Source organism: Hymenobacter ruber (assembly GCF_054783255.1).
This window is the reverse complement of record NZ_BAAGQX010000004.1, coordinates 1310342-1771714: the sequence shown is the minus strand read 5'-3', so window position 1 is coordinate 1771714 and position 461373 is coordinate 1310342. Positions and strand designations below refer to the sequence as shown.

Below are 461373 nucleotides of genomic sequence, written 5' to 3'. Positions count from 1 at the left end.
CAAAACTTCTAACTCTTAACGGCCCAAAGATACGGACGAGGGCGCGGGACGTACTTTTGCAGTCTCACCCCGCTCAGCCCCCAATGTCCGATTTTGCTGCTCCCGCCGCTCCCGATACTACTGACTTTGCCAATCCCCGTGTAGCTGCGGCAGCTGCCGCGGCTGCTTCGGCCTTCACCGCGCCGGCTGCTGCCGCGCCCGCGCCCGACGCCAACCTCCTGCGCCGCACCTACCGCCTGATGCATACGGCCGCCGAAATGGCCACGCTCTACGAAGAAGAAAAGGCTACCGCCTCGCGCTACGTGCACGCCACTGCCCGCGGCCACGAGGCCGTGCAGCTGGCCGCCGCCTTCCTGCTCAATGGCAACGACTACGCTGCCCCTTACTACCGCGACGATGCCATGCTGCTGGGCCTGGGCCTGCGGCCGTATGAGCTCATGCTGCAGCTGCTGGCCAAGGCCGACGACCCATTCAGCGGCGGGCGCACGTACTATTCGCACCCCTCGCTGCGGCGGGCGGGCATCCCGGTGATTCCGCACCAAAGCTCGGCTACGGGCATGCAGGCCATTCCGGCCACTGGCATGGCCCACGCCATCAGCTACTTTGAGAAGCAGGGGTTGGCCATTGAGTCGCTGAATAAATCGGCGGGCTGGCTGGCGGAGAAGCCGTTGGTGCTGTGCTCCATCGGCGACGGCGCCATGACGGAGGGCGAGGTGGCCGAGGCGCTGCAAATGGCCATTCTGCACCAGCTGCCCATCGTGTACCTGGTGCAGGACAATGATTGGGGCATCTCGGCCACCGGGCGCGAGATGCGGGCCATGAATGCCTATGAATTTGCGGCCGGGTTCCCCGGCTTGCGCCGGATGCAGGTGGACGGGGCTGATTTCGAGTCGTCGCACACCGGCTTGGCGGAGGCGTTTGCCCACGTGCGCGCCCGGCGCGGGCCGGTCTTGGTACACGCCAAGTGCCCGCTGCTGGGCCACCACACCAGCGGCGTGCGCCGCGAGTGGTACCGCTCCGACCTGGCCACCCACCAGGAGCAGGACCCGCTGCCGCGCCTGCACCAGCGCCTGCTGTCCCTGGGTGTGGAAGAAGCTACCTTGGCCGCCCTGCAAGCCGAAGCCCGCGCCACCGTGCGCGCCGACTGGGCCGAGGCCCTGGCTGCGCCCAGCCCCGACCCGGCCACCTTCGCCAACCACGAATTTGCTCCGCCCGCCATCACCGAAGAAGCCGGCGAGCGCAACCCCGCCGGAGCTGAAAAAGCCCTGATGGTGGACGCCGCCCTGCACGCCGTGGATGACATTCTGCAGGAATTCCCCGAAGCCCTGTTTTATGGGCAGGACGTGGGCGGCGAGTTGGGCGGCGTGTTCCGCGAAGCGGCCCTGCTGGCCAAGAAGTACGGCGATGCGCGGGTGTTCAACACGCCCATTCAGGAGGCTTACATTGTGGGCAGCACGGCGGGCATGGCGGCCGTGGGCGCGCGGCCCATCGTCGAAATTCAGTTTGCCGACTACATCTGGCCGGCGCTCAATCAGCTGGTGGAGGAGCTCTCGAAATCCTGCTACCTGACGATGGGCAAGTTCCCGATTCCGGCCCTCATTCGGGTGCCGATTGGGGCGTATGGCGGGGGCGGGCCCTACCATTCGGGCTCCATCGAGAGCACGCTGCTCACCATTCGGGGCATTAAAGTCGTGTACCCCAGCAACGCGGCCGACATGAAGGGCCTGATGCGGGCCGCCTTCCTCGACCCCAACCCGGTGGTGATGCTGGAGCACAAAGGCCTGTACTGGAGCAAGGTGCCCGGCACCGAAGAAGCCAAAACCGTGGAGCCGGCGGCGGGCTACGTCATCCCGCTGGGCGTGGCCGCCATCGCTCAGGCCGCCGATGCCGAAAAGCTGCGCCGGAGCAACACCGCCCTCGTTGTGACCTACGGCATGGGCGTGCACTGGGCCAAAGCTGCCAGCCGCGACTTCCCCGGCCAAATCGAAATCCTCGACCTGCGCACCCTCAACCCGATTGACTTTGATGCGGTGACGGCCGCCACCCGCCGCCACGGCAAGGTGCTCGTCCTCACCGAAGAGCCGCTGATGAACAGCTTTGCCGAAAGCCTGGCCGGACGCATCCAGCGCCACTGCTTCACGGCACTGGATGCGCCGGTGTTCACCCTCGGCGCGGCCAACCTGCCCGCCATTGCGCTTAATGTGGAGCTGGAAAAGCAGATGCTGCCGAGCGCAGCCAAGGTGGCCGTGGCGCTGGGGGAATTGCTTGGGTACTAGGGTCAATTAATATAGAAAGCCCTTCATGCTGTAGCTGCGCTACGCATGAAGGGCTTTTTGGTGCTTTGGTAGGATGTTTAGAACGGATACCCGATGCCCAGGTTGAAGGAAATGGGGTTGGCGCTGGTGTCAAAGTTGCGCAGGGCCCATTTATCGGCGCTCGTGGGGGCGGTGGGGTCGTAGATTTTGGTGGCGATGTCGAGGCGCAGAATCAGGAACGTGAAGTCGAAGCGCAGTCCGAAGCCCGAGCCCACGGCAATTTGTTTGTAGAAAGTGTTGAGCTGGAACTGCGCGCCGGGGCGAAGATACTCGCCAGTGGCAGGGTCTTTCTTTTCCTGTAAGCCCCACACGTTGCCAAAATCGGTGAACAGGGCCCCTTTGAAGAAACCGTAAATCGGGAATCGGTACTCGGCGCTACCTTCCAGCAGCAGCTCGCCGGGCTGCTCAGTGAGGTAGTCGCGCACCAGTTGGCCGCCGCTGGGACGCACGGGCGTGAAACCGCCCGGGCCCAGCCGGCGCGGCTGCCAGGCCCGCAGGCTGGTTGAGCCGCCGGCAAAAAACGACTTGTCGTAGGGCACAATGTACTGCGGGTCGCCCTCCGGCGTGGTGGGGTCGTCTGTCTTGGTGAGAGCGTGCACGGCCCCGCCATTTAGCCGCCACACGAAATACGTTTGGGGCGTGAGGCGGTAGTAGCGGCGGTAATCGACGCTGATGCGGGCAAAGTCATACACGCTCAGGCCGGTACTTTCGTAGAGACTTTTGCGGTAGAAGCCGCGAGTGAGGCCGCCGATTTCGCCAAAAAGCCGCAGGTAATAGGCGTCGCGGGTTTCGTTGAAATCGTTGGAATTATAAAGCGAGGTAAAGCTGAAGCTCGGCTCGACCTGCTTGCTGAACGAGCGGTAGAGCGACGAGCCTTCCGTGACCTGCAAGCGCCGCAAGCGCACGTTGAACGAGTCGCTGGTGAAAGGCGTGTTCACGAGCGTGATAACAACCGGCGAAAACACATACTGGTGAAACGGCGAGCGTTGCCAGATATAATCCCAGGCAAACTCGAAGTTAGACCGGATGTATTCCGGACGCTTCACGTAGGTTTCGGAGAGCGAGAAGCGGGTTTTGGGGTTGTAGCGCGTCAGGAAATAGTTGGTGCGGAAAGGCACCAGAAACTGCGGCAGCACCAGCGCCGCCGTGGCCCCGAGCTGGGTGGTGTACACGTTATCCGTCGTGTTGTCGGTGGCCACGCGCGTGAGCTGGCCCTCGAAACCGGCGCGCACGCCAAATTCCAGCACCTCGGCTCCGCCAAAGGGGTTGCGGGTTTTCAGGCGGTAGTTCAGGAACGGGCCGGGCAGGTAGGCCACGTAGGTGGCGCCCACTTCCACGGTCTGCGAGAATTTGGGCGCGGGCGAAGCGTTGATGACGGCCACCAGCTGGCCGGTGGTGGGGTGGTGGCCGGCGCTGTCGGCGGTGGGCGGGTCGGGCACCTTGCGGTAGTTCACGGTATTGAACCGGAACATGTCGAGGTCGGCCAGTAGGCGCTGGGTTTGCATGGTATTGGCCAGGCTGTAGTGCTGCTCGGGGCGCACCAGTACCTTGTTGGCCAGCAGGCCGGTACTGAATTTTTGCTGGTAGGCGGCAAAGCGAATCGAATCGGTTACCACGGTATCCATTCGGATGCCAAGGCTGGGGCGGGCGCGCAGGGCACTGGCCGTGCCGGCACGGCGCAGGGTGTCGCCGGTGGCGCTGCGCAGGGTGCGGCCCACGCCGGCATCGGTAATGAAGCGCACCTGCCGCAACGTGTATACCCGGTGGCCCTGGCCCGGGGCGGGGTTGGCGATGAAGGTGCGCAGCCGGACCGTGAACTTCTCGTAGCTGGTGTCGGCTTCGAGGGTAATGTACTGCTGGCGGAAGTCGTAATAGCCCGCGTTTTTGATGAGGGTTTCGAGGCGGGTGCGTTCCTGGCCAATCAGGTCCTCGTTGTAGCGGTCGTTTTCGTGCAGCAGCGTGGCCGGCTGGCCCCGGCGCACCACGGCGGCCACGCCCGAATCGGGGATGCTGGGGGCCTGCAGGCGGTAAAGAAACGGCTGGCCTTCCTTGATGTTATACGTCACCGTTACGCGGCGGTACTGCTTGGCAGCATCCAATGAATCGGGCTTGCCGGGGAAAATAGCGCCCACCGCTTTCAAGGCTCGCAGCACGAGGCCGCGGCGGTAGCGGGCCGTATCGGTGGCCGAAACCCGCGCCCGGAAAAAGCCCTGCGACCGCAGAAACGTCGTCATCTGCTCCACCGATTTCCTGGTGAGGGCCGTGTCGTAAATAACCGGCGCTTCGCCCAGGCGCATGAAGGCGTTGCCCTTGTCGAGGGCCAGCTGCTTGCGCTTGGTTTTGCGCTCGCGCTGGGCAATCAGCTTGCCCAACTGGGCCGAGTCGGTGCCGGCCGCTTTTATTTTGGCCGCGTAAGTGGTTTCAATCTCGCGCAGCTTGTTTTTGATGCGCACTGAGTCGTAAAAGTTGAAGCCCAGGTGGTAGATGGCCAGCTTGGGCGGCAGCTTGGTGTTGGGCTTTTGCTGGGCCAGCGCGGTGAGGCGTTCTTTGTCGGCTTGCTCAATGCCCTTGATTTCGACGCGGCTGAGCAGGCGCTGTTTGGGCCGCAGCAGGCCAAACGGCGAGCACGCTGCCAGTCCCAGCAGCACGAGCAATGGCGCGAGCCGGGGTATAGGCCGTAGTTTTGGCAAATAAGTAAAGCGTAATGGTTTCAAAAGCACTTGGCAAATACGTGCAGTCGCTGCACCAAAAGAAGTACCGGCACCGCCACGGGGCGTTTCTGGTGGAAGGGGGCAAAAGCGTGTTAGAGCTGCTAAGTTCCGACCTGGAAGCGGAACACGTGCTGGCCACGGCCGAATTCATCGACCAAAACCGGGCCAGCCTGCCTGCCCGGCTGCCGCTCAGCGCCGCCACCGAAACCGAACTAACCCAGCTCGGCACGCTGGCCACCAATACCACCGCCCTGGCCGTGGTGCGCCTGCCCGCCGAAACCCCGTTGCCCCTAACGCTGCCCGAATCGGCTTTGTTGCTCGCCCTCGACGAAGTGCGCGACCCCGGCAACCTCGGCACCCTGCTGCGCCTGGCCGACTGGTACGGCCTGCCCGGCGTGGTGCTCAGCCCCGGCTGCGCCGATGCCTACGCCCCCAAAACCGTGGCCGCCAGCATGGGGGCTTTCGCCCGGGTGCGCGTCTGGGAGCGCGACCTTTCGGAGTGGCTGCCTACCCTGAACCCCGCCGTGGGCATCTTCGGGGCCGATTTGGCAGGCGACAATGTGCATCGCCTCACCCTGCGCCCCACCGGCGTGCTCGTGATGGGTTCCGAGTCGCACGGCCTCACGCCCGCCGTGGGGGCGGCCCTCACGCGCCGGCTGCACATCCCGCGCGGGGCCGGCGGCCAGGCCGAAAGCCTGAACGTGGCCATTTCAGCGGCCATTCTGCTGGATAATTTCTTTCGGAATCAGTAGGCAGCAGCGGGACACTGCCAGCGTAGCGAAGCAAACCGTCCTCAGGCCTGTGGACAGTCAGCGCCTACAAGCGCATCCAATTTAGGGCTGCCAGCAAGTGGGCGGCGGCTAAAAAGAACGCGGCTGTTTTCTCATAGCGCGTGGCAAAGCAGCGGGCCTCTTTGAGTTGCCCGAAAAAGCGCTCTATTTAGTTGCGGTTAGCATGCAGATTCCGGGGGTAGTGGCGCTGGTTGTACGGCGCAATCAATTCACACTCTCGGTCACTCAATTCGTGGCGTCGCATCCCAAAATAATGCCCCCTCTAACCGCGGATTTTAGTGTTTATATTCCGAATAATTAATAAATGTTTTACCATCGTAAAGGTAGAGACCGGTTTCTCTCGTACCCACCCAAAGCTTGCCACTTGTATCTTCCAAAATTGACCAAACCCCTAGGTTGGGTAGTCCATCGTTTGTTGAAAAACGAGTGAAAGTTTTGCCATCGTAACGGCTAAGTCCACCATCTCCACCAAACCAAAGGTTTCCCTTTTTGTCTTCTATAATTCGGGTAACCATGTTACCGGATAAACCATCTTTTTTGGTAAAACTGGTAATTAATTTGCCATCATACCGGTAGACCCCGCCCCAATTGCTGAACCAAATATTCCCGCTTTTATCCTGCAATTGAGGCCATGCCCAACTATGCGCTTTTGGCTTGGGGCCATTTTGATATAATTCCTTTAGTTTGAGGTTGGTGACCGATTTTCCATCGTACCGATACACCCCTTTGTTACTTCGCCCTCCAAACCAAATGTTCCCGGCTTTATCTTCAAAAATCAGTTCCGCTTTATCATTATCGGTCCAAATGCCATGTGCACCAGTAAGGATAAATGGAGTAAAGGATTTGCCATCATAGACATAAATACCATCTATGGTTACAAACCATAGGTTTCCGTTTTTTGCCTGCAACATACTGGATACCCTGTGCGAGTTGCGATAGTAGGGATTTGTGTTGGGAGGCAGGTTTTTGGGTAACGGAATCTGGATTGTGGCGAATCTTTTCCCATCGTACCGACAAAGTCCCGCTTCAGTGCCTATCCAGATTTGGCCCTCTTTATCTTCCAAAAGGGAATAAACATTATTACTGGTTAACCCATCGGTCACTAAAAATTGATGAAACGATTTTCCGTCATATTTATAAAGTCCATTTTCTGTGGTTCCGAACCACAGGTTACCAGCTTTGTCCTGCAGAATGCATTGGACATTGCCATACCTAGGGTTGCCGATGGTTTTTATCAGTCTTGGGTGTTGAACAGCTAGTCTATTTGATTCACTTACTTTTTCTTTTGGTAATTCTTTTTCAGATAGCCCCTTGCAGGCAGAGCCCCAAAATAGGATTGCCAGAAAAGCAAAATACTTCGTCTGTGGAAAATATTTTTTCATAGTACAAGTTGTCATTGCGGCTTTTTATCTATTTGTCGGCCTGTTGTGGCGCTGCAATGACCGGCAATTGCTGCATTGCCGCAACTCCATGACACTGCCCCTAGCGCCAATATAGTTGCATAAAAACAAGCAGTGTAGTTTCGGCATGCGTAACCGGTGGCCACTGTATGAGCGAGGCTAGGGGCGCCCATCGTCAGAACAATTACGCTCAACGGCGGAGACAAACGGACGTCGGCGCACTTAGGCCACGATGTGCTTTTTGAATCTATTTATTTAACTGTCTACAGATAGTAGTAAAGCAAATCTTTAAGACATGAAAAGCCCCGGCACTGCGCAGTGGCGGGGCTTTTCATTGTAGCGTTTCCCTAGTTGCTGAGAAGCCGGAGCAGCTCTGCGGAATTTCGCTTGCAGCGTTGCGCGCTGTTCGGAATGGGGTTAGTCAATTCCGAGAATGCGCAGGCCAAAGCTCAGTACCTGCGTGTCCGGGCCGGCATTGGTTTTGAACAGGCTGTTCATGTTGTATTTGCCGAAGAACTCCAGGCCGCGGTAGCCAATGGTGCCTTGCAGGCCATACTGGAAGTTTTCCATGTTGTAGCTGCCGTCCTCTTTGTCCTTGTAGGTGGTGCCTTCGGAGGTGTATTTTAGCTTGGTCCAGGACTTGATGCGGTAGCCCACAAAGCCGCCCGCGCCGATGGTAAATGTGGGCTTGTAGTGCGTGTCGCGCAGCTGCAGGCGCAGCATGAGGGGCAGGTTGATGCTGGACGTGGCCAGCTTGGTTTTCTGGTACTGGCGGCCGTTGGTTTCGTGCACCACACTGGTGCGGCCGTTATCATTCACCCACTTGTTGTTGCCGCTGAGCATGTAGTTGTTGAAGGCAAACTCGGGGCCGACGGTCAGGCTCACGGGGCTGTGCTTGCCGCCGAGGCGGGCGTCCCAGTCCAGGCCGATGTTGACGTAGCGCGAGCCCTCGGTGCGCAGGTCCACCGCCGATTGCCCGGTAGTCGCTTTCTGATTAACCAATGCGTTCAGGCCCAGGTCAAAAATCAGGTGCGATTTGGTGCTGTGTTTCTCAATCTCCTTCAGGCGGACCGAGTCGCGGTGCGCCTGGCGCTGCTCCTTGGTTTTCACGTCCACGGTGTTATAAGACTTGTTGCCTTTTTCGTCGGTGCTCACCGTCACGCCGAAGGCCTTGTTTAGCACCACGTCTACGCGGTTGGTGTTCGCCTCTTTTTTGCGGGTGGTGATGCGGATTTGCTCGGGCAGGTTTTTGCCGGGCTGGTCCTTGTCGGGGTAAAATTGCAGCGTCACCTGGTTCGTGCTGGAGTTTTGAGCCGCTTTTTCAGCCTGGGTGATGTAGCTGGCCAGGCGCGAAGTGAGGGAATCGAGCTGATAATTTTTCATTTGGCGCAGCTGCGCCGCGTCGCGCACCACCAGCGTGAGGGTGGCTTGGTTGGGCAGGCGCACCACAATGGTGTCTTTGAAGGCCGCCGTGTTGGCCGTGAGAGCCGTGGCGCGGGCCACAGTAGACCCGCACACCAGCAGCATCAGCAGAAAGAAGGAGAGAAAAGCGCGTTGCATGATTTCTAAAAGAGAAGAGGATTATAGTTGAATGGATTTGCTCACGTGGCGGCCGGCAATGTTGGCCCGGAGCGTCACGTTTTCGGGCAGGCCGGTGGCCTCAGCCAGGCTGAGGCGCTCGCCCCGCACCAGGTGGCCGGCCTGCTGAAGCAGGCGCCCGCCCAAGCCGCGCCGCTCGGTGGTTTCATCGGCCGAAGCCACTTCCGAGAGGGTGGCGCGGATGCTGCGACTGGCCGGCGCGGCTCCGTTGCGCACATCCACCGTGATGAGGGAGCCGGCGGGGACGCTTTCCGGAGCCGGGATGGGAGAGGTAGTTTGGGCCACGGCCGGGGCCGGGGCGGGGTTCAGGCGCGGCTCGTCAGCTGCGGTGTTCCGGGCCGGTGCGGGAGCGACGGCGGGCGTCGTACGGGCCACGAGTGAGGGCGAAGGGGCGGCCACGTCTGGCTGCCGGGTGCTTCCCAGCGGGTGGCGAGGCGACTGCCGTTCGGCAAACTTCCTGGCCTTTGGTGCGGTAGATGCAAGGGCCAGGGAGCGGGTTGCCTGAGCCGTAGTATTTTTTTGAACGGCAGCAGAAACTGGGTTTTCAGTAGCTATAGGGGCATTATTCGCAGCTATAGCTTCCTCCGAAACTGTTGCGGCAGCCGCTGGATTTGAGGCCGTGGGAGCCGTAGTGGCGTTGGGCGTGGCAGCCACTACTTCCGGCTTGGTAGCAGCAGGATTTGTGCCGTTGCCTTTTTGAATGGCTACGTCGCTACCGTCCGTATTCCGAGCAGGGAAACCCAGCCAGAGGCCGGCCCCGCCGACCAGCAGCAGGATGAGCACGGCGGCGGCCATGGCCACGGGCCACCACGCGGCCGCCCGGCGCTTGCGGGGGCGCAGGTGCTCGTCTTCGAGGCGCTCCCACAGCTCGTGGCCGGGTGGCGTGGCGTGCGCCTGGAGGCGAGACTGGAAAAGCTGGTCGAGGCGGTCAGAGTTGGGCGCATCGGTTGGGGCGGGCACGCTGGCCGCCGGTTCGGCCGCGGGCTGGGCCTGGAGGCGCGCCCACAGGTCATCACCGGGCGGCGTGGCGTGGCCGTCGAGCTTGCCGCGGAATAAATCGTCGATATTATCGGGAAGCATATACTTAATTCGGATTAATAGTCGAGAACTGAACGCGCCGCTGGAGCATGGCGCGGGCCTTGCTCAGCTGCGACTTGCTGGTGCCTTCGCTGATGCCCAGCAGTTCGGCAATTTCCTGGTGGCCGTAGCCTTCCAGGGCGTAAAGGTTGAAAACGGTACGGTAGCCGGTGGGCAGCGTGGCCAGCAGGTTCATCAGGTCTTCGGCCTGCAATTCGGTCTCGGCGGTGGCGGCGGTGGTAGCGAGGTTTTCGGGCTGGGCAAAGTCCTCAAACGACACGGTCATCATCTCGCGCTGGCGCAGCTGCATCAGGGCTTCGTTCACCATTATGCGGCGCACCCAGCCCTCGAAGCTGCCTTCGAAACGGTAGTTGGGCAGGGCCCTAAACATCTTGGCAAAGCCCAGAATCAGGGCTTCTTCGGCATCTTCGCGGCGCTTGAGGTAGCGGCGGCACACGGTTAGCATCAGCCCGGCCAGTTGGTCGTAGAGCTGGCGCTGGGCCCGGTGCTCGCCCCGCACACAAGCAGCGATGAGGTCGGCTTCGGTCGTCACGGTAAGGGTGGGCAAAGGAGCAGAAAGGATGGTGAGTCAGGGCGGCAGATGCGGAAAGTGGGTAGATGGTTGCCTAGGGTAGGAAGTTTTTTTCGTGCCCCGTACTTGAATTTGCAGCAGTAGATTCGCAGGCGCTAATCAACGCCATTATGCTGAAACGGCTCCCCTTATTCCTATGCTCGTTGGCCGTTTCACGTCTGGCGGCGCAGGAGGCCCCCATCAAGCCCGCTATCTATCGAAAATACACCGTGGCCCTGGGCATTCTAGGCAATCCCAAAGTGCTGGGTGTGCAGGCGGAAGGGCGTTTCGGGCCGCATTTTGGCGGGCGGCTGGTGGCTACGCAGGTGTTCGATTCACATCGGCAGAACGAATTTAGTGCCGGGGGCATTGGCTTGCTCACCTATTACATTCCCCTACAAAACCCGCGCTTGGAACCGGTGGTTGGCATCGGTGGCATTTATTCTCTCTACCACTGGGACCTGGGTCCCAATGCTAATAAGGGCACCCTGGCGGACTTCAACGTGGGCGGCGGCATGGGCCTGAACCTGCGCTTCAGCAATGATTTTCGCGCCGGCATCAACGTGCTATTTGCCAATGGTTTCGTAGCCGATTATCAGGCCGGCGAGATGTGCGTCGCGAGTCGGAAGCTGCTCGTCATGCCCGCCCTCACGTTTGATATTCTGCTGTAGGCCCCGCTAGGGCAGCTCGCTCAGCGGCCGGCCTTGCTGCCGGCCATCGCGCATGTGCTTGGCTTGGCCCACCACCTGCGCCCCATAAATACCGGTGTGACCCGAGAACAAATACGCCGTCACACAGGCTAATGCCAAGTACACGCCCGCATTAGCCCCGAACAGCTCCAGCCCCATCAGCAGGCAGGCCAGCGGCGTATTGGCCGCGCCGGCAAACACACCCACGAAGCCTATAGCCGCCAGCAGCGCCACTGGCAGCGGCAGCACTAGGGCCAGCGCACTGCCCAGCGCCGCCCCGATGAAAAACAACGGCGTAACCTCGCCGCCCTTGAAGCCGCAGCCCAGGGTGAGTGCCGTGAGGGCCAATTTCCACGCCCAATCGGTGGGAGCCATCGGGTGCTGAAAAGCTTCGACAATGACCGGAATGCCCAGCCCGCCGAAGCGAATGGGGCCAGCCAGCCACAGCAGTGCCGCCACCAGCACGCCACCCAGCACCGGCCGCAGCGGCGGATAGCTGATGCGGCTGAAAACCCGGCCGATGCCGTGCGTGAGGGTGGCAAACGCCCGCGCCGTGAGACCAAATAGTGCCCCCGCCAGCAGCGTACAGCCCAGCAGCAGCGGCGTAAGTGGTAGCTCGCCGAGCGTGGGGTAGTGCGTGTGGCCCACGCCCCAGGCCCGCGTTACGAAGTCAGCAAAAACGGCGGCCAGGAAGCTGGGCAGCACGGCATCGTAGCGAATGGAGCCCAGCAGAAAGACTTCGAGCCCGAACACGGCCCCGGCCAGCGGCGTGCCGAACACGGAGGCAAACCCTGCGCTCATGCCGGCGATGAGCAGCAGGCGCCGGTCGCGCGGGCGCAGGCGGAGCCAGCGGGGGAGCTGGTCGGCGAGGGCGGCGGCCATTTGCACGGCCGTGCCCTCGCGGCCCGCCGAGCCGCCAAACAGGTGCGTAGCCAGCGTGCCGCCCAGCACCAGCGGCACCATGCGCAGCGGTAAGCGCTGGCTGGGACGGTGGATTTCATCGAGAATAAGGTTGTTGCCGCGCACCGCCCGGCTGCCGAAATGATGGTAGGCCAGTCCGATAAGCAGGCCTGCCACCGGCAGCAGCGCCAGCACCCACGGGTGGCTTTCGCGCCAACGCGTGACCCAATCGAGCGACACCAGAAAGCCGGCCGAAGCAGTCCCGGCCAGTGCGCCAATCAGGCCGCATATCAGCAGCCAGCGCAGCAAAAACAGCAGAACCGAAACGAATTGGGAAACCCGCAGGCGGGCAAAAAAGGCGGATGCAAACATGGGCGCGAACGGCAGGATGAGCTATGCGGCGCGGCCATCGGGGCTGTGCCGTTTCGTAGGAATCATCAGCGCGGGGCGGTGCGCTCCGGCGGTTCGCGGTGGCAATCCATCACCGTAATCTGAGGCCAAATATAAACGGTGCTTGCAGGCGGTGCATTGGGCGCGATGAAAAGAAAAACGCAGCGCCGTATTACCGGCGCTGCGTTCAGCCACTAAGCAGTTAGCCGCTTTACATTTTCATGCCTTGCATTCCGTGGTGCTTCATGCCGCCGTGGCCCATGTGCATGTTCATGCGCGGGGCTATGAAGCGGAGGTACACTTCGAAGGAAAGCGGGTTGCGGCCGTAGGCTTCGAGCAAAGTGGTGTTGTCGGTATTATAGGTATTGAGGGTGCCCGTGAGGCCAAGGTCGAGCCAGCTGGCGTTGGTTTTGGCGATGTACTTGGACGCGCCCAGGGTGAAGGCCGCCACCTGGCGGTTGGCGTGGGCGTCGTGGTCGGTGGCGGCGGGCAGCAGCAGCTCGTCGTAGTTCAGCTGGAGCGTTTCGAGGCGGGTAAAGAGGTTGAATTGCCGGGCCTGGAGGTTGCTTTCAAGCAGGAAGGAATGGGAATAAGTCGTTTCCTCGCCGATGCCGCTGTGCCGGTTCATGCCCCACACGAAGGTGGACGACAAAATGCTTTCCTTGCCCACATTCGCATTGTGCAGCACCGAGGCGCTGGTGCGGTCCACGTTGTCGTTGGGCTCCAGCTCCTCGGGGCTTTTGAGGTGGGCGGCCGAGACTTGCAGGGCCAGGTTGTCGGACGGGTTCACCGAGAGGCGGGCGCTATACGAATCAAACCGGAGCCGGTCGAAGCTGTAGCGGTTTTCGTTGGGCTCGCGGCCGGTGAAGAGGGACCCTTCGAGCTTGGCGTTGCGGTAGCGCACGCCCAGCGTGGCCACGCCGAACTGAATGTGGGTGGCATCCTGCCAGTGGTGGCCCAGCGGGGCGGCGGGCAGGTTGGCCGCCGACGGCCGGTGCATGAACACGGGCGGCCCGATGGCCGGCTCGCCGGGGTAACCGAGGTAGCCGGTCAGGTCCACATCCTGGCTGGCGGCGTAGGTGTAGCCCACGGCCAGCGCGCTCAGCAGGTCGTGCGGGTGCTGGTGGTCGTGCAACTTTTCGCCTTTCCAGGACTCGCCGGTCTGGAACAGCAGCGGGTAGCCCGCGCCGCCCACCGTCACGGGGTCGGCCGATACCATGGCCTGAATGCTGAACAGCCCGCGCTGGCCCACCAGATGGTTGGCCATGCCCATCACGTAGGAGTTAGCCCGGAAATTAGCATCACCCCGCAGCGCGCTATGATTGAAATTCTGACTGGTGTAGCGCAGGAAAACGGAGTACATCAGCATCATATCCCAGCCTTTTGCCTGGGCCATCTGCATGTACATAGGCGAGAAATCTGGGTGCCAACTGGTGCCCGAGCCCTGCCGCGTCATGGGCAGGCTTTTCGAGAACGAGTTGCGCATTTCCATCATCGTGCCGCTGCTGTCGGCCGCCATGCCGGGCATGGCGGCGTTGCCGCCCATGCTCATACCGGGCATGTTGGTGTACTGAGCCAACGCCAAAGTGCCGAACAAAAGGCCCAGAGAAGTCAGAAAAAGAGTTTTCATATAATGCCATGCTGATGCCGTGGGATGGCTTGCGCGGTTATTTCACGAGGAGGCTGCCGCGCAGCATGCCCATGCCGCAGGTGAAATCGAAGCGGCCTGCTTGCTGCGGCAATAGCTCGATGAGGGTAGTTTTGAAGGCTGGCAATTCGCGTCGGATGCTGAAATCGGGCATGAGCAACTCTTCGGAGCAGCTGTTTTCCTCGTCGCGGTAAAAATAGAGCCGCACCGGCTTGCCGCGTTCTACCTCAATCACATTGGGCGAGTAACCGCCTTTTACGGTGATGTCAATTTCCTGCACGCCGCCCGTGGAAGACACGGCGCTGGCCACCGGCCGCGATGAGAAAAAGAAATACCAAACCACAAACCCGGCCAGGCTCAGGCCGGCAATGGTGACGATGATGGCGGAACTGTCTATAGAAGTAGAGGAACGAGGATTTATTCAGCCCGGAAGCCCCGCAGGCGCAGCGAATTGGTGAGCACCGACACGGAGCTCAGCGCCATGGCCCCCGCCGCCAGCATGGGCGAGAGCAGCATTCCGAATACCGGGTAGAGCGCCCCGGCCGCGATGGGAATGCCCAGCGTATTATACACGAAGGCAAAAAACAGGTTCTGGCGGATAGTGCGGATGGTTTGGCGGCTCAGCTCGATGGCCGTGACCACGCCCTGCAAATCGGAGCGCATGAGGGTGATGCCGGCGGTTTCCATGGCCACGTCGGTACCGCCGCCCATGGCCAGGCCGATGTCGGCCCGGGCCAGTGCGGGCGCGTCGTTGATGCCGTCGCCCACCATGGCCACCACGCGGCCTTCGGCTTGCAGGGCCTGCACCTGAGCAGCTTTGCCACTGGGCAGCACCTCGGCAAAGTAGCGCGTGATGCCCACCTGCGCCGCCACCTGGGCCGCAGTTTCGGGGTTGTCGCCGGTCATCATCACCACTTCGAGCCCCATTTTTTGCAGCTGCTGAATGGCCGTGCGGGAGGTTTCGCGCACCGTATCGGCCACGCCGATGAGGCCCGCCGGCTGGCCCGCTACCGCCACGTAGAGCACCGTTTTGGCTTGGGCGAGAAGCTGCGCAGCCTGCGCGGTGAGCGCGGGCGGCAGGGGAATTCCCGCTTCGGCCAGCAGCCCGGCGTTGCCGATGAGCAAGGCCTGGCCCGCCACGGTGGCCGCAGCGCCCCGCCCTTCCATGGCCCGAAAATCGGTGGCCGGCGGCGAGGCCACGTTTTGCGCCTCGGCGTAGCGCACCACGGCCGCCGCCAGCGGGTGCTCGCTCTGGCGCTCCACGGCGGCGGCCAAGGCCAGCAAATTCTCCTTGAGCTGGCCGGGGGCGACCCAGAAATCCGTCACGGCCGGCTCGCCCCGGGTGATGGTGCCGGTTTTGTCGAGCAGCACGGTGTTTACCTGGTAGGCTTTTTCGAGGGCTTCGGCGTTGCGGATAAGGACGCCGTGCTCGGCGCCCTTGCCCGTGCTCACCATGATGGCCGTGGGCGTGGCCAAGCCCAGCGCGCAGGGGCAGGCAATGATGAGCACGGCCACAAAATTGACCAGCGCCAGCGGCAGGCGCGTGTTCGACGGGGCCAAATCGAACCACAGCACAAACGTGAGAATGGCGATAACCACCACCGTGGGCACGAAAATAGCGCTGACTTTATCGGCCAGCCGCTGAATGGGCGCGCGGCTGCCCTGGGCATCTTCCACCAGCTTCACAATCTGGGCCAGCAAAGTATCGGCTCCCACTTTGGTCACGCGGAAGCGGAAGGAGCCGGTTTTGTTGAGCGTGGCCCCGAACACGGCATCGCCGGCTTGCTTCTCCACCGGCAGGCTTTCGCCGGTGAGCATGGCTTCGTCGAGGGCCGAGCGGCCTTCGGTGATGAGGCCGTCGGTGGCCACTTTCTCGCCGGGGCGCACCAGCACAATGTCGCCCAGCTGTACCTTATTAATAGGAGTGTCGATTTCCTGGCCGTCGGGGCGCACCACGCGGGCGGTTTTAGCCTGCAGGCCGATTAGGCTGCGCATGGCGGCCGAGGTCTGGGTTTTGGCGCGCAGCTCCAGCACCTTGCCCAATAATATCAGGGCAATGATGGTGGCCGTGGTGTCGTAATACACTTCGGGCCGCAGCCCCCGGCTGAGGAAAACCCCGGGCGCAACCGTGGCGGCGAGGCTGTAGATGAAGGCCGCGCCCGTGCCCACGGCAATCAGCGTGTCCATGTTGGCGGCTCGGTGCCGAAAGCCGTTCCAGGCCGAAACGTAAAAATCGCGCCCGCTGAACAGCAGCACCGGCAGCGTGAGCAGGAGTAGGGCCCAGTTCAGCCCTTGCATGTTGAGGCGGGCCATCATCGCGGGCCAGAGCATGAGCATGCTCAGCGCCATAATCACGGCCGCGAGCGCCGCCGCCACGCCGAACCGCCGCTTGAGCTGGCGGTAGGCCTCGGCTTTCTGGGCATCGATTTCGGCCTGGCGGTCGGCCGCGCTGGTGTCGGGCGCACGTTCTACCACGCCGTAGCCGGCGTTTTCCACGGCGGCTTTCAGGGTGGCGGGCGTGGCCTGGTCGGGCCGGTATTGCACGGTGGCCTTTTCGGTGGCGAAGTTGACGAGGGCACTTTGCACGCCCGGCGTGCGGGCCAGTGACTTTTCCACCGCCGAGGCGCAGGCCGCGCAGCTCATGCCTTCAATGTCGAGGGTAGTGGTTTCAGGAGAGGGTGACATAATTAATAGGAGCACCGTTAGAAAGATGCCCGAGGGATTGTGCAAAATTCGGGCATTCCGGCCCCGGCTTTGGTACGGAATCAGGCCAAAAAGATGCAGAATTCAACCCTTGTTACTGCCGCCCCGCAAAAGCAGGCGCGCCTCCCGAAATCAGCTTTCGGGAGGCGCGCAGTTGGATTTGTCAGGGTGGTTAATACTGCCCAATCGAGAGCAGTACCAGTGTGCAGGCCTCTTCGGTCTGGATGCCGCGCTGCCGGGCCAGACGTTCCAGCTCGGGGTTTTCGGTGCCGGGGTTGAAGAGAATACGCTTGGGTTTGAGGTCCAGAATGTAGTCGTACCAGGCGGGCTGGTTTTGTGGCCCCACATACAGCGTCACCGTATCGATGTCCGTTTCCTGGGGGCGGTCGGTGTGAATATCGAGCCCGGCCACCTGGCCTTTGCGGATGCCCACGGGCACCACTTCGTGGCCGTGGTTTTTGAGCATATGCGCCGCCCGGTAGGAGTAGCGGGAGGGATTATCTGAGGCCCCGAGAACGAGGGTTTTCTTCGTGGATTCCATGGGTAGTTAAATACGTGCGGATGCAAAAACGTTCGTGCTCCATACGCAATAACCGCTCGTGGGGCTGCCAGGTTACGCATGCGGCTGGCTGGCCGATTCCAGGTGGCCAAGCGCCCACGCCCCGACGGCCATCACTAGGTCGCGCACGGCCACGTCGAGGTAACGGCCGCTGGCCAGCAGCGTCAGGGCAATGGCCGTGAGCCAGGCCATCACCACGCGGGCCCCGAGGCGCGGCCGCCACAGCACCAGCGCGCCGGCCGCAATTTCAATAATGCCCATCAGCATCATAAACGAATGTGCCGGAACCGGCAGCAGCTTCACCAGGCCCGGCGCGAGGTAGGCTTCCCAGTTAGTGAGCAGGTTTGTGAATTTGTCGAGGCCGGCCACGATGGGCACGATGCCGTAGGTAAAGGTGAGGGCCCGCACCACGGTATGGACCGGGCCGGCCACGGGCCGGGCAGCCGGTCCGGCGTAGGGGAAGTTGGCGGAGGGTAACATGGCAATGGGGTTTTAAAGGGTTGTTGCCATTGGATGAATTACCCCTGCGGCGGGTTACACTTTATTATTGCTATTTTCTGTAACCGAACTCCAGGTCGGGGCATCTAATGAATGTCCCCGGCGAAAACCATTATTGCACCATCCATCATGCTGCCGCCTTTGGCCCTCATGCCATACAGCCCACTTACCGATGCTGCAATAATCAGCCGGGTGCTGGCGGGCGAAAAGCAGCTTTTTGAGCTGCTTATGCGGCGTTATAATCAGCGCATGTTCCGTACCGGCGTGGCCATGTTGGGGCATCCCGCCGCCGCCGAAGAAGCCATGCAGAATGCCTGGGTTAAGGCCTATGTGCAGCTCGGTGGTTTTGCGGGCCGGGCCAGCTTTCCGACGTGGCTCACCCGCATCATGCTCAACGAATGCCTGATGGACCGGCGGCGCCAGCAGCGCTTTGTCGACCTCAATACCCCGTCCGACGACGAGCCGGAACCCGTCGCTGCCACCCCCACGCCTCTGCAAACCGTGCTAAACGACGAGCTGCGCGAAGCCCTCGAAGCCGCCGTGCAAGCGCTGCCCGACAACTACCGCAGCGTATTCGTGCTGCGCGAAGTAGAAGGCCTGAGCGTGGCCGCCACCGCGGAGGCCCTGCAAATCAGCGAGGCCAACGTGAAAGTGCGCCTGCTGCGGGCCCGCGAGCAGCTGCGCACCCAGCTGGCCGGTTTTGCCCCGCAGCACACCTTTGCCTACCTGGGCGCGCGCTGCACCCGGATGGTACGCCGGGTGCTGGCGCGCCTCAGCGCCATGCCACTGCCGCTGGTTCGCAACTAGCGGCTCACCGCGGCCCGCACGGCCTCGGCGCACCGCTCGCCATCCATCGCGGCCGACACAATGCCGCCCGCGTAGCCCGCGCCCTCGCCGCACGGGTACAGCCCCGCCACCACCGGGTGCCGCAGCGTGTCCTTGTCGCGCGGAATACGGATGGGGGCCGAAGTCCGGCTTTCCACGCCCACAATCTGGGCCGCATTGGTGGCGTAACCGGGAATCTTCCGGCCAAAATCGCGGAAGCCCTGGCGCAGCCGCTCGGCCAGCACCGGCCCCAGCACGTCGTCCATCCGCACCGAAACGAGGCCAGGTTGGTAAGACGTTTCGAGTAGGCTGCCGGAAGTTTTGCCCTTCAAAAAATCGCCGAGCAATTGGGCGGGAGCCCGCTGCGTGCCGCCCGCCGCCTGGCAGGCCAGCTGCTCAATCTGCTGCTGAAAATGCAGGCCGGCCAGCGGGCCGTGCTGCTTCACGTCCATGTCGGACAGTTCCACGGCGGCCACAATGCCGGAGTTGGCAAAGCGTGAGTCGCGGCGGCTTGGGCTCATGCCGTTCACCACCACCTCGCCCGGGGCCGTGGCCGCCGGCACGATGAAGCCGCCGGGGCACATGCAAAACGAAAACACGCCGCGCTGCTCGCCGCGCACCTCCGTCTGGTGTACCAGCGAGTAGGAGGCGGCCGGCAGCAGCCCGCGCTCGGCCCGGCGGTACTGCGCCTGGTCAATCAACTCCTGCTGATGCTCGACGCGCACGCCCAGCGCAAACGGTTTGGCCTCGATGAGCACGCCGCGCCGGTGCAGCAGCTCGTAAATGTCGCGGGCCGAGTGGCCGGTGGCCAGAATGGTCGCCTCCGCTTCGATGCTCTCGCCGTTGGCCGTGACTACGCCGCGCAGTTTGTTGTTGTCAAGCAGCAGGTCGGTCACGCGGGTTTCGAAATGCACTTCACCGCCCGCCTCGATAATGGCCTCGCGCAAGGCTTGCACCACAGCCGGCAGTTTGTTGGTCCCAATGTGGGGGTGGGCATCCACCAGAATATCGGGCGTAGCACCGTGCTGCACCAGGCGGCGGAGCACGCGGCCCACGTCGCCACGCTTGGTAGCCCGGGTATAAAGCTTGCCATCCGAATAGGTGCCGGCGCCACCTTCACCAAAACAGTAATTGGAATCGGGATTTACCAGTTGCTCTTTGTTGATGGCGGCAAGGTCGCGGCGGCGTGTGCGAACGTCGCGCCCACGCTCCAGCACGATTGGTTTCAACCCCAGCTCAAGGCAGCGCAACGCAGCAAACAACCCTGCCGGACCCGCGCCAACGATAAGTACCTGCGAACTATTTGTTTTCACATTTGGATAAATAAACCAGGGGCCAAACAATTCACTTGGTGGGGTGCTGCGGTAGATGTCAGCACGTAGACGCACGAGCGGTTGCCGCCCCCGGGCATCAATGGAGCGGCGGCGGATATGCACAAAATCAGCTTCGCCCGGTGCTAACCCGGCCTGCTTTAAAATGGCTTCGTAGCGGTCCAGCTCATCAAATGCAACTTCAGGGACGAGGAGTATTTCTAATTCTTGTTTTAACATTTGTGTAATATGAAAGGTGGCTATCCTTTTGATTGTGGGCATTGAATTGCTCAATGCCTTTGCAAAGTTACGGCCATTGCCGACAGCGTATTTCGAGTAGAAAAGCTAAAGAGCTCGACCTTGGCGCTGCGCAAACCGTTTATTTGCCTCATGACTACAACTACAGTTTCACCGCCGGTTTCGCGGCTGCGCTCCATCATCAGCGGCTCCATCGGCAACCTGGTTGAGTGGTACGACTGGTACGCTTACTCAGCCTTTGCCCTCTACTTCGCTCCCGTCTTCTTTCCCAAGGGCAGTACCACGGCCCAACTTCTGAATACGGCCGCAATATTTGCGGTGGGCTTCCTGATGCGGCCCCTGGGGGCCTGGCTGCTGGGCGCGTATGCCGACCGCAATGGGCGCCGCGCCGCTCTGCTGCTTTCGGTGCGGCTTATGGCTGGGGGCTCATTGCTGATTGCCGCCGCGCCCGGTTACGCAAGCATCGGGGTGGTCGCGCCGGCGCTGCTCCTGCTGGCCCGGCTGGTGCAGGGCATCAGCGTGGGGGGCGAGTACGGCACCTCGGCTACCTACCTGAGCGAGATGGCGGGCGCTAAGCACCGGGGTTTCTGGTCCAGCTTTCAGTACCTTACCCTGATGGGTGGGCAGCTATTGGCGCTGGTGGTGCAGCTGGGCTTGCAGCAGCTGCTCACCCCCGCCCAGTTGGGCGAATGGGGCTGGCGCGTCCCGTTCGTCATCGGGGCGCTGGCGGCCATGGGCGCACTGTATTTGCGCACGCATATGGGCGAGACGGCAGCTTTCGAGCAGCAGCAAAGTACCGTTTCGGCCAATCCCGAAGGCGAAGGCCGCGCGCCCTCGCCCAGCCAGTTTCGCCTGCTGATGCAGCACCCGCGGGCAGTGCTCACCGTGGTCGGCCTCACGCTGGGCGGCACGCTGGCGTTCTATACCTTCACAACCTACGCCCAGAAATTTCTGGTCAACACCTCGGGATTTACCAAGGAACAGGCTACCATAATTTCGTTTGGGGTGATGGCCGTGGCGTTATTATTTCAGCCCTTACTCGGGGCCATTTCCGACAAGGTGGGGCGGCGGCCCGTGCTGCTGATGTTTGGCATTGGGGCCACGCTGGGCACGGTGCCGCTGTTGCGGCAGCTGGCCCAAACCCACGATGCCTGGCTGGCGGCGGGCTTGCTCGTGGCGGCGCTGTTTGTGGTAAGCGGCTACACGTCCATCAGCGCGGTGGTGAAGGCCGAGCTGTTTCCAACCGAAATCCGGGCCCTGGGCGTGGGCCTGCCGTTTGCCCTTACGGTGGCCATTTTTGGCGGCACGGCCGAGTATGTAGCGCTATTTGCTAAGCAGCACGGCGTGGAAGAATGGTTTTACTGGTACGTGACGGGCTGCGCGCTTCTCTCGCTGCTGGTGTACTGGCGCATGAGCGAGACGCGGGCCGAGAAGGGCACAATGGTAGAGTAAGCATCAAGCGGGGCGCGCTGCCTCAGCCTGCGCTGGCCAGATTGTTTGTATCAATACAATAAAATTAATATATTAGATTGTAGTGCAGGATATCCGACAGTAGCTCGAATCTGTTTGCCTGAATATTTCAGCCTGCTTATTGATGCTGACCTTAAACTTCTCCCAGCCATGAAAACCATGTTGAAGTCCCCATACGTTTCTCCCATGCGGCTGTTGCTGGTCACCACGCTGATGTTTCTGGCGGGTATTGTGGCCTGGTGGAGCTGGACGCAAACCGGCCAGGGCGGATTCCGCTACGCCACAGTGGGGCTGGTTATCGTTGTTGCAGCGGCGGCCTTTTTTGGCCGGTGGAAAATGTACGGCACCAACCAACGGTAGCTGAAACGGTCCGTGCCGCAATGCCAACGGTACGGTGGCAAATTCCCTGGTGCATGACTGTCGCACGGTCCCCGCTGTTGGGATGCAGCGGTCGGGGAGACGCGTACCAAAAAAAGCACAATGCAGTATTAAAGTGCCGATAAACGGTGCCACTCGTGGGCTGTGTTCGTCATTAAGAGGGCGTTGTCGAAAACCACAGAATCGGGTGGGAACAGGGCGGTATCTTCAAAATAGCTGGAAATGACATTGCCGACAGACAGGGCCGAAACCTGCCATTGCCGCGTGCTGAGCTCAACTCCGCTAAAACCCGACCCGGAGGAATTGGGTGAGTAGCCAGCCGCGCCATTTTGATAAAATTCGGAAGCTTGTTCCAGGCTGGCAAAAATGCTGGATGCCGGCCAGTTCGTGGTTTCCTCAGCTTCTACCGCCAGGCAAGTACCGTCGGAACTGAGAAACGAGACAGCGTAACGGCCGCCTTGCTCCTTTACCTGGAATTTGCTATGATAGTGCTTGCCAATTAGTTGGTTTCCAACCAGGCAGTTGATGTGGGAAGAGGTGTCGCGGCGGGGAATGTAAACGCCCTGTTGCAACCCGGAGCCCGCTTCCCACTCAACGGCGATGCGGTGGGCCCCGTTTTCCGACGTTAGCCCGAACGCCACTGGCAAGCCGCGAAGCCGCTCTTGCTTCAAGCGAATCAGACAGATGCCCACCATCGCATTACCTGCCTGCAACTGTGGCCGAAAAGGAGCGGGTAACAGCCTGCTAACCACCGCCGGGTCGGCGCGAAAATTCAAGAGAATACGACGGTCGATAAGGCCGGTCAGGGGCAGCGCGTTCATAAAAAGGGGACTTATGCAGGCATGATACCACGCCAGACGATTAACCCGCCCAGATGCTTTAAACCCGAATTTTCAGGGTATTTCCACTGCTGCCTCCAATCTTTTGGCTAACCAAAACAGAAAGGCCCCATCAATTGAATGACGAGGCCTCTGTTGAGTTTACACTTGCAAAAGCTTACGCGCTGGCGGTTTCCTCCAGCACACTTTCGACCCAGCCTTTGCCCCAGTCTTCGAGTTCCTGGGCACTCCAGAGCTGGGGGTAGAAGATGCGGCGCTGGAACTTGGGGGGCAGGTAGCTACGCCAGTTGGTGCCGCCCGTAGCGGCCACGTCGGCGGGGTTGCGCTGCAGGTAGCGCACCGCCGATTTGAAGTGCATCAGCGGCCAGTTCACGTTCACGCTGATGTCGAGCTGGCGCAGGGCGCGCAGCAGGCGCGGGTGGTGGCGGTCTTCTTCGGGCAGGCGCTGCACCACGGCCCACACGTTGCGGTGGTGGAAAGCCTCGGCGTGGCGCACGAGGTCGGCGGTGTACTTACGCTCGAATTCGATGAGCGTGAGGGCTTTGGCACCGCTGGCTTCGATGGTGGCCCCGGCTTTCCAATAGATGCAGCCCAGCAGCTCGTCGTAATCATAGGCCGAGGCCTTGCCCAGGGCCTGGCGTTTGGCCTCGTCAGTCAGGTTTTCGAGGCTGGTGCTGGCAATTTCAATCATGCGGTACTGCACGCTCTGGAAGCCCGAAGCGGGCATGAGGGCCATGCGGAAATCAAGAAACTGCTGCTTGTCCATGCCATCAACCATGACATCGAACGAGTCGATGAGGTTGTCGAAATAGCGGTTGATGCGGCCGATGCGCAGCACAACTTCGCCCAAGGTGGGCTGTTTAAGGTCGCCGATTTGCTCATACTCACACAGGCAGAGCTTGAAATACAGCTCCGAAATCTGGTGGTACATGATGAAAATCCGCTCGTCGGGCAGGTTGGTGAGCGGGCGCTGGAGGGAGAGTAAAGTGTCTAACTCGATATAATCCCAGTAATTAACGTATTTGGCGTGGTACAGACCTTCGAGGTAGGCGGCGAGGTCCTGGCCGTCGGGGGCGTATTTCTCCTGAAGCCGGCGCAGCTGCGCCAGCACGGCGGGAGAAAACTCCTCCTGGGTGGGAGAGGGGGACATGAAAATGGAAGTGAGGTGGGATGGTGGGAAAGGGCTGGGTGGCCCGCAACAAATATCGTTAAAAAGCTGACTTCACAAAGCGGTATTTTGAGCGGCGTGCCGAACAATTCGCAACCAAAACGGTTGGGGCGCATCTTTGCCCCCGAATACCGGGCTAAAAGAATTTGCCGCAAAAACTTTTTGTGTGAAAAGTGCCAGCCCCATTCGCCGCTGATTCCGCTGCGCAACCGCTACTTTTAGCCTTCCAAACCGACCGAAGGCATCTGCCCATGGCTGAAAAATCCAGCATTTTTGATATGATTGGCCCCGTGATGATTGGCCCGAGCTCGTCGCACACGGCGGGCGTGGTGCGCATTGCACGGGCCGCCATCCGCTTTCTGGGGGCCGTGCCCACCGAGGCGGTGGTGACGTTCTACAACTCGTTTGCCCGCACCTACGAGGGCCACGGCTCGGACCGCGCCATTGTGGCCGGCCTGCTGGGCTACGCGCCCGACGACACCCGCATCCGCACCGCGTTCGACCACGCCGAGGCGGCCGGCCTGCGCTATACCTTTCAGAGCGTGGGCAATGCCTCTACCATGCACCCCAACACCATCAAGCTGAACCTGCTGGACGGGGCCACCGGCCGCCGCGTGGAAGTGGTGGGCCAGAGCCGGGGCGGCGGCGTGATTCGCATCGTGGAAGTGGACGGCTTTCCGGCCGATTTTTCGGGTGCGCTGCACACGCTGATTATTGATGCCGACGATGTGCCTGGCTCCATCGCCTTCATTGCGTCGGTTATCGCCCACGACCAGTGCAACATCGCCACCATGATGGTGAGCCGCAAGGGCCGCAACGACGCTGCCCGGCAGTTTATCGAAATGGACAGCCCAATCAAAGAAATAACCCTAACCTACCTGCGTCAATTGAGTTGGGTGCAGGGCATCACCTATATTCCGACGCTGGAATAAGGCCCGGGCATGTAATAAAATGCTCCGCCAGCCGATTACTCTACCTCTACAGAAGCACCAATTTTTCTGCGCAATGAAACGAAGGAATACGTCATTTCTCCATCTGCCGCGGCCCCGGCCCATGGGGCTGGTCGTCGTGGGTGCCCTGCTGGCTACTGGCAATGCCCAGGCTCAGACCCCGGTCGCGCCGCCGGCGTCCTTGGGCCAGCCCGCCGCAGCGGCTCCCAGCGGCCCCTGGACGCTGCAAGCCGCCGTCGACTACGCCGTGGCACACAACCTGACCGTGCGCCAAAGCGAGCTGACCGCCCAGCAGCAGGATGCCGTCACGCGCCTGAACCGCGCCGCGCTGCTGCCCACAGCCGCCCTCAACGGCACCCAGAGCTTCAGCTTCGGCACCAACAAAGACCCCTTCACGAACCAGTTTCAGGCCGTGAACGTGCGGGCCAACAACTTTTCGGCGCAGGGGCAGGTCACGCTGTTTTCGGGCTTCCAGCTGCGCAATACCATTAAACAGGGCGTGCTCGATGCGCAAGCCAGCCGGGCCGATGTGGAGAAGGCCCGCAACGACTTGTCGTTGAACGTGGCCTCTTCGTTTCTGCAATTGCTGCTGGCGCAGGAGCTCATCCGGGCTTCGGAAGCACGCATGAGCACCGTGCGCGAGCAGGTGAGCCGCAGCGAAAAACTGCTGAAAGCCGGGGCCGTAGCCGAGGGCAACGTGCTCGACAGCCGTGCCCAGCTGGCCGGCGAAGAGCGCACCCTCGTGACAGCCCAGAACCAGCTGGCCCTGGCTCAGCTGGCCCTGGTGCAGCAAATGAACCTCGACCCGGCCACCGCCCGCCGCTTCGAGGTGGTGGTGCCCACGCTGCCCGACCCCTCCACGCTCACCAACGCATCGGGCGAGCTCGACCCCAATGCCACCTACGAAATAGCCCGTCAGCGGCTGCCCGAAATCAAGGCGGCCGAGTTGCGTGTGCTCAGCTCGCAGCGCAACCTCGACATTGCCCGGGGCGGCTATTACCCGCGCCTGACCATGGCCGGGGGCGTATCGACCGGCTTTTCGTCGGTGCGAAACCAGTCGGTGCTGCGGACGGACAAGTTCAACCTGACCCCCGTGTACCAGGTGGACCCGACTGCGCCGCTCGGTTACTCGCCCACCACGTACATCATTCCGCAGCCGGCCTTCGATGTGCTGCCCTACAAATTCCTGGACCAGCTGTCGGACAACCGGGGCGAATTCCTGCAATTCACGCTTCAGGTACCCATTCTTAACGGCCTGCAAACGCGGGTGGGAGTGCAGCGGGCCCAAATCAACATTCAGCAAAGCGAGGTACGGGCCGAGCAGACGCGGCTGCAGTTGCGCCAGTCCATCGAGCAGAGCTTCGCTGATGCGCTGGCGGCCCAGCGCCGTTTCGTGGCCAGCTCCCGGCAGGTTGAGGCGCTGGCGCTGGCCTTCCGGAACGCCGAAATCCGCTTCAATAACGGCCTGCTGAACGGTACCGATTTCAACATCGCCCGCAACAACCTGACGGCCGCCGAATCGGACATGATTCAGGCCAAGTACGAATTCTTTTTTCGCCGCAAGGTGCTCGACTTTTACCAAGGCAAGCCGCTCGCTCTCTAATCATTTAACAAGCAACATTTATCATTTAATAGCTGCGCGATTTCTCGTGAATTGTTAAATGTTACTTGATAAATGTTAAGTGAAACCTTATGAAAAACAACCGTTTACTGTACATTCTGCTGGGTTTGGTGCTCGTGCTCATCGTGGGCTACACCGTGGCGAAAAAGAAGGGCTGGGTGGGTAAAGTGCCCGGTGTGGAAGTGCTGGTGGCCAAGGCCGGCCCCGCCAACATTGTGGAGAAAGTGAGCGCCTCGGGCAAAGTGCAGCCCGAAACCGAAGTGAAAATCTCGCCCGACGTGTCCGGCGAAATCACCGAACTCTACGTGCAGGAGGGCGATTCTGTGCGCAAGGGCCAGCTGCTGCTCCGCATTCGCCCCGATAACTACCAGGCCCAGGTGGCCATGCAGAGCGCCCAGGTGGGCACCCAGCGCGCCAACGTGGGCCAGGCCCAGGCCCGCCTCCAGCAGCTCATGGCCTCGGCCAAGCAGACGGAGCTGACCTTTCGCCGCAACGCCTCGCTGTATAAGCAGAAGGTGATTTCGCAGGCTGATTACGAAGCCAGCCAGGCTGCCTACAACGCCTCGCAAGAGGAAATCAACAGCGCCAAGCAGACCATTCGGGCCTCGCAAAGCACCGTGAACGCGGCTTCGGCTTCCTTGGAAGAAGCCCGCAAAAACCTCAACAAAACCACCATTTACGCCCCCGTGAGCGGCACCATCAGCAAGCTCAATGTGAAGAAGGGCGAGCGTGTGGTGGGCACTACCCAGATGGCCGGCACCGAAATCATGCGCATTGCCAACCTCAACAACATGGAGGTGCGCGTGAACGTGAACGAGAACGACGTGAACAACGTGAGCATCGGCGACTCGGTGGAAGTGGAAGTGGACGCTTACAGCAACAAGGACGAGAAGTTCCGCGGCCTCGTGACCAATATTGCCAACACGGCCAAGGACGCCCTCACGGCCGAAGCCGTGACCGAGTTTGAGGTGCGCATTCGGCTGCTGCCCGAGAGCTACCAGCACCTGCTGCGCAACGTGCGCGGCCACATCGTGGTGCCGTTTCGCCCGGGAATGACGGCCTCCGTTGACATCATCACCGACCGTAAGAGCGGCGTGCTGAGCGTGCCACTAGCTGCCGTGACCACCCGTTCCGACTCGGCCAAAACGGAAGACGCCAAAAACGGCCCCCGCATGGGCGGCCGGGGCAATGGTACTGCCACAGCCGTAGACCCCAGCGCCGCCTCGAAAAAGGCCGATATTCAGGAGGTCGTATTCGTGATTAAGGACGGCAAAGCGGTGATGACGCCCGTGAAAACCGGCATCAGCGACTTCCAGAATATTGAGATTCTGAGTGGCGTGCCGGCCGGGGCGCAGGTAGTAAGCGGGCCGTTCCGGGCCGTGGCCAAAACCCTGAAAGATGGCGCAGTGGTCGACATCAAGGACGAGAAAACGCTCAATAAAGAAGCGCTGAAAGAAGGCCCCGACGACGCCAAATAACCTCGTTCTATCGTACGTGCAAAACTCCTCTTCCGGCTTGGGAGAGGAGTTTTGCCGTTATTGCACCCAATTCTCTGCCTTATCCCACCCATCTCCTTTGGAAAAAATTGCCATGCTCGGCGGCGGCTCCTGGGCCACCGCACTCGTCAAAATCCTCAGTGAAAACGGCGCCCGCGTGGATTGGTGGCTGCGCTCGAAAGAGGACGTGCAGCACCTGCTGCGCACCCGCCACAACCCGCGCTACCTCTCGGCCGTGCAGTTCGACCTGAACCGCGTGTACCCGACCACCGACCTGGAAGACGCCATTGAGGAGGCCGATTGGCTGGTGCTGGCCGTGCCGGCCGCCTTTGTACAGCCCGTGCTCGACAAGTTGGACCGCGACGCGCTGAAGCACAAAAACGTGATTTCGGCCATCAAGGGCATGATTCCGAGCAAAAACCAGCTCGTGACCGACTACGTGGCCGAGCGGTTCCGGCTGCCGCGCACGCAGCTGGGCGTGATTGCCGGGCCGTGCCACGCCGAGGAAGTGGCGCTGGAAAAGCAGAGCTACCTCACCATCGGCTCGCCCGATGCGGGGCTGGCGCTGGCCTTCTGCGAGCTGCTGCGCAACCGCTTCGTGAGCGCACACCCGGCCACCGACCTCGACGGCATCGAGTACTGCGCGGTAATGAAAAACATCATTGCTCTAACTGGCGGCATCGCCCACGGCCTGGGCTACGGCGACAACTTCCTGGCCGTGCTGGTGAGCAACGCGGTGCAGGAAATCCGCCGCTTTTTGCAGGCCATCAACCCCCAGCCGCGCGACCTGTCGGCCTCGGCCTACCTCGGCGATTTGCTGGTGACGGCTTACTCGCAGTTCTCGCGCAACCGCACCTTCGGCAGCATGGTGGGGCGTGGCTACACTGTGAAATCGGCCCAGCTGGAAATGAACATGATTGCCGAAGGCTATTACGCCGTGAAATCCATCCACGAGCTGAATAAGAAGCTCAAAGTGAACATGCCAATAACGGAAGCAGCGTATAATATTCTGTACGAGCGAATTTCGCCGGCCGTGGAACTGGAGATTCTGAAGGAGAAGCTGCGGTAATGGAAAGCACTAGCTGGTTCACGTTGAGCAATCAACAAGATATTGACCTTCTAATGCAGGTTTTCGGCCGCTTCCATGACAGTTGTATCAAGCAGGTTTTGATTAGCACTCGGGAGTACGTAGCAAAGGATTTGTCTATGGGTTTTGATAATATCCCAACAGTCAAAATTCTCTTTCAACGCCAGTTTCGCAATACTTCAGTCATTGAAATTTCTTTCGAAGAAGTTGAGGAAATGAATTGGCGTCATGATAATTTATTATCAGATACAGGGCTGACTATTATTATGGAAGCGGTACTTCAGATTGAAAATGGATTAGTCTACTGGGCTGAAGATATTGATTGGCTTGAAGCTGGAGATGAACGGAATGACTTTCGTTGGATAGCAGCGCGAACCGTGAAGTGGCGAACTGTTGAAGATGCTTTGGGGCAGGATTACGTTAAATAAGAGTTAGTTTATGAAAGTAGTCGGTTTCACCTTCGTCCGCAACGCCATCAAGTACGACTATCCAGTCCTGGAAAGCATCAATTCTCTCTTGCCGCTCTGCGATGAATTGGTGGTTGCCGTAGGTAATTCAGACGATGACACGTTGGGCCTGATTCAGCGAATCAATTCCCCCAAAATCCGCATTATCGAAACCGTGTGGGATGACAGCCTGCGCGAGGGCGGCCGGGTGCTGGCGGTAGAAACCGATAAGGCCCTGGCCGCCGTGCCGGCCGATGCCGACTGGGCCATTTACCTGCAAGCCGACGAGGTGCTACATGAGGCCGACTACGCGGCCATCCGGGCCGGAATGGAGCGCTGGAAGGACGATAAATCGGTGCAGGGCCTGCTGCTGAACTACCGGCATTTTTATGGTTCCTACGACTACGTGGGCGATTCTTACCGCTGGTACCGGCGCGAAATTCGCATCGTGCGGCCCGGGATTGGGGTGGCTTCGTACCGCGACGCGCAGGGCTTCCGGCTGGCCGATAACAGCAAGCTGCGCGTGAAGCTGCTCGATGCCACCGTGCACCACTACGGCTGGGTGAAAACGCCCGCCGCCATGCAGCGCAAGCAGGAAACCTTCAATAAGCTGTGGCATTCCGATGAATGGGTGGCGCAAAACGTAGCCCCCGCCGAGGAGTTCGATTACAGCCAGGTCGATTCGCTGCAACGCTTCGCCGGCACGCACCCGCAGGTGATGCTGGGCCGCATCCGGCAGCAAAACTGGCGCTACGAGCATGACATGAGCCGCAACCAGCACCGCTTCAAGGATAAATTCAAGCGCTTCCTGGAGCAGCTGACGGGCTACCGGCTGGGCGAGTACCGCAACTACAAACTCATCTAGCCTTATGATGAACTGGCTGCCGCTGGCGCTGCTCACGGCCCTGTGCCTGGCACTCTACAACTTCTTCATCAAACTGGCTGCCGACCATGTGCCACCGGCCGTGGGCGCGGTGGTGCTGCAGTTGGTGGCCGCCGCCCTCGGGGCCGCGTGGCTGCTGAAACTGAAGCTGCAGAGCCAGCCGCTGGCTGTATCGGGCAAGGGGCTGGCCTGGGCGGTGCTGGCCGGATTGGGCGTGGGCCTGGCCGAAATTCTCACGTTTGTGGTATTTCAGCGCGGGGTGAATTCCTCCGTGGGCACGCCCGTGATTGTGGGCGGCTCGGTACTGCTCACGGCCGTGCTGGGGTTGGTGGTGCTGCGCGAAGCCCTGACGCTCCCTCAAGTGGGCGGCCTGCTGCTGATAGTAGCCGGCATTGCGCTATTGGCGCGGGGACATTGAGTGTCATTCCTACGGCGTCGGAATGACATTATTCCGCCAGGTGCCAATAGGAGGGAAGCGTACCTGCTGAACTGGCCGAATCGGCCACGGCCGGATTGAGCTGGTAAATGTCGACCTGCTCGTTATGAAAAACAGGCGGAAATTTAAATCCCGGTTGAAACCAGCCGTGCAGGTCAGGAAAAGCCAGCACGTAGGTGTAGCTGATGCCCGGCTGCGGGAAGTGGTCGATGGGCCAGCGCTGGCTGGGGCGCTCCGAATGCAGGTACATCCGCACGAACAGGCTGTGGGTTGATTCGGGCATGAGCGTGGGCGCTTTGGGGTGCTGGTCGAGCCACTGGAAGGCTTGGTACAGGGCTTCATTGCGGCGGCGTGGGCGCTGGTTGTCCCGCCACAGGCTATTGATTTCGTAGCTGAACCAGAGCACTGCCACCAGGCCCAGGGCCGGGCGCAGCCAGCGCTGCCAGGCTTTCGGCGTTGCTTGCAGAAGCCAGTCAATGACCAAAGCCAGCAGCAGAAAGAAGAAAAAGGCTTTATACAGCACCGCGCGCCCGGGGGCAAATACCCGTTGCGCCGCCATCATGGCGTAGGGCAGGAACATAAACCACATTGCCGCCGGTACCAGTTGCTGCCAGGGCAGTTGATTGGCGGCCGACCACTGCGGTACTCGCCGCCAGAGCAGCATTGCTGACGCCAATACGGTCGCCACCAACAAGCCGCCGACTTTGGCCTGGCCGGCCAGAAAGCCTTCCGTTTCCCACAGATAGGCCGGCAGGCCGCGCCAGAATTGCCCGAATGGTTTCGGGGCCACGAAGCCATTGCCGAAGAAAATGGCCGGCCCTGATACGAACAACAACGGCGCGTAGAGCAGCATGCTTCCAACGACTACAGTTGCGCCTAACATTATAAGCCGTGTGATGGCCGGCCAGTTGCGTTGGCGCAGATAACTCAGTCCAAGCCACGAAAAGGCCGACCCCAGCACCAACGCAAACGTGGGCACCGTGTACATTCCCAGCACGCCCCCTACCACCAGGCCGGCCCAGGCGGCGCGAGGCTGGCGAGTGCCGTTTGCCAGCGCGAGGGAACCGAAAAAGGCCACCACCGCCAGTAGCGTCAGCAGCCAGTAGCCCCGGCCCACGGCCACGTGGTATAGGCTAAGCTGCGCCAGACTGAAAAGCAGCGTGCTCAACCACGCCACCCGAAAGCTGGCCCGCGTCCACAACAACCCCACAAATAGCAGCACCGTGGCCACCGTGGCCGCCAGCACCACCGGCAGCCGCATCGTAAACCAAAACCCGGAATTCAGATGGTAAAATACCCAGCTGATGGTGTTGGACAGCACATGGTTATTCGGGACCGGATAGTAAGCTGACACGGCCAGCAGGCTCTTGCTGGCAAACATTTCATACGACGGTACATCGTCGTAGCCCGGCGTTACGGCTGGCAGGCTGACGAGAAAACGAAATGCCGTGAGGACCAGCAGGAGCAGGGCCGCCCCGCGTCGTTGCGCAATGGGCAAGGCCGCGAAAGCGCGACGCAACCCCACGACCACGGACCGCACTTCACGCAGTAATTGACGGCCCTCAATGCGGCCACTGAGCGAGCTAATCAAGGTGCCGGCAAGCAAGCCGAACAATACCGCCACGCCCGCCAGTAGTTGCCGGGCGCGGGAATATTCATCGGCCGAAAATAGCCGGATACGCCATTTATAAAACGGAAAAATGGCGTCGAGCTGCCGCGCCTCGGCCCAGGTGGAGCTGTGCATGACCAGTGCCGCGTAGCCGGCGCACAAAGCCAGCACGCTTACCGACAGAATGCTGAAAAACTTCGCTCCCGGCAGCTTCGTCACCAGGCTCATCGCGGTAGCGCGTTGCCGGGCAGTGCGCCCAGTGCCTCCAGCTCAGCCCAGACGCGGTGCGTGGGCAGGCCCATCACATTAAAGTAGGAGCCTTCGAGCCGGGTGATGGCGGCCATGCCCAGCCAGTCCTGCGCGCCGTAGGAGCCGGCCTTGTCGTAGGGCTGGCAGGTGTCGATGTAGTAGCCGATTTCAGCCGGGCTCAGCGGGCGGAAATGGACGGTGGTCTGGTCCGAGAATACGACCTGGCGGCCGTCGCCGGCCAGCAGGCACACGCCCGTGAACACGTCGTGGGCGCGGCCTTGCAGCCGAGTGAGCATGGCGGTGGCTTCGGCGCGGTCGGCGGGCTTGTTGAGCACGTCGTTTTCGAGGCAGACGATGGTGTCGGCCGTGATGACCAGCTCGTCGGGGGCCAGGTCGGGGGCGTAGGCGGCGGCTTTGTGGGCGGCGAGGTATTCGGCCACTTCGGCCCGGCGCAGGTGGGCGGGAAAGTCCTCATCGACTTCGCGCAGCCGGATTTGGTAGGGCAGGCCCATATCCGTCAGCAGTTGGCGGCGGCGGGGCGAGTTGGAAGCTAGAATAAGGTTCACGCGGGGTTGGTCTGGAAATACTCGGTGAAGGCGTTGCCGGCTTCCTCATCGGCAATGCTGCTGAAAAGAAAACCGCCGATGGTTTTGGGATAGAAAAAAGTTGATTTTGGGGGCATCACGGCTCCGGAATGGCACACCGCCTCCACTTCGGTCATGGTCACCTCGTTCACGATGAAGGCCGCCCGGGCCTCGCCCCGGTCCACGCGTTGCAGGCATTCGGTGAAATTGCGCACGTAGGCCACGCCCGGCCAGGCGCGTTGCGCATCCGGCCCTACAATGCCGAAGACCTTTTCCAACACGAAAAAGTGGAGCACCGTTAAGTCCAGCGCTTTTACTTCATCGGTTGTGTCCCAGTGCAATTGCGCGTGCACCTCCGGCCGCAGCCGGATTTTGAATGCCTGTCCATCCATGTATAGCCCGAAAGCCCATTGCTTGCCGGCAATGATTTCGGGCAGGTCGCTGGCATCGTCGGCGGGCAAAACCGTGAAATACGGGAGCAATTGTTCCAGCAGCTCCCCGACGCTTGGGTTGCCGGGCAGGTCCAGCAGCAGGCGGTGGGTGGGCAGGATGCGTAGGTCGTCGGCCGCCGCGTTGGTGAGGTACATGAGGTGGTAGTTCCAGGGCTCGCGGCCGGTGGCGTGGCCGTCGGCGGCCAGCTCGCGGGCCTGGCGGTAAGCCAGCGAGCCTTCGTAGCGGTGGTGGCCGTCGGCCAGAATTACTTCCCGCCGCGCCAGCACTTCCTGAAACCGGCGGATAATGGCCGCATCCTGAATCACGGCCAGTACATCGCGCGCGCCCTGGTAGTCCTCTTCGGTTTCTACCAGCGGCGAGCGCATGGCCTCGTCCAGATAGGTTTCCAGCTCGAAATCCTCGTCGCGGTACAGCCCGTGCGTGGCACTGGTCTGGAACTGGGTTCGGGCCAGCAGCTCGGCCCGGTCATTCACCGAGGCGGGCAGCGTGTTCTCGTGCCGTAGCACCACGTTCTCGTCCCAATCATATGCCCGAATGTGGCACATGAAGCCCTTCCGGCAGTATTTGCGGGTGCTGCCAGGCAGTTGGAAGTATTGGTAATACGCGTAGATGCCGGGGAGTTCGTCCTGCCGCAGCACGCCGCTGGCTTCCCACTCGCGCAGCCGCACCAGCGCCTCCTCGGCCGGGTCATCGCCCCGGGGCACCGATAGATGAATGGAATTGAGCGGATTGCGGTACAGCGCCTCGCGTTGCTTTGCCGACACCACATCGAACAGCGGCGACACATAGGCATCGATATTGGCGTTCAGTGTCGAATTGTAGCGCCAGCCGCGCAGGGGTTGAATTTCAGCCAAGGGTATTCATTTAACAATTAACATTTATCATTTAACACGCTAACAATCAATATTTCCATTTTTCGCTCGATGCTTGTTGCGTGCAGCGTCGATTGTTCAATGATAAATGTTAATTGTTAAATGAAAATGACTCACGGGGCCAGGCGGCTGCGCTTCCAGGTGGCGCCTTCCAGTTCGTACACGATGCGGTCGTGCAAGCGGCTGGGGCGGCCCTGCCACAGCTCCAGCCGGGTGGGCCGCAGAATGTAGCCGCCCCAGTTGTCGGGGCGCGGCAGCGGGTTTTGCTCCCCAAACTCTTCGGCTACGGCTTCTTCGCGGGCTTCCAGCTCTTCGCGGCTGCCGATGACCTGGCTTTGCGGCGAGGCCCAGGCCCCCACCTGGCTGCTGCGCGGCCGGCTCTGGAAATACTCAGTCGACAGCGCTTCCGGAGCCTTTTCCACGCGGCCTTCCACGCGCACCTGCCGCTCCAGGCCGGGCCAGAAGAAGTTGAGGGCCGCCAGCGGCTGCGCGGCCAGCTCGTGGCCCTTGCGCGAGTCATAATTGGTGTAGAACAAAAATCCGGCATCATCCGGCAGCCCTTTCAGCAGCACTACGCGCGACGACGGCTGCCCGGCGGCCGACACCGTGCTCACGGTCATGGCCGTGGGCTCGTCGACCTGGGCGGCCAGCGCCTCCTCCAGCCACGCGCGGAACTGCGGCACGGCCTCGGGCAGCACGTCGGCTTCGGAAAGGGTGCGCTGGGCGTAGGTTTTGCGTAGGTCGGCAAGGTGCGGGTCAATCATGAGCTAGGGTGAGCGGAGGCAGGAGCAGGAAACAAATTACAAGCATCAGGCAACCGCCGGGGTGGTGGTTTCGCGTAGTAGTGGGAGGAACATTTTTCCGCGAAAGGCAGTCTTACTTATGCCGCCAGTGCGGTTGCCGAGGCCTTGCAGGCGCAAGATACGAACCCGCGCAAGGCAGGGCGGCCCGTGTGAGTGCACCCGCTACCGGCTGCCGCGTCTCCTTTATTCCCCATTCTTCAAATTCTTCTGATAATGCGGCCCGGTACCCTGCTCATCTCCAAGCCATTTCTCGGCGACCCCAACTTCGAGCGCAGCGTGATTCTGCTCTGCCGCGACGAACCCACCGACGGCTCCTTCGGCCTTGTGCTGAACCGTGCCACCAGCCTCGTGCTCGACGATGTGCTCGACCTGCCGCCCGAAGCTACAGCCGCCGCCATGGTGCCCATCTACGTGGGCGGCCCCGTCGAACCCAACACCTTGCACTACCTGCACCGCCGGGCCGACCTGCCCGGGGCCACCGCCCTGGGCCAGGACGTGTACTGGGGCGGCGATTTTGAAATCCTGCTCGGGCTGCTGGGCAGCGGAGCCGTAGCGGCCGATGACGTGAGGCTATTTGCCGGGTATTCGGGGTGGTCGGCGGGCCAGTTGGCGGGCGAAATGCAGGGGCAGAGTTGGATACGGCACCCCGCAAGCGCCGGGAAAGTGTTTACTTTGGCATCTGATGCGTTCTGGCGGGAAATTCTGCGGGAAAAAGGCGGCAAGTTTAAAGTGCTGGCCAATTATCCCGTCGACCCCCGCCTGAACTGATGCAGGTTTTGTTCGAACATTTGTTTTATTCCCACTTTTTTTTGCTCTCTCCTCTGGCCCCAATTCCCGGGCTGGCTTTTACGAAGATTTATGGCTGCTGAAGAAAACCCCACTGCCCCGCTCGCCGGTGGCTCCGACCCGGCCGCCGAGGACCGGATGACCATTTTGCAACGCCGTCTGGCCGAGATTCAAAGCAAATCGGCTCCGGCTGATTCGGCTGCTGCCGCGCCCTCGGCTACGCCCACGCCCAACGCGGCTGGCGAAACGCAAGTAGAGCTGCCTGCCCAGGGCACGCCCGATTTGGCCGCCGGCCAGCCCGATGGTGCCGGCACCGCCGAAGCACCCGCCGCGGCCGTAATTGCCACCGACTTGGGTTCTGCCGCGCCCGCACCCGGCACCCCCGAAGCTGCCGCCGCCGCCGAAACCGCCCAGCACGTTCCCGATTCGGTAACGGTGGATGGCAGCGACATTTCGGCCCCGCAGGCCCGTGCCGTGGCGCACTACGGCGAAGAAATGGCCACCACGCCTAATCCCGATGCTCTGCCCGCCGCCGAGCACATCGACAGCGCCACCCCCGCGCCCATTGCCGACCCCGAAACGCTGAGTGGCCCGAACACGGCCGCCACCATCGAAAACCAGACCCCCGAGTTGCCCACCGTAGAACTGCACGACGCTCCGGAGCTGGAAACGGCGCAGGAGCCGCTGGCTACGCTGCCTACTTCCTCGGAAACCCCGCTGGACGCGGCCCCGGCCGACGTTGCCGCAATTGATGCCGGCGAAGAACCCACCGGAGTAGAAAGCGAAGGTGCTGCCGAAACGGCAGTTCCTGATTTCACGGCACTCGACCTGCCCGCACAGGCCAACTACCTGGTTAGCCTGTTGCGCAGCCCCAACGCTGGCAAAAACCGCAAGCAGATTTCGGACCTCACCCGCCAGTACGAAACCAACGTGGGCCTGGCCCGCACCGCCGCCCGCGAGAAGTTTGCGGCCGGTGGCGAGGGGGCCGAGGCTTTTGCCTTCCAGCAGCCCGAGGGCCAGCAGGAGCTCAACAAAGCCCTGCAGGAATTCCGCGAAAGCCGCGCCAAGGATGCCAAAGCCGAGGATGCCAGCCGTGGCGACAACCTCGTCAAGAAAAAAGCCCTGCTCGACCAACTCCGCGCATTGGTTGATGCCGCCGAAACCAAGGACAGCTCGGGCAAGCTGAAAGCCCTGCAAGCCGAGTGGAAAGCCACCGGCGCGGTGCCCCAGGCCGACAGCCAGGGCATCTGGGATACCTACCACGGTTTGCTCGATATCTACTACAGCAAGCAAGGCCAGTTCCTGCAGATGAAGGACCTGGACCGTCGCCGCAACCTGGAGGCCAAAGAAGCCCTCATCAAGCGCGCTGAAGCCCTCGGCTCGGCCCCCGGCATCAACAAGGCCCTCGACGAGCTCACCAAGCTTCACGAGGACTGGAAGAACATCGGCCCCGTGCCCAACGACCAGCGCGAGCCGCTGTGGCAGCGTTTCATTGCTGCTTCCGACGTGCTGCACCAGCGTCGGAAGGAGTTCGTGGACCAGCGCTCTACCGTGGAGAAAGCCAACCTCGTGGTGAAGCAGGCCCTGCTGGAGCGCGTGCTGCCCTTCGCCACCTTCGACACGGACCGCGTGAACCTGTGGCGCTCGAAAACCGACGAACTCCAGGAAATCAAAACCGAGTGGGAAGCCGCTGGCCTCGTGCCCCGCGCCCAGGCCGATGCGCTGAATAAGCAATACTGGGCCGCTTACAAGGCTTTCTTCAACCGGAAAAATGATTTCTTCAAGTCGCTTGACAACGAGAAATCGGCTAACGTGAAAGCCAAGCAGGCCCTCATCGACCAGGCCGAAGAAGCTGCCAATAACCCCGATGGCGACGCCGCCCGGCAGGTTATCATCCGGGTGCAGAAGGAGTGGAAAGACGTGGGCCGTGTGCCCGATAAGCTCGCCGATAAGCTCTGGCACCGCTTCCGCGCCGCCTGCGATGCCGTATTTGAGCGCCCCAAGCAGGAAGCCCGCTTCCGCGAGGAGAAAGTACAGCAGTCTTCGGCTGAGCAAACCGCGCACCTCGACAAAATTGCGGAGCAGGTGAACGCCCTCACCGCCGATGCCCCGGGCTCGCTCGAAGGTTTCCGTGAAATCCTGGCCGGTTGGGCCACCGAGTTCGATGCCAACGATGAGCAGCCCAACCGTGGCACCGCCGACCGTAGCGAAGAGCAACTGCTGTCGCTGCTTGGCAAGTACCTCGACCATGTGCCCGGCCTGAGCTACGCCGACCGCGCCGACCTGTTGTTCCAGACCGAAGTGGCGCGCCTCAAAGCCCGTCCGCAGGCCCAGCAGCAGCTCACGCGCAAGGAAATGGCGCTGCGCAAGGAAATCAACGAGCTGGAAAACGACGCGGCCACGCTGCAAACCAACCTCGATTTCTTCGCCCGCTCCAAAAATGCTACCCAGCTCCGCGAGGAGTACCAGGGCCGCATCGCCGAAGGGCAGAAGCGCATTGAGGCGCTTAAAAAGCAGTTGCGAATGATTCGCAGCTAATTAGCGCTTTCAAATCCAGCAAAGAAGGCCGACATTAACTATGTCGGCCTTCTTTTTTTTGATAAATGTGGCCCAGCCGCTGGGAAAGCGGCGGCGGCTGTTTACTTTTGCACCACCAACCCGCCGCCTTAGCTCAGTTGGTAGAGCTTCTGACTTGTAATCAGAGGGTCGTTGGTTCGAGTCCGACAGGCGGCTCTATATAGCAAAAGCCCGTTGTAATCCTTGGATTGCAACGGGCTTTTTGTTAGAATATCCCTGATTGTTTCCATTGTTGCTTACACCAATTCAGCCGCGAGGCGCTGTGTTTTCGTAGACAACTTATGGAACCAAATGAAATCCCCCTTAATCCGGAAGAGCAAGGAACTGCTGACGACCACCTGCTCGAAGACTTGGTTGCCGCTACCAGTCTATTTAACCCCGCCCAGCTGTGGCAACGGGAAGTTGAATTGGAAGCTTTCGATGAGCAGGAAAATCTCGGTACCGCGAGCCCGGATAGTACTGAACCACCGGTTATCTGATAACCAAGAATACCGCCCTAGGCGCACTTATAGCAAAGCGGCCTGCCGAAATTGAAGAATTCCGGCAGGCCGCTTTGCCATCGCACCCCAAACTACTTAGGCCGCCAGGTCAGGCACAAGCCCGGGCCACCCGCTGGGGTCCACATGGGCATGAAACTGGTGTCGCCGATGCCGCGGCCGGTGGGCTTGTGGCCCCAGCGGTTGCGGTGGGTGAGGTAAGCCACGTGTGCTGAGAGAATCCCGAAACCCGCCCCGGCCACCACGTCCGATTCCCAGTGTTTGTTGTTTATCATGCGAAAAGCAGCCACGCTCGTGGCCAGCGTGTAGGCCCCGATACCGTACCACTGGCTTTTGTCCCGAAACTCGGTGTGCACAATGCTGGCCGCCAGAAACGCCTGCGCCGTGTGCCCCGAGGGAAACGAGAGTTTATTGGACCCGTCGGGGCGCTCCACACCAGCTAGCGTTTTCACCACGTACACGGAGGAAAGCATAATCAACTCACTTTTTACGATGACCAGCCCGAGGTTCAACCGGTCATTGCTCGATTCTACCCCGGCCAGTAGCACGACAGGAATTTCCAGATAGGGTGCCCATTGCAGGTAGTCGTCGATGTGGTTGCGGTAGTCCCCGAATACATGGCGGATGTCATTTTTGGCGTCATAGGAGCTGTAAAAGCCGTGGCCATTGATGGTGCTTACCCCGTAGCCAATCAGCACCGCCGGAATAATGCTGGCCCGAAACCCTTTGCTTTTGAAGAACGGTTTTTTGACCGGCGAAGACACCCCGCCGGGATTCTGGTACTTGTGGGTGGTATCGGCCGGCGCGGGCGTGGTCAGGGGCACCTGCGCGGCTGCCAGTTGCGGCGACGCTGCCAGCGGCAGGAGCAGGGCCAACGAAAGAAAGTATCGGGAAATCATAGAAATGAGGCTTTGAGAAGGCGAAGAAAAGGCCGTATGGTGTAAGTGGTGTGAAAAGCTTCCGCACCATATCCAGTAAAACCGACGTTGCGTCCGTTCCAGTGGTATTAATGCAACTGCTGGACTTGTCCTTGGGTTACCTGCGTAAATGAACCTGTTCATTCTGATTTGTTTCGGTGTTCGGCAAAGAATAAATCGACCCTGGTGTATCGGTGGTATGCCTTTTTAATATCTGGCCAGAGCCTCCGCGCCCGGAAATAGCCCGTACTTTTGCCCGGTTCCTGAGCGGCCGTTGCACCAAACGACGGCTGTTTTTCCATCTCTTTTCTAGCTATTTTGGACGTAATTGCCACTACCGCCCGCTTTATCGAAGACAAGTTCGCCAATGAAGGCAGTGGGCACGACTGGGCGCACATTCGCCGTGTCTGGCTCATGGCCCGCCGACTGGCCGCCGCGCATCCCCAAGCCGATTCAACGGTAACCGAGTTGGCCGCCCTGCTCCACGACATTGCCGACTGGAAATTTCACGGCGGTGATTACGAGGCCGGCCCCCGTGCAGCCCGCGCCTGGCTGCTCAGCCAGCAGGTGCCCGAAGCCACCATTGCCCGCGTCGAAACCGTCATCCGCGAGGTTTCCTTCAAGGGTTTGGGCGTGGTCACGCCGGTGTCGTCCATCGAAGCGGCGCTGGTGCAGGATGCCGACCGGCTGGATGCCATTGGGGCCATTGGCATTGCGCGGGCGTTTGCCTACGGCGGCCACGCCGGCCGGCCGCTGCACGACCCCGCCATTGCACCTGTGGCGCACGACAGCTTCGCCAGCTACCAGAAAAATGCGGCCCCCACGCTCAATCACTTCTACGAAAAGCTCTTTCACCTCAAAGACCGGCTGAACACCGACAGTGCCCGCGCCGTAGCCGCCGAACGCCACGCTTTCATGGAAGCCTACGTGGCCCGCTTCCTGGCCGAGTGGGACGGAGAGGACTAAAACGTGCAATTCGGCGTTTGGCTCGGTATTGACCCAAGCCACTTGCCCTTTGCGTTACCTTTGCCCCATGAAGCTGTTCTTTCGTTCGTTTTTCTGCCTGTTGCTGATGGCCGTGGCCAGTTGCCGCACCTGTCCCATCGAATCCTGCCATACGCGCAAGGTGCACATGCACAGCGGCGTGAAGTATCGGGGCCAGCCCCTTTGGAAGAAGCAGAACCCCGCCATTGGCGAGAAAATCAAGGTCTACAATTCCAAACCAGCCAAGCACGACAACGACCGTAGCAAGTCCATTCGGTAAGCCGATTTCGGGAGCAGGAGAGAAGGTTCTGGTTTAGTGGTTTTGCTGGTTGTGTAGCGAGGTTACAACCATTTTATATACATTCGATTTATGCTCTAAAAAGGCCGCAGCGCTTGCCGTTGCGGCCTTTTTATTGTATCTTCGCACGCATATAAAGAACCATTCACCCTGCGGCTGAAAACCACCTTATTTGGGTTTTTTCAAGCCGCCTATCAACCCCCTCAATGGCGGAAGGCGAAAAAATCATTCCGATTAACATCGAAGACGAGATGCGGGGCGCCTACATCGATTACTCGATGTCGGTTATCATCTCCCGGGCCCTGCCCGATGTGCGCGACGGCCTGAAGCCCGTGCACCGCCGCGTGCTCTACGGCATGAGCGAGCTGGGCGTGGGCTACAACAAATCCTACAAAAAATCTGCCCGTATCGTGGGCGAGGTGCTGGGTAAATACCACCCGCACGGCGACTCCTCGGTGTACGACACCATGGTGCGCATGGCCCAGGACTGGAGCCTGCGCTACCCGCTGGTAGACGGCCAGGGTAACTTCGGCTCCGTCGATGGTGACTCGCCGGCTGCCATGCGTTACACCGAGGCCCGCCTCAAGCGCATCGCCGACGAAATGCTGGGTGACCTGGACAAGGACACAGTTGACTTTCAGCCTAACTTCGACGACTCGCTCGAAGAGCCCAGCGTACTGCCCGCCAAATTCCCTAACCTGCTGGTGAACGGCACGTCGGGCATTGCCGTGGGTATGGCTACCAACATGGCCCCGCACAACATGACGGAGGTCGTGAGCGGCATCATTGCCTATCTCGACAACCCCGACATCACGGTGGCCGAGCTCATGCAGCACGTAACCGCGCCCGATTTCCCCACCGGTGGCATTATTTACGGCTACGAGGGCGTGAAGCAGGCTTTCGAAACCGGCCGTGGCCGCGTGGTTATGCGTGCCAAAGCCACGTTCGAAACTACTAAAACCGGCAAAGAGCAAATCGTTGTCACCGAAATTCCCTACATGGTGAACAAGGCGTCGATGATTGAAAAGACCGCCGCGCTCATCAACGACAAGAAGATTGAGGGCATTTCGGACATGCGCGATGAGTCGGACCGCGACGGCATGCGCATCGTCTACGACCTCAAGCGTGACGCCATGCCCAGCGTGGTGCTCAACAACCTTTACAAGTACACCCAGCTGCAAAGCTCCTTCGGCGTCAACAACGTGTGCCTGGTCAAGGGACGCCCGATGACGCTGAACCTGCAGCAGCTCATCCAGTATTTCGTCGAGCACCGCGCCGAGGTTATCGTGCGCCGCACGCGCTACGAACTGGCCGAAGCCCAGAAACGCGCCCACATCCTCGAAGGCTTGCTCATCGCCCTCGACCATTTGGACGAGGTAATTGCCCTCATCCGCGGCTCGCGTGACCCCGAGGTCGCTCGTGGCCAGCTCATCTCGCGTTTCGCGCTGAGCGAAGTGCAGGCCCGCGCCATTCTGGACATGCGTTTGCAGCGCCTCACCGGCTTGGAGCGCGACAAAATTGTGGCCGAGTACAACGAGCTGATGAAGCTCATCGACTACCTGAAATCGGTGCTCGAATCGGAAGTGCTTCAACGCGGCATCATCAAAACCGAACTTGAAGACATCCGGGAGCGGTATGGCGATGCCCGTCGCACGGAAATCAACTACATCGGGGGGGATTTCTCGACCGAAGACATGATTGCCGACGAGGCGATGGTCATCACCATTTCCCGCGAAGGCTACATCAAACGTACTAACCTCGACGAGTATCGGGCCCAGGGCCGCGGTGGTGCGGGTTCACGTGGAGCCATTTCCAAGAAGGATGACTTTACGGAGCACCTGTTCGTGGCCACTACCCACGAGTACCTGTTGTTCTTCACCGAGCTCGGCCGCGTATTCTGGCTTAAAGTTTACGAGGTGCCGGAAGGAGGGAAGGCCACCAAGGGCCTGCCCCTGCAGAACCTTATCGAGATTCCGCGCGAAGACAAAGTGCGCTCCGTGCTCAACGTGCGCGGCCTGAAAGACCCGGACTACCTGGAAAACACCTTCCTGATGTTCTGCACCGAGCAGGGCACCGTGAAGAAAACCCCGCTCGAAGCGTATTCCCGCCCGCGCACGGCCGGCATCAATGCCATCACCATCAACGAAGGCGACCGCATTCTCGACGTGCAACTGCTTGCTCCGAATGCCGAGGTCATCCTGGCTTCGCGTACGGGCCGCGCCGTTCGTTTCAACGAGAGCGAGGCCCGCTCGATGGGCCGTGCCGCCGCCGGTGTGCGGGGCATTCGCCTCGAAGATGTGCCCGGTAACCGCGTGGTGGGCATGGTCTGCGTATCCGACCCCACGCAAGAGCTGCTGGTGGTGAGCGAAAATGGCTTTGGCAAACGCAGCCAGCTCGAAGAATACCGCGTGACGAAGCGCGGGGGCAAAGGCGTCCGGGCTATGAAGATTACTGAAAAAACCGGTAATCTAGTGGCCATCAAAGATGTTAATGATTCCGATGACCTGATGATTATCAACAAGTCCGGTATTACCATCCGCCTGCGCATGAGTGATTTGCGTACCATTGGCCGCGCTACGCAAGGCGTGCGATTGATAAAAATCAGCGGCAACGATGAAATTTCTTCGGTAGCCAAAGTGGCCGCTGAAGAGAAAGAAGAAGAAACTGAAGCAGCGCTGCTCGCTACCACTGAAGAAGGTGGGGCGCTGAGTGCCGTCGGCATGAATGGTGCTGATAACGATGTTGTTGCCGACGATGCTGATGAGACTGACGAAACCGACGACGAGTTGGAAGAAGACAGCGACGATGAGGATGATTCCGATGATGAATCGGAATCCGATGACTTGGCATAATTGCTGAATAGGAGCGGGGCGGTCCATTTGGGTCGCCCCGTTTATTTTTGACGAACCCAAGGGCGGAAGTCCTCGTTTCCGGATACGGGTTTTGCCTTCAAACTCACTTATTTCATTTTCCCCGCCGGTTTCAAACTGGTTGATTTCCAGCCAGCGCTTGAATTCCGGCACATTCCCGAACTCATGAAGAAGACATTTTTGACGATTGCCGTCGCCGTTTCCCTGGCCGGTGCGTTGCCCTCGGTGGTTAGCGCCCAAACTTCAGCCGTCACCAACGCCATTCTGAACCAGCGCTCTGGCTTGTTGGACAAAGCCCGCACGGACATTGACAAAGCCATTGTAAATGAGAAAACCATGGGCAAAGCCAAAACCTGGTACACCCGTGGGGAAATTTACCAAGGCATGCTGGAAAGCCCCATCTACGCCAAGCAGCTGCAACCGGGTGAAGGGGTTCAGAAGGCTTACGAGTCGTATAACAAGACCATTGAGCTCGATACCAAAGATGGGGAGTTCGGTAAGCAGGCAGTTGCTAGAATGGACGGGCTTTACGGTCGTGCGTTCAATGACGCCGTGAATAGCTACAATGCCAAGGAGTATGACAAAGCCATCGAGAGCTACAAGCTAGCCTCCAAGATTAAGCCCCAGGATACCACGGCGGTGCTTTATTCGGCTTATGCCTCGGAAGCCAAGCAGGATTATGCCGGTGCTAAAGCTAGTTATAACCAGCTTTTGGGCATGAATTACAAGTCGGTGACTTTGTATTCGCGCCTGCTCCAAATGGCCAAGCAGCAGAATGACAACGCGGAAGCTGCCAAAGTACTTCAGCAGGCCCTGGTCGCTTATCCTACCAATAAGGCTTTTATGCTGGAGGATTTGAACATGTCGCTTGCCAGTGGTAAGGGCGAAGATGCACTTGCTAAAATCAATAAGTCCATCATTGCTGACCCCGGTAACTCGAATCTCTACGCGGTACGTGGTTCGATGTACGACCAGCAGAAAAAGACTGATTTGGCATTAGCGGACTACAAGAAAGCCGTAGAACTTGACCCTAACAACTTCGACGCCCAGTTTAACCTTGGTGTTTATAATTACAACAAGGCTGCTGATGCGTACACTAAGGCCAGTAAAATGGACTTGAAAACGTATCAAGCCTCGGGCAAAAAGTTTGAAGCAGAAGGTAAAAAGTATTTTGAAGCCTCGGTTCCCTATTTCGAGAAAGCGCTTCAGTTGCAACCTGATGACCGCAACACGCTGACTTCGCTGCAGAAAGTTTACTTCCGTCTCGGTCGTACTGCTGATTCTGAAAGACTCAATGCAAAGCTGCAGAGTCTGAAGAAGTAGGGGAGCAAGATTATAGATTGAGTAAAAGGCCCGCCAATTGGTGGGCCTTTTTTATTGAGAGAAAGGTTGAAGCAAGAGTTTCGGATTGTTTACTTAACATAATATAAATTATAAGACACATTAATCATATAATAACTGAGTGCTGTGTAGCGGCGAATTGGTGTGAGCAATATGTATTATGGGCACAATTGACAAGTATATTAAATGCCTGACACCACATTTATAAGCCGATTTGTTTGGGGTGAATATGCAGCTCTAAAATGATGTGTCCCTTGCGCTGGCCGGCATACAATGAATATGTTCCACTTATAAACTCCCTATAATGACTAGACCGTTCCATCGGTATTCGAGATGCCTTGGTAATGCCAGTTTACTTTTCTGGCTATCCCTATTGGAGTATATCGGCCCTGTAAGTTGGGTTTATAGCGCAATAATGCATTCGGTAGCCATGGTGTCGCAGGAATGTTTGTGACAAGATATAAAAAAGCACAAAATCGGAAAATTTTATATACTTTTTATTGCTTTAATAACTAGCCCTGCCCTTTTGGACAGTATAATAGTATATAAGTCTAATCTCATTTGATTCTCCATTTTTGCAATCATATTTAATGCGTAATAATTTGAAGTAATAAAGTTTCTCAGAATCTTGGAGTCATAAGTTTCTTAAGATTCTCAAAAAAGCTGCTAAAACATCAATTGCGAATCACACGTAAGTACACTAGTATATACCTTTGAGTATGCAACAAATTAACAAGTACAACATCAAAGTCTATAAAAGTACATAAATATTTTATATTTTTTACTTTTTTAAACTTTTTAATTTCTCTGGAAAACCTCCCTGCTTTTAACCAATGCCGAAACTTATAGACTACCCACGCACAAGCTACACCGGAGCCTGGGAACTTGCTGAGATAACAGATGACACGGGCGGCAAATGCACAATAGAAACTGCCGCAAGAAAACTTAATAGAAAAGTCAGTGGGTCCTTTAAAGCCATTATTGGTTCTGCAGTTAAGTTTGGACTCATAACAAGCAAGCGTGAGCTATTAACGACAACCACACTATTCAAGAGAATTAAGCACGCCTACGACAAACAAGAGGAGTTAGCTTTCCACCGAGAGGCATTTCTGACTCCACCCCTCTTTACCCAAATTTGCCGCAAATTCCGGTCACGAGAACTGCCCGTTCAGATGCTGGATGTAATGCTGATAAGGGAATTCGGAGTAGAGGAAATCAACGCACAAGGCGTAGCAAAAGCATTCGTGGATGGTTGCAGAATGGTCGGCCTGATGGATGAACACAATACCATAGCTGACATAGATGCATTTGCCTCAAAACAACCTCCTAGGCAACAGTTGGCTAGTCCAGCACCTAGAGTAAGCATATTTCAGCCAGAAGATGAGCCATCACAAGCTTCAAAACCTGCAAGATTATCAAACGAGATACTTGAAGGAGACAAAGGAGAAGAAAATACATCCCACGAAGAGGCATTTCCTGACTATCAGGCCAACCTTGCCTCGCCGGCAGTAAACAATGTAATTCAACCCAAAGCTGCAGCTAGTGCTACGCAAAACAGGGATTCTGATGCAATTGCCAGCTTGTTTGGATTCACACCAAATCCAATAATGTCTTCTGACGAACCCAAAAGTGAAACTCCCGGAAGAGTTAACCAGCCTATTATTGCGCTACAAAATGTAGACAACGACCTAGGGATAAGTAATCAACCCAAACCTTTGGTAACTGCACCTCAATCGTTGAGTACAAAAGCCTCCTACCAAATTCAAATTCAAGGCCCTGGAGTTAACACAGAACTTTCAATCATTGAAGAGGAAGACATAATATTAGCCATTGCCGTACTCGAGAAAATTCGCCGGCAAATAAAAGGGTGACTTACAACCCCACGATACTTGCCGACCACTACAAAGCCAGAAGGTGGTATTTGTAGTGGTCAGTAGGTATCGTGAGGCAAAATATCAAAGCTCAGAAAGATGCCGTGTATTAGGCAAACGGTGACGCTCTTGAAGAACATCAATAACCTGCGCCATGGTAACCCCAGAAGCTTCTACGAGAACAAGCAGGTGATATAACAAATCGGCAACTTCGCCGGGCAAGGTGTCACGACTGCCCGAAACAGCATCTATCACCGTTTCCACAGCCTCCTCGCCTACTTTCTGAGCAATTTTGGCAATCCCCTTGTTGAAAAGGGATACGGTGTAAGAAGTCGGAGCGCGTTCTGGGAAGCGGTGCCGTTCGGCAATCAGACGCTCAAGGCTGGCTAAGAAGCCTATGGGAGCGGCTGGTGCAACCAGTTCATCGGCTTGAACGAAACAACTTACGGTGCCTCGATGACAGGTTGGACCGGCCGGCAACACCCGAATAAGAACGGTATCAGCGTCGCAATCAATGTGGGTACTCACGACGGTTAAGAAATTGCCGCTTGACTCACCCTTGGTCCAAAGCCGGTTCTTCGACCTTGAAAAGAAAGTAACTCTTCCTTCCTGCAACGTTTTAGCCCATGCTTCCGCGTTAACATAACCGAGCATCAGAACCTGGCCGGTATCAGCATCCTGAATAATTGCCGGGGCCAGACCGGTAGACTCATCAAACCGAAGGGCACCGGAGGGCATCGAAATGGAAACAGAAGACATATTAGTTATGTAAAATAAGGAAACCCAGCCTTACAGGCGGACGGCAATACCGGCGGTATGCAAATACTGTTTAAGCGCAGGCAAAGCAGTTTCGTTGAAATGGAAAATACTGGCTGCCAAAGCTGCATCGGCTCCACCAGCTTCAAATACGGCCGTAAAGTCCGACGGCTGACCGGCACCACCCGAGGCAATAACGGGCACAGATACCGCGTCAGCAACCGCCCGGGTTAGCTCCAGGGCAAAACCAGCCTTGGTACCATCATGGCTCATAGAGGTGAGCAGGAGTTCGCCAGCGCCTAAATCGGCGGCCTCACGACACCAATCGACCGCCTGCCGGCCGGTGGGCGTAGTGCCAGCCCGGGTCATTACCTGCCACTCTCCTTCCATCAGGCGGGCATCGACGGCTACGACGACGCACTGGGAGCCAAAACGACGGGCCAAATCCGAGATGAAAGCGGGACGCGCGAGGGCAGCCGAATTAATGGACACTTTGTCGGCGCCACTCAGCAGCAGGGCCTCCACATCGGCTACGGTGCTGATGCCACCGCCTACGGTGAAGGGGATGTCCAATACGCGGGCTACGTCGCGCACAAGTTCTGTAAGGGGCTGGCGCCGTTGATTGGTAGCCGTGATATCAAGAAACACCAATTCGTCGGCCCCCTCAAGGGCATACCGGGCGGCCAGGGCCACCGGGTCGCCGGCATCGCGCAGGCCCTCAAATTGAATGCCCTTGACGGTGCGGCCGTCGCGCACGTCCAAGCAGGGAATAAGTCTTTTCTTAACCACAATGAATACCGTTTAGAGAAAACCTAGCGGATAAAGTTTATTACAGAAACCGTTGCAAATCAGCCAAGGCAATGGTGCCCTCATACAGCGCCTTGCCAATGATGGCCCCGTGCATGCCGGCCTCGGCCAGCTGCTCCAGGTCGGTGATGGTGGTGACCCCACCGCTGGCAATAAAACGTGCCGTGGGGAACTGCTGCACCAGCAAACGGTAAGCGGGCAGCGAAGGTCCTTGCAGGAGCCCGTCCTTGCTTACATCGGTGCAAATAAACGTGTTAGCGCCGGCAGCCAGGTATTCGGTGATAAAACCGGTCAGCGTCAAATCACTCTGGTCGGCCCAGGCATTGATGACAATGTGCTGGTCCTTATAATCAGCACCCAGGAAAATAGTATCAGCACCGTACTGCGCCAGCCAGGCCTGCACGGTGGCGGGCTCGCGTACGGCCAGGCTGCCGGCCGTGGCGTGGGCCGCGCCCGCAGCCAAAACCTGGGTCAGCGCTGCTTCGGTTTGAATACCACCACCCGCATCAATATCGAGATTGGTCTGGCGGGCAATGGCCTCCAGCACGGCAAGATTGACCGGGTGGCCAGCGCGGGCTCCGTCGAGGTCAACCAGATGCAGGCGACGCAAACCCGCATCGGCAAAACGCTGAGCCACGGCGACGGGGTCGGCGTTATAAGTAGTTTGCCGGGCAAAGTCGCCGGCGCTCAGCCGCACGCATTGGCCGTTGATAAGGTCGATAGCTGGAATGATTTCCACTGGGTGTCAGATTTCGTGATGTATGGCGCTGACTAAAGCGCGAGGAAATTGGCAAGAATGCGGGTGCCCACCGGCCCACTTTTCTCAGTGTGGAACTGCACGCCGTAGAAGTTTTTGTGTTGCACGGCCGCACTGAATGGGCCGGGGTGAGCAGCTTGCGCGATGGTATAAGAACCCACGGGCGCATAATAGCTGTGTACGAAGTAGACATGGTCGGCCTCAGTGAGGCCCTTCAACAATGGCCCTTGTAATGCCTGGAGGTTATTCCAACCCATGTGCGGGACTTTGTGAGTAGCATCGGGGGCGAAACGCTGCACCTTGAACGGTAGCAGGCCGAGCATGGCAGTATCGTTCTCTTCGCTATGTGTGCCGAGCAGCTGCATCCCCAGGCAGATGCCCAGGAACGGCTGGGTTAGGGTGGGCAAAATGAGGTCAAGACCGGACTCTCGGAGTGCCTGCATAGCCGATGAGGCTTCGCCTTCCCCTGGGAAAAGCACCTTATCGGCGCGTTGCAATACTTCAGGGTCGGCAGTCAGGGTAGCTTGTGCGCCCAGTCTTTCAAGGGCAAAAAGCACAGACTGCACATTGCCTCCTTTGTAATCTACTACTGCAATCTCCATCGCCAATCTTATTAACCCAAATGAATAATACACATTATTCATTTGGGTATTACACATAAACCAAATAATATCTTGCTATAAAATGCCCTTGGTGCTGGGTATAGCCGCCGATTCATCGCGTTGCAGCGCCATCTTGATAGCCTTGGCCACAGCCTTGAAAATGGCTTCGATTTTATGGTGCTCGTTGTCGCCCCGGCAGGAAATGTTGAGGGTTGCTCGCGCATTGTCGGTAAAGGACTTGAAGAAATGGAAGAACAACTCCGTGGGTAAGTCCCCTACCCGCTCACGCTTGAATTCGGCATCCCATACCAGCCAAGGCCGCCCGGAGAAGTCGATGGCTGCCTGCGCAAGGGCTTCATCCATTGGCAGGAGAAAGCCGTAACGGGCAAGACCTCGCTTGTCGCCCAGGGCCTGGGAGAAGGCAGTACCCAAAGCGAGGGCTGTGTCCTCCACCGTGTGGTGCTCATCGATATGCAAATCCCCTTTTACACTTATGTGCAAATCAACACCACTGTGGCGGCCCAACTGTTCCAGCATGTGGTCGAAAAAGCCCAGGCCGGTGTGAATATGAGTCTGGCCAGTGCCATCCAGATTTAAGCGGATAGCAATCTGGGTTTCGTTGGTGTTGCGCTCGATAACGGCCACGCGGGCCGGGTAACGCAGGAAACGGTAAATGGCATCCCAACTCGTGGTGGTGAGGGCGGCGCGGGAGTCGGGCTCCTCTCCTATCAGAATGGCTTGGCTACCGAGATTCTCTGCGAGCTGAACGTCGGTGAGCCGGTCGCCGATAACATAAGAGTTGGGCAGGTCATATTCGTTTGCAGGGTCGAGGTACTGACCGAGCAGGCCCGTGCCGGGCTTGCGGGTGGGCAGGCCTTCGTGTGGAAAGCTCCGGTCAACGTGCTCAGCAGCGAAATGCACGCCTTCGTTGGCAAGTATATCGCGCATCAGCTGATGAGCCGGCCAGAAAGTTTCCTCCGGGAAGCTCGCCGTGCCCAGCCCATCCTGGTTGGTGACGAGCACCAGCTCGTACTCGGGTAAATCGCGGGCAATGCGTGCCAGCGCGCTGATGGCCCCGGGCAAAAACTGAAACTTGTCAGGCGTGAGGCCATCTATTTGCTGGCTGGGCTGCGGCTCTACGAGAATGGTGCCGTCGCGGTCGATGAAAAGGGCCTTTTTCAACTCAATAGAAATAACGAAGTGCGAGAAAGCCGGGACTAGCCCGGTAATTTATTAGATGTGGGACGCGGCAACTGAAGCTTGTGTTTCTGCCCCGATTTCAGCCAGCGCCTGCACAAGCTGCCGGTTTTCGGCCGCAGTTCCTACCGTAAGACGAAGGCAGCCGGCGCAGCCGGGCTGAGTCGTGCGGTTACGCACCACGATACCCCTGCGACGAAGCTGGTCGTACACGGCGGTAGCATCGGCGTTAAAGCGCACCAACAGAAAGTTGGCATCGGAGGGAAAAATATGCTCCACCATGGCTACTTGCTTCAACTGCTCAACAAGCCAACGACGACCTTCCAACAATTCCGCCCGCATTTCGGGCAGGCGCGGCGCGGCCGCCAGCGCAGCTAGCGCATGCTGCTGGGTGGCAGCAGAGATATTGTACGGGGCCTTGATTTTATCGAGATAGGCAATGAGCTGTGCCGACGCATACGCCACGCCCAGTCTCAAACCGGCCAAGCCCCAGGCTTTGGAAAAAGTCTGCATGACCACCAGCCGCGGGAATTCGGCCAGGCGCGTAATCCAGCTGGGGGCATCGGCAAAATCAGCGTAAGCTTCGTCGACAACGACCAGGCCACGGAAGCTGCGCAGAATAGTTTCAAGGGCTTCCTGAGCCAGCAGATTGCCGGTGGGGTTGTTCGGCGAACACAGGAAAACCAGCTTGGCATTGGAAGCGGCTAGTTTTTCAGCGGTATCGGCGGGGAGCTGAAAATTGGCAGTCAGCGGCAGGCGCTCTACGCGCACGTCGTTGAGGTTGGCGGCCACTTCGTACATGCCGTAGGTGGGCGGGCAGATGACGATGCTGTCCTGGCCCGGCGAGCAGGTGAGACGCACGAGCAGGTCGATAGCTTCGTCGGAGCCGTTGCCGAGGAAAATCTGGTTTGGCTGCACGTCTTTGAGGCGAGCTAAATCGGCCTTGATGGCGCGCTGGTGCGGGTCGGGGTAGCGGCTAAAATCGTCCGGGCCCACAGAACCCAGGCTGTTTTCGTTGGCATCAAGCATGACCGGGGCCATGCCCTCAAACTCGTCGCGGGCCGAGGAATATGGCTGCATCCGCTCCACGCTGGGGCGGATGAGGCCGGCATAGGGGTTTGTAGACGCTGAAGCTTCTGTTGGGGAAGCATTAGCATTCAGCACATCCAGTCGCAGGGTTACGGCCCGGGCGTGCGCGGCCAAACCTTCGGCTTCGGCCATGGTTTCTACCACCGGGCCGATGGCCTGCAAGCCCTGGGCCGACAGCCGCTGGAAGGTGATTTTTTTGACGAACGAATCGAGCGACACGCCGCTGTACTGGCGGGCGTAGCCGCTGGTCGGCAGCGTGTGGTTGGTGCCGGAAGCGTAGTCCCCCACCGCTTCGGGCGTGAGATGGCCTAGGAAAACGGAGCCCGCATTGGTGACTAGGGCGGCCAGCGCATCAGCGTTGTCGGTAGCCAGGATAAGGTGTTCGGGCGCGTACTGGTTGGAGAACTCCAGCATGCTGTTAGCATCCGGCAACAGAATGGCGCGGCTGCTTTCAAGGGCCTGAGCGGCCACGTCGCGCCGGGGCAGCAGGCTTAGCTGGCGGGCCACTTCGGCCTGCACCTGCTCCAGCACCACGCTGGAATCGCTGAGCACCACCACTTGCGAATCGGGGCCATGCTCGGCCTGCGACAGTAAATCGGCGGCAACAAAAGCAGGGTTGGCGCTGGCATCGGCAATGATTAACACTTCCGAAGGGCCGGCAGGCATATCGATGGCAACCCCGAATTCGGCGGCGGCCAATTGCTTGGCGGCAGTTACGTAGCGGTTGCCGGGGCCAAAGATTTTATCCACGGCGGGCACGGTGGCAGAACCCAAGGACAGCGACGCCACGGCTTGCGCCCCGCCAGCTTTCACTACTTTATCAATGCCCAGCAGCTGCGCCACAAATAGGATAACCGGGCTCACCGAGCCGTCGGCCTGCGGCGGCGTGCACACCACCACCTCGGGGCAGCCGGCCAGCCGGGCTGGCACACCCAACATCAGCAGCGTGCTAAACAATGGAGCCGAGCCGCCGGGCACATATAAACCCACGCGCTGCACCGGTACCGCCCGGCGTGAGCACACCACGCCCGGCATAGTTTCTACCCGCAATTCGGGCTCGCGCTGGGCAGCGTGAAAGGCTTCAATGTTAGTTTTGGCCTGGCGGATGGCCGTTTGCAAATCGGCCGGCACCTGAGCAACTGCGGCAGCAAACTCGGCTTCGGAAACCAGCAAATTGCTTAGCTGGGCTTTGTCTAATTCGGCAGCTAAGGTTAGCAGTGCGGCATCGCCACCGGCGCGTACCTGCTCGAAAATAGCCCGGACGCGGGCGGCTACCTGAGGCGCTTCGGCGGCAGCCGGACGCTCCTGGAGCGCGGGCCAGGTGCTGGGGTCGGGATAGGAATAGAGCTGCATGGCGAACCGGGCTAGGCAATCATCTTTTCAATCGGCAGCACGAGAATGCCCTCCGCACCCACGGCTTTGAGCTGGCTGGTGATGTGCCAGAACTCGTCCTCCTGCACCACCGACTGCACCGACACCCACCCAGCCTCGGCCAGCGGCGTGACGGTAGGCGACTTGATGCCCGGCAGCAACCGCCGCACTTCCTCAAGGGACGAGATGGGCGCATTGAGCAAAATGTACTTGCTGCGCTTGGCGCGCCGCACGGCCTGCATGCGGAACTGGAGCTGCTCCAGCAGGTCCTGCTGCTCGGCCGTGAGGTTGGGCTGAGCAATGAGGACGGCTTCGGAGCGGAAGACGGTTTCGACTTCACGCAGGCCATTGCCCAGCAAGGTGGAGCCGCTGCTCACGATGTCGCAGATGGCCTCAGCCAGGCCGATGCTGGGCGCGATTTCGACCGAGCCGCTGATGGTATGCAGGTTGGCTTGAACCCCTTGCTCGGCCAGGTAGCGGCCGAGGATATTGGGGTATGAGGTGGCGATATTCTTGCCCTGCAGCGCCTCAATCGACGGATAGGCATCAGCGCGGGGCACGGCCAGGCTCAGCCGGCACTTACTGAAACCCAAGGTTTCGACTTCGAGGTTGGGGTAGCCGGCTTCCACCAGCACGTTCTGGCCCACAATGCCGAGGTCGGCTACGCCGTCCTTCACGTAGCCGGGGATGTCATCGTCGCGCAGAAACAGAATTTCGAGCGGAAAATTGGTGGCTTCCGTTTTGAGCTTGTAGGACGTGCTCAGGAAATTGATGCCGCACTCGCGGATAAGGGCAAGGGAGTCCTCGCTCAGACGGCCGGACTTTTGAATAGCTAAACGGAGCATGAAATAGGGTAACTAGCGGGCGCGGCCCCGACGGGGCACAAGCATTGGATATAGCCCTAACGCAATTTTGATGGCGTATGGCTGAATTTCCCGCAAAGTGAAATGGTGAAGCCCGGGGCACGCACCCCGAACGCGGCGGTGGAGACTCGGGCAACCGGTGCTAAGCTAGCACCCGGCACACAACCCGGCCTCCCACAGATGGTGGTGATGATAACCGTGGCCCACAACAGCCCAGCTGCCAGCCGAAGCGGGAAGCGAAACCAGTGAAAACGAGAAGGCGAAGGCGGTCATTGCGGCTGCAAAGGTAATTCGGAATGCCAAACGGGCAAGCTGGGGTAAAGGTTTCGACGGTAGCGCGGACGTTGTAGTCCGCGTGTCCCCACACCGTTAGAATCGTTCGGATATCATTCGCGAACGCGGACTACAACGTCCGCGCTACTTCGAGCGCTAGAAGCGCGCAATCAGGCGCAGGTTCACAATGCGCTGCGACAGGTAGTTGGGCACCGAATACGTCACGCCGTTCACATCCTGCAGGTAGCTGTAGCCGGCCACGTTGTTGGCGGCAAACACGTTCAGGATTTCCAGGCCCAGCCAGAGGCTTTCGAAGCTGTAGAAATGGGCTTTGGGGGCGTTGTTGTTTTTCAGGCCCACTACTTTAGAGAAGCCCAAATCGACGCGGTTGTAGCTGCGGGTGAGGTCGGCGGTGCCGCGCAGGTCGGGCAGGTTGGGCGGGCTGAACGGCAGGCCCGTGCCGAACACGAAGTTGACGTAGCCGCGTACCGACGGGTTATTCGGCAGGTGGTCCTGGAAGAAGATGCCCACGTTCAGGCGCTGGTCCTGCGGCCGGCGGATATAGCCCTTGGGCTCGCGGCCGGTCACTTTGCCGTTGGCATCGACCACGTTCATGGAGTCGCCGTCCACGTTTTCGCGGGTCGTGAGCACGCCGAGGCTGAACCAGGACTCGGCCCCTTTCACAAACTCGCCGCTGATGCGGGAGTCGAAACCAGCGGCGTAAGCGCGGGCGTTGTTCTTGGCGAAATAGCGCAGGCGCACGTTGTCCACGTCGTAGGGCACCACATCGGTGAGGTATTTGTAGTAAGCTTCGGCCGAGAATTTGAAGGGCCGCCCGTACTGCTGGAAGCTGATTTCCTTGCCCACGATGAAGTGGTAGGACTTCTGGGCGCGCAGCTCCACGTTCAGGTTGGCGGTTTGAATCAGGGGCTGGCTGGGGTCGGTGCGGTCGCCGGCCTGGTTGCGCAGCTCGCGGTAGAACGGCGGCTGGTAGTACACGCCCACGGCCGCCTTGAAGGAGCGGTTGGGGTGCGAGCGGCTGATTTGCGAAAACTGCACCCGCGGGCTGATAACCAGCTGGCCGTTGGTGGTCCAGTAGTGCGCCCGCGCCCCGTAGGTGAGCGTGGTGAGCGAATCGAGGTTCCAGGTATCCTGCACGAAGCCCTGGGTGCGGGTGCTTTCCAGGCTCAAATCCGACAGCAGCCGGGTCCGGCGAGCATCGGGCACGAAATCGGCCGAGTCGGCGAAGCTGTACTCGTCGAGCCTATCAGTGATTTTTTCGCGGCCGATTTTAGCGCCCCAGCGCACGGTGTGGTTGGCGGCGGGCGTCCAGCGGCCCCGGGTTTCGGCGGTGAATATCCGGGCCGTGAGGTTGTTGCGCGAGTGCTTGAACTGCGAGCCAATGTCGCGCTGGCGCACGGCCTGGTTGAAATCGGGCGAGTTGGGGTCGCGGTTGATTTCGGCGAAGGTGTAAGCCGCTTCCACGTCGCGGTACTCGAACTCCCGCGACACCAGGGCCGAGCCCAGCAGCTCCATCTGGAGCTTCGAGGAGAAGTCGTGCTTCAGGTTCAGGCCCGTCTGGTAGGTGTCGAACTGCATTCGCTCGCGGCCATCGTAGGCGATGAATACGCGGGTAAACTGGTTGGTCCCGGTCGAGAACGTGGCCTGGCCGGTTTCGGGCGAGAAGCGGTAGTCGTTGTGCGCTACCACGCCGAGCAGGCCCAGCGTGGTGCGCTGCATGTCCTCCTTCTTGCCTAAGCCGATATTAACGAAGGCCTGCGCATCATAGAAAGTGGGGTTGTAGCCGCCCTGCGCCTGTTTCAGCGAGCTCAGCACGTACTGCGCATTCTTGTAGCGCACGCCGGCCAGGTAGCTTACGCGGCCATTGGCCGAGCGGGCTTCGGCATGGGCCGCGCCGCCCACCAGACTGGCCGTGAGCGTGGCCGCGAACTTCTCGGGTGTCTTATAATCCACGCTCAGCACCGAGGCCAGTTTATCGCCGTACTTCGGCTGCCAGCCGCCGCTGCTGAACTCCACCTGCTTCACCAAATCGGGATTGATAAAGCTCAAACCCTCCTGCTGGGCCGAGGTGACGAGAAACGGTCGGTAAATCTCGAAGCCGTTGACGTACACCAGGTTTTCGTCGTAGTTGCCGCCCCGTACGTTGTAAGTGCTGCTCAGCTCGTTATTCGACACTACGCCGGGGAGAGTCTTGAGAATGGCGTTGAAATCCCCAAACGGCGAGGGAAGCTCTTTGGCCGAGCGCGGGTCGATGCGCGTGATGCTGACCTGCTCGCGGGTATCGGCCTGGTCGGAACGGCCCGTGACGCGCACGTTGCTCAGCGCCTTGGTATCGAGGCGCATGATTAAGCGCAAAGGCGTACCCGCATCGGCGGGCAGCCGGAGCGGCTGCCGCAGCGTGATAAACCCCAGGCGGCGCACCACCAGTACCACATTCTGGCCCGCGGCCGGCACCCGAACGGGCAGCGTAAACGTGCCGTCGGCGTTGGTATTGGTGCCGCCGGGCTGGCCCTCCACTCCCACCGCCGCCAGCTCCAGCGGCTGTCCGCTGGCATCGCGCAGCGTGCCCGTGAGGGTTACCTGCGTGCCCGGCGTTGTTTGCTCCGAGTTGCTAGCCTGCGCCTGCACCGTAATTACGGACAATGGCCCCAGGGCCATACCGCCCAGCAACAGCAGGCGGCACTCAACTTTCCTAATAACTGGCACTGATGGCAACGACAAGGTAGCGGGTTGTTTCACGGGGCTAAAAACGAGCAGACGGCTTAACTATTGCCGACGACCGGCCGCCACTGCATCCATTTCCAGCCCGGCCAGGTGGTCGCGCAGGCGGGCCAGCGTAGCCACCGGCCCTTCAGGCGCGCTAAACACGAAGTTGCCCGCCACCAGTACATCGGCCCCGGCTTCGACGAGTGGGCCGGCGTTGTCCATGTTTACGCCGCCATCCACTTCAATCAACGCATCCGAGCCCGTATCAACCAGCAGCTCCTTCAGCATGGCCACTTTTTTCAGCGTGTTCGGAATGAAGGCCTGCCCACCGAAGCCGGGGTTCACCGACATCACCAGCACCACGTCGAGGTCGGCCGCGATGTCTTCGAGCAGCGACACGGGCGTGGCCGGGTTCAGAGCCACGCCGGCCCGGCAGCCCAGCTGCTTGATTTGCTGCACCACGCGGTGCAGGTGCGGGCAGGCTTCGTAATGCACCGTGATGCTGCTGGCCCCCGCGTCACGGAAAGCGGAGAGGTAATGCTGTGGCTCCTCAATCATCAGGTGCACATCGATGGGTTGCTTGGCGTAGCGGGCCACGGCTTGCAGCACGGGCAGGCCAAACGAAATATTGGGTACGAACCGGCCGTCCATCACGTCGAAGTGCAGCCAGTCGGCGGCGCTGCTGGCCAGCCGCTCGGTTTCGGCTTGCAGGTTGGCCAGGTCGGCGGCCAGAAACGAGGGAGCCAGCAAGGGCGTGCGGCGGGATGCATTCATGGCAGCGAAGATACGGAGGCCGCGCACTCCTCATGTAATGGCTGACTACGGCGGCGGCTCTACTTTTGCACTGGCCCGCCCGCTTTTCGGCCGGCTACGGTTCAACGGCAGCTTTGCCTCACTTTACTTCTCCTCGTGCCTCACCTCGCCCCTCTCCTTATTCGCGGCATCAACAACCTTTCCGATGCCCGCTACTGCGCCGGTATGGGTGCCGATAAACTAACCTTTGTTCTCGACCCCGCCCTGCCCGGGCACCTAGATACCAAGAGTGTGAAAGAGCTGGCGGGTTGGATTGCCGGAGTTGAACTAATAGGTGAGTTTGACCAACTCAGCGCGGCTGAAATCAATGCGATATCAGCTGAGTGTGGCTTGGATGCTATTCTGCTGCGCACACCACGAACCGACGAAGAGTTAGCCGAAATCGCCCCACCTGTGTACTTGGAGCTAACGACGGATTCCGCTGGGCTGGTCAAGCCCCTGCCCGCTTCGCCCATCGGTTTCGTGCTGGAATTGTCAGTCCCCGAAACGCAGGAAACCCTCGCAATTCTGCAACAAATCAGCGCGAACAACCCATTGTGGCTTGGCCCCGGCCTACATCCTGACCACGCCCGCGCCTTAGCCACTTCCCTCCCATTGGCCGGCTTGGTTTTCCCATCGGGCGACGAAGTGAAACCGGGTTTGCGCGATTTTGACCAGCTTGAAGCCGTATTTGAGGCCTTGGAAACCGAATAATTTCGCCTGCTTTTGCAAACGAAGCGCCCCCGCAGCACCGATTTGAAATGGTGCTGCGGGGGCGCTTCGCTTGGCGGCAAGTCGGTTTACGTCAGCCGAAACTGCACATACTTAATTGGAACACCAATAGCGCGGTATTTTCCTTCAAAATTGGTTTGGATAGCTTGGGCTTCGGCGAATTCCGGAGCCGTCTCCGCGTACAAATTCCGCGTAAACCGCTCCACAGTGGTACCGGAGCGGGCAGCCAGTGTTTCGAGCGTGTACTCGAAAAGGCCCTCATTATCAGTCTTCAAGTGCAGCAAACCGCCCGGAGTTAACAATTGTTCGTACAGCCCGAGGAAGCGCGGCGATGTCAACCGGCGCTTAATGTCGCGGTCGCGGGGTCGCGGGTCGGGGAAAGTAATCCAGATTTCATCCAGCTCGCCGGGGCCAAACTGCGCGGCCAGCGCTTCGGCCCGCATCCGCACGAATCCGACATTTGTAAGGCCCATCTCAGCGGCGCGGGTGCTACCCCGCCAGATGCGCTCGCCTTTAATGTCAAGGCCCAGAAAGTTGCGGCCGGGATGGCGCTGGGCCAGCCCCACGGTGTATTCGCCTTTGCCACAGCCTACTTCCAGCGTCAGCGGGTGGGGCTCGCGAAAAAAATCGGTACGCCAGCGGCCACCCAGTTGTTCGTATTCGGGTTTGCCCGGCTCAATGATGTCGGGACGGGTGGCGTTGTCGGTAAAACGCTGAAGCTTAACTCGGGGCAAATCAGTAGGAATGTGTTGTTGTACAAAGGTAAAGCGGGCCGCTCAGGTCGTGGCGTAAAGCTCTTCCACTTCGGCCACTACGAAAGTGCTGCCGCCAATGAAAACCACGTCATCGGGACTGGCAGCCTTGCGGGCCGCTGCTACTGCCGCCGCTACCGAGTCGTAGGCTTGGCCATGCAGGCCCAGCTCCACTCCTTGCGCAGTCAACTCGCCGGCGGGCAAGGCCCGGGGGATATTAGCCGCACAGAAGTAATAAATGCCCTCCTTCGGCAACAGGGCCAACATGGAAGCCACATCCTTATCGTTTACGGTACCGATAACCAAATGTAAACGCTCATGCGGAAGCCGCTGTAACTGAGTCATTACAGCTTTAAGGCCAGCCGAATTATGCCCCGTATCACACACCACCAGCGGCTGGCGGCCAATGATGCTCCACCGGCCTCGCAGCCCCGTCAGGCTTGTTACCTGCCGCAGGCCGGCCCGCACGGCCGCCTCCGTAATGCGGAAGCCCTGGGCGCGTAGCTCATCCAGCGTAGCCAGCACACCGGGCAAGTTGAATTGCTGGTAGTCGCCGGGCAGGCCCAACTCAGCGTTGGGAAGGTATGGCCGGCCATGCTGACTGATTCTTAACGGGCGCAGGCCGGTTTCAAGGGATGGCTCCGCGGCAAACGTTGCCTGGTAAATTTGGTCGGCAAAAACGAGGTGCGCGAGCTTTGCAGCGGCTTCGTTCCGAAATACATCCGCTACTTCGGGCTGGCTTTGGCTTACCACAACTGGTACGCCGGGCTTGATAATGCCGGCTTTCTCCCCCGCAATTTCGGGCAATGTATTGCCCAAAAGCGCCTGGTGGTCGAAACTGATATTGGTAATGAGCGACACCAGCGGCGTGATGATGTTCGTGGAATCGAACCGGCCGCCCAGGCCTACTTCCACAATGGCAATGTCCACGCGTTGCTGGGCGAAGTAGTCGAACGCCAGCGCCACGCACATCTCAAAAAAAGATGGCTTGACTTCTTCAAACAACGGCCGCCAACGGGCTACCCACTCCACCAGATACGCCGGAGTCAGCTCCTGCCCGTTCACCCGAATGCGCTCCGTGAACTCGCGCAAGTGGGGCGAGGTGTACAGGCCAACCTTGTAGCCCGCCGCTTGAAGCACCGCCGCCAGCAGGTGCGAGCTGCTGCCCTTGCCATTGGTGCCGGCCACGTGCACACTCCGGAATTTCCGCTCCGGGTGCCCCAGCGTCTCGGCCAGAGCCAGGGTATTGCCGAGGCCTTTTTTAAAGCCCGCTGCGCCCACCCGCTGAAACATGGGCAGTTGCTCGTAGAGGTAAGTAAGGGTTTCTTGATAAGTCACGAGACTGCGAAAACAGGGAGAAAGCACAAATTAACGGCATTTCGCCCTTATGCCCACGAAAAAGCCCCACCGCCTGCGAACAGACGATGGGGCTTGCAATGGCCTTCGGGCAAGCTATTTGACCGAGAATTTGAACGTGTAAAAACCCGTTGCACCGCCAGGAGCCGAATTGGTTTTGATGAAGTTGGTGTCGAGCAGCTTGTCGCGGCACAGCTTTTCCTGGGCCGGCGACACGTTCCCCGAAACCTTGGTTACCGATTCTACTTCGCCATCGGCCGTAATCTTGATTTTGAAGCGAATCACACCCGAATTGTCGTCCACCGACTCAACTACGGGCTTGCTCTCGAAGCGCCAGCCGCTCATTTCGAGACCGCCGCTTCCCGGGCTGCTGCCGCTGCCACCCCGGCCGGAAGCACCATAGAGCGCCGTAGCATCGAGCGTACCATTCGGGTCGCCCTGGTCGCCCACGGTGCCGGGATGGTCGCCGTTGTTGTTGCCTGTGGGGGCATTGCTGGTGCCGTTCACACCGTTGCCGCCGCCAGTGGCGCTGCCCTTGGGGGCGAAGGTCACGGCTACTTTGCGGGGTACTTTTGGTGCGGCTTTTACCTCTTCCTTCGGTGGCGCGGGCGTTTCAACCGGGGCGGCCGATACGGGACTTTCCTCAGCCTCGCTGGTAATTATCTTTTCCTGCGAGGGCGGCGTGGGGTCGGGCGTGGCCACGGCCACGGGGCGCGGCTGCGGGTCGGGACTGGCCTGGGGCGGGCGGCTGTCCTCGCGGTTGGGCGAGTTGTTGGCCGTGGCCATGCTCTGCACGTTGCCAGAGCCGGCTTCGTCGAGGCCGTAGTTCAGTTCCACGCCATCGCCGCCGCCCAGCGGGGCCAGCGGCGGGTTTGGGCCTTTAAAAACCGAGAAGATAAACAGCAGCAACAGCACCCCGTGAACTACCAGGGTGCCAATCAGGCCTTCGCGGCGGTGCGGTTCTTGATAGTCAATAGCCATGATGCAGTGTACGCTTAACCAGCTAAAAACGGCTTATTTGCCGGCCGCCTGCTGGGCCTGGGTGGCCATCACCATTTTCAGCTTGAGCCGGTTGCCAATCTCTAAAATGTCAACCAGCTTCTGAACGTTCAATGAGGCATCGACGCGCAGCACGACGGTGGGCTGCTCGGTGGTTGGGGCGTTGCCCACCAGAGCCACCAATTCGGGCTCCACGTTGGCGGGCGCCACGGGCTTTTTGTTGACGAAGTATTGCCCGGCCGCATCCACCGAAATGGTGATGGGCTGCTTCATCACCTGCTTGCTCGATTTAGCATTCGGCAGCAACAGCTTAATTACGTTGGGGTTAACCAGCGTCGAAGCAATCAGAAAGAACAACATCAGGAAGAACATGATGTCGTTCATGGCCCCGGTTTCGACGTGCGACGTGAGGCGATGACGGCGGGAAAGATTCATTCTTTTTCAATGAAGAATGAGGAATGAAGAATGAGGAATTCAGAACAGCCGCGATGGCCAATTCTTCATCACTCATTCTTCATTCCTCATTGTAATTAATTGTCCTGCAGAATGTCCATGAACTCAATGGCCGAGTTTTCCATGCGGAATACCATGCGCTCGACCAGAATACTCAGCCAGTGGTAGCCAACGTGGGCAATGATGCCGACGATAAGACCCGTGGCCGACGTTACCAGCTTGACGTACAGGCCATCGGCCACCTGCGGGATACCAAACTCTTTGGTAGCAGCGATGGAATAGAAAATCTTGATAACCCCGATGATGGTACCCACGAAGCCAATCATGGGCGCAATGCCGGCGATGATGCCCAGGATGCTGATGTTTTTTTCGAGGCGGGCGATTTCAATCTTGCCCACGTTTTCTACGCTGGTTTCGATTTCCTTGAGCGGGAGACCGATGCGGCGCAGGCCTTTTTCTACCATGCGGGCCAATGGCGAGGCGTTCTGGGCGCAGTAAAGCTTGGCCCCGGCCAAGTCGCCCTTCACCATGAGCGAACGGATGCCGGCCATGAACGCATCGGGGTTGCCGGCGGCCCGGCGGATGGTGAAGTAGCGCTCGATGATGATGTAGACCGAGAGAAGTGACAGGGCTACCAGCGGAATCATGATAAACCCGCCGCGCAGCAGCAGGTCGATGACGGGGACACTGGTATCGGCAATGGGAGCGGCAGCGGCGGCGGCAGTATTAACAGTATCGGCAGCGACGGGCGTCACTTGCAGGAGGAATACGGACATGCGGACGGTTAAAATTTCAAGGTATTGTAGTCACAGTGCGTGCTGATGCGCAGGCGCTGGGCTTCGCGTTGGGCCGAGGCCAGGTCGGGGTAGTCGGCCGCGGTGAGGCGGAACAGCCGGCTGCCGAAAGGCGGCAGGATGATGTGCGACGCGTGCCCGCTTTTGGCCAGCAGCTTGCGGCCCTGCTCGGCACCGGCCAGGCTGCGGTAGGCCCCGGCAATGACGTAGAAACGCCCGGTACGGCTTTTAATTGTGACGGTGCTGGCTGTAATGGCCGCGGCTTTGGCCCGTGTGGAGGCTGCGGCTGGCACTACCGGTGCGGCAACCGCAGCTACCGGAGCACTACTGGCAGTTGCTTTGGGTGCGGCCGGTACGGCTTCAGTTACTGCCGGCGCAGCGATGATTGCAGCTTTCGGGGCTTCCTTTTTAAGCGGCAGACTGGCCAGTGCGCCGCTGTCGCTCACCATTTCCGGCACGGGCTGCGCAGTGGCATTTTCCACTGGCGTCATGCCTTCTGCAGGGCTGGCGCTACTGTTGGCCGCGGTGCTGTAATCCTGCTGGCTCAGCGTGGCCTGTTGCGGTTCGGTGATAATTGGGGCCACGATGCCGGGTTGGCGCTGTGCCCACTCCCACCGCGGCATGGCAGCCTGCCAGCTCACGGGCAGGTAGCCAGCCTTGAGCGCCACTTGGTAGTTGGCGAGCAGCAACAGGCCGGCAGCAACAGCAATGATGCTCGCCGGCAGCAGGCGCGCCAGCGTAGTACGACGGGCACCACCGCTCCGCAGGATGGGTTGCGCGCTTTTAACGCGAGCATCGGCCACGCGCACGGGGCGGGCGGCCAGTTCCGGCAGCCCAAAGGCGGCCGCCAGCAAATTATCAGTGCCGGTGTATTCGAAAGACAAGCCCCGGCCGGCGGCGCGGCGGAAGATGCCAATGCCTGGCAGTTCGGTGCGGTTGGTTTCGTCGAGTTCCTGCTGCAGGCCGGCCACGGCGGTGCGCACGGCTTCGCGGGCCTGCGCGATGGACAGGCCCAGGTGCTGGCTGAGGGCGTCGACCAAGAGGCCGTCGTTGCGGGTCAGGGCCTGGTTGAAGGCCACTAGTTTGGTGGGCGGGCTCAACGCCTGACGGCCGGGCTGCGCACGGGCCGGCGACACATCGGCCACCAATCCCCCGAAGTCCGGAATAATCACGCAGTCGTGGTCACGGAGCAAGGGGCGAATGTGGTCGGCGAGGTGCATATGCAGGACTTGGGAATTCTGAAACGTGGGAACCCGGCCTTGGCGAGCATTGAGGAAATTGGATATCCGGAATCAGCAGCACCAACCCGAGGCTGGTTGGCTTCAATGCCTAACATCCAAGTTCCCAAGACTCTAAGAGCCCAAGTTCCTTATCAAAACGTGTAAGTAGCCCCGCCCAATACGTTAATACCTTTCACGGGATATCCGTAGAAACGCTGGTATTGCCGATTGGCGAGGTTATTACCTATTGCAAAGATGGATATTTTTGGCGTAATGCGGTAATCGGCGCGCAGATTCAGGTCGATAATCGGGTCGGTTGCTCGATAGAAATCAGCTACCCGCGCAGCCCCCACGGCGGTGGCCGGCCGGTAGCTGATGCCGTAGCTGGCCGCGAAGAAGTAGCCTTCCACGCCCACCATCAGCTTGTCGAAAACGTTGTAGGTACCGAATACCGAGCCCTGAAATTCGGGGCGGTGAAACGGCAGCGGCAGGTTTTTGAGGGCGTACTTATTGTAGTCGACCCGGGTACCGAGGCGGAATTTCTCGGCCGCGTTATACAGTAATTCGCCGTGAATATTCAGCACGCCGGTGGCGTTCTGGTCATACACGAGGTCGAACTTTGTGGGGTCGATGGGATTGTTGAGGTAGAAGTACAGATTGCGGTCGCGGGCGTAGGTGGCCTTCACGTTGAACTCTAAACCCCGGGCAGGCGTGGAGGTGAAGCCGGCGTAAACCGTGGGCCCGCGGTGGGTGTCGGCCACGTTCAGGCCGCGGTTTAGCCAGGGATTTTCGGTGCTGAGGTCATAGCGGGTCACGCGCTGCAGGGCACCGCCCAGACCGGCGTACACCATGAATTTTTCTGGCTCAATGGTGTAGCCCAGGCGCACGGCCGGGTACACCACGCCTTTGCTCACGTTGGTCGTCGTATCGGACGAATAGCCCAGCGTGGCACCCACCGAGAAGGCGATGTTGTTGCGCAGAAACTCATACGCTGGCGTGGCCTGCACGAAGGTGCGCGTGCGGCTGGTTTGCAGCGGGCTGGGCGTTTTGAGGGAAGGGGCCGCCTGGTCCTTATCCGAGATAAAGGAGGCATCGGCCGCCACCGTAATGCGGCTGGATTCGCCCAGTGCATACCCGACTTTGGCATTCAGGCGCACGTCGTTTTCCGAGGCGGCGAAATTATCGGCCCAGTAGCGGTAGCCGATGCCGGCATCATAGGTCAGCTGCTGCTCGGGGTCGCGGTTGTGGGCGTAGGCTTTAACGGCGAATCGATTGAAGGTCTGCTTTATATCTCCGGACTCGGGCGCTACTACCGGGCTGCCGTTGGCAGCTTTCTCATAACCGTAGAAATTGTAGCGCTCGCGGCCAAAATCCAGTGTAGCCCCGAAGGCTCCGGTGCCGCGATACAGCTCACCCATGAGGTGGGCGCTGGTTTCCGACATGCGGGAGTTCTTGCCGTCCACCGGGCCCTGAATAGAGCTTACGTGTTTGATATCCAACCCATAGGCATGGTCGGTATTGCGGGTGCTGTGGAAATAGCCGCGCCCGTAAAACGTGCCGTAGTTCCCAATGGCGGCCTTCACGAAGTTGCCGGTGAGCGGCGTGGGCTCCTCGGCCCGGATGGTGAGCACCTTCACCGAGGGCGTAAGGCGGTCGGCGGGCAGGCGAAAATCGGGGAAGGTGTAAGCCACTTTGCGCTCTACTTTGGGCGGGGCCGGCAGCTTGATTTTATCGAAATTGCGGGTGGCTTCGGGCAACTGGTTCACCCGCTCTTTCACAATCTCAATCTCAGCCTCCTCAATGCTGCCTTTGTACTTGCCCTTGGTGGGCTGGGCCTGCGCGGTGGCCGCAGGCGCTACGCCGCTTACCAACACCGCGGCCAGAGCCAAGCCAGTGGCCAGCCTGGGGCCAGCGTGGTTAGTAGAACGGCTTTTATTTATCGTCAAACGCTTCATCAGCAACAGGTTTTCTTTGAAAAATCGCGCCGTTCCTAGCGCTGAGTGGTGTCGGCCGGGGCCGTGGTGGTGCCGCGCAGGTTGGTGCGCGGGGCCGGGGCTTTGCCTTTGGTGGGCGCGGTGGTGGGCTTGGCCGGAGTGCCGGCGGGGGCCGCCGGCGCTTTGGTCGGGGCCGGGGTTTTAGCCGGCGTTTTGCTGGGCGTCTTCACCGGCGCTTTGGTGGGCGGCGCGGTTTCCTCGGGCTGGTCGGCTCCCAGCGTTTTGAGGCGCTGCTTGGCAGTTTCCAGTATTTCCGGCACCGGGAAGTTGTTGTCGATAAGTGAGTTCAGCGTGCCGCGTGCCTGGAAGTTGTCGCCTTCGGAGGCGTAGATGTCAGCAATCAGCAGAAAAGCCCGGCCCAGCCACAGCGAGTAGCTGCTGAAATCCGAGTTTAGTTTCAACGCCGCGGCTTTGGCCTCCTCGTTCTTTTTCTGCTTGAACAGCGTTTCAGCCAGGTAATACTGGGCTTCGGCCCCGTTGATGTCGTTGGGCGCGGCCGTGACGGCGGTGGCCAGCTCGGTAGCGGCTTGGTCGTAGTTTTCGGCCCGCAGGCTGGCTTTGCCTAAATAGAGCAAAGCGGCGTTGGTGGCGTTGGCAGTGGCGCCGGCCTGGGCGCGCAGCTCTTCGGCCACGCGGCGGGTGCCGGGGTAATCGCCGCTCTCGTACAGGCTGCGCATCTGGCCGAGGGTGGCGTTGGCCACTTCGCGGCGGTTGGTGCTGGCTCCGCGCAGGCGCTCGTAGAGTTTGGCGGCTTCGACGTAATTATTGTTCTCGAACTCGAGGTCAGCGAGGCGGCCCACGGCGCGGTTCACAAACTCGCTTTTACCCTCAGTTACCACGGCACGCAGGCGGGTCAGGCCCTGCTGCTTGTCGCCGGTTTTTAGGTACGAGTCAGCCAGGAAGAACCGGGCATCGGCACCCAGAGCAGACTCCGGGTATTGCTTCAAGTAAGACTCCAGACGCAGAATAGCAGGCTGGTATTTCTCAGCCAGATACAACGACTTAGCTGCTTCGAATTCCACGCTCTCGGTAGCCTTGCTATCAGGGTTCTGAGCTTTGAAAGAAGCCAGCGCCGCATCAAATTCCTCGGTGCGGCCCAGGGCCGTGAGGCTTTCCTGCAGGTTATAAAGCGCCTGCGAAGCGGCTTCGCTGCGGGGATAAACGGTGAGTACCTGCTGGAAGTCGGCCACGGCTTTGTCCTGCTGCTCCAGGTTGGCGTAGGCCACGCCGCGCTTCTGCAGCGCCTGCGGAATCAGCGGGCTATTGGGGCGGCCTTCAATCAGGCGCGTGAAGCCCGTGACGGCCGGCTGATATTCGCCGGCCTCGAACGAAAGCTGCGCCTGCTGAAATACGGCATCCTCGGCGTAGCGCGAATTGGGACTGGCTTTGAGTAGGGCGGCCAGCGTGCTGGTGGCTTCCTCGCGGCGGCCCATCAGGCCCAGCGTGCGGCCCTTTTGGTAGTAGGCGTAGTCTTTGTCGGCCGCGTTGGCCTTGATGACTTTGTCGTACTGGTCGAGGGCCTGCTGGTAATTTTTCGACACATAGTAGGTATCGCCCAGCCGCAGGGTGGCGTCGTAGTAGTTGGGGTCCGAGGGCTTGGCGTCGGTGTCGTTCAGGAAAGCGACGAATTGCGGCCGGGCCTTGTCGTACTGCTTGGTGTTGTAGTAGGCGTAGCCCAGGCCGTAACGCGCTTTCTGCTCAAAGTCAGCCTCTTCGGGGCTCACGCCGCCCTGCCGGGCCGAGCGGGCCGCCGCCGCATACGCCGTTATGGCGTCCGGGTATTGCTGGCCCACGCTGAAAATCTCGCCCCGCAGCACCTGTGCCGCCGCCCGCAGCCCGTCGTCGGACGGAAATTTCAGCGACTTATCCAGCAGCGGCAGCGCCTGAGCGTAGCTGCCGTTGTTGTACAGCAACGCAGCCTGCGAATACGCTACGCGCTGGTAGGTCGCGTCCAGCTTTTCGCTGCGGTCGTCGATGCCTTCGAGGTAGGTTATGGCCTGGTTATAATCAGTTGAAGCCAGGAAACTGTTGCCCAACAAGTCGTCAACGATGGGCTGGTTTTTCGAGCGGGGAAATTTCTTGCGGAAGTCGCGCAGCACGTTGATGACCTCGGGCAGATTGCCCAACTCGTACTGCACCTGGCCCAGCTTGAGGGTGGAGTTTTCGGCAATGGCTTTGTCGAAGGTGCTTTGGCGGGCGGCCTCGAAGGCCGTGACGGCCTGAGGCTTCTGGTTGGCCTGCACGTAGCTCAGGCCGAGGTGGTAGGCGGCGTTCTGGCCCAGCGAATCGCGGCGCACGGCCACGTTTTTCAGGTTGGCGATGGCTCCCTTGAAGTCGCCCATCTTGTAATTGGCGAAACCAATCTTATACTGCAACGCCGGTTCAATCCGGTTCTGATGCACGGCGGCGTACTTGTCGAAGTACTCAGCGGCCTCTTTGTACTGCTGCTTCTGATAATAAGCATCGCCCACCAGCAACTGAATTTCGTCGGAGTTCTGGGGTGGCGGCGTGTTTTGCAGCGCCTTGGTGGCGTAGCCAATCAGGCCGTCGTAGTTGCCTTCCTTGTAGTAAATCTGGGTGACGATGGCGGGCACCACCGGCTTGTAGGCGTCGTTCTGCTCGGCCACGCCGAGGTCGGCGCGGGCGGCGGCGTAGTCGCCGGCGCGGTAGCCCAGGTAGCCGGCGTAGTACGAGCTGGCGTACTTGTACTGGCTCTGCACCTGCTTGTTGCGGTCGAACAGGAGGCGGGCTTTTTCGTAGTCTTTCTGCTCGAAATAGCTGTAGCCCAGCTTAAAATCGGATTCGGCGCGCTGGTCGTTGCTGAGGTTATCGGGCGCTACTTTGGTGAAGTAACGAATGGCCTGCTCGTAGTTTTTCTGGTCGAAATAGAACTTGCCGAGCTCGAAATAAGCCGCTGCAGCCTGCGGGTGGGCCGGGTGCTTGGCGGCGAAATCCAGAATCAGGCCCTCGGCATCGGGATGCGAGAGGTAAAGGCCGCTCACGGCGTAGTAGTACTCGGCATCGGCGGTGCGGTCGCCGGCGGCGGGGCCAGCCTGGCTGCTGTGTACCGGCTCGATGGCCAGATACTGCCGAAAGGCCTCCTGCGCCGCGCCGTACTGGCCGCGGTCAAACAACTCCAACCCTTCCTGAAAGTGCCGCTCATCGGAGGCAAAAACCTGGGTTTGCTGGGCCTGGGCTGCCATGGGTGCCGCGGCACTCAAAGTGGCGGCCAGCGCCAGCCGGGGAAATAGCTTCATGTAAATACCTGTCGTGGAGGGGCCGCACCGGGCCCGGGAACTCGCCAAAAGTAGCGATAAATGCCCGTAGGTTGCCCAGCCAACGCAGAAATGCGGGTTTCATTGCCAGCAGCAGGACACCGGCTTGGGTCGCATTTCCGCTAGCACTGGATAAATAAGCAGTGATTCGCCCCAAAGCGGGCAGAAAAAAGCCCCGTCAGCAGTTGCTAGCGGGGCTTTTCTATTGGTCCGGAATCATTCCGGCTATTGTTTGGGCGTAATGCTCGGCAGGTTCAGGTTGCCGTTTTTGTAGCGCTTGTACAGGTAGGCCGCGCCGGCCGCCAGCAAAGCCCCTTTTACCAGGCTGCCGCCGGTCGAACCAGCCGCGCGGGTACCGTCTTCGTTTTTGCGGCCGCCAAACAGGCCGGAAATCAGGCCCCCGAGGGTGCCGCTTGGAGTATCGCTCATGAGTGAAATCAGTTTAAGGTGAAATACCCTCCTGTTACGAGCGTAATCCGGCCGATGTTACTCCAGCACCCCGGCCGGTACGTTGTGCAGAATCAGCCACACCAACTCTCTTAGAATCTCGGCGTCGTCCATCGAGCCGCTTTCGATGCCTTTGCTCTGGGCATCGGCCCTTCGGATGTTGTGGATGAGGCCCACCACACGCTCGGGCGGGTACACGCGCATGGCCTGCTGGTATTCCTTCTGCGCAAAGCTGTTCATAATGCCCAGGCTCTTGAACACGCCATCCGGCGGGTTGGGGCCGGCTTGGTGCAGCACCAGCAGTTTGGTGAAGAAGTTGAACAGCAGCGTCAGGTTCGGGATGAGCGGGTTGGCCTTGGGGTTGGCGGCGAAGTAGGCCAGAATGCGGTTGGCCTTGAGCACGTCGCGCTGCACCAGCGCCTTTTGCAACTCGAAAATGTTGTAGTCCTTGCTGATGCCCACCAGCCGCTGCACCAGCTCCTCATCGATGGGCTGGCCGGGCTTGAGGTTCAGCACCAGTTTGTCGACTTCATTGGCCAGCCGGCCCAAATCGGCCCCGATGTACTCGGCCAGCATGGCCGTGGCCTGCCCGGTAATTTGCTGGCCGCGGCTGCGCACGTTGGCCGTGAGCCACTGTGGCACCTGGTTGTCGTAGAGCTTCTTGCTGGTCATCAGCACGGCCGGCGAGTCTTTCCCGCCTAGCAGCTTGCCCAGCTTCTTGCGCGAGTCCAGCGTTTTGTGCTTGTAGCAAAACACCAATACAGTGCTGGGGAGCGGGTTTTTCAGGTAAGCCTCCAGAAAAGGCCAGCTCCGCTCCTGCTCCAAATCGGCCACCGTCTGGGCTTCTTTCACGATGACAACCGAACGCTCCGCCATCATCGGAAACCGCTTGGCCTGGCCCAGAATGGCCGTCACGTCCACGTCCTTTCCATACACCACCACCTGGTTGAAGCTGCGCTCGTGCTCGGCCAGGGCGGTTTTTTCAATCAAATCCGCCACCACGTCGATGTAGTACGGCTCCTCGCCCTGCAAAAAATACACGGGCTGGAACTGCCGCTGCTGGAGCTGCTTAAGAATCGCGTCGGCTTCGAGAATGGGCACAGCGGGAGGGCTAGATTATTTTGAAACGGCGGGGCAGAGCGCCCCCGCCGCAAAATTAGGGCTTGCCTGTGCCCGCCCCTACCTTTGCGCCTCTTTATTATCGGCGGCGGACCGGGGGCTTAATTTCCCCGCAGCCCGCGCCCCAGTACCTAAGTACGTATGTCCCTGATTGAAGAACTGACGTGGCGCGGCATGTACCACGATTCCATGCCCGGCACCGCCGAACACCTCGCCACCAACGCGCCCATCACCGGCTACATCGGGTTCGACCCCACGGCGGCCTCGCTGCACATCGGCAACCTGGCCACCATTATGCTGCTGGTCCACTTGCAGCGCGCCGGCCACCGCCCCGTAGCCCTCGTGGGCGGTGCCACCGGCATGATTGGCGACCCCAGCGGCAAATCCGCTGAGCGCAACCTGCTCGACGAAGCGACCCTGCGCCACAACCAGGCCGGCATTCAGGCCCAGCTGGAAAAATTCCTGGACTTCTCCGAAGGCCCCACCGGCGCGCTGGTGGTGAACAATTACGACTGGTTCAAGGAAATCGGCTTCTTGGGCTTCCTGCGCGAAGTAGGCAAGCACCTCACCGTAAACTACATGATGGCCAAGGATTCGGTGAAGCGCCGCATCGGCGGCGAGGAAGGCAATGATAGCAGCGGCATCAGCTACACCGAATTCAGCTACCAGCTGCTGCAGGGCTACGACTTTGTGCACCTCAACAAAATGCTGAACTGCACCCTGCAAATGGGCGCCAGCGACCAGTGGGGCAACATTACAACCGGTACCGAGCTCATCCGCCGCCTCGCCAACGCCGAAGACCGCGAAGCCAAAGCCTACGCCCTCACCGGCCAGCTCATCACCAAAGCCGACGGCACCAAGTACGGCAAGTCCGAAACCGGCACCGTCTGGCTCGACCCTGCCCTCACCTCGCCCTACCAGTTCTACCAGTTCTTCCTCAACTCGGCCGATGCCGACGCCCCGCGCCTCATCCGCGTGTTCACGCTGTTGAGCAAGGAGGAAATCGAAGCCATCGAAGCCGAACACACCGCCGCCCCGCACCTGCGCATCCTGCAGAAAGCTTTGGCGACCGACGTAACTACCCGCGTGCATTCCGCCGAAGCCACCGAAGCCGCCATTGCGGCCTCCCAGGTCCTCTTCGGCGGTGGCGACCTTGCTACTCTGGACGAGGCCACGCTACTCGACGTTTTCGCCGGCGTGCCGCACCTGCGCGTGCTCCGCGACGAGATGACCGAACTTAATGCCACCACGTTCCTCAGCGATTTCACGCTGCACCAAATCTTCCCCTCCAAAGGCGAAGCCCGCAAAATGATTCAGGCTGGCGGCGTTAGCATCAACCGCGAAAAGGTGACCTCGCCCGATGCGCCGGTAGCCGCGCTCCAGCACCTGGCCGGCAAATACCTGGTGGTGCAGAAGGGCAAGAAGAACTACTTCCTGGTAGAGCTTGTGTAAACGCCCCCTTGTGCCAAGGAAAACCGAAGCACGAGCCCACACGGCTGACCACAAAAAAAGGCCCCACCAATTGGCGGGGCCTTTTTTTGTCCACAGAATCCGAAGAATCCGTGGTCAGGATTACTTCTTAGCAGCGGGCTTCTTAGCGGCCGGAGCAGCTTTAGCAGCCGGAGCCTTCTTGGCGGCAGCCGGAGCAGCTTTCTTAGCAGCAGCGGGAGCAGCGGCAGCACCAGCGTTTTTGGTGTTCTGCACTTCGGTGCGGAACGCCTGGGCCATCGTTTTCAGCTCCTGCATGCCTTTGCGCACGCGGGTGCCGGCAGCAGCGTTCTGCTTGTCGTAGAATTTCGAGAAGTCATCTTCGAGCGACATCACGAGGTCCTTCAGTTTACCAAAATTGTTCATTGGAAGTTGGGGTTGGGGGTGAAAAATGAGTTTGTGGTGGTGTTAAGCCGGCCCTAATATACAGGGATTTCAAATGCAAGCAAGTTTTTCACTTTTTTTTAAAAACCCCTCTCCGGCTTTCAGAGGCAGATTTCGCCAAAAAAAAGGCCGTTTGCGCAAAGTACGCAAACGGCCAACCCATTAGAATAGTCCAAAAACAAAAACGCGGGCCGCCTTCTCAGGCAGCCCGCGTCGGCACTTGGCAAGGCAGTTTTAAACCGCCTCCGGAATCGCAGTTGTGCGGCTGTAGAGGCCCTTTTTGAGCTTATCGGCCACGGCTTCAAACGCCACAATCGTTTCCTCTACATCGGCCAGCGTGTGGGCGGCCGTGGGGATGATGCGCAGCATAATCACGCCCTTGGGCACTACCGGATACACCACAATAGAGCAGAAAATACCGTGATTTTCACGCAAATCCAGCGTTATCTGGGTTGCATCGGGGATTTCGCCCTCCAGCAGCACGGGCGTTACCGGCGAGGTTGTGGTGCCCAGATTGAAGCCTTTTTCGCGCAGGCCGCTCTGCATGGCCCGCACAATCGTCCAGAGGTTTTCCTTGAGTTGCGGCTGGGTGCGCAGCAACTCCAACCGCTTTAGCGCGCCCACTACGAGGGGCATGGGCAGCGATTTGGCGAAAATCTGGCTGCGCATGTTGTAACGCAAATAGTCAATTACGCTTTCGGGCCCGGCTACGAATGCGCCGATGCTCGCCATGCTCTTAGCAAAGGTCGAAAAATAAAGGTCGATGCCGTCCTGCACGCCCTGTTCTTCGCCCGTTCCGGCCCCGGTGGCGCCCATCGTGCCAAAGCCATGAGCATCGTCAACGAACAGGCGGAAGTTGAATTTATCCTTCAGCGCCACCACGCCGCGCAGGTCGCCCTGGTTGCCCGACATGCCGAACACGCCCTCGGTAATAACAAGGATGCCGCCGCCGGTTTCGTCGGTCAGGCGCTTGGCGCGCTCCAACTGCTTTTCCAAGCTGGCCATGTTGTTGTGGGTGTACACGAAACGCTTGCCGGCGTGCAGGCGCACCCCGTCGATGATGCAGGCGTGCGACTCGGCGTCGTACACAATGGCGTCGTGCCGGCTCACCAGCGCATCAATGATGGACACCACGCCCTGGTAGCCGAAGTTGAGCAGCGTGGCGGTGGGCTTCATTACCATCTCGGCCAGCTCGTCTTCCAGCTGCTCGTGCAGGGTCGAGTTGCCGCTCATCATGCGCGCGCCCATGGGCAGGGCCATGCCGTACTCGGCAGCCGCGTCGGCGTCGGCCTTGCGCACCTCGGGGTGGTTGGCCAGGCCGAGGTAGTTGTTCAGGCTCCAGGTGAGCACTTCTTTGCCCCGGAAAGTCATGCGGGGCTTGATTTCGCCTTCCAGCTTGGGGAAGGTAAAGTAGCCGTGCGCATAATTCGAATGCGAACCCAGAGGCCCGCGGTTGGCCGAAACCCGGTCAAAAATATCCACTGAAAAAACGGAAATAGGGTGAGAAAAGGCGGAGAAACAACCGCTTTGGGAATTGCTATTGGTTGCACAACCCAAAACAGGGCTATCCACAAAGGTAGCCACCGCGCCGCGGATGTGCATAATTTGGGCTTAACAACCGGGTAATGGCCACAGGGTTTGCCGATGGGCTGCGGTTTCGCAGTTTCTTTGTGGGCGCATTCTGCTCCTATCCGTCAGGAACGCCTGGCTGCGCGTAGCGCGGCAGGACTTTCCTGACGGATTCGTTCCTCACTCCCACCCATGAAAAAAATCACCAAGCTACTCGTCGCCAACCGGGGCGAAATTGCGTTGCGCGTCCTGCGCTCCGCCAAGGAAATGGGCATTGCCACCGTGGCCATCTACTCCGAAGCCGACCGCAACGCCCTGCACGTGCGCTACGCCGACGAAGCCGTGTGCGTGGGCCCGCCCGCTTCCAAAGACAGCTACCTGCGCGGCGACAAGATTCTCGAAGTCTGCAAACAACTGGGTGTCGATGCCATCCATCCCGGCTACGGCTTCCTTTCGGAGAATGCCGGCTTTGCCCGCGCCGTGCGCGAGGCCGGGCTGATTTTCGTGGGCCCCAGCCCCGAGGCGATGGAAATCATGGGCGACAAGCTTTCGGCCAAGCAGGCGGTGCAGGCCTACAATATCCCGCTGGTGCCGGGCACGGCCGAGGCCATTTCGGACGTAGCCGCCGCCAAGCAGATTGCGCAGGAAGTGGGCTTTCCCATTCTGATTAAAGCCTCGGCCGGCGGCGGCGGCAAGGGCATGCGCATCGTGAACGGAGCCGACGAGTTTGAGGAACAGATGCAGCTGGCCATTAATGAGGCTGTTTCAGCCTTTGGCGATGGCGCGGTGTTCATTGAGAAGTTCGTGACCGGGCCGCGCCACATCGAAATCCAGGTGCTGGGCGACGAGCACGGCCACATCGTGCACCTGTTTGAGCGCGAGTGCAGCATTCAGCGCCGCCACCAGAAGGTAATTGAGGAAGCGCCCTCCTCAGTGCTCACGCCCGAATTGCGCGCCCAGATGGGCCAGTGCGCCGTGGACGTGGCCCGCGCCTGCGACTACACCGGCGCCGGGACCGTGGAATTCCTGCTCGACGACAAGCACAACTTCTACTTCCTGGAAATGAACACCCGCCTCCAGGTAGAGCACCCCGTGACAGAGCAAATCACGGGACTCGACCTGGTGAAGGAGCAAATCAAAGTAGCCCAGGGCGAGCCCCTTGCCTTCTCGCAGGCCGACCTCACCATCACCGGCCACGCCCTGGAGCTGCGCGTGTACGCCGAAGACCCGCAAAACAACTTCCTGCCCGACATCGGAAACCTGAGTACCTACGTGCGCCCCCAGGGCCCCGGCGTGCGTGTGGACGACGGTTTCGAGCAGGGCATGGACATTCCGATTTATTACGACCCGATGATTGCCAAGCTGGTCACCTTCGGGGCCGACCGCGCCGAGGCCATTGCCCGCATGCTGCGCGCCATCGAGGAGTATCAAATCACGGGCATTGAAACCACGCTGGGCTTCGGCCGCTACGTGCTGACGCACCCCGCCTTCGTGAGCGGCAACTTCGACACGAATTTCATCCGCGACCATTTCACGCCCACCACCCTCGCCCCCGCCGCGCCGGACGAGGCCACGGCTAAAATAGCCGCCGCGCTGGGCGCGATGCTGCTTAGCGATAAAAAAACCAAAGCGGCAGCCGCAACGGGCGAAACGGCCGGCGCAGAGGTTTCGGGCTGGCGGCGGAACCGGCTGGGCGTGCGGTAAGGTAGTCATCGTAAAAAAGGAAGCCTGGCTGAAATAGTCAGGCTTCCTTTTTTAGCTTACCTCTTCGGCGAGTTATCGCCACGCGATTAACCGGCTATGAGCCTGACATCAGGCTAGTACTGGCCAACCTGCATCATCCTCAGCACATCGGCCAGAGGTTCCTGGCTGATTAAAAAGCCGTGTTGGGCGGTGGCATCCATCGCGGCAATCATGGTGATGACGAGGGCAAACGCGGCCGCCAGCACGGGCATGCCCACCAGCCGCCGGTGGCTAAACATGCCGGTCTGGTAGCCCACGCTAAGCATGCTCATCGCGGAAAGCAAGTTTAGCACCAGCCATATTCGGCCCGGAATGTGGTAGCCCAGGGCAACGGTTTTGCGAGCGGTATGCACGTTTATCAATTCGCTCAGCGAGTTGATGAAGAGGCTGCGTATTTCCGAATCCATATTTTCCGGCACCAGCGACGCGGCTTGTTGCCACATTAGTTGCTGGAGTTCGTTGGTCCGGGGTTCTCGTTTTTTTGCCACGGCCAGCGAAGTGATGCCCAGGCGCAGGGCCACGTATTCGGGAAATAGCTTTTGCAGAGCCTGTCGCTGCTTTTCGGGGAGCAGGCGGCTATACTGGTAAGCCGTTCGAATCCGGTTGGCGTCTTCAATCACCAGCTCGCGGCGGGCATCGAACCGGGAGGCCGTCATGGCAAACGTGAAGGCGAGCAGGAAGGCCAGCAAACCCAGCACGGCCCCCACCACGGCGGTCACCGGCGGCTCGGGCTCGCGCAAGCCGCGCCGAATCAGGAGTCGGCCCAGACGAAAACCAGCCTCGTTAGCGCCCAACGAAACCCCGATTACCAGCAGGAACAATAGCCACGAGGGCAGGGCTGAGATAAAGACGGCAGTATCCATAACTCGTACATACGAGCATAGCAGTATTCAGGAACATCACAAGCCCTCAATACCCAACTGTTATTCGGACGGGTTAGTCAACGCTGGCTTTGATGCGCGGGTCAAACTCAAAATCTTCCCAGCCGATAATCTTCACCTGCGCAAAGTCTGGATGGCGGGTGTTGAGCACATAGTTGTGCTCGTGGGCAATGATGGAGGACGGCACCCGCAGAATGGCGGCCGTTTGGCGCTGGTACCAGGCGGCACCAAGAGGCTGGCAGCGGGCGTAGTGGCGTGGCAGTTGCCACTCGGGCGGCATCTGGTCCAACGTCAGCTCTTCGATGGGCAGGACGTCGGGCACGTCGATGCGGATGACCCGGAAGAGGCTGTTGAGGCCTTCGCCGCTGCGGTGCACCACGTTTTCGAGGCAGGCCAGGGCGCGGCTGCCGGCGGCGTAGATAACCAATTGGCCGCGGAGATTCCAGCGGCCGGGGTTGCCGGAGGCAACTAATTCACCGGCGTATTTGGCCAGGCAAATGCGGTAGATTTCCACTCGAGGTCTTAGGCTAGGTCGCCGTGGGCGATGCGGTCAACTTCGTCGGCCACCAGGTCGATGCCGCCGCTGGTTTCGAGCAAGGCCAGCGGTGCTTGGTTGTCAAGGCCGTAAGCGGGCTTGTCGAGCCAGCGGCGGAAAGCCGGGAGCGCACCGAATACTTCCTCACCCTGACGGGCGAGGGCCAGTAGCTTGAGAATTTGTTCGCTGGCCGCGGGGCCGAGGCGCTTTTTGCCTTCGCGGTAGGCACGCAGCGTTTTGGTGGTGGTGTGTAGGAGGTTGGCCAGCTCGTCGGCACTCAGCTTGAGCAGAGCGGCCACGTCGAAGGCCGTTTTGGCGGGCACGCCGTTGCGGGCCTCCATCACGAGGGCGAAGGAATCGGCCACGGTGGCTTGCAAGCCCCGCAGGGCGGGCGAATACACGGCGGCGGGAGGCGTGGCGAGAGCAGTCATGGGATAGTGAAGTTGATTCTTACCCAAAGATGGGAAATATTTCCCTGACAACGGGGAAATATTTCCTTTGGTTTCATTGGTCCGGTCGTAGCGGGGGCCATCCCCGCCCGCCGAAGACGACGCGGCCCGGACGCAACTATTCACCCCTTCACGCCTACTGGTGGGCTCACGCTCCGTATGCCTATCGTATTTTATGCTTCTATTTGATGGTTTTTCAGAAACAGTTGCAGTTACCAGCCATGCGCCGGGGCTTCCACCTCATCACCGAATATGTGTTACAAGGGCTGCCCGAGCTGGCGCGGGTACGGGCCGGCCTGCTGCACGTGTTCATTCAGCACACCTCGGCCAGCCTTTGCATCAACGAAAATGCTGACCCCACGGTGCGGCACGATTTCGAGCAGTTTTTCAACCGCGCGGCGCCCGAAAACGCGCCCTACTTCCGCCACAACTCCGAGGGCCCCGACGACATGCCCGCCCACCTGAAAGCGGCAATGCTGGGCAGCAGCGTCAGCATCCCGGTCACGAACGGGCGGCTGGCACTGGGCACCTGGCAGGGCATCTACCTGGGCGAGCACCGCGACCACGGCGGCCAGCGGACGCTGGTAATTACGCTGCTGGGCGAATGAGGGAGCAGGCTAGCAGCCAGACGGAGCCGCTGACCAATGCAGCGCTGCTTGGTGAGCCTGAGCAACGCTACAGCAAATCCCCTACCTCGCGTACGCCCACCGGCCGCGCCACCGTGAAGCCCTCCCCAAACTCGACCCCGATGATGTGGCCGAACTCCCGCGCCCGCGCTTCCATAAACCGGCCAAACGCCTGGCTGGAGAGGTACGTTTGTGGCGCGTCCAAATCAGGATTAAAGAATTGGGTTTTGAAGGCCTGAATGGCCTCCCATTTCTTCTCCCAATACGGCGTGATGTCGACCACGAAAGCGGGCGGCAGCTGCCGGTCCTGAATGTAGTGATACACGTTTTTGGGCCGCCAGGCTTCCTGCGGCAGGCCGTCGTCGCCAATGGTTTCAATCATGCGCAGCCCGGCCAGAAAACAGGCATCAATGGCCAGCTGGGCGGCGCGGCCGTGGTCGGGATGCCGGTCGTCAATGGCATTGGCCAGCACCACCTCGGGCTGGTAGCGCCGAATGGCGGCAATGAGGGGCAGCTGGTGCTCCCGGTCGTTGCGAAAGAAGCCGTCGGCCATGCCCAGGTTCTCGCGGATGTCAATGCCCAAGATTTTATTGGAAGCCGCCGCTTCGGCCGCCCGCGTGGCCGGGGTGCCGCGCGTGCCCAGTTCGCCCCGCGTGAAGTCAACAATTCCCACTTTCTTGCCAACCGCCATGCTGGCCAGCAGCGTACCAGTACAGGACATTTCTACGTCGTCGGGATGCGCGCCGAGGGCTAGGATATCGAGTTTCATTGCGGGAAAATTGAATGATATGGAAAAAAGAATGTCATGCTCATCTAGCGTCCGCGCAGCCGAAGCAGCTCTACTGCGAGAGTAAATGGTTACTTCCTTCGTGGACCTGCTTCGCCTGCGCGGACGCTAGATGAGCATGACGGACTATTGCGTTTCAGAGGTTACTTAATCCGCAGCTTTTTGCCCGGCTGCAAGGTGCGTACCCCCGGATTCAGCTTTTTCAGCGTGCTTACGCGCACACCGTAGCGCTCGGCTACTTCCGAGAGCGTATCGCCGGAGCGCACCTTGTGCGTCACCACCTGCCGGGCGCGCGAAGGCGAGCCACCGCGGCTGCCGCTGCTCCGGTGCCCCAGGGCCCGGCTGTAGTAGTTAAACAGTGCCGAGGTGATGGTGAAATTGTCCTTCCGCAGCTTGTAGCCGGGGAAATCATACATCAGCACCGGGTTGATGGGGTTGCCCTGGTAGCGCACCTCAAAGTGCAGGTGCGAGCCCGTGCTGCGCCCCGTGCTGCCGCCATAGCCGATGAGTTGGCCTGCTTTCACGAAGGTGCCCACGGTCACCAGTGCCTTGCTCAAGTGGCCATACACGGTTTCGAGACCGTTGTAGTGGCGCACCAGAATGTAGTTGCCGTAGCCGCCGCCGTCCCAAGCCTGAATGCGCACCACGCCGTCGAACACGGTTTTCACCGAGTCGCCGGTTTCCAAATCCAGGTCCATGCCGTAGTGCCAGCGGTAGCCCCGGAAGGCGAAGCCCGAAGTAATGGGCGTGGTCAGGAGCGGCATTTTGGCGTAGCGCTGCCGGGGCGGGTCGGTGAGGTGCAGCTTCAGCGAGTCGCGGTAGCTGCGGCCGTCCACGCGGTACGGGTTCACCCGGTGCGTATCCCAAATAGAATAGTAGCCCGCCACCTTCACCCACGACGAATCGATGAGCACCTCCTCCGACATTTCCACGATTTCCTGCCCGCCCTCGTTCAGCGTGGTGGTGTCTTCGCTCACGATGCTGAGCTTCTTGGCCGGGTTGAAATAGATGGATTTCGCGGCGTCGGAGTTGTCGTCGGGGATTTCCTCGGTTTCGATAACCGTGGTGGTGTCCGGCCGCACGTAGCGCATCCGGGGCGTTTTAATGCGAAAAAAGTCCGACTTGCCGGTTGTGCTGCCGGCTTTGGTCTTGGTGCGCGGAGCCTTGCGGCGCTGCGCCTGGGCCGGACTCAGCCCAACCAGCAGCCAGAGCAGCGCCAGCAAGAGCAGCGCCGGGCGCAAAGATGTTGTTTTCAAAAAAGTCAAAAGCAAATAGAATTAACAGTGGCCTTAACACATCATGCAGAGCGCAGCGAAGCATCTTTACCGCAATAGTAAACCCTTCCGATTGGATTACTATTGCGGTAAAGATGCTTCGCTACGCTCTGCATGACGTTCCAGTAAGTAACGACCTTTAGTGTATGCCCATGGCAGCCAAATACCGTTCCGCATCCAGCGCGGCCATGCAGCCGGTCCCGGCGGCCGTCACGGCCTGGCGGTAGGTGAAATCCTGCACATCGCCGCAGGCGAAAACACCGTCAATATTGGTTTTGCTGGTGCCGGGAATGGTTTTCAAATATCCCTGCTCGTCGTGGTGCAGGTAGGGCTGGAAAATCTTCGAGTTCGGCTCATGCCCGATGGCCACGAAGAAGCCCGTCAGCGGAATTTCGCGGGTTTCGTGGGTCAGCACGTTTTTCACGCGCACGCCTTCCACCGCGTGCTCGCCCAGAATCTCATCCGTCACCGTGTCGAACAGCACCTCAATCTTAGGGTTGTCGAGCACACGCTGCTGCATGATTTTCGAAGCCTTCATCTCGCTCTTGCGCACTATCATGGTCACCTTGCTGCACAGGTTGGCGAGGTAAGTCGCTTCCTCGGCGGCGGTATCACCCGCACCCACAATGGCCACTTCCTGCCCGCGATAGAAGAACCCGTCGCACACGGCGCAGGCCGAAACGCCCGAGCCGTTCAGCTTCGCTTCCGATGGAATGCCCAGCCACTTGGCCGAAGCCCCAGTGGCGATAATCACGGCATCGGCCGTGAGCTCGGTCGTTTCATCAATCGTGATTTTGCGCGGATGCACCGAGAAATCCACCGCCGTGGCAATGCCGTAACGGATATCCGTCCCGAAGCGAGTGGCCTGCTTTTTTAGGTCCTCCATCATCTCCGGCCCCATAATTCCGTCCGGGTAGCCGGGAAAATTCTCCACGTCGTTGGTAATCGTCAACTGGCCACCGGGCTGCAGACCCATGTACATAACCGGGGCCATATTGGCGCGGGCCGCGTAGATAGCAGCAGTATAACCAGCCGGGCCAGAGCCGATAATCAGGCATTTGATGTGTTCAGACATTTCGAAATTGTAGCGCGAAGCCCTGCTTCGCGTATCGTTGAACGAAGAATAATAGAACGGTGGCTACTGGCGCCAATGCACAGCAAAGGCTGCGCCACAGATAGACGCCAACCAGCGCAAAACCGTACAAAAAACCCCAACCTTACAGCCGGGGTTTTTGCAACAACAAAACTAAGCAGAAGTTAGCCCAGGTAAGGCTTCAGCGCCTTCGAGCGCGACGTGTGCCGCAGACGACGAATGGCCTTTTCCTTAATCTGACGCACCCGCTCGCGGGTCAGGTTAAATTTCTCGCCGATTTCTTCCAGCGTGAGGGCGGCTTCGCCATTTAGCCCGAAATAAAGCGTAATCACGTCGGCTTCGCGCTTAGTGAGCGTGCTCAGAGCGCGCTGCACCTCCTTGCGGAGCGAGTCATTCATCAGGGCCATGTCCGGCGACTCCTCGTCCTCGTTTTCGAGCACGTCGAGCAGACGGTTTTCTTCGCCCTGCACAAACGGAGCATCCACCGACACGTGACGGCCGCTGATTTTCAGCGTATCCACCACTTCCGAAGTGGTCAGTTCCAGCACTTCGGCAATTTCCTCGGGCGAAGGCTCGCGCTCAAATTTCTGCTCCAGTTCCGAGAAGGATTTGCTGATTTTGTTCAGCGAACCTACCCGGTTCAGGGGCAAACGCACAATGCGGCTCTGCTCAGCCAGGGCTTGCAGAATCGACTGGCGAATCCACCAAACGGCGTACGAGATGAATTTAAAACCGCGGGTTTCGTCAAAGCGCTTGGCGGCTTTGATAAGACCAAGGTTGCCTTCGTTAATGAGGTCACCGAGGCTAAGACCCTGGTTCTGATACTGTTTTGCTACCGACACTACGAAACGCAGGTTAGCTTTGGTCAATTTTTCCAGCGCCTGCTGGTCCCCGTCGCGGATGCGCTGCGCAAGCGTCACCTCCTCGTCGGGCGTGAGCAAATCAACCTTGCCAATCTCCTGGAGATATTTGTCCAGCGACTGGCTTTCGCGGTTGGTAATCTGCTTACTAATTTTTAGCTGTCTCATTGGGGGACTAGGTAAGAACGATATCTGATGGGGTTATACGAAAGAAAAAGCCGTCCGGACAGTCCCCTAAGTCAGAGGTAGCCAACAGGCTTCCCCTGACATTAGTTCGGGACCGTCCGCTTAACTACGCTTGGGCTTCGCCGTTGCTGGCAGCGGCCGTTTCCGGCTTGGGCAGCAACACCTTGCGCGACAAGCGGTACTTGCCGGTTTTCTTATCGATTTCCACCAGTTTCACGTCGATATCCTGGCCCACTTCCAACAAGCCTTCCAGCGTCTGAATCCGCTCGTGCGTCACTTCCGAGATGTGCAGCAGGCCGTCTTTGCCGGGCATAATCTCCACGAAAGCGCCGTAAGGCTGAATGCTGCGCACTTTGCCTTTGTACACCTCGCCCACTTCGGGCTGGGCCGCGATGGCGCGAATCCGGTCGATGGCACCCTGCATGTCCTCCTGGTTGGAGGCGTAGATGCTTACGTGGCCCTTCTCGTCCTTCTCCTCGATAATCACCGTGGCGTTGGTGTCCTTCTGGATTTGCTGAATCACCTTACCGCCCGGCCCGATTACCGCGCCGATGAATTCTTTGTCAATCAGCATCTTGTGCGAGCGCGGCGTGTGAGGCTTCAACTCGGCCGCCGGAGCGGCAATGGTCTTCGCCATTTCACCCAAAATATGCAGGCGGCCGGCGCGAGCCTGGTGCAACGCGGCGGTCAGAATCTCATTGCTCAGACCCTGGATTTTGATATCCATCTGGCAGGCGCAAATGCCTTTCTCGGTGCCGGTTACTTTGAAGTCCATGTCGCCGAGGTGGTCCTCGTCGCCAAGAATGTCGCTCAACACGGCGTATTCGCCAGTTTCCTTGTCCTGCACGAGGCCCATAGCGATGCCCGAAACGGCACCCGTGATTTTCACACCCGCGTCCATCAGCGCCAGCGAACCAGCGCAAACCGTGGCCATCGAGCTCGAGCCGTTTGACTCCAGAATGTCCGACACAATGCGGATGGTGTAGGGATTTTCCTCTTCGGGGGGCAGCACCTGCTTCAGCGAGCGCAGGGCCAGGTTGCCGTGGCCGATTTCGCGACGACCAGCGCCACGGTTCGGCTTCACCTCACCGGTCGAGAAACCGGGGAAGTTATAGTGCAGCATGAATTTCGAGTAACCCTTAGCCAGCGGCTGGTCGATGATTTGCTCATCGAGCTTGGTGCCGAGCGTGGCGGTGGTCAAGCTCTGGGTTTCGCCGCGGGTGAAGATGGCCGAGCCATGCGCACCGGGCAGGTAATTGATTTCCGACCAGATGGGGCGGATTTCGGTGAGCTGACGGCCGTCGAGACGAACCCGGTCTTTCACCATCATGTCGCGGATAGCCTTCTTCTCAGCCGAGCCGTAGTAGCGGCTGAACATCTTCATGTTCAGCTCGGCATCCACGGACAGCAGGTGCTCCAGCACGGCTTTTTTCACTGCCGAGAAGCCTTCCTTGCGGCCGGCTTTGCTGGTATTACCGCTGCGGGCCACGTCGTAAGCGCCCTGGTACACGGCGTCGAGAATGGTCTTTTTCAGCTCCTCGTTTTCCTCGTACTTGGGGTACTCGCGGGTCGGCGAGTCGGCGGTGCGGCCCACGGCCTCGGCCAACTCCTTCTGCAACTGGCACTGGGCCTTGATGGCTTCGTGGCCGAAGGCAATGGCCGCCACCATTTCCTCTTCGCTCACTTCCTGCATGGCACCTTCCACCATGGCCACGGAGTCGGCGGTAGCGCCCACCATCAGGTCCATGTCGGCGCGGGCCAGGTCGGAGGTTTTGGGGTTAATCTGGAACTGGCCGTCGATGCGCGCCACGCGCACTTCGGAAATCGGGCCAGCAAACGGAATGTCGGAAATCGACAGCGCGGCCGAGGCGGCCAGGGCGGCCAAAGCGTCGGGCTGTACTTCTTTATCGGCCGAGATGAGGGTAATCATCACCTGCACCTCGTAGTGGTAGTCCTTGGGGAACATCGGCCGCAGGATGCGGTCGACGAGGCGGCAAATCAGGATTTCGTAGTCGCTCAGGCGGCCTTCGCGGCGCTGAAATGAGCCGGGAATCTTACCGGCCGAGCCGAATTTCTCCTGATAATCAACCGACAGGGGCAGAAAATCAACGCCTTCGCGCTGGCTCGGGGCCGAAACCACCGTGGCGAGCAGCATGGTATCGCCGAGGCGAACCACGACGGCGCCGTCGGCGAATTTGGCCAGCTTGCCGGTTTCGATGGAGATAACGCGGCCGTCGGGCAGCGCCAGGGTTTTGGTAATGGCGTGGGGTTGGGACATCAGCGGGATTTGCTTGGAAAAGCGACAGCGGGCGAGCAGCCAAAAACGAACACCGCGCACGGCCCTCGTTACTCAGGTAAACACAACGGTACGCCGATGGTAAAACAGCTTTCCGGGCCGGCCTCGGGGCCAAACCAACCCGAACAAAAAAAGAGTAGGGAACCTTCGTTGGAAGGCTCCCTACTCTCAGATTCTGGACTTACTTACGGATGCCCAGCTCCTTGATGATGGCGCGGTAGCGGTTGATTTCGCGGTGCTGCAGGTAATCCAGCATGCTGCGGCGCTTACCTACGAGCTTGAGGAGGCCCAGGCGGGTGCTGTGGTCCTTCTTGTTCACCTTCAGGTGCTCGGTGAGGTGGGTGATGCGGTGGGTGAAGAGGGCGATTTGCGATTCAGCCGAACCGGTGTCGGTTTTCACTTTCTGCAGGCTGTTCTTTTCGAAAATGGCCTGTTTTGCTTCGGTATTTAAAATCATCGGTTGATAGGTGTTACCCCGTCTTAGATTTTAGAATGAAAAAAGAAATTTGACTACCCCACACATTGGGGTGCCGCAAAGGTACGAAATTTAAAAACAGGATAAAAGGGCGGGAGAGAGATTTATCCGAGCCCTTTTTCTCGTCCCAAGCCGGGCCCTACGCCACAACCTCTTCCTCCGGCTCCGTGATTTTGCGCAGGGCCGGGATGCCCAGGCGCTGCGGCAGGCGCCGCCAGAAGTCAAGTTCGAGCAGGCCCGAGTCGTTGTAGGCTTGGTAGAGGAAAAATAACCCGGCCGGCAGCAGCACCAGATTCGACATCCACATGCCCACTCCTACCGGCATCACAAACTCGCGTCCGTACTTCTCGCCCATGATGCTGAGCACGTAGTAGACGATGAAAAAGAGAATGGAAATCAGAATAGGCACACCCAGGCCGCCTTTCTTTATAATCGAACCCAGCGGCGCGCCAATCAGAAACATCAACAGCACCGCGACGGACTGCGAGTATTTCCGGTAAACCTCAATCCGGAAAAGGGCCGAGTTGCGGGCATAGTCGTTGAGCCGCTCAGAAGTGGAATTGGCGAAAGCCTGCGTGTTCCGGGCTCGGTTGGCGGCCTGCTGGAGAATGGGCACGGTAACCGGGGCCAGTTTGGTGGCTGGTACCTGAATACTTTCCGCCTTCTGGTTGGCCTTGCGTCCGGTGGTATCAAATCGCGCGAAGGTGTAGTATGCATTCATTTGCCGGGGAAGCTGCTGCTGCTCCACGTGCAGCTTTTTCTGCACCGAATCGGTGGCAGAATGCAACTGCGGGATGTTGAGCATCATCCGGTTTTCCTTGAACAGGTCCTCTTTGGTACGGCCCAGGCTGAATGAAGCCAGCGAAAAGGTTATGACGTTATGGTCGAACCCCTGACGCACAAAGCTGGCCCCGGCGCGGTCGCGCGAATCGGGCTGCTCGATGTAATTGTGCCCGTGGAAGAGTTCCAGGCTCAGATAACCGCCCCCATGCGTAGTAAACATGCGGCCGGAATCGGCCAGCATCACCGTGGCGTTGCCCGATTTCTGGGTGTGGTCATAAATCATGACGCCGTGCAGGCGGTCACCGTTTTCGCCGGTTTTCTTATCCACCTTAATGGTGTAGCCGGGAATGCCGCTGTAGAATACACCTTCGCGGATATCCAGCGCTAGTTTTTGTTGGCGCACATCCCACAGCAGGCTATAGGCTTTGAGGTTGGCCCGGGGCACAATGGTTTCGTTGAACCAGAATGCACCAATGGCCAAGCCTGCCGTGAGCAGCAGCACCGGCCGCAGAATGCGCGTGAGCGCAATGCCCGACGCTTTAATGGCCGTGAGCTCGTGGTGTTCGCCCAGGTTGCCGTACGTCATCAGTGAGGACAGCAGCACGGCCAGCGGCAACGAAACGGGCACGATGAGCACGCTGAAGTAGAACAGCAATTGCAACAGCACGCCCGTGCCCAAATCCTTGCCAATGATATCGTCCAGATATTTGAGCAAGGTGTGCGTGAGCAGAATAAATTGCACCACCGCGAAGGTGAGCAGAAACGGGCCGGCAAAGGCCTTTAGAATAAGCTTGTCGAGCTTTTTGAGCATGTTAGGCAGCGCTTGAGGGCGCAAAGGAACGCGCCAGCGCAGAAACGAAAGTTGAGGAGAAAAAGTACCTCGATACGGTTACGTAAGGATTTGGCCGCTTAGCCGCCCACCTGGTCACGCAGCTTGGCCACCAAGCTTTCCCACATTTCATGCTGCTCGGCGGCATCATTGGCCGAGGAGTAGTCCACCACGCGCAGGTACACTTCATCGGTCACCTGCGACGAATCGAGGGTAAACTCCAGGGAATTGGCATCAAGCACCGACTGGCGGTGTTCATCGAGGAACACGAAGCGCACGGCCTTGTTAAGGCGCTGGCCCGAAATTTCGGCGTAATGGTTCTCGTGGTCCCAGATAAAGTTTAAGCGCTGGCCCTCCACATAGCGCACATCGTCGCAAAACCACTGGGAAAGGCCCGAAGCGGTAGCCAGGTAGGGAAAAAGAATTTTGGGGGACGCATTAATGGGGAATTCCACCACAAAACGCGTTTTAGTTTGAGTATCAGGCAATGCCATAGGACTAAGACGAAGGAAGCCGAGCGCCGCTATCATAAAACAGGCGGAGCACAGAAGAAATACAGTATTATTTGGCCCAGCACCTTGCTTCGGGGCCTTTTGTAACGTTACCTTTGCACCCACAAAAAACCCGGCGGGGTAGCTCAGCTGGTTAGAGCACAGGATTCATAACCCTGAGGTCGGCGGTTCGAGCCCGCCTCCCGCTACGTCGAAAACCGTTTCAGTCTGGTACTGGAGCGGTTTTTTTGTTTCTGGTCTAGTTGAGTCAAATAAGTAGCTTGACTTCCATAAGGAACAGAAACAACCTAGCGGGCCAGACAGAATAGGCCCAAAACAAGAAAACGCTGAACCCAAGGGCCAGCGTTTTCTTGGTGGATTGCGCGCAGGGGCAGTTATTTTGCCTTCTCCACGATGCCTTTGAAGGCTTCGGGGTGGTTCAGGGCCAAATCAGCCAGCACTTTGCGGTTGAGCTCGATGCCAGCCTTTTTCAGGCCGCCCATCAGCTGCGAGTACGACAGGCCGTGCTCACGAGCGCCGGCGTTGATACGCTGAATCCAGAGGGCGCGGAATTCGCGCTTCTTTACTTTACGGTCGCGGTAAGCGTAGAGAAGGCCTTTTTCAACGGCATTCTTGGCTACGGTCCACACGTTTTTGCGACGGCCGTAGTAGCCTTTCGCCAAACGCATGATTTTCTTACGGCGGTGGCGCGAGGCCACGTGGTTGACACTTCTTGGCATAACCTTGAGAGTTTTTGGCAGCCGGCGACGGGTGAAGGTCTTTAAGGCCGGAAGCCTGGTGAAATTTTAATTAGTTGGATGACTTACGGCGTTAAGCAGAACGGGGCACGGGCCACGCACTCACTAGCAACCAGTAAAATCAGATGTTCAACATCTGGCGCACGCGGTTCATGTCGGCGCTGCTCACGAGGCCGGTGTGGGTCAGGCCGCGCTTCTGCTTGGTCGTCTTCTTCGTGAGGATGTGTGATTTGAAGGCGTGCTTCCGCTTCACCTTGCCCGTTCCGGTGAGCGCAAAGCGCTTCTTAGCACCGGATTTCGTCTTTACTTTCGGCATTGTAGTAAGTGTTGGAGGGTTGGTTGTTGATTGTTGATTGCTGACTGACCAGGGGTCGGGAAGCCATCTTCAACCGGGTAAAAGCTATTCGGCGGCGTCGGCAGGAGCCGGAGCCGGTTCGGAGGTCTTGTCAGTGGCTTCAGCCTTGGGCTCGGCCGGCTTGGGAGTTTTCGGCTTGGCATCGGCGGGAGCAGCGGGCTTGGCGGCGGGTTTCACTACGGCAGCCGCTTTCGGGGCCAGGTAGAGGAACATGCGCTTGCCTTCGAGCTTGGGCAGTTGCTCTACTTTGGCGAGGTCCTCAAGGGCCTGGGCAAACTTGAGCAGCAGGATTTCGCCCCGCTCTTTGAATACGATGCTACGACCAACGAAATGCACGTAGCTCTTGATTTTTGCGCCTTCACGCAGAAATTCCTGGGCATGCTTCACTTTGAAGGCGAAATCGTGCTCGTCGGTGTTGGGACCGAAGCGGATTTCCTTGAGCACGACCTTGGTCTGCTTGGCTTTCAGCTCGCGGGTTTTCTTCTTCTGCTCGTACTTGAATTTCGAGTAGTCGATGACGCGGCAGACAGGCGGATTGGCAGTGGGCGAAATCTCAACGAGGTCGAGGTTTTGCTCCTGTGCCATTTTCCGGGCCTGGTCGGTCGGATAAATACCCTGCTCGACATTGTCGCCAACAAGGCGTACCTCACGGGCCAGGATTTTTTGATTGATTTTGAACGGCTCTTCCACCTGCTGGCGGGGCACGTACCGACGATTCGGAGCTGCTATGGTTTGGTCCTCCTGCTAAAAAAGTGGCGGGGAATGAGATTCTGGGCGGTTTAGGCCGGGTAAAGCCTGGTTATCAGGGGGCAAATATCGGCATTTTAAATGGGAAAGCCAAGCCGCGTGCCGAAGGAATTTATAGATACTCATTAAATCATTGCTAAGCTGAACGTAATGAAGCACCTTACCACGCCCGAACTACTTGTTCCGGCGCAATAAAGTGCTTCATGGGGTTCAACCTGATAGACTTGTTATCAGCAGCTTACATCGCATCCACCATCTGGCTCTGCACACTTTTTACAAACGCTTCCAGCGGCATGGAGCCAAGGTCGCCCTCGCTGTGCTTGCGGACGGAGATGATGTTGTCCTGAGCTTCCTTCTCTCCTACTACCAGCAGATACGGAATCTTGCCCATTTCGGCATCGCGGATTTTGCGACCGATGCGCTCGTCGCGGCCGTCCACGGTACCGCGCAGGTCGTGCTGCTCCAATTGCGCTTTCACTTGGTAAGCGTAGTCGCTGTATTTGTCGGAGATGGGCAGCACGATGAACTGCTCGGGCGTGAGCCAGAGCGGGAAGTTGCCACCGCAGTGCTCGATGAGCACGGCCACGAAACGCTCCAACGAGCCGAACGGCGCGCGGTGAATCATCACCGGACGCTGCTTGGAGTTGTCGGCAGCGGTGTATTCCAACTCGAAGCGTTCGGGGAGGTTGTAGTCGACTTGAATGGTACCCAACTGCCAGCGGCGACCAATGGCATCGCGCACCATGAAGTCGAGCTTGGGACCGTAGAAGGCGGCTTCGCCGTATTCCGTCACGGTGTTGAGGCCCTTTTCAAGCGCGGCTTCCTGAATGGCGCTTTCGGCCTTTTCCCAGTTTTCGTCGGAGCCGATGTACTTGGTTTTGTTTTCGGGGTCGCGCAGCGAAATCTGGGCGGTGAAGTCGGGGAAATCGAGGGCCTTGAGCACGTAGAGCACGATGTCAATCACCTTCATGAACTCCTCCTTCACTTGGTCGGGACGGCAGAAAATGTGGGCGTCGTCCTGCGTGAAGCCGCGCACGCGCGTGAGGCCGTGCAGCTCGCCCGACTGCTCGTAGCGATACACGGTGCCGAATTCGGCAAGGCGCACGGGCAGGTCGCGGTAGCTGCGGGGCTCGGTCTTATAGATTTCGCAGTGGTGCGGGCAATTCATCGGCTTGAGGAAGAATTCCTCGCCGGGGTTGGGCGTTTTGATGGGCTGGAAGGAGTCGGCGCCGTACTTCTCGTAGTGGCCGCTGGTTACGTACAGTTCCTTAGCGCCGATGTGGGGCGTCACGACGGGCGAATAGCCGGCCTTCACCTGTGCTTTGCGCAGGAACTGCTCGAGGCGCTCGCGCAGGGCGGTGCCTTTGGGCAGCCACAGGGGCAGCCCCGCCCCTACTTTTTCCGAGAAAGCGAACAGCTTCAGCTCTTTGCCCAGCTTGCGGTGGTCGCGGCGCTTGGCTTCTTCGAGGCGCTCGAGGTACTCGGTGAGGTCCTTAGCTTTGGGGAAAGTGATGCCGTAGAGGCGCGTGAGCTGCTTGTTCTTCTCATCGCCACGCCAGTAGGCGCCGGCCACGTTCATCAGCTTGGCCGCCTTGATGGTGCCGGTGTCGGGGATATGCGGGCCGCGGCAGAGGTCGGTGAAGCCTCCCTGCGTGTAGAAGGTGATGTTGCCGTCTTCGAGGTTTTCGAGCAGTTCCAGCTTGTAGGGGTCCTGCTTCTCAGTGAAGTAGGCAATGGCATCGGCCTTGGAAACGTCTTTGCGCTCGTAGCGGCTTTTGTTTTTGGCCAGCTCCAGCATTTTCTTCTCGATTTCCGGGAAGTCTTCGCTGGAAATGCTGCGGCCTTCGCCGAGGTCTACATCGTAGTAGAAGCCGTTTTCGATGGCCGGGCCGATGGCCAGCTTCACGCCGGGGTACAGTGCTTCCAGCGCCTCGGCCATGAGGTGGGCCGAAGAGTGCCAGTAGGTGGATTTGCCGGCGGTGTCGTTCCAGGTGAGGATGCTGACCTGCGCGTTGTCAGGCAGGGGGCGGTGGAGGTCGCGCACGTCACCGTTCACGGTGACGGCGAGGGCATTGCGGGCAAGGCCTTCGGAAATGCTGGCGGCTACGTCGTAGCCGGTCGCGCCGTCGGGCAGCTGGCGCTGGGAGCCGTCGGGGAGGGTGATGTTGAGCATAATACTAGGTAAAAAGGCCCCGCTTGGGGCAGGCAGGGCGCAAGTTAGCACTTGCGCCGGGAGGGGCGGTATTTTTTTCGGGCAAACAGCGGAGGGATAATCCCGATGCCGGCCATGATTGGAATTTTGAGTTACTGTTTGACTTCTGCCGGACGCAACGGCGAAACCGGGGTCAAGGGTTCGATGCGGGGCCGGGCCACGGGCCGACGGTAATAGTAGCGCGGGGCAGTGCGCAGGCTGTCGGGCAACGAGGCCTGAACCAGGCCGTTCATCTTCCACACCTTAAACGTCCAGTGCGGATTACCGGGATTTTCGGCCACCAGAAAACGGTACTGGGCCAAAGCTTCGGGCAGGCGGTTCTGCGTTTCGAGGGCTTCGGCGAGCAGGGCGCGGGCTTCGGGCAGGCGCGGGTTGCGGCGCAAAGCGCGGGTTAGATGCTGGATAACGGCCACCGGCTGGCGGAGTTTGGCGGCGGCCAGGCCCAGGCGATAATCGGCCCGGTACACGCTGGTATCGAGCGCGAGGGCGCGGCGGTAGTACCAGAGGGCGCTGTCGGGACGGCCTTGTAGCTCCAGTTGACGACCGTAATCGTATCGCAACAGGCCGGAGGTGGTATCGAGTTTCATGCCCAACGCAGCGTAGCGCGCCGCTTCGGCAGGAATGCGCCAGGCATTCAGCAGGAAAGCCAGCTGGTGCAGGATTTCGGGCTCGCGAGGGTCGCGGGCCAGGGCATCCTGAAGGTATTGCACGGCGGTACTCGTATCGGCGGTGGCCGCGTAGGCGAGGCCTTTGTAGAAGAGCGCGGCAGGCTGGTTGGGGTCGAGGCGCAGGGTGCGGTCGAGGTTGTCGAGGGCGGCGGGATAGTTGCGGGCGGCGAGGTAGGTTTCGCCAACAAAAAGCGGTAGCTCCGGGCCTGTAAAACCTCGGTCGGCGGCCTGGCGGGCAGCGGTTAGCGCGGCGGGCAGTTGCCCCAGGGCGCGGTAGGCTTTGGCCTGGATGAAATACAGATTGCCGGCGGCATCGTCTATTTCCAAGGCGGCGGCCACGTCGGCAAGAGCAGCGCTGGGCTGGCCGGCGGCGAGGCGCAACGTGGCGCGACGGGCCAGCAGGGCGGTGTTGCGAGGCTCGCGGGCAATGGCCCCGTTGAGCTCATCGGCCTGCACGCGGGGGCCGCTTTGCACGGTGGCGAGGTTCACCAGCGTGTCGGGCTGCTCGGAGGGCGCGGACTGGCAGGCCGCCACGGCCAGGCAGCCCGTCAGCGGCAGCCAACGCAAGGAAAACCGTATCGAAACCGGGAAGCGCATGGTCATGTAAATGCAAAGCTAGCAGCTACTGCTTGCGGCTGAGGGTGTCGCGACGCGCCCGGATGGAATCGTCCGGGGCCAGAATAACGGGTTTTGGCTTTTTGCCCTCACGGACCCGGCGCTTCTGGCGGCGGGCATCGGCGCGGAGCAGCGGGGGCAACATTTTGCGGCACAGACGGCTCACCACCAAGTCTTCGCTGGTGATGGTGGGCAGACGCTCAGCTTCGCGCAGCACAGCAATGGCGCGGCGACGGCGGCCCTGATAAACATACATTCGGGCCAAATCGTAGCAAAACTGAAGGTTTTGGGGGGCTAGGTCACGGGCTTTTTCCAGGTCGGCCATGGCTTCTTTGCTGTCGCCACCGGGGGGCACGCCGCCCAGAATGATTTTGCTGTACAGGCGCTCAATCAGGTTATAATGTGCCACGCGGTACTGCCAGCGGCCACGCAGCTGCCAGGTTTCGGGCAGGTCCGGCCGGCGCTCGGTGGCTAAGTACACATGCGAGCGTAGGTCGCTGAATGCTTTGAGGCGGGCTCCGGCGCGGTATAAAGTAGCCTGGTTGAACAGCGCCAGCGCCACGGCGTAGTTGCTTTCGCCGCCTTCGGGCCGGAGCAGCAGAGCGCGGTCAGCGTACTGCCGACCGAGGTCGAAATAGGCCGATTTGCGGGTTTCGTCGGAGTAGCGGGTGCCAATTTTCACGCTCAGCACGGCAGCCTGCCACAGTGCCAGGTAGTGCGTTGGTATCTCTTTCAGAATTTCCTGATACACAGCCAGGGCTTCGGAATCCTTGAAGCTATTGGCAAGCGCGGCGGCCTGGAACAGCTTGACGCGGACGGCGGGTGGGTCGGCCGGCGGCGCGACCACGGGTACCGGGTGGGCGGCGGACTTGATGGGGCGGAGTCGGATTTGGCCAACCGCAGGTAGCGTCAGTGTACCGAGTAGCACAACGCTATTCAGCCCTACCCGCACCCATCGGACTGCCAAAACCGTGCATAACCACCACCGAAACAACACAAGCATAACCGCAAAGAAAGGGCGCAAAAGAATTCGGGAGCGGCGGAATCTCAAGGCGCAGCATCAAAAAATATACCGCCTTGGTGTATTCCGCCGCTCCGCGAGCAGCCTGTCCTAAAACAGCCCCAGCTGTGCCTTGGGCCGCTTCAGCAGCTCCTGGGCGCGGGCAACTTCTTCGGCCGTTACGTCGACGGGGCCAGCGGACTCAGGCGGCGCTTCGGCGTTGGTGGGGTTTTCGCCGGGCTTGGGCGCGGCGGCGCGCTTCTTCACTTCGCGGCGCTGCGGCTCGGGGCCTTCGTCGGTGAGCAGCGTGAGGGCGTGGATTTTGAAGTAGTTGAGCTTGTTACCCATCGCCTTCCAGCCTTTCACGTCGATGAACTCATGCAACGCAATTTTCTCGGTTTCCTTGTCGGCTTTCTTGTCCTTCTGGATTTTCACTTCCACCAGCGGCTCGGGGTTGGCCGTCACGGCCAGCATTTTCGAGCCTTTGGCTTCAGAAATGAAGGTAAAGCGCTTGCCCAGCGTGCTGGTTTCAATTTTGAAACGCTTGACGTAGTGAATTTTGGTTTCGCCGTCGAGGTACACCGTTGAGAGCACCGTGTCGGGTTCCAGCTTGCGCAACAGCACCATGTTGGGCACGTCGAAGTGAATGGCCGGGTCGGGCGCGGTCAGCTCGTAGCTGCCGTCCTTGTGCACCACCAGCAGGACGTTTTCGGTATCGAACGTGCCGAGGTAGCGGCCGTGGCCGGCCGTGTTGAGGCGGCCCACCACGCTGTCGAAAAACATCTCACGGCCGCCCAGGGTCGAGTCGCCCAGCGTTTTCTGGGTGATTTTCTTGATGGGTTGCTTGGTCACGATGTTGCCCATCGAGCCCTTGCCCTTAATGCCAAGCTCGGCAAAATCGAAATCGAACTGCTTCACCCGCGCCGGGGCTTTATCTGACAGCTGAATGCTGACAATTTCTGATTCTGAGTTGGGGTTGGCCGTGAGGTAGAGGGTTTTGGTACCCTTGGTGCCCTTGGTCAGGTCATAGGTTTTGTCGCGGGTGATGCCCGACACCAGGAAGCGCTTGGCGAAGCTGATGCCCGACGCGCCGTCGAGGTACACCATATTGTATACCAGCCGGTCATCGTTCTTATTGTAGACGCCGACGTGCAGGATATCCTTGCCTACGAAGGTCTTATCCCCAATTTTGGTCACCATAAAGGTGCCATCGCGCTTGATGGCGATGATGTCGTCCAAATCAGAGCAGTCGCACACAAATTCGTCCTTCTTGAGGCCGTAGCCCACGAAACCGTCCACGCGGTTGACGTAGAGCTTCTGGTTGGCGATGGCGACTTTCTGGGCCGTCACCACATCGAAGGTGCGGAGCTGGGTTTTGCGCTCGCGGCCCGCGCCATACTTCTTCAGCAGGCCTTCGAAGTAGGCAATAGCGTAGCGCGTGAGGTTGGCCAGGTGGTCGGCCACTTCGGCCAGCTCAGCTTCCAACCGCTGCAGGTACTCATCGGCTTTGAAGCCGTCGTATTTCGAAATGCGCTTGATGCGGATTTCGGTCAGGCGCGTGAGGTCCTCCTCCTCAATCGGGCGGCGCAGCACAATGCGGGTGTCGTCAGCCTTGGCCTTCTCCCCTTCTATGCGCACAAATTTCTTTAGGCCCTTATCAATCGTTTCGAGGATTTCGGCCCAGGTTTCGCACTCCTCAATCTTGCGGTAGATGCGGTTTTCGATGAAAATCTTCTCCAGCGAGGCATTGTGCCATTTCTCCCACAGCTCATCCTGGCGGATTTCCAGCTCGCGCTCCAGCAGGCGCACGGTGGCTTTGGTGCTTTGGCGCAGCACGTCCTCCACACCCACGAAGCGGGGCTTTTCGTCGATGATGACGCAGGTATTGGGCGAGATGCTGATTTCGCAGTCGGTGAAAGCATACAGCGCGTCCATGGTCAAATCGGGCGACACGCCGGCAGGCAGCTGCACCTGAATTTCCACCTCAGCGGCCGTGTTGTCGACCACCTTCTTAATCTTGATTTTGTTGGCTTCCGAGGCCTTCACGATGCTCTCCATCAGCGCCGTGGTGGTGGAGCCGTAGGGAATGTCGCGGATGACAAGCAGCGTTTTATCGACCTTCTCGATGGTGGCGCGCAGCCGGATTTTGGCCCCGCGCATGCCCGAGTTGTAGTTGCTCACGTCGCACAGGCCGCCGGTCGAAAAGTCCGGAAACAGCTGGATTTCCCGGCCCCGCAACACGTCGATGCTGGCCTTGCACAGCTCGCGGAAGTTGTGGGGCATAATCTTGGTGCTCAGGCCCACGGCTATGCCCTCCACGCCCTGCGCCAGCAGCAGCGGGAATTTCACGGGCAGCGTGGTGGGCTCGCGTTTGCGGCCGTCGTAGCTCAGCTGCCACTCGGTGGTGTCGGGGTTGAACACCACATCGAGCGCAAACTTGCTCAGGCGGGCTTCGATGTAACGCGGAGCGGCGGCGCCGTCGCCGGTGCGCACGTCGCCCCAGTTGCCCTGGGTTTCGATGAGCAGGTCTTTCTGGCCCAGGTTCACCATGGCGTCGCCGATACTGGCGTCGCCGTGCGGGTGGTACTGCATGGTCTGGCCGATGACGTTGGCCACCTTGTTGAAGCGACCGTCGTCCATCTCCTTCATGGCGTGCAGGATGCGGCGCTGCACGGGCTTGAGGCCGTCCTCAATGGCGGGCACGGCGCGCTCCAGAATCACGTAGCTGGCGTAGTCCAGAAACCAATTCTGGTACATGCCGCGCACCGTGGCCACGTCGTGAATGGTTTCGCCGGGGGCGAATTTGGGCTCCTCCTCGGTCTGCTCCTCCACGGGGATGGCTTCGGCCTGTGGCGGCGTCAGGGGCACGTTGCCGAACAAATCGGCAGCCAGCGGCGCGCTTTCATCGGCCACTTCTCCGGCCGGCTCGTCTAAGGATTCGGCGGGGTCCTGGGCGTCGGCATCCGCGGCGGGCGAAAAGGCGGACAAATCAAAATCCACGGAATCACCGGGCTGTAAGAAATCCTGGTCGGGAGCGTCGGAATTGGGAGTATCGAGAGAAGCCACAGGGGAAACGAATGAGGTCGGCGTACTGCCGTCAAAAATACCGGAATCAGCGCGGAGCGCAATAAATTACAATTCAGACCAGGGCCGGAAAGTTCCCAAGATTCTTAGCGAACCAAGGTCAGGCAACGGGCGCTAAGCCGAATGACAACACGCCCGCAAAGCCAAATTTCAGCTTTTTATCACCAGAAAGCAAACTAAATAAACTAGCCAAGCGCTGCCTTTTTCCGGATTCGCGGGGTGCCACTTTGAGTATCATCGACTCAAAAAGAAAAAAGCCCGAACCAAGGGCTCGGGCTTTTCCGTGGAATGTGTCGACTAGTCTACCCCTAGGCGACAGGGCAAACGTACACATAAAAATAATTATTCCCAAACCTCAACTGCTCATTCCGGGAAATATTACTGGGCCAGCAGTTGAGCTTAACGGCTATTTTTCCAGAAATGAGACGAATGCGCAGGTTTAGACTCAGGCTAAATCGGCTTCAACAACCTCGGTCACGGGCAAAATATCAGAAGTTATCAAGTCTTTTTCCAGGCGCAGGTTATCGATGATGAACTCCTGACGAGCGGGCGTATTCTTGCCCATGTAGTAGGTGAGCACCTGCTGGATGCTGCGGTCCGACTGCAAAATCACCGGCTCCAGCTTGATGTTTTCGCCAATAAACTTGCCGAATTCGTCCGGCGAAATCTCGCCCAAGCCCTTGAAGCGGGTGATTTCGGGGTTGCGGCCCAGCTTGCGGATGGCGTTCTGCTTCTCCTGCTCGTTGTAGCAGTAGATGGTTTCTTTCTTGTTGCGGACGCGGAACAGCGGCGTTTCGAGGATGAAAACGTGGCCGTTGCGCACAAGGTCGGGGAAGAACTGGAGGAAGAACGTGAGCAGCAGCAGGCGAATGTGCATGCCGTCGACGTCGGCATCGGTGGCCACTACTACGCGGTTGTAGCGCAGGTGCTCGATGCCTTCTTCGATGTTGAGAGCGTGCTGCAGCAGGTTCAGTTCCTCGTTCTCGTACACGATTTTCTTTTTCAAACCGAAGCAGTTCAGCGGTTTGCCACGCAGGCTGAACACGGCCTCCAGCTCCACGTTACGGCTCTTAGTGATGCTGCCCGACGCGGAATCGCCCTCGGTGATGAAGAGCGTGGTGAGGAGTTCTTTTTCGGCTCCGTCCTTGGCGTTTTCGCCGAGGTGGAAACGGCAGTCGCGCAGCTTGCGGTTGTGCAGGTTGGCTTTTTTGGCGCGCTGGTTGGCGAGTTTTTTCACGCCGGCCATGTCCTTGCGCTCCCGCTCGCTCTGCTCGATGCGCTTGCGCAAAGCCTCGGCCACCAGCGCATTTTTGTGCAGGTAGTTATCGAGGTGCTCCTTGACGAAATCGAGGATGAAGCCGCGCACCGTAGGGCCGTCCTCGCCCATGTTCACCGAGCCCAGTTTTGTCTTGGTCTGCGATTCAAACACCGGCTCCTGCACACGCACCGAAATGGCGGCAATGATGCTGGCCCGGATATCGGAAGCATCGTAGTCCTTCTTGTAAAACTCGCGCACGGCCTTCACTACGGCTTCGCGGAAGGCCGCTAAGTGCGTGCCGCCCTGGGTGGTGTACTGGCCGTTCACGAAGGAATAATACTCCTCGCCGTAGTCGTTGCCGTGGGTCATGGCCATCTCGATGTCCGGCCCTTTCAGGTGGATGATGGGGTAGCGCAGGTGCTCCACGTCGGCCTTGCGGGCGAGCAGGTCGAGCAGGCCGTTTTCGGAGTAATACTTCTGGCCGTTGAAGTTGATGGTGAGGCCGGCGTTCAGGTAAACGTAGTTCCAGATTTGATTTTCGAGGTACTCCGGGATGAAGCGGTAGTTCTTGAAAATCGTGTCGTCGGGCTGGAAGACGACCAGCGTGCCGTTGCGCTGGCTGGTTTTGGCGGGCTTGGGGTCGGCGGTGAGCTTGCCCTGGGCAAACTCGGCGGCTTTGAGGATACCTTCGCGCACGCTCTGCACCAGAAAGTAGCCGCTGAGGGCGTTCACGGCCTTGGTGCCCACGCCGTTGAGGCCCACCGACTTCTGAAACACCTTGCTATCGTACTTGCCGCCGGTGTTGATTTTGCTCACCACATCGACCACTTTGCCCAGCGGAATGCCGCGGCCGTAGTCGCGCACCTGCACTTTCGAGTCCGAAATCTTGATATCGATGGTGCGGCCGTGGCCCATCACGTGCTCGTCGATGCAGTTGTCGACGACTTCCTTCACCAGCACATAAATGCCGTCGTCGTACGCCGAGCCATCGCCGAGCTTGCCGATGTACATGCCGGGCCGCAGGCGAATGTGCTCGCGCCAGTCCAGCGAGCGGATGCTGTCTTCGTTGTAGCCATGGTCGGCCGCGGCCGGGGCGAGCGGTAATTGTTCGTCGTTCATCTAAAAAATTCCGTAAGGAGGGCAGTTCAGGGGTAAAATAACGCAGAAAACAGCGGCACGGCAAGCCGGCCGCTGCCAGTGAGCTTAGCCAGTCCCGCCAAATTATTTAGTTTCCAACACTGCTGCTACCGTCCGGGTTCACGCATTCGGCGGCGGGCGACGGGCTTTTTTCTTCCTTCTCCCCTACTTGGCTTTCGCTTACCAACTTTATGTTTCCCCGCCCGAATACCATCAACCAGCCGCGCAACCTGCCCTCGCCCACGCAAAACCACGCGCCGGCCGAGGTGAAGCAGTCGCCCGTTATCCACTACACCTTTCTGCTGATTGGGCTGTCGCTGCTGGTGTTCGTGCTGCACAAGCTGGATGGTGTGCTGCTGCCCATTCTGTTTGCCGGGCTGCTGTCGGTGCTGCTGCTGCCGCTGGTGGTGCGGCTGGAGAAGTGGAAGTTTCCGCGCATCTGGGCCATCATCGTGACGCTGCTGCTGCTGGTGGCGGCGCTCGCGGGCTTGTGCTACCTGTTTGGCACGCAGCTGATGACGCTGCGCGATGAGCTGCCCAAGCTCCAGGAAAAAGCCCTGGTGTACTTCGACCAAATGCAGCAATGGGCCAGCGAAAAATTCGGCTATCAGCCCATGAGCAAGGAAGAATTGATTGACTCCTCAATGAAATCGGTGAAGAAATCGGCGGGCGGCTACCTGGGCTCCACCCTTAGCATGACGGCCGCCGTGCTGAGCGTGACCACGCTGATTCCGATTTACATCTTCTGCTTTTTGTATTACCGCGACCACATGCGGCAGTTCATGTTCCGCTTCGTGGCCCCGGACAAGCGCACCACCGTGCTGCATACGATGGACAGCATTCAGACCGTGGTGCAGGCTTATATCCAGGGTTTGCTGACGGTGATTGTGGTGGTATCGGTGCTGAATGCCATCGGGCTGCTGCTGCTGGGAGTGAAATTCGCCGTATTCTTTGCCGTATTCGCCTCCGTGCTGGCCGTCATTCCCTACATCGGCATCATGGTGGGCTCGGCCATTCCGGCGCTGGTGACGCTGGTCGAAACCGGCTCCATCGGCAAGGCGGCGGCGGTGGTAGGCGTGTTTATGTTCGTGCAGTTTCTGGAAGGCAACTTCATCACGCCCATGATTACGGGCTCGAAAGTGAGCATCAACCCCATGGCCGCCATTGTGGCGCTGATTTTGGGCGGAGAGTTGTGGGGCACGCCGGGCATGATTCTAAGCATTCCGCTGATTGCAGTGCTGAAAGTGGTGTTCGATGCCAGCAAAACCACTGAGCCCTGGGGCTTCCTGCTCGGCGATGTAACCGATGGCGAAGATACCCAAAACGATAAATCGGACGACAAGCCGGGCTTTTTTGCGACAGCCTGGCGCATGATAAAACGGATGTAATTAGTGGTTAACGGTTAGTGGTTAACGGTTAACAATTAGTAGTTAATCAGTGCTTTTGTGCATCACTAACCATTAACCACTAACCGTTAACCACTAAAACGCAACCTTCTACCGGGCTAAGTTTGTTAGCTTTCTTTTCGACCATCTTCCGTGCCGCGCTTTGTACGCCATCATCGACCTTGAAACCACCGGCGGGCAGCCCACTCAGGACCGCATCACCGAAATAGCCATTTACATCCACGACGGGGAGAAGATTGTGGACGAGTACGCCACGCTGCTCAACCCCGGCCGGGGCATTCCGCCGTTCATCACCCAGCTCACGGGCATCACCAACGACATGGTGAGCGACGCGCCCAAGTTCCACGAGGTGGCCCGCAAGGTGGTGGAAATGACCGAAGGCTGCGTGTTCGTGGCTCACAACGTGCGCTTCGACTATTCATTTCTGAAGAAGGAATTTGCCGACCTTGGCTATAATTACTCGCGCAAAACGCTGTGCACCGTGCGGCTGTCGCGCAGCCTCATTCCGGGCCAACCAAGCTACAGTTTGGGCAAGCTCTGCCAGAACATTGGCATTCCGCTCGAAGGCCGGCACCGCGCTGCCGGCGATGCCCACGCCACCGCCCTGCTCTTCGGCAAGCTCCTCAAAATCACTGCCGAAAGCGAGGAACTGCCCCACGGCCAGGACACCAGCCACACCCTGGCCCGCGTGGATGCCCTGGCCCCCAGCGGCCAGACGGCCAGCTCCAAAAAGCCCTCGCCCAAGCGCGTAGCTGCCGTGCAAACAGCCATCCGCGAGGCGCTGATGCCGCCGCTGCTGCCGGCCTCGGTGGTAGCCAATTTGCCTCAGGCCACGGGTGTGTACTACTTCCACAACGAGGCCGGGGAGGTGATTTACGTGGGCAAATCCATCAACATCTACAAGCGCATTCAGCAGCATTTTGCCATTGACGTAAAGTCGCGCAAGAGTCTGGAATTCAAGAATTCCATTGCCGATATTACGTGGGAGTTGACGGGCTCGGAGTTGGTGGCGCTGCTGTACGAGTCGCACCTCATCAAGCAAATGAAACCCGCTTACAACCGGGCGCAGCGGCGCTCGGTGTTTCCCGCGGGCATATATTTGCGCATTGATGAGCAGGGCTACAAGCGCCTGGCCTACGGCCGCGCCGACGCCCGCAATGCCGAAATTCCCATCATTGCGCTCGGCAACCAGTACAAGGCGCAGGGCTTCCTCTACCACAAAGTGGCCAAGTACAACCTCTGCCAGAAGCTGTGTGGGCTGTACAAAACGCCGGGCGCGTGCTTCGACTACCAGGTGCACCGCTGCCTGGGAGCCTGCGTGGGCCAGGAGCCACCGGAGAGCTACAACCTGCGAGTGGACGAGGCCATCGACAGCATAAGCTATGAGCACGAGTCATTCGTGGTCATCGGGCCGGGTCGCACGGAACTGGAAAAGAGCATTGTACTGGTGGAGAATGGCCGTTACCGGGGTTTCGGCTACGTGGATGAGACGTTTTCGGCACGCAAGCTGGCCGATTTCCGGGACGCCATCAAGCCTTATACTGACAACAAAGACATTCAGCAGATTATCCGTAATCATTTGCGCACCAAGCGCAAGGGCGAGCGGGTGAAGGTGTTTGGGTGAGTTGGGGGGGGCGTGGTGGGGATTTTTTACATTTACGCAAGTAAATCATCCCTTTTCCCCACCTCGTTATGAAACACTTCTTCTCAAATTTGCTGGCGGCTGGTTTGTTGCTGGCGGCGTCGCCCGCTGCGCAGGCGCAGTTGAGCGGCATTAAAACCATCAACCCGAACGGCACGGGAGCTAATAACTATCCCACCTTCACGGCGGCCGTTACGGCTTTGAACACAAGCGGGGTGGCAACCGGAGGCGTCACTTTCAACGTGGCGCAGGGTATTGTGTTCGATGAGGTGATTCCGGCCCTTACCGCCAGCGGCACGGCTGCCGGACCCATCATTTTTCAAAAGGGTGGCAGCGCCGGGCTTAATCCTAAAATCCAGGGTACAGGCACGGGCACAACCGATGCGGCGCTGACGCTGGAAGGGGCCGACTATGTGCAGTTCATCGGCATTGATGTGGAAGACAAGGCCGCCAACACCACGGCCGCGCAACAGCTTGAATACGGCTACCTGCTGCAAAATGGCGCGACGCACAACACCTTCAGCGCCGCTACCGTGACCCTGAACCGGGCCAATACCACCCGCACCGCCGGCGTGGCAATGCTCAACGGCGGCAATGACCAGAACCACTTTTACGGCCTCACGGTGCAGAACTGCGCCTACGGCTATGATTTGGAAGGCACCACCGCGCTCTACGATGACGGCACCGAAATAGGCCCCGCGCCCGGCACCACGGCGCCCGTCAGCCAGCTGCTTAGCATTGGCGTGCCACCGGCGGGCACGCCGGGCGGCATTGCCTTTGCCACCTACGGCATCTACCTGAAATCGCAAACCAACGCCCGCGTCTTCAGCACCGATGTGAATGGCGTAACGGGCACCAGCGGCACCTACGGCATCTACTCCACCGGCACCACCAACAGCGTGGACGTCACCGATTGCCGCGTGCACGGCCTGAGCGGCAGCGGCAGCACCGGCATCGTGATGGGCCTGTACGTGGCTAGTGGGGCTACTCACCGCTTCCTGCGCAACCGCAGCTACGACATTGAGGCGCTGGGTACCAGTGGCTTCGCGGCGGGCTTCGACATCACGGGCGGCACCACGAATTACCTGGCCAACAACATGGTGTACGACGTGCGGGCAGTGGCCAGCGGCGCGGGTACATCGGTGCGAGCTTTTAGTTTTCGGGGCGGTAATAACTACGCTTACCACAACACGGTGGTGCTGACCTACGCGGCCACCAACCCGGCCAACAAGAGCGGGGCGCTCTACATGTCGGGCGGGCCAACGGTGGATTTGCGCAACAACATTTTCGTGAACCTGGTGAGCGGGCTGGCCAGTGGCGGCGGGGGCATCGGGGCGGCGTTTTTTAAGAACAACACCATTACGACCAGCGTCAGCGCCGGCTCTAACAACAACATTTACTACGCCGGCCCGCCCTCGACGGAGAAGCTGATTTTCTATGGCGCGGCGGTGGGCACCACCCCGGCGGCCCTCGACCAGACGCTGGCCCAGTACCAGGCCCGCTTCGCTGCGGTGGAGCAGGCTTCGCTCACGGAGCTGCCGCCTTTCGTGAATGCCACCACCAACCCGCATCTGTTGACCGGGCAGCCTACCCGCGCCGAGGGCGGCGGCCTGCCCCTGGCCACCACGCCCCTGCCCGTGCCCACCGACCTGGACGGCGACGCCCGCAACGCCACCCGCCCCGATATCGGGGCCGATGAAGGCAGCTTTACGCCGCTGGCGGCCCGCACCGCCGTGCTGATGGACATCACGGCCGGAGTAGCCCCCAACCCGGCCGGGCGCGGCACGACCCCGGTGCTCTACCTGACCGGCCCCGCCAAAATGCTTTCGCTGACGGTGACGGATGCGCTGGGCCGCGCTGTGCTGCCAGCTCAAACAGTACGCCACGCGGCGGGCACCGAAATGCTGCTAGTGGGCCGGGCGGCTGGCCTGGCACCGGGCATCTACGTGCTGCGTCTGAGTGACCAAGCCACCGGGGCTGCGCTCAGCCGCCGGCTGGTGGTGGAGTAATAGCGGAATAGCGACGCAATATTTTGCGTCTCGTTGTTGAACGACCGGTACCGCGCAAAACCGCGCAGACCTAACAACATCAGCAACGACGAGACGCAAAATATTGCGTCTCTACTCCGTTCTGATGAGTGCTTCATCAACGCCAACAAAAAGGGCGGCCCCGGATATTCCGGGGCCGCCCTTTTTTGGCAGTGAGTACCGGCTACTTCTTACCGGCCAGAATCTCGTCTACCACCAGCGGGTCGAGGAGGGTGGTGACGTCGCCGAGGTTGGTGGTTTCGCCTTCGGCGACTTTGCGCAGGATGCGGCGCATGATTTTGCCGGAACGGGTTTTGGGCAGGCCTGAGACAATTTGAATCTTGTCGGGCTTGGCGATGCGGCCGATTTCGGCCACTACGGCTTCGATGATGCTGGCTTCGGTCATTTGCAGGTCGAGGTCGGTGGTGGGGACGCCGTTTTTGCAGATGACGTAGGCATAGATGCCCTGGCCTTTCACGTCGTGCGGGTAGCCGACGACGGCGCTTTCGACCACGTAGTCGCTCTGGTTGATGGCATTTTCGATTTCGGCGGTGCCGAAGCGGTGGCCCGACACGTTGATAACGTCATCGACGCGGCCGATGATGCGGTAGAGGCCGTTTTCGTCGCGCCGGGCGCCGTCGCCGGTGAAGTAGTAGCCGGGATACGGGGTGAAATAGGTTTGGCGGGCGCGCTCGTGGTCGCCCCAAGTGGTGCGGATGACGCCGGGCCAGCTGGCTTTGATGGCGAGGTAGCCTTCCTGGTCGTTGCCTTCGATTTCGGTGCCGTCCTGGTTCAGGAGTACGGGCTGCACGCCGGGCAGCGGCAGGCCAGCACGGGCGGGCACGCTGGGCGTGATGCCGGCCATGGCCGAAATCATGATGCCGCCGGTTTCGGTTTGCCACCAGGTGTCCACGATGGGGCAGCGGCCCTTGCCCACGTGCTGGTGGTACCAGTGCCAGGCCTCTTCGTTGATGGGCTCGCCTACCGAACCCAGGATGCGCAGGCTGCTGAGCGAGTAGGCCAGTACGTGGTCAATCGGCGCGGCCATAAGGCTGCGGATGGCGGTGGGCGCGGTGTAAAAAATGGTGACGTGGTGCTTGTCAATCACCTCCCAGAACCGGCCCGGCGAGGGGTACGTGGGTACGCCCTCAAACAACAGTGTGGTGCTGCCGGCCAGCAGCGGGCCGTAGAGGCCGTAGGTATGGCCCGTGACCCAGCCGATATCGGCGGTGCACCAGTACACGTCGTTTTCTTCCACCTGAAACACGTTGCGGAAGGTGTAATCGGCCCAGACCATGTAGCCGGCCTGGGTGTGGACCACGCCCTTGGGCTTGCCGGTGCTGCCGCTGGTGTAGAGGATGAAGAGCGGGTCTTCGGCGGCCATTTCCTCGGCGGGGCAGTCTTTTTCCACGTCTTTTACCTCGTCGTGGTACCACACGTCGCGGCCGGCTTTCCACTGCACGGGCCAGCCGGTGTGCTCCACCACAATGACGCGCTTCACGCTGGGGCACAATTCCAGGGCTTCATCGACTACGCTTTTCACGGGGATTTGCTTGGCGCCCCGGTTGAGGCCGTCGGCGGTGAGGACGAAGGCGGCGTCGGCATCGTTGATGCGGTCGGCAATGGCGGTGGCCGAGAAACCGGCGAAGATGACGCCGTGCACCGCCCCGATACGGGCACAGGCCAGCACGGCAATGGCCAGGCTCGGAATCATGGGCATGTAGAGGACCACGCGGTCGCCTTTGGTCACGCCGTTTTTCTTGAGCACGTTGGCGAACTGGCACACTTGCTCGTGTAGCTCGCGGTAGGTGAGGCGGAGGTGGCGGGTTTTGGGGTCGTTGGGCTCGAAGATGATGGCGAGCTTGTTGGCGCGCTGCTCCAAGTGGCGGTCGAGGCAGTTTTCGGTGAGGTTGAGGGTCGCGCCGTCAAACCAGCGGCTGTCGCCGGCCGGCGAAAACTCGCCGCTGCGCACGGTATCCCACTTTTTGCGCCAGGTGAAGGGCTCGGCGGCGGCGGCCCAGAAGGCATCGGGGTCCTGCACGGACTGCTGGTAATCGGCGTGGTATTCTTCGAGGGTACGGGTGCGGATGGCGGACATTTTGGTGAATTATGAATTAGAAATTATGAATTATGAGTTGGGGGGCGGGGGCTAAGGAGGGAGCATGATTAAATCCTAATCGGTTCGTATTTATTCATACTTTGTTCGTATTTATTTATACTCGCCATGAATTTATTTATACTTTGGGTCAGTTTACGACACCTCGGTTCGTATTTATTTATACTCGCAATGAATTTATTTATACTCGGGGGAGATTAATCGGTGCCCGGGGGTGATTAATGGCTGTGAACGGTCGATGTAGGGGCGGGGTCGTACCCGGTAGGGCTTGCCCCCGCCCCTACATCGTTTCAAAAGCCAAGCCGAGGGCGCGGCGTTGCAGGCCGGTGCGTATTTCATCGAGAATGAGGGGGTCGTCGATGGTGGCGGGCATTGGGAAATCTTCGCCGTCGGCGAGCTGGCGGAGGGTTTTGCGGAGGATTTTGCCGGAGCGGGTTTTGGGCAGGCGCTTCACCACCAAAACCGCCCGGAAGCAGGCCAGGGCACCGATTTGAGCGCGCACGGCGGCTATCAATTCCTTTTCGATTTGCTCCTCTCCTATCGTTTGGCCGTCTTTGAGCACTACTAAGCCTATGGGTACCTGGCCGCGCAACTGGTCGGCGATGCCGAGGACGGCGCATTCGGCCACGGCGGGGTGGGCGGCGAGGATTTCCTCGATTTCGCCGGTGCTGAGGCGGTGGCCGGCCACGTTGATGACGTCATCGACGCGGCCCATGATGTAGGTGTAGCCTTCGGCGTCGCGGTAGCCGCCGTCGCCGCTGAGGTAGTAGCCGGGGAAGGTGCTGAGGTAGGCTTCGTGGAAGCGGGCGTCGTCGTTCCAGAGGGTGGGGAAGCAGCCGGGGGGCAGCGGGAGTTTCACGGCCACGAGGCCGGTGGTGCCGGGCGGCACGGGGTGGCCGGCTTCGTCCAGAATCTGAATGTCGTAGCCCGGCACGGGGTGGCCGGCGCTGCCGGGGCGGGGGGCGGGCATGCCTTCGAGGCCCGTCAGGGTGGCCAGCATGGGCCAGCCTGACTCGGTTTGCCACCAGTGGTCAATGACGGGCACGCCCAGCAGGTGGCCGGCCCAGGCGTAGGTGGCGGGGTCGCAGCGCTCGCCGGCCAGGAAGAGGTGGCGCAGGCTGCTGAGGTCGTATTTCTTCGCCAATAAGCCTTCGGGGTCTTCCTTTTTGATGGCCCGGATGGCGGTGGGCGCGGTGAACATGACGCTGACTTTATACTGCTCGATGATGCGCCAGAAGGTGCCGGCATCGGGGGTGCGGACGGGCTTGCCCTCAAATAAAATGGTGGTGCAGCCTCTTAGTAAAGGGCCGTAGACGATGTAGGAGCTGCCCACGGCCCAGCCGATATCGGAGCCGGTGAAGATGACGTCGCCGGGCGCGAGGTCGTAGATGGTGCGCATGCTGAAGAACAGGGCCACGGCGTGGCCGCCGTGGTCGCGCACCACACCCTTGGGGCGGCCGGTGGTGCCGCTGGTGTAGAGGATGTAGAGCGGGTGCGTGGCCGGGACCGGCACGGCGGGCACGGGGGCGGCTTTTAATAATTCCTGGTAGTCGATGTCGCGGCCGGGCTGCATGTCGGCGGTCACAAAATCGCGCTGGCAGACCACGACGTGGGCCGGCTGGAAGGTGGCTTTGGCGAGGGCTTCTTCCACCAGCGGCTTGTAGGGAATGATGCGGTCGAACTCCATGCCGCCCGAGGCGCAGATGAGGACGCGGGGCCGGGCATCGTCAATTCTGACCGCCAGCTCGTGCGGCGCGAAGCCGCCGAATACCACCGAATGCACGGCCCCAAGGCGGGCACAGGCCAGCATGGCCACCACGGCCTCGGGCATGTTGGGCATGTAGATGATGACGCGGTCGCCCATTTCGACGCCGAGGGCGCGCAGACCGCCGGCCAGACGCGCGGTCATATCCAGCAGTTCGGCGTAGGTGTAGGTGCGCTGGGTTTGGGTCACGGGCGAGTCGTAGATGAGGGCGGGCTGGTGGGCGCGGCCCTGGGCCACCTGCCAGTCGAGGCATAGGTAGGCGGTGTTCAACTCCCCGCCCTTGAACCAGCGGTAGAAGCCGTTTTCATCCTGACTGAGGGGCTCGGTGGGCTTTTTATCCCAATGCAGGTGGGCGGCCTGGGTGGCCCAGAACCCGGCCGGGTGGGCCAGGCTGGCGGCGTGAGTGGCGGCGTAGGAGCAGGCGGGTTTCATAGCGGGTGGGAAGTAGCGCGGACTTTTAGTCCGCGGGTGGGAATTTTAGAGGGGTTCCGGCGCGGACTAAAAGTCCGCGCTACGTTACGCGGCCACGCCCAGCAGCTCGCGGACTTTTTCCATGAGCTGGCGGGTGCTGAAGGGCTTGGGAATGTATAAATCGGCGCCGACTTCGTAGCCCTTTTGGATGTCGGCTTCGCGGCTTTTGGCGGAGAGGAAAATGACTTTGGTGCCGGCGCGGTCGGGCCGCTGGCGGAGCTGGCGGCACACTTGCAGGCCGTCCACGTCGGGCATCATGATATCGAGTAGGATGAGGTCGTAGGGGGTTTGGTCGATGGCGGCCAGGGCCTCGGTGCCGTTGCGGGCGATGCCGACCTGGAAGCCGTTTTTGCGCATCAGGAATTCGAGCGACATGACGATGTTGGGTTCATCGTCGACGATTAGGATGTGGGGTGTTTTCATGCAGATGGGTGGAGGCGGGTGGGCGGTAAGGGAGGCAGAATGGGGAAGAAAAAGAGGAAATAAGACCGTCATGCAGAGCGTAGCGAAGCATCTTTACCGCGCAACGCAATCAATTACTACTGCGGCAAAGATGCTTCGCTACGCTCTGCATGACGTGCTGGGCCGTCCTCCGCTTCTTCCGAACCGCTCCCAGCAAGCGGCAGCTCGACAAAGAAGCGGGCACCCTGCTCGAGGCTGCTTTCGACCCAGATGCGGCCGTGGTGAAGCTCTACGATTTTGCGGGTGATGGCCAGGCCCAGGCCGGTGCCTTCGGGCTTGCGGGTGGTCTGGTGCTGGGCCTGGTAGAATTTGTCGAAGATGAGGTGCTGGGCGGCGGGCGAAATGCCCCGGCCGTTGTCTTCCACGCAGAGCAGGAGCACGTCGGCGGTGGGCCAGGCCAGTACCGCGATGCGGCCCGTGCCGTCGGGCCGGCAAGCTTTGATGGCGTTGGAGAGCAGGTTGACGAGCACCTGCATGAGGCGGTCGCGGTCGGCGTAGAGGACGGGCAGGTCGGTGGGCACGTCGACGTGCACGGCAATATGCTTATCGCGTAAGAGCTGGCCCACGGCGTCGAGGGCTTCGGCCACTAGGTCGGCTACGGGCACGGGGGCGCGGTCCAAAGTTGCCTGGCCGGATTCGAACTTCTCCAAATCGAGCACCAGGGAAATGAGGCGGGTGAGGCGCTCGGCCTCGCGGCCGATGGTGAGCTGGAAATGCTGGCGCTCCTCGGTTTCCAAATCAGGGTTGTCGGCCAGGATTTCGGCCAGCGCGCGGATGCTGGTGAGCGGCGTGCGCAGCTCGTGCGTTACGGTGTAGAGGAATTCGTCCTTGCGGTGGTCGAGCGCTTGGAGCTGGTCGTAGGCGGCGCGCAGCTCATCGGTGAGGCGCTGGAGCTGACGCGACTGTTTCTGGAGCTGGCGGTTGGCTTCGAGCAATTGCTGGCTTTCCTTGAGAATGCCCACCACGCTGTCGTAGCTGATTTGCTCGGCCCCGGCCACCGAGGCCACCAGCATGCGGGCGCTGGCCGGGCCGAGACTGCCGGCCAGCAGCTTTTCGGCGTAGGTGAGCAGGCGCGGGTCGGCAGGGACGGGAGTGATTGAGTGGCTGAGTGGCTGAGTGAGTTCTCCTTCCGGCGTGGACGGCAGCGCATCGGGGAAGCGGGTGGCGAAGGTGCGCAGGGCTTGGTTGGTGCGCTTCTTGCCGAGGAAGCCCAGAAGCAGGGCGCGCACGTCGGGGAAGGGGGTCCTCCCCTGCCAGCCGGCCACTTCCTCGGCCAAGCTGCGGCGGGTGAATACGTCTACGAACACATCGGCCTGGCGCAGCTCCAGCGCCGTGGGCGGCCAGGCCAGCGAAAGGCCCACGTAGAGCCCAATGTTGAAAAACCAGCTCCAGAACAGGCCGTGCGAAAGGTAATCAAGCCCTTCGAGCCCGAACAGCGCAAACGGCCGCAAGCCGCTGATACCGCCCACCCCCTCGGTCAGAATGGACTCAGGCAGCCGCCCCGGCCCCACCAGCGTGGGCAGCACCAGCGTGAAAAACCACACCGCAAACCCCGCCAGCAGCCCCACCGTGGCCCCGCGCCGGGAGCCGCCCTTCCAGTACAGGCCGCCCAGCACGGCGGGCACAAACTGCGCCACCGCCGCGAAGGAAACCAGGCCGGTGTTCACCAGCGGCAGGGTTTTGCCCACTTCGGCGTAGTAGCCATAGGCCAGCAGCAGCACCAGCACCACGGCCAGGCGGCGGCTTTCGAGGGCCACGCGGCCCAGGTAGGCAAACCAGCGCGTCTGGCCGCCTTCGGGCCGGGCAGAGGGCACGCGCACCAGCAGCGGCATGAGCAGGTGGTTGCTCATCATCACGCTCAGGGCAATGGTTTCGACGATAATCATGCTGCTGGCCGCCGACAAGCCGCCCAGGTAGGTGAGCAGCGCCAGCCACGAATGCCCGGCCGCCAGCGGCAGCGCCAGCACAAAAGTGTCAGCGTCGATGCCGCTGTGGCCCAGCCGCAGCATGCCACTGAAAGCTACCGGCAGCACGAATAAGTTGATGATGATGAGATAGAGCGGAAACAGCCACATGGCCTTGCGCAGGTGGTTTTCGTCCACGTTCTCCACCACGGCCACCTGGAATTGCCGGGGCAGCAACAACACCGCCGACATGCTCAGCACCAGCAGCGTGAACCATTCGGCCCCGCTCGTGCCCGAGCCGCGTAGCGTAAACAGCTGCCGCAGCGCCGGCACCGCCGCCGCCTGGTCGAACACGTCGGCAAAGCCGTGGAATAGCCCGAACGTGACGAACAGGCCCAGCACCAGAAAGGCCACCAGCTTCAGCAGGCTTTCCAGGGCCACGGCCAGCACAATGCCCTCGTGCCGCTCCGTAGCCTCCACCGACCGCACCCCAAACAGGATGGTGAACACCGCCAGCGCCCCCGTAGTATAGAGGGCCGTGGTAGCCGCCGCCCCGCCCGCCCCCGCCCCGCTCCCGGTAAGGGTCACAAACGAGGCGGCAATAGCTTTGATTTGCAGCGCGATGTAGGGCACGATGCCCAGCACGCACACCACCGTGACCAGCGCGCCCAGCGCCGCGCTCTTGCCGTAGCGGGCCGAGATAAAATCGGCAATGGAGGTGAGCCGTTGCTGCCGGCTTACGCGAATAATTTTGCGCAGCACCAGCCACCACACCGGGGCCAGCAGCGTGGGGCCAAGGTAGATGCCCACGAACTCCAGCCCGTTGTGCGCCGCCCGGCCCACCGAGCCGTAGTACGTCCAGGCCGTGCAGTACACGGCCATGCTCAGGGCGTAGACGTAGGGGTTGCTCACCAGGCTTTTCCGGGCGGCCGAACGGCGCTCAGCGGCGTAGGCCACGCCGAAAAGCAAGGCCAGGTAGCCGAACGAAAAGCCGATGACGAGCAGCTTGGACATGTGGTTTTTAAGGTAGTGTCATTGCGAGTAGAGCGAAGCGGAACGCGGCAATCCGCCCTCTTGATGTGACTAAGGCTGAGTTCTCAGACTGCTTTTTGCTGGACAAAAAAATCTTCTGGATTTGGAAAGTATCTGGTTTTAAAGAATGTCTGGCAAAAGAAAAGTGTCTGGTTTTGACAGGACAGATTGCCGCGTTCTGCTGCGCTCCACTCGCAATGACAGGCGGACTCATTCTTCCCTCTTCTCCCGCACCAAATACGCCGTCAGCCCCACCAGCAGCGCCCAGAGCAGCAGCACATACAGGTAAAGGACCGGTACGCCGCCCACCCGCCCGTCGTGGTCGAATACGGCCAGCAGCGGAAAATTGAGCAGCACGCCGAACAGCACGGCCAGGAACAGCAGCCGGTGCCCCCGGCGCGATTCCGTACGTTCAGGATGGGGATGGGAGGACACGGGAAATGGAGGTTTGGCAGGCATCGGGAGCCGGTGCGCCGGGAGTTGCGGCGGCTCGTCAATTTACTGAAAAAGCCGCCGGCCCAGCGGACCAGCGGCTTTTTCGGGCGTGGGTTGGTCGCGTTACGGACTACCTAAGCGGCTGGAGAAGGGTGGTCTTCAATGAGCTTCACATTGCGCACGTCTTTCATGTAAGCCACGCCCACCAGGAAGCAAATCAGGGCGATAACCACCGGGTAAATCAAGCCCACGATGCTGCTGTGCTCCTTGGCAAAGGTGCCGGCCGGCTGCGCCGCCGCCCACACGCCGATGGACGTGGCTACCAGCGGCACGAAGCCACCGAAGATGCCATTGCCAATGTGGTAGGGCACCGAGAGCGACGTGTAGCGCACTTTGGTGGGAAACAGTTCGACGAGGTAGGCGGCGATGGGGCCGTACACCATGGTCACGAACACGACGAGGCAGAACACCAGTGCAATCATGGCCGGCACGTTGGGCGTGAGGGCTTTCATAACGGCGGGCACGGCTTTGCCGGCGGCATCTACCGTGGCGGGCGTGATTTCGGTGAGCGGCCCGGCAAAGGCCTTGATGCCGTAGAACAGCGGCATGGTGAACAGCGCCCCGCAAATCATGCCCGTCATGATGATTTTCTTGCGGCCAATGCGGTCCGACAGCGAGCCGAAATACACGAACAGCGGCGTGGCCAGCAGCATTGAAACCACCATGATAATGCTCGAATCAACGATGTCGAGTTTCAGCGTGGCATTCATAAACGTAAAGGCCTGAAACTGGCTGGTGTAGAAGATAACGCCCTGGCCCATGGTAGCGCCAAACAGCGCAATGAGCACCAGGCGGCGGTTGATGGGGTTCACGAACGAGTCGCGCAGGGGACTTTTGCTGGTGGTGCCGGTGGCCTTGGCCTTGGCAAACAGCGGCGACTCGTGCAGCCGGCGGCGGATGTAGTACGAGGCAATGACCAGGAAGCCCGAGAGCAGGAACGGAATGCGCCAGCCCCACTCCTTGAAGGCGGGCTCACCCATCAGCTTGCGGGTGATGAGGATGACCGTGATGCTGAGAATGAGGCCGCCGGTGGCCGTAATCTGGATGAAGCTGGTGTAGTAGCCGCGCTTCTGGTCGGGGGCGTATTCGGCCACGTAAGTGGCGGCGCCGCCGTATTCGCCGCCGAGCGCCAGGCCCTGCAACAGGCGCAGAACCACGACGATAACCGGGGCGGCAATGCCGATGGTATCGTAGCTCGGAATGAGGCCGGTGATGAACGTAGCCCCACCCATAATCAGCAGCGTGACCAGGAAGGTGTATTTCCGCCCAATCATATCGCCGATGCGGCCGAAGAACACAGCCCCAAACGGCCGCACCACGAAGCCCGCCCCGAACACGGCCAGCGCCCCCAGCAACGACTTGGTGATATCGCCGGACTGCCCGAACAGCACCGGCCCGATGATGGCCGCCAGCGAGCCGAAAATGTAGAAATCATACCACTCAATCACCGTACCCACCGACGAGGCCGTGATGACCTGCCAGATTTGACTGGTCGAGGTCGTGTTGTTGTCGTGCGTCGCCGGGGCATCCACCGCCTTCGCGTAGGCCGGGTTCAAACTTTGTTCCATGGAAATTTCAGCAAAAAAAGATGAGGTGTGAAAGCGAAATCTGAGCGGCCCGCGCTGCTTACAGGTACACCTGCATCTGCAGGGTCACCTCGGGGCGGTACTGCACGCTGTTGACGGTGGCCGCGCCGTTGTTGGCGGGCAGGAAGGTCTGGTCCGAGAAATCGGGGCGGGCACGGTAGTTGAGCGTCACCTTAGCGTTGTGGCCGTCGAGCAGCAGGTTCAGGCCGGCGTCGTACACGTTCACCGATTTGCGGCTGCCGTCGGTTTCGTGCAGGCCCTCCCATTCGTTGCGCAGGTAGGCCAGGTAGGGCTGCAGACGGGCTTTGGGGCCCAGTAGCTTTTTGGGTAGCAACAGGCCGGCCTGGGCATAGTAGCTGTGGCCCGTGCCGATGAGCGGCAGCGCATTGCCATACAAGTTGGCTGGGCCGGTGCTCCCGGCTACAACGGCAGTGCCGGGGTTCAGCAGCCCGGCGTTGCGCACGTAGTTGGGGCCCATGTCGTAGTTGTAGTACACGCCATACAGCGTGAGGGCCGTGTTCGAGGTGGTATCAATCGGCGCATCGTAGAACACGTCGGCACCGAAGAGCTTGATGTCGTGGGTGGTCGTAGTGGTGAAGGAATCGTAGTTGGCCGGCATGGGATTAGCCGCCGTGAACACCGGGTTGGCATTCGGCCGCGAATACATGCCATCCTGGTTGTAGTGGAAGCCCGCGCCGATGTTGAACACCTTCTTGGTGCCCAGGTACGTGCCCGTGGTGAAGGGCAGCAGGTTGGCTTCCTTCTCCAGAAACGAATAGCTGAAGTAGCCCTGGTAAATCTTGTGGTTGTTGTGCGGGTTGAAAGCCGCCACGTTGGTGCGCAAGGCAATTGGCCCTTGGGCCGGCACAAAGGCCGTAGTGGCGGTGGCCGGTGTGGGCGCGGCCCCGGTCTGGTTGGTCTGAAAGGGCTCATCCACCGCCACGCGGTAGTCGAAGCCGCCGATGCGGCCGTGGCCATAAAAGCCCAGGAAGAAGCCAAACTGGTCGGTTTGGTCCAGCGTGGGGAAGTTCGTTACCGGAATGTCGTAGGTCATCATGGTAGCCGTGCTGGCGGCCGTCATCCGCGACACGCCCGTCTGGTAGTTGAGGCCGCCGCCCACGCTCAGGTACTTGTTCACCTTGTACTCGGCCACGGCTTCGTGGATGTAGTTGGGGGCGCGCTTGGCGGGGCCGTTGGGGTCGTTGGGCAGGCCGCCGCTCAGCGAGGTCTGGTTTTCAATGCCCAGGTCGACGTAAGTCATAAACCGGGGATTGAGCTGGGCCAGCATAATCAGGCGCGCCCGCCGGATTCCAAACGTGGTCTGGTCGCTCTGAGGGCTGCCGTTGCGGACGGTGTTGCTGTTGTTCTGGTTGTACTGCGCCCACATCTGCGCCCAGGTCAGGAAACGCAGGTACTTCGAGCCGTCGGGCGAGAGGTTAATTTTCATACCACCACCGTAGGGGGCCGACTTGGCGGGCGTGGGCACGGCGGGCGGCGGCGCGGGCGCTGCGGGTGCCGGGGCCGTGCCGGTAGCTGGCGGGGTAACCTGGCCAAACGCGGCCCCGGTCATCAACAGGCCGCTCAGGGCCAAAGCGTAGCGGGATGTGTGCATCGTGCTGAAGGAAGAAATAAGTGAGAGTTGCCGCGAAGCTGCCGGTTTTATTCAGAAGCTGAGCCAATGCCGCCAATGGGCACACCCCGGCCCCAAGCCAATTGGTCCGGCTAAGTAGCACAATGCCCGGCCTGTTAACTATCAGCCGGCATCGTTTTGGTAAGCACTATATTTTTTCCTGATTCAGTGCGCCCGGAACCGCTCCCAGCGTATCACCATGAACTTATCACCGAGCTCCGTTACCACCATCCCCGCCCCTTTCAGATTGCCCGGCACCTGGAAAAACGCGGCCAACTCGGCCTGGTTGAGGATTTTGTAGGTAGGGTGATAATCGGTCTGGCGTGGAGCGCGCATGCCGTATTTCTTCACCCAGTTCATCACGCTCACATGGCTCACGCCCAGCAGCCGCTCAATCTCGCGGTAGCTCACGCCTTCGATATAGAGCTGCAGGGCCTTGATGACGTAGTAGCTGTCTACCTCGCGGCCCAGCTTGGCCACGGTGTAGTGGTAGCCGCAGCTTTTGCACCGAAACCGCTGTCGTTCGTTCACCACGCCGCTTTTGGTGGCTTCCTTGGATTCGCACTTGGGGCAGGCAGGGGCTAGCATGACGCAAAAGCTTGGTGAAAACCTAAATAAGCTATAGGTATTCAGCAAACCTATACCATTTTAGCGAATAAACCAACTTCACTTAGTGAGTGCTTACTCCCTGGCCAACACGGTCGCCAGCAACGCTTCCACGGCCAGCCCGAGGCGGCGCATATCCAGCCGCGCCAGGGTGTCGGTGGTTTCGTGGTAGCTACGGTTACGATAGAAGGCCGTATCCGTGAGCAGCACCGCCGGGAAGCCCAACTTCCAGTAATTCAGATGGTCGGAAAAATCGATACCCGGCAGCCAGGCTGGCGCCTTAAAGCGCTTCACGGGGAGAGCGGCCACGCCCCGGTAGCGCCGCGCAAACTGCCGCCCGAAGCGGCCATTTCCGAATTTCTGGGCCACGGTCACGTAGTTTCCCCGGCTGCCGTAGATGAATTTTAGTGGCCAGGCCGGGTAGCGCTGGGTGCCGCGCCGGTCATCGTAGTAGCCCAGCATTTCGAGGGCCACCATGCCGCGCACCGGCACACCGGCAGCTTGCAGGGCGGCCGCGTGCACGTAGCTACCCATGTTGGGGGTGCGGAAAAATGGTGGCTCCTCCAGCGTATAAGCCACCAAATCGATGCGGTACGGCAACGCAGGCTGCTGCCCCAGCAGGCGGGCCAGCTCCAGTAGGGCGGCCACGCCGGTGCCGTTGTCGTCGGCGCCGGGCTGGTCGCCGCACACGTCGTAGTGCGCCCCGATAATCAGGCGCGGCCCATCCACCGGCCCGAATGAGCCGAGGACGTTGCGGTACGTCTGGTCGCGCACGGCGTAGGGCTGCGTGCCCACTGAGTGCGCCCCAGCCACCCGTAAGTGCTGCTGAATGTAAGCCGCCACCGAATCGAGGACGGCCGGGTGCTGGTAGTTGCGCGGCTGTGGCGTGCTGGTGAGAAACTGCAGGTGCCGGCGCAGCCGCGCCGTATCGGCCGGCAGCTGGCTTGCCAGAACCGGCCCGGCCAATTGAATCAACAGCAAACTCAGCAAAGCCCGTTTCATGCGGCTAAAGCTAATTCCTGAACGCACAAACGGCAGCGCCGACGAGGGCACTGCCGTTTGGCAACCGGGATTCCAATTGAAACCGAAACCCTATTCCTCCTCCACGTAGTCGAGGTCTTTGCCGTAGGTTTCGGGCAGGGTGCTGGCACTAAAAAAGGCCAATAGCAGCAGCACAGCCCCGATGACAGCGGCCGCGCCCACCATGCCCAGCGAAGGGTTTTCTTTCAACGATTTGAAGGCGAGGGTGACCAGCACAAGCGCACCCCGGGCAAAATTCGGAGCCGTAGTGGCCACCGTGGAACGGATGTTGGTTCCGAACTCCTCGGCCGAAACCGTGACGAACAATGCCCAGAAACCGCCGGTGTACCCTACGAGAAAGCAGGCGGCGTAGAACAGCGTGGTGCTGGCACCGTGCAGCCCAAACAGGTAGAAGCCCACCGCGATGGCACTGCCGATGATGAACAACTGCAGGGTCCGCATCCGGCTTTTGAGCAGCTGGCTGAGGCCGCCGCTGGTGAAGTCGCCCAGCGTGAGGCCGAAGTAGCACCAGGCAATGCTCAGGCCGCCCGTCACCGGGCCCTGCAGGCCGAACACCTTGCCGAATTCCGGGGCCAGCGTAATCAGGATGCCGGCCAGAAACCAGAACGGAATCCCCACGAACAGGCAGCGCAGGTATTTCCAGAACCGCGCGCCATTGGTGAACAAACTCAGGAAATTGCCGCGTCTGACATTGCTCTCCTTGGTTTGCTCAAACATACCCGATTCAAACACGCCGGCCCGTAGGGCCAGCAGCGCCAGGCCCAGCCCGCCACCAATAAAGTAGGCATTGCGCCAGCCAAACTCGCTGCCCACAAAGTAGGCCACCACCGCCCCCGACACGCCCACCGAAGCTACAATCATGGTGCCGTAGCCGCGTTTTTCCTTGGGCAGCGTTTCGGCCACCAGCGTAATGCCCGCGCCCAGCTCACCGGCCAGGCCCACGCCCGCAATCAGGCGCAGCCAGCCGTATTGGTCAATGTTCTGCACAAAGCCGTTGGCAATGTTGGCCAGCGAGTAGAGCAGAATGGAGCCGAACAGCACCGAGAGCCGGCCCTTCTTATCGCCCAATATGCCCCACAGGATGCCGCCGAGCAGCATGCCGCCCATCTGCATGTTGAGCAGGTACAGGCCCTCGTTGGTCACGGCCGATGCCTCGGTGATGCCAATGTCGTTGAGGCTCTGCACCCGCACGATACTGAACAGCACAAGGTCATAAATATCAACGAAGTAGCCCAGCGATGCCACAATTACAATGGCACTAAACAAGCCCACCGCGGGTCTTACGGCGTTGGGGTCCGGGATTTTGGTTGGGTTCATAGGGACAAGGGTTTAGTGACGAACTGCCAACGTTACCCTTTATTTTTTAAACCGCCCGCCCTCCTGCCCGAAACCTGCTTATTACTATAGTCATCTAATCAATGAATTTTCTTTCTAAAAACAAGCAATGTCTTAATTGACAAAGCATTTAATTCCGATTCCCATATTCCAAAAAAACTATAGTTATTTAGCACAATTACAATTAGGCTGCGCTGCAACCGGCTAGTATTTCCTGCCGTGCTTCCTTTGCGGCCCTATGGCCGATTTTCACTCCCTCACTCCTTCCGACCTCACGCCCGCCCAGTGGCACCCCTTCCTGGTGGGTGCCGTGGCCCCGCGCCCGGTTGCCTTCGCCAGCACCATCGACGCCGACGGCCGCGTAAACCTGAGCCCTTTCAGCTTCTTCAACGCCTTCAGCTCGAACCCACCCATCCTCGTGTTTTCGCCGGCCAACCGTGTGCGCGACAACACCCAGAAGCACACGCTGGAAAATGTGCGCGAGGTGCCCGAAGTCGTCATCAACATCTGCGATTACGCGCTGGTGGAGCAGATGTCGCTGGCCAGCACCGAGTACGGCAAGGGCGTGAACGAATTCACTAAAGCTGGCCTCACCGAGCTGGCTTCCGAGCTGGTGCGCCCGCCCCGCGTGGCCGAAGCGCCGGCCGCCTTCGAGTGCGTGGTGGAGCAAATCATCGAGCTGGGCCAGAATAACGGGGCCGGCAACCTCATCATCTGCCGGGTGGTGCGCGCCCACTTTCGCCAGGATATCCTCCTGCCCGACGCCACCGGCATCGACCCCTTCAAGCTGGACGCCGTGGCCCGCCTCGGCGGCGACTGGTACTGCCGGGCCAGCGGCAGCAGCCTCTTTGAAGTGCCCAAGCCCAACCGCCACATCGGTATTGGCATCGACCAACTGCCCGAGCACCTGCGCACCTCCAACGTGCTCACCGGCAACGAGCTGGGCCGCCTCGCCAACATCGAGCGCGACGCCCTGCCCACGCCGGAGCAGGTCGAAGAATTCAAATCCGAACCGATGGTGGCCTACCTCCTCAACAAGCACCAGGACGATGTCCCGGAACTGAAAAAGCAACTGTTGCAACTGGGCCGCCAGTTTCTGGCCGAGGGGCGGCTGGTGGAGGCGTGGAAGGTGTTACTTTTATTATAACCTAAGTTAAGATTTGAGCGAAGGCGTTGGCTGAGCAAGGAAATTAGTTGGGCGCTACATCCACTGAGCCGCAAACATCTCCAGCCCACCCCCTCAAGTTGGTTCATCGCATGGATTCATCACCCCTAATATCCACCAAGAAATGCGAGCATTGCCAGCAATGGTCGAGGTGGCAACAAAGCTCTGATGACCGTTGCGAGCACTGTGGCAACTTGCTCGACCCGCGTGCCCAACAAAATGCCTTAGCGCGCGCCGAGCTGGAAAAGCAGCCGACACCTGCCCTTTTCAAGGTAGAAATGCACCCCGGGGACAGTGCACTAGTGCGCTTCTTCAAGCGGATTGCCCTTGGTGGTCAGATGCTTTTCGCGGCCATCATCGCCTTCATAGTGTGGCTGGTGACACTGGCGGCGGGTTGAGATGCTGCAGTGGCCAGAATTTCGGCGGCCGCTCTTTTTGGTGGCAGCATTGGGGTATTGCTTGCACCTGCTCAACCGGTGCGTGCTGCACGTGCCGCTGCCGGCTCTTGTTACCTCATACCTCGCCGATGTACTGGCCTTGCCTGTGATGCTCACGCTGGCCTTAGCGGTTCAGCGTCGGCTCGGCAATCATTCCCGGCACTTCATTCTTCCCGATACCTGGCTTCTGGCATCCTGGCTTTTTGTATCAGTCTGGTTTGAAGGCATTCTTCCAAGCTATTCACGCCAAGCCGTGGCAGACCCGCTCGATGTGGTGGCCTATGCCCTGGGCACGCTGGCCTTCCGGCAATGGCTCAACCGACCCGCATAATTCATTACTGTCCTGATTACCGGTTAATTGCGCACCGCAATCAGCAGCCCTAATTCCTTATACCGCAAATTAAATTTCTTCGCAATCATCGCATTGGTCAGCGAGCCGCGGTAGATGTAGACGCCGCTGCGGAAATGCTCGTTGGTGAACAGCACTTCATTGATGCCGCCGTGCTGGCTGATTTCCTGCAGGATGGGCGTGAAGATGTTGCTCAGGGCGTTGGTGGCGGTGCGGGGCACGCGCGAGGCGATGTTGGGCACGCAGTAGTGCACCACGTCGTATTTGCGGAAGATGGGGCTGCTGTGGCTGGTCATCTCGCTGGTTTCGAAGCAGCCGCCCTGGTCGATGCTTACGTCGATGATGACGGACCCGGAGGCCATGCTCGACACCATTTCCTCGGGTACCATAAAGGGAATGCGGCCGTCTTCCACCGCCAGCGCGCCAATGACCACATCGGCCCGGCGAATTTGCTGGCTGAGCGCGAACGTATCCAACGTACTGGTGTAGAGCTGCATGCCCAGGTTGTGCTTGAGGCGGCGCAGCTTGTAGAGGTGGTTGTCGAACACCTTCACCTCGGCCCCGAGGCCGGTGGCGGCGCGGGCGGCGTACTCGGCCACCGTGCCGGCCCCCAGAATAACAACCTGCGACGGCGGCACACCCGTAATACCGCCCAGAATGATGCCCTTGCCCTCGTTGGAGCGGGCCAGGTATTCGGCCGCAATCAGCATCACCGTGGAGCCCGCAATTTCGCTCATGGCGCGCACCACGGGGCGGGCGCCGCTGGGGTCTTTCATCAGCTCGAAGCCGATGGCGTTGATTTTCTTACGGGAGAGGGCCGCAATGTATTCCGAAGTCATCGAGCCCATTTGCAGGGCCGAAATCAGGGTTTGGCCGGGGTGCAGCAGCTCAATTTCTTCGAGCGTGGGCGGGGCCACTTTCAGTAGAATATCGGCCTTGAACACCTCCTCGGTGGAGTAGGCAATCTGCGCGCCGGCTTCAGAATAGGCGTGGTCGGCATATTTGCTGGGCTCGCCGGCACCGGCTTCCATCACTACTTCGTGCCCGGCCGAGACGAGGTGTTGCACGGCTTCGGGTGTAAGACCGAGGCGGTTTTCCTGGAGGGAGGTTTCGCGCGGCATCCCGATGAAGAGCTTGCGCTTGCGCGTTTCCACGGCCAGCATCGACTCCTGCGTGAAATAGGCGCGGCTGGTGGCCAAAGACTCAAAACCGGAGGGTAGCTGCTCGGGCATTTTGGGGGAATTATAAATTACTAATAGTGAATTAAAAATTATGAACAATCAATAATCACTTCGCACAGAGCATGATGCGGAGACAATTTCTAATTCTTAATTAATAATTTTTAATTCTATTTCGCGGGTTTCGTCGGGCAATGCCTGGATGCGCACTTCGAGGTGGGGCACGGGCAAAAGGGCCGCCACTCGGGCCGGCCATTCTACCAAACAAAGATACCCGGAATCGAGGTACTCCGCCGCGCCCATTCGCTCGGCTTCAGCAATGGAGTCAATACGGTAAAAATCAAAATGATAGATGGGTGTATCGCGGGCGTCGCGGTACTCGTTCACCAAGGCAAAGGTGGGGCTGCTCACGTCGTCGGCCACGCCCAGGGCGGCGGCCAGCTCCCGGATAAGGGTGGTTTTGCCCGCGCCCATCTCCCCCTCGAAGGCCACCACCGAGCAGCGGGCTTCGGCAATGGCGGCTTGCAGGCGGGCGGCGGCGGCGGGCAGGGCCGCCAGGGAAGGAACGGTGAGTTTGACGGGATTCATTGGGCGAAAATACCGCTGCAATGGTAGAATTAGCTGTTTATTTTCTGGAATTGTGCTGGCATCATCCTGCCTTAGCACATAGCTGACTTCGCTAAACAATTCGCCTTAAAGCGTCTGACCGGAAGCTTGCTCGCACTGGCAATGGGTTTGCCCTGTTCAATTCCGGCAAATGCAACCACGATTGCGGCTACTGGTCCTTGACGCCCGCTCAGCCCAATTGAATATATGTTACTCCCTTGCCTTCTGCACCGGTCGAATTCCGTTTGCGGCGGATTTATATTTTTCCTTTTCCTAAGCACCTTCGTAGCGGCAGGCCAAGCCCGGGTGGCCGTGAGCGGCACAGTGCTGGCGGCGGGAGCGCCGGTGGAGTTTGCCACCATCACCCTGCACCGGGCCACCGACTCGGTGGTAGTAAAAACCGAATTTAGCGATGCGCAGGGCCGGTTTCAGCTGGAAGCGGCCGCTGGGGTGCGCTACCGGGTTTCGGCGGCGCAGGTGGGGTTTGCGCGGTACTGGAGCACGCCGTTTGAGTTGCCGGCCTCCGGGCTGGCGTTGCCGGCTTTTGCCCTTCAAGCCAGCGCGGCCACGGCTTTAAAAGAAGTGACCGTGACGGCCCGCAAGCCGCTATTCGAGCGCCAAGCCGACCGCACCATTGTTAACGTGGAGGACAGCCCGCTCACGGCCGGCTCCACCACGCTGGATGTGCTCACGCGGGCACCGGGCGTGACGGTAGGCTCCGGCGATGCGCTGAGCCTGAAGGGCCGCGAGGGCGTGCTGGTGCTCATCGATGGCAAGCGCGTGGCCATGAGCGGCACCGAGCTGGCCGATTATTTGCGCAACCTGCCCGCCGACCAGCTCAAAAACATCGAGCTAATCACCAATCCGCCCGCCAAATACGACGCCCAGGGCGGGGCCGGCATCATTGCCATCAACCTCAAGAAGGACCAGCGCCAGGGCACCAACGGCAACCTGAGCGCGAGCTACGGCCGGGGCCGCTACAACAAGTACAACACTAGCCTGACCCTCAACCACCGCAAGGGCAAAACCAACGTTTTCGGCACCTACGGCTACGCCGACCGCGAAGCCTTCAACGCCCTGACCATCCACCGCGACTTCCGGACCGGCACCGAAATCACGGGCCGCAGCGACCAGGAAAACTACATTATGGTGCGCCAGCTGGTGCACAGCTGGAAGGCCGGGGTCGACTATAACCTATCGCCGCGCACCACCTTGGGGCTGGCCGTAAACGGCCAGGCCGCCAACTCGCCGCAGGAAGGCACCAACGCCGCCGTGCAGGCCGACGCCCTCGGCAATACTACGGCGCAGTACCAGGCCATCAACCTGCGCACGGTGCGCACGCCCAACGCGGCGGCCAACCTCAATTTCAAGCACGAATTTGTGGACTCGCTGGGCCACCGCGACCTGACCATGGACGCCGACTACGCCGAGTTCCGCAACACCCGCCTGCAAACCCTGGTCACCACCTACACCCTGCCCGTGCAGGCCCCCACCACCCTCACCGGCGACCAGCGCGGCACCCTCGCCATCGAGTCCTTCAAAGCCGATTACACCCAGCCGCTCAGCAAGCTGGCCAAGCTGGAAGCGGGCGTGAAAACCAGCCTCGTCAGCTCCGATAACAACGTGCTGTTCAGCCTCACCCAGAACGACGTGACCACCGTCGACCGCAACCAGTCGAACCACTTCATCTACCACGAGAACGTAAACGCCGGCTACCTCACCCTCACGCACACCACGCCCAAAACCACGCTCACCGGCGGCCTGCGCGCCGAGCAAACCAACACCTCGGGCCGGCAGGAAGTGGGTACTGAGTCGTTCCCGACGCGCCACTATGCACAGCTGTTTCCCAGCGCGGCCATCCGCCGCAGCCTCAACGCCCGGCACGAAGTTGCGCTGTCGCTCAGCCGCCGCATCGACCGGCCCACCTACGGCCAGCTCAACCCCTTTCGCATCTACATCGACGCCACCACCTACGGCAGCGGCAACCCCAGCCTGCGCCCCCAAACCAGCTACAACCTGGAGTTGAGCCACACCTACCGCCAGAAATTCACCACTGAGCTGGCCTGGGCCATCACCAGTCTGCCCATGGTCGGCTCGGTGCAGCCGGCGCCCGGGCCGGGCAATTTTGTGGTGGTGCAGGACGTCAACCTCGACCGGCTCGATACCTATACCATCACGTTCAGCGCGCCCGTGGAGCCCTTTAAGTGGTGGACGAGCAACAACAACCTCGTGGGCTACTATGCCCGCTACATCGGCACGCTGGCTGGCACCGCCCTCGACAAAGGCCAGCCCACCCTCAACCTCACCACTGCCAACAACTTCACGCTGGGCCACGGCTGGGGGGCCGACCTCACCGGCACGTATCAGTCGCGTCAGCAGCAGGCATTTTTCGATATCCAGGCCCGGGGCCAAATCGTGGCCGGCATTTCCAAAAGCCTCTGGGACAAAAAGGGCAACCTGAAGCTGAACGTGGCCGACATTTTTTACACTCAGAAAACCCGCGCCACCTCCACCTACAACAACTACCAGGAGCGTTTCTACCAGCGTTTTGACACCCGCGTTGCTACCCTGGCATTCACCTACCGCTTCGGTAATCAGAAAGTGGCCCCCACCCGCCGCCGCACCAGTGGCGCTGAAGATGAAAAGCGTCGCGCTGGCTAAAAAAGCAGGCTTTTACGGCGGCGCTGAAATACCTTCGTGGGCCACAGCGGCATTCATTTCTCCGTTTTCCCATGCAAGTATCCAAGATGGCAGCCGGCCTCATCGGCTCCGAAATCATCCGAATTGGCAACCAGGTAAGCGAGCAGGTGCGCCAGGGCGCGAACATCTGCAACCTGACCATCGGCGATTTCGACTCCAAGATTTTCCCGATTCCGGCCGGGCTCACCGCGGGCATCATCGCGGCCTACCAGGCCGGCCAGACCAACTACCCGCCCGCCGCCGGCATGGGCGAGCTGCGCGACAGCGTATCTGCCTTCCTGAAAGCCCGCCAGGGCCTGGAGTACGGCCCCAACGATATTCTGATTGCCGGCGGTTCGCGCCCGCTCATCTACGCCACCTACCGCGCCCTGCTCGACGAAGGCGACCGCGCCATTTTCCCGCTGCCCAGCTGGAACAACAACCACTACTGCCACCTCGTAGGAGCCACGCCCGTAGCCGTGCCCACGCGGCCCGAAAACAACTTCATGCCTACGGCCGCCGACCTGGCCCCGCACGTGGCGGGCGCCAACCTGCTGGCTCTCTGCTCCCCGCTGAACCCCACCGGCACCGTATTCACCAAGGAAGGTCTGGAAGAAATCTGTGACCTGGTGATTGCCGAAAACAAGCGCCGTGGCCCCGACGAAAAGCCCCTCTACATCCTCTACGACCAGATTTACTGGCTCCTCACTTTCGGCGAAGCCAAGCACTACGACCCCGTCAGCCTGCGCCCCGAGCTGCGCGACTACGTCATCTATATCGATGGCACGTCGAAGTGCTTCGCCGCCACCGGCGTACGCGTGGGCTACAGCTTCGGCCCTACCGCCATCATAGATAAGATGAAGTCCATTCTCGGCCACGTCGGGGCCTGGGCTCCCAAAGCCGAGCAGGTGGCCATGGGCAAATTCCTGCCCGAAACCGCCGCTGTCGATGAGTTTCTGACCAGCATCAAAGGCCGCCTGCAAAGCTCGTTGCAAAGCCTTTTCGATGGTTTGAAAGCCCTGAAATCGGAAGGCTACCCCGTCGATGCCGTGGCTCCGGCCGGCGCCATCTATCTCACCATCAAAATCGACGTGCTGGGCCGCACCGCCCCCGACGGTTCCGTGCTCACCACCGCCGAGCTCACCTCCTACCTCATCGCCGAGGCTCAATTGGCGCTAGTGCCCTTCAGCGCCTTCGGCTCGCCAGCATCGGAGCCGTGGTTCCGCGCCTCAGTTGGGGCTGAGACGGTGGCTTCAATTCAGGCCGCGCTGCCGCGTTTGAAAGCAGCGCTGGATAAGCTGAAATAAGTTTGGTTGCAAAGCTGTGTAAATTAATGTGAAATGGCATCCAGTAAACAAGTCGTTTAATTGGATGCCATTTCACATTTTATTTCCTTTCAGCATGTTCTTCCGAAAATCTTTTTTCGCCCCGCTATTGGTTCTGGGCGCAGCCTTTTTATCATGTAATGCGCAAGCGCAATCAGTCGATTCTGCTACGGAAGTCCAGCCGCATATTGTAGCAGCACAGGTTAAAGATTCAACCAAAAGGCAGACCAAAACCATCCGTATAGCCTGCGCAAGCACGATTCCTGCGGGCAGAGAACCACTATTTATTGTGGATGGCAGGCCCATTGAGGGGCTAGACCTGAAATCAATTGTTCCCGACGATATCGACAGAATTGAAGTATTAAAGGGAAATGCTGCAACGGCCCTTTATGGCAGTCGCGGTGCCAATGGCGTAATTTTAATTTTCTTAAAACATCTGCGCACAAAGCCATTTCACCAGCTAATCGAAAAAAAAGCCCGCCTCGATTGAGGCGGGCTTTTTAATTTAGAGTTCTAACTTCAATTACCCTTTCGCCGTGAGCGTGATATAAGGAATAATGCACTCCTCCAGCGAAATACCGCCGTGCTGGAACGTGTCCTTATAGTAGTTTACATAGTAATTGTAGTTATTGGGATAGGCGAAGAAATAGTCGCCAATCGTAAATACATACGCGGTGCTCACATTCTCACGTGGCAGGAAAATGGATTCCGGCTTGCGCACCACGTACACGTCGCGCGAGTCCTCGAAGCCCAGGTTTTTGCCGTGCTTGTAGCGCAGGTTGGTGTTCGTATTGCGGTCACCCACAATCTTATACGGCCGCTTGCAGCGAATGGTGCCGTGGTCGGTGGTGATGATGAGCTTGCCTTTTTTCTCGGCAATCTGCTGCATCATTTCATACAGCGGCGAGTGCAGGAACCACGAGCGGGTGATGCTGCGGTAGGCCGATTCGTCAGCGGCCAGCTCCCGAATCATGGCCATGTCGGTCCGGGCGTGCGAGAGCATATCCACAAAGTTGTAGACGATGACGTTGCACTTATAGTTGTTGTGCAGGTTGCTCATCTTGCCCAGCAAGTCCTTGCCGGCCTGCAGGTTGGTCACCTTGTGGTAGCTGTGCTTGGCCTTCTGGTTGTTCTTTTGGAAGTTGATTTCCATGAACTCGGCCTCGTGCAGGTTTTTGCCCTCGTCGTCGTCATCGGTCACCCACAGGTTGGGGTATTTCTTCTGAATCTCCGACGGCATCATGCCCGAGAAAATGGCATTCCGCGCATAAGCTGTGGTGGTGGGCAGAATGGCGTAGTACATCTCCTCGCTATCCACCGTAAACATCTCGGTGATAATGGGCTCCAGCACTTTCCACTGGTCATAGCGCAAGTTGTCAATCAGCACGAAGTAAACAGGCGTGTCGCCGGTGGCCTTCAGCGTGGGGAACACGCGCTCCTTGAACAGCTGGTGCGACATGAGCGGCGCGTCCTTGTCGTCGCCGTTTACCCAATCCGCGTAGCTCTCCGTGATGAAGCGGCCGAAATAGGTATTGGCCTCGTCCTTCTGCATGTTGAAAACCTCGGCCATACTTTTGCCTTCGGTTTCGTTGATTTCGAGCTCCCAGTACACCAGTTTCTTGTACACGTCGGCCCATTCGGAGGGCGAGAGGCGGTCGGAAAGCTGCATGCCGAGTTGGCGGAAATCGCGCTGGTAGCCCGAGTTGGTGGCTTCGCTCACGAGGCGCTTGTTGTCGAGCACCTTTTTCACCGACAGCAAAATCTGGCTCGGATTCACCGGCTTAATCAGGTAATCGGCAATTTTAGCGCCGATGGCCGACTCCATAATGTGCTCTTCCTCGCTCTTGGTAATCATCACCACGGGCACCGTGGGCCGGATAGCCTTGATTTCGGTGAGGGTTTGCAGGCCGGTGAGGCCGGGCATGTTCTCATCGAGAAAGACGAGGTCGTAGCTCTTTTCCTGAATCTCCTCAATGGCATCGGCGCCGCTGTTGACGGGCGTTACGTCGTAGCCTTTTTCCTTGAGAAACAGCAGGTGCGGCTTGAGCAGGTCGATTTCATCGTCGGCCCAGAGGATGGTGGTTTGTTGCATAGTGGGGACTTGGGTCTTGGGGACTTTAGCGTCTTGGTTAATCAAGTTAACGTAAGACGTCCCGAATGGATATATAGAAGCGCGGCTGCTTTCGCGGGGCCCTGCCTCGGAAGTGGATTGAGCTTGCCCAAACGGTCTGCCGTAGCTTCGCGTTCAGTTATTGACGGGCGGGTACTGCAAATGTTGCCTGTTTTTGCCCATTCGCTGCATATTCCTACTGTTCTGTTTTCTGCCCGTCATCCCCTCCCCGCCCGTTCCGTGAACAAAAAGAAAATCTTCAACGACCCCGTTTACGGCTTCGTCACCATCCCGACGGAGTTTCTGTTTGACCTGATTGAGCACCCGTATTTCCAGCGGCTGCGGCGCATCCAGCAGCTCGGCCTCACGGGTTTCGTATATCCCGGGGCACTGCACACGCGCTTCCACCACGCGCTGGGCGCCATGCACCTGATGTCATTAGCCCTGCGCACGCTCAAGGACAAGGGCGTGAAGATTTCGGCTGCCGAGGGCGAAGCAGCGATGGCTGCCATTTTGCTGCACGACGTGGGCCACGGTCCACTGTCCCACGCCCTGGAAACGGCAATTTTCCAGGATGTGCCGCACGAGCAGCTCTCGCTTTTTTTGATGGAGCGCCTGAACAAGGAATTTCACGGCAAGCTTAACCTGGCCATTGAAATGTTCAAGGGCACCTACCAGCGGCCGTTTTTTCACCAGTTGGTGAGCAGTCAGCTCGATATGGACCGCCTCGATTACCTCAACCGCGACTCCTTTTATACCGGTGTGGAGGAAGGCCGCCCCGGGGCCGACCGCCTCATCAAAATGCTGCGCGTGCACGAAGAGCGGCTGGTGCTCGAAGAAAAAGCCGTGTACTCGGTCGAAAACTTTTTGGTGAGCCGCCGGCTGATGTACTGGCAGGTATACCTGCACAAAACCGTGACCTCGGCCGAGCAAATGGTTATTCGGGTGGTGCAGCGCGCCCGTGACCTGGCCCGCCGGGGCGTGGAAGTGCCCGCCAACAGCTGCCTGGGCTACTTCCTGGGCCGCGCCGTGAGCCTGGACGAATTCGAGAAAAACGAGAAAATCCTCAGCCATTTTGTGGAGCTCGACGACTACGACATCTGGTCGGCCATCAAAGCCTGGGCGGGCCATACTGACATCGTGCTCAGCTACCTCGCCAAAAGCATTCTGCACCGCAACCTGCTCAAAATTGTGCTCGCCCCCGAGCCGTTCGACGATGAATTTCGCCTCGGCATCCAGGAGCTCATTGCCGAAAAATTCAAGCTGCCCATGGAAGAAGCCGAGCTGCTCATGATTTCGGGCCGCCTCAGCAACAGCGCCTACAACGCCGAAAGCCAGGAACCCATTGAAATTCTGACCAAGAAAGGCGACATCGTGAACGTGATGGAAGCCTCCGACCTGCCCAACATCCGCGCCCTGAGCCAGCGTGTGGAGAAATTCTACATCTGCTACCCGAAGGAGATTGTGTAGCGTCTGCTTGTCATCCTGAGCGGAGCGAAGGACCTTATCATGCCTGAACAATTTGCAGTAAATCATTTGCTACAGGCGTGATAAGGTCCTTCGCTCCGCTCAGGATGACAAGTGGACCGATTACGTGGACCGATTACCCAGACCAAAAACAGAAACCGCCGCCTAATTTTGCGCCTTATGGAATTTACCGTTCAGCAAATTGCCGAAGTCCTCGGCGGCACCGTGGAGGGCGACGCCACCCTGCGCATCTCCAGCCTGGCCAAGATTGAAGAAGCCCAGGCCGGCTCCCTCACCTTCCTCTCGAACAACAAATACGAGCCGTTTCTCTACGAAACCGGCGCATCAGCCGTCATCGTGGGCCAGGCCCAGGAGCTGAAACAAGCCATCAAGCCGGCCCTCATCCGGGTTGAAAACCCCTACACTGCCTTCAGCCAGCTGCTGGAATTTTACGCCCAGGCCACCCGCACCGGCAAGCGTGGCGTCGAGCAGCCTTCATTCATTGCCGAGTCGTCGGAGATTGGGCCGGGCCATTACCGGGGCGCGTTTTCCTACATCGGCGAGAATTGCAAGCTGGGCGAAAACGTGCTGGTATTCCCCCACGCCTACATCGGCGACCGGGTTACGATTGGCGCAGGCAGCATCATTCACGCCGGCGCGAAGATTTATCCCGATACTGTTATTGGCCAGTTCTGCGTCATCAAAGCCGGCGCAGTGGTGGGTTCCGATGGCTTCGGCTTCGCTCCGCAGCCCGACGGCACTTATAAAGCCATTCCGCAAATAGGCAACGTGGTGCTCGAAGACTACGTGAGCATCGGGGCCAACGCCACCGTCGACTGTGCCACGCTAGGCTCGACTCGCATCGGGCGGGGCAGCAAAATCGACAACCTCGTGCAGCTGGCTCACAACGTGGAAATCGGCCGGCACACGGTCATTGCTTCGCAAACGGGCATCGCCGGCTCGGCCAAAATTGGCGACCATTGCGTGCTGGCGGGGCAGGTGGGCATGGCCGGCCACGTCACGCTGGCCAACAAAACGACCGTCACCGCGCAGTCGGGCATTGGCAAGAATGTGAAACAGGAAGGCACCATCCTGCAAGGCTCCACGGCCTTCGACTTCAAGCAAAACCAGCGCGCCCAAATCGTTTTCCGCCGCCTGCCCGAGCTCGAACAGCGCGTAGCCTCGCTGGAGAAGGCGAAAAACGCGACAGAAAAGCCCTAGCTTTGCAGTCTATTAGTTGTCGGTTGCTAGTTGTGGATTGCGGGGTCGAAAGGCCCTCCCAATCCGACACCTGACAGTCAGCAACTGACAATCAATCAGATGAACGACAAGCAACACACCATTCAGGCACCCGTGACGGTGCGCGGCATCGGACTGCACACCGGCGTAGAGGCCACCATGACGTTTTGCCCCGCTCCGGTGGGCCATGGCTACAAGTTTCAGCGGGTTGATATGCCCGGGCAGCCCATCGTCGATGCCGACGTGGACAACGTGGTGGACCTGAGCCGCGGCACCACCATCGAGCAGAATGGGGCCCGCATCAATACCGTAGAGCACACGCTGGCCGCCCTCGTGGGCCTGCAGCTCGACAACGTACTGATTCAGCTCTCCGGCCCCGAGCCGCCCATCATGGACGGGTCGTCGGCCGAGTTTATCAAGGCCCTGAGCACTGTGGGTTTTGAAGAGCAAAACGCGCTGCGCAATTACTACGAAATTCCGGAAAGCATTCGGTACGTGGACAATGCGCGCGGCGTGGAAATTGCCGCCCTGCCCCTCTCCGATTATCGCCTCACGGTGATGGTGGACTACAACTCGCCGGTGCTGGGCTCGCAACACGCCACGCTGACGGACATCGGCCTGTTCAGCGAAGAAATTGCCTCGTCGCGCACGTTCTGCTTTTTGCACGAGCTGGAAATGCTCTACAAAAACAACCTCATTCGCGGCGGTGACCTCTCGAACGCCATCGTGGTAGTGGACCGTGTGGTGAGCGACGACGAGCTGACCGAACTGGCCAAGATGCTGGGCAAGCCCCGCGTTTCGGTGAAAAAAGAGGGAATTCTGAACAACGTGGACCTGCGCCACAAAAACGAGCCCGCCCGCCACAAGCTGCTCGACCTCGTGGGCGACCTCGCCCTGGTGGGCCGCCCGCTGAAAGGCCAGATTCTGGCCGCCCGCCCCGGCCACGCCGCCAACGTGGCCTTTGCCAAGAAAATCAAGAAGAAGATGCTGGAGTCGCGCACCAACCCGGTGCCCGTGTATGATGCCAACCGCGAGCCGGTAATGGACATCAACCGCATCATGCAGGTGCTGCCCCACCGCTACCCGTTCATGATGATTGACAAAGTCATTCATCTGGACGACCAGGTGGTGACGGCCGTCAAAAACGTGTCCATTAACGAGCCGTTCTTCCAGGGCCACTTCCCCGGCAACCCGGTGATGCCCGGCGTGCTACAAATCGAGGGCCTGGCCCAGACCGGTGGCATCTTGGTGATGAACACCGTGTCGGACCCCGAAAACTACTGGCAGTACTTCCTGGGCATCGAAAATGCTCGCTTCCGCAAGAAAGTCCTGCCCGGCGATACCATTGTGTATCATTGCCAATTGCTGGCGCCCATCAAGCGCGGCATCGCCAAGATGCGCGGCCAGGCTTTCGTGAATGGCAAAGTGGTGTGCGAAGCCGAAATGAGCGCCGCCATCGTTCGCAAAGACGCCTAATTCATTTAACAATTAACAGTTATCATTTAACAAGACCTAAGGCTGCCTCACATGAACCAAGCCTTTACCTTCTGTTAAATGTTAAATGATAAATGACCACTGAGTACATGATTTCCCCCCTCGCCTATATTCACCCTTCGGCTCGCCTCGCGGCGGGCGTCACCGTCGAGCCGTTTACGACCATTGCGGCCGATGTCGAAATTGGGGAGGGCACCTGGATTGGGCCGAACGTGACCATCATGAGCGGGGCCCGCATCGGGGCCAATTGCCAGGTGTTTCCGGGGGCCGTGATTGGGGCCGTACCGCAGGACTTGAAGTTTGCCGGCGAGCAAACCACCGCCGTTATCGGCGACCACACCGTGATTCGGGAGTGCGTGACCGTGAACCGCGGCACCGTAGACCGCGGCGAAACCCGCGTGGGCAGCCACTGCCTGCTGATGGCCTACGTGCACATTGCCCACGACTGCATCATCGGTGACCACTGCATTCTGGCCAACACCGTGCAGGTGGCGGGCCACGTCGAGATTGGCGACTACGCCATTGTGGGCGGGTCGTCGGCAGTGCATCAGTTCGTTAAAATCGGGGCGCACGCCATGATTTCGGGCGGCTCATTGGTGCGCAAGGACGTGCCGCCGTATGTGAAGGCTGGCCGCGAGCCCCTCTCCTACGCCGGGGCCAACTCGGTGGGCCTGCGCCGCCGGGGCTTCACCGAAGAGGCCATCAACATGGTGCAGCAGCTGTACCGCACGCTGTTTCTGGGCGGCCTGAACAACCACGATGCGCTGGCCCAGATTGAGCGGGAGCTGCCAATTTCGCCCGAGCGCGACCTGGCCGTGGAATTTGTGCGTGCCGCCACGCGGGGCATCATCAAAGGCCCTAAGCGTGGCCGGCCCGATGGCAGCGAATCGGAGTAAGTGCATTCCATTTTGAATTAATCAATAAACCGTCATGCTGCAGCTTTGCTCAGCATGACGGTTTTCCATTTTCGAAAAGCAACACCCTTCCCTCCTTGCAAATCACCGCCACCGGCTTGGGCAAGCGCTTCCAGCGCGACTGGATTTTCCGGGGTCTGACGCGCGTTTTCCGGCCGGGCAGCGCCACGGCCGTGCTTGGGCCTAATGGCGCGGGCAAAAGCACACTGCTGAATACCTTTTCGGGCCAATTACTACCCACTGAGGGCACGCTGACTTACTCACTGGCAGGCAAGCCGCTGGCCGTGGAGGATGTGCCCCGGCACCTGGCCTACGCCGCGCCCTACCTGGAGCTACTGGAGGAGCTGACGCTGCTGGAGATGCTGCAATTTCACACCCAATTCAAGCCGCTGCGGCCCGGTGTGACGCTCGACCAGCTCATCGGCATCATGTACCTAGAGAAGGCCCGGCACCAACTGGTGCGCGAGTTTTCGTCGGGCATGAAGCAGCGCCTGAAACTGGGCCTGGCGCTGTATGCCGATGCGCCCCTGCTCCTGCTCGACGAGCCCACTACCAACCTCGATACCACCGGCGTGGCCTGGTACCAGGAGCATGTGCAGGCCACCCGTGCCGGCCGCACGCTGCTGCTCAGCTCCAACGTGCCAGCCGAATACGGCTTTTGCGACGAGCAATTGGTGGTGACGGATTTTCAGTTGGTGCGCGGGTAGCATCCGTGATTTTGGGGCTTTCAACTCCCTGATTTCTTGGCCGGAATGACAAGCCTGCAAACCTGCAAAAACGCCATTTCTAAGCTTGAGCTTACCTTTTTCTCGAAATCAATGGCGCAAAAAGGGAACCGAAAATCCGCGGCGGCCGTATCTTCGCGGCCTACTCAAGCATCATTTTTCACTTCAACCTAATCCGCCCTGGCCATGATTGATGACGACGACCTGGACGACGACCTGCTCGCCGACGACGACGACCTGGACACGTATGCCAAGAAAGGCGGCGCTGCCGCCATCGGCAATACCGAAGACCGCCTCTCGGCCAAATACGCCGACTACCTGATGTGGACCGACACGGGCTCCTCGCACGACGAGGCCCTGGACCTGGCCAACATGAGCGAAGAAGAATTTGTGGAAGCCGAACGCGCCGAAAACTCCGACCGCGGCGGCTTCACCAGCCTCGACGATGACGAGGACGAATTCGCCGATGATGACGATGAAGACGACGAAGGCTACAGCAGTGGCCGGGGTAGCCGCCGCGGCAGCAGCTTCGATAGCGACGACTACTAAGAAGCCCCCGCGTTTCTACGCACAAAAAGCCCCAGCTGGAAATTCCAGCCGGGGCTTTTTCAATCAAACTATGTCAGTGATAACCGCCTAGCGGCCGAACACCGTTTTGAGGATGTCGCTGGTGCGGGCGGCGGGGTTTTTGCGGATTTTGGCTTCCTCGTTGGCCAGCAGGATGAACAGGCCATCCACGGCTTTCTGGGTGGTGTAGTCGGCCAGGCTGAGCTGCACGGGCGTCATCAGCGGGATTTTGTTGTACTGGTTGGTGATGGTGGCGTAGGCGCGGCCGGCCCCTACCTGGTCGATGGCGGCTTCGATGTCGGGGTGGAAGGCCGAAATAAGCTGCTGTTGGGTCGACTTGCGCAGGAACTGCGTGGCCGCGTCGGTCGAGCTGCTGGTCACCAGCGTGAGGGCATCGGTGATGCTGATGTTGGTGAGGGCATTCAGGAAAATGTCCTTGGCCTTGGGCGCGGCGGCCTCGGCGGCACGGTTGAGCTGGGTTTCGAGCTGGGTGAACAGCGTGTTCATGCCTGGCAGACGGCCCACGGTGGTTTTCACAATATCGAGGTCGGGCGGCGTGGGGATGTGAATGTCATCGTTGAGGTTGAAGCCGTCGGGCTCCGAAGCGAACTGCACGGCCTTCACGATGCCTTTGTTGAGGGCTTCTTTGATGCCGGCGCTGGCCTGGGCTTCGGTGAGGGGTGCCACGGGCGCGGCTACGGGCGCAGGGGCTTTGGTGGCGGCGGCTTTCGCAGCGGCAGCTTTGGCGGCCGCTGCCTTGGTTGCGGCGGCTTTTGCGGCGGCCGTTTTAGCGGCAGCGGCTTTGGCAGCGGCGGCTTTTTTGGCGGCAGCGGCTTTCGCGGCGGTGGTTTGGGCGTGGGCGGCGGGGGCCGAAGCGGCCAGCAGGCCGGCTACGAGCAAGGCACTGGCAATGCGAGTAAACATGAAAAAAACGGACGCGGCGGGAAAACCGGAAGGCCCCTGTGGCTGTCCTTGGACCGCCGCTTGTGCAAATTGAAGACAATTTTGCGGCCAAACCTATTTTTTTCGCCCAACTCATGCCCACGGCCCAACCCACCCCTGCTTCCAGCGCCCTCCAACTCCCCCACGCCGCGCCGCCCGATGTCGAAATCATGACCATTGGCGACGAGCTGCTCTACGGCCAGGTTATCGATACGAATTCGGCCTTTATGGGCCAGGAGTTGGGCAAAATCGGTCTGCGCGTGCGGCAGATTTCGTCGGTGTCGGACCGGGCCGATGAGATTGTGGCGGCCCTGGACCAGGCCCGGCAGCGGGCGCAAGTGGTGCTTATTACCGGTGGCCTCGGCCCCACCAAGGACGACCTGACCAAGCACGTGCTGGCTCGCTACTTTGGCACCGAACTGGTGATGCACGAGCCCACACTGCACCACGTCGAAGAAATTTTCAAGCGTTTTCAGCGGCCCATGCTGGACGTGAACCGCCAGCAGGCCATGGTGCCGGCCAACTGTGAGGTGTTGCACAACGCGGTGGGCACGGCCCCGGGCATGTGGTTTTCGGACCAGGGCACCATTTTCGTGAGCATGCCCGGCGTGCCCTTCGAGATGAAGCGCCTGATGACCGACCACGTGCTGCCGCGCTTGCAGGCCCAGTTTCACATCGCTCCCATCGAGCACGTCGTCATCATGACGGCCGGCCTGGGCGAGAGTTTTCTGGCCAAGCAAATCGAGGATTGGGAGGATGCCCTGCCCGCCAATATCAAGCTGGCCTACCTGCCCAGCTTCGGGGCCGTGCGCCTGCGCCTGACCGGCTCCGACGACGGCCTGCCCGACCTGCGCGGCCGCATGCTGGCCCTGCTGCCCGCCCTGCGCGAACGCATTGGCGAGTATATTTTTGCCGAAGAAGAAACCACGCTGGAAGCTGCCATTGGCAAATTGCTGCTCGCTAAAAACCTCACCATCGGCACGGCCGAAAGCTGCACCGGCGGCATGGTGGCGCAGCGCCTTACCAGTGTATCGGGCAGCTCGGCGTATTTCCGGGGCGGCATCGTAGCCTACCACAACGACATCAAGCAGCAGGAACTGGGCGTGAAACCCGAAACCCTGGCCGAGTTCGGGGCCGTGAGCGAGGCCACCGTGCGCGAGATGGCCGAGGGCGCCCGCCACCGCCTGGGCGTGGACGTGGCCGTGGCCATCAGCGGCATTGCCGGCCCCACCGGCGCCACCGAAACCAAGAAAGTAGGCACCGTCTGCCTCGCCTACGCCGACGCCACCCACACCATCAGCCGCGAGTACGTGCTGGACCGGGGCCGCGCCCTGAACACGGAATACGCCGCCCAATCGATGCTCACGATGCTGCGGCAGCAGCTGGCGCTGGGGTAGCAGTCGTCATTGCGAGGCGTAGCCGAAGTAATCCGTCCTGTTCTCATCGACCTGCCCTGAAATGTGAAAAGCCCCGGCACCATTGCGGTGCCGGGGCTTTTACTTGCAAAACGCTCGAAATGGGATAACTACAGATGTTCGCCTATAGCGGCTCATCTCGGGACTCTTGTCAATCGTAGGCACGTGAAAGACCACATTTCGTCGAATACTTTCCTTCAGCTTTCTGAGAATACAAGGAGGCAGGGACTGAGCAGCTGGATAAATCTTTACATTAGTAATTGCCTCGATTCGGCCACTGCTATCTATTTGGCATGCCAACGATATAAAGCCCTTTCCGCTTTGACAGAGCGTTAACTGCTCAGTAGCGGAAAACGTCTTTTGTGCCACTTTGGCCAACCCTTTTGTGTCAACTAATCGAATTTCATCTGGGTCCGAAAAGACTCTATTGGCTATTGATTGCCCAAGTGTGCACTGCAAGCCACCCAGCAAGTATAAAAAGGCAGCTATAGCAGCAAAAAGTCTCATTTAATACAAGCTTTGAACAGAAGATGCTCGCCAGCTAGGACGAGGACTACAGAGTCCGCGCTACGCCGCCTTACTCTTCTTGACCTTGCCCCCGGCCGAATCCAGCAGCGCCCAAGCCGATTTAAAGCCCTAGAATAGCTCCGGGTTCACGGCTTCAAACACGCCAATGGCTTTGTCGAGCTCGTAAATCTGGGTTATCTGAGCCTCGTGCACCTCCTAGAAGGTGGCGTTAGCGTTGTAGCGGGCATCGAGCAGCGATTGGGTAGCGGGCAGGCCCTGCTGAAAAGAGTAGCGCGAACTTTATAGTTCGCGCTACTCCCTACGCCGCCGGTGTTTCCGCCGAAACCACACGCATGATGTCGTGCCCCATCTTGTCGCGCTTCGTGGCTAGGTAGGCCTCGTTGTGCGGGTTGGCGCTGATTTCGATGGGCAGCGTGTCCACGATTTCCAGCCCGTAGCCGATGAGGCCGGTGCGCTTCTTCGGATTGTTGGTGAGCAGGCGCATCTGGCGGATGCCTAGGTCGCGCAGGATACTGGCGCCCACGCCGTAGTCGCGCTCATCGCCTTTGAAGCCGAGGTCTTCGTTGGCCTGTACGGTGTCGCGGCCCTGCTCCTGCAGCTTGTAGGCTTTCAGCTTGTTGAGTAGGCCGATGCCGCGGCCCTCCTGGTTCATGTACACAATCACGCCGCGGCCTTCGCGCTCAATCTGGCGCATGGCCTGGCGCAGCTGCGGGCCGCAGTCGCAGCGGCACGAGCCGAAGATGTCGCCCGTCACGCAGGAGCTGTGCACGCGCACCAGCACCGGCTCTGGGCCGCTGATGTCGCCCTTCACCAGGGCCAGATGCTTGGCCCCGTTCGAATTCTGGGTGAAGGCGTACAGGTCGAAATCACCGTCCTCCGTGGGCATTTTCACCGAAATTTCGCGGTGAATGAGGCTTTCCGTAGCGAGTCGGTATTTGATGAGGTCCTGCACCGAAATTAGTTTCAGGCCCCACCTTTTGGCCACGATTTCGAGGTCGGGCAGGCGGGCCATCTCGCCGTCTTCCTTCAGGATTTCGACCAGCACCCCGGCCGGGGCCAGCCCCGCCAGACGGGCCAAATCCACGGCCGCTTCGGTGTGGCCGGCGCGGCGCAGCACGCCTTCCTTGCGGGCCTTGAGCGGGAAGATGTGGCCGGGCTTACCCAGCTCCTCGGGCTTGGTGGTGGGGTCGATGAGGGCCAGGATGGTCTTGCTGCGGTCCGAAGCCGAAATGCCGGTGGTCACCCCGTTCTTCAGCAAATCGACTGACACCGTGAACGGCGTGGCATGCAGCGCCGTGTTGTGGCCCACCATCAGGTCGAGACCCAGCTCTTCGCAGCGCTCCTCGGGCAATGAGGCACAGACCAGGCCGCGCCCGTGGGTGGCCATGAAATTGATGATTTCGGGGGTGGCGCAGGCGGCCGCGCAGATAAAGTCGCCCTCGTTTTCGCGGTCTTCGTCGTCGACGACAATAACCACTTTGCCAGCCCGGATGTCGGCAATGGCGGATTCGATGGAGTCAAGCATGGGGGTGAAGTATTTCGGCCCATAACAACGAGGGCGGGCGCAAAGTTAGCGCCGGCTGGCCGCGCCTTTGGCTAAGCCCGGTTTGCCAAAGGAAGTAGCGCGGACTTTGTAGTCCGCGACGGGAATCGTTGGACTCGCGGACTACAAAGTCCGCGCTACTTCGCATCTGCCCTTAAAAAGACTATTTCGCCTGTTGAAAGCGCTGCGTGGGCTGCCACACGGTGGTTTTAATGCCCCGCAGGTAGCGCCAGTAGCCCAGCAGCAGGGCCGCGTTCATGCTATAAAAGTGGGTGATGAAGCGCAGCAGACGGGGGTGCCGGCCCCACCGGCCCAGCGCCTTATCAACCAGCAGCAGCAGCGGCAGCCCCAGTTGCCCCGCCAGCGCCAGCTGGAAAAACCACCCCGCCCCGCCCACTACCAGCCCCACCGTGGCCGCCAGCAGCAGCAGCAGCAGTTGCGGCGTGAGCCAGCGCAGCACCTTGTGCGACCACCACGCAAACGCCACCCCGCGCCACGGCGGCCACAGCAGCCGCCGGAACTCGCGCAGGTTCTGGAAATTGCCGGCCGAGATGCGCGCCTTCCGCCGGAACTCCTCGGGCAGGTGGTCCGACACGTCCTCGTAGCAAACGGCGTCCAGCTCATTGATGGCCTGGTAGCCATCGCGCAGGACCGCCATGGTGATGTAAAAGTCGTCGACCAGAAACTCGGCCGGGGCCGGGTGGTAGCAGGCCCGTCGCACCGCAAAGCAGCCGCCGAAAGCCCCCATCATCGCGCCCCACACCACGCCTTCCTGGAATTTCATCAGGTTTTCGCGCTCCAGGTAGGCTTTCTCCTGGCCCGAAATGCCTTCGGCCCGGTGGTCGGGGTTGATAATGTTGCCGCCCACCAGGCCAATGGCCGGGTTGTGGAAGTGTTTGACCAACTCAAACAAGGTATCGGGCGCAAAAAATACGTTGGCGTCCGTGAGTACCAGCACCGGGGCGGTGGCCTGCCGGGCCAGCCGGTCAATCACGCCGGGCTTGCCGGTGCGCTGGTGGTAGGCTTCGAAGTGCAGCTGCGGGTGTTTTTCGGCCAGCGCGGCCAGCAGGGCGTTGGTCTGGTCCGAGGAATTATCGGAGCCCACCAGCAGCCGCAGCCGGTCGAGCGGGTAGGTGGTGGCGAAGGTGGAGCGAATTTTTTCCGCAATCACGGCTTCCTCGTTGTGCGCGGCCAGCAGGATATCCACCGCTGGCAGGTCGGGCGCGCCGGGCGGGTACACGTCCGGGTTTTGGCGGCGGCCCCGGGCCAGCCACCCCAGTAGCACCGGAAACAGCACGTAGGTATGCGCCACCAGCAGCAGGCAGCCCCAAAACACCAGCTGGAGTACAACAGTCACCATCAGCTAACCGGCACCGGCCGTAGCCGCTCGTATAAATCCACGAACTGCGCGGTTACCCGGCGGCGGTCGTAGACGTGGGTGGCGGTGTGGGCGGCCGCCGCCCCGATGGCGGCCACGGGCGTTTCGCCCCGGCCCCAGGCGCGGAGGGCGTCCAGCCATTCGGCGGCAGAGTCGCGCAGCACGATGTCGTGGCCGTCGCGCACGGCAATGCCTTCGGCGCCCAGCGCGGTGCTCAGCACAGCTTTGCCCAGCGCCATGGCTTCGATGATTTTGATGCGCATGCCGCCGCCGCTGAGCAACGGCACCAGCATCAGCTCATATTGCTGCATAAAGGCCGGGGCGGACTCCACGAAGCCGTGCACAAATACGTTGTCGGTACGCGGGCGCAGCAGGTCATCGGGGGTGCCGCTGCCGGCGATGTGCAGCTCCACATCGGGCATTTCGGCGTGGATGGTGGGCCAGATTTCGCGCAGCAGCCAGTGCAGGCCCTCCAGGTTGGGCAGCCAGTTCAGCGAGCCAATCATGAAGAGGGTGCGCGGCTTGGGCTTCACGGCCGGGTTAGGTTGAAAGCGCGTGAAATCAACGCCAGCCGGGATGAACACTACCGGCTCCGGGCAACCCAGGGCGCGCAGGCGTTGCGCATCGTCGTCGGTGATGGCGGCCACGGCATCGAACTGGGCCAGGTGCCGGCGCTCAAAGCGCGCCAAACGGGCGGACATGTCGCGCAGATAGAAACGTTTGAGCGGGTTACCCGCGCGCCCGGCCAGCATCTGCCAGATGGTGTGCTCCAGGTTGTGAGCGCGCAGCACCAGCGGCGGCACGCGCAGGCTGGCATTTTCGCGGCGGCCCAGCAGCTCGGCATACCAGGCGGCGAACGTGCCCTCAAACTGCACCGCGTCTACCGTTTCATTTTGCAGAATCTCCACCAGCTTCTCCCCCACCTTCGGGCTGATGAACCGCTCCACGATGTAGGGCTGGCGGCTCAGGAGCAGGTTTTTCAGCGCCTTCACCGGCGTAATGTCCGTGTTCACGTCCACCGTCACCAACCGGAAATTCGGCCCCAAATGGTCGAGCGCATCAGCCGGCTGGTGGTGCTTGGGCGTGTTGATGGCCAGCATGGTGACGCGGTGGCCGGCCTGCACCAGGCCCGCGGCCACGTCATACATAGCAATAGCGCCTCCGGTAGTGAGCGGGTAAGGAACGCGGGGACAAAGTTGCAGTATGTGCATTTAGTTGAGTTAGGAGTTAAGAGTTAAGAGTTGAGAGTTGGTGGAGAGGCCTGTTAATACGCCAACTCTTACCTCTTAACCCCTAACATTTAACCCAATTACAGTTGCCGGAAGCGCACTTCGAAGTTTTCTATCTGCTCCTCGCTGCCGAGCACCAGCAGCACGTCGCCGGGTTTGGGCACGTAGTCCACGGGCGGGCTCACGAGCAGGGAGCCATCGGCCTGGCGCAGGCCGATGATGGTGGCCCCGGTGACGGAGCGCACGTCGAGCTCGCGAATGCTGCGGCCGTGCAAATCTCTACGCAACTGCTGAAACGTCATTTCTTCGAGGCGCAGCTTATCGGCGCTGAGACCCGAAATCAGGTCCAGAAAGCGAATAACTTCGGGGCGCACCACCAGCTTGGCCATGTGCGAGCCGCCGATTTCGTCGGGCATCACCACCGAATCGGCCCCGGCCGAGAGGAGCTTGCTTTCCGAGGTTTTGAGGGAGGCGCGGGCGATGATTTTCAGGCGCGGGTTCAGGGCCCGGGCCGAGAGGGCCACGAACACGTTGTCGGCGTCTTTGGGCAGCGAGGTGATGAGGGCCGAAGCCCGCTCCACCCCAGCCTGCTTGAGCACGAGGTCGGTAGTGGCATCGCCGAAGACGGTGAAGATGTTGCCACCGGGCACGCCGTCGCCGTCATAATCCTCGCCGGTGTGGCCTTCGGTGATGTTTTTCATCAGCTCCTGATTCGACTCCACCACCACCACACGGGCACCGCTGGCCCGCAGTTCCTGGTAGGCGCGGCGGCCGTTGCGGCCAAAACCGCACACAATGACGTGGCCGCTGAAACGCTTTATCTCCTGGTCGGTTCGAATCATCTTGTAAATTTTGCGCAGCTCGCCGTCAAAGATAAAGGAGGAGAAAACCGACACGAGGTAGGCCACCACCACCAGGTTGTAGAGGATGTAGAAGGAGACGAACAGCCGGCCGGCTTCCGAAAACGTGTGAATTTCGCCAAAGCCCACCGTGGCAATGGTTGTCACCGTCATGTAAAACGCATCGACGGGGCCGTAGTGCTCGATGTAGGTGAAGCCCGTCATGCCAATGACCAGGCTGGCTACGGTGAGCACAACGGCCAGAATCAGCCGATTGATGTTGAGACGATTGAGCATTGACAAACAGGGTAATTAAGTACCGCGCGGAATAACTGTACCCAGCATTCCGGCCAGCTGGTTGTCAAGCTGCTTCAGGTTCTTGATGTTGCCCAGAATCTCGAACATTTCCACGTCGTCGAGGCCGGGCAGGCGCAAGCGGTCCATGGCCCGGTCGAGCTCACGCTGCACGTGCACTTTGTTGAGGCGCAGCACGGCGTTGTCGCAGGCCAGCTTGGGCAGGTCCACTTCGTTGAAAACGTAAATTTCCTTGGTGCGCCAGTTCGGGCTGATTTCGTAACGCTCGGTGGCCAGGTCGGTGATGAGCTGGCGGATGTCCTCCCGCTCGTTCTGGGCCAGCAGCCGGGCGTCGGGGAAGCGGCCGGCCAGCAGCTCCTGCCGACAGATTTCCCACATCTCGGCGAAAAGCGGCGTCTTGAGCGGCGCTTCGTCGAGCTGGCCCAGCAGGTAGGCCGCCACGCTGATTTCCTCTTCCACTTCGCGCGCGGCGTAGAGCACCAGCAGGCGCAGCACCTCCCGCTCACATACCTTAAGCATGTCGGGCAGGTCCTCTTCTTCCTCCTTTTGGGCGGGGCCCGACGGGAAGCCGGCGCTCATGCCTTGCAGGGCGGCGGCCGCTTCGGCCCCGCCGTACATCAGCATTTCGGCCTCTTCCTCGTCCGTCATCGGGCGCGGCGCGGGGGCCGAGCGCGGGTTGGAGCTGGGCGGAAAACCGCTGTTGGCACTGCCGGCCCCGTTGCCGTAGTTGCCCCGGTTATCGGGCGGGCCGCTGGGTTTGGCCGCCGCGCCGGGCGATTTCACCAGCTTGTTGTACTCGGTGATGAGCACCTGCTCATCGATACCGAAAATGCCTGAAGTCTGCTGCAAAAACACCTGGCGCTTGATGGCATCGGGCACCTTGGCAATGCTGTGGAGCACGTCGCGGATGGCTTCGGCCTTCTTTACCGGGTCGTTGCTGGCCTCGCGGGCAACGAGCGTGGTTTTGAAAGTGATGAAGTCTTGGCTCTTGGTTTCGATGTATTCGGTGAAGCGCTGGTCGCCCACTTTGCGGATGTAGCTGTCAGGGTCGTCGCCATCGGGAAAGAGCACCACGCGCACGTTCAGGCCACCTTCGAGCAGCAAGTCCGTCCCGCGCAGCGAGGCCTTGATACCAGCCGCGTCACCGTCATACAACACCGTCACATTATCGGAGTACCGCTTGATAAGCCGGATTTGTCCCTCGGTGAGCGAGGTACCCGACGAGGCCACCACATTCTTGATGCCGCCTTGGTATAGGCTGAGCACGTCCAGATACCCTTCCACGAGGTAGCAAACCTCCTGCGTCCGGATGGCCTGCCGAGCTTGGAACAAGCCATACAGCACGTCCGACTTGTGGTAAATCTCTGACTCGGGCGAGTTCAGGTACTTCGCCATCTTGTCGTCGCGCTTCAGGGTACGCGCCCCAAAGCCCACCACCCGGCCGCTGATGTTGTGAATTGGAAACATCACGCGGCCCCGGAACCGGTCGTAGCGCCGGCCGGTGTCTTTGCCCTGGTCGTCGGTCCGGATGACGGTGAGGCCGGTTTTTTCCAGGTATTTCTTATCGAAGCCGGCCGTTTCGGCGGCTTTCATCAGGTCGTCCCAGCTGTCGAGCGAGTAGCCGAGCTCGAAGGTCTGGATGGTGCTCAGGTTGAGGCCGCGCTCCTTGAGGTAGCCGTAGCCGATGCTCATACCCTCCTCGGAGTTGAGCAGCAGGCGGTGGAAGTGGTTTTTGGCGAAGTCCGAGACGATGAATTGGGAATCCCGCTCGTTCTGCTCCAGCTGTTGCTGGGGCGTCTTTTCCTCTTCCTGAATCTCGATGGCGTACTTCTTGGCGAGGTATTTCAGGGCCTCCACGTAGCTGGTGCCCTCCACGTCCATCACAAACTGCACCACGCCGCCGGCCTTGCCGCAGCCGAAGCATTTGTACAGGCTTTTGGCCGGGTTTACGGAGAAGGACGGCGATTTCTCGTTGTGGAACGGGCACGGCGCCCACAGATTCTGGCCTTTGCGCTTGAGCTGCACGAAGTCGCCGACGACTTCCACGATGTCGGCGGTCTGGATGATGTGGTCAACTAATTCTTTGGGGATGCGGGCCATGTAGCGCGGACTTTGTAGTCCGCGTCCCCACGCCGCTTGGAATAACGAAACGGCGCGGGGACGCGAACTACAAAGTTCGCGCTACTATGCGCTACTTCCGCTACGTCCTACCTTTGCCCGGAATAAACTCCGCGCAAGATGCCCGCATACCGTCCCGAAGAAATTGAAAAGAAGTGGCAGGCCCACTGGAAAGCGCACCGCACTTTCCGCACCGAGAACCACTCCGACAAGCCCAAGTACTACGTGCTCGACATGTTTCCCTACCCCTCCGGGGCGGGCCTGCACGTAGGGCACCCGCTGGGCTACATTGCCTCCGATATCGTGACGCGCTACAAGCGCCTGCGCGGCTTCAACGTGCTGCACCCCATGGGCTTCGACTCCTTCGGCCTGCCCGCCGAGCAGTACGCCATCCAGACCGGCCAGCACCCCGCGCTCACCACCGAGAAGAACATCGAAACCTACGTGCAGCAGCTCAGCAGCCTCGGTTTCAGCTACGACTGGAGCCGCGAAGTGCGGACCTCGGACGCCTCTTATTACAAGTGGACGCAGTGGATTTTCCTCAAGCTGTTCAACTCCTGGTACAACCTCGACACCAACAAGGCCGAGCCCCTCACCGAGCTCACCGCCCGCTTTGCCGCCAGCGGCAGCGAGGGCATTCGTGCCGCCGGCGATGACGGCGACCGCCTCAGCTTCTCGGCCGGCCAGTGGGCCTTGTTCAGCGAAAAGCAGAAGTTGGCCGCCGTGCTTCCCTACCGCCTCGCTTACCAGCAGGACACCTACGTGAACTGGTGCCCCGGCCTGGGCACGGTGCTCTCGAATGATGAAGTGAAGGACGGCCTCTCGGAGCGCGGCGGCTTCCCCGTCGAGCGCCGCCTCATGCCCCAGTGGAACCTGCGCATCACCGCCTACGCCGACCGCCTCCTGCAGGGCCTCGACCAGCTCGACTGGCCCGATGCCGTGAAGGAGATGCAGCGCAACTGGATTGGCAAGAGCATCGGGGCCGAAGTCACCTTCCCGGTGCAGGGTTCCGAAACCGCGCAAATCAAAGTCTATACCACCCGCGTCGACACCATTTACGGGGCCACCTTCCTAGTGCTGGCCCCCGAGCACGAGCTGGTGGACGAGTTGACCACGCCCGGCCAGCGCGCCGCCGTGGATGAGTACATCGCCGCTACCAAGCGCCGCTCGGAGCGCGACCGCATGACCGACGTGAAGGCCGTGTCCGGTGTGTTCACCGGCGCCTACGCCCTGAACCCGGTGAACAACGAGCCCGTGCCCATCTGGCTGGCCGACTACGTGCTGGCTGGCTACGGCACCGGCGCCGTGATGGCCGTGCCCAGCGGCGACCAGCGCGACTACCTGTTTGCCAAGCACTTCAACCTTCCCATCCCCGCCATTTCCGATGCCCAGCAGGGCCTCGACCAGCAGGCCGACCCCACCAAGGAAGGCCGCTACATCAACTCCGGCATCATCAACGGCCTCACCTATAAGGAAGCCACGGCCAAGCTCATCGCCTTCCTCGAAGTGAAGGGCCTGGGCAAGGGCAAGGTAAATTTCCGCCAGCGCGACGCCATTTTCGGCCGCCAGCGCTACTGGGGCGAGCCCATTCCGATTTACTATAAGGACGGTACCGCCTACGGCATCGCCGAGGCCGACCTGCCCCTCGTGCTGCCCGAAATCGACGAATACAAGCCCACCGAAACCGGCGAGCCGCCCCTCGGCCGCGCCCAGGATTGGCTCTACCGCGGCCAATACCCCTACGAGCTGAGCACCATGCCCGGCTGGGCGGGCTCATCGTGGTACTACCTCCGCTACATGGACCCCACCAACGAAGCCCGCTTCGTTTCGGAACCCGCTGAGCACTACTGGGGCAGCGTGGACCTCTACATGGGCGGGGCCGAGCACGCCACCGGCCACCTGCTCTACGCCCGCTTCTGGTACCTGTTCCTGAAGGATTTGGGCCTCGTCAGCAGCAACGAGCCATTCCAGAAACTGATTAACCAGGGAATGATTCTGGGTGTTTCGGAGAAGATTTATCGATTGAATCAAGCTGTAAAACCAGAGGCAACAACTGCAGAAACTCAAGCAGCTTTAGATACTCCTTTCACCAAGCTGCACTTTTCGTCAAGTGAATTTGAGCTCAGTTTGCCAACGAAGAATGTGTTTGTCAGCCAAGATATCCGAGACAGATTCCGCTCAATTGAGGGCGTTAGCTCTGGCAGCTTAACGGCACTGCACGTTGATATTTCGCAAGTCGAAAACAACAAACTTGATATCGATAAGTATCTGTCGTCGCACCCAGATATTCAAGATGCGGTTTTCGTTTGTGCTGGTGGCTATTGGCAAAATGGCAGCTTCACCGCTTTCCCATTCGGTGGTTCTGATGTTTTCCTGACGGCTTCGGAAGTCGAAAAAATGTCTAAGTCGAAGTACAATGTTGTTAACCCCAACATTCTAATCGACAAATATGGCGCGGATGCCCTGCGCCTCTACGAAATGTTCCTCGGCCCGCTGGAGCAGTACAAACCCTGGAACACCAACGGCATCAGCGGCGTGGGCAGCTTCCTCAAGAAGTTCTGGCGCCTCTTCCACCCCGAAGACGGCCCCCTCGCCGTGACTGACGAGCCCGCGACGCCCGCCGAGCTCAAGGTGCTGCACCGCGCCATCCAAAAGGTGCAGGAAGACATCGAGAAGTTCAGCTTCAACACCTCCGTCAGCCTGTTCATGATTACCGTGAACGAGCTCACGGCCCTCAAGTGCCACAAGCGCGCCATTCTGGAGCCGCTCGTGCTGCTGGTGTCACCCTACGCCCCGCACCTGGCCGAGGAGCTGTGGCAGGAGCTGGGCCACGAGCCCGGCAGCATCTCCACGGCCAGCTACCCCGAGTTCCGCGAGGAATACCTGGTGGAAGACACCGTGACCTACCCGCTGGCCATCAACGGCAAAGTGCGCGAGCAGATGCAGTTTGCCGCCGCCGCCACCGCCGCCGAGATTGAAACTGCCGTCCTGGCCTCCGATTTCCTGGCCAAGCACGGCGAAGGCAAGTCGGCCAAGAAGGTGATTGTGGTACCCGGCCGTATGGTGAACGTGGTGGTGTAGGCGCTTCTGATTTATGGACACAAAAAAGGCCCGCTGTGATTGCAGCGGGCCTTTTTGTTGGCATGCTACTAAATCATACTTGCTGCAGGCTTAGCCCCAGCGGGGCGGCATATCGGTAGTAATAGCCTACGAAAGAATGAAAAAGCCCCAGCGGGGCGACACCTATTATCCGGGTGTCGCCCCGCTGGGGCTTTCGAAATTGATGGATTTGGTATTTCTACCGATATGCCGCCCCGCTGGGGCTTACAAACGTGAACCATGCGTCATCTTTGCATACCACAACCCAGCATTACCCCAGCCTTATAATGCACTTTCTCAATCCTGGACGCCGCTTTTTTGGATTACTGGCGACACTCCTAATCACTGGCTTCGCCACCCGCGCCCAAACCGCTGATGCGGCCGGCCCGCTGCTCACGCCTGAGCAATTTCTGGGTTACAAGCTGGGCGCGCAGTTCACGCCGCACGCCGAACTGCTGCGCTACGTGACGCATATCACGGCGCACACGCCCGGCCGCATGAAGCTGGTGCGCTACGGCCGCACTTACGAGCAGCGCCCGCTGGAAGTGGTGCAGGTAGCCAGCGCTGAGAATTTTGGCCGGCTGGAGGATGTGCGCCACAACAACCTACGCCTCGCCGGCCTGGAAAGTGGCAGCGCCCAGCGCCAGCTGCCCGGCGTGTGCTGGCTGAGCTACAACGTGCACGGCAACGAGGCCGTGAGTTCCGAAGCCGTGATGCAGGTGCTCTACGACCTGGCCAACCCGCAGGACCAGCAGATGCAGGACTGGCTGAAAAACACCGTCGTTATCGTCGACCCCTGCATCAACCCTGACGGCCACGACCGGTACGTGAACTGGTACAACCGCGTGCGCAACCAGTCCGTCAACGCCGGCCCCGACTCCTGGGAGCACCACGAGCCCTGGCCCGGCGGCCGCTTCAACCACTACTACTTCGACCTGAACCGCGACTGGGCCTGGCAAACCCAGCAGGAAACCCGCCAGCGCATTGCCCTCTACAACCAGTGGCTGCCCGAAGTCCACGCCGACTTCCACGAGATGGGGCCGAACAACACCTACTACTTCTCGCCCGCCGCCAAGCCCTACCACGCCGACCTCACGGCCTGGCAGCGCAGGTTCCAGGGCGTGCTGGGCGACTACAACAAGGTGGCTTTCGACAAGAACAACTGGCTGTATTTCACCCGCGAAGTCTACGACCTGTACGCCCCCACCTACGGCGACACCTGGCCCAGCTTCAACGGTGCCATCGGCATGACGTATGAGCAGGGCGGCGGCGGCCCCGCCGGCGTGGCCTACGCCCGCCTCGATGGCGACACCTTGACGCTGGCTCAGCGCATTGCCCACCACCACGCCGCCAGCCGAGCTACTATCCAGGCCACCGCTGAGCGGCACGACGACCTGGTCCGCGAGTTTCAGAGCTATTTCGCCAACGCCGCCAACAAACCCCAGGGCGAGTTCAAGAGCTACGTAATGGCGGCCGGCAACGACCCCGGCCAGCTCCGCGCCTTTACCCAGTACCTCGACCGCAACCAAATCCGCTACGGCTACGCGCCGAAGCGTACCAAAACCCGCGGCTTCAACTACACCACGGGCAAAACCGGCGACGTTACCATCGAGCCCCGCGACGTGGTAATCAGCATGTACCAGCCCAAGTCGACGCTGGTGAAGGTGCTATTCGAGCCCAAGCCGCAGCTTGAAGACTCGCTCACCTACGACATCACCTCTTGGGCCCTGCCCTACGCGTTTGGTCTGAAATCTTACGCCGTGCCCGGCCGCCTTGATGCCTCGGCCAGCGTGTCCACTACCGCCAGCGTGAAGGGCAGCGCCGCCACCGCCGAACGCCCCTACGCCTACCTGGCCCGCTGGAACAGCCTGCAGGACGTGCGTTTCCTGAGCCGCCTGCTGCAGCAGAAAGTGAAGGTGCGCTACGCCGAAAAGGCGTTTGAGTCGGAAGGCCAGCAGTACGCGCCCGGCACGCTCATCATCACCCGCACCGGCAACGAGGGCCTCGGGGCCCGGTTCGACCAGCTGGTACGCGCCCAGGCCGACTCGGCCGGCACCACCGTGATGGCTGTGAAATCGGGGTTTTCGACTTCGGGGCGTGACTTGGGTTCCAGCTCGGTACACTTTGTGAAGCAGCCAAATGTGGCGGTAGTAGCCGGGCCGGGTATCGATGCCACGGCGTTTGGCGAGGTGTGGCACTTCTTCGAGCAGCAGCTCGGCTACCCGCTCACGGTGCTTGGCACCGACTACCTCAACCGCGTTTCGCTGAACAAATACGACGTGCTCATCCTGCCCAACGGCGGCTACGCCGACGTGTACAACGACCGCAGCCTCGAAAGCCTCAAAGCCTGGGTGCGCGACGGCGGCCGCCTCATCGCCCTCGAAGGCGCGGCCAAATTCCTCTCCGGCAAAAAAGACTTCCTGCTCAAGCCCAAAACCACCGATTCCACCGCCATCAAGAAAGACCTCAAGGCCAACCCCTACCGCCTGCTGCGCCGCTACGGCGACGCCGAGCGTGAGGAAGCCGAAGACGCCGTGCAAGGCAGCATCTACCGCGTGCAGCTTGACAATACCCACCCGCTGGCCTTTGGCTACGGCGATACCTACTTCGCCCTGGTGCGCAACCCACTCAACTACAACTTCCTGGGCAAAGGAGGCTGGAACGTGGGTGTCATCAAAAAAGACAGCTACTCGGCTGGTTTCACTGGCACTAAAGCCCGCAAAGAGTTGACTGACACATTCGTGGTTGGAGCGCAGGATTTCGGGCGCGGGGAGGTAGTGTATCTGGGTGATAATCCGCTGTTTCGCGCCTTCTGGCAAAGCGGCAAGCTAATGTTTGGCAATGCGGTGTTTTTGGTCGGGCAGTAGCGCACGTAGCTTGGACTCTGCGAGTCCGAGCCGCGAGCAGAGCGAGCATTTCGCGTCTGGCTTCGTCTGGTCCCGGATGTTCGCTGCGCTCACCGCTCGGACTCGCAGAGTCCAAGCTACAGTTCCAGCGCGGCCTTTACGGCTTTCGGTAGCGAGGCTCGCACCAGGTCATACGAGTGGTCAATCAGCTCGCGGAGCTGGCTTTCCGGAGCGCCGGTGCCGATAAGCACCGTGTTCCAGTGCTTCTTGTTCATGTGGTAGCCGGGCCGCACGTAGTCGTGGGCCTCGCGCAACTCTTCAGCGCGCTCGGGGTCGCATTTCAGGTTGATGCTGCCGAAAGTGTCGATATCGGTCAGGGCAAACACTTTGCCGCCTACTTTGAATACCAGCGTTTCGGGGCCGAAGGGTGTTTCTTCGGTCACGCCGGCTTTTAGCAGGCAGTAGTCGCGGAAATCCTCAATGTTCATTCCGTTTATTCTTACAGCACGTAGCGGAACAACATCACCACCAGGCACACCAGAAACATCGCTAAGCTGAGCTTATTGATGAAGTGCATGGTCTTCAGGTTGAAGTTATTCTTGCGATTAGGGTCGTTTTTCCGGAAATAATAACCGAGGACCGGGCCGAAGTTGAAGAGGTTCTTGCCGTTCATATCAGAGCAGGTTGGGGAGTAGCGAAGGTAACACCCGGCGCGGCAGAAAGATTTGCTGTAGCACATGCTTTAGCTTGTGCGTCGTTGTGGGACATTGCGCGACCGGGCGCAAGCTGAAGCATGCGCTACAAGCTGCGGCGCTCACGCCAGGCCAACTCGGCCGGCAGTTCCACCGAGGCAAATTCCAGGTGCATCACTCGGCGCGGCCGGTGGCTGGTGCTGCGGTTAGAGGCGTGCAGTAGCAGCGGCTTCATCAGCATGGCCCCTCCGGCGGGCACGGCGCAGACGGTGGCATCTGGCGTGAAGCCGGCAACATTGGCGGCCGGTACCACGCCGTGCCGGTGCGAGCCGGGCACCACTTTCAGCGCGCCGTTGGTGGCGTCGCAGTCGTCGAGGTGAATGCGCAGGGTCACCATGTTTTCCAACACCGCCACTGGTGGCTGCACCGAAACGCCTTCGGCTTTGCTGGTCCAGGGGCCGAAACCGGGCAGGGCGGCGCGCTGGCTCACATTTATCATCAGGTCCTGATGCCAGGCCACGAGCCAGTTTGAGCCGGCGGGCTTATCGAAATAAATGGCTTTCACGAGTTGGCAATCTGCCGGAAACAACCCAGCCAGCAACTTGCGCAGAGCAGGCGTAGCGAGCAGCGGCCAGAGGTTCGGTATTTCTTTCAGCAACTCCCGAATGGCAAACACCTCCTGGCTGCGCCGGAAATTGGGGCCGGTGCCCGCCGCGCTTTCTACGGCGTGGAGCAACGAGGCCACTTCGTCAGACGCGTAGAAATCGGATAGAACGGCAAACCCATTTTCGGCAAATTGCGCGGTGAGCGGGTTACTGAGGACGGCTGTTTTCATACGCCCGCAAAGCTACATTCGCCTCGCTGCCGGCTACGCAACCTGTGCTTCGGCGGCGCGCCCTTATCCATCCCAATGCTTTCCTGATGAATAAAATTATTACTTTCTCACTGTTCGCCGGCTTGCTGGTCATTACCCATGCCGCTCACGCCCAAAAATCCCCATCCGAACCCGAGGCCGTGAAGCAAACCGTTACCGCCTTTTTCGATGGCATGCGGCGCGGCGACAGCACCGCCGTGCGCCGTACGCTGGCCCCGGCGGCCGTTTTTCACGGTTTCGGCGGCAAGCCCGGTCAGCCGCCCACGCTGGAGATAGAAAGTATCAACGGCTTCCTGAAGGCCGTGGGCACGCCCCACCCCGCCGTCTGGGACGAGCGGGTGCAGTTCGAACGGGTGTTAATTGATGCCAACCTGGCCAGCGTATGGGCTCCCTACGAGTTTTACCTGGGCAGCAAATTCAGCCACTGTGGCTACGACTCGTTCCAGCTGGTAAAGCTGGCCGACGGCTGGAAAATCGCGCACATTATCGACACGCGACGCAAGGAGAAGTGTAAGTGATATTACCTGCAATGAATGTCAAATTGCATATTGGCTTTCAATTCGTGCACAAGAGCCAAGACCCTATTTGGTAATAAAGGACTTGCGTTTTTATTATTATCAACAGTAATATCAACTACCAACTTAACCTGAAGCTGATACTGTTTCACAAAGCCAAGCAGGCGGTCAATTCTTACCTCAAACGCTTGACAAAGAGCATCTAAATTCGTTTCAAACTCAAACTGATTGTCAGCTTCGGCTATTTGGTAATCCCAATAAATAAATTTGGTACCACGGTTAAATTTCACCTGTTCAGTAGAACCTGTACATGAAGCCTGCAAATCAATAGCCTCTGATAAATCCTTAGGAGAAAACTTCTCGCCGTAAACAACTAAGTACGCATAAATCTGGACAAACTCGTTCATATTACGCGCCCACCGGCTCATCCAAGACCTCCTTCTCAATCCAGCGCCCATCTTCGCGCATCAGCTCAATCAGGTCATCCACGGCGCGTTCTTCAGGCACGGATTTCTTGATGACTTCCTGGCCGCGGTAGAGGGAAATTTTGCCCTTGCCCACGCCCACGTAGCCGTAGTCGGCATCGGCCATTTCGCCGGGGCCGTTCACGATGCAGCCCATGATGCCGATTTTGATGCCCTTGAGGTGGTCGGTGCGCTTGCGAATCATGGCCGTGGTTTCCTGCAAATCGAACAGGGTACGGCCGCAGCTGGGGCAGCTTATGTATTCGGTTTTGCTCATGCGGGTGCGGGCCGCCTGCAGGATGCCGAACGAGAGCTGGTTTAGGCCACTCACCGTATCGAGCCATTCCTCCTGCGAGCGGTTGCTGAGCAGCTCCACGCCCAGCACCACGCCATCGCCCAGGCCATCAATAAGCAAGCCGCCCACGTCGGTGGCCGCATCGAGTTGGGTTTGCTCCAGCGGCTGGTCGGGGAACGAGCGGGCAATGACCACCGGACAGGTAACATCGTGCTCCATCAACTCGAAGAAAGCGCGACGCAGCTCCGGCATGGCGTGGGCGTTGGTGGTGTGCAGCACCAGCACCACGGTAGCGTCCTGGCGGAGCTGTTGCAACATTTTCGTATCGAGCGCATCGAGGCTGATGAGCAGGAAATTGAGCTGCGGATGCCGCGGCACGTCTTCCATGTAGCGGTCGGCGGTGAGCACCGGGAAGTGGTGCGGGCGGCTGCCGGCATCGCGCCAGGCCGAGTACGTCACGATTTCCCGAAGGCCGTTGGGCAGCATGAACGGTACCGGCCGCTCGCCGCTGAACACGTAGTCGGCCCCGTGGTCGGCCATCTGAAACTTGTCCAGAAACGATGAGTACAGGTGGCCCACGGCGCGCAGGTCGGCATATTCCACGCGGGGCAGGCGGGCAATGCTGGCAATAACGCGCGGCACATTCTGCCCGCCAAAATTGGCTACCTCGTGGGTGTGGCGGCGGAAATACTGAAACGGATTTATCGGCACCTCGCCCACCAGCGGCTTGATGGGCTGGGCCAGCGCGGCCCGCTCGGTGTAGCGGTCAATGAGCATGCGGGCTACGGGCGCTTCGGCCTCCGGGGCTTCGGTCAGGCTCACCCGCACGGTGTCGCCGAGGCCGTCCTCCAGCAGCGTGCCGATGCCCACGGCGCTCTTGATGCGGCCGTCTTCGGCCTCGCCGGCCTCGGTCACGCCCAGGTGCAACGGGTAGGGCTGCAGGCCTTCCTCGTCGAGCTTCTGCACCAGCAGGCGGTAGGCCTGCACCATCACTTGGGTGTTGCTGGCTTTCATGCTCAGCACCACGTCGTAGTAGTTTTCTTCCTCGCACAGGCGCAGGAATTCCAGCGCCGATTCCACCATGCCGAGCGGCGTGTCGCCGTAGCGGCTCAGAATCCGGTCGCTCAGCGAGCCGTGGTTGGTGCCGATGCGCATGGCGGTGCCGTGCTGCTTACAAATCTGGACCAGCGGCCGGAACCGCTCGCGGATGCGCTCTACCTCGGCCGCATAAGTAGCGTCGGTGTATTCAATTTCCTCGAATTTCTTTTTGTCGGCGTAGTTGCCGGGGTTCACGCGCACTTTCTCCACGATGCGGGCGGCCAGCTCGGCGGCGTTGGGCGTGAAGTGAATGTCGGCGATGAGCGGCACGTTGCAGCCGCGCTTGCGCAACTCTTTCTTGATTTCCAGCAGGTTTTGGGCCTCCTTCATGCTGGGCGCGGTGATGCGCACGTACTCGCAGCCGGCCTCCACCATGCGCAGCGTCTGCTCCACCGAACCCAGGGTGTCCATCGTGTCCACGGTGGTCATGCTCTGCACGCGGATGGGGTAGTCGCCACCCATCGGCAAACCGCCAATGTTGACCACGCGCGATACGCGGCGCTTGTATTCGGTAAGGCTGGGGCAATACGTCTTATTCATGGACCAAAAACCAGGGGTTGCCGGCGAAAGTTGCGCCGTAGTGCAAAGGTAAAGCGACAGCGGGCGGCGGCGCGGTGCCAACGGTCGAGCCCCGCCAATACACCCCACTTGCGAGCTGGCCGAATGGCTATTCATATGGAAAGAGAAACGATAATCTACCAGCCACGGTCGAGCTTGCCTCAACGGTAAGCAGCTTTAGTCGCTAGCATTTCTCCGGTTAGGCGTTTTGACTGCATCGCAACCAACCTCCACTTCAAAAAACGGGTATACAATAGACCGAACGCATATCCTTAAAACATTATATTTCAACACCATGAACGAAGAAAATAAACTCAGCCGGCGGGAGGTCATCAGCGGGTTGGGAGCCAGCCTGGCGGTGGCGGCCGTGGCTCCCGTATTCTCGGCGCAGGGCGCACCTGCCGGTGCGGCCCCGGACCCGATGGTGAATCCAATCACTAAGTATCCCAAGCCGCCATTCAAAGGGCAGTCGCAGCCCTGGCCCGGCCTGGCCAGCCAAATGGACCCACGCCCCGACCACGGCGAAAAAAGTTATAAAGGCTCCGGCCGCCTGCAAGGCCGCAAAGCCCTGATAACGGGCGGCGACTCGGGCATGGGCCGCGCCGCCGCCATTGCCTATGCCCGCGAAGGGGCCGATGTAGCCATCAACTACCTGCCAGCCGAGGAAGCCGATGCCAAAGAAGTTATTGCCTTGATTAAAGCCGAAGGCCGCAAGGGCATTGCCATTCCCGGCGACCTGCGCGAAGAAGCCTTCTGCCAGAAGCTGGTGGCCGAAGCCGTGCGCCAACTCGGCGGGCTCGATATTGTGGTGAATAACGCCGGCCGGCAGCAGCAGCGCCAGTCCATTCTGGAACTCACCACTGCCGATTTCGATGCCACGATGAAAACTAATATCTACGCACCGTTCTGGATTATTAAAGCCGCACTGCCGCACCTGCCGCCCGGTGCCGCCATCATTGGCACCACGTCGGAGCAAGCCTACGACCCATCGCCGAACCTGTATGACTACGCTCAGACCAAGGCCGCGACCATGAACTACGTGAAGTCGCTGGCCAAGCAGCTCGCGCCCAAAGGCATTCGGGTAAATGGGGTGGCCCCTGGTCCCGTGTGGACGCCCTTGCAGGTCAGCGGTGGCTCGACGCAAGAAAACCTGAAAGAGTTCGGAGCTAAAACACCCATGAGCCGGCCTGGCCAACCCGTTGAGCTAGCGTCTATTTACGTGCAGCTGGCCGCCAACGAAGCCAGTTTTACCACGGGCCAGATTTATGGCGCGTCGGGCGGCGGCGGCCAGCCCTAGCGTCGGCCAAAACATCAGGCTGCGAGCCGCCTGCTGAGCTATTCCCATTCCATTGGTACGCATCATCATGGAAACCGAGGCCTCTACTACGCTGCCCGCGCCGACCTACTGGCTCACGCGCTTCGTTATGCTGCGCCTGCTGGGCGGGCTGTACGCGGTGGCTTTTCTGGTGGCCATCAATCAGATTGTACCACTGATTGGGGAGCATGGGCTGCTGCCGGTGGGGCTTTTTCTGAAGCGGGCGAGCGCAGTGCTGGGGTCGGCGGGCGCGGGTTTTGTGCGGCTGCCGTCCATTTTTTGGCTTGGCCATTCCGATACGGCTTTGCTGGCGGCGGCCTGGCTGGGGTTTGGAATTTCCTGTCTGGTAGCGGCCGGCTTCGCCAATGCACTGCTGCTGGCAGTGTTATGGGTGCTCTACATGTCCTTCGTGCACGTGGGACAGGAATGGTACGGCTACGGCTGGGAAATCCAGCTGACCGAAACCGGGTTTTTGGCCATTTTTCTGTGCCCCTTGCTCGATGGGCGGCCTTTTCCGAAGTATGCGCCGCCCCAACCCGTCATCGTGCTGTTTCGCTGGCTGGTGGTGCGCGTGATGCTGGGGGCGGGGCTCATCAAAGTGCGCGGCGATGAAGTCTGGCGCAATAGCACGGCCCTCTACTACCATTTCGAAACCCAGCCCATTCCCGGCCCCCTTAGCCGGTGGTTCCACTTTTTGCCGCACGGCGCCCTGCGCCTGGGCGTGTGGTTCAACTGGCTGGCCGAGTTGCTGGCCCCGTTTTTTGCCTTCGGGCCGCGCGTGGCCCGGCACGCGGCCGGCGTGGTGATGATACTCTTTCAGATAAGCATCATCCTCAGCGGCAACCTGTCGTTTTTAAACTGGCTGACCATCGTGCCGGCCCTGGCTTGTTTCGACGACGGCTTGTGGGCGCGGCTGCTCCCCCGGTGGCTGGTGCGGCGGGCCGAAGCCGCAGCTGCCCAGGCCAAAGTGTCGCGCCCGATGCACACAGCGGCGTGGGTGGTCACGGCGGTTGTCGCGCTGCTCAGCATCCGGCCCGCGCTGAACATGATTTCGCCGGGCCAAATCATGAATACGTCCTTCGACCCGCTGGATTTGGTGAACACCTACGGAGCCTTCGGCACGGTGGGCCGCGAGCGGCTGAACGTGGTGTTTGAAGGTACTCGCGATGCCATTCCCAACGACAGCGCCACCTGGCAGTCCTACCCCTACAAAGGCCTCCCCGTGGCCCTCGACCAGCGCCCGGCCCAAATCGCCCCGTACCAACTGCGGCTCGACTGGCAGATGTGGTTTGCCGCCATGGCCTCGCCCACCGACTATCCCTGGACGGCAAATCTGGTGTCGAAACTCCTGCACAATGACCCCGATGCGGTCAGTTTATTTGCCCGTAACCCGTTTCCCGGCCAGCCGCCGCGCTATATTCGGGCCGTGCGCTACCGATACCGGTTTGCCCGGCCCGATAACCTGCAGGGCCTGTGGTGGGAGCGGGAGCGGGTTGATATGTGGCTGGTGCCGCTGTCGGCCGATGACCCACGCCTGGCCGAGTTTCTGCGACGGTCGGGCTGGGGGTCCTGAGTTTGGGGTACCTCCCGCTCGTTTACCAACAAAAATTCACCCCATTCCCGCCCTGCATGAGCAAGCCCACCTATGATGCCGTCGTCGTCGGTTCCGGCCCCAATGGGTTGGCAGCGGCCATTGTGCTGCAGCAAGCGGGGTTGTCGGTATTGCTGCTCGAAGGCAAAAAGGAAATCGGCGGGGGCCTGCGCACGGCCGAGCTAACGCTACCCGGTTTTCGCCACGACATCTGCTCCGCCATTCACCCGTTGGCGGCGGCTTCGCCCTTTTTCCAGACGTTGCCGTTGGCCCGCTATGGGCTGGAATACATCAGCCCCCCCGTGGCCGCCGCGCACCCGTTCGACGACGGCACCGCTGCCGTAGCCGCATCATTAGCGGATACTGCCCGCAGCCTCGGCCCCGATGCCGCTGTTTATGAGCGTCTGCTCGGCCCGCTTGTGGCCCGGTGGCCCAACATCGCCAACGATGTGCTGGCGCCGTTGCATTTCCCGCAGCACCCGCTGGATATGGCCCGGTTCGGCCTCTCGGCGCTACTACCCTCCACGGTGTTGGCGCGGCGCTTTACGGATGAAAAAGCCAAAGGCCTGCTGGCCGGCATGGCTGCCCACGCCATTCAGCCGCTAAGCAACCTGACCACTGCCGCCATTGCCCTGGTGCTGCTGATTGCGGCCCACCGCGGCGGTTGGCCAATGCCCAAAAGCGGTTCTCAAGCCATTGCTGACGCACTGCTGGCCCACTTTATGGCCCTGGGCGGGCAGGTTGAAACCGGGACATTTGTGCGTTCGCTGGCGCAGCTGCCATCGGCGCGGGCCGTGCTTTTTGATGTGACCCCGGCCCAGTTGCTTCAGATTGCCGGGCATAGCCTCTCGGGTATCTACCAGTGGCAGCTGCGGCGCTACCGCTACGGCATGGGCGTGTTTAAAGTCGACTGGGCACTGGCCGAACCCATTCCCTTCACCGCCCCCGACTGTGCCCAGGCCGGCACGGTCCACTTGGGCAATACCCTGGCCGAAATCGCCACCAGCGAACAAGCCACGGCCAATGGTCAGCACCCCGCCAAACCATTCGTGCTACTGGCCCAGCAAAGCCGCTTCGACGCAACCCGGGCCCCGGCCGGCCGACACACCGCCTGGGCCTACTGCCACGTCCCCAACGGCTCGCGGGTGGACATGACCGCGGCCATCGAGCGTCAGGTCGAACGTTTTGCGCCCGGTTTTCGGGAACGTATTCTGGGCCACCACACCTTCGACACCGCCCAGATGGAGGAATACAACCCCAATTACGTGGGCGGCGACATCAACGGCGGCCAACTGGATATCAGCCAGTTGTTCACCCGCCCGGCCCTGCGGGCGTCGCCTTACCGCACCTCGCAGCGGGGCCTGTACTTGTGTTCCTCAGCCACACCTCCCGGCGGCGGTGTGCACGGCATGTGCGGCTATTATGCCGCCCGCCGTGCCCTGCGCGACATATTCCGGCTGCCCGCGCCGCTGCTGTATGGGGAGTAAATCGGGGCTGGGCGCAACTTCCGGCTGGTCTTCCCTGTCTGTGGGGAAACCCTGTTGCGGCACTTCTTACTATGCGTTTGTTGAAACCACTTGTTCTGGTCGGCAGCTTGCTCTGCTCCGCGCCGGTCTTCGCCCAAAACGTTGCCGTCATCAAATTTCCGGAGCTGCAAAAGCGGCTGGCGCGGCTCACTGACACAACCTACGTGGTAAATTTCTGGGCAACCTGGTGCGGGCCTTGCGTGAAAGAGATGCCCAATTTCGAGCAGCTCCGCATGGCGAATGCCGGCAAAAAGGTGAAGGTGCTACTCGTGAGCTTAGATTATGCTTCGCAGCTTGACAAGAAGGTAAAACCCTTTGTGAAGCAGCGCGGCCTGAAATCAGAAGTGCTGCTACTGAATGAGCCCGACCCCAACGAGTGGATTGACAAAGTGGACGCCAAATGGTCGGGCTCACTGCCTTTCACACTGATTTTCAATAACCAAACCAAACGCCGCATCACCTTCGAGCGGGAGCTGTCGGCCGCCGAACTCCAGGCGGCCCTGAAGAACATTCAGTAACTACTATCTTGCAAGTATCAACCCGTAACCTTTTTGAGCCATGAAAAAAGCCCTGCCATTTCTCGCCCTCTGCTTCGTGTTCCTGAGCAGCTTCGTGCTGCGCCCCACCGCTGATGGCTACAAAGTCGGCGACAAAGCCACTGATTTCAAGCTGAAAAACATCGACGGCAAAATGGTGTCGCTGGCCGATAACAAGGCCGCGAAAGGCTATATCGTGGTGTTTACCTGCAACACCTGCCCCTTCGCCAAAGCCTACGAAAGCCGCATTATCGACCTGAACACCAAGTATGCGCCGCTGGGCTACCCCGTGGTGGCCATCAACCCCAATGACCCGGCCGTGGCCCCCGGCGACTCCTACGCCGCCATGCAAAGCAAAAAATACGCCTTCCCCTACCTGCAGGACGAGTCGCAACAGGTAGCCAAAACCTACGGGGCCACGCGCACGCCGCACCTCTTCGTGCTCACCCGCCAGGGCTCAGACTTTGTGGTGTCTTACATCGGCGCAATCGACGACAATTCGGAAGACGCCAAGCTGGCCAAAACCAAGTATGTGGAGAATGCCATGACGGAAATCCTGGCTGGCAAGCCGGCAACTACTAAGGAGACGAAGGCCATTGGCTGCGGCATTAAGTGGAAACGCGCGTAGCTACTCCCCCGCCCTCACCGAAAAAGGCCCGTTCCAAGCAACATGGAACGGGCCTTTTTACTTGGGCTACTGCCCTATTTCCAGCACAATTTTGCCAATATGGGCGCTGCTTTCCATTAGTTTGTGCGCGGCCGCGGCTTCGGCAAGGGGAAAGGTTTTGTAGATAACCGGGCGGAATTTTCCCGCCTCAATCAGCGGCCATACATGCTGCTCTGCGGCAGCGGCCAACGTGGCTTTGAAATCGGCTGAGCGCGGCCGGAGTGTGCTGCCCGTAATGCTCAGCCGCCGCCGCATCACCTCCAGGGCGTTGAATTCGCCTTTGCCGCCCTGCATGGCGTTCACAAACACCAGGCGGCCGTCGTCCTTCAGCAGGCGCAGGTTTTTGGCAATGTAGTCGCCGCCAATCATGTCGAGAATCACATCGACACCTTCGTCTTTCAGCACCTCCTCAAAATCCTGGGTTTTGTAGTTAATGGCCCAGTCAGCACCCAATTTTCGGCAGGCGGCGCATTTAGTCTCATCGCCGGCCGTGACGGCCACGCGGCTGCCCAGCGCCTTGGCCAACTGAATGGCGGTGGTCCCAATGCCGCTGCTGCCACCGTGCACCAGCAGGGTCTCGCCGGGCTGCAAGCCACCGCGCTGAAACACATTGTGCCACACTGTGAACACGGTTTCGGGCAGGGCGGCAGCTTCGGTTAGGGTCAATTTGGTTGGCACGGGCAGGCAGTGGCGGGCGTCCACCACAGCGTATCCGGCGTAGCCACCGGCGGGCAGCAGGGCGCACACGGCATCGCCGGGATGCCAGCGAGTTACAGCAGCTCCGCAGGCTTCCACCGTGCCGGCAATTTCCAGGCCGGGCACCAGGCCGGTTACATCGCCGCTGCCGGCGTACTTGCCTTGCCGCATCAGCACGTCGGGCCGGTTTACGCCGGCGGCGTGCACCCGAATGAGCACCTCTTGCGCCGCCGGTTGCGGCTTGGGCTGTTGCTGAAGCTGAAGAACCTCGGGACCGCCGGGCTGCTGGATAACAATGGCATTCATAGGAAAAGGTAAATGGGCGCCCCAACGGGCCATGAGCCGATAATACCGCTACTAACGCAAAACGGCTCCGAAGAGCCGTTCTGAACCACATTTACCTCGCAAATCCTACTTACCGGCCGCTTCGCGCAACTGCTTCACTTCGCACTCCAAGTCCAGGGTGCGGAACATCACCTTGGCTTCAAGGTCGGAATAGGCCGCTTCAAGCTGGTCGCGCATCTGGCGCTGCTCCTGAATATCGGTGCAGGTGCCAAACCAGGCGATAATCTGGCCATCCTCGCTCCGGCGCGGCAGGGCCTGTCCCAAAAACCAGCGGTACGAACCGTCTTTGGACTTGAAGCGATACTCGATGTTGTAGTCGTCGCCGGTGGCCAGCGAGTGGCCCCACACCTCGCGGGCACGGGCGCGGTCGTCGGGGTGCAGCAGGTTGTTCCACATATCCGGCCCCACGCTGTCGGCCAGCACGTAGCCCGTGAAATTGGTCCAGCGCTGGTTGAAGTAAGTATGAAACCCGTTCTGGTCGGTAATCCAGACCAATTGCGGAATCATATCGGCCAGGAAAGTGAACTGCTCAGGCCCTACGAGTCCGTTTTGGGCGATGGCGGGCAGTGGGGTAACTTCTTGCGGTGTGCTCACGAATCAGAAAAGCTTAAAAACCGAAATAAAACTACACTTAGGCGCGGTCGAGCTGCATTTCCATGCCCGACGCGAAATACAGGTTCAGCTGGCTGCGCAGGCCGTCGGCCGAGCGCCGCAGCCGCGTGACCAGGGCGCGGGTGGCTTCGTTGGGCAGCTCGAAGTTGAGGTAGGGCCGATTCATGAGCTCGTCGCGCATCACGGCCCAGTTGCCGGTTTGGCTGGGGCCGGGCGGCGTGGGCCGAGCTTCCAACTGGCCCGGCGTGAGCACCAGCCGGTCGGCCAGGGCCAACGGACTAGCGGGGTCGTTGTGGTTCAGCACCCGGCTGGCCACTTGCCATTCCCCACCAAAATAGTCATCGGGCAGATGTTGTAAATTTATATCCAGCAGCAAATCAGACATACAAAAGAAAAAGCGTCGCGCTTGGGCTAAGCAGAAAACTAACAAGTAGATGGCAAAAGGGTTACCCGAATTAATTGGCAGCACCAACATTTCCGTAGTTCCCGCAAACCGTACCTTACCGCAGCGCCTAACCCCTTTGGGCGTTGCTGCGTTCCTTGTGCAGCCCATTTGGGGCTAATATTCGTTGCAGCTCATGAAAAAACCGCGCTTTCTGCCCTCCCTTCTCGGGGCAGCCCGCTTCACCGGCCTCGCAGCTTGGCAAACCGGCCGCCTGTTTCGCCAGCTGGCCGCCCGTGCCCTCGACAGCGTACAGGACGTGCTCCGCGCCGAAGTAGAAAAAGGCAACCTCAAACTGGTAGCCGATTTCCTGGCCGATAAAGCGCTGCCCGCCGCCCGCGTCCTGCTCATCGAGCAAATGACCGTGCGCCTGCTGCTCCGCCTGGGCCTGCGCGGTGCGCTGGCCTCCAACGTGGTGGGCTGGGTGCTGCCCTTCGTGATTGAAAAACTGATTGCCGTGGGCAACAAAAGCGGCTTATTTGACAAGCTGAAGGCCAACCCCACCATCAGCGAAGCCCTCGACAAACTTGACGAGCTGCGCAGCGCCACCTGGAAAATGCTGGTGCCCGACCCCGGCAGCAGCGCCGAAATCGTGGAAGACGATGCCGCCACCCCGCGCCTACCGCTGCTGCTGGCTGCTTCTACAACCAAACCCGTTAAAACGGCCTAATCAAGCACAAGCGCAACGAAAGGCATCCCTCAGGCTAACTGCAAACGATTGCGGCCGCTTACCAAAAAAAGCCACCTCACCCGAGATGGCTCTTTCAAAACCGGGGCGCGGCGAGAATTCCCACCCAACACCGGACCCGATTCCGTCCGCTGACGAATTACCGGCTGAACAACAGTTCGCGGTACTTCACCAGAGGCCAGTCCTCGTCGGCCACCATCTGCTCCAGCTTATCAACGGCGCGGCGGATGGGGTCGAATTTTGGTTTTACTTCTTCGCAGTACGCTACCGCCAGCTCGCGGGCGTCTCCGATTTTGTTGGCTTGCTTACGCGCCTCCGTCATGGCGTCGGCGTTGGTTTTGATGGTCGATACGTGGCGGGAAATGGCTTTAATCATTTCCAGCGTCACCTGGCTGTGCTCGTCGTCGAGGCCCAGCTCGCGCAGGCCGCGCACGTTATTCACCAGCTTGGTCTGGTACGAAAGCGCGGTCGGAATGATGTGGTTGATGGCCAAATCGCCCATTACGCGGCTTTCAATCTGGATTTTCTTCATGTACTCCTCCAGCAAAATCTCGTGGCGGGCGTGCAGCTCGATTTCCGAGAAGATGCCGTGGCGGGCAAACAGGTCGGCAGCATCGTCGCGCACCAGGGCATCAAGCGCCTGGGGCGTGGTGGCAATGTTGCTGAGGCCACGTTTCTCGGCTTCTTCCTTCCACTCGTCGGAGTAGCCGTTGCCCTCGAAACGAATGTTCTTCGAAGATATTACATACTCGCGGAGAATCTCCACAATGGCAACCTCTTTTTTCTTGCCCTGCTCGATTAGGCCGTCCACCGACTCTTTGAAATCGATGAGTTGGTCGGCAACGATGGTGTTGAGCACCGTCATGGCCGACGAGCAGTTGGCCGACGAACCCACGGCGCGCAGCTCGAATTTGTTGCCGGTGAAGGCGAACGGCGAGGTACGGTTGCGGTCGGTGTTGTCGAGCAGAATGGCCGGAATCTTGTCGATGCCCAGCTTCAGGTAAATATTATCGCCCTTGTCGAGCGGCAGCTTGGCAGTACGTTCCAGCTCATCGAGCACGCCGTCCAGCATCGAACCCAGGAACACCGACATGATGGCCGGCGGGGCCTCATTGGCGCCCAGGCGGTGGTCGTTGCTGGCCGAAGCGATGCTGGCGCGCAGCAAGTCGGCGTAGCGGTGCACCGCTTTGATGGTGGTGATGAGGAAGGCCAGGAATTGTAGATTCTCCTTGGGGCGACGGCCGGGCGCGAGCAGGTTCACGCCGGTGTCGGTGCTCATGGCCCAGTTGTTATGCTTGCCGCTGCCGTTCACGCCGGCGAAGGGCTTCTCGTGCAGCAGCACTTTGAAGTTGTGACGCTCGGCTACGCGGTCCATCACATCCATCAGCAGCTGGTTGTGGTCAACGGCCAGGTTGGCATCCTCGAACGTGGGAGCACACTCGAACTGATTGGGGGCCACCTCGTTGTGACGGGTACGCAGCGGAATGCCGAGCAGGTTGGCCTCTTCCTCAAACTCCAGCATGAAGCCGTGCACACGGGCCGGAATCGAGCCGAAGTAATGGTCGTCGAGCTGCTGGCCTTTGGCCGGCGTGTGGCCGAAGAGGGTGCGGCCGGTCATCACCAGGTCGGGGCGGGCGTCGTACAATGCCTTGTCAACCAGGAAGTACTCCTGCTCGATGCCGAGCGTGGTGTTCACGCGGCTTACGTCTTTATCGAAGTAGTGGCAAACGTCGAGGGCCGACTTTTCCAGCAGCGCCAGCGACTTCAGCAGCGGAGCTTTGTAGTCGAGGGCTTCGCCAGTGTAGGCCACGAAAATCGTGGGAATGCACAGCGTTTTGGCGCCTACCGTTTCGATGATGAAAGCGGGCGAAGTGGGGTCCCAGGCGGTGTAGCCACGCGCCTCAAAGGTGTTGCGGATGCCGCCGTTGGGGAACGACGAAGCATCGGGCTCCTGCTGCACGAGGGCCGAGCCTTTGAAGTTTTCAATCGGCCGACCGTCGGAATTCAGGTCGAAGAACGAGTCGTGCTTTTCGGCGGTGGCGCCGGTCAGGGGCTGGAACCAGTGCGTGTAGTGCGTAGCGCCCTTGGCCATGGCCCAGGTTTTCATGGCCGAAGCCACGGCGTCGGCCACGTTGCGCTCCACGGTAGCGCCCTGTTTGATGGCGGCTTGCAGCTTCTTGAAATAATCGCCGGGCATGGTGGCCCGCATAGCTTCCAAGTTGAACACGCTTTGCCCGAAGCTGTCAGAGCGGCGGGCGGCGGCGGGCTCCACCGTAATGGGGCGGCGCTGGTTAACGAGTTCTAAAGCTTTAAAGCGGAGGATGGCCATAGGGATTGACTACCAAACGGGGAAATAGTGAGCCGGATGAGTTCGTATTCTGAGGGCAAAGATAAAACATGAAACACAAATTGCATCGAACCACCCTGATTTTTTAAGGCTTATTCTTAAATACACCTAATTTTTCTCTAGACTAGCTGATTTTTTCAGCCTCTTTCCGACAACAGTGCCTTCACAAGCACCAAACCAATAATTATGCAATGCTTTCGGGGCGTATCGGCGGGCTCTATCTTTAGGGCGTGAAAAACCGCTTTGCGTTCCAGCCGCGCTACTTTTTTTTCTGGCTGGTATTTTTTGAGCTGTGCCGGGGCTTGTTTCTGGGGTATCAGCATCAGGCAGCGGCCCAATTGTCGGTAGCAGAGTTACTGGGAAGTTTGGGGTATGGGCTGCGGCTGGATGCTTCGGCGGCAGCTTACGTGTGCCTGATTCCGTTTCTGCTGTTTGTGATTGGCAGCCTGTTTCCCAAGTTGCACTTGCAGCGGCTGCTAACAGGTTATTCGGCCATTGTTGGTATTGTGCTGGCGGTTTTGGTTACGGCCGACCTGGAACTGTACCGCGTGTGGGGCTTCCGGCTCGATGACACCCCTATACAATATCTGAACTCCCCGCAGGAAATGGCCGCCTCGGCGGGTAGCGCGCCCATTGGCGTGCTGCTACTACTGCTCCTGGGCCTGCTGGGCGCGGGCACATACTTATATAAGGTAGTGGTGGGGCGGCTCGCGCCGTTGCCTACGTGGTTTGGGCGCGGGCGGGCGGCGCTGGCCAGCCTGCTCTACGCTGCGCTGTTGGTGGTGCCGCTGCGTGGTGGCACCCAGCAGATTCCGGTGAACCAGAGCGATGTGTATTTTTCCAACGTGGCCTTTGCCAACCACGCGGCCCTCAATGCGCCCTGGAATATGATAAGCGCGCTGGTGTTGCGGGCCGCCGAGCAGCCTATCAAGCCTTTTATGCCCGACAGCACGGCGCGCCGCCTGGTAGCGGGGCTATACCCGCTGGCGGTGGGTGCTCCGGCCCGGCCCGATTCTTCGGCACTGGTACTGAGTGAAGCGCGGCCCAACGTGCTGTTTATCATCCTCGAAAGCTTTACCTCGAAGTTCGTGGGCAGCGTGGGCGGTGAAAAGGGCGTGACGCCGAATCTCGACAGCCTGGCCCGGACCGGCATTCTGTTCAACAACATCTTCGCGGCCGGCGACCGCAGCCAGAAAGGCTTGGTTTCGCTGCTTTCAGGCTACCCCAATCAGCCAACCACCAGCATCATCAAATTTCCGCGCAAAACCGAGCGCCTCCCCCATTTGGGCCGGTCGTTGGCAGCAGTGGGCTACCGCTCGCACTATTACTACGGGGGCGAGCTGGCATTTGCCAACATGCGCAGCTACCTGCAAGCGGGCGGCTACGAGAAATTCACAGAGCGAGCCGACTTTGCCGCGGCCGACCAGAACTCCAAGTGGGGCGCCCACGACGGCGTGCTGTTCAACCGGATTCTGGGCGACCTGCGCCAACAGCCGCAGCCATTTTTCGTCACGGCCTTCACCCTCAGCAGCCATGAGCCCTTTGAGGTGCCGATGAAGCCGCATTTCCCCGGCGCCGACGAAGTGGAGCTGTTTCGCAACTCGGTTTATTACACGGATTACACCCTGGGTAAATTTTTGCAGGAAGCAAAAAAACAGCCTTGGTACGCCCATACGTTGCTGGTGCTGGTGGCCGACCACGGCCACCAGCAGCCCGGCAATTCTTCTAACCAAAGTCCTGACAAGTTCCGGATTCCACTTTTGCTTGCTGGCGGCGCGCTGCGGCCCGCAGCCCGCGGCCGGGTAGTAAATTCCCTGGGCTCGCAAACGGATGTGGCTGCCACGCTGCTGCACCAGCTTCAATTGCCCGCTACGGCCTTTGTCTGGAGCCGTGACTTGCTGGCGGCGCACAACCCGCCGTTCGTCTATTATTGCTTCAATAACGGTTTTGGGACCGTTTCGCCGCAGGGAACCATCACCTTCGATAACGTGAGCCGCCACGTATGGGACCGTTACGGCGCCCCCCCCACTAGCCAGTTGCAGCTGGGCCAGGCCATGGAGCAGGTGTCGTTGGAAGACTTTGCGCGCAAGTAGAACGCGCCCGAGCCGTACCTTTGCGGGACTATGCCTACCCCCCAATCTGTCGCTTTTTATACCCTCGGCTGCAAGCTGAATTTCTCCGAAACGTCGGCCATTGGCCGGCAGTTTGAGGAAAAGGGCTTTGCGAAGGTCGCCTTCGAAGCCGGGGCCGACTTATACGTTATCAATACCTGCTCCGTCACGGACCATGCCGACCGCAAGTGCCGCAAGGTTGTGCAGCAGGCCCTGAAGCACAACCCCGAGGCGTTTGTGGCCATCGTGGGCTGCTACGCCCAGCTTAAGCCGCAGGAAATTGCAGCCATTCCCGGCGTGAGCGCCGTGTTGGGCGCGGCTGAGAAATTTATGCTGGTCGATATTCTGGCCGATTTCCAGAAGCCCGCCGCCGGGCAGCCCGGCGCGGTGCACGCCTCGCCTATCTCGGAAGCTACTGAATTTGTGGCTGCGCACTCGTTCGGTGACCGCACCCGCACTTTCCTCAAGGTCCAGGACGGCTGCGACTATTCCTGCTCGTTCTGCACCATTCCGCTGGCACGGGGCGGCAGCCGCTCGGGCAGCGTAGCCAGTGTGGTAGAGCGCGTTGAGAAGCTGGCCGAAACCGGCGTGAAGGAAATCGTGCTCACCGGTGTAAATCTCGGTGACTTTGGCTTGCAAGGCCCCGAGCGCGAGCGCCGCGAAGATTTCACCCAACTGGTGCAGGCGCTGGACCAGGTAACCGGCATCCGCCGCTTCCGCATCAGCAGCTGCGAGCCCAACCTGCTCACCGATGAGATTCTGACTACGGTGGCCGCTTCGGAACGCTTCATGCCGCACTTCCACATCCCGCTGCAAAGCGGCTCCGACAAGATTCTGGGCCTGATGCGCCGCCGCTACCGCCGGGCCCTCTACGCCCAGCGCGTGGCCCGCATCAAGGAACTGATGCCGCACGCCTGCATCGGGGTTGATGTCATCGTGGGCTTTCCCGGCGAAACGGACGCGGACTTTCTGGACACCTACAACTTCCTGAACGAGCTGCCACTCAGCTACCTGCACGTTTTTCCGTACTCGGAGCGGGCCGATACGTTGGCACCCACCCTGCCGGGCCGAGTGCAGGACCGAGTGCGGCACGAGCGCACCACGCAGCTGCGCAGCCTTTCGGAGAAGAAAAAGCGGTTTTTCTACGAAGAGCACCTCGGCCTCGAAACCGAAGTGCTGTTTGAAGACGACGTGACCAATGGCCAGATGGAAGGCTTCACGCCCAATTACATCCGCGTGGCCGCGAAATACGACCCGCTGCTGGTAGGCGAAATGAAGCCACTGCGCCTCACCAGCGTGAATGCCTCCGGCCTGATGGAAGCGGAGGAGATGGGCATCTTTGCCTAATCCACGGACCACGGATTCGGACGGATTTTTCGAATTGCATGGGTTTTGTAGACGGTTTTATAAGCCGGTCAAAAATGTAAAAAGGCCACTCTTATCGAGTGACCTTTTCGCTTGGGTTGGTTATTCATTGTTGTTAAACTGTCTACAAATCCGTGCAATCCCCATGAATCCGCATGAATCTGCACGAATCCGTGGTTCAGACCATACTCTGCCGGGCCATGGCCAGCATTTCGCGCAGCATCTGCTGCTGCTCCAGTAGGTGCTGGTTGCGCATTTCGGCGAGTACCAGCTGGTGCTGCAAGTGCTGGGCGTGCAGGGCGGCCGTCACATAAATTTCGGGCGATGGCACACTAGGAGCGGGTATTGCCGGGACGGATGGTGCTGGCATGGGCTGTGGCGCAGCCGTCGCCGGGACGGGCTCCGGCATTTGTGGTACGCTGGGTTGCGCCGGGGCTTGCGCGGCAATTGCAGAAGCGGCTTGGGCTTCGGGAGCTGCAGGAGCTTCAATTGCTACGGGCGCTTCAACTACAACGACAACGGGCGTAGCGGAGACCGCCGCGGACTGGGGAGTTTCAACCTTATCAGGAGTCGAGGCCCCGACGGGGCGCACAGGCTGATTGGCCGTAGCGGCCAGCGCCAGCGTGGCCGCTATCTCGGCGGGCTGAAGCCGGGAGCCGGCCACGCCCGGGCCGGGTCGGCGGGCCGCTTGAACTTCCACATCGGATAAATCGATGGGTTCGAGCGGTGCTTCCAGCGCTGGCGCTACGGGTGGTGCTACGGCTTTTGGCGCGTGTTCGCCGCTTACCAGCATGGGGCCTCGGCCCAGCAAAAGCCAGTCTCTGGACACATTTGGATAAATCTCAAAAACCTTGCACAGCAGGTCGTAGCCGGGCTTGTTGCGGCCATCGATGAGGTGCTGCACCACGCTAGCCGTCTTGCCCAGGGAGATGGCAAAGCTGTTTTTGGTCAACCCAAACTGCTGAATGAGTTGCGCAAAGCGCTGGTCGATAGGAACGGAAACGGGCACTGCCATACACTTACACAAATGAGTAGTTGTGCAAATGTATAAGAAAGATGCTTAGTTAGCTCTGATTCGCGTTATGTCTATTCGTAGCGCAGCGAATCAATCGGGTCGAGCGCGGCGGCTTTGCTGGCCGGGTAGTAGCCCGAGGCCATGCCCACGCCCACGCAAATGACCAGGCCCGCCGCCATCCAGCCCCAGGGCACCAGGAAGGACCCCGAGCCCACGAACTTCGCCACCAGGTTGCCGCCCAGCACGCCGAGCAGAATGCCCATGCCGCCGCCCAGCAGGCAAATTACAATGGCTTCCATCAGAAACTGAAACCGGATTTGGCGGGCCGTCGCGCCCAGGGCTTTGCGAATGCCGATTTCGCGGGTGCGTTCCGTCACCGACACCAGCATGATGTTCATGAGGGCGATGCTGGCCCCGAGCAGGGTGACGAAGGCGATGATGCTGCCGCCGGCTTTCATCTTGCCCGAAATCGAATCCAAATCATTGGCCAGCGACTCGCTGCTTTCCACCACGAAGCTCTCTTCCTGGCCCAGCTTGTCGTGCCGCACGGCGCGCATGATGCCGGTGGCCTGCCCCATGATGAAGTTGAGGGTGGCGTGGTTGTCGGTGGCCGTTTTCACGTCGTAGGTGAGGGCGCGCTGGCGGGGCATTTGGTTGCCGGTTTCGAGGGGCAATAGGGCAATGCGGTCGGCCCCGCCGCCCCCACCGGCCCCGCTGCCGCTTTTTTCCAGCAGGCCCACAATCAGGAAGCGGCGGCCCATGGCGGCCACGTATTTGCCCACCGGGCTCTGCTTGGGGAACAGCTTGGAGCGAATTTCGTCGCCCACAATCATCACGTTGGCCCCGCTATTCAGCTCGGCCTGCGAGAAAGTACGGCCGCCCGCCAGGTTATAGCCCTCAATTTTCAGGTAATTTTCGTCGCCGGCCACTACCTGCATGTTGGGGTTGGTTTTGGTGCCGTTGGCTTTCATTTCCACGGCCCCGGCAATGAAGGCCGAGATACCAACTTTGGCATCGTCGCCAATGGCCTTTTTATAGAGCTTGGCTTGCAGAAAGCTGATGGGCGGGTACTGCTTGGCCTGCACGCCGCCGCGCCGCCCGCGGTTGCTGTAGCCTTTGGCGTGCAGTTCAAATGAGTTGGCCCCGAGGCTGGCGAAGGTTTCGGACAGCGAATTCTTCATCGCGTCGATGCCCGTGAGGATGCCCACCAGCGCAAACAGCCCGATGCTGAGAATAAGCGCCGTGAGAATGGTGCGCAACAGGTTGGCGCGGATGGAGCGGAAGGCTTCGCGGACGTTTTCGAAAGGGCTCATTTACTAATCGTTATATTAAAGACCAATTGAACAGCTATTCCAGATTTACATCACATGAATATCTTGGAGAATGACATGTATCCTCCCATCCCGCTTTTCTAAATCAAAAGTGGCTGTTAAATCCGATACCAAACCGTTAATGTTTAAATCGTACCAAACATCTCCCTTATTTTCATCAAACCAATTTATTTCCTCTGCTTTACTTCTTTCTTCGCTATACCACTCCACTTCTTTTCGCTGTGTTGTTGGCCACACCTTTCCGGTGCCATCTACCGATGTGCCGTTGTTATGAAGCGTAACTCGGTCACTTGAGCTTCCATTTTCGGTTATGATTTCCCGTATTAAGTCTGCAGTCCAATAAGGTTCTGCTTCCATAAAAGCCATAGCCTCATCGTACTTCTCCTGTGCCAATAGAAATACCCACTGGTCAATAAAATCAAGAATTTCGCCATTGGAACAATCGAGGGTCAATGTCTGAGCCATTTACAACAAGTTGTTAACTGAAGGCAAGGCCACACGGCAGCGCAAGGACGCCAAAGTTCGGCGGCCGACGCCTAACTTGAACCACTGGCGCCGCAACCTCGTTGGTTTGCTGCGTTTCCTTCTCCCAAAAACTATGCTGCTCAAGCGTTTTTTGTTGCTTTTGCTCGTGGCCGTGGCCCCGCTGGCGGCCCGCGCCAACCACGTGTTCATTCCGATGGACAACACCCAGAAAGAGTGCCTGAAGGCCTACGGCGTGGCGTTCTGGCTGCTCCAGCGTGAGGTGCCCGTCGACTGGCTGCTCAACTATCGGGGCGGTTCCTTTGCTTTCGAAAGCACACCGGGGGCCGAGAACGAGCTGGCCGTGCGCGGCGTCAGCTTTCAGGTAATCAGCGAGGCGCAGTACACCGGCATCCTCCAGGAAATAGCCGACCCCAACGCCAACATGGACGTGATGAAGCTGGAGAAAGTGCCCAAAATTGCGGTGTACACGCCCAAAGGCAAGCAGCCCTGGGACGATGCCGTGACAATGGTGCTCACCTACGCCGAAATCCCCTACACGCAGATTTACGACGACGAGGTGCTAAAAGGTGAACTGCCCAAGTACGATTGGCTGCACCTGCACCACGAAGATTTCACCGGCGAGTATGGCAAGTTCTACGCCACCTACCGCAACTACCCCTGGTACCAGCAGCAGGTGCGCGACGCCGAAGCCGCCGCCAAGCGCAACGGCTTCAATAAAGTGAGCGTGATGAAGGGCGCGGTGGCCACCAAAATGCAGGAATTCATTGCCGGTGGCGGCTTCCTGTTCGCCATGTGCTCGGCCACCGATAGCTACGATATTGCGCTGGCCGGCCTGGGCATTGACATGGTAGAAAGCATGTACGACGGCGACCCGGCCGACCCGGCCGCGCAGTCCAAGCTCAATTTCAACCGCTGCCTGGCCTTCCAGAATTTCCAGCTGGTGCGCGACCCCTACTTCTACGAGTACTCCAACATCGACATGCAGCCCAACGAGCGCGGCCTGGGCGAGCAGAACGACTATTTCTCGCTCTTCACCTATTCGGCCAAGTACGACCCGGTGCCCACCATGCTCACCCAGGACCACGAGAAAACCATCCACGGCTTCATGGGCCAGACCACGGCTTTCCGCAAAAGCCTTATCAAGTCCGATGTCATCGTGATGGGCGAAACCAAGCAAACCGGCGAGGCCCGCTACATCCACGGCACGTTGGGCAAGGGCACCTGGACCTTCTACGGCGGCCACGACCCCGAAGACTACCAGCACCTGGTGGGCGAAGAACCAACCGATTTGGCCCTGCACCCCAACTCACCCGGCTACCGCCTGATTCTAAACAACATCCTCTTTCCGGCGGCCAAAAAGAAGAAGCAGAAAACCTAGGCTACACCACCCGATAAGTCAAGCCCCAACTTTTACCCGTTGGGGCTTTTTTCTTGGATTGGGTTTTCCTACATGCGGGCACTGAGGTCCTTGCACAAGGTCCGGCATTTTGCCTTGGCTGGAGTTTACCTTCTGTTCGCCCTGTGTAGCGGGCCATTCACCGGTTTCGCGTTCCTGGCAAGGCTGCTTGGCGCTTAATTTTAAGAGCCACATTCATATGCCATTGACTTGACTTTACGCCTAAGCCTACTCTTGTTTGCGCTGAGTGGCCTGACAGCTCGTTCGGCCCAGGCCCAGCAGCTCGCAGCACCGCCCGTGGATTCCACGATGCAGGCGCGGCTGCCCACCAGCAAGGCCCGCGCCGTGGCCCTGCGCATTGCCGTGCCGTCGGCGCTGGTGGCAGTGGGCGTGCTGGCCCACAGCCCCACGTACAGCACGGTACTATGCCAGGCCAAACAGGACATGCAAGCCGAAACGCAGGAAATTTTCCGGGGCTTCGATTCGCACGGCATCGACGACTATACGCGCCACGCGCCGCTGGCCCTGGCCTACGGCCTGATGGCCACCGGCCACCGGGGCGAGCGTTCGGCGGTGGGTTTCACGCTCATCTACCTGGCCGCCCACGAGCTTGACGAAGGCATCGTGAGCAACCTCAAGCGCATTACTGCTGAGCCCCGCCCCTACAACGTTCAGGATTTAAGCTCCTTCCCGTCGTCACACACCTCACAGGCCTTCCTCACGGCCACGCTGCTGCACGAGCAGTACGGCCGCCAGTACCCGTGGGTGAGCGTGAGCGGCTACGCCGTGGCCACCGCCACGGGGGCCATGCGCCTGATGGGCAACAAGCACTGGGCCACCGACGTGCTGGCCGGGGCCGCCATCGGCTTTCTTTCTGCCGAAACCGTGTGGCACCTGTATCCTGCGTTCACCAAAATGCTGCCGCCCCGCCTCGCTCATCGGCTGCTGCTGGTGCCCACCTACGTGCCCGGCGCGGGCGCGGGGGCCGCGCTGGCTTTCCGGCCGTAGCACCAGCAGCATTGCTGCAGGAGTTGTATCCAGCACATTGCCGGCAACGTGCGCACCCAATCACTGCCAAAGGCACATCTGCCTGCACCTGAAACCTGTGCAGGACTTTGCCAACGGCTACTGTTTACTGCCGGCTACTGGGAAAGCTGGTCGAGGCCGCCGCTGTAAGGGTTGCCGTCATATACCATCCCGCCTGGGTGGCGGTGTTGCTGGCCTGCAACTGCACGTATAGCTTGCCCGGTACGGTAGTCGTAACGGAGTTCTCCCGCAGGGTCAACGGACCAATTTCTGGCTGTAGGCGTGGCAAAGCCACTTTGGCAGCCTTTGGCACAATCAGCTCAAAAACAACTAATTGCTCTAGGTCTTCTTCGCAGTGGGCACAGCATGAAGGGGTCATAACGCAGGCTCCAGCATCTTGGTCATGATGTTGCATAATTGTTGCACGAGAAGGGTGAGTAAATGGCACGCTGGAAAGTAAAGGGTTTGTTTTTTTGGTAAATATGACATCTGTCAGCTTAACAAACACAATTTATAAAAATTATTTTAATTATTTTTTTTGTTACCATAATCATATAAAAATCCAAGCTCAACAGTAGAATCCGGGCAATGCAACGCTACCGAACCGTGCCGGCCCTTCCGGGGTTATCTTTGCACTACGCTGCCATTTGGCGCATTGCCTAATCCATGACCATAACCAAAGAAGCCGTTCTCAAAGCCCTGAGCTACGTTGAAGAGCCCGACCTGGGCCAGGACCTCGTGACGCTCAACATGATTGAGAACGTTGAGATTGACGGGCTCACCGTCGCGTTTACCGTCGTGCTCACCACGCCGGCCTGCCCCCTCAAGCAGCTCATTCATGATGCCTGCGAGCGCGCCATCCACACGATGGTGAACAAGGACGCCAACGTGGTGATTACCATGACTTCGCGCGTAACCACTGGCCGCAACAACCGCGGCGACCTGCTGCCCGGCGTAAAAAATATCATTGCCATTGCCTCGGGCAAGGGCGGTGTGGGCAAAAGCACCGTCACGGCCAACCTGGCGGTGGCGCTGGCTGCCACCGGGGCCAAAGTTGGCCTGGTCGATGCCGATATTTCCGGCCCCAGTGTGCCCGTCATGTTCAATGTGGAGAACGAGGCACCGCACGTTTTCCAGGGCCCGAACGGCAAGAATCTGATTCAGCCCATTGAAAAATACGGCGTGAAGCTGATGAGCATCGGCTTTCTGGCCCCGGCCGAAAGCGCCATTGTGTGGCGCGGGCCAATGGCTTCGTCGGCCCTCAAGCAATTCATCACCGAAGTGGATTGGGGCGAGCTCGACTACCTGCTGCTCGACCTGCCGCCCGGCACTTCCGACATTCACCTCACGCTGGTGCAAACCGTGCCCGTGACCGGGGCCGTCATCGTGACTACGCCGCAAAAAGTGGCCCTGGCCGATGCCCAGAAGGGTTTGCAGATGTTCCGCCAGCCCCAAATCAACGTGCCCGTGCTGGGCGTGGTGGAGAACATGGCCTGGTTTACGCCGGCCGAATTACCGGATAACAAGTACTTCATATTTGGTGAAAACGGCGGCCAGCGCTTGGCCGCGCAGCACGATGTGCCGCTGCTGGGCCAGCTGCCGCTGGTGCAAAGCATCCGCGAAAACGGCGACCAGGGCCAGCCGGCCGTGCTCGACCCGGAATCGGTGGTGGGCAAGCTGTTTGCCGACCTGGCCGAGGCGGTGGCCCGTCAGGTGAGTATCCGCAACAACGTGGCCCCCAAAACGGCCGTCGTGCAAATGAATGCCTAATTGCCTGTGGAAACGACAACATCCCTTCCTGCTTTCGACCATCCGCTGATGCCCCGCATCGAGGCGGCCCTCAACACCCTGCGCCCCTACCTGGCCACCGATGGCGGCAATGTGCGCGTGGCCAACATCACCCCCGAGGGCGTGCTGCAACTGGAATGGGAAGGGGCCTGCGGGGCCTGCCCCATGTCGCCGATGACCCGCGCCGGCCTGGAAGACACGGTGAAAAAAGCCGTGCCCGAAATCACCGCCGTTGAGGCCCGGTAGCGCCCTACTTCTTATTAGCAACTCATTGAGCGTCATGCTGAGCGTAGTCGAAGCATCGCTACCGCAGCAGTAATCCAATCGCCCGGATTACTGCTGCGGTAGCGATGCTTCGACTACGCTCAGCATGACGCTCTGATTTTAGCGCAACCGGTTCCGTCTGTTTATCTACCAACCTAAACCGCGGTTCACCCTAATTTTACCGCCCGAACCTCACCACCCCAATATGCCCAACGCCCTCAACTCGCCCGCACTCCGTTCCTGGATTGATATTCGCCCCGAAAGTGACTTCCCCATCCAGAACCTGCCCTTTGGTGTGTTTGAAACCGATGAGCGGGGGCCGCATCTGTGCGTGGCCATTGGCGGTTACGTTTTGGATTTGTATGCCGCCAGCCAGTTTGGTTTTTTTGAGGACTTGGATGAGTTGGGTGATGCGCAACCGAAAGTATTTCGCCGGAAGTCGCTCAATGCGTTTCTGCGGCTGGGGCGACCAGCCTGGCGCGCTGTGCGCCAGCGCGTGAGCGAGCTGCTGCGCCACGACGAACCCCGCCTGCGCGACAACGAGCTGGCCGTGCGCGACTGCCTCCTGCGCCAAACTGAAGTGCGCATGCTCCGCCCCGTAAAACCTGCCAACTACACCGATTTCTACAGCAGCATCGAGCACGCCACCAACGTGGGCACCATGTTCCGCGACCCGGCCAATGCGCTGCTGCCCAACTGGCGGCACCTGCCCATCGGCTACCACGGCCGCACCAGCAGCATTGTAGCGTCGGGTACCGACATTCGCCGGCCCAACGGCCAGCGCAAAGCTCCTACCGAAGACGCGCCCACCTTCGGCCCCAGCCGCCAGCTCGATTTTGAGCTGGAAATGGCCTTCGTAGTGGGCACCGGTACCGAGCTGGGCACGACAGTTCCTATCGGCGAAGCCGAAGACCATATTTTCGGCCTGTGCCTGTTCAACGACTGGAGCGCGCGCGACCTGCAAAGCTGGGAATACGTGCCGCTGGGGCCATTCCTGGGCAAGAATTTTGGTAGCAGTGTGGCCCCGTGGGTGGTGACGCTGGATGCGTTGGAGCCCTTCCGCATAGCCGGCCCGGTGCAGGAACCCACGCCCCTGCCCTACCTGAGCCAGAGCGGCGCGCACAATTTCGACGTGCACCTCGAAGTGGCCCTGGCCCCCGCTAACGGCCCCGAAACCACCATCAGCCGCACCAATTTCGGGCTGATGTATTGGAGCATGGCCCAGCAGCTCACCCACCACGCCTCCAACGGCTGCAACCTCGAAGCCGGCGACCTTTACGCTTCCGGCACCATCTCCGGCCCCACCCCCGATTCGCTGGGCTCCATGCTGGAGCTGTCGTGGCGCGGCACCCGGCCGGTACCCCTGGCCGATGGCTCGGAGCGCAGTTTCCTGCTCGATGGCGACACCGTGACCATGCGCGGCTACGCAGAAAAGGACGGCATTCGCATTGGTTTTGGCGAGGTGCGCGGTACGGTGCTGCCGGCGCTGTCGTTGTAGGCGCCTGTCATTACGAGGCGAAGCCCGTGGCAATCCGTTCTGCCAAAATCATACATTTTATTAAGCGACAAGCCCCGGCACTGTAAAGTCTCGGGGCTTGTCACATTTCAGGGCTTATCACATTGTACAGGACGGATTGCTTCGCTGTGCTCGCAATGACAGGACGCCTCGCAATGACAAATAATCAGTGCATGCGGTCGTCGCGCACGGGCAAATTTGTCACGATTTCTCCTTCAATTACCAGCAATTCCTGCAACCGCTCTTCAACTAATTTCGGGTCGCAATATTCCTTGGCTAAATCGACGTAGCTAACAAAATGTGCGGCTTCGGAAACCATCAATTCGTAGTAAAATTTACTTAATTCCTGGTCGGCGATATTTTGCCAGAGCAATTTGAACCGCTCGCAGCTGCGGGCTTCAATGAGGGCCGAAACCAGGAGCTGGTCCATGAGCTGGCGCTCGCGGGCACCGCCTTTGCGCACGTGGGCCAGCAACTGCACCACGTACTCATCCTTGCGCGGGCGGCCCAGGGCAAAACCGCGTTTGCGAAGCTCCAGGAGCACTCTTTCGAAGTGGCTCCACTCCTCGGCTACCAGGTCGGTGAGCTCATCCACGAGGCGGGTTTTCTCGGGGTAATGGATAATCATGCTGATGCCGGTGCTGGCGGCTTTCTGCTCACACCAGGCGTGGTCGACCAGAATATCTTCGATATTTTTTTCCGCAATATTTACCCAACGCGGGTCGGTATTGAGCTTTAATTTAAGGATGGTTTTTTCCTTCGTCATCGTTATTTATAATTATCGCTAATTGAAGAAATTCCACTTCACGCCCAGCTGAAACCGGCGTGGATAGCCGGTATAATAAGGCGAAGCATAATAGCCGTTGTAACTACCTGCCAGCCCTTGGTTGACGTAAGCCATTTTTAGAAATAGCGAGACGGCTTTGATATCGGCCACAAAAAACACGTCGGCGACGGCGTGAGCGCCGATGGTGAAATGGTCCTGCTGGTAGAATTGCTGGGCTGTAGGATTGTAGGTGTAGCCCCGGAATTCTGATTGGTAATAGACTTCGGCCCCAATCTGATTGAACAGCGCTTTGCGGAAAATATAGCTCTCGTAAAACACCCGTGAATTGGTGACCAGATTGGGAATGCGCAGGCCTTCGCTGTCGTTGTCGCCCTTGGTGTAGGTGGCCTGGTTGTCGAAGCCCACCCGGCCCAGCATGGTGCGGTGCCGCGCAAAGGCGATAACCAGGTTGCGGCTGGTACCGAGCTGTTGTGGCGCGCCCGTAGTGCCATAATACACCAGATTGGCGATGTTGACGCCGCTCAGGCTGGCCTCCAAACGCTGGCCAGTGAGGAGACCCAAGCTGGGCACTTTGAGCTGCAGGCGGCCCGTGAGCTGCAGGGTGCTGGTATTTTTGAAAACGCCATCGATAGCGTTGGTAGCCGGGCTGGTGTATTTGCCATCCCAATGGCTCCAGGCGTAGTGGTTGCCGATGAACTCCTGCTGGGTGAGCGTGGGCGAGTAGGAATTTACCAGCGCTTCGGCCGATAGCGGACCGGTGCGCACATTGCCCCGTGCCCAGTATTCGAGGCTATAGCTGCTGGTGCTCAGCCCAGTCAGCGGCACTAGGTAAGCTTCGCCGGCCGTTTCTATGGCGTAAATAGTGCGGTAGTTGAAGGCAGCCGTGCCCCCGACGAAGAACTGGTTGAACTGGCGTTTCGGCGCGGCCTCCCGCAGCATAAGGTTGGCCGTAGTGGAACCGGGCGCAAGCGTTTGGCTGGTCACAGAAGCAATGCGGTCGCGGGCGTAGAGGCGGTATTCGACGGCTTTGGTGCGGCCCAGCACGCCGAAGGTGTTTTCGAGCTGGCGGTACTCGGCGCGGTCGATGGTGGCCGTGGGGCTGTTGAAGGTGCTGGGGAAGAACGTGCGTTCCAGCGAGCCATCGGAAGTACGGGCCGTTTCCAGCCCCAAATCGGCGAAATTGTTGTACTGGCGCTTGGCGTCGAAGGTGTGGTAGACGGTAAGGCCACGCCCAAGCAGGCGGTAGGTGTGGGTGAGGTAGAACTCGTCGCGGTCCTCGTTGTTGGCGGCCTGGGTCAGCCATACTTGTTGCTCACGGTAGTTAAAGAGGTCCTGCGGGGTATTTTCGTCGGGCAGCGGCTTAATGCCGCCCTGCTCCAGGGCGCGGTGGCGCACGTTGCTGAAGTTGAACAGCAGGTGGTACCGCTCGTTCTCGTTCTGGTAGCGGCCAAAAAACAGCAGGTTGGAATGTTCCACCAGACCATCGCGCGAGCCCTTGGCGGCCAACACTTTATTGGAGGCAATGCGCTCATAGGCCACGCCTACGCTGAAATTCTTTTTCAGGCTGCGGCTGTAGCTGATTTCGAACACCTGCTCGCCCGAGCCCGACTGCACCACCCGAAAAAATGAATACGGCGAGCGGGAATCGTAGTACGGCACCGTGCGGGCATCGCGAGCGTATTTGTCAAATACGTTGCGCCCGAAGCGGGCTCCCAACTCGAGATTGGGCTGATAAAACAACGGCCGCGAAGCCGAACCCACCGTGCCCAAATCCTGCTGAAACGTGGTGTCATGAAACCAGAACCGCGCCTGCGGCCATTTGGTGAGCGTGGTGTCGAGCGGCGTTCCAGAGGTAGAGTCGCGCAGCACCTCGGCCTCGTAGATAAGGCGCGTGGTTTTGGGCCCGTACAGCACCTTGGTCGAGTCATCGACCACCTGTGCCCGCGCCGTGGACGCGGCCAGCGCCAGCAGCAGACAGAAAAGGGGCCACAGGCGCGGCCAGGAAAGTAAAAAAGGTAATTGCAGAGCCTTCAAGGAGGAAACGAAATAGGTCGGAGCGCAACCGCGCAGCCAATCAAGTCAATGTAAATCAAGCCTTCGCAGTGGGCGCGGGCGGCAACAGCTGGCGCAGGGCTGCGCCACCATTATTCAAAAACGCCACCCGCACCGGAATGGTATAGAGCGGCAGCCCGGCCCGGGCCACCCGCAATTCGGGGGCAAGCAGGCGCGTAGCGTCTTTTTCCGTTGTAAAAATAGGCCAGCCCGGCTGCCAATGCGCCCGCAGCGCCGTCAGGTCGGCCGGCGTGAAGGTGTAATGGTCAGGAAACTGAGCGTGGTATTGAATTTCAAACCCTTGTTTCTCAAGTTCCTCCCGCAACGGTCCGGGCTGGGCAATGCCCGTCAGCAGCACGGCGGGGCCGGCAGTGAGTGTCGTTGGCGTAGCATCTGGCAGTACTTGAGGCGCGGCGTACTCGTAAATGGAGAATAACACGGGCACCTCTGGCCGGCTGTAGCGGCGAATCTGTTGCACCACGGCCTGCTGGTCAGCTTCTGAAATATTGGGCGGGCATTTGGTCACAATAACAGCATCGGCCCGGGCGGCCCCGGCACGGCTTTCGCGCAGGCGGCCGGCGGGCAGCACATGGTCTTCATAAAACGGCCGGGCCAGCTCAGTGAGCAAAACATTGAGCGTGGGGCGCACAGCGCGGTGCTGGTAGGCATCATCGAGCACGATGACGGTGATTTCCGCGTGTTCGCGGAGCAATAACTGAGCACCCAGCCGACGTTCCTCGGCCACGGCCACCACCACCTTGCGGGCCGCGAACTGCTCGAAATACTGCCAGGGCTCGTCGCCCACCGTCGCGGCCGAATCGGCAGGGCCGGCCAGGCGCGGGCCTTTGGTCTGGCGGCCGTAGCCCCGGCTGAGAATGGCCGGGCGGTGGCCCTGGCGCAGCAGCTCTTCCACCAGCCAGATTACATGGGGCGTTTTGCCGGTGCCGCCCACGCGCAGATTGCCCACGTTGAGCAGCGGCACGGCAAAGGTTTCAGCGCGTTTCCAGCCCACGTCGTACAGCCAGTTGCGCACGGCCAGCACCCCGGCATAAAGCCAGGAAAACGGCAGCAGCAAAAAAGTCAATACGGCAGACATGAGCAGGAAACTTCGGACCGGTTACAGCTCGCAAAAGTACAGTCTCCCGGAGGTCAGGGCGTCAGCAAACGTCTGGGCTCGTAAAACTCGTTCGCAATTATTCTTAGTCCTCCATGGCCTCATTTGCCGACCAGTTGCTGCAATTTCTACGCACCTTTCCGCTACCGGCGCCCCTGCCCAACGGTGTAATTGCCCAGAGTCCCTTCCGTGAGCCGGCCGTATATGAGCTGCTGAGCCAGTTTGCCCATAAATTTTATACCGCAGCGTCGCCCCGCGTGGCCGTGCTGGGCATCAACCCCGGCCGGCTGGGCATGGGCCGTACTGGCGTCGCCTTCACCGACCCTACGGCGCTGACCGAATTTTGCGGCATCGAACACGATTTGCCGCGCCAACGACCCGAAACTTCCACCCAGTTCGTGTACAAAGTCATCGAAGCAATGGGCGGCCCAACGGCATTTTATCAGCACTTCTACGTGGGGTCGCTGTATCCATTGGTGTTGCTGAAAAACGGGCTGAATTACAATTATTACGATGCCCCTGCCCTCACTAAAGCCCTGTGGCCGGATATTCAGCTTTCGCTGCGCCAACAGGTGGAAGTATTAGGTTTGCGGCGGGATGTGGCCGTGAGCCTGGGCAAGCGCAACGGTGAATTTTTCAAACGCCTCAACGCCGAGCTAGGCTTGTTCAATGAAATTGTCGTGCTCGACCACCCGCGCTACCTCATGCAGTACAAAAGCCGCAACACGGCCGCCAACGTGGCGCATTATGTAGAAACGCTGGGCCAACTCCTGCCCAACTCATAACTCAACATTCAACCCTCCTCAAAGTGCCCACAGTTCAAGACCTTGCCCGCCTGCTGGAGGTTGCCGCGCCCCTCGCCTACCAGGAAAGCTACGACAACGCCGGCCTGCAATGCGGTGACCCACAGGCCGAAATCACCGGCGTGCTAATAACCCTGGACTGCACCCCGGCCGTGGTGGCCGAGGCCATCCGGCGCGGCTGCAACGTAGTGGTGGCCCACCACCCGGTTATTTTCCGGCCGCTCAAGCGCCTCACCGGGGCCAATGAAGTGGAGCAAACCATCATCGCCGCCCTCAAAAACGACGTGGCCATTTACGCCGCCCACACCAATCTTGACAACGTGCGTGGTGGCGTTAACGACAAACTCGCCGAAAAACTTGGCCTGCTAAAAACCCGCGTCTTGGCCCCACAAACCGGAACTTTGGCGCGCCTCATCACCTACGTGCCCAACCGGCCCGAGGACCAGCAAGCCGACTTAGCCGGCCGCGTGCTGGGGGCACTTTACGCCGCTGGGGCGGGCCAGGTCGGCCAGTATTCTGATTGCAGCTTCCGCACCGAAGGCACCGGAACTTTCACGCCCGGCAACGGCACGCAGCCCGCCATCGGCGCCCAAAACCAGCCCGAAAAAGTGGCCGAATTGCGCCTCGAAGTGCTGCTGCCACTGCACCGGCAGGCGGCCGTGCTGCGGGCGTTGCGAGCCGCGCATCCTTATGAAGAAGTTGCTTATGAACTGATTAAACTCGAAAACGTGCATCAGGAAATAGGCGCGGGCCTGGTGGGCGAGCTGCCCGAGGCGCTGACTCCGGCCGCATTCCGGCAGCGGCTGAAGCGGCAGCTGCTGGTGCCCGTGGTGCGTCATACGGCTTTTGAGAAGCCCATTAAAACGGTGGCCATCTGCGGTGGGGCGGGCGCGTTTCTCATTGGCGCGGCGCGGGCCGCCGGGGCCGATGCCTACGTGACCGGCGATGTGAAATACCATGAGTTTTTTGGCGCCGAGGGCCAGTTGATGCTGTGCGACGTGGGCCATTTCGAGAGCGAACAGTTCACCGGCGAAGTGTTTCGGGATTTGCTAACGGCCGGATTTGAACGTACTTTTGCGGTCTTAATCGCTGAAACCCCTACGAACCCCGTTCAATATGACTGCTAAAAGTGCCGCCGTGGCTCCCGCCGACGTTCCCGTAGCCGCCAAGCTCGAAGCCCTGCTCACCCTGCAGCACCTCGACTCGCAGCTCGACGAAATTCGGCGCGTGCGGGGCGATTTGCCCGAGGAAGTGAGCGACCTCGAAGACGAAATTGCTGGCTACGAGGTGCGTGTGAAGAAATTCGACGAGGACATTCAGGGCCTGAACGACTTCATCAAGAGCCGCAAGCAGGCCAGCAAGGATGCTGAAACGCTCATCAAGAAGTACGACGAGCAGCAGCAGAACGTGCGCAACAACCGCGAGTTCGAAGCCATTGCCAAGGAAATTGAGCTGCAGCGCCTGGAAATCCAGATTGCCGACAAGAAAATCAAGGAGTCGCAGTACCAGATTGACGTGAAAAACGCCGAAATCAGCGGTACGAAGTCGAAACTGGACGAGCGCCGCAAAGACCTCGACACCAAGAAAAGCGAACTCGACACCATTATTTCGGAAAACGAAGAAGAAGAGCGCGCCATTATGGCCCAACGCGAAGAAGCCACCAAACCGGTGGAAGACCGCCTGCTGACGGCCTACACCCGCATCCGCGGCAACGTGCGCAACGGCTTGGCCGTGGTGCTGGTGCGCCGCGACGCCTGCGGTGGCTGCTTCAACACGGTGCCGCCCCAGCGCCAGGCCGACATCATCTCGCACAAGAAAATCATCGTGTGCGAGCACTGCGGCCGGATTCTGGCCGATGTGGAAGCGCGTATCTCGTAGTTTTCGCTTGCTATGAATTGAAAAAGGAACGGCAGTGCCGTTCCTTTTTTGTTGCCGGGCTTTTAGGTCTTTGTTGGTCCATGTTTGGTTGTGCTTTCTCCGTTGCTGCGTTTTGCACCCGCGCCCGCCTGGCGGGGGTATTGCTGGCGTTGGCGAGCGGGCCACTATTGGCGCAGGCGAGTTGGATGCGCCCGGTTCAGGCCGTCGAAAATCAACAGATAGATGCCAATGCCGAACAGCCGGCAGGGCAAAAACCCGAAGCCCTTACCACCAACAGCCGCCGCGCCTACGCCGAGCTTCTGAAGCTGCGTATCGATGCGGCCCGCGCCCTACTCCGGCCCGAACTGGCCAGCACGCCAACGGCCCCTGCCCCCCTGCTGGTGGCCAACTGCGCCGACTTCGTGGAACTGCTCATCACCCAGGATGCCGGCCGCTACGATGCGCTGACGGACGCACAGGAAGCTCGCTTCGATGTGCTGGATGATGCCCCCGCCAGCGCTCTGCGCGATTACGCCCGGGCCGAAATCACGCTACACCTCGGGCTGAGCCAACTGCTATTCAAGCATCTGGTGATGGGCGGCTACCACTTGCGTAGCGGCTACCACCAGATGCAGGACGTGGTGAAGCATTATCCTAATTTCCTGCCGGCCCGCAAGACGTTGGGGGTTTGCGAGTTTGCAGTGGGCTCCCTGCCCGAAGGCTACCACTGGCTGCTGCGCCTGCTGGGCCTCACGGCCAACCTGGACACCGGCTTGCAGCGCCTGGCCCAAGCCGCTACGCAGCCGAATGACTTCCAGCTCGAAAGCCAGATTTTTCTGGCCCTCATTCGGGAGAGCTACTATAAAAAACCTGCTGAAGCCCTGCGACTGTCTGAGCAACTCACCACCCAACAGCCCGACAACCTGCTGTTCGCCTACCTGCGTATCAGCGTGGAGAAGCGGCAGCACCACGGCGCGGCGGCCCTGGCGGCCTACCGCGCCCGCCCCACCGGCCCCGGCTACCTCCCCACTGCCTACCTGCACCACATGGCCGCCGATTTGCTGCTCTACCGGGGCGAATATGCGGCATCGGAGCGCGAGAATCTGACGTTTCTGCACGAGTTCCGGGGCCAGCACTACCGCAAGGATGCGGCGTTTAAGCTTTACCTGGCGGCGTGGCTGAGCGGACAGCCGGCCGCGGCGGCCAGGTACCGTGCGCTCATCAACCAGCCCGGCCCGGCCGATGTGGAGGAGGACGTGTACGCCCAACATTACTACCAGGAAGCGGTGGCCCTCAACCCCATCCTCACCAAAGCCCGACTGCAGTCCGACGGTGGCTACGACCGTGAGGCGCTGAGTACGCTACGGGCCTTCCACGCCACCCAGGCCACACTCTGGCGCGACCGCATTGAGGCACCGTACCGGCGCGCCCGCGCCTATCAGGGCCTCGGCCGACTTGATTCGGCTTGGTTTTACTTTGAGCAAACCCAAACCGAGGCCGGCCCCAAAGCGCCCTACTACTACGCCCCCCAGGCCGCCCTGCAACAGGGCTATATGGCCCAGAGTGTAGGCAACAAGCCCACGGCGCGCCTGTACTTCCGGCGGGCGCTGAATTATCCCTGGCACGAATACAAAAACAGCACCGACGCCAAAGCCAAACTGGCCCTGCGGGAGTTGAAGTAATCCGAACTTTATCGCCGAAACCCGCCAAACCAACGGCAATTCCTGCTCTTCTGTTGTGCCCGCAACTGCTTTCGAAACCATTCCACTGCATGAGTTACCCGCCGATTTTCGAGTACGGGCGCTGCACTGGGGCGCTACATTTCCGCACTGCACCTATTTCGAGAACAACGACCTGGCTTACCCGCAGGGTGCATTCGAGTGTCTACTGGCAGTAGCGCCGGCCGGAGCCCAAAGTGCCCATTCGCTGGCTGACTTGTCTGGGCAGCCGGCGACTGCTGCACCCCGTTTTGGTTTCCTGACCTACGACTTAAAAAACGACATCGAGGCCCTTTACAGCGAGAATTTTGCAGGATTTGAGTGGCCACTCCTGCATTTTTTCACCCCGGAAACCTGGCTGGTGTGGCGGACTGATACGCTGGAAATCTACGGGCAAACGGAAGACATTTTAGACCAGATTGTGGTGCAGCCCGTGCCGCCAGCTGCGGCGCTGGCCATACCTCCGATGCGCCCGCGCCTGCCCAAAGCCGAGTACCTGCGGGCCGTGGAAGCCATTCGGGAGGATATTCTCAACGGCGAAGTGTACGAGCTGAACCTCTGTCAGGAATTCTATGCCGAAAGCGTGGCTCTGAATCCCGTGGAAGTTTTCTGGCAGCTCATGCAGGCCTCGCCTGCGCCGTTTGCGGGCTTCGTGCGCTGGCACGACCATTTCCTGCTCTGCGCCTCGCCCGAGCGCTTTCTGGCGCACCGCAACGGGCAGTTGATTTCCCAGCCCATCAAGGGCACCATCCGGCGCGGGGCCACGCCCGCCGAGGATGAACAACAGCGCCAAACCCTGCTACACGACGAAAAAGAGCGCGCCGAGAACCTGATGATTGTGGACCTCGTGCGCAACGACCTCGCCCGCGTGGCCCGCACCGGCACCGTGCGCGTGCCCGAGCTTTTCGGCCTCTACCCCTTTCGCCACCTCTGGCAGATGATTTCGACCGTTACCGCCGACCTGCGCCCCGGCACCGGCCTGGCCGAAATTCTTCGCGCCACCTTCCCCATGGGCTCAATGACTGGCGCGCCGAAAATCCGCGCCATGCAGCTTATCGAGCAGTACGAAAGCAGCCGACGCGGCCTCTACAGCGGCAGCATTGGCTATGTGGTAGCCGATGGAAATTTCGATTTCAACGTCGTCATCCGCTCGCTGCAATACCGCCAGGATACCGGCTACCTGAGCTTCCAGGTCGGCTCCGCCATTACTTACGACTCGGACCCGGAGCGTGAATACGATGAGTGCTTGCTGAAAGCCAGGGCTTTGCTGGAAGTGTTGGGAACAGGCATTGAGTAAGGTGCGGAGCTTGCCCCCGCCCGGCGTCGAATGAAACCTGAACGAGTGATTTAACACCGGGCGAGGCAAGCTCTGCACCCTACATTATTCTGCCATTCTGTCATTTTAGCCGTGGTTGCCGTATCTTTGTCTTCCGCTGAAACGCGCTTAGAATATGGCCCAACCCCTGTTAACCCTTGATTTTTTAGATAAAGCCGCTCCCACCGCCGAGGCTACGCCCAGCGCCGAGGTGCGGGTGACGGCCGCTACCCGCACCGGTCGCCAGCGCAAGCTCTACATCGAGAGCTACGGCTGCCAGATGAATTTCTCGGATTCCGAAATCGTGTCGAGCATCCTGTTCGACGAAGGCTTCGACACCACCGACGACTTGGCCAACGCCGACCTCGTGCTGCTCAACACCTGCTCCATCCGCGAGAAGGCCGAGCAGACGGTGCGCATGCGCCTCAAGCAGATTAATTCGCACAAAAAGCGTAAGCCCGGCATGCTGGTGGGTGTGCTCGGCTGCATGGCCGAACGCCTGAAAAGCAAGTTTCTGGAAGAAGAGAAGATTGTGGACCTCGTGGTGGGCCCCGATGCCTACCGCGACCTGCCCGGCCTCATCAGCCAGGTGGACGGTGGCCAGAAGGGCGTGAACGTGCTGCTGAGCCGCGAGGAAACCTACGCCGATATCACGCCCGTGCGCCTGAACTCGAACGGCGTGTCGGCCTTCATCAGCATCATGCGCGGCTGCGACAACATGTGCTCGTTCTGCGTGGTGCCCTTCACCCGCGGCCGCGAACGCAGCCGCGACGCCCACAGCATCATCCAGGAAGCCAGTGCGTTGGTAGCGGCGGGCTACAAGGAAGTGACCCTGCTGGGCCAGAACGTGGACTCCTACAAATGGGCCTCGGCCGACGGCACCGAGCACATCAACTTCGCCCAATTGCTGGAGCGCGTGGCCCTCATCAGCCCCGAGCTGCGGGTACGCTTCTCTACCTCACACCCCAAGGACATCACCGACGAGGTGCTGCATACCATGGCGCGCCACGAGAACATTTGCAAGTACATCCACCTACCGGCCCAGAGCGGCAACTCCCGCGTGCTGGCCCTCATGAACCGCACCTACGACCGCCCCTGGTATGAGGAGCGAGTGAATAGAATCCGCGAAATCCTGGGCGACGACTGTGCCATCTCGACCGACATGATTGCCGGTTTCTGCTCCGAAACCGAGGAAGAGCACGAGGACACCAAGAGCCTGATGCACTTCGTGAAGTACGATATGGCTTACCAGTTCTTCTACTCGGAGCGCCCCGGCACGCTGGCCGCTCGCAAGCTGGCCGACGACATTCCGCTCGAAACCAAGAAGCGTCGTTTGCAGGAATTAATTGATATTCAGCAAGTCCACAGCGCCGAGCGCAACGCCCGCGCCGTGGGTCAGGTGCACAAGGTGCTGGTCGAGAACTTCTCGAAACGCTCGAAAGACGACCTGAGCGGCCGCAACAGCCAGAACCAGGTTATTATTTTTCCGAAAGGCAATTTCAAAAAGGGCGATTATGTAAATGTGCTCGTGCATTCATCCACAGCCAGTACTTTACTTGGTGAGGCCGTAATCGCCTAGTTTCATCCATCAACTTCTACCAAATCCCATGGCACCCGGACCTGCATTGTTATTGTGGCAAATCTTACTTTTTGCAGTAGGAGGTTTTATAGCCTTTTTAGTTATCCGGTTGCTCTGGCGCATGAATTTTCCTAAAAAATAATTTTACGGCTGAATTATTCTGATTCGGTCCTCTGAATGACACCTTCCGAAATCCAATCCATCAAGCTCCGGTTCGGCATCATCGGCAACGCGCCGGCGCTGAACTACGCCATTCAGGTGGCCGCGCAGGTCGCGCCTACTGATATGACGGTGCTCATCACCGGCGAAAGCGGGTCGGGCAAGGAGTCATTTTCCAAAATTATCCACGCGCTGTCGCCGCGCAAGCACGGGCAGTTCATTGCCATCAACTGCGGCGCTATTCCCGAAGGCACGATTGATTCAGAGCTATTTGGCCACGAGAAAGGCTCCTTTACCGGGGCCAATGAGGCCCGCAAGGGCTATTTCGAAGTAACCAACGGCGGCACCATTTTCCTGGACGAAATCGGTGAGATGCCGCTGGGCACGCAGGCCCGACTGCTGCGCGTGCTGGAGAACGGCGAGTTTATCCGCGTGGGTTCCAGCAAAGTGCAGAAAACCGACGTGCGCGTGGTAGCTGCCACCAACGTGAACCTGCTCGACCGTGTACAGGCCGGCACCTTCCGCGAAGACCTGTACTATCGCCTCAACACGGTGCCCATCACGGTGCCGCCGCTGCGCGAGCGCGGCGACGATATTTACCTGCTGTTCCGCAAGTTTGCTTCGGATGCGGCCGAGCGCTACCGCACCCGGCCCATCACGCTGCTGCCCGATGCCGTGCCAGTGCTCACGCGCTTCCGCTTCCCCGGCAACATCCGCCAGCTCAAGAACATCGCTGAGCAAATGTCGGTGCTCGAAACCGAGCGCGACGTGGATGCCCGCCGCCTGGCCCCCTACCTGCCGCAGGACCAGGCCAGCCGCCTGCCCATGCTATTGGGCCCGGGCGCACCCGACGGGGCCGCCGCCGGCTATTCCGAGCGGGATTTGCTCTACAAAATCCTGTTCGACATGCGCCGCGACATGACGGACCTCAAGAAAATGGTGCTGGAATTGGCCACCGGCCAGCGCCCCCACGAGGCCCAGGAGCTGCTGCGTCAAAACAGCCACCTCTTCAACAATACGGCTCCCGCCAGCGCGTTTGACAGCGGTCAGGCCGCCGAGTATTTCCTGCCCGCCGCCCCCAGCCCTTACAACAGCGAGCCGGCCACGAGCTACGACGACGAAACCCCGGTGGAGGACATTCCACACGAAACCGAGGAAGAGACGCTTTCGCTCGACATTAAGGAACGCGAGATGATTCTCAAGGCGTTGAAGAAACATAACAACAAGCGCAAGTACGCCGCCCACGACCTGGGCATCTCGGAACGCACCCTGTACCGCAAACTCAAGCAATATGACCTGGAGCAAGTATAAAGCCGCTTTTTATTCAATAACTGCGCTTTGCCTGTTATTGAGCCTGAGCAGCTGCGGCGTGTACTCCTTCAACGGCACCAACATTGACCCGGCGGTGCGCACCATTTCCATTGCCACTATCCAGAATAATTCGCCCTCGGGCCCGGCTTTTCTCACGCAGCGCTTCACGGAAGATTTGAAGGATTATTTCCAGCGCAACACCAACCTGAAACTCGTGCCCCGCGACGGCGACCTGCAATTCGACGGCAACATTGTGGCCTACGATTTTGCGCCGGCCTCCATTCAGCAGGTCAACGGCGTGTCGCAGGCCGGCTCAAACCGCCTCACTATTCAGGTCAAAATCCGTTTCACCAACACCAAAGACGACAAGCAGAGCTTTGAGCAGGTGTTCCAGAATTTTGACGACTACGCGGCCAACCGCAACATTTCGACCATCAACAACGACCCCAGCGCCGTGCGGACTACCACGGATAAAATTATTACCGACATTTTCAACAAGTCGGTAGCTAACTGGTAGGCGGCGAATAAATTGGGACTGACTAAAGTCAGCCAGCGGGGAAATTACGCGTAAAGCTTCACGGGAAATATCCATTAACTGTACGGTAGCAGCTGGGGTATCTGCGTAAATTAGCGTAATGTTGCACCCCCATTAATGGGTCCGATGCGCTGATTTGGAGCTTTGCTCCGAAAATCAGCCTTTCCTATTTGCCGCTTTCACTGCCTGTTTCATCCGTGACCCGCGCTACGCTCCTGCACGTTCTCGACCGCCCCACCGCCCTGGGCCCGGCCGAAGTGCGCGAGCTTGAGCAGCTGGCCCAGGCTTTCCCTTATTGCCAGACGGCCCACCTGCTGCTGGCCAAAGCCGCCCACGACCAAGGCACCATGCTGGCTGGCCAGCGCCTGCGCCGCGCCGCCACCTACGCCGCCGACCGCAGCCTGCTCCGCCGCCTCATCGAGCAAGTGGAACCGCTGCCCGTATCTATTCCGGCTCCCGAGGCTGCGCCATTAATTGAGCCCCCGACGGCAATCGAGCCAACCCTGGTGGTCGAAACTGCACCAGTTATTACACCACCGCCAGCGGCGCCGGTTGCGGCAGAAATCTCTGCCCCCGCACCGGCAGCCGTGGTCATTTCTGCAAAGCCCGAGCCAATTGCAGCCGTTGAGGAACCTCAACCAGTGCCCACAAGTCCGGCAATGCCAGCGGCTTCCGTTGAAATTGAACAAGACTTGCCATCGGCCGTGGCCGCGCAGGTACCCGCAGCACCGGCAGCTACTGTAGAAGCTCTCCCCGAAGTAGCTCCCACGGCTGAAGCCACGCAATCAACTTCCATCGTTCAGGAAGAGAAGCCAGCGGTGCCGCAAAATGCGCACGAAGCTCCTGCGTTAGCTGTTGAATTGCAGCCCGCAATACCAACAGCAGCACCAACTCCGGTAGAACTGCCTACACTGGTCGACCAGGAAGGGATTGAAATAACGGCTAGTGCCCCGGCCGAGGAAGTGGCAGCAGAAGAGCCTGAAATAATTTCGGCATCGGCAACTGACGCACCTCAAGTCACTGAAATAGCTGACGAATTACCGGCCCAGGCCCCCGCTATTCGCCCACCGGTAGAAGTGGGCGAAGCGCGGTTTGAATTTGGCTTGGCCGATGTGACCCCCGCCGCCGTAACGAGCTACGAACTGCCCGGCTTGGTTGATGAATGGGCCGCCTCGGCGGTTACCCGCAGCCTGGGCAGCCCTGACGCATTCAGCCTGCCGGCGCCGGTTCCAGCTGCGCCGGTGTTCACTCCGGCTGCCTTCACCGGCGATGCCGTGGTGGGTTACGCTTTCGGCGAAAGTAGCCGCCTGGGCCTTTCCATGCAGCTCCTGGACTTGCTGATTGCCAAGGTTGAAGCCGCCGAAACGGCCACTGCCGTAGTAGCCGCCGCCCAGCCGCCGGCCGTGCCGCTTCCTCCCACCGGCACTTTCTTCGAGCCCGACCCTTTGTTGCTCGACCACTGGGCCACGCACTGCCCCGCGCCGCCCGAGCTGCCCTCTACCATTGACCTCATCAACAACTTCCTCAAGCGCCAGCCGCGCCTCACGCGGCCCGGCATGCTGCCGCCCACGCCCGGCGGCCAGCCCGATTTGAGCGTGCGCAGCACCCGCGCCGAACCCGACCTTGTATCCGAAAATCTGGCCCGCATCTTCGTGCGGCAGGGCAAAACTGCCCGGGCCATTGAGATTTATGAAAAACTCATGGTGAAGCAGCCGGAAAAAATGGCGTACTTTGCAGCCCAAATAGAATCATTGCAACCTTCAGCGTAATTTGCTTTTTCAGCTTCTTTACCCCTCATGTACACTGCTCTCATCATCCTCATTCTCCTGGTGTGTTTCCTGCTGGCCCTCGTAGTGCTGGCCCAAAACCCCAAAGGGGGTGGAATTTCCAGCCAGTTTAGCGCTGGCGGCGCGGCCAGCATGATGGGCGTGAAACGCACCGGCGACCTGCTCGAAAAACTCACCTGGGGCTTTGCTATCGGTCTGGTGGTGTTGTCGCTCGGCTCGCACATGCTCACCTCCACCGGCGGTGGTCCGGTGCGCAGCGTGAACCAGCAGCGCGCCCTCGAAACCAAGCTGCCGGCTCCTACTGCCCCAGCTCCAGCGGCTCCGGCCCCCGACGCAACTGCTCCGGCTCCGGCGCCCACTGGCACTACCACGCCAGCACCGGCTACTACGCCTGCCAAATAACCTCGGCTTCTACTCCGAACCGACTAAAGCCGGTGCTTCTTTAACGAGAGGCACCGGCTTTTTCTTTGGCAATACTACCAGCCCAATGCTGTGCTGACGTGCGGCCAAATTCGCCACCAGTACCGACGTTTACGCCACTTCTGCCACCTTTCACGGCTAAAGCCTGCCCATTTTGTCAGGTTTGTGGCGCTGGCACGGGAAATGAGAATAGACCGGACACCTAGTATTTCAACTTAATCCAACCCAAATACACCCAAAATGGCACTTAGCATGAAACCGCTGGCTGACCGCGTTATTGTTCGCGCCGCCGCCGCCGAGGAGAAAACCAAATCCGGCATCATCATCCCCGATACGGCCAAGGAGAAGCCCCAGCGTGGCGAAGTAGTAGCCGTGGGCGAAGGCAAAACCGCCGACAGCGGCACCATCATCAAGCCCCAGGTGAAGGTGGGCGACCAGGTGCTCTACGGCAAGTACGCCGGCACTGAAATCACCGTCGACGGTGAAGACCTGCTCATCATGCGCGAGTCAGACATTTTCGCCGTGCTCTAAGCCCGCCGAGAATAACTCATAATTCATAACTCATAATTCTTCCCAACGTGGCTAAGAACATTCAATTCGACACCGAAGGCCGTGCCCGCTTGCAGGCCGGTGTGAACAAACTGGCAAACGCCGTGAAAGTGACCCTCGGCCCGAAAGGCCGCAACGTCATCATCGACAAGAAATTCGGTGCTCCCTCGATTACCAAAGACGGCGTGACCGTGGCTAAGGAAATTGAGCTGCGCGACCCGGTTGAAAACATGGGCGCTCAGCTCGTGAAAGAAGTGGCATCGAAGACGGCCGACCAGGCCGGCGACGGCACCACTACGGCTACGGTTTTGGCCCAGGCCATCTACACCGCCGGCTCGAAAAACGTGGCCGCCGGTGCCAACCCGATGGATTTGAAGCGCGGCATCGACAAAGCTGTGCAAGCAGTAGTAGCCAATCTGAAAACGCAGTCGAAGAAGATTGAAAACTCGTCGGAAATTGCTCAAGTGGGTGCTATTTCGGCCAACAACGACATGGAAATTGGCAAAATGATTGCCGATGCCATGGACAAAGTGGGCAAGGAAGGCGTCATCACCGTGGAAGAAGCTCGTGGTACTGAAACCGAAGTGAAGACGGTGGAAGGCATGCAGTTTGACCGCGGCTACCTCTCCCCTTACTTCGTGACCAACCCCGAGAAAATGGAGGTTGAATTCGACTCGCCTTACGTTCTCATCTACGACAAGAAAGTGAGCACCATGAAGGAGCTCCTGCCCGTGTTGGAGCAGGTGCTGCAGACTGGCAAGCCCTTGGTCATCATCTCGGAAGACGTGGACGGCGAAGCCCTCGCTACGCTGGTGGTGAACAAGCTGCGCGGCTCGCTGAAAATCGCGGCTGTGAAGGCTCCCGGCTTCGGCGACCGCCGCAAGGCTATGCTGGAAGACATTGCCACCCTCACGGGCGGTACCGTTATCAGCGAAGAGCAGGGCTACAAGCTCGAAAACGCGACCTTGGAGTACTTGGGCACGGCTGAGAAAATCATCATTGACAAGGACAACACCACCATCGTAAACGGCAAGGGCTCGAAAGATGCCATCACCGGCCGCGTGGCCCAGATTAAGGCCCAGATGGAAACCACCACGAGCGACTACGATAAGGAGAAACTGCAGGAGCGCCTCGCCAAGCTGAGCGGCGGCGTAGCTATTCTCTACATCGGTGCTAGCACGGAAGTGGAGATGAAAGAGAAAAAAGACCGCGTGGACGATGCCCTGCACGCCACCCGCGCCGCCGTTGAGGAAGGCGTGGTGCCCGGCGGTGGCGTGGCCCTGGTGCGTGCCATTGAGGCACTCGCTGCGGTAGACACCCACAATGCCGACGAGCGCACCGGCGTGAACATCATTCGCACCGCCTTGGAGGCTCCCCTGCGTACCATCGTGGCCAATGCTGGCGGCGAAGGTTCGGTAGTGGTGCAGAAAGTGCGCGACGGCCAGGCCGACTACGGCTACAACGCCCGCGAAGACCGTTACGAAAACCTGGTGGCCGCTGGTATCATCGACCCCACCAAGGTGACCCGTCTGGCCCTCGAAAACGCTGCTTCCATCGCCGGCTTGTTGCTGACGACGGAGGCCGTGATTTCGGACGAGCCCGAGCCCAAAGAAGCTGGCCATAGCCACGGCGACGGCGGCATGGGCGGTATGGGTGGCATGGGCGGCATGATGTAAGTCGAGCCGCTGGCAGCCCTGCTGTTAGCTCAAGAGAAGGCCCCGCCGGTATTGCCGGCGGGGCTTTTTTGTGCTCGCAGGAATTCTCAAACCGCAAAATGGTCCCGCCGCTGCTGTACCTTGGCGGTCATCGCCTGCTACACTACTTGCCCGTTTGCACGCTGCCCCATGATGCCCAATATCCAACCCCGCTTAGAAAACCAGCAGGTACTGTTGTTGCCCCTGCAGGAAACTGATTTTGCAGCCCTACACACTACGGCTGCAGACCCAAGCATCTGGGAGCAGCACCCAAACAAAGACCGGTGGCGACCGGAGGTATTCCGGACGTTTTTTGACGGAGCGATGCAAAGCCACGGCGCCTTCAAAATTGTAGACAAAGCCACCAATGAAGTAGCTGGCAGCACGCGGTTCTACCGGTATAACGAGGAGGATAACAGCATTCTGATTGGCTACACGTTCTATGCCACCCGCTATTGGGGAAAGGGCTTCAACACCGGAGTGAAGGCACTGATGCTGGATTACATTTACCAGTTTGTCTCGCAGGTATATTTCCACATTGGCGGGCAGAATACCCGTTCGCAAATAGCCATCTGCCGTTTGGGCGCCGAAAAGATTGCCGAGGAGGAAATAGCTTATTTCGGCGAGGCGCCCAAGCTCAACTTTATCTATCGTTTGACTAAAGAAAACTGGATTGCCCGTCAGTAGCGCCCTTCGTCGAACGGTGTGAACTGCATAAAAAAGCCCCCGGCACCAATGGTGCCGGGGGCTTTTTTATGCAGTGCCAAAGGCAATTACTGCGCCACCGGCGCGGGGTAGTTGCGAGCGTCCATCATCTTGGCCAGCTTGCCGCTGATGAGGAACAGAATGGCAGCCGCCGCCGCGGCCGAAACCACGAACACCATGAAGAAATCGTAGAGGTTCGTGATGTGAAAGCCCAGGACTTCCGGCGCGGGGGCCGTCGATTTGGGGTCGGGGTAGAGGCTGCTCATGTAGCCGGCCAGGTAGTTGGCGGCGGCGTTGGCGAGGAACCACACAGCCATCAGCAGCGAAGCAAATTTGGCCGGCGCCAGCTTGTTTACCAGCGAGAGGCCGATGGGCGACAAACACAGCTCGCCCACGGAGTGCAGGAAATAAAGTGCTACCAGGAAGAACATGCTCACCTTCACGCCGGGCTGCAGGTTGTGCACACCGAAGCACATCACGAGGTAGCCAGCGGCGAGGCAGGCCAGGCCGATGGCCATTTTGAGCGGGGATGGCGGCTCGACGCCACGGCGGCCCAGGGCCGTCCAGACCATGGCCATGAGCGGCGCGCCCACCACAACGAAGATGGCGTTGAGGTTCTGGAAAATACTGGCCGGCAGCGTGAAGCCGAAGATGGTGCGGTTCATCTGCTCATCGGCGAAAAAGGTGAGCGAAGCCGGGGCCTGTTCGAATGCGGCCCAGAAGAACACCACGAAGAACGACACGATGAAGATTACCATGATGCCCTTGATGTCGGCCCCGCTCAGGGATTTATCGCTGAAAATCATGTAGGCAATGCCCACCACGGCCACGCCCAGCAGCGGCGCAATGGTGGGGAACTTGGCCGAATCGAGCCACAGAATGCCCAGGATGATGGCCAGCAGCACCGGCAGCAGGGCATAGATGCCCATCACACCGCCCGATTGCACGGGCGTTTCGCCCACCTGCACGCCCTCGGGCGTATGCAGGTATTTGCCCTTGCCCCAGTTAAAAATCACGGTGCCCAGCAGCATGGCGATGCCGCAGGCCAGGAACGCCCAGCGAAAATCGGCCGGGTTGCCGGTGTCGCCGATGAGGCTGGTGATGGTGTTGCCGATGAACGAACCCAGGTTAATACCCATGTAGAAGATGGTGTAGGCCGCGTCCTTGCGCTTGTCGGCCGGGCTGTAGAGGGAGCCCACCATGCTCGAAATATTGGGTTTGAAGAAGCCGTTGCCCACAATCATCACGCCCAGGCCGAGGTACAGCATCCAGTGGCTCAGGGCGTGGGTGTCGGCCGCGCCGTAGTTCGAGGCCGAGAAAAACAGCGTGAACTGGCCCAGGGCCATCAGCAGGCCGCCGGTGAGAATGGAGCGCCGGTTGCCCCAGTACCGGTCCGAGATGAAGCCGCCGATGAGGGGCGTGAGGTACACGAGACTGGTGTAGCCGCCGTAGAATTTGGACGCGAAAGCCTTGTCCATCATCATGGCCTTGGTGAGGAACAGCACCAGCACGGCGCGCATGCCGTAGTAGCTGAACCGCTCCCACATTTCGGTGGCGAAGAGCAGGTACAGCCCGCGCGGGTGGCTCGTGGATTCCGCAGCTAGCGGTTGCTCGGTCTGAGCAGGAATGGTTTGCATTGAGGGAAACTAGGGGTGAGAAATAAGAGGAAATCGGTTGAAAAGCGACGCGCTGCGTTCTTGATGCAATACGGGCACGGTAAATCTAGGAAAGTTTCGGCATTATGAAGCCGGTTGAGCCGCGGCGCGGGCTACAACGTCCGCGCCACTGACCCGCCATCGCTCCGGTACGCCTTCGCCCTATAAGCCCCCGGGGCCATCCCGGTTTGCTTGCGGAAAAACCGCGTGAAATAGCCAGGGTCGACGAATTGTAGCTCGTAGGCTATTTCGGCCACCGAGAGCGAAGTGTACAATAAGTAGTTGTGGGCCCGGCGGATGGTGTGGGCCTGCACAATTTGCTGGGCCGTTTTGCCCTTCACGGCCTGGCAGATACGGTTGAGATGCACCGGCGTAATCTTCAGCTCTTGGGCAAAATCGGAGATTTTCTTCTCGAAGGGTGCCGTGCGCTCGATGGCTTTCTGGAATTCGCGGAAGTAATGCAGGGCACGGTTGGGGCTTTCCTCCTGGCCCCGGCGGTGGTGCAGCAGCCGGAATATTTTCACGAACAGCAGCTTAAAATAACCATTCAGCGCGAGTTGCTTGCCGGGCAGCTCCGAGTTGATTTCCTCGTGAATCTGTTGCTCCAGGGCCGACAAATCGGCAAAGCTGACTTCGGAGTTGAATTCGGATAAGATATGTAACGCGTTGATTTCAACCAGTACGCCGGGTGTTGCTTGCAGAATCGTGTCGAGCAGCGCCTCCGACAGCGTGAGGGTGCGGCCCTTCACCTGCGGGCTAAAGGTGAAGCCGTGCACGGTATTGGCCGGGATGATGACCAGGCAGGGCGTGCGCAGTTCCACCAGCTCGGTGGCCTCGAAGGCGGCGCGGCCGGCTTCGAGAAAAAACAGTTGGAACAGGTTTTCGTGCAGGTGCGGCTTGAGGCCCCAGTCGGTGATGCGCTGGCGGGGCACGATGAGCTGGCTCTGGAGGTAGTCGTGCGAAATCTGGGCCTTGCGGTCGCCGTAGATTCCGTTGTAGCGGGCAATGTCGGTGGCCATGACGGACGAGTTTTTATAGGGACAAAGGGAACCTTGTGAGTAGGCAGAACTACCAGATGATTGAATCATTCCGGCCCGAATGGGCTTGCGGTGCTATCTTTGGCAACATACGGCGCAGCTTGGGCCGTATCAGGTTTGATTTGTCCTGGTAAAGAAACGAATTGTTTCACTACCGGCCCGCCCGGCGATTCTACCTTTGTATCCTCAGCGACGAGAACTCCCACCCCCCAAACTTTCATAGCCATGCAAGAAGCTCCCACCTCTGCCGTCGACGCCCGCAATCGTTTGCAGCCGCTCGGCTTCCGCGAAACCGCCACCGTTCACCTCAACCCGACGCCGGCCGAGCTCATCGAGCACGCCCTGCGCAACGGCGAAGGCCAACTCACCGACGCCGGCGCACTGATGGCCGACACCGGCAAATTCACCGGCCGCTCGCCCAAAGACCGGTTTGTGGTGAAAGACGCCAACACCGAAAACAGCGTGTGGTGGGGCGATATCAACATTCCCTTCGACACCGACAAGTTCGACCAGCTGCACCAGAAAATGGTGGCCTACCTGGCCGACAAGGAGCTGTACGTGCGCGAAGCCTACGCCGGCGCCAACCCCGACTACCAGCTCAAGCTGCGCATCGTGAACGAGCAAGCCTGGCACAACCTGTTTTGCTACAACATGTTCCTGCGCCCCGAACCCGGCGCGGACACCAGCTGGACGCCCGATTTTAGCATCATCTGCGCCCCCGGCTTTGAGGCCGACCCGGCCGTGGACGGCACCCGCCAGCCCAACTTCGCCATCATCAACTTCACCAAGAAGATGATTCTGATTGGCGGCACGGGCTACGCCGGCGAGATGAAAAAGGGCATTTTTGGGGTGCTGAACTACCTCCTGCCCCACGAGCACAATACCCTGAGCATGCACTGCTCGGCCAACGTGGGCAAGGGCGGCGATACGGCCATCTTCTTCGGCCTCTCCGGCACCGGCAAAACGACGCTTTCGGCCGACCCCAACCGCGGCCTCATCGGCGACGACGAGCATGGCTGGACGCCCGATGCCGGCATCTTCAACTTCGAAGGCGGCTGCTACGCCAAGGTGATTGACCTGAGCAAGGAGAAGGAGCCCGAGATTTATGACGCCATCCGCTTCGGCTCCATCGTGGAAAATACGCGCTTCTTCCCCGGCACGCACACCATCGACTACGCCAACAAGTCGGTGACGGAGAACACCCGCACCGCCTACCCCATCAACTTCATTCCCAATGCCATTGAGCCCGGCGTGGCCGATGCACCGAAGAACATTTTCTTCCTCACGGCCGATGCTTTTGGCGTGATTCCGCCCATCAGCAAGCTCGACAAGAGCCACGCCATGTACCTGTTCATGTCGGGCTACACGGCCAAGGTGGCCGGCACCGAAATGGGCGTAACCGAGCCGCAGACCACGTTCTCGGCCTGCTTCGGCGCGGTGTTCCTGCCGCTGCACCCCACCAAATATGCCGAGATGCTGGGCCAGAAGATGGACGAAAACCCGGATATCAACGTATGGCTCATCAACACGGGCTGGACGGGCGGCAGCTACGGCACCGGCCACCGCATGAAACTGCCTTACACCCGCGCCATGATTACGGCTGCCCTAAACGGCCAGCTCGACGACGTGAAATTCACCAAGCACCCCGTGTTTGGCATGATGGTGCCCGGCGCAGTACCCGGCGTGCCCACCGAAATCCTGGACCCGCGCAACACCTGGGCCGACAAGGAAGCCTACGACAAAACGGCGTCGGACCTGGCCGAGAAATTCGTGGAGAACTTTAAGAAATACGCCGACTTTGCCAACGAGGAAATCCTGGCCGGCGCACCGCGCGTGGCGGTAGAAGCCTAAGTTTCCGCAGAAGTTCACTCACCAGAAAGCCCCGTCGGTTGCAGCCGACGGGGCTTTCGCTGTTTTATTGGCGACCATTTGGGCGGCCGCAAGCCTAACCGACCAGCTGCTCGACCGGGATGCGCTGGCCATTTTTAATCAGCCATTCGCTGAAGGTTTGCAGCTCGGGGTTTAGCTCGCGTGAGAAGGCCAGGTTGCGAACTTTGAGGGAATCGTCGGCAAAATCCCGCTGAAATTGGAACATGTTCCCGAGGTCATCGGCTCCGGGAAAGCCCAGGTTGCGGTATTGCTCGGGTGTCAGCTCGTTGTAGGCAATGGGCAGGCCGAATACTTTGGTCATGACATCGGCCATTTGCTGGCCGGTGAGCTGCTCGCCGGCGATGCCAACCGTTTTGCCAATCAGCGCCTTGCCTTTTTTGAAGATGCCCAGCGCGCATTTTCCGATGTCCTCGGCCGCTATGCCCGACAGCTTGCTATTGCCAAGCGGCAAGCTGATGGCCAGCTTGCCGTCTGGTCCCGGCTTCGGCCCCATGCCGAAGTAGATAAAGTTCTCCCAGTAGAACGAGGTGAGCAGGAAGGTCGTCGGCACCTTGAGGTCGGAGAAATAATGGTTGGCGGCCCCTTTGGCATCGAGGTGGGGCACTTTGTACTTGCCCATCAGGGTTGGCATCCGGTTGTCAGACAGCGGAATCCATTTGCGCGAATCTTCCAGCGTCGACCAGATAACGTGTTTCAGACCCGCATCCTTGGCCGCCTGGGCCATGTTATGGGCCTCGGTATCTTCTTTCTCGGGCGAGAAATGCTCCCAGAAAAAGGTCACGCAATACGCGCCGTAAGCGCCGGCCATTGCCCGGCGAATACTCGCCGGGTCGTCGAGGTCGCCGGCCACGACCTGCGCCCCGAGCCGCACCAGTTGCTGCGCCTTGGGCGAATGAATATCGCGGGTGACGGCACGCACAGCGAATTCATCCGAGGGGTCATTTAAAATTGCGCGGACGAGGCCGCCGCCCTGGGCCCCGGTGGCCCCGAAGACGGTGATGAGTTTCTTTTGCATAGCTCAGGCATTTGACAGTGATGAAAAACTGAAAACACCACTAAAATAATTAATATATACTATAATATATTTTTAATACAAGTCATTCCCAGCTTCACTAATGGCTGCTTTTTAGCTTGCATCACGCCCACCGGGGAGAATGGTGGGCCTTTGGAGGAGTTGATATTATTGCCCGTCAGCAGCTTGACAACAGTACAGAATTGACGAATTCGGGACGCTCCCGAAGCTGAAAAATTCTTTCCCAGGCGGGCAAATTGTTTTCCGAATGGCTACTGAACTACCAGCGGCAGGCGTGCGATTTTTCACAGTCCGGCTCAATGAAGGATGCCCTGCAAAGCGGCTTTCGCCCCAACCTGTCGTTCTTTGTGCCATGCATACCTTCTTCGCGCCCGACCTCGCCGGCCCTACCTACACCCTGCCCGAAGACGAGAGCAAGCACGCCGTGCGCGTGCTGCGCCTGGGCATGGGCGACGAAGTGGAACTACTCGATGGCCGGGGCGGACTTTATAAAGCGGCCGTGGCCGATGCCAACCCCAAGCGCTGCCAGCTGCGCATCAGCCATCACGAATCGGTGGCCCCCCGCTCCTACTTCACCCACATTGCCGTGGCCCCCACCAAAAACCTCGACCGTATGGAGTGGTTCGTGGAAAAGGCCGTGGAAATTGGCGTGGAGCGCATCAGTTTCCTGCGCTGCGCCCGCTCCGAGCGCCGCGAGCTGAAGCTGGAGCGCCTGGAGAAAATTGCTATAAGCGCCTTGAAACAGTCTGGCCAAGCGTGGCTGCCGCAGCTGGACGAGCTGCAGGATTTCGCGGCATTTGTGGCCCAGGCTGTGCCCGAAACCACGTTTATTGCGCACCTAGAAGAAGGCGAGCGCACAGCACTGGCGCAGGTAGCCGGGGCCGGGCCGGGCTGCTGCGTGCTCATCGGGCCGGAAGGGGATTTTACGCCGCAGGAAATCGCGCTGGCACTGGCCAAGGGCATCCGGCCGGTCACCCTCGGCAATTCGCGGCTGCGCACGGAAACGGCGGCGCTGGCGGCGGTATTCACAGCCCACATCGGCCGCTAATCCCGCTAGCCCTGCGGCTCAATGTGAATCAGGACGTGGCCGAGCTGCGGCAGCTTGCTGCGCAGGGTGTCCTGGAGGTGATGCGCGATTTCGTGGCCTTGCCGCACGGTAATATCCCCGCTGACGTTGGCGTGCAGGTCGACGTGGTACTGCATCCCGGCTTTGCGAATGAAGCATTTTTCGGTGCCGCGCACGCCCTCCACCGTGAGGGCAACAGCTCTGATTTCCAGCACCAAATCATCATAGACGTGCTCATCTAGGATTTCGCCCAGCGCGGGCCGGAAAATCTGGTAGCTGTTGTAGAGAATGAAGCCGGAGGCGAACAGGGCGGCCCAATCATCGGCCGACTCATATCCTTTGCCTAATACCAATGCGATGGAAATACCGATTAACGCCGCTACCGACGTAATGGCGTCGCTGCGGTGGTGCCAGGCATCGGCTTTGAGCGAGGAGCTGTTGGTTTCCTCCGCCTTCTTCATCACCGTGCGGAAGGAAATTTCCTTCCAGATGATGATGCCGACGAGAATGCCCAGTGTCCAGGCTTTGGGCAGGGCGTGCGGCGTGCCAATGTTCTGAATGCTTTCGTAGGCGATAATCGTGGCCGAGGTTATCAGAAAGCCCACCACCAGAAACGTTATCAGCGGCTCGATGCGGCCGTGGCCGTAGGGATGGTTTTTGTCGGCGGGCCGGCTGGCGTACTTGATGCCGAATAGCACCAGCAACGACGCAAAAATATCGGTCGTAGATTCGATGGCATCGGCCACCAGGGCGTAGGAATTGCCGAAGAATCCGGCCAGCCCTTTAATCAGGGCCAGACTGGTATTGCCGGCAATGCTGAAATACGTGGCTTTAACGGCGGTTTCCTCGTTGGTCATAAATCGGGCAAAGCATCAGGGACGCGTTATTTCAGGTAATACGTCTGCATGAACTGCTCGGCTTCTTTTTCGTCGGCCACGCATTCATTGCAGAACGTTCCTCTGCCGTTGACCGGTCCTTCGTACTCCCAGGCAAAGTTATTGGGCGTCTGGCCGGTAGCACTCACCGCGAGCAGCGTGCCGTTCGGAATCACGGACAGCACATTCCCATTGGCAAACCGCACCCTGAAGCCCGGCTTGCCATTAAGCTGCGTTTTGCCAAGGTATTTCACCGTGACTTCCTTGCGGTCAGGCCCGTAGGAATAATAAATATCCGTGCGCTTACCGGCTTTCGCCCAGAAGCTGAGGTGCTCGTAGCTGACCGTGCCCGGTGTTCCATAGGAATAGGACGCAACTTTGGTTGGCGCGCTTTTGGTTTGGGCGCTGGCCGAGGCTCCGGTCAGCAGCGCGGCGGTGATGGCAAAGAGCTGGACCTTCATGGTCAAACGGGTAAAGTTCGAGAAGTGTAGGTAGTGGCCCCACCGCGGCGGATGGCTGCACGGTGGCGTTTACTAACCCAAGCGCTTAAATGTTGTCCTTCAGCAGCTGCCGGATGGCGGCCAGATGCGCCAATAATACCAACGGCACCACGCAGCCCGGCAACCACACAAACGGGAAATGCAGAATGGCCACGTTGGGCTGCTCGAAGGCAAACCGCTGCAGCGGCGTGGGCGCCGACAGCAGCGCATTGACCACGATATTGAGCAAAGAAAACAAGCCGAGCACATTCCAGACAAGCAGCCCACGCCGGCCCAATCCCGGTTTATGAAAGGCAAAATACCACACGATGGGAGCCGTAAGGCCCGCCAGAATATCCCAGTTGCGGCCTTCGAAGGTCATCAGCTGCGGCACGGCTTTCTGCAGAAACAGACCGAACAAAACCAGCTCGACGGGGAGCCGGACCGCGTGGAGCAAGGTCATAATTTCCAAGCGCAACCCGTCGAGCCAGCGCCGCCCGCCCGCCGTCGCAAACAGCGCCGCAATCAGGAGCAGCGGCGGCCCCAGCAGCAGCGCCAGCAGCGGCGGCAGCGTGTTGCTGACGGTGTAAAAACCGCTCAGGCCCACCGCGCCCTGCACCAGCAGCCACGCCAGCAGCAGCAGCAAAACGCGCCCGGAGCGGTGCGCGGCAACGTAAAACAGCCAAACGGCGAGGCCCGTGGTCAGGCCGAAAATGAGGCTGATGAGCGTGGTGTTGGGGAGCGTATGCATGGCCGGCCGGGTTGGTTTTTGGTACGCCACAAAGGAACTGACAGCCCTTCCGGCCCGGCTTGCCAAATGGCAAGAAATGCGGCCCGCCGGTTATTTCGGCGGGTTTCCTTTCCGAATGCGGCTCAGCGAGGTGTCGGTGATGCCCAGGTAGGAAGCCACGGTTTTGAGGGGTGCGTGCTGCAGGATTTCGGGGCTGGCGCGCAGCAGACTGGCGTAGCGGACAGCGGCGGGCTCGGTTATCATCGCCAGCATGCGGCTTTTGAGGGCCGCATAGCCGCGTACGAGCACCGCCCGGCCGAACTCCCGGAACTCGGGCCGGGCGTGAAACAGCGCATTCAATTGCTGGTGGGTGATGGCCCAGCCGGTGCAGTCGGTGAGGGCCTGGATGTATTCCTGCGAGGGCGTGCGGTTGAAAAACGAGGCCACCTCGAATACAATCTGGCCGCTGGCGTAGAAGCCGGTGGTCATGTCGTTGCCGTCGGTGTCGTAGGCAAAGGCGCGCATGAAGCCACTGTCCAGAAACAGGTAGTCGTCGCTCACCTTGCCGGCCCGCAGCAGGAAATCGTGCTTGCCGATGGCCTTCGGGACAAAGACACTGGCAATGTCTTCGGCCTGCGCGGTGCTGATGGGGCCCATGGTCTGAAAAAAATGGGTGAGCTTCTCGTTCTTCATGAATCCTATTCAAATCGCGGCCGGCCGTGGCAACGAATATAGGCGCGAAGCAGGCGGGGTGGCTACATTGCGCCCCCGGTGCCCGTCGTGCTTCCCCAAGGCCCGAACTTTACGATTCCGTCTGCCATTATAAAGCGGGCGGGGTTGGCCTGCCCACTTGATTTATGCTGAAATACCTGCTTTTATCTGCTTCGCTGCTGCTCTCGGCCGCTGCGCCCGCGCCCAGCTTTCGCATTGCCAAGCTGCACTACGGCGGCGGGGGCGACTGGTACGCCAACAAAACCTCGCTGCCCAACCTCATCAGTTTCTGCAATCAGGCGCTGAAAACCAACATCGCGCCCGACGAAGCCACCGTGGAGCTCGACGCGCCGGAACTGCTCTCCTACCCTTTCATTCACATGACCGGGCACGGCAACGTGAGTTTTACCGCCGCCGAGGCCAAAAACCTGCGCCAGTACCTCACGGGTGGCGGTTTCCTGCACATTGATGACAATTACGGGCTCGATAAATTCATCCGACCCGAGATGAAAAAGGTGTTTCCCGAGCTGGAGTTCGTGGAACTGCCCTACTCCCACCCGATTTACCACCAGAAATATCAGTTTCCCAAGGGCTTGCCCAAAGTGCACGAGCACGACGGCAAGCGCGCCCAGGGCTTTGGGCTGGTGTATAAGGGCCGGCTGGTGTGCTTTTATACCTATGAATGCGACCTGGGCAACGGCTGGGAAGACGTGGGCACCTACCCCGAAGACTCGCCAGCCGTACACGACGCGGCCCTGCGCATGGGGGCCAACTTGGTGAGCTATGCCCTGACTCAGGACTAAGCAAAACCGTAGCGCCGCGCCCGCTGGCCTATTTTCGTCCTGCCAACGTTACTTTTCACTATGTCCCACCCTCCGGAAAGTTCGGCTATTCTGCCGCGCCTTCGTTTAGAAACCAGACCTTTTCACGATTCTGTGGAGCAAAACCCGTTCAACGTGGCCCTGAGCGCGGGCACGGTGACGGCTGCCGACACGGCCCGGTTCCTGGCCAAAATGCACGGTTTTTTGGAACCGTATGAGGCGCAGTTGCAGGCTCATGCCGCCGCCTTCGGTCCGGCCTGGCAGCTCGACCAACGCTACCGCGCCCCCCTGATTCTGGAGGATTTGGCGCGGTTGGGCCACCATGCCGCACCGCCGCGGTACCCCGCGCTGCCGCCGCTGAGCACCCGCGCCCAGCTGCTGGGGGCCATGTACGTGTTCGAAGGCTCCACGCTGGGCGGGCAGGTGATTGCGCGGCAGCTCGATAAGGCGGGCATTGCCGCGCACGCCTTTTTCACGGGCCGGGCCGAGCGCACCGGGCCGCTCTGGAAGGTCTTCTGCCAGCAGCTGACCGAAGCCGCCGAAACCGGCCACGACGACCCGACCGCCATTGTGGCCTCGGCCGTTCACACTTTTCAAGCATTATCCGAATGGCTAAATCAGCCCTGAAAAACTTTACCGACGAAAGCCTGCTTGGCCAGCCCATCACGCTCAACAACTGCGACCGGGAGCCCATCCACATCCCCGGCCTGATTCAGCCCTACGGCTTTTTGCTGTGCCTCGATGAGCAAAGCCGCCGCGTGGTGCAGGCCAGTGCCAACACCCTCGCGCTGCTGGGCATGGCTCCCGAAACCCTCATCGGGGCCAGCCTGGGCACTGTGCTGGAGCCCGAGCAACTGCTGGAAGTGGAGCGCGTGTGGGCCAAGCTGGGGCCAGAAGGGCGGCTGCTGGGCATCCGCCTGGGCCGGGTAACGGGCCAGCCTTTCTACAAGCTCATTCTGCACCGCTACGACGGCTTGCTGTGGGTGGAAGGCGAACCGCTGGCCGACACCAGCGTGAGTGTGCTCGATTTGCCCGCCCTTAACATGAGCCTGGGGCGCCTGCTCACGGCCGAAAGCGTGCTGGAGTGCTGCCAAGTAGCGGCCGAGCAGGTGCGCACCATCACGGGGTTCGACCGGGTGGCCATTTACCGTTTTGCCCCCGACGACAGCGGAGAAGTCATTGCCGAGGACGTGCGCGAAGACCTGCCCACCTGGCTGGGCATGCACTACCCCGCCACCGATATTCCGAAGCAGGCCCGGGCCATGTACCTCAAAAACTGGCTCCGCTTCATTCCCAATGCCCGCTACGCGCCCGTGCCGCTGGTGCCCACCGTTGCGCCCGGAGCCAGCCGGCCGCCGGATATGACGTACTCGGTGCTGCGCAGCGTGTCGCCCATTCACCTCGAATACCTGCACAATCTGGGCTCGGAGGCCACGATGACCATTTCGCTCATTCAGGACGGGCGGCTGTGGGGCATGATAACTTGCCACCACCAACGCCCGCGCCTGGTGAGCTACGAGCTGCGCGACCTGTGCCAGTTTCTGGGCAAAACCGTTTCGGCGCTGCTCAAAAGCAAGGAGCAGCAGGACGAGCAGGCCTACCGCCTGCGCATCCGCGAGGCCCAGATTGGGTTGTTTGACCTGGTAGCGACCCAGGCCAATTTCATGGATGGCCTGCACAAATTCTCCCCCAGCCTGCTGCATGTGCTGGACTGCAGCGGCGCGGCCATTTGCTTCGATGGGGAAGTTATTACCCTGGGCCACACGCCCAAGCCTCGCCAGATTGAGGAGATTGTGGAATGGCTGCGCGGCCACAATTCGAGCGACCTTTTTGTCACCGACTCCTACGCGCAGCTCAACCCGGCCGGCAAGGCCATTCGGAGCACCGCCAGCGGCATTCTGGCTGTGGCGCTGGACCGCGAGGCGGGCGAATACCTGTTTTGGTTCCGGCCCGAGCAGCTGCAAACCGTGACCTGGGCCGGCCGCAACGAAAAAAACCAGACCACCGCCGACGGCCAGATTTTTCTTTCGCCCCGGCAGTCGTTTGAGGCCTGGAAGCAGACCGTGGAGGAAACCTCGGCCCCGTGGCTGCCCCTCGAAATTGAGGCCGCCCAGGAAATCCGCCTGCACATTGCGGACATCCGGCTCAAGGTGTTCAACGAGTTGCAGGCCAAGGCCATCAGTCTGGTCCGCCTCAACACCGAGCTGGAGCGCAGCAACGACGAGCTGGACTCGTTTGCCTACGTGGCCTCGCACGACTTGAAAGAGCCCCTGCGCGGCATCCACAATTACTCGCTGTTCCTGCTGGAAGACTACGCCGAGCAGCTCGATGCCGAGGGCGTGAGCAAGCTCCAGACCCTGGTGCGCCTCAGCCAGCGCATGGAAGCCCTGATTGAGTCGCTGCTCCAGCTCTCGCGCGTGGGGCGCGTAGATATGCCCCTGGAGGCCGTAAACCTGAACGCCGCGCTGACCGATATTCTCGACCTGCTGCACCCCCGCCTGGAAGAAACGCACACCACCGTGGCCGTGCCCAGCCCCCTGCCCACCGTGCGCTATAATCTTACCTCGGCGCACGAAGTCTTCAACAACCTGCTGACCAACGCGCTGCGCTACAACAACCACGCCGAGAAGCACGTTACCATAGGCGTGGCCCCACCCGAAATTCGCGGCCCGAAAGGGACCGGAAATCCGACCGACTTTACCGTTATTTACGTACAGGACAACGGCATCGGCATCGACCCGAAGCACCACGAAAACATCTTCAAAATATTTAAGCGCCTGCACGCGCAGGACAAGTACGGCGGCGGTACCGGGGCCGGCCTGGCCATTGCCCGCAAAATGGTGGAAAAACTCGGCGGCGAGCTGTGGGTTGATTCCACCGTTGGCAAGGGGGCTACGTTCTATTTTTCGCTTCCCAATAATCTATAATTCAATGAACCCCAGCGCCCTAATTCCCATTCTCGTGGTGGAAGACAGCATGGAGGACTTTACGGCCCTGAGCCGGGCCTTCCGCAAAAACGCGGTGCCCAACCCCGTGCTGCGCTGCGAAGACGGCGACCAGGCCCTCGAGTACCTCAAGGGCTACGGCAAGCACCCGGAATACCCCAGCCAGCTGCCCGTCATCATCATGCTCGACCTCAACATGCCCGGCACCGACGGCCGTGCCGTGCTGGATGTGCTGAAAAATGACCCTGCCCTGCACACCATTCCGGTCATTGTGTTCACCACTTCGTCTAACAGAACCGACATTGCCGAATGCTACCGCCTGGGGGCCAACAGCTACCTCACCAAGCCCATTGGCTACGCCGAGCTGGAGGAAAAAGTGCGTCTGATTATCCGTTATTGGCTGGAGGCTTCCGAGCTTCCGCTGGCTGGCTAAACACTTGTGAAGCGAATACTAATCATTGACGACAATCCCGAAGACCGGATGCTGTACCGGCGTTTTCTGGGTCAGCAGACTGGTTTTCAGCGCTTGGAAATAGTAGAGGCCTCATCGGGGGCCGATGGGCTGGCGCAATTTCGGGCGCAGCAGCCCGACTGTGTGCTGCTCGATTACAACCTGCCCGACACCGACGGCCTGGACCTGCTGGAAGCGTTGCGCAACCTGGCCCCGCCCGATACGCTGTGCGTGGTGATGATAACCGGCGGCGGCAACGAGGCCCTGGCCGTGCGGGCCCTCAACTCCGGTGCCCTCGACTACTTGGTAAAGCAGCAGTTCGACCGCGAGCTATTGAACAAAACGGTACTGCACGCCATCGAAAAAAATGAGTGGCGGCAGTATGTCTCCCGCTACCACGGCGAGCTGCAGGGCGTGAACCGCGAGCTGCGCGACTCGCTGGCCGAGCTCACCGAAATCCGACAGGAGCTGCACGAGAAAAACGCCCAGCTTAGTGCCGCCAACCAAGAAATCGGCGCCCGAAACCGCCTGCTGGCCCGCACCAACCAAGACCTTGACAACTTCGTGTACGCGGCCAGCCACGACCTGCGCCAGCCCCTCGACAACCTGCGCGGCCTCTTCGACGAGCTGCGCCGCACCGCCACCTTTCAGGACCCCGATGAAGCAGTCGTGATGCGCTTGCTGGAGGACTCGCTGCACAGCCTGTCCACCACCATCACCGACCTGGCGGCCGTGGTGCAGGAGCAGCGCAGCCCCGGCGAGCAGGCTGCCGAGCAGGTCGCGTTTGATAGCCTGGTAGCCGACGTGCTGAAGGCCCTGCGCCCGCAGTTGGTGGCTACCGAAGCCCAGGTTGATACTGATTTTCACGGTTTACCAACTCTGCGCTATGTGCGCAGCAACCTGCGCACCCTCCTCATCAACCTACTGGGCAATGCCCTCAAATACCGTCATCCAGACCGCGCGCCTCACATTCAGGTGCACACCTATGAGGCCGATGGCTGCCCGGTGCTTGAAGTGCGCGATAACGGCCTGGGCATGAACTTGGACCGCTACGGCTCCGAGCTATTTCAGCTGTTCCGGCGCTTCCACCCGCAGGCCGGCGAAGGCACGGGCGTGGGCCTGTTCCTCGTCAACCGGCTGGTGCAGTCCGAGGGCGGCCACATTGCCGTCGAAAGCGAAGAAGGCCAGGGAACGGTGTTCCGGGTTTATCTGCACGGCAATCGTGGCAATTGCTAGTGCCCTGATTATAGGCTAAATAAAGTACACTTAAAGCCGTTCGGCCCGAAAAACCTATCCAAGCACGGGCAGGTTTTTCGGGCCGAACGGCTTTCTTGACTAAATCCTTAGCGCACGCCCTGCTCAGGAAAGCGGCCGGATTTGGTGCGGTAAAATGCTTTGATTTTGGCTTCATCGGCCTCGTAATCACCGGTAGGCCACACAGCTTCGCCGATGCCGGCTTCCTTTTTTGCATAGTCCAGGTACCCCAGCCGGATGGGCACGTGCGCGCCCAAGGCGGCAAAATAGTAGCCCTTGCGCCAGCGCGGCTGGTAGGCCCGCGTGCCCTCCGGCGTGATGAGAATCACCAGTTCCTCGTGCTCATCAAACAGCTTCACCATGCCATCCACGAGGCTGTTGTTTTTGCTGCGGTCCACGGCCAGGCCACCGATGGCCTTCACCAGCCAGCCCAACGCCCAGTTTTCGGTCCACTCCTTTTTCACGGTGAAGCGCACGGGCACGCCCATCAAGTAGAAAGCGGCCCGGGCCAGGATGATGTCCCAGTTGCTGGTGTGCGGGGCCGCAATCATCATGCTTTTCTTGATGTCGGGGTTGTGAATCTCGCCCAGGTGCCAGCCAGCCACGCCGAACACGAGCTTGGCCATGGCATACCAGAATGGGGATTTCGAACGAGCAGACTCAGGAGACATCAGTGTAGTAACGCAAGGATAAATGGATAAAACGGCCAAAACAGCGACGCAACTGTTCGGTTCCAAATCAATGGGAGTGCAAAGATGGGCAATTGGTCCAGAATAGCATTCAGGAGCCCACCTACGACTACAACAGCGCCTGCAAAGCCTCGGCCTGCCCCATCGCGTAGCGGTAGCCGATGTCGAACAGCTCGGGGCCGCGCTTGTAGCTCAGGGGGCGGTAGTGGCGCAGCTCGGGCGGCTCCAGCAGCAGGTCGCACTGGCTTTTGCGGGCCGCCGTGTTGGCGTTGATGGCCAGGTGCAGCGTGCGCTCGATGAGGCGGCGGAAGGTCGGAATGCGGGCTTCGGGGTTGATGGGGTTGCAGTGCACGCCCACCACGCGCAGGTTGGTTTGGCCCAGCAGCGGTTCCACGGGCAGGTTGTTGAGCAGGCCGCCGTCCACCAGCTGCCGGCCCTGGTACTCCACCGGCCGGTAAATTATCGGCACCGCCGACGAAGCCAGCAGCGGCGGCAGCAGCGCCCCCGAATTGAAATATACCGACTCTCCCACCATCAAATCCGTGGCTACCAGCGTCAGCGGCCGGCTCAAATCCTCAAAATTGACCGTGCTGCCCAGGTGTCGGGCCAGCAGCTGCTCCACCGCGTCGAGATGCAGCAACCCAAACCGACTGAACGCCGGCCGCGTCAGCCGAAACACATTAGTGCCCAGCAGCAGCCGCAGAATCTCCCGCGGCGCAAAGCCCGCCGCGTAAAACACGCTGGCAATGGCTCCCGAACTCACGCCCGCCAGCTGCGCCACCGGCAACTGCAATTCGTCGAGCGCGGCCAGTACGCCTAGGTGCGCAATCCCCCGCGCCCCGCCCCCTGATAATGCCAACCCAAGCTGCGGATTGGCGGGTTGGTGGATTGGCGGATTGGTGGGTTGTAAAGGAGGCTGCACGTTATTATCTATCGGTGTTTACCCTGATACGTTTTTCCCGCTATTGCGCCACTTCACTATTCCACCAACTCACAAATCCGCCACGCGCAGGGTCTGGTCCAGGCGCACGCCTTTGTCGGTCAGGGCCACGGTGCAGGCTTCGTTGGTGGGGTCGTGCTCCAGCAGCAGTACCCAGTTTTCTTCGGCGGCACGGCGCAGCACGGCTTCTTTTTCGGGCATCGTGAGGAGCGGGCGCACATCGTAGCTCATCACATAGGGCAGCGGAATATGGGCGGCGCTGGGCAGCAAATCGGCCATAAAAGCCAATGTGTGGCCTTTATAATCCAGCACGGGCACCATCATTTTCTCGGTATGTCCGTCGGCCAGAATTATTTCGCGGAACTGCGGCAGCGCATCGGGCACGCCTTTTTGCAGGTCGACAAACTTCAAATGCCCGCTTTCCTGAATCGGCAGAATGTTCTCCTTCAGAAAGCTGGCTTTCTCGCGCGGGTTGGGCGTTACGGCCCAATCCCAGTGCGCCTCGTTGCTCCAGTAGGTGGCATTGGGGAAGGCCAGCTGCAACGCTCCATCGGGCCGCCGCTGCACCGAGCCGCCACAATGGTCGAAGTGCAGGTGCGTCAGAAAAACGTCGGTAATATCGGCACTGGTGAAGCCCAGCTTGCGCAGCGACTTTTCCAGCGTGTCGTCGCCGTGCAGGTAAAAATGGCCCCGAAATTTCTCGTCCTGCTTGTCGCCAATGCCGTTGTCAATGAGCAGCAGCCGGCCGCCGTCCTCAATCAGCAGGCAGCGCATGGCCCAGGTGCACATGTTGTTGGCATCGGGCGGGTTCAGCTTCTGCCACATGCTTTTGGGCACCACGCCAAACATGGCGCCGCCATCAAGCTTGAAAAGGCCGGTATCGAGGGTATGAATAGTCATATGGGTATGGGGGTGGGAGGTATGGGAGTATGAAGGGCAATTATACGCTAGTATTCCAACTCCTGCCTTCCTAACCCCATACCCTTCTGCCCTAACCTACTCCACCACCACGCCCATGGCCGAAAACTTGTCAATGCGTTGCGAAATCCGGTCTTCCACCAAAATCGCGCTCAGCTCCTTCAGCGTCTTGAGCAGCGTGCTTTTCAGCGTTTCAATCATGCGCTCGGGGTCGGTGTGAGCTCCGCCCAGCGGCTCTTTCACAATGCCATCGACCAAGCCGGCCGATTTCATGTCCGTGGCCGTGAGCTTAAGCGCCTCGGCCGCCTGCTCCTTATAGTCCCAGGAGCGCCACAGAATGCTGCTGCACGACTCGGGCGAAATAACAGAGTACCAGGTATTTTCCAACATTAGCACCCGGTCGCCGATGGCTATACCCAGCGCCCCGCCGCTCGCGCCCTCGCCAATAATGACGCAGATAACCGGCACCTTCAGCATAAACATCTCCTTGAGGTTGCGGGCAATGGCCTCGCCCTGCCCCCGTTCTTCGGCCTCCAGGCCGGGAAATGCGCCGGGCGTGTCAATCAGCGTCACCACTGGCACGTTGAACTTCTCGGCCAGCTTCATCAGGCGCAGGGCCTTGCGATAGCCTTCAGGGTTGGGCATGCCGAAGTTGCGATACTGCCGCTGCTTGGTATTATGGCCCTTCTGCTGGCCGATGAACATGACGGTCTGCCCGTCAATCTCGCCGAAGCCGCCCACCATGGCCTTGTCGTCGCTCACGGTACGGTCGCCGTGCAGCTCCACGAACTTTTCGGCCATACCTTCTATGTAGTCTAAGGTATAAGGCCGCTCTGGGTGGCGCGAAAGCTGCACCCGCTGCCAGCGCGTGAGGTTGGCGTAGGTTTCCTTTTTGAGGTCTTTGATGCGTTTTTCCAGCGCCGCGACGGCTTCGCCTACTTCCACGTCGCTGTCGGCAGCGAGTTTCTGCATTTCAAGAAGCTTGCCTTCGAGGGCGGCGATGGGTTGTTCAAAATCGAGGAGCATGAGCGGCGAATGGCTTGGCAAGTGAGTAGGAAGGCGAAAATAGCGGGTAGCAGCGGTCTAAACAGGGCTTGTGCCCGCCACCACTGGCCCTAAATGCCGTGGGCACGGCGGTTGGCAAAGGTAAAACATCTGCCGTTGCGGTAGCGTCAGAAAAATAATCAGACTGATAAACAACTCCCAAGCTCCAAAACGAGTCATATTCGAGAAAAATATTGGCCCCATCCTTGCGGTTGGCAATTTCTTTCCCCTACCTTTGTGTCACCAAAGCGGAAAAGCACACGGCTTCTCCACTTGAGACAAACGGTTTGGTAGTTCAGTTGGTTAGAATGCCGCCCTGTCACGGCGGAGGTCGCGGGTTCGAGTCCCGTCCAGACCGCAACTGTTTGTCGAAAAGGCCGTTTCCCATACGGAAACGGCCTTTTTATTTCTCTATTACGACAAGGCAAGATTTTGTCAGTTTGTTTTGTCGGCTTAATTCTGGAACAGCATTCGGCTTTTCCTCAAGACAAACGGTTTGGTAGTTCAGTTGGTTAGAATGCCGCCCTGTCACGGCGGAGGTCGCGGGTTCGAGTCCCGTCCAGACCGCTACCGTTTGCTAAAAAGGCCATTTCCTTACCGGAGATGGCCTTTTTTTATTGTCCAAGCGACAAAGTGCATTGCATAATAAAAAGTCCCTCTGCCACTGAGTGCCCGCCATGCAGATTGCCTACTCCAACCATGAATGCAATACTTAGGCATGGGCTTTTATGATGATGTTTTCCCCGCCTAATGAATAATTGACATGGTTTGTAATAGGTATACTGTGTGAACAGTATGGGTTAGTCCGTGTAAAAATGCGGCGGAGGCATGAGGCCGAAATGGGTTTGATTGCGGATTAGAATTCTAGCAGCGCAGGTTTTCAGCATCGCGGGAGGCCGATGAGCGAACGCGAGGGTGCGTCCTCGGTTTACTTACCAACAGGTCAAAAACTATAACAATTGGATTGATTCCTAACCTTCCGCGATAGTTGGGGTAGCCAACCGTTATAGCATTTGACTTGTTATTTATAGCGCATTATTGCATAACAGAAAAATATAGAGCCTCAACAACCAGCGCGTTCCGGGTATATAATATGCTATCCTGGCCGGCTCCGGTCATAGGCCATTTTTTAACTGAAGGCAATTCAATACTCTGTTTGAAATTTATAATTATCGGTTTGATTCGTGATTTCCAGGCAAGGTGAAGCGCCGGACTTTTGTCTTACCGAAAGTCATGGAATTACGCACCATCGTGCTGCGACTCAAAGTAAGCTACAGTACCAGCGGTGCTATAGAAACTGTCAGGGGCGACGTCGGAAGATGGCACTCTTAATAAATTATATAACAGGAACTTATGCAGAATACAACTTTAAATAACGGGGTAAAAATGCCAATCCTCGGCTTTGGCGTTTACCAGATACCCGATGCCGCCGAGTGTGAAGCCAGCGTGCTTGAAGCCCTTCGCGCCGGCTACCGCCTGCTTGATACCGCCGCGGCCTATGGCAACGAGGAAGCCGTGGGCAACGCCATTAGGAAAAGCGGGGTGCCGCGCGAAGAGCTGTTCATTACCACCAAGCTCTGGATTTCGGATGCGAGCTATGAAAAGGCCAAACCGGCGTTTGAAAGCTCACTGCAAAAGCTCCAGCTTGATTACCTGGATTTATACCTTATCCACCAGCCTTTCGGTGATGTGTACGGGGCCTGGCGGGCGATGGAAGAACTTTACCAGGCCGGCCGCATCAAGGCCATTGGCGTGAGCAACTTTCCGCCCGACCGGGTGATGGACTTCATCGTGCACCAGAAGGTGGTCCCGGCGGTGAACCAGATTGAAACCCATCCCTTCCAGCAGCAGGTGAAAACGCAGCAATTCTTAGCAGAAAACGGGGTACAGATTGAGTCGTGGGGGCCATTTGCGGAAGGACGCAACAACATGTTTACCAACGAGCTACTGCTGGCACTGGCCACTAAATACGGCAAGAGCGTTGCGCAGATTATCCTACGCTGGCTCACGCAGCGCGGCGTGGTTGTGATTCCCAAATCGGTGCGCAAAGAGCGAATTGTGGAGAACTTCAACGTCTTCGACTTCGAGCTGAGCACCGAGGATTTGGCGGCGATTGGGACGCTTGACACCGGAGCTAGCGTATTCTTCGACCACCGCGACCCCAAAATTGTGAAGTGGCTGGGGGAACTGGCCCGCAAGTAGCGGCAGCCCATTTCTCCTTTTATTACATTATCTAACAACCCATTCTCATATGGAAAAGCGCAAATTGGGCCCTGATGGTCTTGAAGTATCGGCTCTGGGCCTGGGCTGCATGGGCCTGACGTTTGGTTACGGCCCTGCCACTGATGCCACCGAAGCAACCAGACTCATCCGGGCGGCTGTAGACTTGGGTGTGACCTTCTTCGACAGCGCCGAAGCCTACGGCGAGGCCAATGAAATACTGGTGGGCCGTGCCCTGGCCCCGGTGCGCCACCAGGTGGTGATTGCCACCAAGTTCGGCTTTCAGGAGGGCAGCTCCACGAAGGGCCTGGATAGCAGCCCGGCGCGCATCCGGCTGGTGGCCGAGCAGTCGTTGAAGCGCATGGGTACTGACCGGATTGACCTGTTTTACCAGCACCGCCCCGACCCGAATGTGCCCATCGAAGACGTGGCCGGCACGGTCCGCGATTTGATTGCGGAAGGCAAGGTGAAGCATTTTGGCCTCTCGGAGGCGGGGGCCGACACTATCCGCCGGGCACACGCCGTGCAGCCGGTCACGGCCTTGCAGAGTGAGTACTCGCTGTGGTGGCGACAGCCGGAGCAGGAAATTGTGCCGCTGCTGGAGGAGTTGGGCATTGGGTTTGTGCCGTTCAGCCCGCTGGGCAAGGGTTTTCTGACGGGCAAGATTGACGAAAATACGCAGTTTGACAAGTCGGATTTCCGCAATATTGTGCCGCGCTTCACGCCCGAAGCCCGCAAGGCCAACCAGGCGTTGGTAACCTTGCTGGGCGGCATTGCCCAAAGCAAAAATGCCACCCCGGCGCAGATTGCGCTGGCCTGGCTATTGGCGCAAAAGCCCTGGATTGCCCCTATTCCCGGCACCACCAAGCTGCACCGCCTCGAAGAAAACCTCGGCGCCGCCAAGCTGGAATTATCGGCCGACGACCTGACGCGAATTGAAGCGGCGGCGGCCAGAATCACGGTGCAGGGTGACCGGTACCCTGCGCACTTACAGCAGCGCGTGGGCCGCTAAGAATGGCGGTGGCCGGAGACGTTGAATTCGCGCGGCCCGGAAACGCTAACTGACGTGGTTCGGAAAGCCAGCGCTACCCCGTCATGGACCAGGAAGCGGCCCGCCACGGCGAAATCATCGTGGTGACCATCCCGCCGAAAAATATTCATGACCTTCCCAAAGACCCGTTTGCGAACGTACCCGCCGACGTGCCCGCCATCCTACGGGGCCGATATGCCCGCCAACAAGCTGCGCGAGTTACCAGCCTGGGCACCGAGCGCACGGCGGAGCAGCATGCCGATTACCTGGCCAATCATGCCAAGCAGCAAGCAGGAACAAGAAATGATGAGCCAGTTCCAACAGTCATCGTCGGCCGAATAACCCATACGGCGAACGCCGCTTACCGGCGGCGGCATCGTACACCAAAGAGCCGTGGCCAATGCTGCGGCTTTTTGGCGTACGATGCGGAACTAACGAAGCCGCTACCGTTTTCAGCCTGCGCCGGAGCGCACCACGTATTTAGCACGTATTTTATTGAGATTGATTTACTTTCAGTTCTGCCATGAACCCCAATACCGCTTCTCCCACCCCCCAAATCAGTACCCACCAGGATTTGAGCGCCCAGGAATTGCAGCTGAAAGGCTTTAAGGCATACGAAGTCGACACGGCCGTAAACCCCGGCCCGACCTACCGTCGCCGCGACTTCTACAAGGTGGCCCTGGTGACCAGCCACTGCACCGTGCACTACGCCGACCGTAGCATTGAGCTAAACGGCACCTGCCTGATGTTTGCCAACCCGCACATTCCGTATTCTATCGAGTTGCACGCTCCACGGCTGACGGGTTTCTCCTGCCTGTTCACCGAGGCCTTTATGAAGGAAAACGACCGGTCAGAAAGCCTGCACCAGTCGCCGTTATTCAAAGTTGGGGGTACGCCCATTTTTCCCCTGAACCCGGAGCAGGCCACCCACGTCAGCGGCATCTTTCAGAAGATTCTGGCTGAGCAAGGCACCGATTATGTGTTCAAAAACGATTTGATTCGCACTTACATTCAGCTTCTTATTCACGAAGCGCTGCGCATGCAGCCCGCATCGGCCTTCCTACAGCACAAGAATTCGGCGGCCCGCATAACCTCCCTGTTCCTGGAGCTACTGGAACGGCAGTTTCCCATTGAAACCCCTGAAAAGCCCCTGCTGGTGAAAACCGCCCAGGACTTTGCCCAGCCGCTCGCCATCCACGTCAACCACCTAAACCGGGCCGTGAAGGAAGTGACAGGCAAGCCCACCACGGCCCACATTGCCGAGCGCGTTATCAGCGAAGCCAAGGCGCTGCTGCACCACACCGACTGGGACGTGGCCGCCGTCGGCTACGGCTTGGGCTTCGAGTATGCTTCCTACTTCAACATCTTTTTCAAGAAGCACACCGGCAGTACGCCGCTGGCTTTTCGCAAGGCTGTTTGATTGATAAAAGCATTGGTTTGAATCCGACTATCTGCAACCTTGCCCGCTCATTGCCCATCACGCCGGGTAAGTTACTGAAGGTGCTGAAGCGGATGGTTGTCTGAAAGGAATTGGTGGCATCTGGTTGAAAGCCCGGACATGGCCCCACTCCCGTCACGGAGTAGGGCCATTTTTTTCACAAGGGTGGTTCTGCCCGCAGCCGGCTTTGCCGTTTGGGGCGAGCGTGGGATAGCGCGTGTCGTTTGCGTATTTCGCGGAGTGAACCTTGCAATCCGAGCATGAAAAACCTGCTGCTATTCCTGTTGCTGCCTTTGTTCAGCCACCACCAGCTCAGCGCCCAGACCAGCGCCGCGCCGGCCGGGCGTGTAGTCGTCACCTACCTCGACTCGAAGCTGCTGCGCAATAACCCCGGCGGCGAAAACCCACGCCGCCGCGTGAGCGTGTACCTACCCGCTGGCTACGATGCCAGCCCGCTGCAGCGCTACCCCGTGCTTTACTACCTGCACGGCTTCACCTGGAACGACAGCCTGATTTTCAACAAAGACGGCATGAAGGACCTGCTCGACCAAGCCATTGCCGAGAAGCAAATTCGCCCCATCATCATGGTGGTGCCCAATGAACAGACGCGCTTCGGCGGCAGCTGGTACGTGAACTCTGCCACCAACGGCCCGTGGGCCGATTTCACGGCCAGGGAGCTGGTGAGCTTCATCGACCAGCAGTTTCGGACGCTGGCCCGGCCCGGCAGCCGGGGCTTGGCCGGGCACTCCATGGGCGGCGGAGGCACGCTGCGGCTTGCCCTGCAATATCCTGGGCCATGGGCAGCGGCCTACGCCCTGAGCCCGGCTTTGGTGGGGCCGCACCCCAGCTACCTGCCCGGCCCGGGCCTGCCCGTGGCCCTGCGCGCCACCGGCCCGGCGGGCCTGCAAGGCAGCCACCCCGCGCAGTCCACGGTGGCGGTGGCCCGGGCCTTCTCGGCCAACCCGAAGGCGTTGCCGTTTGGGGCCGATTTGCCCGGCTCGCTGGGGGCCGACAGCCTGGTCCGGCGCGATGCCGCACTCACGCGCTGGGTGGCGGCCACTCCCACCTACCTGCTGCCCACGCACACCGCCAGCCTGCGGCAGCTGCGGGCGCTAGCCTTCGATTGGGGTGCGCAGGACGAGGTGCTCCACATTCCGCCCACCTGCCGCACGTTCAGCCAGTGGCTCAGTTCCTATGGTATCCACCACACGGCCGAAGAATACGAGGGCACCCACGGCAGCCGCATCATGGGCCACGACGGGCGCATGTTCCAGCACGTACTGCCGTTTTTCGATAAGCACCTGGATTTTTAGCCATGTAAAATCCCTGCTTCTTTGAATCAATTCCCTTTCCAAGTATGCTTATGCGTTACCTGAACACCCTGTTTCTGCTGCCTATCGTTGCGCTACATCTTTCTACCGCGCAAGCGGCTCGGCCGCCGAAGAAGCCCGTGGTCATCCTGTTTGTGGGCAACAGCTTTTTCCATGGGGCCAAGGCACCGGTGCTCAACTACAACGCGGCGGCCATCACCGATGAGAACTTCACGCCCAACCGCCAGGGCCAGCGCCGCCAGATGTACGTGAACGAGCCCGGCCCCTGGGGTGGCGTGCCCGGCATCTTCAAAAAGCTGGCCGATGAAGCCGGACTTAACTATGAGGTGCACATTGAAGCCGTGAGCGGCCAAACTCTGAAGTTTCACTACGACAGCGCGTTGGCCATCATCCGACAGCCACGCTGGGACCGGGTGATGATGCACGACCTCAGCACCGGGCCGCTGCCCAGCCGCCACGGCGGCCAGCCCGAGCGCTTCCGGGAATATGCCACCAAACTGGAGCAGGCCATTCACGCCGCCAACCCTGCTGCCCGCGTTTACTTCTACCAGACCTGGGCCGGGGCATCCCTCACCTACCCGCCCGGTGCCACCTACGCCGGCTTGCCCATCGACTCGATGACTGCCGACCTGCATACCGCTTATTACAGCTTGGCCCGGCGCAATGGGCGCATCGCGGGCGTGGCCCCGGCCGGCGATGCCTGGTTGCGTGCCATGCACGGGGGCGTGGCCATGAGCAATTCCTACGCCCCCGAGCCCGATAAAATAAACCTCTGGGAAGCCGACCACCGCCACCCCAGCAAGTGGGGCGCTTACCTCAACGCCTGCGTGGTTTTCGGCGAAATGACGGGCCGCGACCCGCAGGCTTTCGGCCCTACCGAGCAGGCGGCCGCCGACTTAGGAATTACGCCTGCGCAAGCCACGGCCCTGCAACGCGTGGCTGCCGAACAACTGAAAGCCGCCGGCCAGAAGCTGAGCCGCAAAGGACGGCGAAATTAGCTTTTTGAGAAACTGAAGCTTTTGCCCAACCCAAACCCTCATGCCAAGCGGAGTCGAAGCATGAAGTGTTTTTATTATCCGAAGCCATCCTTCTACAATTTTCCAATGAAACTCATCCGCTACGGCCAACCCGGTCACGAGAAGCCGGGCGTCATCATCCAGGACCAAATGTTCGACGTTTCGGCCTTTGGCGAAGATTACAACGAAGCGTTTTTCACCACCAATGGCCTGCAACGGCTCGCCGAATTCCTGCAAGCGCACGAAGGCCGGCTCGCGTCCATTGCCGCCGATGAGCGACTCGGCCCGCCCGTGGTCCGGCCCTCCAAAATCCTGTGCATCGGCCTGAACTACGCCGACCACGCCCGCGAAACCGGGGCTACGCCGCCGCCCGAGCCGGTGCTGTTCATGAAATCGACCACGGCTTATGTGGGACCGAACGACGACCTCATTATTCCCAAAAACTCGACGAAAACCGATTGGGAAGTGGAGCTGGCCGTGGTCATCGGCAAGCGCGCATCTTACATCTCAGAGGCTGATGCACCTGCCTACATTGCCGGCTACGCGCTGCACAACGACGTGTCGGAGCGTGAGTTCCAACTGGAGCGCAGCGGCACCTGGGACAAGGGCAAGAGTTGCGATACCTTCGCGCCCGTTGGCCCGTTCCTGGCCACGCCTGATGAAATCAGCGACGTAAACAACCTACGCCTCTGGCTCTCAGTGAACGGCCGGATGGTGCAGGATGGCACCACTGCCAATCTCATTTTCAAGATTCCCTTCCTGATTTCCTACCTCAGCCAGTTCATGACGCTGCTGCCCGGCGACATCATCTCGACCGGCACACCCGCTGGCGTGGGCCTTGGCATGAAGCCGCCCGTATACCTGAAGCCCGGCGACATTGTGGAGCTGGGAATTGACGGCCTCGGCACCTCGCGCCAGGAGGTAAAAGCTTATTCGCCGGCGTAGCGGACAATCCCAGAAACGCAGAAAATCAGGCCTCCCCACCACTAATTTGCTAGTGAGGAAGCCCGCTTTTCCAACCTGATTCCGACTAAATGTAGCGGTTAATCAGGTTCTCCAGATACTCCTGGCGGCCGCTGGTCACAGCCGGCTCGCCGTTGGCGGCGGCGTAGTCGCGCAGCTGCTCCAGCGTAAGCTGGCCCTGGGCAAACTGCTGGCCCGCGCCCGCGTCGAACGAGGCGTAGCGCTGCTGGCGAATTTGCTTATAATCAGATTTTTGCAACACGTTATCAGCTGTAATCAGCGCCCGGGCAAACAGGTCCATCCCGCCGATGTGGGCGTGGAACAGGTCCTGCACATCGGTGGAGTTGCGGCGGATTTTGGCGTCGAAATTGATGCCACCGCCTTGCAGGCCGCCCGCCTCGAGCAACACCAGCATGGCCTCGGTTAGCTCGTAGATGTCGTTTGGGAATTGGTCGGTATCCCAGCCGTTCTGGTAGTCGCCGCGGTTGGCGTCCATGCTGCCCAGCATCCCGGCATCGGCCGCTACCTGCAGCTCGTGCTGGAAGGTATGGCCGGCCAGGGTGGCGTGGTTCACCTCCAGGTTCAGCTTGAAATCGTCGAGCAAATCGTACTGCCGCAGGAAGCCGATAACGGTGGCCGCGTCGTAGTCATACTGGTGCTTGGTGGGCTCCATCGGCTTGGGCTCGATGAAGAAATTGCCCTTGAAGCCCTGCTGGCGGGCGTAGTCGCGAGCCGTGTGCAGGAAACGGGCGAAATGTTCCTGTTCGCGCTGCATGTTGGTGTTCAGCAAGGACATATAGCCCTCACGACCGCCCCAGAACACGTAGTTTTCACCGCCTAGCGCGATAGTTGCATCGATGGCAGCCTTCACCTGGGCCGCACCGTGGGCCAGCACGTGGAAATCGGGGTTGGTAGCCGCTCCGTTCATGTAGCGACGGTGCGAAAACAGGTTAGCCGTGCCCCAGAGCAACTTCAGGCCGGTTTCCTGCTGCTTTTGCTTGGCGTATTCGGTCAGGGTGTGGAGGCGGCGCTCGTTGTCGGCCACGTCGTTGGTGTAGTCCACCACGTCCACGTCGTGAAAGCAGTAGTACGGCAGGTTGAGCTTGGTGAGGAATTCGAACGCGGCGTCCATTTTGGCCTTGGCGCGGGCGATGGGGTCTTTCTGCGAATCCCAGGGAAACAGGTGCGTGGGCTCGCCAAACGGGTCGGCTCCGGAGCCGTTGAACGAGTGCCAGTAGGCCCCGGCAAAGCGCAGCCAGTCCTTCATTGGCTTGCCGGCTACCACCCGCCCGGCATCATACCAGCGGAAAGCGAAGGGATTATCAGATTCCAGTCCCTCAAACTTGATTTGAGGAATATCAGCAAACAGCGTTTTGGATGTTGAGCTCATGCGATGAGGGGAATGAGGCAGATGTTGAATACTAATAAATAGAATTATGCCAGAGGCAACGCTGCCGGCATCGACGCTGGTAGCAGCGCTAGCAGCACCTTCCGCCACCGCTGATAGGCAGCCTCACAAGCTGGCGCGTCGGCATCGGGATACACGGTGCGCAGTGGCGGTACGGCGCGGAAAGCCTCAGCCGGCGTGGCGTAGTAACCCGCCCCGATGCCTGCGCCCAGGGCCGCGCCCACGCTGCCGTCGGTTTCGTAAAGTTCCACAGCCAGTCCGGTGGCATTCACAAAAGCACGCGTAAACAGCTCACTTAGAAACATGTTGGTATGGCCGGCGCGCACTACCCTAGGGTGCAGGCCACCGGCGCGCATTACATCGAGGCCGTAGCGGAAGGCGAAGGCCACGCCCTCCTGCGCGGCCCGCAGCAAGTGAGCAGGCGTGTGCACATTCAGGTCAAGCCCATGAAAATGGGCCCCTACGGGATGGTTGGCCAGCATGCGCTCCACGCCGTTACCGAAGGGCAGACAAAGCAGCCCAGCGCTGCCCGCCGGGGCCTTGGCTGCCAGCGCATTGGCCCCGTGGTAACTCAGCTGCGGGGAAAAAGTTTGCTTGGCCCAGCGGTTCATGCTGCCCGCGCCATTGATGCAGAGCAATACGCCCAGCCGGGGCTGTGCCCGGGTGTGGTTTACGTGCGCAAACGGATTTACCCGCGATTGTGCATCCACAAATAGCTGGTCGGTCACGGCGTAAATCACGCCCGAGGTACCGGCCGTAGCGGCTACTTCGCCGGGCTCCAGCACGTTCAGGGCCAGGGCGTTGTTGGGCTGGTCGCCGGCCTTGTACGCTACGGGGATGCCGGGCGTAAGGCCCAACTCGACCGCCACCTCAGGCCGAAGCTGGCCGTGCGCCGAAAACACGTCCTGCCCCGGCGGAATCAGCTTTTTGTCGAACCCAAAAAAGTCCAGCACCTCGCCAGACAGCCCGTGACGGGCAAAATCCCAGAATATCCCCTCGGACAGCGCCGATGGACTGGTGGTGGCCATGCCGGTGAGCTGCAAGGCCAGGTAGTCGCCGGGCAGCATAATGTGGTCGATTTGGGCGTAGAGTTCGGGCTCGTTTTCGCGCACCCAGGCCAGCTTTGCGGCGGTGAAATTGCCCGGCGAATTCAGCAGGTGCGTCTGGCAGTATTCGTTGCCCAAGGCCTGCTGCGCGGCTTCGCCGTAGGGCACGGCGCGGCTGTCGCACCAGATAATGGCATCGCGCAGGGGCTGACGGTTTTTATCGACCACCACCAGCCCGTGCATTTGGTAGGCAATGCCAATGGCCCCAATTTCGGCCGGATTGTAAGAACCCGAGGCGTGGGCTTTCTTGATGGCCCGGTGGGCATCGGCCCACCACTGGCGCGGGTCCTGCTCGGCCCAGCCGGGTTGGCGCACCACGATTTTGCGCTCCGTGTCGGGGTAGCTGGCAGCAGCCAGCACACGCCGCGTCGCGGCATCCACCACCGAAACTTTGATGGAAGACGTACCTAAATCAATGCCGAGAAGCAACATAAAATTTACGCTAAGTCATTGCCGAACAATATGCCACTACCGTCCCATCCAGCCGCCATCCACGGTGAGGATGGTGCCGTGCACGTAATCCGAAGCGGCCGAGGCCAGGAATACGGTGGGACCTTTGAAATCCTCGGGCGTGCCCCAGCGGCCGGCCGGAATGCGGCCCAGAATGGTCTGGCTGCGCTCCTCGTCCTGGCGCAGGGCGGTGGTGTTGTCGGTGGCGATGTAGCCGGGCGCAATGGCGTTCACATTCACGCCCCGGCCGGCCCATTCGTTGGCCAGCGCCTTCACCAGGCTGCCGAGGGCACCCTTGCTGGCCGCATAGCCCGGCACGTTGATGCCGCCCTGAAACGTGAGCAACGAGGCCGTGAAAATGATTTTGCCGCTGCCCTGGCGCAGCATCTGGCCGCCAATGGCGCGGGCCAGCCGAAACGGCGCGTCGAGGTTAATGGCCAAGACGTCGTCCCAGTCCTGGTCCGAATGTTCGGCGGCGGGGGCGCGGCGGATGGTGCCGGCGTTGTTGATGAGGATGTCGATGCGCGGAAAAGCCTGTTGCACCTGCGTGACGAAGGCATCGGTGGTGGCGCGCTGGCTGAAATCAGCTTGGTAGGCGTGGAATTCGCGGCCCAGCGCCCGCACCTGGCGGCCGGTGTCGCCACCATCGGCTGCCAGCGTGGCCGATACGCCAATGATGTCGGCGCCGGCCTCGGCCAGCCCCAGGGCCATGGCCTGGCCAATGCCTTTGTTGCAGCCGGTTACCAGCGCAATTTTGCCAGTCAGGCTGAAGGCGGAATTACTACTCATGCAGGAAGGGCTTGCTGAAAAATGCGACCGCCCAAAAGTAGCGCCGTCCGTCCGGCGCACTCTTCCGCACTCTACTGGATTTTATTGGCGTTTGGGCCGTGCATGTGTTGTAATCCGAGCCGGGTGAATAGCTTTAACAATGCGCCTGCACCACGCCAAGCATCTGCAAACCAGAAAAATGAAGCAATACTGCTCGAAAAATAATTGCACCTTGCAGAAGCTTTAATTGGTCTGCTTGCGCAGCTAAAACGCCTCCTGAATCATGAAAAAAACGCTTTTCATTGGCTTATTGGGGCTGATTGCCGCCTTGAGCAGCACGGGACCTGCTTTCGCCCAAAATACACCGGCGGTCAGCCACGTCGCGCTCTACGTTTTCGACCTGCAGAAAAGCGTGGATTTCTACGGCAAGGTGCTGCAATTGCAGCAGATTCCGGAGCCGTTTAAGGACGGCCGCCACGTCTGGTTCCGGATGGGGCCGCACAGCCAGCTGCACATCATTCAGGGCGCGGCCAAAGTAGAGCCGCACGACAAGAACCTACACCTGGCTTTCAGCGTGAAAGACCTAAAAAAATTCACCGCCCACCTCGACCAGCTCGGCACCACCTACGGTAGTTGGGCCGGGCTGGCCCGGGAATCGACGGCCCGGCCCGATGGCGTGAAACAGGTGTATCTGCAGGACCCGGACAACTATTGGGTCGAAGTGAACGACGACCCGTTTTAGCCCCGCGCCTACCAGCCCGGCCGGTACGTGCGCTTCACAAACTGGTTGGCCTCCTCGAAGTTGGTGACGCGCAGCTGCTGCGGGTCCCAGAGCAGCTCGATGCCGCGGCCGGGATAGTCGAAGCCCGCGCCAGTGGTTCTGGGACGCTGAATGTCGTAGCCGCGAATGGCGAGGTTGGCCATGAGCAGGGCCTCAGTGAGCGGGCCGGCCAGCTCGAAAGGCGAGCTGACAGCCTTGTTGCCGTAGCCGGCCAGGCACGCCTCCACCCACTGGCCGTAGTGGCCGTTGGCACCGTCGGGCACGCGGGCCAGGGTGGGTTTTACGTGGACTTCGTTGGTGCGGGAGGTGGGCAGCAGGCGCGGGTCGGCCGAGTAGGTGCTGGCCATCATTTTGCCCTTTTTGCCGATAAACAGGATGCCATTGCCACCGTCGCCAAACTTCTCGTTGGGGCCTAATTCTTCGGGCCGTTCGGGCTGAATGCCGCCGTCCATCCAGTGCATCGTGACTTCGTGCTTCGTCTTATTGGTTTTTGGGAAAGTGAGCGTGACGTGGCTGGACGGCGGGCAGCTGTCGGGAAAATAGCCGCGCTTAAACTCGTCCACATACACGCTGCCCACGCTGGCCTGCACCGCCGTAGCATAGCCCAGGTTCAGCACCCGAAACGGCGCTTCCATCAGGTGGCAGCCCATATCGCCGAGCGCGCCGGTGCCGTATTCCCACCACCCGCGCCAGTTGAAGGGCACCAGCTTGTCTACGTAGGGCCGCTGGGGCGCAGTGCCCAGCCACAGGTCCCAGTCCAGCTCTTTGGGCACGGTGGTGGCCGGTGGGGGCCAGGCAATGCCCTGCGGCCACACCGGCCGGTCGGTCCAGCAATACACCGTATGCACCTCGCCGATGAGGTGGGCATCGTACCATTCCTGCAGCTGCCGCACGCCGTCGCCGGATGCGCCCTGGTTGCCCATCTGGGTCACCACCTTGTAGCGCTTGGCGGCTTCGGTGAGGGCGCGGGCTTCGTAGATATCGTGGGTAAGAGGCTTTTGCACGTAAACGTGCTTGCCCAGCTGCATGGCCGCCAGGGTAATAACGGCGTGGTTGTGGTCGGGCGTGGCCACCGAAACGGCATCGAAATTCTTGCCTTCCTTGTCGAGCAGTTGCCGCCAGTCCTTATAGTACCTGGCCTGCGGAAACGCCTGCACCGAGCGGGCCGCGCGCCGGTCGTCCACGTCGCAGAGGTAGCCGATGCGGACTTTGCCGGTTTTGGCGTGGGCAGCCAGGTCGCTTTCGCCCTTGCCGCCCACGCCCACGCCAGCCACCACCAGCTGGTCGCTGGGCGCGGTGAAGCCCCGGCCGCCCAGCACGAAGCGCGGCACAATCATAAACACGGCCGCAGCGGCAGCGCCCTGCTTTAGGAATTCGCGCCGCGAGGGTACTTCGGGAAGGTTATTCGGCGGCGTTTCGGGAAGGTTATGCATTGCTAAAGACTGGGAATTTGCCGTTTGGAAAGAAAGTCGGAAAGTCCGCTGACAAGACCAACCAAATTATTAACAATAAGACCTTTGTATTGTCACAAAATCCAATCTGCTAGTCTGTTGAATTTCGGACTTACTACCTTGGTAAGTGGGTGGACACTCATGCCTAGCAATATTATGTAAATAATTGGTCCCGTTGTGATTGGCCGGCAACAAATTATTTTATATTTGCTCGCACTGCATGGCTGGTGTTGCTCGCCGGCCAGATACCGGTTGATGGCACTCCGATTGGTTCCTTTCTCTCCCACATCATTTGCTAGCGTAACATGGAAAAAAATACGTACGATGCCATTGTCATCGGGTCGGGTATCTCGGGTGGCTGGGCCGCAAAGGAATTAACAGAGAAAGGCCTCAAAACCATCATGTTGGAGCGGGGTCGCAACGTGGAGCACATCAAAGACTACGTGAACGCCAACAAGGCCCCGTGGGAATTTGAGCACCGGGGCGGCAAAACCCAGCAGATGATTGCCGACTACCCGGTATTGAAGCGCGACTACACCCTTAACGAGACCAACCTCAGCTACTGGGCCAGCGATAAGGACAGCCCTTACGTGGAGATTAAGCCCTTCGACTGGTTCCGGGGCTACCAGGTGGGCGGCCGCTCGCTGATGTGGGGCCGGCAGTCGTACCGCCTGAGCGACTTCGACTTCGAGGCTAACCTCAAGGACGGCATCGCTGTGGACTGGCCCGTGCGCTACAAGGACATGGCTCCGTGGTACAGCTACGTGGAAAAATTTGCTGGCATCAGCGGCTCAAAAGAAGGCCTGCCGCAGCTGCCCGACGGTGATTTTATGCCGCCCATGGAAATGAATGTGGTGGAAAAAGACGTAGCCGCCCGCCTTAAGAAGCACTATGCACACCGGCGCATGGTCATCGGGCGCACGGCCAACATCACGGTGCCGCACCACAACCGCGTGAATTGCCAGTACCGCAACAAGTGCTGGCTGGGCTGCCCGTTCGGGTCGTATTTCAGCACGCAGTCGGCCACGCTGCCGGCCGCCGTGGCCACGGGCAACCTCACGCTGCGGCCGTTTTCCATCGTCACCAAAATCCTCTACGACAAGGACACCAAGCGGGCCAAGGGCGTGGAAGTGCTCGACGCCGAAACCAACCAGACCGTTGAATACTACGCCAAGGTCATTTTCCTCAATGCTTCGGCCCTGAATTCGGCCTGGGTGCTGATGAACTCGGCCACCGACGTGTGGCCCGGCGGCCTGGGCAGCAGCAGCGGCGAGCTGGGCCACAACCTGATGGACCACCACTTCCGGGCCGGCGCGCACGGCGACGTGGAGGGTTTCGAGGATAAATATGTGTACGGCCGCCGCGCCAACGGCATCTACATTCCCCGCTACCGCAACCTGTTCGGCGACAAGCGCGACTACATCCGCGGCTTCGGCTACCAGGGCAGCGCCGGCCGCGAAGGCTGGGGCCGCGAGATTCCGGAGATGAGCATCGGCGGCGACTTCAAGGACGCCCTCACCGAGCCCGGCAAGTGGACCATGGGCATCACCGGCTTCGGCGAAACCCTGCCCTACCACGACAACCAGATTTCCCTCGACAAAAACAAGAAGGACAAGTGGGGCTTGCCCGTGCTGGCCATTGATGCCAGCATCCGCGACAATGAGCAGAAAATGCGCATCGACATGATGGCCGACGCTCAGGAAATGCTGGAAAAAGCGGGCCTGAAGAACGTGAAGACCTACAACAACGGCTACAACCTGGGCGGCGGCATCCACGAGATGGGCACCGCCCGCATGGGCCGTGACCCCAAAACGTCGGTGCTCAACGCCCATAATCAGGTCTGGGATGCTCCCAACGTGTTTGTGACCGACGGCGCGGCTATGACCTCGGCCGCCTGCCAGAACCCCTCGCTAACCTACATGGCCCTCACGGCCCGCGCCGTGGACCACGCCGTGAGCGAGCTCAAAAAGCAAAACCTGTAAGAATGCTGATTAGTGGTTAACGGTTAGTGGCTAATTATTTTTAACACTAACCGTTAACCACTGACAACTAACCACTAACCGCCCCGTTATGAACAGAAGAGACGCCCTGGCCCGCGTGGCCATTATCATGGGTGGCACCGTTATCGGAGCCGAATTTTTCCTGAGCGGCTGCTCCTCGCCTGCGAAGAAGGAAGATAAAGATGCCGGTGAGACTCCGGCGGCCAAAGAAACCAAGTCGTTTCTGGATGCCAAGCAGGTGGGTTTGCTGGATGAAGTGGGCGAAACCATTCTGCCGGCCACCAAAACGCCGGGAGCCAAAGCCGCCCAGGTTGGCAGTTTCATGAGCGTAATGGTGCGCGACTGCTACACGCCCGCCGACCAGAAAATCTTTCTTGACGGCCTCACCAAGCTCGACCAGGACTGCCAGAAGAAGAATGGCAAAGGGTTCCTGGCCTGCGACCCGGCCCAGCGCACCGCTTTTCTCACTGCCCTCGATGCCGAGCAGAAAGCCTTCACCCAAAACAAGCAGAAGGATGACCCGGCCCACTACTTCCGCATGATGAAGGAGCTCACGCTGCTGGGCTTTTTCACCTCCGAAGTAGGCGCGACGAAGGCCCTGCGCTACCTGCCCGTGCCCGGCCGCTACGATGGCAACGTGCCATATAAAAAAGGCGACCGCGCCTGGGCAACTACTTGATTGACCGTCGGAAACCGTCATGCAGAGCGCAGCGAAGCATCTTTACTGCAATAGTAAATAATTGCGTTGTGCGGTAAAGATGCTTCGCTGCGCTCTGCATGACGGTCAATTTCCGAGTGCTTCTAAATCCTTCCCGTCCAACCTTCCTGCCTATGACGCCCGCCATCCGCTTTAAGCTGTCCCTGATGATGTTCTTGGAGTTCTTCATCTGGGGAGCGTGGTTTGTGACGCTGGGCACCTACCTGCTGCACAACCTGCACACCACCGGCACGCAGGTGGGCAGTGCGTTTCTCACGCAGTCGGTGGGCGCCATCGTGGCCCCATTCATCATCGGGCTGATTGCAGACCGGTTTTTCTCGGCCCAGAAAATTCTGGGCGTGTTGCACCTGCTGGGCGCGGCACTGCTCTGGCTGGCCTCGCGGGCGGGCGATTTCTCGGCATTCTACCCTTATGTACTGACGTACATGATAGTGTACATGCCCACGCTGGCGCTAGTGAACTCCATTTCCTTCCGCCAGATGCAGAACCCGCAGAAGGAGTTTGCCTCCATTCGGGTGCTCGGCACGCTGGGTTGGATTATCGCCGGCATCACCATCGGCTGGCTGAACTGGGAGCAGAGTGGTAACCTCGGCCTCACGTTTCAGATGGCGGCCGGGGCCTCTGCGCTGCTGGGCCTGTTCAGCTTCACGCTGCCGCCCACGCCACCCGTCAAAAAAGCCGGTCCTGCCACCATGGGCGAGCTGCTGGGCCTGGAAGCCATCGGATTATTGAAGAACCGCTCATACCTGATTTTCTTTCTGGCCTCGGTGGCCATCTGCGTGCCGCTGTCGTTTTACTACGGCTTCACCAATCCGTTTTTGAATGAGACGGGCATGAAATCGGCCGCCGGAATTCAGAGCTTGGGACAAGTTTCGGAAGTGCTGTTTATGCTGCTGATTCCGGTGTTTTTCATGCGGTTGGGCGTGAAGAAGATGCTGGCTATTGGCATGCTGGCCTGGGTGGTACGGTACATTTTCTTCGCCTACGGCAACGGCGACTCGAACTATTGGATGCTGATTGCAGGCATCGTGATGCACGGCATCTGCTACGATTTCTTCTTCGTAACTGGGCAGATTTACACCGATAACCTCGCCGGTGAGCAGTCGAAAAGCGCGGCCCAGGGCTTCATCACGCTGGCTACCTACGGGGTGGGCATGCTCATCGGCTCCCTCCTCTCGGGCCAGATTGTGGACGCGCACAAAACCACCGGCGACCTCCACGATTGGCACACCATCTGGCTGATTCCGGCCGGCATTGCGGCCGTGGTGCTGGCCGTGTTCGTGCTGCTTTTTAAAGACCAGAACGCCCCCGCGCCAGCCGAAGATATCAGCTATGCCGAGGCCAACGCACGACTGGAGGTGTAGAGACGCATATTTGCGTCTCATCGTTAGCTCCGCTGGCCTTCGGTTGAACGCCTTGCGACAGCGCTGCTCAATGATTCCGTTTAACGACGAGACGCAAATATGTGTCTCTACTTCTAGAGTCACACTTTCCCTATGAAACTACGACTGGGCATGATTGGCGGTGGACAGGGCGCTTTCATCGGCGGCATCCACCGCATAGCCGCCGCCCTCGACGGCCTGTATGAGCTCACCGCCGGCGCATTCAGCAGCGACGCGGAGAAGTCGCGGGCCACGGGCGTGCTGCTGAATCTGGCTCCCGACCGCGTGTATGGCTCCTTTGCGGACCTGATTATGCAGGAAAAGCAGCGGCCCGAAGCGGAGCGCATTCAGGTTGTGGCCATCGTCACGCCCAACCACCTGCACTTCGAGCCCGCCAGGCTGGCGTTGGAAAACGGCTTCCACGTCATCCTCGACAAGCCGATGACTTTCTCACTGGCCGAGGCTAAGCAGCTGAAAGAAATTGCCACCGCCAGCGGCCGGAAACTTGCTCTGACTCACACCTACACCGGCTACCCAATGGTGAAGGAAGCCCGTCAACGCATTGCCGCCAATGCCTTTGGTCCCATCCGCAAGGCCTACGTGGAGTACCCGCAGGGCTGGCTCAGCGCCTTCGAGGAAGGCACGGATAACAAGCAGGCGGCTTGGCGCACCGACCCCGCCCGCAGCGGCATCGCCGGGGCGATGGGCGATATTGGCACCCACGCGTTTAACCTGTTGGAATACGTGACCGGCCTGCAAGTAGAAAAGCTATGCGCTGATATCAATACCGTGGTGCCGGGCCGCCGGCTGGATGATGATGGGGCAGTTTTGCTTCGGCTATCCAATGGCGCGAGTGGCGTGCTGGTAGCCACCCAAGTAGCGGCCGGCGAGGAAAACAACGTCCGCGTGCGGGCCTACGGCGACAAGGGCGGGCTGGAGTGGCAGCAAGTGGACGCCAACACGCTGCAAGTGAAGTGGCTGGACCGCCCCACCGAAATTCATCGAGCAGGCACGGGCTACGTCAGCTCCTTCGCACAGCATAATTCCCGCACTCCCGCCGGCCATCCCGAGGGCTACCTCGAAGCCTTCGCCAACATCTACCGCAACTTCGCCCTGACCTTGCAGGCCGAAATGGCCGGCCAGACTGCCCCGCCCGAAGCCCTCGACTATCCAGGGCTAGACGAAGGAATCCGGGGCATGGCCTTCATCGAAAACGTCATTGCTTCGGGCCATTCCGATAAGAAATGGACTGAATTTACCGTCTGACCAGCCCATGACTACTATCCAGGGACCTGCCGTTTTTCTGGCTCAATTCATTGGCGATGAAGCGCCGTTCGATAGTCTGGCCGGCATTTGCGCCTGGGCCAAAGGCTTGGGTTTTCAAGGCGTGCAGCTGCCCACCAACGACCCACGCTTTATCGACCTGCAAAAAGCGGCCGAAAGCCAGACCTACGCCGACGAAATTCGGGGCATGGTGAATGCCGCCGGGCTGGAAATCACCGAATTATCTACCCACTTGCAGGGCCAGCTGGTGGCCGTGAACCCGGCTTACGACCAGCTGTTCGACGGCTTCGCGCCCGAGGCCTACCGCAACAATCCCAAATCGCGGCAGCAATGGGCCGTGCAGCAGCTGAAATACGCCGCCAAAGCATCACAAAACCTGGGCTTGAAGGCGCTCGCCACGTTCAGCGGAGCACTGCTGTGGCCCATGCTGTACCCGTGGCCGCAACGCCCGGCTGGCTTGGTGGAAGATGGTTTTGCCGAGTTGGGCCGCCGCTGGCTACCGATTCTGAACGCCTTCGACGAGTGCGGCGTGGACTTGTGCTACGAAATCCACCCCGGCGAGGACCTGCACGATGGCGTGACCTACGAGCTGTTTCTAGACCAGGTGCAGCAGCATCCGCGCGCCTGCCTGCTCTACGACCCCTCGCACTTCGTGCTCCAATGCCTTGATTATCTGGAATACATCGACATCTACCACGAGCGGATTAAGATGTTCCACGTCAAGGATGCGGAGTTTAACCCTACCGGCCGGCAGGGCGTGTATGGCGGCTACCAAAGCTGGCTGAACCGCGCCGGCCGTTTCCGCTCGCTGGGCGATGGGCAGGTCGATTTCAAGGCCATTTTCAGCAAGCTCACCCAGTATGACTTCCCCGGCTGGGCCGTGCTGGAGTGGGAATGCGCTCTGAAAAACGCCGAAGACGGCGCCCGCGAAGGCGCCCAATTCATCAAAGACCACATCATCCGCGTCACGGATAAAGCCTTCGACGACTTCGCCGCCACGGCCCCCAACCCGACTCTCAACCATTCTCTGCTCGGAATTTAACCGCCTCCTTCCCATGAAAAAGACTGCTTTACTCCTCAGCCTCAGCGCCCTGCTGGCCGCCTGCGATTCGGGGTACAAAAAAGACGGCCCCGATGAAGTGAGCCAACAGGCCGCCTCATCGGCGGAGCTCAAGAGCGACAGCACCACCGGCGCCAACGTGGCGGCCGTAGCCGAGCAACCGCAGGTGGACACCAGCACTTCGAAGATTGGCACCGGCCACAGCGGCGGCCTGGTGGCAAACGGCGCCAAGCTGATAGCCGCTTCGGACTGCGCCAGCTGCCACAAGGAAAAGGAGAAGCTAGTAGGCCCCGCCTACGCCGATGTGGCGCAGAAATACACAAGTAACGAGCCTAATATCAGCATGTTGGCTGGCAAAATCATTCAGGGCGGCTCGGGCAACTGGGGGGCCGTGCCCATGACGCCGCACCCCGGCGTGACGGAAGCCGACGCCCGGGAAATGGTGAAATACATCCTGACCTTGAAATAAAGCCGTCCGTTATGGCCTCGCCTCCCACCCGCCGCACGGCGCTCAAAAATATTCTGGCGGGCACGGCGGCGGCCGGGGCCGCGGGGGCGCTCGGCGCATTTGTGCCCGTTGAACAACCGCTGGAAACGCCCGCCTTGAAAAACAACATCAACCATTCGGTGTGCCGCTGGTGCTACAATGATTTGTCGCTCGACCAGCTGTGTGCGGCAGCCAAAAGCATTGGCATCAAGGGCATTGACCTGGTGGGGCCGAAAGAATGGCCGACGCTGAAGAAGTACGGCCTGGATTCACCGATGTGCAACGGGGCCGAAATCAACCTGACCGATGGCTTCAATGACCCGCAGTTTCATACCACGCTTCAGAAAAATTACGCCGAGATGATTCCGAAAGTGGCCGCGGCGGGCTACAAGAACCTGATTTGTTTCAGCGGGAGCCGGCGGGGCAAGGACGACGCCACCGGCTGGGCCAATTGCGTGCAGGGCCTGACGCCCCTGCTGGAGCTGGCCGCCAGGCACAACGTGGTGCTGGTGATGGAGTTGTTGAACAGCAAAATCGACCACAAGGACTACCAGTGCGACCGCACCGCCTGGGGCGTGGCCCTGGCCAAAAAACTGGGTTCTGAGCATTTCAAGCTGCTTTTTGACATCTATCACATGCAGATTGACGAGGGCGACATCATCCGAAATATCACCGACAACCACGCCTACATCGCGCACTATCACACCGGGGGGGTGCCCGGCCGCCACGAAATTGACGAAACCCAGGAACTGTATTACCCGGCCATAATGCGGGCTATTGTAGCCACGGGCTTCAAGGGTTACGTGGCGCAGGAATTCATTCCGAAGCAGTCAGATAAGCTGGCCTCGCTGCGCAAAGCCGTGCAGCTGTGCGACGTGTAGCGCGCCCGCTTTCTCGCCATATCTCCCACCTTCCAATCCTTTTTCTGATGAAAACCCGCCTGTTACTCACCGCTCTGCTGGCCGGCAGCCTGGGAGCCGCCCATGCCCAGCAAACCGCCAAACCCGAGGATACGGAAGTGTATGAGCCCGTGCCCAAAGTGGTGACGCCCGGCAAAAACATCGGCGATGCGCCTTCCGACGCGCTGGTGCTGTTCGATGGTAAAAACCTCGACCAGTGGGTGCTCACCAGCGACCACAAAGCGCCGGCCAGCTGGACGGTGGCGGGCGGCGTGATGACGGTGAAAAAGGACGTGGGCAATATCGAAACCAAGCGCAGCTTTGGCAACTACCAGCTACATCTGGAGTGGCGCATTCCGGCCAATATCACCGGCACGGGGCAGGCCCGGGGCAATAGCGGCCTGTTTCTGGCCTCGACGGGCAACGGCGACCTGGGCTACGAGCTGCAAATCGTGGACGCGTACCAGAACAAAACTTACGTGAACGGCATGGCCGGCAGCCTCTACAAGCAGGCCATTCCGCTGGCCAACCCCGCCCGCAAGCCCGGCGAGTGGCAGACCTACGACGTGGTCTGGACCGCGCCCGTGTTCGGCGCGGGCGGCGCACTGGTGACGCCGGCCTACGCCACGGTATTTTTCAACGGGGTGCTGGTGCAGGACCATACCGCCCTTACCGGCCCCACGCAGTACATCGGCAAGGCCTCGTACCAAACCGCGCACGGCCCCTCGCCCATCAAGCTCCAGGCCCACGGCGACAAGAGTGAGCCGCTGAGCTTCCGCAACATCTGGATTCGGGAACTGCCGATGGCGGCGGCGAAGTAGGCCAGCGGCTTATCAACGGATGCGGCAAAAAGGAACGGTCATGCTGGCGCTCAGCATGACCGTTCTGCTTATTGTTTACTCCCCTTCTACACCAAATTCTTCTTGATGTAAGCCAGGCTTTTAGCAGCACTATCGAAGGGTGAGCCGGGCGTGATGTCCTGCTCCACGAAGAAGTATTGCAGGCCGGCTTCGTTGGCGTGGGCGAATATCTTTTTGAAGTCGATGCTGCCGTTGCCGACTTCGGTGAAGGAGTGCGGGGCGGCTTTGTCCATGTCCTTGACGTGCCAGAGCGGGAAGCGGCCGGGGTGCTGCTTGAACAACGTGAGCGGGTCGTGGCCGGCCTTGGTGGCCCAGTAGAGGTCGAGCTCCATTTTCACCAGTTTGGGGTCGGTGGCCAGAAGCAGGTCGTAGGGCAGCTTGCCGTTTTGGGCCACGAATTCGAAGTCGTGGTTGTGGTAGCAGAGCTGGATGCTGGCTTTCTGGCAGCGTTCGCCGGCTTTGTGGAGCTGGTCGGCGATGGTCTTGTAGTGGTCAAGGTTGCCGCGCTCGGCTTCTGAGAGGTAGGCGCACACCATGTATTTCACGCCAGCGGCGGCGGCATCGTCCACGGCGCGGTCCCACTCGTGGAGCATGGTGCCCATGGCTGGCGCGCCGTTCATCTGCTCCTCGCCAAGGCGGTAGTGGCTGCTGGGCATTATCAGGCCGTTTTGCTTGAGCAGGGCGGCGAAGGCCTGGGGCGTCATGCCGTAGAATTTCTGACTGCCGGTGTAGGTAGCGCCCTCCAGCGAGTTGTAGCCCATTTCGGCCAGCCGCGCCAGGGTGCCGGCGGGGTCCTTGGCCATGGCATCGCGCACGGTGTAGAGCTGTAGGCCGATGTACTTTTTGTTGTAGCCCTTGTCGCGGGCCAGCAGGGCCGGTGATACCAGCAAACCGGCCGATAGCAGCGCGGCCGAAGTCAGGAAATTTCTACGGGAATTCATGGAGCGGCGTGGGTTGAAGGATGAATTAAGGCGAAGCCAAGATAGGGATTAACAATTACTTGCGGCTAATGCAAAACTTCATAATCGTGCCAGAACGGGCGCTACCACCGGCAGCGCCCAGTCGAGCACCAGCACGCCCAGCAGCCCCACCACCGACACAATGGTTTCCATGGCCGACCACGAGCGCAGCGTGTCGCGAATCGAGAGGTTGAAGTACTGCTTAAACAGCCAGAACCCACTGTCATTCAGATGAGAAAACAGCAGGCTGCCCGCCCCAATGGCCAGCACCATCAGGTTGGGGTTGACACCTGAATGCGCCATTGTGGGCAGCATCACGCCGGCCGCCGTGAGGCCCGCCACCGTGGCCGAGCCCAAACACACCCGGATGAGGCCCGCCAGCAGCCAGCCCAGCACCAGCGGGGGTAGCCCGGTTCCATTCAGGCCGGCGGCAATGGCTTGGCCCGCTCCACTTTCCACCAGCACTTCCTTCAGCGCCCCCGCCCCGCCGATGATGAGCAGCAGCAGCGCCACGTCGCGCAGGGCTTCGCCGTAGGTTTCCATCACGGCGGCCATCGTTTTGCCCCGGCTGCGGCCCAGGCTGAACGTGGCCACGCCCACCGAAAGCAACATCACCATGCCCGGGTCGGCCAGAAACGCGAGGGCCGGCGCGAGCGGGCCGCCGGGTGGCAGCACCGCCTGCAGCCCCAGCACGGCCGCCAGCACCAGCACCGGCAGCAGCGACGAGAGGAAGCTGTTGGCCCGCCCCGGCAGGGCACTTTCGGGTCGCGCCTCGCCCCCAAACCCCGCCAGCGGCGCGGACACAATGCCCCGCAACGTGCGCGCGTACAGCGGCCCGGCCACCACCACGGCCGGCACCGCCACCAGCAGCCCGTAGCCAAACGTGAGGCCCACGTTGGCATGGAACAGCGCCACCAGCGCCGTAGGGGCCGGGTGCGGCGGCAGGAAACCATGCAGCACCGAGAGGGAGGCCAGCATGGGCAGCCCCACGTACACAGCCGGCAGCCGGTACTGGTACACCACCGAGAATATCAGCGGGATAACCAATAGGAAGCCCACGTTATAGAACAGCGGAATGCCGATGATGAAGCCGGTCACCATCATCGTCCACTGAATATTTTTCGGGCCGAAAGCCTGCATCAGCACGGCGGCAATGCGCTGGGCCGCGCCGCTTTCGGCCACCAGCTTGCCCAGCATGGCCCCCAATACTACCACCAGCGCGACGGAGCCCAGCGTATCGCCGAGGCCTTTTTGCACGGCGGCCAGCACCTGCGCGGGCGGCAGCCCCAGCGCCAGCCCCGCCGGAATGGTGACCAACAGAAACGCCAGAAACGCATTGACTTTGCCCCAGCTGCTGAGGACGATAAGCGCCAGCACGGCCAGCACAATGATGAGGATGGTCATGCCGCAAGGTAGCCCGCCGGGTGGCAAAACGTGCCCCCGGGAAGCGCCTTCCTACCCCGCTACCGGCTGCGGGGGCTGCATCCGCTCATTCTGGCGGCGCAGGCGCTGGCAGAGCACCTTTAGGATGTTGCGGGTGACTTCGGGGCAGTCCTCCATCACGTCGTAGAAATCTTCCTGGTCGATGCGGAACGCGGTGGCGGGCCCCAGCGCCACGGCCGAGGCCGAGCGGGCTTCGGCATCGAGCAGGGCCAACTCGCCAAAAAAGTCGCCGCTGTGGAAGGTTGTCAATTGGCGCGGGCCATCGAAGATGCCGATTTCGCCTTCGTTCACGATGAACAGCGAAGTGCCCAGGCTGCCTTTGCTGAAGATTTCCTGGCCTGCGTCAAACGTCACTTCCCGCATAATGGGCTCGATGCTGCCAAGGATGTTTTCGGGCGTATTGGCAAACAAGGAAGTGCCCTTGAGGATGAGAACCCGGTCGCGGGCGGTGGTGCGGGGGGTAGTGGTCGGTGGATTCATAGCAAGGAAGGCGACGGCAGGATGCGTGAGGAGGAGTTGGTCGTAGGCCGCCGGGCGCAGCACGGGTAATTGCTGAAGCACGGCGAGGGCACTTTCCTGGACCAGCAGACTGGTGGCTTGTAAATGAGAGACGAGGTAGGCCACGGTGGCGGGCTGGGGGTGCCACTGCCGCAGAGCCACGCTAATCGTCCAGGCCGTAAATGCTTCTGCCCCCCGGCGCACGACGGTGGTTTGCACGGTTTCGGCGGTAGTGATGGGCCCGAGCAAGGCATCCATCACCTCCGCGCGCTGGCTCAGGCGGCCCGTTTCCAGCATGGCCTGCAAGCCGGCAAACAGCGGGAGCGGAATAATATTTTCCAGGATTTCGAGGGCGCTGGCCTGGGTTTCGCCGGTGGTGTGGATAGCGCCGTGCTGCGCCTCCTGCAGCGGCGGCCGTTCGTACACCTGCATCAGCAGGCCAAACAGGCGCTGGGTGCAGCGGCGCAACTCCTGGCGCAGGGCGGCGCGCAGCTCGGAATTGGCGGCGTGCATGCCGTGCAAAAAGTGCTGCGCCAAGCGCATCTCCTCCTCTATCAGCTGCTGAAAGAGGGGCGCATCGCTGGGCATGGTGGCAAAGCTGTCGAGTGCCCGCAGGGCCGCCGCCCGCGCCTGGAGGTTGGTGCCACTGGCGATTTCCAGCAGCACTTGCCGGGCGGCGGGCGTGGCCATGCGGGCGCACACCTGGGCCATGGCCTGGGCACGGCGCGGGTCGCATTCCTGCGCCAAAGCGGGTTTGAGCAGCGGCAGCACGGGCGCGCCGATGCGTACCAGGCCGGCCAGGGCGGGCTTTTGCACCTTTTTAATGCACAAAAAACCCATCATCAGGCTTATCATATCGGGGCCCGGTACTTCGGCCACGGCCCGCACGGCGGCCTGCACCAGGGTCGGCTCGGCGCTGTGCAGGCAGGTCGTGATGGTCTGTTGCTGCTGGTTCGGCGTGAGCAATGCAATGAGCTCCAAAGCCGCGTGCCGGGCATTGGTTTCGGTGGATGATGCCAAGGCGGCCAGGCTGGCCAGCGCCGCGCCATCGGTGGGGTGCGCGCCCAACCGGCCCCGGATGGCGCCCTGGCGAACGGCCCAATCGGGGTGCAGCAGCAGGTCATCGGCCGACGGATGGGGGGCCGCCAGGCAGCTGGCCATTTCGCGCAGGGCGGGGTCGGGGTCTTCCAGGGCCAGCTGCCGCAGCCGGGGCAGTTCCACCCGGGCGCCCAGCAGCCGCAGCGCGCGGTGGCGAATGCGGTTGCTGGGATGCGTGAGCAGGTGCTCGGATTGTTCGAGCAGGGCGGCAGCTTCTATTTTGTGCAGGTGCTCGATGGCCTGCAACACCATATCGACGCTGGAATCAGCCTCCGCCGAATGCCTGTCGGGCAATTCAACCCCAGCACTAATCAACTCATTATCTGAAGTGCCGCGCAGGTACAGGCTCGTCTTCAGGGCCTCCAGGTAGTGCCAGAGCATATACCGCAGCAGGTACACCACGCCGACTACCAGCGCGGCCATCCACACAAAGGGCAGCCAGGAGCTGAGCGTTGGAAATGGCTGGGCCGCCAGCAGCAGCAGGCCGCCCAGGCCCACTCCTACCGGCTCATAAATTCCTTTGACTACGCTGCGCCCTGCCAGGTGCTCAGGCGGTGGCAACCGGTGGAAAAGCACCAGAAAAACCGGCTCGAACAAGGCACGGCGGCATATTTCCAACCCCAGATAGAGCCCGCTAAAATAAACCAGCTGGCCCCACGGCCCCACCGGCAGCACCCGCAATAGCCAGAACACCAGCACGCTGCCCAACACAATGAGTGGCAGCAGCAGCAATGTCCGGCGCACGCCCACCCAAGCCAGGCCGCGCCGCGCAAACAGCAGCCGCCCCGCCGCCGCCAGCAGATACGCCAGTGCCAGCACCGCGCCCAGGTATTGCATTACATCGACCGGGCCGGGCAGGAAATTGCGAACACTGAGCAAAAAGACATACTCCACTCCCACCGCCAGAGCGGCCACCGCCATCACGCTCAGGCCCATTACCCGCACCAACGCTCCCGGCCCCAGCAACTGCCGGATGAGTGGCAGCGTGCGCCCGGCCGGTGGAACGGAGGGCAAATGCGGCAAGCCGGTTCTTCGTCGAAAAGCCGCCTGCTGCACCAGCGCCGCCAGCAAATACGCGCTCAAGGCCATGATTAACAGCATGGAAATGGCATGGGCCGCAGGCACGAAAATGGCCAGTGCCGCCCCCACGGCTTTGGCCGGCAGCTCGCCCGAGCTCACCACCCCGAACAGCCGCCGCCCCTGGCGCGCGTTGAACAGGGCGGCCGACATGCTCCAGGCCTCCAGGTTGGTGAGCAGGTAGAGCAGGCGGTACCCCGTCATGATGGCCACGGCCGTGGCTACCGACGGCACGGGCTGCCAGGCCAAGGCCAGCACCACGGCAATGGCCACCACCGCCAGCAGCGCCCGCACGGCCAGGCTTGGCCCCAGCCAGCGCCGCTCCAGGTAGGCATACAGGCTGCCGGTCAGGGCCATAGCCGCTGCTCCCACGCAGTAGGCCACGGGCAAACTAGATGCCGGGTGCCGGGCCAGCAGCAGCGCGGTGGCCGCCAGATACACCAGCACGGTACCAAAGCTGAGCAGGGAATTATGGGCAAAGAGCAGCCACACCGACGTGGTTTCGTGCGGCCGAACTCCCAGAAACCGGTACCACCTTTCCATGATATTCCTGCTGAATTGGCCCGGCCGCCCGGCGGCGGGCCCTCACCCTGAAACGGTCAGTGCAAGGCCCGCTTTTTAATCAGGCCGCCCTTCATGTCGCTCACGCTTTGCGAGACCACAAAAGCATTCGGGTCAATTTTATGGATTTCATCCGTCAGGCTGACCACTTCCAGGCGGGTTACGACTGTGAAAATGGCCTCTACTTTCAAATGCTGATGCCCGTGCGTACCAAAGCCCTGGGTACATTCATACACCGTGGCACCACGGTGGAGCTTATCGGTTATCATGCGCCGGATTTCGGTGCTGTGAAACGAAATGATGGTCAGGCCGGTGTATTCCTCGATGCCCACCAGCACGAAATCCACGGTGCGGGCCGCCGCCAGGTACGCCAGAATGGAATACAGCGCCGTTTCTATCGACAGCAGCCAGGCGGCCGCCGAGAAGATAATCACGTTGATAATGAGCACAATGTCACCAATTGAGGCGGGCAACCGGCGCGTGAGGTAAAGAGCCAGAATCTCGGTACCGTCCAGCACCCCGCCGCCGCGCATGGCCAGCCCCACGCCGGCCCCCAGAAAGAAGCCGCCGAACACGGCAATCAGCAGCTTGTCCTGCGTGAGGGGCGGAAACGACACCACCAGCAGCGCCCCCGCCAGCGCCAGAATGGTGAGCAGGGTTTTGAGAGCGAACTTCTGCCCCACCTGATAATACCCCAACACGATAAACGGAATGTTGATGAGCACAATGAGCGCCGATAGCGAAACTCCGGTCAGTTGGCTCACCAGCAGCGAGATACCCGTCACCCCGCCATCGATGAAGCCGTTCGGGAGCAAGAAACCTTTCAGCCCCAGGGCGGCCGAAAACACCCCACCCGCCAGCAGCATGCCCTGCATGAGCACCACCCCCACCTGGTGCTGCGCAAAAAAACGGAACACGCCCGTGTCCTCCGGCACCATCATTTTGAGAGGCGCGGGGGCCGGCTGGCGGGCAAGTTTCCGGTTTCGGAAACGAGAAGGCGGTAGTTGTTCGAGCAACATGGCTATTGTCAAAATCTTCTGGCACCGTGACGCTTCCCGGGGCTTTTCCCCGCCGCTTTTCATCAGTGAAGCGAAGCCGACGATGCTTCCTCGGCAGCATTTATTTCATGTGCACTAGGCAGTTGGCTAATGTTCAGTTTATAACAAGCAATTATCTAAATATATTCAATAAATACTATATAAAATCAAGCAGTTGCCCTTTCTACCATTTCCTCAATTGTAACGGGCAGACTAATAGTAAATTGGCAATACTCACCCTCCTGGCTCTCCACGCTCAAAGCCCCGCCGTGGCCCTTCGTGATAACGTCGTAGCTCAGCGACAGCCCCAGCCCAGTACCTTCGCCGGTGGGCTTGGTGGTGAAAAAGGGCTGGAAGATTTTCTCGCGCACCGCCAGCGGAATGCCGGCCCCGTTGTCGCGCACCCGAATCTCAACGGCGTGGTCGGTTTGGCGGGTTTGCACCTGCACTTCGGGGCGGTAGGCGGCATCGGCGTGCTTACTTTTTTCGGTCACGGCGTAGAAAGCATTGGTGAGCAGGTTCATGAGTACGCGGCTCAGGTCCTGGGCCACGGCCGGTACGGGCCGGAGGTGGGGGTCCAAATCGGTGGTGAGGGTGGCGCTGAAGTCCTTGTTGCGGGCGCACCAGCCGTGGTAGGCCAGGCGCAGGCTGTCCTCGGCCAGGGCGTTGAGGTCGGTGGCCTGGCGGGCGCCGCTGCTGGGGTGCGAGTGCTCCAGCATCCGTTTCACGATGCGGTCGGCGCGAGCCCCGTGCTCCTGAATCTTGACCTGGTTCAGGGTCAGGTCCTCCAGCAACTGCTGAATATTTTCCCGGGCGCTGGTGGAGAGATGCTCCCCGGCCAACTCGGCTTGCAATTCGGCTAGCAACTCTACGTTCAGGTCCGAGAAATTGGTCACGAAATTCAACGGGTTCTGGATTTCGTGGGCCACGCCGGCCGTCATTTCGCCCAGCGAGGCCATCTTCTCACGCTGCACCAGCTGGGCCTGGGTAGCCTGGAGCTCGGTAAGGGTGCGGTTGAGCTGGTCGCGGTGGGCGGCAATCTGGGTGTTCATCTCGTTCAGGTGGCGGTTGGCCCGCTGCTTGAGGTAGATGTTGCGCCACAGGAGCCCCGCCACCAGCAGCACGCCGGCCAGCCCGGCCAGCAGTCCATTAAGCTGCAGGCGCTGCCGGGCCGCCTTCTGGGCCTGGAGCTGACGGGTTTTGGTGAGCAGGTCAATCTGGGCCTGCTTGCTGGTCAGCTCGTAGTCGTAGCGCAGGCGGCTGGTGCGGCGGCGGGTGTCCTCGCCCGAGAGGGTGTCGTTGTAGGCCAGGTGCAGGTTGCGGAAGTAGTAGGCCTGCGCAAAATCGTGGCGCTGGGCGTAGGCCTGGGCCAGAATGTCGCTGGCGTTGCGGATGTTCTCGTTGCTGCGCGCCTGCTGGCTGAGCTGCAGGCCGTGCCGGGCCAGGGCCACGGCGCTATCGGTTTGGTGGGCCAGCAGGTAGGCGCGGGCCAGCATCAGCTCCACGGCGGGCAGGTTGTAGTCGTCGTGGGTGGCGCGCACCAGCTGCTGGGCGCGCAGGCCGTGGGCCAGGGCCGCCGCCTGGTCGCCCTGCAGGCCATACACTTCGGCCAGGCTGGTTTCGCTGCCGGTTTCGCCGATGGCATCGCCGAGCTGCCGGCTCAGGGCCAGCGCCTGCTGGTAGTAATAGATGGCCTGGGGCCATTTTTTCAGCATCTGAAACGAGTTGCCCAAGCCGTTCAGGGCCAGCAGGGTCACCTGCTGGTCGTGGGTGCGCCGGCCGCCGGCCAGGGCTATTTGCAGCGCGGGCAGGGCCTCGTCGTAGCTGCCCATTTTGTAGTAGATATCGCCCAGCGTGGCTTGCAGGCGGATTTTCGTCTGCGCGTCGCCCGCCTGCTCGGCCAGGCGCAGGCCTTTGAGACCCGAGGCCAGGGCCGGCACGGGGTTGCCCTGAAGCATATCAATCAGGCTGAGCTGGAGCCAGGCACGACCCTGGCCCTGGGGGTCGTGCCGCCGCACAAATAGCGCCTGCGCCTGCCGGGCCAGGCGGCGGGCCAGCGCGAAATCGTTGTGGCGGCGGTGCAGGGTGCTCAGGCGCAGCAGGGCCTGGCCCTCGCCCACCGGGTCGTGAAGCTGCCGGGCCAGCCCCAACGCCTGCTGGCTCAGCCGGATAGCGCGCGGAATGTCGGCGGTACTCCATTGCTGCGCGGCTTGCAGCAGCTGGCGCACGCGGGCCGTATCGGGCCGGGCCGGGCGGGATAGCGCCGGCGGCGGGCCTGGGGAACGGGGCACCTGCCCAGCCACCGGTAGAGAGTACACTGTCAGGCTCATGCACAGCAGAATCGCGAAGAATTTCATGCCGATGAGCGCAAAAAATCAGGTTCTTGCCTGGGGCAGCCATGCGTAAGCCAGCCGGCCAGGCAACTCTTCAGATGTTCGGGTTGTGAATCACGCCCGCCACCACTTCGCCGCTGTCGCGGAGGGTGTTGGTTTCGACCAGATGCAGCTCATAATCCTGGTCGACAGCCCGGAAAATGACCACCGGCGGGTACTGGGAATAGTCGGGGTCCGTGCCCAGCCGTTGGGTGTGCGCCTCGACGGCCTCGTTCCAGTTATCCTGGGAAACAACTTTTTCTTCGATGGTGGGGTGAGGTTTCATGGCCGCAGGAGCTAACAGTGAACAGAATATTGTAAATATAATAAATAATATATTGATTATATTTTTCCTATCACATCCAGAAATTCGCTATTGCCAAAATGCTGAATCCCGGTTCCAGGCGGTGCAGAAAACAGATTTTGGAAGCCTCCCAAACAGGATGGCATTCTCAGCAAATCGGGCGGCTAACCAAAAAACGCCTTGGCCGGATTCATCCATGAATGAGCCGCTTACGTAGCAGTTCTGTTCACATTACCATTCGTTTATGAAGCGCTACGCCCCCCTCCTGCCGCTGGCCCTGCTGCTGAGCTGCGCCAGCACCGACCGTCCCGTGGTCGAAACCCCAACCGTTTCCACTGTGCCCGCCGTGCAGCGGGCTTTCGATGTACCCGCTCTGCTGGGCATGAATGCCGACCAGATTGCCCGGCCCCTGATTAGCCAGTCCATCCGCCCCGACCACGACCGCACTCCGCGCGAATCGTCGGCGGGCGCTACCGAGGCCCTCTACACCTACTGGCGCGATACCACCGCGCTGGAAGTGAGCTATGACCCTACCACGCTGCACGTCAACAGCTATTTCATTAAAACCAAAAGCGGGCTGACTTCCGACTATACCACACTGCTCAAGCTGGCCAACGTGAGCAAATACGACAAACGCCTGAGCATCGAGCCCATTGCCTCGGTGAGCAACCCAAACCTCTACACCGGTGTGAAACTCACGCCTGCCGCGACTACTCCTGTGAACTAAGCACTAAAAACGGTCATTCCGACGCAGGAGGAATCTGAGAACTATTATTCTCCAGATTCCTCCTGCGTCGGAATGACCGTTTTTAGGAAACCCTTATTCGACAGCCGCCGGCACGGGCTCGAACCCGCGCACGTAGGCGGCCTGCTCGGCGGTTTCGGGCGAGCGGGGTACGCGGTGGCTCTTTTCCATGCCTTTCCACTCCTCGGCAATGCGAGCCAGGGCCTGGTCGCCGCTCAGGCCGAAGTGCTGCCGCAGGTAGCAGCCCACCACGGTGCCTGTGCGGCCCACGCCGCCCCAGCAATGCACCACGGCCCGGCGGCCGGAGGCGGCACTGTCTTCGATGGCTGCCAGCACCTCGGCCAGGCGCTTAGGCGTGGGCACACTCACGTCGGGAATGGGGAAGCGGCGGAAACGCACGCTCTCGGCGGCCAGGCCCAGGTGGGCGGCGCGGGCGCGCAGCAGGTCCTCGTAGGGTTCGAGCGGCTCGGTGGCCTCGGTGAGGTCGTAGAAGTCGCGGATGCCGGCGGCCAGCAGCAGGTCGAGGCGGTGCGCGGCATCGGCCTCCAGCTTAGCGCCGGGGTATTCGGAGGCCAGCAATAACGGGGTGGCCCAGTACGAGTTGGGCAGCGGACGGGGGGCGGGAATAGTATTCATGACAGAAGGTACGGAAAGTTGCGAAATGCTCAGCTTACCCGCCCGCCAGCCGCCCGGCCAGGTCCTCAATATCGGCCCGGCGGGCCAGCACAGCCAGCCACTCGGCCGGGATGCCGGCCTCACCATAGACCAAGCCGGCCAGGCCGCCGGCTACAGCCCCGGTGGTATCGGTGTCATCGCCGAGGTTCACGGCGGCCAGCACGGTAGCGGCGTATGTGTCGTGCTCCAGCAGGCACCACAGGGCCGCTTCGAGGGTATCGACGACGTAACCGGAGGAGGAGATGACGCTTTCCGGTTGGTCAGGCAATGTTCCGGAAAGCACCCACTGTCGATAATATTTGGCCTCAACAACCGCCGGAATGCTGCCCCTTTCCAACCACGGATTCGCTAGTTGGCGCATCTGCAAAAAAGCATCTGCGGGTGAGCTGCCTATCAGTAGCCCCCGCGCCACCAGCAGGTACAGAAAACAGCCCAGGGTGGAACGCGGGTGGCCATGCGTGACGCTGGCCACGGCCTCCGTGAGCGCCCAGGCGGCATCCATGTCCAGAGGCTCGGCCCGCCAGATTTCGTGGAATACTAGGGGCAGAATCCGCATCAGCGCCCCGTTGCCGTTGTCGGATTCGGAGCGCGGCCCGGCGGCCGTGGGAGCGGTGCCGCGTTGTAGGTGGCTGATGGCGGTGCGGGTGGCATTGCCCACGTCGAAGGTTTCGCCATGCGCCGTCCAATAGGATTGATAAAGCCAGTTAATGCTGCGCCGGGCAAAATCGGCCAAATCGGGGGCGCCGCTGCGGCCGCCGGGACGGGCCAGGGTTTCGGCCAGACAAAAGGTGAGCGAAGAATCGTCGGACCAAGTGCCGGCGGGCTGGCGGTGGGTGCCGAAAGCGCGCATCCCGGTCACAGGGTCTTGGCGGCGGGCGATACGGGACAAAAACTCTACGGGTACGCCGAGGGCGTCGCCCACGGCCAGGCCTAGGAGGGCGGCACGGGCTTGTTCATTGGTAGCTTGAAGCATTGTGGGAAGGGAGAAATAAGGTTTTGGGCAGCAAGAAAGCACTAAAGTGGCCTACGGCATGAGCATGGACCAACAAGCTAAGCCAGCGCATAGAAAGACTGGCGCACCTGCCGCAGCAATTGCTCGGCGGCAGCTCTGTCGGGGGCATCGGGCAGTGCCGAATTAGCGAAAGCTGCCTCTACTTTGGTCACCAGCTGGTCGGCATCGGCCACGAGCTGCTCGTATTCAAATTCGCCGCGCCGGATTTGCAGCAGGAATTCGCGGTTGGGGCGGCGGACGTGCAGCTGGCCGGTTTCGGCAATTTCCTCAGCCATTTGAAGCAGCCGAAAAACGTGCAGCATATTTTTGGCATCGTAATTCTTTCCGTGCTGCACCGTGTTTTGGTACCGCTCGGCGTTGCGCTTTTCCACCCACTCCCAATACTCCCGAAACACGCGGCAGTACGTGCTGTACCCGTTTCGATTGAAGGACAAATACGCCACGGGTTCCTCCCCTTTTGGTACGGCCGAAAGCAGTACGTCCTGCGAGGTTTCGGCATCGCGCACCAGCCCACGGTATCCGAGCGTGCGCCCGGGCGTAGCATCAATAAACAAGGCGTATAAATCGGTGAGATGCGGCACGTTGGCCAGGCCGCACTGCGCAGTTTCGTAGCTATGGCGGGCCAGCCAGTCGGTGGCGGGCTGCGCACCCGCGCCGGCCGTCACGTAGCAGAAATCGAGCACCGATTTGCGGGCCGGGGGCTCGGGGTGGTTGATTTTCTTGTTCAGGCCGCGGGCTTTGCGAATTTGCGCCACCGCGTATTCGGCGAAGCTTTGGCGGCAGAGTTTCGAGAGAAAATCGGCGGCTTGAAACTGCTCAAATAGCGGATGTTTATAAATAACGCAGTCGGCCGGCGTGCCCAATAATTCGAGCACGGTGGGATTATTTTTCAGCAATAATTCCACGAAACGGCGCAGCTCGTAAAAAACCTCGTCGTTGGTTTCGTTGGCAATTTGTGGAATGTAATCGAGGCCGAAAAACTGGTCTTCGGGCAGGATAAATACGCCCTTTAAATCCGTATCAGAATGCGGCAGATTGGTGCCGTAGGCCCGGCTGCCGCTGATGGCTTCGAAAAGAATAAGATTTTGGCGGCGCAGGTCGGCAATGGTCATGAGACAATTTTTAATCCAGCTGAGATTAATTGATGGATGCTTCGCTCAGCAAGGCTCGAAACGCCTCGTCAATACTTCCCGCAATAGCGCCAGCCCGCAGCACTGGCAACGTATCACGCGCCGCCTGGCCAGCCGCATATTCTGCTCCCAGAAAAGCCACTACCGCGCTGGGACGGAGTACGGTCGTTTTTTCGTTCGCAGTCGTTTTGGCGTGCAATAACTCATCAACTGCCGGCGCTAAGGCCGCTGGCAGCAGCTCCCGCAACGGCGCAAACTCCATGGGCGGCAATGTGTGGCGCTCCCGAATCCAGCGGGCGGCCAGGGCCGAGCGCAGGGCGTAGAACAAGCGTTTCAGGCGCACTTCGTCGCCGGTCAGGTCTTCTTCCACGCCGCGCCGCAACTGGCCCAGGTAGTGGTGCAAGCCGGCTTTCAGGTTGAAGGCAGCGGGCAAGAGCGGGGCCAGCCGGGCGCGAAAGTCCAACGCCTCGTAATAAACGGTGGGCGATTGCAGCCACTCAAATACCGAGGCATTGGAACTGCGCAGCAGGCGCAAGGCTTTGCGCAGCTCCCAGCCCGCGAGGTCCAGCTCGTCATCGACGGGGAAATTCAGGGTATCGGGACCTTCGTCCAGCGTGAGGTACCAGGCCGGCGGGTGGCAGTAGATGAAGCGCACGTCGAAATCGGAATCAGGCGAAGGAAAGCCCCAGGCGCGGCTGCCCGACTCGCAGGCGTAGAGAATGCAGATACCGTGGGTAGTTTCGAGTTGGCGAAGGGCAGTGGAAATGCGGGTTTGCATGGGCGAGAGTGAGGACAGTTTTTAAAGAACGTCATGCTGAGCTTGTCGAAGCATCTCTACCGCAGCAGTAAATGATTACTCTTCGCGGTAGAGATGCTTCGACAAGCTCAGCATGACGTTCAACTAATTGGCAGGCCACGAAAGTAGCAGGAGCCGCTGCATGGCGCTACTTTAGCACCTCACCCCTTGCTCCCCGGCAGCCCGCTGCCCCTCCCGCATGCACAAAGGACGACTCGAAGCTTTCAGCGATGGCGTACTGGCCATCATCCTCACCATCATGGTGCTGGAAATCAAGGTGCCGCACGGGGCCGATTTCACGGCCCTGAAACCCCTGCTGCCCGTGGTGCTCAGCTACGTGCTGAGCTTCATCTACATCGGCATTTATTGGAACAACCACCACATGATGCTGGCCGGCACCACCAAAGTATCCGGCGGCATTCTATGGGCCAATCTGCACCTGCTGTTCTGGCTCTCGCTGGTGCCCTTCGCCACGGGCTGGATGGGTGAAAACCACTTCGCCCCCGCCACGCTCGCCATTTACGGGGCCATGCTGCTGATGGCGGGCGTGGCCTACTGGATTCTGCAGAGCCGCATTATTGCACTCGAAGGCCCAAATTCGACGCTGGCCCGCGCCATTGGGCGCGACTTCAAGGGCCTGTCGTCGCCCCCGCTCTACTTGGTGGGCATCGCGGCCAGCTTCTGGCAGCCGTGGGTGGCGGGCGGCATCTACGTGGCCGTGGCGCTGATGTGGCTCATCCCCGACCGCCGCATTGAGCGCACGCTAGCACATCGGGTTGGAGCAGATAACGCTGTGTGAGGAAGCTACTGTTATGCAGGAGGCCACTACCTTCATTTAACTAATTCCTCTCTTTCACGGTCCGGCTTGCCAGTGCGCATCATATGAAAACAATTATCACTCTTCTTCTTCTGTTGCCTGTCCAACTTTCTTTTGGTCAAAATATTGACAACCAGCAGCTAATTACGTTGTCTCAAGCATACCGAAAATATATGTCGGAAGAAAAGCCAACTGCAGAGTTTGTACATAAACTGGTAGATGATGCGCCCGATAATATTAAGTCCGCTGCAAAATTCATTGCTCAGACTATTACCCCCAGCAACGTCTTACTGACACCCGAATACCTGAATTTACCCAGTGATTCTACTCTAAAGGAAATTTATTACATCGCCCAGCTAAGCTTCACTTACAATGGCAACGAAGCGAGGATTGAAGAGGTACGCAGGCAGCAATTCACGCGCAACATCCTGATAGGCAAATATTATGCCTTGCTATTCACCGCCGTCGGAAACAAAAACAAGCCGTTTAATTTAGCTGCTTATAATTTCATTCCCGATAGCTATGGATTGAATAATAACACGGAGAAGGCCATATTTTTTTTACAGTGCATGAATGTTTGTGGAAAAACCATCTGGGGATATATGCATTTGCAACCCACCAGAACCAAACTAGCGTTGGCCACCATCCAGAAATACCCAAAATTCAACGGAGCAGCCTATTACAGGTATACTGATTTGGATTTCACTGATTTTCCAATTTACATATCCGGTGAAAGTGGTCCGCAGAGCTACAAGTTCTATTATACCAATACTTACTACGATGTGCTACTTTCTCACTACGCCTGTCTACACGCAGAAAATGCCAGTAAAGAATCTATTCGTCAAATTGTTACCGGTTCAATTATGAGCAATACTTCGCTCTTTAAATACTCTTCCAAGCAAGCCCAACTCAATAGCATTGTTCAAGAATACTAGAAATAGCTTCTTATTCGACCTGACATTTCCGCACCCGGAAGCAAAATATTGTTTATCCGCGCCCTAAGTTTATAAACGCGGGTCCACTGCTTCGCTTTCCAACGCCAGCACGCCGAAGACGCACTGGTGCACCCGGCGCAGGGGCTGCCGGGCCACGAAGCGCTCCAAGCCCTCCACGCCGAGGGCGAACTCGCGCAGGGCGAGGTTGCGCTTGGCTTTCACGTTGCGCTGGCGGAGGCGGTCGAGGTTGCCGGGCAGCAGGTAATCGGGGCCGTAGATGATGCGCAGGTACTCGCGGCCGCGGCACTTGAGGGCGGGCTGGAGCAGGCCGCCTTTGCCCTGGGGCACAAAGTCGTAGGGCTTCACCACCATGCCTTCGCCCCCGGCGGCGGTGAGGTCGGTCCACCACTGGATGGCGGCTTCTACTTCGGCGGGGTCCTGGAGGGGGACGACGCGGTAGGACGTGGCGCGGAGCAGGCCGGGGCCGGGTGCGGCAGCATCGGCGAGGGCGAGGGAGCGCAGGGTTTCCATGTGCCAGGCGTGGTCGCGGTCGAAGTAGGTGCGGCCTTCGGTGGCGAGCAGGTGGAAGGGCGCCAGCTTGAGGTCGTCGAGCGAGAGGACGGGCCAGCAGTAGCGGCGGTAGGCGTCGGCGTAGTGGGTGGCGGCCTGGTGGCGGGCGGTGGTGCGGGCCAGCAAGGCTTCGGCGCCGTCGAGCTGGCGGGCGGCGGCTTCGGTGAGGGCGGCTTCGACCTGGGGCAGGGCGGCGAGGGCGGCAGCAGCCACGGCGGCGTACTGGGTTTTGACCAGCTCCTGGGCTTTGGCCGACCAGGGCAGCAGCTCGGCATCGAGGCAGACCCAGTCGGTGTCGAATTTCTCCCAGAAGCCGGCCGTGCTCAGGGCGTCGCGCAGGCGGGCGAGGAAGGCGGTTTCGAGGGCGGCGTCGGTGAAGAAGTTGCGGCCGGTGCGGGTGTAGCACTTGCCGATGCCCTCGCCCACCAGCCCCAGGCGGCGCTGGATGGCGGCTTCGTCGCGGCCCAGCACCACGACCACGCGGCTGCCCATGTGCTTTTCTTCGCACACCACGCGCTCCACGCCGAGGCGCTTGTAGTAGTCGAAGGCTTCGGCGGGGTGTTCGAGCAGGTCGGGCAGGGCCGAGGTTTCGGTGGGCGACATGGTGGGCGGCAGGTACAGCAGCCACTTGGGGTGCAGGGCGAAGCGCGATATCACTTCCAGGGCGGCCACGGCGTTTTCCTCGCGGATGGTGACGCCGCGCAGCAGCCGGGTTTCGATGAACTGCTTGCCGGTGACGTCGCGGATGTCGAGCAGGTCGTCGTTTTCGTGCTGGGCGGACTGTAGCGCGGACTCTGTAGTCCGCGAATCGGGGGATTGTTCTGGGTCGCGGACTACAAAGTCCGCGCTACTTGTCGCACTACGGCTGCGGTAGTTGAGCGGCCTTGCCGGTTCGCAGTAAACCTGCGCGGCGGGCACGGCCACGAGTTCGCGCTCGGGGTAGCGCAGAGCGGTGAGGCGGCCGCCGAACACGCAGCCGGTGTCGAGGTCGATGGTGTTGTTGAGCCATTCGGCATCGGGCACGGGCGTGTGGCCGAAGACGACCATGGCGCGGCCCCGGTACTCGCGGGCCCATTCGTAGCGCACGGGCAGGCCGAATTCGTCAATCTCGCCGGTGCTTTCGCCAAACAGCGCGAAGGCCCGCACGGCCCCCGAGCCGCGCCCCTGCATCTCCTCGGTGAGGCCGGCGTGGGCCACGACCAGCTTGCCGCCGTCGAGCACGTAGTGGCTCACCAGGCCGTCGAGGAAGCGCCGCACTTCGCTTTTGAAGGCTTCGGACTCGGGTTCGAGCTGGGCCAGGGTTTCGGCCAGGCCGTGGTTGATGGTGACATTTTTGCCGTTGAGGTGGCGCAGGAGCTTGATGTCGTGGTTGCCGGGCACGCAGAGGGCGCTGCCGTCGCGCACCATGCTCATCACCAGGCGCAGGACTTGCGGGGAGGCGGGGCCACGGTCCACGAGGTCGCCGAGGAAGATGGCTTTGCGGTGCGCTCCGTCTGCCGATTGTAGAGACGCGACACTTCGCATCTCAGCGTCTGCGCCGCTAGAATCGTTGGTTTCCGCATCGTTCAACGAGGAGACGCGAAGTGTCGCGTCTCTACCTACCAATGGCGCTACCACCCGCACGCCCAAATCCCGCACATCCGTAATCGGCTCTTCCGTAATCTGATACCCCAGTTTTTCCAGCAGCGCGCGCAGCTCCTCGTAGCAGCCATGCACGTCGCCGATGATGTCGAAGGGGCCGGTTTCCTCCTGGCGGTTGTTGTAGAGGCGGTCGCGGGTGATGGACTGGATGGCGTCGATTTCGCCCACGTTGCGCAGGTGGTGGATGTGCCGGAAACCCTCCTGTTTGAGGTTGCGCAGGCTGCGGCGCAGCTGCTGGCGGTGGCTGGCAATGACGTGCCGGCCCAGGTGGCGGCGGTCGGGGCGCTGGGCGTTGCGCTCCTGGGCCACAGCATCGGGCACGTCGAGTACGATGGCCACGGGCAGCACGTGGTATTGGCGGGCCAGGGCCACCAGGGGCTTGCGGCCTTCCTCCTGCACGTTGGTGGCATCGACCACGGTGAGCAGCCCGCGCTTCAGGCGCTTGGCCACCAAGTAGTACAGCAGCTCAAAGGCGTCTTTGCTGGCCGATTGGTCGTTTTCATCGTCGGCCACCAGGCCCCGGCAGGCATCCGACGACACGATTTCCGTGGGTTTGAACAAGCGCCGCGCAAACGTGGACTTGCCCGCGCCCGTGCTGCCAATGAGGATGATAAGGGAAAGTTCGGGGACTTTGAGGGTATCTTGGGGCATTGGAAAGGAAACGGCGTAGAATTGCCGGATACAAGATTAGGCACAACTACCCACTATTGAAGCAGTATTATGAAAGTCGGCAAGCAATTCAACGCGCTCACCTACGGGGAGTACCTGCACCTGATTGAGAACCACAAGAAGTTCACGGATTTCAATACGCTGGGTCTATTTCGCTCCATTGTGGAAACCACGAAACTCAGCCTCGAAGAGAAACTAGCGCTGCGGAAAGTGGCGGTTGCGACGTTTGAGAAGACGTTTGAATTTCTGCAATTGAAAGACCCGCAAACCTACTTTGCGGTGACTACGATAGGCGAAAGCCTGAACATTGCTGATAAGAATCAGGCTTGGGAAAATATTCGGCGCAATCAGCAACGAATTTTGGAAAGCAAAAAGTTAAATCATCGAAATTTCGGCACTTACTCAAAGCATGATTGTGGCTATGATACTTGCTTTATGAATGGGTTGATGATAAAACAGGGGTCCACCATAGCTTATTATGGTAGCGGGGAAATTGGTTTCCGTTCGGATAACTGTAGTTGGTCTAAGGAATTAAAAGCTGAGCGGCGCAAACGAGATAGAAAAGCGGAGCAGCTTATCATCGCGCAAAGAGTGGCCGATGAATTCTCTACAAACCTCTAAATCAATGACTATTTTCCGAAACTTCAAACACATAGCAACAGGTTCGTTATTATGTATTTGCCTTTTAAATAGCGGTTGTTCGCAAAGAATTACACCTACTACCTCAACTGCGAGTTCGGTGGCGCAAAGCCAACACTTGACGCAAGCGGAGCTCAGAGCCATCATTTTAAAGGAAACACAACCTGGCGGAAAATTAGATTTTTTTACCGCCATCAAAGGCCACGAATACGATGGCAAGCAGATAAAGCCGGGGGTCTATGCAACGGCCTCGGAATTTGCTTTATACCAGTGGGGCCGCTCCGTAAATGAATTAGGGGTCACCTCTGTAGAAGATGCATACAGCATTTTCTCGGAATTTAAAGGTAAACCTGCGAGTGCAAAAGCTAAAGCCACGATTGAACTAGGATTCAATAAAAAGCTAGAGAATTAACCCAAACACCGCCATCTGCGAAGGCGCGCCCACGCCTTCCACCTCCTCCCCCATCCCTACGAGGCGCACCTGATACCCGTGCCGCTCCGCCACGGCGGTGGCCCAGGCCGCGAACTCGGCGCGGGACCATTCGAAGCGGTGGTCGTCGTGGCGAAATTCGCCGGCGTTTAGCTTCTCGAAAAGCTGGTTGTAATCGGCGTTGGGGGTGGTGACGAAGATGTGCGCCGGGCGGGCCTGGCCAAACACCACGGCTTCGAGGGCGGCGAGGCGGTTCGGGTCGAGGTGCTCGATGACTTCAACCAGGGCCGCCGCGTCGAAGCCGGCGAGGCGGTCGTCGCGGTAGAGCAGCGAGCCCTGGATGAGGTCGAGGCGGGTGCGCTGGCGCGGGGGCATCTCGTCGAGGTGCAGGCGCTGGGCGGCGCGGGCCAGCGCCTGGTGCGACACGTCCATGCCGAGGATGTACTCGATTTTGGGCTGGCGCAGGAGTAGGCGCAGCAGCTTGCCTTCGCCGCAGCCCAGGTCGAGCACGCGCTTGGGGGCCAGCTGGTAGATTTCGTGGGCGACTTGCTGGAGGCGCTGGTCGTGGAGGGACGTTTTGGGCTGTAGCGTGGACTCTGCGAGTCCGCGCATCGTGTCATTCGGTTGTGCCACTTCCGGCTGCGTAGTTTCTGTTGAGCCGTTTGCCTCTTCATCCATGTGCGGACTTGTAGAGTTCACGCTACTGACCTCTTCCCCTTCCATCAACCGCTCCAACGTCGGGTTCACATAAGCCGCCAGGTAGCGCAGGTACCGCCGCGTGATAAAGCCGCGCTCCGGGTGCTGGGGAAGCCAGTCGCCGCCGCGGTGCAGCAGTTTCTCAGCTTCGTGCTCGCCGATGTAATAGTGCTTGTCGTTGTCGAGCACCGGGAGCAGGACGTAGAGGTGCGTCAACACGTCTTGCAGGCGCAGGCCGGCGTGGCGCAGGTGCAGGGTATAATAGCGGCTGTCGCCCCACTCGGGCATGGTGGGGTCGAGTGGCGTGGTTTCGATTTCGACCTCGTAGCCCAGCGGTTCGAAGAGGCGGCGCGGCCAATCGGGGCCGGGCGCGGATACTACGGCCACTTTTACGGCCAGCGGCAGGACCTGGGCGGGCAGGTCGGGCTTGTCTTTGCAAGTGCCGTTCATGGCCGTGCCGAAGGCTTTGCTCAGGGCCGCGCTCAAGAAGGACGAAGCCACGTAGGGCCGGTCGTTCACGTATTGCTCCAGGGCAAAGCCTTCGCCGGGCGCGCCGCCGCGGCCGCGCACTAGCCCGATGGGGTCGAGGTCGAGCAGCAGGGCGGCGGTGCAGCGCTCGGCGGTGGCTTCGGGGTAGAAGACGTGGGCCTGGCCGCCGGCTACTTCGATGCTTTGCAGGCGCGCGGGGTTCTTGTGCAGCAGGTAGCCGAGGTCGGTGGCAGGCTGGTAGGTGGTGGAGATGGTGAGCAGCATAGACGATTACGGATTGCGCAGCGTTGGAAAGCCGGGCGCAAGTTTTGGCAAGCTACGCCAGCAGCTTTTGTCACTTAGCAACTTTACATCCCTTATGAAACTAGTTTTCCTCGCGCTCCTGCTGCTGACAATGTGCGCCCAGCCGCAGCCACCCAGCTTTCGCGAGTGCCCCTGCACACATACCAATCCTGAAAAGCGGCTTTACAACCAAGTGCTTACCGAACTTATAGAGCAGCGTTTCTACAGTAAATATTTATCCGACAGTGTCTCGGAAATGATACAGCGGCAACTTGACGCTCAGTTTCCGCAAGGGTACTATAGCATAAAAGATACCGCAACAATCAAGCGCTATATAACTGCTCAACAAGCGCTAGATGCTGTTCAGCAAAACCGACTTTTCAATGACAGCAGCCATTTCAAAACGATTTATCTAGACACTTCTTCACGTCGGGGTTTCCTCACAAAAATCGACCTGCCTCATAGCACACCCCCTGAGGGAGGCCGCTATTTCGCAGAGCTAAATTCTTTGCTTTCTCAGATAGTCCTGCCCGATATGCCAGCTGCTATTACTCAATTGAATCTGCCGAACAACGACATTTTTCCAGTTGATTTTCAGCTCTGCACTGCAAAAATTGCTTTTCGCCCACTAACTCATAAGCGGCCTTGGGATAAGCAACTAGGCATCATCAGCTTTTCGAAACCCGTATTCAACGCGACACAAACCAAAGCCTTGCTCCGGTATGACTGGCATTGTGGCGGTAAATGTGGCTTTGGCGAACTTCTAATTGTCGAAAAAACAAACAGCGCATGGCGTATCAAGCAAGCGTTGATGCTATGGATTTCCTAGCTTGAAGCTTTCCTGTTTGTAGTAATGCCCATTATGCCGAATTTTGCCTTAGCTGACTTCACTCTCACTGGCCATTTTCGTTTTGTCCGATACCATCCCCCCTGCCGCGCCCACGGGCCCTTCGCTGAATGATTTCGCCAGCTTCTACCTCTACGGCCTCACCAGCCAGCCCTACCTGCAATCGACTGATTTAACGAAGTTTGGCACACTCTACAGCCTCGTCATCGGCGACCACGGGGGCTTGGGAATTGCCAGCTCTTTCCACCCCTACCAGTTGGTGAATCCGGCCGGCATTTCGGTGTGGTACGCCGCTTACGCGCAGTTCTACGCCCAGCCCAACCGCCTCGAAATGTTCGCGGAAATGACTGTCGAGAAGACTTCCTTCGTGGTGGTGCCGCCAGCTTCTTTTGCCGAATTCCACGTCTGGCCCGACACCCGGCTGACGACCGATGAAAATCCGATTTTCGGGCGCTTCGTCCCCTTTATCATTCCGTTCCTGGTACGCAAAGACCCGGAATTGTTGCGCTGGGACAAGGAATTCGCCGCCGCCGACGGCGATAAAAACCGCATCAGCCCCTACCTCAAAGCGGTGAACGAAGCCATCCATTTTGTGCAGCCCGCGCCGGCTTTCATCCTGGGCTTTGGGGAGTTTGACGAGCAGCAGCCGGAGCAGCTGATTGAGCATTTCATGAGCTGTCGCGATATGCTGCTATAATGGAGCGTGGACGCTGCGAGTCCGCGCATCGGCCGGTTTATTTCAGGTTTGTGCACACACGGGCTCGCAGCGTCGGCGCTACAGGCGCTCAACGGCGGCGGGTGTTTGCTGCCGTGTCACCACCGCCCCGCTCAGAAACTCCTGGTACCAGCGCCCCGAATCCTTCACAATCCGCTCTTGGGTTTCGTAATCGACGTGAATGAGGCCGAAACGGGGACCGTAGCCCTCGGCCCACTCGAAATTATCGGTCAGGCTCCAGGCAAAATAGCCGCTCACGTCCACCCCTTCCTGCCTGGCCCGTAGCACCTGGCCGATGGCCGCCTGCAGGTAAGCCCGACGGGCTGCATCGGGCACCCGGCCATCCGTTGCCACATCCGGGAAGGCTGAGCCACTTTCAGTTATCAGCAGCGTTGGCGCATTTGGGTAAGCGGCAAACTGCTTCAGCATGTGGTAAATGGATTCCGGGTACACCTCCCAGCCCATGTCGGTGTGCGGCACGCCGCGCTGTTTGGCCGATACCAGCGCGGCCCATTGCAGCGGCAGCCAAGGCGAGAACTTCACCACCTCGCGGGTGTAGTTCTGAATGCCCCAGAAGTCAAAATCAAACTGCATGCGCTGCTCGTCGCCGGGCTTCTGGTAGCGCTCCAGCAGCCAGCGCAGGGCGGGCAACTCGGCCGTGGGGTAGCCCAGGCCGAGGGTGGGCTCCACGAAAAAGCGGTTCAGCAGGGCATCAGCGCGGCGGGTGGCAGCTTCGTCGTACGCATTGCCGGGGCGGTGCGGGGTGAGGAAGGAGCACGAAAACGTGGTACCGATTTGGGCCGAAGCAGGCAGCGCGGCGCGCAGGGCGCGGCCGCCCTCGGCCTGGGCCAGCGTGGCGTGGTGGGCCGCCGCCAAAAAAGCGCCTAAGTGCCGCCGGCCGGGCGCATGAATACCCAGCAAATGCCCCGCGCCCACAAATACCATGGGCTCGTTCAGCACGCACCACTGTGGCGCCCGGTCGCCGAGGCGGCGAGCCATGATTTGGGCATAGTCCGAAAACCAGCCCACGATGTCACGATTGGCCCAGCCGCCGCGCGCCTGCAGGGCGCTGGGCAAGTCCCAGTGGTAAAGCGTGAGCATGGGGCGCAGGTCGCGCTCCAGGCAGGCATCCACCAGCCGGTCGTAGTAGTCGAGGCCGCGGCGGTTCACGGCCCCGGTGCCCTCGGGCAGCACCCTGGGCCAGGCGGCCGAGAAACGGAAGTCTGTCAGCCCCATGCCGCTGGCCAGGTCCAGGTCGGTTTCGTAGCGGTTGTAGAAATCGGCGGCTACGCGCCCGTGCTCATTGCGCCGGATGGTCCCCTTTCGCCGCGTAAAATCGTCCCAGATGCTGGGACCTTTGCCCTGGTGCTGCCACGCGCCCTCGGTCTGGTAAGCGGCGGCCGACGCTCCCCACTGAAAATCAGGCCCAAAATCAGCCCTTGAAAATGGTAGCGGGGCCGAGGCCGGGTAGAAGGCCGCTGGCAGCGGCTCGGTGTAGCTGGGGGGAAGCTTTATCATGCGCGGGGCGCGGAGGAATCAAATTGATGGATTTAAGCGCGCCACGCATGACGCTCTTTGTTTCGGCTTGCTGGCTTAACACCATTGCCCGGCAATTGCTCCCGCAACAGCTGGTCAATTACGGCGGCGGTCTGGTCGGGGTAGTTGACGGGGATTACCTGGTCTTGGTGCAGCCACTGGTCCACCTTGTCCAGGTTTTTGTCCTTGAAGTTTTTGATGACGGGCACGCCCATTTTTTCTAGGGCGGCGGCGTTGCACTGCTGCTCGTATTGCTGCTTCATGGGCATCACCAGCAGCTTTTTACCTAGGTAGAGGGCCTCGGCTGGAGTTTCGAAACCGGCGCCGCACAGCACGCCGGCCGAGTGGGCCAGGCTGTCGAGAAACGCCGGGCCGCTCACGGGCCACACCCGCACGTTGCCGTATTCAGCGGGCTGCTGGCTGTGCTTGCTAAACACTTCCCAGCGCACGCTGCGGCTGAGGTATTGCAGCCGCTCCACCAGAATTTCTTCCTCATAGGCCGGCAGGTACACCGTGTAATGGCCCTCGTTGGTCGGGCTCAGCTCTCGCACCTGCTGGCGGATAACGGGCGTAAATATTTCCGGCGCATACCGCTGAAAATGAAAGCCGTACTGGGCCGTGCTGGGCGCGTAGTGCTTCAGTACGGCGCGGCCGGCCGGGTCTTCGCGGTCGGGGCGCGGGGCGGCGGGGTGCAGCACGGCGCTCTGGTGGCTGAGGGCGATGCAGGGCACATGCCGCATTTTACAGGCCCAGCTGCTCACCGGCTCAAAGTCACTGATAACCAAATCGTAGCTTTCCACCGGCAGGTGCCGCACCTCGCGCAGAAACCTGGCCGAATTGAATTGACCAAACGTCTTCACGAAGTTGATGCCGCCCTTTTTGCCGAACACAAAGCCCATGCCCTGCGCCTTGTATTTTACCTCAAACGGCAGCGGCAAATCGGCGGGCGGGCCGCTCACCAGCAAGTCGAGCTGCTCGCAGCGGCTTTGCAGCAGCGGCACCACATCGAGCGCCCGGCTGAGGTGGCCATTGCCAGTGCCCTGGATGGCATAGAGTATTCGGGACATTTAAGGGTAGGGTTGTAATTCTATTTGCAGCGAACGGTCATGCAGAGCGCAGCGAAGCATCTTTACCTCGATACTAGTCAATTACTACTGCGGTAAAGATGCTTCGCTGCGCTCTGCATGACGGGCTGTAGCTGTTATTTACCGTCAACGTTTACGCCTTAATCTTAAACTCGGCCAACAATCCTTCCAGCAGCTGCGCGGGGTTGGCATCGGCCAGCTCCTCGGCGGCATCCGAGGCATCAGCTTCCGCTGCCTGCTGCATGGTCGGGTCTTCGTTGTAATAATAAAGCTGCCAGCCGACCTCGGTGGTGTATTCCAGCGCCGTCAGGTTCTCCACCCAATCGCCGGAATTCAGGTAAATCACCTCCCCTTTTTCAGTATTCAGCGGTTTGATTTCGGGCTGATGAATGTGCCCGCAGGCCACGTAGCGGTAGCCTTCATCGGCGGCGATGGCGGTGGCCGTTTCTTCAAAATTGTTCACCGCCGCCACCGCCGATTTCACCCGTTCTTTCACGCGCTTGCTCAGGGCCACGCGGGGCCGGCCCAGCTTGGCCAGCCCGTAGTTTACGAAGCGGTTTATCAGAATCAATAAATCGTAGCCGTGCCCGCCCAGCTTGGCCAGCCAGCGTGAGTGCCGCATGGTCACGTCGAACACATCGCCGTGAAACAGCCAGGTGCGGCCGTGGGGCAGGTCAAGCACCAGCTTGTTATCGAGCCGGAAATTGCCCAGCTTCAGGCCCGCAAATTTGCGCAGCAGCTCGTCGTGGTTGCCGGTCAGGTAATGGATTTTCACGCCCTTGGCGGCCAGGCCGGCCAGGTAGCGCACCACCCGCATGTGGGCCGGCGGCCAGTAGTTTTTGCTGAACTGCCAGATATCCACGATGTCGCCATTGAGCACCAGCACCTGCGGCCGGATGCTCTTGAGGTAGCGCAGCAGCTCGGTGGCATGGCAGCCATACGTGCCCAGATGCACGTCGCTGATAACGGCCACCTGCACCCGACGCTTGCGGCGGGTTTTGGGCCGGGAGGGTTCGCCGGGAATAATCGCCGGGTTTTCAGGCATCGAAACCGGTACTACAATCATGCGGCAGTCGAATGGCTAAACCGTCCCCCACGCGCCGGCCCCACCGAGCGACGCGGCCGAATGGCTGGCCCCGCCGCCCGCCGGCCAAATTCGCCACCCAGGGCGGAGCGCAGACTGCCCAGTGTGTGCAGCGCATAGGCCAGCCACAGCGCCAGCTGAAACAACTTGTACACGAGCCAGCGCCCCAGGCGGCGCAGCCCCGAAATCAAAGCCGGGAAGTACATAGCAGGAAAGGTTATAACCGGTGAAAATCCTGCTTTCAAAGGTCAAGCCATTCAATTAAGTATTGATTACGGGTGCATTACGCTTAAATCAATTTGCGCATCGGCAATGCAGTCCAATTCTGCCCAATCAGAATTTTGCCGGATTTCGGCGGGGTTTCCGTTTCTTTGTTGCCCCAATTATTGGTGGGCACACATCCTCTTATTTCATTCCTCATTTTACCGTTTATTATGCAGTTTCTACCCCGTCTGGCCCGTCATTTCTTCGCAGTGAGCCTGCTCCTGCTGTGCGCCGGGGCCGCCCTGGCCCAGCCCACCGGCAAGGCCGCCAAAGGCCGTAGCCGCTACACCTTTGCCCAGCGCGACTCGGAGTCGCCCTACGTGAAGAACCTGACCAAAAACACCGATGAGGAGCAGGACGTCGACGGTTCGTTCACCCGCCTCGGCTACCGCTCCTATACCGACATTCTGACGGAAATAACCCACCTCAAAAAGCTGCACGACTGGGCCGATACCACCTACCAGCGCCGCGTGGCCGCCATTCCGCCCGGTGGCACGCTGGTGGTTATCGTGCACCGCCAGGGCCCCAAAGGCGTGGAAATGAGCAACCTCACCCTCACCGCCACCGACAAAGCCGGCAAGGAAGTCTTCACCCAAACCTTGGCCCCCGCCACCGGCCGCTTCTTCGGCCGCGACCTCTACCAGGGCAAAGCCGTCATCCCCTTCCCCAAGATGGACCCGCAGGAGCTCAACGTCAGCATCCGCGACGCCAAGCTCTACCAGACGTTTGATTACACGCTGGAGCTACCGGCGGCGCAGTAGCTGCAATAGTTTCTTTTCGCTTCAGTGGGGCGACATTCGCAGCGGTGGGTGTCGCCCTCTCTTTTGAGCGCGGCACCTGAGGCAACCCTGAATTCTAAGCTAGCAAGTAACAGCTAGCAAATAATTATTGGGCTGGCTTGTTAATGTTACTGGATGAGAATCTTTCCCAAAAATCAATCTTCAATATCAATTCGGCATCAAGTTTTTGATAGAATTCTTCTACACCTAAAAAATCAACAAGGTCCTTTATAAATGTGGCAATCAGCATTAAGGATTTGTGCATTGTATGAGGCCGCAAACGAAGAGCATCTTCAGGTCTAAGTAGATAGTCTCTTGTTTGAATCAGACCAATATATTCAGCATGAGCATGGTTAGAATAAAGATTCCAAGACTTGGTGAACAATTCTGTTTGCAGACGAGAATCTGAAATCAACTGCTCCCAGTTTTTCACCCGTGCGGGCTTTTTAGAGCCTTCTGTTAGCAGTTGTCCCTTTCTAGAAGGAGTGTAGCCGCCGAAAACTTTATTATTACCGATACCTTTTCGGTAGTTATCAATACGGTCTTGTTCAAGCTTCAACTTAGAAATAAACTCCTGATTATTACTCTTTACAAGAGTTTGACGCATAGACAAACCACTAGCTACATACAATTGATAACGTAGCATGGCTTCTTCTTGAGACTGCGGCTGAATACATAGATAGAAGAATGTTAGATAAGCTTCTAATTGGGCGCGAGCCAAAATAAACACTGTCGACAAATCGAGTCTCACAACTGAGTTTGCAGAGTGCTTACCATGAACTGTCCCATCCAATGCGTTCTGAACAGCGTTAGAGAGGGAGACAATTTGATAGGTTAGTGGCTCAAATACCTCCATCCACTCAGCAACTTTTTGCTGCTTATTGACTCCTGCCAAAATCAACTCTGGTACGCAGTCTAGAAAAGAAGCGTGTTCTTCCAGAAACAACTCGTACTGACCATCTTTTACTTTCGCATAATTGGTGAGGAGAAATTCTAGGTTATTCATATTTATTTGTCTATTGCTCTAACGTTCACCTGTACTATACATAGATTTAGAACTAGTGACGGTCATTCTACCGTCGCAGGCGCACCCACTGCACCGCAATCACCGTCTTCGCATCACGCAGCGGCTCTGCTACTAGCGCTTCCCAGCTCAGCTCCACCATTTCGATGTTCTCGTGTTCCTCGGCCAGCCCGCCGCCGTCGCCGGTGCGGTGGCTCACTTCGGCGTAGTACACGGTGATTTCCTCCGAGCTGGTGCCCGGCGAGGGCCAGATGCACACAATTTCCTCCAGCTTATCGACCTCGTAGCCCAGTTCCTCGTGAATCTCGCGGCGCATGGCCGTTTCGGGCGCTTCTCCGCCATCAATCATGCCGGCCGCGATTTCCAGAATCTCCGCTTCCGGGCCGATGCGGAACTGGCGGGTGAGCACGTACACCTGCCGGGCCGTGTCGTAGACCAGCGCGGCCACGGCCTTGCCGGGCGCGAACTGCTCGCGCCGGAGCTGGTGCTCGCCGTCCTGAACGATTAGCTGGTTGACTTTGTAGTGGCCATTGAAGACCCGGGTGCGCTCGATAATCTGCATCGTCGGATTTGTGTGTTGTACCTTTGTTGTCACCAGGGCCGCCGTCGGAGCAGCCCGCTGCCCGGCTGCGTCGGGCAAAGCCCCGCGCCTCGGCTGTCTCCGCGAAGTAAGCGCACCTCACCCCAATTCCTCTTCATTCAGGGAATCTGACGGCCTCCGACGAGCCATCAAACCCCGCCCACGCCTGGCCTCGTCCGGCGTGGCCATGCCCGCCTGTGTAACCTCGCAGGCTCAACCACTTATTGCGCGGACCACTGTCTGCCAACACGATACCCAAGTACCCAGTACTAAACCCAACCTATGACGTTTGACGATTTAAATCTGATTGACCCCATTCTCAAAGCCCTCAAAGAAGAAGGCTACACCACCCCTACTCCCATCCAGGAGCAGGCCATTCCCCACGTGCTGGAGGGCAAAGACCTCCTCGGCGTGGCCCAGACCGGCACCGGCAAAACTGCCGCCTTCACCGTGCCCATCCTGCAGGTGCTGCACCGCACGGCCCAGGTTGCCAACCACGCCCCGCGCGCCATTCGCTGCCTCGTGCTCACCCCAACCCGCGAGTTGGCCATCCAAATCAACGAAAGCTTCGGCGCTTACGGCCGCCATTTGAGCCAGATTCGCCACACCGTTATTTTCGGTGGCGTGGGCCAGAACCCGCAGGTGCAGGCCCTCAAGCGCGGCGTGGAAGTCCTCATTGCCACCCCCGGCCGCCTGCTCGACCTCATGAACCAAGGCTTCGTGGACCTGCGCCAGGTAGAAGTCTTCGTGCTTGACGAAGCCGACCGCATGCTCGACATGGGTTTCATCAACGACATCAAGCGCATCCTGCCCAAGCTGCCCACCAAGCGCCAGACCCTATTCTTCTCGGCCACCATGCCCGGCCAGATTCAGGAGCTTGCCAGCACCATCCTGCGCCCCAACCCGGTGCGCGTGGCCGTAACGCCCGTCAGCAGCACCGCCGATACCGTTACCCAATCGGTGTACCTGGTTGAAAACAACGACAAGCCTGCCCTGCTCCGTCACATTTTGGAGGACAAAGGCATCAAGCGCGTGCTCGTGTTCACCCGCACCAAGCACGGGGCCGACAAAGTAGTGAAAGCCCTCGCCGCCAACCAGATTCCGGCCGAAGCCATCCACGGCAATAAAAGCCAGAACCACCGCCAGCGCGCCCTGTCGAACTTCAAAGCCGGCAGCACCCGCGTGCTCGTCGCTACTGACATCGCCGCCCGCGGCATCGACGTGGACGAGCTGACCCACGTCATCAACTACGAAATCCCCAACGAGCCCGAAACCTACGTGCACCGCATCGGCCGCACCGGCCGGGCCGGCGCTTTCGGCACCGCGTTTTCGTTTGTGGAAGATGAGGAGCGCGCTTATCTCCAGGATATCCAGAAGCTCATTAGCCGCCAGATTGACGTCGAAGCTGAGCATCCCTTCGTATCGGGTCGCATCAAACCGGTGATGCTGCACGGCAACGAGCGCATCATTCGGCCCAAGGGCCCGGCTGGTCGTCCGGCCCGTTCTGGCCCCCGCGAGGGCGGAAACGGTGGCGGTGGTCGTTCGGGCGGTGGCCAGGGCGGCGGGCGCTCGGGTGGCGGCCGTGGCAGCGACCGCCCCAGCGGCGAGCGTAGCGGCAGTGGCCGTCCCAGCGGCGAGCGCAGCCGTCCGGCCGCACCGGCCGGCAACGGCCAATCGGATACCGCTCGTCGCTTCGGCAGCGGCGGGGCCCGCGTGAACGTGGGCGGCAACCGCGAAGGTGGCGACCTGGGCGGCCGTCGCCGGGGCGATGCCGGCGGTACGCGTCGGGGTTCGTTCTAAGCACGGGCCTTTGGGCCCCAACGGACAAACAAAAAGCAGAAGGCCCCGGAAAACTTTTTCCGGGGCCTTCTGCTTTTTAAGACTGATTGCTTGTTCGCGAATTATTCCATCATCATGGCCCAGCCCGCGCTCCCCGTTATCCAAGCCCTGCGCGACACGGCCCAGCGCCTAGCCACCCAAGCGCCCTACCAGTGGGGCCACATGGGCAGTTGCAACTGCGGCCACCTCGCCCAAACCGTCACTCGCCTCACCAAAGCCGAAATCCACGCCCGCGCCATGCAGCGCTACGGCGACTGGGAGCGGCAGATTACCGATTACTGCCCCACCAGCGGCCTGCCCATCGACCAAACCATCGACGAGATGCTGGCCCTCGGCTTCAGCCGCCGCGACCTCACGCACCTCGAGCGCATCTCCGACCCCACCATCCGGGCTGCCATTCCGTTCGAGCGGCGCGACACCCTCCGTCACAACCAACGCGACGATGTTGTGCTTTACCTCCGCACTTGGGCCGACCTGCTGGAGCACGACCTACTGGCCGGCATCAGCCTGCCCAATTTCGATACCGCTCCCGTGCCCACGCCAGTATTGGCCGCCGCGCGCTAAGCCCTTAAGACGGTTTGGCCTAATAATGGCCAAAATTCCCGATACAGAAAAAGCCCCCGCCAAAAATCTGGTGGGGGCTTTTTTATTTTAAGCGTGGCGGCGAAGCTAGCCGCTGGCCTTAGTTGCGGGTAACGTTGGAGCGCTGAGCTTCGCGGTAGCCCTCGGCACGATGGGCACGCTTGTAAGCGGCGTCAGCGGAAGGGTCTTTCTCAGCCTCGGCGGCATCGGGGGCCTGGGCACAAGAGGCCGTCAGGAGCATGGCCGTTGCGGCGGCCAACCAAAGATTCGTGCGGGTCAGTTTCATGCCACGAAGGTAGCCTACGGCTGCCAAACGAACAACCCAACCACCAGTGCATCCGCACACCCTATTGTATTTCGGACCGGGACCGCACCTGTACGCTTTCATCCAACAATAATTTAGGGGGGAAAACAGGGTCCGCTTCATTTACAATTGACAACACGCCTGCGGGCCAGTCCAAACGCAACGTCCACCTTACCAACTACACTTGGCACAGCATAGCAGCAGTAAAGCCTCCTGTTAGACCGTTACCTCGGCTTCCAATGGCAATACCATGCTCCAAAAGTCCATCTCACTATGTTAGTACAAGTCAATTTGAAATCAGACCAATATTGCATTTAACAATGCTACTTCTTTTGCCCAGCATGATAATTTCATTAGCAGTGGCACACAGCCCTTCTGTGTAACACCGGTTGTACAGCTGCTCAAATAGCTAGAATCAAAGGGCCTATAATTACCAATCCAGGCCCTAACAATTCCATCAATCAGACCAAACCAATACTTTCGTTAGCTGAACTTTACTTCTTGAAAAACAGTATTTTATATAAAATATAAATCCTTTTGCAGAGCTTATGAAACCGGCCCTACAAAAGTTAGCAGTCTATACAATCAAATATTGCGGTTCCAAAGGACTATTAGTTTAACCCCGGGGTAGCCACAAAAGACCCCAGGCACTAAATCCAGACACCTGACAAATTGAATAATGACTACATGCTCCACACATCTTCGGCTTAATGATTGAAAGTTCAAAGCCTGAAGTCTGTCAGGGTTTCAGCTGTTGCGCTCATGTGAGAGCCCTCCGATAGAGTGATGAAAAGCAGCCTGCATGGCGCTCTTTTGCCGGCCTACATACGCGTTACATATGCCAAATTGAGCACAGCAGATTCAGGCCTGATGCCCGGCAAAGGGCAGGCGAAGCAGCCATCTACAGTGAGATGAGAGAATCGAAAACAGCACTACACTTTGCCTCGAAACCTACTCGGGTTGATAATCGGCAAAGGAACCGTCGCGATAGAAAATCACAATCCGGCGAATGGGCTTGTCGCCTCCCGCAAATAGCGCCGAAGCCAATGCTACCCCCGGCGTTTCATCGGCGGGCGCTGATTGAAGAGGAACCACCTTATCAGCCACCTCGGACATAGGGGTGGGCGTAGGAACGGACGCAGTAGGGGTAGCGCCCTGAACCGGAGCTACTGCCGGGGGCGGCACAACCAACGGCTGGGATGGGGCTTTGGTGGTATCCGGAAGCTGGGGCAACGTCTCCAAAACGGCGGCATTGGCTACAAAGCGCTTGGGCATAACCCGGGCACGACCCGAATCAGGCACGTTGGGAAGCAGTGGAAATTGCTTGGGCACATCGCGCACAACATTCTCTTTTTCAGCATTTTTACCACTGGAAACAGATGCCCTTGAGGCCTCAACAACAGCCTCTGCAATAGTTGGGCGGCGCTTCTCAGCCTCAACAGGTGCTGGCGCAGCAGCCAAGGCTGGCATAACTGGTGCTGTTGCCTCTTCTAACGGTACGGGAGGCACCGCCGTAGCATGGGAACTGGCACCAACCAGCATCGGTCCGGTGCCATTGAGCAGCCACGGCATGGCCAAATCGGGCATAGCGGCCAGAATGCGTTGGACGACCTCAAGACTAGGCTTGTTGCGCCCGGATAGAATGTGGCTGACAATGGGCCGGGCCACGCCGATAACATCCGCAAACTGCGTAGGCGTAAGCTGCCGGCTTTCTAATAGGGTTCTAATGCGCTCAACCATAATTGAAAATTTGGTTACAAATGTAGCGTCCGAAATCAGAAAGCCCGGATTGTGTCCAAACCTTTCTGATTCACAATTGTAATATAACGAATTAAGACAATGTGTTTACATCTGTAAAATCAATAGATGTCCCCAGGCATTCACCTAGTGTATAACAAATGTAACCAAGCTAGCCTCTGTAGATATAGTCCTTCCTGATTCGTCTGCTCAGTCCTATTATCATAACCTTGCCGGACTCAAACCCTGTCTCGTTGCACCGTTCCCACAGCGCAATGACGACCCAGATACTGGACTATCTAGCGCGGCTCAACTCTATAATTGGGCTTATTCACGTCGTAAAAACGACATAAAAAAGGCCCGATAACCTCTCGGTTACCGGGCCTTTTTAGTCATCAACTCCCCACACAGGGGACTGAAGTGACAGCATTTCGGCTAGTCGAAGTATTCGCGGGCGAGCTTTTTATCCAGCCCGTAGATGTCGTCGCGGAAGTGTGGGTGGCCGGCGGCATCGGCCCAGGCCGTGAAGTAGACCAGGTAAACGGGCAGCTTTTCCTTCAGGGTAATGTACTTTTCGTGGCGGGTTGCAATGGAGTCCAAGATGGTAGCCTGGTCCCATTCGGGCCGGTCGCGCAGCAGGTAAGTGGCCAGTTTTATGGGCTCGGAAAGGCGCACGCAACCGTGGCTGAAGCTGCGGTTGCTCTGCGAAAACAACTCGTCGTGGGGCGTGTCGTGCAGGTAAATGTCGTTCGAGTTGGGGAAGATAAACTTCACATCGCCCAGGTCATTCTTGGGCCCGGGCCGGCGGCGCAGCGTGTATTTGAACGTCGCCTGCGTCACGTTGGCCCAGTCGACCGAGGCCGGGTCTACCACGGTAGCTTTGCGGCCATAGCCTTTCACCACCTCCATATCGAGGCGGTCGAGGTAGTTGGGGTTTGCCACAAGTTTTTCGCGCAGTTCATTATCGATGATGCTGAACGGCACATTCCAGTAAGGAGCCAGCACCACGTACTCCATTTTGTCGCTGAAGACCGGGGTTTCGTGCAGCACTTTGCCCACGATAACGCGCATATTGAAAGCCTCCTTATTGGCTTCGATGACGTGCAGTGTGAACTCGGGAATGTTGACGAGTAGGTAGTTTGGCTCAAACTTTTTGGGCAGCCAGCGCCAGCGCTCCATGTTCAGAATAAGCTGGTCGATGCGTGTGCCGATGGGTACGTTGAGCTGCTTCAGCGTCTCCCCGCTGACGATGCCGGTCGGCTTGAGGCCGGCATCCTGCTGAAATAATTTGACGGCCTGCACCAGTTCGGGGTCGTAAACCTGGGTAGCCGGAACCGCGGCGGCCGGGGTGCCGGGTTGGGTTGAAGCCGTGACGTGCGCGCTGGCAGCGGCTCCGCCGGCGCTATCGAGCAGGCGCTTGCGCAGGGCGGCCACGGCCGGCGAGGTAGCCCCGGGTTTCAGGTTGAGAGTAGCTGGCAGGGTGGGCCAGCCGCCGGCGCGCTCCTGGGCGCGATAGGTGGCCAGCGCCTTTTTCAGCTGGTCGTACTCGGGGTGGAGGGGGGCAAACTCGTAGTAGTTATAGCGGCTTTTGCGCTCGCCTAAGAAGGTAAGCAAAGCCTTATTGAGCTTTATTTTGTTGGGCTTGACCAGCCACGAGGTATCCTTTTTATCGTGCGGGTTGGCCACGCCCCGGTAGTAGTCGTTCGCCCACTTCATGTACGTTCCGGTCAGGGCAATATCGGCCTGGCGCTCCAGCTCATTGCGGCGCACGGAGTCGCCCCGAACCTTTTCCAGCTCAGCTAGCATTTTGGATATGTCCTTAACCTGGTAGTCTTTAGGATTAAGGCCTTCATTGCCTGCTTTAGCAATAATTTCCTCCAGGGTCTTAACGCGCGGCACCGGCTGGTGGTCCTTAAACCACCCCAACTTGAAGCCCCGCTCCCGGTAGAAGCGACGCGCCGGGAGCAGCTGGGACTTGAACTTGGGTTCGGCCTGAAAAGCTTTGATGACCTCCGTGCTATCAAGCAGAGGCTGGGGGCCGGCCACAGTGGTCGCCGTTGAAGAGTCGGCTGCCGTTTGCCCGGCAGTCTGGTTCTGCGAGTCAGAGGAGCCGCAGGAAGCAAGGGTAGTGCTGCCGAGGGCTGCCATCAGGAGCAGCCACAGCAGGGAAGTAATTCGAAGGAGAAAATTCATTGAAGGGAATAATGCGGGCGGAAAATAGCCTCGGCTGTGGCCGAAGGCTGGGCGTTGTACTGCCAGGCTGCTGGCAGGGTTGCGCCGGGCCGCCCGCAGGCAGTCCGGTTGCAAAGTACGCCATTGCGGGGCACAGCGTGTTAGCGAAGGGCCGGAATCGTGCCAATTCCAGGCAAAAACTTCCGTTCCGAAGGCGAGGTCAACCCGGATAGCCTTATTTGCCGGGTGGAGCCAGCTTCCGGCAGCTCTCCCGTAGCCGTCAATGTCCGCTTCCGGGTCCAATCCCCCAGCCTGGTTGTTATTTCGGCCCGACGCTTAGCGAAGCGCTGGCTGGCACGGTACTCCGACGTATGCGTCCCGGTTTTTCTGAATTTCTCTTCATCACTTCCCGCATGGCCTCTCTCGCATCCGACTTCTTGCCCACTGTCCTCCCCACCGACCCGCACAGCCACGCCGGCAGCAGCCCGGTGCGGGTGCGCCACCTCGCCCTGGTCCTGACTGTCGATTTCGACCAGCACATCCTGACTGGCACCGCTACTTGGGACCTTGCCAATCCCAGGGCAGCAACCGAACTCGTGGTCGACATCCGCGACCTGACTATCGAATCGGTGGAGGCGCTCGATACCGCTGGCCAGGCTACCGCCACTGACTTTACGTTGGGTACGCCCGACGCTGTGCTGGGCCAGGCGCTACGTATTGCGCTGCAGCCTGCGACCACGGCCGTCCGCATCCGCTACCGCACGGCCCCGCAGGCGGCGGCTTTGCAGTGGCTGAAGCCGGAGCAAACGGCCGGCACCGAGCCGTTCCTCTTCACGCAGTCGCAGGCCATTCTGGCACGCACCTGGCTGCCGTGCCAGGACTCGCCGGGCATCCGCTTCACCTACGAGGCCACGGTGCGTGTGCCCGCCCACCTACTGGCCCTGATGAGCGCCGAGAACCCACAGCAGCTAAGCCCTACCGGCGAGTACCACTTCCGCATGGCACAGCCCATTCCTGCCTACCTCATGGCACTGGCCGTGGGCGACCTCGCCTTTGCCCCGCTCAGCGGACGCACCGGCATTTACGCTGAGCCAGCCACGCTGCCAATAGCGACCCACGAGTTTGCCGACCTCGAAAACATGGTGGCCGCCGCCGAACAGCTCTACGGCCCCTACCGCTGGGAGCGCTACGATTTGCTGGTGCTGCCTCCCTCCTTCCCCTTCGGCGGCATGGAAAACCCTCGATTAACATTTGTAACACCAACCATCCTCGCGGGTGACCGCAGTTTGACCAGTCTGGTAGCGCATGAGCTAGCTCACTCCTGGTCGGGCAACCTGGTTACAAATGCAACGTGGAATGATTTCTGGCTGAACGAGGGATTTACGGTGTATTTCGAGCGCCGCATCATGGAACATTTGTATGGCCCCGAATACGCCGATATGCTCCAGGTGCTGGGCCGGGCGGCACTTCATCATACCATCGAAGAAATCGGGGCGGCCAGCCCCGATACCCATTTGCACCTGGCCCTGGCCGGCCGCGACCCCGACGAAGGCCTCACCGAAATTGCCTACGAGAAAGGCTGCGCCCTGCTCCTAACGCTGGAGTCGCTCATCGGCCGGCCCCGGCTCGATGCCTTTATTAAGGAGTACTTCGCCCGCTTCAGTTTTCAGGCGATGGACACCGCCACCTTTCTGCACTACCTCCGCGCCGAACTGCTGGACCAGGAGCCCGGCCTCGAAGCCCGCCTGAACCTGGCCGCCTGGGTCGACGGTCCCGGCCTCCCGCCCAACGCCCCGACGCCAGCTTCAGAGCGGTTCGCCAAGGTCGACCAAGCGCTGGGCAGCCTTGAGGCCGGCACCGCACCGGCCGACCTCTACCCGCTCACCACCAAATGGAGTAGCCACGAGTGGGTCCATTTTCTTCACCGCCTCTCCCCGACCCTGACGGCGGAACACTTGGCGGCCTTGGACGCGGCCTTCCACTTCACCACCTCCGGCAATGCCGAAATTCTGGCCGCCTGGTTTCCGCACACGTTGCGGGCCGGCTACGCAGCGGCCGACGAAGCCGTGAAAAAATTTCTGCTTCACGTGGGCCGTCGCAAATTTGTGGTGCCGCTCTACCAGGCCCTGCTGGCCACGCCCAATGGCCCGGCGCGGGCCCACGCCATCTATACCGAAGCCCGGCCCAACTACCACTCCGTGACCACCGGCACGCTTGATGCCCTGCTTGCTACCCGGGCCGAGCGTCATTAATCCCCATCCGGCCCGAACTTTGCCTCGGGCTTCGGCCCGGCTATCGTCTGGCCATTTCGTTTTTGCATCACTCCGTAATCTCCGCCATCCGTTGAAAACCATCATTCCGCTCGGCAAGCTCATCGCCGTGGGCGGCAACGAGGACAAGGGCACGTACCCCAACCCCCGGACCCGCCGCAAGTATTACCTCAACTTTTTCGAGTTGGGCATCCTGAAGCGCATCGTGCTCGAAACCGGCAAAACCGACCCGCGCATTGAAGTTGTGACCACCGCCTCCATGATTCCAGAAGAGGTGGGGCCGATTTACACCGGCTCCTTCGCCATGCTCAACTGCCTGAACGTGGGCATCATGGACATTCGCACGCCCGAGGATGCCCGCCAGCCCGAGTATCTGGAGCGTCTGCTGGCTGCCGATGTGGTCATGTTTTCGGGCGGCAATCAGTCGCGCCTGCGCGAGATGTTCGGCGAAACCGACTTCCTCGACCGCATGATTCAGCGCTACTACGCCGAGCCGAATTTTGTGATTGCCGGCACCAGCGCCGGGGCTATGGCCATGTCGCGTTACATGATTCGGGGCGGCTCGGTGCCCGATGCCCTGCTAAAAGGTGCTGTGAAAATGGGCACCGGCCTGAGCCTGCTGCCCGCCGCCATCATCGACTCGCATTTCGTGAAGCGTGGTCGGTTTGGTCGGCTCATCGAGTCGGTGGCGCTGCACCCCAAGCTCATCGGCATCGGGCTGGGCGAAGACACCGGCGTGCTCATCACCGAAGGCAACCTGGTCGAAACCATTGGCTCTAACCTGGTTATCATTCTCGACGGCCATAACATTCAGCACAACAACGCCGCGGCCGCCAAGAAAGGGACGGTACTTTCCATCGAAAACGTGACCATGCACGTCCTGGCCAAAGGCAACGTGTACGACATGAGCGAGCGGAAATTCTACCCCAGCAAAGATGTACTGGCCTCCGCCGTAGTCCCGGGCGTGGCCATCGACGTTACGTCCGTCGAATAAGGTCTGCCAGATTTTGTGAAAAGCCCGCTCATTGCGCAAATGAGCGGGCTTTTTCATGACATCTCAATAATTTTTCGCTGCCACGCAAGCTATTCCTTATAGATAGCCACCAGCGCCTCGCCTCCCTCAACGCGGCTGGCGCGGTACATGCCTTCCGAATTGAAGGGCAGCGTGACATTTCCAGCCGCATCTACGGCAATCAATCCGCCCTCGCCGCCCACGGGCGCAAGCTTGTCCTGGACCACAATCCGGGCGGCCTCCTCCAGTGATAATCCCTTGTATTCCATCAAACAAGCCACATCGTAAGCCGCCACGGCGCGGATAAAATACTCCCCGTTGCCCGTGCAGCTGATGGCGCACCGCGCATCGGCCCAGGTGCCGGCTCCGATGAGCGGCGTGTCGCCGATGCGGGAGTAGCGCTTGTTGGTCATGCCGCCGGTGCTGGTGGCGGCGGCCAGGTGGCCGTGCTGGTCGCGGGCCACGGCCCCCACGGTGCCCTTTTTCCAGTTTGGGTCGGCGGTGTGGTCGAGCTGCATTTTGCCCGAAGCAATGGCATCCTGGAGCTGGTCGAAACGCTTTTGGGTGAAGAAATATTCTGCCGGTTGCAGTGGCAGGCCGTGCTCGCGGGCCAGTTCATCGGCCCCGGGGTAAGCCAGCAAGACGTGCTCGGTGTGCTCCATCACCAGGCGGGCGGCGCGGATGGGGTTCTGCACCTGCCGCACCCCAGCCACGGCGCCGGCCAATTTATTGTGGCCGCTCATGAGGGCGGCGTCCATTTCGTGGTGGCCGTCGTGGGTGAACACTGCCCCGCGCCCGGCGTTAAACAGCGGGCAGTCTTCGAGGCTGCGCACGGCGGCTTCCACGGCATCGAGGGCGGCGGCGCCGTCGCGTAGCAGGTTGTAGCCCGTGCTCAGGGCTGCATCGAGGGCAGCACGATAGAGCAGTTCATCGGCGGGTGAAAGCGAGGCGCGGGCAATGGTGCCGGCACCGCCGTGGATGGCGAGGGCGAACATATATATAAGGAGTAAAAAAGTCGGGAGAAATGCGGCCGCAAAGGTAGCCGGAGGGAACGGCGGCGGGGCCGCTTGCGTTTTTTTTCGTAGGTTTGATGTTCAAGTCTACACATACAAAAACACCCCATTTTTATGGCATACGACGTAACCGGCCGGCTGCACGAAATATTTGACGAACAGCAGGTAAGCGAAAAGTTTCGCAAGCGCGAGTTCGTGTTGGAAGTCCAGGACGGCCAGTATCCGCAACATATTAAATTTCAGCTGACCCAGGATAAAGTTAGCCTCGTTGAATCCTTCAAAATGGGCGACGAAGTGAAAGTAACTTTCGACCTGCGCGGCCGCGGTTTCAACAAAAACGGCCAGATGCTGTACTTCACCAACCTGGAAGCCTGGAAAATTGAGCCCGCCGGCGCTGCCAACTACAGCGGTGGTGGCCAGCAGCAGGCTGCCCCCCGCCCCGCTGCCCAGAACCAAAACCCCACGCTGCGTGCTCAGCCTTCGGCCGCGCCCATCGCCAGCGACGACGACAACGACCTGCCCTTCTAAGGCCAGCCACTCGTTCCGGTAGCGTAGCTACTGGCCGACGTTTTCAAAAAATGCCGCCTCCGGTACCCGGGAGCGGCATTTTTTATGCCCGCTTTACGTATAATATTCCATGGACTTACACGAGCTGATAGCACGGGGCGAGGGCGAGGCACTGGAATTCAAGCAGAAAACCACGCACCCACACCGCATTTCGCGTACCCTCGTTTCGCTGGCCAATACCCGGGGCGGGCAGGTGCTGGTGGGCGTCGATGATGCCGGCCGCATTCTGGGCGTGCGCGATGCCGAGGAAGAATTGTTCGTGTTGCGCGATGCCGCCGCAAACTACATTGCCCCGCCCCTGGCCGGCTTGCACTTCCACGAAGTGGAGGAAGACGGCCGCACTGTCCTCATCGTGACCGTGCCCGAAAGCCCCCGCAAGCCCCACCGCGCCCAGGTAGCCCCCAACGACTGGCGCGGCTACGTGCGCGTGCGCGACGCCAGCGTGCAAACCAGCGGCCTCACCGAGAAGGTGTTGGAACGCCAGCAGCCCGAGTCCCGATTCGAGCAAATCCCGCTCAATAAACAGGAACTGGCCGTTATCGATTACCTGAAAACCCACCCCCGCATTACCCTGGCGCAATTCATGAAGCTGGTGAATTTTGGCAAGCGCCGCGCTTACCAGACCCTCATAAAGCTGGTGCTACACGGCTACATCCGGCACCACGACAAAGAGAAGGAGCCGTATTATACCGTCTGAACCACGGATTGGCTGCACCGAACTTCGTTTCGCTCAGATTCTAGGGATATCGTATAAGAAGCGAATTGTTCGATATCAATTCACGAAAAAGGCCACTCGACTGAGTGGCCTTTTGACTTTGATAAGTTTGGATGAATCGTCCCCCAAATTCGTGGAATCCGAAAAATCCGAGCGAATCCGTGGTCTATTCCTGCTTACGGGCGCGGGCTACTTTCTTCTCGTCTTTCTCCGCTTTCTTTTCCTTCATGGTTTTAGCGGGCTCTTTCTTTTTCTCTTTACGGGCGTCTTGGGCTTTGGCCATGGTTGAAAAGAAGTTTAGGTGAGGGGTTAGGTTCCGGGATTTCAACGCACGGCCGGGCCGGCGCGTTGTGGTGAGCGAAGGTAGAAATTTTACCGAAAATCGCCTACAAAATGGGCAAATACCGCTCGCGGATGATGTTGAGGTGGTGCCGCTCGTGGCCGGGCACAATGTAGAGCAGCGCCCGCACCGTGGCCGGGCCGCCATTGGCCGTACCCCGCCGGTTTAGTTGCTCTTCGGTGAAGCTATCGAACAAGGCGACGGTAGCGGCACGGGTGGCATCGTACTCGGCCAGCAGGCTTGCGATGGAACGAGCATTGGCCCCGCTGTGCGCCACGTAGTCGTCCTGCTCGAAACCGGGCAGGTTCTGGCTATCGTTGCGGGCAAACCGCATGGCGCGGTAGGCGAATACGCGCTCAGAATCAATCTGATGCAACAGCATTTCTTTGAGGCTCCACTTTCCGGGAGCATAGGCTTTTTCGGCCTGCTCCTCGCTCAGGTCCGCAAACACGGCGTGAATTTCGGCGGGTTGGGAGCGCAATACTTCGCGTGGGTCGGCATCAGCCGGCACTAAGTTGATGTAGCCGGCGGCGTAAGGCAGGAAGTCGCCATCGGCAGGGCGGGTCAGGGACATGGGAACGGGATTTGGATGAGTAGCAAGGACTAACGCGGCCGGCAGGGGTTGCCCGGCGGCATTTTCGGGAGTCGGGAGCACCAGCGTGGCAGCAGCCGGCACGACCGGCGGAGCCGAAGGCGGCAGGATAGCAGGAGCCAGCTTCGGGTCGAGTTGCAGCCGCACCACCGGCAGCGGAGCGGGCAGCACGGACGGGCCTTCCACCGGCCCAAATGCCCAAATCAGAAAATCAGGCATCACCCGGCCCCAGGTATCGGGGTGGTGGTGGCCGCCTTCTACCTGCACGTAGCGCAGGGCTTTCTGGACATCTAAACCACAGGTAATTAATTCATCAACTAAATCCAGACAGTCTTCCACCGAGTCGATAACGCCGTTTTCGTTGCGGTCGCCACGCTCGTCGAGCGTGCCCACCTGCAACCAGAACCGGTGGCTGGAGTGCAAATTTCCGGCCCGCACCAGGCCATGCATAATGCGGTCGGCGGGCGTGTAGCCGGCCCCTACCGCCCGCTGCCGCCACCAGAACGAACCCGAAAACACCCCGGCCCGCGCAAACGCCTCCGGGTGGTGCCAAACCAAATCGAACGCCGACAAACCACCGAGCGAAAAACCTGCCATTACCGCCTCGGCCGGGCTAGCCGAAACCTGGTAATGTGCTTGGGCAAAGGGCAATAGCTCCTCCAGCACAAACTGGGCATATGCCCCGGCAAGGCTGCCCCGGCCGTTGAAATCGGGGTGGCCGGCGGTGCCATACTCCTGCACCCGCAGCTCGGTCGCGTGCATTCCGACTACTACAAAAGGCCGCACCGCCCCTTGCGCATACAGCTCATCAAGAGTGGCTTGCAGATGCAGACGCTCAAAATCCTGCCCATCGTTGAGGTACAGCACCGGATAAGGAGCGTCGGTGGCCAGGCCCACCGGCGGCAGCAGGACGCTCAATTCTACCTCCCGCTCCAAAAAGCTGGACGGTAGCACTTCCCGGCAAAGGCGAGTGCCAACGGATGACAACGAGGGGCTGGTGGGGTCTGCAAGCATCAAACAAAGTAACGCCGCCGGGTTGGAATGCGCTTCTTAATCAAATTAAAACCGGATAAATGCAGCCGGTCCATGATTTCTTTACTAGTTTGCCGCACCGCTCTTCAACTATTTCACCGCCCTCCTTCCCCCCATCCCGTGCAGGAACAACACCGCCGCTTTTACTCGCACCACCTCGGCCAGGATATTGATATGCTGGTTTTTGGCACCTGGGGCTACCCGGTGGTCATCTTTCCCACGTCCGGCGGCCGCGAATACGAGGCCCGCGACTTTAAGCTCATCGAGGCGGCCCGCCCGCTGGTGGAAGCCGGCCGGGTCAAGCTTTTCTGCATCGATAGCATCGACCAGCACTCCTGGTACGCCAAGCACCTGGAGCCGCGTATTCGGGTCCAAAACCACGTTTTCTATGACCAGTTTCTGAGCGAGGAACTCGTGCCCATGCTCCAGCAGGAATGCCACGTCGATAAGATTGCCGTGGCCGGCTGCAGCTTCGGCGGCTTCCACGCGCTCAATTTCGCTTTCCGCCACCCCAACCAGGTGGCACACCTGTTTACGATGGGCGCGGCCTTCGATATCCGCCAGTTCGTAGACGGCTACCACGACGACAACGTGTATTACAACAACCCGCCCGAATACCTGCCGGGTGCGTACAACGAGCATTTCCAGTGGATGAACATCATTCTGGGCACTGCCGAGCATGATTTCTGCAAGGAAGCCAACTTCCAGATGGCGCGCCTGCTTAGCGAAAAAGGCATTCATTACACGCTGGACGTGAAGCCGTTTGGCAACCACGACTGGCCCGTATGGCGCGAAATGTTTCCCCAGTACCTGGCCACCATCGGCTAAGCCCCCTTTCTACTCCCCAATTCTTCACCCCAGAAAACGCACCAAACACCTCAACCTATGAAAAAAATTGGCATCCTCTTCGGGCAGGAAAACACGTTTCCGCAAGCCTTCGTCGACCGCGTGAATCAGAAAGCCGTGGACGGCATTACGGCCGAGTTTGTGAAGATTGAGCAGGTAGAGCAAGCCGTACCCTGCGGCTACGACGTCATCATTGACCGGATTTCGCAGGACGTGCCGTTTTACCGCGCCTACCTGAAAAACGCAGCCCTGACTGGCACGGCTGTTATCAACAACGCCTTCTGGTGGAGCGCCGACGAAAAGTTTTTCAACAATGCCCTGGCCGTGCAACTGGGCGTGCCGGTGCCTAAAACGCTGCTGCTGCCCAGCAAGGCCCGCCCCGATGACACCACTGAAAACTCGTTCCGCAACCTGACCATGTTCAACTGGGACCGGGCATTCGAGCGCATTGGTTTCCCGGCCTTTATGAAGCCCCACTCCGGCGGCGGCTGGAAAAGCGTGTATAAAGTCGACAACCCCGAGGAAGCCTGGCGCGCCTACGACGAAACTGGTCAGCTGGTGATGCTGTACCAGGAAGCCATTGAGTTTGACGACTACTTCCGCTGCTACTGCCTGGGCGGCAAGCACGTGCTCATCATGCCCTACGAGCCGCGTAACGCCCCCCACGAGCGCTACCAGACCACCATGAAAACCCAGGGCGAAGCTGGCCAGCAACTGCTCGACACCATCAAGGACTACACCCTGCGCCTGTGCCAGGGCCTGGGCTACGACTTCAACACGGTGGAATTTGCCGTGCGCGGCGGGGTACCCATCGCCATCGACTTCGGCAACCCCGCTCCCGATGCCGACATCAATTCTGTTGGTGCTGAGAACTTTGAATGGGTAGTTGAGCACGCTGCGCTGCTGGCCATTGAGCGCGCTCAAGCCAACCAAGCCGGCAAGACCAACCTCACTTGGGGCAGCTTTGTGCAGGACTCTGTTGGGGACCTCCCCGCAAAACGCTCCAGCAGCAAAGGCGACGTGCAGGTAGGCACCGCTGTGAGCGAAACCAACGACCTAGGTGCCACCGGTGCCCCCAAGGCCACCGCCAAAAAAGCCGCACCGAAAAAAGCTGCCAGCGCCCCCAAGCCCGTGCCACCCACCGGCGAAGTACCCGTAGCGAAAGCTCCGGCCGCCAAAAAAGCCCCCGCGCCCAAAGCACCGGTCGCCAAAAAACCAGCTGCTAAGAAGGCTTAATAGCCTGTCTACCCAATAGCCGCGCCCCACCCCATCGGGCGCGGCTATTCTTGTTTTTTTCCTCCTTCCTTCAGTCGCTCCGTTCATGGCCACGCCTACGTTTACCCTCGGCATCGAGGAAGAATTTCAGACCATTGACCCGGAAACCCGGGAGCTTCGCTCGCACCTCTCCCAAATCGTTGAAAACGGCAGAATCACGCTCCACGAGCAGGTGAAGGCCGAAATGCACGAGGCCGTGGTGGAAGTGGGCACCAATATTTGCCAGAATATTGGCGAGGCGCGCACCGAAGTGCTGCACCTGCGCCGCCAGGTAATTGAGCTGGCCGACCGGCAGGGCCTGAAAATCGGGGCGGCCGGCACGCATCCATTTTCGCGCTGGCAGGACCAGCCCATCACGCCCGATGTGCGCTACGATAAAATCGTGGAGGAATTGCAGGAAGCCGCCCGCTCCAACCTCGTTTTCGGGATGCACGTCCACGTCGGCATCGAAAACCGCGAAATGGGCGTTTACATGATGAACACGCTGCGGTATTTCCTGCCGCATTTGTTCGCCCTCAGCACCAATTCGCCGTTCTGGGAAGGTCGCGAAACTGGCTATAAGTCTTTCCGCACCAAAGTGTTCGAGCGGTTTCCGCGTACCGGCATCCCCGGCTTTTTCCACAGCGCCAGCGACTACGACGAGTTTATTGCGCTGCTGGTAAAAACCGGCTGCATCGACAACGGCAAAAAAATCTGGTGGGACGTGCGCCTGCACCCCTTCTTCGACACCATCGAATACCGCATCTGCGACATGATGATGCGCGCCGACGAAACCATTGCCGTGGCCGCCATTATGCAGGCCCTGGTGGCCAAAATCTATAAACTCAAAGCCCAGAACCTCAATTTTCGCATCTACCGGAGCGCCCTCATCAAGGAAAACAAGTGGCGCGCCGCTCGCTACGGTCTCGATGGCAACATGATTGACTTTGGCATTCAGGAGGAGGTGCCCACCCGCAAGCTCATTCTGGAGCTGCTCGATTTCATTGACGACGTGGTGGACGACCTCGGCAGCCGCCACGAAGTAGAATACGTGCTGAAAATGATGGAGATGGGCACCGGCGCCGACCGCCAGCTCAAGGTTTTCCGCGAAACCGGCGACCTGAGTAAGGTGGTCGACTACATTCTCGCCGAAACCACATTCGGCCTGTAACTGATTTATCTTTGCCTTCGCAACGCCAGCCCTCCGGTTGGCGTTGTTTATTTTTAAGCTCGGCCCTGGCTTGGCTTTTTTCTATTTTTTGGCTGCAACAGCCTATTTGATTACCGCTATATGGAAGCTATTCGCATTGCGATTCTGGATATGTATGATAACGCCCGCAACGAAGGAATGCGTTGCATCCGGCAGTTGCTGGCGCGGAGCGCGGAGGAAAACGGCGCTCGGTTTCGCGTCGACACCTTTAATGTCCGGGCCGAAAACGAGTTGCCCGGCCTGGGTTATGATATTTATATTTCGAGCGGTGGCCCTGGTAGCCCGCTGCCTTCTGACGAGCCATGGGAACCCCGTTACTTTCGGCTGATTGACGCAATACTTGCTCATAATCAGACCAATGAGCAGAAAAAGCACTTGTTATTGATTTGCCACTCGTTCCAGTTAGTGAGCCGCCATTTGGGTGTAGGCACCATTAGCCGACGCAAATCAACTTCGTTTGGCGTGCTCCCGGTACACTTCACCCCGGCCGGTGCGGCCGAGCCCACCCTCCGGGGATTAGCCGACCCGTTTTACGTCGTCGATTCACGCGATTACCAATTGGCCGACCTGAACCTGCCGCGCATTGAAGAATTAGGGGCCAAAATTCTGTGCCTGGAAAAAGAGCGGCCCCACGTGCCCCTGGCCCGCGCCGTGATGGCCATCCGCTTCTCGCCGGAAGTATTCGGCACCCAGTTTCACCCCGAAGCCGACGGCGAGGGCATGCTGCGCTACATGCTTACCGACGAACGTAAGCAACAGGTAATCAGCACCTATGGCGAGGCCAAATACCACGAAATGGTGCGCTTGCTGGCCGACCCGGACACGATTAAATACACCGAATCCATCATCCTGCCTACTTTTTTGCGTCGTGCTTTAGTCCAGTTGGGCCAGCTCACGGCCGCTTAATTACTGCTCGTATTCAGCCGCTCCTTTCCTTATGATTCCTGAGTACCGCCACCGCTACAACGCCGCTTTCACCACCGCGAAATATCAGGAAATGCTGGCCGATATTGACCAGCAATTTCCCGGGCAATTAGACTTCCGGGTGGCCGAAACGCCGGTATTTATCCCGGCTGATTTACGAGACAAATTAATTGCCGCCGGTGAATCAATTATCAACGTAATTCAGCAGGAGAATTTCAAGGAATTAACCGAGGGAGCCATTCCTGCGCACCAGCGAGTACCCGGTGATGAAGGGCGGCCCGAATTTCTGACTTTTGATTTTGCCGTGTGCCGCAATGCCAACGGCAACCTTGAGCCCCAACTAATCGAGATGCAGGGTTTCCCCTCACTCTATGCCTTCCAGGCTTGGTTGCCTAGCATGTTTGAAAGGCATTTTCCTATTCCTGACTCCGTTTCTGCTTTTCTTAATTCGCCGGATGTCGCTGATTACCGCGAGGAAATGCGTCAATTTTTACTCGGCGACGAAGCACCGGAAAACGTTATTCTCTTAGAAATTTTTCCTGAAAAGCAAAAGACCCGAATTGACTTTATTCTAACAAAAGAATTCTGGGGAATTGAAGCAGTTTGCCTTACCAAAATCCGTAAAAATGGCCGTAAGTTATTTTATGAAAAAGACGGACGCCAAATTCCAATCAAACGCATTTACAACCGCGTTATTTTTGACGAATTAGAGCGCTATCCGGATTTACCCGGCGAGTTTCAGCTAACCGATGATGTGGATGTAACCTGGGTGGGCCATCCCAATTGGTTTTTCCGCGTCAGCAAGTACACGTTGCCGTTGCTTAGCGGGCCTTTTGTGCCGCCCAGTTTCTACCTGCACGAGCTAATCTCCTACCCTGCCGACCTGGAAAACTACGTGCTCAAGCCCCTATTTTCTTTTGCCGGGGCCGGCGTGCGCCTGCACGTAACGGCTGCCGATTTGGATAACATTACCGACAAGGAGCATTACTTATTGCAGCGCAAGGTTCAGTACGAACCCGTAGTACAATCGCCTGACGGGCTGGTAAAAAGCGAAATCCGCTTGCTTTATATCTGGCACCCCGACCAGGCGCGGCCTACACTGGTTTGTGGCCTGAGCCGCCTGAGCAGGGGTGAGATGATTGGGGTTGATTTTAATAAAAATAAGGATTGGGTGGGCGGCACTACGCCGCTTTTTGAACGCTAGCGCCGCTGGCGCGGGATGAAGCCCACATGAACAACAGGCGGTCATTGCGCGTAAAGCCCGTCCAACACCCCTTCACTCGCATTAGTATGCCCATGTCTCCGCTGGCCGAAAAAGGCCTCAAAATATCCAAAAACGTCCTCTTCAACGTCTTTATTGGTCGCGCTACCAAGCTCCTGGGCAAGCCATTCAAGGTAGTTGCTATCCTAAACGAAACGGCGGACAAGCTGGCCAGCCAGGAAAGCAAGGACAACAAATTCAAACAGTTATTCGACGTAGCCCTGACGCTGGTACGGCTGGTGCGGGCCTTCGTTAGCGGTGCATACCGCGACATTTCTACCAGCACCGTGATTTCGGGCCTGGCCGTGCTGCTCTACGTGCTGTCGCCCATCGACCTGGTGCCTGATTTTATTCCGGTGATTGGTTTTCTGGACGATTTGAGCTTGATTGGCTGGTTTGTGGGGAAATTCCAGGGCGAAATTCTCAAATTCCGGGAGTGGGAGCAAACCGATGTCCGGGCTGCCGTCAGCAGCGCCGGCCCGGACGCCGCCGCCGAACCCGCCCGGGGCGACCAGGCCCAGCCCAGCGTGGCCGAGCTGGGGCATTCGTAAATTGCCTTTTGCCGTGGAAGCCTCAGCTCCGGCTGGGGCTTTTTTCGTTATGCTGCTTCCGCTGCCTAGCCTTGCTTCGTCAGTTTTCGGTTGCTCCCAATTAATTTTAGCAAGCCTCCCTTCCCGCCGCTGTGCCGTTCCGCCCGTATGCCGACCTTCGTAGTAACCCTCCGCCTGCCCGATGCCTTTAATGAGGAATTTATCGCCATTATTCCGCGGCATCGTGATTTCATCAACCGCCTGCTCAATGAGAAAATTGTGGAATCCTACGCCATCAGCAGCGACCGAAGCCGGGGCTGGGTCACGATGAACGGTGAAGATACCGCCGCCGTGCAAGCCCTCGTCGAACAGTTTCCACTCTACCGTTTCCTGCGTGGCGTGGAAATTGATGAGCTGTTCATTTTCGACAGTACTGCCTCGCGCTTTCCCCACATCAACCTCAATTAACCTTACTTCCGCTCCGTAATTCCGGAGTATTCAGTCGCTCATTCTAATCCTTTTATGGCTGTTTTTCCCGTTACGAATTCTACTGGGTTACGCTTCGCTATTCCAGTGGGAATACTGGCTTTAATGGCCGCTACGGCCCCCGCCACCCCACCTACCATCACCACGGAGCAGCTCACCACGCGCATGAGCGCAGCCATTGAAGGGCTGAAGTTCCTGCGTTGCACCGTGAAGGCTCAGGAGCGCATCGAAGGCAGCATTCATCAGGCGCGCAGCATTATGAAGCTGACGTACAAGCCGCTACGCATTTACATCAAGAACCAGAAAGGCGTGGAAGTATTGTGGCTGGCGGGCCAGAACAATGGCGATGCCTGGGTGTACCCGGCGGCCTTCCCCTACGTCACGCTCAGCCTGGACCCCAATGGTAAGCTGATGCGCAGCAGCCAGCACCATACGGCTTTGCAGGCTGGTTTTGGCACTATTTCGGACCTCTTACGCTCCACCGGCCTGCGCCAGGACAACTCCTACAGCCGCTCGTTCCGCTACGTGGGCGACACTACCCTGCAGGGCCGCACCAACTACGTGCTCCGCTCCGACTATCCGCAATACCGCTACGTGAGCTACAAAGCCGGCAAAAACGAAACCATCGGCACGGTAGCTGAGCGGTTTGGTTGCGGTGAATTCCGCATTATCGAGCGCAACGGGCTGAGCATCGGCGATAAAATACCCGAAGGCAAGGTGCTGCAAGTGCCCAATGCTTACGGCCGCCGCACGATTCTCTGCGTCGACCCCAAAACCTACCTCCCCACCATGGTGCAGGTAAACGATGAGAAAGGACTGTTTGAAAAATTTGAATTCCTGGATGTAATACCGAATCAACCCATTCCGCTGGAGGAATTCACCAAGGATTACAAAGGCTACAAACTCTAAATCACGGATTCGTCGGATTAACGGCGGATTATTCAGATTTTGTGTAGGATTTCACATTAGATATTTCAATTAAAAAAGGCTTGCCACTTGGCAAGCCTTTTTTATGTTTTTGCTATTTAGCAACCATTAAATCGTTTACAAAATCCGAATAATCCGACGAATCCGTGGTCTAGCGGCGCATGGTTTTCTCGATGGTATCCCACATATCCGGCGTCAGCATTTCGAGCTTGTTGAACTCCCCGGCTCCGTTCAGCCACTCACCGCCGTCGATGGTCACGACTTCGCCATTCACATACGCCGAGAAATCCGACACCAGGTAAGCGGCCAGGTTGGCCAGTTCCTGGTATTGGCCCACGCGCTTGAGGGGCACGCTGGCGGCGGGGTCAAGCTTGCTGGCCAGCGGCTCGGGGAAGAGTCGGCTCCAGGCTCCTTCCGTCGGGAATGGGCCTGGCGCGATGGCGTTGGAACGGATGCCGTATTTAGCCCACTCTACTGCTAATGAGCGGGTCATGGCCAGCACACCGGCCTTGGCCGTGGCCGATGGCACCACAAAAGCCGAACCTACCGAGGCGTAGGTAGTCACGATATTGAGAATGGTACCGGGCTTTTTATCGGCAATCCAGCGTTTGCCCACGGCCAGCGTGCAGTTGTAGGAGCCGCGCAGCACAATGTCCACAATCACATCGAAAGCCTTGTGGCTCAGGCGCTCGGTGGGGCTGATGAAGTTGCCGGCCGCGTTATTCAGCAGTACATCCACGCCGCCAAATTCCTGAATGGTGCGCTCCAGCATGGCCTCCACTTCGTCGTACTTGCGCACGTCGCAGGCAATGGCCAGCACTTTGCCGCCGGTTTGCTGGCGGAGCTCATCAGCAGTTTTTTCCAGCACGTCCAGTTTGCGGCTCGTGATAGTGACGTTGGCTCCTAGCTGCAGGAAATAAGTAGTCATGGCCCGGCCCAGGCCGGTGCCGCCGCCGGTCACGATGATGGTTTTGCCCGCCAGGGCGTTATCGCGCAGCATGGGCTGGGTGTAGGGTGCGTTCATTCGAAAAAAGTCGGTGAGGGTGGGATAAGCGGGTCAGTCCGCCGCCCGAAGGTACAAGGCTGCTGGTGCGAATGTTAGCCCGACGTACCTCAGAAGCCGGATTATTTATTTTCAATGCCGAATATAGTGTTTCACCTTTTTCTTCTCACCTTCGTGCCTTGAAGGCATTAATTCCGATTGATTTGCATGACTAGTTCCATTTCCGGGGGCTCCACGAGCTCGAATTCGGGAGCGGGGCTCCCTACCGTATTAGTGTTGGGCTGCGGCTGGCTGGGCATGGCCCTGGCGCGGCAATTGGCGGCCTCGGGCCACCCTGTACTGGGCACCACCACTACCCCGGAAAACCTTCCCCTGATGGCCGCAGCCGGCATCCAGGGCCACCTGCTGCGGCTTGGTTCCGATTTTGGTGCGCCGGCCGAAGCTCTGCTGCACCGCCTGCTCAGCGCCGCCGATGTGCTGGTGCTGAACGTGCCGCCCCGCGCCGCCGCCGCCGGAGCCTATCCTACGCTGCTACGGCCCATTCACCGGGCCGTGGCAGCGGCCGGCACACCGCACGTGCTGTTCGTAAGCTCCACCAGCGTGTACCCAAACGAGCCGCGCCTTATGCGCGAAACCGACGCCATCAGCACCCGCGACGCGGCTTCGGACGTGCTGCGGGCCGAAGGCCACTTCGTGCCGCGCTACGGCCAGTGGAAAAGCACCGTCGTGCGCTTGGGCGGCCTCATTGGCCCGGACCGGGCTCCCGGCCGCTTCCTGGCCGGCCGCCAGGGCCTCGACCAGGGCAATGCGCCCGTCAACCTCGTGCACCTGACCGATGTCGTCGGTGTACTGTCCTGCATCATCGAACGCGGGGCCTGGGGCCATACCCTGAACGTGTGTGCCAACCAGCACCCACGCCGCCGCGATTTTTACCCCGCCGCCGCCCAATACCTCAACCTGAGCGCGCCCACTTTCAAGGACGAGCAGGGCGTGAGTGGAAAAACCATTGATAGTAGCTTGGTACGCAGCCTCGTGCCCTATCAGTTTAAGCACGATGATGTGCTGGCCTCGCTAGCCTATTGCTAAGGCGTTGCCTGTGGCACATGCTTCAGCTTGTGCCCGGTAGAACTGCATGCCGGGCATAAGCTGAAGCATGTGCTACAAGCCAGCCGTACCTTTGCCCTGTGAAATCTGCTGCAGTTCCTCCCCTCGTGGCCGTACTTGGCGGCGGGGCGGCCGGCTTTTTTGGTGCGATTGCCTGCGCCGAAGCCAACCCCAATGTCTCCGTTATATTGTTGGAAAAGACGGGGAAACTCCTCGCCAAAGTGCGCGTTTCGGGCGGCGGGCGCTGCAACGTGACGCATGCTTGCGACACGCCTGCCCAATTGGTGGCACACTACCCGCGCGGCAGCAAGCAACTTAAAGCCGCCTTTCAGCAGTTTGGCGTGGCCGAAACCATCGCCTGGTTTGAAAAACGCGGCGTGCAGTTGAAAACGGAGGCCGACGGCCGCATGTTTCCCACCACTGATTCCAGCGAAACCATTGCCCGCGCCCTGGAAGAAGCCGCCCGCCAAGCCGGTGTCCGCATCGTCACCAATGCCAGCGTCGATGAGATTCAGTCACTGCCGCAAGGCGGTTTCAGCCTGAAAATCACTGGCTCAGGCAGTGCACAACTGGGCTCCTCCTTGCTAGTTTCACAGCTGCTTATTGCTACCGGCGGCAATCCCAAATCGGCCAATTACGACTGGCTGCGCGCCCTCGGCCACCACATTGCCGAGCCGGTCCCTTCCCTCTTCACCTTCAACGTGCCCAACTCGCCCCTGAGCGAGCTCATGGGCGTGAGCGTACCCCAGGCTCGCGTGGTGCTAGCCGGCGAAAAGCTGCAATACGAAGGCCCATTACTAGTCACGCACTGGGGCGTGAGCGGCCCGGCCGTGCTCAAGCTTTCGGCCTGGGGAGCCCGTCGCCTCAGCGAGCTGGGCTACGTGGGCACTGCGCTTATCAACTGGATACCAACCTTTAGCGAAGAAACCCTGCGTCCCTGGCTGCAACAGTTCCGGCAGGACAACGGCAAGAAAACCGTGGTTAGCCACCCGCAGTTTGGCCTGCCCCAACGCCTCTGGCGCAATCTGGCCGAGCAAGCCGGCATCACCGCAGAAATTCGCTGGAGCGACCTGCCCGCCAAAGCCCAGAACCGCCTGCTCGAATTACTACTCCGAATGCCGCTGGCCGTGCGCGGCAAAACCACTTACAAAGAAGAATTCGTGACCTGCGGCGGCATCGTCCTCGATGAAGTTGACCTCAAAACCATGCAGAGCCGCCGCATTCCCGGTTTGTATTTCGCCGGCGAAGTGCTCGATGTCGACGGCATCACCGGCGGCTTCAATTTCCAGGCGGCCTGGACCACCGGCTTCCTGGCCGGACGCGCGATGGCAGTAGCGGTGTAACCTTCCAAACCGAGACGGAGTAAACGAGGCATAATCTTTCACCTCAAAATACTCTTTCCTCATGGAAGCCAAAGCCACCCAAGCCCTGCTCAACGAATTGGTTGAAACCCTCAAAGATGGCCAGAAAGGCTACGCCGAAGCCATGGTTGACGTGCAAGACGCCGACCTGAAGGACACGTTCAAGCATTTCGCCGCCCAGCGCTCCAGCTACCTAAATGAAATCGAGGACCAGATGTTCAAGCTGGACCTCAAGCCCGACACCAACGAAGGTGCCAGCGGCTCCATCACCGGTGCCGTACATCGCGCCTGGATTGACCTGAAGTCGGCCGTAACCGGCAAAGACCGTCACAGCATTCTCGCCGAGTGCGAGCGCGGCGAAGACTACGCCAAGAAAGCCTACCAAACCGCATTGAAAGCCGAAGGCCTCCCCGCTGCCCTGAAATCGGTAATCGAAAAGCAGTACCAGGGCGTGGTTGAAGGCCACGACAAAATCAAAGCCCTGCGCGATTCGTCTAAATAAGGACCGCAGATTTTAACGAATTTGACGGACAAAAACGGATTCAGTAATATCTGTTTATCAGCCTGTTTCATTCGTTAAATTAACAAAAAAAGGCCCCTCGATTAATCAAGGGGCCTTTTTTATAGCACTAACTTTATTTAATAAATAGCTTGGCTAATTATCACCAACAAACAATAAATATATAATTAGCAATTAACGGAGCTGATGGCGATGAATATCGGCCGGATTATAATAATCCGACCGAATCTGTTCTTATCCGTCAAATCCGTTAAAATCTGCGGTCCTTATTCGTCGAAGCTCTCGTTGCGGGGAGCACGGGGTGCGGGGCGCGTGTCGTACTCACGGGGCGTGCCGTAGCTCGGCTTGTTGCCGTAGCTGGGCTTGTCGCCGTAGCTGGGGCGGTTGCCGTAGCCCGACTTGCCGGTGCCGCCTTCACGACGGTCGCCGTAGCTGGGGCGGTTGCCGTAGCTGCTGCCACCGTCGCGGTTGCCTTTGTAGCCGCCGCCGTAGCCACCTTCGCGGCGCTCGCCGCCGCCGAAGCTGCCACCGCCGCGGTTGCCACCTTTGTAGCCACCGCCGTAGCCGCCTTCGCGACGCTCGCCGCCGTTGAAGGGACGACGCTCACGGTCGCCGCCGAAGCCGCCGGGACCACCACCCATGCGGTTGAAACCTTCTTCCTTAGCTGCGGCATCCTGCACCGGCGTGGCGATGCTGAAGCTAACCGGCGTGCCCTGGATGCTGGTGCGGCCGAGTTTTTCTACAATCTCATTGGCAAATTCTGACGGTACTTCCACGAAGCTGAACTTGTCGTAGAGGGCGATATCGCCCACTTTGGCACCGGTCAGGTTGCTCGATTCCGAAATCAGGTCCACGATATCGCGGGGGTGAATCCGGTCTTTCTTACCCATGGTCACGAACAGACGAGTGTAGCCGGGGCGGGCCTGACCGGCCGCTTTGCTGGCGTCGAGGCTCTGCTGAGCACTCTTGTCCTCCTTCATCGTCATTTTCAGCAGCGCGGCGGCGATGTCGAGCGAGGTGATTTCCTCACCCTGGTCGAGCAGGCGCTGCACGCGGCCCACGTATTTCTCCAGGTTGCCCTTCTCGATGATTTCCTTAATCTGGTTCAGGAACAGCGTGGTTTTCACCTCCGACACATCGGCGAACGACGGCACCTGCGCCAACTTAATGTCGGCCTTGGTGAAGCGCATGATGTCGCGCAGCTTGTAGATGTCGCGACCGCTCACAAACGTGAAGGCTTTGCCCGACTTGCCGGCGCGGCCCGTGCGGCCAATGCGGTGAACGTAGTATTCTTCGTCGGCGGGCAGGTCGTAGTTCACTACCGCTTCCACGTTGTCTACGTCGATGCCGCGGGCGGCCACGTCGGTAGCAACCAGCACTTCCAGCGTCGACTTGCGGAATTTATCCAGCGTGTTCTGGCGCTGCTGCTGGCCCATGTCGCCGTGCAGGCCTTCAGCGAAGTAGCCTTTGGCTTGCAAGTCAGCCACGATTTCGTCCACCATGCGCTTGGTGTTAGCGAAAACGATGGTCGACTTCAGGTTGTACATGTCGAGCAAACGGGTCAGCACGTCCTTTTTCTGAGGGCCGCGCACCTCGTAGTAGCTCTGCTCGATGTTGGTAACCGTCATCGTCTTGTGGTTCACCTTCACAATCTGCGGGTCGCGCTGATATTTCTTGGTGAGTTCCATGATGGGCTTGCTCATCGTGGCCGAGAAGAATACCGTCTGGCGGTCTTCGGGCATCTTGCTGAGCACATACTCGATGTCTTCGCGGAAGCCCATGTCGAGCATCTCGTCGGCTTCGTCGAGGATGATTTTCGTGGTTTTATCGAGGCGCAGGGTGCCGCGCTCGATGTGGTCCATCACACGGCCGGGAGTGCCAATTACAATCTGCACGCCACGCTCCAGGGCGCGGAGCTGACGGTCGTAAGGGCTGCCGCCGTAGATGGGAACTACCATCAGGCCACGCTTATACTTGCCCAGCTTCTGGATTTCGCCCGACACCTGCACTGCGAGTTCGCGGGTGGGGCAGAGCACCAATACCTGCACGTCTTTGCTCTCGGTATCGATGTTGTCGATGGCGGGAATGGAGAAGGCAGCGGTTTTGCCGGTACCCGTCTGGGCCTGGCCAATAACATCTTTGCCGGCGAGCAGCACAGGAATGGCAGCAGCCTGAATGGCCGAAGCTTCCTCGTAGCCCATCTCGGTGATGGCGCGTTGTACTTCCTCGGAGAGGTTCAGTTCGTCAAAGCGAACCACAATTTTTTCAGCTTCCATGATTGGAGTTGATAAGGGAAAAAGAGACATAGCTCTGAAAACAGCCGTACTCAGCGACGTTTCCCCTCCTACTACCTTGTCACAATCAGGCGGGAAAAAACAACCAAAAAACTACGCGGCCAATGCGTTAGCGCCTCTCTCGGGCTTGCGCGGACTTGGGCCGTCCTCAAATGCGGGTGCAAAGGTAGGATTTTTATTTTGGAAAAGCTAGACAATAAAAAAGAATGTGTAATCAGAACGTCATGCAGAGCGCAGCGAAGCATCTTTACCGCTTCGATGTTAGCCCTCCCATGTTTCCAAATCAATCGACTTCCACTCAGGATTGAACGCAGCGATAAGCGCGTCTTTCTTGGCCCGGGACCATCCTTCCAGAACTTTCTCGCGGGCAATAGCCTGAGCAGCATCAGGCAACTGTTCAAAGTAGGCCAGTAAATCAGCTTGATAGCGGCCAGTAAATTTATTCGCGTCACCTCGACCAGCGCTGTGTTCATAGAGCCGGCGAGTGAGGTTATTGGTTACGCCAATGTATAGCACTGTCCGACTGGTATTGGTTAGAATGTAGACGTACATAGCATAGTTAGACTGTTCAACGAAGCGGTAAAGATGCTTCGCTGCGCTCTGCATGACGTTCTATGTTCATTCTAACGAGCATAAAAAAAGCCCGCCAAAAGGCGGGCTTTCTTATCAAGAACAAAGCTAGGACAGGACTAAACCAGCGTCACTTTCACAGCGTTCGGGCCTTTTTTGCCCTGAGCTACTTCGAATTGAACTTTGTCATTTTCGCGAATCGAGCTTACTTGCAGGTCGCTGATGTGTACGAAAATGTCATCGCCAGTTTCGTCGTTTTTGATGAAACCAAAGCCTTTGGTCTCATTAAAGAATTTTACCGTTCCGGTGGGCATGGTGGTTGGTTGTGGAGTTTCCCTAAGCTTTTGGGCCACCGTGGCTTGGTTTCTTAGGTTGCGTCAAAGATAGGCATAATTTCCAAATCACCAAGTCCGTATGTATTTTTTTCAATCGCTGCCGACCTTTGCCCGCTCCCCTCCTACCTATACAGTATGCCCGACGCGCCCGCCCACGCTTTTTCGCACGTATTTCAAGTTCCGGCCAGCGCCATTGATGCGCTGGGCCACGCCAATAACGTGGAATACGTGCGCTGGGTGCAGGACGTGGCGGGGGCGCACTGGCTCAGCATCTGCCCGGCCGAGTTGCGCGACCAGATTATTTGGGTGGTGCGCGAGCACCGGATTCGCTACCTGCAATCGGCCTTCGCGGGCGAGACGCTGCGGGCCAGCACTTGGGTGGGCGAAACCAGTGGGGCCACGTCGCTGCGCTACACCCGCCTCACCCGCGCGTCCGATGGCGTGCTGCTATGCGAAGCGGAAACGACCTGGGTGCTGCTCGACCCCAAGAGCGGCCGGCCGGTGCGTGTGACGGCGGAGATGGTGAGTTGGCTGACTACTAAAAATCAGTAATGCCATAAATTAACCAATGCATAGGTTTGCCATTTTCCACTCACCTTTTGAAAAATGTGCATATAACCACCTCCGCCAAGTGGATTAAACTGCCGGTCGACCACCACAATCGCATAGTTATCCATGAAAACCGGCGCGGTTATGTCAGCCACACAGAAAAATTCCGGATTCTTTTTTCGGTAATTCTTAATCCTGCTGTAGCTATCAAAAATTCTCCAACCATTGCTCTTGTAACGAATCTGAGCAGGAGTATTTGTTTTAGGCAAAGGCACAACGCTTCTTTTGAATGGTCATATTGTCAGCAAAAATTTCTTGAGTTGTTTGTTCCTAAAAGTTTTGACGTTTTCAGGGCTTGGAACGTAGCTCAAACTATCCGCAGCAAATTGGTGAATGGTATAGCTTACATCCTCGTCATTAGCGCTTTTTGGTGCCTTCAACCGCTCCGATTCGCTGATACACACAATAGGATGCAATTGCTTCGCTCTTATGGCAACTTGGATTAGGCTATCCATCACTTGTTGACAGATTGTGCTGTCACTTAACTCGATACTAGCTGAAGCTTTATGCTGCATCAGTATCAACCCAACAAATACCAAAAAGGTCCGAAGAATCAATTTCATAAGATTTTTATTTCCAACGTTCTAAAATGCCTCCCTCCTTCCGCATCTACTCCTCTTCGGCCGGCTCGGGGAAGACGTACCAATTAACGAAAGAATACCTGCTGCTGGCGCTTGGCTCTGACAGTCCAGAGTATTTTAAGCACGTACTGGCCATTACGTTTACCAACGATGCGGCGGGGGAAATGAAGCACCGCATTGTGGATGCGCTGCGGAATTTTGCCTACCCGGCAGCGGGCAAAACGGATGGGCTGCTGGCCGATATTGCGGCAGAGCTGAAGCTGCCGGAAACGGATGTGCGGCGGCGGGCAGCGGAGACGTTTCGGCTGGTGCTGTACCACTACGCCGATTTTGGGGTGAGCACGATTGACTCGTTTGTGCAACGGATTGTGACGGCGTTTACCCGGGAATTGGGCTTGCCGGCCACGTTTGAGGTGGAGCTGGATACGGATGCGGTGCTGCAAAGCGCGGTGGCGGCGCTGCTGGACAAGGTGAACCGCGACCCCAATAGCAAATTGCTGTCGCAGACGCTGGCGGAATATGCGCTGGGGCAGGCCGACGAGGGCAAAAGCTGGAGCCGACTGCCGGAGGAGCTGGCGGGCTTCGGCAAGGTGCTGTTTAATGAGACGGTGCAGGAGGCGGTGGCGCAGCTGGATAAGCTGAGTCTGGCCGATTTCCGGCGGCTGGACAAGGAAATCCGGGCGCGACGGACGGAGATTGAGGCGGCATTTGCGCAGACGCGGGAGGTGGCGCTGGCGGTGCTGGATGCGGCCGGCGCGACGGAAGGCGACTTTTTCCAGGGCAAGCGGGGCATTTTTGGCTACGTGCAGAAGGGCGTGGATTTGCTGGCGCCCGATGCCGGGCCGAATAGCTACGTGCGCGCCACGCTGGCCGATGACAAATGGTACAGCGGCAAAATCAAAACGGCGGCTGACCGGGAGCGGGTGGACGCGGTGAAGGAACCGCTCGGCCAATTGGTGGCGACGCTGGATAAATTGCGCGCTGATTATTTGCCAAATTATGTATTGCTGGCGGCGATGCAGCCGTATTTATTTCACGCTTCTTTATTGAGTGAATTAAATAAAATTGTAGAGCAAATTAGCCGCGAGCGTAACGTGGTGTTGATTTCGGAATTTAACCGAAGAATTGCCAGTATTGTGCTCACCGAGCCGGTGCCGTTTTTGTACGAGCGGTTGGGCGAGAAATACGAGCATATTCTGATTGACGAATTTCAGGATACGTCGGTATTGCAGTGGAATAACCTGTTGCCGTTGGTGGAAAATACGCTGGCGAATGGACACTCAAGTTTGGCCGTGGGCGATGCCAAGCAGGCCATTTACCGCTGGCGTGGGGGCGAGATGGAGCAGATTCTCAGGCTGCACCAGGGCAACACGGAGGCGCTGGCTGCCCGCGCCCGCGAGCCGGAGATGCGCGAGCTGCTGCGAGGGCGCTACGAGGCGTTTCGGGGGAAGCTGGAGCCGCGGGCCTTGCAGGTGAATTACCGGTCGGCGCGGGAGATTATTGATTTCAACAACTCGTTTTTTGAGGCGGTGAGTGCGCGTCACGAGGCGCTGGGGCTGGTGACGGGGATTTATGACGCGCATTTTGGGCAGCAGGTGCCGGAATCGCAGCGGGCGGACCAGCAGGGGCACGTGGAGCTGTTATTCACCCAGAAGGATGCGCCCGCGCTGATTTTTGACCCGGCGGCCGGCGCTTACACCCCCGAGCCCCTCCCCGGCCACGCGCCCGAGGCGCTGCTGGGCTACGATGAGAGCACCTGCTATCTCACGCTTCAATTAGTAGAGCAGGCGCTGCGCGATGGCTATGAGTTGCAGGATATTTCGGTGCTGTGCCGCACGCGGGGGGCCAGCAAGACCATCGCCAAGTTCCTGAAAGAGCGGGGCTACGCCATTATTTCGGCCGACTCGCTGGCGCTGGAATTTGCGGAGGTGGTGAACTTGCTGGTGAGCATTCTGCGGGTACTGCACCAGCCGGCCGATACGCTGGCGCGGGCCGAGGCCCTGCTGCTCGTGGACAAGGTGGTGCGGGGGCTGGCCCCCACGCCGGCGCGGGCGCGGCACATTGCCACGGTGGCCAATGCAGCGGGCGGCACGTCGTTTTTTGATGAGCTGCGGGCGCTGGGCTACGATGTGCAGGAGCAGGAAACCGGCAACCTGGGCCTCTACGAGCTGGCCGAGCGGCTGCTGAGTCTGTTCGGGCTGTTGGGGCGCAACGGGGAGAGCGAGTACCTGTTTCGCTTTCTGGATTTGACGCTGGAATACAGCCTGAAATTTGGCAACAACCTGGGCAATTTCCTCACGCACTGGGAGGAGCGCAAGGGGCGCATCAGCATCAACGCGCCGGGTGGGCGGGCCGCTATTACCATCACCACGGTGCACAAGGCCAAGGGGTTGGCGTATGGGGTGGTGATTGTGCCCTTTGCCGACTGGAGCCTGGAGCCGCACCGGGGCACGCTGCTGTGGGGCCACCTGGAGGCCGACCAAAAGCCCCTCGAGCTGATGCCCGACGTGGCGGTGGTGCGCCTTAGCCAAACCATGCAGCAAACCGCGCTGGGTACTCAATACGATGAGGAGCGCGAGAAAACCTTCCTCGAAGGGCTCAATACGCTGTACGTGGCCTTCACCCGGCCGCGCCACCGCCTCTACGTCATCAGCAAGCGGCCGGAGGAGAAGAAAACGACCAAAACCGACGAACTGGACGCCGCCGCCCCCACCACGGCGGCCCGCACCGTAGCCGATTTGCTGCACGGCTACCTGCTGGGGCGCGGCGAATGGCAGGAAGAACAGGTGTCTTTCGTGGTTTCGAAAGGCTCTTTGGCGGCGGAGAAAAAGGCCGGCAGCGCCCCAATGGCGGCTACTTACGAACTGACGAACCTGGCCGCCGCGCCCTGGGAGGAGCGCCTGAAGCTGCGCCGCCACGCCACCACGCTCTTCGATTTTGACGAGCAAAAGGCCCAAAGCGAGTGGAACCGCAAGCTGCACTTCGCCCTGCGCCGCCTGCTCACGGCCGCCGATGTGGGCCGGGTGGCCAGCCAGCTCGTGGCCGAGGGCATCCTGAGCGCCAAAGAGCGGCCCCAGTTGGTGGAGAGCCTGGAGCAGCTGGTGAGCGACCCGCGCTTGGCCCCCTACTTCGCCCCGCACCTGAGCGTGGAAACGGAGCGCGAAATCCTGGTGGGCGGCGTGAAGCTGCGCGACTACAAGCCCGACCGCGTGGTGCTCGAACCTTCCCTCGAAGCCCACCACCGCCTGGGCGGCCGCGTCACGCTGATGGATTTCCGCCTGCCCCCGCCGCAGGAGAAACACAAGCGGCTGCTGCGCAACTACGCCACGCTATTTGAGCAATTGGGGTACGCGGAGGTGCGCGGGGTTATTTATTATTTTGGGACGGGGGAAGTGGTGGAGGTATGAGAAGCTATGTAGTCGGAGTAATTTTAGCTGCTTTTACCGTTAAGTAATTAACAAATGCGCTGCATGTAACCAACATAAAAAGAGCATCTTCCTGATTTAAACTAGTTTCTTCGAGCAAAGCATGGCGAATGCCATCACCATCACTAGTATAACCATAGATACTTAATAGCCCTTGTTTAAGTGCACCATGTATCGGAATAGTCTTTTCAATAACCTTGAGTGCTGAGCCTAGCGTAGCATTAGATGTTCCCGCAATTACTTGACAAACTGATTCTACTGCTGATATTGATTCTTTGATTGAATTTCGATAATCTGGTGTTTGTCGGTCTGAGAGCATATCTAAAGCAGCCGACAAATGAATTGATGCTCCTTTATAATTAGCTTCTCTAGTATTGCTAATAGCCTGTTCTATTGACTTAATTTCTGTTTCATTTGTTATAGGTGCTAGTTCACCATTAATAAACCTATAACCTGAAAGTTCTCTTTCTAAAATATGGTTTATCCCTTTTATAAAATCTTCTTTATTCCCTGGGTACAAAGGAGACGAAGCTGCAAAATCAAGAAAGTCGTAAACATCTAATGCATCCCAAGAAAAAAATCTCCGCCTAAACAAATCGGCGTTGGATTCTCCAAACTTATTCATAGTATCGACAGGCTCTTTGAAAAAAGAGAAATAGAGACCATGAAAAAAGAGGCTAAACTTAGAATCCTTTAAGTAAAACTCTTTTCTAACATCTGAAATAATATGCATATTAATCATATTCCAGATTCCATTTTTTAATTCTATATCCATAGTATCTGTTTGAATAGCCATTTTAGGCTCACGCTTACCAATACGTTCTGAAAATTTTGCAGCCACGATTAATTGATTTTGACATTTGAAAAAATGAATTCACTGGTTCCCAAACCCTCGGCTACGCCAATAGCCGGGGGTTCGCCTTTTTAGGGGCAACCGCTGGCTGGGGGCTACCTCCGCGTGGGGCGAAGATAGACGGGCGGGCCACCCGGCCCGAAAAAATTCTCGACAGCCCTTGGCACGAGGTGACAACGGCTGTTGAGGGCCGCGACGGGCCCTGTCACCACGCACCAGGGGCCGTCAAGCGCCGCGACGGCTCCTGGCACCAGTAGTCGAAGGCCGTTGAGCGCCGCGGCAGCCACCGGCGCGCTCAACCGCAAACCATTGCGGGAAATTTTGCCCCGTCGGAAATTCTCCGCACCTTAGCCCGACCGTAGTCTTACGGTGCCTTTCATCCTTCATTTTTACTTGTTTACCTCATGGCAGGCCAATCTACCACGCCTGTTTCTTCCGGCTCTCCCACCCCTGCTACCACCGCCGATGCGCTGGTGAATCCCAAACTCCTCACCCCCAAAAAAGACGGCCCGCTGGCCGAAGTGGCCCGGCTCGTGGCCGAAGCCTGGGGCAAGGAAACCTGGTTCGTTCTGCGCTGGAAAACGCAGGCTGATTTTGCCAAGCTGGTGTTGGAATTTTCCGCCAGCATCACCGACAAGCGCAGCGCTGCCGCCGCCCGCACCCCGCAAAGCCAGCGCCTGCAAGAGCTGGACGACCAGTTTGACGAGGGCCTGCGCATTCTGAAAAAATACATCAACGAAGACAGCGACTACAACAAAGCCAAAACCGATGCCCGCCTGCCCGGTTTCGGGCTGATAACGCGCAAAAGCGGCGGCTTCGCCCTGACCGAAGACCGCGACCAGCGCCTCGTGGCCCTGCGCGATATGCTGCTGCCCGCCGTGGCCGCCGCCCCCTTCGCCAAGCGCGATTACGGCACGGCCTTCTGGCAAACCCGCTTCGATGAATACCAGGACCTGCTGGGCAAAACTGGCGGCTTGGCCGGCCAGGTCAGCAAGTCGGTGAGCAAGAAAGACGTGGCGAAGCTGGAGCTGCGCAAGGTGCTGCAAGCCGTGGTGTACGCGCTGAAGGCCAATTTCCCGGACACGTTTGAGGCGGAATTGCGGAGCTGGGGCTTCCGAAAGGAGAGCTACTAGGGTGTAGCGCGGACTTTGTAGTCCGCGAGTAAGAACAGCTGGCTGTTCTCACTCGCGGACTACAAAGTCCGCGCTACACCGACCTTTGCGCCCATGCACACCCTTGCCCAACTGCGCGCCGGCCAGCTCCACGGCCTCACGCGCTTAGATTTAGCCGAAGGCCTCACCGAATTTCCGCGCGAAATCTTCGCCCTCGCCGATACACTCGAAGTCCTCAACCTCACCGGCAACGACCTCTCCGCGCTGCCCGATGACCTGGGCCGGCTGCACAAGTTGCGGGTGCTGTTTTGTTCCGATAATCAGTTTACCGAAGTGCCCGCCGTGCTGGGCCAGTGCCCGCACCTGAGCATGGTGGGCTTCAAGGCCAACCAGATACGTACCCTGCCTGCAGCGGCCCTCACGCCGGCCCTGCGCTGGCTCATCCTCACCGATAACCAGCTGGAAGCATTGCCCGCCGAAATCGGGAACTGCGGGCACCTGCAAAAGCTGATGCTGGCCGGCAACCAGCTGCGCGAATTGCCCGCAACCCTGGCCCGCTGCACCAACCTGGAGCTGCTGCGCATAGCGGCCAACCGCCTCACCGCGCTGCCGCCGTGGCTGCTGGCCCTGCCGCGCCTCGCGTGGCTGGCCTACGCTGGCAACCCCTTCAGCGCGGCACTTGAGGCCCGCATGGAGGCCCAGCAGCGCATCGGCCCCATCGCCTGGAACACCCTGACGGTGGAAGAAAAGCTGGGCGAAGGCGCTTCCGGCGTGATTTATCGCGCCCTTCGGGAGCAGTCCAACGTGGAAGATGTTGACGTAGCCGTGAAGCTCTTCAAAGGCGCGGTGACCAGCGACGGCCTGCCCCACTGCGAGATGCTGGCCTGCATCGAAGCCGGGGCCCACCCCAACCTGATTGCGGTGGAAGGCAAAGTGAGCGGCCACCCCACCGGAGCCGAAGGCCTAGTGCTAGAGCTGATTGACGACGCTTTCGGCAACCTGGCCGGCCCGCCCAGCCTGGCCACCTGCACCCGCGATGTGTATAAGCCCGGCACTTCGTTCAGCCTCGAAACGGCCCTTAGCATAGCCCAGGGCATTGCCGCCGCCGCCGGGCACCTCCACACGAAGGGCATCCTGCACGGCGACTTATACGCCCACAACATCCTGACCACCCGCGAAGGCAACGCCCTGTTGGGCGATTTTGGGGCCGCTTGTTTTTATAATTCCGAGGATGCGGCCACCGCTCAGGCCCTGCAACGGCTGGAAGTGCGCGCCTTCGGCTGCCTGCTGGAAGAGCTGCTGACGCATTGCGACGAGGCCGACAAAGCGCCGGCCGCAGTAGCGGCGCTCTGGGACTTGCAGCGGCGCTGCGTGGCGCTGGAGGTGGCGGGGCGGCCGCTGTTTGCGGAGATTGAACGAGAGTTGGCCGGGTTGTAGCGCGGACTTTGTAGTCCGCGAGTGGATTGATTGACTCGCGGACTACAAAGTCCGCGCTACACTACTCTGCCAGCCGCTGGTAGCGGATGCGGGGCTGCACGCTGCTGGTATCCACGTAAAATGCGAAGGTGGTTTCGGCGCTGTTGATTTCGAAGCGCACCTCGGCCAGGCGCTTGGGCGGCGTGAAGCGCGGCATGGCGGCGAAGCGCATCTCCACGGGCACGCCCGTGCCGCCCAGCGGCAGCAGGTAGAGGCCGCGCTTGTCATCGAGCAGGTACTGCGTGGCGGTGGCCCGCAATTGATAGCTGGGAATGGTGTAGCCCATTTCCTCGTAGTAGCCGTGGTAGTGGAAGCGGCGCAGCACGCGCCCGGTGCGGATGTTGCGCACGAAGGCATTGGGCGCGCGCAGCTGCTGCACGGTGGGCGTGCGGCCGTAGCCCTCCATGCCATCGGCGAAGCGGATGGGGTGGGCCTTGCCGGGCGCGTACACCACCAGCACGGTGCTGTCGCTGAGAAAGGACGCGCCCACCAGTTCGGCATCGGGCCGCTCGAAGCGCATGGGCGGGCGGCCTGGCCGCAGCAGTTCCGATGCCGTGAGCAGGGCCGCGCCGTTGGGCGAAAGCGCGGGCTCAGCCTCGGGGCCGCCACCGGGGCCCCGGCCTTCGCTCAGGCGCAGCACATTGCCGGCCAGGTCCAGCAGGAGCACCACCTGCCCGCCCACGTCGCTGTCGGGCACCATAAAATCGAGGGTGAAAACCAGTGCGCCCAGCGGCCGGCTATAGCCGAGGTACTGCGGTAGGTAAGCCTCGCTTTCGGTCACGATATCCGCCCCGGCCTTCTTGAAAAAAGCGGCCTTGCGCAGCTTGCGGCTGAAAATCTGGCGGCCGGACTGCTCGCGCAGCGTCACGGTGTAGTAACCCTCGAAGCCGCGCACCCGCTTGAAGTGGCCGGGCGTTTCCTCGTAGGTGGCCGTGAGGCGGTGAGCCGAGTCGGTTTCGGCGGCCAGCAGCAGGTGGTAGGGCTGGCCGTTGAGCATCACCAGCGTATCGGCCGCGGCGGGCGGGGCCCAACCGGGGATTTCGGGCGGCGGCTTGGGCTTGGCCACGGGCGGCGGGGCGGCGGGCGGCGCGGGCAGGGGCGCAGGCGCAACCGCCACGCTGGGCATAGCCCGCGCATCCGACCTCGTAGAATGGAGCTTTTGCTCGCAGCCCGCCAGCAGCGCCAGCAGGCCTACGGCCACTAGATTGCGCATTATTTTGAGAGCCAGCCGTTGGCGTCGAGCCAGTTGCGCAGGCGGTCCGTCCAGAGGTCTTTGGTGGTTTTGTTGTTGAGGCCAAAGCCGTGGCCGCCCTTGGGGTAAAGGTGCATTTCGGCCGGCACGCCGTGGCGCAGGCAGGCCTGGTAGAACACGATGCTATTGTTCACGGGCACCGTTTTGTCGTCCTGGGCGTGCACGAGGAAGGTGGGCGGCGTCTGGGCCGTCACCTGCAGCTCGTTGGAATACTGCCGGATTTGCGCCGCCGACGGGGTTTTGCCCAGCAGGTTGTCGCGCGAGCCGGTGTGCTTGAGCGTGTCGCTGAAGCTGATAACCGGGTACATGAGCACCAGAAACGCGGGCCGCACCGAAGTCGGCCCCGCATTATCGCCCACCGGCTTGGCAAACTGGGTGCCCGCCCACGCCGCCAGGTGCCCGCCCGCCGAAAAGCCCATCAGGCCAATGCGCTCGGGGTTGATATTGTATTTGGCGGCCTGCTGGCGCACAAGGCGCAGCGCCTGCTGGGCATCGAGCAGTGGGGCAATGGATTTGTCGGGCTGGCTGGCATCGTTGGGCAGGCGGTATTTCAGCACGAAGGCCGTTACGCCAAACTCATTCAGGCGCTTGGCCACGTCGTAGCCCTCGCTGTCGATGGACAGCCGGGTGTAGCCGCCGCCGGGGCAAATGATGACGGCCGTGCCATTGGCCGTGCCCGCCGCCGGCAGAAAGGCCGTGAGGTTGGGCTGCACCACGTTGGAAATCCGCACGCCGCCATTGGCCAGCGTGACGCTGGTTTCCTGCACCGCGCTGGGCCGGGAATCGGGCACGGTGCCCGTATAAATCGGGAAAGTCTGCTGAGCGAACAGGCGCCCGGTGGCCAGCAGCAGAAGGCCCATAAAAGCAATAGTAGCGGTTGTTTTCATAGAATAGCGGATTGTACGCAAAAGTACGCCACACGGCCTTATGGCGGCATTATTAAACAAGCACGTAGCATTATCAGATGAAAATCCTGTAACCTGCAACCTAATTTGAATTATTCCGTACCGGCCACGGTCTTTAGGTCATGCGCAAGACCACTCTGCTGGCCGCCGCCGCCCTACTGGGCAGCCCCGGTCTCACCCTGGCCCAGAACACGCCCGACGAAAACAATCCCAACGTGGATGCCCCGTTCGTGCGAAATATTCGCGCCGACCGTCCCGGCCAAACCATCACCGCCCAGGTACTCCGCCCCGGGCGCCTGCAGCTCGAAACAGGCTTCCAGCGCCAGTTTGGCGGCGTGGGCCTGGCCCAGAGCCTGAGCGCCGCTACGCTCCGCATCGGCTTTTTCAACAGCATGGAGCTGCGCGTGAGCCAGCCCTACTTCCACAACGGCCCGTCGCGCATCACCGAAGCCGGCCGCGTCGATTCCAGCGGCTGGGCCCCGGTGGTGGTGGGCGCGAAATTTATGATTTCGCCCAACTACGACACCCGCACGCAGGTAGCCATTCTGGTCGAGTCGGCAGTGCCGGGCACGGGTAGCGCGGGCCTGCGCGGCACCACCTGGGGCCCCGGCGGCCGCCTGCTGGTGAGCGAGCAGATTGGCGAGCGGTTTGGCCTCGAAGCCAACTTCGGCTTCAGCCAGCGCGGCCTCACCACCAAGGACATCGAAAAAGGGCAGTTTCTGGGCACGCTGGCCCTCAATGGTCCGCTGAGCGAGAAGGCTGGTTTCTTCGTGGAAGCCTATGGCTACGGCCGCCAGGCCCTGACCACCGGCACCACGGCAGGGGTGTATTTCCGGCCTATTCCGGCCATGCGCCTCGACATCACGGCTGGCCAGGCGGTGAGCGGACTGGCGGCCGGAACCTCCACGGTAGGAGCTGGCCTCACATTCAAAGTGGGCAAGTAGAACTGACGGGCGCGAACAACGCGAAAACAACGTTCAGCAAAAAGCCTGCGTAGTAACGCAGGCTTTTTTGCGTAAAATCAGCTTCTTAACCCATTTGCTATGCGCCTCTCCTTTTTTCTGCTGACCCTGCTGGCCGCCGGCTGCCAGACCCGCCCACCCCAGGAAACCGCTGCGTCCCACTCCCCCGCTCGCGTGGCGCCCGACGCCAAGCTGCGCGATACCCGCTGGGTGCCGCGCCAGCTGGCCGGCCAGCTCGTGGCCGTGCCGGCCGATACCCAGGAGCCTTACCTGCTGCTCCGCGCCGATGGCACGGCCGAAGGCAACGGCAGCTGCAACCGCTTCCGGGGCACTTTTTTCAGTGAAAAGGCCGGTGAATTGAAGTTCAGTCCGCTGATGAGTACGCGCATGGCCTGCGCGGCCATTGCCATCGAGAACGAGTTTACCCGCGCCCTGGGCCAGTCGAGCACCTACCGCATCAGCGGCGACACGCTGCTGCTATTCAACGCCACGAGCGCGCCGGTAGCGCGGCTGGAGGCGGTGTATTTGAAGTAGATATATTGCTGAATGGGTGAATGGCTGGACGGTTGAATTGATTGGTTCGTAATCAATTCAACCGTCCAGCCATTCACCCATTCAGCATTTTATTTTCTATTATCGTCGGTGAGGGGCGGGATGCGGGTGGGTGTTTGCTTGCCCGAGACAATGCCGCTGGCGCTCTGGGCGATGGCTTGAATAACAGCCGTCATATTGGACAAGCTCAGGCTTTCCACTTCGTCATCGACGGAATGGTAGAGGCCGTCCATCGGAATCTGGTCGGTGCTGATGGTGTGGGCGGGCACGCCGAGGCGGGCCAGGGTGGCATTGTCGGAGCGGTAGAACAGGTTTTGCTCGGGGTACGGGTCGGGCTCGAAACGGAACTTGCTGCCGGCGAGATTGGCTTGCAGCAGCTTGCCGAAATCGGACCGCTCGTAGCCGGTAATGAAGGCCGTGTTGGGGCCGAATTTGGCCTCTTTGCCAATCATTTCAATGTTGAACATGGCCGCTACCTGCTGCGGGTCGAGCTGTTTCGAGAAAAACTGGGAGCCGAACCCGCCCACTTCCTCGGCCGCGAAGGCTACGAAGATGAGCGGGCGCGCATTGTCGTTTTTCTTTTTGAAGTATTCGGCCAGGGCCACGACGGCGGTGGTGCCGCTGGCGTCGTCGTCGGCCCCGTTGGCGATGGAGTCGCCTGCCACCGGCTTGAGGTAGCCGAGGTGGTCGTAGTGGCCCGAGAACACCACGTTCTCCTTGGCCCGCTTGGGGTCGTGGGCGGGCAGCATGCCCACAATGTTGCGCAGCTCCACTGGCTGCAGCACACTGCTGGCGCTGATGCGGTAGGTGAGCGTTGCCGGCTTGGGGCCCAGCACAAACACCGTTGAGAAAGGTTTCGGCTGCTCGGCGCTGATGGTGCCTTTGGCCGTGTAGCCCGCCAGCTGACGGAATGCTTTGGTCTGAGCCGTATCAACGAAAACCAGGGTATTGGCCTTGGGTCGCAGGTAGGAGAACATTTTGCCGCGCTCGGCGGGCTCGGGGCCGATGACAACCACGGCTGGGGGCTGGGCATCTTCGCTGGTCCAGCGCAAGGTGGGTTCGCCAGAAATGGCCACGGCCTGCAGCGGCGCCAGAGTTTGGTCGTTGACGACGGCCGCCACCGGGCTGGTCAGGCCCTGGTACACGGTGAGGGTTTGCTCGAAATTGGCTTGGCCCGGCAATGGCTTCAGACCGATGCGCTTAAACTCAGCAGCCAGAAACTGCGCAGCTTTCAGGCCGCCGGGCTGGCCGGTGCCTCGCCCCTGCATGTCGTCGGCCGCCAGGGTCTGAATGACGCGGGTGACCGTGGCGGATGATACGCTAGCGGCTTTGGGAGCGGGTTTCTTGGCTGCTTTTTGGGCGGCGACTGGCAGGGCGGCCAACAGACCGGCCAGGAGAAGTAGTGGTTTCATGCGAAGTGTAAGGGAGATTGGGCGCGAAAAGTAGCGCGGACTTTGCAGTCCGCGTCCCGGTGCAGTTTGCGAATCGTTGAAACGGCGTAGGGACGCGGACTACAAAGTCCGCGTTACAGTGGTTTAGCTCAAGGTCAGCACCAAATCATCGGCCGATACGCGGGTGCCTTCGGGCAGCACCACATCGGCCACGGTCAGGTCCTGCGGGGCGGTGATGGTGGTTTCCATCTTCATGGCTTCGATGACGAAGAGCGGGGTGTTTTTGGGCGCGGCCTGGCCGGGCTTCACCAACACTTTGCTGAGCATGCCTTGCAGCGGCGCGCCCAGCTGGCGCGGGTTGGCCTTGTCGGCTTTGGCGTTGCTGATTTTGGTGACGGCCACCGACTGGTCGCGCACCTGCAGGTTGCGGGTCTGACCGTTGAGGGTGAAGAAAATGGTGCGGCAACCCTCCTCGTTGATGTCACCTACCGACTCCAGGCGCACGATAACTGACTTGCCCCGGGCAATTTCGATGATGGTTTCCTCGCCCGATTTCAGGCCGTAGAAGAACGTGGAAGTAGGCACCTTGCTCACGTTGCCAAACTTCTGGCGGAAAGCCCAGTATTCCTCAAAAACCTTCGGATAGAGCAGCGATGAAAGCATATCCGTGAACTTCGCGCCGGGGAATTTCTCCTGAAACGCGGGCCATTCCTTGTCGAAATCGATGGGCGCAAGGTGCTCATTGGGCCGGTCGGTGAACGGGGTTTCGTTCTTCAGAATCAGCTTTTGCAGCTCGGCGGGCCAGCCGCCTTCAGGCTGGCCGATGTCGCCGCGGAATAGCTCGCGCACCGATTCGGGAAAGTTCAGGCTTTCGCCCTTTTCCATCACGTCCTGCGGCGTTAGGCCATTGCTTACCATAAACAGAGCCATGTCGCCCACCACTTTCGAGCTGGGCGTCACCTTCACGATGTCGCCAAACATCATGTTCACGTCGGCAAAGCGCTGTTTCACTTCCTCAAACTTATCGAGCAGGCCCAGCGAGGCCGCCTGCGGGCGTAGGTTGGAATACTGCCCGCCGGGAATCTCGTGCTGAAACACTTCCGAGGTGCCGGCTTTCAGGCCCGACTCAAACGGATAATACATCTCGCGCACGGCCTCCCAATAGTTACTGAACTCGTTGAGGGAATGCTGGTTGAACTCGCGGTGGCGCGGCGTGTGGCGCAGCATTTCCACCACCGAGTTGAAGTTGGGCTGCGAGGTGAGGCCCGAAAGCGAGCCCAGCGCCACATCGATGACATTGGCCCCGGCCTCCACGGCCTTCGCATAAGTGGCCGCCTGCAATGAGGACGTGTCGTGGGTGTGCAGGTGAATGGGCAGCTTCACGGTATCGCGCAGGCCCTGAATCAGTTCCGTGGCGGCGTAGGGCTTCAGCAGGCCGGCCATGTCCTTGATGCAGAGGATGTGCGCGCCGGCATCTTCGAGCTGCTTAGCCAGCTTTAGGTAGTAATCGAGCGTGTATTTGGTGCGGTTCGGGTCCATGATGTCCCCGGTGTAGCAAATGCTGGCTTCGGCCAGGCGGGTGGTTTTGTTGCGCACGAAACCGATGCACGCCTCTAAACCCTTCATCCAGTTCAGCGAGTCGAAAATGCGGAACACGTCCACCCCAGTTTCGGCCGCCTGCTGCACGAAACGCTCGGTCAGGTTATCGGGGTAGGCTTTGTAGCCCACGCCGTTGGCCCCGCGAATGAGCATCTGCAACAGAATATTCGGAATGGCTTCGCGCAGCTTGGCGAGGCGCTCCCATGGGTCTTCGTGCAGGAAACGCAGGGCCACGTCGAACGTCGCACCACCCCATACTTCAAGGCTGAAGGTTTGCGGATGCTGCTGGGCGTAGGCGCGGGCCACTTTCAGCATGTCCCAGGTGCGCATGCGGGTGGCCAGCAGGCTCTGGTGGGCATCGCGCAGGGTAGTGTCGGTGTAGTGAATGAGCGGCTCATTGCGCAGCCACTCCGCAAATTTCTCAGGTCCTAGCTCGTCCAGCTTTTGCTTGGTGCCCGGAGCGGGTTCGGCGTATTCGAAGTGCGGAATGTGCGGGCGGCGCGGATTGGCGCGCGGGTCGAGCAGGTTCTTCACGTCGGGGTTGCCGTTCACCACTGTCTCGCCGATGAAGCCGAGCAGGCGCGTGGCGCGGTCCTGCCGGGTTTCAAACTGAAACAGTTCGGGGTGGTCCTTGATGAAATCGACGGTGGCATGGCCGGTCTGGAATTCCTCGTTGCCGACGATATTTTTCAGGAACGGAATGTTGGTTTTCACCCCACGAATGCGGAATTCGTCCAGCGCGCGCAGCATTTTCTGGGCCGCGCCGTGCAGCGTGGGCGCGTGGGCCGAGATTTTGACCAGCATCGAATCAAAAAACGGCGATACCACTGCGCCCTGATACACCGAGCCCTCGTCGAGCCGGATACCGAAGCCGCCCGCCGAGCGGTAGGCCACGATGGTGCCGTAGTCGGGCTTGAAGTCGTTGGCGGGGTTTTCGGTGGTCACGCGGCACTGCACCGCGAAGCCGGCCCGCAGCGGTACCACATCGGGGCCGAGGCCGATTTCCGGGTCGCTGAGCTTGTAGTTCGCGGCGATATAAATCTGAGTTTTAATCAGGTCGATGCCGGTAATCATTTCGGTCACTGTGTGTTCTACCTGAATCCGCGGGTTTACCTCAATGAAGTAAATCCGGTCCTGCTCGGGGTTCACCAGGAATTCGACGGTGCCCACGTTGTCGTAGCCCACGGCCCGCCCGATGCGCAGGGCGTACTCGTACAGGAGGTGCCGCTGGTGGTCGGGTAGGTTCAGGGCGGGCGCCACTTCCACTACTTTCTGGAAGCGGCGCTGCACCGAGCAGTCACGCTCGTAGAGATGCACGAGGTTGCCGTGGTGGTCGCCCACTAACTGAACTTCAATATGCTTGGGCCGCTCCACGAATTTCTCCAGGAACACCGTGTCGTCACCGAAGGCATTCAGCGCCTCATTCCGCGCCTCAAAAAAGCCCTTTTCCATCTGCTCATCGTCGCGGATGATGCGCATGCCGCGCCCGCCGCCGCCGGCTGCGGCCTTCAACATCACGGGGTACCCAATGCGGTTGGCCTCGGTTTTAGCGGTTTCGAAGTCCACCAAATCGGCTTCGCTGCTCTCGATTTGGGGCACCTGGCACTGCTGGGCCACTTCCTTGGCGCGCACTTTGTCGCCGAGGGCTTCCATGACTTCGGGGCGCGGGCCGACGAAAATGATGCCTTCCTCGGCGCAGCGCCGTGAAAGGGTGGCATTTTCCGAGAGGAAGCCGTAGCCGGGATGGATGGCGTTGACGCCATTCTCTTTGGCAACGCGGATGATGCCTTCGATGTCGAGGTAGGGCTTCAGCGGCTCATCGTCGCGGCCAATCTGGTAGGCTTCGTCGGCCTTGTAGCGGTGCTGCGAGTACCGGTCCTCGTAGGTGTACACGGCCACCGTGGGGATGTTGAGCTCGGTGGCGGCGCGCATCACGCGAATGGCAATTTCGCCACGGTTGGCGACCAGGAGTTTAGTTATGTTCATAGAGGCAGTGGGGTGATAGACGCGAATACGGCGAAACTACACCAAAGGCCGGGCAATTTGCGATACAAACGTTTGCACATTTTATAATTCGCACCCGCCCAGCCTGAAAGCCGTTCTGTTATCAAATTATTACGAAGCCTCCGGCATGCCGCCAATTCACCCGCTCTATTCGTCGGATTAAGTTGAAGCAATACCGTAATCATGTACAACTGCCTGGCAAACAAGAAAGCTGAAACCGAGTTAGGTCAACAGCTCATCACCATTTCGCGGCTCATGCAGTTTTCCGACAAAAATTTTCTCATTATTGGCGCATCGTCGGGCATCGGACTGGCTACGGCCACCCTACTTAGCGGCCTCGGCGCCAACCTGTTCACGGCCTCGCGCCACCAATCGCCGGAGCTGGCAGCGCTGGATACCACGCACATCGCCTACGATGCCACGCAGGCCGTGGGCCCGGCCCTCGACGGCTTGCCCGAGGTGCTGCACGGCGTGGTGTACTGCCCCGGCAGCATCAAGCTGCGCCCGTTCGAACGCATTCCGGTGGAGGATTTTCAGGCTGATTTCGACCTGAACGTGCTGGGGGCCGTGCGCGTCATTCAGGCCACCATCAAGCGCCTAAAAAAAGCCGAAGGCACTGCCTCCATCGTGCTTTTCAGCACCGTGGCGGCCGATACGGGCATGAGCTTCCACGCCAGCATTGCCACCGCCAAGGCCGCCGTGGAAGGCCTCACCCGCGCCCTGGCCGCCGAGTATGCCGCCAGCGGCGTGCGCGTGAATTGCATCGCGCCCTCGCTCACCAACACGCCGCTGGCCGCCGCGCTGCTCAACTCGCCCGAGAAGGTGGAGGCCGGCGGCAAGCGCCACCCCCTGCAGCGCATCGGCCAGCCCGAGGATTTGGCCTACATGGCCTCGTTTCTGCTCTCCGACCATAGCTCATTCGTGACCGGCCAGGTACTGGCCGTAGATGGCGGCATGGGGAAATTGAAGTAGGCAACAGTTATGAAAATCTGCATCTTCTGGCACCGGCGCGATTTGCGTATTCACGACAACGTGGGCCTGGCAGCAGCGCTGGCCAGTGGCCTGCCGGTGCTGCCGCTGTTCATTTACGATAAGGAAATCCTCGACCATCTGCCCGAGAAAGCTGATGCCCGGCTCACGTTCATTTTTGACGAAGTAGAGAAGCTGGCCCAAGAAACCGAAGCGGCACGCGGCACTTTCGTGGCCCGCTACGGCGAGCCGCTGAAGGTGCTGGAGCAGTTGGTGAAGGACTTCGACGTGGCTGCGGTGTACACCAACGAAGACTACGAACCCTACGCCACCAAGCGCGACACTGCCGTAGCCAAAATGCTGAAAAAGCACGATGTGGAATTTCATGCCTATAAAGACCAGGTCATCTTCGCTAAAGATGAGATTATGACCAAATCGGGCACGGTGCCCAAGGTTTTCGGCGCTTACCTGAAAGCCTACACGGCCAAGCTGACCGATGAGCTGCTGGAGCCACACGATTCTAAAAAGCTATTTCAGAAGGCTAACCTGCAACACGTTTCCGAAGAAAAGGCGCGCCCTACGCTCAAAAGCATGGGTTTTGAGCGCCGGGAGCAATACTTACCGCCGGTGAAGCTGCCGGCCGAGGGCATTGTGCGCAACTACCACAAAACGCGCGACACGCCCGCCAACGAGCACGGCAGCACCCGCGAGTCGCTGAACCTGCGCTTCGGCACCCTGAGTGTGCGCGAGGTGATGCGCCAAGCCAAAGAACTGAACCCGAAGCTACTGGCCGAAATAATCTGGCGCGACTTCTTTATGATGCTACTCTGGCATTTCCCCCACACCGCCACCCAGAGCTACGACCCCAAGATGCGGCACATCCACTATCGCAACAACGAGGACGAGTTCCGGGCCTGGTGCGACGGCCGCACTGGCTACCCGCTGGTGGATGCCGGCATGCGCCAGCTCAACGAAACCGGCTACATGCCCAACCGCGTGCGCATGACCGTGGCCGGCTTTCTGGTGAAGCACCTGTTCATCGACTGGCGTTGGGGCGAGCGATATTTCGCCGACAAGCTGCTCGACTACGACATGGCCAACAACGTGGGCAACTGGCAGTGGATGGCCGGCACCGGGGCCATTTCGGCCCCCTGGTTTCGGGTGTACAGCCCCGAGAGCCAGCAAGCGCAGGTCGACCCCGAAATGAAGTATGTGAAGCGGTGGGTGCCCGAGGTAGAAACTTCGAAATATCCAGCGCTAATTGTCGAGCACAAGTTTGGGCGCGAGCGGGCGGTGGAAGCCATCCGAGCGGCGCGCATCGCGGCTTCGTAGCAACGTAGCGCGGACTCTGTAGTCCGCGAGTAGCCGGAGCGAATTTCGGTTACTCGCGGACTACAAAGTCCGCGCTACATTCCGAACTTGGCGCCTCCTCAACCGGTTACACCCACATGGAAAAGGACCGCATCAAACAAGCCTATCTCGACTTCGTGCTCAACGAAGGCCACCCGCCGCAATCGGTGTTCAAGCTCACCCAGCAGTTGGGCCTGGCCGAGTCGGAATTCTACCAGAGCTACCCCAATTTCGAAGCCATCGACCGCGAAATCTGGGCCGATTTTGGCCGGCAGGCGCGCGAAACCGCCGCCGCCGAGCCCGTGTGGGAAGGCTACGGTAGCCGCGAAAAGCTGCTGGCGTTCTACTACACGCTGCTCGAAATCCTCAAAAACAACCGCTCCTACGCCCTAATGAGCTTGCGCCGCTCGCTGCACCGCATCCCGGCGCTGTCGCCCCGCGTGCTCGACGACTTCCGGCAGGATTTCGAATATTTCGTGAGCGACCTGCTTAGCGCCGGCCGCGTAACCGGCGAAATCGCCAACCGCCCGCTGGTGCAGGACGGCTACCCGCGCTTTTTCTGGCAGCAGGCGCTGTTCGTGCTCGGCTATTTCGCCAAAGACGACACCGTGAATTTCGAGCGCACCGACGCCGCCGTGGAAAAAGCCGTGACGCTGAGCTTCGATTTGGTGGGCCGCAATACGATTGATTCGGCCGTGGATTTCGTGCGGTTTCTGGTGCGGAAATAATTACGTAATGGACGAACCCCAAACCTCTCTGCCGACCACCAAGGTGGCCCGCGCCGCCCGCTTTGCCAAAACCGGCTTCAACGTCGGCACCAATTATATAAAGCACTACGCCAAGAAAGCCGTTGGCGCAGAATCGACCACTGCGGACCTGCACGCCGCCAACGCCGCCGAGCTCTACGGCACGCTGAGCGAGATGAAGGGTTCCGTGCTGAAAGTGGCGCAGATGCTGGCCATGGAAAAGAACATGCTGCCCACGGCCTACGCCGAGCAGTTTGCCCAGGCCCAATACTCGACCCCGCCCCTCTCCGGCCCGCTGGTGGTGAAGGCGTTTCGGGACGCGTTTGGGAAGTCGCCGTTTCAGCTTTTCGATGAGTTTGAGCCGGAGGCGCGGCAGGCGGCCAGCATTGGGCAGGTGCACTTCGCCCGCAAGGATGGCAAAGCCTTAGCCGTGAAAGTGCAATACCCCGGCGTGGCCGACAGCATCAAGTCGGATATCCGGCTGGTGAAGCCCATTGCCCTGCGCATCATGGGCCTTAACGAAGCCCAGGTGCGGCCTTACCTGGAGGAAGTCGAAACCCGCCTGCTCGAAGAAACCGATTACAAGCTGGAGCTGCGGCGCGGCCAGGACATTGCGGCCAACTGCCAAGAAATTAATCACCTGGAGTTCCCGGCCTATTACCCCGAGTTTTCCACGGCCCGCATTCTCACCATGGATTGGCTGCCCGGCCAGCACCTCAAGGAGTTTCTGGCCACCAATCCTAGTAAGGAAATCCGCAACCAAATCGGTCAGGCGCTGTGGGATTTCTACCAGTTCCAGTTCAACCAGCTGCACCAGCTGCACGCCGACCCGCACCCCGGCAATTTCCTGTTGCGGGCCGATAACGGCGGCACCCTCAGTGTGCTCGATTTTGGCTGCGTGAAAGAAGTGCCGGTGGACGTTTACGAGTTATTTACCGCTTTGCTAGCTCCCGAAACCATTGCCGACGAAGCCCGCCTCGAAGCCCTGCTCACCCAGGCCGGCGTGCTCCGCGCCACCGATGCACTGGCCATGCAGGCGCTTTACCTGCGCACCATGCGGGTATCGCTGGAGCTGGTGGGCCGCCCCTTCCGCCAGGCCACGTTCGATTTCGGCGACCCAACTTACATGGCCGCCCTCTACGCCCTCGGCGACGACCTGATGGCTGACCCCGAGCTGCGCAAGCAGCGCGAGCCGCGGGGCTCCGAGCATTTTATCTACTTGAACCGCACCTACGTGGGCTTGTTTGCACTGCTCACGGAGCTGGGCGCTTCCATTCAAACCGGAATTCCGGCTATGAGGTAGCCCAAGCGAAAGCATGTGCTACATTTCGGTTATGAACCTCCGGACCGAGCTACTGCGGGAACATTCGGCGCGCCAGACCCAGCGACTGGCCGAATACGCCTGTGCCCACCCCACGGCCCTGGCCGAGCTCCTGCAACTGTTCTGGTACGGCGCGGAGCGCGAGCGCCAGCTGGCCGCCGACGTGCTGGGCTGGGTGGGCGAGCGCCGGCCCAAATGGCTGGTGCCCCACCTGCCGGGCCTGCTGGCCGCCGCCCAGCCCAGTCCAGAGCAGCACCCGGCCATTCGGCGAGCCGTGGCGCGGGCCTTGCAATTTGTGCCCGTGCCCGAAGAGTGGCAGGCTTTGGCATTCGATACCTGCCTGGGGCTGCTGCGGGCGCCCCGCGAGCCGGTGGCCATTCGGGCCTACGCCCTCACCGCCGCCGCCCGCCTCGCCGGCCCCTATCCCGAACTGACCGCCGAGGTAATAGCTGCTGCCGAAACCGCGCTAAGCTCGACCACCTCGGCTGCGCTGCGCAGCCGGGCTGCGCGCGAATTACCAAAACTTCGCAATCTTATGCAGGAAGTTTTGCCGGGCTAGCTGTTGCACTGGCTCATTCGTTTCAATTATTACCAATTCCCATGCTCACCAAAAAACTACTCACGCTTGGCGCGGCCCTGCTCAGCCTCTCCTTTTCGGCTTCAGCCCAACAGATGGCCAGCTGCTGCGCCCGTCCCGCCGCCAACCTGTCGGCCTCGGCCACCGAGGCCTTCGCCATGCTCGCCACCGACAAGGATTTCTCGGGCGGCCACGACGCGCCCCTGCCCTATTCCTATGCGGGCGAAGGCAAGATGATTGAATTCAAAACCCCGGACGGTACGCCCGGCCACGGCTTCGAAATCAAGAGCGCCAAGCCCAGTAACAAGTACCTGTTCGTGATTCACGAATGGTGGGGCCTGAATGACTACATTAAGAAGGAAGCCGCCACCTTCGCCAACGAAATGCCCGATGTCAACGTCATTGCTGTGGACCTCTACGATGGCAAGGTGGCGACCACGCCCGAAGAAGCCGGCAAATACATGGGCGAGGTGAAAACCGAGCGCGCCACAGCCATCCTTAAAGGGGCCCAAATGTATGCCGGCCCCAAGGCCCAATTGGCCAGCATCGGCTGGTGCTTTGGCGGCGGCTGGAGCCTGCAGGAAGCCCTGCTCGGCGGCAAGCAAACGGTGGGCTGCGTGATGTATTACGGTATGCCCGAAAAGGACCCATCCAAACTCAAAACCCTGAACAGCGACGTGTTAGGCATTTTCGCCACTCAGGATAAATGGATTGACCCCGAAGTGGTGGGCCAGTTCAAGAAAGACATGACCGCCGCCGGCAAAAGCGTCACCATCGAAAACTACGACGCCGACCACGCCTTCGCCAATCCGTCGAACCCCAAGTTCAACAAGGAATACGCTACCAAAGCCCACGGCCAGGCGCTGGCCTACCTGCGCGGCCGCTTCAAGTCGAAAGCATAGTTTTTTTGGTTTGAAACGGAAAAGCCTTCCCGGTTGGGAAGGCTTTTTTTGTGCTACTTTGGTGAGTCCGAATCCACCTCCTCGCAACTAAAAGTTCGCGCTACTCCAATTCCCACCGTCATGGCCTCGCTCTCCGCCCTCCTCTCTGAATACGGCGAAAGCCACCAGAACCCCACCAACAAGCTGGTGCACTGGGTGTGTGTGCCGCTGATAATGTTCTCGCTCATCGGCCTGCTGTGGTCGGTGCCGGTGCCGGCGGCCATCCAGCAAATCAGCCCCTGGCTGAACTGGGGCACGCTGGTGATGGCGTTGGCCCTCGTGTACTACGTGCGGCTGAGCGGGCGGCTGGCGCTGGGCATGGTGCTGGTGTGGGTGGCCATGGCGGTGGCCCTGCGTGTGGTGGCGGGCGCGGCAGCGCTACCGCTGTGGGGTATTTGCCTCATCATCTTCGCCTTGGCCTGGGTGGGCCAGTTCTGGGGCCACAAGGTAGAAGGCAAGAAACCCAGCTTCCTCAAGGACCTGCAGTTTCTGCTGATTGGGCCGCTGTGGCTGCTGCATTTCGTGTACCGCCGGCTGGGCTGGGGATATTAATTTGAAGGAGACAAGCCGCTCACTTCCACAATACTGGTCCTTATGGCTTGGGCCGACTGATTTCGCCCGGCGTGCGGCCCATCAGCTTTTTGAACACCCGGTTGAAGGTAGACTTAGAATTAAAGCCCGACTCCAACGCAATGCCAACCAGCGAGTAATGCGCCAGGCGCGGGTCTTGCAGCTTGCGCTCGGCCTCGGCCACGCGGTAGCGGTTCACAAAGTCGTTGAAGTTCTGCCCGCAACCGGTGTTGATGACGTGCGAGAGCAGCGAAGTGTTGGTGCGCAGGCGATGGGCCAGCTCGGCCAGGGTGAGCTCGGGTTCCAGCCAGGGTTGCTGTTCGGCCATCAAAGCCAGCAGTTTCTCGCGCCACGGGTGCAGTTCGGGGGCCAGCGCGTCGGCAGTGGCCTCACGTTCTGCTGCCGCTGCGGCCTGCGTTGCAATACCCGCAGTTGCTTTTGGCGCATCAGCCACGGCAACAGCGGGAACGAATGGTATTGCCACAACCGGAGCAGTGGCCATTTCTTCGGTTATTGTACCAGGCCCGGGCGCTATTTCAGCCGATGCCAATGGCTTATAATTGAAGGAAACTTCGCCAACGTCAGCCGTTTCGGGTTCGAATCGCAGCGGTGTCATGGCAGCGAAGTTGGCCTGCAAGCCCACGACGCTCAGGTAATAAATCAGCGCCCCGTTGGCAAAGTAGGCGTACCAATAGTCGCCGTAGCCCAGCGGCCCAACGGCGCGGTTCACCAACTCAAAGCCCACCCACAGCACTAACCCCAGCAACGCGGCCACCAACAAATCGCGCAATCCCCGAAACCGAAGCCGCGCCGTGTCCGAAAAATTGTCGTCGAGGTAACGGCGGTAGCGGCGGAAAAGCCGCAGCGTGGCCAGCCCGTAGCCCAGCATCAGCGCATAGCCCAGCCACTCGGCGGGCGCACTCAGCGTATCGAGGAAGTTGGCTGCCGCGCCTTTAGTGCCAAAGTGGTAAGGCAGCGCCCAGCCGTGTAGCGCCCGGCCCCAGACCAAATCGTAGAGCGCCGCCGCCGCGTACAGCCCCGCAAATAGTAGCCCCGGCAGCAAGTGCCCCCAGTGCTTCCGCAGCTCAAATTCTTGGTTGGTGAGGCTGCGGAAGTACAGGTAAAACGCCGGCCCCCAGGCCAGCCAGGGCCGCCACGGCACGTAAAACATTGCAGTGGAGTGGCCGTCGTGGCTGTCGTACCAGCCGGCGTAGCCCAGCATCCACTGCGTTACGGGCAGCACATTCAGGAATAGAAGCAGCGCCAGTAGCCCATCGGGCAACGCGCCGAAACGGAAATTGCGAATCAGTAAATGCCCCGCCAGCACCAGCCCCGGCACCACAAACGGCAGCAGCAGCGCGCTATGCGCCCCAAATTCAAACAGCATGTTGCGAAGCTAGTGCATATAGCCATGCCTTCGCCCCCAACGACCCTAGCTCAATGCCAGCATGCCGGCCAGCTCGGCCACACATTCGGTGAGCTGCTCCCAGGCGGGCAGCATGAAGTACTGATTTTGGTACCGCGCCCCAGTTACAGGCGTGCGGAGCACGGTGGCCAGGTCGAAGGACGGGCGCGGCGTTAACTCGTTCACGCAGTGGTGGATTTCACCGGCCGACGACAGCAGACCCGCCCCGTAGAGGTGCGGCTTGCCCTCGTACTGCACCATGCCAAACTCGGCCGTGAAGAAGTACAGCGCCCACAGCTGCTCCCGCGCCGGCGAGCCCGCCGGCTGGGCCACGTAGGCTTGCCCCAGCTCATGCAGGAAGTTGGCCAGCCCCTCATCAAGCAGCATCGGTACGTGCCCAAACAAGTCGTGGAACAAGTCCGGCTCGGGGCTGAAATCGAAGGCTTGCATCGACCGGATGCGGGTCACAATCGGAAACTTACGCTCGGCCAGCAGGGCGAAAAACGCGGCAGGTTCGAACGGCCGGCCCACCGGCGCCAATTGCCAGCCGGTTTCGGCCTCCACCGTAGCGCTCAGCTCCCGGATGTCAGGGATGGCTTCGCGCCGGAAGCCTAACCGAGTCAATCCTTCCCAAAACGCCGGCACGGCCCGCCGGTGCAGCAGCGCGGTCTGGCGGTCAAACAGCATCTTCCAGATGAGCTGGTCCTGGCTGGTGGCGTTGGCGGAGGTGGGCTTGGTAAACATAGCGTAACGAAAAAGGTAAACGTGGTTAAAACAGGGCGAAAAAAAAGCCCGATATCCTGGCGGATTCGGGCTTTTGAAGGTTTCTAGAGAAGTTCGGGTGTCATGCCTCGTCTTCCGTTAGCGCCAATCGCAGCCCGTACCCGCCCTGTTTGGGGGCGGTCATTAGGGTGTTAATGCAATTGACGAATTGGTGGCGCATGAGTGAGACGAATTTAGGAACCGATTTTAGAAATGCAAGCATTTCCCCACATTAATTTTTCTTTATTCAAGTTCCTGGCGCAGCTGGTACACGCGCCGCAGGTTGCGAATCAGGCGGGCCGATTCATCAAAATCCAGCGTCTGCGCACCGTCCGAGGCAGCAGTTTCGGGCGTTTCGTGGGTTTCGTACACGATGCCGTCGGCTCCGGCCATCACTCCGGCCAGCGCCATCGTGGGCACGTACTCCCGGATGCCGATGCCGTGCGAAGGGTCAACAATCACCGGCAGGTGGCTCTTGGCTTTCAGAATCGGCACCGCGTTCAAATCCAAAGTATTGCGGCTAGCGGTTTCAAACGTGCGGATGCCGCGCTCACAGAGAATCAGCTTCTCGTTACCGCCCGAAAACACGTACTCGGCCGACGACAGCAGCTCCTCAATTGAGCCCGAGATGCCGCGCTTCAGAAGCACCGGCTTGTCCACGCCACCCAGGGCATCGAGCAGGTTGAAATTTTGGGTGTTGCGGGCTCCTACCTGGAACACGTCCACGAAGTCGTGCATCTCCTCCACCTGCGATACCTGCATGACTTCGGTCACAATTTTGAGGCCGCGCGCCCGGGCCATGCGGTGGAAATCACGCAACCCCTCCAGCCCCAGCCCGCGGAAAGCGTAGGGCGACGAGCGGGGCTTGAACACACCGCCGCGCATCAGGCGCACGCCGTTGGCCACGAGGTGGTCCATCACCTTTTCCATCTGGGCTTCGCTCTCGATGCTGCACGGGCCGGCGCAGATGGCCAGCGAGTTACCACCGATGCTCACGCCGTCGCCGAGGTCGAGCACGGTGGGCTTCACGCGCCACTTGCGGCTTACGAGCTTGTAGTCGTCGCTCACGCGGTGCACGTCGCGCACGCCGGGCAACTGGCCAATGGTGCGGATGTCGAATTCCTTCTTCCCAATGGCCACTAGGTAATGGGCGTGCTGGGTCGTGACTTCGGTGGCTTTGTAGCCCTGCTGCTTCAGGTGCTCGGTGATGGCGGGGACTGAAGCAGATTTTTCGAGTTGGATTATCATTGGATGCAGTCGAGGAGAATATAGAACGTCATGCCGAACGCAGCGAAGCATCTCGCGTGCAATGGCATTCCAATTTGTTCAAACAAAAGAATCAGTGGCGGCACGCAAGATGCTTCGCTGCGCTCGGCATAACGTTCCGGTTACGCCTCCTTGATGCCCCGCACGAAGCGCCCAGCGGCGGCCGGGGCATCGTCAACATCTTCCAGCGCTCGAATAAGAGCGGAGCCGATGATAGCGCCTTCAGCATGATGGCAGGCGCGGTCGAAACCGGCTTTATCGGCAATGCCGAAGCCGATGAGGCGGGGATTGCGCAGGTTCAGGGCCGCGATGCGCTCGAAGTATTTGGCCTGAACCTCAACATCTGGCTGCGTGGTGCCGCCGGTGGTGCCGGGGCCAGATACCAAGTACAGAAAGGCTTCGGAGAGGCTGTCGAGGCGACGGATACGTTCTTCCGAGGTTTGGGGAGTGATGAGAAAAACGGCTTTAAGGCCGTGTTTTTTGAAGATTTCCTGGTAGAATTCTTCGTATTCATCGAGTGGCAGGTCGGGTAGAATAAGGCCATCAATGCCCACGGCGGCGGCCTGGCGGCAGAATTCTTCCACCCCAAACTGCATCACCGGGTTGAGGTAGCCCATGAGCAGCACCGGCGTTTCGGGCACGGCGGCACGCAGGCCTCGCAACTGCTCGAACAGCACGGGCAGGTTCATGCCATTGGCCAGGGCCACCGTGCTGCTGCCCTGGATGATGGGGCCATCGGCCAGCGGGTCGGAGAAGGGCATACCGATTTCGAGAATGTCGGCTCCGGCCTCCACCAGCGCCCGAGCCAGCGGAATGGTGTCGTGCAGGCTGGGGTAGCCGGCGGTGAAATAGGTATTGAGCAGGTTGCGCTTGCTCGCGAAGGCATGTTTGATGCGGTCCATATAAATCGTTTTGGGAAGCCGCAGACTACACCAGCTTGTCCATGTTTTTGAGGTATGTTTCCAAATCCTTGTCGCCGCGCCCGGAGAGGTTAACCACCACTACGTCGTCCGGCCCCGCCCCAAGCTGGCCCAGAGCCGCCAGCGCGTGGGCCGTTTCCAGGGCCGGGATGATGCCTTCAAGGCGGCTCAGCTCGGCCACGGCAGCCAGCGCCTCATCGTCGGTAATGGCGATGAACCGGGCGCGGCCCACATCGCCCAGATAGGCGTGCAGCGGCCCGATGCCGGGGTAGTCCAGCCCGGCGCTTAGCGAGTAGGGCTCGGTAATCTGGCCGTGCTCGTCCTGCATCAGCAAGGTCTTGCTGCCGTGGATGATGCCCGGCTTGCCCAGCACCGACGTGGCCGCCGAATGGCCGGAGTGGATGCCGTGGCCAGCGGCTTCCACCGCAATCAGGCGCACCGCAGGCTCGTCCAGAAAGTGGTAGAACGCGCCGGCCGCGTTAGAGCCGCCGCCCACGCAGGCCACCACGAAATCGGGCAGCTCGGAGCCGGTTTTTTCCAGCAGCTGCTTGCGCATTTCCTCACTGATAACGGCTTGCAGGCGCGCCACCAAATCGGGGTACGGGTGCGGGCCCACCACCGAGCCGATGATATAGTGGGTATCGACGGGGTTGGCAATCCAGTCGCGGATGGCCTCGTTGGTGGCGTCTTTCAGGGTTTGGCTGCCGCTGGTGGCGCGGCGCACTTCGGCCCCGAGCAGGCGCATCCGGGCCACGTTGGGCGCCTGGCGCTCCATGTCGATGGCACCCATGTACACCACGCAGGGCAGGCCCATGAGGGCGCACACGGTGGCGGTAGCCACGCCGTGCTGCCCCGCCCCGGTTTCGGCAATGATGCGCGTTTTACCCAAGCGCTTGGCCAGCAGAATCTGGCCCACGGTGTTGTTGATTTTGTGGGCACCAGTATGGCAAAGGTCTTCGCGCTTGAGGAAAATCCGCGTGTTGTATTTGGCCGACAAGCGCTTGGCTTCGAATAGCGGCGTGGGGCGGCCTACATAGTCGCGCAGCAGCCCTTGCAATTCGGCCTGAAACGCCGGGTCGGCCATGATTGCCAGGTACTGCGTGCGCAGCTCTTCCACGTTGGGAAAAAGCATTTCGGGCACGAATGCGCCACCGAACTGGCCGTAGTAGCCACGGGCCGTGGGCTGTTTATAAGAGGTTGTAGAAGTCATATCGATGTTGCGCCGGAGCGCAATTGGGTGAGCATTTGGGCCAGGCGGCCGGCATCTTTCACGCCCGGCGCAGTTTCAAAACCACTGTTCAAATCGACGCCGGCCAGACCGGGCAGGCGCAGGTTGGCCAGCTCGGCGGCATGTTCCAGCCCCAGCCCGCCGGCCAGGAAATAGGGCACGGGCAGGTTGTAAGACTGCAACAGATTCCAGTTGAAAGTGGCCCCGTTGCCACCGGGCGCGAGGCCTTTGGTATCGAAGAGGAAGTAGTCGCAATACGGTACGTAAGGCAGCAGGGAAGCAAAATCAACCTTCTCCCCTACCGAAAATGCCTTCATCACCAGCAGGCCCGCTTCGTTGAGTTCTTCACACTGCGCGGGCGTTTCCTGCCCGTGCAGCTGCACGCCGGCGAGGCCGAAGCGCTGCGCCGTTGTGAGAATATTTTCGGTGGTTTCGTTCACAAACACGCCTACTTTCCAAATGGTTGGCGGCAGGGCACGCACCAGGTCGGGGGCCAGCATCTCGCCCACAAAGCGGGGCGACTTGGGGGCGAAAATGAAGCCCAGGAAATCCGGCCCCAATGCAGCCACCTCTGCCAATGTGGCCGCGTCGCGCATGCCGCACACCTTCACCAGCAGCCGCGCCGGGGTAACTGGTACTGAACCTACTTTTGCACCGGGCACGCCCGCAGCGGCTGCTAAATCGGATAAGTTGGGGCGGGGCGTTTTCATTTCCAGCAGCTAGGCAACGGCGGATTCTGTTTTCGGCAGGGCCGCGATTTCCTGCACCAGCATGGCGCAGGCACGCTCGGGGCGGGCGTGGCGCATAAAGGCCTCGCCCAGCAGGAAGCCGCGGTAGCCCACTTCGCGCAGCTGGCCAATGGCTGCTGCCGTGGATATGCCGCTTTCCGAGACTTTCACGAAGTCGCTCGGAATGGCTTCGGCCAGCGCCATGGAGGTGTCGAGATTCAGGCTGAAATCGTGCAGGTTGCGGTTGTTCACGCCGATGAGGTTCACAGCTTCGGCATTGGCCGAGCGGGCTAGCTCTTCGCCGTCGTGCACTTCCAGCAGCACTTCGAGGCCCAGGGAGCGGGCCAGCCGGCCCAGCGCATCAATTTCCTGGGGCGTGAGGACGGCCGCAATCAGCAGCACGGCATCGGCCCCGATGCTTTTGGCTTCGAGAATCTGGTACTCGTCTACCACAAAATCCTTGCGCAGGATGGGACAGAAATTGAAGCGGCGGGCCGTGGTCAAATCCTCATTCTTACCACCGAAAAATTCGGCATCGGTGAGGATGGACAGTGCCGCCGCGCCTGCCTGCATGTAGCCCAGCGTGGTGCGTTCCACGGGTGCGTACTGGTTTATCCAGCCCTTGGAGGGCGACTTGCGCTTGAATTCGGCAATGAGCCCGCTGCCGCCTTCGCGCAGCAGGTACTTGCGCAGCGACAGCGGCTGCGAATTGAAGTACAGACTGGTTTCGAGCAGCTTAACGGGCACCAGCTCGCGGCGGCTGGCAACTTCCTTGCGCTTGTGGGCGACGATGGTATCGAGAATCGTTGATTGGGACATGACTTGGAAAACAGTAGCGCGCAGGATTTGCTCCGCGCCATGTAGAAATTTTATTGAATGGCCAGCATGGTTTCGAATGCCTTACGGGCTGCGCCCGAGTCCAGCGATTCGCGGCTGAGGGCTAGGGCATCGGCCCAGCTCAGGCCGGGGCGGGCGCATTGCAGGGCCAGGGCGGCGTTGGCGGTGGTCACGTTGCGCTGGGCGGCGGTGCCGTGGCCATCGAGCACCTGTTTGAATAGCTCGGCGGCAGCGGCTACGGTGCTGCCGCCGGCCAGGTCGTCGGCGGTGCAAGCGGGCAGGTTTAGGGTGTCGGCGGTCAGCATCCGCTCGCCTTCGAAGGACGAAACCACTTTGGCTGGGCCGGTGAGGGCCAGCTCGTCGTAGCCATCGAGGGCGTGCACCACGGCGTAGCGGGTGCCGGTGGGCTGCATGAGGTAGTGGTAGAGGCGCTGGAGCTCCAGGCTGAACACACCCAGCAGCTGGGCCGCCGGCCGGGCCGGATTCACCAGCGGACCGAGGATGTTGAAGAAGGTGCGCAGGCCCAGCTCGCGCCGCACTGGCCCGGCGTGGCGCATGGCCGGATGGAAAGCCGGCGCGTGCAGAAAGCAGATGCCGGCGCGGTCGAGCTGCCGCCGCAGCTGGTCAGAGCTGGCTTCGAAGTTGTAGCCGAAATGCGCCAGCACATTCGAAGCGCCCGATACCGACGACACGCCGAAGTTGCCGTGCTTGGCCACCTGCGTGCCCGCCCCGGCCACGATGAAACAAGCCAGCGTGGAGATGTTGAGCGTGTTTTTGCCATCGCCGCCCGTACCCACGATGTCCACTACGTCGTGCGTGCCCAGCTCGGGGTCGCGGCTCAAATCGAGCAGCGCCTGGCGGAAACCCGCCAGTTCGGCCACCGTGATGGGCCGCATGCGATACACGGCCAAGAAAGCCGCCGTTTCGGCCGGGTTGGCTCCGCCCTCACCCAGCTGGCGCATGGCGGCGTGGGCCTCGGCATGCGTCAGGGGCTGGTGGTCGAAAAGCTTGTTGAGAATCTGTTTCAAAATGCTGTAGGGTGCGAGGCTTGCCCCCGCCCGTCGTAGAACGACTTTGTTATTGAATCGATGCGGGATAAAACTGATTGGAATACCAGCCAAACAACCGGGCGGGGGCAAGCCCCGCCCCTACGCCAGCCAGTTGGCCAGCATCTGCGCGCCGTGCTCAGTGAGGATGCTTTCGGGATGAAACTGCACGCCGCGCACGTCATACTCGCGGTGGCGAAAGGCCAGCACCTCGCCATTGGCGTCGCGGGCCGTTACTTCCAGCGCGGCTGGCATCGACTCGGGCCGCACCGCCCAGGAATGGTAGCGCCCCACCTGGAACCGCGCCGGCAGGCCGGCAAAGAGGCGCTCGTCGCTTACGGTAACCTCGGCCTCGTTGGCTACACCGTGCAGCACGGCTGGGATGTTGTAAAGCTCCGCGCCGAAGCTTTCGGCCAAGCCCTGATGGCCGAGGCACACGCCCAGGATGCGCTTGGTTGGCGCATATTTCTCAATGATGGCGGGCATCAAACCTGCCTCCGTGGGAATGCCGGGACCGGGCGAAAGCAGGATGGCGTCATAAGCGGCTGCATCATCGAGCGACAGCTGGTCGTTGCGCGTCACGGTCATGTTCGGGCCGTGGCCGAGCTCGCGCAGCAGGTGCACCAGGTTGTAGGTGAAGGAGTCGTAATTGTCGAGAACGAGGATTTTCATGGCGACGGGCTGGTATTATTTAACATTTTCAGCAGCCCGCAGCGCCGCGCGCAAGGCTCCCAGCTTGTGGTGCACTTCTTCCAATTCCGACTGTACGCTGGAAGCCGCTACCACGCCCGCGCCAGCCTGGAAATACAGCTGGTTGCCGGTGCTTAGAAACGAGCGAATCATAATGGCATGGTTGAAATTGCCATCGAAACCCAGATGGCCCAGGCAGCCACCATAGTAGCCGCGCGCGGTAGGTTCCAGCCCATCAATCAATTGAATAGCGCGGAACTTGGGCGCGCCGGAGAGCGTGCCGGCCGGGAAGGTATCGGCTACCACCTGCAGCGTGTCGGTATTCTCGGCCAGCTCGGCCGTGACTTTGCTCACGAGGTGAATTACGTGCGAGTAAAACTGAATTTCGCGCAGCGTGCGCACCTCTACTTTGGTACCGTGGCGCGCTAAGTCGTTGCGGGCCAGGTCCACCAGCATCACGTGCTCGGCGTTTTCCTTGGGGTCGGCGGCCAGGCGCTGGGCGGCGGCGGCATCGGCGGCATCGTCGCCGGTGCGGCGGTAGGTGCCCGCGATGGGGAACAGGGTGGCTTCGCGGCCCTGCACCAGCACCTGCGCCTCGGGCGAGGAACCGAAGATTTTGTAGTCGCCGTAGTCGAAGTAGAACAGGTACGGCGATGGATTTATGGACCGCAGTGCGCGGTACACGTTGAACTCATCGCCCGAAAACCCCTGCTGAAACCGGCGTGAAAGCACAATCTGAAACACGTCGCCGCGCAGGCAGTGGGACTGGCCCTGCGTGAGGCGCGCCAGGAATTCCTCATCGGTCTGGTTGGTTTGCTCCGCTCCTACCGTGGCGAAACCGAAGTTCGGCACGCTGGGATGGCGCACCAGGTTTTCGAGCCGGTCGAGGCCGTCTGTCTCGGCCGAGGGCTCACCGGCCACACTGTGCTCAAACAGGTGCAGCTCCTGCCGGAAGTGGTTGAAGGCGATGACGTAGCGGTACACGCCGTAGCGAATCAGTGGAATATCGCCAGCTGGCACTTTCTGCGGGTTTAGCTGCACGTCCTCAAAGCTTTGCACCGCCTCGTAGCCCATGTAGCCAAACAAACCAGTGCTGATGAAGGGCAGCTTTTCGGCCGCAGCATCGGGCGTGCCGGCAGCGGCGAAGTCGCGCAGCCGGGCCAGTGCCTCGCGGGGGTGGGCCAGCGTTTCGGTGGTTTCGGGCACGCCGGGCAGCAGCTGGCGCAGCACGCCGCCGCGCCGCAGCTCAAACGTGGCCAGCGGCTCGCACACCAGGTAGCTAAAGGCGTTTTGCTGGCCGTGGTAGTCGGCGCTTTCCAGCAGCAGGCAGTTGGCGTACTGGTCGCGCAGGCGCAGGAACAGGCCCACGGGTGTCACCGTATCGGCAAGTAGGCGGCGGGTGCGGGTGAGGAGTTGGTAAGGCACGAGGATGAAAATGGAAACAGCAAAAACGAAAAAAGCCCGGCTGATGGGCCGGGCTTTTCGTGATTGCAGGGTAAAATCAGGTTGACTTCACAAGGCGCACAGGCAGGCCGGTCCGATGTTTCGGAGCTGCCACCACCAAGCCTGAGAAATACGCGTCGAGTTCATGTTGAGAAAGGCGCTTCGGGTGAAACGCGATGCAAAGATAAAGCGGCAATTTTGAAATTAGTGCAACTACCAACGAATTCCTATACGAAACCAGTAACCTTCCGGTTCCTTTTTAACCAATATTCAAATCAGCACCAAGCCCCAAAACTACTTCCGTTTCGGACTTGAAGCGCTGGTTTTCATTGCCGGAGCGAACAGAAACTGATAAGCCGCTGGAAATTCACGCCGCCAGAACCACTCCCGGTGCTCTCCATCGGCCGGGGCCGAAAACGCCAGATTGGCGGCTGGCACGCCTTCGGCCCGCAGCTCATCGCGCCACTGCGCCATCAGCGGCAACATGGTTTTCGACTCCTTGGGGCCGCACACGAAATAGAAGCGAGCCGTGCGGGCCGCCGGATGGGTTTTGGCATAGGCCCGTAGTGAATCGTTGCACACCCAGAAGGCGGGCGAAAATGCGCCCACCTCGCCAAAAACTTTGGGGTATTTCAGCGCGGCGTACACCGATATCAGTCCGCCCAGGCTGGAGCCGGCGATGCCGGTATACGCCGCCTCGGGCCGGGTGCGGTAATGCGCGTCCACGTAGGGCTTGAGGGTGAGAGCTAGAAAATCGACGTAGGCACTGCCCTGGCCGCCCCGGTGGGGTTGGTCCTTGAGTTCGGGACTGGCCCAGGGAATGTATTCGTCGGAGCGGAACTGGTCACCGTTGTCCACGGCCACCACGATGCTGCCGGTGGCGTCCTGCCCGGCCTTACGCAGGCGGTCAAGGGTTTCGTCGACGCCCCACTCGCCGCCGAAACTCGTGGCTTCGTCGAACACGTTCTGGCCGTCGTGCAGGTAGAGCACGGGGTAGCGGCGGGCGGGGTTGGCCGCGTAATCGGCGGGCAGGTACAGCCACACGCGCCGCTGCCGGCCCAGCTGCGGCATGGCGAAGGAGGCCGACAATATGCGCACCTGCGGCGTAGCGGTGTGCTTTTTAGCAGCGTCGCTCGGGGCGTTCCAGGCCAGCACCTGGTTGACGATTTCGCGGGTTGTGGTCAGGTCGGCTTTGCGGTTGGCAATCTGGTCGTTTTTGCCGTCTACTTCCACCGTCGGCCAGCTGCCGCGGGTAAACTTGTATTCGATGCTGCCCAGGCTGGGCGGCAGGCTGATTTGGTAGGTGCCGTCGGCCTGCTTCTGCAAGGCGTAGGCGCGGCTGTGCGGGTTCCAGCTATTGAAAGAGCCCGCTACGAACAGCGTGTCTTTAGCCGGTGTGGAGGCCGGTACCTGGGTCAGCTTCAGAATGGTCTGGGCGCTAGCAGTGCCCCACGCCAAGCCGAGGGCGCTGACCAGCAGCCCCGTGCGTTTTAACAGCAATTGTTGGTTCATTGGTTATCGAATGGTTTCACCGCTGCCGGCACCGCGCTCGGCGGCTTCGGTTTTGCGCAGGGTGTACACGGCCCGCACCGAGTCGATACCCGGCAGGCCGTTGGCCTGAAAATCCAGCAGGGCGCCCTTTTTCTGGGGGCCTTTCACGAAATGCCGGTACTCCTCGGCCGACTCGCGCACCACGTATAGCACACCCGGCGACGGCACTTTCAGGCGGGAGAAAAAACTGCGGCCATCGCCGGCCGGGCGGCGCGTGGTTTCGGCCACGGCACTGGTGCCCAGCAGCCGGTACTTAGCCACGTCGGCCCCCGGCGGGGTCAGGTTGCCCAAGCCATCCACAAATATTTCGCGGCGGGCCATGAGGTGCTCCAGGTCCAGGGTTTTGAGAAGGGTCAGGTTTTCCTCCGACATGATGAGCTGCTGCACCGTTTTGCCGGGGGCGGGCTCTTCATAATACACCAGCACCGGCTTTTTCAGCTTCAACTTGCTCACCACCATGGGCGGTGGTGCATCCTCGTTGTCGGTGGCGCGCTGCGTGGTGATAGGCGTGTACACCGGCGGCGGTTTCACCACCCCACGGGCACCGGGCGCGGGCTTGCCCGTGCTCTTGGGGGCCGGCTTGTGCGTACCGGGCCGGGACTGCGCCACGGCCCCGGTCACCGTGCCGGCCAATAGCAACGCGAGTAATGGTAGGTGCTTTTTCATTTTCTGAGGAAAAGCCAAAAGTAACGAGGAGAATATGGCCCGACAAGGCAATTACTGCGCCAACTGAGGGAAAACAGTGCCATTATGGGTCGGGCCGGGCCGGATTATGCCCCTGGCAAAGGTGGTTGATGCGGAATTGCCAAACGCCCCCTTCACTTTGCCAGCTATTCAGCAATCGGTTTCGGGGTGGGCGGCGGCTTTGGGCAAAGGAAAGCACTGGTAGATTGGTAAACCGCCCAAATGAGTAGCTACACACCCAGGATGAGTAGATACACACCCAAAAAAAACGCTCCTTTCAAATTTATTTTATCCTGAAAAACCTCGAAAAAAGCCTGATTTCAATGCATTATGCGCATCAACTACGAATCGTTTGCATTGCCCCCCCCCCTACACCCAATGCAAATACCAATGCTAAGAACTTAGCATACAGCATTTAACTTGTTAAATCAACATCATTCCAAGACAAGATATTGACTAAATATGCGCAAAAAATCACCGAATTTGGGCAAACGTTTTTTCGCATTTGTGCAGCGCCAGCTTTTTTTAAAAAATGCCTTTAAACCTTCTGTAATGCAAGATTTTGGTAACTTGCAGCCCCAATCTTTTAAAATTTCCCACCATCAACACATTTAAGAAGTTTCCCATGAGACACCCTTATTTAGCGAAGCTCCTGTTTCTGCTATTGTTAGCGGGCTTTGGCTTCCTCCCTTCGGCGGCCTTTGCTCAGTCGACCGGTTCGGTTAGCGGCCGCGTCACCGATAGCAAAAACGAAGGCATTCCCGGCGCCACGGTACTCATCGAAGGCACTTCGCTGGGTAGCTCTTCAAGCGTAGACGGAACCTACAGCATTCAGAACGTGCCCGCTGGTCCGCACACTGTCGTGATTTCGTTCGTGGGCTACAATGCCGTGCGCCGTCCCGTGACGGTGGTGGCCGGCCAGAACGCCGAAGTATCGACGGGCCTGACCGAGAACACCACCCAACTGGCCGAGGCCGTGGTAGTGGGCTACGGCTCGCAGCGTCGGCAGGACCTGACGGGCGCCGTAGAGCAAATCTCGGAGAAGCAGTTTGTGAAGGGCCAGGTAACCAACCCCGAGCAACTGGTGCAGGGCAAAGTAGCCGGTGTGCAGATTACCACCGGTGGTGGTGCTCCCGGCTCGAACTCGCAGATTCTGATTCGCGGCGGTTCGTCGCTGTCGGCCTCGAACTCGCCGCTCATCATCATCGACGGCGTGCCGGTGGACAACACCAGCCTGGCCGGAGTTTCCAACCCCCTCAGCCTGATTAACCCCAACGACATCGAGAGCATCACCGTGCTCAAGGATGCTTCGTCGACCGCCATCTATGGGGTGCGCGCGTCGAACGGTGTGATTCTGGTGACTACCAAGAAAGGCCTGCAGGGCGATGCGATGCACGTCAACGTTTCGTCGCAGAACTCGGTGGCCAGCGCTTACAAGTACGTGCCGGTGCTGAGCGCCGACGACTACCGCGCCGTGGTGAACCAGTACGGCTCGGCTTCCCAAAAGGCTACGCTGGGCAAAGCCAGCACCGATTGGCAGAAGGAGATTTTCCGTCCGGCTTTCAGCAGCGACAACAACGTGAGCGTGAGCGGCTCGACCGGCGTGATTCCCTACCGCGTATCGGGTGGCTATCTGAGCCAGCAGGGCATTCTGAAGCGCAACGATTTGAAGCGTTTCAGCGGCGCCCTGAACCTGTCGCCGGTATTGCTCGATGGCAAGCTGCGCGTGAACCTGAACGTGAAAGGCACCTGGATTGACAACAACTTCTCGGACCAGAGCGCCGTGGGCAATGCCGTGAGCTTCGACCCCACGCAGCCCATCACGGTGGATGCTACCGGTGCCCCCACTGCCATCTACAGCGGTGCCGCCGGCAACCCCTTCGGCCTGACCAATGCCCAAATCAGCCGTTACGGCGGATACAGCGAGTTCAGCCAGTTGAACGACGACAAGACGGTTTCGCTGAACACCCTCTCGCCCCGCAACCCCATCGGCCTCATCAACCAGAGCCGCAACCGCAGCACCGTGAAACGGAGCATCGGCAACCTGCAGCTCGACTACAAACTGCCCTTCATCGACGGCCTGAGCGCCAACCTGAACATGGGCTACGACATCCAGCGCGGCCGTGGCACCACCTATGTGCCCGCCGAAGCAGCTTCGAACTTCAACCGCCAGGGTGTTAACAACATCTACGCCCAGGACTTGAACAACACCATTCTGGAAGCTTACGGCAAGTACGAGCACACCGTGGGCCCGGGCCGCCTGGAACTGCTGGCCGGCTACTCGTACCAGCGCTTCGAGAACCGCAACTACGTGTTTGCCGACTACCGCGCCAACGGCACGGAACTGAACCCGGTTTCGCTGAGCTACTCGAACCAGGATACTTACCTGAACACCAACGTACTGGTGAGCTACTACACCCGCCTGAACTACAACATTCAGGATAAGTACCTCTTCACCGGCACCTTCCGCGCTGACGGTACGTCGCGCTTCAGCCCTAACCACTTCGGCTACTTCCCGTCGGGCGCGTTTGCCTGGCGCATCAAGGGCGAGGAATTCCTGAAGAACTCGACCGCCATTTCGGACCTGAAACTGCGTGTGGGCTACGGCAAAACCGGCCAGCAGGACCTGGGCGGCAACTACTACCCCTTCCTGGCCAACCTGACGCTGAGCAACCTGTCGGCCTCGTATCAGCTGGGCTACAACGCCGACGGCACCCCCCGTTACATCCGCACCCTGCGGGCTGACCAGTACAACGCCAACATCACCTGGGAAACCACCACGACCTACAACGTGGGTCTGGACTACGGCTTCTTCGGCGGCCGCTTCTACGGCTCGGTTGATTTGTACAACCGGAAAACCGAGGACCTGCTCAACTTCGTAAACATTTCGGCCGGTTCGGGCCTGTCGAACGGTGGCACCTACAACGTGGGCTCGCTGACCAACAAAGGCGTTGAAGTAATTGCGAACGTGGACGCCGTGAAAGGCGACCGGTTCAACCTCACGGTAAACGCCAATGCTACGTTCAACCAGAACCGCCTCACGAAACTCACCGGTGCTGACGCTCCCGGCGACCTGGGCCAGCCCACGGGCGGCATTTCCGGCGGTGTCGGCAACAATATTCAAATCAACACGGTGGGCTACGCCAGCAACACCTTCTATGTAAACCAGCAAGTGTACGGTGCCGATGGCAAGCCGCTGCAGGGCGTCTACGTGGACCGCTCCGGCGATGGCACCATCGACAGCAAAGACCGGTACCGCTACAAGTCGTCGCGCCCCACGGTTATCCTCGGCGGCGGTGCCAACATGACCTACCAGAAACTGAGCCTGGCCTTCACGCTGCGCGCCAACCTGGGCAACTACGTGTACAACAACGTGCGCTCGAACTCTTTCTACGACATCAGCACCAACGGCTTCGTGCCGAACCGCAACCGTGAATTCTTGGATTCGCGCTTCAACGCCGCTCAGTACTTCTCCGATTACTTCGTGGAGAATGGCTCGTTCCTGCGCATGGAGAACCTGACCCTGGGCTACAACTTCGGCGAGATTATCCGCAAGGGCTCGAACGTAAGCGTGTCGCTGGCCGCTCAGAACCTGTTCCTCATCACCAACTACAAAGGCCTCGACCCCGAAGTAATTGGCGGCATCGACAACACGATTTATCCTCGTCCGCGCACTTTCACGGTGGGCATCAATGTTGGTATCTAAATCACGGCTTCATTCCTCCTTTACCATGAATCAAAAATTCACCCGTACCCTTGGAATGCTGGCCCTTGGTGCCATGCTGCTCCCGGTTGCATCCTGTAATAAAGACCTCGACCAGATTCCGAGCTACTCGGCCAACGCCGAGGTGGTGTACAAAACGGCCGCCAGCGCCGAGCAAGTTCTGGCCCGCCTCTACGCCACCTTCGCGGTGAGCGGCCAGACCGGCCCCGCCGGCAGCCCCGACATTTCGGGCATCGACGAAGGCTTCTCGAACTACCTGCGCCAGTACTGGCAGCTCCAGGAGATTACCACCGACGAGGCCATTCTGGGCTGGAACGATGGCAACCTCATTTTCGTGAACACCCTGCAGTGGAACGCCGACAACGAGTTTGTGCGCGCCACCTACGACCGGATTTTCTACGAAATCGGCCTCTGCAACGAGTTCATTCGCCAAACCACCGATGCCCGCCTGAGCGAGCGTGGCGTAACGGAATCGGATGCCAAGCTCATCCGTCAGTACCGCGCCGAAGCCCGCCTGTTGCGCGCCCTGAGCTACTGGCACGCCATTGACCTGTTTGGGGGTGGCCCGTTCACCGATGAGAACTCGGCCCTGGGCGTGAACCCGCCCTACTACACCCGTCAGCAGCTCTTCACCTACGTGGAGAACGAGCTGAAGAATCTGGACAAAGGCAAAGTGCTGCTGAACCCCCGCCAGGTGTACGGCCGCGCCGACCGCGCTATGCGCTGGACGCTGCAATCCAAGCTGTACCTGAACGCCAAGGTGTACACCAACACCGACCGCTCGGCCGATGCCGTAGTGTATGCTGACAGCGTCATCAACGCCGGTTATACCCTCACCCCGACCTACGCCAACTTGTTCCTGGCCGACAACAACACGACCGGGGCCAACGAGATTATCTTCCCAATTACGTTTGACGGGCTGCGCACCAAGACCTACGGTGGCATGACCTACCTCGTGCATGCTGCCGTGGGCCGGGCCGTATCGGCCAGCAGCGCGGGCATCAACGGTGGCTGGGCCGGCCTGCGCGCCAAGCCGCAGCTGACCAGTATCATCAACAACACGGGCGCTACCGACTCGCGCAAAGACATGGTGTTTACCCGCGGCCAGAACCCGAACGTAGATACGATTGGTGTATTCAGCAGCGGCCCGCTCATCACCAAGTACCGCAACGTGACTTCGGGTGGCAAACCCGGCTCCGATACGGTGGGTGACTTCCCGGACACCGACTTCCCCATGTTCCGCCTGGCCGACGTGCTTCTGATTAAGGCCGAAGGCTTGCTGCGCAAAGCCAGCCCCGACAAAGCCACCGCCCTGACCCTGATTAACCAGGTGCGGGCCCGTGCTACCGGCAACCTGACCAGCCACACCAACGACCTGCCCGCCCTGACCGGCGACGGCCTGGACGATGTCTTTAACGAGCGTACCCGGGAGCTGTTCTGGGAAGGCCAGCGTCGCACCGACCTTATCCGCTTCGGTAAGTTCACCAGCAACTACAACTGGCCCTTCAAAGGCGGCGTGAAAGCCGGCGCCGATGTGCCCGCTACCCGTGCGCTGTTCCCGCTGCCCACCACTGACCTGGTGGCGAACCCCAACCTGGCCGGCCACCAAAACCCGGGCTACTAAACTTTTTTCGGCCGGCCCGCTGTTCTCGGGCCGGCCACAATGGTTTTACATTTCTCTTCGATATTTTATGAAAAACTGGTTTCTCAATTTTGCAACCGGCGCAGCAATTCTGCTGGCGGTTGGCTCCTGTAAAAAGGACGAAAGCCAAGCCGTGCTGGGCACTAATGCCGCCCCGCAGTTGACGGCATCGGCTACCACGGCCACCATCAACCGGAACGATACCAGCCCGGCGGTGACGTACAGCTGGAAAGCGGCTGATTTTAACTACCAGGCAGCAATAACCTACACCCTGCAGTTTGCCAAGGCGGGCACCAACTTTGCCACCACGGTTGATTACAACGTAGGCAACGCGTTGAGCAAGTCATTCAACCAGACCGAGCTCAACGACGTGTACAACTCGCTCGACTGCACGCTCACGCCCGTGCCAACGGCATTGGATGTGCGGGTTAAATCGAGCGTAGGAGATGCTGCCGCAGCCCAAATTTCGGCACCTAAAAGCATCACTGCCACGCCTTATCTGGCCGTGACGTTGCCCAACGACCAGTGGGGTCTCGTGGGACCGGCCGGCGACGGCTGGCCCGGTTCGCCAAATCCTCCCATCACTGACCGCATGATGCCTTACGACTGCAAAGTACGGGCTTTTGTGCTGCGTATGCCGCTGAACGCCGGGGCTTTCAAGTTCCGTCGCAATCAGGACTGGGGTACTAACCTGGGCGGTGTTACCGGTGATTACACCAAAGGAGTAGCTCTCACCAAAAACGGCGCTGACTTGGTTATTACCACGCCTGGCACCTACACGGTGAAGCTGGAGGTTAACCGCGATGCTGCCGGCTTGCCGGTTGATGGCAAAGTGACCATTACCCCCTGATTTTACCCGTCAGCAATTCCTGACGGACTTTGTAAGCAGCCACCGGACCAAGTCCGGTGGCTGCTTTGCTTTTCGGGGTAGGAAGAAGCCTCTAAACAGGGCCGGCACTGTTGGTAAAATCGATGTTCCCAAGCCCGTGAACGACGTATCGCAACTATAAGCCTCGAAGCTGAACAATGCCTGTTGCAGAGTCGATTTTGCCCGTTTTAAGCATGAATTAGCTTTTTTTTCAGCAAATGACTCTTGCAATCGTTTGTTCATCCTGCCCCCTTCCCCACTTTCCAACCTGAATTGTTACTTTCGTTGCCCCCTTCATAATTCCCTCTCCTATGATACTTATTGCCGACGGCGGCTCAACGAAGTGCAGCTGGTGCCAGCTCGACGACGCGCACAACCGCGTGTACTTTAACACGGAGGGCTACAACCCCGATTTCATGGATACGGCGGCCATTGTGGCCTCGCTCAACCAGAACCTGCCCAGCACGCTGCCCCGCGAAGAAGTGACCGACGTGCATTTCTACGGCGCGGGCGTATCGTCGGCGCAGAAGGCGGAGGTGATTGCGGCGGCCCTACGCCAAGTGTTTCCCAAGACTAAGGCCCACGTGACCGAGGACCTGTTGGCGGCCGCCCGGGCGCTGCTGGGCCACAAGCCCGGCTTCGCGGCCATTCTGGGCACGGGCACCAACTCCTGCCTCTACGACGGCGAGAAAATCATTTACAACGTGGATTCGCTGGGGTATTTTCTGGGCGATGAAGGGTCGGGCTCGTACTTCGGCAAGCGGCTGCTGCGCGATTACCTGCGCGGCCTGCTGCCCGACGGCTTGCAGGAAATCTTCAAGGAAACCTACTCGCTGGGCACGCGCAACGACATTCTGGACCGCCTCTACAACCAGCCGCTGCCCAACCGCTACTTGGCCAATTTCGCCAAGTTTGCCTACGACCACAACAACGTGAGCTACTGCCGCGAAATTGTGCTCGAAGGTTTTGAGACCTTCTTCCAGAACCTGGTGCTGCACTACCCGCGCTTCCAGGAATACACCTTCAACTGCGTGGGTTCGGTGGGCTACAATTTCCGCGACGTGCTGACGCAGGTGGCCAAAACCCACGGCATGGAAGTGGGCAAGATTATCCGCTCCCCTATCGATGATTTGGTGGCGTACCACGACGAACTGCCGGTGCGGTAGAAGGTCGGATAGCGTCTGTCATCCTGAGCGCAGCGAAGGACCTTATCACGTTTGCACCGATTAGAATTACTGCAAACTATTTTTACATGATAAGGTCCTTCGCTGCGCTCAGGATGACAGACGTTTAAGAAACCGAAGTGCTCGATGAACTCCCCATAAAAAAAGGCCGCTTCCAGCTGGAAGCGGCCTTTTTTTGTGGCCTCAGGTAAGTGTTGTTAGTGCTGCACCACGAGGCGGGTGGTTTGCATCAGCTGGCCGGTGCTCAGGCGCACCACGTAGATGCCGTTAGCCAAATCCTGCACAGGCAGGGTGAGCTCGTGCGTGCCGGCTGCCTGCGTGGCGCGGCTGCTGATGGTGCGCACGGTAGCGCCCAGCACGTTGTGCACGGTAACCGTGACGGCGGCCGGCGCGGCCAGCTCATATTGCAGGCTGGCGGTGCTGCTGCTGGGGTTGGGCACGGCCACGAGGCGCAGGGCGTCGGTGCGGCGGGCGGTGGTGCTCAGCAGGGTAGCCTTTTTGAGGCGGCGCGTGGTGTACACGGCGTAGGCGCCGGGCGCCAGTGTGATGAGGGCGTTGGCGTTGGTCACGATGATGCTGTCGCCGGAGAGATAGTTGTACCACTTGCCGGTGCGCTGGAAGGCGGGGTCAATGGTGGTGCTCACCACGTCGAAGTTGCCGATGACGGTGATGTTCTGGGTGGCGTTGCTCACGTGGATGGACTTGCCGGCGCCGGCCAGCTGCTGGGTGTAGCTGGTGGGGTTAGCGAAGGCCGGCTCCTGCTTTTTGAGGGCGATGAGGGCGCGCTGCACGTCGTAGAGCTGGCGGCGGTTGGCATCCTGGTAATACGTCCACACGGGCTGCTTGGCGCTCAGCTTGCACTGGTCGTTGCCATAGGGCGTGGGCACGGTGCCGTTCGAGCAGGTGAAGATGGACTTGTCGTAGCCGAGCTCGCCAAACTGCCACAGCATTTTGGGGCCGGGCACCGTGAAGAAGAAGGCCGACGCCAACTCGATGCGCGCCAGGGCGGTGTTGAGGTCGCGGGTGCTGTAGCTGCCCGAAGAGTTGCCGAAGGTGAGGTTTTTGTACATCAGGCGCTCCTCGTCGTGGCTTTCCATGTAGGTCACCAGGTTGGGGCTGTTCCAGCCGCGGCCGCCCTGGGCGGCGCTGCCATAGTAGCCGTAGCTGAAGTTGGAGTTGGACAGGTAGCCCATCGTGGCCTCGTTGTAGTTGGTGTTGGCGTTGCCCCAAATCATGAGGCCGGCATCGGCCAAGGTTTTGGCTTCGCGGTTTTCGGGGAAGTGCTCCAGAATGGGGTACAGGTTCGGGTCGACGCCAATCATGTGCTGATAGTAGTCCAGCCAGATGTTGATGCGGCTCTGGTCGTAGTTGCCGTAGGTGCTGCCCGTGCTTTGCTGCTGCGTGAAGCCGCCAGCCAAGTCAAACCGGTAACCATCAATGTGATACTCCTGGAGCCAGAACGACATCACCTGCTTCGAGAAGTACTTGGTGAAGGCGCTTTCGTGGTTGAAATCGTTGTAGACGCTGTAAGGGTGCGGGGCCGTCACGTTGAACCACGGGTTGTCGGCCGTGGGGCCGGCCGTGCTGCCGTAAAGCTGCACCATCGGGCACTGGCCGGTGGCGTGGTTGAGCACCATGTCCATAATCACGGCGATGCCGCGGCGGTGGCACTCGTCGATGAACTGCTTGAAAGCCTGCTTGGTGCCGTAGTATTTGTCGGGCGCGAAGAAGAAATCAGGGCTGTAGCCCCAGTTATCGTTGCCGTCGAACTCGTTGACGGGCATCAGCTCGATGGCATTCACGCCGAGGCGCGAGAGGTAATTCAGCGTGTCGCGCACGGTCTGGTAATCGTGGAAGGCCGTGAAGTCGCGCATCAGCAACTCGTACACCACCAGGTTGGTGCGGCTGGGGCGTTGGAAATTGGTGGCCGTCCACACGTAGGGCGTCTGGTTGGTTTGCAGCACCGACACGATGCCCGTGGTGCGGCCCGTGGGGTAGGCCTTCAGGTTGGGGTAGGTACGGGCGGGAATGTACTGGTCGTCGTTCGGGTCCAGGATTTTCTCGCAGTAGGGGTCGGCTACGCGCAGGGTGCCGTCCACGAGGTACTGGTAGGCGTATTCGCGGCCGGGCGTGAGGCCATTGATTTGCACCCACCAACGGTTGCCGTCGGGGGTCTTGTTCATGTAGCTGGCGTTGGTAGTCTGCCAGTTGTTGAACTCGCCGATGGCGTAGGCAAACTGCTTATTCGGGGCCGTCAGGTTGAGAATAACCGACGTGCCGCCATTCAGATAGGTAATGCCGTCCTTGGCACCGGTGGGCAACGCAGCCACGGTCACGGCGGGGCGCACCACAAAAATCAGCGAATCGACGGCCGTCGAAGCGCCCGCAGTCGCCGTGAAGCGCACCACGTTGCGGCCGCTGGCGGCCGTTACGGTGGTGGTGAGGGTAGTGGCGCTGGCCTGGCTGGCCACCTGCGTGCCGTTGAGGCTAAAGGCCAGGTTGGCAGTGGCCGAGGCCGTGCCCGTCACGCTGACTTGCGCGCCCAGGTTCACGAACAGCGGGTTGCCGTTGGCATTGGCGGTCGGGTTGGTGATGCGGGCCGACAGGGCAGCTGTCGAAGCATCCACGAAAATGTCGCCGCCGCTCGCGTTCCGGCCCACAATGGAGCCGTCGGCATTCTTGAAAATCATGCCCAGACGCAGCAGCGTCTCACCCGTCGGAATGGGATAATAGGTGCGCGGCGTGAAGGTGATAGTATAGATGTTGGGGTTGCTGGCGCTGCGCGTCATCAGCGCGGTGGGGTCGGCCACGCCGAAGGTGGGGCTGTGCACGTTGCGCCAGTTGGTGTTGCTGGAGCTCAGGCTGGTCACGGTGCCGGTCCAGATGTATACGTTGCCGGTGAAGTTATTCAGCGCCCCGTTGCCCTGACTGGCATCGTAAGTGATGGTAACGGGCGTGGTATCGGTAAAGAATACCGGCGAGGTGGTGACCTGAGCTTGGGCGGTCCAAGCCACGAGGGTCAACAGCAGGGCTGTCAGGCGTCGAAATGTTTGCATTGGGAATTATTAGGATGCGAAATGATTAGGAAGTGGCTAAGGGAAACAGAGTTATGAGGCTGAAGTGGGAGCTTGTCGAAACGTTTGCCAAGCCTGTAATTAATTGTTTTTGTTGGCAAACCAAGCCGCAAGATACGCTATGGGGGTCAGCAACCGGCTTTATGGAACGTACCTTTGGCTACTATTTACGGCCCTTATGGCGCTTGTTTCGTTGTTTTTGAATTCACTCGGGCGCAGGCGTTGGGCCGGGCTGGTGGTGGGCAGTATGCTGGCCGGGCCATTGGCGGGCCACGCCCAGGCCCCGCTTCGTACCGACAGCGCGGGCGCCCCGCAGGTTCCCACGGTTCGTACTTCCTCACTCAGTAATTTTCCCGTCGATTCGGCGGCGCTGCGCAAGCGCCGTTTGCGCCTGCTGGTGGGTGGCACGGCCCTGAGCTATGGCGTGATTTATACGGGCCTTACTACGGCCTGGTACACGGGCGAGCGCACCTCGTTGCATTGGTTCAACGACCTGCCCGAGTGGCAGCAGCTTGACAAGTGCGGGCACTTCTGGGGCGCGTTTCAGGAAAGCCGGGGCGCGGTGGACATGCTGCGCTGGGCCGGCCTGAGCGAGAAAAAAGCCATTTGGTACGGCTCCTTCGTGGGCTTCGTGGTGCAGAGCCCGATTGAAATCCTCGACGGCTTCGACCCGGCCTACGGCGCATCGGCCACCGATTTGGCGGCCAACTTTCTGGGCTCGGCCGGGCTGCTGGCCCAGCAGTTGGCCTGGCACGATGTCCGCATTATGCCCAAATGGTCGTTCCACCTCACCAGCTACGCCAAAATGCGGCCCAACACACTGGGCAACAACGTGCCCGAGCGCCTGTTGAAAGACTACAACGGCCAGACCTACTGGCTGTGCGCCGACGTGGGCGCGTTCCTCAAGCCCAGCAACCGCTGGCCGCGCTGGTTGCAGCCCGCCTTTGGCTACGGCGGCCAGGACATGGTGTACAACGACGACGGTACCAACGCTGCCCAGGGCCTGCGCCCCTACCGTCAGTTCTACCTCTCGCTCGACGTGGATTTACGCCGCATTCCCACCCGTAGCGTGCTGCTGAAGCGCGTATTCTACACACTCAGCATTTTCCACTTGCCGGCCCCGGCGCTGGAGTACAACCCACGCAACGGTTTCGGATTCCACGGGCTCTATATGTAAGGCCAGGCGGGGTCAAAAAACGGAATATCCATCCGCGCCGCCCATCTACCCGTACTTTTGACGAACCCACCCCATGCCGCCCGCTGTTCTACTCATTCAAGCAACAGCGCCTGCCGGTGTAAACCTGTGATATTATGAACGTAGGAGATAGAGTCCGGCTCCTGACCGGCACCGAAGAAGGAATTGTTACGCGCCTGCTCGACAGCGAGCTGGTAGAAGTGGCCATTGACAACGATTTTACCATTCCCGTGCTGCGCCGCGAAGTGGTGGTAGTGGCTCAGGAAGAAGGCAAGAACTTCGACCGCGCCGCCCCCGACTACGGCCCCGGCCAGACGCCCGGCAAAAACGCCAATGCCAGCAAGAAGGATAACAGCAAGCGCCCCTCGGCCGCGCCGGCCGCGCCCAAGCCGGTGCAGCCCTCGCTCCAGGAGGCCCTGGCAGCTGCCGCGTCGAGCGGAGCGGGCGTGGCCCGGCCTGTGAATACTGGCCCGGGCAGCCGCGGAGCCGCAGCCGCCAACGGCAAGCAGCCGGCCGCGGCCAAAGGCCTGTTTCTGGCCCTGGTGCACCAGTCACCGGAGCTGCTGGGCGTCACGCTCATCAACAACACCGAGGCCGATGTGCTTTTCACCTACGGCGAGGAAACCACTGCCCGCCCCTACCGCGCCCTGGCCGCCGATAAGCTCGGCCCCAAAACCAGCACCAAGCCCCTCTCCTTCCTGCACATGAAGGACTTCGAGACCTGGCCCGCCGTGGTGTTCCAGCTGCTGCCCACCAAGCTGAATGGTGATGCGGCCTATGAGCTGCTCACCAAGCGGCAGGCCTTCAAGGCCAGCACGTTCTACGGCAGCCAGAAGCCTGCGCCGGTGATTAACAAGGATGCCTACCTCTTCCAGCTGGATGAGAAAGCCGCTGCCGCCATCGCGCCTGAGAAGCTCGCCGAGGAAGCTCCGGCTCCCGCCGCCCCCGCCAAACCCGCCGGCGTGGATGCAGCCGCCCTCAAGGCCCAGCTCAGCGGCGATGCGCCTGCTAAGCCGGCCGCCGTGGTAGCTGCCGCTGCGCCCGCCAAACCGGCCGCACCCGTGGTGGCTCCGCCGCATGAGCTTGACCTGCACCTCGAAGCCCTGCTGCCCGACAACAAAGAGGAGCTGAGCAACACCGCCATTCTGCGCCTCCAGCTCGATGCCTTTGAAGACGCGCTGAGCCGCGCCCTGGCCACCAACATGCACGAAATCGTGTTCATCCACGGCATGGGCAACGGGGTGCTGCGCAAGGAAATCCACCGCCAGCTGAGCCGCAACAAGGACATCAAGTTCTTCGAGGATGCCCGCAAGGAGAAGTTTGGTTTCGGGGCCACGCTGGTGCGGCTGAAGTAGCCGGCACCACACAGCAACCCGCCGCCATTCTTCCTTTTACCGAGAAAAAGCACCCATTCGGCTCCGGCGGCCGGATGGGTGCTTTTTTTCATCCATTAACCATCAGCGGGATTGTATTTTTGTAATCCTGGCAATCCCATTTATTTACTTACGGCTTATTTAATGACCAAACTCTACTTTGCGGCGGCCCTCCTGCTGGCGACACCCGTCGCGGCCCAGGACCTGACCAATGCGGGCGCGACCATCACGGTGCAGTCCGGCACGACCGTGTACGTGGGCTCCGGCGGCCTTAGCAACCAGGCCGGCAGTACCATCACCAACCAGGGCACATTGCGCGTGGACGGCCCCACCGCCAACGCCGGCACCCTCGACCTGGGCAGCGGGGCGCTGGAGGTGCGCGGCAACTTTGCCAACTCGGGTGCCATCGTGCCCGGCACCAGCCCGGTCACCTTCAGCGGCACCACCGACCAGCTGCTCACCCCTGGCGGAGCTACCCTCTACCAGCTGCTGCTAAACAAGCCCACTGCCGGGGCCAACACCCTGCGTCTGGCCGACGACCTCACGGTGAGCAACCTGCTCAGCCTGACCAACGGCCTCATCACCACCAAAAATGGCAGCACCGTTAATACGCTGCGCCTGCCCAACGGGGCCACGCTCGCGGGCGAGGCTTCCGGCCGCTACGTGCTGGGCAGCCTCGAAATCACGCGCAGCGCCGTGAGCGGGACGGCCGTAAACTTCGGCCACGGGGCCGTGCTCGACCCTACTTCAAACAACCTGGGCACGGTGGTCATTACCCGCACGGCGGGCCTGCTGACGGACGATGTGAGCCGGGGCGTGAACTTTGCCAACACTGCTTACAAGGGCATCGACCGCATCTGGACCGTGGTGCCGGCCACGCAGCCCAGCGCAGCCGTGCAGCTCACCCTGAGCTGGCTGCCCGACAACGACAACGGCCTGACCGACTTCAGCCAGGCCCGCGTGTGGCAGCAAACCACTGCCGGCCAGCCCTGGGCCGTGCGCAGCCCCGTGGCCAACGCCAGCACCCGCAGCATCTCGATGAGCCCCACCTCGCTCAGCCGCTTTACGGTGAGCAACGCGGCCAACCCGCTACCCGTCACCCTCGTCGATTTCTTGGCGCAGGCCGACGGGCCGGCAGCCGTGCGCCTGAGCTGGACTACCGCCCAGGAGCTGAACAACGCCGGCTTCACCATAGAGCGTAGCCTCGATGCCCGCACGTTTGCCGCCATTGGCACGGTGGCCGGGGCGGGCACCAGCACCACCCGCCACGACTACGCCCTGCTCGACGCAAAGCTGCCCGGCAGCGTGACCGTGCTCTACTACCGCCTGCGCCAGACGGACGCCAGCGGCGAGGTTAGCTACTCGCCCATTCGCTCGGTGGCGCTGGCGCCGCAGGCGGCGGGCTTTGCCGTGTACCCCACCCACGTGGCTGCCGGGCAGGCCGCTACTTACCTCTACACCGGTCCGGCCGAGGCTGGCACCCTGCAGGTGCTCGACCTGCTGGGGCGCACCGTGCGCACCCTGGCAGTAGACGGCCGTGCCACCGGCGAAGTGCTCCTGGCCGGTTTGGCCATTGGCAGCTACGTGCTGCGCTACACCACGGCCACGACCCGCTTCACCAGCCGCTGCGTGGTGGAGTAGCCTTTTTGTCTCATCCGCCTTATCCTCAGCTCGTTTACGATTAATGAATAATCTTTTTACTCCTGCTTATTTCTATCGGGGCCTGGCCCTTACGGCTTTGCTGGTAGCCAGCAGCCTGGCCGCCCAGGCGCAGGGCGTGCGCATTGGCGCAACCGGCGCGCCCGATGCCTCGGCCATTCTTGAGCTGGTGAGCGGCACCAAGGGCGCGCTGCTGCCCCGCGTGGCCGCTACCACTGATGTGACCAGCCCCGCTACCGGCCTGGTAGTATACCAAACCGGCGGCACCGCCGGCTATTACTACAACGCGGGCACCACCACCAGTCCTAACTGGTTGCAGCTGGTGAGTTCGTCGCAGCTGGCCGTGACTAATGGCAACGTAAGCAGTTTGAATAGCCAGTTGAGTACCCAGACAACCTCTTTGAGCGCACAAATCAGCGTGCTTAGTTCCAGCGCAGTGACCTCGGCCAGCAATGGCCTGACGAAATCCGGGTCGAATGTTGTGCTCGGCGGCACCCTCACGCAGGCTACCACCATTGCCACGGGTGGCAAAAACCTCACTATTACGGGCACTGGCAACGTGGGCATCGGCACCAGCAGCGCGCCCACTAGCACGCTGCAGGTGGTGGGTACCAATGCCGTGGGCGTGGTTATGAACGTGGCTGGCAACAACAGCGGCACCCTGCTCACGGGTGGCGGCTACCTGGGCCTGAACCCTGCTAACGGAGCCGACTATTACTTGCTGCCCGATGCCGCTACCTGCGTGGGCCGCGTGTATTACCTGCGCAACAACAGCTCTTCCAACATTGCCTATGTGGGCACCCAGGGTGGTCTCATATTCGATGGCGGGGCGACGGCCGCAGCAGCCGCACCTTACTTCATGCAGACTTCCGGCGCTACCAAAACCCTCACCGCCATTTCCGACGGTACCAACTGGACCGTTATCCGGAGCGGTAACTAGCAGCCGCCGGCCCCGGTGGCCGGCATTGCCACCACAGCCCCCGGCGGCCCGGCCGGGGGCATTTTTATGGCTTCCGCGCCCACCCGCAGGGCATCGGCCCGTGCCACATTACCATCTGGCTTGCAATAAAACCTTGCGCCCCCCCGCCTTAGGCGGAGACCATTCCTACTTGATATGACGAACCTCTTCCCCCGCCTGGGCGGCGTGCTGCTGCTGGCCCTGCCCTTCTTTGCCCAGGCTCAGAACGTGGGCATCGGCACCAACAGCCCCACCCAGAAGCTCGACGTGAACGGCAACCTGCGCGTGCGCAGCCTCGGCGGCACCGACACCCGCCTGCTGCAGGTTGATGCCGCTGGCAGCCTCAGCCCCGCAGCCACCGCTTATCCGGCTTCGGCGGCGGTTGTTCCGGCGCTGGCCAGCACCGTCACCAGCCTCAACAACCCGCTGGTGGCTGTGAGCGGCACGCTGGCGGTGGTGCTCAACAAAGGCGCTGGCACCCTCAGCCTCTACGATGCCAGCAACCCCGCCGCGCTGGTGCTGCGCGGCACGGCCACGGGCATCAGCTCCGGGGTGGAAGTGGCCGTGAGTGGCAGCACGGCCGCCGTGCTCAGCAGCGCGGGCACGGGCTCGGTGCTGCTTTATACCCTGGGCAGCGGGGCCCCGACGCTGGTGAATACGCTGACCCCGCCCGCGTCGTCGAACGGGACTTACAGCGGTATTGCCCTAACCGGCACGATGCTGTACGCCACCTTCGACCGCAGCGGCTCCTACGGCTACCTCTACGCCTACGACGTGAGCGCGCCCGGCACCACCAACCTGCTGAACCCAACCGCGCCCTGCACCACCTGCACCACCGGCAATTCCGGCTACTTCACGCCCCAGACGGTGGCGGCGGCGGGCAATTTCGTGGCCGTGGGCCACGCCTACGCCGGCGCCGCGCTGCTCGACGTGAGCAACCCCGCTGCGATTACCCGCACCGGCCTGGTGGGCGGCACCACCGCCGGCGGTTACAATGGCCGTGACGAGCCCGTGGCCCTCAGCAGCAGCACCCTCTGCACCCTGAACCCCGCCACCGCCGAGCTGGCCACTTACAACGTGAGCGCCGCCGGGGCCCTCAGCCTGCGCCACCTCTACACCACCGCCGCTAACCCCGTGAGCGTGGCCCTGAACGGCAGCCTGGCCTACGTTGCCTGCCAAGGCAGCAGCACCCTGCAGATAATTGACGTGAGCGGGGCCAGCGCCGTGCTGCGCGGCACGGTGGCCCTCGATGCCAGCGCCAACAACGTGGCCGTGACCAGCGCCCTGGCACTAGCCGCCAACGCCAGCGCTGCCAACGACCTGCAGGTGTTCACCCAGCCCACCCGTGCGGTGGTGGTGAACCCCGACGGCACTGCCGGCAGCGCACCCACGCTCAGCAGCACCGACTTCATCCAGAACCAGACGGCTACGGCCCAGGCCGCCAGCTTTCGCATCAGCGGCAGCGCCGTGGTGGGCAGCAGCATGGGCATCGGCACCAGCGGCACCCTCACCAGCCCTTTGCAGGTAGCCGGCGCGGTGGCCCTGCCCTACACCACCACCGGCAGCACCGCTGGCACGTTCACGCTCACGGCGGCGCACTACACGGTGCGACGCTTTGGGGCCTGCAACAACCTCAGCATTCCGCAGGCCGGCACCTGCCCCGGCCGCGTGTATGTCATCATCAGCTCCAACGGGGCGGGCTCCAACGTGGGCTTGAGCGTGCAAACCTCCGGCGGCGTGTACGACGACGTAAACGGGGCCTACATCTCCTTTCTCACGCCCAACCAACGGCTATCCATCCAAAGCGACGGCACCGACTGGATTGTTATCGGGCGCTAAGCTCGAAGCTTTACGTGAATAACTCCTACCCCCAGCCATCTGGCTGGGGGCTTTTTTATGGGCGCAGCGCTGCTTTGCGCCAGCTGAAGGAGTTGGGGCCCGTTGCTATTAGTGCCAATGCGGCCGGCATTCCGGCTGGGGTAGCAGCCTCGCAACAGGGCGGGACTGCTGCTACGCTCCGTGGTACAGAACGACACAAAGCTGCCTGCCCATCGTTCCGAATCCTGTTGCCTGAATTACTATTGCGGGCAGGCAGGCCCAGTTGCGCGCTGCCTGGCCCGCGCGCGGGTCGTTTCCTTTTCCCTGTCCTTCACTTCACCCACTCCTGCCATGTACGACCTCATCGGCGACATCCACGGCCACGCTGCCGAGCTGCGCCAGCTTCTTGCGCAGCTTGATTACGCCCCCGATGCCCACGGCGTGTATCGCCACGCCGGCGGTCGGCAGGTCATTTTCGTGGGGGATTTCATCGACCGGGGGCCGGCCATTCGGGAGACGCTGCAAATTGTGCGCGGCATGGTGGACGGCGGCGCAGCTCTCGCCGTGATGGGCAACCACGAGTACAACGCGCTGGCGTTCTGGTCATTCTACCCCGGCGGCGGGCACATTCGCCCCCACCTGCCCCACCACATCCTGCAGCACCTCGAAACCATTAAGGAATTCCGCAGCAAGGAGCTTTTCGTGGAGTGGCAGGACTACCTGGCGTGGTTCTACACGCTGCCGCTGTTTCTGGAGCTGCCCGGCCTGCGTGTGGTACACGCCTGCTGGGACGCCCGCTACATCGCCCAGCTGCGTGCCTGGCTGCCCGACGACCGCCTCACGCCCGAGTTTCTGCTGCGCGCCAGCCGCAAAGGCTCGGCGGAGATGGATGCCGTGGAAATCACCCTCAAAGGCCACGAAACCGACCTGCCGGGCCCCCACCATTTCTTCGATAAGGACGGCCACCGCCGCACCAAGATGCGCACCGCCTGGTGGCGCGACCCCGCCGCCGCTACCTACAACGACTACTTCCTCGAACCCATCGAAGCCCTGGCCGGCCAGCCCGTGGACGTAGCCGCCCTGCCCAACAAGAGTTATTATCAGGACGAAACGCCCGTGTTCTTCGGCCATTACTGGCTGCGCGGCGAGCCCCGGCTGCTCACGCCCCACTCCGTGTGCCTCGACTACAGCGTGGCGCGGGGCGGCGAGTTGGTGGGCTACCGCTGGCACGGCGAGCAAACCCTCACGCCCGCCGGCCTGGTGCGCGCCTGAGCCGGAGGGGCGCCCCGGCACGGCCGGCGGAATATATTTAGGGCCGATTGTGCGCTTCCCCTTCACCCTTTTCCCTTTTTATTGATGCCCGACAATTCCCCCGCCGCCCCGCCGCTGCTACGTGCCCTGCCCCAACTGCCCGTGGGCGCTTTCTATGTCGCTGCTGGCCGGTACCACTCGCTGGCAATCCGGCCCGAGGGCTCGCTCTGGGCTTGGGGCAGCAACAGCTACGGCCAGCTCGGCGATGGCACCACTACCCCACGCAACGGCCCTGTGCGGGTAGGCCAGGACAACGACTGGCGCAGCGTGGCGGCCGGTCCCGGCCACAGCCTGGCCATTCGCACCGACGGCACGCTCTGGGCCTGGGGCCAGAACAGCTACTATCAGTTAGGCGACGGCACGGATGAAACCCGCCACCGGCCCGTGCAAATAGGCACCGCCACCGACTGGCAGTGCGTGAGCGCCGGCGACAGCCACTCGGTGGGCGTGCGGGCCAACGGCACTCTCTGGGCTTGGGGCTACAACGAGCACGACTTCCTGGGCGAGCTGGGCCCGGACAACACCATTCGACACCAGGCCCCCACCCAAATCGGCACCGACACCCGCTGGCGCAGCGTGAGCGCCGGCCTGCGCCACACCGTGGCCGTGCGCACCGACGACGAAGTATTTGCCTGGGGCTATAATGAGCAGGGCCAGCTCGGCGACGGCACCACCGACCTGCGGCCGCACCCCACCAGCCTCGGGGCCGTGCGCATGCGCACCGTGAGCGCCGGCACCCACCACACTATGGGCGCCAGCGCCGACGGCTCGCTCTGGGGCTGGGGCAATAACGGCCTCGGCCAACTCGGAACCGGCAACCAAGACGACCACCTCGTCCCCACCCGCGTGGGCACCGGCAGCGGCTGGCAAAACGTGAGTGCCGGCGAGATGCACACCCTGGCCCTCAGCAGCGCCCCCGGCGACGCGACGCGCAGCGGCTCGCTCTACGCCTTCGGGCTGAACCAGACCGGCCAGCTCGGCGACGGCAGCACCGATATGCGCCATGCGCCGGTGCGGGTGGATTTGGCCAGCGACTGGGACGCGCAGGGGTTTGGGGCCGGGGCCAGCCATTCGGTGGCGATGCGGTCTTACGGCCAGATTTGGGCCTGGGGCTACAACGACCAGGGCCAGGTGGGCCACCGCAGCCTGGGCGCCCACGCCAACCCCATCCCTCTGCAAGTAGGCAAGGACCGCAACTGGCGCAGCGTAAGCGCCGGCGGCATGCACACGCTGGCCATCCGCACGGATGGCACCCTTTGGGCCTGGGGCAACAACGGCTACGGCCAGCTCGGCGATGGCACCACCACCGACCGCCCCGCGCCGGTGCAGATTACTAACTATGGCGGCTGGCGCACTGTGCTGGCCGGCATGGCCCACAGCCTGGCCCTGCGCGACGACGGCACCCTCTACGCCTGGGGGGCCAACTTCTCGGGCCAGCTCGGGGTGGGGCAAATAATGAAGGACTGCTTCTGGCCCACCGCCATCAACAACGATATGCGGTGGCAGGCCGTGAGCGCCGGCCCCCAGCACACCCTGGCCGTGCGCGACGACGGCACCCTCTGGGCCTGGGGCGAAAACGAGCGGCACGAACTCGGCATCGGCAGTACCGACCCCTACTTCGAGCCCCGGCAGGTGGGCCGCGATACCAACTGGCGCAGCGTGAGCGCCGGCGCAGTATCCAGCCTGGCCTTGCGCACCGACGGCACCCTCTGGGCCTGGGGCGAAAACCCGCAGGCCCAGCCCGAGCCCTACCCCCACTACCCCACGCCCGCCGCCCTCTCCCCCGGCCAAACCTGGCAGGCCGCCTACGCCGGCAACGGCCAGCTCCTGGCCCGGCGCGCCGATGGCACCCTATGGGCCTGGAGCCAGTCGCCCGCCGGCCCTTACTCCGAAACCGCGCATGTCCTGCACGCGCTGCCCGCCCCGGCCACCGGCGGCTGGCGCGGCATTAGCCTGGGCACCACCCACGCCCTGGCCCTGGACACCAACAACACCCTCTACGCCTGGGGCAACAACAGCTCCGGCCAGCTCTGCGACGGTACCACCGATGCCTGCCAGCAGCCCGCCGTACTATTTCGCGGCCAGCAGTGGCAGTCGGCCAGTGCGGGCAACAGCCACTCCGCCGCCGTGCGCGACGACGGCACCCTCTGGATGTGGGGCGGCAACGAGTCGGGCCAGTTGGGTTTGGTGATGATGAGTGCCGTGCCGCTGCAGGTATTTTAGGTGCTGCCTGGTTATTAAGCCCGCTATTTTGAAAGGAACGTCATGCTCATCTGGTGTCCGCGCAGCCGAAGCATGACGTTCCTTTGTATTCTATTGCAGCCAAACGGCTGGTTTCATCGCCTATTCTTTCATGCGTTTACTCCCCTTTGCCCTCCTGCTGCTGGCCGGCCCCGCCCTGGCCCAGCGCCCGCTGCCCCTGCCGCGCAACCTGCAAGCCACTTACACCAAAGGCACCCGCGCCGAAACCGGCCAGCCCGGCCCCCGCTACTGGCAAAACACCGCCGATTACGAACTAGCCGTGAATTTCAACCCTGGCACCCGCCTGGTGTCCGGCACGGTCGACATCAAGTACATCAACAACAGCCCCGATTCGCTCCGGCAAATCTGGTTTAAGCTCTACCCCAACCTCTACCAGAAGGGCGCGCCCCGCAGCCGCGCAATTGCCCCGGAGGACGTGAGCGACGGCGTCAAAATCTTCAACCTCACCATCAACGGCGAGAGTTTTGACGTGAGCAAGCTCACCCCCGATGCTACCAATATGCCCGTGACTTTGCGCCGCGCCCTCAAGGCGCACCAAGTAGCCACGGTGCGCGCCACGTATGCTTACACGCTCAACAAAGGCTCGCACCAGCGCACCGGCGAGATTGAGCCGGGGGCCGATTTCGTGGCCTACTTCTTCCCGCGCATCGCCGTGTACGACGACCTCGACGGCTGGAACCGCGTGCCCTACACCGGCGACCAGGAATTCTACAACGACTTCTGCAACTTCAAAGCCGCCGTGACGGTGCCCAAAAACTTCGTGGTCTGGGCCACAGGCGACCTCACCAACGCCGCCGAAGTCCTGACTCCGAAATACGTCCAGCGCCTGCGCGATGCCGAGCAGCAGGATGCCGTGGTGAGCATCATCAGCGAGGACGATGCCAAGCGCCGCGACATCACCGCCCAGGCCGACCAGAACACCTGGCGCTTCGAGGCCAAAAACGTCACGGACTTCGTTTTCGCCACCGCCGACCACTACGTGTGGCAAAGCACCAGCCTGGTGGTGGACCCCGCCACCAAGCGCCGCACCCGCGTCGATGCCGCCTACAATCCCAAGCACGAGGACTACAAGGAAGTCATCAACTTCAGCCGCAAAACGGTGGAAGCCATGAGCTACACCTTCCCCCGCTGGCCCTTCCCTTACGCCCACGAAACCGTGTTCGACGGCCTCGACCAGATGGAGTACCCCATGATGGTGAACGACAACCCCACCGCCACCCGCGAAGACGCCATCACCCTCACCGACCACGAAATCTTTCACACGATGTTCCCCTTCTACATGGGCATCAACGAAACCAAGTACGGCTGGATGGACGAGGGCTGGGCCACCATCGGCGAGTGGCTGATTTCGGGCATCATCGACCCCAAGCTCGACGACGACTACGGCGTGGCCCGCTATGCCCAGAACGCCGCCACCGAGAACGACCTGCCCATCACCACGCTCAGCACCCAGCAAACCGGGATGCCCTTCTTCCTCAACTCCTACCCCAAGCCCGGTATGGGCTACCTCTACGTGAAGGACATGCTTGGCGACAAGCTTTTCACGCAGGCGCTGCACACCTACATCACCAACTGGAACGGCAAGCACCCCCTGCCCTACGACTTCTTCAACAGCATGAACACCGGGGCCAACCGCAACCTCAACTGGTTCTGGCAGCGCTGGTTCTTCGACGACGGCTACCCGGACCTGGCCATCAACAAAGTCACCAAAAGCACCGCCGGCTACGACGTCCTCGTGCAGGCCAAGGGCACCAAGCCCGTCCCCGTCGACCTCACCGTCACCTTCGCCGACAACACGACCCAGAAAATCCACCGCAGCATCGCCGTCTGGGAAACGGGGGCCAATTCCGTCACCGTGCCCATTCCCACCAAGCAACCCGTGAAGCGCGTGACGCTGGGCAGCACCCTCGTGCCCGACAGCTTCCCAAAGGATAATATGTGGGAAGGGAAGTAATTAAGCAGGGATAATACGGCTGGCGGGGTAAGGCCAGACAAGCTTGCCATTTCAATATTTAGCCTACCTTCGTTCCAAATATTTTTTCCAACTTTTTTCCAAACTCCATTTAAGTACGGTACATGAAAAACATTTTAAACCTTCTTTTCCTGGCAGTATTTGCTTGCACCGGCTTGCTACTCTCAGCCTGTGGCAGCACCAAGTCGGACCCTACCCCTACCGCACAGTCCGGCACCCTAAATGGTCAGATTACTCCTGCGACCTCGGTTACCACTGTAACGCTTACCGACGCAGCCAACAAAACCACCACTACTACTCCTAACTCGACGGGTGCCTACACCTTCACCGGGCTGGCAGCGGGCACCTACACGCTGAGCTTCACGGCTGCTACGGGCTACACAGCTCCGGCTAATCAGACCGGCGTAGTTATTACAGCCGGCGGCACTACCACCGCGACTCCAGTCACCGCTGCTGCTATCAGCACCAACAACAGCGCTAGTTTCAGCGTTGGTGGTGTGGCCACTTCCGCCAGCCTCGTACTGGGCAACTTGCAGTTCAACAACCTCTCCGTGACCATTGCCAGCGCGAGCGGCAAGTCCGTCGTATTCAACATTGACGGCTTCACGGGGGCGGCCGGCACCTTTTCGATGGCCACGCAGTCGACCAATTCCTCGCAGCTCATTTACAGCGAACAGGTGGGCACCTCTGCCCAGCAGTGGACCACCGCCGGTTTCCTGAGCAACAATCAGGGCACCGGCTCGGTCGTTATCACCACCGTTGGCACCAACCCCCGGCGGGTTTCGGGCACGTTCACGGCCACGGCTTACCCGGCTACCAGCGCCAGCACGGGCACCCGAACGATTACCGGCTCGTTTACCAACGTGACCTACTAGCACATCTGGCTTCTTGCACATTGCTTCAGCACCTCAGTCGGCGACAAGCCCGGCTGAGGTGTTTTTTTGCCTAATCAGACCGGCGAGCACTGCAATAATTGGCGACCCGTTGCCCGCAGTAAAAGGTTGCCTCACCGCGGTGTTCTCGGGCAACGAGGAAGGTCCGGGCAACGCACAGCACGTTGCTTTTTTGGCAGAAATTGACCCGCTCCACCAGGCCCAAACCAACAGCTAAGTACCATTGACCACTTAATCAGAAAAGCATTGTGGTGGCCGTGAAAGTCAGTCAGGGCTGCCGCAATGCTCTTCCCAACCTACATCGCCATCTGGCTGCTGCGCTGGAAGGCCTGCGCCACCGCCGCCGTATCGGTGTAGACCTGGAAGCGCGACACTTTCCCGTCGCGCAGCTGGAAGACGTGGGCCCACTCTTCTTCTTCGGACTGACCCGTGGCCCGCGCCCGGGCTTTGCCGTAGCCCAGCGCCACCAGCTTATCGCCCTGCGCGATGTATTCCACCGGCTCGAAGCGTTCAAATTCCACGGCCTCGTGCAGCTTGGTGAAGAACGTGGCTACCGCTTCCTTGCCGCGGTACACACCGGCATACGGAATGGCCGGCGCGGCACCGGGAATAACAAATTCAACATCGTCGGTGTACAGCTTCAGCAAGTTGGGGATATCGCCCTTGCCAAACAGCTCGTATCCGGCTTGCACTGTCTGGGTGTTCTGTTGCTCATTCATGGCCGTGAGATGGATAAGAAGTGAAGGGTTGTCAAGCAGCTCATCTCTTCCCGCAACCCTATCGGCAACAGACGCTTTTGCGGCAGCGGCAGCACTCACGCCTAGCGTTCAGCTCGCCTCAGCAACTAAGTCAATATACATATTTTATTATTTATCTCCGAGGGCATTTGCGTCTTCACGCTCACTCACGCGCCAGGCGGAGGCGGGCCTGGCCCTGGGTGCCGCTCAGCAACAGGTAGTAGATGCCGCCGCTCCCCATCTGCCGGGAGAGGTCCAGGTCTACCGCCGCGCCGGGGGTGGCGGCGGGCAGCCGGCCGGCTCCCACCCGCTGGCCCAGCGCCGAAACCAGGGAGTACGCCACCGGGCCTTGTACGCCCTCGGGCAGCACCAGCGTGAACCGGCCGGTAGTGGAGGGATTGGGGTAGGCCTGCACCCGGAATGCCCCCAGGGTTTCCGCTTGCGGCTGGCTGGCGGTGGCTAGGCGGGCGGCCGGTGGAGCCCCGATTTGCTGCCAGAGCTCGACGCCGGAGAAATTGGGCCAGCCGCCGGTGGTGGTGAACCGAATGGTGCCGGCCGGACCAAGCGTGACCGGGTAGGGCCCGAGCTTGGCCCAGGTGCCGGCCGGGCCGCTGTTGTAGTTGGCACGCACCACCTGCCCGTTCAGGCTCAGGCTATACACTTCCGGGTTGTTGTCTTCCCACACGTAGAGGTAGGCCATGTAGGTGCCGGCCGGCACGGCCGAGAGCGTCAGTTTCAGGCTGGGGCCGTACACCGCGGCCCGAATCATGCCCGCCCGGGCCGCGTCGGTGGCCGGAATCAGGGGCACGTTCTGGTTTTGGAAGCTGGCCCCGTTAGTCGAATAGTTTGGGGCCGTGCTGCCGGCCCAGGCGTGGCCGTCGAGCGTGAGGGCCGGGCCATTCAGGTTGATGGCCCGGTAAAAGGCGTAGGTGTTGTCCAGCATCTGGCTGTATTTCACGGTGAGGAAGTCGGGGCCGTTGACGGCCCCGGTGCTGCTGCCGGTCACCAGCACGTTGCCGCTATTGTCCACGGCCAAACCTATGGGTCTGAGGATTTCATTCCTTTTTCCCCATGCAGCCGAACCATCCAGGCTATTGTAACGCACGGTGAAGGTTCCGGTTGAAGCTGTATTGAGGCTGTTGCCCGTGACGTAGACGCCGCCGCTGTTATCCACGGCAATAGCGCAGGGCTCGTCGTAACCGTTGCTCGGGCCATTGTACGTGCTGACCCAGCTCTGCGCCCCGGTGGCTGCGGCGTAGCGCATCGTGGTATAGTCACCGTTGTTGGCACCGAAACTGTCGGTACGGCCCGTGACGTAAACCCCACCGGCATTGTCCACGGCTATTGCGCTGGCCAAATCGTCACCGTTAGCGGGGCTGTTGTAGCGGCTGGCCCAGCTTTGCGCCCCGGTAGCGGCGGCGTAGCGCACCGTAGCCATGTCTTTATCTGATATCCCGGTGACGTAGACGCCGCCGCCGTTTACAGCGATGCCGTAGGCCGCATCGTCGCCGTTGACAGGGCTATTGTAGCGGCTGGCCCAGGTTTGCACGCCCGTGGCGGCGGCGTAGCGCACCGTGGCGTAGTCGTTATCGTAGAGCACGCCATTATTGCTTAGGCCCGTGACGTAGACGCCGCCGCTGTTGTCCACGGCGATGGCAAAGGCTTGGTCATAGCTATTGGCGGGACCATTATAGCGACTGGCCCAGCTTTGCACGCCCGTGGCCGCCGCGTAGCGCACCGTGGCAAAGTCCCGGCTTGCGCCATTGGTTGAGCCCGTGACGTAGATGCCGCCGCTATTGTCCACGGCAATGGCCCGGGGCCTGTCGTCGCCGTTGTCGGGGGCGTTGTAGAAGCTGACCCAGCTCTGCGCGCCCGTGGCAGCATCGTAGCGCAGCGTTACATAGTCACCACCAGGGGTGCCGTAGATGTTGTTATAGCCCGTGACGTACACCCCACCGGCATTATCTACCGCAATAGCACTGGCTTGCCCGCCACTGTACTCGCTCACCCAGAGCTGTTGGCCGGCGGGCGAATACTTTACCGTTACCACCCTGATACTGCCCACTGTATTACCGCTGGATGTTCCGGTCACGTAGCTATTCCCGGCGTTATCAACCGCTATCGACTTCGCCAGGTCCCACAGACTGGCGGCCCCGGAATATGCATCTGACCACCCGGCCGCGCCGGTAGCGGCCTGGATTTTTACCGTGTAAAGGATTGGGCTGGCCCCAGGCGCCTGGCTGCTGCCCGTGACGTAGACGCCCCCGGCGTCTACCGCCAGGGCGCGGGCCTGGTCGTCGCTGCCGCTGGCCGGGCCGCTGTTACGGCTCACCCAGCTTTGCGCGCCCGTGGCCGCCGCGTAGCGCACCGTGGCATAGTCATTATCCGAAACACCGGGGCTGATGCCCGCGACGTACACCCCGCCGCTGTTATCCACCGCAATGGCGCGGGCGTCGTCGTTGCCATTAGCCGGGCCGTTGTAGGTGCTGGCCCAGCTTTGTGCTCCCGTGGCCGCGGCATAGCGAATGGTCACGTAGTCCCCGTTTTTGGTCCCCGTCACGTATACGCCGCCGGTGTTGTCCGCCGCAACGGCCTGGGCGCTGCTGCCGGCGTAGGTGCTCACCCAGTTCTCGGCTCCGGTGGCCGCGGCGTAGCGCACCGTGGCCTGGCCGCCATGGCCGATGCCCGTGACGTAAACCCCGCCACTGTTGTCCACCGCGATGGCGCTAACATCGCTAAAATTGTACGTGCTGGTACTTACAATGGGGTTGTAGGTATTGGCCCAACCCTCGGCGCCCGTGACGGCGTCGTAGCACACCGTGTCGTAGTAGCGTTGGAGGACGGTGGTAGGGTTGTCGCGACTGGTCCCGGTGACGTAGACCCTGCCGGCGTTATCTACCGCAATGGCTCGGGCGCCGGAGAAAGTGCCGTGTATCCTGGCCCAACTCTCGGCTCCGGTGGCCGCATCATAGCGCACAGTACTGTAGACACTCGCTCTGGCCCGGGAACTGGTGCCCGTGACGTAAACGCCGCCGGCATTATCTACGGCGATGGCAATGGGGTTGTCCCGGCCTATGGTGGGGTCGCCGTAGGGGGCGTTGAAGGTGCGGGCCCAGCTTTGCGTTCCCGTGGCGTCGTCGTAGCGCACGGTCAGGTAGTCGGTATAGGAGTAGGTGTCTATCACGGTGCCCGTGATGTAGACGCCGCCGGTATTGTCCACCGCAATGGCCCGGGCACTGCCACCAGCGTAGGTGCGTACCCAGAGCTTTTCGCCGGTGGGCGAATACTTTATCGTCACCATTTTCGAGACCGTCGCGCCACTGTCCAGGGCCGTGCTGGTGGCGTAGCTGTTGCCGGCATGGTCCACCGCTATCGAGATGGGCTGGTCGGGCAGAATGGGAGCGCCGGCCGTTGCGCGGCTCTGGCCATCGTAGCGCGCGGCCCATTCCTCCGTGGCCTGCTGCTGCGCCCAGAGCGCCGGGGCCATAAGGAAGCAGCAGCAAATCAGCAGCAAACGCGTGCAAACCGTGCCGACATAAAAGCGGGAGTAGGAAGTATCAGCCATATGGAAAGGGGAAAAAGTGGCACAAGCAGCCCTCTCCCCTCCCGTGGAGAGGGGGCCAAGGGGGGCGACGGCGCGCACAACACGCATCCACGCCGGGAATTGGGAATTGACTTTGCTGCCGGGGCCAGTGGGGGAACGGGCACCCGGAGTGGTGGGAGGGGCTGATAAGCGTAGCCGTCGCGTCAGTACAATTGTAAATGTATATATTTAATTTATAATTGCAATAATTTAATTTGATAACCCCGCAAATCTTTCTGAACGGGCCTTTTCCGGGCCGAAACAAGCCCCGAATACCCGGAAGCGGCATTTCGGGCGCGTATTCTTCCATTCCGGCCGGCGTGCGTACCTTTGCCCGCAGTGATGGGGCGCCTCACCGCGGCGCTTTCGGGCGACGAGGAAAGTCCGGGCAACGCAGAGCACCTTGCTTCCTAACGGGAAGGACTGGCAAGCATAATGCGAACCAGGACAGCGAGTGCCACAGAAAATTACCGCCTACGTACCAGCCTTCGGGCCGGTGCCGGTAAGGGTGAAAAGGTGCGGTAAGAGCGCACCAGCGGGCGGGCAACCGTCCCGGCTGGGTAAACCTCAGGGGTTGAAAGACCAAATAAGCTGGTACGCCGGCGCGGCCTTCGGGTGGCATCGGCACCGGGCGGCTCGTCCGGCGCCAGCGGGTAGGTTGATGGAGCCTTTCCGCGAGGACTGGCCTAGATAAATGGTGAGGCAGGGGCTTCGGCCCCGGACAAAACCCGGCTTACAGACCCATCACCTCACAACAAAAAAGGCCACTCCCGCCCGGGAGTGGCCTTTTTTGATATTTGCACCGTGGGCCTGCCACAACGTCTGGCGCAGCGCTGCCCCGCCTGTTGGGGTGGCCCCACGGCCCGGGGGCTATTTCTTGTTGGCGGCGCGCACGGCTTTCACCTCCGCCACGGTCACGGCGCTGGCTTTGTTGCCGAAATTGCTTCGCACATAGGTGAGCACGTCGGCCAGCTGCTGGTCGGTGAGGTAGGCCTGCGAGGGCATCACGCCGTGGTAGTCCTCGCCGTTGATTTCCTCGCCTTTGAGGCCGTTGAGCAGCACTTTGGTGAGGCGGGTTTTGTCGCCCAGCACGTAGTCGGTTTTGGCCAGGGGCGGGTTCATGCCATCCACCCCAAGGCCGTCGGCCTGGTGACAGGTGAGGCAGTATTGGGTATAGATGGCCTTGCCCTTGAGCACCGAGGCCGAGGCGGCGGGGGCTTTGGCAGCGGCTTTGGGGGCCGTTTTTTTCTGGGCGAAGGCCGGGGCGCTGGTCAGGGCCAGCACGGCCAGCAGGGCAAAATACTTTTTCACGAACGCGCTTATTTCTTGGTGTACATGATGCGGTAGATGGTGCCGGCCTTGTCGTCGCTTACGTAGAGCGAGCCGTCCGGGCCCTGGGCCAGGCCGCAGGGCTTGTGGTCGGCGCGGCCGCTGGCAGCTTTGGCATCTGAACCGGCAAAGTTGTCGGCAAATACCTCCCATTGGCCGCTCGGCTTGCCGTTTTTGAAGGGCTGGAATACCACGTAATAGCCTTTCTGAGGCTCGGGGGCACGGTTCCAGGAGCCGTGGAAGGCGATGAACGCGCCGTTGCGGTACTTCTCCGGAAACATGGTGCTGGTGTAGAACAGCAGGCCGTCGGGGGCGGTGTGGGCGGGGTAGGCGGCGGCGGGCTCCAGGTACTTGGGGTCGGCCAGCTTCTTGCCGTCGCCGCCATACTCGGGGGCTAGGATTTTTTTGTGCGTCAGGCCATCGTAGTACAGGAAGGGCCAGCCGGCGTTGGCACCCTTGTTGATTTCGTAGAGGCATTCGGCCGGCAGCTCAGCCGACTGTTTGGTGGTGTACATCTCGGGGAAAATGTCGTGGAGCTGGTCGCGGCCGTGCTGCATCACGAAGAGCTGGTTGTTCTGCGTGTTCCAATCCAGGCCCACTACGTTGCGCAGGCCGGTGGCATAGCGCGTGCCCGAGCCATACGTCTGCCCCACCTTATCGGCCCGGAACTGCCAGATGCCGCCCGCCGAATCCAGAATCGGGCAGTTCTGCCGGCCCATCGAGCCCTTCTCGCGGTCCTTCACCTGGCAGGAATTCGAGTACGCGCCGATGTTCACGTAGATATTGCCGGCATTGTCCAGCACGATGGATTTGCTCTCGTGCTCGCCCCGGTTCAGCAGGCCGCTCACGATTTTTTCGGGCTGCGTGGGATTGGTCACCTCCCCTTTCGCATCGAGCTTGTACCGGTACACGTCCTCATCCGAAGAAGCGTACAGGTAGCCGCCCTTGGCATAAATGCCCGTGCCGCCGTAGCTGCCGAAGCCGCCCGTCACGGTGGCTTTGCCGGTGGCATTGGGCTTCAATTCCAGGATGCCTTTGCCGTCTTTCGGTTTATTGAGTTTCACAAAAATGTTGCCCTGGGGCGTCACGGCCAGGTGCCGGGCGCGGCCGCCGGTTTCGGCCACCACCAGCGCGCCGAAGCCGGCGGGCAGCTTCAGGCCGGCATTATTCGGGTCGGGCGCGAGGGCGGGCCGGCTGGTGAGCGAGTAAAGGCCGAGGCTGCCGGCCAGGGCCGCCGTGAACAGCAGCGGGCGGGTGAGGGTATTTTTCATGTAGAGGAATTAGGGTTGGATTGGGCAAAGGACTGGAGTTCGTTGCGGGCCGGCCCGCAACGAACCGCCTGGAAGCGATGACTACTTAAACTCCTAGCGCCGCTTTTCGTTACCTTCGCGCCGCGCCATTTGCACCAAACGCAGTTTCCGCTCCCATGCCCCGCATCCTCATCATCGACGACGAAAAAGCCATCCGCAACACGCTGAAGGAGATTCTGGAATTTGAAAACTACAAAGTCGACCAGGCCGAAGACGGCCCCGCCGGCCTCGACCTGCTCATCCAGCAGAAATACGATGTGGTGCTCTGCGACATCCGCATGCCCAAAATGGACGGCCTCGAAGTCCTGACCCGCGCCCAGGCCATGGGCACCGACGCCGCCTTCATCATGGTATCGGCCCACGGCAGCATCGACACCGCCGTGGAAGCCACCAAAAAAGGCGCCTACGACTTCCTGCCCAAGCCGCCCGACCTCAACCGCCTGCTCGTCACCGTCCGCAACGCCCTCGACCGCACCAAGCTCGTCACCGAAACCAAGACGCTCAAAAAGAAGCTCTCCGTCACCAAAGGCTCGGAAATGGTGGGCTCCTCGGCCGCCCTCGGGGCCGTGCGCAAAGCCATTGAAAAGGTGGCTCCCACCGATGCCCGCGTCCTCATCACCGGCCCCAACGGCGCCGGCAAGGAGATGGTGGCCCGCCAGCTCCACGAGCTCAGCAACCGCGCCCAAGGCCCGCTGGTGGAAGTAAACTGCGCCGCCATCCCCTCCGAACTGATTGAAAGCGAGCTATTCGGCCACGAAAAAGGCTCCTTCACCTCGGCCGTGAAGCAGCGCATTGGCAAGTTCGAGCAGGCCGACGGCGGCACCCTCTTCTTGGACGAAATTGGCGACATGAGCCTCTCGGCCCAGGCCAAAGTGTTGCGCGCTCTCCAGGAAAACAAAATCACCCGCGTTGGCGGCGAAAAGGAAATATCGGTAAACGTGCGCGTCCTCGCCGCCACCAACAAAGACCTGCTCCAGGAAATTGCCGATAAAAACTTCCGCGAAGACCTTTACCATCGCCTTTCGGTGATATTAATTCAGGTGCCTTCGCTGAATGACCGCCGCGAAGACATCCCCGAGCTAATTCAGAAGTTCCTCAACGACATCGCCGCCGACTATGGCAACAAACCCAAGAAAATCGACGCCGCCGCCCTGGAATATTTGAAAGGCCTCGACTGGCGCGGCAACATCCGCGAACTGCGCAACGTGGTAGAACGGCTTGTAATCATGAGCGACGACACCATTTCGGAAGGCGATGCCAAGGCATTTGCGGGAAAGTAAACGCTTATAATAAGCCGTATTAATTGGCCGTGTTGCATTAGAGCAGCGCGGCCAATTTCTTTTCCAACCTGCTAATCCTCCATTGATTTGTGGCTCATTTATCTACTAAGTCTATTCTCTCACTTCGTTATCAATGGGTTGCTTTTGCAATAATTATTGCGTTAGGCATAGCTTTCGACAATTACCTAAAGTGGGATATCTTTCATAATTCACACGCCTTTGCCATTCATAAAGGCCGCACTATTTACGGTATATTCCAACTCATTAGTTTCGGGTTTTTCGTCTTAACAACTTTCGGACGCAAACCGATTCTATGGATAATTACTATTGCAATAATCACCACCAAATTAATTCTCTTTTTAACCTTTTTGGCTCGAGACTACCATTACTTCTACCAAGCTTACAATTTATTTTATTATCAAATATTTAGTATTGCAGGTTATCACTACGACCTATGGAAAGTCCGATGGATTGGAAGGTTGTTATTTGACAATAACCCTATCAGCTACGCATTTATTATTGGTCTGTATGTCTACTGGATTAACTGCTGCCGCAAAATGCTAGGTCTTTACACCATCTGATTGCACCCGCGCACGTCCGAATTATCCATGCGCCCCAGCACCTCAAATGAACCGTCTGGATGCATCCGCGCCAAATCCTTGGTTTCGATAAACGCGCAGGAATCCACGTTCGCCAAATCAATCACATTGATGGCCCCATCGGGTCTATCGCCAATTGAGAACGGGTCCGACGGGTCGCGTAGCAGCACGCGTAGCGGCGCGGGGCAGCGGAAACGGCCATCACCGAGCGAATAGGCCTGGCTCAATAATTCCGTCATGCCGTACTCAGAATGAATACCGGCCGGGCCAAACGCCCGCTGCAACTCAGCATGTAGTTCCTCCCGAATCATCTCGCGGCGGCGGCCCTTCATGCCGCCGGTTTCGAGCACGGTGAGGCCTTGCAGTTCCGGCACAGGGCCGGCTTCCAGCGCGAAATCCAGCAGCGCGTAGCTCACGCCGATGAGCATGACGCGACGGCCGGGCACTTGCTTGGCCTCGGCCAGTGCGGTGCGTAGGGCGGCGTGGTCGTGCAGGAAAAAGGCCGGCTGCGACTGGCCGGATTGCTGGGCGAAATAATCCACCATCGCCACCAGCGAGGAGTTGCCCTGCTCCAGATACGACGGCAGCAGCGCCAGAAATGTCCAGCCCGTGAGCGGGCCATAGTACTGCTCGAAGATGCGGGCCGCGTTTTCGCGGTACAGCGCCGGCTCGCGCACGAGGTGGCGGCTGCGCTGCTGCAGCGTGGTGCCGCTGCTAAGAAATAATTCCTGGGGTTCCCAACCCACGGGCTCGGTACAAACTTCGTGGGTTTTGAAAAATTCGATGGGCAGGAAGGGAATATCCGTTAGCCGGGCCACAGCGGCGGAATTGCGGCCGAGTTGCGCGAGGTAGGCCGCGTAGGACGGGCAGTGCATAGCCTGGTGCCGGAACAACGCCAGCGCGGCAGCCTCGAATGTAGCGGCCGTAACCTGGGGCAAGTGGGCCAAATAATCAGAACGAAAACTCATGAGCAAACAAGGACATTAGCAGGAACCACCGAACCAACCACCTTGGCTATTCGTTGGGAAGAACGTACTTTGGGGCCACTTCGGCCGTTGTGCTTCTGACTTCTCACTTCCTGTCTATATGAACCTGTTTCGTACCCTGAGCGGAGTTGCTTTCCTTGGCCTGGCCGGGGCGGGCCTCAGCGGCTGCCTCAGCGCCCCTAGTTACTCGAACACGCCCGAAATTGAGTTTAGAGACGTTAAGGTAACGCGCATTGCTGCCGCCAATGGCAACGTGGGCCGCGATACGCTAGAATTCGTGCTCGGCTTCCGCGACGGCGACGGCGACCTGGGTCTGGGGCCGGAAGACCTTGCCGTGGCCCCCTTCAACTCCAAAATCGGCGGGCATAACAACCGGGGATACAGCTACAACTACTTCATTCAGCCTTACAAAAAGAATCCTATTACCAAGGCTTTTGATTTTTTTGTGACTCCGGCTCAGCCCCCGTTTCCCGCCGGCGTGCAGGGCGAATACGACAGCCAATACCCCCGCCTAAATGGGGCCGACGGCCGCGCTGCGCCCCTAAAAGGCGAGCTGCGCTACAAGCTGCCCATTTCCCTCGACGGCACAGTATTCAATCCCGGCGATGTATTCCGGTTTGAAATCAGCATCCTGGACCGCGGCCTGCACGAGAGCAACCAAATCACCACCAGCGAGGTGACGCTTTAGGCCGGCCCGGCGGGCCGGCCTATTACGCTAACACTTTAGTAGATAGCCGGAAACTTCTCCGGCGCGTCCTCGCTCATCATCTCATAGATGGTGTCGAACACATCCTCAGCGTTGGGCTTGCTGAAGTAGTCGCCGTCGGAGCTGTAGGCCGGGCGGTGGGCTTGCGCGGCCAGGCAACGCGGCTGCGCGTCGAGGAAGCGGTAGGCCTGCTGCTCGTCCAGCACCTGCTGCATCATGAAAGCGGTGCCGCCGCCGGGCACGTCCTCGTCGGTGAACAGTACGCGGTTGGTTTTCTGCAGGCTGTCGGCAATGAGGTGGTCGGTATCGAAGGGCAGCAGGGTTTGCACGTCGATTACCTCTACCGAGATGCCCACGTCGGCCAGCTGTTTGGCAGCGTCCATCACGATGCGGCACATCGAGCCGTAGGTAACTACGGTTACGTCGGTGCCTTTTTTCAGCACTTCGGGGCGGCCCAGCGGCAGGGTGAATTCGCCCACGTTGCTGGGCGTTTTCTCTTTCAGGCGGTACCCGTTCAGGCACTCAATCACGATGGCGGGCTCGTCGCTGCGCAGCAGCGTGTTGTAGAAGCCGGCGGCCTGCACCATGTTGCGCGGCACGCACAAATGAATGCCCCGGATGCTGCCCAGAATCATCTGCATGGGCGAGCCAGAGTGCCACACACCTTCCAGCCGGTGCCCGCGGGTCCGCACGATGAGCGGAGCCTTCTGGCCGCCCTTGGTGCGGTACTGCAGGCAGGCCAGGTCGTCGCTCAGAATCTGGATGGCATACAGCAGATAATCAAGGTACTGAATTTCAGTGATGGGCCGCAGGCCGCGCAACGCCGCCCCAATCCCCTGCCCCACAATGGTGCATTCGCGAATGCCGGTATCGGTCACGCGCAGCTCGCCAAATTTGTCCTGCAAGCCGGCAAAGGCCTGGTTCACATCACCAATCTTGCCCACGTCCTCGCCGATGGCGAAGATTTTGGGGTCGCGCTGGAAGTTGGCGTCGAAGCAAGCTTGCAGCACTTCGCGGCCGTCCACCACGGCCGCATCAGCGGCGTAGGTGGCGGCTACTTCTTGGATATTGCCCACGGCCATTTCACTCTGGCTGAACAGGCTGGAGTTGTAGCGGTCGGCGTTTTCGGCCAACAGTTGCTCCAGATGTCGCTGCACCGAGCGGCGGCCGAAGCTGCGCTTCTCGTTGCGCACCTGGCGCAAGGCGCGGCGCAACGTCCGCACGATGTCGGCCCGGATGGGTGTGGGGTTCGATTTCAGCTGCTCCACCAGCTCGTGCATGGAGTTTTCGGTACCAGTGTCGGCCACCAGCTTATCGAGCAGGGCCACGGCCTCGTCGCGCTCCGCTTTAATGGGGTCGAAGAAGGCGGCCCAGGCAGCCGTGCGGGCCGTTTTGATAACGGCAGCGGCAGTTTTTTCGATTTCGTCCAGCTCCAATTCGGTGGCGTGACCCTCGGCCAGCAGCCACTCGCGCAGCTTATGCAGGCAGTCGTGGTCCTCCTCCCAGGTCAGGCGGTCCTTGCTCTTGTAGCGCTCGTGCGAGCCGCTGGTGCTGTGGCCCTGCGGCTGCGTGAGCTCCGTGACGTGGATAAGCACGGGCACGTGCTGCTCGCGGCACACGGCGGCGGCCCGTTGGTAGGTGTCCACCAAACCGGCGTAGTCCCAGCCGCGCACCACGTAAATCTCGAAGCCCGACTGGCCTTCGCCCTCGCGCTGCAAGCCCATCATGATTTCGCTGATGCTTTGCTTAGTCGTCTGATATTCAGCCGGAACGGAGATGCCGTAATGGTCGTCCCAGACGCTCACCAGCATGGGTACCTGCAGCACGCCGGCCGCATTCAGCGCCTCAAAAAACATGCCCTCCGAGGTGCTGGCGTTGCCGATGGTGCCGAAAGCCACCTCGTTGCCATTGGTCGAAAGTGTGTCGAACTGGTGCAGCTCGGGGTTCTGGCGGAAAAGCTTGGAGGCGTAGGCCAGGCCCAGCAGGCGCGGCATCTGGCCAGCGGTGGGCGAGATATCGGCCGAGGAATTTTTGGTTTGGGCGAGGTTGGTCAGGTTGCCGTCCTCGTCAAGCATGCGGGTGGCGAAGTGGCCGTTCATGGCGCGGCCGGCGGTGGCGGGCTCGGCCTCTACGTCGGGGTTGGCGTAGAGCTGGGCGAAGTATTGCTCCCAGGTAAGCTGGCCAATGGCGGCCATAAACGTCTGGTCGCGGTAGTAGCCGGCGCGGAAATCGCCGTTTTGGAAGGCCCGGGCCATGGCCAGCTGCGGCACTTCCTTGCCATCGCCGAAGATGCCAAACTTGGCCTTGCCCATGAATACTTCTTTGCGGCCGGCCAGTGAGGCGTGGCGGCTTTCCCAGGCCAGGCGGTAATCGGTGAGAAAGTCGGCCTTGGTGAGGGGCGCGGCTAGCGCGGGCACGGCGGTTTCGGCTGCGGACATATAATGAGGGTCAGGATACGTGGGAATTTTGGAGCGGAAGAGGCAGGCGGCCGGGGCCGTGGTGCAAAAATACGGAATCGGGGCCGGGTGGGTGGCGTGGCAGGGTTTGGCCGTATATTTGGGGTGCAATGGTAATAAGTATTCCGTGCTGATTGTCAGCCCGGCACTGTTGTTACCGGCTTTGTTTTTCTACTTAAAAACTGCCCGTCCCGGCTTTTGATTACCGGCTCAGGGTTTAGAAATCATGAAGAAACTCCTTACCACTATTTGCCTGCTGGCATTGGCCGGCGCGGCCCACGCCCAGGGCGTGATGCAGTTTTCGACCGACAACCACGACTTCGGCAACGTGCCCGAAGGCACGATGGCCACCTACGAGTTCAAGTTCAAAAACACCGGCAATCAGCCCGTTATCATTGCCAACGTGCAGGCCAGCTGCGGCTGCACCACCCCGGACTGGACCAAAACCCCGGTGCTGCCCGGCAAGATGGGCGTTATCAAAGCCATGTACAGCAGCGCCGGCCGCCCCGGCGTGTTCAACAAAACGGTGACCGTGACCAGCAACGCCACCGAGGCCAGCAAGGTCCTCAGCATCAAAGGCACGGTGCTCACCAAAGACCAGATTAAACCCACGCTCACGCCGGCCCAGCTGGCCGCCTCGCCGCACCTGGTGCTGGACCGCAGCGCCCACGATTTCGGCAAAATGGAAGCCGGCCAGCAGCCCACTGCCCGCTTCACGGTGAAAAACACTGGCAAAACCGAGCTGGTGCTCGGCGCGCTCTCGTCGGGCTGCTACTGCGTGGGCTACAAGAATAACCCCGCGCCCATCGCACCCGGCCAGAGCGAAGTAGTGGAGCTGCTCTACAGCCAGCGCCAGCTCGGGCAGGTGAGCGATGCTGTGACCATTACCTCCAACGACGTGAGCGGCGACGCCAAAATCACGCTCAAGGCCAACATCGTGCGCGACCTCAGCGGCAACAGCATGGTGAAGGAAAGCGGCACGGCGGTTCCGTTTAAGTAAAGACGGGGTTCTGCTTAGCCTATAGACGGGCTCCGGCCAGCACTGCATTGTGCTGGCCGGAGCCCGTTGCCATTTCTGGGGCAACCAGTCAAACTATTGAAAATTGGAGAGCTGGGGGCTTTTCGTGCGTTTAACTGGCCTGCGGCAGATGGCTTTTATTCAATTGATTTTATTTAATATATTATAATGTATATTTATATGTTTTATACCAGTAAGTGCCATGGCTTTCTTTGCACCTGTTGGGCGGCAAAGCCGCTTTCTCACCGCCACCGGTTGGCTGCGGTATGTGCTTGGCGGGTTGCTATTGCTGCTCTTTGCGGTGGGCGGGGCACCGGTCCCGGACAAGAAGCGCCTGCGCACCAAAAACGTCATTATTGTGGTCATCGACGGCCCGCGGTACTCCGAGACGTGGGGCAATATTCCGGGCAACATTCCCAACATGTCGACCACGCTCAAGGCCAAGGGCGTGTTCTTCCCTACATTTTATAACAACGGGTACACCTACACCAACTCTGGGCATACGGCCCTGACCACGGGCATCAACCAGCCCATTGATAATTACGACAAGGAGTTTCCGCAACAGCCTTCCATCTTTCAATTGTGGCGCAAAGCCACCGGCAAGCCCGCCACCGCCGCCTGGCTGATTACCAGCAAAGACAAGCTCTACATTCTGGCCAATACTCTGAACCCCGAGTGGAAGGACCAGTACCCGCCTTCCGTCGACTGTGGCATCAGCGGCCCGGGCACCGGCTACCGAGCCGATTCGCTGACGCTGATAGCCGTCAAGCGCATTCTGACGCAGTACCAGCCCAACCTGGTGCTTATCAACTTTATGGAGCCCGACGGCTACGCCCACGCCGGCAACTGGCCCAACTACATCCGGGGAATTAACCGCGATGACCGGTATGTGCAGCAGCTCTACGATTTCCTGCAGAAGAGCAAAGCCTACCGCAACAACACGGCCCTGTTCGTGACCAACGACCACGGCCGCCACCTCGACACCGTGCCCCCGGGCTGGACCGAGCACGGCGACGGCTGCGAGGGCTGCCGCCACATCAGCCTGCTGGCCCTGGGGCCGGATTTCAGAAAAGGCCGGACCGTGAAGGATACCTGCACGCTGGTCGACGTGCCGTCTACCGTGGCCTACATGCTGGGCATTCCCTTCGCCCAGGGCCAGGGCAAGTCGATTGAGGCGCTGTTCAAGCGCTGATAATCATATGGGTTTGGCCTGCATCGGGCTGAGCCATCATTGCCCCGGTTGATTGCATCGCCGGGCCAGTTGTTTTTAAAGGGCCGCTTTACGCGGGCCCGCTGCCGTGATGATTTCGCTGCTGTTGGTTCTGGTGTGCTACGGCCTGCTGCTTGGGCAGCCGGTGCCGGCACCGGCTGGTTGGCCGGCGCCAGCGAAGGCCTACGCCACCGATAACCCATTCTTTGCCAGCGCAGAAATTGTCGAGCTCACGCTTTCACTGCCGCTGGAGCAGGTTCTGAAAGACCGTGGCGCTAGTCCTGGCCTTCATCCGGCCAGTATCTCCTATCGCACGGCCAATGGCAGCACGCAAACCCTGGCCGTGCAGGTGCAGGTGCGCGGCAACCGGCGCAAAGACCCCGCCGTGTGCGGTTTCCCACCGCTGCTGGTAAAATTTCCGCCACCCAACGGGCACGGTTCCCTATTTGGGCCGGTAGCCGAGCTGAAGCTGACCACCCACTGCCTGTCCGACGATTACACCCTGCGGGAATACCTGGTGTATAAGCTTTATAATGCGCTGACGGACTTTAGCTACCGGGTCCGACTTTGCCGCATCACCTACCGCGACAACAACGGACGGGAGGATACTTCGGTACACTACGGCTTTTTTCTGGAGAATACCGAGGCGCTGGCGCGGCGCAACCAGGCCACGGTGGTCCCCAAACCCTTGTTTATTGGCATGGAAAACCTGGACCAGCCGGCCACGGCCACCATGGTCATGTTCCAATTCATGATTGGCAACACGGACTGGTCGGTGCCCTACCGGCACAACATCCGCCTGCTGTCCCGCAGCCTGGCCACTCCGCCCGTGCCGGTGGCCTTCGATTTCGACTACAGCGGGCTGGTGAACGCCCCCTACGCCGTGCCGCCCGAGCAACTCGGCATCACCTCGGTGCGGCAGCGCCTATTTCGGGGCTACGATTTCCCGCCGGAAGTAAATGCTGCCGTCCGGGACCTTTTCAATACCCGCCGCACCGCGCTCTACAACGTGTTTTTGGCCTGCCCCTACCTCAGCCACGATGAGCAGGAATTTGCCACCCACTACTTAAACGGGTTTTATAAAGTCCTCAACGACTCCAAGGATTTCGAGCGCCAAATAGTGCGGGTGGGGCGGCAAAACGAAAAAAGATACACCCACATCCGGGGCTTCGACTAACTGGAAGCTCTGCCAATTTGGCGGAGCTTTTTTTGGAGCGATTTTGGATTGATGTTGGTACATTAATTCAATCCATAGCTTTATCATGGCAAACGAAACCAGCAGCACCGCTCCCGCAGTCAGCGCCCCCTACGTAGTTCCGGCGCAAACACGCATCGGCCACATTCATTTGCAGGTCACTGATATCGACAAAGCGCTGGGCTTTTACCGCGACATTCTGGGCTTCCAGGTGGTGCAGCGGTTTGGCAACCAGGTGGCGTTTATTTCGGCCGGTGGCTACCATCACCACATCGGGCTCAACACCTGGAACAGCCTGGGCGGGCCGCCCGCCCGCAAGCAGGGCGCGGGACTCTACCACACCGCTATTCTCTACGCCACGCGGGCCGAGCTGGCCGGCGCGCTTAAGCAATTGGTTAAGGCCAACTACCCCATCACCGGCTCGGCCGACCACGGCGTGTCGGAAGCTATTTACCTCGACGACCCCGACGGCAACGGCGTAGAGCTGTACTGGGACTGGCCCCGCGAGCAGTGGCCCATGACGGCCAACGGCGAGGTGCAGATGTACACCCGCCCCCTGGACCTGAATGCGCTGCTGGCGGAAGCGTAAGCTGAACCAAATCTTGGCGCACCGGGTAGTACCCCCGCGCCCTATCTTTGCGGCTCGAAAGCTCACTTCTCCCCCACCCCATCACTTCCCCCTTCGCTCATGATTATTGGCGTTCCCAAGGAGATTAAAAACAATGAAAACCGCGTGGGCCTCACGCCCGCCGGCGTAGCCGAGCTGCGCAAGCACGGCCACACCCTGCTGGTGCAACACACCGCCGGCGAAGGCTCGGGCTTCTCGGACGAGGAGTACCAGACGGCCGGCGCGACCATTCTGCCCACCATTGCCGACGTGTACGGGCAGGCCGAGATGATTATCAAGGTGAAGGAGCCGATTGCTGAGGAGTACCCGCTCATCAAGGAGAACCAGCTGCTGTTCACGTACTTCCACTTTGCCAGCGGCGAGGAGCTGACCCACGCCATGATTGAGCGCAAGGCCATTTGCCTGGCTTATGAGACGGTGGAGCTCAGCAACCGCGCCCTGCCCCTGCTCATCCCGATGAGCGAAGTGGCCGGCCGCATGGCCCCGCAGGAAGGCGCCAAGTACCTGGAGAAACCCCTGAAAGGCCGTGGCATTCTGCTCGGCGGCGTGCCCGGCGTGAAACCCGCCAACGTGCTCGTGCTGGGCGGCGGCGTGGTAGGCACCCAGGCCGCGAAAGTGGCCGCCGGCCTCGGCGCGCAGGTTACCATCATGGACATCAGCCTGAACCGTTTGCGCGAGTTGGACGACTTCATGCCTAAAAACGTGGTGACGCAGTACTCGAACGAGTACAACATCCGCGAAGCCATCAAAACCTCGGACCTGATTGTGGGCGCGGTACTGATTCCCGGCGCCAAAGCTCCGCACCTCATCACCCGCGACATGCTGAAGACCATGCGTCCCGGCACCGTGGTGGTGGACGTGGCCGTGGACCAGGGCGGTTGCATCGAAACCTGCCACCCCACCACCCACGAAAACCCCACCTTCATCATCGACGACGTGGTGCACTACTGCGTGGCCAACATGCCCGGCGCGGTGCCCTACACCAGCACCCTGGCCCTGACCAACGCCACCCTGCCCTACGCCGTGAAACTGGCCAACCAGGGCTGGCAGGAAGCCTGCCGCCGCGACGAGGCCCTGCGCCTCGGCCTGAACGTGGTGCACGGTGAAGTAGTCTACAAAGGCGTAGCCGAAGCCTGGGGCCTGCCCCTGGTGAATGTGGAAACCGTGCTGGAACTGGCCACCGTATAGGTAGTCGCCCGGTGCGTTACGCACAGCCGTTTTAAGACAGAAGGTCTTTCCAGCGCACGCTTTGGGAAGGCCTTCTGCTTTTTAAAAGTAAACGGTTACGCAACCCGTCTGGCTTCTTCGCACCTTTCCTGAGTTAGACCGGCTGCGATTTTCGCCCGTCGGTATTTCTGATTTCTCACACCCTTCCGCTCTTGGTTCCCTCTCCTGCTATCCGCCTGCTGCTGCGCCGCTTTGCGCTGCTGATGGTCGTTTATACGCTGCTTCGCCTGGGTTTTTACTGCTTGAATCTGGTCACGTTTCGGGGCATTGCGCCGGGGGCGGTGGTGCAGGCGTTTGTGCACGGGTTGCGGTTTGATATTGCCGCGCTGCTATGGGTGAACCTGCCGCTGGTGCTGCTGTCGCTGCTGGTGCCGGTGGATACGCGGCGCGGGCAGCAGTGGCTGCGTGGGTTGTTTGTGCTGCTGAACGTGCCGGGGTTTCTGCTCAATATTATTGACTGGGAATACTTTAAATTCATTGGGCGGCGGCTGAGCAACGAGTGGAGCACCATTGGCCACGACATTGCTCAGCAAGCCGGCCAGATTGGCTTGCACTACTGGTACCTGGCCATTCCGCTGACGGGGCTGGTGTATGTGCTGTGGCGGCTGTGCCCCATGCCCACGCCGACCGAGCTGAGCGCGCCGGCCGGCCGCTGGGCCTGGGTGCAGCGCACCATAGAATTCATGCTGGTGGTGGGCCTGGTGGTGCTGGGCCTGCGCGGCGGCTGGCAGCTCAAGCCGCTGCGCACCGGCATTGCCTTCGAGCAGCAGCCCGCCGTGCTCGGCCACCTGGCCCTGAACAGCACGTTCACGGTCCTGAAATCCTTCGATGAAGTCCAGATTGACCGGGTGGGGTATTTTCCCACCACCACGGCGCTGCGGCCGGCCCTGAACGCCGCCCCGCTGCCCGCCCGCGTTGCCGCCTCAACCGCCCCCGACAACGTGGTGGTGCTGCTGATGGAAAGCTTCGGCTCGGAGTACAACGGCGTGGAAAACGGTGGGCAAGGCAGCTTCACGCCGTTTTTTGATTCCTTGGCCGTGGCCCCCGGGGCGCGGCTGATGCGCGAGAACTACGCCAACGGCCGCCGCTCCATCGAGGCGCTGCCGGCCGTGCTCGCGGGCCTGCCTTCGCTGATGGATGAGCCGTTTATCACCTCCAGCTTCCAGACGGCGGAGCTGCACGGGCTGGGCGAAATCCTGGGCCGCCACGGCTACAGCACGGCCATGTACCACGCCGGCTCCAACGGTACCATGGGCTTCGATATGTTCAGCGGCATTGCCGGGATGCAGCACTACTACGGCCTCAACGAATACCCCGGCGCTGCCACCAGCCCCGACTACGACGGCCACTGGGGCATTTTTGATGAGCCCTACCTGCAATACTTCAACCGCCAGCTCTCGGCCACCAAGCAGCCCTTCCTGGCCGCTGTATTCACGCTCAGCTCGCACGAGCCATTCTCGCTGCCGACGAAATACAAAGGCAAATTCCCGGTGGGCACGCAGCCCATTCACCCCACCATTGCCTACGCGGATATGGCCCTGCGGCGCTTTTTCGCGGCGGCCCGCCGGGAGCCGTGGTATGCGCACACGCTGTTCGTGCTCACGGCCGACCATACTTCGCAGTCGGACCGTACCGGCTACCAGAACCCGTTGGGCGTACACAAAACGCCGCTGCTGTTTTTCCGCCCCGGCCAGCCGCTGCCGGCCGCCAACCCGCACCGCATCACGGAGCAAATCGACGTGCCCGCCTCGGTGCTTGATGTGCTGGGCCTGGCCCAGGAGCAGCCGGCGCTGCTGCCCTTTGGCTCATCGGTGTTTGATGCGGCCAGCCCCGGCCGCGCCATTTTCCGCGACGGCGACTCGTACTACCTCGTGCATTCCGATTTCGTGGCCGAGCTCACGAACAAGAACGAAGTGCGACTCTACCCCTATCAGACCCATTTCATTCCCAATGAACCCGTGGTCAAACCCAACCCGGTACTGGTAAAAAAGTACGGCGATGAATTGCGCGCCTGCGTGCAGTTTTACGTGAATGGGCTTTTAGATAATCGACTATACAAGTAGCTAACCAACAGTAAGCTACAGCGATACCGAACCTTCGGCTGCTTTCCCCCGTTAAAGCCAACTCAATTGACCGCGTTCTGCATACAACGTGGTCATTTTGTTTCACTCAACCTTTCTTTCGGTCCTATGAAAAAGCAACCCCTCATTCTCGCCTTGTTCCTCACCGTTTGCGGTTTCTCGGCCAATGCCCAGAGCAGCACCAGCACTACCACCACGCGCCAGACCACGGTGACACCTGCCCCGGCCACCTACCCCGCGGCTACGCCCGCTCCCGCTACTTCGACCACCACGGAATCGACCACGACCACCACGGACCCTGCTTCCACCACGGTAATTCAGGCAGCTCCGGCGCAGACCGCAATTCCCGCCGACACCAAGGTGAAAGACAAGCGCAGCAAGACGAAAATCAAGCCTAAAAATTAGGGTTCAGCCCACTGTTTTTAAGGTGAAAAGCCCGGCCGCAAGCAATTGCGGCCGGGCTTTTTTTGCTTTAATATGCATTGGCAAAAGGCGGCTGCCGCACACGCGAGCCGCATTTCCACCAAGCCTTTCTAGTAATTGGTGCCTAGCGGCGCAGCAGTTTGAGATGAGCCTGGGCTTGCCCGCTGCTGAGGTGCAGCATGTAAACGCCGCTGGCCGGCATCTGGCGGGAGAAATCGAGCTGCAGGGCGCTGGCCCCGTTGTGCGCCGGGAAGGTGCCGCTGCTCACCTTAGCCCCAAGCGCCGACACGAGCGTGTAGGTAACCTCGCCCTGCAAAGCCTCGGGCAAGAACAGTCTCACCTGCCCATCCGACGGGTTCGGGTACGCATTCACCAGCGCCGTTAATTCTGTACTGCCCGCTGTTTTGCGGGCCACGGCGGCCGGACTACCAGCTGGCGAAGCTGCTGCGGTGCGCGCCGCGCCGTCGATTACCGTGAAGGAAATGGTGCGGGGGGTGCCTACGGTGCCGCCAGCCGAATAGGATGTCGCGGTCAGGGTATAGCTGCCACTTGTGGGGGTCCAGTCGAAATAGTCGCCCGCGCCGTCGTCGCCAAACAGTGCGTAGGGGGCCACCCTTTCGGTCTGGCTCCAGGTTTGGGCACCGCTCAGGGCAAACTCGACCCGGCCCACCGTCGCCGGATTGGTATTGGCCCGGATGTTCAAGTCGCGCGTGGGCAGCGTGGCCAGGTCGAGCATGGCCCCATTCGTGAGGGCCATGAACTCGAAGCCGGTATTGGCATTGACCAAGGTGTAGGTAATATGGCCGGGCGTAGTGGGCTCATTGATTACGGTAAAGGTGATTTCCAGCGGGGTGCCCGCACAGCCGCTGGCGGAAAACGGCCGGGCCGACAAGGAAGTGTAGCGCCCCGGAGCCAGGGTATGGCCGAAGTAGTCGCCGGCAGCATTGTCACCAAACAGTGCGTAGGGAGCCACCAGTTCGGTTTGGCCCCAGCTGGTGGGTCCATCGAGACTGAACATGACCTGGTCGACATTGGCCGGGCTGGTATTGGCCCGGACGTTCAGGTTTTGCGTGGGCAGCGTGGCTAGGTTGAGCGTAATCCCGTTGGTGAGGGGCCTGATATCGGTGTCCGTATCGGCATTGACCAGGGTGAAGCCGGTAACGGCTTGTGCGGCCCGATTGATGACTATTGTCAGCGGAGCCGAGGTGCAGCCGTCCACCGTCGTCAGGGTGAGGCTATAGCTGCCCGGCGGCAGGAACGAGAACAGAAAAGAGTTGCCCCCGGACGGCCGGGGGGCATTGGGTGTGAGCTGGGCCGTGGCCCCTGCCGGCGGGTTCAGCACCTGAATCGACCCGGTGGTGTGGGAACAATCGGTCTGCGTTACCCGCACGTTGGCAAGCGTGAGCACCGGCGCAGCGGGAGCCGGATTGATGACCACGGTGTAGGGAGCCGAGGTGCAACCGTTCACCGTCAGCGTCAGGCGGTAGGTGCCGGGCACCAGGTACGAGAACAGGTAAGCATTGCCCCCAGAAGGCTTGGGCGCGTTCGGCGTGAGCTGGGCCACGCTATTAAACGGCGCATTCAGCACCTGAATGAAACCGGTGGAGCTGGTGCAGGTGGGTTGCGTCACCCTGACGTTGGCGCTCGACAGCACCGGCGGCGATGGGCAGGTGGTGACCGTGGCGCTGGTGCCGGCCACGGTGCTAAGGGGGATTACATGACCCAAACTCACAGTTGAAAAAATAAAACCGCCAGTACCGCCAGCGCCAGCCCTTGCCAATCAGCCGTGGGTTTCCGGCTTCGGGCGCCTTCCATTGGCTTGTGCTTGCAGGGAGTTGGTACGTCGTCCTGAGTTTTTTCGGGGACATTGGCACATGGGGTAATTAATTCATGCTTTTTCATGGCTATTGGCAAAATGGATAAATGGAAAAGGTGCCGGGCAGCCGCTATGCTGCCGAATAGCCGCAGCACCGCCCCAGGCGGAGGGCCGGCACACCTTTCCTCAATGCAGAATCGTTGGATGCGCCGCTGCTTGAGCGCAATGCGCGGCCCGGCCGGCAGCAGGGCCGCCGGGTGCAAGCGCGTGGGGTACTGCATGTGCAGCACCAGCGGAAAGGAGGCCCGGTTATCGAACGGTAACCGGGAGTGGGGCTTCAAGACTCAGGCGGCGCGCACACGGCTCCAACGCCTGGTTCAGCGCACCCGTAGGCGGGTGCTGCGCGGCGGCATTTCGGGTAAAGCAGGACATGCCCAGCCGCTTTTCGGGCCGGTAAATACCGGCCTCATCAGGGTATAACAAGCCTGGTCATCTATCCCTGATTATATATTCTACTGGCGGAAACGGGTAGTTAAGGTGGCATAGGAATTATATTTTGAGGTGAAAGAAAAATCCTCCTACCGCTCAGCTTCCCCTCACCAGGCCACTACAGACGCCTTGAAGCGCTACTCCGGCAGGCAGTCAAATATAAAATATTATATAATATATATTTATAATTTTAATCACATTCTTTCATTGAAAGATTTCCATGAACGAACCGCCTGACTTAGCCCGGAATATTCCTTGCTTCGCCAGATAAATCGGCTCCCCGCCAAGGGCGGTTACCTACAGCCCCGCCGCTACTGCAAACGTCGGAATCTCCTCCAGCCGCTCGTTGGTGCGCGCCGCAAAATCGACGCGCCAGCAGTAGTGCACCAGGCCGTTGGTGAGCAGCAGCAGCGGCGCGCCGATGGTTTGGTTGTAGGTGGTGGCCTGCCGGGCCACGGCGGCATCAATGGCCACGCTGGGCGCTTTGCACTCCACCAGCAGCAGGGGCTGGCCATTGGGGTCGAGGGCCAGCAGGTCGGTGCGCTTCTGGCGCTGGTTGTAGCGCAGGCCGCGCTCGAGGGCCAGCAGGCCGCGCGGGTAGCCCAGGTGGGTGATTAAATAGTGCACCACGTGCTGCCGCACCCACTCCTCGGGCGTGAGCACGACGTGCTTGCGCCGCAGCCCATCCCAGATGAGTGGTTGATTTGTGGCCGATTGCGTAAGTTTGGCGTCGAAAGGCGGCAGGTCCAGGGCTTGCATCACCTCCAAAGGTAGGGGTCTGGCATCGAGTGACTGAGCAACTGAGTGGCTAAGTGACTCCGAAACGCATACCCTTTTCTCACTCCCGAACTTAGCCATTCAGCCACTCAAAACACTTTTATGAAGACCAAAGAAGAGATTGTTAACAACTGGCTGCCGCGCTACACCGGCGTGCCGCTGAGTGATTTTGGGCAGTACATTCTGCTCACCAATTTCAGCAACTACGTGTACATGTTCGCCGAGCAGTTCGAATGCGAAGTGCGCGGGCTGGACAAACCCATGCAAACGGCCACGGCCAATGGCATCACCATCATCAACTTCGGCATGGGCTCGCCGATGGCGGCCACGGTGATGGATTTGCTTTCGGCCATCAAGCCCAAGGCGGCCTTGTTTCTGGGCAAGTGCGGCGGCTTGAAAAAGACCAAGCTCGGCGACCTGGTGCTGCCCATCGCGGCCATTCGCGGCGACGGCACTTCGGATGACTACCTGCCCAAGGAGATTCCGGCGCTGCCTTCGTTCCGCCTCCAACGCGCTGTTTCTTCGATGATTAAGAAGCACGAGCTGGACTACTACACCGGCACGGTGTACACCACCAACCGCCGCGTGTGGGAGCACGACCAGGATTTCAAGGACTACCTGCGCCGGGTGCGCGCCCTGGCCGTGGACATGGAAACGGCCACCATTTTCGTGTGCGGCTTCATGAACGACATTCCCCACGGCGCCCTGCTGCTGGTGAGCGACAACCCGATGACGCCCGAAGGGGTGAAAACCTCTGAATCGGATTCGAAAGTGACCACCAACTTCGTGAAGCAGCACCTGCAAATCGGCATCGAATCGCTGCAGGAGCTGCAGTTCTCGGGCGAGTCGGTAAAGCACATGCGCTTCGAGTAAGGACCGCAGATTTTAACGGATTTGACGGATTTCGCGGATTCAGCAGACCGTTACAACAGCACGTCATGCCGAGCGCAGCCGAAGCACCTTTACCTGCAGTAGTAATCCAATTGACAGGATTTACTCACCCGGTAGAGATGCTTCGGCTGCGTTCGGCATGACGTGCTTTTTTATTCTTTCTCACCGATTTCTTCGCTCAAAACGCTCCGCATGGCCCTGTTCTCCCCTACTATCTTCCCCAAACTGACCGCGCCACTGCTGGCACTGGCGCTGCTCAGCGGCTGTTCTGCCAAGCGCGAGGCTGTGGATTTGCTCGTCACCAACGCCACGGTTTACACGGTCGATTCGACTTTTTCGAAAGCGGAAGCTTTTGCGGTAAAGGATGGCAAATTTGTGGCCGTGGGGCCGGCGGCCGAGTTGAAGACGAAATACCAGGCAGCGCAGGAAGTGGACGCGGGCGGCAAGTTCATCTACCCCGGTTTTTACGACGCGCATTGCCATTTCTACCGCTACGCCCTGGCCCTGCCAAGCGCCGATTTGGTAGGCACGAACTCGTGGAAAGAGGTGATTCAGAAGCTGCAGGAAAACCGGCAGAAATACCCGCAGGCGGCCTGGCTCACGGGCCGCGGCTGGGACCAGAACGACTGGCCCGGCAAGCAGTTCCCAACCAAAGACACGCTCGACCAGCTGTTTCCCGACGTGCCCGTGCTGCTGGTCCGCGTGGATGGCCACGCCGCGCTCGTGAACCAAAAGGCGCTGGATTTGGCCGGCGTCACGGCCCGCACGCCCATCAGCGGCGGCGTCATTACGCGCGATGCGCGGGGCCGCCTCACCGGCTTGCTCGTGGATAATGCCACGCGGCTCGTGAGCAGCAAAATCCCGGACCCGGCCCCAACCGAAGCCGCCCAATTGCTCCTGCAAGCCCAGCAGAACTGCCTGGCCGTGGGCCTCACCAGCCTCGCCGATGCCGGCCTCGACAAAGCCAACATCGACCAGATGGCAGCTTTGCAACAGCAGAAGAAGCTCAAGCTGCGCCTCTACACCATGCTGAACCCCACGCCGGAAAACCGCGCCTACTACCTCAAAAACGGCCCGGTGCTGACCGACCAGCTCACCATCAACTCCTTCAAAGTGTACGCCGACGGCGCCCTGGGCTCCCGCGGGGCCTGCCTGGTGAAACCCTATGCCGACCGGCCGAAGGAAACCGGGTTTTTGCTTTCTACCGAAAAGCAGTTCCGCGACCTAGCGAAGGAGCTGGCCGCGTCGAAATTCCAGATGAATACCCACGCCATCGGCGACTCGGCCAACCGCATCATTCTCAACATCTACGGCGAGGCGCTGCACGGCCAGCAGGACCGTCGCTGGCGCATTGAGCACGCCCAGGTTATCACCCCGGCCGATATGCCGAAGTTCGGGCAGTTCGGCATCGTGCCTTCGGTGCAGCCCACCCACGCCACTTCCGATATGTACTGGGCCGGCGAACGGCTGGGCGCGGCGCGGCTCAAGACCGCCTACGCCTACAAAGAATTGCTCAAGCAATACGGCCAGCTGGCCCTGGGCTCCGACTTCCCGGTGGAGAACATCAACCCGCTGTTCGGCTTCCACGCGGCCGTGGCGCGGCAGGATGCCAAGAACTTCCCCGCCGCTGGCTTTCAGATGGAAAACGCTATTTCGCGCCCCGATGCCCTGCGCGGCATGACCACCTGGGCCGCCCACGCCGGCTTCGAGGAGAAGCGCAAAGGCCAGATTAAGCCCGGCATGCTGGCCGATTTTGTGGTGCTGGATACGGACTTACTGACCGCACCGAAGGAGAAGCTGCGCGGCGCACAAGTGCTGCAAACGTGGATTGGCGGGGAGAAGGTGTTCGGGCAGAAGTAGGACTTGTCTGTCATTGCGAGGCCGCAGGCCGTGGCAATCCGTCCTCTCGATGCGACCAGCCCTGAGATGTGACACAGCTTTTCAACAACAAAAAGCCCCGGCACTGCGCAGTGTCGGGGCTTTGTTACATTATTAGGTTAGTCGCTGAGAACAGGACGGATTGCTTCGTCGTGCCTCCTCGCAATGACAGTTTCTACTTCTCGTCCGCACTCGGCCCATAGAGGCCGGGCACCGGGATGTCAAGCAAGCGCAGATACACCGTGAGCTGGCCGCGGTGGTGGATGCTGTGATTCAGGCCCATGATGCGGATGGCTGCCCCCTTGGGCATCTCCATAATGGTGTGCTCGCCGCGGTGCAGCTTAAAGTTGTGGGTCAGTTTCTCGTCGTCGCTGCTGCGCAGGGCTTCGCGCAGGGTTTTGGAATACTCGTCGAAACGGGCCAGCAGCTCCTCGGGGCTGGTGGGCGTAGGGCCGGGCTTGGGCGCGTTGGGGTCGAGAAAATCGCGGGCATCCTGCTGCACGAAAAGGGTATTGAATGCCAGCAGATTTACCACGTGGGTGGCCAGCTGCCACAGGCTCATGCTCTTGGGGTGGGGCTTGTAGTCGGCCTTATCGAAGGGCACCCGCTCAAGGACTTTGCGGGTTTGGGCCAGCTCGTGGTCGAGCTCGGCGAGGATGTTTTGCTGGATGGAGGCGGTGTACATGAAAGAAGGCTTGGGAGAAGAGATGTAGCGCGGGCTTTTAGTCCGCGGGTCAAAGCTATTCCATATCATTCAACTCGCGGACTAAAAGTCCGCGCTACCGGCTCATGGGCGCGCCCATTTCGGCGGCGGCCGAGGCGGGCGGCGGGCCGGGCACCGACACCGGGCCGAGCGAGTCTTCGCGAAGCTTCTTGCCGCGCAGCTGGAGCAGGAAAATCAAGCCCAGGATGAAGAACACAATCAGGGCCAGCAGGCTGTTGCGCATCGAGCCGGTAACCTGGTTGATGATGCCGAAGGTAGCCGTGCCGATGACGATGCTCAGCTTCTCGGTCACATCGAAAAAGCTAAAAAAGGCGGCCGAATTGGGCGTGTTTTCGGGGATGATTTTGGAGTAGGTACTGCGGCTCAGGCTTTGGATGGCGCCCATGGTGAGGCCGATGACGGAGGCCAGCGCGTAGAAGCTCCAGCCGGCCTGCACGAAGTAGCCGGCGATGCAAATCAGCATCCAGATGAATACCGACCAGCTTAGCGCCCGCGTGTTGCCGATGCGCTCGGAGAGCTTGGCAAACAGGTAAGCGCCCGCAATGGCCACCACTTGCAGCAGCAGAATGGTGAGGATGAGCGCGCCCGATTCGAGGTGCAGCTCATCGGTGCCGAAAAGCGTGGCCACGTACATCACCGTTTGCACGCCCATGTTGTAGGTGAAGTAGGCCAGCAGGAATTTCTTTACGTTGGGCAGCTGCTTGAGCTGGTCCCACACCTTGCCCAGCTCGCGGAAGCCGTTAAGCAGCCAGCCGCCTTTGGCTTCGGGGGCATCGGCGGGGCGGCCCCGGTCGGGCGGCAGCGTGGCGAAGGGAATCTGCGCAAAGCCGGCCCACCACAGGCCGGTGAGTAGGAAGGAGAGCTGGGCGGCGCGCTCGGCCCCGATGCCGATTTTATCGTGAAACTGGTTTATCACCAGACAGGTCACCAGCAGAATCACCGAGCCGATGTAGCCCATCGAAAAGCCCTTGGCCGAAAGCGAATCGAACTTTTCTTCACTGCTGATTTCGGGCAGGTAGGAATTGTAGAACACGATGCTGCCCGAAAAGCCCACCGTGGCCGCCACGAAAATGAACGTGGACATGGTGAGCGTGGCCGGCGAGAAGAAGAACAGCCCCGCGCACGAGGCCGCCCCGATGTAGCAGAAGATTTGCAGAAACAGCTTCTTGCGCCCCGAGAAATCGGCCAGCGACGTGAGAAACGGACTCACGATGGCAATGAGCAGAAACGACACCGAGATGGCGTAGTTGAGCAGTGACGAGCCGGGCACCATCATGCCCAGAAAGCTCACGGGGCTCTGGCCGCTGTCGGTATGCGTAATCTGCTTGATGACGCTGGACCAGTAAATCGGAAAAATCGAGCTGGTAATCACCAGCGGGTACACCGAGTTGGCCCAGTCGTAGAACGTCCAGCCGGTGGTGATGCGCTTGTTGTCTTTTTCGACCGCGCCAGCGGCGGCGGCAGGGTGCGTCGGGGTTGGGGTCATAAGGGGGCGCCGGGAATGTGAGGGGTTGCGCCGGGGAAGGTAACGGGTTTTTACGGCTCAGGTTGGGCCGGGCGGGAATGCCAGCGGCCAACAGGGCTTTGCCAACGCCCACGCAAGCTGCATTCGTCCATGGCACTGAGGGAATTTTCGGGAGACACCAAATAAATATTCAATATTTACTATATTTAAGCATGAGAGCAACGCAGCTCTTTCTCAAACACTTCAGCTATGGCTATATCTTCCTTCCTCCCGCGGGGCGGCTGGTGCCGCGCTGCTGCACTCCTGGCCATTGGCATGCCGCTGCTACTGGCTTGCAGCAAAGACGATGACTCGCCCACGCAGCCCGCCACCACCTACGGCACATCCGTGACCATTGGTACCGGCGCGGCGCGCAGCTTTGTATCGGCCGACGCCAACGGCATGCCCACCGAAATTGGCGTAGCCGTGAGTGAGGCTGCCCTGAGCGACCTGCCCGCCACGCCGGCCACCGGCACCATGTACGACGTGCCCCTGCCCGCCATCAGCGCCACCTCCCAGATGCCGTTCGACCACATTTCCTTCGACTGGAACCCCAACGGCCACGAGCCCCTCACCATTTACGGTTTGCCGCACTTCGATGCCCACTTCTACATGATACCCATGAGCGTGCAGCACGCCATCACCCTCGATGACCCCAAGGGCGACATTTTCCCGGCCACCAACAAGCTGCCCGCCGGCTACATCACGCCGCCCAACGTGGCCCCCGGCCGCACCGTGCCCATGATGGGCCGCCACTGGGTAGACCCCACCAGCTCGGAATACACGCCGGGCACGGCCTTCACCCACACCCTCATCTACGGCACCTACGATGGGCACGTCACGTTTGTGGAGCCCATGTTTACCAAGGCCATTCTGGTGCCCGCCGTGAGCATCGAGCGCGACATCAAACAGCCGGCCGCGTATGAGGTGCCGGGCAAGTTCTTCCCCACCAAATACGTCATCCGCTACAATGCTGATAGCAAGGAGTACATTATTTTACTGAAAGACATGGTGCTGCACTGAAGTGTCCGGTTCTGGCTTTAGCGCCGCCCTGCCCGGACTTTCTGAACTGGGCGGGGCGGCGCGTTTGGGTTTATTTAAAATGCGGGTACAAGTGGCCAGGTCGGAGGCAGAAAAAGTTGCAGGTGCACAAATGGCAGCACCACTGAAATTATCAAATCACTAAGCAGAACAATAAATCCGGGAATTCACCGGAACTTCACGCTCGGAAAACCAAGCCCTGCCCCCAGCAGGGCTTTTTGGTGTCCGTTAGCAGTCCTTTATTTCCTCCACCTCCCCCCTTTTCATGCGTCGTACTCTTACGCGTTGGCTCTGCCTGGGCAGTGCCTTGTTTTCCTTTTCCAGTGCCCTGGCCGGCACGCCGCCCGTGGCCCCCGTGCCGACTGATGCCCACCCGCTGCGCTTCGTGCCCAACCAGCGGCAGTGGCAGAGCCCCATCCTGTTCGCGGCCGACATTCCGGCCGGCCGCCTGTTTCTGGAGCGCGGCCGCCTGCTGGTGGCCCGCTACGATGCCCCCGCCGTGGACCGCCGCCACCACGCCGCGCCCACGGCCGCCCGAGAGCGCATTGCCAACCACGCCTACGCCGTAAGCTTTGTGGGAGCCAATGCCCGGCCCGAAGTGCGCGGCGAGCAGCCCACCGGCGAGCATATGAACTACTTCCTCGGCAACGACGAAAGCCGCTGGGCCCGCAACGTGCCCGCCTTCACCGACGTGCGCTACCAGCAGCTCTACCCCGGCACCGACCTGCGCCTGTACTCGCGCGGCCCGGTGATGGAGTACGATTTTGAGCTGGCCGCCGGGGCCGATGCCGCCCGCATCAAGCTCCGCTACGACGGGCAGGAGTCGCTGACCGTGGTGGACGGCGCGCTGCACATCGGCACCAGCGTGGGCCGCGTCACGGAGCAGCAGCCGTATGCTTATCAGGTAATTAATGGTCGCCGCGTGGCCGTGCCCTGCCAGTACGTGCTGGGGCCGCAGCACACGGTGAGCTTTGGCCTGCCGAAGGGCTACGACCACAGCCGCCCGCTCGTCATCGACCCCGTGCTGGTGTACTCCACCTACTCCGGGGCCACGGCCGCCCTCAACTGGGGCTACACCGCCTGCCCCGACTCGCTGGGCAACCTCTACGCCGCCAGCATCAACTTCACGGCCGGCTACCCCACTACACTGGGAGCCTACGACACGAGCTTCAACAACGGCGACAACGACATCGTCATCAGCAAATACAACCCCAGCGCGGCCACCGGCGCCAGCAGCCTGGTGTACGCCACCTACCTGGGCGGCAACCAGGAAGACTACCCCCACAGCCTGGTGGTGAACAGCGCCAACGAGCTGGTGATGCTGGGCACCACCAACTCGACCAACTTCCCCATGCCCGGCACCACCTACCAGCGCAGCCTGGCCGGCGGCACCGATATGGTGCTGGCCAAGCTCTCGGCCAACGGCAGCCAGCTGCTGGGGGCCACTTACATGGGCGGTACCGGCAACGACGGCCGCCTGCTGGCCACGTCCAACCTGCTGGCCAATGCCGGCGATGATTTCCGGGGCGACGTGATTACCGACCGTCAGAACAACGTGTATTTCACGACGGTGACGCGCTCCAGCAACTTCCCCACCAGCGGCGGCGCAGTCTTCGCGGGTGGGCACGATGCCGTGGTGGTGAAGCTGAACGCCGGCCTGACGGCCCTGCGGTGGAGCGCCCTGCTGGGCGGCTCCGGCGACGATGCCGGCTACAGTATTCAGCTCGACAGCGTGAACAACGTGTACGTGGCCGGCGGCACCACCAGCACCGCCCTGCCCAATACCACCGGGGGCCTGAACGCCACCTACCGGGGCGGCCCGACGGACGGCTTCGTGAGCCGCCTCGTGCAAAACCTGACCACCTTCGGCGTGGCCGTGCAGCAAACCACTTACCTGGGCACCAGCAGCTACGACCAGGCGTTTTTTGTGCAGCTCGACCGCAAAAGCGCGGTGTATGTGCTGGGCCAGACCAACGGCGCCTACCCGGTGACCACCGGCACCTACCGCAACGCCGGCAGCCGGCAGTTCATCCACAAGCTCAGCGCCGACCTGCGCACCACGGGCTACTCCACGGTGATTGGCAACGGGGCCGGCACGCCCACCACGGCCAACCCCTACCCCACCAACCTGGCCCCCACAGCCTTTCTGGTCGATAACTGCGGACAGATACTGCTGTCGGGCTACGGGGCGAGTAGCATCGCGGGCATGCCCACCACGCCCGACGCCCTGCAGCGCACGGCCACCAACAGCACCTCCGGCGCGGCGGCCGATGCCAACCTGAACACCTACGGCTACCTCTACGTGATGCAGCTTTCGGCCAATGCCCGGCGGCTGGTGTACGGCACGTACTTCGGCACGGGCACCACGCACGTCGACGGCGGCACGTCGCGCTTCGATAAGAAGGGCATTATTTACCAGGCCGTGTGCGTGCGCTTCCAGCAGGGCAGCGGCGGCGCCATCGCCCCGGCCATCATCACCACGCCCAACGCCTACGCCCGTACCCAGACGCGCACCAGTGGCCAGACCACCAGCGCGGCCTTCAAGATGGACATTGCCCGCCTCGACGCCAGCTTCGTGCCGGCCGCCAATGGCGTGGTGAATACCCGCGTGGGCTGCGCCCCGCTCACGGTGCTCTTCACCCGCGCCACGCCCTCCAACAACGGCACGACCTGGAGCTTCGGCAACGGCCAGACTTCGACGCAGGCCAACAACGTGAGCGTGACCTACACCGCGCCCGGCCGCTACCCCGTCACGCTCACCGCCTACGACTCGACCAGCTGCCAGGCTGCCGTTGTCAGCCGCGATACCGTGACGGTGCTGGGCCTGCCCCGCGCCGCCCTCGGCCCCGACCAGACGGTGTGCCCCGGCGGCAGCGCCACGCTTACTGTGGCCGGCGCCACGCCCGTCCAATCGGCCATCTACACCTGGAGCCCGACCACCGGCCTCAACACCACCAGCGGCCCCAATGTAGTAGCTACTCCCACCGCCACCACGCAGTACATCATGACGGCCACCACACCCGGTGGCTGCATCAGCCGCGACACCGTGGTGGTGACCGTGCGCAACCTATCCGTGGCTATTCCGGCCGTGGCGGCGCTCTGCCCCGGCACCACGGCCACGCTGAGCACCGCCGATGCCGGCACCGGCGCTACTTACACCTGGAGCCCCGCCGCCGGCCTCAGCGCCACCACCGGCCGCACCGTGACGGCTAACCCCACCGCTACGACGACTTACACGGTGCGCGTAACCACGGCTACCGGCTGCACTGGCAGCGCCACCGTGGTGGTCACCCGCCTGAGCGTGCCTGTCGTCCGGCTTCATACCGCGCCGCTGCTGCCCATCGCTGGCAATCTGGTCACCTTCAACGACACCCTGCCGACTACCTCGCTGCTCACCAACCGCCGCTGGGATTTTGGCGATGGCCAGACGGGCACCGGCCTCGCGCCCACGCACACCTATGCCGCACCCGGCACCTACACCGTGCGCCTGAGCGCCGATATGGCCGCCACCGGCTGCCCGGTCACGTCCACGCTCACGCTGGTGGTAGCGCCCGCCCGCGCCTTCGAGTACCCCAACGTCATCACCCCCAACGGCGACAACAAGAACGACGATTTCCGCCCCTACGTGAGCACTGAGCCCGTGACGCTGCAAATCTTCACCCGCTGGGGCCGCAAGGTGTTTGAGCAGGCTAATTACACTCAGGGATGGGGCAGCGCCCCCGACGTGGCCGCCGGCATCTACTACTACCAGCTGCGCACCGCCGCCGGCCAAACCTGGAAAGGCTGGCTCGAAGTGGTGAAATAGCTTCGGTATGAGACAAACAAAAAGCCCGTTTCCAGATTGGAAACGGGCTTTTTGTTTGCTTAAGTTGAGAGGATGGGATTCGAACCCACGATGAGCTTTTGACCCATACACACTTTCCAGGCGTGCTCCTTCGACCACTCGGACACCTCTCAGGTTGGTGGTTGATGGGGCAAAGATAGGGCGGCGATGTTGGCCGGGCAAGCGGAACGACGTAGCGCGGACTTTTAGTCCGCGAGTGGTTTGGCTTAACTCGCGGACTAAAAGTCCGCGCTACAGCGTGATTTCGCCGCGTAAGTCGGTGGCCAGCAGCTCGCGGGTGCGGGCTTCACTCACCCCCAGCCCCAGCACGAACATGAGTTTGGTGACGGCCGCCTCGGTGGTGATGTCCTCGCCGCCCACGATGCCCATTTCCGCGAAGCGGGCGCTGGTTTCGTACTTGCCCTGCACCACGCGGCCTTCCTCGCACTGGCTCACGTTGAGGAGCCACACACCGCGCCGGCGCGCCTCGGCCAGGCAATTCAGGAACCACTCGGCGGTGGGCGCGTTGCCCGAGCCGTAGGTTTCGAGCACGCAGCCGCGCAGGCCCGGCACGCCCAGCACGGCCGCTACCACCGCCTCGGTGATGCCCGGGAACAGGGGCAGCACGGCCACGCCGGTTTCCATATTTTCGTGCACCTTGAGGCGGGTGGCAGGTAGTAGGCGGATGCTTTTGTCGTCAAACTCCAGGCCGATGCCCGCCCGGGCCAACGGCGGGTAATTCTCGCTTTTGAAAGCGGCGAACTGCTGACTTTCAACCTTCTTGGCCCGGGTTCCACGAATGAGCACGTCGTTGAAAAACACGCACACCTCGGGCACGCGCACGGTACCGGCCCGCGCGTGGCGGGCGGCGGCAATTTCAAGCGCCGTGATGAGGTTGCGCTGGGCATCGGAACGGTTGGCACCCACGGGCACCTGCGCGCCGGTAAACACCACCGGCTTGCCCAAATGCTCCAGAATGTAGCTCAGCGCCGCCGCCGAGTAGGCCATGGTATCGGTGCCGTGCAGCACCACGAAGCCGTCGAAATCGGCGTAGTGCCGGCCGATGAGCTGGGCCAGAAACAGCCAGTCTTGCGGCGTTACGTTGCTGCTGTCGATGGGTTCGGGCAGGCTCAGCAGCTCCAGCCGGAAGGGCAAGCGCGTGAGCTCGGGCATCTTGCGGTCGAGCCGGCCGAACTGCATGGGCACCAGGCCGCCGCTGCGGTTCACGGCCATGCCCACGGTGCCGCCGGTGTAGATGATGAGCAGGCGCGGGGCGGTGCTGTCGGCCGCGTCGGCGCGGGTGGGCAGGGGCAGCAGGGGCAGGTCGAGGTCGGGCATGGGTGGGAGGCTGAACGGGCGGAATGGGCGGAGAACTCTCCTCCTTACCAAGGAGGGGACATTTTTGCGAAGCAAAAATTGGGGTGGTTGTGGCGTTGCACAAAGTTGGGACGAAACCGATACGTGGCGTCTACCTGACCGAAAGGTTTGCAGAGAATTATTCGAACAGCCGTTCAACGCCTACAACCACCCCAGTTGCCGCTGGCGCGGCAACGTCCCCTCCCTGGTAAGGAGGGGAGCTTTCTGTCCACTCCACCTTTTTCCGCCAACAAACAGCCCCGTTCCCTTGTCCACCGTATTGCCTGCGGCACCCTTACCTATTTTCATGAATTCAACCGACTCCTCCCCTGCCAAACCCGTTTCCGACGTCATCATTATCGGCGCGGGCATCATGAGCGCCACGCTCGGCGTGCTCCTCAAAGCCCTCGACCCCAACCTCACCATCAGCGGCTACGAGCGGCTGGATGCCGTGGCCGCCGAAAGCTCCGACGCCTGGAACAACGCCGGCACCGGCCACTCGGCCTTCTGCGAGCTCAACTACACGCCCGAGCGGCCCGATGGCTCGATTGACATCAGCAAAGCTGATAAAATCGCCGAGCAGTTCGAACTCAGCAAGCAATTCTGGGCCTCGCTGGTACAGGAAGGCCAGTTGCCCGACCCCACGGCCTTCATCCACACCATCCCGCACATGAGCTTCGTGTGGGGCGATGCCAACGTGGAATACCTGCGCAAGCGCCACGCCGCGCTGCTGCATTCACCGCTGTTTCAGGGCATGGAGTTCAGCACCGACCCCAGGCAGATTGCCGAGTGGATTCCGCTGGTGATGGAGGGGCGCGACCCCGCCCAGCCGGTGGCTGCCACGCGCATGCCCATTGGCACCGACGTGAATTTCGGCGCTCTCACCCGCGCCCTGTCCGACCGCCTGAAGGGCCTGCCGGGCGTGGATTTGCACCTCGGCCACGAGGTGGAGGACTTCCGGCACAAGGACGACGGCATCTGGCGGCTCAAGGTGAAGAACCTGGCTACCGGCCAGAGCCGCATCGTGCGGGGGCGTTTCGTGTTCATCGGGGCGGGCGGGGGCTCGCTGCCGCTGCTCGAAAAATCGGGCATTCCGGAGGCTAATGGCTTCGGCGGCTTCCCCGTGAGCGGGCAGTGGCTCAAGTGCCAGAACCCCGCCGTGATTGCCCGGCACGAGGCCAAAGTGTACGGCAAGCCCGCCGTGGGCTCGCCGCCCATGTCGATGCCCCACCTCGACACCCGCCAGATAAATGGCCACAAAGAGCTGTTGTTCGGCCCCTATGCCGGTTTCAGCACCAAGTTCTTGAAGAAAGGCTCATACACCGATTTGTTTAAATCCATCGAGCTGGGCAACATCCGGCCGCTGCTCTACGCCGGGGCGCGCAACCTGGGCCTCACCAAATACCTCATCGGCCAGGTGCTGCAAACGCCTCAGGAGCGCACCGCCGCCCTGCGCGAGTATTACCCCGCAGCCAACCCCGCCGACTGGCAACTCGAAGTGGCCGGCCAGCGCGTGCAGGTCATCAAGAAGGACAAGAAGCAAGGCGGCGTGCTCGAATTCGGCACCGAAATGGTGACGGCTGCCGACGGCTCCATCGCGGCGCTGCTGGGCGCGTCACCAGGGGCTAGCACGGCCGTGGCCATTATGCTGGAGTTGGTGCAGAAGTGTTTCCCCGAACGCGCTGCCTCGCCCGAGTGGCAGGCCCGGTTCCGGCAGCTGGTGCCCTCATTCGGCCAGAAGCTGGCCGATAATCCGGCGCTGGCTGCCGCCGTGCGCGAGCACAGCCGCGAAGTGCTGCGGCTGGAGGCGTAAGGGCGCTTCCCTGAACAATAATAAAAAGGCCGTCATGCAGAGGGCAGCGAAACAGCTTTACCGCAATAGTAATCCCATTCGACAGGAATTGCTAGTGCGGTAAAGATGCTTCGCTGCGCTCTGCATGACCGTTGCTTTTGCAGCCCGTTGCCCTCCTACCGGTTGTTCATCACCCGAAACTGCTCATCCAACTCCGTCCGCGAGGCCAGGCGCGCCTTCTCGGAGCTGCCGTAGCCCACCTCCTGCTCGCCCGCGCCCAGGCGTGCCATCACCGAATCGGCAAACTCGTCCACGTTTACACCAAAGGTGTGCAGGCCCGGCCCGCCGAGGTCGGTATCCACGGCCGGCGGCACGATTTCGAGCACCGAAATGCCCGTGGGAGCCAATTGGTGGCGCAATGAGAGCGTGAACGAATGCAGCGCCGCCTTGGTCGCGCTGTAAATCGGCACGAACGCGGCCGGCGCGAACGACAGGCCCGAGGTGACGTTGATAATGGCCGCGCCCGGCTGCCGGCGCAGGTGCGGCACCAGCAGCGTGGCCAGATGAATGGGTGCTTCCACGTTGATGACCAGCTCCTCGCGGCGCTGGTCCCAATCGGTAGCAGAATCGTCGGCCAGTTGGATGCGGTTCTGGATGCCGGCATTGTTCACCAGCACGTTGAGGGCGGGGTATTCGGTGGTGGCCCAGCGCACCAATTCGAGACGTTCGGATACGTCGGCGATGTTGGCCTGGCGCGTGATGAGGCCGGGGTAGCGCTGCTGAGCTTCGGCCAGCTTATCGGCCCGGCGGCCCACGATGATGACGGTGCTGCCGGCCCGCAAAAAACGGACGGCCAGCGCCAGGCCGATGCCCGAAGCCCCGCCGGTGAGCAGGATGGTGTTGGTGGCTAAGTTCATGAAGAAAAATAGAGGATTTGAGAAGCAGGCCGCTAACAAGCCAGCCGCCCGGTTGGTTAGCAGGGCAGCCCGCCGGGGCCGTATCTTGCGGGCTTATTGTCGGGCTTATCAAGCCGGCCCCTCCCCTTTTGGAATATGATTAAACTGGAACCCTTCACCTCCGACGATTTCACCCAGCTCATGGAATGGGTCGACGACGAGCGGCTAATGAAAGAGTGGAGCGGCTCAATGTTTTCCTTCCCCCTCACCGAGGCCGGCCTGAGCTGGTACATCGAGGGCGCGAACGACGTACACGACCCCAGCGTATTCATTTACAAGGCCGTGGATTCCAAAACCGGCGTCACCGTCGGGCATATTTCGCTGGGCGGCATCAGCGAGCGCGACCGGGCCGGACGCATCACCCGCGTGCTGGTGGGCAACAGCACCGAGCGCCGCCGGGGCATCTGCCAAGGCATGGTAAAGGCGCTACTGCGCATCGGGTTCGAGGACCTGAAATTGCACCGCATCAGCCTGGGCGTCTACGATTTCAACCACGCGGCCATCAACTGCTACCTCAAGTGCGGCTTCCAGCAGGAAGGCGTGATGCGCGACGTGGTGCGCCACGGCGACGGCTACTGGACACTCATCGAAATGGGCATTCTGGAGGATGAGTGGCGGGCGCTGCACCCGGCGCACCCGCTGGCTTAATCCAGAAATTGCGCCCCCGTCAGCACCTCGCTCAGCGCCCAGAGCCGGGCGGCGTTTTCGGGCGTATTGAAGGGATGCTTTACGGGTTCGGCCTTTTTCTCGTCGAAATAGCCGCCGCTGATGGCCGCCACCTCTGGCGCGGAGGCCAGGAAAATGCTGGTTTCGGCCCCCTTCGCCACCGAAATCATGAAGGGACGGCCTAGCTGCGTGAGAAAGCCCATGAGCCCACCCGAGCCGTTGCCGAAGCCGCTGGCCACCACGCCGGGGTGCAGCACGTTGGTGGTCACATTGCCGATGCCGTGGGTGCGCAGGCGGCGGGCCAACTCCTGCGTGAACATGATGTTGTAGAGCTTGGTGTTGGCGTACACGCGCAAGCCGCCGTAGCCCCGGGCCGACTGGAAATCAGCCAAATCGGGCCGGGCAATGCGGTACACTTTCGAGGCCACGTTCACGATGCGGGCGGCGGGGCTGGCCTTCAGCTTATCGAACAGCAGGGCCGTGAGCAGGAACGGGCCGAGGTGGTTGGTGGCCACGCCCAGCTCGTTGCCTTCGGGTGAGTGCTGGCGCTCGGAGCCGAAAATCAGCCCGGCGTTGTTCACCAGCACGTCGAGGCGCGGGTAGCGGGCGTTGAATTCGGCGGCGGCGCGGCGCACCTGCCCCAGGTCGGCAAGGTCGGCGAGCAGCACGTCCACGTGGTCGTGGCCGGCGGCGGCTTTGATTTCCTGCTGGGTATCGGCCGCTTTTTCGGCGTTGCGGGCCAGAATGATGACGTGGGCACCCATTTTGGCCAGCTCGGTAGCCGTGACTTTGCCGATGCCGGACGTGGCCCCGGTGACGAGAATTATCTGGTTATGAAGGTCGGGCATGAGGGTTGAGCGTAGGGTTGTCTTCGGGTAAACGTAACTCCGAGCCAAATGCTTGGTTTATTTATGCGAAACGTCCTGCGGTGTGCCAACGAAGCCTGCCGTTCTTTTACCTTTCGCCCTCTTTCTCCCTGCCCATGAAAGCCCTCCTGCTCATCGATATTCAAAACGATTTCCTGCCCGGCGGCCGGCTGGCCGTGCCCGCGGGCGACGCCATCATTCCGCTGGTGAATGAGTTGCAGCCGCATTTCGACCTGGTAGTGGCGACCCAGGACTGGCACCCGGCCGGGCACGAGAGCTTCGCCAGCAGCCACGCCGGCCGCGGCCAGTTCGAGCAGATTGACCTGCACGGCCTGCCCCAGGTGCTCTGGCCCGACCACTGCACCCAGACCAGCGACGGCGCCGAGCTGGCCCCCGCCCTGCGCACCGAGCGCATCGAGGCCATCTTCCGCAAGGGCATGAACCCCGAAATCGACAGCTACAGCGCATTTTTCGACAACGGCCACCGCAAAAGCACCGGCCTGGCCGACTACCTGCACGGCCGGGGTGTGACCGAAGTTTTCGTGGCCGGCCTGGCCGCCGACTACTGCGTGTACTACTCCGCTCTCGATGCGCTGGAGGCCGGTTTCGCTACCACTGTAATCACCGATGCCACCCGCGCCATTTCGGCCGAAGGCTGGGCGGCGGCGCAGGCCGATTTGCAAGCAAAAGGGGCTCACCTTGCGGCGAGCCCCTCCCTGCTGACGGTGGTGTCAGCATCTTAACTATTAAGCAGTCGCTATAGCTTCAGCAGCTTCACGGTGGCGGTGCCGCTGGTGGTGCTGGCGCGCAGCAGGTAAACGCCTGAAGCGCCGGGCAGCGGCACGCTAAGGCGGCTGGCAGCGCTGGCGGGCACAGTTTGGCGCCACACCACGGCACCCAACGCGTTGCTTACCTGCAGCGTTACCGCCTGGTTTTGGGCACCCTGGATTTCAATTTCGGCCCGGCCGCCGGGCACAGGATTGCCGAAAACCTGCATTTGCAGGCCCGAGGTGGCCGAGGCCGAGCGGGTGGCCGTGGCGGTGGCGCACTGGGCGGGCACATCGAGCGACCAGTCGCTGGCGGCCATGTTGGTGAGGGTGCCGGGGTGGGCGTGGCCGGAGGCGTCGGCAGCCGTGAGGGCGGGCGAGTCGTTGCACTTCCAGTAGGCGGCCAGGGCGGTGCTGGTGGCGGACACGCCGCAGGCATTGGCGGCAACTTCGGCAGCGGTGAGGGCGCGGGTCCAGGCGCGCACTTCATCGAGGCGGCCGTCGAGGCCGCGCGAGGCGGCGTAGTTGCGACCCAGCGTGAAGGGCGCGTTGGCGGTCAGGCTGCCGCTGGCGGCCTGGGAGTTATCGAGCACGCCGTTGACGTAGAGCTTCATGGTGGTGCCGTCGTAAGTGCCGGCGAGGTGCGTCCACTGCCCGGCCGTGAGGCGCGCTACCGAGGCCAGCTTGCGGGTGCTGCCGCCAATCTGAGCCACAAACTGCACCTGGCTGGCATCGATGCCGGCATCGCCGAGGCGCAGCATCAGCGTGTTCACGCCGCCGTCCTCCATGCCCATGAGGCTGGAAATGTAGGGCGACGCGGCTTTGAACGAGTTAGGCTTCACCCAGCATTCGAGGCTGAAGGCCGCGCCGCTCATGTTGATGACGCCAGCGTCGACGTACTTACTCAGGCCATCGAAACTAAGCGAGGTGTTGCTGCCCGCGGCCGGGGCCGTGAGCACGGTGATGTAGGCCGGGCGGGTGAGCACGTTCTGGCCGGCCGCGTTGCTGGCCGTGAGCGTCACGGCGTAGGTGCCGGCGGTGGCGTAGGTGGCAGTGGCGTGGATGGCGGTGCTGCTGGCGGGCGTGGCGCCGGGCAAGGCCCAGGTGTAGCTGGTGGCGTTGGTGGACGAGTTGGCGAAGGTGACGGGCTGGCCGGTGAGCACGGTGGTGGCAGTGGCCGCGAAGTTGGCCACCGGGGCTACGGTGGCGGCGGTGCCGTTGTACAGTTTCAGCTTGCCCAGGTTGAAGCGGTAGGCCGTGAGGGCCGTGGCCGAGGTGGCCTGCACGCCGATAATGGCCAGCTCGCGGTTGGCGTAGGCGGCTAGGGAAACAGTGGTGCTGGCCCACAGCGTATCGGCCAGGGCCGGCACGTTCACGTACTCAGGCGTGGTCAGGTTGTCGCTGAAATACAGGGCCAGGCGGGTGCTGCTGGCGCCGGCGGCGAGGCCTTTGTAGGTCAGGTCGAGGCTGGTGGTGGCGGTAATGGGTAGTTTGGTCTGGTAGAGCTTGACGGTGGTGCTGGCGCCGGCGGCCAGGCTGCCGGCCAGTTTCACGCTGGTGCCGCCGTACCAGGCGCGGCTGAAATCGAAGCCCACGCCGATGGTGGCCGCGCCGGTGCGCGCCCACTGCCACGAGGGCAGGATGGCCTGCTTGGCCATGTCGGTCCAGCCCTTCACGGCCACGGCGCCGTTGTTGGCGAAAATCTTGCCCTGGCCCACGCAGAAGTTGGTTTCGAAGGGCAAGCTGGTGATGGCGCAGCGCACCGGCTGGTAGTAGCCGAAGCCCTGCCAGCCGCTGGCGTCGGCGGTGGTGATGTCGAGGTCGTCGCCGGAGAAGAGGCGCACCTCGGTGTTGTAGAAATTCTGGTAGTCGGCGGGGTTGCTGTTGAAGTTGTTCAGGCCGCCGTTGAAGGTGAGGTTGGGGGCGAACACGGCCAGCGAGGTGCGCGGGGTGGCGGGGCTGCCGCCGGTGTAGTAGTTGCCCAGCCAGGTGGTGCTGTTGAAGAGCTGCTGGGGGTTGCGCCCCGGCCAGATGTCGGCCCCGCTGTACACATCGAACGGGCTGCGGCCGATGCTGGCGGCCGTGGTCACGGCCGTGTTGATGGCCGTGGGGCCCGACCAGAAATAGTTGGTGAACATGGCATCGCTCACGCGGTCGGTGCCGCTTTGCAGCAGCGGGGCGTTGCTGGTGTTCAGCGTATTCTGATACGACACCACGCCGCTGGGCAGCATCGAATCGTACCAGTGAATCTCCATGCCGGCGGGCCGGATGGCTTGCAGCTGCTTGAGCAGGTTAATCAATTCGGTGGCCTGCGCCGCGCTCAGACGCGATTCTTCGTTGAAAAACCAGCCATCAAAACCGTAGTAGTTGGCCACGTCCACCAGCTTCTGGGCGCCGATGTAGTTGCCGGCCGCGTCTTTCTGGGTGAGGGCCACGAAGCCCGCTGCATCGGTGAAAATGGTGCCGATAATCTTCACGCCGTTGCGGTGGGCGGCCTCCACCCAGGGCCGGCACGGGATGCCGATGGGGCTGGCAAACCACGTCAGCACGTCGATGTACTGCCAGTGGGTGAAGTTGTAGAGGTTGAACTGGGGCTGCTCGTTGAGGTAGCCCACGAAGTTGTTCATGCCATCGGGGCACCAGTTCACTTTGGAGCTGAAGCTCTGATTGGGGTTGAGCTGGGGGGCGAGTGAATTCTGGCGGGTGGCCAGGGGTACGGTGCTCACGTTGGCCGGCACGGCGGTGGGGCCGGTGCTGGTCCAGGCCATGAGCTGGGCCGGGGTGAGGGTGGTGTACTGGGCAGCCGGCTCAATCTGGGCCTGCGCGGCGAGGGTGGCCGCCAGCAGCGTCAGCAGCAAGCAAAATCGGGAGTAGCAGTGTTTCATGGGGTGGTGAGGGGGTGGTGAGGGGTGGATGGAGAGGCCGGGGGCTAAGCAACCCCACGGCAAGGTAAAGCCCAACCACTCACGCCCCTACCTCACCCCGGCAGAAATTATTTCCCAGCCACCATCGCATCAGCCCACGAAAAAGCCCGCCGGGAGTAATCCGGCGGGCTTTTCTGATTTTTAACTGGTCTAAGCACGACCGTTAATCACAGCTTTTTACTCAGCAGCATGCCCGAATAGGCGTAGCCGTTGGCATTCAGCCCCTGCACGGGCATGAAGGACATGCCGTGGCGGCCGGCCACTTTGTGCAGCTGCGGCACCAGAATGCCCATGGTCGTACCCACGGTGTAGCCTACGATGTTGTCGGTAAGGAAGTGTTTGCCAGCCTCGATGCGGAAGTAGGCCACGGCGGCGGGCACCACGGCCGCCGCGCCCCACACGAAGGGCTCGCCGGCGTAGCCGGGATTGAAATCGTGCAGAACTTTGGCCGCGAAAAAGGTGGCCGTGGCGGTGTGGCCCGTGTGGCCAGCGAAAAACGAATTGGTGGCGATGGCGCCCGACCGGCCACCGCCGCCCTCGGGGCCGTAGAGGTAGGGCCGGTAGCGGTAGATGTTGCCTACCGAGGTGGTAAACAGGGCATCGGTGGCCAGCATGGTTTCGACGTAGAGGCCCAGAATCTGGCCGTAGTGGCTGCGCACATCGTCGTTGAGGGCCAGCAGGCCGGGGGCGATAACCAGCGTGGGGTAGCAGAGCAAGTCGCTGGTGGTCTGGGCGCGGTCGCTGTACCAGCCGGCCGAAAAGCGGTCAATTTTGGGCACGTCGTTTTTGTTGAGGGCGGCCAGCTCGGCATCGCTCAGGCCGCTTTTTTGCTGCACGCGGTAGAGGCCGAAGGCACTTACCGCCCCCAGGCCCAGGATGACGGGACCATCGACGGCAAAGCGGGTGTGGTAGGGCGAACCGGCCTGGTTTTGGGCTGAAACGGTGGGCGCTGCAGCCGTCAGCAAAGAGCCGGCCAGGGCGAGAGAGGCGAAAAACTTCATCTAAAGACAATCTGGTGATGAAGCCCGAAACGAAGAATCAGCGCGCAGGGTTGGTCACAGATGAGCTTTAGGAGTCGTTCTCCTCCAGCCATTGGCGGGCTTTTGTCGACAGCATTTACAGGTAGGAAAGCCACCAATGCGAATGCCGCTGCTTGTAGCCCTGGTACCAGCGGCAGGGCCAGTACAGCAGCAAAACCACCACGGCCCACACCACATACGCCCGCAGCAGGCTGGGGTGATAGGCGGCCGGCTGGGGCACGTTGGGCGGCGAAAAAGCTAAGTTGTAGGGCTGGCCAAACGCGGCCCACGTCCAAACCACCGTGCCGAAGCTGACGAGCGCAAAGTGCAGGATGTAGTAGAACATGGGCACTTTGCCGAACACGCTCAGCCAGCCGCGCAGGCGGGCCGGCAGCTCCTCGGCCACCGACAGCAGCAGCAGCGCCACGCCCAGCGTCAGGCTCAGAAAGAGCAGCGAGGGCGGCGATTTGGTTACGTTCAAAAACGACAGCAGGGTATAGACCGGGCCCCGCTCCTGCGTGGCCCACGGCTGCGGGTTGCCGTACCAATTGCTGGCCCGCAGCGCCACAAAAAGCAGCAGCGCGCCCGCACCCGCCCAGCGCAACAGGCGCTTGCGCTCCGGCAGCGCCATCCGAAACCACGGCCCGATGCAGTAGCCGGCCGCCATCACGGCCGCCCAGGGCAGGATGGAATAGGCCACCAGCACGGGCAATTTCGGCGTGAGCACATAAACAAAAGGACTATCGTAGAGCACGGCCGGCAGCAGCGTGGCGCTGGTTACGGGCTGGATGATGGGCAGCAGGTTGTGCCCCGCAATGACGGCCAACGCCAGCGCCCCCACCAGCCCGCGCGGCAGCCAGATGAGGCCGGCCAGTATCACCATGCTCCAGCCCAGCGCCCAGATTACCGTGAGCAGCAGCAGCTGGTAAGTCCCCCATTCCAGAATGAAGTTCATCACCACAATTTCCAGCACCACCAGCCACAGCCCGCGCGTGAGCAGAAACCGGCTTGCCGCGCCCTTGCTGGCCTGCTTTTGCTCGTAGAGAAAGATGCTGGTGCCGGCCAGAAACATAAAAGTCGGCGCGCAGAAATGCGTAATCCAGCGCGTGAAAAACAGCAGCACCGAGGCCTGGGCCACATCCTCGGGCCGCACGGTGGTGGGGCTCCAGAAATCCCGGATGTGGTCGAGGGCCATGATGACCATGACCAGGCCGCGCACCACATCAATGGCCTGCACGCGGGGCGTGGCGGCCCGGCTGGCAACGGGCGGGGGTGGCAGGGTAGTAGTCAGTTCCATCGGCGGGAATGTTGGGGGAAGAGGCAGGCAAGTTAAGGGATTTACCGAAGCCTTGGCGGGGCGGCCAGCAACGGGCGGGTGGTTTTCCACGTTGCCCAAGTTCCGCCTGTCTCGCGCCCGTTTTCATGCTCTTTCGTCTGCTGTTTTTTCTGCTGCTGGCGGCCCCGACCGCACCGGCCGCCGCCTACTCCGTGCTCACCCACCAGGCCATCGTCGACACGACCTGGGCCGACTGCATTGCCCCGCTGCTGCAGCACCACTACCCCGGCGGCACCCCCGACGAAATGAACCTGGCCAAAAGCTACGCTTACGGCGGGGCCATTTTGCAGGACATGGGCTACTACCCGCTGGGCTCCACACTCTTCACCAACCTCACGCACTACGTGCGGGCCGGCGACTTTGTGCGCAACCTGCTGCGCCAGGCCCGCAACCGCAACGAGTACGCTTTTGCGCTGGGCGCGCTGGCCCACTACGCCGCCGACAACGTGGGCCACCCCGAGGGCACCAACCAGATTATCCCGACGGTGTACCCCGATTTGAAGGCGAAATTTGGCTCCATCGTCACCTACGAGCAGGCCACCGTGCGGCACACCGAGCTGGAATTTTCCTTCGATGTGGTGCAGGTAGCGGCCGGCCGCTTCCGCAGCCAGGCCTACCACAAGGCCATCGGCTTCCGGGTGAGCAAGCCGGTGATGGAGCGCGCCTTCCGCCAAACCTACGGGCTGGAGATGAAGCAGATTTTTTTCAACGTGGACGCCAGCGTAGCCACCTTCCGCTTTGCCGTGAACCACCTGCTGCCGGCGGCGGCGCGGGCCGCCTGGCAGCACAAGCACGATGAAATACGGGAACTAAGCCCCCGCGCCCGGCGGGCCGACTCGCTCTACCACAACAACCGCCGCCAGTACCGCCGCGAGTTTGGGCACGACAACGAACGGCCGGGTTTCGGGGCGCGCCTGATGGCCAGCGTGCTGAGCGTGCTGCCCAAAGTTGGCCCCCTCAAGCCCTACGCCTTCACCCTGCCCGATGTGCCGGGGGCCCTGCAGTTCCACCGCAGCTACCGCGCCTCGCTGGCCCGGTTTTGTGCCCTTACCCACGAGCAGCCCGCCGACACCACCCACACCCTGCCCCTGCCCGATACCAACCTCGACACCGGCCAGCCCACCCGCCCCACCGCCTACGCCCTGGCCGACCAGACCTATGGCGAGCTGCTGCGCAAGCTGCAAAAACGCAAATTCAAGCACCTCACCCCCGCCCTGCGCCAAGCGTTGCTCGACTATTTCGCCAGTGGCGTGCCCACCACCGTCCAGGAGCAGGAGCACGACGACAGCAAGCAGGAGCGCAAAGCCGACAAAAAGCGCCCGGCCACGGAAGCGGCATTGGCTGCGCTGCGGGCGCGACACTAGCCGGGCGCCCCGTGCAATTGCATTGATTTTCCGGCCGAACCGTTGCGTTACGGGCGCGTATGCGGTTGAGCTTACCCCTTTAAAAACCAGTGCGCTCATGCGAATATTTTCGTGGTGGTGGCTCAGCTTTTTTCTTCTGCTGACAACGCTGGCGCACGCCAGCGTACCGCCCGCCGCCCTGCCCCCGCGCCCCAACCCGGCGCGGTTCGTCAACGACTTTGCCGGCGTGCTCAGCGCGGAGCAGCGGCTGGCGCTGGAACAGAAGCTGCAAGCCTACAACGACTCGACCACCACCCAGATTGCCGTAGTGCTGCTGAAAACGGTGGCACCCTACGAAGTGGCCGAGTACGCCCAGCAGCTCGGCGAGGCCTGGGGCGTGGGCCAGAAAGGCCGCAACAACGGCATCGTGATTCTGGCGGCCATTGATGACCGGCGCGTGGCCATCCAGACGGGCTACGGCATGGAAGAGCGGGTGCCGGACTACGTAACTGCCCAGATTATCACGCAGCAGTTCCAGCCCGATTTCAAGCTGAAGCGCTATTACGAAGGGCTCGACCACGGCATCGACGTGATAATTCACCGGGCGGCGGGCGAGTTTTCGCCGTTCACGCCGCACCCGGCCCCGTGGGCGGCGCAGCCGTGGTGGGTGTGGCTGATATTCCTGACGCTGGTACCCCTGGGCCTGGGGGTGATGTACGTGATGTTCTTCAAGGTCAGCTGGGCGGGCGGCAGCTCGGGGTCGCGCACGCGCTCCACCATGAGCAGTTCGTCGAGCAGCAGCGGGTCATCGTCAAGCAGTAGCAGCTCCAGCAGCTTCGGGGGCGGCAGTTTCGGAGGCGGGGGCAGCAGCGGAGGCTGGTAGGCCGGCAGCCACACCTCTGGTTTTTTGAGGAAGGGTTGCGCTATTCGCCAGCGCGGAAGCGCACCGGGGTGGCGGGCATTGGCCGGCGGCGCTTTTGTTGCGTAATACCTCCCGTAGCGCAGGCACGGCCCACTCCCATTCCCACCGCGCAGAATCCGGCCCCTCGCCCATGGATATTCGCCCCCGCGACGACGCGCCGCACTGGCAGCGGGTCGCCTATCGTATTATTTTTGAGTCGGATACCCGCGCCGGGCGGGCGTTTGATATCGTGCTGCTCGTGGCCATCGTGCTCAGTGTGCTGGCCGTGATGCTGGAAAGCGTGCACAGCATCGCGGTCGAATACGGCCCCTTTCTGCGGGCCGTGGAGTGGGCGTTTACGGGGCTGTTTCTCATCGAATACCTGGTGCGGCTGCTGGTGGTGCGCCGGCCCCTGGCCTACGCGCTGAGCCTGCTCGGCATCATTGATTTTCTGGCCATTGTGCCCGCGCTGGCGGCGCTGGTGCTGGCGGGCAGCCATTATCTGCTGGCCATTCGCACGCTGCGGCTGCTGCGGGTTTTTCGGATTTTCAAGCTGGGCCGCTTCGTGGGCGAGGGCGAGTTCATCGTGCAGGCGCTGAAGGCCAGCCGCTTCAAAATTCTGGTATTTCTCACAGCGGTGCTCACGCTGGTTATCGTGGTGGGCACGCTGATGTACGTAGTGGAAGGCGGTCAGAATGGCTTCACCAGCATTCCGAAAAGCATTTATTGGGCCGTGGTAACGGTAACGACGGTGGGCTACGGCGACATTTCGCCGGTCACCGTGCTGGGCCAGTCGCTGGCCTCGGTACTCATGGTAATGGGCTACGCCATCATTGCCGTGCCCACCGGCATTGTGTCGGCCCAGATGGCGCAGCCGGCGGCCCCGGCCACCCCGCCCGCGACAGTCGCGCCAGTTTACAAACAGGCCGTTTGCCCCGCCTGCCAGGCTGATGGCCACCGCCCCGATGCCAAATTCTGCTGGCGCTGCGGACAGCCGGTGTAGCGCGGGCCAACGAGCCGCAAGCGCCATCCGGCTAACCTTTCCGGGCCGGGTGGGGTACACCCTGCTCACCCGAAGGCGGCCCGGGCCGTCCGCGCAACTGGTAATTTATGAACGAACAGCTGGCGCATCTCGTCTCGCACTTCCCCGATATTTTCACGGGCCTGGCCGTGCTGCTGGGCGGGCTGGCCGCCGGGCTGGTGGTCCGGTTTGTCATCTTCGCCGGGCTGCGGGCCTATGACCGGCGCGAAGATTCGGCCCTGGCCCGCTCGCTGGCGCGGCACCTGCGCATGGCCAGCGCGTGGTTTCTGCCGGTGCTGGCCATTTCGCTGCTGCTGCCGCTGGTGCCCCTGCCGCCCAAGCCGTTTGAGGTGCTGCGCCGTTTCATCGAGTTTGTGCTGATTCTCACCTTCGCCTGGGGCCTGATTAAGACGCTGGACGTGTTTCAGGACCTGGTGCAGCTGCGCTACCAGCTCGGTTCGCCCGATAATCTGCGGGTGCGCAAGCTCTTCACGCAGCTCCAGTTTCTGAAGAAGCTGGCGGCTTCGCTGGTGGCGTTTGTGGCGGTGGGGCTGGTTTTGATGAGCTTTGAAACGGTGCGGCGGCTGGGCACGGGTTTGCTCACGTCGGCTGGCATTGCCAGCGTGATTGTGGGTTTTGCGGCGCAGCGCTCCATTAGCAACCTGCTGGCGGGCTTTCAGATTGCGTTTACCCAGCCCATCCGAATTGATGATGTGCTGGTGGTGGAGGGCGAATGGGGCCGGGTGGAGGAAATTACGTTCACCTACGTGGTGCTCAGCATCTGGGATGAGCGCCGGCTGGTGCTGCCGCTCAATTACTTCATCGAGAAGCCCTTCCAGAACTGGACACGCACCAGCGCCCGCCTCACCGGCGCGGTCTTCCTCCAAACCGACTACACCGTGCCCGTAGATGCCCTGCGCGCCGAGCTGCGCCGCCTGCTCGAAGCCAGCCCGCTCTGGGATGAGCGGGTGTGCGTGCTGCAAGTAACGGACTCGAAAGAGCGCACCCTGGAGATACGGGCATTGGTGAGCGCCGCCAATGCCAGCGCGCTATGGGATTTGCGTTGCGTCGTGCGCGAGGGACTGGTGGCGTTTTTGCAGCGGGATTTCCCCGCCAGCCTGCCCCGCACGCGGGCCGAGGTGGATGGGCCTCCGGTGGTTGGCGCGGCCACTTGACGGGCCGTAGCGCGGACTTTGTAGTCCGCGAGTGGATTGATTGACTCGCGGACTACAAAGTCCGCGCTACATTGCTAATCTGGTTTGGAGGCGGAAAAGGGGGCGTCCTCGGCGGCGGTGCCGCGGGTGGTGGCGGGCGCGGGCACCATATCGAAATCCAGCGTAACGCCCTGCTGCAAGGCGCCGTGGCTGAGCCAGTTGTGGCCGTAGGGCTGGCCGTTCATTTTGAGTTGGCTGATGTAACGGTTGGCGGCGTTGTTGGCGGGGGCATTCAGCACCACGTCGTGGCCGTTTTCGAGGTGCAGGGTGGCCCTGGGGAAGAGCGGTGCACCGAGCACGTATTGGTCCGAAGCGGGGCACACGGGGTAGAAGCCCAAGGCCGAAAACACGTACCAGGCCGAGGTTTGGCCGTTGTCTTCGTCGCCGCAGTAGCCGTCGGGCGTGGGGCGGTAGAGGCGGTTCATGGTTTCGCGGGCCCAATACTGAGCTTTCCAGGGCTGGGCGGCGTAGTTGTAGAGGTAGATGATGTGCTGGGCCGGCTGGTTGCCGTGGGCGTACTGGCCCATATTGGCAATCTGCATCTCCCGGATTTCGTGGATGACCTCGCCGTAATACGCTTCGTCAAAGATGGGCGGCAGGGTAAACACCGAGTCCAGCGTGGCCAGGAAAGGCCGGGGGCCGCCCATCAGGTTCATCAGGCCCTGCACGTCGTGAAACACCGACCAAGTGTAGTGCCAGCTGTTGCCCTCGGTGAAGGCATCGCCCCACTTGAAGGGATTGAATGGGGTTTGGAAGGTGCCGTTCTGATTGCGGCCGCGCATCAGGCCGCTCTGTTTATCAAATAGTTTGCGGTAGTTCTGGCTGCGCTGGGTGTAGAGGGCAATTTCCTTTTTGGGCCGCTTCAAGGCCGTGGCCAGCTGCGCGATGGCGAAATCATCGTAGGCGTATTCGAGGGTGCGGGCGGCGCTTTCGTTGATTTTCACGTCGTAGGGCACGTAGCCGAGCTTGTTGTAGTAGCTCACGCCGGCGCGGCCCACGGCTTCGAGCGGGCCGGCATTGTTGGCCCCGTGCGTCAGGGCCTGGTAGAGGGTATTGATGTCGTAGCCGCGCCCGCCTTTCAGGTACGCCTCGGCCACTACGGAGGCGGAATTGTTGCCCACCATGATGTTGCGGTAGCCGGGGCTGCCCCACTCCGGCAGCCAGCCGCCCTCGCGGTAGGCATTGGCCAGCCCGGCCTGGATTTCGGCATTCACCGACGGGTACATCAGGTTCAGCAGCGGAAACAAGGCCCGGAAGGTGTCCCAAAACCCGGTATCGGTGTAGAGAAAACCGGGCTGTACCTGGCCGTTGTAGGGGCTGTAGTGCACGGGCTGGCCGGCCGCGTCCAGCTCGTAGAACTTGCGCGGAAACAGCAGCGAGCGGTAGAGGCAGGAGTAAAACGTGCGCTGTTGCTCATCGGTCCCGCCCTGGATTTCGACCCGGCCCAGAGCTTTACTCCAGGCGTCGCGGCCCTTCTGCTTCACGGTTTCAAAGTCATCGGTGCCGATTTCCTGGAGGTTGCGCTCGGCCTGCTCCGCGCTGATGAACGAGGAAGCCACACGGGCCTGCACCTGCTCGCCCCGGCCGGTGCGGAAGCTGACCACCGCGCCCGCGTGGGCAGCGGTGAGCTCGGTACCGGTGCTGGTCAGGGTGTTATCGTTGACCAAGTGCGTGGCCGTGAACGGGCGGTCGAACTCAACGATGAAGTAGTTTTTGAAGTTGGCGGGCACGCCGCCCCGGTTGCGAGTGGTGTAGCCGATGATGCGGTGCTGGGCCGGCAGCAGCTTCACGTAGGAGCCTTTGTCGAGGGCATCGAGCAGGACGTAGGCGCTGTCGGTTTTGGGGAAGGTGAAGCGGAACCGGACGGCGCGCTCGGTGGGGGCCAGCTCGGTGGTGATGTTGTAATCAGCGAGGTACACGCTGTAGTAGTAGGGCCGGGCGGTTTCGGATTTGTGCGAAAACCAGCTGGCGCGCTCGTCCTCCCCCACCCTGATTTTGCCGGTGCCGGGCATGAGCATGAACTGCCCGTAGTCGTTCATCCACGGCGAAGGCTGGTGCGTCTGCTTGAAGCCCCTGATTTTATCGGCCCCGTACTGGTAGGCCCAGCCGTTGCCCATTTTGCCGGTTTGGGGCATCCAGCAGTTCATGCCCCAGGGCCGCGAAATGGCGGGATAGGTGTTGCCATTCGAGAGGTCGGGCTTGGAATCGGTGCCCATGAGCGGGTTCACCAAATCGGCGGGCGCGAGGGTTTGGGCTGAGGATTGGGTGGTGCCGAACAGCGCAAGCAACAGAACCAGAAGTAGCCGGAGGGACATAGGCGGGCGGGAAAACGGTTTGGAGCGCGCAAAGTAGCGCGGACTTTGTAGTCCGCGAGTCAACCAATTCACTCGCGGACTACAAAGTCCGCGCTACTTCGCGTTCGCCTTGTGCAGCAGGCGCACCACGAGGCCGGTCCAGCCGGTTTGGTGGCTGGCGCCGAGGCCGTGACCGTCGTCGCCGTGGAAGTATTCGTGGAAGAGCAGATTATCCCGAAAATGCTCGTCGGTCTGGTGGATTTCGGTATCGCCGTGGGCCGGGCGGCGGCCGTTTTCGTCCTTGAGAAACAGGCGTGCGAGGCGGCCGGAAAGGGCATCGGCCACTTGCGCCAGCGTGTGCAACTGGCCCGAGCCGGTGGGGTATTCGATGGTGAAAGCGTCGCCGTAGTAGGTATGAAACCGTTGCAGCGACTCGATAATCAAATAATTAACCGGGAACCAGATGGGGCCGCGCCAGTTGGAGTTGCCGCCGAACATATCCGAATCAGCCTCGCCGGCCACGTACGCGACGGAGAAGCTGTCTTTTTCGCCCATGTGGTACCAGTAGGGATTATCCAGGTGGTAGCGAGAGAGCGAGCGGATGCCGTAGTCGGAGAGGAATTCGGTTTCGTCGAGCATGCGGGTGAGCACGCTACGGAGGCGACTACGGCGCATGAGGCCCATGAGGTGCTTGGTGGCCTGGCCGGGCTCCTGCCAGCGGCTCACCAACTCGGCCAGACGCGGGCGGCGCTGGATGAGGGCCAGGGCGCGGGCGTGGAATTCGGGCACGGTGGCGAGTAATTCATCATCGACGACTTCGACCGCGAACAGCGGAATGAGGCCCACCATGGAGCGGATGCGCAGGCGGGTGCGCGAGTCGTCGGGGGCGTGCAGCACGTCGTAGTAGAACTGGTCTTCCTCGTCCCAGAGGTTGAAATGGCCGCCGCCGCCGCGCGTCATGGCCTCGGCGATGTAGAGGAAGTGCTCGAAGAACTTGGTGGCCATTTCCTGGTACACGGGCGTGGTGCGGGCCAGCTCCAGGGCCATGCGCATGAGGTTGAGGGCGAACATGGCCATCCAGCTGGTGCCGTCCGATTGCTCGATTTTGCCGCCGGTGGGCAGCGGGGATGAGCGGTCGAACACGCCGATGTTGTCCATGCCCAGGAAGCCGCCCTCGAAGATGTTGCGCTCGTCACGGTCCTTGCGGTTCACCCACCAGGTGAAGGTCATGACCAGCTTCTGGAACACGGCTTCGAGAAAGGCAGTGTCGCCCTTGCCGTCGTGCAGCTTGCGGTCCATCTGGTACACGCGCCAGGTGGCCCAGGCGTGCACGGGGGCGTTCACGTCGCTGAAATGCCATTCGTAGGCGGGCATCTGGCCGTTGGGGTGCAGGTAGCCGTCCTGGCACAGCAGGCGGAGCTGGTGCTTGGCGAAGTCGGCATCCACCATGGCCAGCGGCAGGCAGTGGAAGGCCAGGTCCCAGGCGGCGTACCAGGGGTATTCCCACTTGTCGGGCATCGAGACGATGTCGGCGTTGTGCAGGTGGCGCCAGGTGGAATTGCGGCCTTCGAGGCGCTGGGCAGGCGGCGTGGGGCGGGCGGGGTCGCCGTCGAGCCACTGGCTCACGTCGTAGTAATAATACTGCTTGCTCCAGAGCATGCCGGCGAAGGCCTGGCGCTGCACGTTGCGGGCGTCGGCATTGGTGAGGCCCTCCTGGATGCAGTCGTAAAACTCATCGGATTCCTGGCGGCGGGTGTTGAAAAGGTGGTCGAAATCGGCAAACGGTTCGGCGTGCTCGGGCTGGCTGAGGCGCAGGCGCACCACCTGGGGCTGGCCGGGCTCGATGGTGAATTGGTAGCGGGCGGCGGCCTTAGTGCCGTGCTGGGCGGGGTTTACGGCCGTTTTCTGGCCTTCGACTACGTACTCATTGATGCCGTCCTTGAAGTAGCGACCGGCTTTGTTTTTCTTCTTGCGTTTCTTACCGAAGAGCGTGGGGCTGGTTTCGTTTTCGCAGAAAAGCAGGTCGGATGCCTGGTCGCAGTAGAGCTGGAAGCGGCCCAAATCCTGGTGTTCGGCGGCCATTGCATCGGATTTGATGCGGCGGATTTCGGGGCGATGGTCGTCGTAGCCCAGCGTCCAGGTGTTGCGGAACCAGAGCTGGGGCAGCACCGTGAGCGGCGCGGCTTCGGGGCCGCGGTTGTGGATGGTGAGCTGGACGAGGATGTCCTGCGGGCCGGCTTTGGCGTATTCGATGAAGACGTCAAAGTAGCGGCTTTCGGCGAAGATACCGGTGTCGAACAGCTCAAATTCGGGGTCCTGGCGGGTGCGGGCGGCGTTTTCGGCCCGCAGCTCAGCATAAGGGAAAGCGGCCTGCGGGTACTTGTACAGCATCCGCATGTAGGAGTGCGTGGGGGTGCTGTCGAGGTAGTAGTACTGCTCTTTCACGTCCTCGCCGTGGTTGCCCTCGGGGTTGGTGAGGCCGAAGAGGCGCTCTTTGAGTTGGTTGTCGTGGCCGTTCCAGAGGCCGATGGCGAAGCACATCAGCTGCTGGTCGTCGGAAATTCCGCCGAGGCCTTCTTCGCCCCAGCGGTAGGCGTAAGCGCGGGCCATGTCGTGGCTGATGTAGTTCCAGGCGTCGCCGTGGGCGCTGTAGTCTTCGCGCACGGTGCCCCACTGGCGTTCGGTGAGGTAGGGGCCGAATTGCTTCCAGTCGGTGGTTTTGGTACGGGCTTCGGCCAGTCGTATTTGTTCTTGCATAGCGGGTCGGAGCGAGCAGGGCCGGGCGCGAAGAACGCAGCGCGGGCGCTACTGGCGAGGTTAGCGGGAAATCGGGCTTACGGGATTGGGCGGGTAAGGGGCCATGTAGCGCGGACTTTGTAGTCCGCGTCCCGGCGCCGTTCGGGTTTCGTTCGGGGCCGCGGACTACAAAGTCCGCGCTACAGCGCCCTTGCGAAACGCACGCCGCCATACGCGTAGCCGTTCAGGTTCAGGCCCTGCACCGGCACCAGCGACACACCCGTGCCGTGCAGCTTTTTGTAGAAATGCAGCGCCACCAAGCCCACCGCCGCCCCTACCCCCACGCCCACCGCCGAATCGGTGAAGCGCTGCGGGGGCACGGTGGCGGGGTCGAATACCATGTCGTTGCGGTGCAGGCGGGGCACTACTATGCCCACGGTGGCACCTACGGCGTAGCCCACCAGGTTATCAGACAGGAAGTGCTTGCCGGCCCGGATGCGGAAGTAGGCCACCACGGCGGGCACGGCAGCGGCGGTGCCCCAGATGTAGGGTTCGGCTTTGGAGCCGGGGTTGAAATCGTGAAAAACCTGGGCGGCGAAGAAGGTGGCGGTGGCCGTGTGGGCGGTGTGCCCGCCAAAAAACGAATCGGTGGCGACGGGGCCGTGGCGCAGCTCGCCCCCCTCGGGGCCGTAGAGGTAGGGCCGGTAGCGGTACACGGTGCCCACGGTGAGGGTGAAGAGGGCGGCGGTGCTGCTCAGGGTTTCGAGGTAGAGGCCGGCCACCTGCCCGTAGCAGCCGTGCACGTTGGGCTGGAAGGCCAGCAGGGCGGGCACCAGCGCCAGCGTGCCGTAGCAAAAGCCGTCGCTGATGAGCTGGGCGCGGGGGCTGAACCGGCCGGCCGAAAACCGGTCGAGGGCCGGGATATTGGCCGGGTCGAGGGCGGCCAGGTCGGCCTCGGTGGCGGTGCGCTTGTGCTGCACCAGCAGCAGCCCGGTGCCGCTGAGGCCCAGCAGCCCGGCCGTGAGGGGGGCGTCCACGGCGAAGCGGGTGGTGTAGGGCGAGGGGGCCTGCTGGGCGCGGGCGGCGGGGCCGGCGCTCAGCCACAGAGCCCCGGCGAGCAGGAGAGGCGGGCAAGGCTTCATGGCACGAAGGACGGGCCAAAACAGCGGGTTTCGGATAAACAGTGGGTTTGGCATCGCTGGGTGCTTTGCAGACAGCCCTGTTCCCGAACAGGTGCGCTAGTGGGCAAGGTGCGCTCCGAAATCTCGACCCGCGACATGGAGGGCCTCGACGGGGCGCTGGGCCACTTGCTGTAACTGGTGCAAGCGCCCGCCAACCTGGCGGCCCTCACCGCCCAGGGCCACACCACTGACGATACGCAGGCTTCCACGGATGCGCGCAAGCAGCGCGGTGACTTCAACACGGACCAGAACACCAACCAGAACGCGGCCCCCGAACTCACGGATGAGAACATAAAGGCCGGCAACGCCCTCTGGGAGTACGTGGTGGACGTGCTGGGCACGGGCGCGCTGATGTATAAGGAAAAGCAGCCGAAGAAGGCGAAGACGTTCTCAATGGCGACGCTGCTCAAGCGGATTCGGAAGGAGAACGGGAGTGCGGGAGATGTGAAACCGGTATAGGTTTGATTGGAATGGAAAAGGGACGGCCCCGCTGCATTGTGCAGCGGGGCCGTTTTTGGTTGGGTTGGACTAATGAAACTCGTAAAATCAACCTTTCATATACGTTAATACCTTCCTTTTTTAGTTGCAATCAGCGCAGGCGCAGTTAAGTATTGCTAAGGAATAAACAGATATTTCACAATAGGTCAACAAAGCTTACTTGAAACGCATTAAGAAAGCTGATTGCTTCCTAACTTGACGGCCGTAAACACAATCAAGAACAAAGCCAACACATTATTTTTTTCATAAGAGAAAGATGCTGACAAAATACCAATACAATCACAAAACTTATAGTTTCGTTGATAGCAAGTCTGAGAATATTTCAAATGAAAATATTTTCACGATTATAGTTGGCAAAAACGGGACAGGGAAAAGCAGACTTCTGTCTGCAATAATTTCCGAGTTTTTAGACATATCACAGGAGTCGGAATTCTACAAAGAGTCTGAACTAGGCTTTAAATCACCGAATCCTAATTCAGGCAGCAAAGGCAAGTTACATTTCAAATATAGGCCCGAGAAAATAATCACGGCCTCAACAAGCCCTTTTGACAGATTTCCGATAACCAAAGGTTTTGAGCAAAACGAAGAATATACATATCTTGGGCTCAGAGATTTACCAAGTCAAAATTTTGGCTTAGCATACATATCCAAAATAATTTCTTCGCTACTTAAATCCGTACAAGACAATTCTGCTCAGTTGTTAGAGATAAATAATGTATTAAACTACTTGGGCTACTCGGACAGAATAAGGATAAAATTGGAATACAAAACCATAAGAAGAATCGCAGATGCCATCATAGACTCAGATAATCCAGTCAGGGATTTCGAATCAGTAATAATGCAATACCGAACTCCTTTTGGAAGCTTTAACCGTAAATTTTTCTACGAATACAACGAACAAATTAATGATAAGAAGGTATTAAAATTTGTTGAGTTAGTTAAGAACGGTATATTACCAATAAGAAAACGTATTATCAACATTGAAATTAGTGCAAACGGTATTTATACACGCGATTTATATTTCCAACAGATAGAAGACATCGGCTTCTTAATACAATCTGGTATCCTCCGCTTAAAAGAAGTAGCTCTTGAGCAACACGAATCAGGAACAATTTTTTCTATTAGCGACGCTAGTTCTGGAGAACAATGCGTCGTAATGGGCATGCTCGGTATAGCCAGCCAAATTAAGAACAATTCATTGGTATGTATTGATGAACCGGAAATATGTTTACATCCCGAATGGCAAGAACGATACATCAGAATGTTGATTACAACATTCAGAAATTATAAAGGCTGCCATTTTGTGATTGCTACGCATTCGCCTCAGATTATTTCTAAGCTAGAAGCCAGCAATTGTTATGTCCTAACAATGGAAACAGGAAAAGTCGTGAATGCGAATTCATTAATCAATAACTCTGCAGACTTTCAACTAGCAAATGTATTTAATTCACCAGGATTCAGGAATGAATACCTGATAAGGATTGCAATCAATATGTTCACTAAAGTAACTACAAGCAAATTCTTCGATGAACAAGACCATTTAAATTTCAAAATATTGGAGTCACAGTTCGTATTCCTGGAAATAAATGACCCAGTCCGAGTTTTGATTATTGCGTTAAAAGAAATGCACGAGGAATATGTTTAAAATTAACACCCCGATAGTTTTTGACAAAGCACAGCAACAAATAATCACAAGCAAAAAAGGTCAGCCCGGCTTTACATACCTAAATTGGAGCGACGATGATTTGGAAGCATTGAGAAGTTCTATACGGAGCTTCTACCGCAACGAACAGGGCGGCATATGTGCTTATTGCCGTAAATCAGTTTCTCTCGTGGCCGCAGGAAGCTGCCATGTTGAACACATTGCTCCTAAATCGTTGCACGAATGCTTTATGTTTGAACCAAAGAATTTATGTGTAATATGCGCTGATTGCAACCTAATTAAGCGAAACCAAGAGACAATCCATGAAATACAGGACACTATATTAAAGGAAAATCCCATTAGATATCCAAGGGCAACAGGTTCCTTTAAGATTGTGCATCCACATTTTGATGACTATGATGCACATATAAAAATATTCGCCGGCAAAGTATATGTCAATAAAACGCTCAAAGGCCATTTTACAATAGGTGTATGCGACCTAAACAGGTGGTTTGCTAAATTCGGATGGGAAAAACCAATTTATAGTTTATCTGACGTAATGAGTGTAATAAATAAAATCGCTGAAGAAAAAGACCCTTTGCACCAAGTAAGCATGCTAAGCGAGTTAAAAGAAATTTTACTTCTCGTCATATCGTAAGCAGAAAATACAGCCACATAAATACTATTATAATTTATGTGGCTGTATTTTCTGCTTATCGCGCTATTATATTTCCAGGTTGGGCATTTTTGACCCAGGCATGCAGACAGCTCCTAGGCCGGCTCATAATTGGCGCTGCAGAATATACAGAGTTCGGTAATACAGGCGCGGCACTAAGCTACACCAGTTTCTAAAGAAGCAGCTACTGGGAACGGGCGGAAGGCGGGCTGGGGTAGCAAAACGCTGCTGGTAGCTGCTGGGGCTGCTGCATTGGGCACAAAAAAACGCCATGCCGGGCGTAGCCGGGGCATGGCGTTTTAGGTTAGCCGGTTATTTGGCAGGGGGCTATTTCAGTTGGATGCCTTGCGCGGCCATGGCCTGCTCCTGCTTGGCATGGTTGGCCAGGAACTCGGCGTGCTGGGCCTCGGTGCGCTGGCTGCCTAGGCTGGCGAAGTGCTCGCGCAGCTTGTCGGCGGGCAGGTCGGCACCGTAGGACGGGGTGCCGGGTTGCTGGCGCCACGACTCGTGCAGGGTACCGTCGTCGACGGCGTCGAAGCCCAACTCTTCTACCAGGGCCATTACTTTCTGCTTGGCGGCGGCATCGTCGCCGGCTACGGGCAGGGCAATGCGCCCGGGCGTGCCGGCGGCCACGCCTTTGTTCTGGAGGTGGTCGGCGTAGATGTTGTTGAACACCTTCACCACGGGGCGGCCCAGGTGTTGCTGCACCCACTCGCTTTCGGTGAGGTCGCCGGTTTCCAGCTCGGCAATTTTGCCGTCGCGCAGCATGGGGTAGTAGTTGCTCGTGTCGATAACGGGCACGTCGGCGGGCACGCCGGCGAACAGGTCTTTGGGCAGGTCGGGTATGTTTTTCAGCGGGATGGTGACCACGATAAGGTCAGCGCCCTTGGCGGCTTCCTCGGCCGTAACGGGCGTTGCGCCGGTTTTCTGGGCCACGTCGCCCAGGGTTTCGGGGCCGCGCGAGTTGGCGATTTTAACCGAGTGGCCGAGGCTGGTGAGCCGCACGGCGAGGGCGCTGCCGATGTGGCCGGCTCCGATGATTCCAATGTTCATACTGGGGAGGTTTAAGCGTGTGAAGCGGCGTTTGCTGCCGCAGGTAGCTAAACAGTTTCGGGGGGCTTTTGCTTTTTTTGGGGTAAAGTAGCTCAAGGGAACGTAGCCGTTGAAGCCGATTGCAAAGACGAAAAGCCCTGTCATCCTGAGCGCAGCGAAGGACCTTATCACGCCCGAACGATTTGTTCTAACGTGATAAGGTCCTTCGCTGCGCTCAGGATGACAGGGCTTTCCTCTGTCGCTAATCTGCCCCGCTCCTACTGCATCGAAGGAATCTTGGCGCCGCGCTCGCGGGCTACGTCCTGGGCCAGCTCGTAGCCGGCATCGGCGTGGCGGAAGATGCCCATGCCGGGGTCGGTGGTGAGGACGCGGCGCAGGCGTTCGGCTTTTTCGGGGGTGCCGGTGGCTACTATCACCATGCCGGAGTGGGTGCTGTTGCCGATGCCCACGCCGCCGCCGTTGTGCAGGCTCACCCAGTCGGCGCCGCTGGCGCAGTTGGCCAGGGCGTTGAGCAGGGGCCAGTCGGCCACGGCATCGGAACCGTCTTTCATGCCTTCGGTTTCGCGGTTGGGCGAGGCCACCGAGCCGCAGTCGAGGTGGTCGCGGCCGATGACGATGGGGGCCGAGACTTCGCCCCGCGCCACGAGGTCGTTGATGACGAGGCCGAACTTTTCGCGTTCGCCGTAGCCGAGCCAGCAAACGCGGGCCGGCAGACCGATGAAGGGTACTTTGGCTTGGGCCTTTTCAATCCAGCGGGCCAGGAGCTTGTTGTCGGGGAAGGTTTCGAGCAGGGCGCGGTCAATGCGCAGAATGTCCTGCGGGTCGCCGCTGAGGGCCGCCCAGCGGAACGGCCCCTTGCCCTCGCAAAACAGCGGGCGGATGTAGCCGGGCACGAAGCCGGGGTACAGGAACTGGCCGTGCTCATCGCGCACATTCAGGCCGCCTTTTTCGGCCTGGCCGCGCAGGTTGTTGCCGTAGTCCACGGCAATGGTGCCGCGCTTCTGCATTTCCAGAATGGCCTCGACGTGCTTCACGATGGAGGCCAGGGCCTGCTTTTTGAATTCCTCGGGGTTGGCTTCGCGCAGGGCCAGCACTGCGGTGATATCGCCTTCGGGAATGTAGTCCATCAGGTCGTGGGCCGAGGTTTGGTCGGTCACGATTTCGGCCTGGAAGCCCAGCTCCAGCAGGCGCGGCAGGATGGTGGCGGCGTTGCCGGTGAGGCCTACCGACCAGCCTTTGCCGTCGGCTTTGGCGCGCTCGCACAGCTCCAGGGCGTGGGTGAGGTCGTGGGCCTGCTCGTCTACGTAGCCTTCGCGCACCTTCTGCTTCACCCGCTCGTCGATGGGCTCGATGACGAGGCAGACGCCGTCGTTCATGGTTACGGCCAGGGGCTGCGCGCCGCTCATGCCGCCCAGACCGGCCGTGAGGGTGATGGTGCCGCGCAGGCTGCCGCCGAAATGCTGGTCGGCCATGGCGGCAAACGTCTCATACGTGCCCTGCAAAATGCCCTGAGTAGCAATGTAAATCCAGGAGCCGGCCGTCATCTGGCCATACATCATCAGGCCCATTTTGTCGAGCTCGTCGAAATATTCCTGGGTGCTCCAGGCAGGCACGAGGTTGGAGTTGGCGATGAGGACGCGGGGGGCGTGGGGCCAGGTTTTGAGCACGCCCACGGCCTTGCCCGACTGCACGAGCATGGTTTCGTCGGCTTCCAGCTCCTTGAGGGTTTTGACGATGGTTTGATATTCCTTCCAGTTGCGGGCGGCGCGGCCGGCACCGCCATACACAATCAGCTCGTCATAAACCAGCGAAACGGCGGGGTCGAGGTTGTTTTCCAGCATCCGCAGGGCCGCTTCGGCTTCCCAGGTTTTGCAGCGGAGCGTGGTGCCGTGGGCCGCTTTCACCGTTTCCTCGGGCTTGAACTCGTAGAACATCGGGCGCTTGCCGTCGTGCTTTTGCGTGGCCGCGCCGGTGGCGGTGGAGAGGGAGTTGGCTTCGAGGTTAAGCTCGGGCGTCTGGGTGGTGGGCATCATCGGGTGGGTGGTTTTGGGTGGTGCGGCGAAGATAGGAAAGTGACAGCAAGCGCGGCTCCCCAACCTCGGTTTTTCCATACGGCATTTTCCCACTGCCCAATTATTGCCGCTTTCCGGCTAGCCAATGCCATTCTCTTTTTGCGGCAGCCGGGCGGCTAGTAGTACGTGTATTTCACCTCGTACACGGTGGGCTGACTATTGGAGGACTTATCGGTTTTGCGCAGCAGCAGGCCGTTGGCCCCGTACTCATACTCGGTATAGAAGGGCCGCAGCAGGCGCTCGTCCACCGTCTTTCCCGGTTGCACCTGAAATGTCTGCTCCTGTTGTTTCACGCGGCCATCCGGCAGGCGGGTATAGCGCGTGGTGAGGCTGCTGACTGGGCTGTCGGAAACGGTCATCCGGGAGCCGGTACCAAGTTGCGTTTGGGGTTTCTCCTCGCGGGGCTCAAACAGGGCAATGCGTTGGCTGAGCAGGCCGCGCTGGTCGTATTCGTTGCGGGTATCGGGAATGCAGCGCCCGCGCTGCTGCCGGCTCAGCCGTAGCACGGCGGCGGGCACCGCCGGCTTAGCCAATGCGCCCGCATGCGGCCCAGGATAGCCAATGTGCCCATTTTCAATGATTTTCCCTTTTCGGCAAATGATGTAGATAGCCGAGAAATCAACAGGCTCGTCGGCGTGGTTATAGCCAATGGTTTCCAGGCGCAGGGTATCGCCGCGCGTGGGATACATGAGGGAAAGCAGCCGGTGCGTCTCGTTTGCTTTCAGCCCGGGTATGGGGTTAAACACCGCTTCGGTCACCGTGGTATCACCGCGCCGGTACTCCTGCGCTTGCTGCCACAAAACCGGCGCCGAATTCTGAACCGTGAGGTAGGAGGTGTTCACCTTCGTTTGGGCATCGTACACAATGCGGGTACTGACGGGGAACGGCGGCACGGCGGTGAGCACTACCTCGACCTGCCGGTTGTGCTTGTCGAAGCGTTGCAGGCGGCTTTGGCCGCCGTGGGCCTGGTCGATGCGGATTTTATTGCCGCGCCGGTCCAGCTCAAAATGCTCGCTGGTGTCGGGGCCAAATCCATCGGTTTGCCGTACCACAGTCACCGTCCGAACCCGATTACGAGCAAAAATCCGGCGGTCAAGCGAGTCTTCCGCTGACACCAGCTGCGGCACTTTTCTAATCGACGCGAACAGCGGAATACTGATGGGACTGTCAATTGTTGACCGAACGCTGCTGCCGCTTACGGCCGGGGCCTGCGCTACTGCGCCCCTCATACCAAGCAGTAATGGGGGAAACAGGAAAGCAGCCAACAAATTTTTCATTACGGGTAGCGTAGTAAAGTTGCCCGCAAATAACATCACAACCACCCAACCCGTAGCCTAACCATGAGCCCCGACTACACCCCCATCGACTGCCACTTTTACTACCTACTGGAAGCCGCCGCTACCCAGCGCCGCCGCGTCGATTTACAGTATTTCAACGACCTGCGCCAGCTCTGCCTCGGCTCCGGCATGATTGACACATTTTTCATCCGCGACAAAGTCGAATTCATGCGCCTGAAATCGGGCGAGGAAATCCGGCTCGACCACATCATCCGGCTCGACGACACGCCCGCGCCGCTCTACGCCGACTACCCCGATTTCAGTTGCGGCTGCTGAGTACCACAGCGAATCAGGCGGCAGCGGCGGGCAGCGTCATCGTTAGTTCGGTGAACTGGCCTTCCTCGCTTTCCAGGGTGAAGGTGCCGCCGTAGCCTTTCGTGATGATGTCGTAGCTCAGCGACAACCCCAGGCCGGTGCCTTCGCCGGCGGGCTTGGTGGTGAAGAATGGCTGAAAAACCTTCTGCTTCAGGGCCGTGGGCACGCCGACACCATTGTCCCGGATGTGGATTTCGACCTGCTGTCCCGCCCGCTTCGTGCTCACGCTCACCTCGGGCTGGTAGCCCACGGGGTGGCCTTCCTGCTTTTTCTGCACCGCGTAAAAGGCATTGCTGAGCACGTTCAGCAGCACCCGGCTCACCTCCTGCGGCACGGCCAGCACGCGCCCCAGGCGAGGGTCGAGGTGGGTGGTGAGGCGGGCCTCAAACGTTTGGTCCTTGGCACGGGCACCGTGGTAGGCCAGCTGGGCGTATTCCTCGGTCAGGGCGTTCAGGTCGACGGGTTCCTTCTGGCCGCTGCTGGTGCGGGCGTGCTCCAGCATGCCCCGCACAATGGCGGAGGCCCGGCTGCCGTGCTCGCTGATTTTTTCCAGGTTCTGCTGCACGTCGGCCAGCAGGTCCTCCTCCAGCGCGGGGTCGCGGGGCTGCTGGTGCTGGCACTCGCGCAGCTCGGCCACCAGCTCGTTGCTGACCTCGGAGAAGTTGTTGACGAAGTTGAGTGGGTTCTGAATCTCGTGGGCAATGCCGGCGGTGAGCTCGCCCAGGCTGGCCATTTTTTCGGACTGAATGAGCTGGGCCTGGGTGGCTTTCAGCTCGGTGAGGGTGTGTTGCAGGGTTTCCTTTTGCTCGCTCAGCTGCTGGTTGGCCAGCTGCCGGGCGCGGTTGGTGCGGATGAGCACAAACGCCACGCCGGCCAGCAGCGCAATGCAGGCCATCAGCCCCACCACAAACTGCTGCTGCCGCCGGGCCACCTGCTCCCGCACCCGCCGCTGCCGGTTCAGCCGCTGAATCTGGGCTTCTTTTTTCAGCAGGTTTTGCTTGTACTCCAGCGCGGCCAGGCGGCGGGAAGTGGCCTCCATGGTCAGGCTGTCTTTGTAGGCGCTGTATTGCAGGAAGTAGCGGTAGGCCTGGGCGTAGTCGCCCTCCTTGGCGTAGGCCTGGCTGAGGGCCTGGCTACTGTCGCGGCGCTTGCGGCGGGCCGCCAGCTGGCGCACCACCTGCGGCGGGCTGGGCTCCCGAATGAGCAGCGTATCAAGCCAATGGTCCATTCGGCCCAGCTCCACCCGAATATCGTGGCCGTGCCAGGGCCCCTGCATGGGGAGCTCCGCCCCTTTGGCGGCCGCCCTTAGCCTTCCCTGCACTCGTTGTTTTTCCAGGCGGGCAATGGCCGCCGCATCCAAAGAATTGAACTCGCTGTCTTTCAGTACCCGAATGACTTTTGGGCTGGGCACGCTGCGGCTCATGGCTGCGCCCAGGGCTTCCAGCAGCGTCCCATACGCCCCGGCTGCCGCGGGCGACTGATGGCCGGAGCGCCGCTGGATGCGGCTGATTTGGTTCATGGCCCAGCCGGCTTCTTTCAGGTCGTGCAGCTGCCCGGCCAGCACTCCAGCTTGCTTCAATAGCGCGTTGGCCTCCGGCGATTCGGATTCGTCCCGCAGCTGGAGGCTCGCCAATTGGGCCAGGGCCACCACCTGGCCGGGCACATATCCCAGCCGGCGGGCCTCGGCGAGCAGCGAATCCGTCGCCTCGGCCGAGGCGACGGGCGCACTCAGCGCCGCTTTCAGCCGCACCACTTCCTTAGGCAAAAGCTTGGGCGTACGCGCCGGTGCTAAGGGCGCTGGCGGCTGTTCGGTGCTGTCGGCATCGGGCACATCCTGCGCTCGCCCAGGCATTCCCTTCAGCCCCAGCATGAGCATCAAAAGGAACCAGCCACTAAAGCGACGAAGCTGCTGCATGGAATGGAGCGCGAAAAGCGCCTGAATAAACCTACACGCTATTGTAAGTAAATATATTAATTTATATTCTCTTATAATTCACATCACCGGAGCATTGCGGCCCACTCCCGGGCGGTGGCCGCTAGTCCCGTTCCTGGTCCACGCTGATGCCGCCGTTGGTGGTCACGGCGCGCACCGGGGCGCCGCCCTGGCCGAGGCTGGCTTCCACTTCTTTGTGGAACATGCCCGATTTGGTCACCGGCAGCTCGGTGCGGATGCCGCCCATGTTGGTGCTGGTGAAGAGGCGGGCCGAGTACGTGCGGGGCAGCTTCCAGTGGATGCCGCCGTTGGTGGTGCTCACGTCCAGGCCTTTGCCGTCCCACTTGCTGCCGCTCAGGGTAATGTTGACGCCGCCGTTGGTGGTTTCGCCCTTCACTTGGCCGCCCAGGTTGGCGAGGTTCACGCCGCCGTTGGTGGTTTCGAAGGTGATGGCTGACTGGAGGTTATCGAGGCTGATGCCGCCGTTCACGGTATTGAGGGCCAGGGCGGTGGTGCGGGGCACGAAAATTTCGTAGCTCACGCTCCAGTTCTTGTCTTTGTCGGGGTCGGCGGCGCGCAGGGTGTTGTTGGCGATGCCAATGGTGATGCGCTTGACGCGGTCCGTGGCCTCTTTTTCGGAGGTTGCCCAGGCCTGCACGCGGGCGCGGATGCGGACGTTCGGGCCGTCCCAGCCGTGCACGGTGATGCCGCCATTGGGGTCGGCGTTCACACTCAGGGGCTGGCCGGTGGGGGCGCTCATGGTCAGGTCACGGGTTTCGCAGAAGCCTTTCATCAGTTTGTCGCCCCGATTCCAGGAATTGTTTTCGCAGGTGGTTTTAAACTGGGGCTCGGTCGTTTGGGCGGTGGCGGCGAAGGTGCCGCACACCAGGGCGAGTGCAGAAATCAGGATTTTCATGGGGTTGGGGAGTGAAGGTTTGGGGACGGGATGAAGATGCGCTCGGGCTGGACCAGTTGCCTGTGGAGGCGGCCAACAAAAGGATTACCGGGCTTCGGCCGATTCGTTACACGGCCCGACCAAACTATTTTTCATCCGGCCAACAAGCCGCCCACGCAGCGGGAAACACATCCCGCCGCCAAAATCTGCGTACAGATTTGCTCCACCAACCCATCTCCCGCCCTATGGATACCCTAGCCGCCGGCGTCACCCAGCTTCGCATTCAGCGCTTTGTCAACGTTTATTTCGTCGAAACCGGCACCCCCGGCGAGTGGGTGCTGATTGATACCGGCCTGCCCGGCAGCAAGAAAACCATCCTCGCCGCTGCGGACAAGCTGTTTTACCCCGGCTCCCACCCCGAGGCCATCATCCTCACCCACGGCCACCTCGACCACCTGGGCTCGGCCAAAGAGCTGGCCGACCACTGGAACGTGCCCATCATCGTGCACCCGCTGGAGCTGCCCTACGTAACCGGCCAGGCCCTGTACCCGCCCCGCGACCCCACCGTGGGCGGCTCGCTGGCCTTCATGAGCCGTTTCTTCCCCACCCAGCTGCCCAACCTCACCGACCGCGTGCAGGCCCTCGACGCCGACGACCCCAGCACGCCTTTCCTCATGAACTGGAAGTGGTTTCACGTGCCCGGCCACGCCCCCGGCCAGCTGGCCTTTTTCCGCGAAGCCGACCGCGTGCTGATTGGGGCCGATGCCTTTGCCACCACCGACCATGACTCGGTGCCAGCCGTGCTGCTGGGTGTGCCCAAAATCAGCCGGGCCGGCACGCCGTTCAATTACGATTGGGAAGCGGCGCGTAAATCCGTACAAACCCTGGCCGCCCTGGAACCCAAGGCCATTGGCTGCGGCCACGGCCCCGTTATCATCGGCCCGGAGGCAGCCGCCGGCCTGCATGAGTTGGCCGATAATTATCCCATTCCCGCCCACGGCCGCTACGTGAACGAGCCCGCCCGCACCGATGCCAGCGGCGTGGAGCACCTCCCGCCCGCGCCCAAAGACACGCTGCCGCTGAAGGCTGCCATCATCGGCGGCAGCCTGCTGGCAGCCGGCGCGGCGTGGCTGCTCACCGGCGGCCGCCGCAAACACAAGAAATCGAAAGCCTATAAAAAGGCCTACAAGGCGGCCCAGAAATCCGGCAGCTACAAGTCGCCTACTCCCCCGCCACTCTATCGGGGCGGCGTGGGAAGCTAAACGAGGTTTTTATTTCAGTTGCCCTGCCACGCCCGTCAGATAGGCGGTGATGATGGTGGCAGCCAAGCGGGCGGTCTGGTTGTCGCGGTCGTAGAGCGGATTTAGCTCCACGATTTCGAACAGCCGGACCGCTTCTTTTTGGCCCGTCAGAAACGCGGCTTCCACCGCCTGCCGGGGCGTGAAGCCATCGGCGCTGGGGGCTGAGACGGCCGGGGCGAAGGCTTCGGCGCAGCCATCAATATCGAAGCTCACGAAGGCGGGGCCGGCGGCGGTGGCACGTTGCAGGGCGCGGCTGACGTACAGTTCCATACCGCCCTCCTGCACATGGGCCAGCGGCACGATATGGGCCCGCTGCTGGTGCAGGAACTCGATATCCTCCCGGGTATTGAGGTTGGAATGCAGGCCGATTTCGGTGAACTGCTCGCCCGGCAAAAAACCTTCGCGCAGCAGCCGCCCAAACGGCGTGCCGCTGCTGATTGCGGGCTTGTCCTTCACGTCGGCGTGGGCATCGAAATTGATACCGCCCACCGGCTGCCCATCATTGGCATCCCAGAGGCCGCGCACGGTGGAATAGGTGCCGTCGTGCGAGCCGCCCAGCACCACTACGCGCGGGTACTGGCGCAGCAGCTGGCCCAGCCGCTCCCGGATGTGGGCGTGGTTCTGCGCGTGGTCGGGGTGGCGCAGAGTCAGGTTACCGGCATCGGCAATGCGCAGACTATCAAGGCTGATGTCGTGCTCCAGGTTGTAGGTTTTGTGGTAGCGGCGCAGCTCGCGGCGGATGGCGGCGGGCGCACCGGCCGCCCCGGCCCGGCCGCCTTCCAGCACGGTACCGAAATCGAGGGGCAGGCCCACGAGGCATACGTCGGCTTCGGGCAGCTCGGCGGCGGGGCGGATGAGGTCGCGGAGGAAAGTAGGCATGCCCCAAAAGTACGGAACCGGCCCGATGAGGCAGCTGGAGCGGCACTTTCGGGCTACTGCCGCGAATAGGCCATGCCGTTGAAATTGAACAGCGTGACTTTGCCTTTGCCATCCCCTACCGGGTAAGCTACGTTGCGAACGGTGTGGCCCTGCGCATCGGTGAGGGTCAGAAACCAACCATCGAGCCGCCAGTGGCCAGAATTGGCTGAGGAACCGCCGGTTTCGGCCACGCTGCGGTCCGTGACGGACGTGACCGTGGCCACGCCGCTGCCCTGGTAAGTGCCGTCGGCCTTGAAGATGAGCGTTTTCGATACCGTGGCCTGCCCCATCGCCGAAGCAATTGTGGAAGTACCGCCCTCAAATTTCCCCACCAGTTGGCTGGGGCTTTTGAACGGCCCCACGGCCGAGAAAATGCTCGCCCCGCTCCAGCTGAAACCGCCGCCCAGCATATTCATTTCGGCCGCTTCGGGCTTGGGGTAACCGTTCCAAGCAATGGACAGCGTCTTGCCCGTCACTGAATAGCGGCCCTTCGATTTGGCGGGCGTGGCAGCCAACTCGGCGGCGCTCAGGCCTACAGGATTTTCGTAAGCCAGGCCATCGGGACCGAAATAATAGCTCATGGTCATGAAGTTACCCAACACCGACTTCGTCACGAAAAACAAGCCCACCGGCTTATTGCCCACCATGTGGCCGGCCACCGGCATCGGGCCCGGCGCCGCGTCCGAATGCGCCTGAGCGCGGCCGGCAATCAACAAACCCAACAGAGCAGCACTAAAAATGAGGGAGCGAACACGGAGCATGAGCGTAAGATTATGATGAGTGATGGCTGAGCAGGGCCTTTGAATTGCTACCGGGCCGTGGTTTTGTACGTGGTGCCATTGAAACGGAAATAATAGGCCTTGCCCGTTTTTTCGTCCAGGCTGGTGGGGAAAGCCAGGTTGCGAATGGTGCCCTGCCCATCGGCCAGGGTCAGGAACCAGCCGTTCAGGCTCCAGCGGCCCGCTTGCCTGGAAGCCGACGAAACGTTGGTGACCGAGCCGGTATTCGCTTCCAGGTGGCCGTCGGTGAGGTTGTCGCGGGTGAAGGTGCCGTCGGCCTTGAAGTTGAGTGTGCGGTACACGGCCAGCGAGCTGGCAGTGACGCTCACGGCGGCGTTGCGGCCCTCAAACGTGCCCAGGAGCTGCCGGGCGCTGCTGAACGGCCCCACGCAAACAAACCCGCCATTCCAACTAAAGCCGCTTGGGTCGGACTTATACTCGTAGGTTTCCGGCTGGCCGGCCGCCCAGCGCACCGTCATCTGGTTGCCATTCACGGCGTAGGTGCCACGCCAGCGAGGGTCGACGGCAGCCAGGCCCGCGGGCGAAAAATTGGCCGGGTCTACATACACCTGACCAGCCGGCGTGAAATAGTAAATCCGCTCATTATTAAACACATTCATAAAGAAGAATAGCCCTACCGGTTTGCCCCCAGTGGTCCGGCCGGGCAGGGGGGCCACCACAGGCGCGGGCGCAACGGCGGGAGCCGGCCGGGCCGCAACTGGTGCCGGGCCAGGTGCAGCCGGGCGTGGGGCGACGGCCGCTGGGCGCGCGGCCGGGCCCGGTGCCGCGCCGCTCAGGGCATTTTTGCGGGCCAGCGCCCTAGTCATGCCGTCGGAGTCGTCCACGCTCATGTAGGCCTCGTAGGCCTGCTGGTAGGCGGCGGTGGCTGCGGTTTTGTTGCCGGCCGCTTCCAGCTGCTGGGCTTTGGCAAAAACCGCTGCACCGGGTGGCCCCTGGTAGGCCGGCTGGGCGGCGGCATTCACCAAGCTAATGCTGAATAGCCCCCAGCTTAGCACGGCGAGCCGCCAAATGCAGCGCAGGGAAAGTTGGCCCGGGTTGAGTTGATATTGCATCTGAGTTTCGGTTTCGGCTTGCTTACAGCCGCTTGTAGGCCACGTTGTTGAAGTAAAACCGCGTTACCTGTCCCGTCTTTTCGTTGGTTTCGATGGGATAAGCCACGCCGCGCACGGTACGCCCGGCGGCATCGGTGAGGGTGAGCGTCCAGCCGGCCAGGGCCCAGCGGCCCGCCGCCTCGCCCGAGCTGCCGACGTGGGCATTGCTGCCGCTGGTGTTGGTGGTGAATGAGGAAGTGCTGCCGCCGCTGTAGCTGCCATCGGCCCGAATGGTGAGGCCGCTCACGGCCGCCGCCGCGCCGCTACTGCTGCTCACCGAGTTGCCGCCCTCGAAATTTCCCACCAGCTGCCGGGCATTGGCAAAAGGCCCCATGCCCACGAAAATGCCCATATCCCAGGAAAAAGTATTGGCCGAAGGATTCTCAAAATTGGCCTTCGAGGTGTTGCCATCGGCCCATTTCATCAGCAGCTGGCCGCCGGCCACGCTGTAGGTGCCCCGGGCGTTGGCGGGCAGGCCGGCCAGGCTGGCCGGCGTGAAATCGACCGGGTTATTATACACCTGCCCGGCCGGCGTGAAGTAGTAAGTAGCTTTTTCCAGCGAGTGGAACGCCATGATGTAGCGCGTCATGAAAAACAGGCCCACCGGCTTCCCGCCCACCACCTTGCCCGCCAGCGGCGCGGCCGAAGCGGCGGGCGGGGTGGCGCAGACCACGGCTGGCCACGCCACCGCAGCCTCGGCCCCTGGCCCGGCCACAATCAAAAGCACCGCGCCGAACAGCGCACCGCAGCGCACGGCGCTACGCCAAAAGACGAGGATTTTCATGGGCATGCCGGGAGTAAAATCAATCAAATACAGTAAATTATTTTATTGAAAATCAATCATTTATTCCATAAATCAGCTACCCAGCTTCACCGTGCCATCGTCGTTGAACGTGCGCTTCACGGACTCCGAGCCTTTCACCACCAGGCCAAATACTTCGCGGCCGCCGTTGGCATCCTGGTTCAGTATCATGCTCAGCGACAGGGCAGGCTCGCTGTAGCTGAAGGTGCCGCCATAGGTTACCGGCTTGCCTTTCGAATTGGTATAAGTAAACTCGATGTTCTGGCCCTTGATGGTGTACCGCCCCGTTTCGTCGAAATGGTAGTTGCCGTAGGGCCCCGGAATTTGCAGCTTCTTCTCGTAGCTGCCGGCCGCTCCCAACGTGAGGGTGCCGCTCACGCCGCGCGTATTGGTGGGCTTCTGGCTGTGGGCAGGGTCGTAGACGAGGTACACCGTATAGGTGTAGGTGCCGAAGAACTTGGACGGCAGCCCAGCGGGCGCCACCGCCCGGGAAGCCGGCATAGCCGCGGCTCCGCCTGGCATTTTTCGGGGCGCCGGTGATTGACAATAGGCCGCTCCGGCGAGCATTATTACAAGGCAGGGACCAAATAGCAGCTGCAGGACTGGCCTCGGTGTTTTGAAGCGGGTAACGAATAAGAGCATCGACCAGAAAATGAAACGGTGAGCAGTGTGAGGGCAGATGCCCGTTATTGGCACGGAAAGTAGCCGCGCGCTACCTTGCACCGACAACGAAGTCGAGTAAGACCGACGGAAAGTCGACGTACTTGCCATGTGGTCGATAAACCGTGCGCAGCGGTGCTTGCGCCCCCCTTCCGCTCATGTCAGTTTCCCATCCCGCGCCTTTTTCCTGCCTGGTTCTGGACGACGACCTGCTGGTGCGCGACCTGGCCGCCGGCTTCGTGGAGCAAGTGCCCTCGCTGGCACTGGCGGGCAGCTACGACGACCCGCTGCCGGCCTTCGAGCACCTGGCCCGCACGCCCGTCGACCTGCTTATCACCGACATCGAGCTGCCCCATCTCAATGGCCTGGACCTGGTGCGCGCCCTTCGCCAGCCGCCACTGGTCATTTTCATGACTTCGCACCCGCATTACGCCCTGCCCACCTACGACCTCGACGCCGTTGATTTCCTAGTGAAGCCCCTGCGGTTCGACCGATTTTTGCGGGCCATCGACAAGGCCCTGCTCCTACTCCGTGCCCGCGCCGCCAGTCCTGCAGTGCCTGAGCCAACGCCGCCGCCAATCGCCGATACCGACGCATTTTTCATCCGTACCGAGTTCCAGTATTTGAAGCTGCGCTACGCCGACGTGGCCTACGTGGAAGCCATGCGCGACTTTGTGAAAGTGCATTTGCTCGACGGCACGGTACACATTACCCTGGTCAGTCTCAAGCACATGGAGGAGCAGTTGCCGGCCGCGCTGTTCGTGCGCACGCACCGCTCCTTCTTGGTCAATGCGCGCCACATTGCCGCCGTCACGGCCCAGGATGTGCGCGTGGGCAAGGTAGAAGTGCCGCTGGGCCACACCTTCCGCGAAAGCGTGCTGGCGCAGGTGGTACAGCAGCGCCTGCTCAGCCGCCATCCCGGCAAGGCTTCGTAGCCACCAGCTGGTCCATATGTTTTCGCTAGTTCCGAACCAATACTTCAGCCACTGCTGGCACTTCTGCCAGCGGCAGCCCCAGCGTGAATGTGCTTCCCTGGCCGGGGCCAGCACTGGCCATCCACAGCTGCCCGCCGTTGCGCAGGGCCACGTCACGGCTCAGCTTCAGGCCCAGGCCGGAGCTGCGGGGCTGGCCGGTGCCGGCGGCGCGGCGCTCCAGCGTCTCGGGTAGCGCTTCCTGGCGGGGCGTGGGCACGGGCAGGCCCAGGCCGGTATCGGCCACAGCCAGCTGCCAGGTGCCGGCCTCGCGCCGGGCCGATACCCGCACGGTGCCGCCCGCCGGCGTAAACTTGATGGCGTTGGACAGCAGGTTGCGCAGCACCAGACGCACGGCCGACGGGTCGACCCAGACGTGTTCTTCGCCGGTCAGGTCGTGGCGCAAGGTCACCTGGCCAGCCTCGGCGGCGGGGCTCAGCAGGTCAAAGTTTTCTTCGACCACGGCCGCCAACGCCAGTTTTTCGGGCTGCGGCGGGGAGGTGGCGCGCATTTGCAGCGCAGCCCAATGCAATAGGTTTTCGAGTAGGGCCAGCGTGTGGTCGAGGGTGCGGGTGAGGCGCTGGGTGTACTGGGCCAGCTTTTCGGGCGGCAGTGGCGGGCCGCTCAGCAGCCCCACGAAGGCGTGCAGCGAGTGCAGCGGCCCCCGCAGGTCGTGGCCAATAATGGAAAACAGCTGGTCCTTGGTCGCGTTCAGGGCGGTGAGTTCGGCGCGCTGCTGCTCAATCTGCTGGTTTTTGCGTCCTAGCAGGCGGTTGAGTCGCCACAGCGCCAGCCCGACCACAGCGGCCGCTACCAGCCCCAGCCCCAGGCCCCACAGCTCGCGCTGCTGCTGGCGCAGGCGCAACTGCTGGGCCTCGGCGGTGCGGGCCAGCATCTGGGCGTGGTCGCGCTCCTGACCAAGCTGGAAGTCGCCCTGTAAGCGCCCGATTTCCTCGGCTTTGGCTTGGCTAAATAGGGTGTCGTGCGCAGCCTGGGCCTGCTCGGCGTAGGCCAGGGCCTGGCGGTAGTCGCCACGCTGCTTGAGTACGTGGGCCAGGGTTTTGGTGGCTTCGTACTTCGCGTTGGCACTGCCGATGCGCCGGGCAATGGCCAGCGCCTGGCGGGCGCGCGCTTCGGCCAGCACGGGCTGGTGAAGGCGGTCGGCCATGTCGGCCAACTCATTCAGCACGTACACCGAATTATCTTGGTCGCCAGCGGCTTGCAGCAGCTTCAGGGCGCGTTCGCGTTCGCGCTGCGCTTCGGGCAGGCGGTGCTGTTGGTCGAGCCAGTCGCCAAACGCGCTCAGAACCACACCCAGCTGCGCCTTCTCGCCAAAGCCCTCCGATACCCGAATGGCTTCCCGAAACAAGCCCTCGGCTTTGGGCGAATGCAGCGCCATGTAGCCGTTGGCCAAGCTGGTGAGGCAGTCGGCTAGCGCGCCCGGGCTAGCCGACTGCCTCACCAGCGGCAGGGCCTGTTCCAGATAGTCTATCGCCCGCTGGTATTCGAACCGGCGCAGATACACATTGGCTATATTGTTCAGGCAATTGACTTGCAACAAAGTATCGCGCAACGTCCGGGCCTGGTGCAGGGCGGGCAGCAGCGCCGCCAGGGCGCGCGGAAAGTCGCTGCGGCTGCTATAGATGATGCCGAGGCCGTTGCGCGTCTGGGCTTCGCTGCGCACGTCGCCCCGGGCGTGGTAGAGGCGCAGGGCTTCTTCGCAGGCGCGCAGGGCCCCGGGGTAGTCGTCCTGCTCGTTGGCGGCCTGGCCCAGGGCCAGCAGGAGGTCGGGCAATGCCGGTTGGCCGGGCGTGCTGCGGGCCAGGGCCACGCCTTCGGTGAGGTAGGCGCGGGCGCGGGCCAGCGTGCCGTGCACCAGTTCGGCTTTGCCCAGCATGCGCAGGGCCAGGGCTTCGCCTTCGCGGAAATTCAGGTGATGGGCCAGCTCTTTTGATTGCAGTAGCAAGGGCTGGGCTTCGTCGAAACGGCCTTCGCGCAGCAATTGCTGGGCTTGGTAGCGCAGGGCGCGCACTTGCGCGGTATCGGCCGGTGGCGGGCCGGCGGCTAGTAACGCCAATAGCAAGGCAGCCCCTGCCCCACAGCGGCCCATAAAACAGAAGTTTATAATCCCTTCAACCGCCCGCTTAAATTCAGTACCGAGGCTTTCCATCTCGCATAGTTAAATAGAAATCCGGCAATTGCAAATATGCTTTTCCAGGCACTGTCTTTGCCAGCCGGACACTCGCTCCCGGCTGACCCAAACCTAGCTCGGACCTACCTTCGATGCACCTTTTCGGACGCTGCTCATTCCTTCGCTTCATGCTTTCCCGTTTTTCGCTGCTTCTTCTTATCGCCGCCGCTCTGCTTCCGATTTTGCCAGTGGGTGCTCAAATGCCCGCCCAAACCGCTCCGGTATCACCTCCCACTTTTTACACTACCTATAAATACACGGCCTATACCGTGTACGACACCACCAGCCTCGACCCACCCACGCGGGTAAGCGGCGTGGGCGGCACGCTCACCCTGCGCCCGGCCGGCACCTACGAAAAACGCTTCACCATTCCCGGCAATAACAACGTCCCGATGCTGTTCAAACAGGACGGCACCTTCACCCTGGCCGGCGACAGCATCCGCTTTGCCTTCCACGACCAGAAGGGAGCCGATGTGCAGCGCGGCACCTTCCGTTTCGACTCTGCCACCCGGCACCTCACCATCACCATCCTCGGCTACCCGGCCGGCAACCGGGGCGTGTACGAGTTGGTGGCCATCGAGCCATTTTCCCCCGTCACGCCACCCGCCAAAACCGGCAAAAAGCGCCGGCGTTAGCTCCTTCGACGGCACCGTATTTGGCTGCCCCCGCGCCTTCTGGCTAACTTGCGGCCTGTTTCACCGAAACCCACTTCGGTGAAGCCCGCGCGGCCCCGGCTGCGCGCTTCCAACACTCATTCACTCAGTTACTCAGTCACAGCAAATGGGACGCGCATTCGAATTTCGCAAAGGCCGCAAAATGAAGCGGTGGGATAAAATGTCGAAAGACTTCACCCGCATCGGCAAGGAAATCGTGATGGCCGTGAAGGAAAACGGCCCCAACCCCGACACCAACGCCCGCCTGCGCGCCGCCATGCAAAACGCCAAAGGCGTGAACATGCCCAAAGACCGCGTGGAAGCCGCCGTGAAGCGCGCCAGCAGCAAGGAGGAAAAGGACTACGCCGAAGTGGTGTACGAAGGCTACCTGCCCCACGGCGTGGCCGTTGTCATCGAAACCGCCACCGACAACCCCACCCGCACCGTGAGCAACGTGCGCCTCATCTTCAACCGCAACGAGGGCACGCTGGGCACCGCCGGCAGCAGCGACTACACCTTCACCCGCAAGGGCGTATTCAAGCTGGCCGCCGAAGGCCTCGACCGCGACGAGTTGGAGCTGGAACTCATTGATTTCGGAGCCGAAGACGTATACGAAACCACCGAAGAAGACGAGCACGGCGCCGAGCACAAGTTCATCGTGGTCGAAACCGCCTTCACCGATTTCGGCCAGATGCAGAAGGCGCTCGAAGCCCAGGGCCGCCACGTGGTGAGCGTGAACCTGCAGCGCGTGCCCAATACCACCGTCTCCCTCACCGACGAGCAGCTGGACGAAATCATGACCATTATCGAAAAGTTCGAAGACGACGAGGACGTGCAGGCCGTGTACCACACCGTGGGCTAATTCACTGGCAAACGCTCATAATTGAACGTCATGCTGAGCGCAGCCGAAGCATCTCTACCGCAGTAGCAATCCCTGTCAATTGGATTAGTTATGCGGTAGAGATGCTTCGACTGCGCTCAGCATGACGTTCTTGTTTTAAACTCTCAACACCATGCCGCCCACCACCCGCCCCCTCGCCTACCGCCCCGGGCTGGATGCCGTGCGCGCCGTGGCCATTCTGCTAGTCGTCATCGGCCACTGGACGCTGCCGTCCTTCCCCATAAGCCTCATGGGCAGCATGACGTTTTTCGTCCTCAGCGGCTACTTCATCTCGGGCATCGTCTGGAAGCAGGAGGTGTACGTGGGCGCGCCCGGGCGCTGGCCGCGCCGGTTGGGCGTGTTCTACCTGCGGCGGTTGGTACGCACGCTGCCGCCCTACTACCTGTCGCTGGCCTTAGGCTTTGCGCTGCCGCTCGTCACGCTGCACCAGTACCCCGGTTGGTTTCTGGTGCCGGTTTCCAACCTCTTATTCTACCGCTTGCAGCACTGGGGCGAAGGCGTAGGCCACTACTGGACCATGGCCGTCGATGAGCAGTTTTACCTGCTGTGGCCGGTGCTGCTGGCCGTGGTGCCCAAGCGGGTGCGCTGGCTGACGCTGGTGGCCGCCGCCGGCCTGCTTTTCCGCATCACCTGGAGCACCTGGGTGCGGCCCAACCTGGCCTTCGCCCTCCTCCCCGGCTGCCTCGATTTATTCGCCGCCGGGGCCATCCTACGCCACGTCGAACAGTTGCCCATGGTGCGGCAACTGGCCCGCTTCCAGTGGGTCGTGCTGGCCTGGCTGGCCTGGGCCGCCCTCTGGGCCGCGCTCTACCTCACAGAGTCGCACTATACCTGGCAGCTCATCTACGCCAGCGCCGGCTGCCTGCCCGCCGCCCTCACCCTCAACTGGGCACTGCACCAGGCCACCCGCCCCGCCCATGAAAACCGCCTGCTCACCGCCCTGCGCTGGGTAGGCCAGCGCAGCTACGGCTGCTACCTCTATCACCTGTTGCTGCCCGTTTTCTACCAGCGGGCCGTGTTTAGGCTATTCCCGCTCACTGGCGAGCACGGCGCGAGCTTACGGGCGTTCTGGCTGAGCCCGGCCATGATGGCAATGGTGCTCCTGCCCTTGTTGCTGATAATGGCTGCTGCCTCTTGGCACTGGCTCGAAGCCCCGCTGAACCGTTGGAAAGAACGGCTGGCTTATTCTTGACAACGCCGTTGCGTTATTTCGCATTTTCATAACGACTTCAAATTCAATTCCATCCCGGGCTTATTCGGAAACCACCCGGCAAAATCCCCTACATTTGGCCTAACAAGCCCTTTGCACGCCAAAACCCAGCCCCGACATCATGCTCAACTACCTCATCAATTCTTTCAAGCGGAAAATGGCCCGCCGCATCACCCAAAAGCACCCCATGGTGCTCGATACGTTCGCCATTCCCGGCATCGGCAACGGGCAGGTGCAGTTTGCCAACTGGGAAAATCCGCTGGTTGAAAAGAAGGTGTTCACCAAGGAGACGGTCGATTTTTTCAAGAAATTCCTCCATCCCGGCGATTTCGCCATCGATATCGGAGCCAACATCGGCCACACCACCGTGCAGATGGCTTTGGCCACCGGCCCCACCGGCCTCACCCTCGGCTTCGACCCCAACCCCTACGTCTTCGAAATTCTGCAGCGCAATGCCACCCTCAACCCCGAGCTGGTGCACATCGGGGCACACAACCTCGCCATCTCCGAGCAGGACGACGAGTTCTACTACAACTCCTCCGAAGCCTCTTTCAACAACGGCGGCATCTCTAAAACGCCGAATAATAAACACGGCAAATATTCCCTCAGCACGAAAATAAAAGGCGTCAATCTGGAAGGCTTTCTGGAAAAAGAATACCCCGATTTTCTCCCGAAGCTCACGCTAATTAAAATCGACACTGAAGGCTACGATAAGGAAATTATCCGCTCTATTTCCAGCCTCATCACCAAATACAAACCCGTAATTATTTCCGAATGCTTCGGCAAGAACTCCGACGAGGAGAAATTTGAGCAGTTCAACCTGCTTGAATCTCTGGGCTATTCCCTCTTCTATTTCACCGACTTTGTTGCCACAACGGAAATCATTCCAATCAAGCGCAAAGAAGATATGTTGAAGTACAAGCACTTTGATTTTTACGCCACGCCCAATAGCTAGCCGCTACTCTCCGCTCCTGAGCAATTCCTTTCGAGACGCACGTTGTATCGGTTCCTAAAAATCAGCCTGACAATTCTCGTCGTCTGGTTTGTCGGCCACACGCTTATGTCATCGTTGACGGGTTAACTGATGAAGGGAAAACCGCCGATATAGCCGTTATACTGGGCAACAAAGTCAACGAAGATGGAACACTGTCGACCCGGCTGGAGCGGAGATTGGAATGCGGCCTCCAACTCTATCTTAAGGACCGGGCTAAAAAGCTGCTTGTCAGCGGCGGCTTGGGAAAAGAAGGGTTTTTGGAAGGCAGCAAAATGAAGGATTTCCTAGTCCTACATGATGTGCCCGACACGGCAATAATTGTTGACAACCACGGCGATAATACGCTCGCTACCGTAAAAAATACGCTCCGATTAAAAGACAGCTTAAATTTCCGGAGTGTACTGGTTGTCTCTCAATACTTCCATCTCACCAGAACCAAATTGCTGTTTCGTAAGCAGCATTTCAATGCCCTCAGTGGTGTGAGTCCGAAATACTTCGAACCCCGGGACGCTTATGCGCTACTGCGCGAATTCGTCGCTTATTACACAGAATAAAAAAGCCTCCGCTGAAATTTCAGCGGAGGCTTTTTTAATGAAATTCGACCAATTACCTAGTCCACATTGTCGTGCAGAAACCGGTTATCTCCCAGCAACTCATTATCATCCGATAAATTGAAGCGGGAGATATTCTGAGCCGAACTAGGTTCTACGTTTTCCAATTTCACCTGGCGACGTAGGTAAGCGGGTGTGTCGTATTGGCTCACCGCTTCGGGCGGCAGGCCGTTGCTCAGCTCCTGCAGGCGGCGGCGGCGCTCCAGCGCCTGCGCATCCATGGCCGGGCGGGGGCGGTGGGCCTCCGGGCCAGTTGCTGGCACCGGCGCGGGCGCGCTTGAGGTGAGCACGGGCTCGGTCGGAGCGCTGGCCGGAATGCCGGCCAACGGCGGCGCGTTGTGCGCCGAAGGGCCGTTCAAATCGTGCATTACGCGGGCCGGCTCCGGCGCGCCGAAGCTGGGCACAAATGGAGCCGAAGTGGCAGGCGTAGCAGGTGTTGCTTCCGGACGGGGCGTTTCGGCTACCGGGGCCGGCGCTACAATCGGCTCGTGCGCGGCAACGCCGCCCATTGCAGGCGTGGTGATGGAATGCGCATCGCGGGCAAAGCCCGTGGCAATTACCGTCACGCGAATGCTCTGGCCCAGGCTGTCGTCGATGCCGTGACCGAAAATCATTTCGGCGTCCTGCCCGGCTTTCTCCTGAATGTACTCCGTGATTTCCGTCAGCTCGTCCATTTCCAGCTCGTGCTCCACCCCCGACATGATGGAGAGCAGAATACGCTGGGCACCGTGAATGTCGGTGTTGTTGAGCAGCGGCGAGTTCAGCGCTTCCTCAGCGGCGCGGCGGGCGCGGTTTTCGCCTTCGGTCACGCTGCTGCCCATCACGGCGGCCCCGCTGTCCTTCATCACCGTTTTCACGTCTTCAAAGTCAACGTTCACATCGGCCGTTACCGTGATGATTTCGGCGATGGACTTGGCGGCCGTAGTCAGCACGGTATCGGCTTTGGCAAAGGCGGCGCCCATCGTCAGGTTGCCGTAAATCTGCGGCAGCTTGTCGTTGAGAATTACCAGCACCGTGTCGCAGTGCTCGCTCAGGGCCTTAATGCCTTCTTCGGCCTGCTGGCGCTTTTTCTTGCCCTCGAACATGAACGGGGCCGTTACGATGCCTACCGTGAGGATGCCCAGCTCCTGCGCTACCTGCGCGATTACAGGGGCTGCGCCGGTTCCGGTGCCACCGCCCATACCGGCCGTGATGAAGAGCATTTTGGTGCCTTGGTTCAGCAGGTCGCGGATTTGCTCTTTGCTTTCGATGGCAGCCTGACGGCCGCGCTCGGGCTTGGCCCCCGCGCCGAGACCTTCGGTCAGGTCAACGCCAATTTGCAGCTTGTTGGGCACCGTAGAGCTTTGCAGCGCCTGGTGGTCGGTGTTGCAGATGATAAACTCCACGTCCTTGATGCCCTGCTTGTGCATGTGCTTCACGGCATTGGAGCCACCGCCGCCAACCCCAATCACTTTGATGATGGACTTGCTCTGGGCGGGAATATCGAATTTGTAATTCATAATGGAATGGTTGAACGGGTGGATGGCTGAATTGTCAAACTGCAAATACTCTTGGTCAATAGCCGGCAAGAAATAATTTATTTCACCAACTATTGACCAATTAATTCATCAATTCAACAATCCGCCAATTCAACAGTCTTAATAAGATTTATCGTCGTAATCGTCAATCAGCAGCCCTTTGGTGCGGGTGATGATGTCCTTGAAGAAACGGCTGGCAGCACCGGGCTCCTTGGGCTTGGCGGGCTGCGGCGCGGGGGCCGGAGCCGCTGGCGTAGCAGCACGCGTTTCCACGGGCGCGGGCGCAGCCGGAGCTACAGGAGCAGCAGCGGCTGGCGCTGAGTAATAGGACGGCACGACCACCTGCTCCTCCTCGTAGCTGGGCCGCGAAATCTGGCGCTCATCGAGCGAGTGGTAGCCCGACAGCACGAGGCCCACGGTGGTAGCGTACATCGGCGACTTTACCGCTTCAATACGGCTCTTGCCAAGGTGCTGGTTGGGATAACCGATGCGGGTATCGAGGCCGGTGATGTATTCGGTGAGCTGCTCAAGGTTCTGGAGCTGCGAGCCGCCGCCGGTGAGCACGATGCCAGCCGACAGCTTGTCGTGCAGGCCCATGCGGTAGATTTCGGCATACACTAGTTCCATGATTTCCGACATGCGGGCCTCAATGATGTACGCCAGATTCTTCAGCGAAACTTCCTTCGGCGGGCGGTTGGGCAGGCCGGGAATGCTCACGATTTCGTAGTCGCTGGCTTCCTGGGCAATGGCTTTGCCGAATTTCACCTTCAGCTGCTCGGCCTGGCCGGGGGCTACGTTGCAGCCGGTTTTGATGTCCTGCGTGATGATGTTGCCACCGAAAGGCAGTACCGCCGCGTGGCGAATAATGCCATCCTTGAACACCGCCAAATCGGTGGTGCCGCCCCCGATGTCAATCAGGGCCACGCCGGCCTCCTTTTCCTCCTCCGAGAGGATGGACATGGAGCTGGCGAGCGGTTCGAGAATCAGGTCGGCGATTTCGAGGCCGGCCTTGGTCACGCACTTGTTGATGTTGTTGATGGCCGTGCTCTGGGCCGTGATGATGTGGAAGTTGCCTTCCAGGCGCACGCCTTCGTAGCCCACGGGGTCGGAAATACCTTCCTCGTAGTCCACTTTGTAGTCCTGCGGCATCACGTGGATGATTTGCGAGCCGGGCTGGGTCACCAGCCGGTACATGTCCTGCGTGAGGCGCGCCACGTCGTCCGGGCCAATGGTGTCGTGCGAGTTGCGCGTGATGCTGCCGTTGTGCTGGAGGCTCTTGATGTGCTGGCCGGCAATGCCGACGTTTACCACTCCAATGCTAATTCCGGACTGTTCTTCGGCCTGCCGAATGGCCCGTTTGATGGCGTCAACGGTCTTGTCGATATTGAGCACGATGCCGCGCGAAACGCCCTCCGACACGGCTTTGCCCATGCCCAGGATTTCGAGTTTGCCGAACTCGTTTTTGCGGCCCACCAGGGCGCAGATTTTTGTGGTACCAATGTCGAGCCCGACGACGATTTTGTCTTGTTGCATAGGATGCGGTGCTGGCGAGCAGTGAAAAAGCGGTGGGTTGGGAGTGAGATTTCCGGGCTTAAGAGCCTATTTTTCAGCGAATTGCTATTCGCAAATAATCTGATTTTGGTATTCGACGTTTACGCGGTGGTAGGTGTCCCACCCCAAAACTGACGGAATTTGACGGTAAAATACCATAAGCTTTGCGAATTTTTCAGAAATATTTTCGGGGAGCCCGAATTCGATACGTTGGTCGCCCACTTGCTGCGTGAACGACAGCTTGCCGCCGGGCTCAATAAACACCTCCGAAACCTGCGCTTTCCAGAATTCATGCTCGTCTACGTAGCGCAAAAACTCCAGGTAGCGCCGCCCGGTGCTGTCCTGGAAAAATCCAGTTGGCAGGCTGGCCCCGCCGGGCCGCGCCACGGTGGCTACGCGGGCCGTAAACAGTGGTGAAAGCGGCAGGGCATGCCCTTCGGCATCCACGTAGGTATCGAGGCGAGTGTCGGGATGCGTGAGGCGGGCGATGGGGCGATTTTGGCGCACATCGGCGTGCAGGTTGCCGGCCAGGTCGCGGTACACCTGGGCATCGCGCACGAAGGCATGCGCCTTCAGGCGGGCTTCCAGCACGCGCAGGCGCGGGCCCTCGGGCTGCGTGCCGATGACGGGCTCTTTGCCGCCCTTGGTGAGCAGGGCCGTGACGCCGCGCTCGGAGATGAAATAGTTATCGAACTCGTTGGCAATGTTCACCTTCACGGCATCGACCGAGCGGTTGGCCTGGCGCACGGCGGCAAAAGCGCCCAGCGCGCCCAGCACCAGCAGGCAGGCAGCGGCCACGAGTAAGTTTCTAACGGTGCGTTCCAAATGGTGGAGTGGTGGGGTTGTGGAGTGGTTGAATTTGTCGTCTGTCATCCTGAGCGGAGCGAAGGACCTTATCACGTTCGCATCAACAGAAGTCCTGCGAACCGTTCTTCCGTGATAAGGTCCTTCGCTCCGCTCAGGATGACAGAAGGCTATTATGGTGCTACTTCCACCGTTCCGTAAGTATCAGTTTAAGCTGCGGCACCAGCGTGTCGATATCCCCCGCTCCTACCGTGGCCAGCACGTCGAAGGACGTGTCGGTTTGGGCGGCGGCCAGGGCTTGTTCTTTGGTCACGAGGGCTTTGGTGGGAGCGGTAATTTCGGCCAGAAGCATTTCGGCAGTTACGCCGGGTAGCGGCTTCTCGCGGGCAGGGTAAATATCCAACAAAAGCACCTCATCTGCAATACTTAAGCTTTTGGAAAAGCCAGCCGCAAAGTCGCGGGTGCGGGTGAACAAGTGGGGCTGAAAAATGACGCGCAACCGCTTGGTGGGGTAGAGCGCCCTCACCGAACGCAGGAAGGCTTCGATTTCGCGTGGGTGGTGGGCGTAATCGTCTAAATAAACGTTTTCGGGCGCGGTGACTACGAATTCGAACCGGCGTTTTACGCCCCGGTAGGCGGCTACGGCGGCGCGTAGCTGCGCTTCGTTCAGGCCCTGCAACTGGGCCACGGCGGCGGCGGCCAGCATGTTCTCGACGTTGTGGTAGCCGGGCACCGCCAGTTCCAGGCCGTGCACGGTGCCTTCGGGGCGGTGCAGGTCGAAATGGAAGCGGTGGCCTTCGGCAGTGATGTTGGCGGCGTAAAGCTCGGGCCCTTGCTCCGGAGTGAGGCCGTAGCGGATGACGCGGGTACCGGGCGGCACGGCGGCGGCCACGCTGGCATCGGCAGTGTGGTTGAGGAGCAGTGTGCCGCCGGGCTTAATCTGGGCCACAAACTGGCGGAACGACTCAATCAGGGCTGACTGGTCGCCGTAGATGTCGAGGTGGTCGGCATCGGTGCTCGTGACGATGGCCACGTCCGGGAACAGCGTCAGGAAGCTACGGTCATACTCGTCGGCCTCGACCACGATGGGCGCCTCGGGCGTGGCGGGCAGCAGCAGGTTGCTGCCCAGGTTCACCGAAATGCCGCCGAGGAAGGCGCCGGCGTCGAGGCCGGCGTGGTGCAGCAGATGGGCCACCATGCTGCTGGTAGTAGTTTTACCGTGAGTGCCGGCCACCGCAATGGTGTAGCGGCCTTGGGTGAGCACGCCCAGTACCTGACTGCGCTTGCGGATGTCGTAGCCTTCAGCCCGGAGCCAGGCCCATTCCACGCTATCGGCCGGGATGGCGGGCGTGAGCACTACCAGCGTCTGGGCGCGGTTTTCGCGAATTTCGGCCGGGATGTTCTCCACGGCATCGGCGTAATGAATGGCGATACCTTCGGCGGTGAGGGCGCGGGTGAGGGGCGTTTCGGTCTTGTCGTAGCCACTGACGTGATGGCCGTTGGCGCGGAACCAGCGGGCCAGGGCCGACATGCCGATGCCGCCAATGCCTAGGAAGAAAACGTAGGGAAACTGGTTCAAATTCGAGGGGTGTTTATGCTCTTTCGAACGTCATGCCGAGCTTAATTAAGCTCGGCAATCCGCTACTTCTTAATCAACTTCAACAGCTCGTCCACAATTGTCACGGTCGCGTCGGGGCGGGCCAGCTCGCGGACGCGGGTGCTGAGCTGCTGCTGGCGCTCTGGGTCGGCGAGGAGGCGCAGGGCTTCGTCGTAGAGGCGTTCGGAGGCGTGCTCGTCGGTGATGAGGACGGCGGCGCCTTTGCTGACGAGGGCCAGCGCGTTCTTGGTTTGGTGGTCTTCGGCCACGTTGGGCGAGGGCACCAGGATGCTGGCCTTGCCGGTGAGGCAGAGCTCCGACACCGACAGCGCGCCGGCGCGGCTGATGACCACATCGGCGGCGGCGTAGGCCAGGTCCATGCGCTGGATGAACTCCAGGGCGTGGAGGCCAGCGGCCTGGTCGGCTTGCTGGCGGGCTTCGGGGAAGTAGAGCTTGCCGGTTTGCCAGAGGAGTTGGATGCCGGCTTCGCGCAGGCGCGGCAGGGCGGCGGCCGTGGCCTGGTTGAGGGTGCGGGCGCCGAGGCTGCCGCCCACCACCAGCAGGGTCTTCTTATTGGGGTCGAGGCCGAAGAATTTCAAGGCTTCGGCGCGGTCGCCGTGAGAAATTTCGGCGCGCACGGGGTTGCCAGTGAGCACAAGCTTATCGGCCGGAAAGAATTTCTCCATGCCGTCGTAAGCCACGCAAATTTTATTCACTCGCTTGGCCAGCAGCTTATTCACCAGGCCGGCATAGGAGTTCTGCTCCTGAATGAGCGAGGGAATGGCCCGCGAAGTAGCTGCCAGCAGCACCGGGGCCGAGGCGTACCCTCCTACCCCAACCACGGCATCGGGCCGGAATTCCTCAATCAGCTTCCCGGCCTTGCGGACCGAGCGAAACACGCGCACCGGAAACATCAGGTTCTGGGGCGTGAGGCGGCGTTGCAGGCCCGTGATGTCGAGGCCCACAATTTTGTAGCCGGCATCGGGCACGCGGGTCATCTCCATGCGGCCGTTGGCCCCCACGAAGAGGATTTCGGCATCGGGCAGGCGGCGGCGCAGCTCGTTGGCAATGGCCACGGCCGGGAAAATGTGCCCGCCCGTGCCGCCGCCGGAGATGATAAAACGAAGTGGGGAATTGGTCATGGGTAACGAAACGTCGGAGAAAGCGTCAGGCTGAGCATAGCCGCAACCTGACGGTGACCATTACGCATACTGCGCGCGCTGGCTGGGAATCCGGGCCGTGTCTTCCGGCTCGCCGGTCATGGGGCGGATTTCGCGCTCGCCGCGGCTTACGGCCAGGATGATGCCGATGCTGATGCCGGTGAAGATGAGTGAGGTACCGCCCATGCTCAGCAGCGGCAGCGGCAGGCCCGTGATGGGGCCTAGGCCCACGGCCACGCCCATGTTCACCAATGCCTGGAGTACAAGGCTGAAACTGAGGCCCGCCGAAAGCAGCCCGCCAAACGCGCCGTAGCTGTTCATCACCGTTTTCAGCCCCCGATAGAGGAAAGCGAGGTAGAGGAACAGGATGACGAACCCGCCCAGCAGGCCGTATTCTTCGATGATAACGGCGTAGATAAAGTCAGAATACGGGTGAGGCAGAATGTTGCGCTCGGTGCTTTTGCCGGGGCCCTTGCCCACGATGCCGCCCGTGGCAATGGCGATGTAGCTGTGCTCGAGCTGGAAAGGCGTTTTCTTCGTTTTGTCGGTGAAGTTGGTGACGCGCGACATCACCGTGCCCAGGCGCTGGCCGGCCGCGAGGCCCGCGCCACCCAGCACCACGAAAATGCCCACCATCACGGCCATGTGCTTGAGCGGCACCCGGCCGATGAACATGAGCAGCATGCAGGTGGCAAACAGCAGCAGCGCCGTCGAGGCGTTGCTCAGGATGATGAGGCTGCAAATGGTGCCCACCCACAGCATCACCGGCAGCAGCGTCGACTTGAAGTCATCGAGGTGCTGCTGGCGGCGACTGAGCATGCTGGCCAGGTGCGAAATCAGCGCCAGCTTGGCCAAGTCAGAAGGCTGGAAAGTCTGGTTAATCACCGGAATAGTCATCCAGCGCGACGCGCCGTTGGTTTCGCCACCCATGAAAAACGTGAACAGCAGCAGCGGCACGCTCAGCAGCAGCGCGTAGAGCGACCAGCGCGAATAATGACGGTAATCGGCGCGGTGGGCCAGCCACATGCACAGCAGCCCCAGCATAATCAGGCTGGTGTGCTTGAACAGGAAGGCTTCGGTGTTGCCATTCATCTTCTTATACGCCAGCGTGCCGGTGGCCGAATACACCACGGCAATACTGATGAAGGAGAACAGCAGCACGATGGCCCACAGAATGGGGTCGCCTTTGAGGTTGCGTTGCAGCCAGTCTTTCATGACAGTGAATGGATGAGTGAATGGGCGAGGAAGAGAATATTAGACAAGGAGCAATTTGCGAGTGAATGACGGGTTGGCAGTCACCTATTCACTTATTCGCTCCTTCACGCATTGAATGAACTGCCGGCCGCGGTCTTCGTAGTTTTTGAACAGGTCGAAGCTGGCGCAGCAGGGCGAGAGCAGCACCACATCGCCGGGAACGGCGAGGGCGGCGGCGCGGGCCACGGCATCGGCCATGCTTTGGGTTTCCTCTACGTGCGAAACGATGGGGTCAAACGCGGTGCGCAGCTTGGCGTTGTCCACGCCGAGGCAGATGAGGGCCTTCACGCGGTGCTCGGCCAGGTTGAGCAGGCTGCGGTAGTCGTTGCCTTTGTCGGTGCCGCCGGCAATCCAGATGATGGGCTGGTGGATGCCGTCGAGGGCGTACCAGGCGGCCTCCACGTTGGTGGCCTTGCTGTCGTTGATAAAGCGGACGCCCTTGATTTCGGCCACCAGTTGCAGGCGGTGGTCGGCGTTGTGAAAGGTGGCCAGCGCGGCTTCAATCTGCTCGGGTTCGAGGCCGGCCACGCGGGCAGCGAGCACGGCGGCCAGGGTATTCTGGCGGTTGTGCTGGCCGATGAGCGGCGAACTAGCGGTGTTCACCTCTACCCCACCGTCCTCGTCGATACCGGGCGTAAGGTTGGTGCAGAGCACGTCCTCCGACACATAGTAGCCGGCGAGGTGGATGTCGTGGCGGTGGTGCAGGCTGAAGGGCAGCTGGCGCGTTTGCAGGAAAGCCGACTGGAAATATTGGCCCGTCACCTCATCATCAGCATTATAGATAAAAGCCCCGCTGCTATCCAGGTTGCGGGTGATGCGCAGCTTGGCCTGGGCGTATTGCTCGAGCGAGTAACCGTAACGGTCGAGGTGGTCGGGCGTGATGTTGAGCAGGATGGCAATCCAGGGCTGGAAGTCGTGGGTGTCATCGAGCTGGAAGCTGCTCAGCTCCACCACGTAATACTCAAATTTGTCCTCGATTACCTGCTCAGCCAACGAAAAGCCCACATTGCCGGCCAGGCCCACGTTCAGGCCCGCCGATTTCAGCAGGTGGTAGGTGAGCAGCGTGGTGGTGGTTTTACCGTTGGTGCCGGTGATGCAGATGCACTTGGCACGGGTGTAGCGGCCGGCAAACTCAATTTCGGAAATAATGGGGGTGCCCTTCTCACGCAACGCCTGAATGACCTGCGCTTTTTCGGGAATGCCGGGGCTTTTCACCACCTCATCGGCGGCCAGGATTTTATCCAGCGAGTGCTGGCTCTCCTCGAAGGCGATGCCAGCCGCGGTGAGTTGCTGCTTGTAGTCGGGTTGAATGGGGCCGCGGTCGGACACGAAAACCGTGTGGCCCTTTGCCTGGGCCAGGAGGGCCGCGCCCACGCCGCTTTCGGCCGCTCCGAGGATTACAATGTTCATTCTTAGCGCAGTTTCAGGGTAACCAAGGTAATGACGGCCAGCATAATGCCCACAATCCAGAAACGGGACACGATTTTGGATTCGTGGTAGCCGAGCTTCTGGTAGTGGTGGTGCAGCGGCGACATGCGCAGCAGGCGGCGGCCCTCGCCGTACTTCTTGCGGGTGTATTTGAAGTAGCTCACCTGCACGATAACCGACAGGTTTTCAATCAGGAACACGCCGCATAGCACTGGAATCAGCAGCTCTTTACGCACGATGAGGGCCAGCACCGCAATGATGCCGCCCAGCGCCAGCGAGCCCGTGTCGCCCATGAAAACCTGCGCCGGGTAGCTATTATACCACAGAAAACCGATGCAGGCCCCCACGAAGGCGGTACAGAAAATAACCAGCTCGCCCGAATCGGGAATGAACATCACGTCCAGATAATCAGCCAATAAGGCGTTGCCGCTCACGAAGGCGAAGATGGCCAGCGTGACCCCGATGATGGCCGACGTGCCAGCGGCCAAGCCGTCGAGGCCGTCGGTAATGTTGGCGCCGTTGCTCACGGCCGTAATCAGGAAGATGACGATGGGGATGTAGAGGAAGCCGTAGAGGCCGTTGAAGAACGTGCCGGCCGTGGCAAACAGGTCGCCGTAGTTCAGCTCGTTGTTCTTCATAAACGGCACGGTGGTAATCATCAAGTGCACGTCTTTGAACACTTTACTGGCATCAACAGCCGAGAAGGTGCCGTTGGGCAACAGGTACTCGCGCACCGTGATTTCGTTGCTGTAGAACAGCACCCAGCCTACCGTGATGCCCAGGCCCACCTGGCCCAGTACCTTGAAGCGGCCGCTCAGGCCCTCCTTGTTCTTGCGAAAAACCTTGATGTAGTCGTCCAGAAAACCAATCAGGCCCAGCCACACCGTGCTCAAAATCATGAGAATGATGTAGATATTCCGCAGGCGGGCCAGCAAAATCACCGGCACCAGAATGGCCAGGATGATGATGAGGCCGCCCATGGTGGGAGTGCCTTTCTTCTCGTTCTGGCCCTGCAGGCCCAGGTCGCGGATGCTTTCGCCCACCTGCTTGCGTTGGAGCAGACGGATGAGGCGGTGCCCGAACGTTTGGGCAATGAGCAGAGAAATAACCACCGCCAAGCCGGCGCGGAACGTGGTGTACTGAAACACGCCGGTGCCCGCCAAGTGGAAATGTTCGTGCAGGTAACGGAAGAGGTAATAAAGCATTCGGGAATCGGTTAGCGTTGGGGCTTATTTGCCCAGCGCGGCAAAAGTTTCGGCAAGTACTTCCTTATCATCGAAGTGCGCTTTCACACCGCGAATTTCCTGATAATTCTCGTGGCCCTTGCCAGCTACCAGCACAATGTCGTGTGGGCCGGCCAGGCGCACGGCGGCTTCGATGGCCGCACGACGGTCGAGCACGGTCTGCACTTTAGCCGAATCCGGCGCGGTGACGCCGGCCTGCATCTGGGTCAGAATTTCGGTGGGGTCCTCGAAGCGGGGGTTATCGGACGTGAGAATGACCTTGTTGGAGAGCCGGGCGGCCAGGTTGGCCATGATGGGGCGCTTGGCCGCGTCGCGGTTGCCGCCGCAGCCCACCACCGTGATGATGTGCTGGCTGGGCTGGCGGATTTCGTGCAGGGTTTGCAGCACGTTTTCCAGCGCATCGGGCGTGTGGGCGTAGTCGATGATGCCCGTGATGCTTTGCGTGCCCGATACCACCGGCTCAAATCGGCCGGGCGCGGTAGTCAGGCCCGAGAGGATGGTGAGGACTTCGGTGGGCTCCTCCCCTAGCAGCACGGCCGCGCCGTACACGGCCAGCAGATTATAGGCGTTGAACACGCCGATGAGGCGGAACAGGATTTCGCGGCCGTCGATTTCAAGGTGCAGGCCGTGGACTTCGTTGGCCACCAGCTTGGCCCGGAAGTCGGCGGCCCCGCGCAGCGAATAGGTGGCGCGGCGGGCAGCGGTGTTTTGCAGCATCACCGGGCCGCGCTTGTCGTCAGCGTTGGTGAGGGCGAAAGCGGTTTTGGGCAGCGTGTCGAAAAAGGCTTTCTTGGCCTTCAGGTAGTTATCGAACGTGACATGATAGTCGAGGTGGTCGTGGGTGAGGTTGGTGAATACGCCCCCTGCGAAGCGCAGGCCCGTGATGCGGTGCTGGGCCACGGCGTGGCTGCTCACCTCCATGCAGGCGTGGGTGCAGCCAGCGGCCACCATGCGGGCCAGCAGCGCATTCAGCCGAATGGCGTCGGGCGTGGTGTGGGTGCTGGGGATGACCTCCTCGTCAATCTGGTTCTGCACCGTGCTCAGCAGGCCGGCGTGGTAGCCCAGCTCGCGCAGCAACTTGTGCAGCAGCGTGGCGCAGGTGGTTTTGCCGTTGGTCCCGGTCACGCCCACCAGCGTGAGCTGGCGCGAAGGATGCCCGTGAAACGCCGCCGCCACGTGGCCCAGCGCCTCGGCCGAATCGGCCACCAGCACGTAGGCCGTGGCGGGGTTCAGCACGGCCGGCAGCTCTTCGCAGATAACGGCGGCCAGGCCCTTCTCCACGGCACCTTCGATGAACTTATGCCCATCGGTGGCGGTGCCGCGCAGGGCGCAAAAAGCCACGCCCGGCCCGGCTTCGCGCGAATCCAAAGTGAGGCCGGTGATGGGCACATCAGTGGGGCCGTGCTGGGCCAGCACGTTCACGTCGGTGAGCAGGGAAAAGAGCGGCAGGGAAATCATTTTTGGAGTTATGAGTTAAAAGTTAGGCGTTAAGAGTTGGGGCATTTCGCATTTTCAACTCTTAACTTCTCCCTTTTAACTGATTCAGGCGCGGCGCACGGTAGGCTTAGCCGGCGCGGATTTTTTGGAGTTCTTATCCGCGGCGGGTTGGCGGGTGTTTTTTGACTTGTCGGCGACGTTAGATTTATCAGCAGCTTTTGCTCCGCCAGTTGCCGCAGATTTGGCAGCCGATGAGGCAGCGGCAGGCTTGGCCGTAGGCTTGCTGGCTTTGGCATTTGGTTTAACGCCAGCTGAGCGTTCGGCTACGGCGGGCTGCACGTGGGCTTTTTCGCCGTCGGCAAACGACTTGCGGGCTTTGGCCGGCTCCATGTCCACGGGCACCAGCAGTTTGTTCTCGGCAAGGTCAGTGTGCTCGGGCTCAGGCAAAGCCACCGGCGCAGCAATGCGCGGACCCGATTCTTCCAGCGTCAGCGTAATCAGGTCGCCGCGCTTGATGGGCGAGCCCGGGGCCAGCGACTGCTCGCGCACCCGGCCCGAACCCACGGCCTTTACGTGCAGGCCCCGGTTTTCGAGCAGGAACAGCGCATCGCGCAAACTCAGGCCACGGGCCATCGGCACGCGGTTGGGGCGCACCGGGTTCACCACCAGTGCCACGGTGCGGGCGTGGAAAGCGGTGTCGGAAGCGCCGCGCACCCACTCCTCGCCGCCAGTGGCCTGGGTGTTGCCCACCAAGCCCAGCTTCTGGCACACCAGCGCCAGCTCGTCCTGCATGCCGGCGCGCACCAGCGGCACGTGGCTTTTGTTCAGGCGGGCTTTGGCCAACAGTGGGCGCTGGCTCAGCAGGTCGCGGGCCATGCACTTGTCGGCCACTTCGCGGAACACCGGCGCGGCCACGTCGGCCCCGTAGATGCGGCCGTTGCGGGGCGAATCCACCACCACGATACAGCTGTACTTGGGCTTGTCGGCCGGGAAATAGCCGCAGAAGCTGGTCGAATACGTCTTGGTGTACTGGCCGTTCTTGAACTTCCAGGCCGTGCCGGTTTTGCCGGCAATGCTGTAGTCCTTGGGCCGGATGCTGCGAGCCGTGCCGGCCGTTACTACCCCTTCCATCATCGACTTCAATTTAGCCAACGTGGCATCGGAGCAAATTTTGGGGTTCAGCACCTTGGTTTCGTTGTGCTGCAGCACCTGGTCAGCCTGCTTGATTTCGCGCACAATCATGGGCTGCACTTTCACGCCGCCGTTGGCCACGGCGTTGTAGAGGGACAGGGTTTGCAGCGGGGCCAGCTTCAGTTCGTAGCCAATGCTCATGGTGGTGAGCGAGGTGCGGCTCCAGCTGCGGTCCTTGGTGTCCTTCACGTAGGGTATCGCCTCACCAGCCATCTGAAAACCCAGTGGCTTGTTAAGACCGAATTTCTTCAGGTAGTCGGTGTATTCGCTGGGGTTGCCCGAGAAGTACTTGTCGACCAGCTTGGCCACGCCGATGTTACTCGACTTCTCAAAAACCTGCTGCACCGTGATGCGGCCATAGCCGTGCGAGTCCGATTTCACGGCCCCGCCCACGTACATGCGGCCGTTGCCGGTGTCCACCATATCGTCGAGCGTCAGTTCGGGGTGGGCTTCAAACAAGGCCATCATCGAAGCCAGCTTGAAGGTCGAGCCCGGCTCCGTGCGGCCCTGGTCGGCGAAGGCGTAGTTGTAGTCTTCCTTATAGGTATCGTCCGACGCTTTTCCGAGGTTCGCCACGGCCTTGATTTCGCCGGTCGCCACTTCCATCAGAATCACGCAGCCATACTGGGCGTTATTATCGACCAGCGACTTGTAGAGGGCGTTTTCGGCCACGTCCTGCAGGTTGATGTCGAGCGTGGTTTTCACGTCGTAGCCCGGCAGGGGCTTGATTTCGGTGCCATCGTACACCGGCTTGATGCCGCCGGGCACGCGCTCAAACAGCGCCTCACCCGCTTTGCCGGCCAGGCTCTGCTCGAAGGTATACTCCAGGCCCGCGCCGTGGTGGTCCTCGTTCACAAAGCCGATGGTGCGCTGCGCCAGCCCGCCAAACGGCCGGAAGCGCTTGTCCACCTTCTCAAAAATGGCCCCGCCCCGGTTCCGCTTCTCGCGAAATACCGGCCAGGTCGCCATTAGCTTCTTTTCCTGAAAATTGATTTGGCGCGAGTTGAGGCGGATGTAGCGCTGCTTAGCCGAGTGCGCGTTCACCAGCCGGCGGCGGTACTCCTGCACGCTGCGGTCGCCAAAAAAGTGCGACAGGTGCCAGGCCAGCGAGTCAATCCCGGCCTTGAACACGCCATCCTCCACCACGCCCGGGTCCCAGGCTACGCGGTAGAACGGCAGCGAAGTCGCCATAATACTCTCGTTATCTGAGTAAATATTGCCCCGCGTGGCTGGCACCGACTGGTAACTGATACGCCGCTCCTGCTCCAAAGCGCGCCACTTAGCGCCTTCCTGAAACTGAATTTTGGTCGCCTTCCAAAAAATGGCACTTGAAAATACAGCTACCCCCAAAAAGGCCAGCCGTACCCGCGTCACTATCGACTTCTTAACACTTCCTTTCATCGGGAATGAGCTTTAACGGTCTGCTTATCTGCCGATTGTTTCTTGTGCGAGTTTGTACCCTTTTGTGCTTTATTCTTATTGTCGGGCTTATTCGACTTCTTACTATCGTTGTGCTTCGCAGCGGGACTTTTCGCCGCCCGAGGTGCGGCCACGGCTCGGTGCGAAGCCTGTGGGGCAGCTGCACTACGCGATGCTGGCGCAATTGGCACCGAGTCACCGTCCAGCGCCTGGGGCGGGGCAATAATTTCGGGGCCGCTGTCTACATCACCGCCATCGGTGGGATGCTTGCGGCCGGCCAGCTGGTCGGCGCGCAGGGCGGCGGTGGAGTCGCGGTCGGCGCGGGCGGCCAGGGTATCGGCCGTGAGCACTGGCATCAGCTCCAACTCAGCGGCGTCGAGGTGGCCGGCGGGCACGGTGATGCGGAAGGGCGGCGAGGAACTCTCTACCAAGCCAATGGCGGCCACTTTGCGGGCCACTTCGCTTTGCTTGCTGGCCTCCATGTAGTCCGATTTCAGGGTTGTGTAGTCGGCGCGCAAATCCTCGGTTTCCTGCTTGAGGCGCTGGATATTGCGGTTCATGCGGTTGCCGTAGTGCGTGTTGCCGATGTAAAGCAGCACCAGCAGCATCACAAACAGCAGGTGCGGCAGAAAGCGCACCGGCAGGCCTTCGCGGAACAATCCATCGACGCTCGTGGCCCGGTCGAGCAGCGAAAACAGGCTCCACGAGCTGCGCGGGGCAGTTTCGGCTTCGGGTTCGCGGCGGCGCTTCTCGCGTTTGGGGCGCGGCTCGGGCGCGGGCTCCGGTTCGGGGGCCACGTACTCGGCCACGGGCGGCGCGGGTGCTACCTCCGGCTCGGGCGCGGCTACCGGACGCGGCACGTTGGCGCGGCGCGGGGCATCGGTGGGACGGAGCGTGTTAGCGGCCATCGGCAAGTTCTAGTTTCTAATTGCAACCCGCAATTTAGCACTTCGGGCGCGGCTGTTCAACGCCACTTCGGCCGGGTCGGCTTCTTCGGGTTTGCGGTTCACGGCCTCAAAGGGCTTGCTTTCATTGCCAAAGAAGTCTTTTTCGACGGTGCCGAAAAATTTGCCCTTGGCAATGAAGTTTTTCACCAGCCGGTCTTCCAGCGAATGGTAGCTCATCACCACCAGCCGGCCGCCGGGGCGCAGTACGTCGGCGGTTTGCAGCAGCATCTCCTGCAAGGCCTGCATTTCCTGGTTTACCTCGATGCGCAGGGCCTGAAAAACCTGGGCCAGGTACTTGTTCTCCTTGCCGCGCGGCGTGCAGGGCTGAATGGCCTGCTTGAGCTCGGCAATGGTTTCGAGCCGGCGGCCACGGCGGGCGGCACCCACGGTAGCAGCCAGCGTGCGGGCATTGGTCACCTCGCCGTACATCCCGAAAATGCGGTGCAGGTCGGCTTCTTTATAATCGTTGAGGATATCGGCGGCCGTAAGTGGGCCGTCGGGGTCCATGCGCATGTCGAGCGGACCGTCGAAGCGGGTCGAGAAGCCGCGCTCGGGCGTGTCGAACTGGTGTGAGCTCACGCCGAGGTCGGCCAGCAGCGCATCCACGGGCAGCGCCCCGGCTTGCTGTAGCTCAGCGAATAAGTCCCGAAAGTTGGCTTTGATGAAGGTGAACTGCGGGCGGGCCAGTTTGGCCGCTTCGGCCTCTGCGTCAGCGTCCTGGTCGAAGCTGTAGAGGTGGCCTGTGGTCAGTTTTTCAAGGATGCGGGCCGAGTGGCCGCCCCCGCCGAAGGTGACGTCGACGTAGCGGCCATCGGGTTGCAAGTCCATGGCGGCCAGGCACTGAGCCAGCATTACGGGGCGGTGATAGGCCTGGTCGTTGTCGTATTCGCTCATGCTTAGGCAGCCAGGCCGGCGAGCGGCGGGGTTTCAACGGATAAGAATTTCTGCGCCAACTTACTAAAGCTCTGTTGGTCTTTGATAAGGAACTCGTCGTAGCGGGCCGGGTCCCAGATTTCACAGCGGTTGCCCAGGCCCACGATAATGGCCTCTTTCTCGATACCAGCGTAGCGCAACATGCTGCGTGGCAGCATGAAGCGGTTGATGCTATCCAGCTCGACCTCGGTCATACCCCGGAAAAAGTTGCGCTGAAACTGGCGGTATTCTTCGTTGAATTCGTCCAGCGCCATCACCTTCTCGTGAATCACGCGCCAGGCGGCGCGCGGGTAGAGCACCAGGCAGGGCTCGAAGCCGCGCACCAGCACCAGCTGATTGCCCGATTGCTCGGGCAGATTGCCCTTGACCTTGGCCGGCAACACCAGCCTCCCCTTGGGGTCGAGCTTGCATTCGTATTCGCCGGAGAGCAGGTTCATGGGCACGGGAGGCCGGGTGGGAAAACGGCGACATTAGCAAATGTACGGGAACCCCTGCGAAAATCAACCACGATTTACCATTTCCTACCACAAATGCAAAAAGGCCCTCCCAGCGTTTAAAACCAGTTTTCTCAGGCTTAATGTGCGTTGGCACCAGCCACAGTGCTGAGGGTTGAAGTAGACGATGGCTGGGGCAAAGAGGATTATGAGGTGAGTTGCAGGCGCGGGATATTGCACCTGCCTGGGCCGGATTCCATACGCCGGCCAAGCTGCACGGGGCCGTACCTTTGCAGTCGTTATGCGTCCTCATTCTCCGTTCCGTCGCCTCGTCAGTATTCTGCTGGCCGTGCTGGTGCTCATCACCTCGGTGGGCCTCACGGTGCAGCGCCTGACCTGCCGCATGAGTGGGCAGAGTACGGTGGCCATATCCGTAGCCGGGCGGGCCGAGCTGCGCGGCTGCACGGGCGAGCTGGCTCCGGCCACGCCCAAAGCCGCCGATGGCTGCTGCGATTTCAGCAAGCACGAGCACAAGCTGAGCAGCCCGGCGCACGAACTGGCCGCCAAAATTTTGGTACCGGCGCCGGCGCTGTTGACCACCGTGCCTGCGCTGAGCTGGCCGGTTTCGAAGGCCGCGGCATTTTCGCTGGCAGCGGCTGCCCCGCGCTGGTTTGCGGCCGACGCCTCGCCCCCGCCCCTCGGGGGCCGGGCGCTGCTGGCCTTTGTGTGCACCCTGGAAGTCTAGGTTTTTTCTGAGCTTTTCCCCTGCTGCATTAGTGGCGGAAGAAGCTGTTGCGTCTGCTTGCATAGACACTCCACCAGAAACACCTAACTTTCAGATATTATGCGACCTATCAGCGGCATTGTTCCGCATTTTATTATACCTGCGCTACTTACGGTTTGGCTGCCCACCGGACAAGTGGCTGCTCAATCGTCGGCCATTGCGCCGGTGCGCGGCGAGGTGACGGAGGCCGGCAAGGCTACTCCCCTGCCCGGCGCGGTGCTGCGCTGGCTCTACGACGCGGCCGAGGCCGGCGCACCGGTTATCACGACTACTTCAGATGCGGGCGGACATTTTGTGTTGGTGCGACCGGCGCGGGCGGCCTCGCGGCTGGTGGTGCAGGCGCTGGGCTACCGGCCCGATACGCTGGCCGTACCCGTGAGCGACGCACCCTACCTGCGGGTAGCCCTGCGCGCCGGGGCTGAGCTGGGCGAAGTGGTGGTAACCGACCGCGCCCCGGCCTACTCCTCCCTCACTCCGGCCAACGTGCAGATGATTTCCGGGCGCGACCTTACCAAGTCGGCCTGCTGCAACCTGGCCGAAAGCTTCGAAACCAACGCCTCGGTAGAGGTCACAACTTCCGACGCGGTTTCGGGGGCCAAGCAGATTCAACTGCTCGGGCTCGATGGCAGCTACTCGCTGCTGACCGTGGATAACCAGCCCGCCCTGCGCGGGCTAGCCGCCCCCTACCGCCTGGGCTACCTGGCCGGGCCGTGGATTGAGAACATCGAAATCATCAAGGGCACGGGCTCGGTGGTGAATGGCTACGAAGCCATTTCGGGCCAGGTGAACGTGAAGCTGAAGGAACCGGAAAAAACCGACCAACTGCTACTCAACGCCTACGCCAACGACCTGGGCAAATTCGATGTAAACCTGAACGCCTCCGCGCGCCTCAACCCGAAGTGGAGTACGGTGCTGTTGCTGCACACCGACCACCTCGGCAACCGCCTGGACCGCAACAAGGACGGATTCCTCGACCTGCCGCTGGCCACGCAGTTCAACGCTTTTAATAAGTGGAAGTACATCTCGGGCCACGGAATCGTAAGTGAGGTGGGGCTGGGCGCATTGCGCGAAACCCGGCAGGGCGGCCAGCTCGATTTCCGCGATACCGGCGAGGCGGCCTTCACCCAGAATTACGGTACCACGCAGGCTACCACCCGCTACACCGGCTACGCCAAAACCTCCTACACCTGGCCCGCGCGCCCTTTCCAGAGCCTGGGCCTGCTGCTAACCGGCACCGACCACGACTTCACCTCGCGGTATTCCTACGGCTACCAGACCCTGCACACCGACCACGACCCCAGCTTGCCGGCCTACCCCGTCACCAACCGCAGCTCGCGGGCTTACGATGGCACCCAGCGCACGGGCCAGGCCACGCTGCTGTTCCAGAGCGCGCTGGGCAATACGGCCCACGTGTACCGCACCGGCCTGAGCTTCCTCTACGACAACTATGATGAGCGCCTGACTGCCGGCCGCAGCTACCTCACCGACACACCGGCCAGCGTGGAGGCCCGCGAGCACCGCACCCGCCGCGAACTGGTGCCCGGCGCCTTCGCCGAGTACACCTACCAGAACAGCCGCAACCTGACCGTGGTAGCTGGCCTGCGCGCCGACCGCCACAACCTCTACGGCTGGCAACTCACGCCCCGCCTCAACGTGAAGTACGACGTACTGAAAAACACCATATTGCGAGCCGCCGCCGGCAGTGGCTTCCGCGTGGCCAACCCCATTGCCGACAACGCCGCCATGCTGGCCAGTGCCCGCGAGTTTGTCATCGCCCCCGGCCTGCGGCCCGAAAAAGCATGGAACCTGGGCGGCAGCGCCACCCAGTATTTCACGGCGCTGGGCCACCCGGCCACGTTCATTCTCGACTACTACCACACCGAGTTTGTGAATCAGGCAGTGGCCGACATGTACACCGACCCCGGCATCATTTCCATCGACAACCTCCAGCCGGGTGGCCGTTCCTTCGCCCGTAGCCTGCAAGCCGAGCTTCAGGTGGAACCCGTGAAAGGATTGCAAGTGAAGGGAGCATACAAATACCTGGATGTGCGTAGCACCTACGGAAACAGCCTGTTGTCCAAGCCCCTCACTCCTGCCCACCGTGCCTTCCTTAACCTGGGCTACGCCACTGCCTTCGATAAATGGCGCGCCGATTTTACGGTGCAATGGTTTGGGCAGCGGGCGCTGGCGCACATCACCGACGAGCATGCTCACGGCACGGGGCAGGTGTATGCCCCCACAACTGCCCCGCGCTACGCCCTGCTCAACGCCCAGCTGACGCGGGCTTTCAAGCGCTTAGAAGTGTATGCGGGGGTAGAAAACCTTGCCAACTACCGCCAGCCCAACCCCATTGAGGGCGCGGCCAACCCATTTGGGCCCACCTTTGATGCCGCCATGGTGTGGGGGCCGGTCTACGGCCGCCTCACCTATGCGGGCCTGCGCTACCGCATCGAATAAAGTGCGGGAAGCGTTAGCTGAAGTTTCCCGCGCAATCAATTTTTCCGGCAGCAATTTTGTTAGGTTGCCGTCACCCGCTTTTAATTTTCAATAATGAAATTCCTCCTCCCGCTTTCGCTTTCATTGTTCACGCTGCTCAGCTTCTCGCCCAGTGCCCAGGCCCAGACCGCTCCGGCCGCCGCACAAGCCGCCCCAAAAGGCATGGCCACGGCGCAGTTCAAAACCTCGGCCGTGTGCGACATGTGCAAGGCCCGCATCGAAAAGAGCCTGGCCTACGAAAAAGGAGTGCAAAGCGCCGTGCTCGACGTGCCCACCAAAGTCCTCACCGTGACCTATAAGGCCGACAAAACCACGCCCGCCGCCCTGCGTACCGCCGTACAAAAAACCGGCTACGACGCCGACGAGCTCACCGCCGACGCCCGCGCCTACAACCGCCTGCCCGATTGCTGCAAAAAGACCAACGCAGTCCACTAGAGCACGGATTGGCTGCGCCGAACTTCGTTTCGCTCGGATTTTTCGGATGTACTTCACCAAACAAAAAAGCCGCTTTAATGAGCGGCTTTTTTGTTTGAACAGATAATCTGTGGGCTAGTAAAACGGTTCCGCTTCCTGTAGCCGCCGGGTCACGTAGGCCCCGGCAGGCGTCACGATTCCGGCCAGGAAATGCGCGACTAGGGTATGGTGCATCTGGGCAGGCGACAGGAACTCGGCATCGGCGGTGCGGAGGTTGCGCATCTGCTGCTGCCAGAGGCGCGCCAGGAAATCTACATCAAGGCCTTCCTGATACAGCTGCTGGGCAATGCCCTGGCACAGGTTGGCCCGCACGTAGGCGAACATGTGGGCGTTGCGCTGCGCCTGCCACTGTTGCCATACGGCGGGATACAGCACTTCGGCATCCCGAAAAAATGCCGTGTTGCCTTGCGCCATTTTCTGGTTGACCAGTACCCGCACCGCCAATAGCTCTTCGACAGCGGTAGAGCATTGCCGGCGCAGCTGCTCCAGCTCGGCGCGCATCTGCTCACCGTAGCTTTTGAGTACGGCCTGCACCAGCGCTTCCTTGCCAGCCGGAAACTCGGCGAGGACGACGCTTTCGGGCAGGTCGAGACGAGCGGCCACATCCGCCATCGACACGGCCGCGATGCCAGCCTGGAAGTACAGCGTCTGCGCTATTGCAACGGCGTGGGAACGGTCCAGCGCACCGGGTGGCTCGGCTAAGGCAGTGGATGATATGAGCATGGCTGACAAAGAGAATAAAGGAGCACCCGCAATTGATGACACCCGCCTATAAGACGCCTTTAAGACGTGTTTGGTGGCATTCTGTGTATTCTGCCAACGGCAGAAATCTACGGGTGGGCCACTTTTCAACCCCAAACGGCCCGGTACATCGTTCAACCGCCATGCCGCACCCGGTGCAAAACCCAAAGCCTCGCGTCCACGAAATCCGTAGAATTCGAAAAATCCGGCCTAAACGGAATTCGGCGCAGCCAACCCATGGTCACTATTTGGCCCGCCACAGCCGCCACCAGGGCAAATACGGCTGGTCATGGTGTTCGTAGTGATAGCCAAAGAAATAGCAGCTTACAAACGCCCAAACGTGATGCCGAAACTGGCTGCGCGACTTGTGCGGATTATCTGCCGCGTGTTCGCCCCGGTGCGGCAGGTAGGTCCCGAAAAAAAATAGCTGCAGGGTGGCCAGCACTGCCGGTATCATCCAGAAAGCAATGACGTTAGCCTGGGGGAAGAATAATTTGAGCACATTGTAGGTGGCAGCCATCAACAGTATCTGCCACCAGGTCACGTAGTTCCAGGCGAACCGCACGAACCACGGCAGAAACCCGGGATGGCGGCCGTCGTGAAAATCGGGGTCTTCCTGGGTACCCACATGGCGGTGGTGCGCGTGGTGCTTAGGCAGCTGCCCGGGAAACCAGTTGTAGGCAAAAAGCCCGGCAGCCAGCGTGCCCAATACGTTGTTAAGGCGCTTGTTGGGGCTCACCACGCCGTGCATGGCATCGTGCGCGGTAATGAATAGACCCGTGTAGAGGTGGGTTTGCAGCAGGGCCAGCAGATAGGGCGCGGGTGAGTACCAGTCGGGCTGGTACCGGGCAAGCAGGAAGCCCAGCAACACGGCCCACAGCACCACAATCAGCCCGCCAATGGCCACGCCGGTAGTGCCGACGGGCGCTGGCGCTACGCGCTTGGCGGGAATGGCTGCGGTAGAACTCATATTCTATTCAACATCTCTTCTTCCGAAGAATAATATTTCAGCAACTCTCTGAGTCCAAGTATATCTAATGTTGTAATAATTGCCTCATTCGCATCACACAGTATCAATTCACCTCCCCTATCATTCAAGTCAGAAGCGTGTGCAATTACAATTGCAAAAGCAATATCCATCAAGCCAATAACACGGCTTAATGAAAAAATCGAATTATACACTTTATTATTTGTGAATAATTTAAGGATGCAATCCAAAGGCATAATCATTCTCTCTAAATCAATTTCACTTTCGTAATTAATAGGTTGGATATAAACATAGTCTTTACCTGCTAATGTGTAACGCTTAGCCATGAAGCATTTTGCCAACTCTTTATCGGCAGAATATTCCTGCAAAGCAGCGTCTATCACATCCATAATGAACACTTAAAAACATTACAAACTCAGCAGCCGCTCGCGCACCTGCTCCATCAGCCACATCGGGGTACTGGTGGCCCCACAGATGCCAACCGACTGGCCTGGCCGGAACCAGGCCGCGTCGATTTCGGCCACGTTGGAGATGAAGTGCGTGAGCGGATTGGTTTCCTTGCACACTTGGTAGAGCACCTTGCCATTGGAGCTTTTGGTGCCCGATACGAACACAATCTGGTCGTACTGCGCGGCAAAGCGGCGCAGGTCCTTGTCGCGGTTGCTCACCTGCCGGCAGATAGTGTCGTTGGCATTCACCTGGTAGCCTCGCGTTTCCAACTGATTCTTAATGTTGTAGAAGCTGTTGGTACTCTTGGTAGTCTGGCTGTAGAGGGTAATATTTTCGGGCAGCTCGTGGCTCAACAGCTCATCGAGGCTTTCAAATACCACGGCGTTGCCGCTGGTCTGGCCCAGCAGGCCGAGTACTTCGGCGTGGCCGTGCTTGCCGTAGATGAAGATTTGCTCCTTCTTGTCGTAGCTGGCTTTGATGCGGTTTTGCAGCTTCAGCACCACCGGGCAGCTTGCGTCAATCAGGGTCAGGTTGTTTTCCAGCGCCATCTGGTAGGTGGCCGGGGGCTCGCCGTGGGCCCGAATGAGCACGGCTTCATCCCGCAGCTCGGCCAGCCGCTCGTGGCAGATGATGCGCAGGCCCCGCTCTTCGAGGCGCTGCACTTCCTCGTCGTTGTGCACGATATCGCCCAGGCAATAAAGGTAACCCTGCTCATCGAGCAGGTCTTCAGCCATTTGAATGGCGTAAATCACGCCGAAGCAAAAGCCGGAGTTGGGGTCAATTCGGACGCTGAGCGACAGGTTCGGCATAGGACCTCAGTAACCAGCAACATACCCGCAAGGTTGCGTAAAAAGGCTGGGTGGCCTAAAATACGTAAACCTGCTCTATTTCAGTTTGAACCTAGCCGGAATAACGCAGTAAGTTCGAGTGCTGGCGTTGGCACAGTTGAGCGTAGGCACCTGTTGCGCTCGCCACAGGCATAAGCTTGTACTACTAAATGCGCTACTCTTTTACTTTATTTAGTTTTTGCGCGTCGCTTTCGCTCACATGCCCGCGCCCCACCAGGAAGCCGCGCACCGTGCGGAATGCCTCTGCATCGAGGCCCGTGCCGGGGTGATTGAGCGCAGCATTGAGCAGCATTTCCTTGTCTTCCTCCACGTGCTTGCTCAGGCCGAGGAAGGCCGGCAGGTTGCTTTCGACCGAAAAGCGCAGGAAACGGATTTCGGGGTTTTGCGGGTCGAGGCCCACGGCTTGCTCGAAGGTTTTGGCCGCGTCCTGCACGTAGGTCAGCTTATTGAACATCGACGCATCGCGGGCCCGGATGGCTTCGGAAGCAGCTTTGTAACCCAGCACCAATGCATCACGGTCCTGATAATCAGCCAGCAGCTTGTAGAATTTTTCGCCGGCGGCTTTGTCAGCGGCGGCCTGCTCGTAGTGGCGGCGCAAAATGGCAGGGTGGTAAGGGGAAGTCGACGACACAGTATGAGAGGTGAGGTTGAAGGAGAATGGGCGAACGGCTTTGGCGGCCGGGCGGACGGGTACCAGAGCCGGCGCCGCACCGCTGGCTCGCCAAGCGCTACTACGCAAATCGGCCGCTGAGGACGACGCTCCAACCCCGATAATAACCGCAAAAAACAGAACCTTGGGAATTCGCATATTCGGCAAAAATACGGCGTAAGGCCGCAACGTAGCTGGAATAAGGCAAAAGCCGGACCCAAAAGCGGCCTCAGATGCGCGACAGCCGGTAGCGGAAATACGAGCCCAGCAGCAGCAGCAGCTTGGTATTGTCGGGCA

The 461373-nt window shown here is 60.4% G+C and carries 381 protein-coding genes, 5 tRNA genes, 1 other RNA gene, 2 pseudogenes and 1 riboswitch (1 of these 390 running past the window's edge); of the genes and pseudogenes, 183 read left to right on the top strand and 206 right to left on the bottom strand.

Going from position 1 to position 461373, the window contains the following annotated elements; genetic code table 11:
- Nucleotides 1-83 precede the first annotated feature (83 nt).
- A complete protein-coding gene (locus ACYVM5_RS18105; protein ID WP_460619501.1) occupies nt 84-2276 on the top strand; it encodes an alpha-ketoacid dehydrogenase subunit alpha/beta in 2193 nt (730 codons plus the stop codon).
- Between the two features lie 77 nt (nt 2277-2353).
- Here ACYVM5_RS18105 and tamL read toward each other — a convergent pair whose 3' ends face one another.
- Entirely contained in the window at nt 2354-4963 is a 2610-nt protein-coding gene (gene tamL, locus ACYVM5_RS18100) for a translocation and assembly module lipoprotein TamL (RefSeq protein ID WP_460619500.1), read from the bottom strand.
- Between the two features lie 56 nt (nt 4964-5019).
- On the opposite strand from tamL, the gene ACYVM5_RS18095 reads away from it, so the two are divergent.
- On the top strand, nt 5020-5778 hold the full coding sequence (locus ACYVM5_RS18095; protein ID WP_460619499.1) for an RNA methyltransferase: 759 nt from the start codon (nt 5020-5022) through the stop codon (nt 5776-5778).
- 314 nt (nt 5779-6092) lie between these two features.
- On the opposite strand, the gene ACYVM5_RS18090 is transcribed toward ACYVM5_RS18095, so the two are convergent.
- From ACYVM5_RS18090 to ACYVM5_RS18075, 4 genes are all read right to left on the bottom strand, one after another.
- Nucleotides 6093-7199 (bottom strand): ligand-binding sensor domain-containing protein, encoded by a 1107-nt coding sequence (locus tag ACYVM5_RS18090; RefSeq protein ID WP_460619498.1) that lies wholly within the window; start codon nt 7197-7199, stop codon nt 6093-6095.
- A gap of 435 nt (nt 7200-7634) precedes the next feature.
- Nucleotides 7635-8777 carry a porin family protein gene (locus ACYVM5_RS18085; RefSeq protein WP_460619497.1) on the bottom strand — a complete coding sequence of 381 codons (1143 nt, stop codon included), beginning with the start codon at nt 8775-8777 and terminating at the stop codon, nt 7635-7637.
- A gap of 21 nt (nt 8778-8798) precedes the next feature.
- Nucleotides 8799-9896, bottom strand: a complete 1098-nt coding sequence (locus ACYVM5_RS18080) for a hypothetical protein (RefSeq protein ID WP_460619496.1) — start codon at nt 9894-9896, stop codon at nt 8799-8801.
- 4 nt (nt 9897-9900) lie between these two features.
- The gene (locus tag ACYVM5_RS18075) at nt 9901-10461 is read right to left on the bottom strand and encodes an RNA polymerase sigma factor (protein WP_460619495.1); all 561 of its coding nucleotides are present in this window, start codon (nt 10459-10461) and stop codon (nt 9901-9903) included.
- Nucleotides 10462-10628: 167 nt separating this feature from the next.
- Between ACYVM5_RS18075 and ACYVM5_RS18070 the strand changes: the two genes are divergently transcribed.
- Nucleotides 10629-11135 carry a hypothetical protein gene (locus ACYVM5_RS18070; RefSeq protein WP_460619494.1) on the top strand — a complete coding sequence of 169 codons (507 nt, stop codon included), beginning with the start codon at nt 10629-10631 and terminating at the stop codon, nt 11133-11135.
- Between the two features lie 6 nt (nt 11136-11141).
- Here ACYVM5_RS18070 and ACYVM5_RS18065 read toward each other — a convergent pair whose 3' ends face one another.
- From ACYVM5_RS18065 to ACYVM5_RS18040, 6 genes are all read right to left on the bottom strand, one after another.
- Nucleotides 11142-12425 carry a voltage-gated chloride channel family protein gene (locus ACYVM5_RS18065; RefSeq protein WP_460619493.1) on the bottom strand — a complete coding sequence of 428 codons (1284 nt, stop codon included), beginning with the start codon at nt 12423-12425 and terminating at the stop codon, nt 11142-11144.
- A 49-nt stretch (nt 12426-12474) separates the two neighbouring features.
- Nucleotides 12475-12548, bottom strand: a riboswitch (Fluoride riboswitch).
- Between the two features lie 106 nt (nt 12549-12654).
- The gene (locus ACYVM5_RS18060) at nt 12655-14073 is read right to left on the bottom strand and encodes a hypothetical protein (RefSeq protein WP_460619492.1); all 1419 of its coding nucleotides are present in this window, start codon (nt 14071-14073) and stop codon (nt 12655-12657) included.
- A 37-nt stretch (nt 14074-14110) separates the two neighbouring features.
- The gene (locus tag ACYVM5_RS18055; RefSeq protein WP_460619491.1) at nt 14111-14434 is read right to left on the bottom strand and encodes a cupredoxin domain-containing protein; all 324 of its coding nucleotides are present in this window, start codon (nt 14432-14434) and stop codon (nt 14111-14113) included.
- Nucleotides 14435-14508: 74 nt separating this feature from the next.
- On the bottom strand, nt 14509-16776 hold the full coding sequence (locus ACYVM5_RS18050; RefSeq protein WP_460619490.1) for a heavy metal translocating P-type ATPase: 2268 nt from the start codon (nt 16774-16776) through the stop codon (nt 14509-14511).
- A gap of 190 nt (nt 16777-16966) precedes the next feature.
- Nucleotides 16967-17335: a CoA-binding protein gene (locus ACYVM5_RS18045; protein WP_460619489.1), complete on the bottom strand. Its 369-nt coding sequence runs from the start codon at nt 17333-17335 to the stop codon at nt 16967-16969.
- Between the two features lie 72 nt (nt 17336-17407).
- The gene (locus tag ACYVM5_RS18040) at nt 17408-17833 is read right to left on the bottom strand and encodes a hypothetical protein (RefSeq protein WP_460619488.1); all 426 of its coding nucleotides are present in this window, start codon (nt 17831-17833) and stop codon (nt 17408-17410) included.
- A 147-nt stretch (nt 17834-17980) separates the two neighbouring features.
- On the opposite strand from ACYVM5_RS18040, the gene ACYVM5_RS18035 reads away from it, so the two are divergent.
- Nucleotides 17981-18658, top strand: a complete 678-nt coding sequence (locus tag ACYVM5_RS18035; protein WP_460619487.1) for an RNA polymerase sigma factor — start codon at nt 17981-17983, stop codon at nt 18656-18658.
- Here the strand turns inward: ACYVM5_RS18035 and ACYVM5_RS18030 are convergent.
- Nucleotides 18655-20226, bottom strand: a complete 1572-nt coding sequence (locus ACYVM5_RS18030) for an NAD(P)/FAD-dependent oxidoreductase (RefSeq protein WP_460619486.1) — start codon at nt 20224-20226, stop codon at nt 18655-18657. The two genes, ACYVM5_RS18035 and ACYVM5_RS18030, sit on opposite strands and share 4 nt — an antisense overlap.
- Nucleotides 20227-20376: 150 nt before the next feature.
- Between ACYVM5_RS18030 and ACYVM5_RS18025 the strand changes: the two genes are divergently transcribed.
- Nucleotides 20377-21696, top strand: coding sequence for an MFS transporter (locus ACYVM5_RS18025; protein WP_460619485.1), 1320 nt, complete (start codon nt 20377-20379; stop codon nt 21694-21696).
- Nucleotides 21697-21864: 168 nt separating this feature from the next.
- Nucleotides 21865-22074, top strand: a complete 210-nt coding sequence (locus ACYVM5_RS18020) for a hypothetical protein (protein ID WP_460619484.1) — start codon at nt 21865-21867, stop codon at nt 22072-22074.
- A gap of 128 nt (nt 22075-22202) precedes the next feature.
- Here the strand turns inward: ACYVM5_RS18020 and ACYVM5_RS18015 are convergent, their stop codons facing one another.
- Both ACYVM5_RS18015 and ACYVM5_RS18010 read right to left on the bottom strand, forming a co-directional pair.
- On the bottom strand, nt 22203-22913 hold the full coding sequence (locus ACYVM5_RS18015) for a YqjF family protein (protein ID WP_460619483.1): 711 nt from the start codon (nt 22911-22913) through the stop codon (nt 22203-22205).
- A 175-nt stretch (nt 22914-23088) separates the two neighbouring features.
- Complete coding sequence (locus ACYVM5_RS18010; protein ID WP_460619482.1) at nt 23089-24081, bottom strand: tryptophan 2,3-dioxygenase; 993 nt, start codon at nt 24079-24081, stop codon at nt 23089-23091.
- 269 nt (nt 24082-24350) lie between these two features.
- Here ACYVM5_RS18010 and sdaAB point away from each other — a divergent pair, with 269 nt between their 5' ends.
- From sdaAB to ACYVM5_RS17975, 7 genes are all read left to right on the top strand, one after another.
- Nucleotides 24351-25031: an L-serine ammonia-lyase, iron-sulfur-dependent subunit beta gene (gene sdaAB / locus ACYVM5_RS18005; RefSeq protein ID WP_460619481.1), complete on the top strand. Its 681-nt coding sequence runs from the start codon at nt 24351-24353 to the stop codon at nt 25029-25031.
- Between the two features lie 121 nt (nt 25032-25152).
- Nucleotides 25153-26652, top strand: coding sequence for a TolC family protein (locus tag ACYVM5_RS18000; protein WP_460619480.1), 1500 nt, complete (start codon nt 25153-25155; stop codon nt 26650-26652).
- A gap of 89 nt (nt 26653-26741) precedes the next feature.
- Nucleotides 26742-28148 carry an efflux RND transporter periplasmic adaptor subunit gene (locus tag ACYVM5_RS17995; protein ID WP_460619479.1) on the top strand — a complete coding sequence of 469 codons (1407 nt, stop codon included), beginning with the start codon at nt 26742-26744 and terminating at the stop codon, nt 28146-28148.
- Nucleotides 28149-28245: 97 nt separating this feature from the next.
- On the top strand, nt 28246-29235 hold the full coding sequence (locus ACYVM5_RS17990; protein WP_460619478.1) for an NAD(P)H-dependent glycerol-3-phosphate dehydrogenase: 990 nt from the start codon (nt 28246-28248) through the stop codon (nt 29233-29235).
- Complete coding sequence (locus tag ACYVM5_RS17985; protein WP_460619477.1) at nt 29235-29681, top strand: hypothetical protein; 447 nt, start codon at nt 29235-29237, stop codon at nt 29679-29681. The genes ACYVM5_RS17990 and ACYVM5_RS17985 overlap by 1 nt, the downstream gene beginning before the upstream one ends.
- A 10-nt stretch (nt 29682-29691) precedes the next feature.
- Nucleotides 29692-30564, top strand: coding sequence for a glycosyltransferase family 2 protein (locus ACYVM5_RS17980; RefSeq protein ID WP_460619476.1), 873 nt, complete (start codon nt 29692-29694; stop codon nt 30562-30564).
- Between the two features lie 4 nt (nt 30565-30568).
- Entirely contained in the window at nt 30569-31000 is a 432-nt protein-coding gene (locus ACYVM5_RS17975) for an EamA family transporter (RefSeq protein WP_460619475.1), read from the top strand.
- A 28-nt stretch (nt 31001-31028) separates the two neighbouring features.
- Here ACYVM5_RS17975 and ACYVM5_RS17970 read toward each other — a convergent pair whose 3' ends face one another.
- From ACYVM5_RS17970 to pdxH, 4 genes are all read right to left on the bottom strand, one after another.
- Nucleotides 31029-32855, bottom strand: coding sequence for a hypothetical protein (locus ACYVM5_RS17970; RefSeq protein WP_460619474.1), 1827 nt, complete (start codon nt 32853-32855; stop codon nt 31029-31031).
- Complete coding sequence (locus tag ACYVM5_RS17965) at nt 32852-33442, bottom strand: Maf family protein (RefSeq protein WP_460619473.1); 591 nt, start codon at nt 33440-33442, stop codon at nt 32852-32854. Before ACYVM5_RS17965 ends, ACYVM5_RS17970 begins: the two co-directional genes overlap by 4 nt.
- Nucleotides 33439-34767: a DUF1015 domain-containing protein gene (locus ACYVM5_RS17960; RefSeq protein ID WP_460619472.1), complete on the bottom strand. Its 1329-nt coding sequence runs from the start codon at nt 34765-34767 to the stop codon at nt 33439-33441. Before ACYVM5_RS17960 ends, ACYVM5_RS17965 begins: the two co-directional genes overlap by 4 nt.
- A gap of 131 nt (nt 34768-34898) precedes the next feature.
- Nucleotides 34899-35549, bottom strand: a complete 651-nt coding sequence (pdxH, locus tag ACYVM5_RS17955; protein ID WP_460619471.1) for a pyridoxine/pyridoxamine 5'-phosphate oxidase — start codon at nt 35547-35549, stop codon at nt 34899-34901.
- Between the two features lie 252 nt (nt 35550-35801).
- Between pdxH and ACYVM5_RS17950 the strand changes: the two genes are divergently transcribed.
- The 4 genes from ACYVM5_RS17950 (at nt 35802) to ACYVM5_RS17935 (ending at nt 39430) form a co-directional block, all read left to right on the top strand.
- The gene (locus tag ACYVM5_RS17950) at nt 35802-36356 is read left to right on the top strand and encodes a YqgE/AlgH family protein (RefSeq protein ID WP_460619470.1); all 555 of its coding nucleotides are present in this window, start codon (nt 35802-35804) and stop codon (nt 36354-36356) included.
- 90 nt (nt 36357-36446) lie between these two features.
- Complete coding sequence (locus ACYVM5_RS17945; RefSeq protein ID WP_460619469.1) at nt 36447-38912, top strand: DUF349 domain-containing protein; 2466 nt, start codon at nt 36447-36449, stop codon at nt 38910-38912.
- A 122-nt stretch (nt 38913-39034) separates the two neighbouring features.
- Nucleotides 39035-39107: transfer RNA gene (locus ACYVM5_RS17940), tRNA-Thr, on the top strand.
- 125 nt (nt 39108-39232) lie between these two features.
- The gene (locus ACYVM5_RS17935; RefSeq protein ID WP_460619468.1) at nt 39233-39430 is read left to right on the top strand and encodes a hypothetical protein; all 198 of its coding nucleotides are present in this window, start codon (nt 39233-39235) and stop codon (nt 39428-39430) included.
- Nucleotides 39431-39522: 92 nt separating this feature from the next.
- On the opposite strand, the gene ACYVM5_RS17930 is transcribed toward ACYVM5_RS17935, so the two are convergent.
- Nucleotides 39523-40347 (bottom strand): phosphatase PAP2 family protein, encoded by an 825-nt coding sequence (locus ACYVM5_RS17930; RefSeq protein ID WP_460619467.1) that lies wholly within the window; start codon nt 40345-40347, stop codon nt 39523-39525.
- Nucleotides 40348-40683: 336 nt separating this feature from the next.
- Between ACYVM5_RS17930 and ACYVM5_RS17925 the strand changes: the two genes are divergently transcribed.
- From ACYVM5_RS17925 to ACYVM5_RS17905, 5 genes are all read left to right on the top strand, one after another.
- On the top strand, nt 40684-41331 hold the full coding sequence (locus ACYVM5_RS17925; RefSeq protein ID WP_460619466.1) for an HD domain-containing protein: 648 nt from the start codon (nt 40684-40686) through the stop codon (nt 41329-41331).
- 67 nt (nt 41332-41398) lie between these two features.
- Nucleotides 41399-41629, top strand: coding sequence for a hypothetical protein (locus ACYVM5_RS17920; protein ID WP_460619465.1), 231 nt, complete (start codon nt 41399-41401; stop codon nt 41627-41629).
- 224 nt (nt 41630-41853) lie between these two features.
- Nucleotides 41854-44499 carry a DNA gyrase subunit A gene (gene gyrA / locus ACYVM5_RS17915; RefSeq protein ID WP_460619464.1) on the top strand — a complete coding sequence of 882 codons (2646 nt, stop codon included), beginning with the start codon at nt 41854-41856 and terminating at the stop codon, nt 44497-44499.
- A 183-nt stretch (nt 44500-44682) separates the two neighbouring features.
- Nucleotides 44683-45840 carry a tetratricopeptide repeat protein gene (locus ACYVM5_RS17910; protein ID WP_460619463.1) on the top strand — a complete coding sequence of 386 codons (1158 nt, stop codon included), beginning with the start codon at nt 44683-44685 and terminating at the stop codon, nt 45838-45840.
- 851 nt (nt 45841-46691) lie between these two features.
- On the top strand, nt 46692-47729 hold the full coding sequence (locus tag ACYVM5_RS17905) for a hypothetical protein (RefSeq protein WP_460619462.1): 1038 nt from the start codon (nt 46692-46694) through the stop codon (nt 47727-47729).
- A gap of 84 nt (nt 47730-47813) precedes the next feature.
- On the opposite strand, the gene hisIE is transcribed toward ACYVM5_RS17905, so the two are convergent.
- From hisIE to rpe, 9 genes are all read right to left on the bottom strand, one after another.
- Nucleotides 47814-48488, bottom strand: coding sequence for a bifunctional phosphoribosyl-AMP cyclohydrolase/phosphoribosyl-ATP diphosphatase (gene hisIE / locus ACYVM5_RS17900; protein WP_460619461.1), 675 nt, complete (start codon nt 48486-48488; stop codon nt 47814-47816).
- 30 nt (nt 48489-48518) lie between these two features.
- On the bottom strand, nt 48519-49274 hold the full coding sequence (gene hisF, locus ACYVM5_RS17895) for an imidazole glycerol phosphate synthase subunit HisF (protein WP_460619460.1): 756 nt from the start codon (nt 49272-49274) through the stop codon (nt 48519-48521).
- A 40-nt stretch (nt 49275-49314) separates the two neighbouring features.
- Nucleotides 49315-50031, bottom strand: a complete 717-nt coding sequence (gene hisA / locus ACYVM5_RS17890) for a 1-(5-phosphoribosyl)-5-[(5-phosphoribosylamino)methylideneamino]imidazole-4-carboxamide isomerase (protein WP_460619458.1) — start codon at nt 50029-50031, stop codon at nt 49315-49317.
- Between the two features lie 32 nt (nt 50032-50063).
- The gene (hisH, locus tag ACYVM5_RS17885; RefSeq protein WP_460620198.1) at nt 50064-50651 is read right to left on the bottom strand and encodes an imidazole glycerol phosphate synthase subunit HisH; all 588 of its coding nucleotides are present in this window, start codon (nt 50649-50651) and stop codon (nt 50064-50066) included.
- Between the two features lie 75 nt (nt 50652-50726).
- Complete coding sequence (hisB, locus tag ACYVM5_RS17880) at nt 50727-51833, bottom strand: bifunctional histidinol-phosphatase/imidazoleglycerol-phosphate dehydratase HisB (RefSeq protein ID WP_460619457.1); 1107 nt, start codon at nt 51831-51833, stop codon at nt 50727-50729.
- Nucleotides 51834-51884: 51 nt separating this feature from the next.
- Complete coding sequence (hisD, locus tag ACYVM5_RS17875; protein WP_460619456.1) at nt 51885-54290, bottom strand: histidinol dehydrogenase; 2406 nt, start codon at nt 54288-54290, stop codon at nt 51885-51887.
- An 11-nt stretch (nt 54291-54301) separates the two neighbouring features.
- Nucleotides 54302-55153 carry an ATP phosphoribosyltransferase gene (hisG, locus tag ACYVM5_RS17870; protein ID WP_460619454.1) on the bottom strand — a complete coding sequence of 284 codons (852 nt, stop codon included), beginning with the start codon at nt 55151-55153 and terminating at the stop codon, nt 54302-54304.
- Between the two features lie 447 nt (nt 55154-55600).
- Nucleotides 55601-58204 carry a TonB-dependent receptor gene (locus tag ACYVM5_RS17865; RefSeq protein ID WP_460619453.1) on the bottom strand — a complete coding sequence of 868 codons (2604 nt, stop codon included), beginning with the start codon at nt 58202-58204 and terminating at the stop codon, nt 55601-55603.
- 27 nt (nt 58205-58231) lie between these two features.
- Entirely contained in the window at nt 58232-58945 is a 714-nt protein-coding gene (rpe, locus tag ACYVM5_RS17860; RefSeq protein WP_460619451.1) for a ribulose-phosphate 3-epimerase, read from the bottom strand.
- Nucleotides 58946-59080: 135 nt separating this feature from the next.
- On the opposite strand from rpe, the gene ACYVM5_RS17855 reads away from it, so the two are divergent.
- On the top strand, nt 59081-59677 hold the full coding sequence (locus ACYVM5_RS17855; RefSeq protein ID WP_460619450.1) for a hypothetical protein: 597 nt from the start codon (nt 59081-59083) through the stop codon (nt 59675-59677).
- 86 nt (nt 59678-59763) lie between these two features.
- Here ACYVM5_RS17855 and trmB read toward each other — a convergent pair whose 3' ends face one another.
- The 10 genes from trmB to holA form a co-directional block, all read right to left on the bottom strand.
- Entirely contained in the window at nt 59764-60429 is a 666-nt protein-coding gene (trmB, locus tag ACYVM5_RS17850) for a tRNA (guanine(46)-N(7))-methyltransferase TrmB (RefSeq protein ID WP_460619448.1), read from the bottom strand.
- Nucleotides 60430-60471: 42 nt separating this feature from the next.
- Nucleotides 60472-61785, bottom strand: coding sequence for a bifunctional folylpolyglutamate synthase/dihydrofolate synthase (locus ACYVM5_RS17845; protein WP_460619447.1), 1314 nt, complete (start codon nt 61783-61785; stop codon nt 60472-60474).
- A gap of 114 nt (nt 61786-61899) precedes the next feature.
- Nucleotides 61900-62784 carry a hypothetical protein gene (locus ACYVM5_RS17840; protein WP_460619446.1) on the bottom strand — a complete coding sequence of 295 codons (885 nt, stop codon included), beginning with the start codon at nt 62782-62784 and terminating at the stop codon, nt 61900-61902.
- A gap of 33 nt (nt 62785-62817) precedes the next feature.
- Nucleotides 62818-63237 (bottom strand): ExbD/TolR family protein, encoded by a 420-nt coding sequence (locus tag ACYVM5_RS17835; protein ID WP_198068443.1) that lies wholly within the window; start codon nt 63235-63237, stop codon nt 62818-62820.
- 95 nt (nt 63238-63332) lie between these two features.
- Complete coding sequence (locus ACYVM5_RS17830) at nt 63333-64031, bottom strand: MotA/TolQ/ExbB proton channel family protein (RefSeq protein WP_198068444.1); 699 nt, start codon at nt 64029-64031, stop codon at nt 63333-63335.
- 8 nt (nt 64032-64039) lie between these two features.
- Nucleotides 64040-65269, bottom strand: a complete 1230-nt coding sequence (locus tag ACYVM5_RS17825; protein ID WP_460619445.1) for an HU domain-containing protein — start codon at nt 65267-65269, stop codon at nt 64040-64042.
- A 152-nt stretch (nt 65270-65421) separates the two neighbouring features.
- Nucleotides 65422-67224 carry a TonB-dependent receptor gene (locus ACYVM5_RS17820; protein WP_460619444.1) on the bottom strand — a complete coding sequence of 601 codons (1803 nt, stop codon included), beginning with the start codon at nt 67222-67224 and terminating at the stop codon, nt 65422-65424.
- Between the two features lie 35 nt (nt 67225-67259).
- Nucleotides 67260-70520 carry a tetratricopeptide repeat protein gene (locus ACYVM5_RS17815; RefSeq protein ID WP_460619443.1) on the bottom strand — a complete coding sequence of 1087 codons (3261 nt, stop codon included), beginning with the start codon at nt 70518-70520 and terminating at the stop codon, nt 67260-67262.
- 243 nt (nt 70521-70763) lie between these two features.
- Nucleotides 70764-70967 carry a hypothetical protein gene (locus ACYVM5_RS17810; protein WP_460619442.1) on the bottom strand — a complete coding sequence of 68 codons (204 nt, stop codon included), beginning with the start codon at nt 70965-70967 and terminating at the stop codon, nt 70764-70766.
- A 57-nt stretch (nt 70968-71024) separates the two neighbouring features.
- A complete protein-coding gene (gene holA / locus ACYVM5_RS17805; RefSeq protein WP_460619441.1) occupies nt 71025-72086 on the bottom strand; it encodes a DNA polymerase III subunit delta in 1062 nt (353 codons plus the stop codon).
- A 159-nt stretch (nt 72087-72245) separates the two neighbouring features.
- Here holA and tyrS point away from each other — a divergent pair, with 159 nt between their 5' ends.
- The gene (gene tyrS / locus ACYVM5_RS17800) at nt 72246-73556 is read left to right on the top strand and encodes a tyrosine--tRNA ligase (protein ID WP_460619440.1); all 1311 of its coding nucleotides are present in this window, start codon (nt 72246-72248) and stop codon (nt 73554-73556) included.
- A 231-nt stretch (nt 73557-73787) separates the two neighbouring features.
- Here tyrS and ACYVM5_RS17795 read toward each other — a convergent pair.
- Nucleotides 73788-73958, bottom strand: a pseudogene (locus ACYVM5_RS17795) (histone H1); the annotation flags it as partial.
- A gap of 252 nt (nt 73959-74210) precedes the next feature.
- Complete coding sequence (locus tag ACYVM5_RS17790; protein WP_460619439.1) at nt 74211-75458, bottom strand: aminotransferase class I/II-fold pyridoxal phosphate-dependent enzyme; 1248 nt, start codon at nt 75456-75458, stop codon at nt 74211-74213.
- A gap of 279 nt (nt 75459-75737) precedes the next feature.
- Here ACYVM5_RS17790 and accC point away from each other — a divergent pair, with 279 nt between their 5' ends.
- Complete coding sequence (gene accC / locus ACYVM5_RS17785) at nt 75738-77249, top strand: acetyl-CoA carboxylase biotin carboxylase subunit (RefSeq protein ID WP_460619438.1); 1512 nt, start codon at nt 75738-75740, stop codon at nt 77247-77249.
- A gap of 113 nt (nt 77250-77362) precedes the next feature.
- On the opposite strand, the gene ACYVM5_RS17780 is transcribed toward accC, so the two are convergent.
- The 3 genes from ACYVM5_RS17780 to parS form a co-directional block, all read right to left on the bottom strand.
- The gene (locus tag ACYVM5_RS17780; RefSeq protein WP_460619437.1) at nt 77363-78151 is read right to left on the bottom strand and encodes a bestrophin-like domain; all 789 of its coding nucleotides are present in this window, start codon (nt 78149-78151) and stop codon (nt 77363-77365) included.
- Nucleotides 78152-78224: 73 nt separating this feature from the next.
- Complete coding sequence (locus ACYVM5_RS17775; RefSeq protein WP_460619436.1) at nt 78225-78683, bottom strand: RES family NAD+ phosphorylase; 459 nt, start codon at nt 78681-78683, stop codon at nt 78225-78227.
- An 8-nt stretch (nt 78684-78691) separates the two neighbouring features.
- Nucleotides 78692-79135, bottom strand: coding sequence for a type II RES/Xre toxin-antitoxin system antitoxin (gene parS / locus ACYVM5_RS17770; RefSeq protein WP_460619434.1), 444 nt, complete (start codon nt 79133-79135; stop codon nt 78692-78694).
- Nucleotides 79136-79338: 203 nt separating this feature from the next.
- Here parS and ACYVM5_RS17765 point away from each other — a divergent pair, with 203 nt between their 5' ends.
- Complete coding sequence (locus tag ACYVM5_RS17765; protein WP_460619433.1) at nt 79339-79761, top strand: secondary thiamine-phosphate synthase enzyme YjbQ; 423 nt, start codon at nt 79339-79341, stop codon at nt 79759-79761.
- Nucleotides 79762-79828: 67 nt separating this feature from the next.
- Here ACYVM5_RS17765 and bshB1 read toward each other — a convergent pair whose 3' ends face one another.
- From bshB1 to ACYVM5_RS17725, 8 genes are all read right to left on the bottom strand, one after another.
- Nucleotides 79829-80548 carry a bacillithiol biosynthesis deacetylase BshB1 gene (gene bshB1 / locus ACYVM5_RS17760; RefSeq protein ID WP_460619432.1) on the bottom strand — a complete coding sequence of 240 codons (720 nt, stop codon included), beginning with the start codon at nt 80546-80548 and terminating at the stop codon, nt 79829-79831.
- Nucleotides 80549-80709: 161 nt separating this feature from the next.
- Nucleotides 80710-81822 carry a peptidoglycan DD-metalloendopeptidase family protein gene (locus ACYVM5_RS17755; protein ID WP_460619431.1) on the bottom strand — a complete coding sequence of 371 codons (1113 nt, stop codon included), beginning with the start codon at nt 81820-81822 and terminating at the stop codon, nt 80710-80712.
- A gap of 157 nt (nt 81823-81979) precedes the next feature.
- On the bottom strand, nt 81980-82915 hold the full coding sequence (gene trxB / locus ACYVM5_RS17750) for an NAD(P)/FAD-dependent oxidoreductase (RefSeq protein ID WP_460619430.1): 936 nt from the start codon (nt 82913-82915) through the stop codon (nt 81980-81982).
- A gap of 182 nt (nt 82916-83097) precedes the next feature.
- The gene (locus ACYVM5_RS17745) at nt 83098-83961 is read right to left on the bottom strand and encodes a sigma-70 family RNA polymerase sigma factor (protein ID WP_035566352.1); all 864 of its coding nucleotides are present in this window, start codon (nt 83959-83961) and stop codon (nt 83098-83100) included.
- Between the two features lie 124 nt (nt 83962-84085).
- The gene (gene pnp, locus ACYVM5_RS17740) at nt 84086-86257 is read right to left on the bottom strand and encodes a polyribonucleotide nucleotidyltransferase (RefSeq protein ID WP_460619429.1); all 2172 of its coding nucleotides are present in this window, start codon (nt 86255-86257) and stop codon (nt 84086-84088) included.
- A gap of 199 nt (nt 86258-86456) precedes the next feature.
- On the bottom strand, nt 86457-86732 hold the full coding sequence (gene rpsO / locus ACYVM5_RS17735) for a 30S ribosomal protein S15 (protein ID WP_208172960.1): 276 nt from the start codon (nt 86730-86732) through the stop codon (nt 86457-86459).
- Between the two features lie 157 nt (nt 86733-86889).
- A complete protein-coding gene (locus ACYVM5_RS17730) occupies nt 86890-88344 on the bottom strand; it encodes an LptF/LptG family permease (RefSeq protein WP_460619428.1) in 1455 nt (484 codons plus the stop codon).
- A gap of 98 nt (nt 88345-88442) precedes the next feature.
- On the bottom strand, nt 88443-88856 hold the full coding sequence (locus tag ACYVM5_RS17725) for an START-like domain-containing protein (RefSeq protein ID WP_460619426.1): 414 nt from the start codon (nt 88854-88856) through the stop codon (nt 88443-88445).
- Between the two features lie 132 nt (nt 88857-88988).
- Here ACYVM5_RS17725 and ACYVM5_RS17720 point away from each other — a divergent pair.
- Nucleotides 88989-89062 (top strand) — tRNA-Met (locus ACYVM5_RS17720).
- A 186-nt stretch (nt 89063-89248) separates the two neighbouring features.
- Here ACYVM5_RS17720 and rplT read toward each other — a convergent pair.
- From rplT to ACYVM5_RS17680, 8 genes and pseudogenes are all read right to left on the bottom strand, one after another.
- Nucleotides 89249-89593, bottom strand: a complete 345-nt coding sequence (gene rplT, locus ACYVM5_RS17715; RefSeq protein WP_168672944.1) for a 50S ribosomal protein L20 — start codon at nt 89591-89593, stop codon at nt 89249-89251.
- 139 nt (nt 89594-89732) lie between these two features.
- Nucleotides 89733-89927, bottom strand: a complete 195-nt coding sequence (gene rpmI / locus ACYVM5_RS17710; protein WP_046242504.1) for a 50S ribosomal protein L35 — start codon at nt 89925-89927, stop codon at nt 89733-89735.
- A gap of 210 nt (nt 89928-90137) precedes the next feature.
- A pseudogene (gene infC / locus ACYVM5_RS17705) lies at nt 90138-90695 on the bottom strand (translation initiation factor IF-3); the annotation flags it as partial.
- A gap of 256 nt (nt 90696-90951) precedes the next feature.
- Nucleotides 90952-92886, bottom strand: a complete 1935-nt coding sequence (thrS, locus tag ACYVM5_RS17700; protein WP_460619425.1) for a threonine--tRNA ligase — start codon at nt 92884-92886, stop codon at nt 90952-90954.
- Between the two features lie 131 nt (nt 92887-93017).
- A complete protein-coding gene (locus ACYVM5_RS17695) occupies nt 93018-94196 on the bottom strand; it encodes a tetratricopeptide repeat protein (protein ID WP_460619424.1) in 1179 nt (392 codons plus the stop codon).
- Nucleotides 94197-94215: 19 nt separating this feature from the next.
- Complete coding sequence (locus ACYVM5_RS17690; protein ID WP_460619423.1) at nt 94216-95055, bottom strand: tetratricopeptide repeat protein; 840 nt, start codon at nt 95053-95055, stop codon at nt 94216-94218.
- Nucleotides 95056-95319: 264 nt separating this feature from the next.
- Nucleotides 95320-98040 carry a DNA gyrase/topoisomerase IV subunit A gene (locus ACYVM5_RS17685; protein ID WP_460620197.1) on the bottom strand — a complete coding sequence of 907 codons (2721 nt, stop codon included), beginning with the start codon at nt 98038-98040 and terminating at the stop codon, nt 95320-95322.
- 697 nt (nt 98041-98737) lie between these two features.
- Nucleotides 98738-100669, bottom strand: coding sequence for a DNA topoisomerase IV subunit B (locus tag ACYVM5_RS17680; RefSeq protein ID WP_460619422.1), 1932 nt, complete (start codon nt 100667-100669; stop codon nt 98738-98740).
- 209 nt (nt 100670-100878) lie between these two features.
- Between ACYVM5_RS17680 and ACYVM5_RS17675 the strand changes: the two genes are divergently transcribed.
- The 3 genes from ACYVM5_RS17675 to ACYVM5_RS17665 all read left to right on the top strand — a co-directional run bounded on the left by ACYVM5_RS17675 (nt 100879) and on the right by ACYVM5_RS17665 (nt 105744).
- A complete protein-coding gene (locus ACYVM5_RS17675) occupies nt 100879-102075 on the top strand; it encodes an AI-2E family transporter (protein WP_460619420.1) in 1197 nt (398 codons plus the stop codon).
- 160 nt (nt 102076-102235) lie between these two features.
- Nucleotides 102236-103717, top strand: a complete 1482-nt coding sequence (locus tag ACYVM5_RS17670) for an exonuclease domain-containing protein (protein ID WP_460619419.1) — start codon at nt 102236-102238, stop codon at nt 103715-103717.
- Between the two features lie 68 nt (nt 103718-103785).
- Entirely contained in the window at nt 103786-105744 is a 1959-nt protein-coding gene (locus tag ACYVM5_RS17665; protein WP_460619418.1) for an autotransporter outer membrane beta-barrel domain-containing protein, read from the top strand.
- 202 nt (nt 105745-105946) lie between these two features.
- Here ACYVM5_RS17665 and acs read toward each other — a convergent pair whose 3' ends face one another.
- The 10 genes from acs to ACYVM5_RS17615 all read right to left on the bottom strand — a co-directional run bounded on the left by acs (nt 105947) and on the right by ACYVM5_RS17615 (nt 120187).
- Nucleotides 105947-107860 (bottom strand): acetate--CoA ligase, encoded by a 1914-nt coding sequence (gene acs / locus ACYVM5_RS17660; RefSeq protein ID WP_460619417.1) that lies wholly within the window; start codon nt 107858-107860, stop codon nt 105947-105949.
- 298 nt (nt 107861-108158) lie between these two features.
- On the bottom strand, nt 108159-110075 hold the full coding sequence (locus tag ACYVM5_RS17655) for an acyl-CoA synthetase family protein (RefSeq protein ID WP_460619416.1): 1917 nt from the start codon (nt 110073-110075) through the stop codon (nt 108159-108161).
- An 84-nt stretch (nt 110076-110159) separates the two neighbouring features.
- Nucleotides 110160-110537 (bottom strand): response regulator transcription factor, encoded by a 378-nt coding sequence (locus ACYVM5_RS17650; RefSeq protein WP_460619415.1) that lies wholly within the window; start codon nt 110535-110537, stop codon nt 110160-110162.
- Nucleotides 110538-110653: 116 nt separating this feature from the next.
- Nucleotides 110654-113494, bottom strand: a complete 2841-nt coding sequence (locus ACYVM5_RS17645) for an ATP-binding protein (RefSeq protein WP_460619414.1) — start codon at nt 113492-113494, stop codon at nt 110654-110656.
- A 228-nt stretch (nt 113495-113722) separates the two neighbouring features.
- Complete coding sequence (locus ACYVM5_RS17640) at nt 113723-113947, bottom strand: hypothetical protein (protein ID WP_460619413.1); 225 nt, start codon at nt 113945-113947, stop codon at nt 113723-113725.
- A gap of 134 nt (nt 113948-114081) precedes the next feature.
- Nucleotides 114082-115575, bottom strand: coding sequence for an MFS transporter (locus tag ACYVM5_RS17635; RefSeq protein WP_460619412.1), 1494 nt, complete (start codon nt 115573-115575; stop codon nt 114082-114084).
- 58 nt (nt 115576-115633) lie between these two features.
- On the bottom strand, nt 115634-117205 hold the full coding sequence (locus ACYVM5_RS17630) for a hypothetical protein (RefSeq protein ID WP_460619411.1): 1572 nt from the start codon (nt 117203-117205) through the stop codon (nt 115634-115636).
- Between the two features lie 183 nt (nt 117206-117388).
- Nucleotides 117389-117811, bottom strand: coding sequence for a transposase (locus ACYVM5_RS17625; protein WP_460619410.1), 423 nt, complete (start codon nt 117809-117811; stop codon nt 117389-117391).
- Nucleotides 117812-117904: 93 nt separating this feature from the next.
- The gene (locus ACYVM5_RS17620; protein ID WP_460619409.1) at nt 117905-118831 is read right to left on the bottom strand and encodes a M28 family peptidase; all 927 of its coding nucleotides are present in this window, start codon (nt 118829-118831) and stop codon (nt 117905-117907) included.
- A gap of 90 nt (nt 118832-118921) precedes the next feature.
- Nucleotides 118922-120187: an MFS transporter gene (locus tag ACYVM5_RS17615; protein ID WP_460619408.1), complete on the bottom strand. Its 1266-nt coding sequence runs from the start codon at nt 120185-120187 to the stop codon at nt 118922-118924.
- A 256-nt stretch (nt 120188-120443) separates the two neighbouring features.
- Here ACYVM5_RS17615 and ACYVM5_RS17610 point away from each other — a divergent pair, with 256 nt between their 5' ends.
- The 3 genes from ACYVM5_RS17610 (at nt 120444) to ACYVM5_RS17600 (ending at nt 122138) form a co-directional block, all read left to right on the top strand.
- Nucleotides 120444-121352: a flavin reductase family protein gene (locus ACYVM5_RS17610; RefSeq protein WP_460619407.1), complete on the top strand. Its 909-nt coding sequence runs from the start codon at nt 120444-120446 to the stop codon at nt 121350-121352.
- 110 nt (nt 121353-121462) lie between these two features.
- Nucleotides 121463-121768, top strand: a complete 306-nt coding sequence (locus ACYVM5_RS17605; RefSeq protein WP_460619406.1) for a hypothetical protein — start codon at nt 121463-121465, stop codon at nt 121766-121768.
- A gap of 61 nt (nt 121769-121829) precedes the next feature.
- Nucleotides 121830-122138: a magnesium citrate secondary transporter gene (locus tag ACYVM5_RS17600; protein ID WP_460619405.1), complete on the top strand. Its 309-nt coding sequence runs from the start codon at nt 121830-121832 to the stop codon at nt 122136-122138.
- A 23-nt stretch (nt 122139-122161) separates the two neighbouring features.
- On the opposite strand, the gene ACYVM5_RS17595 is transcribed toward ACYVM5_RS17600, so the two are convergent.
- Nucleotides 122162-123388, bottom strand: a complete 1227-nt coding sequence (locus ACYVM5_RS17595; protein ID WP_460619404.1) for an alanine dehydrogenase — start codon at nt 123386-123388, stop codon at nt 122162-122164.
- Between the two features lie 96 nt (nt 123389-123484).
- Complete coding sequence (gene tsaE, locus ACYVM5_RS17590; RefSeq protein ID WP_460619403.1) at nt 123485-123922, bottom strand: tRNA (adenosine(37)-N6)-threonylcarbamoyltransferase complex ATPase subunit type 1 TsaE; 438 nt, start codon at nt 123920-123922, stop codon at nt 123485-123487.
- Between the two features lie 330 nt (nt 123923-124252).
- Between tsaE and ACYVM5_RS17585 the strand changes: the two genes are divergently transcribed.
- The 3 genes from ACYVM5_RS17585 (at nt 124253) to ACYVM5_RS17575 (ending at nt 128434) form a co-directional block, all read left to right on the top strand.
- Entirely contained in the window at nt 124253-126601 is a 2349-nt protein-coding gene (locus tag ACYVM5_RS17585; protein ID WP_460619402.1) for a TonB-dependent receptor domain-containing protein, read from the top strand.
- A gap of 71 nt (nt 126602-126672) precedes the next feature.
- Nucleotides 126673-127926, top strand: a complete 1254-nt coding sequence (locus tag ACYVM5_RS17580; RefSeq protein WP_460619401.1) for a pyridoxal phosphate-dependent aminotransferase — start codon at nt 126673-126675, stop codon at nt 127924-127926.
- A 94-nt stretch (nt 127927-128020) separates the two neighbouring features.
- The gene (locus ACYVM5_RS17575) at nt 128021-128434 is read left to right on the top strand and encodes a TonB-dependent receptor plug domain-containing protein (protein ID WP_460619400.1); all 414 of its coding nucleotides are present in this window, start codon (nt 128021-128023) and stop codon (nt 128432-128434) included.
- Between the two features lie 33 nt (nt 128435-128467).
- Here the strand turns inward: ACYVM5_RS17575 and porX are convergent, their stop codons facing one another.
- Nucleotides 128468-130036, bottom strand: coding sequence for a T9SS response regulator signal transducer PorX (gene porX, locus ACYVM5_RS17570; RefSeq protein ID WP_460619399.1), 1569 nt, complete (start codon nt 130034-130036; stop codon nt 128468-128470).
- Nucleotides 130037-130294: 258 nt separating this feature from the next.
- On the opposite strand from porX, the gene ACYVM5_RS17565 reads away from it, so the two are divergent.
- The 6 genes from ACYVM5_RS17565 (at nt 130295) to ACYVM5_RS17540 (ending at nt 136442) form a co-directional block, all read left to right on the top strand.
- On the top strand, nt 130295-131524 hold the full coding sequence (locus ACYVM5_RS17565) for an HD domain-containing protein (RefSeq protein WP_460619398.1): 1230 nt from the start codon (nt 130295-130297) through the stop codon (nt 131522-131524).
- A 177-nt stretch (nt 131525-131701) separates the two neighbouring features.
- Entirely contained in the window at nt 131702-132742 is a 1041-nt protein-coding gene (lpxD, locus tag ACYVM5_RS17560) for a UDP-3-O-(3-hydroxymyristoyl)glucosamine N-acyltransferase (protein WP_460619397.1), read from the top strand.
- Nucleotides 132743-132841: 99 nt separating this feature from the next.
- On the top strand, nt 132842-134236 hold the full coding sequence (locus ACYVM5_RS17555; protein ID WP_460619396.1) for a bifunctional UDP-3-O-[3-hydroxymyristoyl] N-acetylglucosamine deacetylase/3-hydroxyacyl-ACP dehydratase: 1395 nt from the start codon (nt 132842-132844) through the stop codon (nt 134234-134236).
- Nucleotides 134237-134343: 107 nt separating this feature from the next.
- A complete protein-coding gene (lpxA, locus tag ACYVM5_RS17550; RefSeq protein ID WP_460619395.1) occupies nt 134344-135150 on the top strand; it encodes an acyl-ACP--UDP-N-acetylglucosamine O-acyltransferase in 807 nt (268 codons plus the stop codon).
- Nucleotides 135151-135245: 95 nt separating this feature from the next.
- Nucleotides 135246-135875, top strand: a complete 630-nt coding sequence (locus ACYVM5_RS17545) for an ABC transporter ATP-binding protein (protein ID WP_460619394.1) — start codon at nt 135246-135248, stop codon at nt 135873-135875.
- 204 nt (nt 135876-136079) lie between these two features.
- A complete protein-coding gene (locus tag ACYVM5_RS17540) occupies nt 136080-136442 on the top strand; it encodes a hypothetical protein (RefSeq protein ID WP_460619393.1) in 363 nt (120 codons plus the stop codon).
- A gap of 87 nt (nt 136443-136529) precedes the next feature.
- Here the strand turns inward: ACYVM5_RS17540 and ACYVM5_RS17535 are convergent, their stop codons facing one another.
- Nucleotides 136530-137384 (bottom strand): DUF4197 domain-containing protein, encoded by an 855-nt coding sequence (locus ACYVM5_RS17535; protein WP_460619392.1) that lies wholly within the window; start codon nt 137382-137384, stop codon nt 136530-136532.
- A 113-nt stretch (nt 137385-137497) separates the two neighbouring features.
- Between ACYVM5_RS17535 and ACYVM5_RS17530 the strand changes: the two genes are divergently transcribed.
- Nucleotides 137498-138799 carry a competence/damage-inducible protein A gene (locus ACYVM5_RS17530; protein WP_460619391.1) on the top strand — a complete coding sequence of 434 codons (1302 nt, stop codon included), beginning with the start codon at nt 137498-137500 and terminating at the stop codon, nt 138797-138799.
- An 844-nt stretch (nt 138800-139643) separates the two neighbouring features.
- Here ACYVM5_RS17530 and ACYVM5_RS17525 read toward each other — a convergent pair.
- The 5 genes from ACYVM5_RS17525 to dnaG all read right to left on the bottom strand — a co-directional run bounded on the left by ACYVM5_RS17525 (nt 139644) and on the right by dnaG (nt 146749).
- Complete coding sequence (locus tag ACYVM5_RS17525; RefSeq protein ID WP_460619390.1) at nt 139644-140870, bottom strand: bifunctional 3,4-dihydroxy-2-butanone-4-phosphate synthase/GTP cyclohydrolase II; 1227 nt, start codon at nt 140868-140870, stop codon at nt 139644-139646.
- A gap of 181 nt (nt 140871-141051) precedes the next feature.
- A complete protein-coding gene (locus ACYVM5_RS17520) occupies nt 141052-142248 on the bottom strand; it encodes a glycosyltransferase family protein (protein ID WP_460619389.1) in 1197 nt (398 codons plus the stop codon).
- Nucleotides 142248-143477 (bottom strand): glycosyltransferase family 4 protein, encoded by a 1230-nt coding sequence (locus ACYVM5_RS17515; RefSeq protein ID WP_460619388.1) that lies wholly within the window; start codon nt 143475-143477, stop codon nt 142248-142250. The genes ACYVM5_RS17520 and ACYVM5_RS17515 overlap by 1 nt, the downstream gene beginning before the upstream one ends.
- A 98-nt stretch (nt 143478-143575) precedes the next feature.
- On the bottom strand, nt 143576-144631 hold the full coding sequence (locus tag ACYVM5_RS17510; RefSeq protein ID WP_460619387.1) for a potassium channel family protein: 1056 nt from the start codon (nt 144629-144631) through the stop codon (nt 143576-143578).
- A 15-nt stretch (nt 144632-144646) separates the two neighbouring features.
- Nucleotides 144647-146749 carry a DNA primase gene (dnaG, locus tag ACYVM5_RS17505; protein WP_460619386.1) on the bottom strand — a complete coding sequence of 701 codons (2103 nt, stop codon included), beginning with the start codon at nt 146747-146749 and terminating at the stop codon, nt 144647-144649.
- Nucleotides 146750-146887: 138 nt separating this feature from the next.
- Here dnaG and ACYVM5_RS17500 point away from each other — a divergent pair, with 138 nt between their 5' ends.
- Together ACYVM5_RS17500 and ACYVM5_RS17495 are read left to right on the top strand one after the other, a co-directional pair.
- Complete coding sequence (locus tag ACYVM5_RS17500; RefSeq protein ID WP_460619385.1) at nt 146888-149848, top strand: leucine--tRNA ligase; 2961 nt, start codon at nt 146888-146890, stop codon at nt 149846-149848.
- Between the two features lie 305 nt (nt 149849-150153).
- Nucleotides 150154-152733, top strand: a complete 2580-nt coding sequence (locus tag ACYVM5_RS17495; RefSeq protein ID WP_460619384.1) for a M14 family metallopeptidase — start codon at nt 150154-150156, stop codon at nt 152731-152733.
- Between the two features lie 116 nt (nt 152734-152849).
- Here ACYVM5_RS17495 and ACYVM5_RS17490 read toward each other — a convergent pair whose 3' ends face one another.
- The 3 genes from ACYVM5_RS17490 to ACYVM5_RS17480 all read right to left on the bottom strand — a co-directional run bounded on the left by ACYVM5_RS17490 (nt 152850) and on the right by ACYVM5_RS17480 (nt 154239).
- Complete coding sequence (locus tag ACYVM5_RS17490; protein ID WP_460619383.1) at nt 152850-153200, bottom strand: MmcQ/YjbR family DNA-binding protein; 351 nt, start codon at nt 153198-153200, stop codon at nt 152850-152852.
- A gap of 11 nt (nt 153201-153211) precedes the next feature.
- Nucleotides 153212-153385 (bottom strand): DUF6728 family protein, encoded by a 174-nt coding sequence (locus ACYVM5_RS17485; RefSeq protein WP_198068543.1) that lies wholly within the window; start codon nt 153383-153385, stop codon nt 153212-153214.
- A gap of 125 nt (nt 153386-153510) precedes the next feature.
- Entirely contained in the window at nt 153511-154239 is a 729-nt protein-coding gene (locus tag ACYVM5_RS17480) for a phytanoyl-CoA dioxygenase family protein (RefSeq protein WP_460619382.1), read from the bottom strand.
- 86 nt (nt 154240-154325) lie between these two features.
- Between ACYVM5_RS17480 and ACYVM5_RS17475 the strand changes: the two genes are divergently transcribed.
- Nucleotides 154326-154796, top strand: coding sequence for a nuclear transport factor 2 family protein (locus ACYVM5_RS17475; protein WP_460619381.1), 471 nt, complete (start codon nt 154326-154328; stop codon nt 154794-154796).
- Nucleotides 154797-154798: 2 nt separating this feature from the next.
- On the opposite strand, the gene ACYVM5_RS17470 is transcribed toward ACYVM5_RS17475, so the two are convergent.
- Together ACYVM5_RS17470 and ispG are read right to left on the bottom strand one after the other, a co-directional pair.
- A complete protein-coding gene (locus ACYVM5_RS17470; RefSeq protein WP_460619380.1) occupies nt 154799-155200 on the bottom strand; it encodes a DUF4279 domain-containing protein in 402 nt (133 codons plus the stop codon).
- Between the two features lies 1 nt (nt 155201).
- Entirely contained in the window at nt 155202-157190 is a 1989-nt protein-coding gene (gene ispG, locus ACYVM5_RS17465; RefSeq protein ID WP_460619379.1) for a (E)-4-hydroxy-3-methylbut-2-enyl-diphosphate synthase, read from the bottom strand.
- 313 nt (nt 157191-157503) lie between these two features.
- Between ispG and ACYVM5_RS17460 the strand changes: the two genes are divergently transcribed.
- The 5 genes from ACYVM5_RS17460 (at nt 157504) to ACYVM5_RS17440 (ending at nt 162804) form a co-directional block, all read left to right on the top strand.
- Nucleotides 157504-158505: an SDR family oxidoreductase gene (locus ACYVM5_RS17460; RefSeq protein WP_460619378.1), complete on the top strand. Its 1002-nt coding sequence runs from the start codon at nt 157504-157506 to the stop codon at nt 158503-158505.
- Between the two features lie 52 nt (nt 158506-158557).
- Nucleotides 158558-160096 carry a lipase maturation factor family protein gene (locus ACYVM5_RS17455; RefSeq protein WP_460619377.1) on the top strand — a complete coding sequence of 513 codons (1539 nt, stop codon included), beginning with the start codon at nt 158558-158560 and terminating at the stop codon, nt 160094-160096.
- A gap of 56 nt (nt 160097-160152) precedes the next feature.
- Nucleotides 160153-161601: a phytoene desaturase family protein gene (locus ACYVM5_RS17450; protein ID WP_460619376.1), complete on the top strand. Its 1449-nt coding sequence runs from the start codon at nt 160153-160155 to the stop codon at nt 161599-161601.
- 80 nt (nt 161602-161681) lie between these two features.
- Nucleotides 161682-162158, top strand: a complete 477-nt coding sequence (locus tag ACYVM5_RS17445; RefSeq protein WP_460619375.1) for a TlpA family protein disulfide reductase — start codon at nt 161682-161684, stop codon at nt 162156-162158.
- A gap of 40 nt (nt 162159-162198) precedes the next feature.
- Nucleotides 162199-162804, top strand: coding sequence for a thioredoxin family protein (locus ACYVM5_RS17440; protein WP_460619374.1), 606 nt, complete (start codon nt 162199-162201; stop codon nt 162802-162804).
- A 66-nt stretch (nt 162805-162870) separates the two neighbouring features.
- On the opposite strand, the gene ACYVM5_RS17435 is transcribed toward ACYVM5_RS17440, so the two are convergent.
- The 3 genes from ACYVM5_RS17435 to ACYVM5_RS17425 form a co-directional block, all read right to left on the bottom strand.
- Nucleotides 162871-163845: an NAD(P)H-quinone oxidoreductase gene (locus ACYVM5_RS17435; RefSeq protein ID WP_460619373.1), complete on the bottom strand. Its 975-nt coding sequence runs from the start codon at nt 163843-163845 to the stop codon at nt 162871-162873.
- Between the two features lie 105 nt (nt 163846-163950).
- Nucleotides 163951-164478 (bottom strand): PAS domain-containing protein, encoded by a 528-nt coding sequence (locus tag ACYVM5_RS17430; RefSeq protein ID WP_460619372.1) that lies wholly within the window; start codon nt 164476-164478, stop codon nt 163951-163953.
- 37 nt (nt 164479-164515) lie between these two features.
- Entirely contained in the window at nt 164516-164881 is a 366-nt protein-coding gene (locus ACYVM5_RS17425) for a hypothetical protein (RefSeq protein WP_198074431.1), read from the bottom strand.
- A 193-nt stretch (nt 164882-165074) separates the two neighbouring features.
- Here ACYVM5_RS17425 and ACYVM5_RS17420 point away from each other — a divergent pair, with 193 nt between their 5' ends.
- Entirely contained in the window at nt 165075-165608 is a 534-nt protein-coding gene (locus ACYVM5_RS17420; RefSeq protein ID WP_460619371.1) for a hypothetical protein, read from the top strand.
- 157 nt (nt 165609-165765) lie between these two features.
- Here the strand turns inward: ACYVM5_RS17420 and ACYVM5_RS17415 are convergent, their stop codons facing one another.
- Nucleotides 165766-167955, bottom strand: coding sequence for a glutamine synthetase III family protein (locus ACYVM5_RS17415; RefSeq protein WP_460619370.1), 2190 nt, complete (start codon nt 167953-167955; stop codon nt 165766-165768).
- 248 nt (nt 167956-168203) lie between these two features.
- Here ACYVM5_RS17415 and ACYVM5_RS17410 point away from each other — a divergent pair, with 248 nt between their 5' ends.
- Complete coding sequence (locus tag ACYVM5_RS17410) at nt 168204-170066, top strand: LTA synthase family protein (RefSeq protein ID WP_460619369.1); 1863 nt, start codon at nt 168204-168206, stop codon at nt 170064-170066.
- Nucleotides 170067-170096: 30 nt separating this feature from the next.
- Complete coding sequence (gene mtaB, locus ACYVM5_RS17405) at nt 170097-171431, top strand: MiaB/RimO family radical SAM methylthiotransferase (protein WP_460619368.1); 1335 nt, start codon at nt 170097-170099, stop codon at nt 171429-171431.
- 196 nt (nt 171432-171627) lie between these two features.
- Here the strand turns inward: mtaB and ACYVM5_RS17400 are convergent, their stop codons facing one another.
- The 3 genes from ACYVM5_RS17400 to ACYVM5_RS17390 all read right to left on the bottom strand — a co-directional run bounded on the left by ACYVM5_RS17400 (nt 171628) and on the right by ACYVM5_RS17390 (nt 174260).
- Nucleotides 171628-172464, bottom strand: coding sequence for a hypothetical protein (locus ACYVM5_RS17400; RefSeq protein ID WP_460619367.1), 837 nt, complete (start codon nt 172462-172464; stop codon nt 171628-171630).
- Between the two features lie 71 nt (nt 172465-172535).
- On the bottom strand, nt 172536-173777 hold the full coding sequence (locus ACYVM5_RS17395; RefSeq protein ID WP_460619366.1) for an ABC transporter permease: 1242 nt from the start codon (nt 173775-173777) through the stop codon (nt 172536-172538).
- A 45-nt stretch (nt 173778-173822) separates the two neighbouring features.
- Nucleotides 173823-174260 (bottom strand): hypothetical protein, encoded by a 438-nt coding sequence (locus ACYVM5_RS17390; protein ID WP_460619365.1) that lies wholly within the window; start codon nt 174258-174260, stop codon nt 173823-173825.
- A 133-nt stretch (nt 174261-174393) separates the two neighbouring features.
- On the opposite strand from ACYVM5_RS17390, the gene ACYVM5_RS17385 reads away from it, so the two are divergent.
- Together ACYVM5_RS17385 and ACYVM5_RS17380 are read left to right on the top strand one after the other, a co-directional pair.
- Nucleotides 174394-175659, top strand: a complete 1266-nt coding sequence (locus ACYVM5_RS17385; protein ID WP_460619364.1) for an asparagine synthetase B — start codon at nt 174394-174396, stop codon at nt 175657-175659.
- A 228-nt stretch (nt 175660-175887) separates the two neighbouring features.
- On the top strand, nt 175888-176685 hold the full coding sequence (locus tag ACYVM5_RS17380) for a phosphatase PAP2 family protein (protein WP_460619363.1): 798 nt from the start codon (nt 175888-175890) through the stop codon (nt 176683-176685).
- A 124-nt stretch (nt 176686-176809) separates the two neighbouring features.
- Here ACYVM5_RS17380 and ACYVM5_RS17375 read toward each other — a convergent pair whose 3' ends face one another.
- On the bottom strand, nt 176810-177211 hold the full coding sequence (locus tag ACYVM5_RS17375) for a hypothetical protein (protein WP_460619362.1): 402 nt from the start codon (nt 177209-177211) through the stop codon (nt 176810-176812).
- Nucleotides 177212-177369: 158 nt separating this feature from the next.
- Here ACYVM5_RS17375 and ACYVM5_RS17370 point away from each other — a divergent pair, with 158 nt between their 5' ends.
- The 3 genes from ACYVM5_RS17370 (at nt 177370) to fahA (ending at nt 180253) form a co-directional block, all read left to right on the top strand.
- Entirely contained in the window at nt 177370-178473 is a 1104-nt protein-coding gene (locus tag ACYVM5_RS17370) for an Mrp/NBP35 family ATP-binding protein (protein WP_460619361.1), read from the top strand.
- Between the two features lie 48 nt (nt 178474-178521).
- Nucleotides 178522-178737: a NifU family protein gene (locus ACYVM5_RS17365; protein WP_198069023.1), complete on the top strand. Its 216-nt coding sequence runs from the start codon at nt 178522-178524 to the stop codon at nt 178735-178737.
- A 223-nt stretch (nt 178738-178960) separates the two neighbouring features.
- Nucleotides 178961-180253, top strand: coding sequence for a fumarylacetoacetase (fahA, locus tag ACYVM5_RS17360; protein ID WP_460619360.1), 1293 nt, complete (start codon nt 178961-178963; stop codon nt 180251-180253).
- A 184-nt stretch (nt 180254-180437) separates the two neighbouring features.
- On the opposite strand, the gene ACYVM5_RS17355 is transcribed toward fahA, so the two are convergent.
- Genes ACYVM5_RS17355 through lpxK form a run of 3 tightly spaced genes read right to left on the bottom strand, consistent with a single transcriptional unit; the run spans nt 180438 to nt 184206 of the window.
- Nucleotides 180438-181037 carry a MiaE family protein gene (locus tag ACYVM5_RS17355; protein WP_198068597.1) on the bottom strand — a complete coding sequence of 200 codons (600 nt, stop codon included), beginning with the start codon at nt 181035-181037 and terminating at the stop codon, nt 180438-180440.
- Nucleotides 181038-181055: 18 nt separating this feature from the next.
- Nucleotides 181056-183092: a putative porin gene (locus ACYVM5_RS17350; RefSeq protein ID WP_460619359.1), complete on the bottom strand. Its 2037-nt coding sequence runs from the start codon at nt 183090-183092 to the stop codon at nt 181056-181058.
- Between the two features lie 55 nt (nt 183093-183147).
- Nucleotides 183148-184206 (bottom strand): tetraacyldisaccharide 4'-kinase, encoded by a 1059-nt coding sequence (gene lpxK, locus ACYVM5_RS17345; protein WP_460619358.1) that lies wholly within the window; start codon nt 184204-184206, stop codon nt 183148-183150.
- A 113-nt stretch (nt 184207-184319) separates the two neighbouring features.
- Between lpxK and ACYVM5_RS17340 the strand changes: the two genes are divergently transcribed.
- The 13 genes from ACYVM5_RS17340 to ACYVM5_RS17280 all read left to right on the top strand — a co-directional run bounded on the left by ACYVM5_RS17340 (nt 184320) and on the right by ACYVM5_RS17280 (nt 198638).
- Entirely contained in the window at nt 184320-185009 is a 690-nt protein-coding gene (locus ACYVM5_RS17340) for a uracil-DNA glycosylase family protein (protein ID WP_460619357.1), read from the top strand.
- A 23-nt stretch (nt 185010-185032) separates the two neighbouring features.
- On the top strand, nt 185033-186154 hold the full coding sequence (locus ACYVM5_RS17335; protein WP_460619356.1) for a Nif3-like dinuclear metal center hexameric protein: 1122 nt from the start codon (nt 185033-185035) through the stop codon (nt 186152-186154).
- Nucleotides 186144-186905: a zinc ribbon domain-containing protein gene (locus ACYVM5_RS17330; RefSeq protein WP_342296452.1), complete on the top strand. Its 762-nt coding sequence runs from the start codon at nt 186144-186146 to the stop codon at nt 186903-186905. Before ACYVM5_RS17335 ends, ACYVM5_RS17330 begins: the two co-directional genes overlap by 11 nt.
- Before the next feature lie 80 nt (nt 186906-186985).
- Entirely contained in the window at nt 186986-188566 is a 1581-nt protein-coding gene (locus ACYVM5_RS17325) for a tetratricopeptide repeat protein (protein WP_460619355.1), read from the top strand.
- Nucleotides 188567-188621: 55 nt separating this feature from the next.
- Nucleotides 188622-189899 (top strand): anthranilate synthase component I family protein, encoded by a 1278-nt coding sequence (pabB, locus tag ACYVM5_RS17320; protein ID WP_460619354.1) that lies wholly within the window; start codon nt 188622-188624, stop codon nt 189897-189899.
- A 154-nt stretch (nt 189900-190053) separates the two neighbouring features.
- Nucleotides 190054-191496 (top strand): MiaB/RimO family radical SAM methylthiotransferase, encoded by a 1443-nt coding sequence (gene miaB, locus ACYVM5_RS17315; RefSeq protein ID WP_460619353.1) that lies wholly within the window; start codon nt 190054-190056, stop codon nt 191494-191496.
- 177 nt (nt 191497-191673) lie between these two features.
- A complete protein-coding gene (locus ACYVM5_RS17310; RefSeq protein WP_460619352.1) occupies nt 191674-192966 on the top strand; it encodes a sigma-54 interaction domain-containing protein in 1293 nt (430 codons plus the stop codon).
- Nucleotides 192967-193003: 37 nt separating this feature from the next.
- Nucleotides 193004-193483, top strand: coding sequence for an LptE family protein (locus tag ACYVM5_RS17305; protein ID WP_460619351.1), 480 nt, complete (start codon nt 193004-193006; stop codon nt 193481-193483).
- A gap of 215 nt (nt 193484-193698) precedes the next feature.
- Entirely contained in the window at nt 193699-195270 is a 1572-nt protein-coding gene (locus ACYVM5_RS17300) for a hypothetical protein (RefSeq protein WP_460619350.1), read from the top strand.
- A gap of 27 nt (nt 195271-195297) precedes the next feature.
- The gene (secG, locus tag ACYVM5_RS17295) at nt 195298-195690 is read left to right on the top strand and encodes a preprotein translocase subunit SecG (protein ID WP_460619349.1); all 393 of its coding nucleotides are present in this window, start codon (nt 195298-195300) and stop codon (nt 195688-195690) included.
- Between the two features lie 258 nt (nt 195691-195948).
- Nucleotides 195949-196239 (top strand): co-chaperone GroES, encoded by a 291-nt coding sequence (gene groES / locus ACYVM5_RS17290; protein ID WP_168673154.1) that lies wholly within the window; start codon nt 195949-195951, stop codon nt 196237-196239.
- Nucleotides 196240-196286: 47 nt separating this feature from the next.
- Complete coding sequence (groL, locus tag ACYVM5_RS17285; protein WP_460619348.1) at nt 196287-197933, top strand: chaperonin GroEL; 1647 nt, start codon at nt 196287-196289, stop codon at nt 197931-197933.
- A gap of 120 nt (nt 197934-198053) precedes the next feature.
- Nucleotides 198054-198638: a GNAT family N-acetyltransferase gene (locus ACYVM5_RS17280; protein ID WP_460619347.1), complete on the top strand. Its 585-nt coding sequence runs from the start codon at nt 198054-198056 to the stop codon at nt 198636-198638.
- Between the two features lie 86 nt (nt 198639-198724).
- Here ACYVM5_RS17280 and ACYVM5_RS17275 read toward each other — a convergent pair whose 3' ends face one another.
- Both ACYVM5_RS17275 and ACYVM5_RS17270 read right to left on the bottom strand, forming a co-directional pair.
- On the bottom strand, nt 198725-200293 hold the full coding sequence (locus ACYVM5_RS17275; protein WP_460619346.1) for a peptide MFS transporter: 1569 nt from the start codon (nt 200291-200293) through the stop codon (nt 198725-198727).
- Between the two features lie 131 nt (nt 200294-200424).
- Nucleotides 200425-201330, bottom strand: coding sequence for an AraC family transcriptional regulator (locus ACYVM5_RS17270; RefSeq protein ID WP_460619345.1), 906 nt, complete (start codon nt 201328-201330; stop codon nt 200425-200427).
- A gap of 243 nt (nt 201331-201573) precedes the next feature.
- Between ACYVM5_RS17270 and pckA the strand changes: the two genes are divergently transcribed.
- Complete coding sequence (gene pckA, locus ACYVM5_RS17265) at nt 201574-203199, top strand: phosphoenolpyruvate carboxykinase (ATP) (protein WP_460619344.1); 1626 nt, start codon at nt 201574-201576, stop codon at nt 203197-203199.
- A gap of 94 nt (nt 203200-203293) precedes the next feature.
- Here the strand turns inward: pckA and ACYVM5_RS17260 are convergent, their stop codons facing one another.
- On the bottom strand, nt 203294-204253 hold the full coding sequence (locus ACYVM5_RS17260; RefSeq protein ID WP_460619343.1) for an NmrA/HSCARG family protein: 960 nt from the start codon (nt 204251-204253) through the stop codon (nt 203294-203296).
- Nucleotides 204254-204623: 370 nt separating this feature from the next.
- Between ACYVM5_RS17260 and ACYVM5_RS17255 the strand changes: the two genes are divergently transcribed.
- The gene (locus ACYVM5_RS17255) at nt 204624-205319 is read left to right on the top strand and encodes an RsmE family RNA methyltransferase (RefSeq protein ID WP_460619342.1); all 696 of its coding nucleotides are present in this window, start codon (nt 204624-204626) and stop codon (nt 205317-205319) included.
- Between the two features lie 5 nt (nt 205320-205324).
- On the opposite strand, the gene ACYVM5_RS17250 is transcribed toward ACYVM5_RS17255, so the two are convergent.
- From ACYVM5_RS17250 to ACYVM5_RS17235, 4 genes are all read right to left on the bottom strand, one after another.
- Nucleotides 205325-206194: a cation diffusion facilitator family transporter gene (locus ACYVM5_RS17250; protein ID WP_460619341.1), complete on the bottom strand. Its 870-nt coding sequence runs from the start codon at nt 206192-206194 to the stop codon at nt 205325-205327.
- A gap of 26 nt (nt 206195-206220) precedes the next feature.
- Nucleotides 206221-206673 (bottom strand): hypothetical protein, encoded by a 453-nt coding sequence (locus ACYVM5_RS17245; RefSeq protein WP_460619340.1) that lies wholly within the window; start codon nt 206671-206673, stop codon nt 206221-206223.
- 85 nt (nt 206674-206758) lie between these two features.
- Nucleotides 206759-207442: a hypothetical protein gene (locus ACYVM5_RS17240; RefSeq protein ID WP_460619339.1), complete on the bottom strand. Its 684-nt coding sequence runs from the start codon at nt 207440-207442 to the stop codon at nt 206759-206761.
- 90 nt (nt 207443-207532) lie between these two features.
- The gene (locus tag ACYVM5_RS17235; RefSeq protein WP_460619338.1) at nt 207533-208114 is read right to left on the bottom strand and encodes a Crp/Fnr family transcriptional regulator; all 582 of its coding nucleotides are present in this window, start codon (nt 208112-208114) and stop codon (nt 207533-207535) included.
- 164 nt (nt 208115-208278) lie between these two features.
- Here ACYVM5_RS17235 and ACYVM5_RS17230 point away from each other — a divergent pair, with 164 nt between their 5' ends.
- Genes ACYVM5_RS17230 through ACYVM5_RS17210 form a run of 5 tightly spaced genes read left to right on the top strand, consistent with a single transcriptional unit; the run spans nt 208279 to nt 213585 of the window.
- The gene (locus ACYVM5_RS17230) at nt 208279-208935 is read left to right on the top strand and encodes a DUF4159 domain-containing protein (protein WP_460619337.1); all 657 of its coding nucleotides are present in this window, start codon (nt 208279-208281) and stop codon (nt 208933-208935) included.
- Nucleotides 208936-208995: 60 nt separating this feature from the next.
- On the top strand, nt 208996-209580 hold the full coding sequence (locus ACYVM5_RS17225) for a biliverdin-producing heme oxygenase (protein ID WP_460619336.1): 585 nt from the start codon (nt 208996-208998) through the stop codon (nt 209578-209580).
- Nucleotides 209562-211880 (top strand): ATP-binding protein, encoded by a 2319-nt coding sequence (locus ACYVM5_RS17220; protein WP_460619335.1) that lies wholly within the window; start codon nt 209562-209564, stop codon nt 211878-211880. Before ACYVM5_RS17225 ends, ACYVM5_RS17220 begins: the two co-directional genes overlap by 19 nt.
- A 4-nt stretch (nt 211881-211884) precedes the next feature.
- The gene (locus tag ACYVM5_RS17215) at nt 211885-212331 is read left to right on the top strand and encodes a response regulator (RefSeq protein WP_460619334.1); all 447 of its coding nucleotides are present in this window, start codon (nt 211885-211887) and stop codon (nt 212329-212331) included.
- A 6-nt stretch (nt 212332-212337) separates the two neighbouring features.
- A complete protein-coding gene (locus ACYVM5_RS17210; protein WP_460619333.1) occupies nt 212338-213585 on the top strand; it encodes a sensor histidine kinase in 1248 nt (415 codons plus the stop codon).
- A 107-nt stretch (nt 213586-213692) separates the two neighbouring features.
- Here ACYVM5_RS17210 and ACYVM5_RS17205 read toward each other — a convergent pair whose 3' ends face one another.
- The 4 genes from ACYVM5_RS17205 to ACYVM5_RS17190 form a co-directional block, all read right to left on the bottom strand.
- A complete protein-coding gene (locus tag ACYVM5_RS17205; RefSeq protein ID WP_460619332.1) occupies nt 213693-214229 on the bottom strand; it encodes a lysophospholipid acyltransferase family protein in 537 nt (178 codons plus the stop codon).
- A 172-nt stretch (nt 214230-214401) separates the two neighbouring features.
- Nucleotides 214402-215151 (bottom strand): patatin-like phospholipase family protein, encoded by a 750-nt coding sequence (locus tag ACYVM5_RS17200; RefSeq protein WP_213019032.1) that lies wholly within the window; start codon nt 215149-215151, stop codon nt 214402-214404.
- 132 nt (nt 215152-215283) lie between these two features.
- Nucleotides 215284-216132, bottom strand: coding sequence for an MBL fold metallo-hydrolase (locus tag ACYVM5_RS17195; RefSeq protein ID WP_460619331.1), 849 nt, complete (start codon nt 216130-216132; stop codon nt 215284-215286).
- 96 nt (nt 216133-216228) lie between these two features.
- Nucleotides 216229-217176 carry an acetyl-CoA carboxylase carboxyltransferase subunit alpha gene (locus ACYVM5_RS17190; RefSeq protein WP_460619330.1) on the bottom strand — a complete coding sequence of 316 codons (948 nt, stop codon included), beginning with the start codon at nt 217174-217176 and terminating at the stop codon, nt 216229-216231.
- A gap of 302 nt (nt 217177-217478) precedes the next feature.
- Between ACYVM5_RS17190 and ACYVM5_RS17185 the strand changes: the two genes are divergently transcribed.
- The 9 genes from ACYVM5_RS17185 (at nt 217479) to ACYVM5_RS17145 (ending at nt 225174) form a co-directional block, all read left to right on the top strand.
- Nucleotides 217479-217552 (top strand) — tRNA-Asp (locus ACYVM5_RS17185).
- A 135-nt stretch (nt 217553-217687) separates the two neighbouring features.
- A tRNA-Asp gene (locus ACYVM5_RS17180) sits at nt 217688-217761 on the top strand.
- Between the two features lie 819 nt (nt 217762-218580).
- On the top strand, nt 218581-219396 hold the full coding sequence (locus ACYVM5_RS17175; RefSeq protein ID WP_460619329.1) for an aldo/keto reductase: 816 nt from the start codon (nt 218581-218583) through the stop codon (nt 219394-219396).
- 49 nt (nt 219397-219445) lie between these two features.
- Nucleotides 219446-220426, top strand: a complete 981-nt coding sequence (locus ACYVM5_RS17170) for an aldo/keto reductase (protein WP_460619328.1) — start codon at nt 219446-219448, stop codon at nt 220424-220426.
- A gap of 83 nt (nt 220427-220509) precedes the next feature.
- Entirely contained in the window at nt 220510-220971 is a 462-nt protein-coding gene (locus ACYVM5_RS17165) for a hypothetical protein (protein WP_460619327.1), read from the top strand.
- The gene (locus ACYVM5_RS17160) at nt 220968-221864 is read left to right on the top strand and encodes a helix-turn-helix domain-containing protein (RefSeq protein WP_460619326.1); all 897 of its coding nucleotides are present in this window, start codon (nt 220968-220970) and stop codon (nt 221862-221864) included. The genes ACYVM5_RS17165 and ACYVM5_RS17160 overlap by 4 nt, the downstream gene beginning before the upstream one ends.
- 278 nt (nt 221865-222142) lie before the next feature.
- Entirely contained in the window at nt 222143-223195 is a 1053-nt protein-coding gene (locus ACYVM5_RS17155) for an alpha/beta hydrolase (protein WP_460619325.1), read from the top strand.
- Nucleotides 223196-223245: 50 nt separating this feature from the next.
- The gene (locus tag ACYVM5_RS17150) at nt 223246-224211 is read left to right on the top strand and encodes a hypothetical protein (RefSeq protein ID WP_460619324.1); all 966 of its coding nucleotides are present in this window, start codon (nt 223246-223248) and stop codon (nt 224209-224211) included.
- 105 nt (nt 224212-224316) lie between these two features.
- On the top strand, nt 224317-225174 hold the full coding sequence (locus ACYVM5_RS17145) for a fumarylacetoacetate hydrolase family protein (protein ID WP_460619323.1): 858 nt from the start codon (nt 224317-224319) through the stop codon (nt 225172-225174).
- Between the two features lie 85 nt (nt 225175-225259).
- On the opposite strand, the gene xylA is transcribed toward ACYVM5_RS17145, so the two are convergent.
- The 3 genes from xylA to kduD are packed head-to-tail and all read right to left on the bottom strand — an operon-like array spanning nt 225260 to nt 228945.
- Nucleotides 225260-226582, bottom strand: coding sequence for a xylose isomerase (xylA, locus tag ACYVM5_RS17140; protein ID WP_460619322.1), 1323 nt, complete (start codon nt 226580-226582; stop codon nt 225260-225262).
- Between the two features lie 44 nt (nt 226583-226626).
- Nucleotides 226627-228138 carry a xylulokinase gene (locus ACYVM5_RS17135; RefSeq protein ID WP_460619321.1) on the bottom strand — a complete coding sequence of 504 codons (1512 nt, stop codon included), beginning with the start codon at nt 228136-228138 and terminating at the stop codon, nt 226627-226629.
- A gap of 36 nt (nt 228139-228174) precedes the next feature.
- Nucleotides 228175-228945 (bottom strand): 2-dehydro-3-deoxy-D-gluconate 5-dehydrogenase KduD, encoded by a 771-nt coding sequence (gene kduD / locus ACYVM5_RS17130; protein ID WP_460619320.1) that lies wholly within the window; start codon nt 228943-228945, stop codon nt 228175-228177.
- Nucleotides 228946-229207: 262 nt separating this feature from the next.
- Here kduD and ACYVM5_RS17125 point away from each other — a divergent pair, with 262 nt between their 5' ends.
- Nucleotides 229208-229666 (top strand): VOC family protein, encoded by a 459-nt coding sequence (locus ACYVM5_RS17125; protein ID WP_460619319.1) that lies wholly within the window; start codon nt 229208-229210, stop codon nt 229664-229666.
- 8 nt (nt 229667-229674) lie between these two features.
- Here the strand turns inward: ACYVM5_RS17125 and ACYVM5_RS17120 are convergent, their stop codons facing one another.
- Nucleotides 229675-231138 carry a Gfo/Idh/MocA family protein gene (locus ACYVM5_RS17120; RefSeq protein ID WP_460619318.1) on the bottom strand — a complete coding sequence of 488 codons (1464 nt, stop codon included), beginning with the start codon at nt 231136-231138 and terminating at the stop codon, nt 229675-229677.
- A 323-nt stretch (nt 231139-231461) separates the two neighbouring features.
- On the opposite strand from ACYVM5_RS17120, the gene ACYVM5_RS17115 reads away from it, so the two are divergent.
- From ACYVM5_RS17115 to ACYVM5_RS17080, 8 genes are all read left to right on the top strand, one after another.
- Nucleotides 231462-233138 carry a GMC family oxidoreductase gene (locus tag ACYVM5_RS17115; protein ID WP_460619317.1) on the top strand — a complete coding sequence of 559 codons (1677 nt, stop codon included), beginning with the start codon at nt 231462-231464 and terminating at the stop codon, nt 233136-233138.
- A gap of 88 nt (nt 233139-233226) precedes the next feature.
- Nucleotides 233227-233835, top strand: a complete 609-nt coding sequence (locus ACYVM5_RS17110) for a gluconate 2-dehydrogenase subunit 3 family protein (protein WP_460619316.1) — start codon at nt 233227-233229, stop codon at nt 233833-233835.
- Between the two features lie 152 nt (nt 233836-233987).
- Entirely contained in the window at nt 233988-235238 is a 1251-nt protein-coding gene (locus ACYVM5_RS17105; protein ID WP_460619315.1) for a nucleoside permease, read from the top strand.
- Nucleotides 235239-235370: 132 nt separating this feature from the next.
- Nucleotides 235371-236522 (top strand): Gfo/Idh/MocA family protein, encoded by a 1152-nt coding sequence (locus tag ACYVM5_RS17100; RefSeq protein ID WP_460619314.1) that lies wholly within the window; start codon nt 235371-235373, stop codon nt 236520-236522.
- 7 nt (nt 236523-236529) lie between these two features.
- Nucleotides 236530-237582 carry a sugar phosphate isomerase/epimerase family protein gene (locus ACYVM5_RS17095; protein WP_460619313.1) on the top strand — a complete coding sequence of 351 codons (1053 nt, stop codon included), beginning with the start codon at nt 236530-236532 and terminating at the stop codon, nt 237580-237582.
- Nucleotides 237583-237595: 13 nt separating this feature from the next.
- On the top strand, nt 237596-238069 hold the full coding sequence (locus tag ACYVM5_RS17090; protein ID WP_460619312.1) for a c-type cytochrome: 474 nt from the start codon (nt 237596-237598) through the stop codon (nt 238067-238069).
- A gap of 11 nt (nt 238070-238080) precedes the next feature.
- Nucleotides 238081-238968, top strand: coding sequence for a hydroxypyruvate isomerase family protein (locus tag ACYVM5_RS17085; protein WP_460619311.1), 888 nt, complete (start codon nt 238081-238083; stop codon nt 238966-238968).
- Between the two features lie 47 nt (nt 238969-239015).
- A complete protein-coding gene (locus ACYVM5_RS17080; protein ID WP_460619310.1) occupies nt 239016-239807 on the top strand; it encodes a 3-keto-disaccharide hydrolase in 792 nt (263 codons plus the stop codon).
- An 86-nt stretch (nt 239808-239893) separates the two neighbouring features.
- On the opposite strand, the gene ACYVM5_RS17075 is transcribed toward ACYVM5_RS17080, so the two are convergent.
- The 6 genes from ACYVM5_RS17075 to ACYVM5_RS17050 form a co-directional block, all read right to left on the bottom strand.
- Nucleotides 239894-240787, bottom strand: a complete 894-nt coding sequence (locus tag ACYVM5_RS17075; protein ID WP_460619309.1) for a sugar phosphate isomerase/epimerase family protein — start codon at nt 240785-240787, stop codon at nt 239894-239896.
- 78 nt (nt 240788-240865) lie between these two features.
- Nucleotides 240866-242209: a transporter permease gene (locus ACYVM5_RS17070; RefSeq protein ID WP_460619308.1), complete on the bottom strand. Its 1344-nt coding sequence runs from the start codon at nt 242207-242209 to the stop codon at nt 240866-240868.
- Between the two features lie 51 nt (nt 242210-242260).
- Nucleotides 242261-245464 carry a cyclic nucleotide-binding domain-containing protein gene (locus ACYVM5_RS17065; RefSeq protein ID WP_460619307.1) on the bottom strand — a complete coding sequence of 1068 codons (3204 nt, stop codon included), beginning with the start codon at nt 245462-245464 and terminating at the stop codon, nt 242261-242263.
- A gap of 56 nt (nt 245465-245520) precedes the next feature.
- Nucleotides 245521-246501 carry a YitT family protein gene (locus ACYVM5_RS17060; protein ID WP_460619306.1) on the bottom strand — a complete coding sequence of 327 codons (981 nt, stop codon included), beginning with the start codon at nt 246499-246501 and terminating at the stop codon, nt 245521-245523.
- Nucleotides 246502-246686: 185 nt separating this feature from the next.
- A complete protein-coding gene (locus tag ACYVM5_RS17055; RefSeq protein WP_460619305.1) occupies nt 246687-248876 on the bottom strand; it encodes an ATP-binding protein in 2190 nt (729 codons plus the stop codon).
- Between the two features lie 70 nt (nt 248877-248946).
- Nucleotides 248947-249177 carry a hypothetical protein gene (locus tag ACYVM5_RS17050; RefSeq protein ID WP_460619304.1) on the bottom strand — a complete coding sequence of 77 codons (231 nt, stop codon included), beginning with the start codon at nt 249175-249177 and terminating at the stop codon, nt 248947-248949.
- A 262-nt stretch (nt 249178-249439) separates the two neighbouring features.
- Here ACYVM5_RS17050 and ACYVM5_RS17045 point away from each other — a divergent pair, with 262 nt between their 5' ends.
- Nucleotides 249440-249922: a hypothetical protein gene (locus tag ACYVM5_RS17045; protein WP_460619303.1), complete on the top strand. Its 483-nt coding sequence runs from the start codon at nt 249440-249442 to the stop codon at nt 249920-249922.
- A gap of 93 nt (nt 249923-250015) precedes the next feature.
- Here ACYVM5_RS17045 and ACYVM5_RS17040 read toward each other — a convergent pair whose 3' ends face one another.
- The 4 genes from ACYVM5_RS17040 to ACYVM5_RS17025 form a co-directional block, all read right to left on the bottom strand.
- Nucleotides 250016-250576: a protein-tyrosine phosphatase family protein gene (locus ACYVM5_RS17040; protein ID WP_460619302.1), complete on the bottom strand. Its 561-nt coding sequence runs from the start codon at nt 250574-250576 to the stop codon at nt 250016-250018.
- Between the two features lie 34 nt (nt 250577-250610).
- The gene (locus ACYVM5_RS17035; RefSeq protein WP_460619301.1) at nt 250611-251588 is read right to left on the bottom strand and encodes an ADP-ribosylglycohydrolase family protein; all 978 of its coding nucleotides are present in this window, start codon (nt 251586-251588) and stop codon (nt 250611-250613) included.
- A gap of 77 nt (nt 251589-251665) precedes the next feature.
- Complete coding sequence (locus ACYVM5_RS17030) at nt 251666-252739, bottom strand: DNA polymerase beta superfamily protein (RefSeq protein WP_460619300.1); 1074 nt, start codon at nt 252737-252739, stop codon at nt 251666-251668.
- Between the two features lie 25 nt (nt 252740-252764).
- On the bottom strand, nt 252765-253535 hold the full coding sequence (locus tag ACYVM5_RS17025; protein WP_460619299.1) for a nucleotidyltransferase domain-containing protein: 771 nt from the start codon (nt 253533-253535) through the stop codon (nt 252765-252767).
- Nucleotides 253536-253752: 217 nt separating this feature from the next.
- Between ACYVM5_RS17025 and ACYVM5_RS17020 the strand changes: the two genes are divergently transcribed.
- Both ACYVM5_RS17020 and ACYVM5_RS17015 read left to right on the top strand, forming a co-directional pair.
- Complete coding sequence (locus tag ACYVM5_RS17020; RefSeq protein ID WP_460619298.1) at nt 253753-254352, top strand: TMEM175 family protein; 600 nt, start codon at nt 253753-253755, stop codon at nt 254350-254352.
- Nucleotides 254353-254435: 83 nt separating this feature from the next.
- Nucleotides 254436-255305 (top strand): hypothetical protein, encoded by an 870-nt coding sequence (locus ACYVM5_RS17015; protein ID WP_460619297.1) that lies wholly within the window; start codon nt 254436-254438, stop codon nt 255303-255305.
- A gap of 69 nt (nt 255306-255374) precedes the next feature.
- On the opposite strand, the gene ACYVM5_RS17010 is transcribed toward ACYVM5_RS17015, so the two are convergent.
- Nucleotides 255375-258167 (bottom strand): polynucleotide kinase-phosphatase, encoded by a 2793-nt coding sequence (locus ACYVM5_RS17010; RefSeq protein WP_460619296.1) that lies wholly within the window; start codon nt 258165-258167, stop codon nt 255375-255377.
- Nucleotides 258168-258236: 69 nt separating this feature from the next.
- Here ACYVM5_RS17010 and ACYVM5_RS17005 point away from each other — a divergent pair, with 69 nt between their 5' ends.
- Together ACYVM5_RS17005 and ACYVM5_RS17000 are read left to right on the top strand one after the other, a co-directional pair.
- Nucleotides 258237-258806, top strand: a complete 570-nt coding sequence (locus ACYVM5_RS17005; RefSeq protein ID WP_460619295.1) for a hypothetical protein — start codon at nt 258237-258239, stop codon at nt 258804-258806.
- Between the two features lie 4 nt (nt 258807-258810).
- Nucleotides 258811-259236, top strand: coding sequence for a hypothetical protein (locus tag ACYVM5_RS17000; RefSeq protein ID WP_460619294.1), 426 nt, complete (start codon nt 258811-258813; stop codon nt 259234-259236).
- On the opposite strand, the gene ACYVM5_RS16995 is transcribed toward ACYVM5_RS17000, so the two are convergent.
- Complete coding sequence (locus ACYVM5_RS16995; RefSeq protein WP_460619293.1) at nt 259225-260703, bottom strand: 3' terminal RNA ribose 2'-O-methyltransferase Hen1; 1479 nt, start codon at nt 260701-260703, stop codon at nt 259225-259227. The genes ACYVM5_RS17000 and ACYVM5_RS16995 overlap by 12 nt on opposite strands.
- Nucleotides 260704-260797: 94 nt before the next feature.
- On the opposite strand from ACYVM5_RS16995, the gene ACYVM5_RS16990 reads away from it, so the two are divergent.
- Entirely contained in the window at nt 260798-261550 is a 753-nt protein-coding gene (locus tag ACYVM5_RS16990) for a hypothetical protein (RefSeq protein ID WP_460619292.1), read from the top strand.
- An 82-nt stretch (nt 261551-261632) separates the two neighbouring features.
- Entirely contained in the window at nt 261633-262265 is a 633-nt protein-coding gene (locus ACYVM5_RS16985; protein WP_460619291.1) for a hypothetical protein, read from the top strand.
- Between the two features lie 78 nt (nt 262266-262343).
- Here ACYVM5_RS16985 and ACYVM5_RS16980 read toward each other — a convergent pair whose 3' ends face one another.
- The 4 genes from ACYVM5_RS16980 to ACYVM5_RS16965 all read right to left on the bottom strand — a co-directional run bounded on the left by ACYVM5_RS16980 (nt 262344) and on the right by ACYVM5_RS16965 (nt 266194).
- On the bottom strand, nt 262344-263801 hold the full coding sequence (locus tag ACYVM5_RS16980; protein ID WP_460619290.1) for a glycoside hydrolase family protein: 1458 nt from the start codon (nt 263799-263801) through the stop codon (nt 262344-262346).
- Nucleotides 263802-263833: 32 nt separating this feature from the next.
- Complete coding sequence (locus ACYVM5_RS16975) at nt 263834-264886, bottom strand: glycosyltransferase family protein (RefSeq protein WP_460619289.1); 1053 nt, start codon at nt 264884-264886, stop codon at nt 263834-263836.
- Between the two features lie 151 nt (nt 264887-265037).
- On the bottom strand, nt 265038-265970 hold the full coding sequence (locus ACYVM5_RS16970; protein ID WP_460619288.1) for a UDP-2,3-diacylglucosamine diphosphatase: 933 nt from the start codon (nt 265968-265970) through the stop codon (nt 265038-265040).
- The gene (locus ACYVM5_RS16965; protein WP_460619287.1) at nt 265967-266194 is read right to left on the bottom strand and encodes a hypothetical protein; all 228 of its coding nucleotides are present in this window, start codon (nt 266192-266194) and stop codon (nt 265967-265969) included. The genes ACYVM5_RS16970 and ACYVM5_RS16965 overlap by 4 nt, the downstream gene beginning before the upstream one ends.
- A 228-nt stretch (nt 266195-266422) precedes the next feature.
- Here ACYVM5_RS16965 and ACYVM5_RS16960 point away from each other — a divergent pair, with 228 nt between their 5' ends.
- Entirely contained in the window at nt 266423-267013 is a 591-nt protein-coding gene (locus ACYVM5_RS16960; protein WP_460619286.1) for a hypothetical protein, read from the top strand.
- 124 nt (nt 267014-267137) lie between these two features.
- On the opposite strand, the gene ACYVM5_RS16955 is transcribed toward ACYVM5_RS16960, so the two are convergent.
- Both ACYVM5_RS16955 and ACYVM5_RS16950 read right to left on the bottom strand, forming a co-directional pair.
- Nucleotides 267138-268037, bottom strand: coding sequence for a hypothetical protein (locus ACYVM5_RS16955; protein WP_460619285.1), 900 nt, complete (start codon nt 268035-268037; stop codon nt 267138-267140).
- Between the two features lie 67 nt (nt 268038-268104).
- Complete coding sequence (locus ACYVM5_RS16950) at nt 268105-268617, bottom strand: NUDIX hydrolase (protein ID WP_460619284.1); 513 nt, start codon at nt 268615-268617, stop codon at nt 268105-268107.
- A 300-nt stretch (nt 268618-268917) separates the two neighbouring features.
- On the opposite strand from ACYVM5_RS16950, the gene ACYVM5_RS16945 reads away from it, so the two are divergent.
- Together ACYVM5_RS16945 and ACYVM5_RS16940 are read left to right on the top strand one after the other, a co-directional pair.
- On the top strand, nt 268918-270435 hold the full coding sequence (locus ACYVM5_RS16945) for a DEAD/DEAH box helicase (protein ID WP_460619283.1): 1518 nt from the start codon (nt 268918-268920) through the stop codon (nt 270433-270435).
- A gap of 114 nt (nt 270436-270549) precedes the next feature.
- On the top strand, nt 270550-271038 hold the full coding sequence (locus ACYVM5_RS16940; protein WP_460619282.1) for a hypothetical protein: 489 nt from the start codon (nt 270550-270552) through the stop codon (nt 271036-271038).
- Nucleotides 271039-271156: 118 nt separating this feature from the next.
- Here the strand turns inward: ACYVM5_RS16940 and ACYVM5_RS16935 are convergent, their stop codons facing one another.
- The 3 genes from ACYVM5_RS16935 to ACYVM5_RS16925 all read right to left on the bottom strand — a co-directional run bounded on the left by ACYVM5_RS16935 (nt 271157) and on the right by ACYVM5_RS16925 (nt 275290).
- A complete protein-coding gene (locus tag ACYVM5_RS16935; RefSeq protein ID WP_198068736.1) occupies nt 271157-271342 on the bottom strand; it encodes a hypothetical protein in 186 nt (61 codons plus the stop codon).
- Between the two features lie 969 nt (nt 271343-272311).
- Nucleotides 272312-273100, bottom strand: coding sequence for a helix-turn-helix domain-containing protein (locus ACYVM5_RS16930; protein ID WP_460619281.1), 789 nt, complete (start codon nt 273098-273100; stop codon nt 272312-272314).
- 432 nt (nt 273101-273532) lie between these two features.
- Nucleotides 273533-275290: a L,D-transpeptidase family protein gene (locus tag ACYVM5_RS16925; RefSeq protein ID WP_460619280.1), complete on the bottom strand. Its 1758-nt coding sequence runs from the start codon at nt 275288-275290 to the stop codon at nt 273533-273535.
- Between the two features lie 392 nt (nt 275291-275682).
- Between ACYVM5_RS16925 and ACYVM5_RS16920 the strand changes: the two genes are divergently transcribed.
- Nucleotides 275683-277521 (top strand): M1 family metallopeptidase, encoded by a 1839-nt coding sequence (locus ACYVM5_RS16920; protein ID WP_460619279.1) that lies wholly within the window; start codon nt 275683-275685, stop codon nt 277519-277521.
- Nucleotides 277522-277612: 91 nt separating this feature from the next.
- Complete coding sequence (locus ACYVM5_RS16915; RefSeq protein ID WP_460619278.1) at nt 277613-278533, top strand: cyanophycinase; 921 nt, start codon at nt 277613-277615, stop codon at nt 278531-278533.
- 89 nt (nt 278534-278622) lie between these two features.
- Here ACYVM5_RS16915 and ACYVM5_RS16910 read toward each other — a convergent pair whose 3' ends face one another.
- Nucleotides 278623-279546 carry an isoaspartyl peptidase/L-asparaginase family protein gene (locus ACYVM5_RS16910; protein WP_460619277.1) on the bottom strand — a complete coding sequence of 308 codons (924 nt, stop codon included), beginning with the start codon at nt 279544-279546 and terminating at the stop codon, nt 278623-278625.
- Between the two features lie 132 nt (nt 279547-279678).
- Here ACYVM5_RS16910 and ACYVM5_RS16905 point away from each other — a divergent pair, with 132 nt between their 5' ends.
- Both ACYVM5_RS16905 and ACYVM5_RS16900 read left to right on the top strand, forming a co-directional pair.
- Nucleotides 279679-280092, top strand: a complete 414-nt coding sequence (locus ACYVM5_RS16905; protein WP_460607828.1) for a DUF3127 domain-containing protein — start codon at nt 279679-279681, stop codon at nt 280090-280092.
- 109 nt (nt 280093-280201) lie between these two features.
- The gene (locus ACYVM5_RS16900) at nt 280202-280828 is read left to right on the top strand and encodes an AlbA family DNA-binding domain-containing protein (protein WP_460619276.1); all 627 of its coding nucleotides are present in this window, start codon (nt 280202-280204) and stop codon (nt 280826-280828) included.
- A 404-nt stretch (nt 280829-281232) separates the two neighbouring features.
- Here the strand turns inward: ACYVM5_RS16900 and ACYVM5_RS16895 are convergent, their stop codons facing one another.
- Complete coding sequence (locus ACYVM5_RS16895) at nt 281233-282792, bottom strand: alpha/beta hydrolase-fold protein (protein ID WP_460619275.1); 1560 nt, start codon at nt 282790-282792, stop codon at nt 281233-281235.
- A 138-nt stretch (nt 282793-282930) separates the two neighbouring features.
- Between ACYVM5_RS16895 and ACYVM5_RS16890 the strand changes: the two genes are divergently transcribed.
- The 8 genes from ACYVM5_RS16890 to ACYVM5_RS16855 all read left to right on the top strand — a co-directional run bounded on the left by ACYVM5_RS16890 (nt 282931) and on the right by ACYVM5_RS16855 (nt 290230).
- Nucleotides 282931-283638 carry an alpha/beta fold hydrolase gene (locus ACYVM5_RS16890; protein ID WP_460619274.1) on the top strand — a complete coding sequence of 236 codons (708 nt, stop codon included), beginning with the start codon at nt 282931-282933 and terminating at the stop codon, nt 283636-283638.
- Nucleotides 283639-283695: 57 nt separating this feature from the next.
- The gene (locus ACYVM5_RS16885; RefSeq protein ID WP_460619273.1) at nt 283696-284892 is read left to right on the top strand and encodes an ATP-grasp domain-containing protein; all 1197 of its coding nucleotides are present in this window, start codon (nt 283696-283698) and stop codon (nt 284890-284892) included.
- A gap of 85 nt (nt 284893-284977) precedes the next feature.
- Nucleotides 284978-286081, top strand: coding sequence for a carboxylate-amine ligase (locus ACYVM5_RS16880; protein ID WP_460619272.1), 1104 nt, complete (start codon nt 284978-284980; stop codon nt 286079-286081).
- Between the two features lie 120 nt (nt 286082-286201).
- Nucleotides 286202-287026, top strand: a complete 825-nt coding sequence (locus ACYVM5_RS16875) for a type 1 glutamine amidotransferase (RefSeq protein WP_460619271.1) — start codon at nt 286202-286204, stop codon at nt 287024-287026.
- A gap of 31 nt (nt 287027-287057) precedes the next feature.
- A complete protein-coding gene (locus tag ACYVM5_RS16870; RefSeq protein WP_460619270.1) occupies nt 287058-288248 on the top strand; it encodes a hypothetical protein in 1191 nt (396 codons plus the stop codon).
- Between the two features lie 86 nt (nt 288249-288334).
- Nucleotides 288335-288856 (top strand): YkvA family protein, encoded by a 522-nt coding sequence (locus ACYVM5_RS16865; RefSeq protein ID WP_460619269.1) that lies wholly within the window; start codon nt 288335-288337, stop codon nt 288854-288856.
- 147 nt (nt 288857-289003) lie between these two features.
- Nucleotides 289004-289303 carry a YciI family protein gene (locus ACYVM5_RS16860; RefSeq protein WP_460619268.1) on the top strand — a complete coding sequence of 100 codons (300 nt, stop codon included), beginning with the start codon at nt 289004-289006 and terminating at the stop codon, nt 289301-289303.
- Between the two features lie 54 nt (nt 289304-289357).
- Entirely contained in the window at nt 289358-290230 is an 873-nt protein-coding gene (locus tag ACYVM5_RS16855) for a LysM peptidoglycan-binding domain-containing protein (RefSeq protein WP_460619267.1), read from the top strand.
- A gap of 169 nt (nt 290231-290399) precedes the next feature.
- Here the strand turns inward: ACYVM5_RS16855 and ACYVM5_RS16850 are convergent, their stop codons facing one another.
- Nucleotides 290400-291272, bottom strand: a complete 873-nt coding sequence (locus ACYVM5_RS16850; protein ID WP_342296356.1) for an SDR family oxidoreductase — start codon at nt 291270-291272, stop codon at nt 290400-290402.
- 186 nt (nt 291273-291458) lie between these two features.
- Between ACYVM5_RS16850 and ACYVM5_RS16845 the strand changes: the two genes are divergently transcribed.
- The 3 genes from ACYVM5_RS16845 (at nt 291459) to ACYVM5_RS16835 (ending at nt 294218) form a co-directional block, all read left to right on the top strand.
- Complete coding sequence (locus tag ACYVM5_RS16845) at nt 291459-292337, top strand: Rossmann-fold NAD(P)-binding domain-containing protein (protein WP_460619266.1); 879 nt, start codon at nt 291459-291461, stop codon at nt 292335-292337.
- Between the two features lie 98 nt (nt 292338-292435).
- On the top strand, nt 292436-293698 hold the full coding sequence (locus tag ACYVM5_RS16840) for a BaiN/RdsA family NAD(P)/FAD-dependent oxidoreductase (RefSeq protein ID WP_460619265.1): 1263 nt from the start codon (nt 292436-292438) through the stop codon (nt 293696-293698).
- Between the two features lie 61 nt (nt 293699-293759).
- Complete coding sequence (locus tag ACYVM5_RS16835; protein ID WP_342296359.1) at nt 293760-294218, top strand: PA2169 family four-helix-bundle protein; 459 nt, start codon at nt 293760-293762, stop codon at nt 294216-294218.
- 284 nt (nt 294219-294502) lie between these two features.
- Here ACYVM5_RS16835 and ACYVM5_RS16830 read toward each other — a convergent pair whose 3' ends face one another.
- The 3 genes from ACYVM5_RS16830 to ACYVM5_RS16820 all read right to left on the bottom strand — a co-directional run bounded on the left by ACYVM5_RS16830 (nt 294503) and on the right by ACYVM5_RS16820 (nt 297414).
- Nucleotides 294503-296512, bottom strand: a complete 2010-nt coding sequence (locus ACYVM5_RS16830) for a DEAD/DEAH box helicase (protein WP_460619264.1) — start codon at nt 296510-296512, stop codon at nt 294503-294505.
- A 279-nt stretch (nt 296513-296791) separates the two neighbouring features.
- Nucleotides 296792-297082 (bottom strand): GIY-YIG nuclease family protein, encoded by a 291-nt coding sequence (locus tag ACYVM5_RS16825; RefSeq protein ID WP_460619263.1) that lies wholly within the window; start codon nt 297080-297082, stop codon nt 296792-296794.
- 137 nt (nt 297083-297219) lie between these two features.
- Nucleotides 297220-297414: a cold-shock protein gene (locus tag ACYVM5_RS16820; protein ID WP_168673032.1), complete on the bottom strand. Its 195-nt coding sequence runs from the start codon at nt 297412-297414 to the stop codon at nt 297220-297222.
- 156 nt (nt 297415-297570) lie between these two features.
- Between ACYVM5_RS16820 and ACYVM5_RS16815 the strand changes: the two genes are divergently transcribed.
- Nucleotides 297571-297987: an acyl-CoA thioesterase gene (locus tag ACYVM5_RS16815; protein WP_460619262.1), complete on the top strand. Its 417-nt coding sequence runs from the start codon at nt 297571-297573 to the stop codon at nt 297985-297987.
- Here ACYVM5_RS16815 and ACYVM5_RS16810 read toward each other — a convergent pair.
- The gene (locus ACYVM5_RS16810) at nt 297981-298139 is read right to left on the bottom strand and encodes a hypothetical protein (protein WP_460619261.1); all 159 of its coding nucleotides are present in this window, start codon (nt 298137-298139) and stop codon (nt 297981-297983) included. The two genes, ACYVM5_RS16815 and ACYVM5_RS16810, sit on opposite strands and share 7 nt — an antisense overlap.
- Nucleotides 298140-298633: 494 nt before the next feature.
- Here ACYVM5_RS16810 and ACYVM5_RS16805 point away from each other — a divergent pair, with 494 nt between their 5' ends.
- The gene (locus ACYVM5_RS16805) at nt 298634-302032 is read left to right on the top strand and encodes a UvrD-helicase domain-containing protein (RefSeq protein WP_460619260.1); all 3399 of its coding nucleotides are present in this window, start codon (nt 298634-298636) and stop codon (nt 302030-302032) included.
- Nucleotides 302033-302036: 4 nt separating this feature from the next.
- Here the strand turns inward: ACYVM5_RS16805 and ACYVM5_RS16800 are convergent, their stop codons facing one another.
- Nucleotides 302037-302891 (bottom strand): AbiJ-NTD4 domain-containing protein, encoded by an 855-nt coding sequence (locus ACYVM5_RS16800; RefSeq protein ID WP_460619259.1) that lies wholly within the window; start codon nt 302889-302891, stop codon nt 302037-302039.
- 416 nt (nt 302892-303307) lie between these two features.
- Between ACYVM5_RS16800 and ACYVM5_RS16795 the strand changes: the two genes are divergently transcribed.
- Both ACYVM5_RS16795 and ACYVM5_RS16790 read left to right on the top strand, forming a co-directional pair.
- The gene (locus ACYVM5_RS16795) at nt 303308-304036 is read left to right on the top strand and encodes a hypothetical protein (RefSeq protein WP_460619258.1); all 729 of its coding nucleotides are present in this window, start codon (nt 303308-303310) and stop codon (nt 304034-304036) included.
- 93 nt (nt 304037-304129) lie between these two features.
- Entirely contained in the window at nt 304130-305452 is a 1323-nt protein-coding gene (locus tag ACYVM5_RS16790) for a leucine-rich repeat-containing protein kinase family protein (protein WP_460619257.1), read from the top strand.
- A 61-nt stretch (nt 305453-305513) separates the two neighbouring features.
- Here the strand turns inward: ACYVM5_RS16790 and ACYVM5_RS16785 are convergent, their stop codons facing one another.
- Nucleotides 305514-306704: a hypothetical protein gene (locus ACYVM5_RS16785; protein ID WP_460619256.1), complete on the bottom strand. Its 1191-nt coding sequence runs from the start codon at nt 306702-306704 to the stop codon at nt 305514-305516.
- Entirely contained in the window at nt 306704-307630 is a 927-nt protein-coding gene (locus ACYVM5_RS16780; RefSeq protein WP_460619255.1) for an alpha/beta hydrolase, read from the bottom strand. The genes ACYVM5_RS16785 and ACYVM5_RS16780 overlap by 1 nt, the downstream gene beginning before the upstream one ends.
- Nucleotides 307631-307770: 140 nt before the next feature.
- Here ACYVM5_RS16780 and ACYVM5_RS16775 point away from each other — a divergent pair, with 140 nt between their 5' ends.
- Nucleotides 307771-308592, top strand: coding sequence for a transporter (locus ACYVM5_RS16775; protein ID WP_460619254.1), 822 nt, complete (start codon nt 307771-307773; stop codon nt 308590-308592).
- 99 nt (nt 308593-308691) lie between these two features.
- A complete protein-coding gene (locus ACYVM5_RS16770) occupies nt 308692-309144 on the top strand; it encodes an META domain-containing protein (protein WP_460619253.1) in 453 nt (150 codons plus the stop codon).
- A gap of 89 nt (nt 309145-309233) precedes the next feature.
- On the opposite strand, the gene ACYVM5_RS16765 is transcribed toward ACYVM5_RS16770, so the two are convergent.
- Complete coding sequence (locus ACYVM5_RS16765; RefSeq protein ID WP_460619252.1) at nt 309234-310574, bottom strand: M20/M25/M40 family metallo-hydrolase; 1341 nt, start codon at nt 310572-310574, stop codon at nt 309234-309236.
- A gap of 123 nt (nt 310575-310697) precedes the next feature.
- Nucleotides 310698-314138 carry a pyruvate carboxylase gene (locus tag ACYVM5_RS16760; RefSeq protein WP_460619251.1) on the bottom strand — a complete coding sequence of 1147 codons (3441 nt, stop codon included), beginning with the start codon at nt 314136-314138 and terminating at the stop codon, nt 310698-310700.
- Nucleotides 314139-314411: 273 nt separating this feature from the next.
- Between ACYVM5_RS16760 and ACYVM5_RS16755 the strand changes: the two genes are divergently transcribed.
- The 7 genes from ACYVM5_RS16755 (at nt 314412) to ACYVM5_RS16725 (ending at nt 320612) form a co-directional block, all read left to right on the top strand.
- The gene (locus ACYVM5_RS16755) at nt 314412-315128 is read left to right on the top strand and encodes an SDR family NAD(P)-dependent oxidoreductase (RefSeq protein ID WP_460620196.1); all 717 of its coding nucleotides are present in this window, start codon (nt 314412-314414) and stop codon (nt 315126-315128) included.
- 9 nt (nt 315129-315137) lie between these two features.
- Nucleotides 315138-316457, top strand: a complete 1320-nt coding sequence (locus tag ACYVM5_RS16750; protein ID WP_460619250.1) for a cryptochrome/photolyase family protein — start codon at nt 315138-315140, stop codon at nt 316455-316457.
- 116 nt (nt 316458-316573) lie between these two features.
- Nucleotides 316574-317203 carry a TetR family transcriptional regulator C-terminal domain-containing protein gene (locus ACYVM5_RS16745; RefSeq protein ID WP_460619249.1) on the top strand — a complete coding sequence of 210 codons (630 nt, stop codon included), beginning with the start codon at nt 316574-316576 and terminating at the stop codon, nt 317201-317203.
- Between the two features lie 7 nt (nt 317204-317210).
- Entirely contained in the window at nt 317211-318524 is a 1314-nt protein-coding gene (locus ACYVM5_RS16740) for an ABC1 kinase family protein (RefSeq protein ID WP_460619248.1), read from the top strand.
- A 31-nt stretch (nt 318525-318555) separates the two neighbouring features.
- Nucleotides 318556-319101 (top strand): hypothetical protein, encoded by a 546-nt coding sequence (locus ACYVM5_RS16735; protein ID WP_460619247.1) that lies wholly within the window; start codon nt 318556-318558, stop codon nt 319099-319101.
- 41 nt (nt 319102-319142) lie between these two features.
- Nucleotides 319143-320021 (top strand): dienelactone hydrolase family protein, encoded by an 879-nt coding sequence (locus ACYVM5_RS16730; protein WP_460619246.1) that lies wholly within the window; start codon nt 319143-319145, stop codon nt 320019-320021.
- 120 nt (nt 320022-320141) lie between these two features.
- Nucleotides 320142-320612: an Mpo1 family 2-hydroxy fatty acid dioxygenase gene (locus ACYVM5_RS16725; RefSeq protein WP_460619245.1), complete on the top strand. Its 471-nt coding sequence runs from the start codon at nt 320142-320144 to the stop codon at nt 320610-320612.
- Between the two features lie 40 nt (nt 320613-320652).
- On the opposite strand, the gene ACYVM5_RS16720 is transcribed toward ACYVM5_RS16725, so the two are convergent.
- From ACYVM5_RS16720 to ACYVM5_RS16665, 12 genes are all read right to left on the bottom strand, one after another.
- Complete coding sequence (locus ACYVM5_RS16720; RefSeq protein WP_460619244.1) at nt 320653-322017, bottom strand: helix-turn-helix domain-containing protein; 1365 nt, start codon at nt 322015-322017, stop codon at nt 320653-320655.
- A gap of 45 nt (nt 322018-322062) precedes the next feature.
- Nucleotides 322063-322779, bottom strand: a complete 717-nt coding sequence (locus tag ACYVM5_RS16715; RefSeq protein ID WP_460619243.1) for a phenylalanine-4-hydroxylase — start codon at nt 322777-322779, stop codon at nt 322063-322065.
- Nucleotides 322780-323040: 261 nt separating this feature from the next.
- Nucleotides 323041-324045, bottom strand: coding sequence for a 3-deoxy-7-phosphoheptulonate synthase (aroF, locus tag ACYVM5_RS16710; protein ID WP_460619242.1), 1005 nt, complete (start codon nt 324043-324045; stop codon nt 323041-323043).
- A gap of 140 nt (nt 324046-324185) precedes the next feature.
- A complete protein-coding gene (trpA, locus tag ACYVM5_RS16705; RefSeq protein WP_460619241.1) occupies nt 324186-324965 on the bottom strand; it encodes a tryptophan synthase subunit alpha in 780 nt (259 codons plus the stop codon).
- A gap of 25 nt (nt 324966-324990) precedes the next feature.
- A complete protein-coding gene (trpB, locus tag ACYVM5_RS16700; RefSeq protein ID WP_460619240.1) occupies nt 324991-326193 on the bottom strand; it encodes a tryptophan synthase subunit beta in 1203 nt (400 codons plus the stop codon).
- Nucleotides 326190-326921 (bottom strand): phosphoribosylanthranilate isomerase, encoded by a 732-nt coding sequence (locus ACYVM5_RS16695; RefSeq protein WP_460619239.1) that lies wholly within the window; start codon nt 326919-326921, stop codon nt 326190-326192. Before ACYVM5_RS16695 ends, trpB begins: the two co-directional genes overlap by 4 nt.
- Before the next feature lie 9 nt (nt 326922-326930).
- Nucleotides 326931-327758, bottom strand: coding sequence for an indole-3-glycerol phosphate synthase TrpC (gene trpC / locus ACYVM5_RS16690; RefSeq protein WP_460619238.1), 828 nt, complete (start codon nt 327756-327758; stop codon nt 326931-326933).
- A 50-nt stretch (nt 327759-327808) separates the two neighbouring features.
- Entirely contained in the window at nt 327809-328804 is a 996-nt protein-coding gene (gene trpD, locus ACYVM5_RS16685) for an anthranilate phosphoribosyltransferase (protein WP_460619237.1), read from the bottom strand.
- A 120-nt stretch (nt 328805-328924) separates the two neighbouring features.
- Nucleotides 328925-329494 (bottom strand): anthranilate synthase component II, encoded by a 570-nt coding sequence (locus ACYVM5_RS16680; RefSeq protein WP_460619236.1) that lies wholly within the window; start codon nt 329492-329494, stop codon nt 328925-328927.
- A 15-nt stretch (nt 329495-329509) separates the two neighbouring features.
- On the bottom strand, nt 329510-330937 hold the full coding sequence (locus ACYVM5_RS16675) for an anthranilate synthase component I family protein (protein ID WP_460619235.1): 1428 nt from the start codon (nt 330935-330937) through the stop codon (nt 329510-329512).
- Between the two features lie 312 nt (nt 330938-331249).
- The gene (locus ACYVM5_RS16670) at nt 331250-332467 is read right to left on the bottom strand and encodes an alpha/beta hydrolase-fold protein (protein WP_460619234.1); all 1218 of its coding nucleotides are present in this window, start codon (nt 332465-332467) and stop codon (nt 331250-331252) included.
- Between the two features lie 3 nt (nt 332468-332470).
- Complete coding sequence (locus tag ACYVM5_RS16665) at nt 332471-333172, bottom strand: hypothetical protein (RefSeq protein WP_460619233.1); 702 nt, start codon at nt 333170-333172, stop codon at nt 332471-332473.
- A 643-nt stretch (nt 333173-333815) separates the two neighbouring features.
- Here ACYVM5_RS16665 and ACYVM5_RS16660 point away from each other — a divergent pair.
- From ACYVM5_RS16660 to ACYVM5_RS16645, 4 genes are all read left to right on the top strand, one after another.
- Nucleotides 333816-336896: a SusC/RagA family TonB-linked outer membrane protein gene (locus ACYVM5_RS16660; protein WP_460619232.1), complete on the top strand. Its 3081-nt coding sequence runs from the start codon at nt 333816-333818 to the stop codon at nt 336894-336896.
- A 25-nt stretch (nt 336897-336921) separates the two neighbouring features.
- Entirely contained in the window at nt 336922-338538 is a 1617-nt protein-coding gene (locus ACYVM5_RS16655; protein WP_460619231.1) for a RagB/SusD family nutrient uptake outer membrane protein, read from the top strand.
- 67 nt (nt 338539-338605) lie between these two features.
- Nucleotides 338606-339406 (top strand): SusE domain-containing protein, encoded by an 801-nt coding sequence (locus tag ACYVM5_RS16650; protein ID WP_460619230.1) that lies wholly within the window; start codon nt 338606-338608, stop codon nt 339404-339406.
- Nucleotides 339407-339735: 329 nt separating this feature from the next.
- Nucleotides 339736-340590, top strand: a complete 855-nt coding sequence (locus tag ACYVM5_RS16645; RefSeq protein ID WP_460619229.1) for an N-acetylglucosamine kinase — start codon at nt 339736-339738, stop codon at nt 340588-340590.
- Nucleotides 340591-340805: 215 nt separating this feature from the next.
- On the opposite strand, the gene ACYVM5_RS16640 is transcribed toward ACYVM5_RS16645, so the two are convergent.
- Complete coding sequence (locus tag ACYVM5_RS16640) at nt 340806-343664, bottom strand: DUF4961 domain-containing protein (protein WP_460619228.1); 2859 nt, start codon at nt 343662-343664, stop codon at nt 340806-340808.
- A gap of 217 nt (nt 343665-343881) precedes the next feature.
- Here ACYVM5_RS16640 and ACYVM5_RS16635 point away from each other — a divergent pair, with 217 nt between their 5' ends.
- The 9 genes from ACYVM5_RS16635 (at nt 343882) to ACYVM5_RS16595 (ending at nt 357105) form a co-directional block, all read left to right on the top strand.
- Nucleotides 343882-344859 carry a DUF2279 domain-containing protein gene (locus ACYVM5_RS16635; RefSeq protein ID WP_460619227.1) on the top strand — a complete coding sequence of 326 codons (978 nt, stop codon included), beginning with the start codon at nt 343882-343884 and terminating at the stop codon, nt 344857-344859.
- A 134-nt stretch (nt 344860-344993) separates the two neighbouring features.
- Nucleotides 344994-346232 carry a Smr/MutS family protein gene (locus ACYVM5_RS16630; protein WP_460619226.1) on the top strand — a complete coding sequence of 413 codons (1239 nt, stop codon included), beginning with the start codon at nt 344994-344996 and terminating at the stop codon, nt 346230-346232.
- A 162-nt stretch (nt 346233-346394) separates the two neighbouring features.
- Nucleotides 346395-347891: a hypothetical protein gene (locus ACYVM5_RS16625; RefSeq protein ID WP_460619225.1), complete on the top strand. Its 1497-nt coding sequence runs from the start codon at nt 346395-346397 to the stop codon at nt 347889-347891.
- 43 nt (nt 347892-347934) lie between these two features.
- Nucleotides 347935-348849 (top strand): hypothetical protein, encoded by a 915-nt coding sequence (locus ACYVM5_RS16620; RefSeq protein ID WP_460619224.1) that lies wholly within the window; start codon nt 347935-347937, stop codon nt 348847-348849.
- A 174-nt stretch (nt 348850-349023) separates the two neighbouring features.
- Entirely contained in the window at nt 349024-350706 is a 1683-nt protein-coding gene (locus ACYVM5_RS16615; protein ID WP_460619223.1) for an LVIVD repeat-containing protein, read from the top strand.
- Nucleotides 350707-351036: 330 nt separating this feature from the next.
- Entirely contained in the window at nt 351037-351957 is a 921-nt protein-coding gene (locus ACYVM5_RS16610; RefSeq protein WP_460619222.1) for a metallophosphoesterase family protein, read from the top strand.
- An 84-nt stretch (nt 351958-352041) separates the two neighbouring features.
- The gene (locus ACYVM5_RS16605; RefSeq protein ID WP_460619221.1) at nt 352042-354219 is read left to right on the top strand and encodes an RCC1 domain-containing protein; all 2178 of its coding nucleotides are present in this window, start codon (nt 352042-352044) and stop codon (nt 354217-354219) included.
- 130 nt (nt 354220-354349) lie between these two features.
- A complete protein-coding gene (locus ACYVM5_RS16600) occupies nt 354350-356212 on the top strand; it encodes a M1 family metallopeptidase (protein WP_460619220.1) in 1863 nt (620 codons plus the stop codon).
- Nucleotides 356213-356334: 122 nt separating this feature from the next.
- Nucleotides 356335-357105, top strand: a complete 771-nt coding sequence (locus tag ACYVM5_RS16595; RefSeq protein ID WP_460619219.1) for an SdrD B-like domain-containing protein — start codon at nt 356335-356337, stop codon at nt 357103-357105.
- Between the two features lie 314 nt (nt 357106-357419).
- On the opposite strand, the gene ACYVM5_RS16590 is transcribed toward ACYVM5_RS16595, so the two are convergent.
- Together ACYVM5_RS16590 and ACYVM5_RS16585 are read right to left on the bottom strand one after the other, a co-directional pair.
- Nucleotides 357420-357842 (bottom strand): nuclear transport factor 2 family protein, encoded by a 423-nt coding sequence (locus ACYVM5_RS16590; protein WP_460619218.1) that lies wholly within the window; start codon nt 357840-357842, stop codon nt 357420-357422.
- 181 nt (nt 357843-358023) lie between these two features.
- Nucleotides 358024-361425, bottom strand: coding sequence for an SBBP repeat-containing protein (locus ACYVM5_RS16585; RefSeq protein ID WP_460619217.1), 3402 nt, complete (start codon nt 361423-361425; stop codon nt 358024-358026).
- A 357-nt stretch (nt 361426-361782) separates the two neighbouring features.
- Between ACYVM5_RS16585 and rnpB the strand changes: the two genes are divergently transcribed.
- Nucleotides 361783-362195, top strand: an RNA gene (gene rnpB, locus ACYVM5_RS16580) — RNase P RNA component class A.
- Nucleotides 362196-362313: 118 nt separating this feature from the next.
- Here rnpB and ACYVM5_RS16575 read toward each other — a convergent pair.
- Together ACYVM5_RS16575 and ACYVM5_RS16570 are read right to left on the bottom strand one after the other, a co-directional pair.
- Nucleotides 362314-362754 (bottom strand): c-type cytochrome, encoded by a 441-nt coding sequence (locus ACYVM5_RS16575; protein WP_460619216.1) that lies wholly within the window; start codon nt 362752-362754, stop codon nt 362314-362316.
- 8 nt (nt 362755-362762) lie between these two features.
- Nucleotides 362763-364043: a PQQ-dependent sugar dehydrogenase gene (locus ACYVM5_RS16570; RefSeq protein ID WP_460619215.1), complete on the bottom strand. Its 1281-nt coding sequence runs from the start codon at nt 364041-364043 to the stop codon at nt 362763-362765.
- Nucleotides 364044-364198: 155 nt separating this feature from the next.
- Here ACYVM5_RS16570 and ACYVM5_RS16565 point away from each other — a divergent pair, with 155 nt between their 5' ends.
- Entirely contained in the window at nt 364199-365362 is a 1164-nt protein-coding gene (locus ACYVM5_RS16565) for a sigma-54-dependent transcriptional regulator (RefSeq protein WP_460619214.1), read from the top strand.
- A 568-nt stretch (nt 365363-365930) separates the two neighbouring features.
- On the opposite strand, the gene ACYVM5_RS16560 is transcribed toward ACYVM5_RS16565, so the two are convergent.
- Nucleotides 365931-366929 (bottom strand): acyl transferase, encoded by a 999-nt coding sequence (locus tag ACYVM5_RS16560; RefSeq protein ID WP_460619213.1) that lies wholly within the window; start codon nt 366927-366929, stop codon nt 365931-365933.
- 118 nt (nt 366930-367047) lie between these two features.
- Here ACYVM5_RS16560 and ACYVM5_RS16555 point away from each other — a divergent pair, with 118 nt between their 5' ends.
- Nucleotides 367048-367635, top strand: a complete 588-nt coding sequence (locus ACYVM5_RS16555; protein ID WP_460619212.1) for a hypothetical protein — start codon at nt 367048-367050, stop codon at nt 367633-367635.
- Nucleotides 367636-367670: 35 nt separating this feature from the next.
- Here the strand turns inward: ACYVM5_RS16555 and ACYVM5_RS16550 are convergent, their stop codons facing one another.
- Entirely contained in the window at nt 367671-370091 is a 2421-nt protein-coding gene (locus ACYVM5_RS16550) for an alpha-ketoacid dehydrogenase subunit alpha/beta (RefSeq protein ID WP_460619211.1), read from the bottom strand.
- 244 nt (nt 370092-370335) lie between these two features.
- Here ACYVM5_RS16550 and ACYVM5_RS16545 point away from each other — a divergent pair, with 244 nt between their 5' ends.
- From ACYVM5_RS16545 to ACYVM5_RS16515, 7 genes are all read left to right on the top strand, one after another.
- Entirely contained in the window at nt 370336-371109 is a 774-nt protein-coding gene (locus ACYVM5_RS16545) for a DUF1573 domain-containing protein (protein WP_460619210.1), read from the top strand.
- Nucleotides 371110-371329: 220 nt separating this feature from the next.
- The gene (locus ACYVM5_RS16540) at nt 371330-372319 is read left to right on the top strand and encodes a sulfatase-like hydrolase/transferase (protein ID WP_460619209.1); all 990 of its coding nucleotides are present in this window, start codon (nt 371330-371332) and stop codon (nt 372317-372319) included.
- A gap of 106 nt (nt 372320-372425) precedes the next feature.
- On the top strand, nt 372426-373514 hold the full coding sequence (locus ACYVM5_RS16535) for a hypothetical protein (RefSeq protein WP_460619208.1): 1089 nt from the start codon (nt 372426-372428) through the stop codon (nt 373512-373514).
- Between the two features lie 85 nt (nt 373515-373599).
- Nucleotides 373600-374121: a VOC family protein gene (locus ACYVM5_RS16530; protein WP_460619207.1), complete on the top strand. Its 522-nt coding sequence runs from the start codon at nt 373600-373602 to the stop codon at nt 374119-374121.
- A gap of 99 nt (nt 374122-374220) precedes the next feature.
- On the top strand, nt 374221-375348 hold the full coding sequence (gene ald / locus ACYVM5_RS16525; protein WP_460619206.1) for an alanine dehydrogenase: 1128 nt from the start codon (nt 374221-374223) through the stop codon (nt 375346-375348).
- Nucleotides 375349-375539: 191 nt separating this feature from the next.
- Nucleotides 375540-377450 carry an LTA synthase family protein gene (locus tag ACYVM5_RS16520; RefSeq protein ID WP_460619205.1) on the top strand — a complete coding sequence of 637 codons (1911 nt, stop codon included), beginning with the start codon at nt 375540-375542 and terminating at the stop codon, nt 377448-377450.
- Between the two features lie 126 nt (nt 377451-377576).
- Nucleotides 377577-377873: a hypothetical protein gene (locus ACYVM5_RS16515; protein ID WP_460619204.1), complete on the top strand. Its 297-nt coding sequence runs from the start codon at nt 377577-377579 to the stop codon at nt 377871-377873.
- A 142-nt stretch (nt 377874-378015) separates the two neighbouring features.
- On the opposite strand, the gene ACYVM5_RS16510 is transcribed toward ACYVM5_RS16515, so the two are convergent.
- The 3 genes from ACYVM5_RS16510 to ACYVM5_RS16500 form a co-directional block, all read right to left on the bottom strand.
- Entirely contained in the window at nt 378016-379617 is a 1602-nt protein-coding gene (locus ACYVM5_RS16510; protein WP_460619203.1) for a T9SS type A sorting domain-containing protein, read from the bottom strand.
- A gap of 2 nt (nt 379618-379619) precedes the next feature.
- Nucleotides 379620-379988, bottom strand: coding sequence for a hypothetical protein (locus tag ACYVM5_RS16505; RefSeq protein ID WP_460619202.1), 369 nt, complete (start codon nt 379986-379988; stop codon nt 379620-379622).
- A 505-nt stretch (nt 379989-380493) separates the two neighbouring features.
- Entirely contained in the window at nt 380494-380955 is a 462-nt protein-coding gene (locus ACYVM5_RS16500) for a type I restriction enzyme HsdR N-terminal domain-containing protein (protein WP_460620194.1), read from the bottom strand.
- Nucleotides 380956-381075: 120 nt separating this feature from the next.
- Here ACYVM5_RS16500 and ACYVM5_RS16495 point away from each other — a divergent pair, with 120 nt between their 5' ends.
- Entirely contained in the window at nt 381076-381846 is a 771-nt protein-coding gene (locus tag ACYVM5_RS16495; RefSeq protein WP_460619201.1) for an AMP nucleosidase, read from the top strand.
- A gap of 210 nt (nt 381847-382056) precedes the next feature.
- On the top strand, nt 382057-383724 hold the full coding sequence (locus ACYVM5_RS16490; protein ID WP_460619200.1) for an amidohydrolase: 1668 nt from the start codon (nt 382057-382059) through the stop codon (nt 383722-383724).
- A 193-nt stretch (nt 383725-383917) separates the two neighbouring features.
- Here ACYVM5_RS16490 and ACYVM5_RS16485 read toward each other — a convergent pair whose 3' ends face one another.
- On the bottom strand, nt 383918-384427 hold the full coding sequence (locus ACYVM5_RS16485) for a DinB family protein (RefSeq protein WP_460619199.1): 510 nt from the start codon (nt 384425-384427) through the stop codon (nt 383918-383920).
- Nucleotides 384428-384521: 94 nt separating this feature from the next.
- Nucleotides 384522-385952: an MFS transporter gene (locus tag ACYVM5_RS16480; RefSeq protein WP_460619198.1), complete on the bottom strand. Its 1431-nt coding sequence runs from the start codon at nt 385950-385952 to the stop codon at nt 384522-384524.
- A gap of 228 nt (nt 385953-386180) precedes the next feature.
- Between ACYVM5_RS16480 and ACYVM5_RS16475 the strand changes: the two genes are divergently transcribed.
- Together ACYVM5_RS16475 and ACYVM5_RS16470 are read left to right on the top strand one after the other, a co-directional pair.
- On the top strand, nt 386181-386993 hold the full coding sequence (locus tag ACYVM5_RS16475; RefSeq protein WP_460619197.1) for a DUF5602 domain-containing protein: 813 nt from the start codon (nt 386181-386183) through the stop codon (nt 386991-386993).
- A gap of 283 nt (nt 386994-387276) precedes the next feature.
- Complete coding sequence (locus ACYVM5_RS16470) at nt 387277-390816, top strand: DUF7948 domain-containing protein (RefSeq protein ID WP_460619196.1); 3540 nt, start codon at nt 387277-387279, stop codon at nt 390814-390816.
- A gap of 64 nt (nt 390817-390880) precedes the next feature.
- On the opposite strand, the gene ACYVM5_RS16465 is transcribed toward ACYVM5_RS16470, so the two are convergent.
- A tRNA-Ser gene (locus ACYVM5_RS16465) sits at nt 390881-390968 on the bottom strand.
- A gap of 118 nt (nt 390969-391086) precedes the next feature.
- Nucleotides 391087-392172, bottom strand: a complete 1086-nt coding sequence (locus tag ACYVM5_RS16460) for an asparaginase (RefSeq protein ID WP_460619195.1) — start codon at nt 392170-392172, stop codon at nt 391087-391089.
- Nucleotides 392173-392497: 325 nt separating this feature from the next.
- Here ACYVM5_RS16460 and ACYVM5_RS16455 point away from each other — a divergent pair, with 325 nt between their 5' ends.
- Nucleotides 392498-394003, top strand: coding sequence for a malate:quinone oxidoreductase (locus ACYVM5_RS16455; RefSeq protein WP_460619194.1), 1506 nt, complete (start codon nt 392498-392500; stop codon nt 394001-394003).
- A gap of 155 nt (nt 394004-394158) precedes the next feature.
- Here the strand turns inward: ACYVM5_RS16455 and ACYVM5_RS16450 are convergent, their stop codons facing one another.
- A complete protein-coding gene (locus ACYVM5_RS16450; protein WP_460619193.1) occupies nt 394159-394899 on the bottom strand; it encodes an SDR family oxidoreductase in 741 nt (246 codons plus the stop codon).
- 135 nt (nt 394900-395034) lie between these two features.
- Here ACYVM5_RS16450 and ACYVM5_RS16445 point away from each other — a divergent pair, with 135 nt between their 5' ends.
- Complete coding sequence (locus tag ACYVM5_RS16445; RefSeq protein WP_460619192.1) at nt 395035-395586, top strand: GNAT family N-acetyltransferase; 552 nt, start codon at nt 395035-395037, stop codon at nt 395584-395586.
- On the opposite strand, the gene ACYVM5_RS16440 is transcribed toward ACYVM5_RS16445, so the two are convergent.
- Nucleotides 395583-396452, bottom strand: a complete 870-nt coding sequence (locus ACYVM5_RS16440; protein ID WP_460619191.1) for an SDR family oxidoreductase — start codon at nt 396450-396452, stop codon at nt 395583-395585. The two genes, ACYVM5_RS16445 and ACYVM5_RS16440, sit on opposite strands and share 4 nt — an antisense overlap.
- A gap of 134 nt (nt 396453-396586) precedes the next feature.
- On the opposite strand from ACYVM5_RS16440, the gene pncA reads away from it, so the two are divergent.
- Nucleotides 396587-397213: a nicotinamidase gene (gene pncA, locus ACYVM5_RS16435; RefSeq protein ID WP_460619190.1), complete on the top strand. Its 627-nt coding sequence runs from the start codon at nt 396587-396589 to the stop codon at nt 397211-397213.
- A gap of 14 nt (nt 397214-397227) precedes the next feature.
- Here pncA and ACYVM5_RS16430 read toward each other — a convergent pair whose 3' ends face one another.
- The 3 genes from ACYVM5_RS16430 to ACYVM5_RS16420 all read right to left on the bottom strand — a co-directional run bounded on the left by ACYVM5_RS16430 (nt 397228) and on the right by ACYVM5_RS16420 (nt 402477).
- Nucleotides 397228-400122, bottom strand: coding sequence for an endo-beta-N-acetylglucosaminidase (locus ACYVM5_RS16430; RefSeq protein WP_460619189.1), 2895 nt, complete (start codon nt 400120-400122; stop codon nt 397228-397230).
- A gap of 206 nt (nt 400123-400328) precedes the next feature.
- Nucleotides 400329-401162: a phosphatase PAP2 family protein gene (locus ACYVM5_RS16425; RefSeq protein WP_460619188.1), complete on the bottom strand. Its 834-nt coding sequence runs from the start codon at nt 401160-401162 to the stop codon at nt 400329-400331.
- Between the two features lie 115 nt (nt 401163-401277).
- The gene (locus ACYVM5_RS16420; RefSeq protein ID WP_460619187.1) at nt 401278-402477 is read right to left on the bottom strand and encodes a DUF1624 domain-containing protein; all 1200 of its coding nucleotides are present in this window, start codon (nt 402475-402477) and stop codon (nt 401278-401280) included.
- Between the two features lie 125 nt (nt 402478-402602).
- Between ACYVM5_RS16420 and ACYVM5_RS16415 the strand changes: the two genes are divergently transcribed.
- The 4 genes from ACYVM5_RS16415 (at nt 402603) to ACYVM5_RS16400 (ending at nt 406956) form a co-directional block, all read left to right on the top strand.
- Nucleotides 402603-403880 (top strand): zinc dependent phospholipase C family protein, encoded by a 1278-nt coding sequence (locus ACYVM5_RS16415; protein WP_460619186.1) that lies wholly within the window; start codon nt 402603-402605, stop codon nt 403878-403880.
- Nucleotides 403881-403977: 97 nt separating this feature from the next.
- On the top strand, nt 403978-404742 hold the full coding sequence (locus ACYVM5_RS16410) for a TPM domain-containing protein (RefSeq protein WP_460619185.1): 765 nt from the start codon (nt 403978-403980) through the stop codon (nt 404740-404742).
- A gap of 169 nt (nt 404743-404911) precedes the next feature.
- On the top strand, nt 404912-405763 hold the full coding sequence (locus ACYVM5_RS16405; protein ID WP_460619184.1) for an ion transporter: 852 nt from the start codon (nt 404912-404914) through the stop codon (nt 405761-405763).
- A gap of 107 nt (nt 405764-405870) precedes the next feature.
- Nucleotides 405871-406956, top strand: a complete 1086-nt coding sequence (locus ACYVM5_RS16400; protein ID WP_460619183.1) for a mechanosensitive ion channel family protein — start codon at nt 405871-405873, stop codon at nt 406954-406956.
- 74 nt (nt 406957-407030) lie between these two features.
- Here ACYVM5_RS16400 and ACYVM5_RS16395 read toward each other — a convergent pair whose 3' ends face one another.
- The 3 genes from ACYVM5_RS16395 to ACYVM5_RS16385 form a co-directional block, all read right to left on the bottom strand.
- On the bottom strand, nt 407031-409310 hold the full coding sequence (locus ACYVM5_RS16395) for a GH92 family glycosyl hydrolase (protein WP_460619182.1): 2280 nt from the start codon (nt 409308-409310) through the stop codon (nt 407031-407033).
- Between the two features lie 93 nt (nt 409311-409403).
- The gene (locus tag ACYVM5_RS16390) at nt 409404-412046 is read right to left on the bottom strand and encodes a glucosidase family protein (protein WP_460619181.1); all 2643 of its coding nucleotides are present in this window, start codon (nt 412044-412046) and stop codon (nt 409404-409406) included.
- A gap of 179 nt (nt 412047-412225) precedes the next feature.
- A complete protein-coding gene (locus tag ACYVM5_RS16385; RefSeq protein ID WP_460619180.1) occupies nt 412226-413167 on the bottom strand; it encodes a phosphatase PAP2 family protein in 942 nt (313 codons plus the stop codon).
- Between the two features lie 177 nt (nt 413168-413344).
- Here ACYVM5_RS16385 and ACYVM5_RS16380 point away from each other — a divergent pair, with 177 nt between their 5' ends.
- The 3 genes from ACYVM5_RS16380 to ACYVM5_RS16370 all read left to right on the top strand — a co-directional run bounded on the left by ACYVM5_RS16380 (nt 413345) and on the right by ACYVM5_RS16370 (nt 416004).
- A complete protein-coding gene (locus tag ACYVM5_RS16380; protein WP_460619179.1) occupies nt 413345-413665 on the top strand; it encodes a hypothetical protein in 321 nt (106 codons plus the stop codon).
- A gap of 295 nt (nt 413666-413960) precedes the next feature.
- Nucleotides 413961-415349, top strand: a complete 1389-nt coding sequence (locus ACYVM5_RS16375) for an AAA family ATPase (protein ID WP_460619178.1) — start codon at nt 413961-413963, stop codon at nt 415347-415349.
- Nucleotides 415342-416004 (top strand): HNH endonuclease, encoded by a 663-nt coding sequence (locus tag ACYVM5_RS16370; protein WP_460619177.1) that lies wholly within the window; start codon nt 415342-415344, stop codon nt 416002-416004. Before ACYVM5_RS16375 ends, ACYVM5_RS16370 begins: the two co-directional genes overlap by 8 nt.
- Before the next feature lie 345 nt (nt 416005-416349).
- Here the strand turns inward: ACYVM5_RS16370 and ACYVM5_RS16365 are convergent, their stop codons facing one another.
- From ACYVM5_RS16365 to ACYVM5_RS16355, 3 genes are all read right to left on the bottom strand, one after another.
- Nucleotides 416350-417219, bottom strand: coding sequence for an NADPH-dependent F420 reductase (locus ACYVM5_RS16365; RefSeq protein WP_460619176.1), 870 nt, complete (start codon nt 417217-417219; stop codon nt 416350-416352).
- A gap of 113 nt (nt 417220-417332) precedes the next feature.
- Nucleotides 417333-419108 carry a urocanate hydratase gene (gene hutU / locus ACYVM5_RS16360; RefSeq protein WP_460619175.1) on the bottom strand — a complete coding sequence of 592 codons (1776 nt, stop codon included), beginning with the start codon at nt 419106-419108 and terminating at the stop codon, nt 417333-417335.
- Nucleotides 419109-419263: 155 nt separating this feature from the next.
- Nucleotides 419264-420205: a hypothetical protein gene (locus ACYVM5_RS16355; RefSeq protein ID WP_460619174.1), complete on the bottom strand. Its 942-nt coding sequence runs from the start codon at nt 420203-420205 to the stop codon at nt 419264-419266.
- A gap of 282 nt (nt 420206-420487) precedes the next feature.
- On the opposite strand from ACYVM5_RS16355, the gene ACYVM5_RS16350 reads away from it, so the two are divergent.
- Complete coding sequence (locus ACYVM5_RS16350; RefSeq protein WP_460619173.1) at nt 420488-420760, top strand: hypothetical protein; 273 nt, start codon at nt 420488-420490, stop codon at nt 420758-420760.
- A 13-nt stretch (nt 420761-420773) separates the two neighbouring features.
- On the opposite strand, the gene ACYVM5_RS16345 is transcribed toward ACYVM5_RS16350, so the two are convergent.
- Both ACYVM5_RS16345 and ACYVM5_RS16340 read right to left on the bottom strand, forming a co-directional pair.
- On the bottom strand, nt 420774-422714 hold the full coding sequence (locus tag ACYVM5_RS16345; protein WP_460619172.1) for a sensor histidine kinase: 1941 nt from the start codon (nt 422712-422714) through the stop codon (nt 420774-420776).
- 121 nt (nt 422715-422835) lie between these two features.
- Nucleotides 422836-423648 carry a DUF4097 family beta strand repeat-containing protein gene (locus ACYVM5_RS16340; protein WP_460619171.1) on the bottom strand — a complete coding sequence of 271 codons (813 nt, stop codon included), beginning with the start codon at nt 423646-423648 and terminating at the stop codon, nt 422836-422838.
- A 224-nt stretch (nt 423649-423872) separates the two neighbouring features.
- Between ACYVM5_RS16340 and ACYVM5_RS16335 the strand changes: the two genes are divergently transcribed.
- Nucleotides 423873-424889, top strand: a complete 1017-nt coding sequence (locus tag ACYVM5_RS16335) for an MBL fold metallo-hydrolase (RefSeq protein WP_460619170.1) — start codon at nt 423873-423875, stop codon at nt 424887-424889.
- A gap of 9 nt (nt 424890-424898) precedes the next feature.
- Here the strand turns inward: ACYVM5_RS16335 and ACYVM5_RS16330 are convergent, their stop codons facing one another.
- From ACYVM5_RS16330 to ACYVM5_RS16310, 5 genes are all read right to left on the bottom strand, one after another.
- Entirely contained in the window at nt 424899-425807 is a 909-nt protein-coding gene (locus tag ACYVM5_RS16330) for an arginase family protein (protein WP_460619169.1), read from the bottom strand.
- Nucleotides 425808-425860: 53 nt separating this feature from the next.
- Complete coding sequence (locus tag ACYVM5_RS16325) at nt 425861-426607, bottom strand: hypothetical protein (RefSeq protein WP_460619168.1); 747 nt, start codon at nt 426605-426607, stop codon at nt 425861-425863.
- Nucleotides 426608-426654: 47 nt separating this feature from the next.
- Nucleotides 426655-427698: a hypothetical protein gene (locus ACYVM5_RS16320; RefSeq protein WP_460619167.1), complete on the bottom strand. Its 1044-nt coding sequence runs from the start codon at nt 427696-427698 to the stop codon at nt 426655-426657.
- A gap of 22 nt (nt 427699-427720) precedes the next feature.
- Entirely contained in the window at nt 427721-428521 is an 801-nt protein-coding gene (locus tag ACYVM5_RS16315) for a hypothetical protein (RefSeq protein ID WP_460619166.1), read from the bottom strand.
- A gap of 72 nt (nt 428522-428593) precedes the next feature.
- Entirely contained in the window at nt 428594-429061 is a 468-nt protein-coding gene (locus tag ACYVM5_RS16310) for a hypothetical protein (protein ID WP_460619165.1), read from the bottom strand.
- A 296-nt stretch (nt 429062-429357) separates the two neighbouring features.
- On the opposite strand from ACYVM5_RS16310, the gene ACYVM5_RS16305 reads away from it, so the two are divergent.
- Nucleotides 429358-430134 carry a LytR/AlgR family response regulator transcription factor gene (locus ACYVM5_RS16305; RefSeq protein WP_460619164.1) on the top strand — a complete coding sequence of 259 codons (777 nt, stop codon included), beginning with the start codon at nt 429358-429360 and terminating at the stop codon, nt 430132-430134.
- Between the two features lie 25 nt (nt 430135-430159).
- Here the strand turns inward: ACYVM5_RS16305 and ACYVM5_RS16300 are convergent, their stop codons facing one another.
- The gene (locus tag ACYVM5_RS16300; protein WP_460619163.1) at nt 430160-432280 is read right to left on the bottom strand and encodes a tetratricopeptide repeat protein; all 2121 of its coding nucleotides are present in this window, start codon (nt 432278-432280) and stop codon (nt 430160-430162) included.
- Between the two features lie 209 nt (nt 432281-432489).
- Here ACYVM5_RS16300 and ACYVM5_RS16295 point away from each other — a divergent pair, with 209 nt between their 5' ends.
- From ACYVM5_RS16295 to ACYVM5_RS16275, 5 genes are all read left to right on the top strand, one after another.
- Complete coding sequence (locus ACYVM5_RS16295; RefSeq protein ID WP_460619162.1) at nt 432490-432996, top strand: hypothetical protein; 507 nt, start codon at nt 432490-432492, stop codon at nt 432994-432996.
- A gap of 145 nt (nt 432997-433141) precedes the next feature.
- Nucleotides 433142-433876 carry a YebC/PmpR family DNA-binding transcriptional regulator gene (locus ACYVM5_RS16290; RefSeq protein ID WP_241934306.1) on the top strand — a complete coding sequence of 245 codons (735 nt, stop codon included), beginning with the start codon at nt 433142-433144 and terminating at the stop codon, nt 433874-433876.
- Between the two features lie 151 nt (nt 433877-434027).
- The gene (locus ACYVM5_RS16285; RefSeq protein ID WP_460619161.1) at nt 434028-435107 is read left to right on the top strand and encodes an acyltransferase family protein; all 1080 of its coding nucleotides are present in this window, start codon (nt 434028-434030) and stop codon (nt 435105-435107) included.
- Nucleotides 435108-435246: 139 nt separating this feature from the next.
- Nucleotides 435247-436080, top strand: coding sequence for a class I SAM-dependent methyltransferase (locus tag ACYVM5_RS16280; protein WP_460619160.1), 834 nt, complete (start codon nt 435247-435249; stop codon nt 436078-436080).
- Between the two features lie 23 nt (nt 436081-436103).
- Nucleotides 436104-436673, top strand: coding sequence for a YdcF family protein (locus ACYVM5_RS16275; protein WP_460620193.1), 570 nt, complete (start codon nt 436104-436106; stop codon nt 436671-436673).
- A gap of 56 nt (nt 436674-436729) precedes the next feature.
- On the opposite strand, the gene ftsZ is transcribed toward ACYVM5_RS16275, so the two are convergent.
- The 13 genes from ftsZ to mraZ form a co-directional block, all read right to left on the bottom strand.
- Nucleotides 436730-438229 carry a cell division protein FtsZ gene (gene ftsZ, locus ACYVM5_RS16270; protein ID WP_460619159.1) on the bottom strand — a complete coding sequence of 500 codons (1500 nt, stop codon included), beginning with the start codon at nt 438227-438229 and terminating at the stop codon, nt 436730-436732.
- A 138-nt stretch (nt 438230-438367) separates the two neighbouring features.
- A complete protein-coding gene (gene ftsA, locus ACYVM5_RS16265) occupies nt 438368-439780 on the bottom strand; it encodes a cell division protein FtsA (protein ID WP_460619158.1) in 1413 nt (470 codons plus the stop codon).
- Between the two features lie 84 nt (nt 439781-439864).
- Nucleotides 439865-440623 carry a cell division protein FtsQ/DivIB gene (locus ACYVM5_RS16260; protein ID WP_460619157.1) on the bottom strand — a complete coding sequence of 253 codons (759 nt, stop codon included), beginning with the start codon at nt 440621-440623 and terminating at the stop codon, nt 439865-439867.
- A 160-nt stretch (nt 440624-440783) separates the two neighbouring features.
- On the bottom strand, nt 440784-442181 hold the full coding sequence (gene murC, locus ACYVM5_RS16255) for a UDP-N-acetylmuramate--L-alanine ligase (protein ID WP_460619156.1): 1398 nt from the start codon (nt 442179-442181) through the stop codon (nt 440784-440786).
- 62 nt (nt 442182-442243) lie between these two features.
- The gene (gene murG, locus ACYVM5_RS16250) at nt 442244-443341 is read right to left on the bottom strand and encodes a UDP-N-acetylglucosamine--N-acetylmuramyl-(pentapeptide) pyrophosphoryl-undecaprenol N-acetylglucosamine transferase (protein ID WP_460619155.1); all 1098 of its coding nucleotides are present in this window, start codon (nt 443339-443341) and stop codon (nt 442244-442246) included.
- A 60-nt stretch (nt 443342-443401) separates the two neighbouring features.
- Nucleotides 443402-444574 (bottom strand): FtsW/RodA/SpoVE family cell cycle protein, encoded by a 1173-nt coding sequence (locus ACYVM5_RS16245; protein ID WP_460607688.1) that lies wholly within the window; start codon nt 444572-444574, stop codon nt 443402-443404.
- 84 nt (nt 444575-444658) lie between these two features.
- The gene (gene murD, locus ACYVM5_RS16240; protein ID WP_460619154.1) at nt 444659-446023 is read right to left on the bottom strand and encodes a Mur ligase family protein; all 1365 of its coding nucleotides are present in this window, start codon (nt 446021-446023) and stop codon (nt 444659-444661) included.
- Between the two features lie 2 nt (nt 446024-446025).
- Nucleotides 446026-447246, bottom strand: coding sequence for a phospho-N-acetylmuramoyl-pentapeptide-transferase (gene mraY, locus ACYVM5_RS16235; protein ID WP_198068869.1), 1221 nt, complete (start codon nt 447244-447246; stop codon nt 446026-446028).
- Nucleotides 447247-447270: 24 nt separating this feature from the next.
- Nucleotides 447271-448743, bottom strand: a complete 1473-nt coding sequence (locus ACYVM5_RS16230) for a Mur ligase family protein (RefSeq protein WP_460619153.1) — start codon at nt 448741-448743, stop codon at nt 447271-447273.
- An 84-nt stretch (nt 448744-448827) separates the two neighbouring features.
- A complete protein-coding gene (locus ACYVM5_RS16225) occupies nt 448828-451314 on the bottom strand; it encodes a penicillin-binding protein (RefSeq protein ID WP_460619152.1) in 2487 nt (828 codons plus the stop codon).
- Entirely contained in the window at nt 451311-452240 is a 930-nt protein-coding gene (locus ACYVM5_RS16220) for an FtsL-like putative cell division protein (RefSeq protein ID WP_460619151.1), read from the bottom strand. Before ACYVM5_RS16220 ends, ACYVM5_RS16225 begins: the two co-directional genes overlap by 4 nt.
- A 9-nt stretch (nt 452241-452249) precedes the next feature.
- Nucleotides 452250-453173 carry a 16S rRNA (cytosine(1402)-N(4))-methyltransferase gene (gene rsmH / locus ACYVM5_RS16215; RefSeq protein ID WP_460619150.1) on the bottom strand — a complete coding sequence of 308 codons (924 nt, stop codon included), beginning with the start codon at nt 453171-453173 and terminating at the stop codon, nt 452250-452252.
- Nucleotides 453174-453175: 2 nt separating this feature from the next.
- Nucleotides 453176-453649, bottom strand: coding sequence for a division/cell wall cluster transcriptional repressor MraZ (mraZ, locus tag ACYVM5_RS16210; protein WP_460619149.1), 474 nt, complete (start codon nt 453647-453649; stop codon nt 453176-453178).
- Between the two features lie 298 nt (nt 453650-453947).
- Here mraZ and ACYVM5_RS16205 point away from each other — a divergent pair, with 298 nt between their 5' ends.
- The 3 genes from ACYVM5_RS16205 (at nt 453948) to ACYVM5_RS16195 (ending at nt 457361) form a co-directional block, all read left to right on the top strand.
- Nucleotides 453948-454391 carry a hypothetical protein gene (locus ACYVM5_RS16205; RefSeq protein WP_460619148.1) on the top strand — a complete coding sequence of 148 codons (444 nt, stop codon included), beginning with the start codon at nt 453948-453950 and terminating at the stop codon, nt 454389-454391.
- A 99-nt stretch (nt 454392-454490) separates the two neighbouring features.
- Nucleotides 454491-456887, top strand: a complete 2397-nt coding sequence (locus tag ACYVM5_RS16200; RefSeq protein WP_460619147.1) for a TonB-dependent receptor — start codon at nt 454491-454493, stop codon at nt 456885-456887.
- Nucleotides 456888-456980: 93 nt separating this feature from the next.
- Nucleotides 456981-457361 carry a heavy-metal-associated domain-containing protein gene (locus ACYVM5_RS16195; protein ID WP_460619146.1) on the top strand — a complete coding sequence of 127 codons (381 nt, stop codon included), beginning with the start codon at nt 456981-456983 and terminating at the stop codon, nt 457359-457361.
- A 114-nt stretch (nt 457362-457475) separates the two neighbouring features.
- Here ACYVM5_RS16195 and ACYVM5_RS16190 read toward each other — a convergent pair whose 3' ends face one another.
- The 6 genes from ACYVM5_RS16190 to ACYVM5_RS16165 all read right to left on the bottom strand — a co-directional run.
- Entirely contained in the window at nt 457476-458123 is a 648-nt protein-coding gene (locus ACYVM5_RS16190; RefSeq protein ID WP_460619145.1) for a TetR/AcrR family transcriptional regulator, read from the bottom strand.
- Between the two features lie 262 nt (nt 458124-458385).
- Nucleotides 458386-459111 (bottom strand): fatty acid desaturase family protein, encoded by a 726-nt coding sequence (locus tag ACYVM5_RS16185; protein ID WP_460619144.1) that lies wholly within the window; start codon nt 459109-459111, stop codon nt 458386-458388.
- Nucleotides 459108-459512 carry an STAS domain-containing protein gene (locus ACYVM5_RS16180; RefSeq protein WP_460619143.1) on the bottom strand — a complete coding sequence of 135 codons (405 nt, stop codon included), beginning with the start codon at nt 459510-459512 and terminating at the stop codon, nt 459108-459110. The genes ACYVM5_RS16185 and ACYVM5_RS16180 overlap by 4 nt, the downstream gene beginning before the upstream one ends.
- 24 nt (nt 459513-459536) lie before the next feature.
- Nucleotides 459537-460388, bottom strand: a complete 852-nt coding sequence (locus ACYVM5_RS16175) for a 4-hydroxy-3-methylbut-2-enyl diphosphate reductase (protein ID WP_460619142.1) — start codon at nt 460386-460388, stop codon at nt 459537-459539.
- A 193-nt stretch (nt 460389-460581) separates the two neighbouring features.
- On the bottom strand, nt 460582-461058 hold the full coding sequence (locus ACYVM5_RS16170) for a hypothetical protein (RefSeq protein WP_460619141.1): 477 nt from the start codon (nt 461056-461058) through the stop codon (nt 460582-460584).
- 247 nt (nt 461059-461305) lie between these two features.
- A protein-coding gene (locus ACYVM5_RS16165) for a phytoene/squalene synthase family protein (RefSeq protein ID WP_460619140.1) crosses the window boundary here: on the bottom strand, nt 461306-461373 show its end. 775 nt of this gene lie beyond the right edge of the window; only the last 68 of its 843 coding nucleotides appear in the window; its start codon lies beyond the right edge, outside the window; it ends in the stop codon at nt 461306-461308.

Coding starts and splice junctions, on each gene's coding strand:
- ACYVM5_RS18105 (WP_460619501.1), top strand. CDS start 84: ATGTCCGATTTTGCTGCTCCCGCCGCTCCCGATACTACTGACTTTGCC.
- ACYVM5_RS18095 (WP_460619499.1), top strand. CDS start 5,020: ATGGTTTCAAAAGCACTTGGCAAATACGTGCAGTCGCTGCACCAAAAG.
- ACYVM5_RS18090 (WP_460619498.1), bottom strand. CDS start 7,199: ATGAAAAAATATTTTCCACAGACGAAGTATTTTGCTTTTCTGGCAATC.
- ACYVM5_RS18085 (WP_460619497.1), bottom strand. CDS start 8,777: ATGCAACGCGCTTTTCTCTCCTTCTTTCTGCTGATGCTGCTGGTGTGC.
- ACYVM5_RS18080 (WP_460619496.1), bottom strand. CDS start 9,896: ATGCTTCCCGATAATATCGACGATTTATTCCGCGGCAAGCTCGACGGC.
- ACYVM5_RS18065 (WP_460619493.1), bottom strand. CDS start 12,425: ATGTTTGCATCCGCCTTTTTTGCCCGCCTGCGGGTTTCCCAATTCGTT.
- ACYVM5_RS18060 (WP_460619492.1), bottom strand. CDS start 14,073: ATGAAAACTCTTTTTCTGACTTCTCTGGGCCTTTTGTTCGGCACTTTG.
- ACYVM5_RS18050 (WP_460619490.1), bottom strand. CDS start 16,776: ATGTCACCCTCTCCTGAAACCACTACCCTCGACATTGAAGGCATGAGC.
- ACYVM5_RS18045 (WP_460619489.1), bottom strand. CDS start 17,335: ATGGAATCCACGAAGAAAACCCTCGTTCTCGGGGCCTCAGATAATCCC.
- ACYVM5_RS18040 (WP_460619488.1), bottom strand. CDS start 17,833: ATGTTACCCTCCGCCAACTTCCCCTACGCCGGACCGGCTGCCCGGCCC.
- ACYVM5_RS18035 (WP_460619487.1), top strand. CDS start 17,981: ATGCTGCCGCCTTTGGCCCTCATGCCATACAGCCCACTTACCGATGCT.
- ACYVM5_RS18030 (WP_460619486.1), bottom strand. CDS start 20,226: ATGTTAAAACAAGAATTAGAAATACTCCTCGTCCCTGAAGTTGCATTT.
- ACYVM5_RS18025 (WP_460619485.1), top strand. CDS start 20,377: ATGACTACAACTACAGTTTCACCGCCGGTTTCGCGGCTGCGCTCCATC.
- ACYVM5_RS18020 (WP_460619484.1), top strand. CDS start 21,865: ATGAAAACCATGTTGAAGTCCCCATACGTTTCTCCCATGCGGCTGTTG.
- ACYVM5_RS18015 (WP_460619483.1), bottom strand. CDS start 22,913: ATGAACGCGCTGCCCCTGACCGGCCTTATCGACCGTCGTATTCTCTTG.
- ACYVM5_RS18010 (WP_460619482.1), bottom strand. CDS start 24,081: ATGTCCCCCTCTCCCACCCAGGAGGAGTTTTCTCCCGCCGTGCTGGCG.
- sdaAB (WP_460619481.1), top strand. CDS start 24,351: ATGGCTGAAAAATCCAGCATTTTTGATATGATTGGCCCCGTGATGATT.
- ACYVM5_RS18000 (WP_460619480.1), top strand. CDS start 25,153: ATGGGGCTGGTCGTCGTGGGTGCCCTGCTGGCTACTGGCAATGCCCAG.
- ACYVM5_RS17995 (WP_460619479.1), top strand. CDS start 26,742: ATGAAAAACAACCGTTTACTGTACATTCTGCTGGGTTTGGTGCTCGTG.
- ACYVM5_RS17985 (WP_460619477.1), top strand. CDS start 29,235: ATGGAAAGCACTAGCTGGTTCACGTTGAGCAATCAACAAGATATTGAC.
- ACYVM5_RS17980 (WP_460619476.1), top strand. CDS start 29,692: ATGAAAGTAGTCGGTTTCACCTTCGTCCGCAACGCCATCAAGTACGAC.
- ACYVM5_RS17975 (WP_460619475.1), top strand. CDS start 30,569: ATGATGAACTGGCTGCCGCTGGCGCTGCTCACGGCCCTGTGCCTGGCA.
- ACYVM5_RS17970 (WP_460619474.1), bottom strand. CDS start 32,855: ATGAGCCTGGTGACGAAGCTGCCGGGAGCGAAGTTTTTCAGCATTCTG.
- pdxH (WP_460619471.1), bottom strand. CDS start 35,549: ATGATTGACCCGCACCTTGCCGACCTACGCAAAACCTACGCCCAGCGC.
- ACYVM5_RS17950 (WP_460619470.1), top strand. CDS start 35,802: ATGCGGCCCGGTACCCTGCTCATCTCCAAGCCATTTCTCGGCGACCCC.
- ACYVM5_RS17945 (WP_460619469.1), top strand. CDS start 36,447: ATGGCTGCTGAAGAAAACCCCACTGCCCCGCTCGCCGGTGGCTCCGAC.
- ACYVM5_RS17935 (WP_460619468.1), top strand. CDS start 39,233: ATGGAACCAAATGAAATCCCCCTTAATCCGGAAGAGCAAGGAACTGCT.
- ACYVM5_RS17930 (WP_460619467.1), bottom strand. CDS start 40,347: ATGATTTCCCGATACTTTCTTTCGTTGGCCCTGCTCCTGCCGCTGGCA.
- ACYVM5_RS17920 (WP_460619465.1), top strand. CDS start 41,399: ATGAAGCTGTTCTTTCGTTCGTTTTTCTGCCTGTTGCTGATGGCCGTG.
- gyrA (WP_460619464.1), top strand. CDS start 41,854: ATGGCGGAAGGCGAAAAAATCATTCCGATTAACATCGAAGACGAGATG.
- ACYVM5_RS17910 (WP_460619463.1), top strand. CDS start 44,683: ATGAAGAAGACATTTTTGACGATTGCCGTCGCCGTTTCCCTGGCCGGT.
- ACYVM5_RS17905 (WP_460619462.1), top strand. CDS start 46,692: ATGCCGAAACTTATAGACTACCCACGCACAAGCTACACCGGAGCCTGG.
- hisIE (WP_460619461.1), bottom strand. CDS start 48,488: ATGTCTTCTGTTTCCATTTCGATGCCCTCCGGTGCCCTTCGGTTTGAT.
- hisH (WP_460620198.1), bottom strand. CDS start 50,651: ATGGAGATTGCAGTAGTAGATTACAAAGGAGGCAATGTGCAGTCTGTG.
- hisD (WP_460619456.1), bottom strand. CDS start 54,290: ATGCAGCTCTATTCCTATCCCGACCCCAGCACCTGGCCCGCGCTCCAG.
- hisG (WP_460619454.1), bottom strand. CDS start 55,153: ATGCTCCGTTTAGCTATTCAAAAGTCCGGCCGTCTGAGCGAGGACTCC.
- rpe (WP_460619451.1), bottom strand. CDS start 58,945: ATGAATGCATCCCGCCGCACGCCCTTGCTGGCTCCCTCGTTTCTGGCC.
- ACYVM5_RS17840 (WP_460619446.1), bottom strand. CDS start 62,784: ATGGCTATTGACTATCAAGAACCGCACCGCCGCGAAGGCCTGATTGGC.
- ACYVM5_RS17835 (WP_198068443.1), bottom strand. CDS start 63,237: ATGAATCTTTCCCGCCGTCATCGCCTCACGTCGCACGTCGAAACCGGG.
- ACYVM5_RS17830 (WP_198068444.1), bottom strand. CDS start 64,031: ATGTCCGTATTCCTCCTGCAAGTGACGCCCGTCGCTGCCGATACTGTT.
- ACYVM5_RS17825 (WP_460619445.1), bottom strand. CDS start 65,269: ATGCACCTCGCCGACCACATTCGCCCCTTGCTCCGTGACCACGACTGC.
- ACYVM5_RS17820 (WP_460619444.1), bottom strand. CDS start 67,224: ATGAAGCGTTTGACGATAAATAAAAGCCGTTCTACTAACCACGCTGGC.
- ACYVM5_RS17815 (WP_460619443.1), bottom strand. CDS start 70,520: ATGAAGCTATTTCCCCGGCTGGCGCTGGCCGCCACTTTGAGTGCCGCG.
- ACYVM5_RS17810 (WP_460619442.1), bottom strand. CDS start 70,967: ATGAGCGATACTCCAAGCGGCACCCTCGGGGGCCTGATTTCCGGCCTG.
- tyrS (WP_460619440.1), top strand. CDS start 72,246: ATGTCCCTGATTGAAGAACTGACGTGGCGCGGCATGTACCACGATTCC.
- accC (WP_460619438.1), top strand. CDS start 75,738: ATGAAAAAAATCACCAAGCTACTCGTCGCCAACCGGGGCGAAATTGCG.
- ACYVM5_RS17780 (WP_460619437.1), bottom strand. CDS start 78,151: ATGGATACTGCCGTCTTTATCTCAGCCCTGCCCTCGTGGCTATTGTTC.
- parS (WP_460619434.1), bottom strand. CDS start 79,135: ATGACTGCTCTCGCCACGCCTCCCGCCGCCGTGTATTCGCCCGCCCTG.
- bshB1 (WP_460619432.1), bottom strand. CDS start 80,548: ATGAAACTCGATATCCTAGCCCTCGGCGCGCATCCCGACGACGTAGAA.
- trxB (WP_460619430.1), bottom strand. CDS start 82,915: ATGTCTGAACACATCAAATGCCTGATTATCGGCTCTGGCCCGGCTGGT.
- ACYVM5_RS17745 (WP_035566352.1), bottom strand. CDS start 83,961: ATGAGACAGCTAAAAATTAGTAAGCAGATTACCAACCGCGAAAGCCAG.
- pnp (WP_460619429.1), bottom strand. CDS start 86,257: ATGTCCCAACCCCACGCCATTACCAAAACCCTGGCGCTGCCCGACGGC.
- rpsO (WP_208172960.1), bottom strand. CDS start 86,732: ATGATTTTAAATACCGAAGCAAAACAGGCCATTTTCGAAAAGAACAGC.
- ACYVM5_RS17730 (WP_460619428.1), bottom strand. CDS start 88,344: ATGCTCAAAAAGCTCGACAAGCTTATTCTAAAGGCCTTTGCCGGCCCG.
- ACYVM5_RS17725 (WP_460619426.1), bottom strand. CDS start 88,856: ATGGCATTGCCTGATACTCAAACTAAAACGCGTTTTGTGGTGGAATTC.
- rplT (WP_168672944.1), bottom strand. CDS start 89,593: ATGCCAAGAAGTGTCAACCACGTGGCCTCGCGCCACCGCCGTAAGAAA.
- rpmI (WP_046242504.1), bottom strand. CDS start 89,927: ATGCCGAAAGTAAAGACGAAATCCGGTGCTAAGAAGCGCTTTGCGCTC.
- thrS (WP_460619425.1), bottom strand. CDS start 92,886: ATGCTCAACATCACCCTCCCCGACGGCTCCCAGCGCCAGCTGCCCGAC.
- ACYVM5_RS17695 (WP_460619424.1), bottom strand. CDS start 94,196: ATGACCATGCGCTTCCCGGTTTCGATACGGTTTTCCTTGCGTTGGCTG.
- ACYVM5_RS17680 (WP_460619422.1), bottom strand. CDS start 100,669: ATGAACGACGAACAATTACCGCTCGCCCCGGCCGCGGCCGACCATGGC.
- ACYVM5_RS17675 (WP_460619420.1), top strand. CDS start 100,879: ATGTTTCCCCGCCCGAATACCATCAACCAGCCGCGCAACCTGCCCTCG.
- ACYVM5_RS17665 (WP_460619418.1), top strand. CDS start 103,786: ATGAAACACTTCTTCTCAAATTTGCTGGCGGCTGGTTTGTTGCTGGCG.
- acs (WP_460619417.1), bottom strand. CDS start 107,860: ATGTCCGCCATCCGCACCCGTACCCTCGAAGAATACCACGCCGATTAC.
- ACYVM5_RS17655 (WP_460619416.1), bottom strand. CDS start 110,075: ATGAAACCCGCCTGCTCCTACGCCGCCACTCACGCCGCCAGCCTGGCC.
- ACYVM5_RS17650 (WP_460619415.1), bottom strand. CDS start 110,537: ATGAAAACACCCCACATCCTAATCGTCGACGATGAACCCAACATCGTC.
- ACYVM5_RS17645 (WP_460619414.1), bottom strand. CDS start 113,494: ATGTCCAAGCTGCTCGTCATCGGCTTTTCGTTCGGCTACCTGGCCTTG.
- ACYVM5_RS17635 (WP_460619412.1), bottom strand. CDS start 115,575: ATGGAACAAAGTTTGAACCCGGCCTACGCGAAGGCGGTGGATGCCCCG.
- ACYVM5_RS17630 (WP_460619411.1), bottom strand. CDS start 117,205: ATGCACACATCCCGCTACGCTTTGGCCCTGAGCGGCCTGTTGATGACC.
- ACYVM5_RS17625 (WP_460619410.1), bottom strand. CDS start 117,811: ATGCTAGCCCCTGCCTGCCCCAAGTGCGAATCCAAGGAAGCCACCAAA.
- ACYVM5_RS17620 (WP_460619409.1), bottom strand. CDS start 118,831: ATGAAACGGGCTTTGCTGAGTTTGCTGTTGATTCAATTGGCCGGGCCG.
- ACYVM5_RS17615 (WP_460619408.1), bottom strand. CDS start 120,187: ATGAACCCAACCAAAATCCCGGACCCCAACGCCGTAAGACCCGCGGTG.
- ACYVM5_RS17610 (WP_460619407.1), top strand. CDS start 120,444: ATGGCCGATTTTCACTCCCTCACTCCTTCCGACCTCACGCCCGCCCAG.
- ACYVM5_RS17605 (WP_460619406.1), top strand. CDS start 121,463: ATGGATTCATCACCCCTAATATCCACCAAGAAATGCGAGCATTGCCAG.
- ACYVM5_RS17595 (WP_460619404.1), bottom strand. CDS start 123,388: ATGCCCGAGCAGCTACCCTCCGGTTTTGAGTCTTTGGCCACCAGCCGC.
- tsaE (WP_460619403.1), bottom strand. CDS start 123,922: ATGAATCCCGTCAAACTCACCGTTCCTTCCCTGGCGGCCCTGCCCGCC.
- ACYVM5_RS17580 (WP_460619401.1), top strand. CDS start 126,673: ATGCAAGTATCCAAGATGGCAGCCGGCCTCATCGGCTCCGAAATCATC.
- ACYVM5_RS17575 (WP_460619400.1), top strand. CDS start 128,021: ATGTTCTTCCGAAAATCTTTTTTCGCCCCGCTATTGGTTCTGGGCGCA.
- porX (WP_460619399.1), bottom strand. CDS start 130,036: ATGCAACAAACCACCATCCTCTGGGCCGACGATGAAATCGACCTGCTC.
- lpxD (WP_460619397.1), top strand. CDS start 131,702: ATGGAATTTACCGTTCAGCAAATTGCCGAAGTCCTCGGCGGCACCGTG.
- ACYVM5_RS17555 (WP_460619396.1), top strand. CDS start 132,842: ATGAACGACAAGCAACACACCATTCAGGCACCCGTGACGGTGCGCGGC.
- lpxA (WP_460619395.1), top strand. CDS start 134,344: ATGATTTCCCCCCTCGCCTATATTCACCCTTCGGCTCGCCTCGCGGCG.
- ACYVM5_RS17540 (WP_460619393.1), top strand. CDS start 136,080: ATGATTGATGACGACGACCTGGACGACGACCTGCTCGCCGACGACGAC.
- ACYVM5_RS17535 (WP_460619392.1), bottom strand. CDS start 137,384: ATGTTTACTCGCATTGCCAGTGCCTTGCTCGTAGCCGGCCTGCTGGCC.
- ACYVM5_RS17530 (WP_460619391.1), top strand. CDS start 137,498: ATGCCCACGGCCCAACCCACCCCTGCTTCCAGCGCCCTCCAACTCCCC.
- ACYVM5_RS17525 (WP_460619390.1), bottom strand. CDS start 140,870: ATGCTTGACTCCATCGAATCCGCCATTGCCGACATCCGGGCTGGCAAA.
- ACYVM5_RS17520 (WP_460619389.1), bottom strand. CDS start 142,248: ATGGTGACTGTTGTACTCCAGCTGGTGTTTTGGGGCTGCCTGCTGCTG.
- ACYVM5_RS17515 (WP_460619388.1), bottom strand. CDS start 143,477: ATGCACATACTGCAACTTTGTCCCCGCGTTCCTTACCCGCTCACTACC.
- ACYVM5_RS17510 (WP_460619387.1), bottom strand. CDS start 144,631: ATGCTCAATCGTCTCAACATCAATCGGCTGATTCTGGCCGTTGTGCTC.
- dnaG (WP_460619386.1), bottom strand. CDS start 146,749: ATGGCCCGCATCCCCAAAGAATTAGTTGACCACATCATCCAGACCGCC.
- ACYVM5_RS17500 (WP_460619385.1), top strand. CDS start 146,888: ATGCCCGCATACCGTCCCGAAGAAATTGAAAAGAAGTGGCAGGCCCAC.
- ACYVM5_RS17495 (WP_460619384.1), top strand. CDS start 150,154: ATGCACTTTCTCAATCCTGGACGCCGCTTTTTTGGATTACTGGCGACA.
- ACYVM5_RS17490 (WP_460619383.1), bottom strand. CDS start 153,200: ATGAACATTGAGGATTTCCGCGACTACTGCCTGCTAAAAGCCGGCGTG.
- ACYVM5_RS17485 (WP_198068543.1), bottom strand. CDS start 153,385: ATGAACGGCAAGAACCTCTTCAACTTCGGCCCGGTCCTCGGTTATTAT.
- ACYVM5_RS17480 (WP_460619382.1), bottom strand. CDS start 154,239: ATGAAAACAGCCGTCCTCAGTAACCCGCTCACCGCGCAATTTGCCGAA.
- ACYVM5_RS17475 (WP_460619381.1), top strand. CDS start 154,326: ATGAATAAAATTATTACTTTCTCACTGTTCGCCGGCTTGCTGGTCATT.
- ACYVM5_RS17470 (WP_460619380.1), bottom strand. CDS start 155,200: ATGAACGAGTTTGTCCAGATTTATGCGTACTTAGTTGTTTACGGCGAG.
- ispG (WP_460619379.1), bottom strand. CDS start 157,190: ATGAATAAGACGTATTGCCCCAGCCTTACCGAATACAAGCGCCGCGTA.
- ACYVM5_RS17460 (WP_460619378.1), top strand. CDS start 157,504: ATGAACGAAGAAAATAAACTCAGCCGGCGGGAGGTCATCAGCGGGTTG.
- ACYVM5_RS17450 (WP_460619376.1), top strand. CDS start 160,153: ATGAGCAAGCCCACCTATGATGCCGTCGTCGTCGGTTCCGGCCCCAAT.
- ACYVM5_RS17440 (WP_460619374.1), top strand. CDS start 162,199: ATGAAAAAAGCCCTGCCATTTCTCGCCCTCTGCTTCGTGTTCCTGAGC.
- ACYVM5_RS17435 (WP_460619373.1), bottom strand. CDS start 163,845: ATGAATGCCATTGTTATCCAGCAGCCCGGCGGTCCCGAGGTTCTTCAG.
- ACYVM5_RS17425 (WP_198074431.1), bottom strand. CDS start 164,881: ATGTCTGATTTGCTGCTGGATATAAATTTACAACATCTGCCCGATGAC.
- ACYVM5_RS17420 (WP_460619371.1), top strand. CDS start 165,075: ATGAAAAAACCGCGCTTTCTGCCCTCCCTTCTCGGGGCAGCCCGCTTC.
- ACYVM5_RS17415 (WP_460619370.1), bottom strand. CDS start 167,955: ATGGCCATCCTCCGCTTTAAAGCTTTAGAACTCGTTAACCAGCGCCGC.
- mtaB (WP_460619368.1), top strand. CDS start 170,097: ATGCCTACCCCCCAATCTGTCGCTTTTTATACCCTCGGCTGCAAGCTG.
- ACYVM5_RS17400 (WP_460619367.1), bottom strand. CDS start 172,464: ATGGCAGTGCCCGTTTCCGTTCCTATCGACCAGCGCTTTGCGCAACTC.
- ACYVM5_RS17395 (WP_460619366.1), bottom strand. CDS start 173,777: ATGAGCCCTTTCGAAAACGTCCGCGAAGCCTTCCGCTCCATCCGCGCC.
- ACYVM5_RS17390 (WP_460619365.1), bottom strand. CDS start 174,260: ATGGCTCAGACATTGACCCTCGATTGTTCCAATGGCGAAATTCTTGAT.
- ACYVM5_RS17385 (WP_460619364.1), top strand. CDS start 174,394: ATGCTGCTCAAGCGTTTTTTGTTGCTTTTGCTCGTGGCCGTGGCCCCG.
- ACYVM5_RS17370 (WP_460619361.1), top strand. CDS start 177,370: ATGACCATAACCAAAGAAGCCGTTCTCAAAGCCCTGAGCTACGTTGAA.
- ACYVM5_RS17365 (WP_198069023.1), top strand. CDS start 178,522: ATGCCCCGCATCGAGGCGGCCCTCAACACCCTGCGCCCCTACCTGGCC.
- fahA (WP_460619360.1), top strand. CDS start 178,961: ATGCCCAACGCCCTCAACTCGCCCGCACTCCGTTCCTGGATTGATATT.
- ACYVM5_RS17355 (WP_198068597.1), bottom strand. CDS start 181,037: ATGACGAAGGAAAAAACCATCCTTAAATTAAAGCTCAATACCGACCCG.
- lpxK (WP_460619358.1), bottom strand. CDS start 184,206: ATGTCTGCCGTATTGACTTTTTTGCTGCTGCCGTTTTCCTGGCTTTAT.
- ACYVM5_RS17340 (WP_460619357.1), top strand. CDS start 184,320: ATGGCCTCATTTGCCGACCAGTTGCTGCAATTTCTACGCACCTTTCCG.
- ACYVM5_RS17330 (WP_342296452.1), top strand. CDS start 186,144: ATGACTGCTAAAAGTGCCGCCGTGGCTCCCGCCGACGTTCCCGTAGCC.
- ACYVM5_RS17325 (WP_460619355.1), top strand. CDS start 186,986: ATGTTTGGTTGTGCTTTCTCCGTTGCTGCGTTTTGCACCCGCGCCCGC.
- miaB (WP_460619353.1), top strand. CDS start 190,054: ATGGCCCAACCCCTGTTAACCCTTGATTTTTTAGATAAAGCCGCTCCC.
- ACYVM5_RS17310 (WP_460619352.1), top strand. CDS start 191,674: ATGACACCTTCCGAAATCCAATCCATCAAGCTCCGGTTCGGCATCATC.
- secG (WP_460619349.1), top strand. CDS start 195,298: ATGTACACTGCTCTCATCATCCTCATTCTCCTGGTGTGTTTCCTGCTG.
- groES (WP_168673154.1), top strand. CDS start 195,949: ATGGCACTTAGCATGAAACCGCTGGCTGACCGCGTTATTGTTCGCGCC.
- ACYVM5_RS17275 (WP_460619346.1), bottom strand. CDS start 200,293: ATGCAAACCATTCCTGCTCAGACCGAGCAACCGCTAGCTGCGGAATCC.
- ACYVM5_RS17270 (WP_460619345.1), bottom strand. CDS start 201,330: ATGGCCACCGACATTGCCCGCTACAACGGAATCTACGGCGACCGCAAG.
- pckA (WP_460619344.1), top strand. CDS start 201,574: ATGCAAGAAGCTCCCACCTCTGCCGTCGACGCCCGCAATCGTTTGCAG.
- ACYVM5_RS17260 (WP_460619343.1), bottom strand. CDS start 204,253: ATGCAAAAGAAACTCATCACCGTCTTCGGGGCCACCGGGGCCCAGGGC.
- ACYVM5_RS17255 (WP_460619342.1), top strand. CDS start 204,624: ATGCATACCTTCTTCGCGCCCGACCTCGCCGGCCCTACCTACACCCTG.
- ACYVM5_RS17250 (WP_460619341.1), bottom strand. CDS start 206,194: ATGACCAACGAGGAAACCGCCGTTAAAGCCACGTATTTCAGCATTGCC.
- ACYVM5_RS17245 (WP_460619340.1), bottom strand. CDS start 206,673: ATGAAGGTCCAGCTCTTTGCCATCACCGCCGCGCTGCTGACCGGAGCC.
- ACYVM5_RS17240 (WP_460619339.1), bottom strand. CDS start 207,442: ATGCATACGCTCCCCAACACCACGCTCATCAGCCTCATTTTCGGCCTG.
- ACYVM5_RS17235 (WP_460619338.1), bottom strand. CDS start 208,114: ATGAAGAACGAGAAGCTCACCCATTTTTTTCAGACCATGGGCCCCATC.
- ACYVM5_RS17230 (WP_460619337.1), top strand. CDS start 208,279: ATGCTGAAATACCTGCTTTTATCTGCTTCGCTGCTGCTCTCGGCCGCT.
- ACYVM5_RS17225 (WP_460619336.1), top strand. CDS start 208,996: ATGTCCCACCCTCCGGAAAGTTCGGCTATTCTGCCGCGCCTTCGTTTA.
- ACYVM5_RS17220 (WP_460619335.1), top strand. CDS start 209,562: ATGGCTAAATCAGCCCTGAAAAACTTTACCGACGAAAGCCTGCTTGGC.
- ACYVM5_RS17215 (WP_460619334.1), top strand. CDS start 211,885: ATGAACCCCAGCGCCCTAATTCCCATTCTCGTGGTGGAAGACAGCATG.
- ACYVM5_RS17205 (WP_460619332.1), bottom strand. CDS start 214,229: ATGGCCAAGCTCGTGTTCGGCGTGGCTGGCTGGCACCTGGGCGAGATT.
- ACYVM5_RS17195 (WP_460619331.1), bottom strand. CDS start 216,132: ATGACTATTCATACCCTCGATACCGGCCTTTTCAAGCTTGATGGCGGC.
- ACYVM5_RS17190 (WP_460619330.1), bottom strand. CDS start 217,176: ATGCTCCTCGATTTTGAACAACCCATCGCCGCCCTCGAAGGCAAGCTT.
- ACYVM5_RS17175 (WP_460619329.1), top strand. CDS start 218,581: ATGCCAATCCTCGGCTTTGGCGTTTACCAGATACCCGATGCCGCCGAG.
- ACYVM5_RS17170 (WP_460619328.1), top strand. CDS start 219,446: ATGGAAAAGCGCAAATTGGGCCCTGATGGTCTTGAAGTATCGGCTCTG.
- ACYVM5_RS17165 (WP_460619327.1), top strand. CDS start 220,510: ATGGACCAGGAAGCGGCCCGCCACGGCGAAATCATCGTGGTGACCATC.
- ACYVM5_RS17160 (WP_460619326.1), top strand. CDS start 220,968: ATGAACCCCAATACCGCTTCTCCCACCCCCCAAATCAGTACCCACCAG.
- ACYVM5_RS17155 (WP_460619325.1), top strand. CDS start 222,143: ATGAAAAACCTGCTGCTATTCCTGTTGCTGCCTTTGTTCAGCCACCAC.
- ACYVM5_RS17150 (WP_460619324.1), top strand. CDS start 223,246: ATGCGTTACCTGAACACCCTGTTTCTGCTGCCTATCGTTGCGCTACAT.
- ACYVM5_RS17145 (WP_460619323.1), top strand. CDS start 224,317: ATGAAACTCATCCGCTACGGCCAACCCGGTCACGAGAAGCCGGGCGTC.
- xylA (WP_460619322.1), bottom strand. CDS start 226,582: ATGAGCTCAACATCCAAAACGCTGTTTGCTGATATTCCTCAAATCAAG.
- ACYVM5_RS17135 (WP_460619321.1), bottom strand. CDS start 228,138: ATGTTGCTTCTCGGCATTGATTTAGGTACGTCTTCCATCAAAGTTTCG.
- kduD (WP_460619320.1), bottom strand. CDS start 228,945: ATGAGTAGTAATTCCGCCTTCAGCCTGACTGGCAAAATTGCGCTGGTA.
- ACYVM5_RS17125 (WP_460619319.1), top strand. CDS start 229,208: ATGAAAAAAACGCTTTTCATTGGCTTATTGGGGCTGATTGCCGCCTTG.
- ACYVM5_RS17120 (WP_460619318.1), bottom strand. CDS start 231,138: ATGCATAACCTTCCCGAAACGCCGCCGAATAACCTTCCCGAAGTACCC.
- ACYVM5_RS17115 (WP_460619317.1), top strand. CDS start 231,462: ATGGAAAAAAATACGTACGATGCCATTGTCATCGGGTCGGGTATCTCG.
- ACYVM5_RS17110 (WP_460619316.1), top strand. CDS start 233,227: ATGAACAGAAGAGACGCCCTGGCCCGCGTGGCCATTATCATGGGTGGC.
- ACYVM5_RS17105 (WP_460619315.1), top strand. CDS start 233,988: ATGACGCCCGCCATCCGCTTTAAGCTGTCCCTGATGATGTTCTTGGAG.
- ACYVM5_RS17100 (WP_460619314.1), top strand. CDS start 235,371: ATGAAACTACGACTGGGCATGATTGGCGGTGGACAGGGCGCTTTCATC.
- ACYVM5_RS17095 (WP_460619313.1), top strand. CDS start 236,530: ATGACTACTATCCAGGGACCTGCCGTTTTTCTGGCTCAATTCATTGGC.
- ACYVM5_RS17090 (WP_460619312.1), top strand. CDS start 237,596: ATGAAAAAGACTGCTTTACTCCTCAGCCTCAGCGCCCTGCTGGCCGCC.
- ACYVM5_RS17085 (WP_460619311.1), top strand. CDS start 238,081: ATGGCCTCGCCTCCCACCCGCCGCACGGCGCTCAAAAATATTCTGGCG.
- ACYVM5_RS17080 (WP_460619310.1), top strand. CDS start 239,016: ATGAAAACCCGCCTGTTACTCACCGCTCTGCTGGCCGGCAGCCTGGGA.
- ACYVM5_RS17075 (WP_460619309.1), bottom strand. CDS start 240,787: ATGAATTCCCGTAGAAATTTCCTGACTTCGGCCGCGCTGCTATCGGCC.
- ACYVM5_RS17070 (WP_460619308.1), bottom strand. CDS start 242,209: ATGACCATCCTCATCATTGTGCTGGCCGTGCTGGCGCTTATCGTCCTC.
- ACYVM5_RS17065 (WP_460619307.1), bottom strand. CDS start 245,464: ATGGAAAGGTGGTACCGGTTTCTGGGAGTTCGGCCGCACGAAACCACG.
- ACYVM5_RS17060 (WP_460619306.1), bottom strand. CDS start 246,501: ATGTTGCTCGAACAACTACCGCCTTCTCGTTTCCGAAACCGGAAACTT.
- ACYVM5_RS17055 (WP_460619305.1), bottom strand. CDS start 248,876: ATGAAATTCTTCGCGATTCTGCTGTGCATGAGCCTGACAGTGTACTCT.
- ACYVM5_RS17050 (WP_460619304.1), bottom strand. CDS start 249,177: ATGAAACCTCACCCCACCATCGAAGAAAAAGTTGTTTCCCAGGATAAC.
- ACYVM5_RS17045 (WP_460619303.1), top strand. CDS start 249,440: ATGAAGCGCTACGCCCCCCTCCTGCCGCTGGCCCTGCTGCTGAGCTGC.
- ACYVM5_RS17040 (WP_460619302.1), bottom strand. CDS start 250,576: ATGAATACTATTCCCGCCCCCCGTCCGCTGCCCAACTCGTACTGGGCC.
- ACYVM5_RS17035 (WP_460619301.1), bottom strand. CDS start 251,588: ATGCTTCAAGCTACCAATGAACAAGCCCGTGCCGCCCTCCTAGGCCTG.
- ACYVM5_RS17030 (WP_460619300.1), bottom strand. CDS start 252,739: ATGACCATTGCCGACCTGCGCCGCCAAAATCTTATTCTTTTCGAAGCC.
- ACYVM5_RS17025 (WP_460619299.1), bottom strand. CDS start 253,535: ATGCAAACCCGCATTTCCACTGCCCTTCGCCAACTCGAAACTACCCAC.
- ACYVM5_RS17020 (WP_460619298.1), top strand. CDS start 253,753: ATGCACAAAGGACGACTCGAAGCTTTCAGCGATGGCGTACTGGCCATC.
- ACYVM5_RS17015 (WP_460619297.1), top strand. CDS start 254,436: ATGAAAACAATTATCACTCTTCTTCTTCTGTTGCCTGTCCAACTTTCT.
- ACYVM5_RS17010 (WP_460619296.1), bottom strand. CDS start 258,167: ATGCCCCAAGATACCCTCAAAGTCCCCGAACTTTCCCTTATCATCCTC.
- ACYVM5_RS17005 (WP_460619295.1), top strand. CDS start 258,237: ATGAAAGTCGGCAAGCAATTCAACGCGCTCACCTACGGGGAGTACCTG.
- ACYVM5_RS17000 (WP_460619294.1), top strand. CDS start 258,811: ATGACTATTTTCCGAAACTTCAAACACATAGCAACAGGTTCGTTATTA.
- ACYVM5_RS16995 (WP_460619293.1), bottom strand. CDS start 260,703: ATGCTGCTCACCATCTCCACCACCTACCAGCCTGCCACCGACCTCGGC.
- ACYVM5_RS16990 (WP_460619292.1), top strand. CDS start 260,798: ATGAAACTAGTTTTCCTCGCGCTCCTGCTGCTGACAATGTGCGCCCAG.
- ACYVM5_RS16980 (WP_460619290.1), bottom strand. CDS start 263,801: ATGATAAAGCTTCCCCCCAGCTACACCGAGCCGCTGCCAGCGGCCTTC.
- ACYVM5_RS16975 (WP_460619289.1), bottom strand. CDS start 264,886: ATGTCCCGAATACTCTATGCCATCCAGGGCACTGGCAATGGCCACCTC.
- ACYVM5_RS16970 (WP_460619288.1), bottom strand. CDS start 265,970: ATGATTGTAGTACCGGTTTCGATGCCTGAAAACCCGGCGATTATTCCC.
- ACYVM5_RS16965 (WP_460619287.1), bottom strand. CDS start 266,194: ATGTACTTCCCGGCTTTGATTTCGGGGCTGCGCCGCCTGGGGCGCTGG.
- ACYVM5_RS16960 (WP_460619286.1), top strand. CDS start 266,423: ATGCAGTTTCTACCCCGTCTGGCCCGTCATTTCTTCGCAGTGAGCCTG.
- ACYVM5_RS16955 (WP_460619285.1), bottom strand. CDS start 268,037: ATGAATAACCTAGAATTTCTCCTCACCAATTATGCGAAAGTAAAAGAT.
- ACYVM5_RS16950 (WP_460619284.1), bottom strand. CDS start 268,617: ATGCAGATTATCGAGCGCACCCGGGTCTTCAATGGCCACTACAAAGTC.
- ACYVM5_RS16945 (WP_460619283.1), top strand. CDS start 268,918: ATGACGTTTGACGATTTAAATCTGATTGACCCCATTCTCAAAGCCCTC.
- ACYVM5_RS16940 (WP_460619282.1), top strand. CDS start 270,550: ATGGCCCAGCCCGCGCTCCCCGTTATCCAAGCCCTGCGCGACACGGCC.
- ACYVM5_RS16935 (WP_198068736.1), bottom strand. CDS start 271,342: ATGAAACTGACCCGCACGAATCTTTGGTTGGCCGCCGCAACGGCCATG.
- ACYVM5_RS16930 (WP_460619281.1), bottom strand. CDS start 273,100: ATGGTTGAGCGCATTAGAACCCTATTAGAAAGCCGGCAGCTTACGCCT.
- ACYVM5_RS16925 (WP_460619280.1), bottom strand. CDS start 275,290: ATGAATTTTCTCCTTCGAATTACTTCCCTGCTGTGGCTGCTCCTGATG.
- ACYVM5_RS16920 (WP_460619279.1), top strand. CDS start 275,683: ATGGCCTCTCTCGCATCCGACTTCTTGCCCACTGTCCTCCCCACCGAC.
- ACYVM5_RS16910 (WP_460619277.1), bottom strand. CDS start 279,546: ATGTTCGCCCTCGCCATCCACGGCGGTGCCGGCACCATTGCCCGCGCC.
- ACYVM5_RS16905 (WP_460607828.1), top strand. CDS start 279,679: ATGGCATACGACGTAACCGGCCGGCTGCACGAAATATTTGACGAACAG.
- ACYVM5_RS16900 (WP_460619276.1), top strand. CDS start 280,202: ATGGACTTACACGAGCTGATAGCACGGGGCGAGGGCGAGGCACTGGAA.
- ACYVM5_RS16895 (WP_460619275.1), bottom strand. CDS start 282,792: ATGCTTGCAGACCCCACCAGCCCCTCGTTGTCATCCGTTGGCACTCGC.
- ACYVM5_RS16885 (WP_460619273.1), top strand. CDS start 283,696: ATGAAAAAAATTGGCATCCTCTTCGGGCAGGAAAACACGTTTCCGCAA.
- ACYVM5_RS16880 (WP_460619272.1), top strand. CDS start 284,978: ATGGCCACGCCTACGTTTACCCTCGGCATCGAGGAAGAATTTCAGACC.
- ACYVM5_RS16875 (WP_460619271.1), top strand. CDS start 286,202: ATGGAAGCTATTCGCATTGCGATTCTGGATATGTATGATAACGCCCGC.
- ACYVM5_RS16870 (WP_460619270.1), top strand. CDS start 287,058: ATGATTCCTGAGTACCGCCACCGCTACAACGCCGCTTTCACCACCGCG.
- ACYVM5_RS16865 (WP_460619269.1), top strand. CDS start 288,335: ATGCCCATGTCTCCGCTGGCCGAAAAAGGCCTCAAAATATCCAAAAAC.
- ACYVM5_RS16860 (WP_460619268.1), top strand. CDS start 289,004: ATGCCGACCTTCGTAGTAACCCTCCGCCTGCCCGATGCCTTTAATGAG.
- ACYVM5_RS16855 (WP_460619267.1), top strand. CDS start 289,358: ATGGCTGTTTTTCCCGTTACGAATTCTACTGGGTTACGCTTCGCTATT.
- ACYVM5_RS16850 (WP_342296356.1), bottom strand. CDS start 291,272: ATGAACGCACCCTACACCCAGCCCATGCTGCGCGATAACGCCCTGGCG.
- ACYVM5_RS16845 (WP_460619266.1), top strand. CDS start 291,459: ATGACTAGTTCCATTTCCGGGGGCTCCACGAGCTCGAATTCGGGAGCG.
- ACYVM5_RS16835 (WP_342296359.1), top strand. CDS start 293,760: ATGGAAGCCAAAGCCACCCAAGCCCTGCTCAACGAATTGGTTGAAACC.
- ACYVM5_RS16830 (WP_460619264.1), bottom strand. CDS start 296,512: ATGGAAGCTGAAAAAATTGTGGTTCGCTTTGACGAACTGAACCTCTCC.
- ACYVM5_RS16825 (WP_460619263.1), bottom strand. CDS start 297,082: ATGTACGTCTACATTCTAACCAATACCAGTCGGACAGTGCTATACATT.
- ACYVM5_RS16820 (WP_168673032.1), bottom strand. CDS start 297,414: ATGCCCACCGGAACGGTAAAATTCTTTAATGAGACCAAAGGCTTTGGT.
- ACYVM5_RS16815 (WP_460619262.1), top strand. CDS start 297,571: ATGCCCGACGCGCCCGCCCACGCTTTTTCGCACGTATTTCAAGTTCCG.
- ACYVM5_RS16805 (WP_460619260.1), top strand. CDS start 298,634: ATGCCTCCCTCCTTCCGCATCTACTCCTCTTCGGCCGGCTCGGGGAAG.
- ACYVM5_RS16795 (WP_460619258.1), top strand. CDS start 303,308: ATGGCAGGCCAATCTACCACGCCTGTTTCTTCCGGCTCTCCCACCCCT.
- ACYVM5_RS16790 (WP_460619257.1), top strand. CDS start 304,130: ATGCACACCCTTGCCCAACTGCGCGCCGGCCAGCTCCACGGCCTCACG.
- ACYVM5_RS16785 (WP_460619256.1), bottom strand. CDS start 306,704: ATGCGCAATCTAGTGGCCGTAGGCCTGCTGGCGCTGCTGGCGGGCTGC.
- ACYVM5_RS16780 (WP_460619255.1), bottom strand. CDS start 307,630: ATGAAAACAACCGCTACTATTGCTTTTATGGGCCTTCTGCTGCTGGCC.
- ACYVM5_RS16775 (WP_460619254.1), top strand. CDS start 307,771: ATGCGCAAGACCACTCTGCTGGCCGCCGCCGCCCTACTGGGCAGCCCC.
- ACYVM5_RS16770 (WP_460619253.1), top strand. CDS start 308,692: ATGCGCCTCTCCTTTTTTCTGCTGACCCTGCTGGCCGCCGGCTGCCAG.
- ACYVM5_RS16765 (WP_460619252.1), bottom strand. CDS start 310,574: ATGAAACCACTACTTCTCCTGGCCGGTCTGTTGGCCGCCCTGCCAGTC.
- ACYVM5_RS16760 (WP_460619251.1), bottom strand. CDS start 314,138: ATGAACATAACTAAACTCCTGGTCGCCAACCGTGGCGAAATTGCCATT.
- ACYVM5_RS16755 (WP_460620196.1), top strand. CDS start 314,412: ATGCAGTTTTCCGACAAAAATTTTCTCATTATTGGCGCATCGTCGGGC.
- ACYVM5_RS16750 (WP_460619250.1), top strand. CDS start 315,138: ATGAAAATCTGCATCTTCTGGCACCGGCGCGATTTGCGTATTCACGAC.
- ACYVM5_RS16745 (WP_460619249.1), top strand. CDS start 316,574: ATGGAAAAGGACCGCATCAAACAAGCCTATCTCGACTTCGTGCTCAAC.
- ACYVM5_RS16740 (WP_460619248.1), top strand. CDS start 317,211: ATGGACGAACCCCAAACCTCTCTGCCGACCACCAAGGTGGCCCGCGCC.
- ACYVM5_RS16735 (WP_460619247.1), top strand. CDS start 318,556: ATGAACCTCCGGACCGAGCTACTGCGGGAACATTCGGCGCGCCAGACC.
- ACYVM5_RS16730 (WP_460619246.1), top strand. CDS start 319,143: ATGCTCACCAAAAAACTACTCACGCTTGGCGCGGCCCTGCTCAGCCTC.
- ACYVM5_RS16725 (WP_460619245.1), top strand. CDS start 320,142: ATGGCCTCGCTCTCCGCCCTCCTCTCTGAATACGGCGAAAGCCACCAG.
- ACYVM5_RS16720 (WP_460619244.1), bottom strand. CDS start 322,017: ATGCTGTTTGAATTTGGGGCGCATAGCGCGCTGCTGCTGCCGTTTGTG.
- ACYVM5_RS16715 (WP_460619243.1), bottom strand. CDS start 322,779: ATGTTTACCAAGCCCACCTCCGCCAACGCCACCAGCCAGGACCAGCTC.
- aroF (WP_460619242.1), bottom strand. CDS start 324,045: ATGATAATCCAACTCGAAAAATCTGCTTCAGTCCCCGCCATCACCGAG.
- trpA (WP_460619241.1), bottom strand. CDS start 324,965: ATGGACCGCATCAAACATGCCTTCGCGAGCAAGCGCAACCTGCTCAAT.
- trpB (WP_460619240.1), bottom strand. CDS start 326,193: ATGACTTCTACAACCTCTTATAAACAGCCCACGGCCCGTGGCTACTAC.
- ACYVM5_RS16695 (WP_460619239.1), bottom strand. CDS start 326,921: ATGAAAACGCCCCGCCCCAACTTATCCGATTTAGCAGCCGCTGCGGGC.
- trpC (WP_460619238.1), bottom strand. CDS start 327,758: ATGTCCCAATCAACGATTCTCGATACCATCGTCGCCCACAAGCGCAAG.
- ACYVM5_RS16680 (WP_460619236.1), bottom strand. CDS start 329,494: ATGAAAATCCTCGTTCTCGACAATTACGACTCCTTCACCTACAACCTG.
- ACYVM5_RS16670 (WP_460619234.1), bottom strand. CDS start 332,467: ATGAACCAACAATTGCTGTTAAAACGCACGGGGCTGCTGGTCAGCGCC.
- ACYVM5_RS16665 (WP_460619233.1), bottom strand. CDS start 333,172: ATGAAAAAGCACCTACCATTACTCGCGTTGCTATTGGCCGGCACGGTG.
- ACYVM5_RS16660 (WP_460619232.1), top strand. CDS start 333,816: ATGAGACACCCTTATTTAGCGAAGCTCCTGTTTCTGCTATTGTTAGCG.
- ACYVM5_RS16655 (WP_460619231.1), top strand. CDS start 336,922: ATGAATCAAAAATTCACCCGTACCCTTGGAATGCTGGCCCTTGGTGCC.
- ACYVM5_RS16650 (WP_460619230.1), top strand. CDS start 338,606: ATGAAAAACTGGTTTCTCAATTTTGCAACCGGCGCAGCAATTCTGCTG.
- ACYVM5_RS16645 (WP_460619229.1), top strand. CDS start 339,736: ATGATACTTATTGCCGACGGCGGCTCAACGAAGTGCAGCTGGTGCCAG.
- ACYVM5_RS16640 (WP_460619228.1), bottom strand. CDS start 343,664: ATGCAAACATTTCGACGCCTGACAGCCCTGCTGTTGACCCTCGTGGCT.
- ACYVM5_RS16630 (WP_460619226.1), top strand. CDS start 344,994: ATGAACGTAGGAGATAGAGTCCGGCTCCTGACCGGCACCGAAGAAGGA.
- ACYVM5_RS16625 (WP_460619225.1), top strand. CDS start 346,395: ATGACCAAACTCTACTTTGCGGCGGCCCTCCTGCTGGCGACACCCGTC.
- ACYVM5_RS16620 (WP_460619224.1), top strand. CDS start 347,935: ATGAATAATCTTTTTACTCCTGCTTATTTCTATCGGGGCCTGGCCCTT.
- ACYVM5_RS16615 (WP_460619223.1), top strand. CDS start 349,024: ATGACGAACCTCTTCCCCCGCCTGGGCGGCGTGCTGCTGCTGGCCCTG.
- ACYVM5_RS16610 (WP_460619222.1), top strand. CDS start 351,037: ATGTACGACCTCATCGGCGACATCCACGGCCACGCTGCCGAGCTGCGC.
- ACYVM5_RS16605 (WP_460619221.1), top strand. CDS start 352,042: ATGCCCGACAATTCCCCCGCCGCCCCGCCGCTGCTACGTGCCCTGCCC.
- ACYVM5_RS16600 (WP_460619220.1), top strand. CDS start 354,350: ATGCGTTTACTCCCCTTTGCCCTCCTGCTGCTGGCCGGCCCCGCCCTG.
- ACYVM5_RS16595 (WP_460619219.1), top strand. CDS start 356,335: ATGAAAAACATTTTAAACCTTCTTTTCCTGGCAGTATTTGCTTGCACC.
- ACYVM5_RS16590 (WP_460619218.1), bottom strand. CDS start 357,842: ATGAATGAGCAACAGAACACCCAGACAGTGCAAGCCGGATACGAGCTG.
- ACYVM5_RS16585 (WP_460619217.1), bottom strand. CDS start 361,425: ATGGCTGATACTTCCTACTCCCGCTTTTATGTCGGCACGGTTTGCACG.
- ACYVM5_RS16570 (WP_460619215.1), bottom strand. CDS start 364,043: ATGAAAAATACCCTCACCCGCCCGCTGCTGTTCACGGCGGCCCTGGCC.
- ACYVM5_RS16565 (WP_460619214.1), top strand. CDS start 364,199: ATGCCCCGCATCCTCATCATCGACGACGAAAAAGCCATCCGCAACACG.
- ACYVM5_RS16560 (WP_460619213.1), bottom strand. CDS start 366,929: ATGAGTTTTCGTTCTGATTATTTGGCCCACTTGCCCCAGGTTACGGCC.
- ACYVM5_RS16555 (WP_460619212.1), top strand. CDS start 367,048: ATGAACCTGTTTCGTACCCTGAGCGGAGTTGCTTTCCTTGGCCTGGCC.
- ACYVM5_RS16550 (WP_460619211.1), bottom strand. CDS start 370,091: ATGTCCGCAGCCGAAACCGCCGTGCCCGCGCTAGCCGCGCCCCTCACC.
- ACYVM5_RS16545 (WP_460619210.1), top strand. CDS start 370,336: ATGAAGAAACTCCTTACCACTATTTGCCTGCTGGCATTGGCCGGCGCG.
- ACYVM5_RS16540 (WP_460619209.1), top strand. CDS start 371,330: ATGGCTTTCTTTGCACCTGTTGGGCGGCAAAGCCGCTTTCTCACCGCC.
- ACYVM5_RS16530 (WP_460619207.1), top strand. CDS start 373,600: ATGGCAAACGAAACCAGCAGCACCGCTCCCGCAGTCAGCGCCCCCTAC.
- ald (WP_460619206.1), top strand. CDS start 374,221: ATGATTATTGGCGTTCCCAAGGAGATTAAAAACAATGAAAACCGCGTG.
- ACYVM5_RS16515 (WP_460619204.1), top strand. CDS start 377,577: ATGAAAAAGCAACCCCTCATTCTCGCCTTGTTCCTCACCGTTTGCGGT.
- ACYVM5_RS16505 (WP_460619202.1), bottom strand. CDS start 379,988: ATGCAGTACCCCACGCGCTTGCACCCGGCGGCCCTGCTGCCGGCCGGG.
- ACYVM5_RS16500 (WP_460620194.1), bottom strand. CDS start 380,955: ATGCAAGCCCTGGACCTGCCGCCTTTCGACGCCAAACTTACGCAATCG.
- ACYVM5_RS16495 (WP_460619201.1), top strand. CDS start 381,076: ATGAAGACCAAAGAAGAGATTGTTAACAACTGGCTGCCGCGCTACACC.
- ACYVM5_RS16490 (WP_460619200.1), top strand. CDS start 382,057: ATGGCCCTGTTCTCCCCTACTATCTTCCCCAAACTGACCGCGCCACTG.
- ACYVM5_RS16485 (WP_460619199.1), bottom strand. CDS start 384,427: ATGTACACCGCCTCCATCCAGCAAAACATCCTCGCCGAGCTCGACCAC.
- ACYVM5_RS16480 (WP_460619198.1), bottom strand. CDS start 385,952: ATGACCCCAACCCCGACGCACCCTGCCGCCGCCGCTGGCGCGGTCGAA.
- ACYVM5_RS16475 (WP_460619197.1), top strand. CDS start 386,181: ATGGCTATATCTTCCTTCCTCCCGCGGGGCGGCTGGTGCCGCGCTGCT.
- ACYVM5_RS16470 (WP_460619196.1), top strand. CDS start 387,277: ATGCGTCGTACTCTTACGCGTTGGCTCTGCCTGGGCAGTGCCTTGTTT.
- ACYVM5_RS16460 (WP_460619195.1), bottom strand. CDS start 392,172: ATGCCCGACCTCGACCTGCCCCTGCTGCCCCTGCCCACCCGCGCCGAC.
- ACYVM5_RS16455 (WP_460619194.1), top strand. CDS start 392,498: ATGAATTCAACCGACTCCTCCCCTGCCAAACCCGTTTCCGACGTCATC.
- ACYVM5_RS16450 (WP_460619193.1), bottom strand. CDS start 394,899: ATGAACTTAGCCACCAACACCATCCTGCTCACCGGCGGGGCTTCGGGC.
- ACYVM5_RS16445 (WP_460619192.1), top strand. CDS start 395,035: ATGATTAAACTGGAACCCTTCACCTCCGACGATTTCACCCAGCTCATG.
- ACYVM5_RS16440 (WP_460619191.1), bottom strand. CDS start 396,452: ATGCCCGACCTTCATAACCAGATAATTCTCGTCACCGGGGCCACGTCC.
- pncA (WP_460619190.1), top strand. CDS start 396,587: ATGAAAGCCCTCCTGCTCATCGATATTCAAAACGATTTCCTGCCCGGC.
- ACYVM5_RS16430 (WP_460619189.1), bottom strand. CDS start 400,122: ATGAAACACTGCTACTCCCGATTTTGCTTGCTGCTGACGCTGCTGGCG.
- ACYVM5_RS16425 (WP_460619188.1), bottom strand. CDS start 401,162: ATGAAGTTTTTCGCCTCTCTCGCCCTGGCCGGCTCTTTGCTGACGGCT.
- ACYVM5_RS16420 (WP_460619187.1), bottom strand. CDS start 402,477: ATGGAACTGACTACTACCCTGCCACCCCCGCCCGTTGCCAGCCGGGCC.
- ACYVM5_RS16415 (WP_460619186.1), top strand. CDS start 402,603: ATGCTCTTTCGTCTGCTGTTTTTTCTGCTGCTGGCGGCCCCGACCGCA.
- ACYVM5_RS16410 (WP_460619185.1), top strand. CDS start 403,978: ATGCGAATATTTTCGTGGTGGTGGCTCAGCTTTTTTCTTCTGCTGACA.
- ACYVM5_RS16405 (WP_460619184.1), top strand. CDS start 404,912: ATGGATATTCGCCCCCGCGACGACGCGCCGCACTGGCAGCGGGTCGCC.
- ACYVM5_RS16400 (WP_460619183.1), top strand. CDS start 405,871: ATGAACGAACAGCTGGCGCATCTCGTCTCGCACTTCCCCGATATTTTC.
- ACYVM5_RS16395 (WP_460619182.1), bottom strand. CDS start 409,310: ATGTCCCTCCGGCTACTTCTGGTTCTGTTGCTTGCGCTGTTCGGCACC.
- ACYVM5_RS16390 (WP_460619181.1), bottom strand. CDS start 412,046: ATGCAAGAACAAATACGACTGGCCGAAGCCCGTACCAAAACCACCGAC.
- ACYVM5_RS16385 (WP_460619180.1), bottom strand. CDS start 413,167: ATGAAGCCTTGCCCGCCTCTCCTGCTCGCCGGGGCTCTGTGGCTGAGC.
- ACYVM5_RS16375 (WP_460619178.1), top strand. CDS start 413,961: ATGCTGACAAAATACCAATACAATCACAAAACTTATAGTTTCGTTGAT.
- ACYVM5_RS16370 (WP_460619177.1), top strand. CDS start 415,342: ATGTTTAAAATTAACACCCCGATAGTTTTTGACAAAGCACAGCAACAA.
- ACYVM5_RS16365 (WP_460619176.1), bottom strand. CDS start 417,219: ATGACAGGGCTTTTCGTCTTTGCAATCGGCTTCAACGGCTACGTTCCC.
- hutU (WP_460619175.1), bottom strand. CDS start 419,108: ATGATGCCCACCACCCAGACGCCCGAGCTTAACCTCGAAGCCAACTCC.
- ACYVM5_RS16350 (WP_460619173.1), top strand. CDS start 420,488: ATGAGCCCCGACTACACCCCCATCGACTGCCACTTTTACTACCTACTG.
- ACYVM5_RS16345 (WP_460619172.1), bottom strand. CDS start 422,714: ATGCAGCAGCTTCGTCGCTTTAGTGGCTGGTTCCTTTTGATGCTCATG.
- ACYVM5_RS16340 (WP_460619171.1), bottom strand. CDS start 423,648: ATGAAAATCCTGATTTCTGCACTCGCCCTGGTGTGCGGCACCTTCGCC.
- ACYVM5_RS16335 (WP_460619170.1), top strand. CDS start 423,873: ATGGATACCCTAGCCGCCGGCGTCACCCAGCTTCGCATTCAGCGCTTT.
- ACYVM5_RS16330 (WP_460619169.1), bottom strand. CDS start 425,807: ATGCCTACTTTCCTCCGCGACCTCATCCGCCCCGCCGCCGAGCTGCCC.
- ACYVM5_RS16325 (WP_460619168.1), bottom strand. CDS start 426,607: ATGCTCCGTGTTCGCTCCCTCATTTTTAGTGCTGCTCTGTTGGGTTTG.
- ACYVM5_RS16320 (WP_460619167.1), bottom strand. CDS start 427,698: ATGCAATATCAACTCAACCCGGGCCAACTTTCCCTGCGCTGCATTTGG.
- ACYVM5_RS16315 (WP_460619166.1), bottom strand. CDS start 428,521: ATGAAAATCCTCGTCTTTTGGCGTAGCGCCGTGCGCTGCGGTGCGCTG.
- ACYVM5_RS16310 (WP_460619165.1), bottom strand. CDS start 429,061: ATGCCAGGCGGAGCCGCGGCTATGCCGGCTTCCCGGGCGGTGGCGCCC.
- ACYVM5_RS16305 (WP_460619164.1), top strand. CDS start 429,358: ATGTCAGTTTCCCATCCCGCGCCTTTTTCCTGCCTGGTTCTGGACGAC.
- ACYVM5_RS16300 (WP_460619163.1), bottom strand. CDS start 432,280: ATGGGCCGCTGTGGGGCAGGGGCTGCCTTGCTATTGGCGTTACTAGCC.
- ACYVM5_RS16295 (WP_460619162.1), top strand. CDS start 432,490: ATGCTTTCCCGTTTTTCGCTGCTTCTTCTTATCGCCGCCGCTCTGCTT.
- ACYVM5_RS16290 (WP_241934306.1), top strand. CDS start 433,142: ATGGGACGCGCATTCGAATTTCGCAAAGGCCGCAAAATGAAGCGGTGG.
- ACYVM5_RS16285 (WP_460619161.1), top strand. CDS start 434,028: ATGCCGCCCACCACCCGCCCCCTCGCCTACCGCCCCGGGCTGGATGCC.
- ACYVM5_RS16280 (WP_460619160.1), top strand. CDS start 435,247: ATGCTCAACTACCTCATCAATTCTTTCAAGCGGAAAATGGCCCGCCGC.
- ftsZ (WP_460619159.1), bottom strand. CDS start 438,229: ATGAATTACAAATTCGATATTCCCGCCCAGAGCAAGTCCATCATCAAA.
- ftsA (WP_460619158.1), bottom strand. CDS start 439,780: ATGCAACAAGACAAAATCGTCGTCGGGCTCGACATTGGTACCACAAAA.
- murG (WP_460619155.1), bottom strand. CDS start 443,341: ATGACCAATTCCCCACTTCGTTTTATCATCTCCGGCGGCGGCACGGGC.
- ACYVM5_RS16245 (WP_460607688.1), bottom strand. CDS start 444,574: ATGAAAGACTGGCTGCAACGCAACCTCAAAGGCGACCCCATTCTGTGG.
- murD (WP_460619154.1), bottom strand. CDS start 446,023: ATGAACATTGTAATCCTCGGAGCGGCCGAAAGCGGCGTGGGCGCGGCC.
- mraY (WP_198068869.1), bottom strand. CDS start 447,246: ATGCTTTATTACCTCTTCCGTTACCTGCACGAACATTTCCACTTGGCG.
- ACYVM5_RS16230 (WP_460619153.1), bottom strand. CDS start 448,743: ATGATTTCCCTGCCGCTCTTTTCCCTGCTCACCGACGTGAACGTGCTG.
- ACYVM5_RS16225 (WP_460619152.1), bottom strand. CDS start 451,314: ATGAAAGGAAGTGTTAAGAAGTCGATAGTGACGCGGGTACGGCTGGCC.
- ACYVM5_RS16220 (WP_460619151.1), bottom strand. CDS start 452,240: ATGGCCGCTAACACGCTCCGTCCCACCGATGCCCCGCGCCGCGCCAAC.
- rsmH (WP_460619150.1), bottom strand. CDS start 453,173: ATGAGCGAATACGACAACGACCAGGCCTATCACCGCCCCGTAATGCTG.
- mraZ (WP_460619149.1), bottom strand. CDS start 453,649: ATGAACCTGCTCTCCGGCGAATACGAATGCAAGCTCGACCCCAAGGGG.
- ACYVM5_RS16205 (WP_460619148.1), top strand. CDS start 453,948: ATGCGTCCTCATTCTCCGTTCCGTCGCCTCGTCAGTATTCTGCTGGCC.
- ACYVM5_RS16200 (WP_460619147.1), top strand. CDS start 454,491: ATGCGACCTATCAGCGGCATTGTTCCGCATTTTATTATACCTGCGCTA.
- ACYVM5_RS16195 (WP_460619146.1), top strand. CDS start 456,981: ATGAAATTCCTCCTCCCGCTTTCGCTTTCATTGTTCACGCTGCTCAGC.
- ACYVM5_RS16190 (WP_460619145.1), bottom strand. CDS start 458,123: ATGCTCATATCATCCACTGCCTTAGCCGAGCCACCCGGTGCGCTGGAC.
- ACYVM5_RS16185 (WP_460619144.1), bottom strand. CDS start 459,111: ATGAGTTCTACCGCAGCCATTCCCGCCAAGCGCGTAGCGCCAGCGCCC.
- ACYVM5_RS16175 (WP_460619142.1), bottom strand. CDS start 460,388: ATGCCGAACCTGTCGCTCAGCGTCCGAATTGACCCCAACTCCGGCTTT.